This window comes from uncultured Roseovarius sp., assembly GCF_947489715.1.
In the GTDB taxonomy this organism is placed as follows: Bacteria; Pseudomonadota; Alphaproteobacteria; order Rhodobacterales; family Rhodobacteraceae; genus Roseovarius.
The window spans coordinates 450,675-787,736 of the sequence record NZ_CANLER010000002.1; the positions used below are offsets into that span (position 1 = coordinate 450,675).

The following is a 337,062-nucleotide window of genomic DNA, read 5'->3' on the forward strand; positions in this document are numbered from 1 at the left end:
GGAGTTCACCACATGACGTCAGGCCTTCGCGAACGGCAGAAGATCGACCGGTCAAACAGGATTCTGGATGTGGCGCGGGACCGGTTTCAAAGCGAAGGGTATGACGCGGTCACCATCGAGAGCATTGCCGCCGATGCGAACGTGTCCGCGGTGACGGTCTATAATTACTATGGCACCAAGGCGAACCTGCTGCTGGCGCTGGTCAAGGAAAGCGATGAGCGGTTGATTGCGCAATTGCGCGCCCTGACCGAAAGCCTGCCCTTGGACATCCGTGAGGCCGTTGCAGAATTCGGCCAGATCATGCGCCGCCACGCCATGACCTACCTGACCAAACGCACCTGGCGCGAGGTGATCGCCTCAAGCATCCTGCAGGGCGGGCGACAATTCGGCCAGACCTATCAGGCGCTTGATCGTGTGCTGATCGGCATCATGGCCGACATCATGGTAATCTATCAGCAGCAAGGCTCCCTGACGCCCGAGATCGAGGCGGCGGGCTTTGCCGATACATTATTCGAGATGCAGAACATCCGGTTCTTCCAGTTCGTCTCGGATGACGATCAGGGCGAGGCCACGGCGGATCAGATTTTTCGCCGCGATGTATGGGCGATTTTCGCCACCAAACAAGTTTATCACCATTCGGAGATCAGGACATGAGCGAACACGGGTATGAAGGCGGGCGGCTGAACCTGCCTTTTGTGGGCATCTCGACCTTCGGCAAATCGCCATATGTACAGGATTGGGATGCGATTGATGCCGATGTGGCGATCCTGGGCGCGCCCTTTGACTTCGGCACGCAGTTCCGGGCGGGCGCACGGTTTGGCCCCCGCTCGATCCGCGAGGCCTCGACCCTGTTCTCATTCGGTCACGGCGGCGCCTACGACCACGAGGACGACATCACCTATATGCCCGCGGGCGAGGTGAAGATCGTTGATATCGGGGACGCGGACATCGTGCACACGGACACGATGAAAAGCCATGCCAATATCGAACATGGCGTGCGGCAGATTTTGAAAGCAGGCGCCATTCCGATCACCCTGGGCGGCGATCATTCGATCAACATCCCCTGCGTGAACGCGTTCGAAGGGCAGGAACCGATCCATATCGTCCAGATCGACGCGCATCTGGATTTCGTCGATGAACGCCACGGCGTGCGCTACGGCCACGGCAACCCGATGCGGCGCGCGGCTGAAAAACCCTATGTGACCGGCCTCAGCCAGATCGGTATCCGCAACGTCTCGTCCACCGCCAAGGAAGGGTACGAGGATGCCCGCAAAATGGGCTCGGATATCCTGTCGGTGCGCCAGTTCCGCAAGCTGGGTGTCGACAGCGTGCTGTCGCGCATCCCCACCGGCGTGCGCTATTACGTGACCATCGACATTGACGGGTTCGATCCATCGATCGCGCCGGGCACAGGCACGCCCAGCCATGGCGGGTTTCTCTATTACGAAGTGTTGGAGCTGTTGGACGGCCTGACCCGGCAGGGCAATATCGTGGGCCTTGATCTGGTCGAGGTCGCGCCGGATTACGACCATACCGGCACAACCGCCATTCTGGCCGCGCAAATCCTGATGAACACTATCGGGCGCATGCTGCATAACCGGCAGGACGGAGGGTAGGATGGGCCGCGTCACCTATGATTTCAGCGGCAAATCCGTGCTGGTCACCGGGGCCAGCCGGGGCATCGGCTATGGGGTGGCGAAAGGCTTTGCACAGGCCGGGGCCGATGTCAGCATATTAGCCGATGACGACGGCGTCACCGACGCGGCCACACGGCTGGCGGATGAAACCGGCGGCAATGTTCGCGCCTTGCAATGCGATATCACCGATGTCGATCAGCTGCGCGCGGTCATGTCCGAAATTTCGCGCATCGACGTGCTGATCAACAACGCCGGCCTTGAACGCATTACCCCGCTCGCGGACCCGGACAAAGCCGTCGAAGATACGTTTCGCCGCATCGTCGATATCAATGTGATCGGCACCTTTCTTGTAACCCGTCATGCCCTTGCCAGGATGCCCGACGGTGGCCGTATCATCCTGACAGCGTCGATCTGGGGGCGCACGGCGGTGGGTGAATTTTCCGCCTATTGCGCCACCAAACACGCCAATATCGGCTTCATGCGGTCAATCGCGCATGAACTGGCCCCCAGGCAGATCAACGTCAACGCGGTCTGCCCCGGATGGGTCAGGACCGACGCGGCGATGCTGTCGCTTGCCAACATGTCCAAACGATCCGGGCGCCCCGAATCCGATCTGCTGGACGAGATCATGTCCGCGCAGGTCATCGGCGGCCTTTTGGAGCCTGACGATATGGCACCGCTCTACCTGTTTCTGGCCTCGGATGCCGCCCGTGACATCACCGGGCAGGCCTATGGGCTTGACCGGGGCGAGGTGATGGCATGACCGAAACACTGCAAAACAGAACCGTTCTCGTGACCGGTGCGGCGCGCGGGATCGGTGCCGCCTGCGCCCACGCTTTCGCAGATGCAGGCGCGCGGGTGGCTTGCGCCGATCTGACTGATCCGGCCGAAACCGTTGCCATGATCCGCGCGGCAGGCGGGCAGGCCTCGGCCTTTCAATGCGATGTGTCCGACGAGGCCTCGATCCTGACACTCTTCGCGACGATAGACGACCAATTGCCGCCCCTTGATGTGCTGGTCCATTGCGCCGGAATCATCCACGAGGCCCCGCTGCTGGAAACCTCGGCCGAGGAATTCGACAGTGTTGTCGCCGTCAACCTGCGCGGCAGCTTTCTGGTCGGGCGCGAGGCGATCCGGGCGCTGCAAGACAGACCGGGCCGCATCATCCTGACCGCCTCGGACCTGTCCTATTACGGGCGCGAGACGTTTTCACCCTATGTCGCCTCAAAGCATGGCGTTCTGGGGCTGGTCCGCTCCTGGGCCAGGGAATTTGCCCCCAGTATTCTGGTCAATGCGCTGTGCCCGGGGCCGATCGACACGGATATGCTGGCGGCAGAAAACATGACGCCGGAATGGCGGCAAAAGGAACTGGCAATTCCGCTGGCACGCTTTGGCCAGCCTCAGGAGATTGCCCAGATGGCCCTGTTTCTTGCAGGTCCGAATGCAGCCTATATCACCGGTCAGGGGATCGGTGTGAATGGAGGGAGTGTAATGCCATGATCGCGAACCCGGTACCCTGGCCCAACGGTGCAAAATGCGCCGCCTGCGTGACCTTCGACATGGATGCGGACAGCCTTGTGCATATCGCCCATCCGCAGGACAGCCACAAAAAGGCGGCAACGACGTCGATGCTGCAATACGGCCCGGAAATCGCCATTCCGCGCATTGTCGAAACCTACAAACGGCTGGGTATCCGCCAGTCGTTCTTCATCCCCGCCTGGTGCGTCGAACGCTATCCGGCGGCGGTCGAAACCATCCTCGAAGGCGGCAATGAGATCGGCCATCACGGCTATATCCATGAACACCCCAACGAACTTTCACCCGAGCAAGAGGCGCATTGGCTTGATGTCGGCATCGACATCCTCAAACGCGCCACCGGAAAGGCCCCGCGTGGCTGGCGCGCGCCGCTCTATAATGTATCCGACATCTCCTGCACCCTGCTGGCCGAGCGTGGTTTCCTTTATGACGCGTCGCTGATGGGCGACGACGTGCCCTATATTCTCGATACGCCCAAGGGCAGCCTGTTCGAACTGCCAACGCATTGGGGCCTCGATGACTGGCCACAATTCGTCCAGTCCGAGGATCTCGGGTACATGGGTAATATCCACCCGCCAAAAACCGGGTTCGAACCTTATATCCAGGAATTCGAGGTCATGAAGAAATACGGCGGATTATGGGTGGCCGTGGTCCATCCCTTCGCCACCGGCAGGCTGGCCCGCTGGGACGTGGTCGCCAGCTTTCTGGAAACGGCGGTCGCCGCAGGCGATGTCTGGTTCGCACCGATGGAAGAGATTGCAACCCATGTGCGCAAGGTGACCGAAAGCGGCGAATACGTACCGCGCCGCGTCTCGATGCCAGCCTATGATCGCCCGGTCTTTGACGACGCGATCGCCAACCAGTCCTGACAGTCGCGGGGATTGCGGCGCGATACCCGCAAAACCCCGCCTTCCTACAAAGCAATCCCGCCTGCAAATTGCGCCTGCGCATCTTGCCCTATGGCAAAATGACGCCCAGACCGGGCGCCAATGTCGCGGTGGCCGGACTTGCCCTTCGCGGCCTCGGGATGTAGGCAGGACGCGTCAAAAACGGGGGCATCCATGACACAAGATGATCCGAAAACTCTGGTTTCGACCGACTGGCTTGGCGCGCATCTGAAAGACCCGGATCTGCGATTGCTGGATGGTACATGGTTCATGCCCGATGATGATCGCGACGCCAAGGCCGCTTACGAATCGGCGCATATCCCCGGCGCTCGGTTCTTTGACATCGACGATATCAGCGATCACCGCTCGGACCTGCCGCATATGGTGCCGCCGGTCGAAAAATTCATGTCGCGCCTGCGCGCGATGGGTGTGGGTGACGGGCATCAGGTGGTGGTCTACGATCAGCAGGGGGTGATGTCGGCACCGCGGGTCTGGTGGCTGTTTCGCCTGATGGGTCAGGAAAACATCGCCGTGCTGGATGGTGGCCTGCCCAAGTGGATGGCCGAGGACCGTGCCATCGAAGACCTGCCCCCCGTGGTCAGGGACCGGCACATGACGGTGCGGCGGCAAAACCAGATGGTCAAGGATGTGACACAGGTCTCGTCGGCCTCGAAACTCGGGGATTACGAGATTCTCGATGCACGCTCGACCGGACGTTTCCGGGGTGAGGCGCCCGAGCCGCGCGAAGGCCTGCGGTCGGGCCACATCCCCGGCTCGAAATCCATTCCCTATACCGAATTGCTGACCGGCAATGGCACGATGAAATCGCCCGATGACCTGCGCGCAGTCTTCGCCGCCGCCAAGGTCGATATGTCGATGCCGGTGATCACCAGCTGCGGCTCGGGCATCACCGCGGCCATCATCAACCTGGCGCTGGAACGCGTCGGCAAGACCGATCATGCGCTCTACGATGGGTCATGGACCGAATGGGGTGCCTACCCGACCGTACCGGTGGCGACCGGAGACACCTGAAAATGCTGCGCAGGATTGCGGGTCACATGATCCGCCGCGCGGAACGGCGCATCGGTGTCGAATTCGGATACATCCACGAGATTGCAAAAACCGATCTGGGGCTGCTGGCGCGCTATAACAGGATTTTCGGGTTTCTCGATCCCAACAGGCATGCGCCCGCCGCAGCCTATCACGCGGCGCGCCTGCGCGGGGCGATCGCCGCCGATTGCGGCACCTGTGTCGAGGCCGAGATCAATCTGGCACGGCACGCCGGTGTAGACGCGGCGCTGATAGATCGGCTGCTTGCCGGAGAGTATGCCGCCCTGCCCGCAGAGCTTGCCGCCGTTGCCGCGCTTGCCGATGCGGTCACCGCCCGTCGCGAGGATGATCCCGCCGCGCGCGATACCATCCGGAGCGCCTATGGCGATGCCGGTCTGATCGAGATCTGCCTTGCGATGAATGGCGCGGCATTGCTGCCGGGGGTCAAACGCGCGATGGGCCATGCCACGACCTGCGATCTGGCGCTGCTGCGGAAAACGGGCTGACAGCGGGCACCTCAATTGTTGCGCCACGTCGCGCCATGCTATGACAAACCGCACCCCCAGCGGAATCGCCCCCATGGATCACAAAGCCTTCATCTCGACCTTGCCCAAGGACATCCTGGCCGATCTGAACCGGACCGAGGATGCGCCGGGCCTGCGCCATCTGGCGGGGCATGCGGGCCTGATCCTGGGCCTTGGCCTCTGGATCGCACTGGGCTTGCCACTGTGGCAACTGGCGCTGGTGGCGCAGGGCATAGCGATCTGCTTTCTGTTCACGCTTGAGCATGAGGCGACCCACAAGACACCTTTCGCCAATGAACGGCTGAATGAATGGGTCGGGCGCATCTGCGGCGTGCTGATCGCACTGCCTTTCGAGTGGTTCCGCTATTTCCACCTGGCGCATCATCGTCACACCAACGTGCCCGGCAAGGACCCCGAACTGCTCGCCGGGGCCAAGCCCGGAACGATCGGCGAGTATCTTGTGCATGTCAGCGGCATCCCCTTCTGGATCGACATGCTGGACCGGATCATCGGCAGCGCCTTTGGCCGCGATCCCGGCGATTTCGTGCCCGAACGGGCGCACCGGCGGGTCATTGTCGAGGCTCGGTGGCTCATGCTGATCTACGGGCTGACCCTCGCCAGCCTCTTTGTCACGCCACTGCTTTTCTGGGTCTGGCTTCTGCCCTGCCTGCTGGGGCAGCCGTTCCTGCGGCTTTACCTGCTGGCCGAACATGGTCGCTGCGCCTTTGTCGCCAACATGTTCGAAAACACCCGCACCACCTATACCAACCGGATCATCCGGTTTTTAGCGTGGAACATGCCCTACCACGTCGAACACCACACCCTGCCACAGGTGCCGTTTCACCGCCTGCCTGATCTGCACGCCCATCTTCAGGGGCAGCACAAGGTCACGTCGGATGGTTATGCGCAGTTCACCCGAGAGTATCTGCGCGACCTGAAATAACGCCCGCAGACCCGGATTTTGGAAATTCCGAAGCCGGGTATAATCTGGCATCGCAAAGACATTTTCAGTGAGGTTTTTTCGATGTCAGATCCCTATGCCAATCTCGGCGCTGCTGCCCAGGACATCCAGATCGCCATCGCCGACGCCATGGACGCGCGCAGCATTGACCCCGCGCAGGTGACGATGCGCCGCGCCTATATGTCCGGCATCAGCCTGCCCCGGGGCGCCTTTGCCGTCGAAATGGGCAGCGGCACCGGTCATGTTACCCGCGACCTGATCACCGTTGCCGGCGCCAGCCGCGCGCTGGGGATCGAACCGGCGGCGCTGATGGTTGAACGCGCACACCAGCATCACGCCGATGAACCGGCACTAAGCTTCGAGGTCGGGGATGCCAAGGCCTGCGGGCTTGAAAGCGGCTCGGTCGATATGGTGCTGATGCACACGCTTTTGTGCCATGTGCCCGGCCCCGACGCGGTGATGACCGAGGCGTTTCGCATCCTCAAACCCGGCGGCGTGCTGGCGGTATTCGACGGGGATTATGACACCGCGACCGTCGCGATCGGCGATTTCGATCCGCTGGAACCGGTGGTGAAATACATGATCGACGCCAATGTGCATAACCTCTGGCTGCCGCGGCAACTGGTGCCCCTGGCCGCAGCTGCGGGCTTCACCACCGGCGAGGTGCAGGCGCATGGCTATCTTGCCAGCGGCGAGGCGGCCTATTTCATGTCTGTCATCGACCGCGCGCTGACCAAGATGCAGGCCGACGGGTTGCTGACACCAGCCGGGGCCGACGGGCTGCGGGAGGAGGCCCGGACACGCATCGCCGAAAACCGGTTTTTCGGCTTCATGTCCTACACCAGCATGTTGGCCACGAAACCCGCATAGTCTTGCAAGCGCGGCCCATGCACGGTAACCCGCCAGCAAACCCGATTGCAGGACGATACCGATGGACGATCTACGCGACAAATACCTGACTGCCATTGCCGCCGCCGCGGATGAGGCCGCGCTGGAGGACCTGCGCGTGCAAGCCGTGGGCAAGAAGGGTGAGGTCAGCCTGCAAATGCGCGAGCTGGGTAAGATGACAGCCGAGGAACGGCAGGTCGCCGGCCCCAAGCTGAATGCGCTCAAGGATGAGATCAATTCGGCCCTTAACGCCAAGAAACAGGCGCTGGGCGATGCCGCCCTTGATGAGCGTCTGAAAACCGAATGGCTGGACGTGACCCTGCCGGGCCATCGCCGCCGTCCCGGCACCATCCACCCGATTTCGCAGGTGACCGAGGAAGTGACCGCGATCTTCGCCGATATGGGTTTCTCGGTTGCCGAAGGGCCGCAGGTGGAAAGCGACTGGTATAATTTCGACGCGCTCAACATCCCTGGCCATCACCCCGCCCGGGCCGAGATGGACACGTTCTACATGCACCGCGAGGAGGGCGACAACCGCCCGCCCCACGTGCTGCGCACCCATACCAGCCCGGTGCAGATCCGCTCGATGCAGGAGCATGGCGCGCCCATCCGGATCATCGCGCCGGGCCGTGTCTACCGCGCCGATTACGACCAGACCCACACGCCGATGTTCCATCAGGTCGAGGGGCTGGCGATCGACAAGGATATCTCGATGGCGAACCTGAAATGGTGCCTCGAGGAATTCGTGAAAGCGTTTTTCGAGGTGGATGATGTCGAACTGCGCTTCCGCGCCTCGCATTTCCCCTTCACCGAACCCTCCGCCGAGGTCGACATCCGCTGCTCCTGGGAAGGCGGCACGCTGAAGATCGGCGAGGGCGACGACTGGTTGGAAATTCTGGGCAGTGGCATGGTGCACCCGCATGTGCTGCGCTCGGGCAATATCGACCCGAATGAGTGGCAGGGCTTCGCCTTCGGCGTCGGCATCGACCGCATCGCCATGCTGAAATACGGCATCCCCGACCTGCGCGCGTTTTTCGACTCAGACCTGCGCTGGCTGCGGCATTACGGGTTCGCAAGCCTCGACGTACCGACGCTGCATGGCGGGTTGTCGCGGTAGACCAATCGCGGGTCTGGCTGCCTCGGCGCGCCCAAAGCAGGTGCGCGATCATCGGGCTTGCGCCGCGCCACTGGCGCGATGGTCCCGCTTCACCCTGCGGGCTTGATTCCGTGCGGGTAATATCCCTCCCGGTCGCGGCAAACCGAGGGTGCGGTTCCACCCCACCACCCGCCGTAAACGGCCATCCGGCCCAAATCTCACCGCGCGCCCTGTTAACAGACCCGCGTACCGCCACTAATACCGACGTTATACCGACAAAATACCGACGTTATCCCGACCCGGGTTTTTGCCTGCTAACCAATGGCTTGACGGTGATTCGCCGGGCCTTTGCACCGGCACCGGAACACCGCCTGATTTACCCCCCTCATTCCAGTTCTCTGGGGCCCTAAATCCACCCGGGGCTTTCCCCCCATCTGCATATCCGTTAAAGCGCAGGGAACTCTTACATGACCTGCGGATGACCGATCATGAAATTCACGCTTTCCTGGCTGAAAGATCACCTCGACACCGATGCCCCGGTGGCGGAACTTGCGGATGCCCTGACCGATCTGGGCCTTGAGGTTGAAGGGATCGAAAACCCTGCCGAGCGGCTGGCGGATTTTACCATCGGCAAGGTCATCCATGCCGAGCAGCACCCAGATGCCGACCGGCTACGCGTCTGCCGTGTGCTGACCGACGAAGGTGAGTTGCAGATTATCTGTGGTGCCCCCAATGCCCGCACCGGCATCACCGCCGTCATCGCCAAGCCCGGCACCTATGTGCCTGGAATTGATACAACAATCGGCATCGGCAAGATCCGTGGCATCGAAAGCCACGGCATGATGTGTTCCGAGCGCGAGATGGAACTGAGCGAAGAGCATGACGGCATCATCGAGCTGCCCAGCGGCGAGGTAGGCGACCGTTTTGTCGACTGGCTGGCGGCCAATGATCCGTCGAAGGTCGACCCGGTGATCGAGATCGCGATCACCCCCAACCGCCCCGATGCGTTGGGCGTGCGCGGCGTGGCACTCGATCTGGCGGCGCGCGGTCTGGGCACCATGAAACCGGCCAGGACAGCGCATATCGAGGGGCAATTCACCTGCCCGCTCAACGTCACCATAGACGATGACACAAGTGAAAACGGCTGCGAGGTTTTCGCGGGCCGCCTGATCCGGGGTGTCACCAACGGCCCCAGCCCCGAATGGTTGCAAAAACGCTTGCGCGCCATAGGCTTACGGCCGATTTCGGCGCTCGTCGATATCACCAACTTCTTCACCTATGACCGCAACCGCCCGCTGCATGTGTTCGATGCCGACAAGGTCAGGGGCGACCTGCGCGTGCACCGCACGTCGGGGGGCGAAACGCTGGTTGGTCTGGACGAAAAGGAATACACTTTCGGTCCCGGTCAGGTCGTGATTTCGGACGATGAAGGCGTTGAATCCATTGGTGGAATCATGGGTGGGCTGGCAACGGGCTGTACGTCTGAAACCACGAATGTATTCCTCGAGGCCGCGGTCTGGGATCACATCCAGATCGCCACCACCGGTCGCGCGCTCAAAATCAATTCGGACGCGCGGTATCGCAATGAACGCGGCATTGATCCGGCCTTCAACATGGAAGCGGTCGATCTGGCGACGCAGATGATCATTGATCTTTGTGGCGGTGAGCCGTCGAACCGCGTGACCGCCGGTGAGGTGCCCAATGTCGCGCGCGCCTACACGCTTGATCCGGCGCGGGTGCGCTCGCTTGTCGGTATGGACATCCCCGAATCCGAACAGCGCCAGACCCTGACGGCGCTGGGCTTCAGGATGGAAGGCAACCAGGCGCATGTGCCCAGCTGGCGACCCGATGTGATGGGCGAGGCCGATCTGGTGGAAGAGGTGGCGCGCGTCGCGTCACTGACCAAACTGGTCGGCAAACCGATGCCCCGCGCCCAGACCGGCGTACCGAAACCGATCCTGTCGGTGGCGCAGAAACGCGAACAGATCGCCCGGCGCACCACTGCCGCGCTTGGCTATAATGAATGCGTGACCTACAGCTTCATCGACCGCGCCAGCGCCGCGCTTTTCGGGGGTGGCGATGATGCGACGATGCTGGCCAATCCGATCAGCTCGGAGATGAGCCATATGCGTCCCGCGCTTCTGCCTGGCCTCTTGCAGGCGGCGGCACGCAATCAGGCACGCGGGCAGATGAACCTGGCGCTGTTCGAAGTGGGCCAGGCGTTTCATGGCGGCGAACCGGGTGAGCAGCACTTGCTGGTCAGTGGTTTGCTGGTTGGCCAGACCGGGCCAAAGGACGTGCACAGCGCCGCACGCGCTGTCGATCTATATGACGTCAAGGCGGATGCCGAAGCCGTTCTGGCCGCACTCGGCGCACCGGCCAAGGTTCAGATCCTGCGCGGTGCGCGGGAATGGTGGCATCCCGGCCGTCATGGCATGATCTGCCTTGGCCCCAAGAAGGTGCTGGGTGTGTTTGGCGAATTGCATCCCCGGGTGCTGAAGGCGATGGATGTCAAAGGCCCCGCGATGGGCTTTACCATCTGGCCCGGTGAAATCCCGCAACCCCGCAATCAGACCGCCAATCGCGGCGCGCTGGAACTACGTGACCTGCAAGCGGTCGAACGTGACTTTGCCTTTGTCGTCGATGCCGATGTCGAGGCGCTGACACTGGTCAACGCCGCCGCCGGAGCCGACAAGCTACTCATCGACGATGTGCGCGTCTTTGATGAATTCATCGGCGGCGCGTTGGGCGAAGGTAAGAAATCCCTCGCGGTCACGGTGCGCCTGCAACCCACCGAAGCCACGCTGAAAGACGTCGATATCGAGGCGGTATCCTCCAAGATCGTCGAGAAGGTCACCAAGGCCACTGGCGGCGTATTGCGGGGGTAACGTTTTGGCGTTTTCCCTGCGCCGCGCCGAAGCTGCGGATGCCAATGCTCTGACGGCGTGTATCGACGCGGCCTACGCAGGATATGTGGTTGAGGGCATTGACCTGCCGCCCGTGTCCGAAGGCGTCTCAGAGGATATTCGCGACAATATCGTCTGGTTGGCGGTTGATGGCGATCGGGTTTTGGGCGGGGTTATCCTGTCGCTTTCCGGTGAAGTGGCGCATCTGATGAATGTTGCCGTTGACCCGGATCAGTCAGGCGACGGGATAGGCCGGGCACTGATTGACGCGGCAATCACAGCAGCGCGCAAGGCCGGCCACACAACGATGGAGCTGGCCACCCACAAAGACATGCCGCAAAACGTGACGCTCTATCAGCACCTGGGATGGGAGGTGATCGGAGAGGACGGCAACAAGATTTTCATGGCCTATCGGCTGGACGACCCTTCCCGCCCCCAAGCACCACTGCGCTAATCACTGCCAAGGGCGATGCCGGGATAGGCCTTGCAGATTTCGTGCCAGTCCAGTTCGTAGCGATAGGTCATATGCGCGGCCTGTTCGGCAGACCAGAGATCGAAGGGCGGGTTGTCGACAGAAACCGGGAACTTCTTGGCTGCCGCCAGAACCAGCTCACGTATCCGGACCTGCTCGGACTTGGGTTCCACATGATCAAGGATGTAAGTCATCGCATTCCCGGACAGAGTTTTAAAAACCCGGGTTGAACGCGGCGTGACGGGGCCTTGGGTGAAGGCGCGGAACACCTGCGATTCCAAAGCATGAAACTGTTCAAACCGCCAGACTTTGATCGTGGCGGTTGGAAAGGCCTCTTGCAGATCATCAATCACGTCCATCCAGTCGCGGTGCAGCGCCAGAAACGCCGCACGCAGCGCGTCGAGATCGAAAATATTACCGCGCCGCACCGCCGTTGTGATGTTGGAGGAAACGAAGCTGCCATAGTCGCGCAACGCAAGGAGAAACGTTGCATTGGGATGATCGAATGCATCGGGCATCGCCCGCAGGCTTTGATCCATATCCGGATAAAGCGATTTGCATGCCAGGTTCTTGCGCGGCGCGCCGATCATGCTTTCTTCGGATATGGCAATCCGGCGGGTTGCGGGATCGGCTGCGATACGGTCCAGCAGGGTGCCAAGCGTCGGCTTGTCGGGGTCCGGGGATGATGCGGATATGGCCCCCCCCGATTTGCGGAATGTCCGCCGCAGCACACCCGTCGCGCGCAGATCGCTGGGCAGCACCAGCGCCACGCCCGCGGATTTCAGCGCGTCCCGCTGCGCCTTGAGTGAGGACTGAATATAGGTCGTGGCCGTTTTATGGGCACCCAGATGGATAACCACTTTGTTCTGCTGCACGAAGTCCTTCAGCGTGGTGCCCAATATTCTGCCCTGTGGCCCGTGTTATCAACCCGACTTTGCGATCTTGGATACCATTGGTGCGCGGCGCGTCAATCTCTAGTCGGGGCAACGCCTCTAATCGTTGCGCGTAAGAAAGTCCGCCAGCAGATCAAATACCAGTCGGATGCGGCGGCTGGTGTGCAATTCGCGATGCGTGGTCAGCCAGACAGGAAAATGTAGCGCGTCCATGTCGGGCAGCACGCGTTCGACCCCCGGCGTCGCCTCGGCCACCTGATCGTCCATGGCGGTGATGCCAAAGCCCTGGCGGGTGAACTCCCAGGCGACCACGCCGCTTTGGCTACCGATGCGGAAATTCTCATGGCTCAGCGGCAGGCCCAGTGGCAGGTAATGCGCCAGCATCTCGTCCACATCGCCAAAGCTGATGAAATCATGCCCGGCCGTATCCGCCAGCGTCCGGGGTCTGCCGCGCCGGTCCAGATAGTCGGTCGCGGCATAGAAATGCGCTGTTGCTTCGTCCACCAGACGGGCAATCAGGTCGGGTTGGTCGGGCCGGACATGGCGAATGGCAATATCGGCCTCGCGTCGCATCAGGTCACGGATATCATTGGCGGCAACCACGTCGATCTCAAGCTTGGGTGCCTGGTGTCTGAGCTGGCGCAAGACCGGCGGCAATACATGGGCGGAATAGACATCGCTGGCGGTGATCCGCACGCGCCCCTCGATAGTTTGCGCCTGACCCGTCGCAGCCAGCGCAACGCGGTTTGCGGCCTCCCCCATGACGCGGCTATGGTCCAGCAATTCCATGCCCGCGGTGGTCAGCGACAGCGTGCGGCCGATACGCTCGAATAACAGGATACCCAGTTCGTCCTCCAACGCCGCGACCTGTCGGCTGAGCGTGGGTTGGGTCAGCCCCAGAACACGCGCCGCAGCCGAAAGCGATCCTTCCTCAGCGGTGGTCAGAAACGCCCGCATGTGGTTCCAGTCAAAGGTATTTGGCCCATATTTCATGCAAATATGTATAAGCAACCTGCGAATTTCGGCAATTTATATTTGGTTTGCGCATGTATATTTGCCATCTCAAAGGAGAGAGCCAATGCAAGATGTCATGAAATTCTGGGATGGAATCGCGCCGCAATATGCGAAATCGCCAATCAAGGATATCGCCGCTTACGAATACACGCTGGCCCGCACAAAATCCTATCTGAAAGCCAGCGACACGGTGCTGGAACTGGGTTGTGGCACCGGCGGCACGGCGCTGCATCTGGCCGATGCCGTGGCACATCTGACTGCGACCGATCTGTCGGATGCCATGCTGGATGTGGGCCGCAACAAAATAGCGGATACCGCCAATGTCACATTCCAGCGCAGCGATATCGCCGGCGCGCCCGAAGGCCCGTTCGATGTGGTCATGACCTTTAACCTGATCCATCTGCTGCGCGATACCAGTGCCGCACTGGCCCAAGTCTATCAGCGCTTGAAACCCGGTGGCCTCTTCATCTCGAAAACGCCGTGCAATCCGACACGCCGCGCGCCGCTGGGATACAACCTTTTGCGACTTGCGCTGCCGCTTGCCCAACTGGCAGGCAAAGCGCCTTATGTGAATTTCATGGACGTGTCCGACTGGGATGCAAAAGTCTCAGACGCGGGGTTCAAGATCATCGAGGCTGGCAACCACCCGGCACACCCGCCCGCCCGCTATCTGGTCGCCCGAAAAATCTGAGGCTTTGCGGCTTTTGCTGCAAGACGGTATGACGGGCTGATTGACATAACATGAGGCCACGACATGACCTTGAAGATCTACCTTTCCGGCGAAATTCACACCGATTGGCGCGAGCAGATCATCGACGGGGCCAGCGGGCTTGACGTGAGCTTCTCAAGCCCGGTCACCGATCATGGCGCCTCGGATGATTGCGGCGTGGCAATATTGGGCGACGAGCCGGATAAATACTGGCACGACCACAAGGGCGCGATGATCAACGCCATCCGCACCCGCAAGGGCATCAGCGATGCCGATGTGGTCGTTGTCCGCTTTGGCGAACAGTACAAGCAGTGGAATGCCGCCTTTGATGCGGGCTATGCCGCCGCGCTTGGCAAGTCGCTGATCATCCTGCAACGCCCCGAGCACGACCACCCGCTGAAAGAGGTCGACGCCGCCGCGCTGGCGGTGGCACGCGAACCGTCGCAAGTGGTGGAAATCCTGCGTTACGTGCTGGATGGATCACTACCGGGCCGCGCTTGATAACCGGGACTGAGCTGCGGTGATTGGCGAACTCTCGCCGCGAGGGAAAACGAGACAGTTTTTCCCATTAAAAGAGTCTGCGCGTTTCCCGCATTTCGTGCTACGCAAATGGCGCGGGCGCGAACAGACCGCGTGAGACACAAGTGGTGAGGGACATAATGATACAAGAATTCAAGGATTTCATTGCCAAGGGCAATGTCATGGACATGGCGGTGGGGATCATCATCGGCGCAGCATTCACAGCCATCGTCGGCTCGCTGGTTGCCGATCTGATCAACCCGATCATCAGTCTGTTCATGGGCGGGATCGACTTTTCAGGCATGCATGTAATTTTAGGTGAGGGTGAATATACCTCGATGGCCGCCGCCGAAGAGGCCGGTGCCGCCGTCTTTGCCTATGGCCGGTTCATCATGGCCATCATCAACTTCCTTATCATCGCTTGGGTCGTGTTCCTGCTGGTCAAAGCGGTGAACAAAGCCAAGGATGCCAGTGCCGCGGAAGAAGAAGAGGCCCCAGCCGAAGAACCCGGCCCTTCCGAGCTGGATATCCTGATGGAAATCCGCGATCAGCTGGCCGCCAAGAAGTAAGAAAAACGACAATTCCTGTTGCCACAAAGGTCCGGGGCAACCCGGGCCTTTGTTGTGCGACAGGTGGATCTTGGGTGCTGTTGAGCGGTGCTCTGAACAGGCCACGCAGGTGGTGATTGAAAGGACAAGAGGATGGACAACCTTATCGAGCAGGCACTGAGCTATGGGCCGATCCTGATAGATGCCGCCAAGGCGCTGGTGGTGCTGATCATCGGCTGGATCGTGGCCGGAATGGTAGCCCGACTGGTCAGCCGCAAGGTCAACGCCAATGAAAATATCGACAACACCATCGGCAACTTTGCTGCCAACCTGGTAAAATGGGTGATCCGCCTGATGGTCGTAATGGCCGTTCTGGGCATTTTCGGGATCGAGGCAACCAGCCTCGTCGCTGTCATGGGGGCCGCCACCCTGGCCATCGGCATGGCGTTGCAGGGCACGCTTTCCGATCTGGCCGCCGGTCTGATGCTAGTGATCTTCCGGCCCTATGCCCAGGGCGATTACGTGGATATCGGCGGCACGTCGGGCACGGTTCAGCAGATCGCGCTGTTTTTCACGGAACTGGTGACGCCCGACAACGTGCAGGTGATCGTGCCCAATGGCAAAGCCTGGGGTGAGATCATCACCAATTACTCACATCACAAGACCCGCCGTCTGGATCTGACCTTTGGCATCGACTACGAAGATGACGCCAACACCGTGAAAGAGCTGATTGCCGGTATCGCCACGAACGAGCCGCGCATTCACAAAGACCCCGAGCCTTGGGTCCGTGTCACCAATCTGGGCGAAAGCAGTGTCGATCTAACCGCGCGCCTGTGGTGTGACAATGCTGAATACTGGGATCTGAAATTCACTCTGACCCAGCAGATCAAGGAAGCGATGGACACCAAGGGCATCTCAATCCCCTATCCACATCGCACCATGGTCCAGCGTTAATGGGCATCGCCGTCGCTTCTGTGGCGGCTATCTCTCAACCGCGATCACCGTTCACCGGCTGAGGCGCAGCAAATCGAACACCGCCTGTGGTTCCGGTCCGGTGGTCGAAATGATGGGTGGGTTGAAAAACGGGTCGATGAACAGGAACACATCCTCCAGATCGTCCTTTTTAACATCTTCAACCGCAGCATCACGCTGATCGAAATAGAAATCGCTCATGTCCGCGCTGGCATCAAATGTGGTAATCGGTGCGTCCAATCCGGAATTATCGAAAAAAATGGGCATGGTGCCCTCCTCTGATTGATGATCAGCCATGTCCAAAATCACCAGGGCATCGTCGATTTAGTTGCAGAGAAGCCATTCACGTATTCGTGAGTAGTAAACGGCCGCCGGGCCAATAGGACCCTGGGTGCACCCAGCCGACGCAAAGGTTTGATACGGGCTGTGCCCTATCGGCACTTCTTGGCGATTTCGCGATTCAGCAACCCGGTTTCGACCAGAAGGCAGCGGTTGCGCGCCTCGTAGTAATAGCCGCGCGCATACCACATCACGGCCCGATCCATGTTTCCGTCCGACACCAGCCAGGCGCCGCGCAGGTATTTGACCGCCCATCGCAGGTTGGTTTCGGCATCCAGCAAGTCATTTGGCCTGCCGCGAAAACCCATGATCCCGGCAGTTTCAGGCAGGATCTGCATCATCCCGTAATAGGGACCGTTGCGCGCCCGGGGCCGGTAATCGCTTTCGCGCTGAATGACCTTGTGCACCAATGGGCGCGGCACCTCATAAAGATCGGCGTATTCGTTGATCAGCAGGCGCAGTTCGGGCGTTTCATTGGGATAAAGTGGTGGCTCCTTGGTGGAGCGGTCGGGGGTGGAGGAACAGGCCGCCATAAGCGCCAGCAGCGCGACAATGCAAAGATTTCTAATCATGACCACACCCCTCGAATTTCCGGCCATGAAGCGCCAGAATCCGCGGCTTCGCAAGGGGATTTCAGGCGTGCAGCCGTTTTCTGCCGCAGGCGGGCGGTGGCGGTCAGCTCAGGCAGCCGTCTTTCAACGTCACCCAGATCAGGTCAGCGGGGATGTCGCCTGAATTGACCGATTCGTGGTCTTCCGACAGGTCAACCGGGCCGTAGAATCCCACCGATCCGGCGGGTGAATACCCAGATGAGACATTGTCGCCATAGCGCACGGTCCAGTTGGTGCCGGTCAGCATGATATAAAGCTGATGGGGCGGGTGGGCGTGCACGCCTTCCCACTGGCCGGGCGGAAAGGTGAACCGCTGGACCACCATCTTGTCATCCTCCAGCAGAACCCGGCCAGGGATATTGGGGTAATGTTGCCGACAATCGACCAATGCTTTGGCCTGCGCCCGGGGGATGATCGTTGCGCTGCTCATCAGGCCCACGACTATCCCCGCGGTAAAGACGGCAAAGATCAGGAATTTTATCTTGAGGGTCATCAGCGCGGCCTCCCACCGGTGTGCCCGGGAACCTTACCCCGTAATGTTCAGAAAACCAGCGCGGGCAACCATGTTGCCAGACCGGGGATCAGCCAGATCACCCCGATCCCCACGATCTGCAGCAGGATGAACGGTGCGACCCCGGCATAGATCTGGCCGGTGGTGATCTCGGGCGGGGCGGCACCGCGCAGATAGAACAGGGAGAACCCGAAAGGCGGGGTCAGGAACGAGGTTTGCAGGTTGATCGCGATCAGGATCGCCAGCCAGACCGGATCATGACCCATCAGGATCAGCACCGGCGCGACAAGCGGCAGCACGATCACCGTGATCTCGACGAAATCGAGAAAGAAACCGAGAACAAAGATCATCGCCATCGCGAAAATGAGCGCACCCGTGGCCCCGCCCGGCATCGCCTCCAGCACCGCCTGCACCCGCACGTCGCCACCTAGGCCGACAAAGACCAGGGAGAACACGCTTGCCATCAGGATCGTGGCAAAAATCATCGCGGTGACGGTCATCGTCGTGGTGACCGCGCCTGCCAGCACCTCGCGCGCGTGCAGCCGCCTGAGCGAGGCGAGCACCGCCGCCATGCCCACCAGCAACATCACGCTGTAGAGCGCCGCCAGCATATAACTGCCCATGCCCGCGTCGCTGCGCTGCAGCCGCACCGGGGCGACACCTGCGGCGATAGCCAGAACCAGCAGGCAGGCCACACCCGACAGGATCAGCCTTTTGCTGACGCCTTGCCGCGCACCCGCCATCAGCACCGCGCCGATCGCACCCACGGCGGCGGCCTCGGTCGGGGTGGCGATGCCGCCCAGAATGGCGCCCAACACGGCGATGATCAGCATCACCGGCGGGGCAACGGCCCCGGCCACCTCGGCAAGGGCGGGGCGGCCTTCGGGCGTGGGGGCGGGCGGCATGTCCTGTGGTCGGATCATTCCGCGCCCCAGCACGTAGAGGATATAGATCGCAACCAGCGTCAGGCCGGGTATCAGCGCACCGGCGAAAATCTGGCCGACGGAAATGGTTTCAACCGAAAACTTGCCCTGTTCATATTGCGCCTGCTGATAGGCACTGGACATCACGTCGCTGAGAATGATCAGCAGGGTCGAGGGCGGGATGATCTGCCCCAGCGTGCCCGCCGTGCACACCAGCCCCGATGCGAGGCGCGGATCATAGCCGGTGCGCAGCATCGTCGGCAGCGCGATCAGCCCCATCGCGATCACCGTGGCCCCCACGATCCCGGTCGAGGCGGCGAGCAGCGCGCCCACCAGAATGACCGAAATGCCAAGCCCGCCGCGCAGCTGGCCAAACAGCCGCCCCATCGTATCGAGCAGATCCTCGGCGATTTTCGAGCGTTCCAGCACCACGCCCATGATCACGAAAAGCGGGATGGCGATCAGCACGTCATTGGTGATCACCCCAAAGACCCGTTGGCCCAACGCCCCCAGCAGATTGATGTTCATCACGCCGGTGACCCAGCCTAGGTAGGCAAAGCCGATGGCCACGCCCGAAATCGCGAAAGACACCGGAAAGCCCAGCAGGATCGCCCCCATGAGGGCGGCAAACATGATCAGATCGAGATATTCGAGGATCATGCGCGGGTGTTCCCTGCCAGTACGGCCAGTTTCGCCAGCAGGCAGGCCAGCGATTGGACGATCAGCAGCACGCAGAAGGCGGGGATAAGTGATTTCAGCAGGAAGACCGCCGGGATACCACCAACTGACAATGGCCCCTCGAAGATTGCCCAGGCGTTGCGAACCGACGGCCAGGACCAGTAGAGCAGCGCCAGCATCGACGGGATCAGCAGGATCACGTGGCCAAAGACATCAATCCGCGCCTTGCCCGCGTCCGAGGCTTTGGCCTGAAAGATATCGACGCGCACATGTTCATCGACCAGCAGGGTATAGCCCGCGCCCAGCATGAATAGCGCGGCGTGCATATAAAGCACGCTTTCATTCAGCGCGATCGAACTGAAGCCATAGACATAGCGCAGCACGACGACGATGAACTGCACCAGCACCATGATCAGCGCCAGCCAGCGGATGATGCGGCCAACGCCGCGGTTGATGCTGTTCAGGTGGTTGGCGAGCTTGTTCATTCCCGCATTCCTGTTCTGGCCATCATTCCCGCACTGGCTGGCTGGGTTGCGTGTAGGGTGGGTGAAACCCAGGCACGCGATCTCGCCAATGTTGGCGAAAGCATGGGTTTCACCCACCCTACGGTTATTTTCAAGGTCATCTTCCCCAAAATAACCCGGCGCGAAATGTTAGCGCCGGGCATCTCCTGTCTTAATACCCCAGCACCATCGCGCGGGCGTTCATCTGGCCGTTATCGGCATAGACCATGTAGGCGCCGACGGAATCGCGGTAGGCGACAAAGCTTTCGGCGATACGGCCGACCAGTTCATCCTTGTCCCCGCGCAGGCTGTCGATCACCGTCTTGGCGGCTTCGCCCATCGCCATCACCACCTCATCCGGCAGCTTGCGGGGCGTGACGCCTTCGTCATTCACCAGCTTTTGCAAGGCCAGCGCATGCTTGGTCTCATACTCGGTCCAGACATCGTTATAGAGGCTGGAACAGGCCGTACTCACCACCAGTTTCAGATCATCGGGCAGCTCTTCGTATGCCGCCAGATTGACCCCGCATTCCTCGGCAGAGCTCGGCTCGCCAATGCCGGGCCAGTAGTAATTCTTGGCGATCTGGTGATAGCCAAGGGCGCTATCGGTCCACGGACCGATGAATTCGCCCGCATCCAGCGCCCCCGATTGCAGCGCCTGGAACATGGCCGGTCCGGACATCGCCTGCACCGCCATGCCGATCTCGGCGCACATCTCGCTGGCCAGCCCGGTGGTGCGGTACTTCACGCCCTTCAGGTCATCAACCGAGTTGATTTCGTTGCGGAACCAGCCAAACCATTGCGGCCCGGAATTGCCGCAGAGAAACGGCTTGATGCCAAACCGGCCATACATTTCGTCATAAAGCGCCTGACCGCCGCCATGCACCATCCAGCCGACCTGTTCATCGGCGCGCAGGCCAAAGGGTTGCGACCCAAAAAGCAGGATGCCCTTGGATTTCGACCCCCAATAGGCGGGCACCGCGTGATAAAGATGCGCCGTGCCTTCCGACACCGCGTCAAAGACGCCGCGCCCGGGTACGATCTCGCCGGCGGCGTGCAGCGTAACCTCGATCCGGCCTCCCGACAGCGTTGTAATCCGGTCGGCCAGCGTTTGCGCCGCAACGCCGGGCCCGGGCAGGTTTTTTGGCCATGCGGTGACCATCGACCATTGCCGTATGTCCTGCGCAATTGCCGGGGTTGCCAGCGCCGCGGCAGCCGATCCAACGGCCCCTGCCCGGATAAATTCGCGTCTTTTCATAGTGTCTTCCTCCTTGTTAATGGCTTTTTTGTTGATTGCTCATGCGGACACGCTTTCGCCTCATCCGGAAACCCCGTTCCCGAATGTTAAGCACAGCCTGTCAGATGGCGGAATTGTTTTGTCACGCGCCGGTGGCCTCCCCTCAGCCACGCGGACGATCTCACCGGGTTCGATGCCCGGTGCCGTTTTGCGACTTGTCCCTAGATTAGCGGCGGCAATCTGGCCCCTAGTTGCAGACGAATGTCCCTTGCTGGCCCGTGTCCAGGTTGACGATGGACATGTTATTGCCCTGGTAGCGCATTTCGATCTTCGATCCGCGATGCCGCGCACCATTGACCCAGGCCCCGCCGACACCGCCATTCTGGTTCGAGATAACCTCGAAATCATAGCGGGTGCCCCCCGCATCGTAGAGCGTACCGTAATAGCCGTAGGTCTGGGAATAGGTCAGGTATTGCACCAGTACCTGACCCTGAAGCGGCGTACCGGCGAATTGTCCGTTGCAAAAATACTGGGCGCTGGTCTGCGCAGGCGAAAGCTGGGGAAACAGCATCAGAAAGACAGAAAGAATGAGCCTCATGGTGGTCTCCAAAATCAGAAATAGCAAAAATCCGGGTAATCAATGCTGGACAGATTACCATATTTTGCCCGCTATTTCCATTTTGGGTTGTGTTGTTCATGCCGGGGCGTCCCTAAGCATTTCGAGTGTCTTCGGACAATTTTCACCTGCGTAGAAAGCAGCCAACACTTGGCCAAAGACCAGCCCGCCCCCGGCCACCTGAAACAATGTCATCGACGAGCGTAATTTCAACGCATCGACGGGCCCTAGAATGGCTTCGGGCGCGGCATCTTTATGGGCAAGGACCGCCTCACTGATCTTGATAAGCCGTGGACCCAGCACCTCATGCGCCAGATAATCCTGTGCCTCTTTCAGATCGACAATGCCGTATAGCTGCGCGGTGGACGAACGACCAAGACCTGCAATCTGCGGAAACACGAACCACATCCAGTGCGTCGCCTTCCGTTCCGCCCGGATTTCCTCCAGCGGGACGGGCCAGATACGCGCCTGCGCGTCTATGAACCGCTCAAGGCTCACCCCAGAATGCCGGGCAGGTTCAACCCGTTTTCCTTCGCGCACTCGATGGCAATCTCATAACCCGCATCCGCATGACGCATCACGCCCGTCGCGGGATCGTTCCACAAAACATTGGCGATCCGGCGGTCGGCATCTTCGGTCCCGTCGCAACAAATCACCATGCCCGAATGCTGGCTGAACCCCATGCCGACGCCGCCACCGTGATGCAGGCTGACCCATGTCGCGCCGCTGGCGGTATTCAAAAGCGCATTCAAGAGCGGCCAGTCAGATACCGCGTCGCTGCCATCCTTCATCGCCTCGGTTTCACGGTTTGGCGACGCAACAGAGCCTGAATCCAGATGATCGCGCCCGATCACCACCGGTGCGGACAACTCGCCATTGCGGACCATTTCATTGAAGGCAAGCCCCAGCTTGTGCCGCACCCCCAGCCCGACCCAGCAGATCCGCGCCGGCAGCCCCTGAAAGCTGATGCGCTCGCGCGCCATGTCCAGCCAGTTATGCAGGTGCGGATCATCGACCAGTTCTTTCACCTTGGCGTCGGTCTTGTAGATATCTTCCGGATCACCGCTAAGCGCGCACCAACGGAACGGTCCGATGCCCCGGCAGAACAGCGGACGGATATAGGCGGGCACGAAACCGGGGAAGGCAAAGGCGTTTTCCAGACCCTCTTCCAGCGCAACTTGCCGAATATTGTTGCCATAATCCAGTGTCGGCACTCCGGCGTTCCAGAAATCGACCATCGCCGCCACATGCACCTTCATGCTGGCGCGCGCGGCCTTTTCTACCGCTTTCGGATCACTTTCTTGTTTGGCGCGCCATTCGGCCACGCCCCAGCCCTGCGGCAGGTAGCCATGCACCGGGTCATGGGCACTGGTCTGATCCGTCACGATATCGGGTTTGATCCCGCCATTCTGCATGATCTCGACCAGCCGCGGAAACATATCCGCCGCATTGCCAATAAGCGCCACGGATTTCGCTTCTCCGGCCTTGGTCCAGCCATCGATCATCTCCAGCGCTTCTTCAAGGCTATGGGTCTTTTCATCCACATACCGCGTGCGCAGGCGGAAATCGGCACGGGTCTCGTCGCATTCCACCGCCAGGCAGCAGGCACCGGCCATCACCGCCGCCAACGGCTGTGCGCCGCCCATGCCGCCCAACCCGCCGGTCAGTATCCACTTGCCCGTCAGGTCGCCACCAAAATGCTGCCGCCCGGCTTCGACAAAGGTTTCATAGGTGCCCTGCACGATGCCCTGGCTGCCGATATAGATCCACGACCCGGCGGTCATCTGGCCATACATTGCCAGACCCTTTTTATCGAGCTCGCTGAAATGATCCCAATTGGCCCAATGCGGCACTAGGTTGCTGTTGGCGATCAGAACCCGGGGGGCGTCCTTGTGAGTGCGGAACACGCCGACGGGCTTGCCGGACTGAACCAGCAGCGTTTGATCCTCTTCCAGATCCTTGAGTTGGGCAACAATAGTGTCGAAATCATTCCATGTCCGCGCCGCGCGCCCGATCCCACCATAGACCACCAGCTCATGCGGGTTTTCCGCCACATCCGGGTGCAGATTGTTCATCAGCATCCGCATCGGCGCCTCGGTCAGCCAGCTTTTTGCGCTGATCTCGGGGCCGGTATCGGGATAAACGTCGCGGGTGTTGTGGCGGGGATTGGTCATCTTGGGGTCTCTCCCATCTAAAGGGTCATGTTCAGGCCAGCGGCCTCGGCCAGCGCGCCTGAACTGATCAGGTCGGCGGCGGATTGCAGGTCGGGGGCCAGGTAACGGTCGGCTTCCAGCGCCGGGATATCCTGGCGCAGACGCAGCAACGCCGCCTGTAGGGGCGGGCTGGTTTTCAGCGGCGCGCGAAAGCCGATACCCTGCGCGCCACAGATCGCCTCGACCCCCAGAATGGTGGCCAGATTGGCGTTCATCCGCCGCAGCCGCCGCGCCGCATGGGCGGCCATGCTGACGTGATCCTCCTGATTGGCAGAGGTGGGCGTGCTGTCGGTGGTGCAGGGATTGGCCAGATGCTTGTTTTCGCTCATCAACGCAGCCGTGGTCACCTCGGCAATCATCAGGCCCGAATTCAGCCCCGGTTCAGGCGTCAGAAAGGGCGGCAGATCGAAACTGAGTGTCGGATCGACCATCAACGCCACCCGCCGCTGGGCAATGGCACCGATCTCGGCAATGGCCAGCGCGATCTGGTCGGCGGCAAAGCCCACGGGTTCAGCGTGGAAGTTGCCACCACTGACAATTCGACCCTCTTTCACCAGAACAAGCGGATTATCGGTGACAGCGTTCGCCTCAACCTCCAGCACCTCACCGGCGCGACGCAAAAGGTCAATTGCGGCCCCGCTGACCTGCGCCTGACAGCGGATGCAATAGGGATCCTGCACGCGGGTGTCGCCCTCACGGTGGCTTTCGCGAATCTCCGAGCCTTCCATCAACTCGCGCTGCAATCGTGCAGCAGCAATTTGCCCATGATGCCCGCGCAAGGTGTGGATCTCATCCACCAGCGGCGCGGTGGACCCCATGATTGCATCGGTCGACATTGCCGCCGTCACGATGCAGGCCTGCGCGTTGCGCCACGCCCCCCACAGACCGGTCAGTGCACAGGCCGTCGAAAACTGCGTGCCGTTGATCAGCGCCAGACCCTCTTTGGGGCCAAGGATAATAGGCTCTAATCCGGCCCGATTAAGCGCTTCGTGCCCTGAAAGGCGCGCGCCTTCGAACCACGCTTCACCCTCACCGATCATCGCCGCCGCCATATGTGCCAATGGCGCCAGATCACCTGACGCCCCGACCGATCCCTGATCTGGCACCACCGGCGTGACGCCCTTGTCCAGCATTCCCTCGATCAGCGCCACGGTGGACCACGCCACACCCGACGCGCCCCGGCCCAGCGACAAAAGCTTCAGAACCATCATCAGCCGGGTCGTGGCAATATCCAGCGCCTCACCCACGCCGCAGCAATGCGACAGGATCAGGTTACGTTGCAGCGCTTCGACATCAGAGGCCGGTATCTTGACGCTGGCCAGTTTACCAAAGCCGGTATTGACGCCATAAACCGCCTCGTCCCCAGCGGCGGCCTGCGCCACCAGCGCGGCAGCGGCCTCTACATCGGGGCGGACAGAGGCATCCAATTTGGCCGACAACCGGTTGCGCCAAATGGTTTCAAGCTGCGCCAGATCTGTGGCACCAGGCTGTAATATCTGGCTCATTCCACGCCTCCGAAAATCCGTCTCTCCAACGGGTTGAAACCAATGCGATAGGCAAGTTCAGCTGGGTTAGAGACGTTCCAGATTGCCAGATCGGCGCGTTTACCGGGCGCAATCACGCCGCAATCATCCAGTCCCAGGGCCTTCGCAGCATGGGCAGTGACGCCTGCCAGCGCTTCCTCGGGGGTTAGCCGGAACAGGGTACAGCCCATGTTCATGGTCAGCAGTAATGAGGCCAGCGGCGATGATCCCGGATTGCAATCCGTCGCCAGCGCCATTGGCACGCCATGTTCGCGAAACGCGTCGACAGGTGGCATCTGGGTTTCGTGCAGCGTGTAGAATGCGCCGGGCAACAGCACGGCCACACTGCCAGCCGCCGCCAGTGCCTTCGCATCCGCATCATCGGCATATTCCACATGATCCGCCGATAGCGCGTCATACGCGGCCGCCAGTTTGGTGCCGCCGATATTGCTAAGCTGTTCGGCATGTAGTTTGACAGGCAGGCCCAGCGCTTTTGCCCTGTCAAAAACCCGGCTGATCTGCGCGGTGTCAAAGGCGATGCCTTCGCAAAACCCGTCCACCGCATCCACCAGCCCCTCGGCATGGGCCGCGTCAAGCGCGGGGATACAAACTTCGTCGATATAGGCGTCGGCGCGGCCCTTGTAATTCGCTGGCACGGCGTGGGCCCCCAGAAAGGATGTCACCACACGCACCGGGCGCGCCCTGCCGATCGCCCGTGCGACGCGCAGCATTTTCAACTCGGTGTCGCGATCCAGCCCATAGCCGGATTTCACCTCGATCACGCTGACCCCTTCGGCCAGCATCGCGTCCACCCGGGTCAATGCATCGGCCAGCAGGTCAGCTTCGGAGGTTTCACGCGTGGCGGTCACGGTCGACACGATGCCGCCGCCCGCACGCGCCACTTCCTCGTAGCTGGCACCGTTCAGACGCATTTCGAATTCTGCCGCGCGGTTGCCGCCAAAGACGATATGGGTGTGACAGTCAATCAAACCGGGTGTCACCAGTCGCCCGCCCAGATCCTCGCCCAAACCGTGATGTTCCGGGGGCAGATCAACCTCGGGTCCAACCCATGAAATCAGACCCTGTTTCACCACAATTGCAGCATTGTGGATCAGCCCATAAGGCTGCCCACCTGCCATCGTGGCCACCACCGCATTCCGCAAAAGCATGCCGATTATCTTTCTTGATCACCCGAGTCGTTCTTGATATTATGTATAGACATAAAAACCTGTCAAGCGGAGAGATTTCATGCCAACGATCTGGGCCTCTCAGGCGCTGCTGCCCACCGGCTGGGCGCGCGATGTCGCGGTCGAGGTGGACGAAACCGGCCACATCACCAGCGTCACCCACGATGCTCGCCCCGAAGGCCATCGCACCGGCATCCTGCTGCCCGCACCCGCCAATGCGCATTCCCACGCCTTTCAGCGCGCCATGGCCGGGCTGACCGAATCGCGAGGCCCCGACCCGCGCGATAGTTTCTGGACCTGGCGGCGGCTGATGTACCGGTTCCTTGATCTGCTGACGCCCGAGCAGGTGCAGGCCATCGCCGCGCTGGTGCAGATGGAGATGCTGGAGGCAGGCTATGCCACCAATGTCGAATTCCACTACCTGCACCATCAGCCCGGCGGCGCGCCTTATGACGATCTGTCCGAGATGTCGCAGCGCATCACCGCCGCCGCGCTGCAAACCGGCATCGGCCTTACGCTGTTGCCAGTGCAATATCAATTCGGCGGTTGCGACCAGCGCGACCTGACAACAGGGCAAATCCGCTTTGGTAACGACCCGGCGCAGTTTGCCAGGTTGATGGAAGAGGCCAGCCGCGCCCTGACCGCACTGCCCGAAGATTCCCGCCTTGGCGTTGCGCCACACAGCTTGCGCGCCGTCGCACCCGAGGACGTGATCAACGCGCCACAACTAGCGCAAGGTGGCCCAGTCCATCTGCATCTGGCCGAACAGGTGGCCGAGGTCGAGGAGATCAGCGCCGCCTATGGCCAGCGCCCGGTCGAATGGCTGCTCGATAATGCCCATGTCAACGATCAATGGTGCCTGATCCACTGCACCCAGATGGAGCATCACGAAACCATCGCACTGGCGCAGACCGGGGCGGTGGCGGGTCTGTGCCCCATCACCGAATCAAGCCTCGGTGACGGAATTTTTGATGGCGTGCGCTGGCTGGATCATCACGGCAAGATTGCCATTGGATCGGATTCGAATATCCGCATTTCGCTCAGCGAAGAGCTGCGCACGCTCGACTATTCCCAGCGCCTGCGCGACCGGTCCCGCGCCGCCTTGGCCACGCCCGAACACAGCACCGGCCGCCGTCTCTTCAACGCCGTCTGTGCGGGTGGTGCCCAGACCGCCGGGCGCAACTCGGGCCATATTGCTGTGGGGCAACTGGCCGATCTGATGGCGCTGGATGACAGCCATATCGACCTGACCGGGCAAACCGGCGACAAGCTTCTGGATTGTTGGATCTTTGCCGGGGATGACCGGATGGTGCGCGATGTCTGGTCTGCGGGGCGCCACCTGGTTCAGGACGGGCGGCACCACGCACGCGACCAGATCACCACCGCCTATACACGCGCGATGCAACCACTCAGGGATGCGCTATGAGCGAGGCGCAGTTCAGAAACTGGCAAGCCATTCAGGCCGAGGTTCTGCGCCGCATCCATGCCCGCAACTGGCCCCCCGGCCATACCATCCCGAACGAGGTCGATCTGGCACAGGAATTCGGCTGTGCCCGCGCCACCGTCAACCGCGCGCTGCAATCGCTAGCCGATGCCGGCCTGCTGGAGCGTCGCCGCAAGGCTGGCACCCGCGTCGCGCTGCATCCGGTCGGTAAGGCCACCGTCACGATCCCGGTGATCCGGCAAGAGATCGAGGATCGTGGCATGACATATGCCTACCGCCTGATCACCCGCGATATCGCAACATCGCCGGCCCCGCTTGGCGCTACCGGACCAGGGTTGCATGTCACGGCGGTGCACCATGCGAATGACAGTCCCTATGTGATCGAAGATCGCTGGATCAACCTCACCACCGTTCCTGACGCTGCTGAGCAACCCTTTGATCAGATCAGCGCCAATGAATGGCTTGTCACCACCGCGCCCTACACCAACGGCGATATCAGCTTTGCTGCAGAACCTGCGACCGCGCAGGAAGCGCAATTGCTGAACACAGCCGAGGGCACACCGGTTTTCGTGATCGACCGGATCACCTGGGACCATGATCAGACGATCACCACCGTGCGCCTGACCTATGCGCCGGGCTACCGCATCCACACCGGCATCGGCACCGGCGCGATCGCGAGCTGAAATTACACTCAAAATCGGCTCTAACACGGGCAGTTTGCCTGATCTTGTCAATTTGTCCGGCGCGGTCACGACGGGCCTTTGCATCTCCCCGCACCTCGGTATGCTCCTTTCCCAAGACCGACAGAAAGGACCATTGATGATCACCTATGATTTCTCGGGCAAGGTCGCCATCATCACCGGCGCGGGCGGCGGCATGGGACTAGCGATTGCCAATCTCATTCTTGGGGCCGGTGGATCGACCATTCTGGTCGACCTCAAACCCGAACCGGCCGATCTTGCCGGCGCGCCCGACCAACGGCTCTTTGCCCGGGGCGACCTGACGGATGCAGATTTCGTGACCAGCACGATCAACGCGGGCGCCGAACGTTTTGGACGCGTCGATTATCTGGCCAATGTCGCGGGCGTGCTGCGCTTTGGCGATGATACTTCTCTGCTCGATATGGATCTTGCAGTCTGGGATCAGGTCTTTGAAACCAATCTCAAGTCGATGGTCCACACCGCCCGTGCGGCCGTGCCGCATATGCGTCGCCTGGGTCATGGCGCGATGGTGCATTTCTCCTCCACCCAATGTCTGCGCGGCGACCCGCTGCCGCAGGATGCCTATTCCACCGCCAAGGCCGGGGTGGGTGCGCTGTCGCGCTCGCTCGCCATGCAACTGGCCGCGGACAACATTCGGTCGAACGCGATTTATCCGGGGCTTACCCAGACCCCGTTACAGGCGCGTTGGGACACCGACGAAAAATTGACCGAGGCCGGATCATGGGTGCCGATGGGCCGGATCGGAACGCCCGAGGAATTGGCCGCGGCGGCGGTCTTTCTGCTTTCGGACGGGGCATCCTATATCACCGGAATTGACTTGGTCGTCGATGGCGGCCTGCTGTTGAAATAGTCTCTATTCCGGCCAAAACGTACGGCCCGTACGCTGGTTTCCGAAAAGGTCCCGATATACGTACGAAACAGGCGTACGGGTCGTACGTAATGTACGTTTTAGCCGGCCTCTTCCTGCAACAGCGCGCGCAAACCATCGCGGTAATTGGGATAGCGCAGCGTCACACCCAGTTCAGACTTGATCCGCGCATTGCTGATCCGTTTTGATTCCGAATAGAAACTACGCGCCATCGGGCTCATCTCGGCCTCTTCAAACGGGATTTCCGGCGGCAGGGGTACACCCAGCAACTCCGCCGCGTGGCCGATCACATCCTGCGGCGGTGCTGGTTCGTCATCACAGACATTATACGCCCGACCCGGATTGGGTTGCGCTATCGACGCCGCCAAAACCCGCGCGATATCGTCAACATGTATTCGGCTAAATATTTGATTTTTCTTTATAATACGACGCGCGGTGCCTTGCCTCACTTTTTCAAAGGGGCCGCGTCCGGGCCCGTAAATCCCCGCCAGACGAAACACATGTACCGGCAAAGACGAAACCGCCTGCCACCTTTCCTCGGCGTCCTTACGCATCTTGCCGCGCTCGGTCGATGGTCTCAATTCGGCATCTTCCCCCGTCCATTCCCCGTTGTGATTGCCATAAACCCCGGTGGTCGACAGATAGCCAAACCATTCGAGTCGCCCGGCTACCCCTTTGATTTTATGACTATATTTGTTGTAGATCGGATCACCCGCCTCGCGCGGCCCGGCCGAAACCAGCACATGGGTTGCCCTGTCAAACGCCGCATCCAGATCGCCATCAGGCCACATCACCGGAATGATGCCCGTATCTTTCAATGCATTGAATTTGCTTTCACTTCTGGTCGTTCCGTAGATCGTCCAACCCTGCGGCACCAGAATTTTCGCCAGCGCCTGCGCCGAATATCCGTGTCCAAAAGAAATCAGTGTCTTGCTCATAGCCCCTTAATGCGTGGGCCATGCGCCATTGGCAAGAGAAAGCTGGCAAGCAATTGAAAAGGCGCCGAAAACCTCAGGCATGCATCTTCTTTTTACGGGCTCGCGTGGTGGCTGTCGCCTCTTCGCTCCCGTTGTGGAACGTCCCAAACCACCGGTCACAGGGCATCTCCTGATTGCCGTAGTTGCATTCGTAATAGCGATGATGCAGCTGATGATAGAACGTCCCCAAAGCCAGCCTGCGCTTATCCTTGATCAGCAGATCCTCGTAACCCGTATGGGTCATCGCCGCCCCTGGACCAAGGTAAATAACGTGAAAAATCAGGTGGACCGGATGCGATATCACAACCCAATGGATGCAAAGTGACGACAGGTAAAACAGGTGTTCTACGGGGTGCATTGAAAAGCCGGACCACGGCCCGATATTGACGTTGCGGTGATGCAGCGAGTGCACCTTTTTGTAGAGAAACGGCACATGCAGCAGGCGGTGCACCCAATAGAAATGGAACGCCGACCATATCGGCAGCAGGATCAGCGCCAGCACGAACCAGACTGGATTCGAGGTGAGGGTCATCACCGGCACATAATCGTTTGCCATCAACCACATGGTCACTACCTGAAACGCCGTAAGCTGTGCCACGCCCGAGCCGAGCGACCAGAACATATTGTCATGCACCTGGTTCGCGAAATTCCATAACCGGTTGCCCTTGGCCTGATCCCGGCGGTCGAATTTCAGTTCCTGCCCCTGGCCTTTATGGATGTAGAAATACCAGTGCAGCGCGCCAGCGATCACAATCATCAGCGCCATGTTCACGGCCCATGTCTGAAAAATCCATCCAAAAGCAAAGCTTTGCGCAGTTTCCAGCGAGGGGTAGAGGGTCAGCCACGCGATCACGGCAAGGATCACCATAATCACCCGTTCGCTTAAGGTCAGCCAGTTGCGGGCAAACCATCGCGCCAGGAATCCCGGGCTGGGTGGCCATTTGAAAATCGACGGATCCTGAAGCGGCAGGTCGGGATGGTAGTTCCATTCGCGGGATTGATTGCCTGAGCTGTCAGACATTATTTCTCTCCAAATTCAACGCATTGGAAATCTCAGGACGCGTAGGCTGACCCTTCGTCATCGAGGATCGCCTTGAGTTCACTCAGATGTTGCTCAGCCTGGCCGGGGTAGTTTTCAATCTCACTGGCGGTCTTTTCAGCAATGTCATCTGGGATCAGCCGCAGCGGCTGTCCGGTCCAGAGCGCCTTGATATAGGTCTCGCAGGCGCGTTCGAAGTAATACATCCGGTTGAAGGTTTCGGCGACGGTCTTACCAATGACCATGATGCCGTGATTGCCCATGACCAACACGGTTTTCGACGGATCGCTGAGGTTGGAGCAGCAACGCTCGGCCTCTTCCTCAAACGCCAGCCCGCCGAAGTGGTCATCCACCGCGACGCGATTGAAGAAGGTCGCGGTGTTCTGGTCGATCGGCGGCAGGGTGCTGTCGGCAAGCGAGGCCAGTACCGTCGCATAGATCGAATGCACGTGCAGCGCACAGCGGGCATGCGGGCACATCCGGTGGAGCGCACCGTGCAGGCCCCAGGCCGTGGGATCAGGCGCATTGGGGCCTTCCAGCGTTTCGGGATCATTGGCATCCAGAAACAACAGGTCCGAGGCTTTGATCCGGCTGAAATGCACCTGGTTCGGGTTCATCAGAAATTGCGTGCCATCCTCGTTCACCGCCAGTGAAAAATGATTGGCGACAGCCTCGTGCATGTTCAGCCGTTCAGTCCAGCGAAAAGCGGCTGCCAGATCAACACGCTCCTGCCAATGGTCGATATTCGGGCGAAGTTCGGTGACGGACATGGTGAATGCTCCCTGTTTTTCTTGACCCGAATGGTGCCTCTTCACCGCCCCCTTTACCAACGAAAAAAACATAGGCATGCTATAAGTCAAACTAATGGACAAATTATGCCATGCGCAAATCCCTGCCTCCGTTGAACTGGTTGCGTGCCTTTGAGGCTTCGGCGCGTCACCTGTCATTCACCGCTGCGGCGGGCGAGTTGAACATGACCCAAAGCGCGGTCAGCCAGCAGATAAAGTCGCTTGAAGGACATATGGGCCGCGCATTGTTTCATCGTCGTGCGCGGGCGTTGGAACTGACTGAAACAGGTTCAAGCTATCTGCCAATCGTACGCGATGCCTTTCGCACCCTGTCACGCGGCACACTGGCCGTGACTGGGGGCAACGAAACCGTAGTGCAAGTGCATTCCAACATGAGCTTTGGCACCTTCTGGTTAGCGCCTCGACTGGGGCGGTTTTATGCCCGCCACCCCAATGTAAGGCTGAACATCATCGCCGAATTGTGGGAGCAGGCTGAAGGGATCGCCCCCGGTGCCGATGTTGAAATCAGGTATTCGGTGCATCCTTCCGAAGGGGTACGGGCCCGAAAGCTTGTGCAGGATTATTCCTATCCCGTTGCCGCACCGGGCTGGTCAGGAACGATTGAGGATGTGCCGGGTGAGACCCTTTTCGATTGTGCCAACCTGATGGCAAGCTGGGCCGCATGGGGTGAGGAACAGGGCCTTGATTGGTCAGGTTTGAACGTGACCTACGCCACGACATATGCCGTTGCCCTCTCTGCTGCCGTGGCAGGCGCGGGGTTATGCATGGCACATGATACGATCGCGGGTCAGCTGATCGAAACCGGCCGATTACAACGTCTCTTCGATCATCGTGCGAAAATGAATGAGGCCTATTATTTGGTCACTGCGCCGCATATCGCCGACATACCGGGCGCAAAGATCTTTGAAAACTGGCTGCTGGAGGAAATGGCGCACGATCAAAGCGGGCGTGACGCGACCCAAGCGTAGCCGTTATCGCAAAGAATATAAACCTCGCGCAGGCCATGAGGTTTGTCAGTCGGGGGTTGCAGGATATGGGCTCCGATGGCTTCCGCACGGGCGGCTGCGTCATCGGGATCGGTCTGATACAAACGAATTTCAGCTCCGGCTCCGCGCGCGCCCGCTTCCGGCAACAGACCCAACAAGGGATTGGAATGGTAGGTACCGTCACTGTGCAACTGCATCACCTGATCATGATAGCGCATGATCGCAAAATCCTGCGTCGGTTGAAACGCCTCCATACCGAAAACCTTAGTCAGAAAGGTCACTTCGACGCGGACATCGCGCACCAACAGATTCAAGCCCATGCCGGTTAGCGAAGCACCGAATGCTTCGGCGCTGATCGTTTCATAATCCATTCCGGCCCCCTTTGTTCACAGCAGCTTGATCCCCGCTCTTGGCCGTGTCAACGTGGCATCGGCAGGTAAGGTTGTAACGCGACCGGGATGCAGGACAGAGAGATGAATGTGCAGAACCAGAACGGCGATCTGACGACACCTAATGTTCCTGCCTCTCAGGTTTTCACCAACGCGTCCGCCGCAGTGGATCGGTTGGTTGAGCTTTACAACACAGCGTCGGATTTCCTGTGCCGCGAATTCAGTAAAGCTCTTCATGGGGATATTCCCGCAAAAAAGATACGCGCCTATTATCCCGAGATACGGATCACCACGACATCCTTCTGTCAGGTCGATAGCAGGTTGAGCTTCGGACATGTATCAGAACCCGGCACCCATGTAGCCACGATAACCCAACCCGACCTGTTTCGAAAATATCTGGAACAACAGATCGGTTTGCTGCTGGAAAATCACGGTGTACCGGTCTCAATTGGCATGTCGGATACACCAATGCCCGTGCATTTTGCGGTTGCCAACGACGCGTCGATCATGGTGCCACAGGAAGGTGCTGCAGATTTCACGCTGCGTGATAAGTTCGATGTGCCTGACCTGAGCACGACAAATGATGACATCGTGAACGGCACCCATTCCCCGGACCCCGCAGGAGCGGAGCCATTGGCGCCTTTCTCAGCGCAGCGGGTGGATTATTCGCTGGCACGGCTCGCGCATTACACCGCGACGGATCCGGCGCATTTCCAGAATCATGTTCTCTTTACCAACTACCAGTTCTACGTTTCGGAATTCGAGAGCTATGCCCGCAAAGCGCTGGCCGATCCTGACAGTGGCTACACTTCCTTTGTCAGCACTGGCAATGCCGAGATCACGCTGCCGGACGGCGAACTGCCATTGCCGGCGCAGCTTCCTCAGATGCCTTCCTACCATCTGAAGCGCGATGATGGAAAAGGCATCTCGCTTGTCAATATTGGCGTGGGGCCATCTAATGCAAAGACCGCGACCGACCACGTCGCTGTGCTGCGTCCCCACGCCTGGATCATGGTCGGCCATTGCGCCGGGCTTCGAAACTCTCAAAGCCTTGGTGATTTCGTTCTGGCCCATGCATACCTGCGTGAAGACGGGGTATTGGATGCCGATATTCCCGCCTGGGTACCGATCCCAGCATTGGCGGAAATCCAGATCGCGCTGGAAAAGGCGGTGGCGGCAGAAACAAAGCTTGAAGGTTATGATCTGAAGCGCGTGATGCGCACCGGAACCGTCGCCAGTTTCGACAACCGCAACTGGGAGCTGCGCGATCAGTCGGGACCGGTGCAGCGGCTCAGCCAGTCGCGAGCCATTGCGCTGGATATGGAAAGCGCAACGATTGCCGCCAACGGGTTTCGGTTTCGGGTGCCCTACGGCACATTGCTATGCGTCAGTGACAAGCCATTGCATGGCGAGTTAAAACTGCCCGGTATGGCCAGTGATTTCTACAAAACCCAAGTCTCGCGCCACCTGATGATAGGGATTCGCGCTATGGAAACATTGGCCGAAATGCCGCTTGAACGCCTGCACAGTCGAAAATTACGGTCATTTAACGAGACAGCCTTCCTTTGACCTAGCGTAAATCGGCACAAAATGCACTAAAATCACTTGCTTTCCGCCACTATTCGTTGTGTTTCAACACAAGATAGCGTTAGATTATGCGAATGAGGCCCAATAGCCGGGCAGTTGAAGGAGACCATAAAATGGCAAAACCGATGACCAAAACCCAACTCGTATCTGCTCTGGCTGACGAGATGGGTAGTGACAAGAAAACCGCTAATGGCGCGCTGGACGCTGTGATCTCGATCATCACGCGCGAAGTGTCTGGTGGCGGCGCTGTGACCCTTCCGGGTGTTGGCAAAATCTATTGCCGTGAACGCCCCGAGCGCATGGTGCGCAACCCCGCCACTGGCGAGCAGATCAAGAAAGACGCCGACAAGGTGGTCAAGATGACCATCGCCAAAGCGCTGAAGGACAGCGTGAACGGCTAAGCTTGAATCTCATCTGAGTTTCGGAAAGGGTCGCCCAACAGGCGGCCCTTTTCAATTTTCGGAGCAGGCAGATGGATATTCGGGCGATACTTGCGGGGCTTGCCTTTGCCTTCATGTGGTCCAGCGCCTTTACGTCGGCCCGGATCATCGTCGCGGCGGCGCCGCCGCTGACGGCATTGTCCCTTCGGTTTTTGATTTCTGGTCTTCTGGGCGTTCTTATCGCTTGGATGCTGGGGCAAAGCTGGCGGCTGACGCGCGCGCAGTGGCGGGCAACAATCGTTTTCGGCGTTTGTCAGAACGCACTTTATCTGGGGCTTAACTTCGTCGCCATGCAAACGATCGAAGCGTCCCTGGCCGCGATCATCGCGTCCACCATGCCGCTTTTGGTGGCGCTTGCCGGTTGGATATTTTTTGGTGAACGCGTGGGCACCCTTGGACTATTGGGTCTGGTCGCAGGGGTGATCGGCGTTTTCATTATCATGGGTGCACGCCTGCAAGGCGGTATCGACATGACAGGGCTGGGCTTATGCGTGTTGGGCGTAATTGCCCTGACATTTGCCACGCTGATGGTCCGAGGGGCTACTTCCGGTGGAAATTTCCTGATGGTTGTCGGGTTGCAAATGCTGGTCGGCAGTGCGGTGCTGAGCGTCGCGGCAATATCCACCGAAACCATCGTGATCTCCTGGAGTTGGAAACTGATCGCAGCCTTTAGCTACACGACATTGATTCCCGGTTTGGCAGCAACGTTGGTTTGGTTCTGGCTGGTGAATCGCATCGGGGCGGTGAAGGCAGCGACGTTCCATTTCCTTAACCCTTTTCTGGGCGTCGCAATCGCTGCACTTATTCTGGGCGAAAACCTGGGGCTGCGCGAAGTAATGGGTGTTGCGGTAATCGCGCTTGGCATCCTGGCTGTGCAGCTTTCCAAGCAAAAACGCAAAGCGTAGCCGGGATTTGCTCGCGCAATCGGCAGAGTGGTGGAACAAGAATTTTCCAATATCCACCGATGCCTGCACGGTATTGGCAGCACGAAGGAAACGGGGAACATATACCGGAGATCGGCGGCTTCACTTTGGTCGTCTTATCCGCATCTCATCTGTACCGGCACAATTGGAAATTTGAAAACTGCGTAAGACCAAATTGCATCAATATAACGACATTCAAGGAAGAGGCCTTGGCCAGGCGTTCAGCCGATTTTGCCGCGCGGGCCGTCTCCTATCTGACCGCGATGCAATAGCAGGTGATCAAGGACGACACAGGCCATCATTGCCTCACCCACCGGGACAGCGCGGATGCCAACGCAAGGGTCGTGGCGACCCTTGGTCACCACTTCGGTCGGAGTGCCATCCATACGGATGGATTTGCGCGGGCTGAGGATCGACGAGGTGGGTTTCACTGCAAAGCGCACCACGATGTCCTGACCGGTCGAGATGCCTCCCAGGATGCCGCCAGCATGGTTGGACGAATAAACCGGTTGGCCATCTTTGCCCATGAAAATCTCATCAGCGTTCTGAGTGCCCGTTAGCATCGCAGCGGACATACCTTCGCCAATCTCGACGCCTTTGACAGCGTTAATCGACATCATCGCAGCGGCCAAATCGGTGTCTAGTTTGCCATAGACCGGCGCCCCCAGACCAGCAGGGGCGCCTTGGGCTACAACCTCGACAATTGCGCCGACCGAATTGTGATCTTTGCGCAACTTTTGCAGGTAAGCTTCCCATTTAGGGGCGGCTTCGGCATCGGGGATCCAGAAATCATTGGTGTCAATCGCGTCCCAATCAAAACGATCGCGGTCGATCTCAATCTCACCCATGCGGGTCATGTAACCTTTGATGCGGATACCGGGCACCAGCGCCTCAAGGGCGGCGCGGGCTATCCCGCCTGCGGCTACGCGCGCCGCCGTTTCGCGGGCAGAGCTGCGCCCGCCACCGCGATAATCCCGCAACCCGTATTTCTGATGATAGGTGATGTCGGCATGACCGGGGCGGAACGTCTGGGCGATGTCGCCATAATCTTTTGAACGCTGATCCGTGTTTTCGATCATCAATTGGATCGGTGTGCCGGTGGTCTGCCCTTGGAACACACCGGAAAGAATACGCACGGCATCGGGTTCGTTGCGCTGTGTCATGTTCTTGTTCTGGCCCGGGCGGCGCTTGTCCAGCCAATGTTGCAGCATCGCCTCGTCAATGGTCACACCCGGAGGGCAGCCATCGACGGTTGCGCCCAGAGCAGGCCCGTGGCTTTCGCCCCAGGTGGTAACACGAAACAGGTGTCCAAATGTATTGAGGCTCATCAGCAGGCTCCTTCCGCGTCGGTCTAACGGGGCAACGCCTGTGGCTCAAGCCCAAAGGCGGAGGGAGCAATTTCAACTGCACTAAGTGTACCGAGGCCGACGCGGGCCATATCAGACATGCGCAAAAAGAAGACGGCCTTCAGAAAGGCTGCCGGTTCTTTTCAAACTGCCGCCACAGATCTTCCGTTGCAACGCGTCCTAACTTGGGAATTCAACAACCTTGGAGAAGCAATCAATCATATCGAGCGCCTTGACGAAACTATCACCCAAATTGTCTTTGACGATATAACCAGCGATATTGTTGTCATAAGCGTTAGCCACGTCTGCAGGGGCATCGGATGTGGACAAAACGAAAATAACCAATCTGTGCAATGTCGGATCCTTACGAACTTCCTCGAGAAACTCGAAACCGTTCATCCTTGGCATATTCAGGTCCAACGTTACCAGATAGGGCGGTAACGCTTTGCCATCGGTAAATTCTTCGCGAAGCATATCCAGCGCTTCACGCCCGTCGCGCGCCACCTGTACGGGGTTGATGATCTTGAGTTTTTTTAAAGCGCGCTTGATGGCCAGCACACTAACCTGATCGTCATCAACGATCAGAAACCGGACCGGCTGCGTTGGAACTTTGACGACAGGATTTGGTTCAATGCCAGTCATTTCTAATCCTCTTTCCCAAGGGTTATGCCGCCAGGTTTTGATTGCAAGTGGCGCTGAGATTTGCCGGCATGTCGAAATCGAACTTGGTGCCACGGCTAGTTTCAGGATTTGACGTAAGGCGTATGTTGCCTCCGTAGTGATCCACTTGCTTTCTGACGATCGCAAGGCCAAGGCCGCTTCCTTCAACCTCATCTCGTGGACGAAGCGTTTGGAACAGGCCGAAGATTCGATCGTGATATTGCCGTTCGATGCCAGGACCATCGTCCTCGACCGAGATGTGCAGGCGACCGTCTGTAAGTTTGCCGGCGACCTTGATTGTACCGGTTTCAGTATCGTGATGCTTAATACCGTTGCTGATCAAATTTAGAAGTACCTGTCGCAACGGGGTCGCAAATGTGATGACAGGTTGTTTGATTCCCGAATACGAAATCTTGTGATGATCATTCGGGTCCAACATTTCGCGGGTTTCCTGAATGATCTGTGGCAAAGAAATCTGCGTACGATCCTGACTTTCCTTGCCAACACGCGAATAGGTCAGAAGATCAGAGAGCAGCCGGTTTAACCGGTCAACACGTTTCTGAAGCAAGTGCATATTCTCCCGTCCATCTGCAGAGAATTGATTTTCACTGTCTTCTATTGTCCATTCCGCAAGGTCCTGGATTGCCCTGAGAGGAGACCTCAGATCATGTGCCGCAACATAGGCGAATTTCTCGAGCTCGGTATTTGAACGCCTGAGTTCTTCGGCCGTGGATTTGAAGGTTTCCAACGCATGGGCCATCTCGCCAAGCTCATCGTTTCCCTCGACGTCAACATCGTAGTCGGTCTCATTTGCTGCAATTGCTGTGACCGCCTTGGTCAGGCGCGACATACGCTGATTGATTTGTTTTTCGACGATAAGCACGTTGGCAAAACCGAAAACCAACATTGCAGCCAAGCTTGCCATGACTAAAAACATGATTACCCGGTTCGCAGTGGCGCCCAGCTTTTGCGTAGCATCATTCACCCGCGTCCGCGCCGCCAGAACAAGGTCATCCGAATTGGCCGAGATTTCCGAAATCAATTCCCTGCTAATTGCTTTCTGCTTATTCAGGTCCGATTGATGTGCTTGAATTTGAAGGGCTTGATCGAAAATTCCAGCGTCCTCGAAAATGATTTCGTGAATGGCATTCGTTTCCTCGGCGAGCATCTGTTGCGAAGTGTATGGACGCACCTGATCAATCAAGAGCAAGACCTCCTGGGAAGAGGAGCGCATCTCGTTTTCTATTTCTGGCGCATCTTTCAGCTCTGGTATCCGGTCAAGCCTGACGGCCAATTCAACCAGGGACTCGAGTTCAAGTGGCAGCTTGGCAAGGGTGTTCGCCTGTCGAAGGTTTTGCGAATAAGTCGCCAGAAAACTATCTGCGTTGCTTGGCCCCGGACTCGCACCTTCACCTAGAAGAACCGCAGCGTCATTCGAAAGTTCTTTCAAAGCGGTCTGGGCAGCGGCTAGCCTTTGATTCAATAGGTTTTTTGCCTGGCTAATTGAGGAATCAAGAAACAGAATTTCTTGCTCAAGCGATAGCATTTGCTCAACATGACCCTCGAGCCTTTTCAAAGCTTCCGCCATATTCACAACGGTTGCAGGCGTAATGTTATGCTGCACCAGCTTTTCGATATTCAGTTTGAGAATTCGCAGCTGTTCCTCAAGCGTCCCTTCCAGCGCCTGCAGGTCATCAACATCGCGCACGCTTTCAACCGATTGCAAGGAAAGGACAAGGCGCCTCAGGCTGCGTTCAATTTCCTGGGTCCGGACAAAGACGGGCACCGAGGCTTCTGTCAGCACATCCGTGGTTTTGTTCAGGCTCCTGATTTGTAGATAGCCAAGGAGCATCGCACTGATCAACACAAGCGAAACAGACAGGAAAACAAGCCTGAGACGAGCGACCACTCCGGGCACAAACTGGATATTGCCCAATGACAAAGTGATACGCCCCCGCGTTGCCTGGTCTTAACGAAATCTTAGGCTATGGGGTTTGCGTTAACTACGGGTTAACATGGTTAACAGACCTTGATGAAAAGGTGTGTTACTCGCTGACCTGCCGACCGACGGGACCTGATCATACAAATAGCACGGCCTGCGTTTTGCTAATTAACCAACAATTATCAATTCTAAAATAAACCAAAAGTTCTAGCAGGAATTGAGGGTTCAGATGGGAATTCGCCAGGTTGATGGACAAGCGGTTGAAACGACCGGGACGCAGCAAAAGCAGCTTAACTCTAACGAGTTTGAAGACTTCATTTATCTACTCAGTCACGACATACGAAACTCTGTTCGGGCCCTGCTCGAGGTTCCGCAGTGGATACAGGATGATCTAGTTGAAGCTGGATATCGCATCAACGAACCTCTTCAGGAAAATCTGGCCTTGATGAACATCCATACGCGACGGCTGGACCGTATGCTGATTGACCTTCTTGTCTATTCCCGGGCTGGACGGATGCAGGTGGTGAAGGCGGTCGATATTTCCGAGGCGATTGCGATAATCTTGGATCAGTTGACCATCCCATCAGGATTCGAAATCGATCTAAACCTGAAGTGTGACGAAATTCGAATGGGAGACCGGGATATTCTCACGCTTTTTTCGGCGCTGATTTCCAATGCGATCAAGCACCACGACATGCAAGAAGGCAAACTGCAAATCAGCTCAATCAAGCGGGCTGGTGAGTGTATCATCACAGTGACCGATGATGGGCCCGGTATTCCCGAAAAATATCGCGATCGAGTATTCGAGGTTATGACCACCCTTAAACCAAGAGATGAAATTGAAGGCAGCGGAATGGGATTGGCACTTGTTCGCAAAATCGTCGAAATTTACGGCGGAGGAATCGGCTGGCTCTCAGACCCTTCTAAGCGTGGAACATCCATTGAGTTGAAGTTTCCCACCTGAACCAAATTTACGCGTCCAGACAGAGACATTCGGGACAAGCAGCGCAAAGACTCTGGTTCAGTTTGGCCAGGGATTCATGCCTATAATCTCAGATAATTGATGGCCGGGGTTGCAACAAGCTGGGTAAGCATGGCTCTCAATTACTCTGATCAATCATCCTGAATTTCAGACCAGTCACAGAAGAAATTGGGGGCGTCGTGTTTGATCGACGCCCCCAATTTCTGTCTTCCTACCTTACAACCAGAACTGAGCATTCAGAATGTCGGACGACGCGCGAGGCATTTGGACCGAGCAGATAATCCTTGAAGTCTGGTTTTTGAGCACCAATCACGATCAGGCCAGTTTCCGCAAGGTTGGCCGCCTTCAGGATTTCCTCGTAGGCATTCCCGGTGGCAACGACGTGACGGACATTCTCATTGGCTTCCGCCCCAATAGCGCTTTCAACAGTTTCCTGAAGCAATCGCTGTGCCTCAGCCAACGCCTTTTCATGGTGATGCGGCTCAAAAAAGCTGCCCACCACGCTCATCCCGAAATCAGGCACAACCGTGATGACATCCAACTGAGCGTCATCCAACTTGGCCATGCGATGAGCCAACTTCAGCACGTCGACATCCTTGTCCTTGTTACTGATATCGACGGCACATAGTACAGGGCGCGAGGTCATGCAGGTTCTCCTTGCTTGTTCATGCGACCGCGCTGCATCAGCGCGATCAAGCCCAGCAGCGCAAGCGCCGGGATAAAGACGAGCTCTTTCGGCATTTGACTTGCGGGTGCTTTGACCTGTGTGATCGTCACAGGCAGATCACCATAGAAATCATAGCCCTGCATGGTGTCAGCATAGGGTGAGCCGAAAATGGGCTCTTCCATTTTCACCACACCATCCTCTTCAAGGAGCATAAGACCAAGAGCGTCGAGACGTTCTGCACCGCTGCCTTCAGCTTCGGGCGATAGAACCAGTGTCGTGTCCTTTGGCTGACCCGTATCGAAATCGGGGCCCGACACAATCACCCGCAGTTCATCTCCCACACTCGCATCACCAAGGGCATTTTCAAGACCTGCGGGTTCGATCATTTCGAATGGGGGCTGCAACCTATCCATGATGAAGTCTGGCCGGAACAAGGCGAAAGCGACAACAATCAGCAATACACTTTCGTAAATTCGGCTCTTCGTAAGGAAGTAGCCCATAGTACCTGCCGTGAAGACAAGGATCGCTATGGTGGCGGATATCGCGACAAGTATGCCTTGAGTCCAGGTCACATCTATCAGCAGCAAATCGGTGTTGAAGATGAACACGAACGGCAAGGCTACAGTACGAAGGCTGTAGAAAAACGCGATAAAGCCGGTCTTGATCGCATCGCCACCTGATACAGCGGCAGCTGCGAAACTAGCTAATCCTACAGGCGGCGTCACATCCGCCATGATCCCGAAATAGAAGACGAACAAGTGGACCGCGATCAGAGGTACGATCAAACCGGACTGCGCACCCAATTCGACGACCACCCCGGCCATCAAGGAACTGACAACGATGTAGTTTGCCGTGGTCGGCAGGCCCATGCCAAGAATCAGACTGAGCAGGCCAACCATCACCAGCATCAAGATCAGATTGCCGCCCGACAGGAATTCGACCAGATCAGCCATGACCTGTCCGACACCTGTCAAGGTCACTGTGCCAACAATCACCCCTGCAGTCGCTGTTGCAAGGCCGATGCCAATCATGTTGCGCGCACCATCAATAAGACCCTGCGTCAGGTCGGAAACACCAAACTTGAACGCACTCCCCATGTCGCCTTCGCCACGGAAAATCGCCTTGAGCGGGCGTTGTGTCAGCAGAATCACGAAGAGCAAGGCCGAGGCCCAGAAGGCCGAAAGACCGGGTGATTTCTGTTCGATCATGAGGAAGTAGACCAACACGATGATCGGTAGAAGATAATAAAGCCCGGATTTGTAGATCTCTCCCACGACGGGCAGCTTAACTTCTTCTGCATTGGGGTCATCAGGCTCCAGGTCGGGAACCTGCGACGCCAGCCACAGCAGCAAGGCGTAAACCACAAAGATGAGCGCGGACAGGATCAGGCCAGAAGACGGTAAGGCTGAGGTGATCCAACGCACAGGGTATTGGACGCCATAGCAAAGTGCCGCGAAGCCGACAAAGAAGACCGCCATGCCACCGATCGTCCGACCCATCGAAACGACGCGGTCACCCAGGGTAGGCATGTTGTTTTTTACCGCTTCCAAGTGAACGATATAAACCAATGCGATGTAGGAAATCGCGGCGGGCAAGAAGGCGTGGGTAATGACCTCAACATAAGAGATGCCCACATATTCAACCATCAGGAAAGCTGCTGCGCCCATAACCGGCGGCATGATCTGTCCATTGACCGAGCTTGCGACCTCAACCGCGCCGCCCTTTTCCGAGGAAAAGCCAACACGTTTCATGAGCGGAATTGTAAATGTCCCAGTGGTGACCACGTTGGCGATGGACGAGCCGGAGATCAGGCCAGTTGCCGCCGAACCGACAACCGCGGCCTTGGCGGGACCACCGCGCAGGTGACCAAGCGCCCCAAACGCCATCTTGATGAAGTAGTTCCCCGCACCCGCCTTTTCGAGCAGCGCACCAAAAAGAACGAACAGGAACACGAATTTGGTCGAAACACCCAAGGCAATCCCAAAAACGCCTTCGGATGTGATCCACATATGACTCATAGCCTTTTGCAGACTGGCCCCTTTCCAGCGGATGACGTCAGGCACCCATGAGGAAGAGCCAAAAAACACATAGCACAAGAAAATGGTCGCGATGATTGCCATGGCCGGGCCAAGCGCACGGCGCGCCCCCTCGAACAGCAAGATAAGGCCAATCAGTGCCACCCACTTGTCGGTGTCATCAGCCAAACCACCATTGTTGACGATTTTATCGTAGAAAAAGAAACCATAAAGCGCGATGCCCGCGCCCAGCAGGCCCATCACCCAGTCCTGAATAGGCACGTAGTGTCGAGGCGAGGATTTGAGGGCTGGATAAGCCATGAAGGCCAAGAAAATGGCAAAGGCCAAGTGGATCTGTCTGGAGTTGTTAATGATGTCGCCCGGCAGCACATAGTTTGAGATCGGCGATGCCAGAAAAACCTGAAACAGAGACCAAACCAATGCAACAGTGGCCAGTAACAAACCGATTGATCCAGCCGGATCACGTGATCCCGCGTCACTGGATGAGACCAGTTCCTGAAGTTCCTCTTCGCTTAGAGGGCCTTTGCCCGATGAATTCTCGGCCATCATTCACTCTCCCTGATGCCGCTATTTTGCGGCTTTGCGTAATATCTAAATTGGTAAAAAAGGGGCGGCGAGCCGCCCCTTCAAATCAGGTCCGAATTATTCGATCCAACCTTTTTCTTTGTAGTACTTCGCCGCACCCGGGTGCAGCGGAGCAGACAGGCCAGCTGTTGCCATTTCTTCTGGCTTCAGGTTGGCGAAGGCCGGGTGAAGTTTCTTGAAGTCATCAAAATTATCGAAGACCGACGAAACAACGGCATATACCGCTTCTTCGCTAACCGCGTCAGACGTAACGAATGTTGCGCCCACACCGAACGTGGTCGTTTCATTGTCGCTACCGCGATACATGCCGCCCGGGATGGTTGCGGTCCGATAGAACGAATTATCCTCGATCAACTTCGTGATCGCGTCACCGGTTACATTCACCAGCACCGAATCACAGGCGGTGGATGCTTCCTGAATCGACCCCGACGGGTGACCAACGGTGTAGATCATCGCATCTATCTGATTATCGCAAAGTGCTGCCGATTGCTCAGCGGCTTTCAGCTCGGACGCAAGGGCGAAGTCGCCGATTGTCCAACCCAGTGCTTCCAGCACGACATCCATAGTGCCACGCTGGCCAGAGCCGGGGTTGCCAATGTTGACACGTTTGCCTTTCAGATCTTCAAAGCTCGAGATCCCGGCATCGGCGCGGGCGACAACCGTGAATGGTTCGGGGTGTACCGAAAATACCGCACGCAACCCTTCAAAGGCACCTTCATCCTCAAACTTGGAAGAGCCGTTATAGGCATGGTACTGCCAGTCCGACTGGGCGACGCCAAACTCAAGCTCACCCTGACGAATGGTTTTGATGTTATAGACAGATCCGCCGGTCGATTCGACGGAACAACGAATACCGTGTTCTTTCCGGCCCTTATTGACCAGTCGGCAGATTGCGCCACCCGTCGGATAATAAACACCGGTGACGCCGCCGGTCCCGATTGTGATGAACTCTTCGGCAAACGCTGCCGGAGCCATCACAGCCGCTACAGCGACACCTGCAATGCTGAATTTAAACTTGGAAAACATCACTTACTCCCTTTGATTGATGTCTGTGGTTTTAGATTAGCCGTCGCGAACCTCTTCTAATCGACGGTTTCGCCTTTCGACCTCGGCAATTCGGTTTGTGGCGTCTGGTCCAACCCGGCTAGCGAGCATGCCAATGATGGTTTCCACCAGAAACACTGTTGCTACATAGGACGAATAGAAATGCGGGCTCTCCGTTTTGATCAGAAACCCCGAATCGGCAAAGCGTAGTGCCGGGCACGAGTGATTGTCGGTAATAACCACGACATATGCGCCGTTCTGCTTGGCAACCTCCGCCGCCAGCAGCGCCTTGCGGGCAAAGGGCGGCTTGGTCACTATGATCAATGTATCCGTCTTATCCAAGCCGGTCAGACCGCTTCCCAGCGACGCGCCCATACGACCGGCCATGTGCCAGTTATCAGTCAGAAAATTGGCCATATATGACATGTATTCTGCAATCCCTGTCGACCCCAGAGCCCCCAACACTAGCACTTTGCGAGACCGGTGCAACCGATCAACGGTTACGTTGAGTTGCTCGGCATCAATGCTGTCAGAAAGCGTTTCGAGATTTTCCAAACAGGCCCTTTGATGGGCATGAAAGAAATCCAACGTACCGGTTTCATGATCATGTTGCAGACGGTCGGCTCGGTCGGCAAAACTGTTGACGCGCCTGTCGATCTTTCGACGCATGACTTCGCGCAATTGCTCAAAACTTTCGTAGTCAAGCGTACGGGCAAGTCGCGAAAAAGTAGCGGGCGCAAGCCCGGCTTCATTGGCCACAGATCTCAGGCTGCGCGTTGCTGTGTTCACGGGGTTATCGGCAACATAATCGCCGGCCTCCCGCAAACGCTTGCTCAGCCCTTCATATTTCTGGGCCAATCTTTGTTCGAACGATCCGTCCAAACCCGCAGTCTCCCCCCTGCCGTAACTTTTCGTGAATGTTTCAAACGTTTCATATATTGTCAATAAATGATTCATGTGTTTCATAGTTGACGCAACGGGAGCCTGCTATGAATCATGTATTTCCACGCCACACCAAAGCATTGCCACCACGCGCCGTTAAAGGCGAAGGAGCCTATCTGTATGATGCCGACGGCAAACAATATCTGGACGGATCAGGTGGCGCCGCAGTGTCATGCCTTGGCCACTCCGACCCAGATGTAATTGCAGCGATCAAAGCCCAGATCGACAACATGGCCTTTGCCCATACTGGATTTTTCACCTCGGACCCGGCGGAATCACTTGCCGACCGTTTGATCGCAAATGCGCCCGGCGACATCGACCGCGTCTATTTTGTCTCAGGTGGATCCGAGGCGGTTGAAGCCGCTTTGAAGCTGGCTCGCCAGTATTGTCTTGAAATCGGCCAACCACAGCGCGCACGCTTTATCGCCCGCCGTCAAAGTTACCACGGGAATACGTTGGCGGCGCTGGCGACCGGCGGAAATGCCTGGCGCAAAGAACCATTTGCGCCGCTGATGATCGACACTTCCCACATCGCACCCTGTTACGAATATCGTGATCGCCAGGAAAACGAGACAGCGGAAGCATATGGGTTGCGAGCAGCGAATGAGCTGGAAAAGGAATTGATCCGCGTTGGACCAGAGAGTGTAATCGGATTTATCGCAGAGCCAGTTGTTGGAGCAACCGCAGGGGCTGTGCCTCCTGTTCCGGGATATTTCAAGCGAATCCGCGAAATATGCGACCAATATGGCATCCTACTGATTCTGGACGAAGTGATGTGCGGTATGGGGCGCACAGGCACGTTTTTTGCCTGCGAACAGGACGGGATTAGCCCGGACATTGTCACCATCGCCAAAGGGCTTGGTGCTGGCTATCAACCCATCGGCGCAACACTTTGCACGCGGTCAATCTATGAAGCGATAGAAAACGGCTCTGGCTTTTTTCAGCATGGTCACACCTATGTCGGGCACCCAACCGCCTGTGCAGCGGCAGATGTCGTGGTCCGCAAACTGACGGATGGCGGATTGACCGACAAAGCAAAGGTAATGGGTGACAAGCTTGATACAGCGCTAAAGAATGCGTTTTCACAACATCCCCATATTGGTGACATTCGAGGTCGAGGCATGTTCCGCGGATTGGAATTTGTAGAGGACCGGGATAGCAAAAAACCATTCGATCCCTCGCTTTCCATCAATAAGAAATTGAAGAAAGCATGTTTTGAGGCAGGGCTGATCTGTTACCCGATGGGTGGCACGATTGACGGAAAACAGGGGGATCACATCCTCTTGGCACCGCCCTTCATCGTGACCGAACAGCAGATTGACGAGTTGGTTTCGAAACTCGATATCGCCTTCCAGAACGTTCTACCATGACATCCCTGCCTCGTCTGATGGTTGCGCCCAATGGTGCACGACTGGGCAAAGCCGATCATCCCGCGATACCAATCACACTTGACGAGGTATTGGCGACCGCCAGCGAATGCCATGCCGCGGGGGCAGACGGGCTGCATCTGCATCTGCGTGATAAACATGGTCGCCACATTCTGGATGCTGGCCTTTACCGGGAAGCGCTTGCCGAGCTTTCGAGCGTTGTTCCGAATATGGATGTGCAGATCACGACAGAAGCCGTCGGTCTTTACAGCTCTGAACACCAAAGGAAAGTAGCTCTCAATTCTGGCGCACGCTTGGTTTCCACGTCGATCAGGGAATTGATGGCCGATTCTGACGCCCAAACCACAAGCTGCTTTTTCAATGACTGCAAAGAAGCAGGACGCCAGTTGCAAGTCATTCTCTACGATGTTGCAGACCTTATGTTACTCAAAAAGACGATACCCGAGGCATCTTTCAATTCTACATGTCTGCAAATTTTATTCGTTCTGGGGCGGTATTCGGCCAACCGTGACAGTCATCCAGATGACATGCAGCCTTTTCTTGATTGGATGAAACAGGCTGACTGGCGCCCTGATTGGGCAATTTGTGCTTTTGGACGGGGCGAGACCGCTTGCCTGGAAAAAGCCCATTCTGAAGGAGGCAAGTTGCGCGTTGGATTTGAAAACTCGCTCTGGGCTTCGGATGGGACGCAGGCCAGAGACAACGCGCAAAGGGTAAGTGAAATCGTCAAGGTGATGCAGGAAGCGGCGATCAACTGAAACGCCTTGAGCACTACATAGCCAAATTTTGCCACCGGCCCTTGCCAATAGATCACGAGGCTTTACAGGATAGTGCAGACGTCGCCAGAGCCTGCGAGGAAGGGATCAAAAATGGCAAATTTTCTGTATCAGAATGATCTACCAGAAGGGCTGGATCTGGGGCCTATTGTTGCCATTGATTGTGAAACCATGGGTCTGAACCCTCATCGTGACAGACTGTGTGTGGTTCAGATGTCAGGCGGGGACGGCAATGCGCATCTGGTACAGGTTGGAATTGGTCAAACTACAGCGCCCAATCTTGCGGCAATGCTTGAAAATACCGACGTGCTGAAGCTGTTCCATTTCGGGCGGTTCGATATCGCGGCGTTATATCACGCGTTTGGTGCACTCACAGCACCGGTCTATTGCACTAAAATCGCCAGCAAGCTTGTCCGCACTTATACCGACCGGCATGGGCTGAAGAACTTGTTGCAAGAGTTATTGAATGTTGATGTATCGAAACAGCAGCAATCTTCGGATTGGGGAGCGGCTGAACTGACCGACGCACAACTGGACTATGCTGCATCCGACGTATTGCATCTGCATCAACTGCGGGAAGAGTTGAACAAAAGGCTGGAACGGGAAGGCCGCAGTCATCTGGCGCAGCCCTGTTTTGATTTTCTGCCGACACGTGCCAAGCTTGACCTTGTTGGCTGGCCCGAGATCGATATCTTTGCACACTGATGGCTTTTCGGGACAATCTATATTCTCGTGTCATAGCCTGGGTAAAAATCATCCTGCCGCTGGCTGCACTTGGAATTTTGTCCACACTCTTTCTGATCTCGCGCACAATTGATCCAGCAAAATCAATCCCTGTCGCGCAGATTGATTTGCAACAGCGCGCTCAGGAACTTGGTGCAACGAACCCTTATTTCGCTGGCGTTACCGACACAGGTGATCAGATCGCCTTCCAATCCATCAAGGCTCGCCCATCTCCGGATGATAATGCCCTTCTGCTGGCTACGGATGTCACGTCACAAATCAATCTGACCTCGGGCACCGTCATTGATATCATCTCCGACAATGCCGATATGCATCAAAGAGATTTGACGGCAACGTTGGAAGGTAACGTATATATCACCTCTTCGATCGGATACGTCATGATCACCGATACGCTTTGGACAAGGTTAGATGAAATCTACGCTGAAACTCCCGGTCAAGTCGACGGTACCGGGCCGTTGGGTGACCTTACAGCAGGTAAAATGCTGCTAACCACAGATCCCGAAACCGGGCAGGCAGATTTACTTTTTACACGGGGCGTCAAGTTGCTATACACTCCAGACCGAACCAAGGAATAACTATCGTGCAGCGTTTGCAGTATCTGCTTTTATCGTTTTTTGTGCTTTTGACTCCGATAATGTCCTTTGCGCAAGGCACAGAAGTGGCATTCGGTGACAGTGACCACGATAGCAGTCTTCCGGTCGAAGTGACCTCGGAAAGGCTGAACGTAAACCAGAATGACGGCACTGCGATTTTCACCGGTAACGTTGTGGTTGGCCAAGGGGAGATGCGCCTTTGGGCACCCCGGGTTCTTGTTGTTTACCTCGAAGACGAAAGCGGAATCGAAAGTCTCAATGCGACCGGTGGCGTGACAATGATCAGCGGCGAGGACGCAGCCGAGGGTCGTGTGGCCGATTACAACGTTCAGACCGGCCTGATCGAGATGGAAGGTGATGTTCTACTAATTCAGGGCGTTCATGCGCTGACTGGCGACAAATTATTTATTGATACCGATGCAGGTACTGCCCGTGTGGTCGGCAGGGTCAAAACTATATTGCAGCCTGATTCAAAGCCTGAGAACGAGTCCGAATAGATGGTAAAACCTGATTTAAAGATTGCGCATGAGAACTCTGGATTAAAGATCGAGAACCTTCGCAAAAGCTATTCCAAGCGTTTGGTCATCCGTGATGTATCGCTGAGCTTGAACCAAGGCGAGGTTGTTGCCCTTTTAGGGCCAAACGGGTCTGGCAAAACCACCACTTTCTATGCCGTTGCGGGCTTGGTCTATCCCGAGGGTGGCCATGTAATGATTGACGGCCGTGACGTGACCAACCTGCCGATGTATCGGCGCGCCAAACTTGGCATTGGATATCTGCCGCAGGAAATGTCGATTTTTCGCGGTATGTCGGTTGAAGATAACATCATGGCTATTCTCGATATCTCGGTCGGAGAACGGCATAAACGCCGCGAACGGCTGGAAGAGCTTCTATCGGAATTTTCGATAGAACATTTACGGCGCGCACCTGCGCTGGCTCTTTCGGGTGGCGAAAGGCGTCGCGTCGAAATTGCCCGCTGCCTTGCGGCACACCCAAAATACTTACTGCTTGATGAACCCTTCGCTGGTGTTGACCCAATTTCGGTCGGTGATATCCGGCATCTGGTTGCGGACCTCAAGAAGCGCGGTATCGGGGTGTTGATCACTGACCACAATGTACGTGAAACCTTGGAAATCGTTGATCGCGCTTATATTTTGCATGATGGTCAGGTGCTGATGTCTGGAAAGCCAGACGAAGTGGTCGAAAATGAAAATGTGCGCCGTGTCTATCTTGGCGATAATTTTCGCATTTCCTGATTGCCTGCCGGTGAGGCGAAAAAGCACCCGCGATTAACCCTTACTGCATTGACATCCACTCCAAAAAGCGCGTCAATTGAAGCATGGCATTTGTGTATCGCGAATTGTCCCTCTACTTCCTCCCGCTTCGTGGGAAGGGATTCGGGCAAGCTGATCAAATGTCGTTTTACCGCATTCGGAATTGAATTCAGGCAAGGTGTTTCTCACCCTGCCCGCAGCCGAAGTGTCATAAGAAGGAGACAAGATGCGCTATCAAATCAGTGGAAAACAGATCGATATCGGTGAGGCGCTGCAGGTGCATGTTCAGGAAGAGCTTGGCTCTGCCGTTGCCAAATATGCAGAACGACCGACTGACGCGCAGGTAATCTTCTCAAAAAGCGCCAACGAGTTTGTGTGCGAATCCGTTGTCCATCTCTCCACAGGCCTGACAGCCCAAGCCAAAGCCCATGCGCATGAGATATACGCCGCGTTTGATTCTTGCTGCGACAAGATGGAAAAGCAGCTCAGGCGATACAAGCGTAGGTTGAAAGATCATCACAATCATAGGTCAGAACCGGTTGAAATCTCCGGAGCGTCCTCTTATATCCTCGCTTCGGAAGGCGAAGAAGCAGAATCAGAACCCGATAGCCTGCAACCGATCATTGTCGCTGAGATGGAGACGAACATCCCCTCTCTCTCTGTTGGTGAAGCGGTTATGCAGATGGAACTGGCCGGGGCTCCTGTTTTGGTTTTTCGAAAAGAGGGCAAGGATGGATTGAACGTGGTGTATCGTCGCGATGACGGTAACATCGGCTGGATTGATCCGTAAATCTTGGAACAGGACAACGTCGTTCTGATCCATTCGGAGCGACAAAAAGTATGTCAATGTCAATAATCCTGAAACCCGAGGCGGTTCGTGTGCTTTCGTCCGCGACCAGTAAAAAACGTCTATTACACGAAATCGGCGGTATCGCAGAGCATGCGTATGGGATCGACCAATCAGCTACGGTTGAAGCGCTTCATGAGCGCGAAAACCTTGGCCCAACAGGCGTTGGCAAAGGAGTGGCCTTACCACATGCCCGTATTGACGGCCTGGATAAAGTCGTCGGCGCGCTTGTTCTACTGGACACCCCGATTGATTTTGACGCTGTAGACCGTCAACCAATTGATCTGGCGTTCGCGCTTTTTGCACCTCGGGAAGCTGGGGTGGAGCACCTCAAGGCACTTGCTCTCGTATCGCGCACACTACGGGACGCTTCGATTTGCGCAAAGCTGCGCGCAAACCAGGATCCAGCGACACTTTATACGATTGTGACTGAATCTCAGGCTGTTCAGGCGGCCTGAGCCAGCATCACTGCCAAGCTCTAAACCCGAACATCATATAGTCCCGCTGGTAGACCGTTTTCACGAGGCTTTCGATCTCATCGTCATAAATCTCGGTCAAGGGTATTGGGCGATCAGCATTGGCTTTGGAAGGTTCCAACGCATTTGCATAGCCAACCTGTTGCGCCAGTATTGGCAGATAGAAATCCATCTCTTCTTCTCGAATAATGATGTCGGGCACCGCAAACCGCGCCATGCCCTGAATCGTTGCAGCCTGACTAGCCCAGTTAGCATCGGTTCTCAGATTGGTTTGACCTGCCAAGTTGGCTCGAAGGAATTCCAGAAATGCTACAAAGGCTTGGCGATGACTGCGCCTGTCGTAAGTCTTGCCGGGTTCATCAGAGGGAATGGGCAATTTGTGAAAGTTCCTGAGCGTTTTGCGGATTTCAACAAACGCATCATCATTTTTGCTGAGAACCTTGTTGCAAAACGCTGCATGAGCCCGGGCGACTGGATGGCGGATCACAGTAAAACTGCGGTGCAAACCTGCACGTCGTTTCCATTGGCGCAAACCTTTCTGGTTTTCCATGGCAGGTAGTGCGTCCTCAGACACGCCATCCAAAGCGGCCAGCCAGGAACGCACTTCGTCTTCCGGACCTGATCGGATAGGCATGAACAACAGCGGTGCTTTTGCCCCGGTCAAATATCCCGGCACCGCTGCCCCGCGGCGGGGTTCGAAATTCGGCGTGCGCGCGAGATTAAAAAAATCCAGCCCAGACAGGGCTTGCTCCATCTCGTCAAAATTCGAAACCTTGCTTTCCAAAGGTTTCGGGTTTTGCTTTTTCAGCGAACTATCAAGCTTTTCAAGTTGCTCTTCAGCCCCTAGAAAACGTGCCAAACCGTTGATGATATCGACATTCTGCAAATCTTCGTACGCCAGATAGAACGCTGTCTGCCCAGTGATCTGCATTCGGTTCTGAATCTGAATTTGAAATTCCTGCAACTGTGAGACGTGTTGACCAAATTCTGGGCTGTCAAAGCGGACTTTACTGTCTTTACGCCGTTTAACGTTGGTGAGCTTCCATTGACCCGTCGCCTGCGCGATTTTCCAAGACACGTAGCTGTCTAGCGGATTTCTTGTCAGAATTATTTTGGCGCAACGCGGATCTTCGAGGCAGATATCCAAAGCTCGGGGATCGTGATCATGAAAAAACCGAAACCCCCCCAAACCACCAGATTTCTCTTTGATCGTATTGATCAGTCGTTTCGGATCAGCGTCACGCATCGCCTGTGTCATACCAGCGATTTCAGATTTGTTTGGGTAGCAAATGAAATGCGGGTTGAAGGCTTCTCCGTAACATTCGAAACAGGAAAACCGGTTTAGATTCGCTTCGAGGAAATTTGACCCCGTTCGCATCTCTGCAAAAACAACGAAATAATCGAACCGGTCTTGCATCAGGCTTTATCGCACCAGATATGGTTTACGTTTGCTTTGCTGCGGCTCGTGCAGATCGTGTGCAACTGGGAAGTCACCCATCAGATAGGGATGCATTCCCTGATTCTTCAGGTTTTGCAAAAACTGGCCAAAGCCGCTCAAATCAGCCATTTTAGGCACTTCCGCCAGACCGCGCATATTTTGTTGGCCAATTTCGTCGATAATGGTCTGAAGGGGTTCCATTGGAGCCTCGATAAATTCCGCCATTGTCCAGATACGAATTCGCGCCTTTGCCCATGACGACCGCAGCGTTTCCAAATGTTTACTTTCGATCTGTTGCAGCAGCGCCGCTTCGCGCCGGATGTCAGAAAAATTGCGATTGGACTGGAACAACGGCACCGCCCAGGCACCCGTAATCACCGAGACTTGTGCATTCGGATCCTTTGCAATGTCCCATTCAATATATTGATTGTCTCGCGGACCAAACTGGAAACATTGACGTTCGCCGCGTGTATTCCAGATCAGATTGGCCAGAAACGCCCGTGGATTGTAATCACGCAGGATCGCGCTGTCGCTAAGCGCGCCGTTCATGACAGTCTGGCCTTCTGAATACTCAGCCCGCTCCGGCGCAAAAAGATGTCCATGCACGCGCACATTGGTTGCTCTTGCCAACCAGGGTTCAAAATTCTCAAAAAGGTCACTAAAACCTTCAAAAACCGAATACTGCCCGCAAGTCAGGCCGTTTTCGCGAGTTTCCACTGGAAAGCGGCTTTGCATATAAAGCCCGGCCCGACCGCGTGTACGGCGTTCAACCGCTTTTGCAAAAATCCGGTCAATCTTGCCGGGGTTGGGTTCAGTTCTTTTCATCGCCCCCGATGGATCGGTCAGAAAGGCCTCATACAATCGATCGGCAAAGGGCCAGATCTTGCGGGCAACGAAACAATCCGAGCGTCGCAGCAATTGCAAATGATCGTCGTAAAAAATGTGCGGCTTACCTTGGTAGTCGAACTTCGAAAGTGTCAGAGACCTGCTTTCGATTTGGCGGGAGTAAAGCCGTGCCAGCGTCTGGAAATAGCTTTCATCGGGAATCCAAACCTTGCTGAAATATCTATCATAGGTTTCGCGTTCAGGATCTTGCAAGATGGCTGATAACGTTTGCCGTGTCAGGCACCACCACTGGCTGCCCATATGCGGGACAATCCCACTGGGAATTTTGCGCTTAAAGCCGACAAAGCGTTGCAGAGCCACGTAGCGGTCGAACAGGAACTTGTTCTTGCGCCAGGAAAACGGAAAACGCATGGTAAACCGCTCTTGATCCAACCCACCGATTGTCCAAGGCACATCCGCTGTAGTGGCCGATTCAATAAAGTCCGTGCGCGGTCGTTCCTCAAGATAATCCAGAAGCTCCTGTACCGGCCTCAGAGGGAGACAGGAGCCAGATGCCAGATAGACGTGTCGCACATCCGGAAACTCGTCCAACATCATCTGCGATGCGCTTTGGGTGGCCGCAACCAATCCCCAAGTACCCCACTCACAACGATGACGCTTGCTAAAGCGAACATCGGGCACATAGGACAGTGCCTTGACGAAGTCGCTGTATTCTTTACGTGAAACAGATTTGTCAGCGTGGATCACCAGAGGGCAGCCCGCTGCCGACCAATGCCGCACCAGCTGTTCGGCGCGGTCAAAGGCCGTGTGGACCAACATGACGATCCCAACACTCACCCTGGCTGCCCTTTCCTCATGCCCAGTTCCCCTTTGACATCAGTCCGAGGATCTCCAATTGGCGCCAGTTTATATACTTTTCCGACCATTTGCACCAAAGCTCTGGATTCTGGCTGACACTCTCGGCGTAAGCCTTATATTCCACACTGGCAGCATAGTGCTGTTTACGCTTCAATTCCTCATCAGCTTTAGCGGTAAAAGTGTCGATGAATTTCGCATGCAGCAATACGCCGCTTGCTTGTTCCCCACCCCATTCATCATAGACCAGATTCAGACCACGCGGCAGCAACATGTGAGTTGAACTGACATAAGCGTAGCGTCGGTTCCATTTGACCAGCGGTATCTTGTTTAAGGCAGGGGCTTTTTTCGGCACATCTGGAAAGAAAACCCGTGCTCTGGGCCCACCTTGAATCCAGAGGTTGCCGTAGAATTTGTTCTTTTCGATCGTATAGTTACCCGGATCGAACCAGTTCGCAATTTCGATAGGGTTCTGGCCCTTTTTATAGGGCACAGCGTCAATTCGACCTTTGGGATACATATCCAGCAGCATTGCCCCGAATGACCGCACTTGGCTCACATCCAGCCAATCGGTCAATGCTCGGATCGGCCGGGTATCGCAGAACGGATAGACAAACAGCTCATCCGGATCCACGACAAGGCTCCAATGACCATGGGCATATTTATGCTGAAGCCAGTTCAGCCAATCTACGCCAAATCGTGCCCCTTTGTAGCTGGCACGTGTTGTCCAAAGCGACACATCGTTTTGCCCTGCCAGATACTCGCGCCCACCATCTTCACTGCCGTTATCCACCATCAGGAAATGCGAGACGCCCAGATCGCGATAATATTGCATGAAAAAAGGTAGACGCACCATCTCGTCCCGAAAGGTGCAGAAAAGCAGGATATCTCCCGCTTTGATCGCGCCCGTGCGATCAGTGACAGGCCTGAGCGAGAAATGCTTGCGAAACGCTCGGATTTTGACCCGTTTCCTGCGAAGTCGCATGCGATATGATTGCCACAGGCTCAAGCGTTACCTTTCCGTTTCATGCCAAGCATTCAGTTCAATCTTTAACCAAACACGATTAACCAAACCTTGTGCGGCTTGAAATACCACTGGCCTGCAATCTTGACCGGTACGGTGTTGCTCCACGATGTCCCCCCGGACCTTAACGTCCAACCAGTTCATAGCCAGTTTCCTTTCGACATCAATCCCATCGCCTCCAACTGCCGCCAACTGATTAGCTTTGTTGATCTTTCGCACCACAAATCCGGATCACTGGTCAGGCTGTCATAATAGTCATCGTAGAGCGAGCTATTGGCGAAATGTTCGCGCCGTCGCTTTTCTTCGGCTGATCTTTCCAGAACGGTCGGAAGAAATTTGGAGTGTAGCAGCACGCCCGAAGTGAGTTCACCGCCTTGGTCGTCATACACATGGTTCAATTCTCTGGGCAGTAAAGAATGGGTAGAACTGACATAAGCAAAACGACGGTTCCATTTCACCAGTGGCATTTTGCCCATTGTAGGCGACTGTCGTGGTTGGTCGGCAAAAAAACAGCGGGCACGAACCCCCCCTTGTATCCATAGGTTTTGCAGGTCCTTTTTGCGCGTAATCATATAGTTCCCGCCATCAAACCAGCACAGCATTTGAAACGGATCGTCACCGGAACTGTATTGCTGTCTGCTCAGCGGGCCTTTGGGATACATATCCAGCATCAAAGCGCCAAAAGACCTGCGATCGTTTTGCTCCAACCATTCGACCAGCGCAGTTAAGGGGCGTGTGTCATGATGCGGATAGATAAAGATCTCATCAGCATCCAGGGTCAGGCACCAATGACCATGGGCATATCGCAGCTGCAACCAGGTCAACCAATCGACACCAAATCTCGATAATCTGTAACTATGCGTCGTTGACCAAAGCGAAACATCTGGCTGTGCTGCAAGATAATCATGTGTTCCGTCGTCGCTGCCATTATCCACAATCAGAAAATGTCTGATGCCAAGCTTTCTGTGGTGGTCCAAGAAATAGGGCAGGCGCAGAAATTCGTTGCGCACTGTCACCGCCGCGAGAATATCCTGGGCGTGAATTTGTGTGGTTCGGTCGATGACCGGCGTAAGCTGGCGGCGTTTTCTCAAGGCCCGAAACAATAGTCGCCGCCGTTTCCAACGGAGACGGTAGGCGAATGACAGCTCCTTTGCCCGTTTCATATGGTTCTACGCCTGTGTCGTGTCACCTCGCCGACAGAATCGGCGCTATTTGTTATAATGTCCAGTTTGATGCCAGCGCCACGCATCGGCGATCATCCGATTCATGCTCGATCTTTTGGGCATCCAGCCCAATTCAGTTTCGGCCCGGGTCGAGCCGGATACTAATTTTGTGCAGTCCCCTGGCCTGCGTGGACCTTCGACAACGGGGACGTGTCTGTTGGTGACAGCGCCGGATTGATCAATGACTTCCCGCACCGAAAATCCGCTACCGGTGCCAAGATTGAACACCCGGCTTTTTTTGCCTTCTTCCAGCCATTTCAGTCCAAGGACGTGGGCATCAACTAAATCCATCACATGTACGTAATCGCGGATGCAAGTGCCATCGGGCGTATCATAATCGGTGCCAAAAATTGTCAGCGCGTCACGCCGGCCATCCACTGCATCCAACATCAGTGGCACCAGATGGGTTTCAGGTTGATGAAACTCCCCGACCTCAGCGTCGGGATCAGCCCCCGCTACGTTAAAGTAGCGAAAAATGACGTGGCGCAGACCGTAAGCGGTCTCAAAATCCTTTAGAATATCTTCGATAGCGCGTTTGCTGGCCCCGTATGCGTTTATCGGATGTTGCTCGCTCTCTTCGTCCAGCACCACATTATCTTGATCACCATAGGTCGCGCAGGTCGACGAGAAGACGATGCTCAGGCATCCCGCCTGCACCGCCGCCTGAAAGAGGTTCAACGAGCCTGAGACATTGTTGTGCCAATATAGCCCTGGCTCGCGGATGCTCTCACCCACTTGGCTTAGAGCGGCGAAATGCACGATCGCGACAGGCTGGTAGGCGGCGAAAATCTGATCCAAACGCTTTCGATCGTTCAGGTCGCCCTTTTCGAAGGGGCCGAATTTCACGGCCTCTTCCCATCCAGTGCTCAGATTGTCGTAGGTAACAGGTGTATATCCGGCGGCTTTAAGAACTTTGCAGGCATGTGAGCCAATATATCCGGCTCCACCGGTTACAAGAACATTACTCAACACCTGCCTCCCAGGATATTATTGCGCGGCTTTTTCCGAATGCACTGTATCGTTCAGATAGGCCCAAAGATCATCACGCAATTCATCGCGCGCAAGTGCAAATGCAACCGTTGCTTGCAGGAAGCCGGCCTTCGACCCGCAATCAAAACGTTGCCCTTTGAAGCGATATCCATAAACCTCTTCACCATCTTCACGCGCATCGGCAATGGCGTCGGTCAATTGAATTTCACCACCGGCACCCGTGCGCTTCTTGTTCAGCTTCTGCAGAACGGTTGGTGTCAGGATATACCGACCGATTACAGCCAAGTTGGAGGGAGCTGTGCCTGCTTCAGGCTTCTCCACCATCCCCTTGGTTGACACGATTGATCCCCTATCTTCTTTGATGTCCAGAATACCGTAGGATGATGCCTTATCTTCCGGCACTTCCATCGCTGCCACGATATTGCTCTGGGTCTCTTCAAACGCTTCGACCATCTGCGCCAGACAGGGCTTGTCAGCTGCGATCACATCATCAGGGAGGATCACGGCAAAGGGTTCGTTCGCGATAAGACGACGCGCACACCAGACAGCATGGCCCAAACCAAGCGGCTTGTGTTGGCGCATGTATGCGATCTCACCACTGTCCATATTTGTGGTCTTCAGAATCTCGAGAAGTTCATCCTTACCCTTGCGGCGCAATTCTTGTTCAAGCTGGGGGGCGGTATCGAAGTAATCTTCGAGCGCGCCTTTACCGCGTGAAGTAACAAAAATGAATTCTTTGATGCCAGCTGCCCGCGCCTCATCAATCGCGTACTGTACCAATGGGCGATCGACCAGAGTCATGATCTCTTTCGGCACAGATTTCGTAGCGGGCAGGAAACGCGTTCCTAACCCTGCCACTGGAAAAATTGCTTTGGTCACCTTCTTACGCATTGCCTGCTCCTCAATGCACTTAGTGTTGCATTATCATACATCACAAAACCAATATATGTGTGAATATTAGGGGGGAAATGGGACATTTTTTGTCTCTACGCGCCCAGATTTGGAATGAAAAGATGAATTGAGCGCTATGATATCAAATGGAGGTAACATTTTCACTTATGGCATCTCCATTTCTTTCATCATCGCTTCGATGCGAGGTACGTCTTCTGGATTGTTCAACTCCCAGAACTGCCGACCGCGAGCGTCGACTTCCACACACAAGACCGAACGACCATTCTCCAGAAACCTCAGCTGCTCAAGTCCTTCCAAGGTTTCGATCGGTCCGGGATTCCATTCACGATAATCTTTCAGCGCAGCGGGGCGGTAAGCATAAACGCCAACATGGTGAAAGACCGGTGTTTTATCATCATCCTCATAAGAATTCCCGGTGAAAGGCACTACTTCTTTCGAGAAATAAAGCGCATGGCGGTCATGTCCAAATACGGCTGTCGTTCCACCAACACGACCATTGGATCGATCCTCAAGAAATCCGTTCAGCGCACGACCGTCACACCGCAATACCGGCGTTGCAACCTGTGCCTTGGGGTCGCCCTTGAGGCCTGCCACCAACTCCTCGACAAACCAATGAGGAGTCAATGGCGCATCACCCTGAAGATTAACAACGATGTCATACCCCCCGCCCAGGTTTTCCAACGCTTCAGCACAGCGTTCTGTTCCATTGCCACAGCTTTCCGACGTCATCACCACTTCTGCGCCAAAGGTTTCCGAGGCTTCGCGTATGCGATCATCGTCAGTCGCTACCACCACCCGGTCAACGCCTTCAGCCTGACAGGCGGCTTCCCATGATCGTTGGATCAGCGACTTCCTATCACCAGAAGCGCCAGTCAAAGAAACCAACGGCTTTCCTGGATAGCGGGTTGAGGCATATCGAGCGGGAATGGCGACCAGAACGCTCATTACGCGCCCTTGAGCTCAACCGCGGGTGCATAGGCGATGAAGAACGGGTTGGCATAGCCTTCCTTGCCATAGACAAGCGGGCTGTGATCATCGAACCGCACCACTTTGCCGCCTGCACCGTGCAACACAGCATGGCCTGCGGCAGTATCCCATTCCATCGTGCGGCCGACGCGTGGGTAAATATCCGCCTCGCCGGTGGCGATAAGGCAGAATTTAAGCGACGAACCCGCGCTCTTCATATCCTTGACGGCGTATTTGTTAATGTAATCGTCCGTGGCCTGATCACGATGAGATTTACTGGCGACGACCATAAGTGCGCCATTGTCCGGATCGGAGACACTGATCGGATTTTGCTGCCCGATGGTGCCGCGCTCAAACGGTCCGACCTCTTCGATTGATCTGCCGTCAGCTTGGGTAAAGAACATCCGTTCCTTGGCCGGGGCGTACACAACACCCCGGGTTGGCACACCATTTTCCACATACGCGATATTAACGGTGAAATCGCCGCGCCGGTGGATGAATTCCTTTGTGCCATCCAGTGGGTCGACGATCAGGAACGTATCGGCATTCTGTTCGTGGGAGGCTGATTGTTCTTCGGTGATCAGCAAGACATCCGGAAATGCCTGGCGCAGCCCATCCGAGATCAACGCATCTGCCGCCTCATCCGCTTCGGTGACGGGGCTGTCATCGGACTTCACCTTTACGTCGAAATCATCTGCATTATAGATTTCCATGATCTTGTCCCCGGCTTCCAGTGCCAGTTCCCGCATCACTTTGACAAGTTTTTCGTAGTCCAAATCGCCACTCCTGAATTCGCAGTCTGTCCCGCGTGTTGATAGTTTATTCGATGCCCCTTATGGTACGCCGCTAACGGGACAGCAAGAAATCCGTGCAAGAAATCAACATGCAGCCACAGGCAAGGGGCCATGTTTCACCACGTTAAGCCAAGATCGAAACTTCACTCGGCGGCCTCAATCGCCGAATTGATCTACCACTCGGCCGTACGCGATGTACGCAAGGGTCATGGCAATGCACTATGGGCTTTGGCGAGTAATATGCTGACGGCGGTGATATTTGTCGCGGCTTTCTATCTCATGTTCATGGTTCTTGGGCTGAAAGGGGCGAAGCTCCGGGGTGATTTCTTGCTCTATATGCTATCCGGAATTTTTCTATACCTTACCCATATTAAAGCCCTCAGCGCGATTCTTGGGGCGGATGGCCCGTCATCACCCATGATGCAGCACGCGCCCATGAACACAATTATTTCGATTGCCGGTTCTGCGCTCAGCGCGCTTTATATCCAAGTCATGTCGCTTACGCTGATCCTATTTGTCTATCATGTGGGATTCACTCCGTTTGAAATCGCTGATCCGGTTGGCGCGTTCGGGATGTTGCTGCTTGCATGGTTCACGGGTGTTGCAGTTGGTCTTGTACTTATGGCCATCCGACCTTGGTTTCCGGCGTTCGTGTCCATATTCAAAACCGTGTATCAGCGCGCTAACATGATCGCATCGGGCAAGCTTTTTGTGGTCAATACACTGCCGACTTTCATGGTGTCGCTGTTCGATTGGAATCCGCTTTTTCACATTATCGACCAGTGCCGAGGATTTGTCTTTGGAAACTACTTCCCACGCTACACGAACGTGGAATATCCGATCATCATCGGTGTCATCTTGATTGTCATTGGCCTTATGGGTGAATTTTATACGCGCCAATTCGCGTCCAGCAGTTGGGAAGCGCGTCGCTAGGGCCATCAATATCCGGGCGTTTCACATAATGTGAAAGCACGTCCTGCGCTAAAACATGCCAATCGAAATTTTGCCGACGCTTTTTTGATATCCAGCAGATTCGCGCTTTATTTTCGGCGCCTTTCTGCCCGCCATTGCTGCTTTTTTGTGCACTTCATAGCGTCCGCCTTGCATCCGGGCACTCCCAACTCACAACGCCCGGCTCTGCATAACGCAAACCTTTCCGGCAGACCGCTCTGGAACTCCAGGCGGTTTCTCCTGACCGCTCTTGTGCGGTCGGGCCGGGGAATTCTTTGTCTTTGCATCGGTGGTAACCGTTGCACCAAATCAGCGGCTATCGTGCCGCCAGAAAGGACCCGAATATGTCACAGGCAAATGAACTGGAACAGCTGATGCTGAACCTGATCAATCAGGAAAGAACCAATGCTAACCTTGCCCCCCTGACTTTCAACAACACACTGAACGATGCCAGCGAAGATCACAGCAGCTGGATGCTGGATACAGACACGTTCTCGCATACTGGGCAGAACGGATCATCCGCCGGCGACCGGATCGTTAATGCCGGTTATGAGCTTGAAGGCAACTGGACATGGGGTGAAAATATCGGATGGCAAAGCGAACGTGGCGAGCCCGGTCTTGAAGATGACGTGCGCGATATCCACCAGAGCTTGATGAACAGCCCCGGTCACCGCGCCAACATCCTCAATCCCGAATACGAAGAGATTGGTATCGGGATCGAAAACGGAGATTTTGAGAACTTCGACAGCGTGATGATCACCCAGAATTTTGGCGCGACTGACGCTGTAATCGATGACCCGGACGAGGAAGAACCACCTGTAACCGACGGTCCAACCGATGAAATCCCCGATGAAGAAGAGCCACCAATTGCCGAGGGTCCGGATAATGAAATCCCAGACGAGGAGGAACCACCGGTGGCCGAAGGCCCCGACGAGGAAACACCGGATGAGGAAGAACCACCGGTAGCCGAGGGACCCGATGAAGAAACGCCAGATGAAGAAGAACCACCAGTTGCCGAGGGTCCTGATCAAGAAATTCCGGACGAGGAAGAACCACCGGTAGCCGAAGGCCCCGACGAAGAAACACCAGAAGAGGAAGAACCGCCTATCGCAGAAGGGCCCGACCAAGAAGCACCTGAGGAAGAAGAGCCGCCGGTGGCCGAAGGGCCGGGTGACGAAAAATTTGATGTCGAACAATTCCTCGCTGACCTTGGTGACATGCTCAACGACATCTTCGACAGTTTCGACTTCATCGCTTCCAACGATTGTGAAACCATCGAAATGGATGACGAGATGCCGATGGTGGCAGACAATACTGAGGGCGACGATGAAATGGGTCAGGACGACATGGAATTTACTTGCGACGATTGGTCAGCCGACGAGTTTGATTTCCAGGTGTCGTTTAACTTCTCGTTCAACTTCGACCTGGCTTAATAGCTCAACCAACACTCAAGAGGAGCGCGCAGGCCGCGCTCCTCATTCGCTTGACGTTTTAAGCTACTTTTATGTGTTTCTACGGCAAATTGGCGTTCGACCTGACATCCCATCGTCTGGCAAAAAGGGATGGTTGCCTATTTTATACGCAAAATAGTGACCGTGTGAAACGTCTCAGCAATGACGGCTGGGATACTTGATCTGCATGGACAGGCGCGAGTTCGGGCAGACGGTCGCGTTTAGGTTTGGCACCTTCTCGTATCGCGATCATTCGAACGAAATCGTCAAGGGTTTCGTGCCCGGCGAGGTTGGGTTCGCCGGGCACAGACCGAAACGAGTTCGGTATCGAGACGGGGCAGCTACAGGCGCTACTCATTACAAACAAACTCCACTTTTTACTTACACAACGCGGGTCATTGCCCGGTACAGGAATTTGATAACGAAGAAATGAGACCATATTTAGGCAAGAGAGATCCTTTAAACAGGACCTATGCGTTGGCGATTTTCTCTCGATTCCAACCTAGATCGGATTTTCCGTGCGCAGCCCAGAACGCTGAACTTGGATGGCGCTCTAAAATTCCACACCTTTTTGAGCTTTTACACCGTCACGGAATGGGTGTTTCACTAAGTTCATTTCAGTCACCAAATCGGCAGCCTCGATCAATTCAGGTTTTGCGTTGCGACCAGTCAAACATACATGGGTCATTTGCGGCTTTTGGTTCAGCAGAAAATCAACCACCTCGTCAATATCAAGATAATCGTAGCGCAAGGCGATATTGATCTCATCCAGAAGAACGAACTGAATCTCAGGATCAAGAATTTGCTCTTGCGCAATGCGCCATCCGTTCTGCGCAGCGGCTATGTCACGTTCGCGATCCTGAGTCTCCCAAGTGAAACCTTCACCCGAGACGAAGAAACGGCACTCATCGGCGAATCGCTCACGCAGGAACGTTTTCTCGCCCGTGTCCCAGTTACCTTTGATGAATTGCACCACAGCACAGGGCATCTGATGCGAAATACAACGCATTATCATCCCGAAACCGGCAGAGGATTTACCCTTACCCGTCCCGGTATGAACAAGAATCAGACCTTTTTCTTCGGTCTTAGTTTCCATCATCTTGTCGCGTGCAGCCTTGATTTTGCGCATCTTTTCATTGTGGCGGGCAGTGGTATCGTCCATGAGCTTTCCTCCGGGCATCGGTTCAAGCCCAGAATTTGCACTGCATGCAGGTGTCGTCAATGCGCGTTCGCCAAGATGTCCGTGATTGACAAGCGCGACCGCGTCTGAGCAATGTCCCATCTGATGGTTGTCCGGAGTAATATTCGGGCTGAAAAAGGGAACGCGGTGCGGTGATTTCATTGCCAATTCCGTGGCTGCCCCCGCAACTGTAAGCGGCGAGCGATCCTGCCCCACGCCACTGACCACACTGGTCGGGAAGGCGCAGGCACGCGCCGACCCGCAAGCCAGGAGACCTGCCATCCAGTACCGCAACACCAACCCGGGCGGGGTGCCCCGGAGGAGAATGATATGAATTCAGCTTTGAAAAAAGCGTCCGCATCAACAGTGAATGTCTGGTGGCAAAGACATGAGCAATAGCCCACCTCAGATGACCGAGCTTCTTGTCTGTGTGAAATGCCTGCGTGGCAGCGAGGTCACCGAAGATGGTGAGCGCCCGGGGCAAAGGCTGTTTGACGATTTGTCAGCAAAAACCATGCCCGAGGGTGTGGCCCTGCGGGGGGTCGAATGCCTACAAAACTGCGATCATGGATGCTCTGTCGCGCTGCGTGGCGGACCAAAACGCTGGACATATGTATACGGAAATCTTCATGAGACGTCGCATCTGGACATTCTGATTGAGGGTGCTGCGCTTTACCATGACACCACAGACGGTCTGATCCCGTGGCGCGTCCGACCGGAACATTTTAAACGCAACTGTATCGCGCGCATTCCGCCGCTGGAGAACGAAAATGGCTGATCTTGAAAAACTCCCCGTGACTGTCATCACGGGGTTCCTGGGCTCGGGTAAGACCACCCTGATCTCGCATCTGATGCAAAACCCTGGTGGCAAGCGACTGGCCGTTGTGGTTAACGAGTTCGGTGATGTCGGTGTTGATGGTGAGATTCTGAAAGGGTGTGCGATCCCCGACTGCCCGGCGGAGAACATCATGGAATTGGCCAATGGCTGCATCTGTTGCACCGTCGCCGATGATTTCATTCCAACAATCGAAGCGCTGATGGCGCTTGACCCGCGGCCGGAGCATATCCTGATCGAAACCTCAGGCCTTGCCCTGCCCAAACCGCTGCTCAAGGCGTTCGATTGGCCCGACATCCGCTCTAAGATCACTGTCGATGGCGTGATCGCCCTGGCCGATGCCGAGGCTGTCGCCGCCGGTCGTTTTGCGCCCAACGTGGCAGCAGTCGATGCGCAGCGCGAGGCCGATGACAGTATTGATCACGAAACGCCACTTTCCGAGGTTTTTGAGGACCAGATTTCCTGCGCAGACATCATTCTGCTGACCAAACCCGACCTTGCCGGTTCTGATGGTGTTGCGACAGCCAAGCAAATCATTGCAGCCGAGGCCCCGCGCCCTCTGCCAGTTGTCGAAGTCGCTGAAGGGGTTGTCGACCCTCGTATTATCCTTGGCCTTGAGGCCGCCGCTGAAGACGATATGGACGCGCGCCCCTCACACCACGACACGCCTCATGATCATGACCACGACGATTTCGAAAGCATCGTGGTCGACATTCCTGATGTGGCGGACCCAGAGGAACTGGTTTCGCGCATCGAAGAGCTTGCTAATCGACAGAATATCCTGCGCGTCAAAGGCTATGCCAATGTCACGGGTAAGCCGATGCGCCTTCTCGTGCAGGCAGTAGGCGCACGAGTGCGCCATCAATATGACCGCGCCTGGAAGGCTGATGAACAGCGTGCTGGTCGGTTGGTCGTGATCGCGGAGCATGAGGATATCAGCACAGAGGCCATTCGCGCTGTACTCGCGCCGCAACCGGCTATCGCCGAGTAAAAGCCGATGCATGTCATCTTCCGCGAAAACCACGGGCTTGAAGAGACCGAGACACCAACGGATCTAGGGCAAGCGCCCGCCGATCTGGTGGTGCTCAGCTTCTCGGATTCCGATCTGGGTGCTTTCGCGGCGGGCTGGCATCGTGGTGGTGGCACCGAGGGGCGCATGCCCACTCTGAGACTGGCCAACATAGCTGCGCTGAAACACCCACTTTCGGTTGACACCTACATCGAAAGGACTTTGGAAAATGCCAAAGGCATTCTGATCAGGCTCATCGGGGGCGTGCCCTACTGGCCCTATGGTGTGCAACAGGTCGAAGCACTGGCACGATCCAAGGGTATTGCGCTTGCCGTTCTGCCTGCAGATGGACGATCCGACCCTCGGTTAGATGAAATCTCGACCTTGCCCGTTTCCACGTTGAGGCGTCTGCAACATCTGTGCGACACGGGTGGAGAAGTTGCTGCGCAAGCTGCTTTGGCACAAATGGCACTGGCATCAGGTCTTTACGCAGGCCCGGTCATAGGGTCCAAATCACTACCGGTTGTGGGTGGTTGGACACCCGAGGATGGCGTGACTTGTCCGGTCTTGGCCAATGTTGAGAGCCCAAAGCCATTGGTCGTGATCGTCTTTTACCGTTCCTTTTTAGTTGCTGCCGACCTTGCTCCCATCGAAGCGCTCTTTGGTGCGCTGTGCAATCAGCGTTTTACTGTCATGGGCCTCTTTGCACCCTCGCTCAAAACACCCGATGCAGCGGAATGGCTGGCACGTCAGGTTGCGCATCTGAGACCCGTGGCGATTGTAAATGCGACGTCGTTTTCGGGGAGGGGTGCAAAAGGCATGTCGCCGCTGGATTTCGCGGATGTACCGGTGTTTCAGGTCGCTCTTGCAACATCAGCACATCAAGCCTGGGCGAATTCCGAACGCGGACTTTCCCCCGCAGATTTGGCGATGCACGTTGTTCTGCCAGAAGTGGACGGACGGCTGTTTACCGGTGTGGTTTCGTTCAAGGAACCAAAGATGCGGGATACGCATCTGCAATTTGCGCGCCATGTTCACATGCCTGACCTGAGCCGCATTCAGGCCGTTGCTGCGCGCATCGCAGCGTGGCATCGGTTGGCCAACACATCACCGTCCGAGCGCCGCGTGGCACTGGTGCTGTCAACATATCCGGGGCGTGAATGGAACTTGGCGCATGCTGTCGGCCTGGACGCAATCGCCTCAGCCGAAGCAATGCTGGAAGATTTGAGGGAGGCGGGCCATGATGCAAGCCTTGGCGTTTCCGGCGATAACCTGCGTGATGCGCAGATGATCTGGCCGATGGTCGAATACAAGGCCGCACTCACCACGTTGCCGCAGGAATTACAAGACGATCTGACCACGGCTTGGGGCGCACCGGAAAACGATCCAAGCGCCACATCGGAAGGTATTTCACTTCCGATTCTGGAACGTGGAAAAACCCTGGTCGCGCTTCAACCCGAACGTGGAACAACGTCGCTTCGTGATGCCGAGTATCATGATCTGTCCCGTGTTCCGCGGCACGGTTATGTCGCATTTTATCTTTGGCTGCGCGCGCAGGTGGATGCGCTGGTCCATATCGGTGCGCATGGCACTCTGGAATGGCTACCGGGCAAAGCAGTAGCGCTTTCGGACACCTGTTGGCCCGAGGCATTGATCGGTGACCTTCCAGTCCTCTATCCTTTCATCGTTAACGATCCCGGCGAAGCCGCACAGGCCAAACGTCGTATCGGAGCGATCACGCTTGGCCATGTACCACCGCCCATGAAACGTTCGGGAACGCCGGAGAGACTAGCCCGGCTTGAGGCGCTGCTAGATGAGTTTTCCAACGCCGATGGGCTTGATCCACGTCGCCGCAACCGTTTGCAGGAAGATATCCGCGTTGAAGCACAAGCGTTGGGCGTAGAAGATGATTTGGGCCTGAATGCGGCGTCATGTTCGGCCGAAGCGATCACGCGCATTGATCGTTTTGTTTGTGATGTAAAAGACAGCCAGTTTGGTGATGGGCTGCATATTTGGGGACGCGTCACAGAAGGGCAGGATGCCTTCGATCCAATTGGCTCTGCAGAAGCAGAGCGTAAGTCTCTTACTAAAGCATTGAATGGTGAACGGATTGCGTCTGGACCTTCCGGCTCGCCTTATCGCGGGCGTAGTGATGTCTTGCCAACAGGCCGTAACTTGTACACCACTGACCCGCGCTCGGTTCCAACCCGGACCGCTTATGCGCAAGGCACCAAATTGGCGGAGGAGTTGATCCGACGCCATTTGCAAGATGAGGGTGACTGGCCAAAGGGTTTGATCCTTGATCTTTGGGGTTCAGCGACCATGCGAACCGCGGGTGAAGAATTCGCGATGGCGCTGCATCTGATGGGGGTACGTCCTGTCTGGGATGAAGGATCCGAACGCGTTTCAGGTATCGAAATCCTTCCAATTGCCGAGCTTGATCGTCCGCGTATTGACGTGACACTCAGAGTTTCGGGCCTGTTCCGGGATGTTTTCCCAGCACTTTCCGCACTGTTTTCCCAAGCAGTTCGAGTGCTTTCCGAACGGGATGAGGCGCTGGATTGGAACCCTTATGTGGGCCATAATACTGCGCGGGTTTATGGACCGGCGCCAGGAAGCTTCGGGGTGGCGATCGGAGCTCATATAGGTGATTACTCGGATCAGGCACGGCACGCGGCTGGCGAAGCTTGGTTGGCCGCATCAAGCTGGGCGTTTGATGGTGAAACACAGCGCCCTGATGCGGCGGGGTTGCGCGACCGCGTGAGGCAGGCCGATACATTTGTTCATTTGCAAGATTTGCCTGAAACCGATGTGCTGCTGGCCGAGGACTATGCATCACACGAGGCTGGATTTGCCGCCGCCCAATTTGTGACCGGGGGACAGGCAACGCTCTACCATCTCGATGCTACCGATCCGTCCAATCCACGCGCGCGTGAACTAACCGAAGAGATTGCGCGGGTCGTTCAGGCGCGGGCCGCACATCCAGGATGGATAGCCGGTATGAAGCGCCATGGTTTCCGGGGCGCTGCTGAAATCGCCACAACTTTGGAAAACATGGCTGCATTCGCCCAGCTAGCACAGGTCGTGCCCGCGCATCTTTTTGACCTTTATTATGATGCAACGCTTGGCAACGCCGAAACAACCGCGTTCCTATCAGATGCCAATCCGGGAGCTCTTGCAGCGATGCGGGATCGGTTTGCAGCGCTTCACGCTGCGGGCCTTTGGCAATCTCGGCGCAATTCAATTCTGGCTGTTCTTGAGGCCGCAGAATGAGCGCCCCATTGGTCAAGGGTTGGTGCCCGGGTGCTTATCGCCCAATGATGTCGGGCGATGGTCTAGTGGTGCGCGTACGCCCCTGGCTAGGCCATCTGGATGCGACACAGGTATTGGGATTATGTGACGCCGCAGAACGTTTCGGAAACGGAACAATCGATCTTACCTCACGCGCCAATCTTCAGGTCCGCGGAGTATCTGAGGCTGATCATCCAGCACTGATCGAGACATTTCAGAAACTGAATCTGCTGGACACCGATCCCGCAATCGAAGCGCGACGCAACATTGCCGTCACGCCAGATTGGCAAGAGGGGGATTTGACCCAAAAACTTGGCCTGGCGCTGCTGGGTGTATTGAGACATCTCCCCGCCTTGCCCGCGAAAATGGGGTTTGCAATCGATACCGGTCACATCGGACAATTGGCAACGTGTTCCGCTGATTTCCGTTTTGAACTGTCAGATGATGGTGCACTGATCCTGCGCGCCGACGGGGCACGTCTTGGCAAGACCGTCACCATAGAAACCGCGACCGAAGAATTGACCAATTTGATGACATGGTTTGTTGAAACCGGTGGCGTCAAAGCGGGTCGCATGCACCGCCATTTGAGCCAAACTCCCCTACCTCGGGAATGGCTGGAACTGCCGCCACGCAAGCAAGGCCAGCAAGCCAGTCCCGGTGAATATGCGATGGGGCGTGTGTTGGGAGCCCCTTTCGGGCAATTGGTCGCACCTTCCCTGGCGCGGGTGATGCAGGACTGCAAAGCCAAAGCCATGCGCCCGATGCAGGGTCGCCTCTTCGTGCTGTTGGGTGCCTGCGATATGCCTGCGCCTGATTTCGTAACGAAACCAAATGATCCAATGCTGAGTGTTCATGCTTGTCCAGGCGCGCCCTATTGCCCTCAGGCCGAAGTCTCGACCCGCGATATCGCCCAAGCGTTGGCGCCCAAATTACCCGAAGGTTGCAGCCTGCATGTTTCCGGCTGTGCGAAGGGCTGTGCCCATCCCCATGCCGCGGATGTAACGCTTGTCGGGGCAAATGGTCAATTCAACCTTGTCAGAGACGGTACACCATGGGATGAGCCCCGCCAATCTGCCCTGACAGCAAAAATGGTCCACCAGCAAATAGAGCGCGTTTAATGCCTTACGAATATGAAAAAGACGGCGCTGCCATCTATAAAGAGTCCTTTGCCACGATCCGCGCCGAAGCTGATCTGGACCACTTTGGAACAGATGAACAGCAGGTTGTTGTGCGCATGATTCATGCCGCTGGAATGGTAGGTCTGGAGCAGTACGTGAAGGTATCCGATCAAATGGTGTCGGTCGCACGCACGGCGTTTGAAGCCGGTGCGCCAGTTTTTTGCGACGCCTACATGGTCAGCGAAGGTATAACGCGCAAAAGGTTGCCCGCGGATAACGATGTCATTTGTACCCTACGTGATCCGAAGGTGCCTGAGCTTGCAGCCAGACTGCAAACCACACGCTCCGCAGCGGCGCTCGAATTGTGGCGTGATCGTTTAGGCGGCGCGGTTGTCGCCATTGGAAACGCACCCACTGCGCTATTCCACCTGCTTGAAATGCTCGAAGACCCGGCATGTGCAAGGCCCGCCGCCATTATCGGATGCCCGGTGGGATTTGTTGGCGCGCGCGAAAGTAAAGACGCTTTGTGGGATGCCTTGCCAGTACCTTCTTTAATAGTCGAAGGTCGGTTGGGCGGCAGTGCCATCACAGTCGCAGCAATCAATGCAATCGCGAGTCGTATAGAATGAGCGGAACTGTCTATGGCGTCGGCCTTGGGCCCGGTGATCCTGACTTGATGAGCGTGCGTGCTGACCGGCTGGTTCGCAAGGCACGTCATGTCGCTTTCTTTCGTAAAGCTGGTCGAGCGGGCCGCGCGCGCAAGATTGTGGATGGAATGCTGCATGAGAATGCCATCGAGTTTCCGATGGAGTATCCCGTTACCACCGAAATTCCACTCTCAGATCCGCGCTACAACGAAGCCCTGTCTGCCTTTTATGCCGACTGTACCGCGCAGTTGCTCAATCTCTTGAGATCCGGTGAAGACGTTGTCGTTTTGTGCGAGGGTGATCCGTTCTTTTATGGCTCTTTCATGCATCTTTACTCGCGTCTTGAAGGGGTAGTACCAGTAACTGTCATTCCCGCGATCACAGGAATGTCGGCGGCGTGGACGGCGACCGGCGCGCCGATTACCTGGGGTGACGATATCTTGTCGACGGTGATGGGCACGCTTGAAGAAGACACGCTAACACAAGCTATGTCTGCAGCGGACGCACTGATCGTGATGAAGATCGGGCGCAACCTGCCAAAGGTTCGCCGCGCTCTTAAGGCCGCTGGGAAGGCAGATCGCGCGGTCTTGGTTGAATATGCCAGCATGACGGGCCAGACGATACGACCCCTGGCCGAAGTAAATGGCGAAACGCTGCCCTATTTCTCGATCATTGTCGTGCACGGGCAAGGGCGACGACCATGAGGGGCTGTGTCATCATTGCAGGCCTTGGTCCGGGATCGGATGGATTGGTGACGCCGGAAGTCCGGGCAGCAATTGACAATGCAACCGATATCGTCGGCTATATCCCCTACGTGCGCCGCATCGCACCTCGCCCTGGTCTTACTCTTCACGAAAGCGATAACCGGGTTGAGCTTGACCGGGCCACGCATGCGCTTGAGATGGCGCAAAAGGGTCAACGCGTGGTCGTGGTCAGTTCGGGCGATCCAGGCATTTTTGCGATGGCATCTGCCGTTTTCGAAGCGCTTGAAGCCGGGCCTGTGGAGTGGCGTGAGCTTGATATTCGCGTATTGCCTGGCATCACTGCAATGCTGGCCGCCGCTGCGCGAGCCGGTGCGCCCTTGGGACACGATTTCTGCGCCATCAACCTGAGCGATAATCTCAAACCCTGGGCTTTGATCGAAAAACGCCTGCGGCTTGCGGCGCAAGCTGATTTCGCAATGGCTTTCTACAATCCACGCTCTAAGGCACGCCCCGAGGGGTTTGGCCGTGCGCTCGAAATCTTGAAGGAAACTTGCGAGCCGGAGCGCGTGATCGTCTTTGCCCGCGCCGTTTCGCGCCCGGATGAAGATATACGTGTCGAACGATTGACCAATGCCACGCCCGATATGGCCGATATGCAAACGATGGTTCTGGTCGGTTCCTCGCAGACGAGGATCATTGAACGTGACGGCACTCCAATCATCTACACGCCGCGGTCGGCAGACGCATGAGAGAGCCAATCAAACACCTGATCAACCGTCCCGACCTCTTGCCGGGCAGGCAAGCTTGGACGGCTGATCATGATGACGGGCAATCCAAGCGTACGAGACGCCGCTATTTTGGAATAGGCGCCAATGCCGCCCGCATTTTTCGACACGACCACCTGAATTTCGTGGGTTTGCATCAGGGCAAGATCATCCGCTTCGCTGAACGGACCCCGAGCAACAATTACTTCGGTCTCAGGCAACGGCAGAGGCGCATCTGGTGGATCAACCAGCCGCAAAAGGTAACGATGCTGCGGGTTGGGTGCGAACTCCGCCAGATGCATGCGCCCAACTGCCAACATGACATTTGCACGTGGCCGATTCAGCGCCGCAGCGGCGCCCGCAATATCCGGCACATTGATCCAGTTGTCGCCGATTTGGCGCTGCCATGCTGGACGGGTCAGCGCCAGATGCGGCACGCCCAAAGTGGTGCAGGCCGCAACCGCATTGGCACTCATCTGTGCCGCAAAAGGATGAGTGGCGTCGACCAAATGGGTGATCTGCTTGGCCTGCAAATACCGTACCAGCCCATCGATACCACCAAACCCTCCCACCCGCTGCGGCAAGGGTTGCCGTACAGGGCGAGCGACGCGGCCTGCAAAAGACACAGTGCCGCGTATTCCAGCCTCAGCCAGAGCGCGCGCAAGCGCCGTCGCCTCGGTCGTCCCTCCGAGCAGAAGGAGGTTTGGCGTCATGGCTGATGCTCCGTGGATCACAATAATCGGTCTGGGTGAAGATGGACCGCAGGGCCTGTCTTTGGCAAGCCACGCGATGCTGGAACAGGCCGAGGTTGTGATGGGGCCAAAGCGCCATCTTGATCTGCTACCTGATCTGAAAGCCGACCGCGTGGAATGGCCCGTGCCATTTTCTGACGGGATCGAAATTCTTCGTGGCTTCAAAGATCGACAGGTCGTGGTTCTGGCTTCGGGCGATCCTTTTTGGTTTGGGGCGGGCACCGTCATAGCGCGTGAATTCAATGAAAATGAATGGCGTGCCCTGCCCGCGCCATCAACCTTTGCGCACGCAGCTTCAAGAATGGGTTGGGCCATAGAAAACACGCTCTGCATCGGGTTGCACGCTGCCCCCCTGCCGCAATTGCGCCCGCATTTGTCCCCAGTCCTGCGGGCAATTATTTTGCTACGCGATGGCGATGCGGTAAAGGCGTTGGGTGATTATCTGACGGAACAAGGGTTCGGTCCAAGCGCCATGACAATTATGGAGGCTGTAGGCGGCCCGCGCGAGCGGACGATACAGACAACAGCCGAAACTCTCACTGAGACTTTCTCGCATCCGGTCTGCGTTGCAATTGAAGCATCTGGGACGGGAAGCGCCTTGCCGAAATCATCCGGGCTGCCAGATGATTTTTTTATGTCTGACGGTGTTATGACAAAGAGACCAATGCGTGCGCTAACGCTTTCAGCGCTCGCGCCCCGAGCGGGAGAGCGGCTGTGGGATATCGGTGGCGGTTCCGGGTCGGTTGCCATCGAATGGTTGCTGTCGCATCAGACATGCACGGCGATAACCATTGAACCGCGTGAAGATCGCAGGGCGCTGATACGGAACAATGCAAACGCACTCGGTGTAGATCGTCTTGAAATTGTCAACGGGACTGTGCCGAATGCGCTTGCAGGCCTTGCAAGCCCGGATGCTTTATTTATTGGCGGCGGTTTGACTAAGATGCTGCTGGAAAAGCTTGAGGTGGTCGTTGCGCCAGGTACCCGAATGGTTGCCAATGCAGTGACGCTGGAAGCAGAGGCATTGTTGGCGACCTGGCAAGCACGAAAGGGTGGTGACCTGATGCGTTTTGAGATGTCTCAGGCAGCTACGCTGGGATCAAAACGCGGTTGGAAAACCGCCTATCCAGTGGTGCAATGGAGTGGTGTGCTGTGATTGTGGCCGGGTTCGGATTTCGCGGGACTGCGACGGTCGGAAGTCTGAAAGATGCGCTGGCCCGTACCGGACATTCCGATAGGCCGACCCACGTCGCAACTGCAGACGCAAAGGTGGCCAATACAGCATTCCAGTCATTCGCAAGAACATTGGGTGCGCAGGTCGTTTCCGTTGACGCCCCGACGCTTGTTGCCCAGCAGACAATCACGCAATCAACAATTTCCGCCAAGTCCTATGGCACCGGTTCGGTAGCCGAAGCATCAGCCGTTGCTGCGGCAGGCTCAAGGGCAAAACTTCTTGCAGCACGCGCCATTTCCGCCGATGGGAGAGCCACCTGCGCCATCGCACTAGGAGACGACGTATGACGGTACATTTTATCGGCGCTGGACCTGGTGCACCCGATCTTCTGACGCTGCGTGGGCGCGACCTTATCGCAGCAAGTCCGGTTTGCCTATATGCAGGCTCACTAGTGCCCGAAGCGATATTGAATCATTGCCCTGATGGTGCACGTGTCGTGAATACCGCGCCGATGGATCTTGAAGCAATCATCGCCGAATGTGAAACAGCTCATAAAGCCGGGTACGATATAGCGCGGCTCCATTCAGGCGACTTGTCGGTCTGGTCGGCGATGGGCGAGCAAATCCGAAGATTAGAAGCGTTGGGAATCCCCTATTCGGTAACGCCGGGCGTACCATCATTTGCCGCTGCTGCTGCGAGCCTGGGGACCGAATTGACCTTGCCCGGCCTAGCGCAGTCGGTGATTTTATCCCGTACGCCAGGGCGAGCTTCTTCAATGCCGGATGGGGAAAGCCTTGCCAATTTCGGTGCGACGGGCGCAACACTGGCGCTGCACCTTTCTATAGGAAATCTTTCGTCTGTCGTTTCCGACCTGACACCACATTACGGTGCCGATTGTCCGGTAGCGGTTGTGTATCGCGCGAGTTGGCCAGATGAAAAGATTATCCGTGCGACGCTTGCAACCATTGAAGCTAAAATTGACGAGAGTATTTCACGCACAGCATTGATCCTTGTTGGCCCCGTACTGGGACGTAAAGGATTTTCGGAAAGCAGGCTCTACGCCACTGATTATGACCGCCGCTACCGACCGCAAACGGCTGATAGCCCGTGGTCTGAATGGCAACATGGGGATGACTGAGATGGTTAGGGACTGGCCTTCGGGTATTTTGATTTCGGCCCCTTCTTCGGGTACGGGCAAGACCACCGTGATGCTGGGCCTGCTGCGCGCGTTGCGTGACAAAGGTTTGGCGGTTCAGCCTTTCAAATCCGGGCCCGACTATATCGACCCAGCGTTTCATCGGGCGGCCAGTGGCCGGGCATCATTCAATCTTGATAGTTGGGCGATGGATCAGACCCTATTGGCCTCTATCACAGAACAAGCTGAGGGCGCGGACATTTGCATCGCCGAAGGTTCGATGGGCCTTTATGATGGCGTCGCAACACGCGGTCAGTCGGGATTTGGGTCAAGCGCCGAAACAGCGCAGCGCATGGGCTGGCCCGTCGTGCTGGTTATTGATGTGGGTGGACAAGCGCAATCAGCGGCAGCGACAGCCTTGGGATTTAAGAACTATGCGCCCGACCTTCCCTTTGCCGGTGTGATCCTGAACCGTGTTGCCAGCCCGCGACACGAACGGTTGACCAGATTGGGAATGGAGCGCGCTGGCCTACCAGTCTTGGGGGTCCTGCCCCGGCGCGGAGATCTCACCCTGCCAGAGCGACATCTGGGATTGATTCAAGCAATAGAACATCCAGATCTTGAAGCCGCCATTTCGGGTTACGCCGATTTTTTACGTGAACATGTAGATCTGGACGTAATCCAAGCTGCCGCTGCCTCAAGTGGTCGGCCTGCAGCAAAAAACGCTTTGCCAAAGCCACCCGCACAGAGGATTGCGTTGGCCCGTGACGCGGCCTTTTCATTTACCTATCCGCATATTCTGAAAGGTTGGAGAGAAGCAGGGGCCGAAATTTCACCGTTCTCTCCCTTAGCCGATGAAGCACCTGATACAGCCGCTGATTTGGTGTGGCTGCCTGGTGGCTATCCCGAATTGCATGCCGGGAAATTGGCGTCCGCGAAGAATTTTCTTGGCGGTTTGCGCCACCATGCAAAAACAAAACCGGTCCACGGGGAGTGCGGTGGATACATGGCACTTGGTACAGCATTGATCGACAAAGTTGGTACGCGACATGAAATGGCAGGCTTGCTGGGCCTCGTGACTTCATATGAAAAGCGTAAGTTCCATTTGGGATATCGGCGTGCGGTATTGGACGCACCGATACCAGGGTTTGGTGCGGGCGATGCGCTCCGGGGGCACGAATTTCACTACTCCACGATTTTGGATCAGCCTGACGCACTGTTGGCGCAGGTCGCGGATGCTGACGGCAATCCCGTTCCCGAAACAGGATCATTCCGCGGGCATGTCACCGGCACGTTTTTCCACCTGATCACGCCGGAGAGATCATGAGTGGGTTTGTCAGCTTTGTCGGCTCGGGCCCGGGTGACCCTGAACTATTGACCATCAAAGCGGTGGATCGGCTCAAGCGAGCGGATGCCGTATTGTTTGACGATCTTTCATCAGGCCCAATCCTGACGCATGCACGACCAGGTGCAGACATGGTAGGAGTTGGGAAGCGCGCCGGACAACCCTCGCCCCGGCAAGATCATGTGAGCCGCCTGTTGGTGGAATATGCCCAAGCCGGCGGACGAATCGTCCGACTCAAATCCGGGGACAGCGGCCTTTTCGGGCGCCTTGAGGAAGAATTGATCGCCCTGCAAGATGCAGGTATCGAATACGAAATCATTCCGGGTGTTCCATCCGCCGTCGCGGCGGCGGCGGCCTGCGGTATTCCCCTGACGCGCAGAATGACGGCACGACGGGTACAATTCGTGACGGGCCACAATGTGGATGGTGTTCTGCCTGAAGATATTGATCTTGCGGCCCTTGCGGACCCCGCAGCCTGTAGCGTTGTATTCATGGGTAAACGCACATTTCCCAAGTTGGCCAAGGCACTATTCGAACGCGGCCTGCCGCCAGAAACATCGGCGATACTTGCTGAAGCGGTCGGCACGCCCGAGCAGAAAATCACCCGTAGCACGGTCACACAATTGGCCGGGCAATTGGAACAGGAAATCGGCAGCAAGCCCGCGCTTATCCTTTATGGCCCGCTTGCATCCTTTTAGCTTCGTTTCCAGCGCATTTGATGCCGCATTTTTTCTTGTGCGATTCTGCGCACCTGATTATGACTGAAGGACTTACGGTGCTACATTCGTGTGGCCGAAAAGGGAACCGGGTGAAAGGCCCGGACTGCCCCCGCAACTGTAAGCGGCGAGCGCCGAGGAACGACCACTGGCCGGAATTGTCGGGCTGGGAAGGCCAAAAGCGCTATGACCCGCGAGTCAGGAGACCTGCCGCAAGTAACAAATCCGCCGCATGTGCGGCCCCAACGCTGCCGGCGGGGCAGCACACCGAGAAAGGAAGACCATGCATATTGAACCTGGAGTAGTGGAAGGGGCTAAAATGGCCCTTGCCTATGCAACAGCTGCCGGTGCCGCTGGCTACAGCGCGAAACTGGCTTTCAAGGACATTGCACAAAGCAACACCGTATCTTTTGCAATGCGCTCGATGATGGCAACAATTGGCACATTCATTTTCTTTGAAGTGCTGCCGCATTTCCCGGTTGGTGTTTCGGAAGTTCACTTCATCCTGGGTACGACACTATTCCTGTTGTTGGGCGCCGCGCCCGCCGCTGTGGGCTTATCACTTGGCCTGGCCATTCAGGGCATGTTCTTCGCACCCACCGACCTGCCGATGTATTTCGTCAACGTGACCACGCTCTTGGTACCGCTTCTGTCGATCAGCGCATTGGCCAAACGGCTTATCCCGCAAGATCGAGCCTACGTGGACCTCGACTACGCGCATGTGCTCAAACTCTCAGGTATCTATCAGGGTGGTGTTGTCGCATGGGTCGCATTCTGGGCGTTCTACGGTCAAGGTGTTTCGGCTGAGACATTTGCCTCGGTCTGGACATTTGGCGCAGCTTACATGCTTGTCGTCCTGATCGAGCCTGTCGCTGATTTGGCCGTGCTTGCTGTTGCCAAAACAGCTCGTGGCATGTCCGCTTCCGGGCTGGTCACTAGCCGCCTTTATAACGCAGCCTAAGTTGGTTATCCTGGCCCGGCTCCTGAATGATGGAGCCGGGCTTTTTTGTGTCTGGCGTATCCCATGATCCGTGATCTCTGGTTAATTGGCATCGGCACCGGCTCTCCCGTGCATATCACGTTGGAAGGGCAGCAGGCCTTACGTGACGCAACCGTGATCCTGTTACCACGTAAAGGCAGCGGTAAAGACGACCTTGCAACTTTACGCCAGAAGATACTCGAAGACGCTGGTGCGTCAGCGCAGGTTCTGCCCTTTGACATGCCGGTCCGAGACGAAAATCTGCCCTATCTGGAACGTGTTGCCCATTGGCATGACGAAGTCGCCAAACGCTGGTCGGGCGCAATTGCGGATGCAAAGGTATCCGGCCCGGTTGCCCTGTTGGTTTGGGGTGATCCCGGGCTCTATGACAGCACGCTACGCATTGCTGAACGCCTTACACCTAAGCCGACCATTCGTGTGGTGCCCGGTGTCACCGCACTTCAGGCTTTGACGTCAGCGCATACAATCCCGTTCAACACGGTAAACGGACCGGTGACGGTGACGACCGGGCGTCAGTTACGTGATAACGGATGGCCTGAAGGGGCAGAAACGCTGATTGTAATGCTGGATGGAGAATGCAGCTTCCAACAGCTTGACCCACATGGTTTGCATATCTGGTGGGGTGGATTTCTTGGCATGGCTGAGCAAGTCCTGGAAAGTGGCCCTCTTTCCGACGCAGGGCCGCGTATCGTTACTTTGCGCGGGGCCGCTCGATCTGAACACGGGTGGATCATGGATACGTATCTGCTGCGGCGGGTATGATGTCCGCAGTGGCAGGGAAAGCTGCACTTAGCCTCAATCAATCAGTGGTTTCGTTAATATCCTAGGTGGCGAAATCAACAAACAGGTCATATGACTGACGAGGTTTGGTTTATAAGCCATTCTCTTACGATAGCCACGATAACAGCGTTTCGCGGCTCTCGTGGGGCAACCACAAAGTATCCATCTTCTGTTGGTAGCGATGCTGGAAAAGGTTGAACAAGCCGGTTGGCTTTGAGATCCATTTCGACAAATGCCCGGTTAGTCAAGGCCACCCCCTGTCGTGCAACTGCAGCATCAATTGCCAGTGAGGTTTGGCTGAAATTCATTTTTTTCGTCTCTGCAACCTGTGAATCACTAAGGGTTGCCTCAAGAAAAAGTGGCCACTGGCCATGCGTATCTTCAAGTAACACGTGATGCTTCAGATCTTGTTGTGACTTGATTGGATCGGGTCCAGTAGTCAGATCGGGATGACACACCGCAATCAGCTCGGTGGAAAATAAAGGTTCTGCAATAAGGCCGGGACCAAAAGGTGGTTTACCCTGTCGGATGGCCAGATCCACACCGTCAGTCTGGAAATTGGCCAATGCGTTCGATGCATCCAACCGAACGCGAATATTGGGATGTTCTTCGGCGAATACCCCCAATCTTGGCACCAGCCACCTGGTTGCAAAGGACGGCGTGGCGCTGATTGTGACAACCGCATCTCGAGGTGCGAGGTTTTCGGTCGCCTCTGCGATCATATCGAGGGCGCGTCGAAGCGGCGGCAAGTATCGACGCCCCTCGTCGGTCAATGACAGACCTCTGGGTTGGCGATCAAAAAGCTTAATCTTCAACAAGGCTTCCAACGATCGAACCTGCTGGGCCACAGCACCTTGAGTCACGCCTAACTCCTCTGCCGCATGCTTGAAATTCAAATGGCGACCAGAGCTCTCGAAAGCTTTCAAGGCATTAAGTGGTGGTAATCTACGCATCGGCACCATTCTTAGAGTGTAGAATTTCTACATCGTTAAGACAGAATTACTCATTAGTCAAAAGAGCTCAAATAGCTCAGTTTAGGACAAATCAACTTTCTTGATTTGTGGAGAACACTCATGACGGACAAAAAAACTGCAATCATCACAGCAGGTGGCAGTGGCATGGGTGCTGACAGCGCACGCCGTCTAGCCGCAGATGGATTCAACGTCGCGATCCTGTCCTCATCGGGCAAGGGTGAAGCACTCGCCGCTGAACTTGGAGGGATCGGCGTTACAGGATCAAATCAGTCAATTGATGATCTGAAACGCCTGGTTGACAAAACGATGGCGAAATGGGACCGAGTGGATGTATTGGTCAATTCAGCAGGGCATGGCCCGCGCGCACCAGTGCTGGAGCTGACGGATGAAGACTGGCACACTGGTATGGATGTCTATTTTCTGAATGCGGTGCGCCCAACGCGCCTTGTTACACCGATCATGGCCGAGCAAAAATCAGGCGCGATTATCAATATTTCCACCTTCGCGGCGTTCGAACCTGATCCCGTTTTCCCAACATCAGGCGTGATGCGTGCCGGGCTTGCTGCCTTCAGCAAGCTTTTTTCTGATCGATACGCCGCCGACAATATACGCATGAACAACGTGTTGCCGGGCTTCATCGACAGCCTACCGGAAAACGCCGATTTCAAAGCCAAGATTCCAATGGGGCGCTATGGTCGATCCTATGATGAGATCGCTGCGACCGTGAGTTTCCTGGCTTCCGAAGGCGGCGCCTATATTACCGGTCAGAATATCCGTGTCGACGGAGGGATCACACGTTCAGTCTAATACAATACTCAAAACAGGAAAAAAGAACATGGCGTGCCTTTAGTGAATTCTATTAAGATTTGAGCCTCTTGGAGTACTCAAAATGTCACTTTAAGTTTTGTATCCCTTGCAGGCCGGTCCAGCGAAATGCGTCAAAATAGGAGATTTGATAGTGTGAAACTCGGCAAAGCCAGCTGCGCTATCGATCTCTGAAGGCCACATCTGTCATTTGGCCTGACACAAACTAAAAAAGGGCTTTCGAGGTCCTTTTTTTTGGTCGGAGTGAGAGGATTCGAACCTCCGGCCCCTGCCTCCCGAAGACAGTGCTCTACCAGGCTGAGCTACACTCCGACCGTGTGGTTGCCGATTAAACGCCCTAGGGTAAATTTGCAAGCTTTGAAACAAGGGGGCGAAATAGCCATTTGCCTATCACACTTCTTCTAGGCGTCGACGGTATGCGGCGAAATTTCTGCCATCCGTCTACCAGTTAAACCACAGACGACCTTCCGTCACAGCGTTTGCCAAAAGCCCTGTCAGCAACGTTTTCCCGCTCCTTGCCGCACGCGCTCTGACTGACGAAAACCTCTTTCATATGAAACGAAATACCGGCACCGGCTGGAACGGTAAGCGACCATGTGGCAAATCCAGCGGACATCGCGCCATCAGTAATGACATATGTTGCCCTGATGCCAAAAGCACCAGCATGTGTGCTTCCTGCGCAGGTGTGGCCAGTTGTATTTGGCAATACCTCAGGCGGTCAAGATAAAGTGACAGGAAATCGTCCCTGTCACTTTCCTCATACCTCTGAGCTGGATCACAGGCTGGCGTCGAGCGCCGCGATGATGGCGTCGCCCATTTCTGTGGTCGAGCTCGCCTTACCACCTTCAGCCCCCAGCAAATCACTGGTCCGCATACCATCCGCCAAGACCTTCTCGACCGCCGTTTCCACACGGGTGGCATCTTCGCCCATGTCGAAACTATAGCGCAGTGCCATGGCAAAACTGAGGATACAGGCGATTGGGTTGGCTTTGCCTTGGCCGGCAATATCCGGGGCCGATCCGTGTACCGGCTCGTAAAGTGCCCGGGGGCGGCCATTGGCCATCGGTGCACCCAGTGACGCCGAAGGTAGCATGCCCAGCGATCCGGTCAGCATTGCCGCGCAGTCAGACAGAATATCGCCAAAAAGGTTATCGGTCAGGATCACGTCGAATTGCTTGGGGGCACGCACCAGCTGCATCGCACCATTATCGGCATACATATGGCTCAACTCGACATCCGCATAATCGGCATCGTGAATACGCTGCGTGACTTCGCGCCAAAGAATACCCGATTCCATAACGTTGGCCTTCTCCATCGAGCAGACCTTGTTGCCTCGCTTCCGGGCCAGTTCGAATGCCGCGCGGGCGATCCGGTCAATCTCGGACTCGGTATAGCGTTGGGTGTTAATACCGACACGCTCATTACCTTCTTCGAAAATACCGCGCGGCTCGCCAAAATAGACACCGCTGGTCAGCTCTCGCACAATGACAACATCAAGACCCGCCACGATATCTTTCTTGAGTGACGAGAAATCTGCCAATGCGTCGAAGCATTGTGCCGGACGCAGGTTGGCAAAAAGATCCATCTCCTTGCGCAGACGCAGCAGACCACGTTCCGGTTTGACCGAAAAATCCAGATCATCGTATTTAGGCCCGCCGACCGCACCAAGCAGAACCGCATCAACCTCTTGCGCGTGAGCCATAGTATCATCATGAAGAGGTGTGCCATGTGCATCATAGGCTGCCCCTCCAACCAGATCTTCGCTCACGTCAAAACTGGCGCCGCGCTTGGCACCAAACCAGTCGATTACTTTGCGTACCTCGGCCATCACTTCGGGGCCGATCCCGTCACCGGGAAGAATAAGAAGCGAGGGGGTGCTCATGTCAGTAAATCCTTGGCTGGCTTTTGTTGACAACCGCCTAGCGTGATGTCTGGGGATGGTCAAGAAAGCCGCGTCTGTCGTTCCATCAGTCACCAAAGTCCAAGTCGACCCAAACCAGCCTGTGACGGCTTGCATTGTGCATCAAATCAGCATCGGCGGTGCCCTCGGTCGGCCAATAAACACCAGCGTCAGTGACAACCAAATCCGAAGAAGGCAGGATATAATCCACTCTCAGCGCCCCTGGCCCCGGCTCCGGCCAATCGGCAGTATCAAGCTGCGGATCACCGATATGTGCCGGATCCTGCACGACCTTTCCGTTTCGCATCGGTTGGGGATCTTGCAAGCGATCATCCTCCAACAATGCTCTTATCGCCTCTTTCCGGCCATCGCTATCCATCGGATCAAGGTTTGCAACTCCGATCAGAGTAAATGCGCCGTCAGGTGGCGGACCCAAAGAGCCATCCAGAAAGAGCTGCCAGAATTTGATTTCGTCGTAGTTGCGCTTTCCATTACGGTCTTCGGGCCCATCGAAAACAGGCGGAGATGCATGAAAAATCATCAAATCCAACACCGTGTTTTCAAGGGCCACCGGCACCACCCAATGACCCACTGTCGAAAGACGCTGTATCGCCAAGGCCTCATCCGACGGGAACGGCTGACCGTTATGATGAGGCAAGATCGCACCAGGTAAATCGCGCCACAGCATTTCGCTGAAATCCTGCACCTGCGTTTGGTCAATCGGCAAACGGGACAAAACGGCCATCCCGCTCTGACCAGCGAACTCTCCATATCCCTGCGCATCACGTGCCTCGCCCACACGGCCATCACCATCCATATCGAGGCCCGTGTAGAGGCCCGTGTTCGGGCGCAGCGCGAAGATATAGGGATATTCGGCACCCTGTTCGGCAATTGCATCCCGAAGAGCGGAAACCGCCTTCAAGCCCAAATCATAATCGACGCGTTGCAGCACCAGAATGTCAGGAGAGATGCGGGAAATGACTTGGCTGACTGCCACAACCTGCGGATCGTCGCCACTTAGAATATCGCGCAGAAGAAGGCCGGGCCCGCCGCGGTCAAGCTCGGTATTGTAAGTGGCTATTCTGATGGTCTCAGCGGCTGCTTGACCAATAGCCAAGCCAAACGCAAATAGGCTTGCGACTAGGCGCGCTGCAATCCGTCGGCCTCGGCTTTGGCATAGGCGCGACGGCGCTTTTCTTCGATCATGTCCGCAATGCGGCTCATGGCGATGCCACGCATCAACATGCTTGCCGGAAGAAACGCCCATGCGGTCATCGTCCAGATCAGGGTTTGCGGATTGGCGATGGAAATGGGGTCTACCATATCCGATGCCATCTTCACTGTTGCCGGGATCAAGAATGGCAGCAAACTTCCTAACACAATGTTAAGACCTGCATCGCGTTTCAAACGGTTCAGTACATCGCCTCCGCCTGTTGGATCGAAAAGCGGCAGATTGACCCAAACGTTGAATGCGCCATTGCGCACCGGCCAGCCAAAGAGGCGCACCAGCGTCAGGAAAACGAACATCATGATCAGAGAAACCATGTAGGAGATACCAGCCGCTGTCCGAACCGAGTCGATCAGTTCTGAATCGGCATTCGCCGGCATCATCAACACAACCATCCGAACCGGGGAATATGGGAAATCAATAGCCTCACCCAGGCCATCGCCCAAATGCGCCAGGAACATAGTCAATTCGGTAGGATCAGTCTTACCCCGGCAAATCAACGACAGGAACAGGACGGTTAGCCCCAGCCCTAGAAATTTCAACCGGTTAAACGGCGGCGCAAAGCGGAATTCAATGATGCTTGGGTAGCGGCCGTAATATTCGATGAACGTCATGAAGGATGCCAAAATGGCAAGCACAACAACGATCTGTGCCGTATCCGCTGCGGTCGCTGGTAGAAGCAGAGATGGGGTTGCCACAAGTAGAGCCACCAACATCGCACGCGTCAACGCACTCGTCACCTGAGATATCACTGTCCGTTCCCTTCAAACTGGTCGAGCACAGTACGATGCCGTGCCCTTGTTCCAACTTGATCCCGCACTTTGTGGCGGCTTGCCTCATTCGTGCCCAATTTTTGCCTTCTTTCAGCATGCGGCTCAAGTCATGGTTAATAAGAGTTCAGGTTTAAGGCGAATTGATGGAATTAGTGGTGCGAGAATGCATCAATTTAGGATCAGAAAGGCGACCTCTATATCCATACACACAACATATTGGGGTTAAGGGATTTTTTAACCCCAGAGCGATCCAGATTTCAGGAACAATCTAACAAATGCAGGACAATTGAAAACGCCGCCCACAACCTGCAGGCGGCGTTACCAGAAACCGAAAACCCGGATCAGACCCAGGGACGTTCCCGCGCGGCTTGCGCCTCGAACGCATCCACCGACGCTTTTTTCTCAAGCGTCAAGCCGATATCGTCCAGGCCTTGCATCAGGCAATGCTTTTTGAATGGGTCGACATCAAAGCTGATGACATCGCCATCGGACGTGGTGATCGTCTGCGCTTCTAGGTCGATCTGCATGCGGGCATTGGCGCCCTTCTCGGCATCTTTCATGAGGATATCGACGGTTTCCTGCGGCAACGCGATCGGCAGGATGCCGTTCTTGAAACAGTTGTTAAAGAAAATGTCAGCGAAGCTGGGTGCAATGACACAACGGATGCCGAAGTCCTTGATTGCCCATGGCGCATGCTCACGGCTCGAACCGCAGCCAAAGTTATCGCCGGCCACTAGGATTTCAGCGTCACGATAAGCCGTTTGGTTCAAAACAAAATCCGCGATCTCGTTGCCGTTGTCATCATAACGCATTTCGTCAAACAGGTTCACACCCAGGCCCGACCGCTTGATCGTTTTCAGGAATTGTTTGGGAATGATCATATCGGTATCGACATTGATCAGAGGCATCGGCGCAGCGATCCCGGTAAGCGTTGTGAAATTGTCCATGGCGATCTCCTGAATGAGACAGATCCAAGCGTGGCAACTGCCTAGAATCTCAGATGCTATGTACCGACGAAGGCGCTACCAGTGCAAGACCATGTCGCATAAGAAAACCCCGGGCAACTTAATCGCCCGGGGCTAAATCTCTGAAAAATGGATTTGATCAGGCTTTCTTGCTGCGGCGCTTCACCGCTCCAAGAACACCCAAGCCACCAATCAGCAACCAACCGGCTGCCGGCAGCGGAATCACGACCGAGTCACGTGTGACAAAAGCACCTTGCAGCTCTGCCATGTTTGCAGCTTTCTCTTTTGTCCAGAATTTATCCAGCAGCGAACCACCATTCAGGAAACCGCTGACATCAAACACATAGTCAATACCACCGATCTGAAACACGTCAGTCGACGCGAGGTTCAGAGTTGCCTGAACAAGGTCGGCACAGCCATTGATGTTGACGCCGGCACCCTGCGCGCCACCGTTAGCACATGGGTTTGCGCCATTGGGTGTTTCGGTATGTGCAAACGAGAAGGTACTGTTGATATCGCCAACTCCGGCGACATTGATCGTTACCTTAAGGTTTGCCGACAACAGGCTTGTGCCAGTGATCGGATTGTTGAAGTGGGTGAATTTACCCAGGCTGAACGCCGATCCTTCATTGGCAATAAACGGCGGAGGCGCAGCACCGTCAAAGCGATAGCGGCTTTTGTTGTTGCCATTGGTGGGGTTACCCCAACTGATCTCATTTGTACCGACACCACTGATACCAGCAGCAGGATTAGCGTTTTCCCAAACACCAGTCACGCTGTTGATCGTAAGAGTTGCTGCAGAACCCGCCGTTGCCGCCACAGCGACAACCGCGGCTGCGGCAATAGTTTTGAACCAGGACATATCTATTTTAACCTTTCTAGTTACACAAAAATTGACCCCGTTTCACGCTTATCGCCAGTTTCGGCCATATGACGTGTTGAAAATGACTTCTTTCAATATCCAACCCGCTGGTATCGCAAAACGAAGTTAGACTTTCAGTTTGCCTTATTTTCGCCACATTTCCAATAATATTAACATAATATTAATTACTTTTGCGGTGATTTTATGCGATACGATTGTGCAAAAGAACAGCCCTGAGTTGATATATCAGCCCCAAGTTGTAGCACCACCGCTTGAAGAGAATTTGCGAAAACAACACACTCAATGATCTATGCCGTTTTGTAGGTTATTGACGCCAAATGATTCGCTCTACTTCTACTTTGCCAATTAAACAAAGTACGCAAGACTCCGGAACGCTCTTTTTTTGCGCATTAACATATTGAAATAATTAAGATTTCATCTAAGCATTCCGCGTGCGGGAGTTGATTGCCGGTAGGGGTTTTCAGATTGAGCAACCATAAGATCGAACTTTGGACCTGCTTTGACGACAGATGGTCGCCCACCATTGGCGATCCTTCCATTATGGGTTGGGTGACAGTTGCTGCCTATGGCATAACGGCCCTGCTCACGGCGAGATTGGCCATCAGTCGCGCCGGACAACCCGAACGTTTTTTCTGGCTGATCCTAGCGCTGCTGCTGGCGGCTCTGACCATCAACAAACAGCTTGACCTTCAATCGGCCCTGACAGCTTTTGCGCGCTGCATGGCCAAGGCGCAGGGCTGGTATGAGAACCGCAAGGGCGTGCAGACAGGCTTCATCCTTGGCCTACTCGGCGCCAGCCTTGTCTTCCTGATTGCACTTGGCCTCTCTATGCGCAACCATCTGCGCCGCACATGGCCCGCCGTCCTTGGTGTATGTTTCCTAACCGGCTTTGTCGCCATTCGCGCCGTCGGTTTCCATCACTTCGACGTCCTGATCAAAAGTGATTTCAGCGGCATCAGGATCAACTGGCTGCTTGAGCTGGGCGGCATTGGCCTAATCCTTGCCAATGTGGTCGCCTTGCTGACAACCAGTCGAAACCAAACGGGCCCGGACTGAACTTACATCATCTCACGTACATCGGTCAGCCGTCCGGTCACTGCCGCTGCCGCTGCCATCGCAGGCGACATCAGATGCGTCCGTCCGCCACGGCCCTGCCGGCCTTCGAAATTGCGGTTCGAAGTTGCGGCACAACGTTCACCCGGAGACAATTGATCCGGGTTCATCGCCAGGCACATCGAACACCCTGCCAAACGCCACTCAAAACCCGCGTCCTTGAAGATATCCGCCAAACCTTCTTCCTCGGCCTGCGCCCGGACAAGGCCCGATCCGGGTACGACCATGGCACGCAGTCCGTCCTTGATCTTCTTACCCTTCAGTATCGCCGCAGCGGCACGCAGATCCTCGATCCGGCCATTGGTGCAGGAACCGATAAAGACCGTGTCGATCTCAACCTCGTTGAGTGGCGTCCCAGATGTAAGGCCCATGTAATCCAGTGATCGCTCCACTGCACCGACCTTGCCACCTTCGAAGTCCGAAGGTGCGGGCACGGTTGCGGTGATCGGCAGCACATCTTCCGGCGAGGTACCCCAGGTAACTACGGGCGCAATGTCTTCGCCCTTGATCGTAATGACCTTGTCCCAATGCGCGTCGCCATCGGAATAAAGCGTTTTCCACCATGCCAGCGCAGCATCCCACTGATCTTCTTTGGGTGCATGCGGACGTCCTTTGACATATTCATAGGTCTTTTCGTCTGGCGCAATCAGTCCCGCGCGGGCGCCGCCTTCGATGGCCATGTTGCAGACCGTCATACGGCCTTCCATCGACAGATCTCGAATAGCTTCGCCGCAATATTCGATAACATAGCCAGTGCCGCCAGCAGTGCCAGTTTCACCGATCACAGACAGCGTGATATCTTTGGCGGTCACACCCGGACGAAGCTTGCCAGTGATTTCGACCTTCATGTTTTTCGACTTCTTTTGGATCAGCGTTTGGGTGGCCAAAACATGCTCGACCTCAGACGTGCCAATACCATGCGCCAGTGCACCAAAAGCGCCATGCGTCGCCGTGTGGCTGTCGCCGCACACCACTGTCATGCCGGGCAAGGTCCAACCCTGTTCTGGGCCGACGATATGAACGATCCCCTGACGCACATCCGACACCGGGTAATAATGAATGCCGAAATCCTTCGCATTCTTGTCCAGTGCTTCGACCTGAATGCGACTGTCTTCGGTCATGGTGGCAGCATTTGCGCGGTCCAGCGTGGTCGGTACGTTATGATCAGGAACCGCGATCGTCTTTTCTGGCGCGTGAACGGTTCGTCCCGCCATCCGCAACCCTTCAAAGGCCTGCGGGCTGGTGACTTCGTGCACAAGGTGGCGATCAATATACAGCAGACAGGTGCCATCCTCGGCTTCATGTGCCAGATGCGCGTCCCAGATTTTGTCATAGAGTGTCTTGGGGGACATGTGCCCTCTCCCATATGTTAGATGATGTTCAGGATCGACAAGGCGGCCGGGTATTATAGGTCGGCCCGCACAGTCATCGTCGCGCCAAAAAACCGCCAGGGCAGACGCGCACGATCATCCATGTCAAAAATCCGTTTCATAGGGATGATCTACGCCCGACGCCAAAAGACTTCAAGGATTCTATCTGCTAACCTGTCCCCCGGTTGCAGCATCGGGGACAGATTGAGTGACCAGTTATTATGGCACCGAGGCACAGCAACGCCTGCAACGGAAATCTGATCATCTGACACCATGGATCATGCGCACGCCGGGTGCCTGCCTGACGGGCCGAGTGATAGGTGCAGATGATCCCGATAGGCTGGGCTGGCAGGTCATCCAACGGCATCTGGCGGAAGATGGTGTGTTCTCGTTCCGTTGGGTTGATGATGCGGGGCTTGAGAAAATCCGCGAGCAGGTCACCGATGTCGGGGCCTCCATCCACGGTTGGGCTGGCTATTGCAGCCCAACGGAAGAGTTGAGCTCGGTGATCGAAGCCTGCCACCGTCAAACGCTTGCCACCGACCTATCTCTGGAAATTGTTGGCACAAACTCCATCGCCGAACTTCAGGCCTTTCTGGCAGGGCAGGGGATCACACCGCTATCCGGCGCCGTCCTATGCGGTGAAAATTGCAACGCGCGATCCGCCATGATCCGCGCTGAGGATGGAAAACCCGTTGCTGCTGGGTTTGTAGGCATGCTGCAAAATACGCATTCTCCCCTTCATCATCATGCCTGGGTCGGCCTGATTGCCTGCAATCCTGCCCATCGCGGCAAAGGCCTGGGTCGCCGGATCACCAACGAATTGATCCGCATCGCTCTGGAAGAACTCGGGGCGAGTCATATCATGGGTTTTGCTGCTGCCGACAATCTGGCATCTCAAGCCATGCTTATGGGTTGCGGTTTGCGGCCAACAGACCGAGCGTCTTATGTGGCGACGCTGTCAGATGCTCGCTTTACCCGTTAATGCGCCGCAAACACCACCGCGCCGATGCAAGCAACAGTTTTGAATAGAGGACATGAAACCCCAGCAAGGCCGAATAAAATGCACTTATCCGCGGCACACCATCAGTCTCGTATGGCATCGGCATGATAACCGTCCCGAATAGCAACCGGGTTTTCTGATCCCCTGTCTGCCCTAATCCTTCGACCATGAACCACGAAGATGTGCGCCCGATGGCTTTCATCAGCAATTGGGTTTCGGTCCGTTCGGCAACCTGCCAGGCCGCGAAACGATCAGCGGTACCGTTTGCCAATTGCCGAGCGTCTTGGTCGCTGGAACGTATCCCCAGGCAACGAAGCACAAGCCGTTCGGCCTTGAAAACTGGCGTGGTGTAAAACGCCTCGATATAGTCCGAAAGCGTGATCCGGCTATCGATCTCAGTAGCAAAGCAGTCAGTATAGAAGCCTGGCTTCTGCGCGATCAAATCAAGCACAGTCTCTTTTGGAATTGGATGTTTCTGTACACCCAGCATGACCGTCTTAATCGGGTACCAGCATGTACCCTTCGCCGCGTACGGTTTGCAGGTATCTTGGTTGCTTGGGGTCGGTCTCAAGCTTGCGTCGCAGACGGGTGATCTGAACGTCGACCGCGCGTTCCTGCGCCTGACCACCATCCCTGCCCAGGTCCTCGACCAGTTTCGTACGGCTGACGGGTTGGCGAAGGTTCTCGACGAATATTCGCATCAATTGAACCTCGGTTGCCGTTAGGCGCACCACCTGATCACCCTGCATCAATTCCGAGCGTTCGATGTCAAACCGGATCGGACCCATATGCAGCACCTTGGGCACGGTATTCTCCGGTTCGGGCGTGGGCATACGACGCAGAATGGCGTTGATCCGTAGCAACAACTCTTTAGGCTCAAAAGGCTTGGGCAGGTAGTCATCGGCGCCCGCTTCAAGGCCGGAAATCCGGTCTTCGGTTTCACCCTTGGCTGTCAGCAACAGAATGGGCGTGGCAATTTCATCCTCGCGCAGGCTGCGCGTCAGGGCGACGCCATCCTCACCCGGCATCATCACATCCATAACGATCAGATCAAACTCCAACCCCGACAGAATGCGTCTGGCATGCGCAGCATCGCGCGCGATCGATACCAGAAACCCGTGGCGCGCCAGAAACTTGCGCAACAGGCCGCGAATACGCTCATCGTCATCGACGATCAGCAAATGGGGGGCTGGGTCGCTCATGAACTGGAATCCCTTATCTGGTAATATTGCCGTCTCATGTCCGCATCCATCATCGCCTCCAGCACCTGACGGAACCCTGATACGGCCTCGGGACCCGCCGCGCGATAGGCCGCGCGCATTCTTGCACGCTGCGCATCACTTAGCTTGCGTTCCAGAGCTAGTCCTTCTTCGGTCAGAAACAAGTTGCGCTCTCGCTTGTCGCTCTTGCCCACACGACTGTCTACCAGACCATCCTCCACCAAAGTCCGCAAGACGCGGTTCAGCGATTGTTTGGTAACACCCAGGATATTCAGTAGGTTATTGACGGTTGTACCCGGCGCGCGCGCTACAAAGTGAATGGCCCGATGATGCGCCCGCCCATAAGCCATGCCCGACAGAATACGGTCTGGGTCAGCGGTAAAGCCGCGATAGGCAAAAAACATTGCCTCGATCCCCTGGCGCAGCTGCTCATCCGTCAGAAACAGCAGATTTTCGCCACCTTGCACTTCGGGCATCGCACACTCCGTTCACAATTCCCATGCACGCTGTCATAATACGTCAGCTTTGTTGACATTCCAAGGGTGAACTGTTAGCGAATCGCAGTTTTAGCGTAATTTTATGTCCATATCGGACGTATTTTGCGCAACAATTGCAAATTCTGGCTGAAAGAGGAGACCGAAGATGGCTGGTTATGATGACCGCAGTGGCAAGATCTGGATGGATGGCGAACTGATTGACTGGCGCGAGGCCAATGTGCACATCCTGACCCATGCGATGCACTATGCCAGTTCGGTATTCGAGGGCGAACGCGCCTATGGTGGCAAGATTTTCAAAAGCCGCGAGCATTCTGAACGCCTGCATTTTTCTGCCGGTGAGCTGGATTTCCAGATCCCCTACACCGTGGATGAGATTGAAGCCGCCAAGCAGGAAGTCTTGACCGCCAACGGTTTGACCGACGCCTATGTACGCGCCGTTGCCTGGCGCGGCGCGGGCGAGGATATGGGCGTGGCCTCGGCCCGCAATCCGGTGCACCTGGCCATCGCGGCTTGGGAATGGGGGGCCTATTACGGTGATGCCAAGATGAAGGGTGCCAAGCTCGACATCTCGAAATGGAAACGTCCCAGCCCCGAAACAATCCCGGTCCACGCCAAGGCGGCGGGCCTTTACATGATCTGCACCACATCGAAACACGCTGCCGAGGCAAAGGGCTGCTCGGACGCGCTCTTCATGGATTATCGCGGCTACGTGGCCGAGGCGACAGGCGCCAACATCTTCTTCGTCAAGGACGGTGAAGTGCACACACCCCTGCCTGATTGCTTCCTGAACGGCCTGACACGTCAAACCGTTGTCGGCATGCTGAAGGATCGCCAGATCAAAGTGCATGAGCGTCACATAATGCCTGAAGAGATGGAAGGGTTCGAACAATGCTGGCTGACCGGCACTGCCGCCGAGGTTACCCCCGTAGGTCAGATCAGCGACTATAATTTTGAAGTCGGTGCAATGGCGCGTGAGATTTCAGAAGCCTATGAAAAGCTGGTTCGTGAATAGGCTGAAACGGCCTTCTTTCGTATTCCAGAAAAGCACTACGCAATGTTAGCATCCCCTTGATTCCAAATATCGAATCGGGGGATACTTTTGCGACTGTTGGGAACTTTATGCTTGGCGTCATGTCTGTCGTCGCCAGCATTGGCGCAGGATGTTCAATGCGAACGCGCCCTGAAGGGTGCAAAATGTACCTTCGTCGACGGACCGGTGCGGCTGACAAGGCAACCTGTTAAAATTGCCCCGGAACCGCAGGATTTCTTTCGCCTCGAAAAAGGATTGGGGTTTCGTGACAGCGCGGGCCGTGAATGGGTGGCCCCACCCGAAACCTTTACCGATGGCGCGTCGATCCCCGAGATTTTCATTCCTCTGATTGGCAAACGCCGAAGCCGGACTTTCATCAATGCGGCAACGATTCACGATGCCTATTGCGGCCATGGCAACGAGGGGTTGGCCGAATACAAATCACGCCACTGGGAGGACGTGCACCGCATGTTCTATGACGCGCTGGTGGTAAACGGCACATCCAAGACCAAGGCCAGGATCATGTTTGCGGCGGTCTATCTTGGTGGTCCCCGCTGGGGCGACCGATCGCGCGACATGAGCAGCGTCAGCCGGACCCATATGGTTCAAGAAATGGAATGGTGTATTCGCTGGATCAAGCGGATGAAACCGTCACGCGAACGGATCGTGGACTGGATGAAGTCACGCGAAGCAAACTTGCGGGCGAATACACCGCAAGAACCCGATTGGAAAACCTTGTTCGCAGAAGGGAAATCCAGATCGAAAGCCTATGCTGACTAAATCGCCGCTTTGACTCGCCCCTGTCCCCAAAACAAAAAAAGAAAGGCACCCTAGGGCGGGTGCCTTTCTTTTTGAACGATGTGTTCAGCTCAGGTCGGTCGGATACCACGCAGCCGCTCAGACCGACGTCGAAGCAATTCTACCGTGGTCAGCAGACAGATCGAGATCACCACAAGGATCGTCGCGACCGCCAGAATGGTGGGGCTGATCTGTTCGCGCAGGCCGGTAAACATTTGCCAGGGCAAGGTCTTCTGCGAGGCCGAACCGACAAACAGCACCACGACCACTTCGTCAAATGACGTGATGAATGCGAATAACCCACCCGAGATCACACCCGGCAGAATAAGTGGCATCTGCACTTTGAAAAAAGTCGTGACCGGATCGGCCCCCATATTTGCTGCAGCACGGGTGAGCGAACGGTCAAAGCCCACCAGCGTGGCGGTCACGGTGATAATAACGAAAGGAATACCCAAAACCGCATGTGCCAGCACGACTTTCACATAACCCACGAAATTCTTGTTGAAGCCCAGCGTGCCCTCAAGGAAATTGCCGACCTGGCTGTAAAAGAAGAACATGCCAGTGGCCGAGATGATCAGCGGCACGATCATCGGCGAAATCAGGATTGCCATGATCGCCCGCCGGAACGGCACATGGGATTGCGACAGCCCGATCGCTGCCAATGTCCCTAGCGAGACCGAGATGACCGTCGCGATCGGCGCAATGATCAGCGAGTTCTTGAAGCTCCGCTGCCACTCGTTGTTGTTCCAGAAGTCCTTGTAATGTTTCAGCGAATACCCTTCGGGATCGAAACGTAGCATCTCGGGCGTGAAGGTAAAGAAATCCTCGGCGTTGAAGCTGAGTGGTAGCACCACCAAGATGGGCGTGATCAAGAAGATAAAAATCAGCGCGCAGATGAAGCGGAAGGTGTAGTACCAGACACGCTGGCCGAATGTGGCATATGTTGGCAAGCTCATGTCTCTTTACCCCAGCTTCACGTTGTCGATGCCCACGATCTTGTCATAGGCCCAGTAGAGTATCAGCACCACGACCAACAAGATCGTGCCCAGTGCGGCCGCCAGGCCCCAGTTGAGCGAACTTGAAATGTGATACGCGATCCGGTTCGAGATGAAGACGCCCTTGGTGCCGCCCACGATTTCCGGCGTGATGTAGTACCCGATCGCCAGGATGAAGACGAGGATCGAGCCCGCGCCGATCCCGGGCACCGATTGCGGAAAATACACCCGCCAGAAGGCAGTCCAGTTGGTCGCACCCAGCGATTTCGCGGCACGCACATAGCTGGGATTGATGGTCTGCATCACCGAATACATCGGCAGGATCATGAAGGGCAGCAGGATATGCGTCATCGCAACGATCGTTCCGAACTGGTTGTTGATCATGATCAGGCGGTTGGCATCATCCACTAACCCGATCCAGACCAGTACATCGTTGATCACGCCCTGCTGCTGCAACATCACCTTCCAAGCAGATGTCCGTACCAAAAGTGAGGTCCAGAACGGTAGAAGCACGAGGATCATCAGAATATTGGCCTTGTTCGCCGGCAGGTTCGCCAGAATCCAGGCCACCGGGTATCCCAACAGAATGCACGACCCCATGATGATCAGCGACATGATAAGCGTGCGCACGAAAAGCTTGACCAGAATGCGCTTGTTTTCTGGCTGCGACTGGATGCCATCCGGCGTCTTCTGCATATCGACCGCGTTCAGGAAATACCCGTTGGTGAACACGCCCGAATGCGTCTGAATGGTCTTCCAGGTTTCGATATCACCCCAACCCTTGTGAAGCTCGATGAACTTCTCCTTGAAAGGCGCATCCGCCACCGGGTCCCACTTCTTGATCTGGCGGCCGGATTTGCGGAACATCGACGCGATGCCGGTTTGTTCATAGTTCAGGCGCGTGGCCAGCTTGGTATGTTCCTTGGCCGCCACCGCAACGACCATGTCCTGAGCCAGCGCGTTGTAAATGGCCTCGTCGGGCAATTCACCGCTTGAGGCATCCCATTGCGCCAGCAGCGGCACGGTATTAGGCAAGGTGTTCTTGACGATGTCGTTCTCTACCGACCGGAACAGCATGTTGCCGATCGGCAGGATGAACGAAATCATCACGAAAATCAGTAGCGGCGCGATCAGCAAAAGCGCCCGCGTCTTCTGCACTCTCAGCGCACGCGCAAGGCTGCGTTTCAGTGGTGTGCCATCCGCTGCCAATACAGGACCGGTGTCTGTTGCATCGCTCATGTCAGGTGCCCTCGACCAATATGATTACACTGTCGGCAGTGCGTTTTCTGATCTCGGCCACCTTTTGGTATTCCGGATCGTTATAAGCTGCTTTCGCGGCCTCGAAACTGGGGAACTCGATCACAACGTGACGGTTCAGTGTCTCACCTTCAGGGACTTCGGATTGCCCGCCTCGAACCACGAATGCGCCACCCAATCTTTGCAGGATCGGCGTGTCCTTCTCGACATACTCTTTGTATGCCTCTGGGTCATTCACGGTGATGTGGCCAATGATGTAGCCTTTCGGCATCCCAATTCTTCCCTATCAGTCATGTGCGGCCCGTAAAATCGGGCCGCACTTTTTTGCCGGGTGCGCGACCAGCACGCACCTCAGATTTTTATTGTGCCAACCAAGCCTGGAATTTGGCTTCGATGTCATCGCGGTAATCCGCCCAGAACTCGTAGTTGTAGAGGAACGTGTTCTTGGCGTTTTCCGGATCGGTCGGCATGTGCGGCGCCATGTCGATGCCCAGATCGGCGTGTTTGCCAACCAGCGGAGCCGACGATTTACGGGCCGGACCGTACGAGATGTACTTGGCCTGATCCGCCAAACGCTGCGTATCAGTCGCGAACATGATGTAGTCCAGCGCGCGCGCTTTGCGCTCATCACTCAGACCAGCGGGAATGATCCAGCCGTCAAGGTCAAAGATTTGCGCGTCCCACAGCATGGCAACGGGCTGCTTCTGCTCTTCGATCACGCTGAACAGACGGCCATTGTAGGTCGATCCCATGACGATCTCGCCATCGGCCAGAAGCTGCGGTGTGTCAGCGCCGGCCGACCACCAGACAACCTGATCCTTGATGGTGTCGAGTTTCGCCAAAGCCTGATCTTGCCCTTCAGGAGTTGCCAGCACGTCATAGACGTCCTCCTTGGCAACACCATCACAAAGCAGCGCCCATTCCACGTTGTTGATCGAACGCTTCTCCAGCGCACGCTTGCCCGGATATGCCTCCAGGTCAAACACGGCGCAGACGTCGGTGGGTGGATTGTCACCAACCATATCGGTGCGATAGCCGAACGTGGTCGAATAAACGATCTGCGGGATAAAGCAGTCGCCAACCAGCAGGTCGCCAAAATCCTCCGAGGCGGGCGTACCATCGGGCGCTGGGGCCAGCATGGTGTCAGGGTCGATTTCCATTGCCAGACCTTCGTCGCACAGGCGAAGTGCGTCGGCGGCCACAACGTCAACCACATCCCAGGTCACGTTACCCGCTTCGTCCATGGCGCGCAGTTTGGCCACAGCTTCGGCCGAGCTGTCATCATTGATGATGCTGATCCCGGTCTTTTCCGAATAGGGCTCGTGATAAGCCTTCAGTTGCGATTTCGAATACGCACCGCCCCATGACACGATGGTCATTTCGTCGGCAGTAACAGCGCTTGCCGCAACGGTGAGCGCCGTCGTCGCAAGCAGAGTTTTGGTAAGTTTCATACTCATTTCTCCCTAAGTATACCCGTTAGCTACATTTTCGGAGTCCCTGTCACGGGCGTTACGTCGGGACCCGCTGTTCACCGCGCCGTTTGCAGACGCGATATTCGTTATGCTTCCAGTGCCCGGCAGTCCTGCGGCAGCCAGCCGATATCAATCTGCTGTCCCGGTTGCAGGCGCACCTGGTCCGGCGCGTTCCGGGTCTTGACGACAAACTCATCATTTCCGGCAACCCGCAGACGCGTGCGGAAAATGTCGCCCATGTAGATAAATTCCAGCACTTCCGCCTTCAGCGTATGCGCGCCTTCCTGCAGGCGTTCCTTGTTGAACTCCACCCGCTCGGGTCGGATCGAAACGCGGGTGCGTTCGCCGACCTGGCTGACATTGACGGGCTTGCAGTCGATGACTTCCCCATCGTCCAGTTCCACCAGCGCCTGATCACCCTTGATTTCTTTGACGGTGCCCATCAGCGTATTATTCTCGCCGATGAACTGTGCAACGAAGCTGTTATCAGGCTCTTCGTAAAGCTGATCGGGCGGCGCGATCTGCTGGATGCGGCCATCGTCAAAGACAGCAACGCGATCCGACATTGTCAGCGCTTCGGTCTGGTCGTGTGTCACGTACACTGTTGTGATCCCCAAGCTATGCGCCAGGTTTGTAATTTCGAACTGCATCTTTTCGCGCAGTTGCTTGTCAAGCGCTCCCAGCGGTTCGTCCATCAGAACCAGTTCCGGCTCGAACACCAATGCGCGTGCCAGCGCGACCCGTTGTTGCTGACCACCGGACAATTGCGCCGGACGACGGCCGCCAAAGGCACCCATCTCAACCATGTCGAGCGCGCGTTTCACCTTGGCTTCCCGGTCGGATTTGCCCATCTTGCGCACTTCCAGCGGAAAGCTCAGGTTTTCGGCAATCGTCATATGCGGAAACAGGGCATAGTTCTGGAAAACCATACCGATGCCGCGCTTGTGCGGTGGGATATTGTTGATTTCGCGCCCGTCCAGGCGAATTTCACCGTGGGTCGCAGTTTCGAACCCGGCCAGCATCATCAGACAGGTGGTTTTACCCGACCCGGAGGGCCCCAGCATTGTCAGAAATTCGCCCTTGGGCAAAGAAAGGTTCAAGTCTTTTACAACCAGCGTTTCGCCGTCATAACTCTTTTGCACACGTTCGAATTCAACGAACGCATCGTTGTTTTTAGACTCTGCCAATTGGCACTCCCTGGTTTATTTTTTCGCGGCTAGCCCGCGCTCGGCCCGAACTAAACCGCCAAAATCATCGTGATGCAAGCGCAGCGCGGCATTTTCGGCAGAATTTGCGCCACCCGGATGAATTTAATCATTTTCACCTATCCTCATGATAAAATTAATCACGAGCCTTTATCAGCGACGTCCGTTTCCTTCCGCTGATTCGTCCCGATCAACGCGGAAACGGCGTCCCTGCGTCGTGGCATTCGGCAAAAATCACCCAAACACAGACTTCACCGCTTTTTGCGTCTTATTCACCACCTCATCCGCCTCGGCGCGCGTCAGGCAGAAAGGTGGCGCAAATCCCAGAATGTCACCCTGCGGCATCGCCCGCCCGATCACGCCATCGGCTGCCAGCGCCGCGGCGATTTGCGGCCCGATTTTGTCAGCGGCATCAAAGAAACGGCGGTCGCTTCGATCTTTCACGAACTCAACCGCACACAGCATACCTTCGCCCCGGATCTCGCCCACATGGACATGATCGCCCAACGCCTCCGCCATCGCTTGGTTCAGATAGGCGCCGGTATCGCGGTTATTTGCGATTAGCTTCAGCTCATCCAGCAGATTGAGGTTAGCCACCCCCGCTGCCGCCCCGATCGGATGCGCCGAATAGGTCCAGCCATGTCCAATGGGCCCGTTCTCATCGGTTCCCCGCTCTAGCACCTTCCACATCTTGTCGCTGACGATACTGCCCGACAGCGGCGCATAGGCCGATGTCAGCCCCTTGGCTATGGTAATCAGATCAGCCTCAATCCCGTAGTGGTCGCAACCAAACATCGACCCAAGTCGGCCAAATCCAGTAACAACCTCATCCGCCACCAAAAGAATGTCATGCTTTTTCAGCACCGCCTGAATTGCGGCCCAATACCCCTCGGGCGGCGGTACGATCCCCCCGGTCCCCAGCACCGGCTCTCCGATAAAGGCTGCGATCGTATCGGCTCCTTCGCGCTCAATCAGTGCTTCAAGTTCGGCCGCACAATGGGCCACAAACTCTGCCTCGCTCTGGTTCAGAGCATCCCGGCGATAGTAATACGGCGCCTCGGTATGCACGACCTGCGCCAACGGCAGATCGAACTTCTTGTGAAAAAGCTCCAGGCCCGTCAGCGACCCGGTCATCAAGCCCGAGCCATGATAGCCCCGCCAGCGCGAAATGATCTTTTTCTTTTCCGGACGCCCAAGAATATTGTTGTAATACCAGATCAGCTTGATGTTGGTCTCATTCGCATCCGATCCCGACAGACCAAAATAAACCTTGCTCATGTTCGCAGGCGCCCGATCCAGCACCATCTTGGCAAGCGTGATGCTGGCTTCGGTCCCATGACCGACATAGGCATGATAATACGCTAGTTCCTTTGCCTGAGCGGCAATAGCATCGGCAATATCCTCGCGACCATACCCGACATTCACGCAGTAGAGCCCGGCAAAGGCATCCAGCAGGCGCACACCTTCGCGATCTTCGATATGACAGCCCGAACCGCCGGTAATCACCCGGTTCTGCAACTCCCCCCTTGCGAACTGCGCCAGATGTGTCGAGGCATGGAAAAAGTTCTCGCGATCCCATTCCGCCAGTTGGTCATTTCTCAGCATGATCTGTCCTTCGATATCTGAAACCGGTCACCCGGCGCGAAGATGCACCGCTTTTCACAGATCGTGTATCTGAACTTGCCCGGTCTTGCAGAAGAATCTTCTGCCGCCTACCGCAACAGGGCATCGAAAAGCGGCACAGTCCCATCTTTCACGGCCTTGGTCACGACATAGGTAAAGTACCGCTCCAACCCGACATCGGCGTCCAGAATGCGGTCCATCAGACCCTGGTAGGCCTCGATATCGCGCGTAATGACCTGCATCAGGTAGTCAAAACCACCACCCAGCGCCCAACATGCAGTGACCTCCGACAACGATGCAACATGCGCCTCAAAGGTGCGAAAAGCGGCAGCGGTGTGATCCGTCAGCTCAACGGTCACGAATACCGTCAACACCGGAGCCAGTTTCCTCAGGCTGATCCGGGCCTGATACCCCTCGATAATTCCTGCCTTTTCAAGCTTGCGCACCCGCTCCCAACAGGGGCTGGCTGACAACCCGACCCGCTCCGCAAGCTGCGTATTGGACATCCGGCCCTCGGCAGACAATACCTTCAGAATGGCAATGTCGCGCTCATCCAGTGTCATTCACGCGGCCCCGGTCAGACGCCGCGCCAAAGACGTGGCATCGTCCATCGCTTCGGTATGCCGCACCACATCACCAACCTCACGCACGCCCGAAGCACGGATCAGCTCACGTCGCTCAAATCCCAACTTGTCCAACGCGGGTCCGTATTGATCCAGCAGATTACCGTATCGCTCGGCCCCTTCACCCTGCACCTGCACCAGCACGAAGGCTTTGCCGCGCCCCAGACGCGATGGTTCAGCAGCCGTCACGTAATCCGGGACGAAGAAGGAAAAGAACCGATCCAGGGCTTGCTTAAACAGCCCCGAGATATTGCAAAAGTAGATCGGCGTCGCCACCACCACAATATCGGCAGCGGCCACGGCCTCCAGGACCGGGTTCAGGTCATCTTTCAACCCGCAAGTCTCGCCGCCGGATTTGCAATGGCGTAGGCTCACGCAGCCCTTGAACCGCAGATCACGCAGCGGGAACCATTCCACCACGCCGCCATTCCTCGCCACCTCATCACAGAATGCTTTCGCTAACAGATCGCTATTGCCGCCCGCACGCGGACTGCCCAACAGACACGCAACACGATTCACGCCAGATCCTCGGAGATGAGCAATGACCTGGCAATCTGTGGCGGCATCCTCTGGACATAAACGATCAGCATCGAAACCCCTCTTTGACTTTGCAGCTCACTCTTGGTCAGGTTTTGCGATTGGTCAACGCGCTCTGCGACGCCAGTGCCCGAAAACGACCCTGTGTACCGCCTTTGACAAGGCAGGCGTTGCCGCAACCGCCAAAATCGAAAGAAAAATAATGACAGGACAGATGATGATCGACAAAGACCTCCCGTTCTCTCAGGCCGAATTCCAGCGCCGCCTGACCAAGACCCGCTTCGCGATGGACAATGCCGGTATCGACACGCTGTTCGTGACCGACCCGTCGAACCAGAACTGGCTTACCGCCTATGACGGCTGGTCGTTCTACGTGCATCAGGGCGTGTTGATCTTTCCTGATGACGATCCGATCTGGTGGGGTCGCCGCATGGATGCCAATGGCGGCCTGCGCACGGTCTGGATGAGTGATGATCGCGTACTGGGCTACGATGACAGCTACGTGCAATCCACGACCAGCCACCCGATGCAGGATCTTGCCGCCCGGCTCAAGGCGATGGGTCGCCATACCGGTCGGATCGGGGTCGAGATGGACAATTACTATTTCTCAGCCAAAGCGTTCGAAGTGATGCAGACCGAGTTGGGCGATGCCCGCTTTGTGGACGCGACCTATCTGGTCAATTGGCAACGTTCGGTCAAATCCGACGAAGAACTGGCGTTTATGCACAAGGCCGCACGGATTTCCGAAAAGATCGTCGATGGCTATCTCGATCGGGTCGAACCCGGCGTGCGCAAAAACGAAATTGCCGCCAACATCTTTCATGATGCGATCAGTGGCGTGGATGACATTTGGGGCGATTATCCCGGCCTGATGCCGCTGTTACCCTCAGGCAAGGACGCGTCCGCCCCTCATCTGACATGGGATGGCCGAGAATTTCAGCGCGGCGAAGCGACATTTTTCGAAATCTCGGGCGTCTATCGACGCTATCACACCCCGTTTTGCCGCACGCTTTTCCTCGGCAAGCCTGGCGATGAAATCCGCCGTGCCGAAGCTGCCCTTGTCGAAGGGCTCGAGGCCGGGCTTGAAGCCGCCCGCGCCGGTAACCGCACCTGCGACATCGCCAACGCACTGGCCGGGCCACTGGCGCGCGCCGGCATCGAACGCGGTGCCCGCTGCGGCTATGGCATCGGCCTCAGCTATCCGCCCGATTGGGGCGAACATCACGCCAGCCTGCGGGCAGAGGATCAGACCGTGCTGGAACCCGGCATGACCTTCCACTTTATGCCGGGTCTATGGATGGATGATTGGGGGCTCGAAATCACCGAATCGATCCTAATTACCCAAGACGGTCCGGCGCAGACCTTCTGCGACCGTCCACGCAAAATGTTCGTGAAGGACTGACCAGCATAGACCGGGGCGTCTGGGGGGGCGTGCTGCAAGGGCCTGTTTGGCCTGAAAGCGAATGCAACTTTTGCGCCGTAGGCGTACCGTCAGGAAACGGCCTGCCTGTCACGCGCGGCTACCACGCTTTCCCACGCGGCTTTCTGTAAGCGGTAGCATTTCCAGGGGGCCTCGACCCCCGAAAGATCAAGCCCTATGTCATAAACATGCTCCGCACCCAGCCGCCGGGTCGCCGTCTGCGACCGGATGTTCGTAGGATCGATATGAAACCACACCTCGTCAAAGCTTTGAAACGCGTGGCCAAGCATCAGCTTTTTTAGCTCAAAATTCCATGCTCCGCCCCAATAGCGGTGGTTCAGAAAGGTAAACCCGATTGAAATGCTGCACGGCATATCCGGTGCGGTGTAATAGCGCGAACACCCTATGATATGCTCCGCAGACACATCCTCGATCCCCAGCGTCCCGCCCGCACGCAGCAGAAAATTGAAATAGGGCCGGAAAACCTCGGACTCATGCCGGTTCTTCGCCGGATGACCGGCCCATGTCTCGGGATCGCTGGCAGCGGCATGCAGCCCCTTGTAATCATCTGCCTCAAGGGGCCGCAGCAACAATCTATCGCTGCGCAGAACCGGTTGCGCGTCAAACGCCATATCAGGCGGCTTTCATCAGCCCGTCATCTGTCAGCTTGGCATGCGCAATATCCAGCGCCTTCCAGGCACGATCAACCAGCGTATCGACCTCGGATTTGGTGATCACCAGCGGCGGCGAAATAACCATCCGGTCGCCGGTATGACGCATCACCAGCGAATTGGCGAAACACGCCTCGCGTACGATATACCCGGCGGTCCCGGCATCGGCTGCAAAGGCTGCGCGCGAGGCTTTGTCCGGCGTCAGCGCGATGGACCCCATCAGCCCCTCGATCACCGCTTCACCAACCAGCGGGTGATCCGCCAATCCCTGCCATTTCTCGCGTAGATAGGGCGCGGTCTCGGCCCCGGCGGTCGCAACGATATTCTCTTCTTCGAGGATCCGCAGGTTTTCCAGCGCCACGGCACAGGCCACCGGATGACCGGAATAGGTGTAGCCATGCACGAACTCGCAGGCATCCATCACCTTGGCCACCTCGTCGCTGACGATCGAGCCGCCAATCGGCGCATAGCCCGAGGAAAGCCCCTTGGCGATGGTCATGATATCAGGCCTGATACCAAAGGTCTGGCTGCCGAACCAGTTGCCGGTGCGGCCAAACCCGCAGATCACCTCATCCGCGATTAGCAAGATTTCGTACTTGTCACAGATGCGCTGGATTTCCGGCCAATATGTACTGGGCGGAATGATCACACCACCGGCCCCCTGAATGGGCTCGGCGATAAAGGCTGCCACACGATCTTCGCCAAGATCGTGAATGGCCTGCTCCAATTCACGCGCACGCTCCAGCCCGAACTCCTCGGGGGATTTGTCACCGCCTTCGCCATACCAATAGGGCTGGCCGATATGATGTACATCGGGAATCGGCAATCCACCCTGCGCATGCATCGGTTTCATCCCGCCCAGGCTGGCACTGCCCACGCTGGAACCATGATAGCCATTGTGACGCGCAATGATCACCTTTTTCTCAGGCTTGCCCAACTCGGCCCAATAGGTGCGGACCAGACGGATGTTGGTGTCATTCGCCTCGGAACCCGACCCTGCAAAGAACGTGTGGTTCAGGGTGCCCGGTGCCAGCTCGGCCAGCTTCGCGCTCAGCGCGATGGCGGGCACATGGGTCGTCATGAAGAACGTATTGTAATAGGGCAGCTCCTGCATCTGACGCATCGCCGCATCGGCCAACTCGGGGCGGCCATACCCCAGATTGACACACCACAGCCCCGCCATGGCATCCAGAATATCATTGCCCTCGCTATCTGTCAGGGTCACGCCCTTGGCACGGGTGATGATGCGCGCGCCCTTTTCGGCCAACTCATCATTGGTGGTGAAAGGGTGCATGTGATGCGCAGCATCCAGCGCCTGCAATTCAGCCGTCGGCATATGGTTCGAGATCATGTTCATGGTCAGGGCCTTTCGCAACCGGGAATCAGGGAAAGACGCGTCACGCGCCCAAAGTCTGCATCCATAATATGATCAAATTATTTACTGTCAATCGAATCAGTGCTGCGCCGCTGAAACCTCAAATGCACGGCGCACCTGCTCCATTCCTTGTATTACATCCTCGCGAATGGCCCGCGCCGCGCGCTCCGCATCGCGGGCATGCATCGCCGCCAGCATGTCCTTGTGTTTATCAGGCAGATTCTGGGTGCCCATCCGGCCGCATACAACCCGCAAAGAAGGCCCGAAACGCAGCCATAATCCATCCGCCATATCGGCCAGAATAGGGGCATCCGCAATCTCGTAAAGGCGCTTGTGAAAGCGGTAATTCAGCTCAAGATATGCCCGCAAATCACCCTGCTCGATGGCCCGGTCCAACTCGGCGTCCATCGTGGCCAGCTCATCCAGTTGTTCCAGCGTTATCCGCTCGGTCGCACGCAGCGCCAGGTGCGGGTCAAGCCATTGGCGTGCAACGATTAACTCGCTCATGTTGTCTGCGGATAAAAGCGGCACGGAAACCCGCCGGTTGCCCTGGAATTCCAACGCACCTTCGGCGATCAGCCGACGGATCGCCTCGCGTACCGGGGTCATGCCCGCCCCCAGCCGGTCCGTCAGCCCCTGGATGGTCACCGCTTGCCCCGGCGCAAGATCGCCAAACAGTATCTGGTCGCGCAATTGGCGGTATATCAGTTCATGCGCGGGAAGGCGGCTTTTTTCACCACTGTCCCCATCAGGTTTTCGGGCGAGTTTGTTCATTGTCCTGCAGCCTTTTTCATCGCCTCGAATGTCTTTCCTTGTGAGTTTAGCGACTGCGTGGAAATATTACCATATTGCCAAACGCGCAAATTTTTGATCAAATTCGCGCGCACGGCAAGCAACTTGCCGACCAACGGGAGAAAAATATGAAGAAGTTGATTCTGACCACCGCCACCCTCGCCCTGGGCGCACTCACCGCCCACGCCGATGAGGTGCGGGTCTATAACTGGTCTGATTACATCGATGAGGCGCTGCTAGAGAAGTTCGAGCAGGAAACCGGCCTCGACCTGATCTATGACGTTTTCGACAGCAACGAAGTGCTTGAAACCAAGATGCTTGCCGGCGGTTCGGGCTATGACGTGGTTGTCCCCTCCGGTACGTTCCTGCAACGCCAGATCACCGCGGGCGCTTTCCAGAAACTGGACCTGTCACAGTTGCCCAACCATGAAAACATGTGGGATCTGATTGAATCGCGCACCATCCAATACGACCCCGACAACGCCTATTCGATCAACTACATGTGGGGCACGACGGGCATCGGTGTGAATGTCGGCAAAGTAACCGAAATCCTGGGTGAAGACGCGCCGCTCGACAGCATGGAACTGGTTCTGAATCCGGAAAACATGGAAAAACTCGCCGCCTGTGGCGTACATTTCCTGGATGCTCCGACCGAAATCATTCCGATGACGTTGCAATATCTGGGCGAAGACCCTGACAGCCATGACCCGGATGTTCTGGGCAAGGCCGAACCGGTGCTGGCCGCCGTGGCCCCCCATATTCAGAAGTTCCACAGCTCGGAATATATCAACGCGCTGGCTAATGGTGACATCTGTGTAGCTGTCGGCTGGTCCGGCGACATTCTGCAAGCCCGTGACCGCGCGGCCGAGGCCGAAAACGGCGTCGAGATTGCCTACAACGCCTTCGCAGAAGGTTCATTGATGTGGTTCGACCAGATGGCGATCCCGACGGACGCTCCGAATGTGGAAGGCGCACACAAGTTCCTGAACTTCATCATGGACGCGCAGAACATGGCGGACGCCTCGAACTACGTTTACTACGCCAATGGCAACGAAGCCTCGAAACCGATGTTGGCAGAAGACGTGATCGGCGATCCGGCGATCTATCCGACACCCGAGACCCTTGAGAACCTCTACACCACGACGCCTTATCCGGCCAAGGTGCAGCGGGTGGTCACCCGGATGTGGACCAAGATCAAGTCAGGCACCTAAGTCTGAAAATTTTCAAGCCCGCGCAACATGTTTCGCGCGGGCTTTTTTAACTGTATTCAGGGGGCAGGGATGGGACAAACAGTATTTGAGCCGTGGAACGATCCGGACGCGAAACCGCTTATTCAGTTCAAGAATGTGACCAAACGATTTGGTGATTTTGTTGCCATCGACAACCAGTCGTTCGATATCTACGAACAGGAATTCTTTGCCCTTCTGGGCCCCTCGGGATGCGGCAAGACCACAATGATGCGGATGCTTGCCGGGTTTGAAACGCCCACCGAAGGCACCATCCTTTTGGGCGGGCAGGACATCGCACCCATTCCGCCCAACAAACGTGCCGTGAACATGATGTTTCAGTCCTACGCGCTCTTTCCGCATCTCAGCATCTGGGAGAACATCGCCTTTGGCCTGAAGCGCGATAGCATGCCCAAGGATCAGATCGACGCCCGTGTGGCCGAGATGCTGAAACTCACCCGGCTGGAGCAATTCGCCAAACGCAAACCGCACCAATGCTCTGGCGGTCAGCGTCAGCGCGTGGCCCTTGCCCGCTCACTTGCCAAAGCACCGAAACTGCTTTTGCTGGACGAACCACTTGGCGCGCTGGATGCCAAGCTGCGCCAGGACACCCAATTCGAACTGATGGACATCCAGGAAAAGACCGGCACCACCTTCGTGATTGTGACCCACGATCAGGAAGAGGCGATGACCGTCGCCTCACGCGTCGCGGTCATGGATCACGGCAAGATCATTCAGGCCGATACCCCCGCACGCATCTACGAGATGCCGAGCTCGGTCTACGTGGCCGACTTCATCGGTGACGTGACCATCATCAGCGGCACCGCAACGCCTTCGGGCGACGGCTATGACATCGCCTTTGCCGAAGGACAGCCCGACCTGCGCGCCAAATCTGATATACAGCTTTCCAAGGGACAGTCCTGCCACCTCGCGATCCGTCCTGAAAAAGTCTCTATTACGGCCGAAAAGCCTTCGGATGCCGCTAACGCGCTTCAGGGCAAAATTCTTGATATCGCTTATCTCGGCAACCTCTCGACCTACCATGTCGAACTGTCGACCGGGCAGGTGGTAAAATCGCAGACCGCCAATACGCGCAGACTCTCGCGTCGATCTTTCACCTGGGAAGACGAGGTTTGGCTCTCCTGGACAGACACCGCCGGTGTCCTGTTGAAGGAGTAAGCCCATGCGTCGCGCCACCCTGATCCTCGTCCCCTATCTCTGGCTTCTGGCCCTCTTTCTGGTGCCGTTCCTGATCGTGCTGAAAATCAGCCTCAGTGACACTGCCCTTGCGATCCCGCCCTACACGCCAACACTGGATTTCAGCACCGGCTGGCAGGGTTTCAAGGATTTCTGGGCCGAACTTGACCTAGAAAACTTCGAATTCCTTACGACAGACGATCTTTACTGGAAGGCCTACCTGTCCTCGCTCAAGATCGCCATCATCGCCACTCTCTTCACCTTGCTGGTCGGCTACCCGATCGCCTATGGCATGGCCAACGCGCCCGATCATTGGCGCCCGACCCTGATGATGCTGGTGATCCTGCCCTTCTGGACCAGCTTCCTGATCCGCGTCTATTCCTGGATGGGCATCCTCAGTAACGAAGGCTACCTTAATCAGTTCCTGCTCGGCACCGGCCTGATTTCCGAACCGCTGACCATCCTCAACACCAACACAGCCGTCTATATCGGCATTGTCTACACCTATCTGCCCTTCATGATCCTGCCGATCTATTCGGCGCTGGAAAGGCTTGATGCGTCCCTGTTGGAGGCCGCCGAGGATCTGGGCTGCTCGCGCCTGACAGCCTTCTGGCTGGTCACCGTGCCGCTGTCCAAGAACGGCATCATCGCCGGGTGTTTTCTGGTATTCATCCCGACATTGGGTGAATTCGTCATCCCGTCGCTGCTGGGCGGCTCGAAAACCCTGATGATTGGCAAGGTCCTTTGGGAGGAATTCTTCAACAACCGCGACTGGCCCGTCGCCTCGGCGGTTGCGGTGATCCTGCTCCTGATCCTGATCATCCCGATCATTCTCTTCCAGCGGAACGAGCAAAAACAGAGGGAGATTGACGGATGAGACGCCTGACATGGTTCAACACGACCGCCCTCACCTTGGGTTTCGCCTTCCTTTATCTGCCGATGCTCATCCTGATCGTCTACAGCTTCAACTCCAGTAAGCTAGTGACCGTCTGGGCCGGGTTCTCGACCAAATGGTATGGCGAGTTGCTCCAGAACGAGGCCTTCCTGAACGCCGCTTGGGTCACGCTCAAGGTCGCCGTCATCAGCTCAACCTTCGCCACGGTACTGGGCACGATGGGTGCGCTGGTTCTGGTGCGTGCGGGCCGCTTTGCCGGACGCACGCTGTTTTCCGGCATGATCTACGCGCCACTGGTGATGCCAGAGGTGATCACAGGTCTATCGCTCTTGCTGCTCTTCATCGGCATCGGGCTGGATCGCGGCGTCTTTACCATCGTGTTAGCGCATACCACCTTCTCGATGTGCTATGTCTCGGTCGTGGTCTCCTCGCGGCTGGTCAGTTTCGACCGGTCTCTGGAAGAGGCTGCCCTTGATCTGGGCTGCTCCCCGATGGAGGCCTTTCGGCTGGTCACCCTGCCGATCATCGCGCCCGCGGTGATCTCGGGCTGGCTGTTGGCCTTCACGCTCAGCCTTGATGATCTGGTCATTGCCAGCTTCACCGCCGGGCCGTCCGCCACCACCCTGCCGATGAAAATCTGGAGTTCGGTGCGCCTTGGCGTCTCGCCCGAGATCAACGCGCTATCGACCCTGATGATCGGTATCGTAGCCATCGGCGTGATCACCGCCTCTTTGATCACCAAACGTGCCACGCTGCGACAACAGGCCGAGGAACGCGCCGCCGTCAAGGCATGACACGCATCTTCCCGACCTATACCTATGGGTCAGGCCCGCGCGAACATTGCTATTGGTCGGGCACCGTTCCCATGCCTGAATACCCCGCAGCTACGGGTCCGATCACCTGCGATGTGGCCGTAATCGGCGCAGGCTTCACCGGGCTTTCTGCCGCGCTGCATCTGGCCGAGGCGGGCCGCGACATCGTCGTACTTGATGCGCAAACGCCGGGCTGGGGCGCGTCGGGCCGCAATGGCGGCTTCTGCTGCCTGGGTGGATCGGCTGCATCAGACACTATTCTTGCCAAACTCTACGGTGAGACTGCCCGCCGTGAATTCCGCAGCACCGAACACCGCGCCGTCGATCTGGCCGCCGATCTGATCAGACGGCACAATATCGACTGCGATGTGCATTCCGAGGGTGAGACCCTGATGGCCCATAGCCAAAAGGCGATGGACGGTTTCGAGGCGAAAGCAAAAGAGGTCGAGCGTGATTTTGGTGTGACCCCGGTGATCACCGCCAGAACCGAACTGGCAGCCAGTGGCATGCAGGGTCCGTTTTTTGGCGCCATGACCACACCCATCGGCTTTGCCCTCAACCCGATGAAATATACGCTTGGCCTCGCCAATGCGGCCACCTGCGCAGGCGCTCGGATTTTCGCCCACTCCCCGGTGCAGCGTATCGACCAGCAGGGGAATTTCACCCTGACCACGCCTAGCGCCCAGATCACCGCCAAGCGGCTGATCGTGGCGACCAACGGCTATTCTTCCGACGATCTGCCCAGATGGCTGCGCGCCCGCTACCTGCCCACCCAAAGCAACGTCATCGTGACCCGCCCGATGAGCGAAGAAGAGTTGAACGCACAAGGCTGGACCAGCAACCAGATGTCTTTTGATGACCGATTCCTGCTGCATTATTTTCGCCTGATGCCGAACAATCAGATGCTTTTCGGCATGCGCGGCGGGTTGGTCAGTTCTGCCGCCGCGGATGCCAGGATGTATCGCCTGATCCGTCGGCATTTTGAGGCGATGTTCCCTGCCTGGGCCGGGGTCGATACGCCCTATACTTGGCAAGGCCTGCTCTCGATTTCACGCGATCTGACCCCTTATGCCGGGCCGATCCCCGAAATGCCCGGTGCTTTCACCGCACTCAGTTATCACGGTAACGGCGTGGCGATGGCTTCCTACGCCGGCGCGTTGCTGGCCGATCAGGTATTGGGGCAGGCGGGCACGCGGCTCCATCCAAAGATCATGCAATCCGCACCCAAACGCTTCCCTCTCGGTCGCTTCCGCCGCGCCACCATCTGGCCACTTTATGCCGGCGCTGTACTGATGGGGAAATAGACCTCAAAATCTGTCTGACTCAGCGCCTATTGATGCCTGATCTGCCCCCTTCTTGTTAGGCCGTAGCTTTATCAACACCGCGCAACTGGCATCATGGCTTTAATTTATGGATTTTTGGAATGTTTATGTCTTTTACCAAATGGGTGATGCTTGCTTCAGTCTTGCCAATGTCAGGATGCTCAATCCTGGATGACCTCGCCAGAGGTCTGGGTAGCCTGGCCGCACAGGCCGAAGGCCAACCGGATATGTATATCGCGCGTCAAGCCTCTGTTGGCGGCCTAACCCGGTACTCCATTGACTGGATCACAGTGGTGCGCGGACGCGAAGATGCCCCGGTTGATGTCTTTTATGAGGGGTGGCACAGAGACTTCCAGCGGGTCAAAGACGCCAGATTTCCCGGGCGATTCACTGAACTTTCGCTACGCAATGACGGTGCAAGACTGGCAGGTTTGCTGGAAGAGGATATTGGTGACACGGTTGAGTATTATGCTCTGCTGTACACCGCCCCCGGCGGTCGTGAACTGTTAGAGGTCACCGACGGAGCTGTTGCGAGGGACATTTTCGAATTATGTTTTGGCGCAGCGCTTCTCGAAAATGACCTTGATCGATATCTGCGCGACGAAGAATATATCGATCCAGATGAAAACTACGAAGTCACCTGGGATTATCTGGAATCAGGTGGGCGCTTAGGCGAATGGTACACCGAATTTCGGGGCTGGACACAGGATGGTGACGCCGTCTTTACAGCCGATGTCAATTACGACGCCGTTGTAACGGTGGGTAGCCAGACCATCAGCGGATTGGTCCTGTATGACGTCGTACCGTCAAGAGTAAGATTTGGCTTTGAAGCCGTCTATTCCGCTGATACGGGACGCCCAATTGCCTGTCATGACGGCACGCCGTTTGTAGACCCGGAAGAACCGATTTCCGCGTACGGACACCGACGGTTTCGGCCTCCATCGGGTTCAGCATCATACCACCAGATGGCGGGACATTTACTCTATACAATTACCCCAGCGGTGTGCCTCCGATGCGACTTCTTTTTGCGGGCGAAATCGATGAGCTCGTCCTGCCCAAACGTCCGTAACGTCCAGAACGTTTGTTTATCTTGTTTACCGTCGTTCGTGGCCACCTGAACTGTTCGCGTCGTCCGCCTTATACCGAGAAGAAAAATACACCTATCCCTGCGGCGTCTTCACCGCCCGCGCCTGACCTCGCTTGAGGCCCAGTTGCCTTTCGCGCCAGATGATAATGCAACCCGCCAGAATGACGATCGCCGCCCCTATCAGCATCGTGCCTGTAGGCACTTCGTCAAAGATGAAATAGCCGATGATCAGCGCAAAGATCATAGAGGCATAATCAAACGGTGCCACCACGCTGGCATCGGCAAAACGGTAGGCGGAAGTCAGGAAGATCTGCCCCGCCCCGCCGATCAACCCAGCCAGCACCAGCAAGGTGATCTCACCGGTTGACGGCATCACCCAGCCAAACGGAATCGTCAGAAGTGACAGTGCAGCCGAGGTGATCGAGAAGTAGAAAACAATCGCCGATGTCTGTTCGGTCTGCACCAGTTTGCGGATGTAGATCTGGGCCAATGCCGCACTGACAGCCCCCATCAAGACCAGCACCGCGCCCACGGCCTGCGTGGTCTCCATCGTCTCGGACCCCAGTAGACTAAGGCGCGGCGACACCACGATCAGCACGCCCACCAGCCCCAGCATCACGGCGCTGATCCGAAAAGCTCCGACCTTTTCATCCAGAAACATCGCTGCGAAAACCACCGTCAGCAGTGGTGCGGCATAACCAAGCGCTGTGACTTCGGGCAGGGGCAAAAGGCCCAATGCGGCAAAGCTCATCCCCATCGCCAGGCTACCGACAAAACCACGCCAGAAATGACCCAGCTTTGATTTCACCTTCAGCCCGGTACGCAGATCACCCCGCGCGATCAGCCAGCCCAGAATGACAGGGATGGCAAAGAAAGAGCGAAAGAAAACCGCCTCGCCCACAGGCACATGTTGCGCCGTCGCCTTGATCATCGACACCATGGTAATGAACAAAACGACCGAGCAGAGCTTAAGCGCGATACCCTTGATTGGGCTCATAATGCGGCCCTCCTGCTGGTGAATGTGTCCAATGCCCGCGAAAAGGTCAATCGCAACCCTTGCGCTTCTGTCTCCACCCTTGGCAAATAAGGTCAGACCTCGGGAACCTCGCTATGTATGACCAGAACCACCTGCTTTGTCGCCTCTCTGCCTCGGGCAGATCCTCCAAAATCTTCGCCACACGCCCCGATGGCCCCGACGTCACCTATGAAGGCTTGTTCAGAGGTGCCGAAGCTTTGGCCGCCGCCCTCGTGGGCGCCGGGCTGATGCCAGGTGACCGGGTCGCCGTGCAGGTCAAAAAATCGTTGGAAGCCTTGCAGTTGTACCTTGGTACCATCATGGCCGGTGGTGTCTTTTTGCCTCTGAATACCGCCTATACAGTGTCTGAATTGGCCTATTTCCTGTCCGACGCAACCCCGCGGATCATCGTCTGCGATCCAGCCCGAATGAACGAAATTTCGGCAATTGCGGGCAGTGCAACACTCCTTACTCTTGCCGCCGATGGCACCGGCACGCTGATGCAGGCAAAGGGCGCGCCCGGCTTCTTGGCTGTGCCCCGCGACGCTGATGATCTGGCTGCGATCCTATATACCTCCGGCACGACGGGCCGCTCTAAAGGGGCCATGCTCAGCCACGCCAATCTGGCCTCAAATTCCGAGACCCTGCGCGACACCTGGCACTTCACACCGGATGATGTGTTGATCCATGCGCTACCGATTTTCCACACCCACGGGCTTTTCGTTGCTACGAATGTGGCCCTTCTGGCCGGGGCGTCCGTGCATTTCCTGCCCGGATTTGACGCTGATGCCATCATCAATGCAATGCCTAATGCCACCGCGCTTATGGGCGTTCCAACGTTTTATACCCGCCTTCTGGACCACGACGGTTTGACGCATGAAACTGTCTCGAACATGCGCTTATTCATCTCTGGTTCTGCCCCGCTTCTGGTCGATACCCATGAAAAATGGGAGGCCCGCACAGGCCACCGCATCCTTGAGCGCTATGGCATGACCGAAACCAACATGAACACATCAAACCCCTATAACGGTGAACGGCGCGCCGGAACTGTAGGGTTTCCACTACCCGGTGTCGATCTCAGGATCATGGCGAACGGGAAAGAGGTGCCGAAGGGAGAAATCGGTGTGTTGGAAATACGTGGACCGAATGTGTTTCAAGGCTATTGGCGAATGCCCGAAAAAACCGCCGAGGAACTGCGCCCCGACGGCTGGTTCATCACCGGTGATCAGGGTTTCATTGACGAGCGCGGATACGTCACCATCGTCGGTCGCGCCAAGGACATGGTGATTACAGGCGGTTTCAACGTCTACCCGAAAGAAGTCGAAGCCCTGATCGACGCCATCCCCGGCGTCAAGGAAAGTGCAGTGGTCGGCGTGCCCCATCCGGACTTTGGTGAGGCCGTTATTGCCGTGATCGTACCGGAAAACAAAGCTGTGACCAAAGATGACATTTCCACCGCCCTGCGCACCGATTTGGCGAAGTTCAAGCAGCCAAAACAGTATCTGTTCCTGCCCGAATTACCCCGAAACACGATGGGTAAGGTGCAAAAGAAGGCACTGCGTGACCGTTACGCCGGGCTGTTCACGGACGCGCAATAGGCATCTACCACGCGCTGCACCATCGGGGCGAAATGCGCGAACCCCGGTGTCTCCATATCGGGGTGCTTGCCTGCGTCATCCAGATAACGCACGGCGACGATATCTTCGAGGTTAGGATTAGTCTCGAAATCGGTAACTTCTGCATCACTCATTGGCCCACCCTGAAGGTTAAGTGAATGCACCGACGCGGCGCTGAGCAACGCCAGGTATTCAGGCCGGGTGGCACAAAGATACCGCTTGGCCGCAACATGATAACGCACGCAATCCGTCACCACCGTCGGAAAGAAACGTTCCAACACCTCGGCACCGGCCTCTTCGTGATAGCGATCTTCGGTGTCCGCCATGCTGAAAGTGCCGAATTCGGAGGTGAAATGCCCAATATCATGCAAAAGCGTGGCCACGATGATCTCTTCGCTTTGGCCATTCTGCTCGGCAATGGTGGCACCCTGCAACATATGTTCGGCCATGGTCACCGGCTCGCCCAGATATTCCTCATCACCGCGCCGCTCGAAGATACCCGCCAGAAAATCAACGATATTTGCCTGTGTCAGGCTCTGTTTGGCCTCATTCATTCCGCTGCCATCTCCAGTTTCTGTACCAGCGCCGCATGGGTCGAGCGCAGCCCGTCCATATCCGCATAGCACCCCTGTAACCAGCGCGAGCCTTCACCGGAATAGCCCTTACGCGCATGAAGAACCCGCGTGTTGTTGACGATGAAACACTCGCCCGGGGCCAATTTGAACGTCACTTCCATCGCCGGGTCATCAATGATCTCGCCCAGGTGGCGATAGGCCGCGTAATAGGCTTCCATATCCGCATAGGGCACATCGGTGATCGCTGCCGCAGACCGGTTGTTGAACCGCACGCCGATCAACTCGCCATCCGGCGCCAACTCGATCATCGGACGGCGCGAGCGCAGGCAAACCCCGTCCTCACCGGCATATTCAAACCGCGCACAATACCGGCTGAGCAGCTCAAACCCTTCGGGGTTTTCGTCGCGCAGCCTGAGCGCGCAGGCAAACCCGTCAACCACCATGTTCTCGCCACCTTCTGCCGAGTTTTCTAGACAATAAAGGATCTGCACCGTTGGCACCGGATCACGGTAAGGATTGTCCGTATGGGCCTGCAATCCCAACCCTGTATAGGCAAGGTTTGTCGGGTTCACCTCGGTCCTTACCTCGAAATGCCGGCCGTAATTGGTCTCGCGCACATAACCGAAAAGATCCGCCACCTGAAACAACGCACCTTCTTTCACCGGTCCGCCCGTCAGCTTGCCAAATCCATAGCGGGCAACGCCGCCCAGCCATGCTGCCCGCGCCGCAGGGTCGGACTGTACGCGTGCAAAATCACCAAGAGGGATGTGGTCAATCAAGGCATCGTCCCAAGGCGTAACATCGTCACTATTCCAGCCGATTTGGGTGTTTTCCCTAGTGTCATAAACGTGGCTCATCAACCAGTCGATGTCATAGGAGATTTGGCGGCCTTCCGGTGCAAAATTCAACTGCAACTGTTCGCCATCGACCGAAGCGGCGGCAATTTGCGTGCCTTCAGGAATGTCGCGCAACGCTATCAACCTCTGTCCGTTCCCCGGCGCGCGCGTGGCATCGTCCCAGGCATTGTCACGCAGCCAGATGGCGTGGAAACGATACGTTTCGCCCGCGACGGTCAGTGCAATTGCCCGCCCGTCTTCGATGATCTCAACTGTGGTCATGGCCATCCCCGTTCAGGTATCTGTCGCCTACAAACATGCGCTACCGGGCGGCCCATAACATTGCGAAACGCGACACCCTACTATGCCTGAAAACGACAAATTCGCGTCAATTCGCGCCTAGCGCTCCGAGAACAACAGGCTGGACCCGCGCGTATCCCGACTGGGCGCGACACCAAACGCCTTGCGATAGGTCTTCGAAAAATGCGACGGCGCGCGAAACCCGCATAGAACGCAAATCTCCATCAGCGAAAGCTCGGTCTGCATCAGCAGGTTCCGCGCCTTTTCCAGCCGCAGGCCCAGATAGTATTTCTTGGGCGAGGTGTTCAGATACCGCGCAAACAACCGCTCCAGCTGCCGGGTCGACATCCCCACGTCGCTGGCGACCTGGTTGGGTGGAATCGGGTCTTCGATATTGTCGCGCATGATCTCGATCGCCTGCACCAGCTTGGTGTGGCGCACCCCCATGCGCCCGGCCATCGACACCCGCTGCGAATGGGTTTCCGACCGCGGCGCTGTATAGATCATCTGGTCCGCCACCCATGTCGCCAGTTCCGCGCCATAATCCGAGTTGATCCGGTCCAGCATCAGGTCCATCGAACTGGCGCTGCCGGCACAGGTAAACACCCGGCCATCAACGGTGTAGATCGATTCCTGCATCTCCACGTCTGGAAAGGTTTCCAAGATTGCGCTGGCATATTCCCAATGGGTCGTCACCCGTTTGCCCGCCAGCAGACCCGCCATGGCCAATGTCCAGGTGCCGCTGCTCAGCGCGCCGAAATCCATACCCTTGCGGGTTTCACGCCTGAGCCAGTTCAGCACCTTGCGGCTGCTGCCCACCGCCGCATCGACCCCGGCGCAGACGATAAGCGTGTCGTTGCGATGCAGGTCGATCAACCCGGCATCCACCGCCACGCTCAGCCCGTTCCAGCTGGTGACCGGCGCGCCATCTTCGCTGATCAGCAACCATTCATAATATTGTCGGCTACCCCCGGCAAAGCGGTTGGCCAGCGACAGCGTCTCCTGCGCGCAGGTCATGCCCAGAGGCGAAAACCCCGGGATCAGCAGGAAGACATATCGTTTTGCCCTGTCTTCCACACTCACCTCGGAATCCTCCGCTTTCAGGCCCTCATATTGGCCCCATTCGCATCGTAAAGTGGCGCGCCCTGAATTTCGGCGTCATGCATCTCGCCCAGGATCTCTACCTGCACTTTCGTGCCGCCCTTAGCCAATTCCGACGGAACGTATCCCATAGCGACAGATTTTCCGACGTGATGCGCATATCCGCCCGAGCTAACATAACCCACGGCGCGACCGTCTTGCAAAATCGCCTCATCATTGCTGACGTCGATCCCGTCCACATCAATCACCAGTGTCACCAGCTTGTTCGCGGCCCCCTCAGTACGCTGCTTCTCGGCGGCTGCCTTGCCAACAAAGTCCTTCTTCCAGTTGATGAAGACATCAAGGCCCGATTCAGCTGCGGTAAAGTCGGGGCGGAAATCCAGCGTCCAGACACCCCAGCCTTTTTCCAGTCGCATGCTCATCAGCGCGCGCGCACCGTACCAACGCAAGCCCAGATCGGCCCCCGCCTCCTCGATCGCCTCACTCAGACGCAGCAGGTATTGCGGCTTGCAGTAGATCTCATAGCCCAATTCACCCGAAAAACTGATCCGGTTCAGGATCACCGGCACATCGCCGACATAGCACTGATCCAGATCGCGGAACTTGAACGTTTCGGCACTCACATCCTTGCGGGTGACCCGTTGCAGCAGGTCGCGTGATTTCGGCCCGCTCAACGCGATGCCGTGCCAGTCATCGCTGACATTTTCATAGGTCACGCCCGTCGGCAACTGGCTCTCGAACCAACGGCGATGTGCCTCCTGCATCGCCCCCGATCCGAACAGCATGAAATGCTCTTCGCCCAGGCAGGCGACCGTCAGATCCCCATATAACTTGCCGTTCTCGGTCAGCATCGGTGTCAGGGCCAAACGGCCCGGTTTCGGTACATATCCGGCCAGAATAGTGTCTAAAAATGCCTTTGTGCCGGAACCTTTGAATTCGTGCTTGGCAAAGTTCGCGATCTCGATGGCGCCAACCGCCTCGCGCACCGCCCTGACCTCGCGCGCGACGTAATCAAACGACCGGTTGCGGCGGAAGGTCGGTTCCTCATGGGCATCTTCCGGCCCGTCGGCGAACCATAGCGCGTTTTCCAGGCCAAACCCCTGATCCATCACAGCGCCCCTGGCCACCAACCGGTCATAAAGCGCGGTGGTTTTCTGTTTGCGACCCTTCGGAAGGGTTTCGTTCGGAAAAGTCATCACGAAGCGGCGCTCGTAATTCTCGGTCGACTTGACCGTGCCCCAATCCGGACTGGCCCAATCGCCGAACCGCGCCACATCCATCGCCCAGACATCAATACTGGGTTCGCCATCGATCATCCATTCAGCCATCGTCAGGCCCACGCCACCGCCCTGGCAGAACCCCGCCATCACACCCACGGCGCACCAGTAATTCTTCATCCCCGGTACCGGCCCGATCATCGGGTTGCCATCGGGTCCAAAGGTAAAGGGCCCGTTGATCGCGTCCTTGATCCCGGCATTGGCCAGCGCTGGAACACGCTCAAAGCCCAGTTCAAGCCGGTCGGCAATCCGCTCCAGATCGGGCGGCAACAATTCGTGCCCGAATTCCCAGGGCGTGCCATCCACCTTCCAGGGCGTCCCCTTCGGCTCATAGGTGCCCAGCAGCATCCCCTGCCGCTCCTGCCGGAAATAGATATTGGCCTCATAGTCGATACCACAGGGCAGTCGGTCTTTGCGGGCGGCGATCTCGGGGATCGCCTCGGTAATCAGATAGTGATGCTCCATCGGCTGCACCGGCAGGTTGACACCCTGCATATGCCCCACCTCGCGCGCCCAAAGCCCCCCGCAATTGACGATATGCTCGGCATTGATCACCCCCTTCGGCGTGGTCACATCCCAACTGCCATCGGGGCGCTGTTTCGTCTCTATTACACTGCAATGCGTAAAATATTTGCCGCCATGTACCTTGGCCGCCTTGGCGAACGCGTAGGTGGCGCCGCTCGGGTCCAGATCGCCGTCCTGATCATCCCAAAGCGCCGCAAGATAATGCTTGGGATCGATCAGCGGATGCCGTTCGGCCAGTTCCTTGGGGCTGATGAACTCCTGGTTCAGGCCCATATACCGCGCTTTTGACCGTTCGCGCTTGAGGTAATCATACCAGGTCTGGTTCGAGGCCAGATAAAACCCACCGGTCATATGCAGGCCCACCGAATGCCCGCTGGTTTCCTCGATCTCTTTGTAAAGGTCGATCGTGTAACCCTGAAGCCGACTGATATTGGGGTCACTGCTGATCGTATGGATCTGCCCCGCCGCGTGCCAGCTTGACCCGCTGGTCAATTCGTCCCGTTCCAGCAGCACGACGTCTTTCCAGCCGAATTTGGCCAAATGGAACAGGATCGAGCAACCAACCACGCCGCCCCCGATCACCACCGCCTTGGCGTGGCTCGGCAGCTTTTTCCCGCCAACGTCGCCCTCTTTCTGAACTTCAGGCATCTCAGTCTCCGTTGTTTCTGATCAGTAGTTTGTTGATGTCATCTTCGTCGATTGCCCGGGCAAGACCTGAAAAATCGCCGCCCAGCATGCCAGAGACCACATCAATCGCCGCGCCGTAGGCCACCCGTGCCAGCGCCGCGCCAATCGACAGGCGCGCCGCGCCCATTTTTGCAAAATCACGGCGTGTCAGGGTCGAAAACTGCCCCGATGCTAGTACATTCACGGGCACCGAAACGCTTGTGATGATGCGGCTCATCTCGTCCTTGTTCGGTGGCACAGGCACATAGACACAATCCGCCCCGGCGGCCTCATAGGCCTGAATCCGGCGGATAGCCTCGTCGCAGTCATAACTGTCCATCATCACACCATCGGCGCGGGCCACCAGCACGAAATCCCCTGGCACGGCGCGCGCCGCACTTGCCGCCGCCCGAATACGCTCCACCGACAGATCGAACGCGTAAGGCGTAAATTCCGGCAGCGCGGTATCCTCGATCGAACAACCCGCAAGGCCAACTTCCGCCGCCAGCCTGATCGTCTCGGCCACAACATCCGGCGCCTCTCCAAAGCCGTTTTCGAAATCGCCCGAAGCCGGGATCTTCACGACCGAGACGAGATCCTGCGCATGCGCCAGCGCCTCGTCCCGCGTCAGCGTGCCACCATCGACCCGTCCCTGGGTAAAGGCATGCCCGGCCGAGGTTGTGGCAATCGCCTCGGCCCCCAGGGCCTCCATCATCCGTGCCGATCCCATGTCCCAGGCATTGAACAGCAAAAACGGGTCACCCGGCTTGTGTAATTCTCTGAATGTCGCGCCAATATCAGTCATGTCATATCTCCATTCCGCATTTGCGCCCCTCATAGAAAGCATAAGGGGCCTGTCGCGGCGCCTGCGCGTCCCCGATCACCACAGGGTTCAGATCAGCGATTTCGGCTGAAATAGGGTCGAAAGAACGGTTGGTCGTGGCCATCACAAGGGCAGAGGATGCAACCTCTTTCTCGGCGCCATCCAGCAGATTGTGCAGCGTCGCTCCCTGACCATGCCGACGGCTGATGGCATGTTCTGTCAGCATCCGGACACCCAGTTTCGCCAAACGCGCACGGATCGGAATATCGGCAGAAGTTCGCGCCAACTCCTTTCCAACCATCGGATCGGGAGTGACCAGTACCACCTGCTTGCCCGCTTCGGCCAAATGCCACGCCGTACCCACACCGCGCATGTTGCCGCCCTCGTCATAGACGATCACCGTGTCGCCCAACCGCGCCTCGCGCCGCATCACCTCTTCGGGCGCGTAGACATGGCCATGTTCCATCCCCGGCAGCGGCTCCAAATGCGGCATCCAGCGTTGCGTCGCCTCTGCGTCCGGCAACGATCCCGTTGCCAGCACCACCTTGTCCGCGCCCCGGTCGCGTATGTCATCCGCGTCGAGATAGGAGTTGAGCCGCACAGCAACGCACAGCCGTTCGAACTGTCGTTCATACCAATCCAGCAGGTCTAGAATTTGCGCACGGCGGGGCTGTTCACCAGCCAGCCGGAACTGCCCGCCGATCTTTGGCGACGCCTCATGCAGTTCCACCTTGTGGCCGCGCTCCGCCGCCGCCCGCGCAGCCTCTAATCCAGCCGGGCCGGCACCCACAACAAGCACGTTTTCAGGCGTATCAGTCTCCGAAAAACAATCTCCACCCCACTCATGCTCTCGCCCTACGGACGGATTGACTAGGCAGGAAATCCAGTAATCCCGCGACCGCCGTCCCCAGCACATCTGGTTGCACGAGATGCAGCCTCGAATATCCTCGGGCCGCCCTTCCATCACTTTCCGCGCCAGATGCGGATCAGCGATCTGCCCGCGAACGATCGACACCAGATCGGCCTCGCCGCTGCTCAGAACGGTCTCGGCATTCTCAGGCGTGCGGATGCCACTTTCGGCCTGAACCCTGGCATGGGTCACCGCCTGTTTCAACGCGGCGGTCGCCGAGACGGTCAACTTTTCACCCACCGCAAAGCTTGGCATCAGCTTTTCGAAATCCAGATAGCCGCCCGATCCGCAGGTCACGTAATCCAGATGGCCCGTCGCATCGTGCAGCGCCACGATCTCGCACAGCGCGTCGGTCCCGTGCAGCACCGGGTAGGTATCGGAAATGCTCACTGACAGCCCGATGATGAAATCCTCGCCACAGGCGCGTCGGATACCTTCAAGGATGCGCATCGATATCCGAGTACGGTTGTCCAGCGATCCGCCCCACCGATCCTCGCGCCGGTTGCTCCACGGTGTCCAGAATTGTTCCAGCAGCGAATGATAAGCCGCCCAGATCTCGACCCCGTCGAACCCGGTCTTCTGGCAACGCACCGCCGCGGCCACGAACGCCGCAATCAGCTCTTCGATCTCGGCGTCATTCATCGCGTGACTGCCATCGCTGTCGTGATAGCTGGGTAGGCCGGACGGGCTCCAGTGCGGCTGATAGCTCAGGTCAGAATCGCCATGCGCACCCACATGGTAGAGCTGTTGCAAAAGCACCGCACCGGCATCCTGAACAGGCTCTGTTATCGCCCGAAACGCCGGAATGACTACATCGTCTTCGGCCAGGAAATTGCCGCGGGTCAAAACCCCGGTTCGGTGCACAGGCACCGGCTCGGCCACTATCATCCCCGCGCCGCCAATCGCGCGCTCCAGCAGATAGGCGCCGTATTGCTTCCCGGGCAGACCCTCCACCGACATATTCGCCGTGTGCGCCCCGAAGGTAATCCGGTTGCGCAGCACCTTGTGGCGAAGGGTCAGCTCAGTGGTCAGACGCGGGAAAGCCATGGTCTACCAATCCATCACGACCTTGCCGGAATCGCCCGAGATCATGGCCGCAAACCCGGCCTCAAAATCGTCGATCCCGATGCGATGCGTGATCAGGCCCGACACATCCAGCCCCGACTGCACCAGCGCGATCATCTTGTACCAGGTCTCGAACATCTCGCGGCCATAGATGCCCTTGATATGCAGCATCTTGAAAATCACCGTGTTCCAATCGACCGGAAACGCCGTCGGCGCGATCCCCAACAGCGCAACCTTGCCACCATTGTTCATGCGCGCGATCATCTGCTGCATCGCGGGTGCCGCGCCCGACATCTCAAGCCCGACGTCAAAGCCTTCGGTCATGCCGATATCGGCCATCACGGTGCGCAGCTCTTCGTTGCCGACATCGACGACATATTGCACGCCCATCTGCCGCGCCAGATCCAGCCGGTAAGGGTTGATATCGGTGATCACCACCTTGCGGGCACCGACCTTCTGCGCCACCAGCGCCCCCATGATCCCGATCGGCCCCGCGCCGGTCACCAGCACATCCTCACCGACCAGATCGAAACTCAGCGCCGTGTGCACCGCATTGCCGAACGGGTCAAAAATCGCAGCGATTTCATCGGGGATATCCTCGGGGATCGGCACAACATTGTTTTCGGGGATACAGACATATTCGGCGAAAGAGCCAGGACGGTTCACCCCCACGCCCTTGGTATTGCGGCACAGATGCCCTCGCCCGGCACGGCAATTTCGACAGGTGCCGCACACCACATGCCCTTCGCCGCTGACCCGCTGGCCAATCTTGTATTTCACCGCCGCCGCACCGGTATCGACAATCTCGCCGACAAATTCGTGGCCCACAACCATCGGCACCGGCACCGTCTTGGCGCTGAATTCATCCCATTTCCAGATATGCACATCCGTGCCGCAAATCGCCGATTTCTTCACCTTAATCAGCACGTCGCTTGGCCCCGGTTCCGGCACCGGCACATATTCCATCCACAATCCCGGCTCGGGCTTTGCTTTTACCAAAGCTTTCATTTCGTTCTTCATGCCGCATCCTCCCAAAGATCGGTCGACAGATATTTCAAACCGCTGTCACAGACGACCATGGCGATGGTACCGCCTCGCTCCGGCCCCTTCAGCAACTTGATGGCGGCCGCCAGATTGGCACCGGCGGAATATCCGCAAAAGATGCCTTCGCGCCGCGCCAGCAGCCTGGCATGATCGCGGGCTTCATCGCCCGAAACAGTCTCTAATCCGGCTAAGTTAATGCCGTTCAGATGATCCAGATCACCCATCAGATAACCGCCGCCCTGAATTGGATGATCGGGCCTGGATCTATCGCCACGTGCCAGTGCTTCGGCACCTTCCGGTTCGACCCCGTAACAGCGCACTCCCTTGGGCCCAAAGAACCGCGCGCACCCGGCCAGGGTTCCGCCCGAGCCGACGAAATCGCAGAAACTCGTCACCGTGCCACCAGATTGTTCCCAGATCTCGGGCGCGGTTCCTGTCTCGTGGGCTTTCGGGTTTGCGGCCACAGTGAACTGATCGGCCCGAAACGCTCCGCGTTCTGACGTGATCCGCTTTGCGGTTTCTTCCACCAGCGCCAGATCCGCGCCTGACACCTGACCCGGAAGTCCACCTTCCGCCTGTGGCACCAGCACAACTTCGGCCCCAAGCGCGCGCATCATCCGCGCCCTTTCGGCAGAATTTCCTGCGCTCATCACAGCAACGAAGGCATGGCCCAGGACACCGCAGACAATCGCCAACCCCGTGCCCATGTTGCCCGAGGTCAACTCGACCACTGATTGACCCTCGGTCAGAGCACCGCTGGCGCGAGCGTCTTCAATCACCTGACGCGCGGCCCGATCTTTCTTGGAAAACCCCGGCAACAAGTAATCCAACTTGGCCAGAATACGCCCATCAAAACCGATTTCGTCTCTGATACGGCTCAATTCGACCAAAGGCGTATCGCCAATCGCGCCGATGATTGAGGTATGGATCATCACGAAATCACCCCCAAATCTCGGCCAACAGCCTCGAACGCGCCAATCGCGCGATCCAGCATCTCGCGGGTCAATCCGGCGCTCATCTGTGTGCGGATGCGGTCCTGTTGCTTGGGCACAACCGGAAAGCTGAAGGCAGTCACATAGACGCCGCGTTCCCCCAATCTGGCCGCCATTTCCTGCGCCAGTTTCGGATCGCGCAGCATGACAGGGATGATCGCATGCTCCCCGGGCAGCAATTCGAATCCCAATGCCCCCATCCTTTCGCGGAAATAGGCAGCGTTTTCCCACAGGCGATCGCGCAACTCGCCGCCATCCTCCAGCAAATCAAAGACTTTCAGCGATGCCGCCGCGATCACCGGCGCCAACGTGTTGGAAAAAAGATAGGGCCGCGATCGTTGCCGCAACCAATCCACAACCGGCGCGCTGGCGGCCGTATACCCGCCCGAGGCTCCGCCAAGCGCCTTGCCCAGTGTCCCCGTCATGAAATCAACCCGGTCGCTCACGCCGAACTTTTCCGCTGTGCCGCGCCCAGTCGGACCGACAAACCCGGTCGAATGGCAATCATCCACCATCACCATCGCGTCATAGCGATCGGCCAGATCACAGATTTCATCCAGGCGCGCGTAATATCCATCCATCGAAAACACGCCATCAGTGGCGATCATCCGGTGTCGTGCGCCGCTGGCCTCCTTCAGGCAGCGCTCAAGATCGGCCATGTCGCTATTGGCATAACGGAACCGCTGCGCCTTGCACAGCCGCACCCCGTCGATGATGCTGGCATGGTTCAGCGCGTCGGAAATGATCGCGTCTTCCGGACCCAGAAGCGTCTCGAACAAACCGGCATTCGCGTCAAACGCGGCAGCATAAAGGATGCTGTCTTCTTTCCCCAGGAACCCGGCAATCCGCGCTTCAAGCTCTTTATGTTCCTCTTGCGTGCCGCAGATGAACCGGACCGAGGCCATACCGAACCCGTAGCGATCCAGACCCGCATGCGCCGCGGCGATGATTTCGGGGTTATCGGCCAGACCAAGGTAGTTATTGGCACACAGGTTGATCACCTCGCGCCCATCGGCCAGTGACACCTCGCCCGCCTGCATGCTGGTGATCACCCGTTCGGTTTTATAAAGCCCCTCATCGCGCAGCCCGTCCAGCCGCCCGGCAATATCGTCATTAAATCTATCTGATGCTCTCATGGTCGTGGTCCTCCTGACTCAGTACCATGCCTCAGGTATCTCGGATTTACGACGGGCAACATAGTCCCTGAGCGCTTCGTCGGTGCCCGCGTCGATTTTCGGCGGTTCATAGCGTTCCAGCATGCCGGTCCACCGCTCATACGCTCGCTGGCGCATATCCTTTTCGCCGTCCTCCTCCCAGCTTTCGACATTTTCGCTGTCGCTCAGGGCCGGTTCGTAAAACGCGGTCGTGTAATTGCGCATGGTATGGCCGCAGCCCAGGAAATGCCCGGCGGGCTCAACTTCAGCGTAAGCGTCTCGCGCCAGCGCCTCGTCACTCGTATCCATACCGCCCAGCAGCTTCTGGTACCCGCCCAGCCGATCGGCATCCATCACCAGTTTCTCGAACCCGGTGCATAATCCGCCCTCCATCCAGCCGGCGGCGTGCAACACGAAATTCGCCCCCGCCAACATTGTTGAATGCATCGAATCGGCCGATTCATAAGCCGCCTGAGCGTCCTCGATCTTGCTGGCCGTCAGCGACCCGCCACAGCGCAATGGCAGACCCACGCGCCGCGCCATCTGTCCGATGGCATAGTTGCTCATCACCGGTTCGGGCATGCCGAATGTCGGCGCGCCCGATTTCAAACTCATCGAGCTCAGGAAATTGCCCAACACAAAGGGCGCACCGGGGCGCACCAGCTGCGCAAAGGCACAGCACATCATTGCCTCGGCCATCGCCTGCGTGACTGACGCCGTCGTGCTGACCGGTCCCATCGCGCCGCTGAGGATGAAGGGAACCACCACGATGCCCTGATTTCGGCCACAATAGACTCTGATTGCCTCTGTCACCACCTTATCCACCAACAGCGGAGAGTTGGTGTTGACGTTGCCCATGATGACGCAGTTCTCGTCCAAGAACTCCCGCCCGTGCAGGATCTCGGCCATGTCCACGCTGTCCTGCGCCCGGCTCATCTCGGTGATCGCACCCAAATGCGGTTTGTCGGATCGGGTCATGTGGGTATAGACCATATCCAGATGCCGGTGGCTGACCGGCACGTCACAGGGTTCGCAGATCACCAGCCCGGTGTGATGCAGGTTGGGATGCATATAAGCCAGCTTCACCAGCTTCTCGAAACTCTCCATGTCGCCATACCGCCGCCCGCCCTGCAGGTCACGCACGAAAGGCGCGCCATAGATCGGCGCGAAAACCTGATTGTTGCCACCGATCACGACCGAGCGTTCCCGGTTCCGCGCCACCTGCGCGAATTCGCGCGGGGCCTTGGCACAAAGCGCACGAATCCAATCCGCATCGGCCCGCACCCGCGTGCCAGTTATATCTGCGCCTGCTTCCTGCCAGATCCGATGCGCCTCGGGATCGTCGCGAAATTCGATCCCGATCTCCTGGATCAACCAGTTAACCTGTGCCTCCAGCCGGACGATTGTTTCGTCATCCAGCGGGTCGAAATGCGGCAAACGCCTTAAAACATGGGGGGATGCCGGCGATGGCACATCTTCTGCACCGGTCCCCCGTTTATGTCGCGCGCGTCTGGCCATCTGGCACACTCCCCTATTGTCAAAACAATCTATCTGATCTCATAACCTTCGTGATCCTTGTAAATTTTGTGGCTTTGGATAACTTCAGCTTATGCAAGAGCTCTGGAAACTCGTCTCCTCCCCCCGCCACCTGCTGGTGTTCGAAGCCGCCGCCCGCACCGGTTCTTTCACCCGTGCCGCGCGGGAACTGAACGTCCAGCAACCGGCTGTTTCGGCCGCGATCAAGCAGCTGGAAACCTCGCTGGGTCTCACGCTCTTTACCCGCGCGCACCGCTCGGTCACGCTGACCCAATCGGGTGAGCGTCTCTTTACCGATGTCGCCGGTGCCTTCGACCGCATCCTGCAAAGCGCCCGGTTGCTGACCGCCCGCAGCGCCCAGGATCACGTAACCCTTTCGGCCTCGACCGCTTTTGCCCATTACTGGATGGTGCCCCGGCTGGCGCAGTTTCACGCCGCCCATCCCGGCATCGACCTGCGTCTGCAAACGTCCGAGCGGGAACCCGATATCGGCGCCGAAGGCATCAGCCTGGCGATCCGGCGCGGCAGCGGGCACTGGCAGGGCTGCCAAAGCCACCTGCTTGCGCCAGAGGTGATCTGCCCCATCGCCGCGCCGCGCGTCATGGCCGCCGCCGTCAATCTGGCAACCGTCGCAAACCTCAGAAATGAGACTCTGATTCACCTGGAAGAGCCCATTCGCGAACGCCCCGGCTGGGCTGATTTCTTCACCCATTGGAATGTTCCTTATGCCGAGCCGCGCACCGGCCTGCGGCTCAACGACTACGCGCTGGTGCTGCAAGCGGCAATCGCGGGCGAAGGCTTTGCCTTCGGTTGGCAACATGTGACCGAAGGGCTGATCGCACAGGGCCTGCTTGCCGCCCGTCCTGAATGGGTTTGGACCACCGGCGCAGGCTTCTACCTTGTCTGGTCCGACATCATGCCGCTGTCACCACAAGCCGAAAAGGTGCGCGACTGGCTGATCGGCCTGTAGGCCGGGATTAGTCCCGGCTTACGCCGCAATCCGGGGCCTGCCTGACGCTTCAACCATGATTTCCGCTTCCAGAAATACCTCGCGCGCTTCAGCCTTGGCCGATCTAATATCGCGCGTGGCCGTCATGTGGATATCCTCGGCACCTGCCTGTTCGGCCTCCTGCCGCGCCTCATATTCCAACTTTTCTTGCAAAGCTGACATCGCGGTCTGCGCATCGGCAAAATCCTCAGGACCCGTCTCCAAATGCACTCGGAACTTGCCTTCGGCGGGTGAGGTCACCGTCCCCATCCGACGGATCGTCACGCGCCCTACGACCGCCCCGATGGCATTAGCCACGCCCGCATGTTCCGGCAGGATCATCTGACACCCAAGCCGGTCGCCGACCGCCGGATAATAACTCTGCGCCGATGCTCCAAGGCCGATCACCGGCACGTTTATTCCCGCCTCGATCCGGACCAGACCGCGGTGGTGATCCAGCCCCTTTTGCATCAGCACATGCCGCGCCAGTTGCGAAGGCGGAAGGCCAAAATCCACCTCTTCCTCGGCAAAAGCAGTCTCTAACAAAGCCAAAGACGTTTGATGCGTCAGTTGGTCGACGATCATCTGCGCCATTCCCGCCACGTCCGGCATCAGCATATTGCCCGACCCGGTGCGCTTGCGTCCCAACAGCTCCAGCGCCTTTGCCGCTGCCGCGCCGTCCCAGGCGTCTAACCGCCCCAGAACGTGGCTCGCATCTGATGGCGTCACGCCCGAGACTTGCACAAGCCCACGGGTTACCAACCGTTTCAGCGCCTGCGCCTCCATCCGTGTCTTCAAGACCGCCCCGACCGGTTGCACTCCTTCACCGAACCGTTCCAGCAATGACGCGTCACGATCTGCCAACCCTCCGGCGTCGACCCCTGGCACCGCGCGCACGAAGCGCGTGTCGTATTCACCGGGGGTCTGGCTTCGAAGCTGCGACTCCAATGCATCATGCACAACGCCGGGCGCTTCCATTGCCATAAGGCTGACCGGCACAACCCGGCGCGGCCCCAAGGTGACACCGCCCACCAACCCTTCGTCGATCACATGCACCTCGCTGTCGCCGCCAAGGCCCGTCGTGCGCATCGCCACCGCTTCAACCATGGTGCGCCATGGGCCAACCTGCGCACCAGCCGGGTCAATCGCAGGCCGCCCGCCGCGCAGCACCGCCACATCTGTGGTCGTGCCACCAATATCCGACACTAGGGCGTGATCCGCCCCGGTCATCCAGCGCGCGCCCACGATCGACGCCGCAGGTCCGCTCAGGATCGTCTCAATGGGCCGCTCCCGTGCCTGCGCCGCCGAGATCAGCGCGCCATCCCCCCGCACCACCATCAGCGGGGCGTCGATGCCCAGCTCGGTCAGCTTGCCCTCGGCCTTTTCGATCAGCCGCGCGATCATCCCGATCAGCCGGGCGTTCAGCAATGCTGTCAATGCCCGCTTCGGCCCGTTCAGCTTGGCCGACAGGTGGTGCGAGCATGACACCGGTCGTCCAGTTGCGGCACGGATCATTTCGGAAACTTCCAGTTCATGCGCCGGATTTCGGGTGGCAAATTGCGACGCAACGGCATAGGCGGAAATGCCCAAATCAGTCTCTAACCAGGCTGAAAGCGTATCTTTGCCCAGCGCCACCGTCTGACCGCCTGCATGGTTATGACCCCCGGCGATCACCAGCGCCGGATCACCGCCCAGCGCTTCGCGCAATCCGTGCGCCTCAAGATCGCGTTCGCGAAACCCGATATAGACCAGCCCGACGCGCCCGCCCTGGCCCTCGACCAGCGCATTGGTCGCCAAGGTCGTTGAAAGTGACGCCATTCCGATCTCGCTCACATCCGCGCCGCTGGACTGCAACACTGCTGCAATCGCTTCGCCAATCCCCACCGCCAGATCATGCCGCGTGGTCAGAGCCTTGGCGCTGGCGATCACATCCCGTTCGTCACGGATAAGCACCGCATCGGTATATGTCCCGCCGGTATCGACCCCCAAAAGCAACGCCATGCGCCTTATCCTTTTCCTATTCCGATCATGGGGTTTAGCGGGTTTTTCCGATCACGCCAGCCCGTTTGCGGCAGATTTCAGTCGCTGCGTCGCCCAGCGGGCCGCATCCGCCACCGTGGCATCCGCATCGTCGCACAGCCCCTGCGCCACCGGCAACAGCGCCGCGTCATCCGAATTTCCAATCGCATAAAGCACATTGCGGACGAACCGGTTCCGCCCAATCCGCTTGATCGGGCTGCCTGAGAAAAACGCCCGGAACGCCGTATCGTCGAGAATTGCCAGCTCTGCCAGCTTCGGCGCCATCAGATCATCGCGCGCATGGTATTTCACCTCGCGTGCGGCAACTGCAAACTTGTTCCAGGGACAAGCCGCCAGGCAATCATCGCAGCCATAAATCCGGTTGCCCATCAACCCCCGCAGATCTTCCTCTACCGGTCCGTGATGTTCGATTGTCAGATACGAGATGCAGCGCCGCGCGTCCAACTGGTAAGGCGCGGGAAACGCGTTAGTCGGGCAGACTTCCAGACAGGACCGGCAATTGCCACAATGATCGTTTTCTGCTGGATCAGTCTCGATTTTTAAGGTCGTGAAGACCGAGCCGATAAAGAACCAGCTGCCCAGGTCGCGGCTGACCAGATTGGTGTGTTTGCCCTGCCAGCCCAACCCTGCCGCCTGCCCCAGCGGCTTTTCCGGCACAGGCGCCGTATCGACAAACACCTTCACCTCACCACCCGCCTGATCAATCAGCCAGCGCGCCAACCGCTTCAGCCGTTTCTTGACTGTATCATGGTAATCGCGGTTGCGGGCATAGACCGAAATCGTACCCACATCAGCCTCTGACAGCGTCACCGTCGGATCGGCCTCGGGCGTGTAACTCTCGCCCAGCATGATGACCGAACGCGCATCCGGCCAAAGCACCTGCGGCGCACCACGCCAATGCGTGCGTTCTGCCAGCCATCCCATCTGCCCGTGATAGCCTTTGTCCAGAAACGCCGCCAACCGGTCAGGCATCTGGGGCACATCCCAGGGCCGGCACACCCGCGCCAGGTCAAATCCTTCGGCCTGCGCCTGCGCTACCAGCTTTTGCTTCAACTCATCCATGATCGAACTGTGCCCAAAAGGCAGGGCGCACGCCAGCGCGGATCAGAAATCCAGATCGGCATAATGCGCAGGTGGCGGAAAGCCCGAAACCTGATCCGCCAAAATCCCCCGGAACGCCGGGCGCGATTTTATCTTGGCGTACCAGTCCTTTACCGCGTCGCTACGGTTCCAATCCACATCGCTGATATAATCCAGACAGCTCAGATGCGCGGCGGCGGCGAAATCCGCCAGCGTCATCGTGTCACCGGCCAACCAGCGGCGATGATCCAGAATCCACGTCATGTAATCCAGATGATATTTGATCGCCTTGGCACCCTGCTTGATATTGCCGCTATCGGGATAGCCCTGGCCCATCACCTTTTTGTTGACCCGCTCATAGAGCAGTTTCGACGTCACCTCGTGATGAAACTTGTCATCGAACCATGCCACCAGCCGACGCACCTCGTAGCGCGCATCGGCGCCGCGCGGCATCAAGGCAGGCTCGGGGTATTTCTCTTCGAGGTATTCGCAGATCGGCGTGCTTTCGGCCATGGTCTTGCCGTCGATCCGCAGGATCGGCACCTTGCCCGCCGGGTTCCGGCGCAGGAAATCCGGGTCCGCCTCCCAATACCGTTCCTCGGCCAGCTCGCATTCGATCTTCTTCTCGGCAAGGCACAGGCGCACCTTGCGGCAAAAGGGAGAAAGCGGGACGTGGAAAAGCTTGGCCATATATCAATCTAACCTTTGGGTGGGGCTGGCTGCCCCTCAATGCCCGGAACCGGCATGTTTTTCAATCCTCGAAACAGTTTGCACGACCGTCGCGGCGAATGGTAGCCGCCCCATCCAGGATGCGCGCCGACCGCTTGCGCAAACTGCTGCTGGGTTTGCTCGCCGACCGTCCCTTGGGGTCGGGCAGCACCGCCGCCAGCCGCGCCGCCTGCACATCGCTCAGCGCATCCGGGCTGACGCCAAAATAGTGATGCGAGGCCGCCTCGATGCCAAACACCCCTTCGTCGAACTCGGCCACGTTCAGATAGACCTCGACAATCCGCCGCTTGGGCCAGATCAGCTCGACCAGCGGCGTGATCACCGCCTCCAGCGCCTTGCGCGGCCAGCTGCGCCCGTGCCACAGGTAGACATTCTTGACCACCTGCTGGCTAAGCGTCGATGCCCCGCGCCCCGAACCTTCTTCGATCGCGGTGCGGATGGCCGACATATCGAACCCCCAATGGGCACAGAAATTCGCGTCCTCCGCCGCCACTAGCGATCGCGCCATGACCGGTGCGACATCATCCAGCGAAACCCAGATATGGTCGATCTTGCCCAGGCGCCGTGCCTCTTGATTCATGTAGAACGTGTCAGGCGGATCGACCTCTCGCTGAACAGCCACCACGCCGATGATGACCGCCACACAGATCAGTCCAAACCGCACAAGCCAGCGCCGCACCCAGGCCAGTGGCCTGAACCGGGGCGTCGATTTTGCCGATTTTTTTGTGGTCTTGCGCTTTGCCATACTGGCCCAGCTATAGCGCGGGCCTGCGCAACGCAAAAGCGGATTTACACGCCGGAAAAGAACCGCGTCAGTTCAGCAACGCCGCCTCGAATTGCCGGGCCACCGGACGCGCCGTCACCCATATGTCCGACGCCTTCTCGGCCAAATCGGGGAATAACCGGTCAATCTCGGCACGGGTATCCTGATCTGCCTGATTGGCCGCATAGCCGGGGAAATAACTTTCCGAAGGAATGCCCGCGGCCCAGACGATCTGATGCTGATCAAAGAGCAGGTGAAAATATTCAACATCCTCCCCCGGGCAGATCCTGATCGTATCGTCGTTGCACATGTGCTTGGCCGCGACCAGCACCTGTTCGACACCGAAAAACAGCTCGGCACGCCAATCGCCAATCAGTATCCGGTGCTGCTGCGACACCAGAAGGTCGGCATTGTTGCCCAGCGCGCCCTTGGCGATGTGCACCGGTGCATTGCGACCAGTGGCCGGGAAAGTCTTGCAGCTGACCAGCAACAGGGGTTGCGGCCCATTATCCAGTGTCAGAACCAGATCGCCGGGCTTCAGATCTTCGATCAACCGGTCGCCATCGGGCGTCGCAATCAGCGTGCCACGGGTGAAACAGGGCGGACCGAAACTTCCGACCGGTATCTGTGTACTTGAATTCACGAAGGTCGAGCTGATGAAAGTTGCGTCTTCCAACACCGTGCCGTCGGTCGGGGTGAACACCGCAGGCCCGCCCGAGACATAGAAGGTCACGCCGGTGATGGTGACGTTGACGCCCCCCATGGTCACGGTAATCGTGTCGCCCACCCAGACGCGGGTGATCGTCAGCCCGTTGAACGTGTCGCCATTGCTGGTGTCGATGATTCCATCATCATTCTGGTCGATGAAATCGAAATTCTGCTTGGTCAGCGCCGTGCCGCCCGCAGGCGGATTGCCCGGGTCCATTACGAAAAACTGGTCGTTATAGGTCGTTGGCATTCGGCAGCCCCGCACAAAGTTACGCGTTACTCATGCCGGTACAGTCCGGCCAAAACCTGCCTGAATTGCGGCAGGTTCTGGGTTTTTACTGAATATTCCCCACAATTTTACGGGGAATTTTCCTATTCTGCCGGCACAGCCTGATCTTCGACACCTAGCGGCGCGGGCAGTTTGTCCAGCATTTCGATGGGGCACACCTGCAGGAAATTCACCTTTTCAACATCCCAGTATTGCAGCAGTTTCTGCGCCTTCGCACTGCCGGTTTCGGCCGCATGACGCTCGATCAGCTCTTCCAGCTCATCCATCCAGTGACCCTCTGCCACCGGGCAGGTCACCAGCGTTTCCGCGTTGATCAGTTTATCCGCGCGCCCGTCAGGATCGTAAAGATACGCCATCCCGCCGGTCATGCCCGCACCGAAATTGGCCCCGATCGACCCCAGAATCACCGCGACCCCGCCGGTCATGTATTCACAACCATTGCTGCCGCAGCCTTCGATCACCACTTTCGCGCCGCTGTTGCGCACGCCAAAGCGTTCACCGGCCCGGCCCGCCGCAAACAGGAAACCATCCGTGGCCCCATAAAGCACGGTATTGCCGATGATCGTGTTCTCGGACGCCTCCAGCGGGCTGGCCATTGGCGGACGCACCACGATGGTACCGCCGCTCAGGCCCTTGCCGACATAATCGTTGGCGTCGCCCGCAACCTCCAGCTTCAGACCCGGCGCCGCGAAAGCCCCCAGCGATTGCCCGGCACTGCCCGCCAGTTTCACCGTCAGGTGATTGGGCTGAAGCGCGTTGTTCATGCCGAAATTCCGCACGATATGGCTTGAAAGCCGCGTACCCACCGTCCGGTCGGTATTCTGCACCGCATAGGAAAGCTGCATCTTCTCGCCATCCTCCAGGAACCGCTGCGCATCCCTTACAATCTCGGCATCCAGCGTTTCGGGCACATCGTTGCGCGGGCGCGTGCGGTCATAGACAATGTCCGCCGCACCATCGACGGTGATCAGCATCGGGTTCAAATCCAGATCATCCAGATGCGCCGACCCACGGCTGACCTGGGTCAACAGATCGGCCCGGCCAATCACATCATCCAATGACCGCGCGCCGATGCTGGCCAGAACCTCGCGCACTTCCTGCGCATAGAATGTGATCAGGTTCACCACCTTGTCGGCATTGCCGGTGAACTTGCCGCGCAGCGCCTCGTCCTGGGTACAGACCCCCACGGGGCAGGTATTGCTCTGGCACTGCCGCACCATGATACAGCCCATCGCGATCAGGGCCGCAGTACCGATGCCGTATTCCTCGGCCCCCATCATCGCCGCCATCACGATATCGCGGCCCGTCCGCAGGCCCCCGTCCGTGCGCAGCGTGATCCGGTCCCGAAGGTTGTTCATGCTCAAGACCTGATGCGCCTCGGTCAGGCCCATCTCCCACGGCAGACCGGCATATTTGATGCTGGTCGCGGGGCTGGCACCCGTGCCGCCGTTATGGCCACTGATCAGAATCACATCTGCCTTGGCCTTGGCCACACCGGCGGCAATCGTGCCTACGCCCGATTGTGCCACCAGCTTCACCGTCACCTTGGCGCGCGGGTTGATCTGCTTGAGGTCATAGATCAGCTGCGCCAGATCCTCGATACTGTAAATATCGTGATGCGGCGGCGGGCTGATCAGCGTCACGCCCTTGGTCGAATGCCGCAAACGCGCGATCAGCTCGGTCACTTTCATGCCGGGCAATTGACCGCCCTCACCGGGTTTCGCACCCTGCGCCACCTTGATCTCCAGCTCTTCGCACTGGTTCAGGTATTCCGCCGTGACGCCAAAGCGCCCGCTGGCCACCTGCTTGATCTTGGCGCTTGGGTTGTCGCCATTGGGTTCCGGCACGAAATGCGCCGGATCTTCGCCACCTTCGCCGCTGTCGCTGCGCGCCCCGATCCGGTTCATCGCCACGTTCAGGGTCTTGTGCGCCTCAGGGCTCAGCGCTCCCAGCGACATCCCCGGCGTGACAAACCGCTTGCGGATCGCGGTCACGCTTTCCACATCATCGACCGAAATCGCATCCCCCATCGGCTTGATCGCCATCAGGTCACGGATATGAATCGGCGGGGCCGCTTGCATCGCCGCCGAATACCGCTTCCACAGCTCATAGCTCGAATTGTTGCAGGCCATCTGCATCATGTGCATGGTTTGCGCGCCCCAGGCATGGGTCTCGCCACTTTTGCGCGCCTTGTAGAACCCGCCGATCGGCAGCACATCCTGACCCCGCGCGTAAGCCTGATCATGCACCTCTTCCAGCTTGGTCTGGATACCACTCACACCGATACCCGAAATCCGGCTGACCAACCCGGGGAAAAACTCGGCGCACATCGCCCGACTCAGACCAATCGCCTCGAAATTGAGGCCCCCGCGATAGGAGGACACGACCGAAATGCCCATCTTGGACATGATCTTGAGAAGACCCTGGTCGATCGCGCTGCGATACCGTGCCACGGCTTCGGTCAGGTTCCCCTCCAGCAGCCCACGGTCGATCCGGTCGGCCAGGCTGTCCTCGGCCAGATAGGCGTTGACCACGGTTGCGCCGGCACCGATCAGAACCGCAAAATAATGCGGGTCGATACATTCCGCCGACCGCACGTTGAGCGAACAGAAAGTTCGCAGACCCTTGCGTGTCAGATGGGAATGTACCGCGCTGGTCGCCAGGATCATCGGCATGCCGATCCGGTCCTCTCCCACACCCCGATCCGTCAGCACCAGGTGCCCGGCACCACTGCGCACCGCATCCTCGGCCTCGGCCCGAATGCGAGCCAATCCCGCCTGCAAAGCGCCTTTTCCCTTCTCGAAGATGCAATCGATATCGGCCACATCCGCATTGAACAGCGTCATCAACGCATCCCATTGCGCGTTGCCGACAAACGGGCTGTCCAGCACCAAAATCTCGGTCTGGCTGCTGCTTTCATCCAAGACGTTCTTCAGGTTACCGAACCGCGTCTTCAGGCTCATCACCCGCGCCTCGCGCAGGCTGTCAATCGGCGGGTTGGTGACCTGGCTGAAATTCTGCCGGAAATAATGGCTCAGCGGCCGGTACCCCTTGGACAGCACCGCCGAAGGTGTATCGTCGCCCATGCTGGCAATCGCCTCTTTGCCGTCCTCGCCCATCGGCGCCAGAATTTGCTCCAGCTCTTCAATCGTGTAGCCCGCAGCGATCTGACGGCGGCGCAGCTCGGCCCCGGTATGGATCGGCGCCTCAGTCACGACCGCCAGATCATCGTCCAGCTCGTTGATCTTGCCGACCCATTCGCTAAAGGGCAGCGCGCGCGCCAGCTTGTCCTTGATCTCGGTGTCGCGGAAAAGCTTGCCCTTCTTCATGTCCACAGCCAGCATCTGGCCCGGCCCCAGCGCGCCCTTGGCCTTCACCGATGCCTCGTCAATCGGCACCATTCCGGCCTCGGACCCGGCGATCACCAGCCCGTCGCCAGTGACGACATAGCGCATCGGGCGCAACCCATTCCGGTCCAGCCCCGCGCACACCCAGCGCCCGTCTGTCATCGCCAGCGCGGCGGGGCCGTCCCACGGCTCCATGACCGAGTTGCAATAGGAATACATGTCGCGCCAGGCCTGCGGCAACTCCTCGGCCTGTTTCGACCACGATTCCGGCACCAGCATGGTTTTGGCCATCGGCGCGCTCCGCCCGGCCCGCACCAGAACCTCGAAAACAGAGTCTAATGCAGCCGAATCCGACGATCCGCCCGCCACGATCGGTTTGATATCTTCGGCCATGTCACCAAAGGCGGCACTGGCCATCCGGATTTCGTGGCTTTTCAGCCAGTTCAGATTGCCCTTGAGCGTATTGATCTCGCCATTATGCGCCAGCATCCGGAACGGCTGCGCCAGCCACCATTGCGGAAAGGTGTTGGTGGAATAGCGCTGATGATAGATCGCAAAGGCGGATTTAAACCGCTCATCCATCAGATCGGGGTAGAACACCGCCACCTGCTCGGCCAGCATCATGCCCTTGTAGATGATCGACCGGCAGGAAAGCGAGGCGATATAAAGCCCGCTGATCCCCGCCGCGATGGCGGCCTTTTCGATCCGGCGGCGAATGACATAAAGCTCGCGCTCAAACGTATCCTCATCCACACCCTTGGCGTTGGAAATCAGGATCTGCTCGATCTCGGGGCGGGTTGCATTGGCCTTTTCGCCCAGACAGGTCACATCGACCGGCACATGCCGCCAGCCATAGATATAGTGTCCCATGCGCAGCACTTCGGTTTCGACGATGGTCCGGCAGGTTTCCTGCGCACCGAAATCCGTGCGCGGCAGAAACACTTGACCGACCGCGACCAGTTGATCCTGCCGTGGCTCATGCCCGGTCCGGCGGATCTGGTCATAAAAGAATGGCACCGGGATCTGCACATGAATGCCCGCGCCATCGCCGGTCTTGCCATCGGCATCCACCGCGCCCCGGTGCCAGATCGCTTTCAGCGCATCAATGCCCGCATCCACCACCTGACGGCTGGGCTTGCCATTGACCGCAACAACCAGGCCAACACCGCAGGAAGAATGCTCTTCTTCCTCTGAATACATCCCGTTTTCGGCCATGTATTTGCGTTTGGCTTCTTCGCCCCGCACCCATTCGGCATCATATTTGGTCATTGGTGTCCTCCATCCGTGGGCTTGGCAAAAATCGCCTCTGCTTCGGCCTGCGTCTTCTTTTCGGTCTCACCGGCAAAGGCATAGCCCGCCGGTTTATGGTCAATGAAAATTTCACTTGTCAGCTTCAGATCGCCCAGATCGTCAAGCGCCCCGGCACAAAGGCCAAAGAACCCGTCGCCGTCACCCAGCTTGCCGCTCGTGCGCCAAAACAGGCCCGAGCCACAGATGCGGCAAAAACTCCGCTCGGCCCAGTCTGACGATTTGTAGATCTGGATGTTTTCTTCGCCCTGCCATTCGATCTGGTCCGGGTTCACGTCCACACCCAACTCGATCCCGCCGCTGAACTTGCGGCACATGCTGCAATGGCAGACATCTATGTGGTCCGGTCGCTGATGCAGGGTGAACCGCACCGCGCCGCACAGGCATCCACCGGTCATCTGTCGCCCTCCGGCGCAAAAGCCGCTTCGCATTCCGCGGTTGTCATCCTGCGGTGATCTCCGGCCAGCGCATATCCCTCTGGGGTCTGATCGGCAAAAAATTCCAGCTTCAGCGGCGCAGCCGCCGCATTGTCGAAAAGACCCGCCGAGATGTGCCGTTGTCCGTCCGCAACCGTGCCGTACCAAAGCGTCGATCCGCAGGTCTCGCAAAACCCCCGTTCAGCCCAGTCCGACGACCGGAAGGATTTTGCCGGGCCATCGAACTCGACGCTGCCGGGGTCGGTTGCCAGGGACATGTACATCGAACTGGTGTGACGCCGGCACATGTCGCAATGGCACGCGCGCACGATCGGCTTGGTGACGGTTGCCGTCACTGTCACTGCGCCACAAAGGCACCTGCCGTTGATCTCGCGTGTCTCGGTCATGTTAACCGTTCCTTCATCCTCCGGGTCAGCGCCTCTGACCTGTCATATTTTGTTAACCGCACCGTGCGCTCCCGACGCGCCGAAACGGCCAGAGTTGCAACAATCTGCGTACACAATTGCAACTGTTGTAACTCTTCCCTACTCGGCGGCGACCGCCTCGGCGGCATTCAGATAGTCCAGAACCGCATCCGCAGTGTCGCGCCCGTCCCGGATCGCCCACACCACCAATGAGGCCCCGCGCACGATATCTCCCACGGCAAAAACCCCATCCATGGCGGTGCGTCCGGTGGTGTATTCCGCCCGGATCGTACCCCAGCTTGTCACCTCTAAATCTTCTTGATTCCAAAGGGTTGGCAGATCTTCGGGTTCGAACCCAAGCGCCTTGATCACCAGATCGGCGGGTTCTTCGGTGATGGCGCCCTCGATCTCTTCAGGTGTCTGGCGGCCACTGACATCAGGCGCGCCCAGACGCATCTGCTGCACCATCACACCCTTGACCGGATCGCCGACAAAGCCTTTTGGCGCGCTAAGCCACTGAAAGATAACGCCCTCTTCTTCGGCATTATTCACTTCGCGCTGACTGCCCGGCATGTTTTCCCGGTCTCGACGATACAGACATTTGACCGATTTCGCGCCCTGCCGAACTGCTGTGCGGACACAATCCATAGCGGTATCACCCCCGCCAACCACCACAACTTGTTTACCTTCGGCGTTCAGCTCTCCGTTATCGAATTCAGGCACAGCATCGCCAAAGCTCAGCCGGTTGCTGGCGGTCAGATAATCAATCGCGCGCACGATACCTTGCGCACCCGATCCCGGGCCTTGCAGATCGCGTGATTTATAGACCCCGGTCGCGATGATTAAGGCATTGTGTTTATTGCGTAAATCATCAAATTGAATGTCTTCGCCAACATTGCAGTTCATTACGAACTCGACACCGCTTTTCTCCAGCAGCTCAATCCGGCGCAAGACCACATCCTTTTCCAGCTTGAAGCCGGGGATGCCATAGGTCAGCAATCCACCACCGCGGTCATAGCGGTCATAAACGACAACCTGTACACCTGCTGATCGCAATATGTCCGCCGCCGCAAGGCCGCCGGGCCCGGCACCAATTATCCCAACAGATTCAATGCGTTCCTGCCTGGGCATGGTTGGCTCAACCCACCCCTCGTCCCAGGCGGTATCGGTAATGTATTTCTCGACCGACCCAATCGTAACCGTCCCATGCCCCGATTGTTCGATCACGCAATTACCTTCGCACAGCCGGTCCTGCGGGCAAATCCGCCCGCAAATCTCGGGAAATGTATTGGTGGCCTGACTCAGCTCATAGGCTTCTTTCAATCGCCCTTCGGCCGTCATCCGCAACCAGTCGGGAATGTTGTTGTGCAAAGGGCAATGCGACTGGCAATAAGGCACGCCACACTGGCTGCACCGCCCCGCCTGTTCCTGCGCTTTTGCCGCCGCATATTCGGCATAAATTTCCTGGAAATCCTTGTTTCGCTCTTCTGCCGCCCGCTTTTCGGGCATGTCGCGTTCAACGGACACGAATTTCAACATCGGTTGCTTCGCCACGGCATTTACTCCAGATTCTCTCGGATGCCGGACCTGTCTAATGGAAACATTGAGCAAAATAAAGTCATAAAGAGTTACCTATTATTAATTATTCCTCACCCAACCGTGCGCACAGGCAGCAATTCGCCAAGAAATTAAATCCGAATCGGACTTAAATACGATCTTCCCTCTGAATCTCAATGGTTTATAGCTTTCCCCGAGGGAATAGCAGGACCCACAGGATGACATTCTTCCATCTGTTTCTGGTCGCCGTCGTGCAGGGCCTGACCGAGTTTTTGCCGGTTTCGTCATCAGGGCACCTGATTCTGTTGCCCCATCTTACGGGACATGAAGATCAGGGCGTTGCAGTTGATGTTGCCGTACACGTTGGCACGCTATTTGCGGTCATCATCTACTTTTGGACCGATGTGCGCCTCGCGATCAGCGGCCTGCCTCGACTGGTGCTTGGCCGGGCCGATACTGACGGCGCACGCCTTGCGCTGTTGCTTCTCATCGCCTCCGTACCGGTGATCGCCTTTGGCCTGATCCTCAAGCTCACCGGTCTTTATGAGGAACTCAGATCCATCAAGACCATTGGCTGGGCAATGCTTGTCTTTGGCGTCCTGCTCTATTGGGCAGACCAGAACGGTCAGACCGACAAGAACGCGAAAGACTGGACCATTTCCGATGCGATGACGATGGGAGTATGGCAGGCCATCGCGCTCATTCCCGGCACATCGCGTTCAGGCATCACCATCACCGGCGCGCGTTTTCTGGGTTACAATCGTGCTGACGCAGCAAAACTTGCGATGTTGATGTCAATCCCGACAATCATTGCAAGCGGTGTTTTTCTTGGCGGAAAGGCCGCGCTGACAGCAGATACCGACTTACTCAACGACTGTGCTATCGCTGCGGCACTCGCCTTTGTCGCCGCCATGCTGGCGCTCAGCCTGATGATGCGTTTGCTCAAGAGCGTCAGTTATACGCCTTACGTGCTTTATCGTATCGCACTTGGCGGCCTGTTGCTGTTCTTCGCCTATAGCTGATCAGGCCCGCAGGTTTTCAGCCGATTCCTTGATTGCCTCATATTGTCCAGCAGGACGGAAACGCCATAGGTAATCAGGCAAAACGGCTTCGGTCGCAACCGGTTCAATCCCCAGATCGGCAAAGCCCTTGGCGCCATCGGCCACAACATTATCCACCCGCAGGTTTTTCACCTGATCCCGGGTGAGCTGTGGCGGTATAATCCCAAGCGAGATGATCTGCACCAGCTCCATCACACCCGCCATGATATTGGCAATCCAGAACGGAATGTTCGCGATAAGACGACGACGCCGAATAACACCCAGCATTTGCTGCATTAATTCCCGGAAAGTATTCACATCCGGTCCGCCCAATTCATAGATACCGGACGCAGCATCGCCCTTAATGCCCATTTCGGCCGCTTTTGCCACGTCGTCTACATAAACAGTCTGAAACTTCGTCTCTCCTCCCACAACAGGCAGAATTGGCCCCAGGCGGGTCATCGATGCGAAGCGATTGAAGAACCCATCTTCTGGGCCGAAAATCACAGATGGGCGCAGGATCACGGCGGTCGGGAAATGTTCAAGAATGCCCTGCTCACCCTCTGCCTTGGTGCGCGCATAAATACTGGAGGATTCAAGATCTGCGCCAATGGCCGAGACATGCACCAGCCGTCCCACACCTTCTTCAGCGGCAAGGCGGGCAATCCGTTCGGCCCCTTCATGCTGCACTGCATCAAAGTTATTGCGCCCCTTGCGATCAAACGTGCCGACGCAGTTCACCACAGCATCCGCACCCTGCATGACCGCCCTGACGCTATCGTCGTCGCGAATGTTGCAAAAAAGAGGCTCAACCTGCCCGACAACACCATAGGGTTTGACATGCATCGCTTCATTCGGACGCCGGACGGCGACACGTACCCGCCAGCCCGCCTTGGCCATGCGTCGCGCGATATATCGCCCAACGAACCCTGATCCGCCATAGATGGTGACAAGCTTGGACATAAGACGCCTCCGGGCTGAAAACTCCGACACTTCTTCCTACTCCCCTACGCGGGTTTCGACAAGTTGATAGGTGACAAGCAATAATCCAAAAATCTCCGTTGACTCCATCTGGGCGCAGAGTTAAACGCCAGCCTTACGACACCTGCCCAGGTGGCGGAATGGTAGACGCGCTAGCTTCAGGTGCTAGTGTCCGTATGGACGTGGAGGTTCGAGTCCTCTCCTGGGCACCAACCAATCATATAGCATATTGGTTTTGCTACAGCTTTTGGCCGCTGCTAGTGAGCACCTTCAGACACGAAATCCAAAAGCGTATTCACCGGGTCAGGCTTTATTCTGTCTCTGCGATGACCTGATCGGATTCTGGCACGTTGAAAGTCGACCACGTGTCGTCGCGTGATGGCGAGGGTGGTGTTTCGCAAGACTTCTTGTGCATGTTCACTTTGGCAATGAAATTCGCCGAGATCGGTGCGGTGACAAATAGAAACGCCATGATCAGCAATTCATGCATCGAACCTTCGCCGTAGATATACGAATGTATCATCGAGGCCAGCAAAAGCGCGCCGACGCCAACGGTCCCCACCTTTGTCGGTGCGTGAAGACGGGTCATCGAGTCGTTAAATTTCAACAGACCGATTGACCCCACAAGCGAGAAGATGGCGCCCACCAGCAGCCAGAACGCAACAAATAGGGTGGCGATGATTTCCAGGGTCATTCGATGATATCCCCTCGTAATACAAAGCGCGCATAGGCGACGGTCGACACGAAACCCAGCATGGCGATGATCATCGACGCCTCGAAATAGATGCGCGTTCCCTGGGTAATGCCCAAAAGGACAATCAAACCGATAGCGTTCACGACCATTGTATCCAGCGCCAGTATCCGGTCACCCGTATCGGGCCCGACGACAAGCCGGATCATGGCCATGATTTGCGCCAGCGCGATTGAAACAAATGCGATGATCAAGGAGATATTCATAAAATCGGCGGCAAGGCTCATACGAAAATTCCTTTCAGGCGACGCTCGTACCGCTCCTTGATCTGGTCGCGGATTTCATCGGGATCAGGGGCATCGAGTGCGTGAACCAGCAGGCTATGACCTTCATCCGACAAATCCGCCGACACCGTTCCGGGGGTCAGCGTTATCGTTCCAGCAAGGATCGTGATGGCTTCGGGCTGTTTCAGCTCAAGTGGAACGACCACCCAGGCCGGGCGCAGCTTAGAGTTCGGCCGTGTCAGCACGATCCAAGCAACCTGCACATTGGCGACTAGAATGTCCCATAGCACCAGCAGCATGTAAGGGATCATACGTGTCAGACGAAAAGCGCGCGGTCGGTCCGGCCACCAGACGACCGTCACACGCGGAATAATGATGCCAAGGATCAGGCCAAACACAACCATCCCAGAGGTGACACTATTTTGCAGCAGCACCCAGACCACGGTCAGAAGCAACGTGAGAAAGGGGTGCGGCAACAGCCAATGATATGCTCTGATCATCTTAATGTGCCTCCGCTTTGCCGTCGCTGAGTTTGCCGGGCGTTTCCAGCACCGTCGAGACATAACGATCTGGATTAAAGAGCTGCGTTGCCATTTCGGCCATATATTTATGGACCTGTCCGGCAAATACCGTGTGCGCGATCAACAGGCTCAACAAACCGCCGACGGCGACGTAAGAGAGGCCGTTTGGACGTGCGGCACGCGACTCGGGCTCTGGGTGTTCAACGCTTGTCGATTTCCAGAAGACCGTGCTGCCCGCGCGCGCAAATCCTACTACGCCGATCAGACTGGAGCTAAGCACTATAACCCACGTCCATGACATCAACGGCGAGGTGAAAGCCGCATCGAGTATCAGCAGCTTTCCAACAAAGCCCGAAAGCGGCGGAAGGCCTGTCATGGCAATCGCGCCGGTAAAAAAGAGCGCAGCTGTCAACGCAGCGCCGGAAACCGGTGGCATTGTTGTCAGCTGCAGGCTGTCACGGCCCGCGCGAGTCAGGTCTACGATCAGGAACAGCGCTGCTGCCGCCAGGGTAGAATGCACGATGTAGTAAAGCGCGGCAGCGATGCTGACCGGTGTAAACATCGAAATCGCAACCATCACCATGCCCATCGAACCGATCACTGCAAAGGCTACCAAACGGTCGAGCTTGCGCGCGGCAAGAACACCCACCATGCCAATCGCCAACGAAATCAGCGCGGCCGGTAACAACCAAAGCCCGTGAAGCCCCGCTGTGACTTCCAGGTCGGGTGAAAAGATCATGGTATAGACGCGAATGATCGCGTAGGCACCAACCTTGGTCATAATGGCGAAAAGCGCAGCAACCGGTGCAGGGGCCTCTGCATAACTGGATGGCAACCAGAAATGCAGCGGCACCAGCGCAGCCTTGATTGCAAAAACCAGGAGCAACAGAACCGACGCGATGCGAATGCCCACGCTTGCGGCAGGATCAATTAACCGAACTCTCTCGGCCAGATCCGCCATGTTGAGCGTCCCGGTTTCGGCGTAAATCGCTCCCAAGGCAAATAGAAATAGGGTCGAGCCCAGCAGGTTGAACAGCACATATTGCACGCCTGCCCTCAGGCGTTCGTTACCTCCCGAATGGATCATCAACCCATAGGACGCGATCAGAAGCACTTCGAAAAAGACGAAAAGATTGAAAAGGTCACCGGTCAGAAAGGCGCCCATGATACCCATCAACTGGAATTGAAACAGTGCATGAAAATGCCGCCCACGATCATCCCAGCCCGATCCGATCGCATAAAGCAGCACAAAAAATGCCAACACTGCCGTCAGGAGAATCATCAGCGTCGACAGCCGGTCGCCGACTACGACAATGCCAAAAGGCGCGGCCCAATCACTCAGCCGATAAAGAATTACTGTCCCGTCCGAAGTCTGCCAGGCAAGACCTGCCGCGATGGCAATCAACGCCATAACGCCAACAACGGAAAATACTCGCTGAATACCGATGTGGTAGCGCGCCGCCAGAACGATAAACGGGGCCAAAATCGCAGGAAGAACAACCGGCAGAATGATCCAATGAGTCATGCGGTATCCTCCGGCATGACATCTGCCGGTTCAGCAGGATCATCCACATGGTCATCGTCCGATCCCAGATATGCGCCAAGCGCGATCATCACGATCACCGCTGTCATGCCAAAAGAAATCACGATGGCTGTCAGCACCAGCGCTTGCGGCAACGGGTCGGTATACTGTTCGACACCCTTGATCAGGATGGGCGAGGCACCAACGGTCAGCCTGCCAGAGGCAAAGAGAAAAACGTTCACCGCATAGGTCAGCAATGAAATGCCCATGATCACCGGAAAGCTGCGCAAGCGCAGTACCAGATACAACCCGGCGGCAGTCAGGATGCCAATGGCAGATGCGACTAGCAATTCCATCTCACGGCTCCTCTTTCGTATTTTGTTGTGCAGGGTTGGGTGGCTCATCACGGGATGGGTCGATATCCATCGCATGTTCACTTTCGGCCATATGGGCGCGTCGCGCCAGCCGTGAGAAGCTTTCGAGCGACAACATGACAGCGCCGACAACTGCCAGGAAAACACCAAGGTCAAACGCAGCGGCTGTGGCCAGTTCGAATTTATCGAAGGGAGGGATACGGAAATATTCAAAATCCGATGTCAGGAAAGGCTTGCCAACAAACCATGACCCGATGCCTGTCAGGCCCGCAACCAGCACGCCTGCACCAATGATTCCGTGATATGGATACCGCAACCGCGCCGTGGTCCAGGCAAAGCCACTGGCCATATACTGCATCACCACCGCAATCGACACGATCAGACCGGCGATGAAACCGCCGCCCGGTTCGTTGTGGCCGCGCAGGAAGATATAAAAGCCCACCATCAGCGCCACCGGCATCATTACCCTTGTCAGGACAACCATCATCATCGGATGTCGGTCACCCGCACGGGGCTGATCAGGGGCGCGATTCAGCAACCGCGCACGCACCGGACCGGAAAGTAGCGTTTCCGTCAGCGCATAGATCAACAAGGCCGCGATTCCCAGCACGATGATTTCACCGAAGGTATCAAACCCCCGGAAATCGACGAGGATCACATTCACCACATTGGTACCACCGCCGCCTTTGTAGGAGTTGGCAAGATGGAATTCCGAAATCGGCGGCGAGACGAAATCGCGCAACAGATAGTGATAGGACATCGCCATCGTGGCCAGTCCACCCGCCAGAGCAATTGCACCATCGCGGGTGCGCCGCAGCACAGAGCTTTCCACCGGGGTTCGGTTGGGCAGGAAGTTAAGCGCCAGCAGAAGCAGGATAATTGTGACCACTTCGACCGTGATCTGCGTCATGGCAAGATCTGGTGCGCTGAAGAAGACAAAACCGACCGAGACCATCAGCCCTACGATCCCGATCAGGATCAACGACAAAAGCCGGTTTCGATGCAGGAAAACCAGCCCACATGTCGCCGCTACCAGCATCAGCCATCCAGCAATGGGAATTGGTCCAGCCGGTTGTATCGCGCGGGTCATCACACCGATCGTTCCCGTGCTCCAGGCGTGCAATCCGGCGGCAATCACTGTGACCGCCATGATCGCACCGTAGCGGGAAAAGGCACCGTCATGGATGGGCTGGATCAACCGCCGAGACAGCCCAACGGCGCCGGCTATGACACCCTTTTCGAAAATTGTTTTGGCTTCCGGGCGCGGCGCAGCGTCCCATACCCGCAGTGCGGGACGGTAAAGCGCCAACAGGATCAAACCGCCGACCGTGGCGGCCATCGACATGAAGAGCGCGGGAACCAACCCATGCCAGATTTTCAGATGCGCCTTGGGCATGGCAGCCGCGTCACCCAGAACCGCCTCGGTGACGAGACGCACGTAGGGTTCAGCCAAGAAAGGGGCCAGTCCGATGACGACCACCAGAATTATCAAAAGTGCCGGAGGCAACCACATGCCCGGGCCCGGATCGTGCGGTTTGGCGGGATAGTCATCGCGCACAGGCCCCAGGAACACGTGCCCTATGAAGCGAAAACAATATGCTGCCGAGAAGAGTGACCCCAAGATCGCCATCCCCGGTACCAGCCAGGGCATACCGAACAACACGGTGTGAGTTGTTTCCTCCAGCATCATCTCTTTTGACAGAAAGCCGTTGAGCAACGGAATACCTGCCATCGACAAGGCCGCGAGCGTGGCGATCACAAAGGTGACTGGCATCAAGGTGCGTAAGCCACCTAAGCGGCGAATATCGCGGGTATGTGCCTCATGGTCGATAATCCCAGCCGACATAAAGAGTGCTGCCTTGAAGGTCGCATGGTTCATAATGTGGAACACAGCCGCCATGGCCCCGAAGGCAGTGCCGGTGCCGAGGAGCATGGTAATCAACCCCAGATGGCTGACCGTTGAAAAGGCCAGAAGAGCCTTCAAATCGTGCTTGAAAAGGGCGATTACAGCACCCAGCACCATTGTGATCAAGCCTGCCGTAGTGACGATCATGAACCATTCCGGCGTACCGGACAGCACAGGCCACATCCTCGCCATCAGGAAAATCCCGGCCTTCACCATGGTGGCTGAGTGTAGGTAGGCCGATACGGGCGTCGGCGCGGCCATGGCATGCGGTAACCAGAAATGGAAAGGAAACTGCGCCGACTTGGTAAAGCAGCCCAGCAAGATCAATAGCAACGCGGGCAGGTAAAGCGGTGAATCTTGGATCAGCTCTCGATTCTCCAGGATTACACTCAGGTCATAGCTGCCCACGATACGGCCCAGGATCAGCATTCCACCGACCATAGCCAACCCGCCCATGCCGGTCACCGCCAGCGCCATCCGTGCGCCTTGCCGTCCTTCGGGCAGGTGTTTCCAGTAGCCGATCAACAGGAAAGATGACAGCGAGGTGAGTTCCCAGAAAATAAGCAATAACAGAATGTTATCGCTTAGGACAATACCCACCATCGCGCCCTGAAATAGCAGCAGATAGGTGAAAAACTCACCCATGTTGTCATCGCGTGAGAGGTAAAACCGCGCGTAGGTAATGATCAGCAATCCAATGCCAACGATCAGCGTGGCGAAGAAAAAGCCCAACCCGTCCAGCATTAATGTGAAATTGAGGCCTAGCAGCGGTAGCCAGTCAACACGCGCCTGAACCAGTTCGCCAGCAAGGACCGCTGGCAGGTTGGTTAACAGGCCGATGAAAGCGGCCAGAGAAACCATGAATGTGACACCGGCGCAGGCCTGCCGGCCTGCGGTATTCATCAGGCCCGGCAACAGCGCGCCCAGAAATGGTAATGCGACGACAAGGAAAAGTGACAAACGAACTCCTAGTCTAGGGGCCTGAAGGTTCTACTCTTTTTTGTTGTAATGTTTCCATTACCACAAGATAAATCTGTTCGCGTTGGTGCAGTGAAGCAGATTAACAGTCTGAATACAAATTTAGGTCAAATCAACTGATATCGGATTGAGATAGTCTAGCTAAGCCTCAATCTTATTCAATTTACGCACGACGCACGACTAGCAGGGATGCGTGAACGCATTGCACTTCTTCGAGCGCTACTCACAGACTGAGATAGAGTCATCGTCTATTATTTTATCAGGCTGAGCCGGAAGGTTAGGGCCTCGGAGTTTTTTTACATTTTGAGGTGGCTGGCGTTATTTTAAGAACAAAAGCAATGACCTATTTTTTGGCGACATTGATCAGGATAAACACCCAACCGGTTGCGAACTTTGTAAAATCAGAACCCGAAAGTTATGGAAGTGGGGTACCATGCGCATCAAAACGGTCCGCAACGCGATCAAGAGCGCGACGGCAATGTGCAATGTCTTTTGCGGCCCCAGCTTTCATTCGAAGTAATCCGGCAATGCGGCGCGGCAATGGATACCAGCGGTCAAGATCGAGACCACAGCGATCCAGAAGAGTGAGCGGTAGTGTTTGCACCGAGGTCACTTGATTCAGATAGGCCTGTGCGGCTGTGGCCCCGACCCAGGCATTACGATTCTTGCGAAACAACGTCTCTAGGTCGAGCGTGTAGAAGCCTCGTCCGCGCAGTAGACCTCGATAAAGCAGATGCGTCGCAAAGAAACCTGAAACGCTCGTAAGAAAGTGGAAGGCATTCCGCGGGTTAATCGACAGAATACAATCGTTCTGAGACACAAGCGGGCTCGGTCCAGCCCATTTTTCGCTGCGAAAGAAACTACCCGTACAGTTAACAATAATACTGTTCCTTGGAATTTTTGCGTTCGCCCCACCTCGTAATTTCATTTTTGGACCACATGAGCTGTCGACAACATCCATCAGATAATCTTGATGTGTTTCTTTCAGGCTGTTCTTGACCCTTTCGTATTCCTCTTCGGACTGGAGACCGTAAAGGAATACGCCATTTTCAGTATGCGGATCCGTTGAATATACGGTGCGCAAATGGGCAACTGTGTGTTCTTCGTTGTCACCATCGAATTGCAGCGCAATGTCGCGAAAAATGCGAGATGCCAACTCGCCAGAGGTCCAGCGTTTCAGGCCGGTTGGGATATATTTTGTCCGGTTGATGAAGTTAGTTCCACGTCCGCTGATAAGCGTAACTTGTCGCTTTGGGTCTGTGGCGAGCGTGGCGAGGATCGTGTCCATGCCGGTCTTCCCACCACCAACCACATAAACCGGTGCTCCGGGGTGTGCGTTCAATGTGGAATAGAGGTCCTGTGGAATGATCGAGACAATGTTCTGACTTGAGAGCTTTTGCGGCTCCGCGAGCGCGTAATCCAAGCCCGACGCATAAATTGCTCTTTTGGCGCGTACCGTTTTCGTATTTTTTTTCGTGCCATTGAGGTGGTAGGAAATTTCTGCCAATGGCCCTTGATCGGTTGTGATTTCCTCACAGTGCGTCACCGTATGACCAAAAGCGGTTGTTAACGCGACGCTCTGATCAATCTGGTCAAGAGAGGCAACAAGGTGGTCTCGAACTTCGTCCCGTGCAGCAAGATAGTCGCTTGGTTTCCGCCAATCCCACTTCATATCGCCAACAGTGAACATCGGGTGCGGTTGATGCAAACGGACATAATCATAGGCCGTGTTCCACATACCTCCTGCCGCTTCTTTTTGGTCAAGCAGCAGAACCTGGGCATCTTCAGGAAGGTAATCGGTAGCTGCATTAAGTGCATTCAATCCCGCAATCCCGGCACCGACAACTATAAGATCGTAAATCTCGCTCTGCGCTGAATTTTCCATTTTCATTTGCCTATCATCCAGCATTCGACACCACCTTGCTCGCCCTACGTCATCTTTTTCATATACACCCTGCAGAAACAGGGCAATTTTACTTGCAGTTACCTTTCTTGTCTTGGGCAGCTTTACCCATGCAATGCGGGTCGATGTTGGCAAGCCAAACTCTTGGGGACTAGTTTAGGGACGATATACGCCAAAAATCCCGGCTAATGAATTTCACTTTCTAAGCCCCAATTTGGAATCTGCACCGTCGCACGCGCTCGCTGCTGTTATGAAAGGCAAAACTTATATAGAGACAACTCTAACTTGAGTCCCGGAATAGAAACCTCTAGGCCTACCCAACCTCGATGCAATCCAAGTGCGGCAGCTAATTTGATGAACGATTATCGGTCAACATTTCTGAGTGATGCAGTCTTTGAAACTCCCAAATTCCAACCACAATCTGCATGGGCAGAAAATATTCCATTTATTTTTTGGTTGGTTTCACAACTAAAGCCGAAACGCTTTGTCGAATTGGGTACGCAAACCGGAATTTCCTATTTCGCAGTATGCCAAGCCGTGATCAGTCAGGATTTGGATTGCGAGTGCATTTCGGTCCACCCATCGGGAAGTGATGGTGATAACAGCCTAAAATCAAACGCGAATTTCCAGTCAATAAAACCCTATAACGAGGAAAATTATTCGGCGTTCTCCAAAGTTTTGCGCGTGCAATTTGAAAGCTTCATTGCGCAAGTTGACGATGGCTCCGTTGACCTTCTACAAATTGATGCCCGCCACGCGTTCGAAGATATCGAAACATTGTTCAAGTCCTGGCAATCGAAACTTTCCGACCGAGCGGTTGTGTTATTTCAAGGGATAACTGCGTCTGAGGCGGTGTCTGGAATCGGAACGCTCTGGAACGAACTTGAGAACACGTATCCCTCATTTAAATTCAATCACGGGCAAGGTTTGGGCCTTGTCGCGATCGGTGAAAATATTGTGCCTTCGTTGCAGGCTGTCGTGTCCGGAAATGAAGGCGTCTCTGGTAAAATCGTCCGCAGTTTTTTCAACTCGCTGGGACATAATCTTGCAGATCCTGAAAGCGCCGCAAGACTGCAAGAGGCCGCACATCAGATGTCAGATGAACGTGCCCGGATGCGTCAAAGTTCAGAGGTTGTCGTAAATCACAATGCGCTAGAAGTTGTGAAGCTGACCAATGAGCGTGAAGTGTTGGCTGCCAAGCTTCGGAGCGCGAATATTGATTTGGCCAAAGCCAGGAATCGGCCAATTCGACTTTTGCTCGATAAAATTGCCTATAAAACGCTTAAGAGCTTGTTGAAGGTGAGTTCAAATCTCCCGCAGCGTGCAACCCGGCGATTCAAAGAGTCCGCAAACAAACGCGATCCAAGACGGTCGATCAGGATTGCGGGCTATAACGCTTTCAAAAGCAAGTCAAAGCCTAAGACTGCTGTGGTTTTGTATGGCTCGTCCCGAAAATACGATCCCTCGAAACCGACTGTGATGATCGTTGATCACGACACTTCCGGTGCAGAGACCTCCTTGATTATTCTAAATATTGCGCAGGAATTGTCCAAAAAATATAATGTCGTAAGTATGTTTCTGCGGGCTGGTTTGCTAAGTGGCCGTTTAAGTGACGCGAGTGTTGCCACCGTCGAATTCAGCCGCCACGCACTTAGCCTGGACGACATTCAATCGGCAGTCAAAGAACTTCAGCAACAATTTGAGTTCGAATATGCAATCACCAACGCGGCCGTGTCGAGATATGTTCTTATGGCGCTGCAAGATGCAAATATTCCGTCGACCTCAATGATGCATGATTTTGCATCTGGATTGCTCCCGGTTACGACCGTTCCGGAAGTATTCTCCAACTCAGACTCCATTGTATTTTCATCAGAAGAAACACTTCGCGATGCAATTTCAGATGCTCTGTCACATGCGGGACTGGGGCGCCCTTCAAATGCCAGCGTTTTAAACCCTGGTCGGTTTGCACTATCCGATGATGACCTGACAAAGGAAGAACTCACCGAGGAAATTGCCTGGTTGGACAGTGTGTTGGGTCAACGTTCCGCCGACGGTGATACCTTTGTTGTGGTCGGCGCGGGTAATGTGGAATTACGTAAGGGTCTGGATCTTTTCATTAATGTCGCCCATCGCGCTGTCAATGGTCAGGCGGACGTAAATTTCCGCTTTATTTGGTTCGGGACAGGGTACGATCCAATTCGCGATAGGGAACAGTCTTTTCTTATTGCTGACCAGATTCTACGGGCAGGTTTACGAGGGCATTTGAAAATTGTCCGGCCCACCTCAGAAATGGAATATGCGCTGGAAAAAGCAGATGCACTTTTGCTGAGTTCACGCCTTGATCCGTTTCCGAGTGTCGCCATTGATGCAGTGCTGAAACGGACACCAGTACTCTGTTTCGACCGGACCACCGGTTTTGCGAATTTTCTTAAGGAAAGCGGTGTCGGAGAAACCTGTGTCGCAAGTTACCTGGATACGGTTGATATGGCACAAAAATTGATCACTCTAGCGGAAAATCATGAGTTGCAAGATGACGTGGTGAACAAAGCATTAGCCGCTGGTAGTGAAAGCTTTAATCTGTCAAAATATGTCGAGAAGCTGGATGCGATAGCGTCACGGACGATCCCGGCAAGACAGCAAGCCAAAGAAGATGCCGAGTTCCTGAAAAAAGGGACCGATTTTCGATCCGATTTTTTCTGGCACAAAGAACCTCAGGCGGATCTCGATCAGCAAATTGAAGAATATCTGACCTCAAGCCGATCAGGCATTGTTGCCCGTAAGCCGATGCCGGGATTTCATCCGTCGATCTATGCCGAGAAAATGGGGTCGCGCACGGGCACTGATCCATTTGTAGAATTCCTCAAGGCAGGCAAGCCTGAGGGGCCATGGCTATTCCCTGTCATTGATGAATCCAGTGACATTGATTTGCCCGCCGCCGCCTCATGTTCGGCAGCTCTCCATATGCATGTTTTCTATGAGCAGGAATTGACGGAAATCCTGCATCGCCTGTCCCTGAATTCGGCCAGACCTGACCTCTTTGTCAGCACTTCGGCTAATAAGCTGGATGCCGTCAATGAAGCTTTATCCAAATACCAAGGAAAGGTTGCAAAAATCGAGGCCGTGCCAAATCGCGGTCGGGACATCGGGCCATTTCTCACTGCATTCGGCAAAAATTTGACGGCCGGATATGATTTCATCGGACATCTGCACACCAAAAGATCGCATCATGTTGCAAATTCAAAAGCCGTAGAGGCTTGGTCTACTTTCTTGCTGGAAAATGTGATTGGCGGGGAACGGGGAGGTGCGATGCTTGATCGTATTTTGACCAGGATGGCCTGCGACCCCGAAGTTGGTATCGTCTACCCCGATGAACCCAACATTTTGGGATGGAAGGAGAATGAAGGTGCGGCGCGAGGTATCGCCGAACGCCTGCAAATAGACCAACTGCCGATGCAATTCAATTTTCCCGCCGGGTCGATGTTTTGGATGCGAAAAACAGTGTTGGATCGCTTTGTATCGCTGAACTTGGGTTGGTCGGATTTTCCTTCAGAGCCATTACCGCATCACGATGGCACCATACTTCATGCTATCGAAAGGCTGTTTGGCGTCGTCCCAAAGACGATGAACATGAAAACAGTGTTAACCAACGTGCGCGGCGTTACCCGATAATTGTTTGTGGGCATTGGATCGCGAAGGCGATAATAGTCCGCGCAGCGCAATGTTTGTCGTATGAACGGATAGGGTAGTGATGAATTTTCCAGCTATCGGCCAATGCGGCCTGGCCGGCAAGTCAAAGGGTGTTTTGCCGTTCGCGAAATGCCATCAAACCGTGAGGCCCGTCTTGCTGAAAAAACAATCATATGCTCCACGATGTGAGGTTGAATTTCGGGTCGGCAGTCTCGAATTAATCGGCTCTCTGGTTCGTGTTGACGTCGGTGGCAACCTTGATCAAACACGTTCGCGAGAGTTGATGACGATGAACGATCGAGGCGGAAAGGTTTAATCATGGCCCGCAAAGACAAACATCCGGTGTTTCGCCCGCAAGACAAGGACAACATCCGCTGGTTCTGGCAAAATTATCTGCGCAGCAAATCACCTTGGCTTCTTCTTGTGTTCGGCATGGTCAGTTGTCAGGCTCTTGTTTATCAACAGTTCCTTTCACTGACCGAGAATAGTCTGAATGTCATTTTCGAGGGCGGCTCTCCTCAGGAATTGATTAAGGTATGTGCTATCGTCTTTCTGCTTTTCGCAGTCCGTGCCGCGCTGTCTTATATCGTACCAAGGCTTTCAGCGTGGCTAGCAAGCAACGCCGTGCGAAAGATGCGCCAAGATCTGATCAACCACTACCTCAACCTCGATCTGTCATACTTTGAAAGAACCAAATCGGGCGACATTATCCTGCGCCTCGTAAATCAGGTCGATGGGCTAAGTACTTTCGTGGGTCAGGGGACAGTCAACGCTGTGCGAGATACAGTGACGATCATCGTCGTCTCCGGTTATCTGGTCTACAAATCACCAATCCTGTTTTCTGCGGCGATCATTGTCATTCCTGCTTTGGCCCTGGTTATGCGCTCAGTGTCCAGCAAGATCAAACATGTGCAGCAAAGCGCAGAAAATGCATTTGGTAGTTACATGTCCGGGATCGAGGAAATGGCCAACGGCATGCGGACCGTCAAGATTTCGGGTCAGGAAGACCGGGAAAGGGACCGCTTGTTTCAGGCAACAGATGGAATTCGCGATCTGTTGATCCGCCTGAATGCAGCACAAGCCTTGTTCGAGCCTTCGATCGATCTGGTTTCTGCATTTGTATACGTGCTGGTTATCGGCGGCGGCGGGTACATGGTAATCCAGGGTGATTTCGGAATCGATGCCGCAGGCATCATCGCCTTTCTTCTGGGCCTGGTCATTCTATTCGATCCCATGAGGTTGCTGGCTGGCTTTTTTGCGCAATTGCAGGCCAGCTTGATCTTGTTGGAAGGCATTCGTTCGGTTTATTCTCAAACGCCGCGGATTGTTAATCGCGAAAACGCAGTCTCAGAATTTGATACGAAAGGCGATATCGTCTTTGAGGGTGTTGATTTTTCCTACGATTCCCAAAAGCAGCTTTTCAAAAATTTGAGCTTTGAGATAATTGGCGGAAAGACAACCGCAATTGTGGGAGCGACCGGTTCCGGTAAAACAACTATTCTGAGCTTGATAACTAGGCTGTATGATTTGGATGGTGGTCAAATCTCGATCGGCGGATTGGATATCCGCGACATTCAGATCAAAAAACTGCGCAGCTCATTTTCCGTCGTGGCGCAAGATATCGTAATCTTCAATGCGTCAATTTGGGATAACATCGCCTATGTACGCCCCGATGCCTCAGATGAAGAAATCTGGGCTGCTGCAGAATCTGCAGAAATTGCCGATTTGATGCGAGAGAGGGGTCATGCAGAGCTTGGCCCTAAGGGTAGCCAGCTCTCAGGCGGGCAGAAACAGCGCATTGCAATTGCCCGGGCGTTTCTGCGGGCATCTCCCATCGTAATCTTGGACGAAGCAACATCTGCGCTGGACCAGAAAACAGAACAGAGAATTCAATCTGCACTGGAACGCCTGGCAGACCAGAAAACAGTCATCATCGTCGCGCATCGGCTTTCATCCGTGGCCAATGCTGACAAAATTTATGTTTTCGATCACGGTAGTATCGTGGAGCAAGGCAATCACGAAGAACTTGTCGAGCAAAAGGGCTTATACGCTGGCATGTATTCCTCGCAAAAAGGTGGCTTCAGATAACGAACGGTCAGTGCTTTCCGAACGCTTGACAGTGCCAATGTGATTTCAGGCAAGACAGGTTTCAGATTTGCGTACTGATTTGAACGGCGATTGTTTCATTCTGCGGGGATCAAGTTGTAAGTCGCTTGCCGCTAAGAAATTACCGCTCACCAAACGCGTTGTTGAAGGATCGGTTGATTGGTTTGAATAGGTAAGCCAAAACCGTTCGCTCATCGGTTACGATCTCGGCTGAGGCACCCATACCCGCTTGAAGCCGTCGTTCCCAAGCGCCGTTACCTATGGATGCTCGATCCAACGAAACAGTGGCTCGAAAATGGCTGTTACCTGTCTGCGGATCGACCACCGAATTTGGCGATATGCTTGTGACTTGACCTTTGACCTGTCCATAGCGGCGGGCATCAAATGTATCGAATTTCAGCGCAACTGAATCACCACGACCGATGTGGCCAATATCAATCGGATCGATTTCCAGCTCAGCAACCAGTCTTTGCGGTAGGGGCATCAATTCGAATAATGTGGCACCGCTGGCAATAACTTCGCCCGGATTGGGAAACCCAACTGCATGGATAATACCGGCCTCGGACGCGCGAATTTTCAACGTTTGGCGACGCATCTCCAATGTGGTCGCTTGCACAGATAGCATGTCGATACGTTGCTCTAGGTCAAACTTTTCCTTGTTGCTATTGTCGAGCAGCGAAATTCGATTTTGCTCCAAGGACGAACTGACGTCGCTCAATTCCTTCTCAGCCTGCGAAAGGCGAATTTCAATTTCGATCAGATTTGCTTCTAGCTGATCCAGGCCATCACGCTGCGCATCCACGTCGCGCCGAGGGGTCAGTTTATTTTCAAAGAGTTGCTCAGCCCGTTTGACACGCTCGATCCGCGTTTTCACCCGTTTTTGCGTAAGTGCGTGTGCGTTTCGTAAAGTCGCAAGCGTGGTTTCCAGATGTCGTCGCCGTTTGACTTGAACAGCCTGTTGCGCAGCAAAGAGCGCCAGTTGAGAAGAGGCATAGGACAAATCCACAACCCCAGAAAGATCAACATCTTTGGCATCGCCTTCCACGCCAGTGCTGGCTGTATCTAAAATCACGCGAATGTTTTCCAGGCGCGATTCCAGGGTGTTTTTTTCCCGCTTCACTTCCAGCAGTGAACTGTCCAAAGTGGGCGATGAAAGAACGGCTAGTACTTGGCCTTTCCGAACCTGTGTGCCTTCTTCTACCAACACATCGGTAACGATGCCGCTCTCAGAGGCCTGCAGTTGCTGATAGTGGCCCGTGGGAATAAGTGTCCCGCTTGCGCGAACCAGCTCTGGAACAGTGGTCGCTATTGCCAACCAGATGGCACCGGTGATGAAACCTGTAATCGTAAGAACGACGATTTTTGCCGTCCTCGCGCCACGTTGTGCATCGCGTGTTTCTGCACGCGAGATTACGCCAGCGGATTTCGAACGAAATGATCTGAGCATGGATTCAGGTACCTCCGGATTTCTTCTGCAATGCAGTCAATTTTTTCCGCCCAGCCATGCCAGTATCGTTTGCAACGATGCGACCTTGATCAAGAAATACAAATCGATCACCCAATTCGATCAAGGCGTGGTTATTTGTGGCAACAAGAACCGTTTTCGAGCCTTTCAAACGTGACAATGCGGTGACCAGCGCATCCTTGCGCGGCTGATCCAAGCTCAAAGCTGGTTCATTCAAAAGCAAAACCGCGCTATCGCGTGCCAAGCTACGGGCAAGGGCAAGGGCATGAAGAGTCGAGGGCGAAAGCAATCCGCGAAATGATTCAGACAGCCGCGTGTGGATGCCTTCAGGGAATTGCTCAATCTCATGCAAAATATCCATCGACGCCAGGGCGTTGATGACATCCTGTTCCCCGAGCCCAGGAGAAGCTAGGCGAAAGTTCTGGTAAATTGTGCCGTAGAAGAGTTGGGGCAGGATTTGCTCGTAGGTAACCGAACGCCGCAGGTCATCCACAGCGATTTGGCGAACATCAACACCGTCAAGTTGTATGGACCCGATGGTTGGTTGTCGAAAACCGCAAATCAGATCGAAAAGAGACGTTTTGCCACTATTGCTATCACCGCAGATAAGCGTGAAATCCCCCGCTGGAATTTCCAAAGATACCTGAGACAGAGCTGCCGCTGCCGTCGCATCATAGCGATGGGTGACGCCGCTAAATGTGATACGCCCGCTGAACTCTTTCTGATGGTTCTGGCCGATACCCCTGACGACCTCTTCGGGAAGGGCAAGAACACGATCGCTTTGCCGCTTGCTTGAGATGAAGCTGAGAATTTGTGGCGCATTCGTGTAAAGCGCTTGAAGCGGTGTCAGGACTTTCCAAACAAGCGCCATTACAGCAATCAGGGCGCCAAATGAGATATCCCCCTGAATTGCTCCCATCGTACTGATTGCCACCGCCCCGATCCCTGCGATCGCCATCAGAGCTTGCCCGAAAGATTGAGATACCAGATTACATGCGCTCGCCCGGCAAGCGGCGTTTGCCGCCTGTTTTGCCAGTACTGCATTGCGATCTCTCCAGTGTTGAGTAAGACCTAAAAATTGAATGGCACGCTGTTTTTCAGTGGCTTCGAAAATATGACTTTGCAGTTGTGTTTTATGCTTCGCAACAGATGCGTTTAAGTCTTTGAGCTTTGGAAGCGTGATCAGAATGGACAGCGCGAAAACCACCGCCAGACCGATGACCAGCCATGCTACCGGAGGACATAAAATGAAAAGAACCGCCAAGAAAATCACTATGAACGGCAAGTCTAAGAAGGTGGTAAGAATCTGGCCGCTGAAGATATCTCTGAGACTTTCAAATTGCCGAAATCGCGCAAGTTGTTGTTCAACATCGGATTTCTGAATTTGGTCTATCGGCAACGCCAACAGTTTTCGAAAAAGCGCTAAGCCCATTTGGTGCTCCGCCCGGCGGCCCATATAGGCAACGGCGCTGGATCGTGCGAAGCGAAATCCGCAATCTGCCGACAAAGCCAGAACCACTGCCAATACCAGCGAAAAAACGAGGTCGCTTGAACCCGACGGGATCACACGGTCATAGATCACCATGATGAGAAGTGGCGTCACCAAACCCGCCAAGTTAGTCATGAAAGACGCAAAAATCAGCCATGGCATTAGGTCGCCGAATTCGTTCCAAATCCTTGAAAATCCTGGTTTGATCTCAGTGTCTAATCCGCTGTCAAAGCGCTCCAACCGAACCAATTGCCCGGACCCGTTTTCTGGCCCTTGCCACGCCGGTCTGTCTACCGTCGCATCGCAAATCAGCAGTTTTGAATTGCTGACTTCAAGAATTGCCGAAATATCACCATTATCATGCAAAAAAAGCGCGGGGCAGTCCTTGTCATCAACATCGAGCAGGCTGCATCTTTGCAAGCTCAAAGGTATCCCAAGGTTCTCAAGTGTCTTGATCATGTCATCGGCATTTAGCCGGTCAGACATATGAGGAATAGCTTCGAACAAACGATTGTGGTTGCTGTGCCATCCAGCCGCCGACATGACTTTATCAAGAATATTGATCGCAGAAGGTAGTGTGCTTTCCATTATCCAGCCCTTTCCGCGCCCGGCCCATCATTGGCGGCTGCGAGCGTCCGCTGATCTTCGGCCAGGTCTTCTGCCCACTCTCGGGTCATTCTCGATTTCTCTGAGTCCAACAAAATTTGCGCGTCAGCAATCTGAGTCAACGGCCCATCTGCGCCAGCCATGACAATTGTTGTTTGGCTTTTCAGGTCGCAGAGAGTCGCACTAAGTGCCGCGTTTGTGGCATCATCGATGGCAGCAGAGATATTGTTGAGCAACAGGATTGTGGGGCGTAGGGCAAGGGCCCGAACAAGGGTCACGCCCTGTAAGAAATTTTGATTGCTCATCAAAGCCTGGCTTTCATGAACAGGCGTATTGTACCCCATTGGCAAACGGTGGAGGATTTTTTCAAGCCCCATCATTTCCGATAGTTTCAGCGCATTTTCAATTGCGTCGCCATCACCGAATGCGGAGATATTTTCCAGAACGGTCCCCGCAAATATAACCGGGCTCTGATCGCAATACACGATGCCACCCCGACCGCGCACATCTGAAATCTGTTTCGGGAGGTATCCGTCAATCAAAAGCTCACCCTCGGATGGGGTAAGCTCGGCCAGAAAAAGTTTCATGAAGGATGACTTTCCTGATCCGCTATTGCCATTTAATGCAAGGCACTTTCCCGGACCTATTTCGCCTGATATCCGCTGAAACAGATATTCGTCGCGTTCAGGGTGCTTGAGGGCCAGATTTTCAAACGTGATATTGCCCTTCAATTCGCGCGTAATTTCAGGGGCGCTAGGTCGCTGCGGCAGTGCGTAGGCTTCGGTAATTTTCGCCTTTGCCATGGCAAGGCTCTCTGATTGTGCCCAGATATTGAGCGCTTTGAGCATTGGTTGCACGGTTCGGCCGTTCAGAAGCATGCAAGCGGCCAACTCCGCAATTCCAATATGTTGGGAAACCACCAGATACCCACCCAACAGACCCATTCCAGCTACCGCCATCTGTGAGAACAGCGCGCCGAAAGTCTGAGAAAACCCTGAGAACAGAATGACGTTGTGGCTGATATCTGCTGTTTGTTTTTGAAGCAGCTCATAGCGCCGCTGCATTTGCGGCTCCATCGTGTTTGCTTTCAGCGTTCTGATTTGCGACAGCACCTCAACCAAGAATGAATAACGTCGGCTGTCCAGAGTTTTGCGTTTGTCAAAAACAGTCGATTGCGCCTTATTCAGGGCCGTCTTGAAGACCAATAGCAGTACGATGCTGGTCAACGGCACAACCACCAACCAACCACCAATCAGCCCAATCAAGGCAATGAAGATCGTTGTGAATGGAAGATCGACCGACAGGATTCTTGCCTGCCCGCCATAGTGAGCCCGGAGTTGAGAAATAGCGCCCAACCTGTCCAAATGTGCCGCTGGCGTCGTTTGTCGAAACTCTTCGGGATCAGCATTCAAAGTGGCATCGACGAATTGTTCATAGAGATTTATCTCGAATTGTTCGGCTTGGCTGCCCAGCAAAATCGCGCGGCTCCACTTCAGGATGAACTCCAGCACAACCACGACACACAGCCCTAAAAATAGGAAAAACAGCGTCTCCACCGCCTCAAACGGAATGACGCGATCAAACACCTGGAGAACGACAAGCGGTAGCGCTAAAGCCAGCAGATTAAGGCTTAACGTCGCCGCTAAAGTCGTGCATCCGATCCGAGGCGGATTAATGGGAAAACCCTGGGCGGAGGTTTCTTGCTTCACCAATGATAACTCCAAAACTCACCTTACGTTTATGGTGAGTTAAGGTTTCTCAATCCCTTAAATCCGTGGGAATGAAATTCTGATTTTAAACAATTCCTCGGATAATCTATCATGAGGGTTAAGCTTTTCTTTCCAATAAAACCCCAGAACTTTCCTGACGCAGGACTCAGGAGACGACATGGAAGATGAAAGCTTTGATGACGTGGCGGGTGAAGGGTTCCAGCCAGAAGCAGATGACTTAAAGAAGAAAGCCGTTGAACAATCAGCCAAAGCCTCCGGCCTGACTCCCGAAGATCAAAGTCGTGGCGTCCTGCATTACGGCGAAACCCATGAGGGTAATGCGAGCAGTAGTTCATCGTCCAATGCCGAATTTGCACAAAGCGACAATGTCTCACCGGTCGCTGACAACGATGATCTTAACGATCAGATTTCATCAGCTGATGGCGCCCGACCCCCTCAACCTGGCCTGACAGGTGAAAAAAGCGAGCTGGCTCAACCTTCGGATCCGCAGCGCTCAGATGAAAACGAAGCAGAAACCAATGCCGAAGCAAAGCTCCAACCAACACAATCGGTCCAATCTAATACCTCGAACGCTGAGACAACCATCAATGACAGCGAAATCAACAGCGATCAGGATATCCGTGCGCGCCAGCCCGTTGAAACACCTGAGCCTGCTTTCGACACTTTGGTGAACCAACCCACAGCACCGGAAGGCGCTGATCAGGACGAGCAGAACAATCCTGTCGCCGAATATGAACTGCCCGACAGTGATGACGCGCTTAAAACAAGCGAGAATGGCACTGTTGCCGATACCAACGAAGCGCCCTCACAAATCTCGTTATCGAACCAAGGGCTTGCCGAAAACGTCGAAGGGGCCGTGGTTGGTACGCTTTCGGTTAAAGATCAGGATATCGACGACAGTCATAGCTTCACGATTTCCGACGAACGGTTCGAAATCGCTGACGGTCAGGTCAAGTTGAAGGACGGACTGAGCCTTGATCATGAAGAAACAAAAGGCCTGACCCTCGAAGTGGAGGCAACCGATAGCGGTGGCATTACTTTCACTCAGAGTTTCGAGATTTCCGTTGCGGACATCAATGAAGCACCAACTCAGCTATCGTTATCGAACCATGCCATTGCTGAAGGTGCCGATGGAGCCGTAGTCGGTACGCTATCGGTTGCGGATCAGGATATCGGCGACAGTCATAGCTTCACGATTTCTGATGAGCGGTTCGAAATCGCAGATGGTCAGGTTAAATTGAAGGAGAGTCTGAGCCTTGATCATGACGATGCAGAAGGCCTGACCCTCGAAGTGGAAGCAACCGATAGCGGTGGCAATACGTTCTCTCAGAGCTTTGAGGTTTCCGTTACCGATGTCCCCGATGTTACACTTGGAACGGGTTTTCATGCCAAGTATTTCGATATGAATCAGACCATCAGGGCCATTGATGACGTAGACTGGAATGGCACAGTCACCCATCAGGAACTGGTTGATGACATCAACTACACCAATAGCTCCAAATCTTTCTGGGATGGCGGATCCAGAGATACGTTCGGCGTCCAGATCACCGGAAATATCGAGGTAGAAGAGGGCGGCGTCTTTAATTTTCACATCGGCGGCGACGATGGTGTTGTTCTGTTTATCGACGGCAAGGAAGTTGTCGATAATGACGGTTTGCACGGGTTTCGAACGCGCTCCGGAGAGGTGGAACTAGAGCCCGGCGCACATGTGATCGAAGTTCGATATTTCGAGAATTATGGTCATGCTGGCCTGAAAGTGGAATGGGAAGGCCCGGGCATTGACGGACGGGAATTGCTCTCACCCCCTGATGTTGGCAACCTTCAAACCGTTAACGGCATGCCAATAACCCTGGATCTTGAAACGGATGTGTCGCAGCCGGTTGACGGCGACTTCAGCCAGGTGATCGAAGGCTTGCCACCGGGCACTATGCTGCAAGCTGGCGAAATGATTGCCGAGGTTGACGACGGCGGCATTGCAGACATTTCCGGTTGGGATACGTCAATGTTGATGGTCACGCCGCCTGTCGATTTTACTGGAAAGGTCGATGCACAGGTTTCAACCAAGGTTACTCTGGAGAGTGGTGATACCGCGGTTACAACCACAGAATTGACATTCAATGTGGATCAGGCCGACGTCACGCCGATGCCAATTGAAATGCAGGCCGGGTTTCGCGCCAGTTATTTCGACGTTGACCACAGTCTTGACCGGCTGGATCAGATCGATTGGGATGCCGACCCGACAAAAGAAGAGGTCATCGGCGAAATCAATTATGCCAATGGGCGAGAGTCGTTTTGGGAAGGCGGCTCCAAAGACACATTCGGCGTTCGCATCACCGGTGAAATCACTGTCGATGAGGCGGGTGATTTCGATTTCTTTCTCGGGGGCGACGACGGTGTCGTTCTTTACATCGACGGCGTAGAGGTGATCGACAATGATCGTTTGCACAGCTATCGCACGCGATCAGGTGAGATCGAGCTTGAAGCCGGTACACATGAAATAGAAATCCGGTATTTCGAGAATTATGGACATGCGGGTTTGAAATTGGAATGGGAGGGTCCGGGCACGGATGGCCGTGAGCTTGTGCATGCTGACACGGATCTGTCAGTCCCGGAAAATGGCACAATTGAAATTCAACTAAACAATGCTGAAATAGGGCCATCCGGCTCGGTATCAGTATCAGGACTTCCAGCAGATACGATACTTGTGAGCGGCGATCATTCGTTGGTTTCCGATGGGGAAGAAGTAGATCTGACTGGTTGGGATCTTGACATGATCGAATTGATGCCGCCCCCCGAATACGAAGGCGTCATCTCGGCCGAAGTAACGGTTTCAGATACTGCCTTTAATGGCGAAGAGACCCAGACCACCAATACATTCGAGATTGAAGTCGGTGACGCGGATCGTCAGCCACAATTGGGCGACGGTCACGAAGATCTGTTGATGTCTGGAGATGGCACTGCCGAGGGTGGAGATCCAGGTTGGGTTGAAGGCTCTACAGCGGCAGATGGTGAGAATGAAGATGGCTCTGAAGACAATGTGATGGATGAACCAGTTGAAGACTCAAACAGCGCAGAACAATCAAATGAAATGACGGAAACCTACGAGCGCAGCGATTGGTAGATGGGCGGTTGGTGCAGTTGGTGCCCAACCCGTATGCTGCCCGTTCAAACAGTCTGTCCTCAGCTCAATCCAGGTTGCGATAATTTGATTTACCAAGGAAGAAGGCCAACGCGACTGCGAACGCAGCCTGCCACGGCGCGTGGATCAACATGCTCGTCCCAAACTCTGTAGGATACATAAGCGAAGGTTTCTCAATCGTCGCGGCCAATGGCATCACAAAACACCCGTAAAAGGCAAACGGAACGGCTGCGATCAAATAGCTATACAGACTGACCTGAGGTTTTTCGCGGAAGAGAAAAAACATCGTCATTGGCAACAGAAAACCAACCGTTCCGCTCCCAAATCCCGGAAGCGCCAAACTGCTGCTGCCAATGTCCGCATTGTAAGAATGATAACTTATAGCATAGGCGGCGAAATAGGCTGTCGCTGTAAAGATACAAATGCCTGCAATGCGCAGAATATTCACCAATCCTAACCGGTGGAAATAAGCACACAGCACGACGGGAAATATCAGTCCATGGATCTGGGTCGGTACTACATCATCAATCGTGATAGCACTTGATATTGCGGCAGCAACGAGACCCAGGACCGCGCAAGAGAAATATTGTTCCTCCGAAAGTGGCAGCTTTGCCCGAGATGGCGCGCGCCGTTTTGGCAAAGGTGGTGCCAAAAGGGATGAAAGATCTGTTTCAATCGCTGGCATCCAATCCTGCATTGAAGGTTGCCAGACCAGCGTTTCAGGTCTAACCCGGCCCGCTGTGGCAAGGGCGGCAAATTCAGCGCGTGTGATGGGGCCTTTGGTTTCGCCTGAAAGCAAATAATGCCATCTATCTGGGCTAGACATTTACAACCCCTATTCCACTCGTAAGACTTCAGTAACTTACACGGTGACCGCCATCCATCAACCTAGATTGTTCCAAACAGCATGCGCTCATTCTTGGGATCGTGGAATGGTGACAGGCTGACATCCGCGGCAATCGCGCTACCCTCGACCATAACCGCATATGACCCGGTTTCGAGCGCGCTATTGCTGGTCTCACCTTCGAAAAGGTTTACCAGACACAATCCAACAGCAGCCCCGACTGTGTACCCATAGGCACCGGCGGTTACAAAGCCGACAACTTTCCCATCCCGCAATACTGGTTCGTTGTGGTGCAGCAGAGGCACGGAATCCTTCAGCTTGACCGAGCACAGAAACGGGCCCTTATTTTCAGCCTTGCGCGAAAGATAAGCGTCGTGACCGATAAACGCGATCGGCTTTTTTGTCTTGCACACAAACTCCAGGCCCAACTGATGCGGTGCTTCGGTGTAGGCCATATCATGCCCCCAGTGCAGAAATCCCTTTTCCAACCGCAGAGCATTCAGGGCCTCGCCACCGATCAGGCGTAGGCCAAATTCCTCTCCCGCCTCCATCAACACTTCAAAAACGTGCTCTGCAAAATCGGGCGTAACGAATATTTCCCAGCCCATTTCACCAGAATAGGAAAGGCGTTGCGCTTTCACCCGGGCGTGGCCGATATAGAACTCCTGAAAACTGTTGAACGGAAACGCTTCATTTGAGGCATCAATCCCGCTGACAGATTGCAACAGGTCGCGGCTTTTTGGACCCATGATCGCCAGCACACCAAATGACGCCGTGACATCGCGCAGGCGAACATCTTCATTAGGCAGCATATGGTCGCGCAGATGCAGATAATCGCGCCGTGTATGCGAGATTGAACTCATCACCATGAACGCATCATCGGTATGGCGTGCGACGGTTACATCGCTTTCGATCCCGCCGCGTTCATTCAGCATCAGTGAATACGCCACACGACCCACATCCATTGCCATGTTGTTGGTGCAGACCCGTTGCAAAAAGCTCTCGGCACCCTTGCCTTCGACCATCAACTTTCCCAGCATCGAATAATCAATCATCGCCACATCTTCGCGCGCAGCTTTTTGTTCCTCCAACGCATAGTCGAACCAGTTCTGACGACCAAAGCTGTACTTATATTCCGGCGTGACACCTTTGGGCGCAAACCAACCGGGGCGCTCCCAACCCTGCACTTCGGTGAAGCTCGCTCCATGTGCTTTCAGCGCGTGATGAAACGGCGTGCGCCGCAGATTACGGACCGTTTCACGCTGGCGGTTGGGCCAATGCATGGCATAGGTCAGGACCAAAGTTTCAGGTGAGCGTTGTTGCAGGTAGAGATCGCGCGCCTGAAACTCTTCACAACGCTTGGGATCCATCTCGCTTAGATCAATTGGTGGATGCCCGTCAATGATCCACTGCGCCAGCGCACGGCCCGCGCCTGATCCGGATTGAATACCGGTCGAATTGACCCCACCCAGCATGAAATAATCTTTGATGTCGGGCGCTTCACCCAGAATAAAACGCCCATCATAAGAATAGCTTTCAGGCCCGTTGAAAAAGGTACGAATGCCGGTTTCCATCAGCAAAGGCACGCGGTTCATCGCCATTTCCAGCACGTCCATCACATCGTCTTCGACAAAGGGCAAGCTGTCAAAACAGAACTCTTCGGATATGCCCTGCATTCCCCAGGGTTTGGCGTGATTATGGGCAAAACCGAACAGCAGTTTACCTGCGTCTTCTTTGAAATACGTGCCATCGCAATAGGATCGCAGCACCGGCAGATCGTTGGGCAGGTTTTCAATTGCTTCGGTCACCAGATAATAATGCTCGCAAGCATGCAGAGGCACGCCGACGTCGTTTTGCTGGCCCAGTTCACGCGCCCACATACCCGCGCAATTCACCACCGTATCAGCGTTGATCGTGCCTTGATCGGTGCGTACACCGCAGGCTTTTCCATCACGGGTCAGAACCTCTTCGACCTTGAGGTTTTCAAATATCTTGGCGCCACGAATCCGAGCGCCTTTGGCCAGTGCCGTGGTCAGATCAATCGGGTTGGCCGAACCATCACTGGGCATGTAAATGCCGCCCAGAACGCCTTCGGGGTTCATCAGGGGCCAGCGCTCCTTGATCTCGGCAGTGGATAGGTAATGCGCCTCGATCCCAAAGAGTGAGGCGAAATCCGCCTTGCGTTTCAACTCTGACAAGCGCTCGTTATTCACGGCGATCGAAATCGAACCTGATCGGCGATAGCCTGGATTCTGACCGGTTTCAGCCTCGATATCTTCAAGCAGTTCGATCCCGTATTTCGCAAAGGCTGTGGTGGCGTGACTGCCCTGTAATTGCCCCACCAGTCCGGCGGCGTGCCAGGTGGTGCCACAGGTCAGTTGCTTGCGTTCCAAAAGCACGACATCAGTCAGGCCCTGCCTTGCCAGATGATAGGCCACTGAACAACCGTGAATGCCACCGCCAATGATGACGACCTGTGCGTGAGAGGGAAGGGGCTTTTTCATTAGTGTGAATATCCTTTAATGGGGCGAGCCATCCTTTGGGCGATTACGATGGGTTTTGATCGATCTAGGTTGCCGGACTGTCCTGATGCAGTTGGTGTTGAAAAAGCCGGCCTGCGTTCTCGGGACAATCTTGGACACCAGCAAGCCGCATCAAATGCCAGGCCAGCGCCTGGTTGCTGGACAGGACAGGTTTGCCCAGGTGCGCCTCGGCTTCAGCGAGGATCGGTAAAGTGCGCAGGCTGGTGCAAGAAACAAATACGCCGTCACAATCCTCTCGCGCGCCAATCTCCTTGATCGCTTGCAGAATGCTCTGGGACGTTATGCGCGCCACTTTGAAATCGTCGGACTGATTGAAAGATCCGACCGCGTTTATGGCGTATCCCGCCGCAGCAAGGTTTGCGCGCATCTCGGACGTAACCGATGGCGCATAGGGTGTGATCAGCGCAATCCTTACCAGCCCAAGGGCTTGCAACGCCGCTTTGCAGGCTGTCAAGGGATTGCTGGTTTTGGCATTCGGATGGACCCCTCGCAGAATTCTATCTACGCGCTCCTCCCCGATCATGGTAGCGCCAGAAGTGCAGCAATATCCTATCACGTCAAAATCAAATTGCTCGGGCAACAAAGCCGCAGTTTCAGGCATATCGGCCTCCATCTGGCGCAAAGTTTCCGGCGTGACGTCCATCTCGTTGTGGATGCGCGCATGATAAAGCGCGATGTCGTCACTACGTAGAACGCTGGCAAATTCATGCTCTATCGTCTGATCCGTTTGCAGGATGACCAGCCCGATCCTGGCGCGTGTCCCAAGGCCACAATCCGCTTCGAAATCCAGCGTTTGAATATGTGGTGTTTTTGACATCGTTTTATGTTCCGACATTTGGCGTTCCGGCACATCTTCCATTCAACGGCAACGTCACGGGTCATAGGCGCCGATTAGGAAGAACCTTAATTTTGTTGGTATATACCAAATACGCTGGTATATACCAATAAAAACAGAAGGCGAAATCTGTATGTCGAACGACAGTGTTAGCAAACGGGCGGGTAGCACAGAGAAAGTTCCGCGCTTTCAGGCGATTATCGAACATCTTAGACAACAAATTCACAGCGGTACCTGGCCTGAACATACCGCTCTGCCACCAGAGCGAACCCTGGCTGAGCGATTTGGGATCAGTAGAATGACGGCGCGACGCGCCCTTCTCGCAATCGAAACTGAGGGGTTGGCCTACAGCGCTGGGCGTCGCGGTCGGTTCGTGTCACCCGCTCGCCTGACCTACGATATCGGTAATATGGTCAGCTTTTCAGCGCATGCACAGCGCGACGATCTCGGGCTAAGCATCAAGGTAATCTCTTCCGGCGTGATTGCCGCCGACACCACGCTTGCCTCGCGCCTGCCCGTCGAAATGGGCGAAGAGTTTTACAAATATACAAGGCTTTTTTTGATCAAAGATCACCCAACCTTCATCGAAGAAGAATTCGTGATTGCCCGGTTGTTTCCCGACCTTCTTGAGCGCGACCTGACGCAATCCACAACGCTATTGCTGGAACGGCATTACGATACCGCTGCACATACCGGAAACATCGTCATCCGGATGCGCGCACTTAGAGAGGAAGAAGCCGGCCTGCTGGGATTGGCAACCTATCAGGCCGGGATCGAACTTGAACAGCTCATCTGCGACAAAAGCGGACAACCATTTTGTTTCGGTCGCCAGATTTGGCGCGGCGAACTGGCCGAATTTACGGCGCAAGCCGTAGTGCGCGACAAGACCGATATACAAAGCAAGTAGCGACGACCCTCTTGGCAAACGTAAGTATTGTGCCTCTGCTCATCGTCGATCTACGATGATAAGCGTTGGAGCTGGACAGAGGAACGTGAAATGGAACCGATCAAGACGCACGAACGAAAAGTCGCGAACATTCGGGACGAAGCCGCATACCAGCCCTATGATCCAACCGGTAAATCCGAGACCGGAACCTCTTTTATGCAACTCAACCCTCATGCCCGACGCGATGTCGGATTTTACATCTACCGGATGGAGCCGGGATCACACAGCATGCCGCACAAACATGGCGGGGCCGAAGAATTCCTGATGGTCGAAGGCGAATTGATCGACAATGATGGAACTGTCTACAAACCCGGTGATGTGATCTGGTTGGCCAGCGGAACAGAACATACCTCGCATACTGAGACTGGCTGCATCGTCGCCGTTTATGCCGAAGCCGCCGAGGAACCACCCAGCAGCCCTCTTTAGACACAAGATCATTGCTGTTCATCTGATCGACTTTGTCCATTCCCTTAGGACCTCTTCAGTGTCAGCCAGTCATGATTGCGAAGATTTTTCTTGGCATTCAGCTCCAAAGATTTCCTTTCGGCGCAAGCCAGAGGAACGCCGGCGAAGACACGCTGATACGTTGATGTAAGCGCTTGCATCAAAATATGTAAGCGCTTACATTGCAACCGAATCGAAAGCATGATTTTCTGGTAAGAAGAGATTTCCGCGCCAGCGCACTTTCGACCACATTGTTCTTTTTTAGCCGTCGTTCGCCCTTTTTCGGCATCTTGCGCGACGTTACTGACTGACCTCGATAGATAGGATCCGCCATGACCCGAGAGTACCTCAAAAAAGCAACACTGACCGCACAATCCGATGCTTCGGATGTCAGCGAGGTCGTGCAGACCATTTTGACTGATATCGAAGCCGGGGGCGATAAGGCCGCGCTGGAATATGCCGCCAAGTTTGACAAATACGAGGGTAACATCATCCTCACACGCGAAGAGATCGAGGCCGCGAAAGCCCAGGTTCCCGAACAGCTCCGCAAAGACATTCAGTTCGCGCATGCAAATGTGCGTCGCTTCGCCGAGGCGCAAAAGGAAACGCTGCGCAATATCGAGGTTGAGGTCGTTCCCGGCCTGATAGCCGGGCAGAAAAGCATCCCCGTTGAAGGCGCAGGTTGCTACGTGCCCGGCGGTCGTTATTCCCATATCGCCAGCGCAATCATGACGGTGACGACTGCCAAAGTCGCCGGGTGCAAACACATCGTCGCCTGCTCACCGCCACGCCCAGATGTCGGCGTAGCGCCCGCGATAATCTATGCCGCCGATCTCTGCGGGGCTGATACGATCCTTGCGATGGGCGGCGTTCAGGGTGTGGCCGCGATGACCTTTGGCCTTTTCGGCCTGCCCGAAGCCAATATTCTGGTGGGTCCCGGCAACCAGTTTGTCGCCGAAGCCAAGCGCGCGCTTTTTGGCCGCGTTGGCATCGACATGATCGCCGGCCCAACGGACAGCCTGATCCTTGCAGATGCAACTGCCGACCCGATGGTCGTTGCCACCGATCTGGTGGGACAGGCCGAGCACGGATATAATTCGCCGGTCTGGCTGGTTACGGATAACCGTGCGTTGGCCGAAAAAGTGATGGAACTGGTGCCGGGCCTGATCAACGATCTGCCGGACGTGAACCGCGAAAACGCCACTGCCGCCTGGCGTGACTACGCCGAAGTCATTCTTTGCGCCGACCGTGAGGAAATGGCGGCGACCTCTGATGACTACGCCCCCGAACACTTGACCGTGCAGGCAGAAGATCTGGATTGGTGGCTCGAAACTCTTTCCTGCTATGGCTCGCTCTTCCTCGGGGAAGAAACCACCGTCGCGTTTGGCGACAAGGCGTCAGGCACCAACCATGTGCTGCCCACAAGTGGTGCCGCCAGCTACACCGGCGGCCTCAGCGTGCATAAATACATGAAGATCGTGACCTGGCAGCGCGCCACCCGTGAAGGAGCCAAGCCAGTGGCCGAAGCGACCGCACGCATTGCACGCCTTGAGGGTATGGAAGGTCATGCCCGCACCGCTGACATCCGGTTGCATAAATACTTCCCCGATGAAACCTTCTCCTTGTCCGCCGATGGCTGACGCGGCGATCTTTGATCTGTCCGGCCATGTGGCTTGTGTCACAGGCGCGTCCTCGGGCCTTGGCAAACGTGCGGCAACTGTGTTGGCAAATGCCGGCGCCAAGGTCGTGGGTGTCGCCCGCCGCGCCGACGCGCTGGAGGATTGGCGCGCCTCCATCGGCGACAGTGCGGCCTGCGTTACGCATGATGTAGCAGACCGCGCCAGCGTGGCAGAACTTTCCAGCCAGGTATCGGCGCCATTTGGCCCCCCGGATATCCTGGTGCACGCTGCCGGCATCAACACCCGCGAGGCAGCGGATGATGTCACGCCCGAAGGTTGGGACATGACCCTCAATCTTAACCTCTCTGCGCCTTTCTTCATTTCCCAAGCCCTGGTACCTGCGATGAAAGACAAGGGCTGGGGACGGATCGTCAACTTCGCCTCATTGCAAACGACCCGCGCCTTTCCTGCTGGTATCGCCTACGGCGCCTCCAAGGCCGGTATCGGGCAGTTGACCCGCGCGATGGCTGAAGCCTGGTCACCTCATGGCATCAACGCCAACGCTATCGGCCCAGGGTTTTTTCGAACCGAGTTGACGGCGGCAGTTTTCAACGATCCAGAACGCGCCGCGCGCAACGCCGCGCAAACCTGCATTGGCCGCAATGGTGAGCCTGAGGATCTGGACGGTCCACTTCTCTTTCTTTGCTCGGATGCGTCCGCTTATGTCACCGGTCAGGTGCTTATGGTCGATGGGGGGTTCACGGCAAAATGAAAGCCCTTGTCTATACCGGCCCCGAAACGCTTGATTATCGCGATATGCCTGACCCCGCTCCACGCAGCGGCGATCATCTGATCCGCGTTGAAAGCGTGGGAATCTGCGGCTCTGACATGCATGCCTATCTGGGCCATGACAGCCGCCGCCCGGCACCCCTGATCCTGGGTCACGAAGCCGCTGGCATCGTCACCGGTGGTCCGCGCGATGGTGAACGTGTCACCGTCAACCCGCTGGTGACCTGTGGCAGATGCCCCGCGTGCCTTTCAGGCCGCGAAAACCTGTGTGCAGATCGGCAGATCATTTCGATGCCGCCCCGTGAAGGGGCCTTTGCGCAATGGATTTCGATGCCGGGTGAAAACCTGGTGACCGTCCCCGATGACGCCCCGCTTGGCAAGGCCGCACTGGCTGAACCTCTTGCCGTCAGCTGGCATGCGGTCCGCCTCGGGGTTGAGGCGCTCAATGCAATGGTCGAGCGTAATGCCATCGTGCTGGGGGGCGGCGCAATCGGGCTGGCAGCAGCACTCGCACTCCGGGCGATGGGCATAAATGACATCAAGATTGTCGAACCCAATGATCAACGACGCGCATTCCTTATAGAGCGCTGTAATGAAAATGCCGTGGCGCAAAGTGATGGCCAGTTCGCGATTGTTGTCGATGCTGTGGGCTATGCCGCCACCCGGGCCGCCGCATCAGCACTGGCGCAACCCGGCGGGGTGATTCTGCATATCGGGCTTGGCGAAGATACCGGCGGCCTTGATATCCGTCGCATGACCCTGCAAGAGATTACTTTCATCGGCACCTACACCTATACAGCCGAGGATTTTCGCCAAACTTCCGCGGCAATCTTTGACGGCCGCCTCGGCCCGCTTGATTGGGTCGATACGCGCCCACTTGCCGATGGTGCCCAGGCATTCGCTGATATTCGTGCGGGCCGTGTGCCCAACCCCAAGATCATTCTGACGCCGCAAGGCTGATCCTTAAAGGAGACCAAAGTTGTCTATCCACAGTAAAATCGTTGACGATCTGGTGGCGAATGACGTCAGTTTCGTCACCACCGTCCCCTGCAAGCAACTGGCGGGCGTGATTGATGAGGTCGAAGCGAGACCGGAAATCTACCACATACCCGCCAACAAAGAGGATGAAGGTATGGGCCTTTGCGCCGGTGCCTTCATGGGCGGCAAACGCCCCTGCATCATCATGCAGAACACCGCCATCGGCGTGACCATCAACACTTTGGCCACCCTGACGCAATTCTACCGAATGCCGCTGCCGATGCTGATCTCCTATCGCGGTGAGCTGCGCGAGCCGGTGGCCTGTCAGGTTGAAATGGCGGTGCACACCAAGGCGCTGCTCAATCAGTTGAACATCCCGACCTATCACTTCCACAAGGAAAAGGACGCGGACGAGCTCGACGCGATCCTGAAATACACCTTCATGTGCAACAAACCCGTCGCGATCCTGACCGACGCATCTTTCTGGGGAGGCTACGGAGACCAATGATCCGTTCTGAAGTTTTGCGCGAAATCGCACCCGTCATCCGTGACCATCTGGTTATCTGCAACATCGGCCTGCCCAGCCAGGAACTGCATATGATCGACGACCAGCCGTCGAATTTCTACATGCTGGGCACCATGGGCCTTTCCTCGTCCATCGGGCTCGGGGTCGCGCTGGCCCAGGACAAGACCGTGATCTCGATTGACGGCGACGGCTCGGTCCTGACCAATTTCGGCACGCTGCCGACCATCGCCAACAATGTCGCCGACAACTATATCCTGCTGATCATCGACAATGGCAGCTATGGCTCGACCGGGGATCAGCCCACCTATGCGGGTAAGAAAACCTCGTTGACGGCGGTGGCCAAGGCCTGCGGCTGTGAGAATGTGATCGAATGTCAGGCCGATCAGACGGCCAGGGTGCTGCAAGAGGCAATTGACAGCCGCAAGATGACGGTGATCGTGTGCAAATGCGACAGCGGCAACATCAAGCTGCCGGTCATAACCATGGATCCGGTTGTGATCCGCGACAGGTTCATGAACGCGGTGAAGGCCTAGGGTCGGACACGCCATGCTGCCGTCGCGCCAGATCCATTCCAGTGCGGATGCACGCAGGCTGGCGCGCAAGCGGTTGCCCTGGATGGTGTTCGACTACATGGACGGCGCCGCAGGAGAGGAACACGGCGCCGCCCTGAACCGGCGCGCCTTGCAGGACATCCGGCTGCGCACCCGCGTATTGGTCAATGTCGCTGAGCGCGACATGGCCCTGCCGGTGTTTGACCACTATGCAAAAGTTCCTTTTGGCATCTCGCCCATGGGTATGTGCAATATGGCGCGCCCCGGGGCCGACCTGATGCTGGCGCGGCTGGCAGCGGAGTACAAAGTGCCACATGGCGTATCCACCGTTGCGTCGACTTCGCTTGAGAAGATCATCGAGGTGGCGGATGGCCATGCCTGGTTCCAGCTTTACTTCAGTGGCGATGGCAGTACCGCAATGAAACTTGTGGACCGGGCCGACACCGCCGGTTACCGGACACTGGTTCTGACACTTGATGTGCCTGAGGTCGGACGCCGTCCACGAGAGCTGCGCCACGGTTTCAAAATGCCGTTCAGGATCGGCCCCAGCCAGTTTGTTGATTTCGCCCTGCATCCCCGGTGGTCACTGAACACACTCTTCAACGGCAAACCCGAGATGGCTAACTTCTCTGGCGCAGATGAATTTGACCGGACCGAATCCCGCGCCCTGGCCGACTGGGACTATCTGGATCGCCTGCGGGACCGCTGGAAGGGTAAGCTGGTGGTCAAAGGTGTGCTGGATGCCGATGATGCGCTGCAACTGAAAAAAGCCGGCGTTGATGCCATACAGGTTTCAAGTCACGGTGGGCGTCAACTCGACGCCGCCATCCCGCCAGTGTTGGCGCTAGGCGACATTCGAACAGCGGTCGGCCCGGAATTCCCCCTGTTCTACGACAGCAGCCTGCGAACGGGTGAAGACGTGATCAAGGTACTGGCCAGCGGTGCCGACTTCACCTTTCTCGGCCGTATCCTGCTTTATGCCATCGCCAGCGGCGGTGAGGCCGGTTTGCACATCCTTTGGGAGGTGCTGATGGAAGAAGCCAGCCTGACCCTTGCGCAAATCGGTCAGACGGGACCGGCATTGCGCGACAAAGACGTAATCTACTAAACCTGCGCCCCGCGCGACGTCCTGAAGGCTTTGGCACAATTCCGCCACGATACCGGGTCTCTGGTAGAATAACCCGATCGAAATAAGGCAAGCGCCGACCTGCATTTACCTGCCCAGAGCTTCTGCAATCACCAAATTCCAGCAGTGTGCTCAATTTCGTAAAAATTCATCATATATGATAAACGCTTAACATGTTGAAAATAAATCATTTTCACCCTGCATTCTGCACTCAAACAACTCTGCTAAAAATATCAAAAAATCTGCCACTCGGGTCGCCATTTCGCCAGAATACCTGACCAGCTTCGCCGCGGATTAGTCGCGGTGACCACGCATATTCGTTTCACCAGATACGTGGGAGCATCTTAATGGTACAGTTTTCGACCTCATCAGTTTTTGCCAATGGACTTATTGGTCCTTTGGCAGGCATTGCTGATCTGGACATGGCGCTTTTTGGCGATCAATGGAAGCTGTTTGCAACCAACGAAACCGAAAGCAATGTCAGCGTATTCGACGTTCTGGATTCCGACGGACCGGCGATCAGCGGCACGGCCAATTTCGCCTCTGGTGATCAGTTTTCGCCGACTAATCTGGATTTCGTCCAGGTGGGTAACGACTCATTCGCGTTCATCAGCGGTGACGGCAACACAACGCAGTTCGTTTACGAAATCTCGTTCGACGCAGGTGCGGGCGGTAGCGTCGCTCTGGCACCAGTGGCAAGTGTGATAACGGCACCAATGACTGTCTCTGCGGCCAGCATTGGTGGCAATTCCATTGCCGTAACATCACATGCAGGAGAGACCGGGTTTACTGCCCATCTGGTTGTTCCGGACTTTGATACAACATCTTATCAAACCGTTACCGTCGCAGATGCCGAAATCACGGATATCGAACTTATTTCTCTGGGCAATACCGGTCTTGCGATTGCCATCGACACTGCCGGTGACAAAATCCTGTCCTACGCCGTCGCCAATGACGGCTCCCTGACTGTTGTGGACACGCTGGGTGTTGCGGACGGGCTGGGACTGATCGGCCCGGAAATTCTGCGCATTGTCGAGGTTGCAGGCCAGACCTTTGGCGTCGTTGCCGCAAGCAGCAGTTCTTCGATCAGCACATTTGAAATATCCGACAGCGGTGAACTGACCGCGCGTGACCATGTGATCGACGGCCAAGCGACGCGCTTTGCCTCAATCACAGAACTTGAAATCGTCGAAGCCAACGGTCGTGCTTTCATTCTGGCCGCTGGTGCCGATGATGGCATTACGCTGTTGGAACTGCTGCCCGATGGCCGCATGATGCACCACGCAACAATCGAAGATTCGGAAGTTACAAGCCTGCAAGATATCTCGGGCCTGACCGGCCAGATGAAAGATGGCATCCTGCACGTCTTTGCCGCCAGCGAAACCGAATCTGGTCTGACCGAACTGACCTTCGACATGGGTACGGCCGGCATGGTCGAGGCGGGCAATCCCGGGGACGAAACCTTAAATGGCGGTGCCGGGGACGATGTACTCTTTGGCGGTCACGGTGCTGGCGATGACGTTCTTTTTGGCAACGCCGGGGATGATGTTCTGGTGGCCGGTCACGGTTCTGACCGGTTGAATGGCGGCCTGGGTGCCGATGTGTTTGTATTCGGCGACAGCCATGATGGCGGCCAGATCGAAGATTTCAACATTGCCCAGGACACGCTGGACCTTTCCGGCTGGTTCCTGCTGCATGACGTTTCGCAGCTGGAGTTCATTGCCTATGGCAACCGTGTCGATATTGGCTTCAAGGGTTATTCGCTGACCGTCTATTCCCATGACGGTGGCACGCTGAAAGCCAGCGACTTGCTTGACAAGATCACGATCAACCCCAGCCATTCGATGATTTCGGATGTCCCGAATGCTGCCGATTTGAACGACACGCATACAGGGACCGCTGGCGACGACGTGCTGTTCGGCAATCTTGGCCAAGACCTCTTCTATGCCAGCGGCGGTGCCGATGTGTTCCTGGGAGGCAGTAATTTTGACGTCGTATCGTTCGAAAACTTCAACACTCGGATCGTCTCGGATCAAATCTTTGATCGTTTCAACAAAGGCGCGATCGCCAATGACAAATTCTATTCGATCGAAGGTCTGATCGGCACCAGCTTTGCTGACACCCTCAAAGGCAGCAATGGCGACAATCTGCTGGAAGGCGGCGCTGGCAACGATCTGCTTTCTGGCCGCAACGGCGCGGACACTCTTATTGGTGGCGCAGGTAATGACAAAGTGGTTGGCGGGCGTGGTTCTGACGACCTTCAGGGTGGCGAAGGCAATGACATCGTAAAGGGGAAAAACGGTCACGACATTCTGACCGGAGACGCTGGCAATGACCTGTTGATGGGTGAAAACGGAAACGACACGTTGATGGGCGGTGACGGCAATGACATCATGACCGGCGGTTATGGCGCGGATGAGTTTCATTTCACCAAAGGGGTTGACCGGATCACCGATTTTGGCGGTGCAGACACACTTTTCATTGATCAGTCTCTGCTGGGCGACCCGACAATGACCGCCCAGGAAATCGTCGACACCTACGGCCGCGTGAACCCTTGGGTTGGCTTGCTTGAATTTGGTCCGGACGCCGATGGTAACGACCAGACAATCATTCTGAATGGCGTGCGCGATCTGGACGCCTTGGTCGACAATCTTTTTACTTTCTGAGCGTCGGTTACCGACCGGGGCTTGCCCAGGGACATTTGCAACAGCCGCCTAGCCAATTTTATACCCCCAGAAGCTGGTCTCATCCGCCTGGAAATAGCCCGAGAAGCCGGAATACATGCCCTGCACCTCAACCGTGTCACCGGCCACAAGCGGGACAACCGCCTGCGTGTTAACAAATGTCGCGCCGTCTTCATGGCTGCCAGTAATCCGGCCAAAACTTCCGGGCAACGCATCGCTACCATTTTTGACAAGCCGCACATTGAGCCGGGCGCTGTCGCTGGCGTCCTGCTTGAACAACAGATGCCCTCCGAAATGATAGAGACCATCAACCGGGGCCGTAAATAGATTGGTACCGGCATCAAACACCCCCTGATCATTGTAATCCAGCGTGTTGATCGCGACCTTCACCCATGTGTCCGCCGCGCCGAAATTATCGAAATTCGTCGTGCCGGTGAACCGCGGCAAATTGGGTTGGTCGACAACCCCCGTGACGTTATTCACCACCAGCCCGTCCTTGAAACTGGTACCATCTGCGGTGACAGACACGCGCAGGTTATCGCTGCCAAAGAGGCCCAGAACCGCGCGTGTCGCAAAACCCGTTTGCAGGATGAGCCCGGCATCATCTGCACTGGTTTCCTTGTTAAGGGCCTGGGTCAGATCGCCATCGCCGCCGTCGGCAGTATATAGCGCCGTCCAAAGCGCCCTATTCAGCTTGGCGGTGAACGGCGCACTTGCGGTGTCGCAGCCAATACCAAGCCCAGTCAGGTTCTCCAGCAGGCTGCCACCCACCACCTGCCAGTCCACCCCGTCAAATGCCTTCAGCAATGCGCTGTCGATCACAAAGGTGCGCCATCCCGCTTTGGGGGCATAAAACAACCATGTGCCCTGTTCGTAACTGGCAATCTTCCCGTCCTGACCGGCCCATTCATTCTGACCACCCGCCGCCACCAGATAACGGTCGCCCTCACTGGGATCGGACTGCGGCGTGTCAAAGCTGTCGGAGAGGATCGTGAGTTGGGTGATGGCATCAAGGATCCGCAGTGCCTCGTTATGGGTCACGTGTTTTTGAGCCTGCGATGGTGCAAGAATTGGCAGGTCGAGGTTGGGCAGATTGTCCGGCATGTCAGAATCCCTGTTTCAAAAAACCAGAGTGAAAAATGCGATCCAATGCTTTCCGATCCCTCTGCCCGTCGCCCTTGGGATTAACGAATTCTTCAGGAACGCGACCTCCGTCACACCTCTGCAACACCCAAACCCTCTGAAATAACTGCCCTTTCGGCCAATTTCCCCGTTTTCGCCACCGTAGCTTCACGCCTTTGCGGCATGGGGCGTGACTCCGCTTGCGGGTCTTGTTAAACGGCCCCAAACCATTGATGACCGGCGGAGCTTATTTTGGACGTTCAGCAGACAAATCTTGAGGGTGTCAAAGTACTGACCCCACGCCGTTTCGGCGACGAACGCGGGTTCTTTTCCGAAAGCTGGAGCGCGCGCGCCATGACCGCCGAAGGGCTGGAATTCAACTGGGTGCAAGACAATCATTCCCTCTCTGCCCGCAAGGGCACCGTGCGCGGCCTGCATTTCCAGTCGCCCCCTCACGCGCAGGACAAGCTGGTGCGCTGCGGCAAGGGTGCGCTCTTTGACGTGGCGGTGGATATCCGCAAAGGATCGCCCACCTACGGGCAGACTTTCGGCACCGTGCTGAGCTTTGAAAACGGCAAGCAATTGCTGGTTCCCAAGGGCTTCCTGCACGGGTTTTCCACGCTCGAACCGGATACCGAGATCATCTATAAATGCTCGGATTATTATGCGCCCGAATGCGACGGCGCGGTGCGGTTTGATTCGCCCGATCTGGCGATTGACTGGCATCTGGACGGGACCGAGGCGTTGCTGAGCGAAAAAGACGCCGCCGCAACCCTGTTCGCCGATTTCGACAGCCCGTTTGTCTACGAAGGAGCCGCCCAATGAAACTGATCGTGACCGGCGGGGCAGGCTTTATCGGATCAGCCGTGGTACGTCAGGCGGTGCGCGATGGTCACCACGTCGTGAATCTCGATGCGCTGACCTATGCTGCTTGCCTTGAAAACGTGGCACCTGTATCCAACGATCCGCATTACAGTTTCGAACATGTCGATATTCGCGACCGCGAAGCGCTGGACCGTGTGTTCGACACCCATCAACCCGACGCCGTGATGCATCTGGCCGCCGAAAGCCATGTGGACCGCTCCATCGACGGGCCGGGTGATTTCATCGAAACCAACATCACCGGCACCTACAACATGCTCGAAGCCGCCCGCGCCTACTGGACTGCGCAGGGCAAGCCCAACACGTTCCGCTTTCACCATATCTCGACCGATGAGGTGTTCGGCACCCTGGGCGAAGAGGGCCAGTTCACCGAAGACACGCCCTATGCGCCCAACTCGCCCTATTCCGCCTCCAAGGCCGCCAGTGATCATCTGGTCCGCGCCTGGGCCGAAACCTATGGGCTGCCGATCGTGATGACCAACTGCTCGAACAATTACGGGCCCTATCACTTCCCCGAGAAACTGATCCCGGTGGTCATCCTGAACGCGCTTCAGGGCAAGCCGATCCCGGTCTACGGCAAGGGCGAAAACGTCCGTGACTGGCTTTACGTCGAAGATCACGCCGACGCCTTGCTGACGGTGCTGCAAAAGGGCGAACTGGGCCGTAGTTACAATATCGGCGGCGAGAATGAGGCGAAGAACATCGACCTGGTCAACATGATCTGCGCCATCCTCGATGAAAAACGCCCTGGCGCGAAACCTTATGCCGATCAGATCACCTATGTCACCGATCGCCCCGGCCATGATTTACGCTATGCCATCGACCCCACGCGCATCGCGACCGAACTGGGCTGGCGCCCCTCGGTGACGCTGGAACAGGGGCTTGAGAAAACCGTGCAATGGTATCTGGACAACGAAGACTGGTGGCGCGCCCTGCAATCCCGCGACGGCGTCGGCCAGCGTTTGGGCAAGACCGGCTGAAACCGGCCGCGCAAGAGGTGTGTGAATGACAATTCTGGTATTTGGTAAAAACGGGCAGGTGGCGACCGAACTGGCGATGCAGGCGGATGTGGTCTGTGTAGGCCGGGATCAGGCTGACCTGACAAACCCCGATGCCTGTGCTGCCAAGATCGCCGAACTGCGCCCCGCCGCCGTGATCAATGCCGCCGCCTATACCGCCGTCGACAAGGCCGAATCCGAAGAAGACATGGCCAATGTCATCAACGGCGATGCCCCCGGCGCGATGGCCAAAGCCTGCGCGCGGCTCGATATCCCGCTGGTCCATATCTCAACCGATTACGTGTTCGAAGGTGGCGGCACTGACCCCTGGCAACCCGCTGATGCCAATGGCCCGCTCAGCGCCTATGGCCGCTCCAAGCTGAAAGGCGAAGAGGCGATCCGCGCCGCAAATGGCCCCCACGCCATCCTGCGCACCAGCTGGGTCGTGTCTGCTCATGGCGCGAATTTCGTCAAGACCATGCTGCGCCTTGGCGCTGACCGTGACCGCCTGACCATCGTTGCCGACCAGATCGGTGGCCCGACACCTGCGCGCGACATCGCCCGCACCTGCCACCAGATGGCTAAGGACCTCATCGCCGATCCGTCAAAGACCGGCACCCATCATTTCTCGGGCGCGCCGGACGTCAGTTGGGCCGATTTCGCGCGCGAGATTTTCGCGCAATCCGGAATCACCTGCGAGGTTGCGGATATTCCCACCTCGGATTATCCCACACCCGCCGCGCGGCCCCTGAACTCCCGGATGGATTGCAGCGCGCTTGAAACAGCGTTTGGCATTTCGCGGCCCGATTGGCGCAGTGGCCTCACCGACATCCTGAGCGACCTGAAAGCCGCCCAAACCTGACACCGCAGACCCAACAAAGGGACCTCCGACATGACACAACGCAAAGGCATCATTCTGGCGGGCGGCTCGGGCACGCGGCTTTATCCGATCACCAAGGGCCTGTCGAAGCAGCTTCTGCCGATCTATGACAAACCGATGATCTATTACCCGCTCAGCGTCCTGATGCTGGCAGGCATTCGCGAGATTGCGATCATCACCACACCGCAGGATCAGCACCAGTTCCAGCGCATGCTGGACGATGGCAGCCAGTGGGGCCTCAAGTTTACCTATATCGCCCAACCGTCGCCTGACGGGCTGGCGCAGGCCTTTATCCTGGCCGAGGATTTTCTTGACGGCGCACCGTCGACCCTTGTGCTGGGCGACAATATCTTTTTCGGCCACGGCCTGCCCGATCTTCTGGCCGAAGCTGATCAGAAAGACACCGGCGGTACGGTATTCGGCTATCAGGTGGCCGATCCCGAACGCTATGGCGTTGTCGATTTCGATACTGATGGCACCGTGCGCGAAATCATCGAAAAGCCCGAGGTGCCACCCTCGAACCACGCAGTCACCGGGCTTTACTTTGTCGATGGCACCGCCCCTGAAAAGGCCAAGCAGGTCCAACCCTCACCGCGCGGCGAACTTGAGATTACCTCGCTGCTCGAAATCTATCTACAAGAAGGCTCGCTAGACGTGCAACGCATGGGCCGCGGCTATGCCTGGCTCGATACCGGGACGCATGGCAGCTTGCTGGACGCGGGTAATTTCGTCCGCACGATCCAGAAACGCCAGGGCCAACAGATCGGCTGCCCCGAAGAGATCGCTTATGACATGGGTTTCATCACGCATGAAGAGTTGATGAAGCAAGCCGAGCAATACATGAAGAACGACTACGGCAAATATCTGACCGGACTATAGCAAGGGACGTGCCCGGCACGGCCGCACTTACCGGTCTGAGAATGGTGTACTGCCTGAGTTAGTCGTATGGCGCAGATGCGATAGCGATACGCTTGCAAACGAACGTTCCAATCCGCGGGAGAAAGCGGATCTTCCACCAGAATTTCGTTTCCGGTTTCCTGTCACGCTACTCTGGTTCGCGGTAAAGCTCATGACATGAGCAGTGCACACCACCGCCGCCCAAAGCGAACATGTCATAATCGACCGCCTCAACATGAAAGCCACGCTCTCTGAGCTGTTTATTGACATTCACATTGTGGCTCATCGACAGAACACGCTTGTTGCCAAGGCTAACTAAATTGCCGCCCAGTTTCACGCAATCCGCATATGCAACCGGAATGATTTCAATGCCGTGCGTGTTTTTGATGTGATCAAGCGCATATTGTTGCAACGCATCTTCACAGACCAATGCCAGCCCTTTTTCCAACATCACCACAACCGCGTCCACATGCACAAACTGCGGTGGGATGGGCGTTACCATGACATCCCAGTCTTTCTCGCGAAGCCAGCCCGCAACCTGTTCTGCGCCTTCCTTGGTGGACCGGTCGCCGGACCAGCCCAACAAGGCCGCACCGGGCTTCAGGATGCAAAAATCGCCACCCTCAAAATGTCCAGCCGTTACCCATTTCCAAATCGGGATGCCCGCCTTGTGGTAAAACGCGCTGGCCACGGCATAATCCCTGCGGCGGGGTGGTGTCTGGATCGAGGTTATCACCGCGCCCCAGGGCGTCATGAAGCTTGAATCGCGCGTGAAGACGGAAGACGGCAAACCCTCATCAGCTTCAGCAAAATGGACGTTCACACCGTTGCGCTCATAGACCTCCACCATCTGCCTGTGTTGCTTCATCGCTTTTTGCTTGTCGAAGCTGTGGCCCATTTCGTCCATGTTGGCCAACGTGACCGCCGAAATCGAATTTAGCGCCACCCAGCGAAAATGATCCGGTTTACCAAGCAGAACATCGGTCAGAACACCTGTCTGGGCGCTTACGCCCCAGCGCATTGTTTGGGTGTGCATGGACGTCGAGGCAGAGTGCTCTTTGGTCATATTCGATCCTGTCGCAAACAATCGAAGCGACAGTATGTATCTCCACCTGAAAACGCAACTTTGGGCTCAAAGAAGCTCATGGCGGCTAAACGACCTTTGTAGATGTTCGAACTTGTCACAGCAAAGGGCCGTCGGTCGCCGCCCGGCGTCGCGGCGCTCCCTGATGCCCGTCATGGGGTAAGATCAGCAATCGGCTCAGATCAGGCCCTCGGCCCGAAACATCGCTTTCACGTCCTGTTCAGGTCGGGCGCCGTAGTGGCTGATAACCTCTGACGCGGCGATGCAGCCCATGCGACCCGAGACGGCAAGCGGCTGACCCGTGGCGACACCGTAAAGGAAACCAGCGGCGAACTGGTCCCCCGCGCCGGTCGCATCGACGGGCGTGATTTCCCGAACCGGGACCGACACGCTTTCCTCACCCTGAACTGCCACGACATCATGCCCCGAACGGGTGCAGATGATCAGGCCACTTTCAGACGCCGCCTGCTCCAGCGCGGCACCCAGATCTTCGGTCTGGTAGAGCGATTTCCACTCGTGCTCGTTGCCAAACACGTAGTCGAGGTCACGCACCAACTGCCGGAAACCATCGCGGTGCCGGTCCACGCAGAACGGATCGCTCAGTGAAATGCCCGCCTTGCCGCCGCCCGCCTGGCAGGCCCGTGCCGCGGCTTGAAACGCCTCTTTCCCCTTGGGTTTGTCGTAGAGATACCCTTCGAGGAACAAAAGCCCCGCACCGCCCGCGACACTGTCATCCACATCTTCGGGGCCAAGCTCGGTTGAAATACCCAGATAGGTATTCATCGAGCGTTCGCCGTCGGGTGAGACAAAGATCATCGACCGCGAGGTGGGCAGTTCGCCCCCCGCCACCGGCGCGTTGACGAAATCGGTGCCCGCTTCGGCCATGCCGGTCGCATAGTAGCGGCCCAGATCGTCATCACAGACCCGTCCGATAAAGGCGGTGCTTAGCCCCATGGCACCCAGACCGGCGATGGTATTCGCGACCGATCCACCGGGCATCTGGGCGCGATTTTCCATCGCATCGTAAAGATATTCGGCGCGATCCCCTTCGATCAGCTGCATGATGCCCTTGTCGATGCCATGCGTTGACAGAAAGCCGTCATCGCTCTGACAGATCACATCCACGACGGCGTTACCGATGCCGACGGCCTGATATTTACTCATAAATTCTTGTCCTCGTATTCGCATAGATCGCGGATGATGCAGGTGCCGCACATAGGTTTGCGCGCCTTGCAATGATAGCGGCCATGCAGGATCAGCCAGTGATGCGCATGGTGCTGGAAATCGGCGGGGATCTGATCTTCGATGGCGCGTTCAACCGCAACAACATCCTTGCCGGGGCAGATGCCGGTGCGGTTTCCAACACGAAAGATATGGGTATCCACCGCCTGCGTCGGCATTCCCCACCACATGTTCAGCACCACATTGGCGGTCTTGCGCCCCACCCCCGGCAGCGATTGCAGCGCCGCGCGGGAATTCGGAACCTCGCCGCCATACTCCTCGACCAGGATGCGGCTCAGCTTGATCACGTTCTTGGCTTTCTGTCGGAACAGACCGATGGTCTTGATATGCTCGATCAGGCCTTCTTCGCCCAGCTCCAGCATCTTTTCCGGCGTATCGGCGATCTTGAAAAGCGCACGGGTGGCCTTGTTCACCCCCGCATCGGTCGCTTGCGCGCTCAGCGCCACCGCCACAACCAGCGTATAGACATTCACATGCTCCAGTTCGCCCTTGGGCTCCGGGTCGGCCTCGTGAAAGCGGGTAAAGATTTCGCGGATGGTATGATAGTCTAACTGCTTTGCCATAGGCCCCCTATGCCGACAAATCAGCCAATGCGCAATATTCGGGTCGCAGGCGCAGCCCAGACGCTTTATCTTCGACACAATCGAATTAGGACCCAGGACCATGAACGCCGAACCGCAGCAAAGCTATCACTACCATGTCATGCGCCGGGCAATTGATCTGATTGATCAAAGTGACGAAGCGCAATCGCTGAACACACTGGCGGCGGAAATGGACATGAGTCCGGCGCATTTTCAGCGGCTCTTCACCTCATGGGTTGGGGTGTCGCCCAAGCGATATCAACAATACCTGGCGCTTGGTCACGCTAAATCCCTGCTGGCCGAACGCTTTACCACACTGGAAACCGCACATGAGCTGGGCCTTTCCGGCTCTGGCCGCCTGCACGATCTGTTTCTGCGCTGGGAGGCGATGAGCCCCGGAGAATTTGCCCGCAAGGGTGAGGGGCTGACCGTCTATTGGGGCTGGTTTGACAGTCCCTTCGGCCTGTCGCTTGTCATGGGAACCCAGCGTGGCATCTGCGGCATCGGCTTTGCCAGCGAGGCGGGCGAAGAGGCAACGATGGAGGATCTGATCTCGCGCTGGCCCAAGGCGGAATTCGTCGAGGATCCGATGATGCTGCGCCCCTGGGTGCTGACAGCCTTCGGCGCGCCGGACCAACTGCGCGAACCCGCACCGCTTTACATGATCGGCGCACCGTTTCAGATCAACGTGTGGGAGGCATTGCTGCGGGTGCCCTCGGGGCAGGTCACCACCTATTCCGAGATTGCGCAATCCATCGGACGTCCCCGCGCCGTGCGCGCCGTAGGCACCGCTGTCGGGCGTAATCCGGTCAGCTTTCTGATCCCCTGCCACCGCGCCTTGCGCAAATCCGGCGGATTGGGCGGATATCACTGGGGCTTGCCGGTCAAACGCGCGATCCTGGCATGGGAAAGCGCCCGCGCCGAGGCTTAGCGCCTTGGCAGCGACCGGATTCTGGCTCCGCCGTGCACAAGGGTGTTCGAATGCGAGCCCGCTAGGTCAGTGATCGCTCTATGCACAGCGCTCAGAGGCGCAGCATCTGATAGCTTCGTTCAAGGAACATGCCGGGACGACCCCGTCGCGCGACCTGACCTCATGAACCGGCCTTCGCGCGATCACTTGGCCATTGCGTTCTTGACCAAGCCAACGATGGCCAGCAGCACACCGCCACCCACACCGCCCGACGCGATCTGACCGATGATTGCACCAAGATCCGTACCACCACCCGCGGCACCAGCACCCAGCGCCGACAGGATCTGCCCGCCAAGGCCACCACCGACGATCCCGGCAACCGAATTCAGCAGCAGGCCCAGATTGGCGTTCTTCAAAAGGCCACCGGCCACGTTACCACCTACGGCGCCCGCAATCAGACTGATCAGAAGTTCCATCTATCTTCCTTCCTGTCGGGCCGTATCACAGATTACAATTTTCAGGCCGAAGATTGACCCATCCCTCCGGTAGGAAAGACGCTAACAGAGCGGAAAAGGTCAATCTAAGGGGAAAACAACCCCAAGCGTTCCCCGCGATCACTCGCCGTGACGCAGTAACCGTTGCTTTTGACGATTCCAGTCGCGCTTGGCCTCGGTCGCGCGCTTGTCGACATTCTTCTTGCCCTTGGCGATGCCGATCTTCAGCTTGGCCAGACCCCGGTGATTGAAATACAGAACCAGCGGTACCAGCGTCATGCCCTTGCGCTGGGTGTCATTCCACAGCCGTGACATCTCTTTTTTCGACACCAGCAACTTGCGACGGCGCTTTTCCTCGTGGGTGAAGGTCTTGGCCTGTTTGTAGGGCGCGATATAGCTGTTCACCAACCACAATTCACCCTCATCCACGGCGGCATAACTCTCGGCGATATTGCTGCCGCCCTCGCGCAGGGATTTCACCTCGGACCCTTCCAGGATGATCCCGCATTCGATGTCATCCTCGATGGCATAATCATAGCGCGCCCGCCGATTCTCGGCGATCACCTTGTAGTTCGGATTGTCCTTCGGATTGGCCATGAATGTCGTCCTATCGGGGTGCCGGATGCCTGTCCAGCGATCCACTACAATAAGAGGCCGCTTGGCAGGTTCCAAGGCCGCAGGTTCGGAAATTGTCAAAACAGGCAATTCAATGACAGCGTTCAGAGGATTTACCTGCTGGCGCATCGCGCAGAGTTACAACAATCCGCGTACACAGTTTACACAGTTGCAACTCTAGGCCCGCAAATCCTTGGGCGATCCCATGACGACGTAAGAGGTGATCGAGGCAACCTGCGGCAACGTCCCGACAACATCCGTATGAAAGGATTTATAGGCGGGCAGATCGGCCACCTCGATGCGTAAAAGATATTCCACCGCCCCGGTGATGTTGTGGCATTCCACCACTTCGGGCGCGATCGCCATGGCGCGCTCAAATGCTTCCTGACTGGCTTTTGTGTGTGAATTCAACCCCACAGCGGCAAAAGCGACAAAGCCGACACCCATCGCCGGACGGTTCAAAACAGCCCGGTAACCCTGAATCACACCCCTCTTTTCAAGGGCAGCAACACGGCGCAGACAGGCCGAGGCCGACAGCCCGACCTTTTCCGCCAGCTCCAGATTGCTGATCCGGCCATCGCGGGTTAGCTCACGCAATATATTTTCGTCAATTTGATCCATGGCCGCATTTAGTTGCACGATTTTTGATGAAACGCAAAACTTCGCAATTCAAATGCGCCAAGACCCGCATAAGATTGCCCGCATGACTTATGAACTGCTCACCGCTCTTTTCGCCTTTGCCCTCGTGACCGTGATCACGCCGGGGCCGAACAACCTGATGCTGATGGCCTCGGGCGCGAATTTCGGATTTCGCCGTACTTTGCCGCATATGCTGGGCATCGGAATCGGCTTCCCGACGATGATTTTCCTCGTGGGGATCGGCGTGATGCAGGTCTTTGATCTCTGGCCACTCAGCTACACGATCCTCAAGATTTTCAGCGTCACTTATCTGCTTTATCTGGCCTGGAAGATCGCCAATGCCGCCCCACCAAAAAACACGCAGGCAGAGGGTAAGCCTTTGACTTTCCTGCAGTCTGCCGCGTTCCAATGGGTTAATCCCAAAGCATGGAGCATGGCCCTGTCGGCCATCACGCTTTACGCCAGCGGCCGCGACCTTCCCGCGGTCCTGTGGGTGGCAGGGGTTTATGTCTGCGTCTCTTTCCTCAGCACCACGGGCTGGACCGTTCTGGGCCAGCAGATGCGCCGCCTGCTGACCAATCCCGCGCGGCTGCGGATCTTCAACACCCTCATGGCGCTTTTGCTGGTGGCCACGCTGATCCCCGTGTTATGGCCAGCACAAGGCTGAGCGCGAGGGGTCCGGATGCCCAAAATCCTTTCTCTGGTTCACACCGCGGAGGTTCATAGCGATACGTTCGACGCCCTGCGCGACCGGATCGCACCGGGCCTGGCCTTGCATCATCACATCCGCACGGATTGGCTGGATCGGGCACAAGTAGGCATGAGCCCTGAGCTGGCCCAGGAGATTCGCCAAACCGTACAGGACTCACATCAACCGGTGATCTGTACCTGCACCACCATCGCCCCTGTTGCGGAAAATGCCGGTGCCATCCGAATTGATCAGCCGATGATGCAGGAAGCCGCCCGTCTGGGTGGGCCGGTAATCATGGCCTACTGCCTTGAAAGTACAAAAGAACCCAGTCTTGAGCTGCTGCTATACACACTTTTGATGGAAAAGAGCCAGGGTACCGCTCACCTCTTGCCTCTCACCCATCTCTGGCCTTTGTTCATGTCGGGCCGGATCAAGGATTTTCACGCTGAAATCGCCAGCGCCATTCGTGAAAAGATTGACGATTTTCCCCCAACCGCCTGCGTGGTTCTGGCACAGGCATCAATGGCCGGGGCAGCGGCCTTGCTGACCGATCTGCCGGTCCCGGTACTCACCTCGCCCGAACTGGCCCTGCGGGCTGGATTGGCGCAGTTGTGATTGCAAATCCCCGTCTGTGCAGCCATATATCGCAGCGGACAAGGTGGAGACAGTGATGACCAATTACCTCGACTTCGAAAAGCCACTGGCCGAAATCGAAGGCAAGGCAGAAGAACTGCGCGCACTTGCGCGCGCCAACGAGGAAATGAATGTCGAGTCCGAAGCATCGGCACTGGACAAGAAGGCCGCCGATATCCTCCGCGATCTCTACAAAGACCTCTCGCCCTGGCGCAAATGCCAGGTGGCGCGTCACCCCGAACGGCCCCATTGCCGCGATTACATCGAACAATTGTTCCGGGAATACACGCCCCTGGCGGGTGATCGGAACTTTGCCGATGATCTGGCAGTGATGGGAGGGCTGGCCCGTCTGGACGACATGTCCGTGGTGGTCATCGGACATGAAAAAGGCGCCGACACCAAAAGCCGGATCGAACGTAATTTCGGCATGGCCCGGCCCGAAGGATACCGCAAGGCCATTCGCCTGATGGAGCTTGCCGACAAGTTCAACCTGCCCGTCGTCACGCTGGTTGACACGCCCGGCGCCTATCCCGGCAAGGGCGCCGAAGAGCGTGGCCAGTCCGAGGCGATTGCCCGTGCAACTGAAAAATGCCTGCAAATCGGCGTGCCACTGGTATCCGTGGTGATCGGCGAAGGTGGATCAGGCGGGGCCGTGGCCTTTGCCAGTGCCAACCGCGTGGCGATGCTGGAACATTCGATCTATTCCGTGATCTCACCCGAAGGGTGCGCCAGCATCCTTTGGAAAGACGCCGAAAAGATGCGCGAGGCCGCCGAAGCGCTGCGTCTGACCGCACAGGATCTGACCAAGCTTGGTGTGGCCGACCGGATCATCAACGAGCCGATGGGCGGCGCGCACCGCGACCCCAAGACCACCATTACCGCTGTCGGCAAAGCCATCACAGCCATGCTGAGCGAGCTGAGCGCCAAGTCGCGCGACGAACTTGTAGCGGACCGGCGCAAGAAATTCCTGTCGATGGGCGACAAGGGCCTGGCGGCCTAAGACAGGCGCTTATTCTATCTGCGGGCAGCCTGTACCGCCAATGCCATCGTCGCCGTTGGGACAGGCAATTGCCGACGACACAGGCGCTCGTTCAAGAACCTGATCAGCCGGGGCAGCCTGCGATTTGGGCGCTGAAAGGGGCTCTTGCTCGGGCGCTTTTGCACAGGTCGCCAGAAACAGGCAAATCGCCAATAGATATTTCGCACGAACCGTCATTCCTCGGTCTCCCCGGTCTTGTAAAAATAGGCCCCGGCGCGAAACCGGTATGTCCCTTTCTGGGCACCCTTTAGTCCCGCCGCCTTGCTGCTGAGAGCCCGAAACACACCCATCTGCAATTCAGCATGCTGTTCTTCCAATGCCGCTATCTGTTCCTCGGTCAGATCGGAATAATGCACCGCACGCTCAAAGGCCTGCTTCTGACCTGTTACGTTATCCGTGGCCGTTGACAGGTGGTCGCCGACATTGCGGGCCAGGTAGGCAATCTGTTCCTCGCTGCCGGCATGTGGCTGATAGGATCGTTTGATTAGGCGGACGGTCTGACCGTCATTCCCGATTTCGACCGTGGCGTTGGCTTCCAGCGTATCCAGCATCGTGCGCGGATGCACATCCCGGCGCACCAGCCATGCCAGCGCATCGAAGGAGGGCGCATCGCCGGAACGGGCAAGCTCCAGCGGTTCGCCGTCCCGGTGATATCCCTCCTCGGTCTGCCACAGCGCCACAAGCCGGGTCAGATGTGAGGTTTTGGCTGGTTTAGGCTCGAATTCACGCAGACGGGCTATGTCGCGACGCTGCAAACCGGTCATCACCGAAAGACGGCTATCGGTTGCCTTACCGTCCGATGCTCGCATCGCCTCGGCCACGTAATGTGCCTTCAGCCTTTCGGAAAGCTCCGCGAACAGCACGCCGCGCGCCACCATCAATCGCGCCAGCGGCCCAAGCAGACTATCAAGGAAATCTTTCATATGTGTTTTTTGCACATTATCTCTGGACAAGAAAGCTTTAAATATAATATGTGCATTTTACACATTTATTGATAGAGGTATCCAATGTCGCGTCTAAACAGTGTCTACGTCGCCCTAATTGCCATGGGGATCGGTTTGATTTCCGCCTGTTCCCATGATGCACCATCCGAGGCTGAACCAAGAGACTCTGCCGCCGATTACAGTGCAAGCCCGTCCCCCGCATCACCCGCGATCATTGACGCGGCACCCGGCAGGATCGCTGCGTCTGAAAAATCTTCCCGCATTGCAAAAGCGCCCTCGCAACGCCAGCCAAGGACAGGTGTTGTGACGGCGGGGGACATCGACGACACGCTGAATGTTGCCGCCTTCCAAACCTATCTGAAACGCAAGAAACGCACCGTTGGCACGCCCACTGCCAATTTCTCCAGGCCCTTCATGGCACAGCTTGTCGGCCCAAACGGACAGCCTGCAGCGGGCGTCTATTTCACCCTACGAAAACCCGGCGCGCCCGAGCCGTTCTACAGCGGTCATTCGGGTGTGGATGGCAACATAACCGTTTTCCCGGCCACATTGGGTGCCGGGCAATTCAGACAGGTAGAGTTTCGCGCGATCACCGACGGGCAGACCGGCACCACCATCAAAGTACTGAAGACCGGCCTGAACCGGCACAAGATCGCGCTGGCAGACAAAACCAGATGGACGCCCGCCTTTCTGGATCTGGCCTTCGTCGTCGATACCACGGGCAGTATGGGCGATGAGTTGGATTGGTTGACCCGCGAAATGCGCAGCATCGTCGACGTGGCACGCAAGGCCGCGCCCGGTGTCGATATTCGCTTTTCTCTTGTTGTCTATCGCGATCACGGTGACGCCTACATCGTGCGCAACATGGGCTTTTCCAACTCGGCAGCCACCATGCAACGCTGGCTGAAACGTCAGAATGCCAGTGGCGGCGGGGATTATCCCGAAGCAGCGGCGGCAGCACTGAAATCTGCGGTCAATCTGAATTGGCGCCGCGGGAAGGGTGAGCGTATTCTTTTCCACATTGCCGACGCGCCCCCTCATGCAAGGGACGCGCGCACCTATCTTGCAGCCGCCCGGACTGCTGCCAAACGCAACATCCAGATCTTTGGTCTGGGCGCCAGCGGCGTGGCGGACGAGGCAGAGCTACTGATGCGTCAGGCCGCTGCAATGACATCCGGGCGCTACCTGTTTTTGACGGATGACAGCGGTGTGGGTCTTTCTCATGCCGAGCCGGATATCGCCTGCTACCGCGTAACAAAGCTGAAAGACCTCTTGATCCGCGTGCTGAAATCCGAGCTTTCCGGCACCCGCATCGAAGCTGCAAAATCAAGCATCATCCGCGAAGTCGGTGCTTATCGTCGAGGCATTTGCCTGAACTGAGGGTCACCCCACCAGCATCTTCAGGCCCTGGGTCACATCCGACCGCACTGCCAACCTCAGCCCCGGCTCGTCCCCGGCCTTGAGCGCGCCGATGATCAGCCGATGGTAATGCGGCGGGTCCTTGCGGGTCAGCTTGCCATAAAGCGAGCGCATGGTCGGACCCAGCTGCAACCACACGGTCTCGGCCATCGCCAGCATGGCCGGGGCCTGCGCCCGCAGATAAAGCGTGCGGTGAAATTCCAGATTGCGGCGGATATATCCCACCGCATCGTGGCGCGCGATATTCTCGGAAATCAGCGTGTTGATACTCTGCAAGCGGTCAATCAGCGCAATATGAGCCCGGGGCAGCGCACGGCTGGCCAGTTCCACCTCGATCAGAGCGCGCAGGGCGGCCAATTCCTCGATCCGGTCATTGCTGAGTTCAGGGGTCGAAACGCGACCCGAACTTGACAGCGTCAGCGCCCCCTCGGCGGTCAGCCGGCGCACAGCCTCGCGGGCGGGGGTCATCGACACGTCGAATTCGGCACCGACACCGCGCAGGGTCAATGCCTGTCCCGGCGCGATCTCTCCATGCATGATCCGGGTGCGCAACCCGCGATAGACCCGGTCATGGGCAGAAGGAGACGGATCGGAGCGTGGGTTAAGAAGCATGTGCCGTTTGTGATCACAAAACCTCGTCCGGTCAATCACCGAATCGATAGCGGTGCAGATCGGCACCGTTGCGACGCAGCCAATGGCGCGGCTCGGCATAGTCGGGCAGCAAGTCTTCGACCAGACCCCAGAATGCGGCGGAATGGTTCATTTCCTGCAAATGCGCCACCTCGTGCGCGGCCACGTAATCCAGCACCTCGGGCGGGGCCAGGATCAACCGCCAGGAATACATCAGCCCGCCCGCCGCGGTGCATGACCCCCAGCGGGACCGGGTGTCGCGCAGGGTGATACGGGTATAGCCCCGCCCCAGCGCCGCGGCATAATGATCAGACGCGACCGCCAGCCGATCCCGCGCCAATGTCTTGAGAAACGCCTGCAATCGGGACGCCACATTCTGCTCCGGTCCCGGCACCAACAGGCTATCACCTGCGGGCAACACCCGCCGCCCCTTTCCTTCGACGATTCGCAATAACTGCCCTTCGACGGGGATTTCGACCCCCCAGGCCACTGGCATGATAGCGGGTCTTTCTTGCAACTGTGCGCGTAGCCAATCACCCTTGCTGCGGGCGAAATCCAGTGCCTCACCCTCTGACACGCCACGCGGCAACGTCAGCGTTACCAGCCCGTCAAGCCCCGAAACCCGTAAGGAAATCCGCCGTGCGCGCGGTGACCGGCGCAAGGTCAGTTCAACCGGGGGGTTGCCGGGAAGAAGATGTTGGCCCATATGGCCTCCTGAATAACCTGTCGCGCAAGACTTCAAAGCCTTTGACACCTGTCCCCCGTTATGGCAGGTGGCGCGGATCGTCGACAAGACCAGAGATTTGAAAGGGATTACCCATGCCCAAAGAAGAATGGGGCGTAAAGCGCCTGTGCCCCACCACCGGCAAAAGGTTTTACGACCTGAACGCCAACCCGATCATCAACCCCTACACGGGTGAAGTGTTCGAACTGGAAACCGGCAAGAGCCGTTCGATCACGGCCGATGCCGAAGACGCCGAAACCAAGAAGATGAAAGACGCCGATACCGACAGCACCGATGACGTGCTGGACGATGATGACGATGATGTCGATGTCGATCTGGGCGATGACGTTCTGGAAGATGATGATGACGATGATGTCTCGCTGGACGAAATCGCCGACGTTGCTGCGGACGACGACGATAGTTGATCACGACCCAAGGCGGGATTTTCCACTTGATCCCGCCTGCCGCTTTGCCTAATTAGCGGCGAACTGACCCGACGGGTCATATGGTACGGGGCCTTAGCTCAGCTGGGAGAGCGCTTGCATGGCATGCAAGAGGTCAGGGGTTCGATCCCCCTAGGCTCCACCAAATCTCATGAAATCAATATCCCTCGTTATTTGGGTTTGCGGCCCGTCCACGGGATGCCTTGCTGGCCAGGGCGCAGTCGTTTACCTTAAGTTGAATGGACGAACCGACATTCTTCAAAAATTATTCCAATGCGTAATATCTCCCATCTGTCCCGGCGTCAGGTACTGGCAGGGTCCGCCGCCCTTGCCACCTTGGGAATGCGCCCAGCAAGCGCGCGGGATCTGGCGATTGAATTCGATCTGCCAACGGCTGCATTGGACGAACTTCGCCAGTCCGCTGGCCCTCGGATCTACTTGCCCGGCGATCCCGGCTTTGGGTTGAAGGCACGGGTCAACAACCTGCGCTATTTTGCCGATCTTCCCCGGGCAGTCGTGGTATGCCCGAATGCAGGGGCCACCGTGCAGACCGTCAACTGGCTACGCAGCTTTGACATCCCGTTTCAGATCAAGGGTGGTGGCCATTCCTATGCGGGCTATTCTGCCGGGCCGGATGTGGTCGTGTTCACGCAGGGCATGGACCAGACCGAGATTTTCAGCCACCCGGACAACCCCGCCACAACCCTGCTGAAGGTCGGTGCCGGGGCCATCAATTACAAAGTCTATGACACGCTCGAAGAAAACGGCCTGACGCTGACGCATGGGCGCTGTCCGACCGTGGGGATCGCGGGCTTTGTCCTTGGCGGCGGGATCGGGTTTGATATGCGCCATCTGGGCCTTGCCTCGGACCTGCTGATCGAAACACAGATTGTACTGGCAAACGGGACAGAGGTGACCGCCTCAGCCACGCAAAACACCGATCTGTTCTGGGCATTGCGCGGCGGCGCCGGGGGCAGCTTTGGCGTCTCAACCAGTTTCACGTTTGAAACCCTGGATGTCAGCCAGATGCAAATCGGTGTGTTTAACCGCACATGGCGCAGTACAGATCAACATTTCGTGGCGCAATTTCTGCATCAGATGATGGCGCTTTTTCAGGCCGACGATACGCGGCAACTGGGCACACGACTATCTGTCACCTTCGGTACGCCGCCGGATAATCCAAGCGCCCCGGCGGGCTATGCGATAAACCTTGTCGGTCAGTGGATCGGGCCGCCCGCCGATCTGCGCGCCCTGTTCGACCAGCTTGATGGTGACCTGCCGCCCGTGACTGTCGCCGTCGACTATCATGGCCCCTACTGGATCGCGCAACACCTGCTGGAAGAGCCGGAAGAAGAGATGTTCTATCAGGAACGCTCCACCTTCATTCCGACAACCCCGAACGAGGCCGCGCTCCATGACGCGCTAAGCACCTTGCAATCGCGGCCCGATGTCCACGGCACCTGCGACCTTCGGTTCTTTCAAACCGGTGGTGCGGTGAATGACATGATGGCCGGGAACAGTGCCTTCGTCCATCGCGACAGCGAATGGCTACCGCTGATCGGTTTCTACTGGACCGGACAGGACCAGACCGATCCGGCGCTCCTTCAGCAGGGCCATGATTGGCAGGATCGGTTTTATATGCAGATCGTCGATACATTCGGCGGCGCGGGCGCCTATCAGAATTTCCCGGACCCTTCATTGCAGGATTTCGCCACGGCTTACTTTCGGGGCAATCTGGACAGGCTGCGTCAGGTCAAGGCCAAATACGACCCGCAAAACCTGTTCACCTTTGCGCAATCCGTACCGCCGCTCTAATCCACTACACGACAGGTCAGGTTGATCCGCCCACCCTTGGGCAACAGGGCCGAGCTGCCGAATTTGATCCGATCCACCCCGTGATAGGTCAGACGCGCCTCGCCGCCCATCACCACCACATCGCCCGATTGCAGCCAGATCGATTCGGTCTTGCCGCCGCGCGTGGTGTTGCCGATCCGGAACATCCCCTCATCCCCCAGTGACAGCGACAGCACCGGCCATTTGAAATCCGCCTCGTCGCGATCCTGGTGCATGCCCATCCGCGCCCCTTCACTGTAGAAATTGATCAGGCAGCAATCCGGGTCGCGCGCCTTGCTTACCAGATCCCGCCAGATCGCCAGCACCCGATCCGGAATCGCAGGCCACGCTGTGCCCGCGGGATGTGTCGGCACATAGCTGTAGCCCGACCTGTCGGAATACCACCCGTATTTCCCAGCCGAGGTCATGCGAACCGTCATCGGTTTGCCAAAGGGCGTATCCGGCGAAAAGAGCGGTGCGGCGGCAACAACATCGCGCAAATCCGCGACCAAACCCGCCTGCTCATCGGGATTCAGCAAACCCTTGAAAACATGGAATCCCCGGATGGTGATTGTCGGTCTGCGCATGCTGCCCTCTTTTGATCCGCCCTAACTGCACATTTTAGCGCAAAATTGCAAAATCCACCCCCTTCCAGCGGTTGCAGGGGCAGTTTCGCCTGCCTATATACGCCCAGAAGCGCGGCAACCCCATTTGGGATGTCGTCAAACCATCGGGGCCCGGTGCCGAAACGGGTTGGGTCCTGACAACATCGCCTAAGTTAGAAGGGATCGTAAAAACATGGCCAAAGTCATCGGTATTGACCTCGGAACCACCAACTCCTGCGTCGCCATCATGGATGGTAGCCAGGCCCGCGTCATCGAAAACTCGGAAGGTGCCCGCACCACGCCCTCGATCGTCGCTTTCACAGACAACGAACGCCTTGTCGGCCAACCGGCCAAACGTCAGGCCGTCACCAACCCGGAAAACACCATCTTTGGCGTCAAGCGCCTGATCGGTCGCCGGGAAAATGACGCGGACCTGGCCAAGGACAAGAAGAACATGCCATTCAACGTCATCGACGGTGGCAATGGCGACGCCTGGGTCGAAGCCAAGGGTGAAAAATACAGCCCCTCACAAATCTCGGCCTTCATCCTCGGCAAGATGAAAGAAACCGCTGAATCCTACCTGGGCGAAGAAGTCACCCAGGCGGTCATCACCGTCCCGGCGTATTTCAACGACGCCCAGCGCCAGGCCACCAAGGACGCGGGCAAGATCGCTGGCCTTGAAGTGCTGCGCATCATCAACGAGCCGACAGCCGCCGCGCTGGCATATGGCCTCGACAAGGAAAACACCCACACCATCGCGGTCTATGACCTTGGCGGCGGTACTTTCGACGTGACCATCCTTGAGATTGACGATGGCCTCTTCGAAGTGAAATCGACCAATGGCGACACCTTCCTGGGTGGTGAAGACTTTGACATGCGCATCGTCAACTACCTGGCGGACGAGTTCAAAAAGGAACACGGCGTCGACCTGACCAAGGACAAGATGGCCCTGCAACGCCTGAAAGAGGCGGCAGAGAAAGCCAAGATCGAACTCAGCAGCAGCTCGCAGACCGAAATCAACCAGCCATTCATCTCGATGGGCTCGGACGGCTCGCCGCTGCACATGGTCATGAAACTGACCCGCGCCAAACTGGAATCGCTGGTTGGCGACCTGATCAAGGCGTCGATGAAACCCTGTGCCGCCGCGCTGAAAGATGCCGGCATGTCGGCCAACGAGGTTGATGAGATCGTACTGGTCGGCGGTATGACCCGCATGCCCAAAGTGATCGAGGAAGTGACCAAGTTCTTCGGCAAGGAACCCCATAAGGGTGTGAACCCGGATGAGGTTGTTGCGATGGGTGCCGCCATTCAGGCCGGTGTTCTGCAAGGCGACGTCAAGGATGTTGTCCTGCTCGACGTGACCCCGCTCAGCTTGGGTATCGAAACCCTGGGCGGCGTGTTTACCCGTCTGATCGACCGCAACACCACGATCCCGACCAACAAAAGCCAGATCTTCTCGACCGCCGAGGATAACCAGAACGCCGTGACGATCCGGGTGTTCCAGGGCGAACGTGAAATGGCCGCAGACAACAAGATGCTGGGCCAGTTCAACCTCGAAGATATCCCGCCCGCCCCGCGTGGCATGCCCCAAATCGAAGTCGCGTTCGACATCGACGCCAACGGCATCGTGTCGGTTCAGGCCAAGGACAAGGGCACCGGCAAGGAACAGAAGATCACGATCCAGGCGTCGGGCGGTCTGTCCGATGAGGACATCGAAAAGATGGTTCAGGACGCCGAGGAGAATGCCGAGGCCGATAAGGAACGTCGCGAGCTGGTCGAAGCCAAGAACCAGGCTGAAAGCCTGATCAACTCGACCGAAAAATCGATGGAGGAGCACGCCGACAAGGTTGATCCGACCACCATCGAAGCGATCGAACTGGCCATTGCCGCGCTCAAGGACGAGCTGGAAACAGACAATGCCGACAAGATCAAATCGGGCATCCAGAACGTCACCGAAGCGGCCATGAAACTGGGCGAGGCGATCTACAAGGCTGCCCAGGATGATGGCGAAGACGAGCCGATGGCAGCGGATGAGGCCGGGGCCGGCGACGACGATATCGTTGACGCCGACTTCGAAGATCTCGACGGCGACAAGCGCGCCTGATCAGCGTCTGATGGAACGCAGGGGCCGGGCCAGCGCAAGACCGGCCCGGCCCTGTCCGTTCCCGCGAAAGGAGATCTCGCATGGCCAAACGTGATTATTACGAAGTGCTTGGATTATCCAAAGGTGCGTCGGCCGATGAAATCAAGAAAGCCTATCGCGCCAAAGCCAAAGAACTTCATCCCGACCGCAACAAGGACAACCCCGATTCCGAGAAACAGTTCAAGGAAGCGGGCGAAGCCTATGACGTTCTGAAGGACGCCGACAAAAAGGCGGCCTATGACCGCTTTGGTCATGCCGCTTTCGAAGGTGGTATGGGGGGCGGTGGCGGCCGTCCTGGCGCCGGTGGACAAGGCGATTTCGCCAGTGCCTTTTCCGATGTGTTCGATGATCTTTTCGGCGATTTCATGGGGGCGCGCGGCGGGGCTGGCGGCGGACGCGGACGTGCGGCGCGCGGATCGGACCTGCGCTATAACCTGCGCGTCACGCTGGAAGAGGCCTATTCGGGCCTGCAAAAAACCATCAACGTGCCAACCGCAGTGCCCTGCGATTCCTGCGAAGGATCAGGGGCCGAGGGTGGTGCTGAACCTTCAACCTGTCCAACCTGCTCGGGCATGGGCAAGGTTCGCGCTCAGCAGGGCTTTTTCACCGTTGAACGCACCTGCCCAACCTGCTCCGGACTGGGCCAGATCATCAACAACCCCTGTAAATCCTGTCAGGGTCAGGGCCGCATCGAAAAAGATCGCGCACTCAGCGTGAACATCCCCGCCGGGGTCGAAACCGGCACCCGCATCCGCCTGGCCGGCAATGGCGAGGCCGGGATGCGTGGCGGACCTCCGGGCGATCTTTATATTTTCATCGACGTAGCTCAGCACGAGCTTTTTGAGCGTCAGGAAAATCATCTTTTCTGCCGCGTACCTGTGTCGATGTCCGCTGCCGCCCTTGGCGGCGATATCGAGGTGCCCACCATTGACGGTGGCCGCAGCCGCGTGAAAATCCCGGGTGGGAGCCAATCGGGCCGTCAGATGCGCCTGCGCGGCAAAGGCATGCCCGCTCTGCGCGGCGGCTCGCATGGTGACATGATGATCGAACTGGCGGTTGAAACACCGGTCAACCTGACCTCCAAGCAAAAAGAGCTGCTGCGCGAATTCGAGGCCCTCAGCGAGGATAACAACCCCGAAAGCAAAAGCTTCTTCTCTTCGGTCAAATCCTTCTGGGATTCGATGAAAAGCTAATTTTTCGGGATAACGGAAGTCGGATAAGGGGCGCATCGTGATGCGCCCTTTTTTCATGGTCCGGCCTCTGACAAGCAAACAGGACGGTTGGCGCTTGTTACAACGACTCACGGTGCAAGGGCTGAGTACACGGCGACAGGCTTGTCGCGGGTGCTGGATGACCCCAACACGGCGGTTTTCAGGACGGTTTCGTGGGGGCAATCCACCGCCTTTTGCCAGCGTCGTTACCACCCTTCCGAAATCAACGGATGTTTCGTCGTTACGTCGTGCCCCGGTGCCGATACCGACGTAATACCGACAAAATACCGACGTGATACCGACAGCAATTCTCGCGGATCGTTAATCATTCGCTAACCCTCATGCGGCAGATTGTTAACATGTCGCACGGTCCCGCCTTCTCGGAAAAACCCCTACCTCTTTTCACCGAAGATGAAGCTGTTGTAGCCGACGTTCTGACCCCCGGAAGACAACCCTCCTACATCCGCGATCATCGCAAACGTCTGCGGGATCGATTCCTTGCTGGCGGCGCCCAGGCCTTACCGGATTATGAGATGTTGGAACTGGTTCTGTTTCGCGCAATTCCGCGGCGGGATGTAAAGCCGTTGGCGCGGCAACTGCTTGATAAATTTGGCGATTTCAACACCGTCGTCTCCGCCCCCGCGGATCAGCTATCCGAGGTTCCGGGCATCGGAGAGGCCGTGATTTGCGAGCTGAAGATCATCGAGGCTGCCGCCCATCGACTTTCGCGGGCAAGGGTGATGCAGCGACAGGTAATCTCATCCTGGGATGCCTTGCTGGATTACTGCCACACCACGATGGCCCACCGCGAGACCGAGCAGTTTCGTGTTTTTTATCTGGATCGCAAGAATGTCCTGATCGCCGACGAAGAGCAAGCCAGCGGCACCGTGGATCATGTCCCCGTCTACCCGCGCGAAGTCGTCAAGCGCGCCCTCCATCACAACGCCAGCGCTTTGATTCTAGTACATAATCATCCTTCGGGTGACCCCACACCGTCGGATAGCGACATCGCCATGACACAACAGGTTCTGACCGCCGCCGAAGCCCTTGGCATCGCATTGCACGATCACATCATCATCGGCAAATCCTGTGAACTCAGCTTCCGCGCCAAGGGATATCTGTAAAGCGCCATTTCGCGCGCTTCCCGTAGGGCCGCTTTAGCGCACCCAAACCTCGACCCGCCGGTTCACCTGACGGCCCCACGCGCTATCGTCGCAAGCCATCGGCATCGCCTCACCAAAGGCCGCGACCTCCAGCCCGATACGATCCAGATTGGCCGTTTCCGCTGCTCTTGTTACCGCCGATTTGACGGCCGAAGCCCGGCGCATGGCGATGTTGCGATTGGCGCTTGCAGCCCCTTCACCATCACTGAACCCGACAAAAACCAGACGCCGTGCATCATAGAGCCCGATCTCCATAGCGCGTGCCAATTGCTGCACGTTTGAACGTGATTGCGCGTCCAGCCGCGCCGATCCTGCCTCGAACCGGAAGGTGGTCGACAGGCGTTTGAGAGGTGCCAGCGCACTGACCATATCCTGTAGCTCCGACAGGCGTATCTCTTCTCCGGCACGCAGAATTGCATTGGCAAACCGGTCGCCTTGTTCGTTGATCCTGATTTCTTCCGGGGCTTGATCGACAAATCCCGCGCGCCGGATCACCAGCTGCGCCGACGGGTCGCGCATATAGGCCAGAAATTCACGCGCCAGTTTGGGAAACCGCCGCGCGGGCAAATAAAGGAACATCGGCGCGGTCAGCGGGTAATCCTCGGTCTTGACGGCACGGCGCGTGGCGTTCAGCGCAAAGCCGCAATTGCCTTTCAGCGCCAGCTCCCAGGTGTTGCCAATCTCCGACCGGCTGGTCACCCCAAGGGCAAAGGGATCATCCGATACCGCCCGGGCCAGATCCTGACTGTCCTTGTGGCGGATCGCACCATCGACCAGATTCAGATCTTCGGGTGCCAGCAGACGATCAACCGTGGCCTGACCCAGCCCCGTGCGCGCATCGTGCAGATGGACCCCGATGGGTGCGTTTGGCCCGCCCAGAACGGACCAGTTATCAATCTCTCCGGCCAGAACCTGCGCCAGTTCGGGCGTTGTAATGGCCTGAATCGGATTGCTGGGCGCAACCACCGGCACCAATGCATCAAGCGCCAGAACCCGGCTGCGACCGCGCGCTGTCAGATTGCCAAGCCCTGCGTCACGCGCACGTGTCACCTCGTCCGTGCGTGCCTCGCGCAGCGTCATCGCGATATCCGCCTCATTCGCCAACAGATCGGCAAACCCTTCATCCGTATTGGTCAGACGGAAAGAAAACTCGCCCAAGACCGCGCCATCGACGCGACTGGCAAGTGCTATGACAAATTGATTAGCCGCCAGGTTTTCGCGCGTCAGATCGTATTCGTTGCGAATGGCAAACGCCTCGATCAGCGCGGGCATCAGCACCCGGCCAACCGTGGGCGCGCCTGAAAACGTGATCCGTGCGATGTAATTTTCAAGGTTCGGACAACCCGGCCCCTCACAGGACACACCCGAGCCGTCAACCGTCAGCTCGCCATAAATGGTTTCAAGCCGATAGAACTCTCCATCGAAGCCAAGAAGGTTTCCCGACACCTCGACATCACCATCGTGCGACTTCAGAGTCACATCTTGCGCCGAGGCAGTCTGCCCGCCCGAAAAAGCGAAAAGTGCGGCGAAAAACGCCGCACGTATCATTGTCATCAAATGACCCCCGAACGTCGCGGATTAGTTTCGTGCGATCTTCAGGTCATTCAGAAGGTTTTTCAACACCAGAAAATCACCAACCGCATCGCAATCGGGAATGGCAAGCACAACATCCTGCACTTTCAGCTCTCCGTTACGGTTCAACTGGATTGATTGCGCCTCGACATCGCGGCCACAATTCGCCTGCGTCACCTCGGCCTCAAGGCTCAGGCGCACGGCCCCTTCCTGCGCGGTGGTTCCCGAGGGAAAGGTATAGACTTCGGCCATCCGCGCACCGGGCAGATCCTGCGCGCCAAGCTGGGTGATAAACCCACCCTCACCAAGCGCCGCAATCGACATATCTCGTCTGTCACCTGCCCAGACATGGCCCTGCTGGTCATAATCCGCCCCGAATTCCAGGGCGTGAATCTGAACGCCGCTATCTCCGGCCCATTGCACGACAACACGGTCATAATATTCAAGCGATGTCACAGAGGCATTCGCCACCGCCCCGTCGCCATTTGAAAAGGACACGATGAAGACCGCATCATTCGCAAGCGCGGGCACGCTGAGGCTGCGTTTGCCGTTTTCATCGGTCACATCGGTGAACATCATACCGTTGTGATGAATCGTAAAGCGGTCATTGACCATGCAAGGCGCGTCAAGCGTGAGCGTCACCATCGCCGCGGCGGCTGGTTCGGCAGAAAGCTGGTGGTTGCAGGCAAAAGTCGGGGCGGTTTCTTCGGCAGGTAGGGTAACGAGCGGCTGATCTTCGGATAGAGACGCCAGCACAATCGGCGCGTCAGGAAGGAAAAGCACCGCCGGTTCAGGCGCAACCAGCGCCGAAATCGCCGAGGTAAGCGTGATACCCGAAAGCTCAAGCGGCTGTTCGTCAATCTGCGACAAGGGCTCGATTTCGACCTGCGGAGAGGCCGCACCGCTTTCTTGTGGCAATGCCTCCTGCGCGTTGCTTTGCATCAGATAACCGATGCCCCACGCGCAGAATAAAGTGCCGCCGACGGTGATAAACCGTTTTGGCTGAATCTTGGCCTTGAACATATAGCTCTCCCACACCTTAGAAAGGTCTGGTCAAGCCTTAACTTTGGAAAATGGCCGCCTTAAGGCAGGTGTTGGGTGTGAATCGGGCGGCCATGTGGCAGCCCGACCTTTCAGGCCAACCGTCCGTGACAGTGTTTGAACTTCTTTCCCGACCCGCAGGGGCAGGCTTCGTTGCGCCCCGGATTGCCCCAGGTTGACGGATCGGATTCGACAAAACCCTCTGCCGCATCTGCTGAGGGTTCACTGGCCGTGACCTGCGCTGTCGCCTCTTCCATCGCCGCACGCTGCTCTTCGACCTGCGCCAGCATTTCCTGTTGCTCTTCTTCGGACATCGGCCGGATCTGCCCCAGTTTCTGGGTCACATCCTGACGCAGGCTGTCCAGCATCGTTTCAAACAGCTGGAAGGCTTCGTTCTTGTATTCATTCAGCGGATCGCGCTGCGCATACCCGCGGAATCCAACCACGCTGCGCAGATGTTCCAGCGTCAAAAGGTGCTCCCGCCATTTGCCATCAATCGTCTGCAAAAGGATCTGCTTTTCGATCATGCGCATATTCTCGGGGCCGAACTGGGCCGCCTTCTGCGCCATCATCTTATCCGCCGCATCCTCAAGCCGCTCGGCAATTGCCTCATCGTCAACGCCTTCTTCGCCGGCCCATTCAACAACCGGAAGCTCCATGTTCAGCTGCTCAATGACAGCGGTATGCAGACCGTCGATATCCCACTGATCGGCATAGGTTTTGGGGGGCATATGCGTGTCGACCAGATCGTCGATCACCTCGTTGCGCATGTCCTGAACGATCTCGGACAGATCGCTTGCGCGCATGATATCGAGACGCTGTTTGAAGATCACCTTGCGCTGCTCGTTCATCACGTCGTCGAATTTCAGCAACTGTTTACGGATGTCAAAGTTGCGGCCTTCGACCTTGGCCTGCGCCCGCTCCAGCGATTTGTTGACCCAGGGGTGGATGATCGCCTCCCCCTCTTTCATGCCCAGGCCCGACAGGACTTTTTCAAGCCTTTCAGAGCCAAAAATCCGCATCAGATCGTCATCGAGGCTCAGGAAGAAGGCCGATGTGCCCGGATCGCCTTGGCGGCCAGAACGGCCGCGCAGCTGATTGTCGATCCGTCGGCTTTCGTGCCGTTCGGTCGCCAGAACAAACAGTCCGCCGGCGTCCAGAACCTTCTGTTTTTCGTCGGCATGTTCCGCTTCGATCTTGCTGCGCAGTGCTTCGGGGTCTGCGTCGGGGTCTTCTGTCAGCGCCTCCAGCACTTTCATATCGACATTGCCGCCCAACTGAATGTCGGTCCCGCGACCGGCCATATTGGTGGCAATCGTGACCGCGTTCAGCTTGCCGGCATCTGCGACGATCTGCGCCTCTTTCTCATGCTGGCGCGCGTTCAGAACGTTATGCGTGACCTTGGCCGAGGTCAGCAGCTGGCTCAGCAATTCGGACTTCTCGATCGACGTTGTGCCGACAAGAATGGGCTGACCCTTGGCATGGGCCTCCTCAATAGACTCGATGATCGCTTTGAACTTGTCATTGGCATCGCGGTAAACCGCATCATCCCGGTCAACCCGCGCGATGGGTTTGTTGGTGGGCACTTCGACCACGCCCAGACCGTAGATTTCGGCGAATTCCTCGGCCTCGGTCGCCGCCGTACCGGTCATCCCGGACAGGCGATTATAAAGCCGGAAGTAATTCTGGAAGGTCACCTGCGCCATGGTGACGTTCTCGGGCTGAATCTGGCACCCTTCCTTGGCTTCGATCGCCTGGTGCAGGCCCTCTGACAGGCGCCGTCCCGCCATCATCCGGCCGGTAAACTCGTCGATCAGCACAACCTCGTTATCGCGAACGATGTAATCCTTGTCTTTCGAAAAGATTTTATGCGCCCGCAGTCCCTGATTCACGTGATGCACAATCGTGGTGCTTTCAGGATCGTAAAGCGACTGATCCTCGGCCAGCAGTTCATGCTCGCGCAGCAGGTTCTCCAGGAACTCGTTGCCCTCGTCGGTGAACGTGGCGCTCCGGGTTTTTTCCTCGATCTTGTAGTGTTCCTCGGTCAGTTCTGGGATCAGCTTGTCAATCGCCACGTAAAGTTCGCTGCGGTCCTGCGCCGGGCCCGAAATGATCAAGGGCGTCCGCGCCTCGTCGATCAAAATACTGTCAACTTCGTCCACAACGGCAAAGTTATGGCCGCGCTGGCTCATCTCTTCGAGGTTGGATTTCATGTTGTCGCGCAGATAATCGAAACCCAGCTCGTTATTGGTGGCATAGGTCACGTCAGCGCCATAGGCGCTTTGCTTTTCACTCTCCGGCTGCTGCGGATAGACGACACCGGTCGTCATGCCAAGCGCGGCATAGACCTTGCCCATCCACTCGGCATCACGTTTGGCCAGATAGTCGTTGACCGTCACGATATGCACACCCTTGCCCGTCAGCGCATTCAGGTAAGACGGGAAGGTCGCCACAAGGGTCTTGCCCTCACCGGTCTTCATCTCGGAAATGTTACCCTGATGCAGGAAAATCCCACCCATCAGCTGCACATCGAACGCCCTGAGGCCAAGAGCACGCCGCGCCGCTTCACGGCAATTCGCAAACGCCTCGGGCAGCAGATCATCCAGGCTTTCGCCATCCGCCACACGTTTCTGAAATTCGCGGGTCTTTTCGATCAGATTGTCATCACTCAGCGCCTCGAACTCAGGCTCCAGCGCGTTGATCTGTTCGACCAAAGGCCGTGTCGCCTTGATCTTGCGGTCATTCGGGGTGCCAAAGATCTTTCTGGCAACAGTTCCGATACCCAGCATGTTCTATCCGTTCCGGTCTTTTGACTATACGTGAATGGCAATTGCTTGCCCCGCATTCCGCACCACCGTACAAGGTGGTCCAGACAGCAGGATTGCCTTGATCCTAAGGCGATGTAAGGGGCTGCTGGTAGAGTGTCAACGTCGCGCACCCGCGCGAAATCCATAGCAGCGTCCGCAAAGGAAGAATTCCATGTTCACCCGCCTCAGGTTTCTGTCGTCCACATTCATGGCCGCAACGCTGGCCACCACTCTTGCCGTGTCGGCCCAGGACGAGCCGACCGCCGCGACCGTCGTTGCAAAAGTGGGCGATACTGAGATCACTCTGGGGCATATGTTGGCCCTGCGTTCGGGCCTGCCGCCGCACTACGACCAATTGCCCGATGAGGTGCTGTTCGACGGCGTTCTCGACCAACTGGTGCAACAGACCTTGCTGATGCAAATGGTGGGTGACGATCCGACGCTGCTGACCCGGCTCATGATCGAAAATGAACGCCGTGCCCTGATGGCGGCCGAGGCGATCCGTGGCGTCATGGACGTACCGGTCAGCGAAGAAGAGCTGCAAGCCGCCTATGCGGAACGTTTCGCCGATCAGGACCCGGAAACCGAATACCATGCCGCGCATATTCTGGTCGAGACCGAGGAAGAGGCCAACGAAATCATCAACGAACTTGGCGCGGGCGCTCAATTCGGCGATCTGGCCAAGACGCGTTCCACCGGTCCTTCGGGCCCAAATGGTGGCGATCTGGGCTGGTTCGGACCCGGCGTGATGGTCGAACCGTTTTTTGACGCGGTGGCGCAATTGCAGGATGGCGATGTTTCCGACCCGGTGCAGACTCAATTTGGCTGGCATGTCATCAAACTGATCGAATCCCGCGCCAAGGACATTCCTGCCCTCGAAGCCGTACGTGAGGAATTGTTGGAAGAACTGCGTCAAAAGGCCTTTGATGCGCTGATTGCACAGCGCGAAGCAGAAACCACGATTGACCGCTCGGGTGCGGATGGTATCAATCAGTCCGTTATCAAGAGCAATGATATTCTGGAGAATTGACTATGGGAGCAACGCCTCCTCTTTCGCCATTAGCCCCTGCCGATTTTCCTGAACTTCCGATCATTGATGGCGTCACCTTTGCCATCGCCGAAGCCGGTGTGAAATATCAGGATCGCCCGGATGTGATGCTGGCCAAACTGGCAAAGGGTACCGCGATTGCCGGGGCCTTCACCCGCTCGGCCACCCGGTCTGCGGCGGTGCTGGATTGTCAGGAAAAGATCGGTGGAAATTGCGACGAAGGGGCCGCGATCCTTGTGAATTCCGGCAATGCCAACGCCTTTACCGGTCGCAACGGGACCACGTCCGTACAGACGCTCACCCAAGCCACCGCCAAGGCCACAGGCGTGCCCCAAGCACGGGTTTTCACCTCATCAACCGGGGTCATCGGCGAACCCTTGCCACATGATCGCATCACCGCGCAGCTTGATGAGCTGTCCGGCGCACTTGCCGCCGATGGCATCAGCGCCGCGGCCCGCGCCATCATGACCACCGATACCTTTCCCAAGGGATCGGCCACGACAGTGACCATTGACGGACAACACGTCAAAATTGCCGGTATCGCCAAAGGGTCGGGCATGATCGCCCCGGATATGGCCACCATGCTGGTCTATATCTTTACCGATGCCGCGGTGGATCAGCCGGTCCTGCAGTCGATGGTCAGCGCGCTCAACCGCAAGACCTTCAACTGCATCACCGTCGATAGCGACACCTCGACCTCGGACACATTGCTGGTCGCCGCCACCGGCGCGTCGGGCATTCGCATCACCGAAAGCAGCGTCGGCTTCATGGAAGGGTTGCGGCAGGTGATGCTGGATCTTGCCCATCAGGTCGTGCGCGATGGCGAAGGGGCCACCAAGTTTGTCGAGATCTCGGTCACCGGCGCCGCCAGCGACGCCGAGGCCCGCACCCATGCCCTGTCCATCGCCAACTCACCGCTGGTCAAGACCGCGATTGCCGGCGAAGACGCCAATTGGGGTCGCGTCGTCATGGCGATCGGTAAATCCGGCGCGCGCGCTGACCGCGACCAGTTGTCGATCCGTTTCGGCGATATCCTTGTGGCGAGTGAGGGCTGGGTGAACCCCGATTACAGTGAAGACGAAGCTGCGGCCTACATGAAGAATCAAGAGTTGGAGATTCACGTCGATCTGGGCCTTGGCGGCGGCACGGCAGTGGTCTGGACCTGCGATCTGACGCATGGCTATATCCAGATCAACGCCGATTACCGATCATGATCTACACGCGACGTTTCGGTCCGGGGCATCATTCATGAAAACCGTTCTCGTTTCCGCCGTCGCGCTGATTGACATCGACGGGCGTGTTTTGCTGGCCCAGCGCCCAGAGGGTAAATCAATGGCGGGTCTCTGGGAATTTCCCGGCGGCAAGGTCGAACCCGGTGAGACGCCCGAGGCCGCGCTGATCCGCGAATTGCACGAAGAGCTTGGCATCGACACCTGGGCCAGTTGCCTTGCACCCCTGACCTTCGCCAGCCACAGCTACGAGGATTTTCACCTGCTGATGCCCCTTTTTGCCTGTCGTAAATGGGACGGCCAGGCGCGGGGGCAGGAAGGGCAGACGCTGAAATGGGTGCGTCCCACTCAGCTGCGCGACTATCCCATGCCCCCCGCTGACCTGCCCCTGATCCCGATCCTGCGCGATTGGCTATAACGGGCAAACGCCCGGGCCTACCGGTCATGGAACCGCTGAAGTGCACGGCAATGGCAGTACCTGTTTCACCGAATTGCCGTTGACCTTGCGTAAAATGACTTAGATTTCAAAGGGTGGTCGCATTTCCCATGGGCCAAGGCTTCTGCCGTGATCATGGGGGGTGCGGCGTTGCAGTTGTTGCGTGTTAATGAATTTCTTTGTTAACCTCGCGGTCGGGAGGAGATTTATATGAAGGATGAACCGGTGGGGTCAGGCCCCAGCCGTTTTCAATCTGTGTTGGTGATCGACGATCACCCTTTATACAGTGACGCGCTGGCATCCAGCCTGCGGCACGTGTTTCAGGATTGCCATATCGAAACGGCCACAACTCTGAATGACGGTTTGCAGATATTGGGGCCCGATTTCACACCTGATCTTGTGATGCTTGACCTGAAACTGCCGGATGTGACCGGCATAAGCGGATTCTTGCGACTCCGCAGCAAGCTGCCCGACACGCCCATTCTGGTCATCTCGGCGCTGACATCAGGTGATGTCATCGACGCGGTGATGGAAGCCGGTGCCGTGGGGTTCGTGCCCAAGGAAGTGTCGACCCAGGTGTTGCAAACAGCCTTCAGCGAATTGCAGGCGGGCCGCACCTTTTTGCCGCCGGGCTATCAGCGCACCGATCATGTTTCACCCCATGCGATGGATGTGCATCTGGTCAGCCAGAAGATCGCCGAGCTGACACCGCAACAGACAAGGATCATGAAGCTGATCTGCGCGGGGAAACCCAACAAGCAAATCGCGTATGAGCTGTCCCTGGCCGAAGCGACGGTAAAGGCCCATATCACCGCATTGCTGCGTCGGCTGGGCGTGCGCAACCGGACCCAGGCCGCGGTTCTGGTCGAAAGCGCCAGCCTCGACAGCATGAGCGAACCGAAAGTGGATCCGGGCCGCGGTGAATCGCAGACCCCGTAACGAAAAGGCAGGGAGAATGCTGGACGCATCCACAGGACCAAGGGCGGTAAGCATTGCGGTGTCCTATGATCGGGATGCCGCCACCGCCGTGGCCGAGATTGCCCGACAGATCGACACCTCCTCCTGCTGTTTCCTGCTGGCCTTCGTGCCCGGTACGCTGGACAAGGACGGCTTTGTCGCCGCGCTGAATACGCATTGGCCAGGCGTGCCCGCCTATGGCTGCACCACCGCCGGGCAGATCACCCCCAAAGGATATGAGACCGACGCGCTGTTGGTCATTTCCTTCCCGAAACAGCATTTCCGCTGCTCGACGATGCTGATTTCTCCGCTCAAACCCCTGTCGATCAAACAGATCGCCGCGGACGCGCAGAAACTGTCGATGCAATTCCAGAAAACCGCCAACTGGGATCGCATGGCGCTGACCTTTACCGATGGCCTGTCAAAGCAGGAGGACATGCTGGTGGCCGCGCTTGAAACCGGGCTGGGGGACATGCCGGTCTTCGGCGGCTCGGCCGGGGATGCGCTGGAATTCAAGGAAACATCCGTACTGCATGGCGGGCAGTTCCACACCAATGCCGCGCTGGTCCTGCTGCTGGAAACCGACATGGAATTTACCGGCCTGGGGTTTGATCACTTCCTGCCCACCCATCATCAGATGGTCGTGACCGATGCGATCCCCGAAGAACGTCTTGTGCTGGAAATCAACGGCTCCCCGGCGGCGCAGGAATATGCCCGTCTGGTGGGCGTCAGCGTCGAAGATCTGTCGCCACAGGTCTTTGCGGAAAACCCGGTGCTGGTACGCAACAATGCGCTCTATCATGTGCGGGCAATCCAGAAGGTCCAGGATGGCGGTGCATTGTCCTTCTTCTCGGCCATTGATGACGGTCTGCTGCTGACGCTGGGCCGCGGGACCGAGATTTTGCAGACACTGGATACAGAGCTTGATGTCAAAAGCAGCCTTGGCAAAAAGCCCGAATTTGTCCTGGGCTTTGACTGTTTCCTGCGCAAGCTTGAGATCGAACAGAAACAGCTGACCCAACACGCCTCCGAAACATTGCGCCAGCGCAAGGTGGTGGGTTTCAACACCTTTGGCGAACAGCATTGCGGCGTGCATGTGAATCAGACCTTTGTCGGCGTCGCCTTCTTTGAACCCAGAAAACGGAACCTGCATTGATCAACCCCGACGATCCCGTTGACGTTCAGGTGGTCAAACAGGCCAAGATCATCGACGCGCTGGTCCGTCGCGCCGGTCGGCAGCACGAGGTCGGCCATGCCGCCTATTCGGCCTTTCAGTCGGCGATCGCCTTGCAGGGGCAGGTCTGGGCCAAGACCCGCGATCTGGAACGCGCCTCCAGCGAGCTTGAGATGCTGCGGTTCGACCGCGAGCAGACCCAGAAGAACCTTGCCGACGCCCTGTCGGCGATGGAGGGCGGTTTTGCGCTTTTTGCCGATGATCAATTGCAGGTGTGCAATGATCTGTTCAAATCGCTCGTGCCCGATATCTCGGGCCGTATCCTGCCGGGCCTGACGCTGACGCAATATTTCGACGTGCTGGAGCGCAGCAGCTTGACCGTGACCGACAGCACCCGCACCCGGGTTGATTTCGTCGAGGCACGGGATGGCCCGCAAGGTGCGGCGCTGCACTCCTTCGTGTTGGAGCTTCAACAGGATCGCTGGTTCCAGATCAGCCAGCAACGCACCAGCTCGGATAATGTGGTGATCCTGCAGACCGAGATCACCGATATCGTCCGCAAGAACCGGTCCGAACGCGACGACCTGATCGACATGCAGTCGCATTACCTGCAGGCGGCCTTCGACAATATGAGCCTGGGGATCTGCACCTTTGCTCGCGACGGCACAGCGATGATCCACAACGCACAGTTCCGCGAATTGCTGGGGCTGCCATTTACGCTGCTGCAACGGCAAACGACATTCTCGGACATTCTCGATTGCATCAAGAATAACGGGCTGGTGTCGATGTCCGATCTTGAGGGCGTGGATAACTGGCTGCCGAAACTGCGCGCCCAGGGGGCCTTGCGCGAACGGTTGCGCCGGTCAAACGGCCGGGTTCTGGACCTGCATGTGCACCTGTTGCCCGACCGGGGGTTTCTGGCCGACATCAAGGACGTGACACTGGAATCGCGCACCACCGAATTGCTGGAACGCCGGGTCGATGAACGCACCTCGGAACTGACCGACGCCAACAAGCGCCTGACCCTGCAATACGAGGATCAGGCACGGGTTGAAGAAGAGCTGCGCCTTGCCAAGGAACAGGCCGAGGCGGCAGTGTCCTCCAAGACCCGGTTTCTGGCGGCGGCCAGCCACGACCTGTTGCAACCGATCAACGCGGCCAAACTGCTGATTTCGACGCTGGGCGACATGTCGCGTGACACGCATATGGCGCAGATGGTCGACCGGCTTGAAGGCACGTTCGGATCGGTTGAATCGCTTTTGCACGCGCTGCTTGATATCTCGCGGCTGGAAAGCTCGGGCTCTGATCTGTCGCCGTCCGAATTCAGCCTGGGCGCGTTGATGGAGGCGGTGATCGAAGATCAGGCACCAGTGGCCGCCAAGAAAGGCGTGCGGCTGGATGTCGTACCCTCGTCGGTCTGGGTGCGCAGCGATCAGCGCTATTTGCTGCGGTCGTTGCAGAACCTGGTGGTGAACGCCATTCAATATACCGAAGACGGGCGCATACTGGTCGGGTGCCGCCGCCGGGGCAGTGCCGTCGTACTCGAAGTCTGGGACACGGGCATCGGTATCTCCAACAAGGATCAGACCCGCATCTTCGATGAATTCACCCGCGCAGAAAACGTGCCACCCGGCTCGGGCATGGGGCTGGGCCTGTCGATTGTCGACCGTACCTGCCGTCATCTGGGCCACGTGGTCGGGGTACGCTCGAAACCCGGTGTCGGGTCGGTCTTTTCCATCGAGATCGAAACCGTCCCGAACCGCGCACCCACACTGATCCCCGACCTGCAACTGCGTGATAATCGCGACACCGACATGAACCTAATCACCATCGTGGTCGAAAATGAACCCGAGGTGCTCTTTGCGATGGTGCAACGGCTGGAAAGCTGGGGCGCCGGGGTACTGACCGCGCGGTCAACGTCCGAGGCGATTGCGGCGGTCCGCGAACTTGGCATGGCCCCCGATATCATCCTTGCGGATTATCAGCTGGACGGCGCCGATACCGGGGTGGAGGCGATCCGTGCGATCCGGCAAGAGAGCGGCGTCCATGTACCCGCGATCATGATCACCGCTGACCGGGGCGATAATCTGGCGCGTGTCGGCAAGACCGAAGATTTCACCGTATTGACCAAGCCCGTGCAACTGTCGCGCCTGCGCCCGATGATCGACTGGAAAACCCGGGTCGGTGCAAGGCGGCCAACTCCCGCCCCCGACAAAAGTATCGCATGACACGCGCCACGATTGGCTTAGGTTGGGTTCCTGGAGGATCTGATATGCGACATTTGCTGAGTTTTATTTGCGCCGCTCTGCTGCTGTTATCAGCACCTGTTCTGGCGCAAAACCCAACCACGGCCCATTATGACCTGCTGTTTCGAAACGGCACCTTGGACGACATTCCGCGTGACGATCACCTGACCTATACCCGCGCCGTGATCAACACGCTTGAGCCGGATACCCAGGATCGCGATACCGGTCAGATCGAACTGTCCTTTGACAAAGGAGAGGCCGAAGGCGATCCGCTGCGCGCCCATCTTAAATTTATTCAGGGTGAAAAATATCGCAATCTGGGGCAATTTCCCGCCAGCGTAGGCAATCCGATCATCCTCTATTTCGTTGAAACCGTCGTGCGGGACATGGCCGAAACCGCCGGGGGCAGCCCGTTCTACATTCGCAACCGCATTAAGGAATCACTGGTAGAGCCCGCCGAAACCAAAGACAGCGACCTGACCATCGCCGGCAATACCGTATCGGGCCAGTCGGTTATTCTGCGTCCCTTTGAAGGCGACCCAAATAGCGACAAGATGAAGGGGTTCGGCGATCTGTCGCTCGAAGTGACCATGTCGGAAGACGTGCCCGGCTGGTATCATACGCTGCGCGCCTATGTGCCCGGCGCAAAGGACAGCGACCCGATCTATTCATCAACCCTGACCTTCGACCGCCAGGGGGATGTCGAATGAGCCATCGCCCCCGGGCAATATTGCCGACGGTGGCGCTGGCGGCATCATTGTTGCTGCCCACCTTGGCATTTCCCCAAAGCATCGAGGAACGGCTGAACGACTATCCCACCGTGGCACGCGCCGATTATGTCTTCGGCTGCATGGCCACAAACGGACAGGATCGCGACAGCCTTGAACGATGCGCCTGCTCGATCGACGTGATCGCCTCGATCCTGCCTTATGAAAAATATGTCCAGGCCGAGACCGTCCTATCCCTGCGCCTGACTGGCGGCGAACGAATGTCGATTTTCCGCTCGGCCGCCGTGGCCAATGCACTTGTCGCCGATCTGCGCCGGGCGCAGGCCGAAGCCGAGATTTTGTGTTTCTGATATCAGGCCGGGCCTGCCCGACCTGCGGTCATAGATTTTGCATCAGCGCACCTAAAAGTGCTGCCGGGGCATCCTCATGCACAAGATGCGCGGCATTGGGGATCGGCGTAAAGCTTTTGGCCTTCACCAGATCACGCAGTTCTCGACCCTGATCCGCGGGAATGAATGTATCGCGCATCCCCCAGGTGACGTGGATATCAAAATCAGTCGCCGTATATAGCTTCTGCGCCTCGACGATATTGCCGGTGTCGTTTTGGGCGATCTGACGATAGAACGCGGGCTTTCCCACCGCATCGGACCAGGGCTTGAAATACATCTCGATGACCTCTTCGCGCAACGGATGATGCGCCGCCGCCTGAATATAGGCCCTGAACAACGCCGCGTGGGCGTAATCCGGCAGGCCGGCAAAGGCAGGCTCATATTCAGCGACATGGGCGTAGAACGGTGATCCTGACGGCAGTATCGCCACCGCGTTCACCAGATGCAGTTTGCCATAGTCGATCCCGTTGACAAAATGCCCGCGCAGCGCGGCCAGGCCGCCAAAATCGTGACCGACCACTTGCGGCCGCGTCAGCCCCCAATGACCTACAAGTGCTTCCAGCAGGTCGCTCTGAACGGATTCGTTAACATTCTGGGACTCGGCTTTTTCGGATAGTCCCGTGCCGATCATGTCGAAATAATAGACCTTATGGGTCTTCGCCAGCCACGGCGCGACCGACCGCCAGGCCTGTGCGGACCACGGAAAGCCATGGACCAGAACGATCGGATCGCCCTCGCCCATTGATCCCCAGGCCACGGATTGGCCGTTATGGTAATACCTTTCTTTTAAGTCTAGCATCGGGCAGTCTCCATCTGTATGAATAGACGTTTAGCAAAATAGCTATGTGACTAACTGAATGACAAACCGCGAAGATCAAGTCAAGGCTCTTGCCAATGAAATGCGGATCGAGGTGCTGCGCGTTCTCGATGAACCGATGCGTCATTTCGGCGAGCAGGAATCGGCCAACCCCAGCGAAACGGGCGTCTGCGTCCAGCTGATTGCAGCGCATTTCAACGTCAGCCAGCCCACCATGAGCCGGCATATAGACCTGCTCAAAAGGGCGAATTTCATCGTTACAAAGCGCCAACAGAAATGGACCTATTGCTCCAGAAATGAACAGGCCCTGTACGATTATGCCAATTGGCTGAAACAGTCGCTGAACATCAAAGAACCCTAAGAGCGCCGCAAAATCCCACCGCCCAAAAAGCAAAGGCTGGCGGCCAAAGCCACCAGCCTCCTGGTTTGACGTTCCACACATGCTTGAGGGGAAGACAGCGCGCGGAACGTCTCCCGACTCCCAAAGGGAAGGGAGTTTACTTGATAGACGCTACGCCCAGCGGCACGTCGGCCACCTGGCACCAGATGTAAACTTCGTTGAACGCCGATGCGTCCATGGTCGACGGCAGCGCATACCGTTGCTTGCCGTTCAGGCTCAGCAGCGCACCCAGATATCCGTCCTGACCGCTATAGGTGCCGTCCTTGCCGAAACCCACACGCGGGTCCGGGCCACCATCCAGCGAAAAGTCATCGCCCAATTCGACAAAGGTGCGGCCACCTTCTTCGACGATTTTAACCGAACCGCTGGTCTCGTGATTGCTGCGGCCTTCAAAGGTACCGGCGCCCTTTGCCATCATTTGCGCCAGTGCCGGTGCGGCAACGGTTCCAACGATTGCGGCTACACCAAGTGTCCCTGCGGTGCCCAAAAAATTGCGGCGATTGATCATGTTGTTATCCTCCATCGGGTTTGTGATCTCGGCAGAAATAGCACCAGCAATCGCAAGGGGAACCCTTTGCAACAGCCGTTCACGCACTGCTCATTCCGCGTGATCACGCCATCAGCGCTTGCGTTTTCCCCGCCCATGCTTAGGTTCCGCCCAAACCCGCAGACCGGAGCTCAGAATGACCGACCTCACCCCGCGCGAAATCGTGTCCGAACTTGACCGTTTCATCATCGGCCAGAAAGATGCCAAACGCGCCACCGCCGTCGCCCTGCGTAACCGCTGGCGCCGCAAGCAACTGGCCGACGATCTGCGCGACGAGGTTTATCCCAAGAACATCCTGATGATCGGCCCCACCGGCGTCGGCAAAACCGAAATCTCGCGACGTCTGGCGAAACTCGCCCGCGCGCCCTTCATCAAGGTCGAGGCCACCAAGTTCACCGAAGTGGGTTACGTGGGCCGCGACGTCGAACAGATCATCCGCGATCTGGTCGATACCGCCATTCTGCAAACCCGCGAACAGATGCGCGAAGACGTCAAGGCCAACGCCCATGCCGCCGCCGAAGAACGCGTGATTTCCGCCATCGCCGGGGAGGACGCCCGCGAAGGCACCCGCGATATGTTTCGCAAGAAACTCAAGGACGGCCTGCTGGACGATACCGAGATCGAACTGGACATCGCCGACCACTCCAGCCCGCTGGGCATGATGGACATTCCCGGCCAGCCCGGCTGCCAGATGGGCATGATGAACCTGGGTGATCTTTTCGGCAAGGCGCTGGGCGGCCGCACCACCCGGCGCAAGATGACCGTGGCGGAATCCTACGAAATTCTGATCGGTGAAGAGGCTGATAAACTTCTGGACGATGAAACCGTGAACAAGATTGCGCTTGATGCGGTCGAACAGAACGGCATCGTTTTTCTGGATGAGATCGACAAGGTCTGTGCACGGGCCGAAGCGCGCGGCGGCGATGTCTCCCGCGAAGGGGTGCAGCGCGACCTGCTGCCGCTGATCGAGGGCACCACCGTGTCGACCAAGCATGGCCCGGTCAAGACCGACCATATCCTCTTTATCGCCTCGGGCGCCTTCCACATCGCCAAACCGTCTGATCTGCTGCCCGAACTTCAGGGCCGCCTGCCCATCCGGGTCGAACTGCGCGCGCTCACCGAAGAGGATTTCGTCCGCATCCTGACCGAAACCGACAATGCCCTGACCCTGCAATACACCGCCCTGATGGGGACCGAGGAAGTGACCGTCGACTTCACCGAAAACGGCATCAAGGCGCTGGCCAAGATCGCCGCCGACGTCAATCAGAGCATCGAGAATATCGGCGCGCGGCGTCTTTACACGGTGATGGAGCGCGTCTTCGAGGAGCTCAGCTTCACCGCCCCCGACCGCGCCGGCGAAAGCGTCACCGTCGACGCCGCCTTTGTCGAGGCTAACCTAGGCGAGTTGATGAAATCGGCAGACCTGTCGCGCTACGTTCTCTGACCAACGGCCGGTTCGCCATCAAACAAGGTGCGGCTTTTGCCAGCGCCACCTTATGCCAGCAGCCCAGGCCCGGACGCTCAGCCGTGGCCTTCCATCGCCACATCGCAAAGCGGCTTGTTGTTTTTCAGGTGGCGCAGCACAAGTTTCCGGGCCTTGTGACCTTCGGCAAAAGGTGAGGCGCGCAAAACACCGTCGCGCCGCATCCGTTCTTCCAGATTGGGAAACAGGCTGAACAATTCATCCCACGCAGGTTTCGAGATTGCCAATATGGCCTGCCCCCCCAGATAAAGGCTCTCTGCCGGGGTGGCGTTGGCAAAAACAATCTCGTGCCGGTCGAACATGATGTGAAAATAGGTAACGTCGGCATGCGCCTCGTCGCGCCGTACACCGGGCAGTTGCAGAAGGTGAATGGCCGCGACCAGCACGGTCGGCTCTCCATACATCCGCATCGCGATCTTGCCCGACACCGCGATCCGGTGCTGCGCCGATACCCGCAGGTCCGCATTCGGCACGCCATTGCCCAGCGCCCCCGCGCTGATGATGATCGGTCTCAGGTTCGGGGATGTCTTCAGATGGTCAGCGCTTTGTGTCTGACTGAAAATCCAGGTGATCGGTCTTTCACCGCTGTCGCGCGTCAGCACCCTGTCACCCACCCGCAGATCCTCGACCGCCACTGGCCCGGCTGGTGTTTCGATCATCACACCGGTGGTGAAACAGACATTCTGGTCCGATGGTGTTGGTGTCTGATCATTCGAGAAATTGTCGCTGCCATCGACGAAACGCTGGATCGAAAATCCATCAATATCCGATCCGAAATCCTCGCCCGATCCGACACGCGTCGCGGTCGTGGAAAAGCCCGCATATTGCGAACCGGTCGTCGGGTCATCAAGCGTATCGCCATTATAGGTCGCCTGGATGAATTCATCATTCGCCGGATCATAGACGACGATATTGTCCCGGTTGTTGTTGAAAACACCCCGGCCGAAATTGGCATCGAACTGAAGGTCATCCGGCCCGCCCGCCGGCAGGCTGCCGCCGGATTGCACATTGCGCACAACCGTGGCCCGCGCGCCGGGCTGCAACACGCTGCCGGGCGGAAAGGTGAACCAGTTGTCGCGCACAGCATCCCACAGCTCCAGCCCCGAGATATCAATCGCGCTTGACGACGTGTTGAGCAGCTCAATGAATTCGTCGCCACCGCGCGCGGCACCGCTCTGGTCAGTATCAAAATTGTTGGCGCCCGTCGGATCAATCAACACTTCGTTGATAACGATGCCGCCCAGCAATGCGTCTGCCATCGTTCGTCAATTCGCTGTTTTGTTGCCGTCAGCGATCAAATTACAACCTGCGAGGGCCGCGATAAACATGAATGACTGTAAAATTGCACTTTTTGGGGGTATTTGCCGCTACTTGGCGTGTTGATGCCACAGATCGCGATCAAACCCGGCGCCAGACGCGGAAGCGGCGCCCGCATCAGGGGCCGCTATGTGTTCCGGTGGTTCAGCTTTTGCAGCGTCGCATCAGTCCCAGCCCGGCAAGCCCGGACAACAGCAACAGCCCGCCCGCCGGTAGCGGCACCACATTTGGCGGTGGCGGCGGGGCATCCTTGAAATTGAATTTCATCACCAGCATCGACGGTGTCGTCCCGGTATTGCCGTCGAAATTGGCATCAAACCCAAAGGATTTTCCGTCTGCGGCAAGGGTCAGATTGGCAAAGCTATCGCCCGGCGTCGCGAAAGTTGACAAAAATCCGATGACCGCAGGCTCGGTTCCGGCCGTGCCATTGATCGTGAAATCCATCCCAAGCGAGATTGCAAATGCAAACGGCGAAAAGTTGAGCGTGATCGTATCCGCAGTGATGTCGATGAAATCACCGGCAAAGAGAAAACTGTCCAGACTACTGCCATCGCCATCGGCCAGTTCCACCCCAGGATCGCCCACGGTGACGGTATCATCAGGCGTCCCGGCTGCGCCCAGACTGTAGGAAACCGTCAGCGACTCGCCCAGAAAATCTATGGTCGAGGCCTGCGCCCACGGCATCCCCAGCGCCATAACCGCACATCCAAAGGCAAATGCACCCCTTATTTTGGTAAATCCGTTCATTGTATTTTTCCCATAAAATTCATTTGAAAATAGAGAGCGGCAATGTCCTACCTTACCACTCATGGTTTAGTATAATCTTTTATACTCGCCTAAAAATTAATCGCGCGCTTAATGCCGGGACGGGTAGATGCCCGCCAGACAGATCCAGAAATTAAGTGTCATGTAAGGCTGCCGGTTCTCATGTGGCTTTGCCGGACCGGGTGGGGTTGCATCGACCATCGCGGGATCAAGCGCAAAGGCCGGCCCATTGTCATCCGCATGATACACCCCCGCCGCACCCAAAACCCCCGCACTCGGTGTCTTGGGCGCTTCGTTGCGCGCAGTCAGGGCATGCGCATGGGGCGCAATTTCGGCCGCGGTCAGCACAACGCTGCTACTCCCGCCCTTGTCACCCTCGCTGCGCGCCGTCAGGTTGGGCCCGGTACCGGCATGAATCGGCACCCGGTCGCGCAGATCCGGCAACCCGAATGTGGTACGCCCATCGCCGCCATACATTGTCCCCAACAGGGAAAACAGGGCCTCGTTCTGTGAAATCGCCAACAACTGGCCATCGCACATCGCAAAATTGTCAGGCGCAAAATTGCCGCCAAAAAGATAAATATCTCCGGTAAAAATCGTCATGGTTTCATCCTCTCAGTTCCGCGACGGGAACAGGCCCTGCGTGCAAATGCAGAAATTCACGGTCTCGAATGGCATCATGTTTTCATGCGCCGCCCCCGCCCCGGCCGGTGTTCCGACCTGTGATGCGGCCATGGTCGCGGATCGGTCTCCGCCGGTGTAGATCGGCGCATTTCCCGCCAGCATGTTGGCATCGGGCGACGCGGTGGTAGCATCGGTCTCCGCCAGTTCGACCTGATGAAAATGCGGGGGTATTTCCTGCGACGTCAGGGCAACGCCCTCGGTCCCACCCGATTGTCCTTGCACGAAATCCACACCATCGCGTGTCCCGCTATCAATCGGCACGCGCCCGCGCAGATCAGGCAACGCAAACGTCTTGCGCCCATCGCCGCCATACATTGTTCCAAGCAGTGAATAGAGAGACTGGTTCGAGCCAATATCCAGCAATTGACCATTGCATTGCGCCCATCCCCTGGGGGCAAAATTATAGGCCATCGGACGAATATCGCCCAGGTAATCCTCTTCGTCATCGCTCAGAAATCCAGCCGAGCGGGACGGATAAACCCCGTAAAGGGCAATCACATATTTCACGGCCTGATAGGGCTGAAAATTGGTATGCGCCTGGCCGCCGCCGGTCTCGGACATGGCATGCTCGTCCATATTGACCTTGGTATGGCTGCCCAATGACACATAGCTTGGCGTGCCCCGGGGCGATCCTGTCGCCAGCATGTTGCCGGTCGGGTCGGTCTGATCCGCCACCGCCTCGGTGGCATAAAGCGGATGGGTATGCTGTGCCATCGTGTCCAGGTCCAGCGTGACCGAGACGTGACCGCCATGCTGACCCAGTTGGTTGACCGGCCCGACATGGACCGGCGCACGCCCGGCCATGTCGGGCAGACCAAAGGTGCTGCGTCCGTCGCCACCAAAAGTCGTGCCCAATAAGGAAAACAGCGCCGTGTTTGACGCGATCGACAATAACTGTCCGTTACATTCTGAAAACCCGCGTGGCACAAAATTATAGCCCACAAGTTTGACGGTTCCGGTAATAGCCAAAACAACCTCCTGTAGAATTAAATTAGTTCAATACAACCATGCTAACCGCAGGAATTGATTCCGACCAGTGGAATATGGCCGTACGGATCACCCCCTCGACCCTTCGCTAAACCTTTCCAGAACCGCGTTTTTTTAGCGTGTCGGGCCTTACAAATCCGATCTGCGTTTTGTAGGCTTCTCAAATCCGACAAGCGTTTCAATCCGATCACTTTGCAAATGGTAACGATTCAAGGAATGTCATGACCCGCGCTATTTCATTGATACTTCTGGCAGCGTCGATTTGGGTTTGGACACCGCTTGACTCATCCGCCGCCGCCGAGGCGACCTGTGGTGCCAACCGCGATTCAATCTGCGTCACCGAAAAGGTCCCCGAAGTGGATGTCGAACGCGCGTGGAAATTACTGCGGGGCAATGTGAAATTCTCGTTTGAGTTTTTCAAATGCCTTGGTGGCAATCAACTGTCCTGTACCATCGTCGGTGGCGAGTTTTCGGCAGATCGTCACCTTCCCTATGATCTGACCCTTTCCGCCGCCATTCTTGCGCCAACTTGCGACGCCGGGCATGAGATTGCCTGTTCCGTTGTCGCCGAATATTTAATGAAAAATGATCCCGCGCCCACTGATCACGATCTGATCGCCGATCTCTCCCAGCGCGCCTGCCGTGTTGATCCCCAGTTCTGCGAGGCCCATGCATATCTCTATTTCGGCGATTCCATCTTTCCCGAGGATTTCGAAAAGGTCGTTGAAATCCTTCATTTTGCCTGCGAACGAGACGCAGCGCAAAGCTGCTATTTGCTGGGGCTGGTACATGGTGAAGGTCTGACAGCCGACAGCGATGACGTCAAAGCGGTCGCTGCCCTGGAAAAATCCTGCGACATGCTGTTGGTAACGGGCTGCCTGGAGCTCGCCATCTACTACAACGACACGGCGTCCAAAGTCGCAGATCGGGTACTGGCTCTTGAGAATTTTAAAAAGTCCTGCGCCCTGGCCGACGGAGAGGGTTGTTTCAACGCGGGCCTGCTGACCGGTCACGAAGCTGCGCCTGAGGACGCCGATTTTGATGCCGCCCTGATGCTGCATGAAAGAGGGTGCGAACTGGGCAATACCGACAGTTGCATGCGGGTGGCGTTTCTTTACAGCTCATCGCTGATCTCAGATCCTGACATCGTTACCTCCTTCGAATTCCAAAAGAAGGCTTGCGAACTGGGCGAAATGGATGGCTGTGGAAATGTCGGGTACCATTATGAATACGGTCAGGGCGTCGAAAAAAATGGCAAGCTCGCGGACGAAGCCTATCGGTATGCCTGCGAAAACGGATCGGGTGGTGGCTGTAACGGGCTGGGCAATATCTATGCCAAGGGCATGGCCGGCACGCAGGATGATTTTCGCGCCGTAGAGCTTTTTGAGAAAGCCTGCGAAATGGGTGACGCTATGGGTTGTGCCAATGTCGCCTATTTCGGCGAAGAACAGCGCGGGGTTTTTCGGCTCGATCACGAGATTGCGGCGTTCTACAAACGCGGCTGCGACGGTGGGTTTCAGACCGCCTGCGACCGTCTGATCGCATTTGAAAATAAATAGCGGATTGAGGGGTATAGGCCATCCTGTCCCACTTGGTCATCAAGGCGCGATTTCCCCTCTTAGCGCTCTGAATACGTACGGGTCGTACGCCTGCATTTCGAAACCTGCCGTTTGCCGTACGTTTTCCACGTACATTCCGTACGCCTTGTACGTTTTCCCGCTGTCTTTTTATCTCGCATCCGCGTCGCTCTTTGTGTACATCGCGGACCACATTGGATTTTGGGGAACAACATGAAATACCGCGGCGAAATTGATGGCCTGCGCACGCTCGCCGTTGTTCCCGTCATTCTATTTCACGCGGACATCGCCCCTTTCGGCGGTGGTTTTGTCGGCGTTGATGTGTTCTTCGTCATTAGTGGCTTTCTGATTTCAACCATTATTATCAACGAATTGGACGCCGGGAATTTTTCAATTCTGCGGTTTTACGAACGCCGCGCCCGCCGCATCCTGCCAGCGCTTTTCGCAGTCATGATCGCCTGCATCCCCTTCGCATGGTTCTGGCTCATGCCCCGCGACCTCGAAGATTTCGCCGACAGCATGATCGCGGTCACCTTTTTTGTTTCCAACTTCCTGTTTTGGCTCGAAGCCGGATATTTCGAAACCGCCGCCGAACTCAAACCCCTCCTCCACACTTGGAGTCTGGCGGTTGAAGAACAGTACTACATCTTTTTCCCGCTTCTGTTGATGTTCCTTAACCCCTTGGGAAAAAACATAGTTTTAAAGTCGCTGATCGTTATTTTCATCGTCAGCTTTATCCTGTCGCAATGGGGTATTTACTTTCGTCCCACCGCTACTTTCTTCCTTCTCCCCGCCCGCGGATGGGAGCTTCTGATCGGTGTTTTCGCCGCGATGTACCTGCAAAAAAAACCCGGCCTCGCCCGCACACTCCAATCTGACATCCTGTCCTTTCTGGGGCTGTTGCTGATCATAATCCCGATTTTCATCTACAACGATGAAACCCCTTTTCCCGGTGCCTATGCGCTACCTGCCACCATTGGAACGGCCCTGATCATCCTGTTTGCCCGCAGCGGAACCATTGCCCATCGCCTGCTTGCAACCAAACCCATGGTGGCCATCGGGTTGGTCTCGTATAGCGCATATCTCTGGCACCAGCCGGTTTTTGCCTTTTATAAACACCGCTTTGGCAATGCGTCCTTTGATGATTACGTGTTCCTGCTGATCGCACTATCGCTCGCCCTTGCAACCTTCAGCTTCTGGGTGATCGAACGCCCGTTTCGCCGGGCAGCGACAGTCAAACAGCTAAGTGCATCAATGGCTGCATGCTTCGTGCTGATCGCGGGTGCAGCCACCGCCTTTCTGACCATTGTGGATGAAAATTACAAATCTGTTCCATCATATCAATGGGCCTTGGAAAACGCCCCGCCCGAACTTCTGACCTATCTTGGGAAAAAAGGTGTAACAGGAAAATGTGATAATGAAATCAGTAGACTAGGCATAAAATACTGCCATTTCGGCGTGCCGGAGAAAGATCCAACCATGGTCGTCTGGGGCGATAGCCTGTCGGGCGCACTTCTGCATGGGCTTGATCAGGTCGCCCAGGAAAAGGGCATGGCAGGCATGGTGTTTACAACAAATGGTTGCCCCCCTGTCATGGGTCTTCGCAACCCCGCGCTATCGACCTGTACCCATGAAACCCACCAAGAGGTGCTGGAACAGATCCTTAGCCTGCCCAAGGTTGATACCGTTATGATCACGGGGAACCTCACGGTGTCGATGATTGCCGGGACTGTTTTCATCAATGGCTATAAAACCTCCCCCGAAATCGTGCGTCAGCAGATGCTGTTGGTTGGCACCGTTTTCAGAACTGCAGGCATCAAGACTGTCCTTATCGAACAGGGCCCAATCTATGACGAACGTGTCGCCGAATACGAGTTGCAGCGTATTCGCAGCGACCACACGGAACCAATGACGATCTCCCGTGAAGAGCAATTCGAAAGCGTCGAGCCCACGCAGGGTCTGGCCGATGTTTTCGATTCTTATGTCAGCACGATAGATTTCTTCTGCAATGAAACAGACTGCCCCTCGGTAGATAGTGACGGTAACATGGTGATTTACGACCGTAACCACGTGACCAGCAACTACTCCGTCAAACTGGCCAGGTTTTTGTTTTCCGCTTTGAAGATCGGCGACTAGCGTTCCGATGGGCAGCTTTGCTTTCCTGCGCGAAAACGCGCGCTGGCTTTCTGCTGGGATGTTACTGACCTTTCTGTCCAGCTTCGGTCAGACATTCTTTATCTCGATCTTTGCCGGTGAAATCCGAACCGAATTCAACCTCAGCCACGGCGAATGGGGTGGGATTTACACCTTGGGTACGGGTCTGTCGGCGGTGATCATGGTTTGGGCGGGCGGGCTGACAGACCGGTTTCGCGTCCGTGCTCTGGGCACAGTGATCCTGTTGATGCTTTTTCTTGCTTGCCTGTTCATGGCATTCAATCGCGCGGTCTGGTTATTACCCCTGGTCATTCTTGCGCTTCGCTTTACCGGGCAGGGTATGACCAGCCATATCGCCGTCGTCGCGATGTCGCGTTGGTTTATCGCCACACGCGGCAAGGCTCTGTCGATAGCAACACTGGGGTTCGCATTGGGCGAAGCGCTGTTGCCGTTGATTTTCGTGGCCCTGATGCTGGTCTTTGACTGGCGCTTGCTCTGGGGTCTGGCTGGGCTGATTGCTGTTCTTGGCGTTCCGGGTCTGGTGTTTCTGCTCAGGCAAGAGCGTACTCCACAATCGCTTGCATCGTCTGATCAGGCGCTCGGAATGCAGGGCCATCATTGGACGCGCAATCAGGCATTTCGCCATTGGTTATTCTGGTTCATGGCGCCGGCGATTCTAGGGCCAAGCGCGTTCAACACCGCGTTCTTTTTTCATCAGGTTCATTTCGCCGAAGTGAAATCCATGACCCATGTTGAACTTGTGGCGATGTTCCCATTCTACACGCTGGTCAGCATCGGCACGATGATATTGTCCGGCTGGGCATTGGACCGGCTGGGAACGGCCCGCCTGATCCCCTATTTTCAACTGCCGATGGTCGCAGCATTTGTCATCTTTGCCTATGCAGATGGATCGGGTGCAATGTTGCTGGGCTTTTTCTTTCTCGGTCTAACGACCGGCGCCAACACCACATTGCCCGCCGCGTTCTGGGCTGAGTTCTACGGCACCCGACATATCGGCGCGATCAAGGCACTTGCCGCTGCGTTCATGGTTCTGGGATCAGCGATAGGCCCGGGGCTTACCGGCCTGGCGATAGATCTGGGGATGGGGATCGAGACACAATACCTGTTTATCGCAGTCTATTTCGTCTTTGCCAGCGCGATGGTGTTCATGGGTATTGCCAAGGCGCGGCCTTTGTTAGCGGTGACGCCGTAGATAAACATAGTAAGCCCCGCCACCGCCATGTTTCAGATGCGCTTCGGTGACCTGCAAGACCACTTGCGCCAGCGGCGGCACCGACAGCCAATGCGGCACGTTATGACGCAAAACACCCAGCCGCACCGGAATCGGCCCGCCATCGTCGCGGTCCTTACCCTTGCCGGTCACCACCAGAACCAGACGTTTGCCCGCTGCATGAGATGCAAGAATAAACGCCGTCAGTGCGGGATGCGCCTGATCCAGTGTCTTGCCATGCAGGTCAATCTTGCCTTCAGGTACCAGTTTGCCGCGTTTGAGCTTGCCAAAGGCCTTGCGGTCCATCTTGACCGGCGCCTTCGCCAGGCGTTCGGGCAGGCCGGGCAAGACATCATGCTTCGGCGCATTGCCTGTGCTGCGCCCTCCGAGGTCGAACTTTTCTACTGGTCGTGGCGTGGGTTTCGGGGGGTTTTTATCCGTCAGGGGCAGTGCAGGCATCGGCCGGTCAGGATGCATCGGTTGTGCGGTATCGGCCACCTTGCGCCAGAGGTCCAACTCCTCAGGTCGTAGTTTTCGACGGCTCATGGCGTGATCTCGGACAACATGGCAAAAGCGCGCTGAATAGGCAGCAGCACCACCATTCGTCCCGGATCCTTCAATTTACCAGCGGCCCGGCCCGCCGTATCGCCTGTGCCAAAAAAGATATCCGCGCGTTGCGGGCCCTTGATGGCTGAGCCTGTATCCTGCGCAATCATCAACCGTCGTAACGGTCCCGCGCCTTCTTTCTCAATCCAGACCGGCGCACCAAGTGGCACATAGGCCGGATCAACGGCAATGGTGCGCATCGGCGTCACCGACCGGTTCATCGCCCCCAAGGGGCCAGCGCTTGCTGACAATTTGTTCAGCTTGCGAAAGAACACATAAGAAGGGTTATGGTAAAGTAGTTCCTGCCCCTCGACCGGATTGCGCCTGACCCAGTTCTTGATCACCTCAGCCGAAACCTGATGTACTTGGTAAATTCCCCGTCGCACCAATTCGACCCCGATGGAGCGGTACTCATGGCCATTGGCACCGCCATAGCCAACACGTATCGTCTGGCCGTTCGACAGATTGATACGGCCTGACCCCTGGATTTGCAGAAAAAACAATTCAACCGGATCGTCAACCCAAGCTATTTCAAGCCGTCGACCCTGCATGACGCCGCTTGTTTCGATCTCTCGGCGGGTCAGCCAGGGATCATTGATTTTTGACGCCTGCGGTTCCCGGTAGATCGGATATCGGTAGCGCGCATCTGGCTGCAATGCGCCCTGCAACTCCGGTTCGAAATAGCCGGTAAACAGGGCCGGTTTTTCATTTTCAATCAGCACCGGACGAAAGAAAAGTTCGAAAAATGGCTTTGCCTCGGGCCTTTGCTGGGCCAGGGCACAGAGCGCACCCCAATCCGGATCGTTCAAATCGGGGCATGTGTTCAGGAAAACGTCCAGCGCCGCGGCATGATCATCCTCGGCCCAGCCTTCCAGATCTTTGAATGACAGTATCTGGTGGTTCAGCTCATCCGGTTCGGACATGGCCGCCACTGGCAACCATACCCAGATCAGCAGCCACAGCGCCCGCGTCATTCGCTCGTGGCAACAAGCCGCCAATTGGGATCGTTTGTGCCCATCGGACGTTCAAAGGTCCAGACATCTTTCTGACGTTTGGCATGTCCCGGCTTGCCTTCGATAATATCGCCGTCACTGTTGCGGACCACCGATGTCAGTTCGCCTACGAATTTCATCGTGATCTCTGCCCGTTTCGAGGATTGATCAAACCGCGCATCGCTCAGGGCAACCTCGCGTACACCGGCAAAATCGGCCTCGATCGTCAGACCCTGTTCTTCACGGGCATCGACCACTTGGGCAAAGGTCTCATACACGTCTTCCGACAGGAATGGCGTGACTTCATCCAGCTTACCACGCTCGAACGCCATCAGGATCATCTCATAAGCGCCGCGCGCACCCTGAAGAAATTCTGTCACGTTGAATGACGGTTCCGCCCGCTTCATCTCGGCCAGCGCTGCCGCAGCTTCGCTGTCTTCGGCAACATGATCGGTAATGTCGCGATCCGGGCCGCCATCAATGACTTCGAAGTCCTGACGTCTGCTGGACGTTGGTGCCGGTCCGTTCTGTTTTGGGCCTTCAAACCCGTCTCGGGTGCCCAGCACGCTTTTCAGCCGCAAAATCAGAAAGATCGCAATGCCGGCCAACACCAAAAGCTGTAGGATGGGCGAATTCATGAGTACCTCTTATCGTGTGGGGCATGGTAACAACGTTGTCTCGCACTTATGTAGGGGGTTGATGCTGTCAAGTCCACCACGTGACCGGCAAAACAAAGGAGTCGCCCCAATGTGGCTGTTTCTGGCCTTTCTCGCTGTCCCGCTGATTGAAATTGCTCTCTTTATCCAGGTCGGAGGAGCCATTGGTCTGTGGCCGACACTTGGTGTGGTCGTGTTGACGGCGATTCTGGGTACATGGCTGGTCAGAACACAGGGTGCCATGGCAATGGGTAATCTGCGCCGTTCGTTTTCGGAACTTGACGATCCGACTGAACCCTTGGCCCACGGTGCAATGATTCTACTGGCCGGTGCTCTCTTGCTGACACCCGGCTTTTTCACCGATGGTGTGGGATTTGCCCTGCTGATGCCACCGGTCCGACACGCCGCGTTCGAATATCTGCGCAAACGGGTTCATGTGCAGCGCTTCGATATGGGGCCACGCGGCCCCTCTGCCCGGCCCAATCCACATCATCCGCCTGATCCTGATATCATCGACGGCGATTTTGAAGAGGTTGAGCCACCGAAAAAACCCACGCACCGATCCTCGGGCTGGACAAAGCATTGAGGCCCCAGGCCCTAGCTGCTAAGCCTGCGCCAAATCTTTTGATCCTTCTGGAGTAACCAAATGGCCGAAAATGGAAACGGTGCGGTCGAACAGGCACCGCAGGTAAAAATGAACGTATTGACGCAGTTCGTGCGCGACCTGTCGTTTGAAAACATCCTGGCCCAGAAAGGTACCGGCGGCGAGGTTCAACTCGATGTGACGGTTGGCGTCAATCTTGATGCGAAAAAGCGCAAACTTGACCACCAATACGAAGTTACCATGAAAATGAACGTGACGGGCAAAAACAAAGGCAAGGACGAGCCTCTGTTCCTGCTGGAAATGGAATATGCCGGTGTTTTCCACATCGAAGGCGTGCCAGAGGATCAGATGCACCCGTTCCTGCTGATCGAATGTCCGCGGATGATTTTCCCTTATGTGCGCCGCATCGTCAGCGATGTCACCCGCGATGGGGGTTTCCCGCCGCTGAATCTGGAAAGCATTGATTTCGTACAGCTCTATCGCAATGAAATCGCCCGCCGTCAGGCTGCCTCACAGGCTGAAACCGCCAAACCTGACGCCTAACCCAGCTTTTTCCACAATGCGCTGTCGCCCAGAGTTTCCACAAAAGCGTCATGGGCGGCAGCTTCTTCCGAGCTTAAGCGCGAAGGAAGTGGCTCCGGCCGCACACTTGGCCGCCAGCTATCTGTCGACGCTGAACCTTCTCGCGCGCCAGAATTATTGCCACCAAGCACCAGATCCGGCTGCCGGCCGCCGATAAGCTCCAGATATACCTCCGCCAGAATTTCAGAATCGAGCAAGGCGCCGTGTAGTGTCCGGCTTGAATTGTCGATGGCGAACCGGCGGCACAGCGCATCAAGTGAAGCGGGCGAGCCGGGAAATTTTTTACGGGCGATGCCCAATGTATCAATGGCCCTGTCGAAAGGGATTTTCGGCAGGTTCATCCAGCCCAGCTCGGCGTTGAGAAACTTCATATCAAACGACGCATTATGAATGACCAGCGTCGCATCACCCACGAAATCCAGAAATGCTTGCCCAATGGATTTGAAAACCGGCTTGTCCTTTAGCGTAACTTCACCGGGTTTCGCTGAGCGCGGGTTTGGCAAAAGGTCCGGTCCGATCCCATGGATGCCAAAAGCTTCGTCAGGCATGCCCCGTTCGGGATTGATATACTGATGATAGGTCCGCCCAGTGGGCATATGATTCATCAGTTCAACCGCGCCGATTTCTACGATCCGATCGCCCTGTTCGGGTTCAAATCCGGTAGTTTCAGTATCCAGCACGATCTCACGCATGGTTCAGCTTGTCCCTTATGTCATTCACCACAGCTTGAACCTGTTCACGCGCATGCTCAAGCGTATCCGTGACAATCACATAATCTGACCGTTCACGTTTTTCAGCATCCGGCATCTGCTTCGCCAAGATCGCCTCGAACTGAGCCTCAGTCATCGTGCCGCGGTCCAGAACCCGTTGTCGCTGCATCTCTGCTGGTGCGGTCACGCAAACAACCGCATCCATGTTTCGGTCACCTCCTGTTTCAAACAACAATGGAATATCAAGAACGGCGATATCCACCGCTGCCTCCCGTAGAAACGCTTCGCGGTCCGCAGCAACCAATGGGTGCACGACTTCTTCAATCCTCTTGAGCGCCTCGGGATCGGCCGAAATCACCATCTTCAACTGTTCCCTGCATACTGCACCGTCGACAATCGCCTCTGGAAACAGAGTGCTGATCGACGCAACCGCCAAACCACCCTTCGCATAAATTCGGTGCACTGCAGCATCCGCGTCCCAGACAGCGCAATCCAGATCGGCAAAAAGCTTTGCTGTCGTTGATTTACCCATACCGATAGATCCGGTCAGGCCCAGCTTGAAGGTCATGCCAATACGGCCGCACGAGTGGTATCATCGACTTCGGGGCGAACGCCAAACCAGCGTTCAAAAGCCGGCACTGCCTGGTGCAGCAACATCCCCAAACCATCGACAGTGACACATCCCATCTCTTCAGCTTCCCGCAATAGCCTTGTTTGCAGGGGTGCGTAGACCAGATCTGTCACGACTGTTCCCTTACGCAGCCCATCCAGCGGCACACGCAACTCGGGCTTGCCGACCATGCCCAAAGAGGTTGTGTTCACCACCGTTGTCGCCTCATCCATCATATTGCCGGCCTGCACCCAATCGACGACCTGCAAGCGTTTTCCAAAATCTGATTGCAATGCTTCGGCCCGGACGCGCGTTCGGTTGGACACCATGATCTCGGGCACGCCGACCTCGAGTAACGAGGCGATTACCGCCCTCGCAGCACCACCCGCGCCCAGGACTGCTGCTGGCCCAGCCTTTGGGTTCCAGCTCGGGGCACCTTGCCGGAGGTTCTGAACAAAGCCATAGCCATCTGTGTTATCCGCGTGCAATTTGCCATCACGGCGAAAGATCAACGTGTTCGCAGCCCCGATCAAAGATGCACGATCCGTCACCAGATCAGCCAACTCCATCACCTTGACCTTGTGCGGCACGGTGATGTTCACACCCACGAACCCCATCTTCCGCAGCGTTCCGATGACATCCGTCAGATCATCCGGTGTGACATCCATCGGAATGTAATAGCCCGGCAATCCATGCGTTTTCAGCCAATGCCCATGCAACTGCGGTGATTTCGAATGCGCGATCGGATGGCCAATTACCCCGGCCAGGGGAATTTTCATGTCACTCATTGCTCTATTACCCCCCGCAGGCCGAGATACGACAGAAGATTCAATAGCGGCAACCCAAGCACCGTAAAGTAATCTCCGTCGATCTGTTTAATCAGCCTGACGCCTTCTTCCTCCAGCTTATACGCACCAACCGAATGGCGGATGCTCTCCCAGTTGCGCTCTATATACCCGTCAAGATAGCCATCTGAAAAGCGTCCCATCGTCATGCGGACAACCCCGACATGGCGCCAGACAGGTTTGCCCGCCTCGCAGATCACCACCGCCGACAGAAGTTCATGCCGTTTACCGCGCATCTCGATCAATTGTGCCCGCGCCTCTTCTGGCGATAAAGGTTTCGACAACAACTTTCGCTCAAAGCTCAGCACCTGATCGCAACCAATCACCAATGCATCCGGGTTCTTGTCACTGATCTTCCGGGCCTTCATCTCGGCCAGCGAATCGGCAATATCACGTGGCGGAGCGTCTTCAGCCAACATGGCGTCACGTATCATTTCCTCATCGACGCGCGCCACATGAACACCAAAATCCAGCCCCGCATTGCGCAGCATCTCTTGTCGGATTTGCGAGCCCGACGCCAGGATCAGTTCTTGAGGCATGTGGAAAACCCAATGAATAACTTAAGAGATGTTTAAGAATACTTGTCCGACAAATCCATGCCCACGTTCGTTTCGGTGGACAACGTGCCGTTTCAGCAGCGCATTCTATTTCTTTCCTGATGTGGATTGGGAAAAGTGACAGTGCGGTATAATCTGGAAAGCTCCATGTTTATCCCGGATTTATCAACAGAAGATATAAAAATAAAATTATTTAAGATGTTGATTATAATATATAAATTAGCATGAATTGCGCTGTTGTAGAGTTTTCCATGAAATTATTAACACCCTACTCTACATGTTCATAACCCTTGTAAAATCCGATAATCCACAGGTTCAGGCTTCCCTACAAAAACATCATCCTTTCTTATCTTTCTATTTATTATTAAAGGAAGGTTGCTCAGAGCTGGGGAAAGATCATGACTGATTTTCTGGTTGGCCTTTATCCTTGGACCAAGGCTTTTCATATTATGTCGGTGATCGCCTGGATGGCTGGCCTTTTTTATCTTCCCCGTCTCTTTGTACATCATGTCGAACAGGCAGCGAAGAGTGACCAGATTGATCCCATCTTTCAGATGATGGAGGTCAAGCTGCTGCGTCTGATCATGAACCCGTCCATGATCGCCACTTGGGTTTTCGGCCTGATGCTTGTCTTCACACCGGGCATTGTCGACTGGACATCTATATGGCCCTACACCAAGACGGCAGCGGTGCTGGCAATGACATGGTTCCATCATTGGCTGGGGTATCGCCGCAAGGATTTCATAAAGGGTCAGAACACCGTCACAGGCCGCCAGTATCGCCTGATGAACGAAGTGCCGACCGTGCTGATGGTGATCATTGTCCTTTCGGTCGTTATCCGCTTCTAGGCTTTGTTGACTCACCCGCGCCCCGCCCTTATGTAGCTTGCCAAGCACCCGTCCGGGTGGCCTGTTTTCCAGCAATGAAATGAATGCGCGCGCCGGTCGCCGATTCAAAGGTATATTCCCATGTCCCAAGACAAACTCAATCTCGCCGATCTCAAGGCGCAATCCGCCAAGGACCTTCTGTCAATGGCAGAAGAGCTTGAGATCGAAAACGCCTCGACCATGCGCAAGGGCGAGATGATGTTCCAGATTCTGCGCGAACGCGCGGATGAAGGCTGGGAAGTTTCAGGCGACGGTGTTCTGGAAGTGCTGCAAGATGGCTTCGGCTTTCTGCGTTCACCCGAGGCGAACTATCTTCCGGGCCCCGATGATATCTATGTTTCGCCTGACATGATCCGTAAATTCTCGCTTCGCACGGGTGACACCATCGAGGGTTTCATCAAAGCGCCGGAAGAGAATGAACGCTATTTCGCTCTGACCTCGGTAACGCAGATCAATTTCGAAGATCCTGAAAAAGCCAAGCACAAGATCGCTTTCGACAACCTGACCCCGCTTTATCCGGATGAGCGGCTGAATATGGAAATCGAAGATCCGACGATCAAGGATAAATCTGCTCGTGTGATCGACCTGGTGGCGCCTATCGGTAAAGGTCAGCGGTCGTTGATCGTGGCTCCGCCGCGCACCGGTAAAACGGTGATCCTGCAAAACATCGCGGCAAGCATCGAAGCTAACCACCCCGAATGCTATCTGATCGTTCTGCTGATTGACGAACGTCCCGAAGAGGTGACGGATATGCAGCGCTCGGTCAAAGGCGAGGTGATCAGCTCTACTTTCGACGAACCTGCCACCCGCCACGTTGCCGTGTCCGAGATGGTTATTGAAAAAGCCAAACGCCTGGTCGAACATAAACGAGATGTTGTGATTCTTCTTGATTCAATCACAAGACTTGGTAGGGCGTTCAACACTGTTGTGCCCTCCTCGGGTAAAGTTCTGACCGGTGGTGTGGATGCCAACGCGTTGCAACGGCCTAAACGTTTCTTTGGTGCGGCGCGGAATATCGAAGAAGGTGGCTCGCTTACCATTGTGTCCACCGCTCTGATCGACACCGGCAGCCGGATGGATGAAGTTATCTTTGAAGAGTTCAAAGGTACCGGTAACAGCGAACTGGTTCTGGATCGCAAGATCGCCGACAAACGCGTGTTCCCGGCCATCGACATTCTGAAATCCGGGACACGGAAAGAGGATCTGCTGATCGACAAGATCGACCTGCAGAAAACCTTTGTCCTGCGCCGGATTCTCAACCCGATGGGCACCACCGACGCCATCGAATTCTTGTTGTCAAAACTCAAACAGACCAAGACAAACTCCGAGTTTTTCGATTCCATGAACACCTGATCGGGTCGTCACGGGGTCGGCTATGGATACCGTCTATGCTCTTTCAACGGCGCAGGGAAAATCTGGCGTCGCTGTGATCCGCGTGTCTGGGCCACAATCATTATCTGCGGCTCAGGCTCTTTGCGGCGATATCCCCCCCTTCAGACAAGCCTCGCTTCGCATCCTGCGTGATCCGGATGGTAAGCGTCTTGATGAAGCGCTTGTTCTGACCTTCCCTAAAGATGGCAGTTTTACCGGCGAAGACGTGGTTGAGCTTCAAACACATGGCAGCATCGCGGGTGTTTCCTCGGTACTGACAGCGCTCTCTGCCATGGACACCCTTCGTCCAGCCGATCCGGGTGAATTCACCCGCCGAGCGTTGGAAAATGGCCGTCTTGATTTGACCCAGGTCGAGGGTCTGGCCGATCTGATCGACGCGGAGACCGAGGCGCAACGTCGTCAAGCGATGCGTGTTCTGTCGGGCGATCTTGGGAAACGTGCTGAAATATGGCGGCAAAAACTGATCCGGGCGGCCGCTTTGCTGGAAGCCACGATAGACTTCGCCGATGAAGAAGTACCTGTAGATGTCTCGCCAGAGGTCTCAGAGCTGGTCTCAGATGTGATCTTGTCGCTAGATGCTGAGATCAAGGGCGTGGATCATGCGGAACGCATCCGTGCGGGATTTGAGGTCGCCATCATTGGTGCTCCAAACGTCGGAAAATCTACTCTTCTCAATGCCTTAGCTGGTCGTGAAGCGGCGATTACCTCGGAATATGCGGGCACCACGCGTGACGTAATCGAGGTTCGGATGGATTTAGGTGGGCTACCGGTCACGCTACTGGATACAGCCGGGCTGAGGGAGTCTGACGATGTCGTTGAAACCATGGGCATTGACCGCGCGCGGCAGCGGGCTGGCGTCGCTGATCTGCGTGTCTTCCTTGTTGAAAAAGGGAAAACGCCGGATTTCGCCATTGGACCAGATGATATAGTGCTGAATGCCAAGGCCGATTTGCTTTCAGATAAAGCCAATGCAGTTTCTGGGCAGACCGGTTTTGGTATCTCGCAGCTTGTTGACCAGATCGCCAGCATCCTGAAAACGCGTACTGCAGGCATCGGCGTCGCTACACGCCTGCGTCATCAACACGCAATGGTGCGTGGCAGGGATGCGCTGACCTCGATGATGTCATTATTACCGCAAGGCGAAGATACCGCAGATATTGCTGCCGAAGAGCTCCGTACAGCTATCCGGTCGCTTGATTCTCTGGTAGGACGCGTTGATATCGAAAACGTCCTGGATGAGATTTTTGCCAGCTTCTGTCTTGGCAAGTGAGGAGTGTTTCACGTGAAACATTTTGACTTCGATGTGGTTGTGATTGGTGGTGGTCACGCGGGAGCAGAGGCCGCCCACGCTGCGGCGCGGATGGGAGCCAGCACTGCCCTCGTGACATTGGAGCATGCTGGTATTGGTGTGATGTCCTGCAATCCTGCGATTGGCGGTTTGGGCAAGGGCCATCTGGTACGTGAAATTGATGCGTTGGACGGGGTAATGGGCCGAGTAGCGGATGCGGCTGGTATCCAATTTCGTTTGCTCAACCGGCGCAAAGGACCTGCTGTACAAGGCCCTCGCGCCCAGGCGGATCGCAAAATCTATCGCGAAACCATGCAGGCCGAAACCGATGCACAGGAAAATCTGAGTGTCATCGAAGGGGAAGCCAGTGATTTCCTGATGACTGGCGATCGCGTCACCGGAGTGGTGCTGGATGATGGTAGCCAGATAAAAGCCGGCGCGGTGATCCTGACGACAGGTACGTTTTTACGCGGCGTGATTCATATCGGCGACGTGTCGCGCCCGGGCGGCCGCATGGGCGATAAACCTTCAGTCAAGCTTGCAGAACGAATTGATTCCTTTGATCTTTCTCTTGGCCGATTGAAAACTGGCACCCCGCCCCGTCTTGATGGAAAGACAATTGCCTGGGATCAGTTAGAGCTTCAGCCGGGCGATGATGATCCAGTGCTTTTCTCTTTCCTGTCCGATAAACCTCCAGCGTGTCAGATTTCCTGTGGAATCACGCATACCAACGAAAAAACTCACGAAATCATTCGCGAAAACCTTGAACGCTCAGCGATGTATGGCGGCCACATCGATGGTGTTGGCCCACGTTATTGCCCGTCGATTGAGGATAAAATTGTCAGATTTGCTGATAAGACCTCACACCAGGTTTTTCTGGAGCCGGAAAGCCTTTCGGACAATGTTATCTATCCCAACGGCATCTCTACGTCCCTCCCTCAAGAGGTCCAGTTGGATTACGTACATTCGATTACTGGGCTAGAGGGCACCACGATCCTGCAACCAGGCTATGCAATCGAATATGATTATGTTGATCCAAGGGCGCTGGACGCAACGTTGGCCGTTAAAACGGTGCCCGGCCTTTATCTGGCGGGTCAGATCAATGGCACGACAGGTTATGAGGAAGCCGCGGCGCAAGGTATGGTCGCGGGTTTGAATGCCGCCCTTGCCGTCAAGGGCGACGCGCCAACGTTGTTCAGTCGGTCTGACAGCTATATCGGCGTCATGGTTGATGACCTTATCACGCGAGGTGTAACCGAACCCTACCGGATGTTCACCTCGCGCGCCGAATTCCGGCTTTCCCTGCGGGCAGATAACGCCGATCAGCGGCTGACACCCAAGGGTATCGCTTTGGGTTGCGTGGCTGAAGCACGTAAAAAATGCTTTGAATACAAGATAGAAAGGCTTTCCGCAGGTCGCGCACAGCTCGAAGAAAACAGCTTTACACCGAAGCAACTCGCGGAAATTGGCCTGAAGGTTAATCAGGACGGCTCGCGCAGAACGGCGTTTCAGCTGCTCGCATTTCCAGATATCGACTTCATGGCCCTGTACAAACTGGACGATAGTTTTTCGCAGATTGATGCGGAAACACGTTCACAGCTTGAGAAAGATGCGCTCTACGCCAATTATATCGACAGGCAGAACCGCGACGTAGAGATGATGAAGCGGGATGAAGCGCAGGTGATACCTGTAGATTTCGACTACAGCAGCATCCAGGGGCTATCGAACGAACTTAAGTCCAAATTGACCATTGCGCGCCCAGCGAACCTGGCACAGGCCGGGCGCATTGATGGGATGACCCCCGCCGCGCTTACCCTTGTCATGGCACGGCTTCGCCAGGAACGTCGTGGAAAATCGGCATGACGGCGCAATCCGTGCCGAATGTTTCACGTGAAACAAATGAGAGATTGGAACATTACGCCGCGTTGTTGCGCAAATGGAATCCATCCATCAATCTGGTTTCGAAATCGACAATTGAAAATCTCTGGTCGCGTCATATCCTTGATTCCACTCAGATTCTCGACCTGGCACCTCACCCCGTTAGCCATTGGGCCGATCTGGGATCTGGCGGCGGCTTTCCCGGACTGGTGGTTGCCATCCTTGCAATGGAAACCGGATCGCCCACCAAAACAACGCTTGTTGAAAGCGATGCGCGCAAATGCACTTTTCTGCGCACGGTCATCCGCGAAACCGGTGCAAATGCCGAAGTGCTGAACGACAGGATAGAAAATATCCCGCCGCTCGACGTGGATGTATTGAGTGCGCGTGCGCTGGCTGATCTTTCAACCTTGCTGGAATTCACCGAAAGGCATATGCTCCCGAAGGGTATGGCGCTGTTTCCCAAGGGCGAAACCTGGCAGAAAGAGCTGACCAAGGCGCAATCCAAGTGGCAATTTGAAACTCAGTTTGCTAAGAGTGAAACCGAAGCAGGCCCCGTCATTTTGCGTATTACAGGAGTTTCGCGTGTCTGACCCCACCCGTCCGCGTGGACCCAAGATTATCGCCGTTGCCAACCAGAAAGGTGGGGTTGGCAAAACCACCACTGCCATCAATCTTGCTGCTGCCCTGGCCGAGGCCAATAACAGGGTTTTGATTGTCGATCTTGATCCCCAGGGTAATGCGTCTACAGGACTAGGGATAGATGCAGATGACCGAGAATACACAACATATGACCTTCTTCTGGATGAAATCCCTCTCAACGATGTGATTCAGGAAACTGAGAACAAGAACCTGCTGATCATCCCGGCCACGGTCGATCTGAGCTCGGCAGATATCGAGCTGTTTTCGAATGAAAAGCGTAGTTTTCTGCTGCATGATGCGCTGCGGCAAACCGCGATGGACGCCTATGCGCTGGACTATATCCTGATTGATTGCCCGCCCTCGCTGAACCTTCTGACGGTAAATGCGATGGTGGCCGCGCACTCCGTCCTGATCCCGCTGCAATCCGAGTTTTTCGCGCTTGAAGGCGTGTCACAACTAATGCTGACCATTCGCGAAGTACGCCAGACCGCAAACCCAAATCTGCGGATCGAAGGTGTTGTCCTGACCATGTTCGATGCGCGTAACAACCTGTCGGGTGCGGTTGAGAAAGACGCGCGCGACAATCTGGGGGCGCTGGTCTTCAAGACCCGGATCCCACGCAATGTTCGCGTCAGTGAGGCGCCGTCTTACGCGGTGCCGGTGCTTGATTATGATACGACCTCAAAAGGTGCTCAGGCCTACCGTGATCTGGCGAAAGAACTGATGAAAAACCAGACGCGCGCCGCCGCTTGAGCGTGCGAAGGAGCAGGGAATGACCAAGAAACCAAAAAAACAGCGTGGTCTGGGCCGTGGCCTTTCGGCACTGATGGCCGATGTAACCGAAGACACGACACCGCAAACCAATGATGCGCCCGCCCGTGCTGACCTTCTGGTTCCGATTGAGAAAGTTGCTGCAAACCCGGATCAGCCGCGTCGCAGTTTTGACAAGGAACAGTTGGACGATCTAAGCGCCTCGATCGCGGAAAAGGGGATTATCCAACCTCTGATCGTTCGGCCCAGACCGGGGCATGACGGGGAGTATGAAATTGTTGCCGGCGAACGCCGGTGGCGTGCGGCCCAGATGGCCAAGCTGCATGAAATACCGGTTTTGGTGCGCGACTTCACCGATACCGAAGTTCTTGAAGTTGCGATCATTGAAAACATTCAGCGCGCTGATCTGAACCCCGTTGAGGAGGCTGTTGGCTACACTCAGTTGATGGAAAAATTCGGCCATACACAAGATAAGCTGTCCCAGGTGCTTGGAAAAAGTCGCAGCTATATTGCGAATTCGGTACGGTTGTTGCAGCTTCCGACCGAAGTTCAGACCTATCTGCGTGATGGAAAGCTTTCAGCGGGACATGCCCGCGCATTGATAACTTGCGACAACCCGGCAGATCTTGCGCGCCAGGTGATCAAGAAAAACCTTTCGGTCCGGGAAACGGAAAAGCTGGCGAAATCCGGCGTGGGGAACATCTTCACTGAGGGCGGCAAAACGTCCAAACCCTCATCGAAGCCTACCAAGGATGCCGATACAAAGGCGCTGGAAGGGGATTTGTCGGCTAATTTGGGAATGAAAGTTAGCGTGGATCATAGCCCGGGCCAGGAAAACGGCCAGATCACGATCAAGTATGCATCGCTGGATCAGCTTGACGATCTCTGCCGCCTGCTAAGCGCTACCCGTTAGGGCGCGTCCAAATGAAAACGGCCACGCAACTTAGTGTAACTCCTTGAATAATAAGAATAATTGGTCGTAACCCTAGCGCTAGCGAAATTCCGAACACGGCGACAATAGAGAGGGTCGAGATACGTTTTACCCGTGGACTGATAGCCCCATTGCGGTTCCAGTCCTCGATCACCGGCCCAAATCTTGGATGGGTCAGCAGCCAATTGTGCAAGCGTTCGGAGGAACGAGCGAAGCAGAAAGCCGCCAACAGGATGAAGGGCACCGTTGGCAATAAAGGTACCGCGATGCCAATCACGCCCAGTCCCAGGCTCGTCAGTCCCAATATCGCCCAGAACAGCCGCATTACATTCCTGACAGAAATTCTTTGATTACGGCATTCAACAGCATCCGTCCCTGGTCTGTCACGCGAATTCGCTCAGGATCAGCGGTGATCATCCCAAGTCCTTCCAGCTCTCGAATCTTCACCTTTGACAGCGCCTCACCCGCCATCACCTCATAGCGCGCGCGATCAATACCGTCGTTCACGCGCAATCCCATCATCAGGTATTCATCGGCCTGTTCGGGACCCGATAGCACCGTCGCCGGTTTTTCAGTTGTCCCGTGGTCTGCTTCCGTCAGCCATTTGGCGGGTGACGAAAACGCTTCGGTCGCCAGACGCGTACCGCCTTTTGAAATGCGCCCATGCGCGCCGGGACCGATGCCGACATAATCACCGTAACGCCAGTAAATCCGGTTATGCCGCGATTCTGCACCGGGTCGGGCATGGTTGGACACTTCATACGCCGGCAGGCCCGCGGCATCGCATAGCGCTTGCGTCACCTGATACATATCTGCGGACAGATCGTTCTCTGGCAAACCACGCAATTTACCCGCTGCATAACGATCACCAAAGGCGGTGCCGTCTTCGATCGTCAGCTGGTAGAGGGATAAATGATCCACCGCCATGTTCAGCGCGGCCTGTAGTTCTTGCCGCCAATCTGTCAATGATTGATCCTGCCGGGCATAGATCAGATCAAAACTGACCCGACCAAAGCATTTTCGCGCGATATCAAAGGCCTGCCTTGCTTCGGCGACCGTATGGATGCGCCCCAGACGCCGTAGGTCCGTATCGTTTAGCGCCTGTATTCCCATCGAGATACGCGTGACGCCGCCATCGGCATATCCTTGGAATCGCCCCGCTTCAACCGAGCCGGGATTGGCCTCAAGCGTCACCTCAAGATCATTGACCGTGGGCCAGCGTCGACGCACGCGGTCCAGCACAGCGGCAACAACATCCGGATCCATCAGGCTGGGCGTGCCGCCGCCAAAAAACACTGAACTCAGAACCCGCCCCGGCAACATATCGGCATAGCGATCTATTTCGCGCAGATAAGCGGCCTGCCAGGCGGATTGATCAATCTTGCGCGCGACATGGCTGTTGAAATCGCAATAGGGGCATTTGGCCTGACAGAACGGCCAGTGGATATAAAGGCCGAAACCCCCGATCTGCCAGTTCTCAGCCAAAGGAACCGGCTACCAGCTTGGCAAAGGCATCGGCGCGGTGGCTGATGCGGTTCTTTTCCCAGCGGTCCATCTCACCGAATGTAATATCATGGCCATCGGGCATGAAAATCGGATCATAGCCGTGCCCTTCGCCGCCCCGCATCGGCCAGACGATCTGTCCTGCGACCTCGCCGGGATACACCTCGTCATGCCCATCAGGCCAGGCCAGCACTAATGTACAGCAAAACCGCGCTTTCCAAGGGGTGGTAACGCCGGTTTCCAAGAGGGCATCATGGGCGCGGGTCATCGCCATGACGAAATCGCGACCAGTCTCTGTTTCAGCCCAATCAGCCGTATAAACCCCGGGCTGGTTGCCAAGCGCATCAATCTCGATCCCGGAATCATCCGACAAAGCCGGCAACCCGGTGGCCTTGGCCGCCGCATGGGCCTTGATCCGCGCATTGCCGACAAATGTCGTCTCGGTTTCCTCTGGTTCTGTCAGGCCTTTTTCCGTCGCACCAATCACCCGGACCCCGAAAGGCCGCAGCAGGTCGGCGATCTCTTCCAGCTTGCCCGCATTATGCGTGGCCACCAGAAGCGTATCGCCGTCAAACTTACGCACCGGTCGCCGCCAATTGTGCCGCAACCAGCTCGTCCACGCCCTTTTCAGCCAGATCCATCAACTGGTTCATCTGATCGCGCGTATAGGTCGAACCTTCGGCGCTCATCTGCACCTCGATCAGCTGTTTTGATCCGGTCATGATGAAATTGCCATCAACCCCGGCTTCGCTGTCCTCGGGGTAGTCCAGATCCAGCACCGGCTGCCCGGCATAAATACCGCAGGACACAGCGGCCACCGGATCGACCATCGGATCACTGATCACATCACCCGCCTTCATCAGTTTCGCCACCGCAAGACGGAGCGCCACCCATCCGCCGGTGATCGACGCACAACGCGTGCCGCCATCGGCCTGAATGACATCGCAGTCGACGGTGATCTGACGCTCGCCCAGGGCAACCCGGTCGACCCCGGCCCGCAGCGATCGGCCGATCAGACGCTGGATTTCCACCGTCCGGCCGCCCTGTTTGCCCGCGGTCGCCTCGCGACGCATCCGGCTGGTGGTCGACCGCGGCAGCATCCCGTATTCCGCCGTCACCCAGCCTAGCCCCGAGCCCTTGATGAACGGCGGCACCCGGTCTTCGATCGTGGCGGTGCACAGCACATGGGTATCGCCCATCCGGATCATGCAGGACCCTTCGGCATGTTTGGTAACACCGGTTTCGATTGAAACCGCCCGCATCTGGTTTAAGTCTCTTCCCGAAGGGCGCATCACAAAATCCTCATATCTGTTGGGCTTGGGGATACAGGCGGCATACACCGGATAGCAACCCCGATTGACCTTTTGATCGGCGCAGCCTTTAGTACGGGCCGTAAACCGCGCAATGCAGAGATGATGAGCGACAGCAGCAAAATTCTGGCCGAGATGAATGACCGCTCCCGCGAGGTGTTCCGCCGCGTGGTCGAAAGCTATCTCAGCAGCGGTGATCCTGTCGGGTCGCGCACCCTGACGCGGGATATGAGCGAAAAAGTCAGCGCTGCCACGATTCGCAACGTCATGCAGGACCTCGAATATCTTGGCCTCCTCGACAGCCCTCATATCAGTGCGGGACGCATCCCCACGCAGGAAGGGCTGCGCATGTTCGTCGACGGGTTGCTGGAAGTGGGCGATCTGGAGAACACGGACCGGCGCATGATGGACGCAACGCTGGGCAGCAATTCCGACGATGTTGCCTCGGCGCTGGATCGTGTGGGTGCTGCGCTTTCTGGCGTGACACAAGGCGCTTCGCTTGTTCTGACGCCAAAACACGAGGCCCCGATAAAGCATATTGAATTTGTGGGTCTGGGCCATGACCGCGCCCTTGTGGTGTTGGTTTTTGCCGACGGGCATGTAGAAAACCGGGTATTTTCCCCACCACCGGGCCAGACGCCCAGCTCGATGCGCGAAGCGGCGAATTTCCTCAACGCGCTGATCGAAGGCAAGACGCTTTCAGAAGTGCAGACAGCGATCACCGCCCAGATTGACGCGCGCCGGCAAGAGATTGATCAGCTGGCACATGCGATGGTGGAAAGCGGGCTGGCCGTCTGGGGTGGTGAGGGCGACACCTATGAGCGACTGATCGTGCGTGGCCGGGCGAATCTGTTGAATTCCGAGGCCGACGAACAGGATCTTGAACGCATCCGGACCCTCTTTGATGACCTCGAACGTAAACGAGATATTGCCGAATTCCTCGAACTGACCGAGGAAGGCGAAGGTGTGCGCATTTTTATTGGCTCTGAGAACAAACTTTTCTCACTTTCGGGTTCCTCTTTGGTGGTGTCTCCCTATATGAACGCTGATCGAAAGATTGTTGGTGCGGTGGGCGTCATCGGCCCCACCCGCCTGAACTATGGACGGATCGTGCCGATTGTGGATTACACGGCACAACTGGTCGGCAAATTGATCGCCGATCGCGGCTAGAGGTGAAAGACATGGCTGAGCAGAATAACGACGATTTTCTGGACGACATCGAACAGGCGATGGCCGAGGAACTGGAAACGGAAACAGCTGAAATCACGGACGAAGCCGCCGAAATCGACGCGTTGCGCGCCGAACGTGACGCGCTTCAGGATAAATTCATGCGCGCGCTGGCCGACGCTGAAAATGCACGCAAACGTTCCGACAAGGACCGGCTTGAAGCGGCCAATTATGGCGGCTCGAAACTGGCCCGCGATATGCTGCCTGTCTTTGACAACATGAAACGTGCCCTCGAATCAGTTACCGAAGAACAGCGCGCCGCGGCACCTGCGTTTTTCGAAGGGATCGAACTGACGATGCGCGAGTTGCTGAACGTCTTTTCCAAGCACGGCATCCGCCTGATCTCGCCCCAGGTTGGCGATCGCTTCGATCCGCAGGAACACGAAGCCATGTTCGAGGCTCCGCTGCCCGGCACCAAGGCAGGAGAGATCATTCAGATTTCCGCCGAAGGTTTCATGCTGCATGACCGTATCCTGCGCCCGGCGCAGGTTGGTGTGTCGTCGATGCGGGATTGATCGCACCTAGCGCGGCACTCGGTCGGTCATCATCCGGTCGACCACCTGGACATCGCCTTCAAACGCCTCGAGCCGTTGTTCGATCACAAAGTGATCCGGCGCGCCACGCATCCGCGTGGTCACCTTGCTGCTGACTTCCCAATCGTCGCGGCCAAGTGACCGGGTCCAGATAATCTCAACCGCGGCGCTGGCCGGATCATCCGGCGCAATGCTCCAGGTTTCGGACACGGTGCTGTCTGTAATTAATCCGTTTTCCAGATCTTTCTGCTGCCCGTGATCGCCAAAAATCTCCAGTACCGTTCGACCCGTTTCAGAATCTTCGCGCCATTCCTTGCGCTCCGTGCCGGGTTTCAGCTGTTCATAGGCGCGCGTCTCCATTGCCACCGGCGGATCAAAGGCGCATTCTTCTGCCTTGTTCACATCCAGCCAGGGCAAAGTGATGGCGCCGCCGCTTACCGTCAGCGCCGCATTCTGCCCTTCGGGCCAGCAATAGGGCCAATAGCTTGAGGCTATCGCAACGCGCAAACGGTGCCCCTCGGGCAGGTGATAGGCCGTCTGATCCAAAGTGACCGAAATATCATATATTTCGCCTGGCTTCAGGTCTATGTGCGCCTCGAACCCATCCCGATGCCGCAAATTCAGCAAACCCATCGTGATCAGCGTCGATGTTCCGTCTGGTCGCAGATCACACAGCCGCACAATCATCTGCGCCCGAGGTTTATCCGCCGCGACTTTCACGTCAACTCGCGGGGCGCCCAGCATGTCCTGGCCAACCGTCAGCGGAGGGCTGTCAAAACACAGCGATAGCGCGTCATCATGGGTCTGATCATCGGGTAATTCACCGGGGCCAAAGCCAAAGGGAAAGAACTCTCCGCTGTTCTGACCGCAGGCCAGATCAGTCTCGATCATTGCCGAAAACACTTCTGCCTGCCCCAAAACACCATCACCGAATTCAAGCGTTTCCTGAATGGTACATCCCTCTGGCCCGGCTGGTAGCGCAACCCACCGTCCGGGACGAAAATCAAGCGATGGATCTGGCCGCACGCTGTCCATCACATAAGCCCGGTAGGCGGCATCATCCGCCGCGCCCGTGTCGATGCCCTTAAGCCAGTGATCCCACCAGCGCAGCGCCTCACCCAGATAGTCAATCGACGGGCCAATCGTACTGATATTGGGGTATTTATGGCTCCAGGGTCCGGCAATACCCTTCACCGGCCCCTCCAGACCCTCCACCATTGCGGCCATGGCATTGCGATAGCCATCGTGCATCCCGCCCAGCACCAACACGGGTGCCTTCAGCGCCTCGAAATCTTCGCAGATCGACCCATGCCGCCAGTAATCATCCCGATCCGCGTGCCGCATCCAGGTGCTCGCCAGGAAAGGTGCTTTCTCAAGCCGCTCGATCCACATATCGCGCCAGCGGTTATGCCCCACCAGCTTGGGATCAGGCGGCATCGAAAACCACGACGAAACCGTCGCCGCCCAGCCAATATTCTCGCTCAGTTGGATACCGCCCTTATAGTGGATGTCGTCATGATAGCGGTCGACCGTGGTGCCGATGCTGATCACCGCCTTCAACGGTTCCGGCGCGCGGGCAGCGATCTGCAGCCCGTTGAACCCGCCCCAGCTGATCCCCTGAATGCCGACATTGCCGCTACACCACGGCTGTGCCGCAATCCAGCTAATCACATCCACGCCGTCCCGCAATTCCTCCTCCGAATATTCATCGTCAAAGAGGCCTTCACTATCGCCACATCCCCGCCGATCTACCCGCAAACAGGCATATCCCGCCTTGGCGAAATACAGATGCATGCCATGATCGCGTGCCGCAGTGCCGTCGGATTTTCGATAGGGTAAATATTCAAGTATCGCTGGAACAGGCTCTGATTCCGCCCCATCCGGCATCCAGGCCCGCGCCGACAGACGCGTGCCGTCGGGCAGCCGGATCCCCATATCCGGGCGGATCTTCACTTCATCAGGTCCTTAAGCTCGTAAATCAGGTTCAATGCCTCGCGCGCGGTCAGTTCATCGGGCAGAACCTCGGCCAGACGATCTTCAACCTGGGATGATTTGACCGGTGCAGGCGGTGGCGGCGGCGTGGCGGCAAAAAGTGGCAAATCGTCGATCAGCGCCTTTTGTGCCATCCCGCCTTCACGCTCCCCTTTCTCCAGCGCGTCCAGAACCACGCGCGCCCGCGCCACGACCGCGTCAGGCAGCCCGGCCAGCTTGGCCACCTGCACCCCATAAGACCGATCCGCCGCGCCGCGCCGTACTTCGTGCAGAAAAATCACCTCGCCGTCATGTTCCTTGACCGCGACCGTCGCATTTTCAACCCGTGCCAACTTGTCGCTCAGGTTGGTCATCTCGTGATAATGCGTGGCGAAAAGCGCGCGGCAACCGTTCACATCGTGCAGATGCTCCAGCGTGGCCCAGGCGATCGACAGCCCGTCATAGGTGGCCGTCCCGCGCCCGATCTCATCCAGAATGACAAGTGCATGATCATCCGCCTGGTTAAGGATCGCGGCGGTTTCGACCATCTCCACCATAAAGGTCGACCGCCCCCGCGCCAGATCGTCCGAGGCCCCGACCCGACTGAAAAGCTGGCTGACCAACCCGATATGCGCGGCCCGCGCGGGCACGAAACTCCCCATCTGCGCCAGCAGTGCGATCAGTGCATTCTGCCGCAAGAAAGTTGATTTACCGGCCATGTTGGGCCCGGTCAGCAGCCAGATATCCGCGCCTTCCCCCAGATCGCTGTCATTGGCGATGAACGGTGCGCCTGATTGCGCGCGCAGCGCCTGCTCCACCACCGGATGCCGCCCGCCCTCAATCTTCAGCGTGCGACTTTGATCCACTTTTGGCCGGCACCAGCTTTCGCCCGCTGCCAGATCGGCCAGTGCTGTTGTCAGATCAAACTCGGCCAGGGCCTGCGCCGCCGTCCCAACCTCGGCAGATTTGTCCAGAATGGTGGCTTTCAGGCCGTCATAGAGCCGCTTTTCTATTTCGATCGCCCGTCCGCCAGCGTTCAGAATCTTGGTTTCCATCTCGCTCAGCGGTACGGTGGTAAAGCGCACCTGATTGGCGGTGGTCTGCCGGTGTTTGAAGGTTTCGTTCAGCGGTGCCGACAGCATCTTTTCCGCATGGGTGCTGGTCACTTCGACGAAATATCCCAGCACGTTGTTATGCTTGATCTTAAGCGATTGAACCCTGGTCAGCGCCGCATATTCGGCTTGCATCCCGGCAATGACGCCGCGCCCCTCATCGCGCAGCTTGCGGCATTCATCCAGTTCGGCATCGTACCCTTCGGCAATGAACCCGCCATCACGCGTCAAAAGCGGGGGTTCGGCGATCAGGGCCTGCTCCAACAAGTTCAGCAATTCTTCATGCCCCACAAGTGCGCGGCCGGTCTCTGTCAGCAGTGTGGGTAATTCCTGCGCGCTCAGCATGTCCGAGATCTCGGCCGCCTGCCCAAGCCCATTACGAACCGCTGCCAGGTCGCGCGGCCCGCCCCGATCGACCCCCAGCCGCGATAGCGCCCGATCCAAATCGGGTACCTTGCGCAGCGCCTCTCTTAAATCAGTCGAAAATCGAGACTGTTCAACCGCAAAAGCAACGGAATCCAAGCGTGACTGGATCACGTCCAACTGTCGTGACGGGCTGGAAAGTCGCCGCTCCAGCAAACGTCCTCCCCCCGCTGTCACCGTACGGTCAATCGCTGATAACAATGACCCGGCACGCCCGCCTGACAGCGCGTGGGTCAGTTCCAGATTGCGCCGCGTGGCCGCGTCAATCTGCAAGACCTGACGTTCATCTTCGCGGATCGGAGGGCGCAGCAGCGGCAGCTTCCCTTTCTGGGTGACCTCAAGATACTCAACAATCGCGCCCATCGCCGCCACTTCGGGCCGGGTGAACTGCCCAAAGGCGTCCAGCGTGCCGACCCCGAAAAGCGTGCATAGCCGCCGTTCCCCCCCGGTGCTGTCAAACGCAGCCCGCCCCAAAGGTGTTAATGACGCGCCGGATTCAGTGACGATTTCAGCCAAATCTGCATCATCTGCGATCACCACCTCACTGGGGGCAAGTCGCGCCAGTTCCGGCCCCAATCGGACTGCGGCCATCGGCATCACCCGGAACGATCCGGTTGAAATATCCACCCAGGCCAGCGCGCATTCGCCCCGAACCTCGGCAAAGCTGGCCAGAAAATTGTGCCGCCGCGCTTCCAGCAGGCTCTCTTCGGTCAGGGTGCCCGGCGTGACCAGTCGCACCACATCGCGCCGCACCACGGATTTCGATCCGCGTTTCTTTGCCTCGGCGGGGCTTTCCATCTGCTCGCAAACGGCCACCCGAAACCCCTTGCGAATGAGCGTCAGCAGATATCCTTCCGCCGAATGCACCGGCACACCGCACATGGCGATGTCCTCGCCCAGATGCTTGCCGCGTTTGGTCAGCGCGATATCCAGCGCGGCGCTGGCTGCCACCGCATCGTCAAAAAAGAGCTCATAAAAATCGCCCATCCGGTAGAACAAAAGCGCCTGCTGGTACTGCGCTTTGATCTCCAGATATTGCGCCATCATCGGCGTTACGGCTGATTTGGCAGACGTCACTGGTTCACCCCCTCGGTTCCGGAAACCTTACAAACCGAACCCATCGGGCGAAAGCCCAAACCGCCTTCTGGTTGAGGCTTTCCCAAAGCCCCGCTATGCAGTGGCATACCACTCAGAATTTACAGGCCCCATCATGGCAAAAACCAAGTTCACCCCGGAAGAGGCGCTTGCCTTCCATCTCGAACCCACTCCCGGCAAGTTCGAGATTACCGCGACCGTACCGATGACCACGCAGCGCGACCTCAGCCTGGCCTATTCTCCCGGCGTCGCCGTGCCGTGCCTTGCCATCGCTGAGAACCCGGAAACCGCCTATGATTACACGAACAAGGGCAACCTTGTGGCGGTCATTTCGAATGGCACTGCCGTGCTGGGGCTTGGCAATCTGGGGGCGCTGGGCAGCAAGCCGGTGATGGAAGGAAAGGCCGTTCTTTTCAAGCGTTTCGCCGATGTGAACTCGATCGACATCGAACTGGACACCGAAGACCCCGAGGCGTTCATCAACGCGGTCAAACTGATGGGCCCGACCTTTGGCGGCATTAACCTCGAAGATATCAAGGCGCCCGAATGTTTCATCATCGAACAGCGCCTGAAAGAGGTGATGGACATTCCCGTCTTCCACGATGACCAGCACGGCACCGCCGTGATTTGTGCCGCCGGTCTGATCAACGCGCTGCACCTCAGCGGCAAGAAGATCGAAGACGTTCGCATTGTGCTCAACGGTGCCGGGGCGGCGGGCATTGCCTGTATCGAATTGCTGAAAGCCATGGGCGCGCAGCACGACAACTGCATCGTCTGCGATACTAAGGGCGTGATCTACCAGGGCCGCGAAGCGGGCATGAATCAGTGGAAATCCGCCCATGCCGCCAATACCGACATGCGCACGCTCGAAGAAGCGATGAAAGGTGCTGATGTGTTCCTGGGCGTTTCCGTCAAAGGGGCCGTGACCGAAGACATGGTCGCCTCGATGGCCGACAATCCGGTGATCTTCGCGATGGCCAACCCGGACCCCGAGATTACCCCGGAAGAGGCCCATGCCGTACGCGCCGACGCGATCGTCGCCACCGGGCGCAGCGATTATCCCAATCAGGTCAATAACGTACTCGGGTTTCCCTATCTTTTCCGCGGTGCGCTTGACGTGCATGCCCGCGCCATCAATGACGAAATGAAGATCGCCTGCGCCGAGGCTTTGGCCAAATTGGCGCGCGAGGATGTGCCGGACGAGGTCGACATGGCCTATGGCCGCAAGCTGCATTTCGGCCGTGATTATATCATTCCCGCGCCGTTCGATCCCCGCCTCATCCACACCATTCCGCCCGCCGTGGCCCGCGCCTGCATGGATACCGGTGCCGCGCGCCGTCCGATCGTCGACATGGATGCGTATGAGGTTGCGCTGCGGTCCCGGATGGATCCGACGGCCAGCATCATGCGGTCGATCAACGCGCGTGCGCGCGCCGCCCAGGCCCGGATGATCTTTGCCGAGGGCGATGATCCCCGTGTCCTTCGTGCCGCCGTTCAATACCAACGCTCGGGGTTCGGCCATGCGCTGGTTGTCGGCCGTGAAACCGATGTGAAGGAAAAGCTGGAGGCTGCGGGCATGGGCGACGCCGTGTCCGAGCTTGAGATCGTCAACGCCGCCAACACCGAATATCTCGAAGATTACAAGGATTTCCTCTATTCCCGGCTGCAACGCAAAGGCATCGACACACATGATGTGCACCGCCTTGCGGCCCGCGACCGTCACGTGTTTTCGTCTCTGATGCTGGCGCATGGACATGGTGACGGTCTTGTCACCGGGGCGACCCGCAAATCAGCGCATGTGCTGGAACTGATCAACCATGTATTCGATACCGATGCCGAACATGGCGCCGTGGGTGTGACCGCGATCATGCATAAGGGCCGGATCGTTTTCATCGCCGATACGCTGGTTCATGAATGGCCCGATCAGGAAGATCTGGCCAATATCGCTGAAAACGCTGCCGGCGTTGCCCGCCACATGGGGTTGGAGCCGCGCGTGGCCTTCGTTAGCTTCTCGACTTTCGGCTATCCGCGCTCTGAACGGGCGGAGAAAATGCATATGGCGCCGAAAGTTCTGGAAGCCCGCGGTGTCGATTTCGAATTCGAAGGTGAAATGACCGTCGACGTGGCGCTGAACCCCGCCGCGCAAGAGGCCTATCCGTTCCAGCGCCTGACAGGCCCGGCCAATGTGTTGGTTGTTCCCGCCCGACACTCGGCCTCGATCTCGGTTAAGCTGATGCAGGAAATGGGCGGTGCAACGGTTGTCGGGCCCATTCTCGCGGGCGTCGATCAGTCGATCCAGATTTGCTCGACCAACTTCACCGCCAACGACATTCTGAACATGGCGGTTCTGGCAGCCTGCAAGGTTGGTTGACGCAGGAAATACGGTTTCCCGCCGGTATAGAGACGAAAAAGGGACGGCCTATACCGTCCCTTTTTTAGTCGGAAATACGAAATACGGCTTTAATATTTGCCCGCGAATGGTGCAGCACTGCCCCATAGCTGCTTAACTCGCTTGTCGCGCCCGCAGGCTTTGCGGTAGCGCTTATACGCTTCTGCCTGACGCTTGGGACCAAACCGCGTGACGATCAGCTTTTTACCCTTGTAGTAATTCTGATGGTAATCCTCGGCGTCATAAAATGTGGCGGCGGGCAGGATCGGTGTGACCACCTTCTTGCCCAGATCCTTGGCCGCATCAGCCTTCGCCATCTCGGCATGTTTCTTCTCGGACGCATTCGCAACGAACACCGCTGTGCGATAGCTTTCCCCACGATCGCAGAACTGCCCGCCCGCATCCGTCGGATCGACTGACCGGAAGAACATGTGCAGCAGCGTCTCACGGCTTATCTTACCGGGATCAAAGGTGATCTTGACCGCCTCGTAATGGCCGGTGCCGCCCTTGCCGACCTGCTTATAGGTTGGGTTCTTGGTCTTGCCGCCGGTATAACCCGAAACCGCGCCTTTGACGCCAGGAACCGATTCGAAATCTGATTCGACGCACCAGAAACAGCCGCCTGCAACGACAAGTGTCTCGGTTCCCGCCGCGTGCGCCTTCTGGCACTGAATGCCCAGACCCACGGTGATCAGCACCGCCAGAAGCGCCGTTTTTATATGCCTGGTATCCATCGTTAGCATTGCTCTTCCTCCGTTTCACCGCACCTTGACCCAAGCGCCCGCGCCCGCCAAGCCACTGAAACCGAATCTCACAGGCTGGTGAGAGCAATTTACTCCTTGGCACCGTATTCCCGCCGATTTAGCGTCACCTGTAACAAATGAAATCACCGCAGAATGTGCCTTTGTAACAGTGCTGCGCCAAACAGAAGGATGCCAGCCATGCGCATCGCCATGTGGTCCGGGCCGCGCAACCTGAGCACGGCCATGATGTATTCTTTCGGTGCCCGATCGGATTGTGCCGTGGTGGACGAGCCGTTTTATGCGACCTACCTGACCATGACCGGCCTTGATCATCCGATGGGTGACGAAATCATTGCCTCACAAACTGCCGATCCGGATCAGGTGATCGGCGATCTGCTGGGCGCCATTCCCGGCGGCAAACCGCATTTCTACCAAAAACACATGTCCCAGCACATGATCCCCGGCGTTGCCCGCGATTGGGTGTCTGACGTGACAAATGTGTTCCTGATCCGTCACCCGGCCCGCGTTGCCGCCAGTTTCTCGGCCAAGTTCGAAAATCCGACCCTGACGGATATCGGATTCGTTCAGCAGGCCGAACTTTATGATCAGCTTGTGGGCGCCGGTGCCAAACCTGTGGTGATTGATTCCGCGGATATCCGTCGCGACCCCGAGACGATTTTGAAACGTCTTTGTGCGGCGATTGATCTGCCCTGGGACAGCGCGATGCTGCACTGGCCCGCTGGGGGCCATCCCGATGATGGCGTCTGGGCATCGCATTGGTATGGCTCGGTGCATCGTTCAACCGGGTTCGCTGCGGCAGAGGGCCCCTTGCCCGGCCTTTCCGGTGCGCAGGCTCAACTGGCCGATGCTGCACTGCCGTTTTATGAAAAACTCAGCGCGGTCAAACTCAGCGCCTGAAAAAACTTCCCCTCATGTGAAACTTTCTCACTTGCTTCTTCGTGTCTTTGATCAGGCAGCGCGATTCCGCGCGGCCCCGAAGAGAAATGCGATTTTCGCAAGGAGGACAAAAATGAAAATTCTTAATGCCTTTGCCGCCCTCACCCTGACCGCCGGTTCGGCCTTTGCCGCCGCCCATGCGATGGCGCCGATGGTTGAAGCGTCTGATCAGGACGTATCAAACGGCATTGTCAGCGCCGATCTGGTCGCTGCCGGCGAAAACGGCTGGCTGGTGGTTCACCGCACCGATGCCGATATGAAGCCTGGCCCGGTTGTCGGCCATGCGCCGCTGCGCGCCGGCAAGAATCAGGACGTTGCCGCCATCCTGACCGAAGAGGTCAAATCCGGTGACATGCTCATGCTGATGGTGCACTCCGAATCCGGTGGCATGAAAACCGGCATTTTCGAATATACCCTCGGCGCGAAAGAGGATGGACCAGTCAAGCCTGACGGCAACCTGGTGATGAAGGTCATTACTGTCCAATAATCACGGCCGTCCGTCCGGGGATACCAGGGCGGACATCAAAATCTACCACTCACGCTGACGGCCCGTTTTGCGCGGGCCGTCATGTCTTTCCCCGCAAGAAACGTACGGGTCGTACGCCCGCCCTCTGAAACCGGCGGATTTCCGTACGGAACGCGCGTACGCAACGTACGCTTTGTACGTTTTGCTCAGCCTTTCAGGCGGCGGTCCCGCGCGGCCAGCAGTTTGAGGCGAAGCGCGTTCAACTGGATGAAACCTGCGGCATCTTTCTGATCATAGGCGCCTGCATCTTCTTCGAATGTCACATGGGCTTCGGAATAAAGTGAGTGGTCCGACCAGCGGCCAACGGTGCGAACCGAGCCTTTGTAGAGTTTGACGCGTACCGTGCCAGTCACATGATCTTGTGAGGCATCGATGGCAGCCTGCAACATCTTGCGTTCGGGGCTGTACCAGAACCCGTTATAGATCAGCTCGGCATATTGCGGCATCAGCTGGTCTTTCAGGTGCATCGCGCCCCGATCCATCGTGATCGATTCGATACCACGATGCGCTTCCAGCAGGATCGTACCACCCGGGGTTTCATAGATGCCCCGCGATTTCATTCCGACAAACCGCCCCTCGACCAGATCAAGCCGCCCGATACCGTGCTTACCACCCAATTCATTCAATTTAGTCAATAGGTTAGCTGGGCTTAACGCCTCCCCATTGATGCTGACAGCATCACCCTTTTCAAAGCCGATCTCGACAAATTCAGCATCATCCGGCGCATCCTCAGGGTGCACTGTCCGCTGATAAACATAGTCTGGCGCCGCCTCTGCGGGGTCTTCCAAAACCTTCCCTTCGGAGGATGTGTGCAGCAGGTTCGCATCCACCGAAAACGGCGCTTCACCGCGCTTGTCCTTCGCAATCGGAATCTGGTTTTTCTCTGCGAAATCAATAAGTTTTGTACGGCTGGTCAGATCCCATTCCCGCCAGGGCGCGATCACCTTGATCTCAGGATTCAGCGCATAGGCGGCCAGCTCAAACCGCACCTGATCGTTGCCCTTCCCCGTGGCCCCATGCGCCACGGCATCGGCACCGGTCTCGGCCGCGATCTCAACCAAACGCTTTGAAATCAATGGTCTGGCGATGGATGTGCCCAGCAGATACAGTCCCTCATAGACCGCGTTGGCGCGGAACATCGGGAACACGAAATCGCGCACAAATTCCTCGCGCACATCTTCGATGAAGATGTTTTCTGCTTTTATACCAAGTAGTTCCGCCTTCTGGCGCGCTGGTTCCAGCTCCTCGCCCTGACCCAGATCGGCGGTGAATGTCACCACCTCACAGCCATATTCGGACTGCAACCATTTCAAGATGATCGACGTATCAAGGCCGCCAGAATAGGCCAGCACAACTTTCTTGGGCGCGGACATCGTTTTTCCCTCATGTCAGAATTGCCCGGCGCTTATCGGGTTTTGCCTTGCAGGGCAAGGTCAGGGCTTGCATGGCCGTCTTGCCTGCGGCACAGATCACCAAATGAAAAGCTTTCAGGAAAATGCCCGCGCCGCAGAGGTCGCGATGCGCGAAGTGTTCGCAGAAACGCCTTTGCAGCGGAACGAACACCTGTCGCAACGCTATGATGCCAACATTTTTCTCAAGCGTGAAGATTTAACCCCGGTCCGGTCCTACAAACTGCGCGGTGCGTTCAACGCCATGCGCAAAGCGTTGATTCATAATCCTAAAATCAACCAATTCGTCTGTGCCAGTGCGGGAAATCACGCCCAGGGCGTCGCATTTATGTGCCGTCACTTTGGGGTGAAAGGTGCGATTTTCATGCCGGTGACAACACCACAACAAAAGATCAGCCAAACCGAAAAATTTGGAGGAGCGTCGATTGTCGTCAATTTGACCGGTGACTATTTTGACGACACGCTCGCGGCCGCGCAGGCTCATTGCAGTCAGATTGGTGGTTATTTTCTTTCACCGTTCGACGACGATGATGTGATCGAAGGGCAAGCCTCGGTCGCTGTAGAGATTTCGCAGCAATTAGGTGACTGCCCGGATCGGATTATAATGCCGGTCGGCGGCGGCGGATTGTCCTCTGGGGTGCGCAGTTATTTTAGGAATGAGACGGATTATACCTTGGTTGAACCATCAGGAGGCGCTTGCTTAAAAGCAGCTCTTGAGGTTGGAAAGCCTTTTAAACTCAATGCGATAGATAATTTCGCCGATGGTGCGGCTGTCGCTCGTATCGGTGAGAAGACATTTGCAAGACTGGCCGATCTTGATCCCTCCTCCGTGATCTCAGTCGCAGAAGACAGGTTGTGTACCACGATGCTTGAAATGCTGAATGTGGAGGGCGTTGTATTGGAGCCAGCTGGGGCGTTGGCCGTGGATGCGTTGAAGGATGTTGCCGGCGATATTGCTGGAAAAACAGTAGTTTGCGTGACATCTGGTGGCAATTTCGATTTTGAACGCTTGCCCGAGGTCAAGGAGCGCGCGCAGCGTCACTTGGGTGTGAAAAAGTACTTTGTACTTCGGCTGCCACAGCGCCCGGGTGCGCTGAAAGAGTTCTTGGCCATGCTGGGTCCCGAAGACGATATCGCCCGATTTGAATATCTCAAGAAATCAGCCCGGAACTTCGGGTCGGTTCTGATCGGGATCGAAACATCCAAAGCCACTAATTTCGCTGAATTGGAAGAGAAGTTGGGCCACGCAGGGTTTGATTATCGCGATATCACCAACGATGAGATTTTAGCACAATTTTTGATTTAGGCTGCGTCAAGCTTTGACAAGGCGTTCAGGAATTCGGACTTTGAGGCAGCATAACAATTGGTGATTTCAGTCAGATCAATGCCATCGCCAGCGCCTGCCCCAGCAGCAGTTTCCCCTTTTTGACAGAGTGTTGAGAACTCGGAAAATCCCAGGTTTAAAGCGCTGCCCTTGAGAAAATGCATTGTGGATTCCAGATTGCTTTTGTCCACTTGACCGCAAAGATTGGTGATCTCGTCTTCAACTTCTTCCAAGAAGATCTCGACCACTTCGCCAAAGTCTTCTGCACCGATTTCGTCCCGCAATTCTGTCACTCGATTCCAGTCGATCATCTCTGCACGTCCGTTTAGTAAACAAGGCATCATCACGCGAAAACGTTAAGAAATAGCGCCAGTTGCTTCTCAATTTCTGAGCAATTTTAGCATTCATGAGGTGTTAAGTGAGGATCAGCAAAGTGCCATTGTTTAGGTAGGATGAATTGCGTGACATCAACGGTTAAATCACTTGATCAGGCGGCCGATGAGACCGGTGTGATAAGGCAGGTTTTGGTCGTAGATGACAGCCGTCTGCAACGCCGCATTCTGTCTGCGTCGCTGAAACGTTGGGGCTTTGATGTGCGCGAGGCGGAGTCAGGTGCAGAGGCATTGGAAATGTGCCGTGAGTCGCCACCCGATCTTGTGATGAGCGATTGGATGATGCCTGGCATGTCCGGCCCGGAATTTTGTCGTGAATTCAGACAGATGGCGCGAGATAATTACGGATATTTTATTTTGCTGACCTCGAAGAGCGAGAAAGATGCAATCGCGCACGGTCTGGATGCTGGCGCCGATGATTTTCTGACAAAACCCGTCAACGCGGGGGAACTGCGGGCAAGGATTTCTGCGGGTGAGCGTATTTTGAAGATGCAGCGCGAACTTTCGGGAAAAAACCGGTTAATCAAATCCACGCTGGATGAATTACAGACGCTTTACGATTCGCTTGATAACGATTTGATCGAGGCCAAGAAGCTTCAGCAATCACTGGTCAGCGACAGGTATCGGGATTTCGGATCTGCCGAAGTCTCTTTGCTATTACAATCTTGCGGGCATGTCGGCGGAGATTTGGTGGGCATGTTCGAAGTGGGCGCAAATCGGATTGGCCTTTACGGCATTGATGTATCGGGCCATGGCATCAGCTCCGCCCTAATGACGGCACGGTTGGCGGGGTATCTTTCTTCAGCGTCGGCTGAGCAGAATGTCGCCCTTTACAAGACTTCCACCGGGGAATTCCTACCGAGACCGCCGGCGGAAACGATAGCGACATTGAACCAGCTCATTCTGAGCGAAATGGAAACCGAGCTGTATTTTACGATGGTTCTGGCGGACGTTGATCTGGAAACCGGCAGGATTGTCATGGCGCAGGCTGGGCATCCACACCCATTCATTCAGCGAGCCAGCGGTGCCGTCGAAATGATTGGGGAAGGTGGGCTACCTGTAGGCCTGATTGAAGGGGCTGAGTACCAGCAGTTCGAATTCTTTATGGCGGCGGGTGATCGACTGATGATTCACTCGGATGGGATTGTGGAATGTGCCGACAACAAAGGCAATCTTCTTGGCGATGATGGCCTGAGTCGCATCCTTAAGGATTTGCGTCAAACTCGTGGTATGGCGTGCCTTGAATCCGTGATCTGGAAGCTTTCGGAATTTGCTGATGATCAAGAGTTTGCCGATGATGTTTCGGCGGTTCTGCTGGAATTCAGGAAAGCCTCCATAGAGTTTTGACAAAATGCCGGTCGCCTGAATTTTCAAGTTCTGCCGCCGCGATTTCTGGGCTCGCCCATAATGTTGTGTGTCCGTCCTCGGTTGGGGGGCAAAGGCGACGAGCGGGGAAGGCCAGATAGATCGTGCAGATTTTTTCAGCCCAAAGGTCGTATTCCGGCATGAACGTAAATCGACGATATGCCCCCAACCGCCTGGCGCGGGAGATGACCCATCCGGTTTCCTCCATGACCTCGCGGTGCAATGCCCTGATTGGCGATTCACCCGGATCTACCCCGCCACCGGGAAGCTGCAATTCCGGCTGAGGTTCAGCCTGGTGCGTCAACAGCAGGGAATCATCGCGTGCAAGGATCGCATAAACTCCCGGACGGACTGTGTAGCGTTGTGTCAAAATCGGTGTTTCACCAAAGCGTCTGATCATTGAAATTCGCCCCTTGGACCTTATCTTGCCCTGCCTATATAGACGCGATATGCCAATATCAGGCGCATAAGGAAACCCCATGACACTCGGACAGAAAATCGCCTGGGACGACACCATCCTGCCGTTCCAGCTTGATCAATCAGATATTCGCGGTCGCGTTGCGCGTCTGGATGGGGTGTTGGATGGGATCCTGAAACAGCACGATTATCCACCCGTGGTCGAGGCCCTGGTGGCGGAAATGGCACTATTGACGGCGCTAATTGGTCAGACGATCAAACTGCGTTGGAAACTCTCATTGCAAGTGCAATCAAAAGGGCCGGTCCGGATGATCGCCACCGATTATTACGGGCCGGATTCAGAAGGCCGGGCAGCACGTATTCGCGCCTATGCTAGTTTTGACCGGGATCGCCTGACGGACAGCGCACCTTTTGATCAGGTGGGCGACGGCTATTTTGCCGTGTTGATTGATCAAGGCGAAGGAACAGAGCCATATCAAGGCATTACACCAATTGCAGGCGACGGCCTCAGCGATTGTGCAGAAGCCTATTTTGCGCAATCCGAACAATTGCCGACGCGGTTTTCACTGAGTTTTGGAAAATCCACCGAAGCGGGTGGGTCAGAGCATTGGCGTGCCGGTGGGGTAATGCTGCAACATATGCCCAAGGCCTCGCCGTTTGCTCAGGGTGGTGGTTCGGGTGAAGGCGGGTTGCTGGGTGCGCAGGATATTGTCGAGGGTGAAGAGCTTGAAAACTGGACGCGGGTAAACACCCTTTTGGACACAGTTGAAGAATTGGAGCTTATCGGACCATCGGTTGCGCCGACCGACTTGCTGGTGCGCCTGTTTCATGAGGAAACACCGCGGGTGTTTGATTCGCAATCCGTACGGTTTGGCTGCTCTTGTACCGAAGAACGTGTGCGCAACAGCCTGTCGATCTACTCAGCGCGAGACATCGAAAAGATGACAACAGAAGAGGGCACGGTGACCGCCGATTGTCAGTTCTGTGGCGCGCATTACGTCCTTGATCCGAAAACACTCGGATTCGAGGCTGAAGGCAATTCTGGTGACAGTGGCTGAGTGTCTTTCAACGGTGATGGCCGCGCTGGCAAATCCCAGTGCGGCGTCTTCCGATTTTGACTTGAATCCAGATGTAGTTTTGCCTGCTGGCCGCAAACTGCGTCTCGCCGGTGTTTTGGTGCCGATCCTGTGCAATGATACCGGGGCAGAGGTCTATTTGACGAAACGCTCTTCGGCGTTGAAACACCATCCCGGTCAAATCGCTTTTCCGGGTGGCAAGCAGGACGCAAGCGATAAGGATATCACCCAGACCGCCTTGCGAGAAGCATCGGAAGAGATCGGGTTGGAGCCGACGAACGTTCGGGTTCTGGGTCAGATGCCCTCGCATGAAACGGTGACTGGCTTTGTCGTGACGCCGATTGTTGCACAGGTACTGGAACCTTTTGCACCAAAGCCAGAAGCCGGGGAAGTGGACGAAGTATTCTCGGTACCGCTTTCACATGTAATGGACCGGTCACGCTATTTGGTTCAATCTCGGCGCTGGCGCGGGTCGCGCAGGCACTATTACACTGTGCCCTTTGGACCGTATTACATCTGGGGCGCTACAGCGCGCATATTGTGTGCGTTGGCCGACGCGGCAGATGAATCATGAAGGTTACCGGCGACTGGCTTGATAAACAGGGGACACAGGCGGTCTGTGCCATGTTGACGGATGCCGGATTTCAGGCGCTGTTCGTTGGCGGATGTGTGCGTAACGCGCTGATGAATGAACCCGTCGGTGATATTGATATTGCCACTGATGCGCGACCGGAAACAGTGATTTTGCTGTCCAAAAAAGCAGGATTCAAGCCGGTACCAACAGGGCTTGAGCATGGCACTGTTACTGTTGTTGCAGACCATACCCCTCATGAGATCACGACCTTTCGTAAGGATGTTGAAACGCATGGCCGTCATGCGACGGTGGCTTTTTCCAGTGATGTTATCGAGGATGCAGAACGCCGTGATTTCACCATGAATGCGCTCTACGCCACGGCGAATGGGATGGTGGTTGATCCGCTGGGTGGAATTGATGACCTGCGAGCCAGATATGTGCGTTTTATCGACGACGCAGGTCAGCGTATCCGCGAAGATTACCTGCGCATTCTGCGGTTCTTTCGCTTTCATGCCTGGTATGGTGATCCGCATGGCGGTCTGGATGCGGAAGGGTTGGCTGCTGCCGCTGAACATCTGGATGGGCTGAGCGGGCTGTCACGAGAACGCATTGGCGCCGAGACATTGAAGCTACTGTCCGCACCGGATCCCGCACCTTCTGTCGCAGCAATGCGTGCAACTGGAGTTTTGCGGGCAGTGTTACCTGGGACCGATGATAAATACCTTGCACCGCTTGTGCATATTGAGAGTCTTTTTGCGGTGAAACCAGATCCGCTGCGACGCCTTATGTGCCTAGGTGGCGAAAACCCCATTGAGCTTTTGCGTATGAGTAAGTCGCAGGCACGTCGATTGCAAATACTACGATCCGAGGTTCAGAGTTCCAAAAAGGCGCTGGAATTAGGGTATAGGTTTGGCATTGAAACGGGTTTGGATATCCTGCTGCTGCGGGCGGCCTTTTTGGAACAGCAGCTTGACCAGGCAATTCGAGAGGACTTGAAAACAGGCGCCGCATCCATCTATCCGATTAAGGCGCAAGACCTTATGGCTGACTATACAGGTCCGGCATTGGGGGTGCGCCTGAGGGAGCTTGAGCAACGTTGGATCGACTCAGGTTTCAGCCTCACAAAGAATGAGTTGTTAAACACATGAGCCGCCACACGATTGTCAGGCTGGGTCAACAGGGTGATGGCATCGCCGATGGACCGGTCTATGCGCCGATGACGTTGCCGGGCGAAGTTGTGACCGGAGATCTGGATGGCAATCGCCTTAACAATATTAAGGTCGAAAAACCGTCGCCGGATCGCGTCGCAGCACCCTGCCGTCATTTTCGATCTTGTGGTGGGTGTCAGTTGCAACACGCATCAGATCGCTTTTTGGCCGACTGGAAAGTGGAAATTGTGGCTTCAGCCCTGGCTGCACATGGGCTGGAGGCCGAGTTTCTGCCGATCAGCACATCACCCCAGCGTTCGCGTCGACGTGCAACTTTTGCAGCGCGCCGCACCAAGAAAGGTGCCATGGCCGGATTTCACGCCAAGGTATCGGATGTGATTATTGAAGTTCCCGATTGCCAATTATTGCATCCAGATTTAATGACAGCACTCCCTGTTGCGCAGGCTTTGGCGATGGTTGGCGCAAGTCGGAAGAACGGCATAAATGTTGCGTCGACGCTTTCGTTGAACGGTCTTGATCTTGCGGTTTCGAATGGTAAACCCTTGGATCGCCAACTGCGGATTGAGCTAGCTGCATTGGCCGATACGCATGGATTGGCACGTTTGGCGTGGGATGACGAAATTATTGTCACGCGCCACGTGCCGGAACAGCTTTTTGGAAAGTCACAGGTGCAGCCGCCGCCTGGTTCTTTTTTGCAGGCGACTACTGAAGGGCAGGCAGCTTTGCTGGCTGAGGTTGAAAAAATCACTCGTGGAGCCAGGCGCATTGGCGATCTTTTTGCTGGATGCGGGACGTTCTCATTGCATCTGGCGCAAAACGCAGAAGTGCACGCAGTGGAAGGTGAGGCTGAGATGATCGCCGCGTTGGATGCCGGGTGGCGAAAAACGCCAACTTTGAAACCTGTCACGCATGAGGTCAGAGACCTGTTTCGCAGACCACTTATGCCTGACGAATTGGAACGGTTTGATGCGGTTGTGATTGATCCACCGCGTGCCGGCGCCCAAGCGCAGACGGCTGAACTGTGTCACGCAGCCATTCCGACCATTGCATATGTATCCTGCAACCCAACAAGCTTTGCGCGCGATGCCAGCAGCCTTGTTGCGCAAGGCTATGAGCTTGGTCCGGTGCGAGTCGTCGATCAATTTCGCTGGTCAACTCATGTTGAGTTGGTGGCGGAATTTACATTCAAAACTAAGTGATTTTCGATTTAGGTCTATCCGAAACGGCCTAATCTGGCGTATTAAAGCCATGAGCAGTAATACTTGGTGATAAAAAAATGCGGATAGTGAAATATCTGGCGCTTGTCGTGCTTGTTGCAGGGCTGTCGGCGTGTAGCAGCAGTTCAAAATTCAAAAAATATGACGGTCCCGAGGTCACGCATGTGATTGTCCACAAGGGTGACCGCAGGATGTTCCTGCTGCACAATGGTACGGTGCTGAAATCATACGATATCGAACTTGGATTTGCGCCAAAAGGCCATAAGCAGTTCGAAGGCGATGGTAAGACACCAGAAGGCACATACCGGATTGACCGTCGAAACCCGAATAGCGACTTCCACCTTTCTATCGGCCTCTCCTATCCCAACATCCGCGATATCGCCAAAGCGCAAGCCGTAGGTAAAAGTCCCGGTGGGGATATTTTCATCCACGGCCAGCCCAATAAGAAGTCGGGGACAGGACCGGATTGGACGGCGGGCTGCATTTCGGTCGAGAACGGCGAGATGGAAGATATCTACGCGATGGTAAAGGACGGCACGCTGATTACGGTTCGGCCGTAAAATTTGGGGTGGGCTTATTTGCCCATCACCAGCGTCCACCAAATCTTGCCGTTTTTCTCTTGTAGCCAGGAAAAGCCCATGTCGCGTGCATCAGGGGCAAGGATGACAACGCGTGTATTTGGCTCGTCCATCCAGGCGGCAAGGGTTTCCAGTTCGGTCTCGAATGTCTCCGAGATGTTTTCACCGACGAGTTGACCGGGGTATCCCACGCGGGCGACACGGTCGATCGGAGAAGATCCGTCAGACCCGAAGTGCCAGGGGCGGTTCTGGATCGACATATCCCTGGCATGGGTCGCAGCTGCGGCATTGAGTTTTGCATTAAGCTGAACAGGTGAACGACCAGCGGCCTGTCGGAGCGAGTTGACGGAATCAAGCATGCGGAACTGTATTTCGGCAGTATCACCGGCACGGATACGATATACCTTGGGTAGTGGTTTGCCGTCCGGGCCAACCTGAGATGGCGGTGTTGCACAAGCCGACAGAAGCATTGTTGCGGACAGAAGCAAAACAAGAATACGCGCCATGATGTCAGTCACCCGATTGTTTTCGTTCGACAGCCTTATCTCGTGCTGCGTTGCAGTTCAAACCAAGTTCGCGTAACTTTGCTGATTAACAGATGTTTGATTTGCGACTGAGGCATTCACGCCATATGTTTCGCGCTAGTCATACGCCTTTCGGAAATCTGGAGATCGAAAATGTCCACCAAGTTTGGGAAAGACCTAAGCAGGCGCGCCTTTATGGCGGGAACCGCATCAGTCATCGGGACGCCCCTGATCGCGCAGAGTCTTGATGGTGCAGGCACCGTCGAGATGGAGCAGGAAATCACCGAAGCGGTGCGCCGCAACATCTCTAGCTTCCGTTCATTGGATTGGCAGCCCTATTTCTCGAACCTGAACAATGGCGCGATCCTGGTCGATATCTCTTCACGCGCGCTGCACTACTGGACCGAAGCAGGACAATACAACCTTTATCCCTCCAGCGTTCCGCTGTCCGAAGAGCTGACACGCCGGGGACGCACCAAAGTGGTGCGCAAGGTCGAAGGCCCAAGCTGGCGTCCGACACCTTCGATGTTGAAGCGGAATCCAGACTGGCCCGAATTTGTCGGACCGGGCCCCGACAATCCGCTTGGGACGCACGCGCTTTATCTGAGCTGGACCTATTACCGAATCCACGGCACGCATGATACGCGCAAAATTGGGCGTAGATCGTCGAATGGATGCATCGGCTTATACAACGAACATATTGCTGAGCTTTTCGGAATGGCCAAAGTCGGCACACAAGTGTTGCTAATTTGACGAAAATGCGAGGTTTTCTGGCAAACTGTCCCCAAGATGCATTGGCATTTGCGTAACTTTCCTGTTTAGAAGCCGCCACGAGGTAAGTTTTACGGTACCTGAACCGTATTTGAACGGTGTCAGGAAGATATCTGGAGGATACAATGAAAAAACTCGCTCTTGCAGCCGCATTCACAGCCGCCGCATCGACCGCATTCGCTGGTTCCATGGAAGAGCCAATGATGGAAGCTCCTGTTGTTGTTGAAGAAACAGCAGCAAGCTCGTCCGCCGTTGGCATCTGGGTTCCGCTGCTTCTGCTCGCAATCGTAGCAGCCGTGGTTGCCGCAGACTAATCGTCTGGCAAACAGAATAGAAAAAGGCAGTGGTTTTCCACTGCCTTTTTTCGTTTCAGGATGTACGCGAAGCTTAGTCCACCCAGCCTTGCAAGTTGGTCGCGACAATCGAGGACAGCGCGTGGATGTGAGAATCGCTGTCATTCAGACATGGAATATAGGTAAATTCCTCGCCTCCGGCCTCTTCAAAGCTTTCGCGAATCTCTTCGTTGATCTCTTCCAGCGTTTCGATGCAATCAGCTGAAAAAGCGGGTGCAATCACGGCAATTTTTTTCTTGTCCTCTTCCCGCGCCAGCCGTGCGACCTCTTCAACAGTGTAGGGCTTCAGCCATTCCTCGGGTCCAAAGACCGATTGGAATGTCGTGGTAATCTGCGTGTCATCCCATCCCAGCCGTTCTTTTAGCAACCGCGTGGTTTTCTGACATTGGCAATGATACGGATCGCCTTGCATCAGATACCGTTTTGGCATTCCGTGATAGGAAACAACCAAGATATCAGGACGCTTGACGATATCGGCATAGGCCTCCTCGACCGAAGTGGCGAGCGAGTCAATATATTGAGGATTTTCGAAATAAGGTTCGACGACTCGCGCGGTCGGCTGCCACGTTTCGTCCATCAACGCACGAAAGAACTGATCGTTTGCCGTGGCTGATGTTGCTCCTGCGTAATGCGGGTAGAGCGGAAAAAACAGGATACGGGTGCATCCGGCGTCGACCATCTGGCGCACTTTGGATTTGGTCGAAGGATTGCCATAACGCATGCAGAAATCCACCATCACCTGATCGCCGAAGCGTTCTTGCATGGCCGCAGCCATTTTCTCGGTCTGATCGCGGGTGATTGTCATCAAAGGGCTTTCGCCCTTTTCCTCGTTCCAGATAGATTTGTAGGCTGCACCACTGCTGAATGGTCGCTTGGACAGAATGATCAGTTGAAGCAGCGGTTGCCATTTCCATTTCGGATAGTCGATGACACGTTGATCTGACAGGAATTCATTCAGATAGCGCCGCATCGACCAGTAATCGGTGTTGTCCGGCGTGCCCAGATTGGCCAGCAATACACCGGTCTTCGCGGTTTTGATGCTGGGGTGATCGTCCGGTGCGCTCTGAGGTTGATATGCGTCTGACATCTAAGATCAGTCCCTATTTCACAGATTTCGGGTTGGACATAGCGGAAGGGGCTTTGCCGTCAATCTTTTAGCGGTGTTTCCGTGGCTCCAAGTGCGTCCGCCAATCGGGACGAGGCTGATCCTGGGCGTAATGGTTGAGGTTGGCTGGCGTCGGGTGCCCATCCGGTCAGGAAAATCAGATCAAATGTGGCGGTGATGCGATTCTGGTCGTCGCCAAACCTGTCCCTGTAGATATCACAGGCTCGATCGAACAATCGTTTTTGTGTTCCATGTCTCAGACGGCTCGCGAGGGCATTGTTTTCGCCCATTGCCTGCAAATCACGCATCAGGTGATGTGGGGAAGTATAGCTGACTTTCGTGGGCAAACTGTCGGCCACGGGCAGTGCGAACCCTGCCCTTTGTAGTAATGCACCCAGATCGCGGATTTCGGCCATCGGAGCCACCCGTGGAGACAGACCCCCAAAAAGATCCGATTCCGCCTGCGCGAGGGCGGCGCGTAATTCATGCAAGGTTTCACCGCCGAACATCACAGCGAGAAAGAGGCCATCAGCCTGAAGTGCGCGACGCACTTGAATCATCTGACCCACAGGATCATCCGCCCAATGCAGACACATGGTATGGATCACCAGATCATGGGCTTGAGGCGCCAATTCAAGGGTAGCATCGTCTGAAACGCAAAGTGCCTCTGTAAAGGTGTTTTGCCAGAATTCAGGAAATCCACTGACAACGGCGATATCGCTAAAGGTTTTATTAACCAGTTCGAGGCGATGCTTGATCTCATCACGGGCAGCCTCGTGCAAAAAAAGCGCAGGTTGACCAGTGCGGTTCGCACGGCGGCGATTGCGGATCAGGGCCGCGCGATCGGTCAGGGTATTCATGGCGGAGACATTAGAGCGATGGCAGCCGGGTTTCAAACAGCCTTGCACCTTATTTATCCACCGCGCTGTACCTTATGCGGCACACATGTCGAAAGTGACTTTGGCCTATGTGGGCCCTGTTGGCGCGACACGCCTTTTATTTCGGGTCTTTGTTGCGACATCTGTGGTGTCCCGTTACCCGGACAGGATTATGGCACCGATGAGGTTTGCGACGATTGCCTGAAAACAGCGCGCCCCTGGAGCCGCGGTCGTGCGGCATTGGTCTATCGGGATAACGGTCGCAAACTTGTATTGGCTTTAAAACACGGTGATCGCCACGATGTGGTTCGCCCCGCCGCGCTGTGGTTGGCGCGGGCAGCAGCACCGCTATTGTCTGAAGATATGTTGATAGCACCTGTCCCGTTGCATTGGATGCGCATGCTTAAGCGACGCTACAATCAATCGGCCTTACTGGTGAAGGCTCTCTCTCAGGAAACTGGCCTGGATCACTGTCCAGACCTCCTGATCAGACCAAAACGCACCCGGTCGCTGGAAGGTTTGGGCCGAGAAGAGCGTTTTGCAACACTTGCTGAGTCGATCAAAATCCATCCGAAGCGAGGCCACAAAATTGCCGGTCGCAAGGTTCTGTTGCTGGATGACGTCATGACCTCAGGCGCAACGCTTTCGGCCGCGACCCAGGCATGTGTTTCAGCCGGTGCCAAAGATGTGTGTATTCTAACTCTGGCGCGAGTCGCAAAGGACACTTAAGTTCCCGGTCAACACCATATGACAGGATGTGCATCTGATGAAACCGGTCGAAATCTATACATCGCCCATGTGCGGCTTTTGCCATGCCGCCAAACGCCTATTGAAAGACAAGGGTGTCAATTTTTCTGAAATCAATGTCTGGTCAAACCCGGCCCGCAAGCCCGAGATGATCAAACGCGCCAATGGTGGGCGCACCGTGCCGCAGATTTTTGTCGGTGATATCCATGTCGGTGGCTGCGACGACCTTTATGCGCTTGAGCGGGCGGGCAAACTGGATTCGCTGCTGGCTGCGTGAGCGGCATGAAGACGGCGCTTGTCCAACTCAATAGCAGTGATAACCCGAAATCGAACCTGCCTCAGACACGCGCTTTGATTGGTAATGCCGCGCGGCAAGGCGCGAATTTTGTTTTGACGCCGGAAGTAACCAACTGCGTTTCTGCAAGTCGTACGCATCAGGCGAGCGTTTTGCAGACCGAAGATCAGGACATTACGCTTCAATCTTTGCGCGAGCAAGCTGCTGATCTTAGCATCTGGTTGCTGATCGGATCGCTGGCGCTCAAGACCGATGATAACGATGGCCGGTTTTGCAACCGGTCGTTCCTTATTTCGTCCGAGGGTGACATCAAGGCGCGCTATGACAAGATCCATATGTTCGATGTGCAGGTTTCCGAAACCGAAACCTATCGCGAATCGGCGGGGTATAGACCGGGCGAATGCAGTGTTTTAACCAAGGTCGCCGATGTCAGCTTGGGAATGACGATTTGCTACGATCTGCGGTTTCCACATGTTTACAGGGGTTTGGCTCAGGCTGGAGCAGATGTGATTACGGTTCCATCGGCGTTTTCGCCGGTCACCGGTGCCGCGCATTGGGAGGTACTGTTGCGCGCCCGCGCCATTGAAAATGGGTGTTACATCCTTGCACCCGCGCAGACAGGCTTGCATTCGGCACAGGTCGGTCGCGCGCGCGAAACATACGGTCATTCAATCGCAATAGACCCTTGGGGACGTGTTATTGAAGACGCCGGAACGGAGCCCGGGATCATTATCGTTGATCTGGACCCCTCCGAGGTGGCAAAAGCGCGAGAGCGTATCCCTTCGCTGATACATGGAACCGATTTTGGCAGCCCTTGAATGAATGACGAAACCAGAAATTCCTTGGCGGTCGCCCTGTTCAGCGAGATTTTGACCAACGACCAGTTAATCAGAAACCGCCTGACACGTGTGCTGCCCAAAGGGATGGAGGTGTCTCATTTTTCGGTCTTGAACCATTTGGCGCATTTGAATGATGAACGCAGCCCTGCGCAACTGGCGAAAAACTTTCACGTCACGCGCGGTGCGATGACCAATACGCTCAGCAAGCTTGAACTTGCGGGCTATGTTCACATTCGACCTGATTGGGATGACGCACGTCGGAAAATGGTCGCGATCAGCCCGGCGGGACGCACTGCGCGTGAGGCCGCGATCAGCGCAATTGCACCGATGATATCAGAGATGGTCGCAGACCTGGGCGAGGACAAGGTACGCGCCACGCTACCGGTGATGCGCGAATTACGGGGTCGCCTGGAATCCAAGGACTAAAGACCGAGGTTAGGCAGATGCCGCTGGTTTTACGCTGGTTGTCACATAGTTGACGCTCAGATCGCGCGGCGAGAGAGACCAAGACCAAAGCACTGGATTGAAGACAAAACCCTTGCGGTCGACCGGTTCCAAACCTGCCTTTTTCAGCAATTCGTAAAGCTCATCCGGGGTAATAAACTTGTGCCATTCATGGGTGCCCTTCGGCAACCAGCGCATCACATATTCCGCGCCAACAATGGCCATGGCAAAGCTTTTTGCGTTACGATTGATGGTCGAACAAAGGTGAATGCCACCTGGGCGCAAGAGTTGTCGGCAAGCCGTCAGATAGGCCAGCGGATCGGCGACATGTTCGACAACTTCCATATTCAGTACCGCGTCGAACTGCTCGCCAGAATCGGCCATCGCTTCGGCTGTTGTATGGCGATAATCAATCTCCAGCCCGCTTTGTTCCGCATGAAGTTGTGCCACGGGAATATTGCGTTCAGCCGCATCAGCGCCGACGACCTCAGCTCCCAAACGTGCCATCGGCTCACTTAGTAAACCACCTCCGCAACCGATATCGAGAACGCGCAGACCTTTGAATGGGCTCGGTTGGGACAGATCGCGATCAAACTCGGCGGCAATCTGATTTGTGATATAGTCCAACCTGCATGGGTTGAGCATGTGCAGCGGTTTGAATTTGCCGTTCGGATCCCACCATTCCGCGGCCATCGCCTCGAATTTGGCAACTTCGGCGGGATCAATCGTTGTGTGAGCGGCTTGCATTCTGCTCTCCATATGCTCTTGATGGTATTGCCCATTATATAGGACGGTCATGGATAAATTCTCAGGCCAAAAGAGCGCAGTCCAGTATTTGTATCCACCGGTTGAACCCTTTGACCGGCAAATGATGGATGTGGGCGATGGACACAAGGTTTATGTCGAGCAATCCGGCAATCGCGAAGGCTTGCCGGTGGTCGTTTTGCATGGCGGTCCGGGGGGCGGGTGCAGCCCGGCGATGAGGCGCTATTTTGACCCCAAGGTTTATCGCATCGTTTTGTTTGATCAGCGCGGCTGTGGCCGGTCAAAGCCCCATGCCAGTGTCGAAGCGAATACAACCTGGCATCTGGTTGCGGATATCGAGCGCATCCGCCAGAGCTTTGGCATTGAGAACTGGATCGTTTTTGGTGGAAGCTGGGGTGCGACGCTGGCGTTGATCTACGCACAGGCCCATCCTGAACGGGTGGCGCAATTGGTGCTTCGGGGTGTCTTCATGATGACCCAGGCTGAGCTGGCGTGGTTCTATGGCGGGGCTGCCGGGCAATTCTGGCCTGAGACCTGGGAGCGTTTTCAAGAGCTTATCCCCGAGGATGAGCGGGGCGACATGATCGCGGCTTACCACAAACGCTTGTTCTCGGAGGATGCTACGGCGCAGACGGTCTATGCCAAAGCTTGGTCTGCCTGGGAAAACGCGGTTGCGACCGTGCATTCCACCGGGTCGAGTGGTGACAGCCCGGCGGAGTATGCGAGGGCCTTTGCGAGGCTGGAAAATCACTATTTCACCCATGCCGGATTTCTTGAGTACGATGGCCAAATTTTGGATCAGATGGGTAAGATATCGCATATTCCGGGCACGATCGTGCAAGGGCGGTTTGACATGATCTGCCCGCCCCGCACCGCGTACAGGCTGGCCAAAGCCTGGGGGACAAATGCGGATTTGCGGATGATTCCAGTGGCGGGGCATGCCTTGTCCGAGCCGGGGATCAGTGCTGAGCTTGTAGGCGTGATGGACCGGTTGGCGCGCCAGCGTTAACCCCCCGAATCAGGCCAAAAAACCCTGTCGGTATAACGTCGGTATTTTGTCGGTATAACGTCGGTGCCGCTGTCGGTTGGCCGTTGTCTTGAAATTTTGGACGGGCAGAACGGTTCTTCGCGCTACTCTTAAACAAAACAGGGAGCGATTCGATGACAGATACACCGGAAATCGAAGAACGTGAAAACGGGCCGCTGGTGGCCAAGGGAATTGCCCGCATGGTTGGACCGGATGGCGCAGAGGTCGAAACCAAGGAGGTGATGGCGCTGTGCCGCTGTGGTCAGTCCAAGAACAAACCCTTCTGCGATGGCAGCCACAAGGAAGCCGGTTTTGAGAGCCGGGGTGGCGAACCCGCGGGCAAGGACAAGCTGCTGACCTATGTGGGTGCCAACGCAACCGTGACATATAACCCGATGATCTGTTCGCATGCAGCAGAGTGCGGACGTTTGGCCAGCAACATTTTCAACCCGGAACAGAAACCCTGGGTGCAGCCCGACAACGGGACCGTTGCTGAGGTTGAGGCTGTCGTGGCCGCCTGCCCATCCGGGGCGCTGGCGCTGAAACATGCTGATGGCGCGCTTGAGCATCATCTGGCGGACCGCTGCAACGTGGTGATCGAAAAGAACGGGCCCTATTGGATCCAAAATGTCAAATCACCGGTGAGTGTGCAGGGCGAGGGCATGTCATCGAAAAAATATGTGCTGTGCCGCTGCGGGCTGAGTGGGAACAAACCCTATTGCGACGGGTCGCATCGGGACAAGGGATGGCGGGACGACTGATTGATATTCAGCGTCTGGCCTGTGGCAGCCTTATCCAAAAATGCGCTGCTTATGTTTGCAGCGATGTTCGTGGTGCTGAACTGTAAATGATGCAACCGGGCAGGTTGATGCCGCCCCGGATTTTCAGACCGGCGTGATCCCGATGCTTTCAGCCATATTCGACAAAAAGGTCATAGGAGCAGCTATAGACGGGGCTAATCAGCTGGACAACCAATCCCTCCTGGCCATCTAAACGCAGCCCCCAGGTTTTGACGCTGTTTTCTTCTGGGAAAAAGGGATCGAGAAAACCGATGCCTGCTTCATTGGCATGGAAGGCATTTATCTTGCAGGAGTAATTATTTGAACGGCTCCGGATCTTTACGTTCAACGTTTGCTGCGCTGAATCCAACGGGATATAGTACCAGTCGTCTGATGATTGCGTAACGATACCCGAAATTGCGCCACCGACTTCTATTACATTGGCCTGCTCCCAACTGTCGTTGGGTTCTGCTTCTTTCCCGTCAGCAGTTGGTCGGGGTGGAGCGGCGGAACCGCCTGTGCTGTTGGTGCCCGGTTCTTCTTTGGTCTCAGCTTGAATTTCGTCAGGTGCTGGGTTCGGAACATTTTGTGCAGCTTCGTGACGGACAGGCACGAAAATCGGTACCGTGAGGAAAGCAGCGCCGACAAGGAAGACAACCAATCCGATCGAGGATGCGTTGAATTTCAGTCCGAATATTTCGATTTTCGTTAAGCCATCAACCAATGGCGGTCGAAAGATAAACCAGAGGCCTACCAGCGAAAAAACGGCCCCAAGCGCCATGATGGCGTAAATCTGGATACTGGTCAGATCTTGCAGCATTCGTCCCCTAATGCCTTTTTAAAAGAATTACTTGTTTTTCAACCGATGGTAGCACAGCGGCGCAAGCGAGTCTTTACGGCGAAAAATGGCGCGCTGAATGACGTATTCGCCGGCCCCGAAATTAGAATGTGTTTGCAGTTTGAAATTGCTGCAAGGCCGACGGGCGGCTTTGCCCGAATTGTCATCTATCTTGGTCTGTTTTGAGCCGGTTGAGGGATGACAGGATCAGATATCTTCGCGAAGTTGTCGTTCGTAGTAATCAGCGTCGAACCAACCCAGTGAGGATTTGACCTTGAGGTTCTCATCCAGATCCCATTCTTCCCAACCCTGAAACGCGACTTTCTTGCCGGATTCGGCGTGAGTGCCGGTGAAGGTCCAGACATAGACAGCGTGATCTCCGGCGATGAAACTGTGATCAAAGCGCAGGACCAAGTCGGGGAATTCATCGCAAAAGCCTTTGACCATTTCACCGATATCGGCGTGACCGATCATCGGGTCGCCCCGGTTGATGCTGAACACAGCATCATCGGAGTAAGAGGCGGCAACCCCTTCCGGAGATTTGGCGCACCAAGCGTCGATATGTTTGGTGATCAAATCTTGTATTGCGTCTGGTGTTGGCACCGATTTCCCCCACGGTTTCTTTCATTTTCGACTAGAGTGATCGGATTCTTACAAGTCAAGTCGACGATAACCAAAGACAAGCCTTGCAGACTCAGAGTACCGGGCGTATATGCATCTCAACAGCGGCGCTTGCGGGTCCACACCGACAGGCTCCACCGGAAAGTGTGACGGGCCGCGCGCCCGTTTTTTTGTGCTTGGAACCCATGACCAACGATCTGATTGCAAAAGCAGCGATTGACCGCCGGATGGCCGAGATCATCATCCCTGTCATCGAAGATATGGGGTTTGAGCTGGTGCGCGTGCGTTTGATGGGCGGCAAGTCGCATATTTTGCAGATCATGGCTGAGCGGCCCGAGGGCGGCATCGAAGTGGATGACTGTGCCCAGATCAGCACGGCCGTCAGCGCGGTGCTGGATGTCGAAGACCCGATCACCGAGGCCTATACGCTGGAAGTGTCATCGCCCGGGATCGACCGGCCGCTGACGCGGCTCAAGGATTTCGAGGCGTTCGAGGGTTATGAGGCCAAGATCGAGACCGCCGATCTGATCGACGGGCGGAAACGCTTCAAGGGTATGTTGGCGGGTGTTGAGGGCAGCGAAGTGCTGATCAATGTCGAGGAAGGCACGATCGGGCTGGAGTTTGACTGGCTGGCCGATGCCAAGCTGGTGCTGACCGACGAGTTGATCAAGGAAATGCTGCGTCAGCGCAAGGCGGCGGGCACACTGAACGAAGACGAATTTGACGATATAGAGACCGAAACCGGCTCTGAGGAGGACTGAGAGAATGGCAATCACATCTGCCAACCAGCTGGAACTGCTGCAAACCGCCGAGGCCGTGGCCCGCGAAAAGATGATCGACCCTGTGCTGGTGATCGAAGCGATGGAAGAAAGCCTCGCCCGGGCGGCCAAGTCGCGCTACGGCGCCGAAATGGATATCCGTGTCAGCATCGACCGCAAGACCGGCAAAGCGACCTTTACCCGGGTTCGGACTGTTGTCGAGGACGAGGAGCTTGAGAATTATCAGTCGGAATTCACTGTCGAACAGGCGAAACAGTATCTGGAAGACCCCAAGGTCGGTGACCAGCTCATCGAGGAAGTACCACCGGTGGATATGGGCCGGATCGCCGCGCAGTCGGCCAAGCAGGTGATCCTGCAGAAGGTGCGCGAAGCCGAGCGTGATCGTCAGTTCGAGGAATTCAAGGACCGCGCCGGCACGATCATCAACGGTCAGGTCAAGCGCGAGGAATATGGCAACGTCATCGTCGATGTGGGACGGGGCGAGGCGATTCTGCGCCGGAACGAAAAGATCGGTCGCGAATCGTATCGCCCGAACGACCGTATCCGCTGTTACATCAAGGATGTGCGCCGCGAGGCCCGTGGCCCGCAGATTTTCCTGAGCCGCACTGCACCGGAATTCATGGCGGAGCTGTTCAAGATGGAAGTGCCCGAGATTTATGATGGCATCATCGAGATTAAGGCGGTGGCCCGTGATCCGGGTTCGCGCGCGAAGATCGCCGTGATCAGCTATGACAGCTCGATTGACCCGGTGGGTGCCTGTGTGGGTATGCGCGGCAGCCGGGTGCAGGCCGTGGTGAACGAGCTTCAGGGCGAAAAGATCGACATCATCCCGTGGAACGAAGATCAGCCGACCTTCCTGGTGAACGCGCTGCAGCCTGCCGAGGTTTCGAAGGTGGTTCTGGACGAAGAGGCCGAACGGATCGAGGTTGTCGTGCCCGAGGAGCAGCTTTCGCTGGCAATCGGTCGCCGTGGTCAGAACGTGCGTCTGGCCAGTCAGCTGACCAGTCTGGATATCGACATCATGACCGAGGCCGAGGATTCGGAACGTCGTCAGCGTGAGTTCGAAGAGCGCACCAAGCTCTTTATGGATACGCTGGATCTGGACGAGTTCTTTGCGCAGCTTCTGGTTTCGGAAGGGTTCACCAACCTTGAAGAGGTCGCCTATGTCGAGCTGGACGAACTGCTGGTGATCGACGGCGTTGACGAAGACACCGCCAAGGAATTACAGGCACGGGCGCGCGATGTGCTGGACGCGCAGGCGAAGGCCGCATTGGACAAGGCGCGCGAGCTGGGTGTCGAGGACAGCCTGGTTGAATTCGAGGGCCTGACACCCCAGATGATTCAGGCATTGGCCGAAGATGGCGTGAAATCGCTGGAAGACTTTGCAACCTGCGCCGACTGGGAACTTGCCGGAGGCTGGACCACCAATGACGGTGAGCGGGTCAAAGATGACGGTATTCTGGAACCATATGATGTCTCGCTGGAGGAAGCGCAGAACATGGTGATGACCGCCCGTATCATGCTGGGTTGGGTCGATCCTGCCGATCTAGAGGCTGACGAGGCCGAAGAAGATGGTGAGATTGGCGAAGAACAGGAGGCTGAGGCCTGATTTATCAGGCCTCGGAGGCACCTGATGGGTCGCGGCGGGCAACCCAAAGATCGGACGGATGGTCCTGAGCGCAAGTGCATTGCCACGGGTGAGGTGCAGCCAAAGCATGGCCTCATCCGCTTTGCCGTGGGACCGGATGGGCAGATCGCGCCGGATTTGGCGGGAAAACTGCCGGGTCGGGGCATCTGGCTGTCCGCGGATCGCGCGGCGGTGGATAAGGCTGCCAAGAAGGGCCTGTTTGCCCGTGCGACCAAGCAACCGGTGACCGTGCCTGACGCTCTGGCCGACCTGCTGGAAAGCATGCTGGCGCGCCGTGTGATCGAGTTGATCAGCCTTGCCCGTAAGGGGGGCCGGGCTACAACAGGATATGAGCGGGTCAAGGATTGGTTGACTAAGGACGAGGCCGAGGTATTGATCCAGGCCAGCGATGGCTCGGAGCGGGGGAAATCGAAACTGAGCACGCCCCATGGCGGCAGTTTCATAGGCTGGCTGACAGCGGCAGAGCTGGGCCAGGCCTTTGGCCGACAAACAGCGGTGCATGCGGCACTGGGTGCTGGTGGTTTGTCCAAACGTGTTGTAGAGGAGGCGGCAAGGTTAAAAGGCCTTCGCGTCTCGGACGGTGACAAGGGTCACCGGAAAGGAAAGTAGAAGCAGATGAGCGACAACGACGGAAAGAAAACACTGGGCGTTCGTGGCGGTCCCCGTGCGGGGAATGTGAAGCAGAGCTTCAGCCATGGCCGGACCAAGAACGTCGTGGTGGAAACCAAGCGTAAGCGCATCGTCAAACCGGCGACGGGCGCGGCCAGTTCTGCTGCGCCGTCGAAAGCTTCGGGTCCAGGCAGTTCGGCCAAACGCCCGGCGGGGATTTCCGATGCGGAAATGGAACGCCGGATGAAGGCGTTGCAAGCGGCCAAGGAACGCGAAGTCGAAGAGGCCGCGACGCGTGAAGCCGAAGAGCAAAAGCGTGAAGCTGAACGCATGCGCCGCCGCGAAGAAGCCGAAGCCAAAGAACGTGAAGAGCAGGAGCGTGCTGAACGCGCCAAGGCCAAGGCCGAAGCGGAAGAGCGTGCGAAAGCAGAAGCCGAAGCTGCCGCCAAGCAGGCCGCCGCGGTCGCGGCACAGCCCGCCGCCGCCCCGCCAGCGGAGCGTGGCAGCGCGCCGTCGAAGCCGGCGCAAGCACCGCGTAAACAGGACAAGGACCGTGATCAGCAACGCCGTGGCAAGGGCCGTGGTGGCGATGATGGACGTCGGTCCGGCAAGTTGACGCTGAATCAGGCGCTGGCTGGTGGCGAAGGTGGTCGTCAGAAATCGCTGGCGGCGATGAAGCGTAAACAGGAACGTGCCCGGCAAAAAGCCATGGGTGGCAGCGTTGAGCGTGAAAAGGTCGTGCGCGATGTGCAACTGCCTGAAACCATTGTTGTTTCCGAGCTGGCCAACCGGATGGCGGAACGTGTGGGTGATGTTGTCAAAGCCTTGATGAACAATGGCATGATGGTCACTCAGAACGAACCGATTGATGCCGATACCGCCGAACTGATCATCGAAGAGTTCGGCCACAAGGTGGTGCGCGTCAGCGATGCCGACGTGGAAGATGTGATCGCGCAAGTTGACGACAAGGACGAAGATCTTGAGCCGCGTCCGCCGGTGATCACGATCATGGGCCATGTTGACCACGGCAAGACCTCTCTTTTGGATGCGATCCGCGATGCCAAGGTTGTCGCGGGCGAAGCGGGCGGGATTACCCAGCATATCGGCGCCTATCAGGTGAAAACCGATGGCGGCACTGTGCTGAGCTTCCTCGACACTCCCGGACACGCGGCCTTTACCAGCATGCGGGCCCGCGGCGCGCAGGTGACCGATATCGTTGTTCTGGTTGTGGCCGCAGACGATGCGGTGATGCCGCAGACGATTGAGGCGATCAATCACGCCAAGGCGGCAGAGGTGCCGATGATCGTGGCGATCAACAAGGTCGATCTGCCTGCGGCTGATCCGGACAAGGTCCGTTCGGACCTCTTGCGTCACGAGGTTATCGTCGAGGCGATGTCGGGCGAGGTGCAGGATGTCGAGGTATCGGCGCATACCGGTCAGGGTCTGGATGAACTGTTGGAGGCCATCGCGCTTCAGGCGGAAATCCTGGAACTGAAGGCGAACCCGAATCGCGCTGCCGAAGGTGCCGTGATTGAGGCGCAGCTGGATGTGGGTCGTGGTCCTGTGGCGACGGTTCTGGTTCAGAACGGTACGCTACGTCAGGGCGATATCTTTGTCGTGGGTGAGCAATACGGTAAAGTCCGCGCGCTGATCAACGATCGGGGCGATCGCGTGAATGAGGCCGGACCATCGGTTCCGGTCGAGGTTCTTGGTTTGAACGGCACACCTGAAGCGGGCGACGTTCTGAACGTGGTCGACACCGATGCGCAGGCGCGTGAGATCGCCGAATATCGTGAGAAGGCCGCCAAGGATAAACGTGCCGCAGCTGGCGCTGCGACCTCGCTGGAACAGTTGATGGCCAACGCCAAGGAAAACGAGAATGTCTCGGAGATGCCTATTCTGGTGAAAGCCGACGTGCAGGGGTCTGCCGAGGCGATCGTTCAGGCGATGGAGAAGATCGGCAACGACGAAGTGCGCGTACGCGTGTTGCATTCGGGCGTGGGTGCGATCACCGAATCCGATATCGGTTTGGCGGAAGCATCGGGTGCTCCAGTGTTTGGTTTCAACGTGCGAGCCAATGCGCCGGCGCGTAACAGTGCCAACCAGAAAGGTGTCGAAATCCGCTATTATTCGGTCATCTACGATCTGGTGGATGATGTGAAGGCGGCAGCCTCGGGTCTGCTGGGCGCTGAAATTCGCGAGAACTTCATCGGTTATGCGAAGATCAAAGAGGTCTTCAAGGTCACAGGTGTCGGCAAGGTAGCGGGCTGTCTGGTGACCGAAGGCGTTGCACGCCGGTCGGCTGGTGTGCGTCTGCTGCGCGACGATGTCGTGATCCACGAAGGCACGCTGAAAACCCTCAAGCGCTTCAAGGATGAAGTGCCCGAGGTTCAGTCGGGTCAGGAATGCGGTATGGCGTTCGAGAATTATGACGACATCCGTGCCGACGATGTGATCGAAATCTTCGAGCGCGAAGAAGTCGAACGCTCGCTCGATTGATCAGTGCGAGATTTTATTGCGAAAGGGCCGGTTGATCCGGCCCTTTTTTCGTTTGAAGACAGAGAGATAAGGCGCTTGAACCTTAAAGGAAAAGCGTCAGCGTATGGGCGTTGCCGTTTTGGCAGCTGTGCCATCTCTGACGACTGGGGGCCTGTTTGCCTGCTGTATTGTCGCAGTAGGCTTGCATGACAGGAGTTGTCTTGCAAAGCCGCGCAGATCCAATTCGCCCGGTCCGTTTGGCCCAAACACGGCTCTGTCGAAATCATTTAGCAGGCGCTGATGTTCCGGGGTTGCCCCCTCCTGTCGGATCAGGTCTGCGGCAGCCCGGCGTACGCCGGGTAGATCGCCTGTCCGGGCAGCCCGGCGCAACGCCCGCCGGGTTGGGTTGAATAGTGGAAATCGCGCCAATGCCGTTCGCCCATCGAACCGGCGGCCAAAGATCATCGCGACCAGCCCTGCCAATGTTGCTGTCGCCCCGGTGCTGAACAGAAACCAGGGATGTAACTGCGCGTCAGAGGGTGCGGAATTTGTGGTTGCAGCGCTTGGGCTGTTCGCTGCCTTCATTGCGACGCGCTGGGCTGTGATCGTTACCTCATGCACCTGCCGGGTGATCGTATCGAAATAGTTGAACTTGATCGGTTCCAGGATCGCCGATGCGCCATTGGTGGGCCGGATCGTCCAGCGCCAGAACGCGATGGATACCGGCCCCTGCGGGGACAGTTCAACCAGGCGTTTTTCCGGGTGCGGAAAGATCATCGCGCTGGGTGAACTCAGCGCTGGCATCGGGGGGATCATGTCGGGAGATACGCCCACGGCGGTGATCCGGATCACCCTTAGCACGCCTTCTCCGTCTGCCAGCTGATCGGGCGCGTTGGACCATTGATCGCTGATTTCCAACCGCCGCGTCGGAAACCACCAGCCATCGGTGACCGGTGCAGGTGCCACCCTGATCGAAATCGGTTCGGATTGGATATCATGGCCGAACCAGTCATCTCCTTCGTCGGTCAGCGTCAGGTGATGCACAAACGGCCCGATCTCAAGTTTTCCGGTTCGATCCGGGAATAGCGCCATTCGGCGTTTGAAGTTCTTGACCTTCTTGCCGTCCATCTGGCTTTCGTACCAATGGTCCTGCCCCAGCTGCATCCAGTTGAATCCGTCCAGCAGGGGCTGTTCCAGTTTTTCGCGGGTGATGTGGCGGCGATAGATACCGTGGATCGTGACCAGCACCATCTCTTGCTGGTAGGGCGTGACATTGCCGTTTTCAATGGACACGGTCAGGGTCAGATCGGCCGGGTTGACCTCGCGCGTCTGCGCCGACGCGACCCCCGTGATCAGGATCAGAAAAAGCGCCAGCAGTCTCATTCGGGATCCTCCGGTACGGGCTGCGCCAAGCCCAGTTTGACCCGTCGCTTACGCTCGTGCTGTATACGCGCCGCCAGATATTCGCCAGGCACATCCGAGAGCGTTTGCAGCCAGCGCCGGTTTGCCACCATGAACTTGTCGTCGAAAACCTTGCGCACCTCGCGTGCGCCATTGCTTTGCAGTTCGGGCAGACCCAGCAACGCACCGCTGTTTGTGGCGCCGTCACCGGTGCCCGCTGCCCGAGCCGATCCTTTTGCGATCGAGGCTTTCACAACAGCGCCGTCGCCGCCATCTTTTTCGGTGAACCATGCAATCGGCGTATCCGGATCCAACGCCAGCCCGGCATAGAAGGCTGCCACCAAATCGAAATTCGCCGCGGCGCGTTCGCTCCCCTGCAAACGGGCGATATCATAGGCCTCAAGCGCGGCGGCATAGCGCCCGGCCTGCACGTGGGCATTGCCCAGGTTCAGCAACATGTCGGCCTTTTGAAACGCCTTCGCGGCGCCGTCATGATCGCCGAAACGATAGAGCGCCGCGCCGCGCCAGCCCGAATCGTCGAACACCTGCGCTGCCAGTCCCGGCAGGCCAAGCCCCATCAACACCCGCCCGAGCGGACTAGCACCACCAATAAGCATCGCCAATGCCAGACACAGCACGGCCAATCCCAGGGTCCAGGTCGCCCGCATCAAACCAACCTCCGGCGGAACAGAATCAACGCGGGGATCAGCGCGGCCAGTAGAAGATAGCGGCCCAAATCGGCCCGAAAGAGCAGCTTGTACTCCTGCTCCTCCAGCCGGTCACGCCCAGATCGCCCCAGAAACCCCGCGAAATCATCTATCTGGGCCAGGTTGAAAACCTTTCCCGCGCCCGCTGCTGCGAGCGTTTCGGCGGCGGGACTGGTCTGCGGTACGATAACTGATAGCCTTGCCTTTTGTCCGGCGATGTCAGATGCGCGTTTGAGCGCCTCGGGTCCCAATCCGGCACCATCGCTGATCAACACGACATCGCCTGCCAGAACGCCGCTGCTTTGCAACATGTCACGCGCCAACGCGAGGCCCAGATGTGGGCGACTGCCGGGGTCTGGCACGGTTTCGGCATCGACCAGTGACAGCGTGATGCCCAACTGGCGTGTATCCGCTGTCAGGTCGGTTGCGACATAGGCATCGCCCGCGAAAATCACCAACCCGGCTGGGCGGCTGCCAAGGGCGGCGATACCGTAGCGTGCGATAGTCTGCATCGCGATCCAATCGGACCCTTCGGTTGCGGATTTCGACGCATCCAGCACAAAGACCACGCCGTCAAGATTGCGAAAGGCGGCCGCTTCGCGCCGTTCAATCGCAGGACCGGCCAGCGCCAACACAACCAACGCCGCAGTGATCAAAGCCGCCATGCCACGTGCGCCGGTGCTGTCGGCTTCAACACGGCCAAGGGCACGCAAAGCGACCATCATAGCCGGATCAATCACCCGGGTCCAATCGCCCAGGCCGACGCTTTGACGGCGTAGGAATACCGCCACGAGGACCAACGCGGGCAGAAGCAAAAGCCAGGTGGGCCGCAACAGGGCGATATCCGTAAAGACGCTCATGCTTCACGCCTCCAGGCCAGAAACAGGCACAGACCTGCCGCCATCGCCGCTGGCCAAACCCATAGCTCACGGTAGATTTCCGCCGCGAGCCCGTCGCTGTCAGTTGCTTCCAACTTGTCCAGTGCGCGCGTCACCTCTTGCAGGTCCTCCGATGTGCGCACCCGGAAGCTCGTGCCACCACTCAGGTCTGATACAGCTTTCAAGGTGGCCGCATCCACAACACCGCGTTCCCCGGGCGTGCTGCTGGCAAGATCCTTGGGGCCAAATGCAATCGTATGAATGCGCACCCCCATGTCTGACGCCAGTTTGGCCACCCCGCGTGGATTGGTGGCCCCGGCGTTGTTCACCCCGTCCGAAAGCAGGATCACAACGCGCGCCGCTGCCTGAGAATTCTTCAGTCGTTTTAACGCCAGCCCCAATGCGTCCGAGATGTTGGTGGCCCGGCCCGAAATCCCAATGGTGCTTTCTTCGATCCGGCGGGCAATCGCCTCTGTATCGAACGAGAACGGTGCAGCGTAATAAGCGTCGGAACCAAAGATGATGAGCGCCACGCGGTCCCCCGCCCGACGTCTGACAAATTCAGCGCCGATGGTTTGCACCGCCTGCAGGCGCGTCACCTGTGCGTCGTCCAGATAGAAATCATCGCGCACCATCGACCCCGACAGATCAATCGCTATCGCCAGATCGCGCCCGGAAACCTTGAGCGCGGGCACCGGAATCAATTGACGCGGTCCGGCAAGCGCAAGGATCAGCAACAGCCAGATTGCGCCTGACAGCAGCCATCGCTGTGCTATCTGAGCGCCTCCTTGCCCAGCCCCGGCCAGAATGTTGCGGCCGATCTGGTCCGGGACAGATAGAACTGCGCCGAATTGTCGGTGCGGGGGTAGCAGATGGTAGGCAAGCAGCGGCAATGGCAGTAACAGTAGAAACCAGGGATCGCTCAATTCAACCATTCTGCATCAATGCCTTTTCCAACGTGTCAGCATCAGGGAGGCCGTCCGGGCGGTAGAGACCCACCGCCAATGGTTTGAAGACTTCGGGCCGGGTATCCTTGAGCAGATGCAGCAGGGCCAGTTTGCGCTCGGAATCCGGTAGCTTTTTCAACTGTGCCAGTTGATCATGCACTGGTATCTGGCGGGTCTTTTTCAGTCGGGGGCGCGACAGGGTTCGCGCGATCAATCCAAGGAAAAGCGCCAGCAGCAATGCCATGCCGATCACGGCAAGCAGCTCTGCAAACAGGCCGCCCGGCGCGTCGGTGGGTAGGCGGATATCCTGCAATCCCGCCAGCACAGCCTCTTCGGTCAGCGCGCGGTCAGCCATGACTGCCCCATTGATCGGCGCTTATTTGGCGTGCAAATTCCTGCACTTCCTGACCAGCATCTAGGGGTAATACGGGCAGATTGGCGATATGTGGTTGCGCAATTGGGTTCTGACGCAGGCCGGAGATGCGAACCCGACGTCTGGTGCCATCAAACAGGCGCATCGGATATGCACCGGCGGGCAGGTCCGTTGATCCGGTATCACCAATCTGTATCAACCTGGGCGTCCTGCGGTGCGATAGCTCACCCAGACAGTCCTCCAACCCGTCGCCCGGCGCGTCGAAACCCGACGCGATGACAATTTCGGCACCCTTCGGAGCGAGGCGGGAAAGGCGCGTCAGGGCGTTTGACAGGGGCGGATCGGTTTGCACCCCATCAAGCGCCTGCTGTAGCGCAGTCGCGTGCGCGCGAACCATACCACCGATCGCGGCGAGCATCCCCTTGGTGCGTCCGCGCGCGGGCACGGCCACGGGGATACCGGCGTTTAGCGCAAGAAGGCCCACACGCCCGCCTTGCTCGACGGCCTGCCAACCGATCAGGACCAATGCTTCTGCGGCTGCGACCGAGCGAAAAGCACGTTTGCTGCCCCATAACATCGCGGGGCGGAAATCAGCCACAAGCAGGGTCACACGATCGCGTTCCTCCTGAAAGGATCGGACATGCAGCGTGCCGGTACGAGCGGTGCTGCCGCGGTCCAGATGGCGGATATCATCGCCTGAAACATATTCACGGACGTCAGCCATTTCCTGCCCTTGACCACGCTTTTTCGACACCATTCCACCCGGAAGTGACGAAAGCTGACCCCTTTCATCTGGATGCAGGACCAGCCCGCGGAGCGCGATCAGTGAATCAGCGCTCAGCGTGACGCCCGGATGATCCAGCGCAGCGGTCACAGTGGTTCGACCGCGTCGAGCACATCGGCGATCAGAGCGCGGGCGGTGCGCCCATCGGCCGTGGCACGCCAGGTCATCACCACGCGGTGGGCAAGGGCGTCAGGAGCCACGGTCTGAACATCTTCGGGTAAGGCATGATCGCGCCCCTCCAGCCAGGCCCGCGCCTTGGATGCTGCTGCTAAGGCCAGCGATCCGCGTGGACTGACCGGATGGTCGATATCGCTGGCAAAAGGATCAGAGCGGGTCGCGGTGACGAGCCTTACGATGTAATCGCGTAGGGGAGAAGATAAATGCACGCTCATCGCCGCCTGCCGCGCCGCACGCACATCAGCCAATGCCAACCGCACCGGCGATACGTTTGCGCCCTGACCTTCGGCCTCGACAAGATCGAGAATGCGTCGTTCGGTTTCGGCGTTGGGCAAGCCCAACACCACATGCATCAGAAACCGGTCTAATTGTGCCTCGGGCAAGGGGAAGGTGCCTTCATGCTCTATCGGGTTTTGCGTGGCGACCACGAGAAAGGGGTCGGGCAGCGCATGGGTCTCATTCCCGCTTGTAACCTGGTTTTCTGCCATCGCTTCGAGAAGGGCTGATTGTACTTTGGGCGGGGCGCGATTGATTTCGTCCACCAGCACCAGATTATGAAACACCGGCCCCGGAACGAATTCGAAATCACCTGATTGGGGCCGAAAGACCGGTGTGCCCGTCAGGTCTGCCGGTAACAGATCGGGTGTGCACTGAATGCGGGAAAAGCCGCCATCCACTGCGTCTGCCAACCATTTCACCGCCCGTGTCTTGGCAAGGCCCGGCGCGCCTTCGATCAGGAGATGACCACCCGTCAGCAAGCCGATCAATAGCCGTTCGATCAGCAATTCATGCCCGATCAGACCGGTCGCCATATGGTCGCGTAGTTGCCCCAAACTTTGCGCCGTATTCTCTGCATCCATGCCAAGGCCCCTTCGCTGCGATCCTGTCTTCATCCCATGCTACCGTGTCAGGGGCGTGCCGCAAACACAGCCCAAGGTCTCATTCCGAGGTGCGGCAATGCTGGTCGAGAATGGGCGCGTGATCCGCCTGCGCGATCGTGCCTTCGGCCCGCAGCATCAGGTCATCGAACCGACCCTCGATGAATTGCAAGAAGGCTTCGGTGTTGGTTTGTTCAACCGGGGCCAAGGCAAGGGCATGCAGCATGAAGACATCGAAACGGCACAGCCCCGCGGGGTTTGACTGCAAAAGCCCCTGCATGAAGATCGGCGAATCCCACGGTATGTGGCGCAGGTTGATTGGAAATTCTTCGAGTTTGGAAACGAAAGCTGAGTTGCGGTCAAAATGCAGAATGTCTATCCCGAAGGTGAAAGACTGATACAGCTCTTCAATCAGGATCGAAGCAAAGAAGCGCTGCTCAAGCTGGGATAGCGGCACCAATAACGGCTGTTTGACCAGCAGATGTGTGGCCCGACCGTTGCGACCAAAAAACGTCTGGGCCTGTGCCGGGGACAGGATGAATTGTTCGCGATCATGCGGTAGGCCGATGTCAAAAACCCGGTCAATGCGGCGCAGGTCGTTATTGAAGGCACGGTGCGGTATCAGGCCGGAATAGAGCCTTAAATAGACAATGCGCCCCGTACCGCAGGCCGCTAAATCCGTACCGCCAAACCGCATCGGCATTGGCTTGTTGAATATTTCTGCGACCAGCCCCGAGAAGGCATCAAGGACGCGGCGGGTTTGCGGGTGTGGCGGTTCACCGACAATACAGAGGGCGGCGCCTGCCATGTCCTGACTGTTGATCCGGATGACCGGCGGCGTCACCCCTGGCCGTGTCATGGCGGAGCGGAGCTGATAGACCCACCCCTTGCGCGCCAGTTCCAGAAACTGATCACGATCAGCATGTGCTTGTGCCCCCGAAGCGGCGATCAGCAGAAAAACAATGGCACATCGCAAAATTTTGCGCATCAAAACATCCCGAAACAGCTAGGGCTGAACTAGCCCAAAGGTCTTGCAAGTCCAATTATGCGCCAGTGCACGGTTTCGGGAAAGAGATTTGCACACAGCACTGTCGTGCCGGTCGATGTAGGCGAAAACCTCGACGACCAGTTGGGACAAATGTCGAGGTTCGTGAAAAGCGGCGTGTCAGGTATTCTGGAGACGATCTGACGGCGTCAGAAAGGAATTTACAGCGGTTTAAGGCGGAATAGAGACGAAATCTATACTTGCACTGATATACCTACTACCGAAAATCGGGGGAATGAGATGACAATGTTTCATGATGGAAACCGCAAGCTTCAGGATGCTTATGGCGGCAGGGCGGTCGCCGACCGCATCGTTGACATGGTCGAATCTTCTGAAATCAATGATGAGTTTCGCGATTTCATTCACGCCTGCCCGTTTTTCTTTCTTGCAAGTGCTGCCCATGAAAGCACTGATTGTTCGTTCAAAGGAGGTGCGCCGGGCTTTGTGCGCGTGACTGGACCTCGCCAGCTGATATTCCCGGACTACGATGGCAACCGTATGTATAAATCCCTTGGGAATATCGTCGAGAACCCGAATGTTGGGCTTTTGTTTATGAATTTTGGCGCTGAAGAAGGGCAAGGCGCGCTTTTCCTGCGGGTTCGGATCAATGGACGCGCAAGCGTGCATGACGCGCATGAGGCGCTTGCAACCTATCCCGGTGCGCATCGTATCGTTGAGGTCGCGGTGGAACATATTTATCCAAACTGCCCTCGGTATGTGCCCGAAATGCAGATGGTGGCACCATCTCGTCATATCCCTGTGGACGACCGGAAACAGCCAACCCCGGAATGGAAGAAGATTCCGCCAATCGCCGAATTGCTTTGAGTCTGACCTTCACACCGCAATAATCAACGGCCTGCTGTGAGCGATGGGAAGCCGGTGATCAGATGCCTTAGCCCAAGGGTTGCACCGGCAAATATCGCGGCGAAGGTGATCGGGGCGCTGAGCGCCATAACAGAAAACGCCGAAATCCCTTGGCCGATGGTGCAGCCAAGCGCCAGAACCGCACCGAAACCCATGCAGATGGCACCGATGATCTGGCGTTTCAGCTCGCGTGGATCTTCGCAGGCCTCCCAGCGGAAATGTCCCTTGATGATGCTGCCGCAAAACGCGCCGGCCAATACGCCGAAGACCGATCCTACGCCGAAGCTGAGGCCGCCGCCGCTGGAGGTCATGAGGAACAGCAGTGTTTCCCCAAGGGGCGCGGTGAAAGTGTGGCTGAGTACGGGTGTTATGCTGAAACGTTCAGCGCTGATCCAGTATGTACCAGCCCAGCCGCTGGCGATGGCGAGACCAACGAGTGCGCCCCAGACAACCGGACCGGGACGGGCACGAATGCTGCGGCTTGCAAGGGCGGCAAGAATGATTGCAAGGCTGATCAATAGTCCGGCGCCTATGGTTGAAAGGCCAGTGACCGAGCCCAGTAGGGATGCGTAATCGCGGGTTCCAGGTGGCATCGAGGTTGCGGTGATCAGTTGGATACGCAGTCCTGCCAGCGCGCCAGACTGCATGAAATAGGCCGAAATGCCCATCACCAATACGATCACGAATGAGCGCAGATCGCCGCCGCCAAAACGGGCCAGTGCGCCGAAGCCGCAATTCCCGGCCAGGGACATGCCATAGCCGAACAGCAAGCCGCCGACGATGCTGGCGACGGGTGAAAACGGCAGCAGGTGGTAAAGCGTTCTGGACAGATCAAGCGCGTCCGCCGCGGCCAGCGAGAACGTCGCCAGTCCGGCGACACCGATCGCCAGAAACCACATGCGCAGGCGGATATCGCTGCCTTGGTAAAGGTAATCCTCGATCGCGCCTAGGGTGCAGAAACGCCCCAGCCGGGCCGCGAGGCCCAGAACCGCACCGCCGAGAAAGCCGAAGAGCGCGACGAGCGTTGTATCGGATAGCACGTCAAACATCTTCTTCCTCCGTATCGTTGGGGTTAACCCTTGCCTCTGGCTGACCTAGTGGTCCTTGCAGAAAAGATCATACACCACTTCGAGCACTCTGACCGCACGTGTGTCAGACAGGCTGTAATAGATCGCCTTGCCTTCGCGTCGCGGCTGCACCAGCCCTTCGCTGCGCAGGCGTGACAGTTGTTGCGACACGGCGGCCTGCCGCGAGGATAAAAGCTCCTCCAGCTCGGTTACGGATTTTTCGCCGCTGGCCAGATGACAGAGGATCATCAACCGGCCTTCGTGGCTGATCGCCTTGAGGAAATTTGACGCCTCGCAGGCGTTTTTCATCATCCGCGTGATTTCCGCGTCGGACATGTCGTTGGTGATGACGGGCAGAGACATAAGGCAATCTTATCCGGGTTGGTCCAAGCATGCTTTATCCCGGCATGCAGTTTCGGGGCAATGGTGGGTGTTGGTCGATGCGTGGCGGATTTTATGATAAGACGACCGCATCAGTTTGAAACCCGTGTTGCTTCGGGATGATCCTTGAGAAGCTTATCGAGGAGAAACCAGAAGAATTCGTCACCTGCATAGCCTTCGAGCCGACCCAGTTCCCGGCCCTGATCGACCAGAACGAAGGTTGGCGTAAAGACCGGTGGCGAAGAAAAGGCGATATCCGCTGGCAGATCGCGCAAGTCCACGCGGCGCAAAGGCGCGCGCTTGCCCTCGGACGTGTTGGGGTAGGCCGGGGCGATTTCGGCATCCCAGCGTTCACACCAATGGCAGCCGTCCTGTTCGACCATCACCAGTTCGGTCGCCAGTACATGCGTGGCCGCAAGGCAGCTCAGGGCGGTGGCGATCAGGGCTGTTCGCAGGGTCTGCATCGGTGCTCCATTGACGGGCGTGTCATCTCAAAATATTCTCAAACTGGAATATGTTCAAGCTTCACGAGGCCCCTTCATGCTGGATGTCACGATTCTGAGCGCAATCGCGGGGGGGCTGATCGTGTTTTTCTCGCCCTGCGTGTTGCCGATCGTACCATTCTACCTGAGCTATATGGCGGGCGCGTCGATGGGTGAGATCAGCGGCGATGGCACCCTGGCAGCGGGGGTGCGTCGGCGGGCGTTTCTGGCGTCGGTGATGTTTTCGCTGGGAATCATAACCGTATTCGTGCTGCTGGGCGCGGCGGCCTACGGGCTGAGCCAGGCATTCCGGTCGATGCAGACCGAGTTTCGTCTGGGGGCGGCGTTGATCGTCTTTGTGATGGGGCTGCATTTTCTGGGGGTGATCCGCATCGGATTTCTGAACCGTGCCTTTCAGGTTGAGGCGGGCGAGACCCGGAACATGTCGGTCATGGGTGCCTATCTGGTCGGCTTGGCCTTTGCCGCCGGATGGACGCCCTGTGTCGGCGGGGTGCTGACGGCGGTGGTGTTTACCGCCAGCACCGAGGCGACGGCGCTGCGCGGACTGATGTTGCTGATCGTTTTTGGCGTGGCGATGACAGCGCCTTTCGTGGTGGCATCGCTTTTCATAGGGCCGTTCCTGAAATTCGCGGCGCGGTTTCGCAGGCATTTGCCTAAGGTCGAAAAGGCCATGGGCGCGCTGCTGATCCTGTTTGCGCTGCTGATTGCCACTGATAGTGTGAATTATATCGCCCAATGGATGCTTCGTGCTTTCCCGGCATTCCAGAACATTTGAGAGGAGACCCGTCATGTTACGGAAACTGATATCGTTGCTGGCGCTGATCTGCGCGCCGATGCTGGCCGCCGCGGTCGAGATGGGCGATGACGGCTTGCACAAGACCGATTGGATGCGCGATACGTTCAAGGATCTGCGCGAGGATTTGACCGAGGCCAATGACGAAGGCAAACGCCTGGCGCTGATCTTTGAACAGCGCGGCTGCATCTATTGCACCAAGATGCACAACGAGGTTTTCCCCCGCGACGAGATTGCCAGCTACATCAGGGATAATTTCTTTGTCGTGCAGCTGAACCTTTACGGCGATACCGAGGTGACCGATTTCGATGGCGAGATTCTGACCGAGAAACAGGCGGCACAGAAATGGGGATTATTGTTCACCCCGTCGATTCTGTTCCTGCCGGAAGAGGTGCCCGAAGGACAGACCGCACAGCAGGCTGCGGTAGCCTTGATGCCGGGCGCCTTTGGTGCCGGCACCACAATCGACATGTTTACCTGGGTCAACGAGAAACGGTATGAGCTTGATAACGGGGAGGATTTTCAGCGTTATCACGCCCGTCGTATCCAGGAGCGCGATAACGGATCGTTTGATTGAGCGCCGGTATTTGGGGTTAATAAATTCGGATTTGCGAATTTAATCTTGCCCGCTCACGATTACGTGTCTTATGATATAACAAAAATTGAATATGTACCGGGAGGACGCATGCGAACAAGAATGACATTGGCCCTGGCCTTTGCGGTGTCGGCAGGGATGGCGACAGCCGCCGAGATTCCGCCGACAGGCGTGAGTTACGAAGACGGCGCGGTTGCGGCATCACTCAGCGGGACGCCCGGAAACGTGGATGAAGGCCGCAAGATCGTCGGTAGCAAGAAGCTGGGCAATTGCGTGGCCTGCCACGCGGTCAGCGATCTGGCGGATGTGCCGTTTCACGGTGAAATCGGGCCACCGCTGGACGGCGCCGCCGATCGTTGGAGTGAGGCCGAGCTGCGGGGCATCGTGGCGAATGCCAAAATGATGTTCGACGGCACGATGATGCCGTCTTTCTATAAGACCGAAGGGTTCATCCGGCCCGGCAAGGCCTATACCGGCAAGGCTGCGGATGACACGTTTGGCCCACTTCTGTCTGCCCAGCAGATCGAGGACGTGGTGGCCTATCTGTCGACCCTCAAAGAATAACTTCCCGGTAACGTGGGACCAAGTTTCAGGAGCTTCAATATGGAACTGACAAGACGAAACGCCATGATCATGGGGGCCGGTGTCCTTGTGACATTCGGGCTGCCAATGTCTGCCACGGCAGCGGGTGAAGATCAGATCGCCGCCTTTACCGGTGGTGCCGAGATGGGCGACAGCGGTATCACCCTGACCGCCCCGGAGATCGCGGAAAACGGCAACACCGTCCCGATCGAAGTATCGGCCCCCGGTGCCGCCGAAATCATGGTGCTGGCGCTTGGCAATCCGACACCCAGCGTGGCGACATTCAAGTTCGGGCCACTGGCGGCTTCGCAGGACGCCTCGACCCGTATCCGCCTGGCGGGCACGCAGGAAGTGGTGGCGATTGCGAAGATGGCGGATGGATCATTTGCCAAGGCATCAAGCACCGTCAAAGTCACAATCGGCGGCTGCGGCGGCTAAGCTAATCAAGGAGATTACAACATGGCAAAAGGTGTAAAACCCCGCGTCAAAGTGCCCAAGACAGCAGCCGCTGGCGATACGATCACGATCAAGACGCTGATCAGCCACAAGATGGAAAGCGGCCAGCGCAAGGACAAAGAGGGCAACGTTATCCCGCGCTCGATCATCAACCGGTTCACCTGTGAGTTCAACGGTGAGAAGGTGGTGGATGTGACGATGGAGCCGGCGATTTCGACAAACCCGTATTTCGAGTTCGAAGCCAAGGTGCCCGAAGCCGGCGAGTTCAAGTTCACTTGGTATGACGACGATGGTTCGGTCTATGAAACGGCCAAGTCGATCGCTGTCGAATAAGCGCCGGCGTTCAGGGAGGAATAGATGAATAAATATAATAAGATAGCGACTCTGGTCGGCGTCTGGGCTTTGTCGTCGAGTGCGGCAATGGCCGGCCCTGCGGATGATACGCTGGTGCTGAACGAAGAAACCGAAATGGTGACGCGCACCGCCGCGCCAGCGCATCTTTCCGATGTGATGGACGAGGTGATTTCTGGCTGGCATTTCCGCGGCGTCGAAACCCGCGCGATGCAGGCGGATGATTTCGACAATCCCGGCATGATCTTTGTCGAACAGGCCCAGGAAGCCTGGGATACCGCCGATGGGTCCGAGGGGAAATCCTGCGCGTCCTGTCACGACGGAACCGAGTCGATGGCAGGCGTCAAGGCGGTCTATCCCAAGTGGAACGAGGCGGCCGGAGCGGTCCGCACGCTTGAGATGCAGATCAATGACTGCCGGGAAACCCGCATGGGCGCAGAGGCCTGGGATTATACCGGCGGCACGATGCAGAACATGGTGGCACTGATTGCCTCGGTGTCGCGGGGGATGCCTGTCAACGTGGCCATTGACGGCCCGGCGCAGTCGACCTGGGAACAGGGCAAGGAGCTGTATTACACCCGGACCGGTCAGCTGGAGATGAGCTGTGCCAATTGCCATGAAGACAATTATGGCAACATGATCCGGGCGGACCACCTGAGCCAGGGCCAGATCAACGGCTTTCCGGTCTATCGTCTGAAAAACACCAAGCTGAATTCGGTGCATGCCCGGTTCAAGGGCTGTGTGCGGGATACACGGGCCGAGACCTATAAGCCCGGCAGCCCCGAGTTCATCGCGCTGGAGCTTTATGTCGCGTCCCGCGGCAACGGCCTGTCGGTCGAAGGGCCGTCAATTCGTAACTGACAAACTGCCCCGCGCCGGATCATCGGTGCGGGGTTTTGTTTACCTGAAAACATTCAAAAAACCGCATGTGATTGCGGTGAGGACAGCAAACCATGATCTCGCGGCGTGATTTTCTTCAGACCAGCATGGCGGCCACGGCCATTCTGGGTGCTTCCAGTTATGGCGAATGGGGCCGGTTGGCGGCGCAGCAGGCGCTGACACAGGATCAGCTGTTGCAGTTCGAGACATTCGGCAACGTGTCACTGATCCACGTGACCGATATCCATGCCCAGATGAAGCCGATCTTTTTCCGAGAGCCGTCGATCAATATCGGTGTTGGCGACAACAAGGGTCATGTGCCGCATGTCACCGGGGCCGATTTCCGCAAGCTTTACGGCATCGAAGATGGCAGCCCGTCGCATTATGCGCTGACATCGGGTGATTTCACGGCGCTGGCGAAAGGGTATGGCCGTGTTGGTGGGCTGGATCGGGTGGCAACAGTGATCAATGCCATCCGCGCAGAGCGTCCCGATGCGCTGTTGCTGGATGGCGGCGATACTTGGCACGGCAGCTATACCTGCTATCACACCGAAGGTCAGGACATGGTCAACGTGATGAACGCGCTTGGGCCCGATGCGATGACCTTCCATTGGGAATTCACCCTTGGATCCGAACGGGTGAATGAGATCGTCGAAGGGCTGCCCTTTGCCGCGCTGGGGCAGAATATCTTTGATGCCGAGTGGGATGAGCCAGCCGAGCTGTTCCCGCCCTACAAATTCTTCGAACGCGGCGGCGTCAAGATCGCGGTGATCGGGCAGGCTTTCCCGTACATGCCCATCGCCAATCCCGGCTGGATGTTCCCGGAATACGCTTTTGGCATCCGTGACGAACACATGCAGGAAATGGTCAATGAGGTCCGCAGCCAGGGCGCGGAGCTGGTGGTGTGCCTCAGTCATAACGGGTTTGACGTCGACAAGAAGATGGCGGGCATCGTGACCGGTATCGACGTGATCCTGTCGGGCCATACCCATGATGCCCTGCCCGAACCCGTGCTGGTGGGCGATACGATCATCGTCGCATCGGGCAGTAACGGCAAATTCGTCAGCCGTGTCGATCTGGATGTGCGTGATGGCCGGATGATGGGGTTTCGCCACAAGCTGATCCCGATCTTTTCGGACGTAATTGCACCCGATGCCGAAATGTCGGCCCTGATTGACGAACAGCGCGCGCCCTATCTGGATCAGCTCAGCGAAGTGATTGGCCAGACCGACAGCCTGCTTTACCGGCGGGGCAATTTCAACGGCACCTGGGATGACCTGATCTGTGACGCGCTGATTTCCGAACGCGAGGCGGATATCGCGTTGAGCCCTGGTGTCCGCTGGGGGCCGTCGATCCTGCCCGGGCAGGGCATCACCCGTGAGGATATCTGGAACGTCACCTCGATGACCTATGGCGCGGCCTACCGTACCGGGATGACCGGGGAGTTTCTGCATGTGGTGCTGGAGGATGTGGCGGATAACCTCTTTAACCCGGATCCCTACTACCAGCAGGGCGGTGACATGGTGCGCACCGGCGGGCTGGGCTATCGCATCGACATCACCAAACCGCAGGGCAGCCGGATCACCGATCTGGTTCTGCTGAAAACCGGTGAGGCGATCGACCCGGCCAAAACCTATCAGGTGGCGGGCTGGGCCTCGGTCAATGAAGGGACCGAAGGACCGATGATCTGGGATGTGGTGGAAAACCACATTCGCAATCGGGGTACGGTGTCGGTTGATCCCAATAACAGCGTTCAGGTCGTTGGCGCGTGACGCCCGGCTGAAAGGAGGTATGGAGCATGTCGAAGATTTCCAAAGACACCCCTACATCGCGGCGCGCGTTTCTGCGCGGGGCGGCGGCAGCCGGTGTCGGTGCGGTGGCCGCGGGCGGTGCGCGGTCTGCCACGCCCGATCCGCTGATCACCGAAGTGCAGCCCTGGGCCTCGGGCCTGGGTGAAGGCGTTGACGCCACGCCCTATGGCTTGCCGATCGAGTTTGAAAGCGATGTGATCCGGCGCAATGTCGAATGGCTGACCGCCGACACGATAAGCTCGATCAATTTCACGCCGATCCACGCGCTGGATGGCACGATCACGCCGCAGGGCTGCGCGTTTGAGCGTCATCACTCGGGTGCGATCGAGCTGCGCAAGGAAGATTACCGGCTGATGATCAACGGTATGGTGGGTCAGCCGCTGGTTTTCACCTATGCCGATCTGGAGCGATTCCCGCGCGAAAACCATGTCTATTTCTGCGAATGTGCCGCCAATACCGGGATGGAATGGGCCGGCGCGCAGCTGAATGGCGCGCAATTCACTCACGGCATGATCCACAACATGGAATATACCGGCGTGCCGTTGCGCACGCTGCTGGAAGAAGCCGGGTACGATACAGCGGGCAAATGGGTCTATTTCGAAGGGGCCGATGCCAGTTCGAACGGGCGGTCGATTCCGATGGAAAAGGCGCTGGACGATGTGCTGGTCGCGTTCAAGGCCAATGGCGAAGCGCTGCGCAAGGAACATGGCTATCCGGTGCGGCTGGTCGTGCCGGGCTGGGAAGGCAATATGTGGGTCAAATGGCTGCGCCGCATCGAGGTGATGGACCGGCCCGTGGAAAGCCGGGAAGAGACCAGCAAGTACACCGACACGCTGGCCGATGGCACCAGCCGCAAATGGACCTGGGAGATGGATGCGAAATCGGTCGTGACCTCGCCCAGCCCGCAAGCGCCGATTGCCCACGGGCCCGGCCCGCTGGTCATTACCGGGCTTGCGTGGTCGGGGCGCGGGGCGATCACGCGCGTCGATGTCTCGAAGGACGGCGGCAAGAGCTGGGAGACGGCGCGCCTTGCCAAACCCGGTGAGAAAATGGCGCTGAGCCGGTTCTATCTGGATACCGACTGGAATGGTGAAGAGATGCTGCTGCAATCGCGCGCAATGGACGAGACCGGGTATGTGCAGCCGACCAAGGCACAGCTGCGCGAGGTGCGCGGGTTGAACTCGATTTATCACAATAATTGCATTCAGACCTGGTGGGTCAAAGCCAATGGAGAGGCTGAAAATGTCGAAGTTTCCTAAGCTTGTTCTGATGGCAGCCCTTGCGATGGCCACGGTGCCCGTCTGGGCTGAAACCTATGGCATTGGCCGCCCGGCCCTGCCCGAAGAAATTGCCGCCTGGGATCTGGACGTGCATCCCGATGGCACCGGCCTGCCGCCGGGATCGGGATCTGTCGAAGACGGTGAGGCCCTGTTCGCCGATTATTGCGCGATCTGTCACGGCGACTTTGCCGAGGGTGTCGATAACTGGCCCAAGCTTGCCGGTGGGGACGGGACGCTGGCGGATGAGGATCCGCTGAAAACCGTTGGCAGCTATTGGCCTTATCTGTCGACCACTTGGGACTATGTCCACCGCTCGATGCCGTTTGGAAATGCTCAGACGCTGACCGATGATGAGGTTTATGCGATTGTCGCCTATATTCTCTATTCCAACTATCTGGTGGATGAGGATTTCGTGCTGAGTAACGAAAGCTTTGCCGAGATCGAGTTGCCTAATGCCGATGGGTTCATCATCGATGACCGCGCCGCGACCGAATACGCGCAGTGGACCGGGGAACCTTGCATGAGCGACTGCAAGGAGAATGTCGAAATCACCATGCGCGCATTGGTTCTGGACGTGACGCCGGAAGAGACCAAGGCACGCAAGGTCAAGCAGCTGGTGAACGCCACCAACCCGCGCAACGCGACCGCGCAGGACAAGGTTGCCGTGGTTGTTGAAGCCCCTGCCGAAGACGAGCCAGCGGCAGAAGAGGCCACCGCGGAGCTTGCAATGCCTGATCCGGAGATGGTCGCCGCGGGCGAAAAACTGTTCAAGAAGTGCAAGGCCTGCCACCAGGTGGGCGACGGGGCCAAAAACAGGTCCGGTCCGCAGTTGAACGGGATTGTCGGCCGGGCAGCGGGCGCCGTAGAGGATTTCAAATATTCCAAGCCGCTCAAGGCCAAGGCCGAGGAAGGGCTGGTATGGGACGCGGAGGCGCTGAGCGCGTTTCTGGCCAAGCCGAAGACCTATATCAAGGGCACCAAGATGAGCTTTGCCGGATTCAAGAAAGAAGGCGACCTGGAGGCGATCATCGCCTATCTGTCGACCTTTCCCGACTAGACGTGCGTTCTGGCGCCAAAATACTGACGCTTGTGCTGCTTTTGGCAAACCCGGTTGTGGCGCAACAATTGGGCGATCCGGATGCCGGCGCAGAGATCTTTTCCAAGTGCAAAGGATGTCATCAGCTAGGAGAGGGGGCGTCGGACGGGATCGGGCCGCATCTTAACGGCATTTTCGGACGGCGGGCGGCGGTGCATGACGGGTTTGCCTATTCAAAATCCATGCAACGTGCGGGCACGGACGGGCTGATCTGGACAGCGGAAACGCTTGATGCTTACGTTGAAAACCCGCGCTCGCTTGTGTCCAAGACCCGGATGAGCTTTCGCGGGCTGAAAGACCCAAAAGACAGGGCGGACCTGCTGGCCTACCTGCGGGTCTATTCGGATGACCCGGCAAATATCCCCGAAGCCGAGCCTACGGCCACCGGCACGGATCATGATCTTGATCCAGCCATTCTGGCGTTGGAGGGCGATCCGGAATATGGTGAATACCTTGCGACCGAATGCCTGACCTGCCACCAGTCGGACGGGACGGCACAGGGCATCCCGTCGATCACCCGCTGGCCGGAAGAAGATTTCGTGGTGGCCATGCACGCCTACAAGAACAAGCTGCGCCTGCATCCGGTGATGCAGATGATGGCCGGGAGATTATCAAACGAGGAGATTGCCGCGCTGGCGGCCTATTTTATTAATCTGGAATAACAAGCGAACTGGGAGGAAAAACAAATGAAATTCAATAGACGTACTTTTCTGGGAACCGGTGTTGCCGCCGCGGCCGCAGTGTCGGCGCCTGCGGTGTTGGCGGACGGCCATGGCAAGCCGCGCGTGGTCGTTATTGGCGGCGGTGCGGGCGGGGCCACCGTGGCCCGATATATCGCCAAGGATAGCGAGGGCGCGATCGCGGTGACATTGGTCGAACCCACGCGCACCTATTTCTCGTGCTTTTTTTCCAACCTTTACCTGGGTGGCTTCAAAGAGATCGACGATATCGGTCACACCTACGGCACGCTGGCGGCGAAGTACGGCATCAATGTCGTGCATGACTGGGCGGTCGATGTGGACCGTGACGCTAGGACCGTTTCGTTGGCCGGCGGCGGCAGCCTGTCCTATGACAAACTGATCCTCAGCCCCGGTATCGACTTTGTTGAGGGCAGCGTGGAAGGCTGGTCCATTGAGGCGCAGAACGCCATGCCGCACGCCTACAAGGCCGGGTCGCAGACCGAGCTGCTGAAGGCGCAGATCATGGCAATGCCCGAAGGTGGCACCTTTGCGATGGTAGCCCCGCCCAACCCCTACCGGTGCCCGCCCGGACCTTACGAGCGCGTGTCGATGGTGGCGCATCTGCTGAAAACCAACAACCCCACGGCCAAGATCATCATTGCCGACCCCAAGCCGAAATTCTCGAAAATGGGCCTGTTCCAGGAAGGTTGGGGTGATCACTATGCCGGTATGGTCGATTGGATCGGCGAGGAATTCGGCGGCGGCAATGTCTCGGTCGATCCGGCAGCGATGACGGTGACGATTGACGGCGAAGAAACCAAGGTTGGTGCCTGCAACGTGATCCCCGCGATGAAAGCGGGCCGGATAGCCGATATGGCGGGCGTGAGCGATGGTAACTGGGTACCGGTCAATGCCGTTGACATGTCCAGCAAGGCCGATGCGGATGTCCATGTTCTGGGCGATTCAGCGGCACAGGGCGACATGCCGAAGTCGGGGTTCGCAGCCAATTCGCAGGCCAAGGTCTGTGCCAATGCGGTGCGCGGGGCACTGACCGGCTCCAAGGTATTTCCGGCTAAGTTCAGCAACACCTGCTGGTCCCTGATCGGCACGGATAACGGCGTCAAGGTTGGCGCCACCTACGAAGCGACCCCCGAGAAGATCGCCAAGGTCGACGGTTTCATTTCGCAAACCGGCGAAGATAGCACGACCCGCAAGGCGACCTACGAGGAATCCGAAGGCTGGTATGCGGGAATAACCGCCGACATGTTCGGATAGGGCAGGTATCGACGGGCCTGATCCAGATCATGGCCCGCCGGACTGTTCGCTGGTTCACTGGGTCCGGAAAGAGGAGGTCGTCATGAAGATGCGTTTATTTCTGGGGGCCATGGCCCTTGCCGCCGGCCCGGGTTTTGCCGCCGATCAGGCGGTGACACATAGTTTTGACGGCAGTTTTGAAGATGCCGCCTTTGCCGTTGAAAGCGCCATAATCGGGCGGGGGCTGGTGATTGATTACGTCAGCCACACGGGCGAAATGCTGAACCGTACGGCAGCCGACGTGGGCAGCGACAAGGTGTTATTCGAAGAGGCGGATATCTTCCTGTTCTGCTCGGCGCAATTGTCGCGCAAGGTGATGGAGGCCGACCCGATGAACCTGGCGCATTGCCCTTACGGTGTGTTCGTCGCTGAAAGGGAGGGCGCGGTGATGATCGGTTACCGCCAGTATCCCGAAGGTCCGATGCAGGAGGTGCAGGCGCTTCTGGAAGAGATTGTGCAGGAGGCGCTGGAATAGCCGGGGCCTTGAGCAAGGTCAAAGACGGCCCGCCCCCCTGTTGCTAGCCATCTGCCAACATGGATTGGGCTGCGGATGATCGAGATACTTCTTGACCGGTATGGCGACGGCGCGGTGCTGATGATGGCAGGCGCGCTGGTCGGAGTGGTCTTTGGTGCGGCCGCCCAGCATTCCCGATTTTGCCTGCGGTCCGCGACGATCGAGGTCAGTAACGGTCGTATGGGACCAAGGTTGGCGGTCTGGTTGCTGGCCTTTTTCACGGCAGCCTTGGTTGTTCAAGGATCCATAACCTCGGGATGGTTGGATGTATCGCAGGCCCGGCAGCTTGCCGCTCAAGGAAGCCTTTCCGGCGCGATAATCGGTGGACTGCTGTTTGGGGCTGGCATGATCCTGGCGCGCGGTTGTGCCAGTCGGTTGCTTGTCCTGTCTGCCACGGGGAACTTGCGGGCGATCGTTACGGGGCTTGTGTTAACACTTGTCGCGCAGGCATCGTTGCGGGGTGTGTTGGCACCTCTGCGTGAGGAACTTGCAACACTTTGGACGGTTTCCGGCGGCAATTCGCGTAGTTTGTCCGAGCTTTTGGGTCTGACAAGCGGGGATGGTGCTCTGCTGGCATTGATGGCGTTGGGGACCGTCTCCATTTTGGCCAGGGTTGCGCGCGTCGAACCCAGTAAGATTTTAGCGGCGGCGATGGTTGGCGCGGCTGTCGGGATGGGATGGGTGATTACCTACGCCATCGCGCAAAGTTCTTTCGAACTGGTGCCGATTTCATCAATCACATTCACCGGGCCTTCTACCGATACTTTGATGGGTTTGATCAACCAGCCAAACTTGCCTCTGGGGTTTGGTGTTGGCTTGGTGCCGGGTGTATTCGTGGGTTCAGGCCTTATGGCGCTTGCAACGCATGAAGCCCGTATCGAACGATTTGGTCCCGATACCCCGATGGAACGCTATCTGGTTGGTGCAGCCTTCATGGGCTTCGGCAGCATGCTGGCCGGGGGCTGCGCCGTGGGCGCGGGCATGTCCGGTGGCGCGATCCTTTCATTGACCGCCTGGATCGCCGTTTTCTGCATGTGGGTCGGCGCCGTCGTCACGCACCGGCTGATCGGCATGATGCGATCGGCGCCGGTGACGTCCTGACGAACAATTATTCAGCCGGTTGCAGGGCCGGGGTAGAGGCCATTACCCGGTCTGTCAGCAGGGCTCCGGCTGCGATAGAGCCAAGCGCGAGAATGGCCGAGATGCTCAGCATCGAAACGCCCGAAAGTCCGGCCCCAACGGTGCAGCCCCCAGCCAGCACGCCGCCCATGCCCATCAATACCGCACCACCGGCATAGCGGAGCGTCTGGGGTGCGGTTTCGAAACTGGCAAAGGACAGTTCCTTGCGCGCCAGGCCCGACAGGAATGCGCCACCAAACACGCCGCCGATAAGCCCAACGCCAAAGCCCGCAGGGATCGAGGTAGAGGCAACTGTCCAGAACAGGCTGTCGGCCCATGTCGAGGTGAAGGCCAGAGATTGAACTGGCAGCGGATCAAACTCGTCCATCAGCAACCAGCCGGTTCCCAGCCAGCCGGCGACCACCAGAAGGCCGATGAGCGCGGCCAAAGTCGCGTGCCAGAAACGGGGCTGCAAGCGCATGATTGCGACAGCCAATGCGATAACCGCCAAGGCCGCCCAGATCGTCGCACCGCCGGGCAAAGCCGCCAGGGTTCCGATGCCGGTATCGGCGGTAACAGACCCAAGGCTAACCCGGATCGGCGCCAGAACGCCCTTGAGGGTCGCATGGGCAGTGATGGCGAAAACAACGAGTATGGTCAGCGCGCGCAAATTCCCGGTTGCGCCCAAAACCGTCAGGCGGCTGACACATCCACGGGTCAGCACCATGCCTGCGCCAAAAGCCAGTCCGCCCACAACAATTGCAAGGACCGGAACGTCGGTCGCCATCAGCCTGTGGTCCGAGAGGTCGATCCACCCGGCAAGACCGGCCAGCGTGGTTCCGGCAATCGCCGCGGCCAAAGCCGTCAGCCAGGTGCCAAGCGCCGCGCGGCGGTCCGGCCCCGCGACCAGCCCGCGCCGCAGGCAAAAGCGGCTGATCTGCGCGGCGACACCAAAAGCCAGTCCCAGCGCAAGACCAAGGAGCAGATGCGCTGTTTGCGCGTCGAATGGCAGCTCGTAGAGTTCGAACAACATGGCGGACTGATCCCCGGTGAGTTGGCAGATCGTCCTTACATCGGCATTTGACCCTACAGGTCAAGGGGGGGCACGAGGGACGCCTTCCCGCTTGTGATCGACATAGGGGAATAACGTTCCAGACATTTCCGAATAACTGGCAGGTACTTACCGGGATCGTTCCAAAATACCCGATAGTGGCCCTAATTTCACCGGATCATTCGAATTCCATCTGCTCGTAGACCCGGCCCGCATTCTTGGTGGCCAACTCTTCGAACGTGTCCAGATGGGCGTAGGGGGATTGATCCACGTAATAGGCATCGGCCAGATCGCCGCCATTTTCCAAGTGTTCGCCTATCTTGCCCCGCAGATATTCCAGATACCCCTTGGTGTAGCGGCGCACCTGAGCCATGTTCGTCGGGTGACCGTGCCCGGGAATGACATAGGTGGCATTCAGGGCTTCGAATTCGGTATTCCATGTTTCAAGCCAATCGGCAGTATACGTGTCTGCGAAAATCGGCAACATGCGCTCGTGAAAGGCCATGTCGCCGGAAATCACCAGGCTTTGTTCTGGCAGCCAGATGACGATATCGCCGGGGCTGTGGGCGGGACCCAGATGGCGGGCCTCGATGCGGAAAACGCCCATTTCGACGATGTATTCGTCGGCGAAAGTTTCGGTCGGGCCTTGGACAAACGTACCTTCTGCCTGATCGCGATTATAGCGTTTCATCCCTTCAAGGATGGTGCCGCCATATTCTTCGACCTCGTGGGCTGCATCTTCGTGAGCGATGATCGGCACACCCAGTTCCGCCCAGTAGGAATTGCCAAGCATGGCGTGGCCCTGGCCGTTTTCATTGAAGACCAGTTTGATCGGCTGATCCGTAATCGCCCGGATTTCGTCATGCAGTGCCTTGGCTAATCCATAGGCCGCACCGCCGTTGATTACCACCACGCCCTCGCCAGTGACGATGAAACTCAGGTTGTTGTTATGGCCGGCGTTTTCGTATGTGGGTGGCGCCGTCGCGCCGATTGCCGAGAATACACCCGGGATCACCTCGACCGGTTTGTCATAGAGCATCGAGCCCGGGTATTTGTCGGCAATATCTTCGCTTGCATGGGCGAAAGTCGTCAAAGAGAGCAGACAGATAATCCAGCGCATCACATATCCTCCGTCACGAAACGATAGGCGCTATCCTTGCGCTCTACCCGCCCGATGCCGCCGTCGGGCAGATGAAAACCGATCAGGGTCATCTGATCCTGCGCAAGCTGATCCAGAAGCCGGTGCCGTGTTTTCGCCCCCGTCTCTTTGTCCTGATCCGCGCCGCTGTCCCAATCCGGACGTTCGAAGGCGACGTGGTGGTTGCCGATCGCATCGCCCCCGACCAACACCGATTGACTGCCCGAGCGTAATTCAAACGACATGTGGCCGGGCGTGTGGCCAAAGCTTTCATGCGCCATGATTCCGGGCAGAATTTCCTGACCCGCGGTGAAAAAATCGCAATGCTCTTCGATTGCCTCAAGCCGCCGTGCCGTGCCGACCGCCATGGAGGCACGGGCGTCGCCGATGGTGCCGACCGTTTCCGGATCCCGCCAGTAATCCCATTCGAGTTGGCCGATCAGATGGGCGGCGTCGGGAAACACCGGGTCATCAAAATCGTCCAGAACACCCCAAAGATGGTCGGGGTGCCCATGGGTGAACACAACATGGGTCACGTCCTCGGGCGCGATGCCCAGGCCTTCGAGGTTGCCCAGCAAAGCACCCGCAGACGGCATGAACCCCGGGCCGGAGCCCGCATCGAAGAGTACGGTCCTGTCTTCATGCTGCAGCACCGTGACATTGCAGGGTGGCGTAAGCTGGTCGGTCGGCATATCGTGCCGTTCGAGGATTTCGGTAACTTCGTCCTGGGGCAATCTATCAAAAAAAAACGCGGTGGGTAAAACAAGGTTGCCATCGCTGACGCTTGACACACGCATGTCGCCAAAGGTCAGTTGACTTGCCGCAGCCATTTGCGCAGGCACCCCGACTACCGAAGTTGCCCCCAATCCGGCTAGAAGCATTCGACGGCTTAACAGCATTTCGCATCCTACAACTTATTCATATATTGGAATATGATCGCGAAAGCTGCCAAAATGCAAGCGCTTATGGCGCGGTTTCCGCAATAATGCCGGTGCGCGCTGATTATTCGGTTGCGGTAACCGGTATATGGTAACTCAAGCCGGTTGTCAGACCGGTTCTTTGGGCTTTGTTCTCTGCGACCGGCCGGGAGTGCCGCGATAGATCATCTCGGCCGTATCATTGTGGGAATGTTCTTCGGCCCGTGTTTGCAGCGCGCCATGATGCGGAGATTTGGTGCACACCGGATCAGTGGCAGCTGCGTCTCCGACAAGTGCCATTGCCTGACAGCGACAGCCGCCAAAATCCTTTAGCTTGTTTTCGCAGCTTTGACAGGGCTCCTGCATCCAGTCGGTGCCGCGATAGGTGTTAAACGCCTCGCCCTCGTACCAGATTTCATGCAAGGATTTTTCACGCACATTATCAAATTTTAGATGTGGGATCGTCTGTGCGGCATGGCAGGGCAAGACCTGCCCATCGGGCGAGACGTTGAGTCCGGTTGTGCCCCAGCCGCCCATGCATCGCTTGGGGAAATCAGAATGATAATCAGCCGGCACATAGTCGATCACAAGCGTGCCTTTAAGCCGGGTTCGCGACTCTTTTACGATGCGATCAGCCTCACGGGCCTGTTCGGGCGTGGGCATCAGGGCATCACGGTTTTTCAAGGCCCAGCCGTGGAATTGCACCGTCGCCACCTCGATCCGGCGCGCGCCCATTTCGACGGCCATTTCCAGGGCGCGGGGCAGCTGATGCAGATTGCGGCGGTGCAAGACCGCGTTAAGCGTCAAAGGGAAGCCGATTTCACCGATCCAGCGGGCGACCTGCATCTTGCGATCGAAACCACCCTTGTAGCCGCCGATCTGGTCGGCCATCATTGCATCTGTGCCTTGCAGCGACAGTTGGACATGATCCAAGCCGGCTTCATCCAGTGCTTTAAGGCGTTTTTCTGTCAGTCCGATGCCCGAGGTGATGAGGTTGGTATAAAGACCTGCCTCGCGCGCTGCGGTGACAAGTTCAAGCAGATCGCGACGGCTGGCTGGTTCTCCGCCTGATAAGTGCAATTGAAGCACGCCCAATCGACCGGCCTGCTGAAAGATATCGCGCCATTGATCGGTATCGAGCTCCCGGTCCTGCAAAGCAAGTTCGACCGGATTCGAACAATAAGGACAGGATAAGGGACAGCGATGAGTCAATTCGGCCAGCATGGCGATCGGGGGCTGAACGGTCATGTCTGCACCTCCAGAAAGCGGCGCCCCTGCAAGGCGCTCAGAAATCCGGCAGAATCTTTGGCAATCTGTTCAGCCGGTGCGTTGTATTTGGCCGAAAGCGTCTCGGTTATTGCCTGAAACGTGCGGTTTCCGTCAATCTCAGACAGGATTGCGTGACCGATTGGGTCAAGCGTGAGCGCGCGTTCAGGTGCTAGTAAAACCCAATTGTCACGCACCTTGTCGAAATGCACGCGCACGCCGCGGGGCAGGTAGGGGATATCGGATGGATCAATCACGAGACTTTGGCCAATGTGGTCTGATCGCCGGGTATCCAGGCTCCTGGCGGAATGCGTGCGGGTGTGACGTAGGCGGCATAAAGCGCATCCAGTTGCGACCAGAGAACATCGGTCTTGAAGATCAGTGCACCTGCAGCGGCATCCTGTTTTTCCTGCGTATCTGCATGGTCGAGAACCCATTGCAGGCCAAAGGCTACATCCTTCGGGGCCTCTTTCAGGCGATTGCGGAAATAGCTGAGGCTCCGATCATCGGCAAAATCGTAATTCTTCAGCAATCCTGCAATACGGTCCTTGTGGATTTTCGGCGCAAATAGTTCGGTCAGAGAGGCAGCAACAGCCTCTAGCAGAGATTTGTCACGAACATAGCGAACGTAGGCATCGACGGCGAACTTGGTTGCAGGCAAAACACCTTCGGTCGATGCAACATAATCAGGATCAAGGCCAACCGCTTCTGCCAGACGCAACCAACGACGGATACCCCCTTCGTTGCTGTCAGTGCCGTCATGGTCTTCGATCCGAGATCGCCAGATGCGGCGTAGCTTAGAATCCTCGACACGGGACATGAAGGCAGCATCTTTCATCGGAATGGAATGTTGGTAATAGTAGCGATTAATGACCCAGGCGCGAACTTGATCGGGGGTGCATCTACCCCCATGCAACAGGTCATGAAACGGGTGCTTATCGTGATAACGCTCTGCGCCGATCTGGCGTAGCCGGGCTTCGAAATCAGCGTGAGACTGTGTCATGGTACGATTTCCATTCCGTCTTGACCAATGATCCAGCCGGCGGCTTCGGCGGTGCGGCGTTCTTGAGAATCTGGCCGTAGAACGGGGTTTGTATTGTTCATGTGGACGAAGACCTTTTTTGCAACGTCCAAATCGGTAAAGGCGCTGATCGACCCATCATTACCGAACATCGACATATGGCCCATACGTTTTCCAGTTTTCTTTCCCAATCCGGCTTGAATCATCTCCTCATCTTGCCAGAGTGTCCCATCGAAAAAGACCAATCCCGCGCCTTTCAACCGCTCGCGCAGATCGTCATTCAATGTAGCGCAACCCGGGATATAAAAGGCATCCTTGCCCTTGGTGCTAAGATGCACCCCGACTGTCTGTTCACCCATCATTTCGGTGTCGACATTTTCACCCTCAAGATAAAGTGGGACTTTTCCCGGTACAGGGAAAAGCTCGGCCATAAGGTCGGGAGCGATCTCGACAGTTTGATCCAGAGAGATCGTCCGTCGTGTCACAACAGAAGTGTTGAGGGCAGCAAAGATCGGGTTCTGGTCCAGTACTTCGTGGATGCCGGCCGTGGCGTAGATTGTGAAGGGCTGCATCTCACGCAGTGTCAAAAGCCCAGCAACGTGGTCGATATCACCATTTGTCAGAAGAACTGATCGCAACGGCAATTCGCGCAAACCTGTAGGATGCAGATCCGAGCAATCGACGAATTGCTGACGAATGTCGGGTGAAGCATTGAGCACTGCCCAGTCTAAACCGTTGGCTGTAAATGCTACCGAAGATTGGGTTTGTGGTGGGATTTTGCCCAAGCGGGCCAAGTTGCAGTTATTGCAACCGCAGTTCCATTGGGGCAGACCACCGCCAGCAGCTGCCCCAAGAATTCGGGCGCGGAAATTCATCAAAGCCTCCGCGCTATTTCATGATCAGAAAAGTACGCCGTCGTCGCCGCCGTCTGGTCCATACATGTTGATTTCCATACCGCATTCGATTTCGCGGAGTGTAGGTTTGGTCCAAGCCATTGTTGCGCTCCTTTGAGTTTTGATTCCATCAACTGGGATACTCCTAGTATTTTCGAATCTTTCATGGGGGTCAAAACTTATAATCTAAGAAAAAATAAAAATCTCAATATTACAATGTTTTACGTTATTTCTGGTGGCGTGCCATCCAAAGTAAAACCACGGTTTCTGAGAGTTTTGATGTCGAACCCGAAATCACCTAAGGGATCGAGCTTCTTGCGCAGATACCCGACATAGACATCAACCACGTTTTCCGAACTCGCGCCCTCGCCCGCCCACAGGGATTGAAACAGATCGGAACGGGAAAGCACATCGCCTGGATGACTTGCCAATTGATGCAGAAGTGCAAACTCGCGTTCAGTCAGCGTAACCTGTCGCATGGCGTTTGAAACTGTCCAACTGGCAGCTTCGATCCGGCTGCATGAATCCGGGCGGGCGCGACGTTCCTGAACCTTCAGCCGGGCTACAAGTTCGTCAAAGGAAAAGGGTTTGACGATGTAATCATCGGCACCTGCCTCCAACCCGTTCGCGCGGTCCTCCACCTCGGATAGGGCGCTGAGCATCAGGATTGGAATGGTGATGCCAGACTTGCGTACGTCACGAACAAGATCAATCCCGCTATCTGCTCCGATCATGACATCGACGATTGCTGCGCTTAGCCCTTCTTGACGAAATTGTTCCATAGCGGCATCCGGGTGGTTTTTGCTGACCGTGTCATAGCCATGTAGTGCCAAGCCACGCGCAAGTGCCGAGGTGATCTCGGGATCATCATCGACAATCAGGATGCGCGGGGAAGTTTCAGTCATTGTCAAAGGTTAGTCCTGCGCCAATGGGATGCAAACCGTGACTTTGGTACCGGGTGCATCGCCCAGCTTGTCATCATCGCTCAAGGGACTTTTTATCGAGATGGTGCCATTTTGCTGGTCGACAACCCATTTGGCCAGCGCCAATCCGATCCCGAATCCTTCGGATTTGGCAGAACTGTCTCCTTGTTGAAACCTTTCAAAGATTTTCGCTTGGGCAGCGGGGGCAATACCGGGGCCGTTATCGGCGATTGAGACACAGGCGCAGCTTTCATGTGCTTCACAACTGATGGATAGCCGGCCACCGGACCGGGCGTGTCGGATCGCATTCTGGATCAACCCTGTCAGTACCTGCCTGATCCAATTTTTGTCGCCGATCACCTGCATTGTTGATTGTGGTGAGTGGCTTACTTCAAGATTGGCGTTACAAAGTTCGGCGTTGGTGTCGGAAAGCGCTTGGTTCACAATTTCAGTCAGGTCGAAGGGCTCGGATTCCAGAGCGAGTTGCCCGGATTCTGACCTGGCGATACGCAGCAAATCATCTATGCGCCGGTTCAGACGCAAAGCACGGTTCTGTATAGTTTCAAAAGATGTTTTAGCGTTTTGCGTACCTTTAAGCCCCAATTGCGTTTCCATCAGGATTACGGTCAGTGGCGTGCGCAATTCATGGCTGATGTCGGCAAAGAACCGGCGCCTGTCCTCGTCGATTTTTGCCAGGGATGCGTTCGCTTGATGCAGAGCCTCGGTTCGTTCAGAGATGGTGTCATTCAGTTTTGCCCATTCCTGATCCACCTCGTCTTTGCGAGTGGCCAGCGCATGGGTCATGCGATTTGTCTCTCCAAACAAGCGGCCGATTTCATCATGCTGGTTATCAGGTAGCGTAACAGTGAAATCCCCCTGACCGATTTGGCGCGCGGCAGCTTGTAGCTGATCTAAACGACGAAATTGTGGGCGGATCAAAAGCAAATAGAAAGAGACCAAGAGCAATAAAGTCACTACCGAAATAGCCATCGCCATAGATGTAAGTGATCGCCGCAATTCGGCTACACTGGCGATGATCTTGTCCCGGGCGCGCACTTCATCGGTGATAACAGCGTTTAGCAGCGGATCGAACCCGATTGAGAACGTGTCGATAAACCCTACCAGTTTTTCGCGATTTGTTGTGTCGGCCAGAAAGCCGTTGCGGCTTGATTCGAACAACGCTTCCATTCGGGCGATGCCAATACTTTGGGTTGCGCGGCGCGATTGTTCGTCAATGCCCAGGGCACGCGCTTCCTCAACGGCGGTTTCAAGATCTGAACGAATTCGGGCGAAGGTGTTCCGAATATTGTCAGACAGATTGTTTAACCGGGACGCGCGCGCCTCCGGGGGCAAGCCAGATTGAATGGCTTCGGCTGCAACAACGATAAAGCTGGAAATTTGCGTCGATAAAACGGCGTAGCGATCAATGCGGCGTTCCGCAGCAAGGGTGGCGTTAATTCGTGCCGATAGCTTGTCGCTGCCAAACACCGTCATGCCAGCAGCCATTAACGCCACCAATCCCAACAGCCCGGCACCAAAGCCGAATTTTAGTTTCAAAGAGGCCTTGGCAGGAAACATTACGCGCCTTTCGCAACGCCGGGAAAGAAGAGTGAACCGGATCGGTAAGCCTTGGAAACTGTAGCTTTTTTGTATCGCTACCAGCAAGCGAAGCCAGCGATACCAGAATAATTAACCGCTATTTGCTATGTTTGATGACTAAGATCTAAGTCTTAGAAGAGGTGAAAACCTATGATCGAGTTGATTTTCCTTGCCTGTCTTGGCGCCCCGCCTGAAAATTGTGAAGAACGCAGTTTGGTTTACACAGATGTTTCACCAGTGGCGTGCCTTATGGGTGCACAACCGGAATTGGCCCGATGGGTCAGCACGCATCCCCGTTGGCGCGTCGCCCGCTGGCGCTGTGCCTATGTCCGTCAGGACCAGAAAGACGCGTGAGATTACCAGTCTCTTTCTGCAATCCTCGGACCTCACTCTCGACGGTTGTTTTTTCTGAAGTATTTCGTTCAGTTTTTAACTCTTAGCCGTCCGCAGGTTTACGTCGGCGTGAGAGCCCTCGTGCAGGATCATACCCAATAAGCGAAAGCAGAAAAAACACCGCGAAGCTTCCCAGCACCCAGAGAAAGGCCGATGCGTTGAAACTCTGATATAGCGCGAAGCGGATCAACTCGACAGCATGGGTAAAGGGGTTAAGCGCGCAGATATCACGCAGCAGATCTGAACTTTCCGCCATTTTCCAAAGTGGGTAGAGCGCGGAGGACAGAAAGAACATCGGGAAGATGACAAAATTCATTACACCGGCGAAATTCTCAAGTTGCTTGATCGTAGATGAAATCAACAGCCCCAGTGCACCCAGCATCAGACCTGTCAGGAAAAGTGTTGGCAGGAGGTAGAGATACCCCATCAGCGGCAATGCGATGCCAAACCCCGCGGCCAGCGCCAGGAACACATAGACTTGCAGGATTGACACCGCGACCCCGGCCAAAAGTTTGCACAACAGCAGCCACCATCGAGGCAAAGGCGAAGTAAGGAGCAACCGCATGGAGCCCATTTCTTGATCATAGACCAGCGACAGCGATGACTGCATGCCATTGAACAGTTGGATCATCCCGCAAAGGCCGGGCACAATATAGACTTCATAGGTGATGTAAGTCTCATATGGAGGGATGATCGACACACCAAGCGCTGCACGAAACCCGGCTGCAAAAATTACCAGCCATACCAAAGGACGCACAAGGGCGGCCAGAAACCGGCTGCGCTGGTGCAGGAAACGCGAAGCTTCACGCAAGACGATGGCTGTCAGAGAGGTGAGATACGGTTTCATGCCTCCGCGTCCCCGCCGGTCATCTGGATAAAACGGTCGATCAAGGGTTCTCCGCTTGCGATGTTCTCTGATCGGTCATGGGCCAGGATACGTCCTTGATGCAGGATCACCACATCATCCTGCGGCTTGATTTCATCGACCAGATGGGTTGCCCAAAACACCGTCAGACCACCGTTGGCCAATTCATGTACATGATCCGTGATCGCTCGGCGGCTCGCAGTATCGAGACCGACGGTTGGTTCATCCAACATGAGTATCTCGGGGCCGTGAACCAACGCGCGGGCAATCTCCATCCGTCTGCGATGGCCACCGTTGAGAGCGCGGACTTTTTCCCTGGCCCTTTCACGCATGTCCAGCCGATCAAGGGCTGCATCTATACGGGTTTGCGCCATGCGCCCGGACAGCCCATGCAGGGCTGCAAAATAGCTCATGTTAAGGGCAACACTCATATCCAGATCCAGCGTCGGCTGCTGAAATACAACACCGATCTTGGAAAGGGCTGCCCGGGCCTCGCGGGACAGATCGTGCCCAGCCACAGTAATCCGCCCCTGACCTGTAACAAAAAGACGCGTCAGCAGGGAAAAGAGCGTCGATTTCCCCGCGCCGTTGGGTCCCAGCAACGCGGTAAAACGCCCCGGACACAGTTCGAATGAAACATCGTCAAGCGCCTGTTTCGCCCCGTAGCTATAGCTAACATGACTGACGTCCAGGGGGCTCATACGGCGCTACTGAATGGTGATTTCGACGCGCTGGCTTTCGCCTGATGATCCAGGAATGCGTAGGAAATAGCTGCCTGGCTTGATGGCGATGAATTCGATTTCCATCGTACCTTCATCATCGAATTCCAGGCTTTCGATTCCAAAGGGACGTATTTCGAGATCGTTGATGACAATTTCATTGATCCAGATTGCGCGAAAAAACCCTGAACCTTCAAGGGCCAGTTCACCGGAGCCATCCGAGACAATCTCGATCTCGTATCCTGTGCCCGATTTCAACATCAAGGGGGCATCGGACAAGGGTTTGCCGACGCTCAGCGTTATCTCGGGCAATTCTTCCATGTTGTTCGACGAAAGAATACCGGCAAACCCGAAATCATGGGCGGCGACGGGCAGCGCTGTCATAGCAACAAGGGCGGCCCCAAAGGCAATTCTTCTCATATCAGGTTCCTTTCTGTGTGATTAGATCAAGTGTGGCGGGCGAACCGCTCAGCGTATGAATGCGGGTGGCCAGGCGGGTTGCCTCGGCCTGGGAATGAGTGACGAATAGCGTCGCGGGCTTACAATCCGCGATCAACGTTTCGGTCAGCTCCAGCATGGCCGTGGCGGTGCCAGCGTCAAGTGATACGAAGGGCTCATCCATGACCAGAAAATCCGGCGCGCCGGCAAAGGCACGAGCCAGTGCAAGTCGCCGTTGTTGACCTAATGACAACTGGCCGGGGAAAAGGCCGGATTTGTCGGCGATGCCAACCCGTTCCAGCATCTCCGTTGCATTAGACTTCGACAAGTCAGGATGCAGCAGTGTAAGGTTCTGAATTACGCTGCGCCAAGGCAACAAAGTCGGTTCCTGAAAAACGATCGCCATATTGTCGGGCCGTACAACGGTCCCGTGATAGTCATCGTCGATCCCGGCGATGATCCGTAACAGGGTTGATTTCCCAATACCCGAAGGGCCTAGAATCGCGACGGTTTCGCCCTTTTCTATTGTGAGCGAGACTTTACCCAGAACCGGCGTTTCGCCGAAGGATTTGCACTGTACGTCCACCTTGATCATGACATCCGCCAGCGTCGCACACGCCATTCCCAGGGTTGGATGAAGAGCCACTCGACTGCCAACATGACCGCAATGAAGGACAGTGCATAAATCAGGACCATGCCCACATCGAACAATTGGAAATAAAGATGGATCTGGAAGCCGACACCGTTCGAACGGCCCAGAAATTCGACCACCAGCACGATTTTCCAAATCACGGCGAGGCCTGAGCGTGCGGCAGCGGCGATAAAGGGTGCGAGTTGTGGCAGTATTACATGACGAAAACTGGCAAAACGCGGCATACGATAGACCTTTGCCATGGCATCCAGATTCGGGTTGAGCGCCCGGGCGCCTTCGCGAATGACAGTGGTGACGTTTGGTATTTTGTTCAACGTGACGGCCACGATGGCCGCCGTCTCATTCAATCCGATCCAGAGATAACACAAGACAATCAGCACCAGCGCCGGGAGGTTCAGAAAAACCACCAGCCACGGATCAAGCCAACGATTGACCGACTGAGACCGTCCCATAATCAAGCCAAGTGCCAACCCGAGACCCATTGCCAATCCGAACGCCCAGATCACCCGGATCAGTGTTTGACCCAGATGAAATGGCAGCGTGCCGGTGCGCAGCTCCTCTAAAAAGGGCGTGATCAGCGCAAAAGGAGATGGCAGAATTTGTGGATCGGCCGTCAGTGCTGCGGAAATGACCCATAACGCCAGAAACCCCAGTAGTGAAATCGCCGGAACAACACCTCTCCCGGTCAGGGTTTGGGGACTATCTGACATCGGCAAAGAGGCCATCGGGCAATGTTGTGGCCCGCCCAACCAGTTTATCGCCGCCAAGTTCTGCCATCAGTGCAAGAAATTGCGCGGCATCAGCTTGGTCGACTGGTCCGTCAGTCGGAATACCAGCACGGAAATCGGCACGAAGCTGTTTGAATTGCGCGTCTGATTTGGCGTTCATCATTGTACGGATTTCTTCCCAGGCTGCATCATCGCGTGCCAGCAAATCTTTGGCATCGCGCGTCGCCTGATAGAATGCATGGGCCAGGCCAGGATTTTCGCGTAAAAAGCGTTCCTTGAAAATGTAGCCTACAAGCGGCGTCTCGGGGTTTAACCCCAAAGCGTGTGTGGCCTCCGAAACCGAGACGACCTCGCGCATGCCTTCTGCTTTCATTTTGGCGAGGAAGTGCCAGAAGTTAATCACACCGTCGGTCTCCCCACTTAGGCCGACCTTGAACATCAGGGGCGGCGCGCCGTAGACCTGTTCGGTTTCAGCAGACAGGTCAAATCCGTGCACCTGCGCAGCATAGGCCTGAAGGATAAGCCAGCTTTTGTCCAAGGGCCCACCAACAATGCCGAGGCTGCGACCTTTCAGATCTGGCAGAGATTGCACCGGGCTCTCCGCCGGCACCACCAGGCCTCCGGTCGCGCGGGAGTAAGGGATGAAGACATAGTCCTTGCCCGCCGCTCTTTGCCGGGCCGTCCATATCCAATCCGCCACGGCCAGATCAGCAGCATCGCCTTCCAAGGCTACGCGTGTTGCGCCGTTATCGGCATAGGGCTGAACCAGCAACTCGAACCCATTCGCACGATCAAATCCATTGTTCAGGATAGTTTGCAGTTCCCAGTTGACCGTCCCGATTTGCAAAACGGCGGCGCGTATTTTTGGGATATCTTCCGCAACTGCAGTGCCACCGCCAAGCAGCAGCCAAAGGAGGGCTAGAAGATGTATGAGCTGGCGCTTCATACCAACCCTCTAATCTGGTGTAACAACAACACCCCAGGGCTGTTGTCCGACCTGAACCGACTTGATGGCTTTTTTGGAGTCGACATCAATGATCGTCACGTCGTTGGAATTTCCGTTGGTGGTGATCAGGTATTTCTGATCGGGTGTAAACGCCAGTTGCCAGACCCGCTGACCGGTGATGATGTAATCCTCGACCTCGTTGGTTTCCGCGTCGATGACCGCGACGCGGTTGGCGGGGCCAAGCGCCACGAATAGTGTTTTGGCATCGGCAGTGATCTTGGCACCCACCGGCTGTAACCATTCAGGCAGAACGCCTGGCACTTCAAAGGTGATCTTGTGGGACAGGTTTGGCGTGCCGTCTTCGGCGATATCAATCACGCTGACCGTACCACCGATTTCCGAGGTCACGTAAAGCGTTGATCCATCATCGGAATATTGCGCATAGCGCGGGCGCTGATCGACCAGAATATTGTGTTTGATCTGATAGTCAGACGTGTCAATGAAATGCGCCATGTTCGTTGTCTCAGAGGTATTCACCACGAATTGCGCATTGGGGCTTATGCCCATGCCCTCGGGTTCGACACCAACGGGCACTTCGGCCAGAACCGTGTGGCTTGCGGTGTCGACAACCGTGACAAGGTTATCGTCCTCGTTGGCGATATATAGCGGATTGCCGCTGGGATGCAGAATGAAAAGCTCTGGGTCGGGGCCCGAGGGCAGCGTATAGAGTTCCTGATAAGTTTCGGTGTCGAAAACTCGCACTGTATCGTCATCAGAGGCGCAGACATAAAGCAACTTGCCATCGGGGCTGACTGTTATCCCGCGCGGGCGATTGCCGGCGGGGAATTCTGTCAGTACCTCCCAGGTATCGCTGTCCAGAACCGTAACAGTGTTGCCCTTCTCGTTGCTGACAAACACCTTGTTGGCGGCGGCAGGGGTGGCAAGAAAAGCAGTCAGGCAAGTGGCAAGCAGCAGGTACTTCATTGGGGAACTCCTGTGTTTCAGGGTCGGGTGAATGCCGTGCAGTCGGATTCGGGGGCATCAAGGCCAAGTGTATCAAGCGGTGAGCGCTGGTGCAGAAAACCGTCTTGTGGTGAGACGCTGACGGTAATGCGACCATCGTAAAGCAGGACTGGTGTGCGCAACTGGCCATTCCAGTCGCGGAAGGTAACCTTCTGGCCCATGAAAGCCGCCAGTTCGAACGCATCGCTCAGGATATAGTCGCGCAGCGTATTCACATCACTCGACCCGGTGCGGGTCACGGCTTCGCCGACCACTCGAAGGCCCAGCCATGCCTGGTAATCTTCGGCGCGAACATAGCGACCTGTCAGCGCCTCGAACCTGCGTTGGAATTGGGTCGCGCCCCAGGCTTCGTGGGCCGGGTGCAGGCTGATTGGGCGGAGGCCCGCAGCCCCGAGGACCGGTCGTGGTGTCCAAAGGTGAAATGGCAGGTAAGGGGCAAAAACATCTGACGCGTCTGCGGCAATGACCACATCGTGTTTTGCGGCATTCTGTGTGAAAACAGGGATCTGACGCTGGACCAGAACATGCCCGGTATCAGTGCGCCGGGAACCGCCCGTATCCTCGAATTCTCTCTCCTCAACAATCTTTGCGCCAAACTTGATCGCTGCCCGGCGATATGCATCTGCCATAACCTGGTCTTCGGGATTGGAGCCGTGGATTAAAAACCAGCGGGGCCATTTTTTCCAAATGGTGAACTGTGCAATGGCATCGGCCTGCATCGCGTGCGACGGGACGACATGCAAGATATTACCCCGGCACATATCGCTACGCAGCGGCGTGTCCTGCGCCATGGCATTCAGGATCAGAACATCCGGCCCCGCCATATCAGCCAAGCGTAGCAGATCATTGGCATTGGCTAGAACAACGATGATCGTGTGGCCCGCGTCCAACAGCGCCTGAAAGGCGGTATCCGCCTGATCCGGTGGCGCCGTTATGTTGTCGACCTCGTAGGTGTGCCCCAGAAACTGACCCGTGGTCAGGTTATCTTCATTGGCCAGGGATGCACCGGCAAACCCCAAATCGTCCGGTTTGGCCTCGAAGCGTGAAATCGGCGCGACCTCGGGATAGTCAATGCGGAATATGGCGCTGCGGATATCGGCGGCGCGTGCGGCAAAGCTGCTGCAAAGGACCAGCAGGCAAGCCGTTAGCAAGATCACGATCCGATGCAAAATCCCCTCCTGTCCTGCCGATTTTTCTATGGCATCTGGGCAAGTGTGCCAGAGCGGTCAGGCCGCTCAAACATAGACTTTTGGCGCATTGCAGGAATGGCTGCAATCCTTACGATCATGACATGATTGAATTCGCGGAAATAGCGTTGATTTCATAAGCAAATGTACTGCTGACGAATGTGGCTGCGCCAAGCCTTGGAAAATAACGCTGTCAACATATGAGGACCCCATGCGACATCTGAAATTTCTTTTGATGATTGTCGGGCTTGTACTGCCTGTGATGTCGATGGCGCATGGGCCGACACGACAGAAGGTCACGGTGACAACCGAAGTTGCTGCCGCCCCGGCAGATGTCTGGGCTGTAATCGGCAATTTTCAGGACATGAGCTGGCATCCGGCGGTGCATTCCTCGACGGGCGAAGGTGGCAATGACATCGACGCCACCCGCGTGCTGACCCTTGGGGAGGAGGGCGGGCCCACCATCTCGGAAGTGCTGTATAAGTTCAGCGATGAGAAGATGAGCTATTCCTACCGGATCACAGATGTCCTGGTCGAGGTGTTGCCGGTGACAAATTATTCCTCGCATCTCACGGTCAAACCGCTTGATAGCGGTGGGTCGCTGATCGAATGGCGCGGAGCCTTCTATCGCGGATATCCCAATAACGACCCGCCGCCAGAACTGAATGATGAGGCAGCAATTGCCGCGGTGACCGGCGTGTATCAGGCGGGGCTTGATGCGCTAACCGAACGCTTTGGTGGAACGAATTAAGCTCATCCTTCTGGGGCTTCTCCCTGCCCTCGTCGCCACTTCGGTGGTGGCGGGGGATTTTGCATTCGTGACCAATCAGAATAGCGAAGAAGTCAGTGTACTGGACCTGCAAGCCCGGGTCGAAGTGGCGCGGATTTCGGTGCCGGGACAACCTGCCGGCGTGGCGGTTGATGGCGCCGGACATTTCTTTACCGTCTCGCCGGGCAGCAAGGTCGTGCGTAAGTATGATGCCGGAAATGGTAATGTTTTAAAGGCGACTATGCTGGATGGCGGGCCGATTGGCATTGCGCTGGACGCTGAAGAGAACAGGCTTTTCGTGTCGGATTGGTACAATGCGCGTATCTGGGTACTGAACTCAGATACGCTGGACCTTCAAGGTACTCTTGGAACCGGAGCGGCGCCAGCGGGGCTTGCGATCTCGCCGGATGGCGGATTGCTGGTTTCGGCTGATCGGGATGCTGATCAGATCTCGGTATTCGATCTTGATGACCTTATGTTGCGGCACCGGCTTGGGGTGGGCACGCGCCCGTTCGGGCTGGGCTTTGCCCCGGATGGCCGGCTGTTTGTTGGCAATGTCGGATCGGACGATGTGACAGTGCTTGATCCTGCTGCGGGAAAGTTGCTTGCGACGGTGGCGGTTGGGGCGCGGCCCTATGGTGTGGCGTTTGCCCAAGGGCGGGCGTTTGTGACCAACCAATATGCCGACACGGTCAGTGTGATCGACCTTGAAACATTGGCGCCCGTGGCGACCATCGACGTGGGTGAATACCCCGAGGGAATTGACATAACCAGTGACAGACAAACCGTAATTGTGGCAAACTGGTTCTCCAATACGGTCAGCCTGATTGACGCCACGAAACTGGAAGTCACGGGTGAGATTGGCACGGGCGATGGACCCCGTGCGTTTGGAAAATTTGTAGCGCGAAGGAACTGATGATGATCCGTTTGGCCCTTTCCTCTTTGCTTTTGCTGGCGGGTGCCCTGCCCGTTCATGCGGCCGAACCCAGCTGGCCTGATCTGGCGGATGCCCTCTATGACGGGCGTGAATTACAGGACGGAACGCGCCTGATCGCGATTGATGCGCCTTACCGGACACGCGATGATGCGCGTACGCAGATCGCGGCCCAGATCGAGGCGCCCGAGGGCCGAATGCTGGGGAATGTGCAGGTGATCCTGGATGAAAATCCGATGCCCCTGTCGGCGGTCTTTACCTTTGATGAGCCGCAGAAACGGTTCTTCTTTGACGTCACGATGCGGGTCAATGGGCCGACGCCGCTGCATGTGGTGGCCGAGACCACCGACGGACAGCTATTTGTGGCCGAGACCTTTGTGAAAACCTCGGGTCAGGGCGCGTGCGCCGCCCCGCCGGGTACGGATCCGGCAGAGGCATTGGCGACGCTGGGCAACATGACCATCGGGATCGAGGGGAATGCGCAGACCGCATCGGCATCGGCCAAGCTGGGGGCTTTGCTGGCCCGTGAAAAACAGGTCGATCTGGATATCAGCCATCCCAGCCATTCGGGCATGCAGATGGATCAGATCACGCTGTTGTTCATCCCGATGCGCTATGTCGGTGAGCTGGATATCGAGCTGGACGGGGGCGGATATGTGGATGTGACGGGCAGTATTTCGCTGTCGGAAAATCCGCGCATCAGCATGTCGGTCCCGCGCAAGACCCATTCGGTGGATGTGACCATGACCGACACGGATGGCACGGTTACCCACGCGCATAAAACGCTGGAAGCGCACTGAAACCGTGATTTGCCGCGTGAGGGTGGCGAATCATGGTTGACGGGCTGAAATCACACGAAAAGCAAAATCGGTATAACGTCGGTATTTTGTCGGTATTACGTCGGTGCGGAGATCGGTAAATGGCCGGGTTAACAAGGCGAGCGCCTTGAGTTCGGGTTAATCGCCGCCGGGACGACGACACGCCGACCGCCAATTCCTGTGACGCGAGCTAGGTGCGCGCGCCTCAGGGTTCGGGCTCGGCCTCGATCACTTCGGTCGGGTAATCGAAAAACGTCCAGCCGTCGGTGCCTTCGGGCAGCCAGTAGACTTGGGTGTAGCCATATTCCAGTGCGCGTTTGGCGGCGTTCCATGACATCCAGCATTCTTCGAGACAAAAGAGCAGGACCGGGTGATCCCTGTCGCCACCCGTGGCCTTTGTCAGGCCGCGCTGGAAATAGTCATGGGTAATCTCGGCCAGTGCGCCGTAGCCCACATTGGGCAGCCAGATCGAGCCGGGGATCGAATGGCGCGGCTTTTCGCGCCAGATCGTGCCCTCGGGCAGGTTCTTGGGTTTGGGCGGCCGGGGGAGGACGTCGATAAAGGCGATCTCACCGGTTTGCCACAGCTCATGCGCTTTCTCGGAATCCACCACGGTGCCCCCGGCCAGCGTTTCAGGGACCGGGCCACGGTAATGATCCATGCGATATTCGTCTGGTTCAACCTCCTGCGCGATGGCGGCAAATGCGGAAAGGGCAAGGGCCGCCGTCAAAGCCGCCGCGCGGATCATTTGGTCGCGTCCAGCAAACCTGTCCCCATATTATCCAGAAGGGGAACGCCCGCGTCGATCAGCACCGCGTTGATCTCATCCTGGTTGCGGCGGATCAGCGAATTGAGCTTGCGCTGCCAGACCTTTTCACCTTGCCGGACGCCCATCGTGATGCGGAAAAACAGGCGCGGTGGCAGGGTTTCCGACAGCAGCGGCGTAACCTTGAGGTTCGGGTAATCCTTCTTGACCAGCGGACCGGCGAGCGGCCCCCAGATGATCGCCGCGTCGGTCACACCTGCCGAAAGATCGTCCAGCATGTCGATCACCGGCGATTCGTGGCGGCGATCCACCACGAGATTATAGGGTTTGGCAGAGGTCAGCAGGCCGTTGCGCGCCATATGCGTCGCCGGGGGACTGCCAGCTATGATGCCGATATCGTGCTCTTTGAGGGTGGGATCCGACAGGGTCGTGACATCCGCCAACGGGCCATCCCGGGGCACGACAAGCGTGTAGGCGGAGGTGAAATAATGATTGGTGTTCAGCACCATTTCGTGACCCTGCGCATAGCCCATGACGACATCGCATTTATTGGCGCGCAGCGTGTTGCGGATGAACCCGGTGGCCATTGGATACCAGGTATAGGACACGGGTTTTTCCAGCTTGGCGGCGATCAGTTCGGCCAACTGGTTTTCATAGCCCTGCCCCTTGTCATCGGACATCGGGAAATTGGCCGGATCGGCACAGACGCGCAGTGCGTTCTTCGACACCAGGTCGGATGTCTGGGCAAAGGAAGGCCCTGCTGTCAGCATCGACAACAGGGCCACCAGTGTCAGATTGGCCAGTGAGTCAGCCCAGGCACGCATTCTCGTCCTCGCGAATGACGTCTGATTTTTTCTCTTTCTTGCCCGGACGGCCACGGGGGATCGCATCCGTACCGCGGGCCTTGAGATAGACATAGATATCGTTGAGGTAGCACATGACATTGGGGTTATCGCCAAAGGCCGGCATTACCGACTGATGCGATGCGTCGATTTTCTGACGGCCATTCACGACCACATCGTAGAAGTCGTAATAATCCATGTCGATCGCCGAGACCTTGAGGGCCGGTGCATAGGTCGAGCCTTCGCCCTCGGGGCCGTGGCAGACGTGGCATTCGGAGTGATAGCGCCGGAAGCCGGAATAGCTGGGCCAGTCGATGGTGCCGTCTTCGGCGACATTGTAGGTGGGAACGTCGTCTTCGGTGAAATAGCGACCGTCCTCTTCATATGCGACCGCGATGTTGTCGGGCGTATCGTCCTGCGCGAGGGCAACGGATGCCGTTGCGGCGAGAAGGCTGGCGCCAAGAAGGCTTGCAATCGGTTTCATACTTGTCCTCTGGTTCTTATCAGACAGATTGGCACGGGTGTTGCCCCGTGCCAATCCGCAGTTTCTTGCGTTGTCGCCGATCAGTTCGGCAGGGCAAACACGGTCAGCTGACCGCCCAGTGCGGTATAGTCGCTGAGGGCTGCATAGCCGCCCACGGCACCCAGACCGTCATTCGGGTTGGTCAGGCCAGCCGCAAGGCCGATCCCGGCCCAGCCGCCAACACCCGACAGGATGCCGACATACTGTTTGCCGCCGTGGCTGTAGGTCATCACGTTACCGATGATGCCCGAGGGTGTCTTGAACTTGTAAAGTTCTTCACCCGTTTCGGCGTTGACCGCCTTCAGATACCCTTCGAGGGTGCCGTAGAAGACGATATCGCCCGCTGTTGCCAGCGCACCGGACCAGACCGAGAACTGCTCGGGCAGCGACCACTTGATTTCACCTGCGATGTTGTCCCAGGCGATGAAGTTGCCCATGCCGCCGTGGCTGTCTGGCGCCGGGTACATCGACAGTGTCGCGCCCACATAGGGTTGACCCGCAGTATAGCTGACGCGGAACGGCTCGTAATCCATGCAGACATGGTTGGTCGGCACGTAGAACAGCTGTGTTTCCGGCGAATAGGCTGCCGGTTGCTGGTCTTTGGAGCCAAGTGCGGCCGGGCAGATACCGGTCGAGTTCACGTCTTCGCCGTTCTGCTCGGTCGAGTACTGAGCCACCACGGCCGGACGACCGTAGGTTTCAGACTCGGGGTCCATGTCAACACCGGTGGTCCAGTTCACGACCGGGTCGAAGGGTTCGGCCACGAGAAGTTCACCGGTCACGCGGTCCATGGTGTAGCCCAGGCCGTTCCGGTCGAAATGGGTCAGAAGCTTGCGCATCTCGCCATCGATTTCCTGTTCGGTCAGGATCATCTCGTTGATACCGTCATAATCCCACTCGTCATGCGGGGTCATCTGGTAGAACCATTTCGCCATGCCGGTATCGGCATCACGCGCCATGATTGTCATCGACCAACGGTTGTCTCCCGGGCGCTGGGCCGGGTTCCAGGTGGACGGGTTGCCGGTGCCGTAATAGACGAGGTTTTCCTCGGCATCATAGGAATACCAGCCCCAGGTGGTGCCGCCGCCGATCATCCACTGATCGCCTTCCCATGTGTTGGTACCTGAATCCGCGCCAACCGGTTTGCCCAGATGTGTCGTGGTTTCGGGATCGACAAGAATATCGCTGTCCGGACCCATCGAATAGGCACGCCAGGCCAGGCTGCCATCGGCCATGTTATAGGCGGTCACGCTGCCGCGCACGCCGAACTCACCGCCCGAGATACCGACGATGACCTTGTCATTGACCGGCAGCACCGTGGCTGTGTTGGTTTCACCCTTGGACGGGTCGCCGTTCACGACGGACCATTCGACCGCACCGGTATCGGCATTGAGCGCCACGACGGTGGTATCGGCCTGATGCAGGAAGATCTTGCCATCGGCATAGGCCACACCGCGGTTCACGGTGTCACAGCACATCACCGGAATGACATCCGGATCCTGCTTGGGCTCGTATTTCCACTTGATCTTGCCGTCATTGGCCAGATCCAGCGCGTAGACGATGTTGGGGAACGGTGTATGCAGATACATCGTGTCGCCGATCACCAGCGGTGAGCCTTCATGGCCGCGCAGAACGCCGGTCGAGAAGGTCCAGGCCACTTGCAGGTCGCCCACATTGTCCTTGTTGATCTGTTCCAGCTGCGAGAAGCGCTGGTTCTTGTAATCCCCGGTCTGGATAGCCCATTGATCCGGGTTACTGATTTCACCCATCAACGCCTCATTCGCGCTGGACCAACTGGCCGCGCATAAGGCGATGGTGGATGTCAAAGCGAGTAGCTTTTTCATGTTCAACTCCCTAGTTGATGGTTCGCCTGCCTGTGCCGCCACAATCGTAAAGTGCGATTTTTATAGTGGCGACCGGCTGGCCTGAATTGGACCCGGCGCTATTGTCTTTCCTCCCGACGGGTCGGTATTTGCGTTTCCTTTTCAAACTCCTCCTCTTCTGTATTTCTGCGTCGTCCCCCGGGGGGACGAAAACGTGGTGGTGGTGTTCCTTATTGTTGTGTGCGCCACAATCTTTCGGCGTGCCATTCAACATGGTCCCGCGCAAAAGTTGTAACAAAGTAGTAGCTGTGGTCATAACCCGGTTGCATGCGTACCAGCCCCGGCTGGCGCTTTTTCGCCATGACGGATGCCAGCGATTCCGGTTTCAGCAAGTCGAGAAACTGATCCTGCGATCCCTGATCAATCAGGATGTCGTCTTTCCATCCGTATTCTTCCAACAGGATCGAGGAATCGTAGCAGGACCAGGCGGATTCGTCGTCGCCCAGATAGGCGCTGAGCTGTTTGCGGCCCCAATCGGATTGGGTGGGGTTGGTGATCGGTGCAAAGGCCGAGACGGAATCAAAGATTTCCGGATTGCGCAGGGCGATGGTCAGGGCGCCGTGGCCGCCCATCGAATGCCCGGTGATGCCGTGCCGGTTGCTGATCGGAAAATGATCGCCGATGGTGGCGCGCAGTTCCGAGACGACATAATCATACATCCGGTAATTCGTGCGCCAAGGATCGCGGGTGGCATTGACATAAAACCCAGCGCCCTGCCCCAGATCATACGCCTGATCGTCGGCAATACCCTCGCCACGTGGGGATGTGTCGGGGAATATCAGCGCGATACCATGATCAGATGCATGTTCCTGAAAGCCGCCCTTGGTCATGACGTTTTCGTGGGTGCAGGTCAGGCCGCTGAGGTACCACAGGGCCGGTACCGGTCCTTCTTCGGCCTGGGGGGGGAGGTAAACCGCAAAGGTCATTTCGACACCGCAGGTATTGGAGGGATGTGTGCAGACTGATTGCACCCCACCGAAACACCTGTTTTGCGAAACGACCTCCAGCTCCATCAGTAGACCACCACGCTTCGAATGCTTTCGCCGGCATGCATCATGTCGAAGCCTTTATTGATGTCGTCGAGGTCGAGAATATGGGTGATCATCGGATCGATCTCGATCTTGCCGTCCATGTACCAGTCGACGATCTTGGGCACATCGGTACGACCGCGCGCGCCGCCAAACGCCGTGCCGCGCCAGCTGCGTCCGGTGACAAGCTGGAACGGCCGCGTCGAGATCTCGGCGCCCGCCGGTGCCACGCCGATGATGATGCTTTCGCCCCAACCCTTATGCGCCGCCTCCAGCGCCGTGCGCATCACGCCCACGTTGCCTGTGGCATCAAAGGTGTAATCCGCACCGCCGCCGGTCAGTTCGACCAGATGCGCCACCAGATCACCGTCGACCTTCGACGGATTGACGAAATCGGTCATGCCGAAACGGGTTGCCATCTCGACCTTGCCGTCGTTGAGATCAACGCCGACGATCTGATCCGCACCGGCCAATCGCAGGCCCTGGATGACGTTCAAACCAATGCCGCCCAGGCCGAACACGATGCCCCTGGAGCCGATCTCGACCTTGGCGGTGTTGATCACCGCGCCGATGCCGGTGGTGACGCCGCAGCCGATGTAGCAGATCTTGTCAAAGGGCGCGTCCTTGCGGACCTTGGCCAGCGCAATCTCGGGCAGCACGGTGTGATTGGAAAAGGTCGAACAGCCCATGTAGTGCAGGATCGGTGTGCCATCGAGCAGCGAGAAACGTGAGGTGCCATCGGGCATGACGCCCTTGCCCTGCGTTTCGCGGATCGACTGACACAGGTTGGTTTTCGGGTTCAGGCAATATTCGCAGGTCCGGCATTCCGGCGTGTAGAGCGGGATCACATGATCGCCCACTTCCAGCGAGGTCACGCCTTCACCCACCTCAATCACAACGCCCGCGCCCTCATGGCCCAGAATGGCCGGGAAAATGCCTTCGGGGTCGTCGCCGGACCGGGTGAATTCATCCGTATGGCACAGGCCTGTCGCCTTGATCTCGACCAAGACCTCACCGGCCTTCGGACCATCGAGGTTCACCTCCATGATCTCCATCGGCTTGCCCGCTTCCAGAGCAACTGCCGCTCTTGTGCGCATTTGTTTCTTCCCCCCTAAGGCGAGTCCCGGTTCATCAAGTGGAAAGTATAAATGGGTCCCGATACCGAACAATTGCGACCTTGGTTGGTATTGGGACAGATGGACATTGCCCCTCTCTCGGCTACACTTCGGCTTATGAAAAATGCGTTTTGTTCCCATGCCCTGCTATTGTTGGCCGGATTGCTTCTGACCGGTCCGGCTACGCCCGTGGTGGCGGCTGATTTTTCGGACCCGACCTGGCCCTGTATTCAGCGCAAGGTTGAAAACCTGTCGACCGGCCTGATGTGGCCCCATCCGGCAGAACCGATCGAACTGGCGCCGGACCAGAAAGAGGCTGTGGACGAATTGGTGGGTCGACTGACCCTGCGCCGCATTGCGGTTGAAGAACTGACACCAAACGTCACCGCCTTTACGACGGCCTATGGGAATGACACTGCCCTGCTGGGCCATGTCTTTGCCGATACATTTGATAAGCTGTCCCAGACCCGTGGCAAGATCATTCGCGGTATCGAGGGCTATTCGCTGCAACAGATCGCGCTGGCGGAAAAGATCGACGCAACCCGTGCGCGGATGGATGACCTGATGACAGCCGAGAACCCCGATTTCGATCAGGTCGATGCGCTGGAGGAGCAACTGGACTGGGATGAGCGCATCTTTACCGATCGCGCCCAGTCGTTGACCTATGTTTGCGAAACCCCGGTGATCATCGAAAAGCGCCTGTTTGCCATCGCTCAGATGTTGCTGGCCGAGGTTGCGGAGTGAGGGCTATTCCCACTCAAGCTCGGTAAAGGCGACGGTGGCGTTGCGGGGGTTATAAGCCTCGAACAAGCGCCAATGCGGGGCCTCGGACGCGGCGATGGTTTCGATGGCATCGCCCAGTCGCTGCCCCTGATCAATCGCCGCGCGGGTATCGGCGGCCAGCACATCGAGATACCGCTGCAATGCCGTGGCACCCTGTGGCCAGTCCAGGATCGGCCCACCATGGCCGGGCACGATCTGGCGGACGGGCAGGTCGATCAGGTCCGACAGAACTGATTGCCACCCGATCAGTGACCCGTCCAGCGCGGGCGTGTGGTCGTCAAAGACCAGATCACCGGTAAAAAGAATGCCGGTTTGCGTGTCCAGCACCGTCAGATCGCTGCCGGTATGAGAACGCGGCCAGGCCTGCACCGACAGGGTCCGCCCGCCCAGATCAATCTGCGTCACGTCGTTGATCGGCAGATCGGTGGCGGCAGTCTCGGTGCCGATGAAACGGTCGGGGCCAATCAGGATCGAGAGGCTTTCAAAGTAATTCTCGCGCCGGTCGGCCAGCGCCCGGTCAAGCGCCCGATGCCCGACGATCTGTGCGCCCGCATCGGCAAAGACGCTGATGCCCAGCGCATGATCGGGATGCATGTGCGTTACAATCGCGTGGCTGACCGGCAGGTCGGTCCGGGCGCGGATCGCCCGCCAGACGCCTTCGCCCATCCAGCGGGCACTGCCGCCGTCGATCACCGCAACCGAGCTGTCGCCGATGATGAAGCCCAGGTTTGAGACGTCACCTGCATTTTCGAAATCCGGCTCTGCCACCTTTCCCAGGTGGACGAAGAGGCCCGGCGCGGCCTCGGTGAAGTCGAGCGTATTCCCGGTTGGCTGGCAGCTGGGTGTTCCGCTGGCGGTCAGGCCGGTGAATAGAGTTGAGATGTCAGGTGGGCTGTCCTGCAACCGCTGTTCGCACCCGGTCCTGTCTGCCGCTTCATAGCCGGGCAACAACACCGGGCGGCAGGTGTCACCTGTGGCCAGACACAGGGTGAGAATGGCTTCGAACACGCGCTGTACCTCTTCTTGCTGAGTGATCAGAAACCTGCACAGTGACGCGCCTGTGTTCCAGACCGACCAATGGCCTAGTGTATTTTTGGCGGTTTTATGTCATATTCAGCGGCGAAAACGCCTGTGAACAGGAGGATTGTTGATGAGAATTGTCAAAGTTACGACCCTGGCTGCATTTCTGGCCAGCCCCGCCCTGGCGACCGATGCAACGCTGAAAAACCCGCTGGCAGATGGCGAAACCTGGCAGGATTTGCAGTTTGACATCATGGGAGAGGCCGAGATTGCCGATGGCAGCGGGGTGTTTGAGGTGGACGCGCCGTATCGTGCACATGATGCCGCGACCGTGCCGATTGTCATCACCCAGACCGACCCGGAGGCGAATATCACCTCGGCCAAGATCGTGATTGATGAAAACCCGGCCCCGCTGGCCGCAGACATGACATTCGGCCCGGCGATGGCGCCGCTGAACATGGAAGTTCGCGTCAGGGTCAACCAGTATTCCAACGTGCGCGTGATCGCGGATACCGATCAGGGGCAGTTGATGAATGGCCGTTTCGTGAAGGCATCGGGCGGGTGTTCGGCCCCGGCCTCGAAAGATCCCGAGCTGGCGCTGGCGGATATGGGCAAGATGCGGCTGAAGCATTTCGAAAGCGAAGCCAAGATGTCGGTGCCCCGGCGCGAGGCCCAGATCATGATCCGTCACCCCAACTATTCGGGCCTGCAGCGTGACCAGATCACCCAGCTTTTTATCGCTGCGCTCTTCATTGATGACCTGGCGGTCTATCAGGGAGAGGAACTGCTGTTCCGGATCGAAGGCGGGATTTCGATCAGCGAAAACCCGGTGTTCCGGTTCGAATATAACGACAACGGCGCGGATGCCCTGCGTGTGCGCGCGACCGATACCGAAGGCAATATATTTGAGCGCACAATGCCGAAGGGTGGCGAAACCTGATCAGGCCAATTCATCGGCCCGCATGGAGCCTTAGATCTTCTCGACCGTGAGATTGCCGTTGGTATAGACGCAGATGTCGGCAGCGATGGCCATGGCGGCGCGGGCGACCTCTTCGGCGGTCTTGTCACTGTCCATCATGCCTCGCGCGGCAGCCAGCGCGTAGTTGCCCCCCGAGCCGATCGCTGTCACGTCATGTTCGGGTTCCAGCACGTCGCCGGCACCGGTGATCACGTAAAGCTCGGCCCCGTCCGAGACGATCAGCATCGCTTCGAGCTTTTGCAGATACTTGTCGGTCCGCCAGTCCTTGGCCAGTTCCACGGATGCCCGCTGTAATTGGCCGGGGGTTGCTTCGAGCTTGGCCTCCAGCCGTTCGAGCAAAGTGAAGGCATCTGCAGTTGAACCGGCAAATCCCGCGACGATATCCGTGCCACCGGGGCTGAGCCTGCGAACCTTGCGGGCGGTGCCCTTGATCACGGTCTGGCCAAGGCTGACCTGTCCGTCACCGGCGATCACAACCTCGCCGCCTTTTTTAACGCCGATGATCGTGGTGCCGTGCCAGCCGGGGAATTCGTTGCTCATGGGGCCTCCGCATTTTGCTGGGCACTATATGGAAGGGGAAAGGCGCGGACGCAAGGGTGCGGCTTAACCCAGCAGGTCGCGGGCAATCTGTTCGAAGATCCGGGTGCCGATGGGGATCAGGTCGTCGGGAAAGTCATAGTTGGGGTTGTGCAATGGCGGTGTGTCCAGGCCTGCCCCCAGAAACAGCATGGCGGATTTGGCGGTCTGACCGAAGCGTCCGAAATCTTCGGACGGGCGCCAGGGCAGGCCGGTTTCGGTTTGCGGGATGCCAAGTGTGTCGAGGGCGGTGGCGATGATCCGGGTCGCGTCGAGGTCGTTTTCGCAATGGTGGAAAATGTCGTGAAACCGGTGGGACACAGTCAGATGATGTTGCGTGGCGGCCTGTTCCACCAAGGAAAGGGCAGAGCTGACAAGGGCGTCCATGTGATCATCGGTGAGAGTGCGCAGGGTGGCATAGATCGTGGCCTCGCCTGGTGCGATGCCAAATGCAGGCTCGCCCATCGTTGCATGTGTGACGGTGACGAGACTGAAGTCGGGATCTTTTGTGCCGCCCTGGCTAAGGGCGCTGAGCGCGGGCATGACCTTGGCAAGTGCCGGCATGGGTGAGGTGCCGGTTTCGGGTTGCGAGGCATGGGCGGGCGTGCCGGCGAAAATAATCTCAAGCCCACGCGAAGCACAGCAGACCGGGCCGGATTTCAACGCGACATGGCCAAGCGTCAATCCCGGTTCATTGTGCAGCGAAAAGGCGTAATCGGGGGTGATCCCGGCGAAATCCGGATCGGCGATGACAGCCGCTGCCCCGGCGCCGGTTTCCTCGGCCGGTTGAAACAGCAGAATGACGCGGCCGCTGGCCGGGCGTTGCCTTGCCAGACGACGCGCAAGCCCGGTCAGGATTGTCATATGCCCATCATGGCCGCAGAGATGCCCTTTGCCGTCGATGGACGAACGATAGGGGCTATCCCGAACCTCATGGGTCGGAAGTGCATCAAGCTCGCAGCGGAACAGGATGGTTGGGCCGGGTGCGACGCCGTTGAAAGTGGCTGCAATGCCCTGACCGCCGAGATTGGTGATCACGTTGTCAGTTGCGAGGTCAGACAGCGCGGTGCGTATGCGCCTTGCTGTCTCGCGTTCCTCGCCTGAGACCTCGGGGTGGCGGTGGAGGAGATGGCGAAACGCTGTTAGCTCGGCAATGTCGGAATTCGTGAGGCTCATGCGGGATGTCTATGAGGTGACGGTTGCTTTCGCAATCAGCGGGGCCATCTGCGCAGTCGGCTGAAAGCTGCCAATCGGGGAAAAATCATGCGCCGCTTTCTACATACGGGTGCGAATTGATTCGCTTCAACCGGGAATAGTTTGCCGGGAAATGACGAAATCGGGCTCAAAAATCTCGCCTTAAGCGCGAAAATACTCAACTAAAGCGCGTGAAAGGTGAAAGTTTTTAATAAATTTGCAAGAAATTTCGGATGAAACTTGAAATGTGGCGAAAATTTGCCGATATTGTGGTTCGTGGTTGGGCTTGGTTCTGAGCAGCGGTTCATTCAAGAGCGTTTGATCAGAATAGTGACCGGGTCTGAGTGGCCTTATTCGGGTCGGGCAAAATGTTAGCCCATGTGGTGAGTTTTTCGGTTCCAGAATACGAGGGCGTCCTGTTTGGGCGCCCTCTTCTTTTTTGGCATTTTGGTTTTGCCATGTCCATCAGGAGACCGGGTGGGCGAATCTGTAAAAGGCCTGTTTTGCGCTTTTTTTGCCCTTTACCACGCCGCGGAACCAGTGATTTTCCAGGTGGACAACAATGTGGAACGGTCCCTGCCGATCTCTGGCAAGGTCAATGATATACGTGTAAGTATATGATTTTAATATATTTAGATGGATTTTGAAGCCTGACCTTGCCGTGCCGTCCTGCTCGCGGTCGATAACAGACGCGTGAGTGCGCCCAAAGTTCCTAATTTACCGTGGAAATTTGGACTCAACCACAGTAGTATCCGCGCTTGAACCCTGTCTGTCGTAATAGCCAACTTTTTGAAAATACGGGCTAAACCTGTTTGTAACCTAGTTTGTGGGGCGCGAGATTCTTTATGAGCATTACCAGTCATCACTCCGAAGTCACACGATCCAGCAACGGATTTTTCCATTTGGGAATTTTCTGGCTGATTGTCGCGACCATTGCCGCCGGTTTCTTTTTCTGGGACGGCATCGCGGAATTGCTGAAAGCGTGGAAGCTGCCTGAATACAGTCACGGACCGCTGATTCCGGTTCTGTCGGGGCTGTTGTTCCTGCGCCAGCTCAAGACCGTGCCAATAAATGATGGGCCGGTCAGTGATCGTTGGCCGGGTGTTGTGCTGCTGATCATCGCGGTTGCGCTGGGCTTTGCCGGAAACATGATCGAGATCCGGGACATCGTGGCCTATGCGTTGATCCTCTGGGTCGGGGCGATCCTGCTGATCAGTTTTGGGTGGAAAACCGGCAAGCATTTCTGGCCGCCGGTCGTGCATCTGGTCTATATGCTGCCGCTGCCTGCGGCGCTGTATTACGGCGTGTCGACCTATCTGCAGGGCATTTCATCTGAGCTGGGTGTTTACTTCCTGCAATTGTTGCGCGTGCCCGTCTATCTGGAAGGCAATATTATCGACCTTGGGGTCTATAAGCTTCAGGTGGCCGAGGCCTGTTCGGGACTGCGGTATCTGTTCCCGATCCTCAGCTTCTCATATATTTTCGCAGTGCTTTACCAGGGTCCGATGTGGCACAAGGCGGTGCTGCTGGTGTCGGCTGCGCCGATCACCGTGTTCATGAATTCAGTTCGGATCGCGATTGCCGGTATCATCGTCAACAATTACGGGCTGAGCCATCTAGAAGGTTTCTCGCATTTCTTCGAGGGTTGGGTGATTTTCGTCAGCTGCGTTCTGATCCTGTTTGCGCTGGCCTGGGTGATGGTCAAGCTGCGTCGGGATCGGATTGGTCTGATCCAGGCGCTTGATCTGGACACTGATGGTCTGGGCACGCAGGCGAAACGCATTCTGCTGATCCGTCCGTCGCGGGCGCTGATCACGGCGGCGGCTGTCGTGTCGGTCCTGGCGGTTGCATGGCATTCGGTCCCGAAGCGCGACGCGGTCACGATTGATCGCGATCCCTTTGTACTGTTCCCCGCGCAAGCCGGAGACTGGACAACAGGGCGCCAGATTTCGCTGGACCCCGAGATTGAAAAAATCCTGCGTGCGCATGACTACCTGTCGCTGAGCATGCGCAAACCCACCGTCGAAGAACCGGTTGAGCTGTTCATCGCCTGGTATGAGAACCAGAATCAGGGCGGTGTGCATTCGCCTGAATTCTGCCTGCCCGGCGCGGGTTGGGAAATTGCCAAGCTGGAGCAGATCGAAGCCACGCCCGCCACGGGATATGGCGAACCGTTCTCGCTGAATCGGGCGGTTGTTCAGAAGGGCGTGAACCGGATGCTTGTCTATTACTGGTACGAGCAGCAGGGTGAGCGCACGGCGTCGATGTTCAATGCCAAGCTGCAACTGATGATGGGCACGCTGACCAACGGCCGGAATGACAGCGCTATCGTGCGGTTGATCACCGATATCGGTCCAAAGGAATCCATTGCCGATGTCGACGCGAGACTGCAGGACAGCATGCAAAGTGTTCTAACCAAACTCCCGAGATTTATACCAGGAATTTAAATCTTTCGCCCCCCAACCTTTGATTTTTTAGGTGTTGGGGGGTTTGATTATAAGCTGAAGATGTCGACTGTGACGGTTGCTTTAGAGAGCATGCCGTTTTCGTCTGCGACCCAGTAGTCGAAGCTGTCGATGCCGTACACGTTCTGGTGGGGTTCGTAGA

Annotated in this window: 328 protein-coding genes, 3 tRNA genes and 2 riboswitches; of the genes, 158 read left to right on the forward strand and 173 right to left on the reverse strand. The window is 56.8% G+C overall.

The genetic code is table 11. The annotated features are described in order from the left end of the window. Window positions 1-12 precede the first annotated feature (12 nt). The 12 genes from Q1B27_RS07870 (at window position 13) to Q1B27_RS07925 (ending at window position 11,939) form a co-directional block, all read left to right on the forward strand. Window positions 13-654, forward strand: coding sequence for a TetR/AcrR family transcriptional regulator (locus Q1B27_RS07870; RefSeq protein ID WP_299846169.1), 642 nt, complete (start codon window positions 13-15; stop codon window positions 652-654). Continuing rightward, complete coding sequence (gene speB, locus Q1B27_RS07875) at window positions 651-1,616, forward strand: agmatinase (RefSeq protein WP_299846172.1); 966 nt, start codon at window positions 651-653, stop codon at window positions 1,614-1,616. Before Q1B27_RS07870 ends, speB begins: the two co-directional genes overlap by 4 nt. A 1-nt stretch (window position 1,617) precedes the next feature. Beyond that, window positions 1,618-2,400: an SDR family NAD(P)-dependent oxidoreductase gene (locus tag Q1B27_RS07880; RefSeq protein ID WP_299846175.1), complete on the forward strand. Its 783-nt coding sequence runs from the start codon at window positions 1,618-1,620 to the stop codon at window positions 2,398-2,400. Beyond that, the gene (locus Q1B27_RS07885; RefSeq protein WP_299846178.1) at window positions 2,397-3,137 is read left to right on the forward strand and encodes an SDR family NAD(P)-dependent oxidoreductase; all 741 of its coding nucleotides are present in this window, start codon (window positions 2,397-2,399) and stop codon (window positions 3,135-3,137) included. The genes Q1B27_RS07880 and Q1B27_RS07885 overlap by 4 nt, the downstream gene beginning before the upstream one ends. Continuing rightward, the gene (locus Q1B27_RS07890) at window positions 3,134-4,042 is read left to right on the forward strand and encodes a polysaccharide deacetylase (protein ID WP_299846180.1); all 909 of its coding nucleotides are present in this window, start codon (window positions 3,134-3,136) and stop codon (window positions 4,040-4,042) included. Before Q1B27_RS07885 ends, Q1B27_RS07890 begins: the two co-directional genes overlap by 4 nt. 192 nt (window positions 4,043-4,234) lie before the next feature. After that, window positions 4,235-5,092, forward strand: a complete 858-nt coding sequence (gene sseA / locus Q1B27_RS07895) for a 3-mercaptopyruvate sulfurtransferase (protein WP_299846183.1) — start codon at window positions 4,235-4,237, stop codon at window positions 5,090-5,092. A 2-nt stretch (window positions 5,093-5,094) separates the two neighbouring features. Further along, window positions 5,095-5,616, forward strand: a complete 522-nt coding sequence (locus Q1B27_RS07900) for a hypothetical protein (RefSeq protein ID WP_299846186.1) — start codon at window positions 5,095-5,097, stop codon at window positions 5,614-5,616. Between the two features lie 73 nt (window positions 5,617-5,689). Continuing rightward, window positions 5,690-6,577 (forward strand): fatty acid desaturase, encoded by an 888-nt coding sequence (locus Q1B27_RS07905; RefSeq protein WP_299846189.1) that lies wholly within the window; start codon window positions 5,690-5,692, stop codon window positions 6,575-6,577. Window positions 6,578-6,658: 81 nt separating this feature from the next. Then, window positions 6,659-7,465, forward strand: coding sequence for a methyltransferase domain-containing protein (locus Q1B27_RS07910; RefSeq protein ID WP_299846192.1), 807 nt, complete (start codon window positions 6,659-6,661; stop codon window positions 7,463-7,465). Between the two features lie 61 nt (window positions 7,466-7,526). Further along, entirely contained in the window at window positions 7,527-8,600 is a 1,074-nt protein-coding gene (pheS, locus tag Q1B27_RS07915) for a phenylalanine--tRNA ligase subunit alpha (RefSeq protein ID WP_299846195.1), read from the forward strand. Window positions 8,601-9,067: 467 nt separating this feature from the next. Then, the gene (pheT, locus tag Q1B27_RS07920; RefSeq protein WP_299846199.1) at window positions 9,068-11,467 is read left to right on the forward strand and encodes a phenylalanine--tRNA ligase subunit beta; all 2,400 of its coding nucleotides are present in this window, start codon (window positions 9,068-9,070) and stop codon (window positions 11,465-11,467) included. Between the two features lie 4 nt (window positions 11,468-11,471). After that, window positions 11,472-11,939, forward strand: a complete 468-nt coding sequence (locus tag Q1B27_RS07925; RefSeq protein ID WP_299846202.1) for a GNAT family N-acetyltransferase — start codon at window positions 11,472-11,474, stop codon at window positions 11,937-11,939. Here Q1B27_RS07925 and Q1B27_RS07930 read toward each other — a convergent pair. Both Q1B27_RS07930 and Q1B27_RS07935 read right to left on the reverse strand, forming a co-directional pair. After that, a complete protein-coding gene (locus tag Q1B27_RS07930) occupies window positions 11,936-12,856 on the reverse strand; it encodes a hypothetical protein (RefSeq protein ID WP_299846204.1) in 921 nt (306 codons plus the stop codon). The two genes, Q1B27_RS07925 and Q1B27_RS07930, sit on opposite strands and share 4 nt — an antisense overlap. Before the next feature lie 93 nt (window positions 12,857-12,949). Beyond that, complete coding sequence (locus Q1B27_RS07935; RefSeq protein WP_299846207.1) at window positions 12,950-13,843, reverse strand: LysR family transcriptional regulator; 894 nt, start codon at window positions 13,841-13,843, stop codon at window positions 12,950-12,952. An 85-nt stretch (window positions 13,844-13,928) separates the two neighbouring features. Here Q1B27_RS07935 and Q1B27_RS07940 point away from each other — a divergent pair, with 85 nt between their 5' ends. The 4 genes from Q1B27_RS07940 to Q1B27_RS07955 all read left to right on the forward strand — a co-directional run bounded on the left by Q1B27_RS07940 (window position 13,929) and on the right by Q1B27_RS07955 (window position 16,594). Further along, on the forward strand, window positions 13,929-14,555 hold the full coding sequence (locus tag Q1B27_RS07940) for a class I SAM-dependent methyltransferase (RefSeq protein WP_299846210.1): 627 nt from the start codon (window positions 13,929-13,931) through the stop codon (window positions 14,553-14,555). A gap of 63 nt (window positions 14,556-14,618) precedes the next feature. Continuing rightward, window positions 14,619-15,074, forward strand: a complete 456-nt coding sequence (locus tag Q1B27_RS07945) for a YtoQ family protein (protein WP_299846213.1) — start codon at window positions 14,619-14,621, stop codon at window positions 15,072-15,074. A 158-nt stretch (window positions 15,075-15,232) separates the two neighbouring features. Beyond that, window positions 15,233-15,661: a large conductance mechanosensitive channel protein MscL gene (gene mscL / locus Q1B27_RS07950; RefSeq protein ID WP_299846216.1), complete on the forward strand. Its 429-nt coding sequence runs from the start codon at window positions 15,233-15,235 to the stop codon at window positions 15,659-15,661. 132 nt (window positions 15,662-15,793) lie between these two features. Further along, entirely contained in the window at window positions 15,794-16,594 is an 801-nt protein-coding gene (locus tag Q1B27_RS07955; RefSeq protein ID WP_299846219.1) for a mechanosensitive ion channel domain-containing protein, read from the forward strand. 51 nt (window positions 16,595-16,645) lie between these two features. Here Q1B27_RS07955 and Q1B27_RS07960 read toward each other — a convergent pair whose 3' ends face one another. From Q1B27_RS07960 to hutI, 11 genes are all read right to left on the reverse strand, one after another. After that, window positions 16,646-16,879 (reverse strand): hypothetical protein, encoded by a 234-nt coding sequence (locus Q1B27_RS07960; RefSeq protein WP_299846222.1) that lies wholly within the window; start codon window positions 16,877-16,879, stop codon window positions 16,646-16,648. Between the two features lie 164 nt (window positions 16,880-17,043). Continuing rightward, window positions 17,044-17,523, reverse strand: coding sequence for a lytic transglycosylase domain-containing protein (locus tag Q1B27_RS07965; RefSeq protein WP_299846225.1), 480 nt, complete (start codon window positions 17,521-17,523; stop codon window positions 17,044-17,046). 103 nt (window positions 17,524-17,626) lie between these two features. Further along, a complete protein-coding gene (locus Q1B27_RS07970; RefSeq protein WP_299846228.1) occupies window positions 17,627-18,055 on the reverse strand; it encodes a hypothetical protein in 429 nt (142 codons plus the stop codon). 47 nt (window positions 18,056-18,102) lie between these two features. Next, window positions 18,103-19,653 carry a TRAP transporter large permease subunit gene (locus Q1B27_RS07975; protein WP_299846831.1) on the reverse strand — a complete coding sequence of 517 codons (1,551 nt, stop codon included), beginning with the start codon at window positions 19,651-19,653 and terminating at the stop codon, window positions 18,103-18,105. Continuing rightward, entirely contained in the window at window positions 19,653-20,159 is a 507-nt protein-coding gene (locus tag Q1B27_RS07980) for a TRAP transporter small permease subunit (RefSeq protein ID WP_299846230.1), read from the reverse strand. The genes Q1B27_RS07975 and Q1B27_RS07980 overlap by 1 nt, the downstream gene beginning before the upstream one ends. Before the next feature lie 190 nt (window positions 20,160-20,349). Then, entirely contained in the window at window positions 20,350-21,435 is a 1,086-nt protein-coding gene (locus Q1B27_RS07985; protein WP_299846232.1) for a TRAP transporter substrate-binding protein, read from the reverse strand. Window positions 21,436-21,661: 226 nt separating this feature from the next. Continuing rightward, window positions 21,662-22,012 (reverse strand): hypothetical protein, encoded by a 351-nt coding sequence (locus Q1B27_RS07990; protein WP_299846234.1) that lies wholly within the window; start codon window positions 22,010-22,012, stop codon window positions 21,662-21,664. A gap of 96 nt (window positions 22,013-22,108) precedes the next feature. Further along, a complete protein-coding gene (locus Q1B27_RS07995) occupies window positions 22,109-22,528 on the reverse strand; it encodes a DUF1810 domain-containing protein (protein ID WP_299846236.1) in 420 nt (139 codons plus the stop codon). Next, window positions 22,525-24,204, reverse strand: coding sequence for a urocanate hydratase (gene hutU, locus Q1B27_RS08000; protein ID WP_299846238.1), 1,680 nt, complete (start codon window positions 24,202-24,204; stop codon window positions 22,525-22,527). Before hutU ends, Q1B27_RS07995 begins: the two co-directional genes overlap by 4 nt. Before the next feature lie 17 nt (window positions 24,205-24,221). Next, window positions 24,222-25,748 (reverse strand): histidine ammonia-lyase, encoded by a 1,527-nt coding sequence (gene hutH / locus Q1B27_RS08005; protein ID WP_299846241.1) that lies wholly within the window; start codon window positions 25,746-25,748, stop codon window positions 24,222-24,224. Then, complete coding sequence (hutI, locus tag Q1B27_RS08010; RefSeq protein ID WP_299846243.1) at window positions 25,745-26,935, reverse strand: imidazolonepropionase; 1,191 nt, start codon at window positions 26,933-26,935, stop codon at window positions 25,745-25,747. Before hutI ends, hutH begins: the two co-directional genes overlap by 4 nt. 79 nt (window positions 26,936-27,014) lie before the next feature. Between hutI and Q1B27_RS08015 the strand changes: the two genes are divergently transcribed. From Q1B27_RS08015 to Q1B27_RS08025, 3 genes are all read left to right on the forward strand, one after another. After that, on the forward strand, window positions 27,015-28,379 hold the full coding sequence (locus Q1B27_RS08015; RefSeq protein ID WP_299846245.1) for a formimidoylglutamate deiminase: 1,365 nt from the start codon (window positions 27,015-27,017) through the stop codon (window positions 28,377-28,379). Further along, window positions 28,376-29,080 (forward strand): UTRA domain-containing protein, encoded by a 705-nt coding sequence (locus tag Q1B27_RS08020; RefSeq protein WP_299846247.1) that lies wholly within the window; start codon window positions 28,376-28,378, stop codon window positions 29,078-29,080. The genes Q1B27_RS08015 and Q1B27_RS08020 overlap by 4 nt, the downstream gene beginning before the upstream one ends. Before the next feature lie 136 nt (window positions 29,081-29,216). Then, window positions 29,217-29,969, forward strand: coding sequence for an SDR family oxidoreductase (locus Q1B27_RS08025; protein ID WP_299846251.1), 753 nt, complete (start codon window positions 29,217-29,219; stop codon window positions 29,967-29,969). Window positions 29,970-30,067: 98 nt separating this feature from the next. Here Q1B27_RS08025 and Q1B27_RS08030 read toward each other — a convergent pair whose 3' ends face one another. The 3 genes from Q1B27_RS08030 to Q1B27_RS08040 form a co-directional block, all read right to left on the reverse strand. Beyond that, window positions 30,068-30,925 carry an SDR family oxidoreductase gene (locus Q1B27_RS08030; protein WP_299846253.1) on the reverse strand — a complete coding sequence of 286 codons (858 nt, stop codon included), beginning with the start codon at window positions 30,923-30,925 and terminating at the stop codon, window positions 30,068-30,070. Between the two features lie 73 nt (window positions 30,926-30,998). Continuing rightward, window positions 30,999-31,985 (reverse strand): sterol desaturase family protein, encoded by a 987-nt coding sequence (locus tag Q1B27_RS08035; protein WP_299846255.1) that lies wholly within the window; start codon window positions 31,983-31,985, stop codon window positions 30,999-31,001. 32 nt (window positions 31,986-32,017) lie between these two features. Beyond that, window positions 32,018-32,773 carry a class II aldolase and adducin N-terminal domain-containing protein gene (locus Q1B27_RS08040; RefSeq protein ID WP_299846256.1) on the reverse strand — a complete coding sequence of 252 codons (756 nt, stop codon included), beginning with the start codon at window positions 32,771-32,773 and terminating at the stop codon, window positions 32,018-32,020. 110 nt (window positions 32,774-32,883) lie between these two features. On the opposite strand from Q1B27_RS08040, the gene Q1B27_RS08045 reads away from it, so the two are divergent. Next, the gene (locus tag Q1B27_RS08045; protein ID WP_299846259.1) at window positions 32,884-33,780 is read left to right on the forward strand and encodes a LysR family transcriptional regulator; all 897 of its coding nucleotides are present in this window, start codon (window positions 32,884-32,886) and stop codon (window positions 33,778-33,780) included. Here the strand turns inward: Q1B27_RS08045 and Q1B27_RS08050 are convergent. Beyond that, window positions 33,750-34,169 carry a glyoxalase gene (locus Q1B27_RS08050; RefSeq protein WP_299846261.1) on the reverse strand — a complete coding sequence of 140 codons (420 nt, stop codon included), beginning with the start codon at window positions 34,167-34,169 and terminating at the stop codon, window positions 33,750-33,752. The two genes, Q1B27_RS08045 and Q1B27_RS08050, sit on opposite strands and share 31 nt — an antisense overlap. A 102-nt stretch (window positions 34,170-34,271) precedes the next feature. Between Q1B27_RS08050 and Q1B27_RS08055 the strand changes: the two genes are divergently transcribed. The 3 genes from Q1B27_RS08055 (at window position 34,272) to Q1B27_RS08065 (ending at window position 37,119) form a co-directional block, all read left to right on the forward strand. Then, window positions 34,272-35,756, forward strand: coding sequence for an AMP nucleosidase (locus Q1B27_RS08055; RefSeq protein WP_299846263.1), 1,485 nt, complete (start codon window positions 34,272-34,274; stop codon window positions 35,754-35,756). Window positions 35,757-35,887: 131 nt separating this feature from the next. Further along, entirely contained in the window at window positions 35,888-36,175 is a 288-nt protein-coding gene (locus Q1B27_RS08060) for an HU family DNA-binding protein (RefSeq protein ID WP_299846265.1), read from the forward strand. 71 nt (window positions 36,176-36,246) lie between these two features. Then, a complete protein-coding gene (locus Q1B27_RS08065; RefSeq protein ID WP_299846267.1) occupies window positions 36,247-37,119 on the forward strand; it encodes a DMT family transporter in 873 nt (290 codons plus the stop codon). 239 nt (window positions 37,120-37,358) lie between these two features. Here the strand turns inward: Q1B27_RS08065 and aroC are convergent, their stop codons facing one another. The 3 genes from aroC to Q1B27_RS08080 form a co-directional block, all read right to left on the reverse strand. Beyond that, window positions 37,359-38,465: a chorismate synthase gene (gene aroC / locus Q1B27_RS08070; RefSeq protein ID WP_299846269.1), complete on the reverse strand. Its 1,107-nt coding sequence runs from the start codon at window positions 38,463-38,465 to the stop codon at window positions 37,359-37,361. Between the two features lie 198 nt (window positions 38,466-38,663). Further along, window positions 38,664-39,125: a response regulator gene (locus tag Q1B27_RS08075; protein ID WP_299846271.1), complete on the reverse strand. Its 462-nt coding sequence runs from the start codon at window positions 39,123-39,125 to the stop codon at window positions 38,664-38,666. A gap of 22 nt (window positions 39,126-39,147) precedes the next feature. Further along, window positions 39,148-41,079 carry an ATP-binding protein gene (locus Q1B27_RS08080; protein WP_299846274.1) on the reverse strand — a complete coding sequence of 644 codons (1,932 nt, stop codon included), beginning with the start codon at window positions 41,077-41,079 and terminating at the stop codon, window positions 39,148-39,150. 235 nt (window positions 41,080-41,314) lie between these two features. Here Q1B27_RS08080 and Q1B27_RS08085 point away from each other — a divergent pair, with 235 nt between their 5' ends. Beyond that, complete coding sequence (locus Q1B27_RS08085) at window positions 41,315-42,049, forward strand: HAMP domain-containing sensor histidine kinase (RefSeq protein WP_299846276.1); 735 nt, start codon at window positions 41,315-41,317, stop codon at window positions 42,047-42,049. 229 nt (window positions 42,050-42,278) lie between these two features. Here Q1B27_RS08085 and Q1B27_RS08090 read toward each other — a convergent pair whose 3' ends face one another. The 4 genes from Q1B27_RS08090 to Q1B27_RS08105 all read right to left on the reverse strand — a co-directional run bounded on the left by Q1B27_RS08090 (window position 42,279) and on the right by Q1B27_RS08105 (window position 47,281). Then, window positions 42,279-42,713, reverse strand: a complete 435-nt coding sequence (locus Q1B27_RS08090) for a universal stress protein (RefSeq protein WP_299846278.1) — start codon at window positions 42,711-42,713, stop codon at window positions 42,279-42,281. Continuing rightward, window positions 42,710-45,316, reverse strand: a complete 2,607-nt coding sequence (locus tag Q1B27_RS08095) for a TRAP transporter permease (protein WP_299846280.1) — start codon at window positions 45,314-45,316, stop codon at window positions 42,710-42,712. Before Q1B27_RS08095 ends, Q1B27_RS08090 begins: the two co-directional genes overlap by 4 nt. Before the next feature lie 96 nt (window positions 45,317-45,412). Then, the gene (locus Q1B27_RS08100) at window positions 45,413-46,381 is read right to left on the reverse strand and encodes a TAXI family TRAP transporter solute-binding subunit (RefSeq protein WP_299846282.1); all 969 of its coding nucleotides are present in this window, start codon (window positions 46,379-46,381) and stop codon (window positions 45,413-45,415) included. Between the two features lie 36 nt (window positions 46,382-46,417). Next, window positions 46,418-47,281, reverse strand: a complete 864-nt coding sequence (locus Q1B27_RS08105) for a MurR/RpiR family transcriptional regulator (protein WP_299846284.1) — start codon at window positions 47,279-47,281, stop codon at window positions 46,418-46,420. A 107-nt stretch (window positions 47,282-47,388) separates the two neighbouring features. Here Q1B27_RS08105 and Q1B27_RS08110 point away from each other — a divergent pair, with 107 nt between their 5' ends. From Q1B27_RS08110 to Q1B27_RS08145, 8 genes are all read left to right on the forward strand, one after another. Beyond that, window positions 47,389-48,711, forward strand: a complete 1,323-nt coding sequence (locus Q1B27_RS08110; RefSeq protein WP_299846286.1) for an aspartate aminotransferase family protein — start codon at window positions 47,389-47,391, stop codon at window positions 48,709-48,711. A gap of 17 nt (window positions 48,712-48,728) precedes the next feature. Beyond that, window positions 48,729-49,487, forward strand: coding sequence for a 3-keto-5-aminohexanoate cleavage protein (locus tag Q1B27_RS08115; protein WP_299846833.1), 759 nt, complete (start codon window positions 48,729-48,731; stop codon window positions 49,485-49,487). A 111-nt stretch (window positions 49,488-49,598) separates the two neighbouring features. Beyond that, window positions 49,599-50,210 carry a ribonuclease D gene (locus Q1B27_RS08120; RefSeq protein ID WP_299846287.1) on the forward strand — a complete coding sequence of 204 codons (612 nt, stop codon included), beginning with the start codon at window positions 49,599-49,601 and terminating at the stop codon, window positions 50,208-50,210. Next, a complete protein-coding gene (gene lptC / locus Q1B27_RS08125) occupies window positions 50,210-50,824 on the forward strand; it encodes an LPS export ABC transporter periplasmic protein LptC (protein WP_299846288.1) in 615 nt (204 codons plus the stop codon). The genes Q1B27_RS08120 and lptC overlap by 1 nt, the downstream gene beginning before the upstream one ends. Window positions 50,825-50,883: 59 nt before the next feature. Further along, the gene (locus Q1B27_RS08130; protein WP_299846290.1) at window positions 50,884-51,339 is read left to right on the forward strand and encodes an LptA/OstA family protein; all 456 of its coding nucleotides are present in this window, start codon (window positions 50,884-50,886) and stop codon (window positions 51,337-51,339) included. Next, window positions 51,340-52,098, forward strand: a complete 759-nt coding sequence (lptB, locus tag Q1B27_RS08135) for an LPS export ABC transporter ATP-binding protein (RefSeq protein WP_299846292.1) — start codon at window positions 51,340-51,342, stop codon at window positions 52,096-52,098. A gap of 244 nt (window positions 52,099-52,342) precedes the next feature. Beyond that, entirely contained in the window at window positions 52,343-52,906 is a 564-nt protein-coding gene (raiA, locus tag Q1B27_RS08140) for a ribosome-associated translation inhibitor RaiA (protein ID WP_299846294.1), read from the forward strand. A gap of 50 nt (window positions 52,907-52,956) precedes the next feature. After that, complete coding sequence (locus Q1B27_RS08145) at window positions 52,957-53,421, forward strand: PTS sugar transporter subunit IIA (RefSeq protein ID WP_299846296.1); 465 nt, start codon at window positions 52,957-52,959, stop codon at window positions 53,419-53,421. 7 nt (window positions 53,422-53,428) lie between these two features. On the opposite strand, the gene Q1B27_RS08150 is transcribed toward Q1B27_RS08145, so the two are convergent. The 8 genes from Q1B27_RS08150 to cysQ form a co-directional block, all read right to left on the reverse strand. After that, entirely contained in the window at window positions 53,429-54,856 is a 1,428-nt protein-coding gene (locus tag Q1B27_RS08150; RefSeq protein WP_299846298.1) for a sulfotransferase family 2 domain-containing protein, read from the reverse strand. Window positions 54,857-54,862: 6 nt separating this feature from the next. Further along, window positions 54,863-56,560, reverse strand: a complete 1,698-nt coding sequence (locus tag Q1B27_RS08155; RefSeq protein ID WP_299846300.1) for a beta-1,6-N-acetylglucosaminyltransferase — start codon at window positions 56,558-56,560, stop codon at window positions 54,863-54,865. Between the two features lie 16 nt (window positions 56,561-56,576). Continuing rightward, complete coding sequence (locus Q1B27_RS08160) at window positions 56,577-57,563, reverse strand: glycosyltransferase family 2 protein (RefSeq protein WP_299846302.1); 987 nt, start codon at window positions 57,561-57,563, stop codon at window positions 56,577-56,579. A gap of 179 nt (window positions 57,564-57,742) precedes the next feature. Then, entirely contained in the window at window positions 57,743-58,765 is a 1,023-nt protein-coding gene (locus Q1B27_RS08165; protein ID WP_299846304.1) for a glycosyltransferase family 2 protein, read from the reverse strand. A 45-nt stretch (window positions 58,766-58,810) separates the two neighbouring features. Continuing rightward, window positions 58,811-59,794, reverse strand: coding sequence for a UDP-glucose 4-epimerase GalE (galE, locus tag Q1B27_RS08170; protein ID WP_299846307.1), 984 nt, complete (start codon window positions 59,792-59,794; stop codon window positions 58,811-58,813). 18 nt (window positions 59,795-59,812) lie between these two features. After that, complete coding sequence (gene galU, locus Q1B27_RS08175; protein WP_299846309.1) at window positions 59,813-60,706, reverse strand: UTP--glucose-1-phosphate uridylyltransferase GalU; 894 nt, start codon at window positions 60,704-60,706, stop codon at window positions 59,813-59,815. Window positions 60,707-60,871: 165 nt separating this feature from the next. Next, window positions 60,872-61,672, reverse strand: coding sequence for a 3-deoxy-manno-octulosonate cytidylyltransferase (locus Q1B27_RS08180; protein WP_299846311.1), 801 nt, complete (start codon window positions 61,670-61,672; stop codon window positions 60,872-60,874). After that, window positions 61,672-62,469, reverse strand: a complete 798-nt coding sequence (gene cysQ, locus Q1B27_RS08185) for a 3'(2'),5'-bisphosphate nucleotidase CysQ (RefSeq protein WP_299846313.1) — start codon at window positions 62,467-62,469, stop codon at window positions 61,672-61,674. Before cysQ ends, Q1B27_RS08180 begins: the two co-directional genes overlap by 1 nt. A gap of 129 nt (window positions 62,470-62,598) precedes the next feature. Here cysQ and Q1B27_RS08190 point away from each other — a divergent pair, with 129 nt between their 5' ends. Beyond that, window positions 62,599-63,420, forward strand: a complete 822-nt coding sequence (locus Q1B27_RS08190) for an ABC transporter permease (RefSeq protein WP_299846314.1) — start codon at window positions 62,599-62,601, stop codon at window positions 63,418-63,420. 48 nt (window positions 63,421-63,468) lie between these two features. Here the strand turns inward: Q1B27_RS08190 and Q1B27_RS08195 are convergent, their stop codons facing one another. Further along, on the reverse strand, window positions 63,469-63,594 hold the full coding sequence (locus Q1B27_RS08195; protein ID WP_299846317.1) for a hypothetical protein: 126 nt from the start codon (window positions 63,592-63,594) through the stop codon (window positions 63,469-63,471). A 188-nt stretch (window positions 63,595-63,782) separates the two neighbouring features. Here Q1B27_RS08195 and Q1B27_RS08200 point away from each other — a divergent pair, with 188 nt between their 5' ends. Beyond that, complete coding sequence (locus tag Q1B27_RS08200; protein ID WP_299846319.1) at window positions 63,783-64,871, forward strand: CAP domain-containing protein; 1,089 nt, start codon at window positions 63,783-63,785, stop codon at window positions 64,869-64,871. A gap of 571 nt (window positions 64,872-65,442) precedes the next feature. Here Q1B27_RS08200 and cobO read toward each other — a convergent pair. Then, window positions 65,443-66,051, reverse strand: coding sequence for a cob(I)yrinic acid a,c-diamide adenosyltransferase (cobO, locus tag Q1B27_RS08205; protein WP_299846321.1), 609 nt, complete (start codon window positions 66,049-66,051; stop codon window positions 65,443-65,445). A gap of 107 nt (window positions 66,052-66,158) precedes the next feature. After that, window positions 66,159-66,367: riboswitch (cobalamin riboswitch) on the forward strand. A gap of 90 nt (window positions 66,368-66,457) precedes the next feature. On the opposite strand from cobO, the gene Q1B27_RS08210 reads away from it, so the two are divergent. The 7 genes from Q1B27_RS08210 to cobJ are packed head-to-tail and all read left to right on the forward strand — an operon-like array spanning window position 66,458 to window position 74,422. Then, window positions 66,458-66,847: a DUF1636 domain-containing protein gene (locus tag Q1B27_RS08210; protein ID WP_299846323.1), complete on the forward strand. Its 390-nt coding sequence runs from the start codon at window positions 66,458-66,460 to the stop codon at window positions 66,845-66,847. Then, window positions 66,840-67,895 carry a cobalamin biosynthesis protein CobW gene (gene cobW / locus Q1B27_RS08215; protein WP_299846325.1) on the forward strand — a complete coding sequence of 352 codons (1,056 nt, stop codon included), beginning with the start codon at window positions 66,840-66,842 and terminating at the stop codon, window positions 67,893-67,895. Before Q1B27_RS08210 ends, cobW begins: the two co-directional genes overlap by 8 nt. Window positions 67,896-67,901: 6 nt before the next feature. Then, entirely contained in the window at window positions 67,902-71,186 is a 3,285-nt protein-coding gene (gene cobN / locus Q1B27_RS08220; RefSeq protein ID WP_299846327.1) for a cobaltochelatase subunit CobN, read from the forward strand. Then, window positions 71,183-72,322 carry a cobalamin biosynthesis protein CobG gene (locus tag Q1B27_RS08225; RefSeq protein ID WP_299846329.1) on the forward strand — a complete coding sequence of 380 codons (1,140 nt, stop codon included), beginning with the start codon at window positions 71,183-71,185 and terminating at the stop codon, window positions 72,320-72,322. The genes cobN and Q1B27_RS08225 overlap by 4 nt, the downstream gene beginning before the upstream one ends. Further along, on the forward strand, window positions 72,322-72,951 hold the full coding sequence (locus Q1B27_RS08230; protein WP_299846331.1) for a precorrin-8X methylmutase: 630 nt from the start codon (window positions 72,322-72,324) through the stop codon (window positions 72,949-72,951). Before Q1B27_RS08225 ends, Q1B27_RS08230 begins: the two co-directional genes overlap by 1 nt. After that, entirely contained in the window at window positions 72,948-73,673 is a 726-nt protein-coding gene (locus Q1B27_RS08235) for a precorrin-2 C(20)-methyltransferase (protein ID WP_299846333.1), read from the forward strand. Before Q1B27_RS08230 ends, Q1B27_RS08235 begins: the two co-directional genes overlap by 4 nt. After that, entirely contained in the window at window positions 73,670-74,422 is a 753-nt protein-coding gene (gene cobJ / locus Q1B27_RS08240; RefSeq protein WP_299846335.1) for a precorrin-3B C(17)-methyltransferase, read from the forward strand. The genes Q1B27_RS08235 and cobJ overlap by 4 nt, the downstream gene beginning before the upstream one ends. Here cobJ and Q1B27_RS08245 read toward each other — a convergent pair. Further along, window positions 74,395-75,150 carry a cobalt-precorrin-6A reductase gene (locus Q1B27_RS08245; protein ID WP_299846336.1) on the reverse strand — a complete coding sequence of 252 codons (756 nt, stop codon included), beginning with the start codon at window positions 75,148-75,150 and terminating at the stop codon, window positions 74,395-74,397. The genes cobJ and Q1B27_RS08245 overlap by 28 nt on opposite strands. Between Q1B27_RS08245 and cbiE the strand changes: the two genes are divergently transcribed. From cbiE to cobF, 7 genes are all read left to right on the forward strand, one after another. Then, entirely contained in the window at window positions 75,149-76,345 is a 1,197-nt protein-coding gene (gene cbiE / locus Q1B27_RS08250) for a precorrin-6y C5,15-methyltransferase (decarboxylating) subunit CbiE (protein ID WP_299846338.1), read from the forward strand. The two genes, Q1B27_RS08245 and cbiE, sit on opposite strands and share 2 nt — an antisense overlap. After that, entirely contained in the window at window positions 76,327-76,710 is a 384-nt protein-coding gene (locus Q1B27_RS08255; protein WP_299846340.1) for a cobalamin biosynthesis protein, read from the forward strand. Before cbiE ends, Q1B27_RS08255 begins: the two co-directional genes overlap by 19 nt. Further along, entirely contained in the window at window positions 76,707-77,501 is a 795-nt protein-coding gene (gene cobM, locus Q1B27_RS08260) for a precorrin-4 C(11)-methyltransferase (RefSeq protein WP_299846342.1), read from the forward strand. Before Q1B27_RS08255 ends, cobM begins: the two co-directional genes overlap by 4 nt. After that, window positions 77,494-78,825, forward strand: coding sequence for a cobyrinate a,c-diamide synthase (locus Q1B27_RS08265; RefSeq protein ID WP_299846835.1), 1,332 nt, complete (start codon window positions 77,494-77,496; stop codon window positions 78,823-78,825). Before cobM ends, Q1B27_RS08265 begins: the two co-directional genes overlap by 8 nt. Beyond that, entirely contained in the window at window positions 78,822-79,541 is a 720-nt protein-coding gene (cobA, locus tag Q1B27_RS08270; protein WP_299846344.1) for a uroporphyrinogen-III C-methyltransferase, read from the forward strand. Before Q1B27_RS08265 ends, cobA begins: the two co-directional genes overlap by 4 nt. A gap of 58 nt (window positions 79,542-79,599) precedes the next feature. Then, window positions 79,600-79,789, forward strand: a riboswitch (cobalamin riboswitch). Window positions 79,790-79,842: 53 nt separating this feature from the next. Then, window positions 79,843-80,520, forward strand: a complete 678-nt coding sequence (locus tag Q1B27_RS08275) for an energy-coupling factor ABC transporter permease (RefSeq protein ID WP_299846346.1) — start codon at window positions 79,843-79,845, stop codon at window positions 80,518-80,520. Between the two features lie 63 nt (window positions 80,521-80,583). Next, complete coding sequence (gene cobF, locus Q1B27_RS08280; RefSeq protein ID WP_299846348.1) at window positions 80,584-81,321, forward strand: precorrin-6A synthase (deacetylating); 738 nt, start codon at window positions 80,584-80,586, stop codon at window positions 81,319-81,321. Between the two features lie 86 nt (window positions 81,322-81,407). Here the strand turns inward: cobF and gcvA are convergent, their stop codons facing one another. Continuing rightward, complete coding sequence (gcvA, locus tag Q1B27_RS08285; protein ID WP_299846350.1) at window positions 81,408-82,292, reverse strand: transcriptional regulator GcvA; 885 nt, start codon at window positions 82,290-82,292, stop codon at window positions 81,408-81,410. A 120-nt stretch (window positions 82,293-82,412) separates the two neighbouring features. On the opposite strand from gcvA, the gene Q1B27_RS08290 reads away from it, so the two are divergent. Further along, window positions 82,413-83,120, forward strand: a complete 708-nt coding sequence (locus Q1B27_RS08290; RefSeq protein ID WP_299846352.1) for an SDR family oxidoreductase — start codon at window positions 82,413-82,415, stop codon at window positions 83,118-83,120. Window positions 83,121-83,373: 253 nt separating this feature from the next. Here Q1B27_RS08290 and Q1B27_RS08295 read toward each other — a convergent pair. The 6 genes from Q1B27_RS08295 to Q1B27_RS08320 all read right to left on the reverse strand — a co-directional run bounded on the left by Q1B27_RS08295 (window position 83,374) and on the right by Q1B27_RS08320 (window position 88,866). Next, a tRNA-Pro gene (locus Q1B27_RS08295) sits at window positions 83,374-83,450 on the reverse strand. A 463-nt stretch (window positions 83,451-83,913) separates the two neighbouring features. After that, entirely contained in the window at window positions 83,914-85,020 is a 1,107-nt protein-coding gene (leuB, locus tag Q1B27_RS08300) for a 3-isopropylmalate dehydrogenase (RefSeq protein ID WP_299846354.1), read from the reverse strand. An 85-nt stretch (window positions 85,021-85,105) separates the two neighbouring features. Next, complete coding sequence (locus Q1B27_RS08305) at window positions 85,106-86,155, reverse strand: endonuclease/exonuclease/phosphatase family protein (protein ID WP_299846356.1); 1,050 nt, start codon at window positions 86,153-86,155, stop codon at window positions 85,106-85,108. Window positions 86,156-86,178: 23 nt separating this feature from the next. Continuing rightward, window positions 86,179-86,982 (reverse strand): hypothetical protein, encoded by an 804-nt coding sequence (locus Q1B27_RS08310; protein WP_299846358.1) that lies wholly within the window; start codon window positions 86,980-86,982, stop codon window positions 86,179-86,181. 398 nt (window positions 86,983-87,380) lie between these two features. Beyond that, entirely contained in the window at window positions 87,381-87,986 is a 606-nt protein-coding gene (gene leuD, locus Q1B27_RS08315) for a 3-isopropylmalate dehydratase small subunit (RefSeq protein WP_299846360.1), read from the reverse strand. A gap of 157 nt (window positions 87,987-88,143) precedes the next feature. Continuing rightward, window positions 88,144-88,866, reverse strand: a complete 723-nt coding sequence (locus Q1B27_RS08320; RefSeq protein ID WP_299846362.1) for a THxN family PEP-CTERM protein — start codon at window positions 88,864-88,866, stop codon at window positions 88,144-88,146. Window positions 88,867-89,352: 486 nt separating this feature from the next. On the opposite strand from Q1B27_RS08320, the gene Q1B27_RS08325 reads away from it, so the two are divergent. Then, a complete protein-coding gene (locus tag Q1B27_RS08325) occupies window positions 89,353-89,943 on the forward strand; it encodes an isopropylmalate isomerase (protein ID WP_299846364.1) in 591 nt (196 codons plus the stop codon). A gap of 2 nt (window positions 89,944-89,945) precedes the next feature. On the opposite strand, the gene leuC is transcribed toward Q1B27_RS08325, so the two are convergent. Continuing rightward, a complete protein-coding gene (gene leuC / locus Q1B27_RS08330; protein WP_299846366.1) occupies window positions 89,946-91,352 on the reverse strand; it encodes a 3-isopropylmalate dehydratase large subunit in 1,407 nt (468 codons plus the stop codon). Between the two features lie 226 nt (window positions 91,353-91,578). Here leuC and Q1B27_RS08335 point away from each other — a divergent pair, with 226 nt between their 5' ends. After that, the gene (locus tag Q1B27_RS08335; protein WP_299846368.1) at window positions 91,579-92,355 is read left to right on the forward strand and encodes a GNAT family N-acetyltransferase; all 777 of its coding nucleotides are present in this window, start codon (window positions 91,579-91,581) and stop codon (window positions 92,353-92,355) included. Here the strand turns inward: Q1B27_RS08335 and Q1B27_RS08340 are convergent. From Q1B27_RS08340 to Q1B27_RS08350, 3 genes are read right to left on the reverse strand one after another with little or no spacing between them, the layout of a single operon-like run. Next, the gene (locus Q1B27_RS08340; RefSeq protein WP_299846371.1) at window positions 92,345-92,824 is read right to left on the reverse strand and encodes a hypothetical protein; all 480 of its coding nucleotides are present in this window, start codon (window positions 92,822-92,824) and stop codon (window positions 92,345-92,347) included. The genes Q1B27_RS08335 and Q1B27_RS08340 overlap by 11 nt on opposite strands. A 46-nt stretch (window positions 92,825-92,870) precedes the next feature. Further along, window positions 92,871-93,575: a response regulator gene (locus Q1B27_RS08345; RefSeq protein ID WP_299846373.1), complete on the reverse strand. Its 705-nt coding sequence runs from the start codon at window positions 93,573-93,575 to the stop codon at window positions 92,871-92,873. After that, window positions 93,572-94,069, reverse strand: coding sequence for a MarR family transcriptional regulator (locus Q1B27_RS08350; RefSeq protein ID WP_299846375.1), 498 nt, complete (start codon window positions 94,067-94,069; stop codon window positions 93,572-93,574). The genes Q1B27_RS08345 and Q1B27_RS08350 overlap by 4 nt, the downstream gene beginning before the upstream one ends. Before the next feature lie 166 nt (window positions 94,070-94,235). Here Q1B27_RS08350 and Q1B27_RS08355 point away from each other — a divergent pair, with 166 nt between their 5' ends. After that, a complete protein-coding gene (locus Q1B27_RS08355; RefSeq protein ID WP_299846377.1) occupies window positions 94,236-95,102 on the forward strand; it encodes a branched-chain amino acid aminotransferase in 867 nt (288 codons plus the stop codon). Window positions 95,103-95,213: 111 nt separating this feature from the next. Continuing rightward, entirely contained in the window at window positions 95,214-95,900 is a 687-nt protein-coding gene (locus tag Q1B27_RS08360; protein ID WP_299846379.1) for a DUF1353 domain-containing protein, read from the forward strand. 89 nt (window positions 95,901-95,989) lie between these two features. Here Q1B27_RS08360 and Q1B27_RS08365 read toward each other — a convergent pair whose 3' ends face one another. From Q1B27_RS08365 to Q1B27_RS08400, 8 genes are all read right to left on the reverse strand, one after another. Beyond that, the gene (locus tag Q1B27_RS08365; protein ID WP_299846382.1) at window positions 95,990-96,874 is read right to left on the reverse strand and encodes an ABC transporter permease; all 885 of its coding nucleotides are present in this window, start codon (window positions 96,872-96,874) and stop codon (window positions 95,990-95,992) included. Window positions 96,875-96,880: 6 nt separating this feature from the next. After that, complete coding sequence (locus Q1B27_RS08370) at window positions 96,881-98,152, reverse strand: ABC transporter permease (RefSeq protein ID WP_299846384.1); 1,272 nt, start codon at window positions 98,150-98,152, stop codon at window positions 96,881-96,883. A gap of 1 nt (window position 98,153) precedes the next feature. After that, a complete protein-coding gene (locus tag Q1B27_RS08375; protein ID WP_299846386.1) occupies window positions 98,154-98,441 on the reverse strand; it encodes a DUF1330 domain-containing protein in 288 nt (95 codons plus the stop codon). An 88-nt stretch (window positions 98,442-98,529) separates the two neighbouring features. Beyond that, complete coding sequence (locus Q1B27_RS08380) at window positions 98,530-99,621, reverse strand: extracellular solute-binding protein (RefSeq protein ID WP_299846388.1); 1,092 nt, start codon at window positions 99,619-99,621, stop codon at window positions 98,530-98,532. A gap of 107 nt (window positions 99,622-99,728) precedes the next feature. Beyond that, window positions 99,729-100,829, reverse strand: coding sequence for an ABC transporter ATP-binding protein (locus Q1B27_RS08385; protein ID WP_299846390.1), 1,101 nt, complete (start codon window positions 100,827-100,829; stop codon window positions 99,729-99,731). Window positions 100,830-101,081: 252 nt separating this feature from the next. Beyond that, window positions 101,082-102,452: an aspartate aminotransferase family protein gene (locus tag Q1B27_RS08390; protein ID WP_299846391.1), complete on the reverse strand. Its 1,371-nt coding sequence runs from the start codon at window positions 102,450-102,452 to the stop codon at window positions 101,082-101,084. Between the two features lie 107 nt (window positions 102,453-102,559). Continuing rightward, a complete protein-coding gene (locus Q1B27_RS08395; protein WP_299846393.1) occupies window positions 102,560-103,033 on the reverse strand; it encodes an Lrp/AsnC family transcriptional regulator in 474 nt (157 codons plus the stop codon). Continuing rightward, window positions 103,034-103,612: a flavodoxin family protein gene (locus Q1B27_RS08400; RefSeq protein ID WP_299846394.1), complete on the reverse strand. Its 579-nt coding sequence runs from the start codon at window positions 103,610-103,612 to the stop codon at window positions 103,034-103,036. Window positions 103,613-103,847: 235 nt separating this feature from the next. Between Q1B27_RS08400 and Q1B27_RS08405 the strand changes: the two genes are divergently transcribed. After that, complete coding sequence (locus tag Q1B27_RS08405; RefSeq protein WP_299846837.1) at window positions 103,848-105,032, forward strand: M24 family metallopeptidase; 1,185 nt, start codon at window positions 103,848-103,850, stop codon at window positions 105,030-105,032. An 89-nt stretch (window positions 105,033-105,121) separates the two neighbouring features. On the opposite strand, the gene Q1B27_RS08410 is transcribed toward Q1B27_RS08405, so the two are convergent. The 3 genes from Q1B27_RS08410 to Q1B27_RS08420 all read right to left on the reverse strand — a co-directional run bounded on the left by Q1B27_RS08410 (window position 105,122) and on the right by Q1B27_RS08420 (window position 107,870). Further along, complete coding sequence (locus tag Q1B27_RS08410; protein WP_299846395.1) at window positions 105,122-105,682, reverse strand: GNAT family N-acetyltransferase; 561 nt, start codon at window positions 105,680-105,682, stop codon at window positions 105,122-105,124. Between the two features lies 1 nt (window position 105,683). After that, entirely contained in the window at window positions 105,684-107,078 is a 1,395-nt protein-coding gene (locus Q1B27_RS08415) for an aspartate aminotransferase family protein (RefSeq protein ID WP_299846396.1), read from the reverse strand. A 96-nt stretch (window positions 107,079-107,174) separates the two neighbouring features. After that, entirely contained in the window at window positions 107,175-107,870 is a 696-nt protein-coding gene (locus Q1B27_RS08420; protein WP_299846397.1) for a GntR family transcriptional regulator, read from the reverse strand. Between the two features lie 146 nt (window positions 107,871-108,016). On the opposite strand from Q1B27_RS08420, the gene Q1B27_RS08425 reads away from it, so the two are divergent. From Q1B27_RS08425 to Q1B27_RS08450, 6 genes are all read left to right on the forward strand, one after another. Beyond that, a complete protein-coding gene (locus Q1B27_RS08425; protein ID WP_299846398.1) occupies window positions 108,017-109,099 on the forward strand; it encodes a polyamine ABC transporter substrate-binding protein in 1,083 nt (360 codons plus the stop codon). A 69-nt stretch (window positions 109,100-109,168) separates the two neighbouring features. Beyond that, entirely contained in the window at window positions 109,169-110,293 is a 1,125-nt protein-coding gene (locus tag Q1B27_RS08430) for an ABC transporter ATP-binding protein (protein ID WP_299846399.1), read from the forward strand. 4 nt (window positions 110,294-110,297) lie between these two features. Continuing rightward, window positions 110,298-111,188: an ABC transporter permease subunit gene (locus tag Q1B27_RS08435; protein WP_299846400.1), complete on the forward strand. Its 891-nt coding sequence runs from the start codon at window positions 110,298-110,300 to the stop codon at window positions 111,186-111,188. Next, entirely contained in the window at window positions 111,185-112,000 is an 816-nt protein-coding gene (locus Q1B27_RS08440; RefSeq protein ID WP_299846401.1) for an ABC transporter permease, read from the forward strand. Before Q1B27_RS08435 ends, Q1B27_RS08440 begins: the two co-directional genes overlap by 4 nt. Further along, window positions 111,997-113,322, forward strand: a complete 1,326-nt coding sequence (locus Q1B27_RS08445) for an FAD-binding oxidoreductase (protein WP_299846402.1) — start codon at window positions 111,997-111,999, stop codon at window positions 113,320-113,322. The genes Q1B27_RS08440 and Q1B27_RS08445 overlap by 4 nt, the downstream gene beginning before the upstream one ends. 119 nt (window positions 113,323-113,441) lie before the next feature. After that, a complete protein-coding gene (locus Q1B27_RS08450; protein ID WP_299846404.1) occupies window positions 113,442-114,458 on the forward strand; it encodes a hypothetical protein in 1,017 nt (338 codons plus the stop codon). Window positions 114,459-114,500: 42 nt separating this feature from the next. Here the strand turns inward: Q1B27_RS08450 and Q1B27_RS08455 are convergent, their stop codons facing one another. Continuing rightward, the gene (locus Q1B27_RS08455; protein WP_299846406.1) at window positions 114,501-115,424 is read right to left on the reverse strand and encodes a DMT family transporter; all 924 of its coding nucleotides are present in this window, start codon (window positions 115,422-115,424) and stop codon (window positions 114,501-114,503) included. A 113-nt stretch (window positions 115,425-115,537) separates the two neighbouring features. Here Q1B27_RS08455 and Q1B27_RS08460 point away from each other — a divergent pair, with 113 nt between their 5' ends. Then, on the forward strand, window positions 115,538-117,040 hold the full coding sequence (locus tag Q1B27_RS08460) for a malonyl-CoA synthase (RefSeq protein ID WP_299846408.1): 1,503 nt from the start codon (window positions 115,538-115,540) through the stop codon (window positions 117,038-117,040). Here Q1B27_RS08460 and Q1B27_RS08465 read toward each other — a convergent pair. The 10 genes from Q1B27_RS08465 to Q1B27_RS08510 form a co-directional block, all read right to left on the reverse strand. Continuing rightward, entirely contained in the window at window positions 117,010-117,612 is a 603-nt protein-coding gene (locus Q1B27_RS08465; RefSeq protein WP_299846410.1) for an HD domain-containing protein, read from the reverse strand. The two genes, Q1B27_RS08460 and Q1B27_RS08465, sit on opposite strands and share 31 nt — an antisense overlap. After that, entirely contained in the window at window positions 117,609-118,751 is a 1,143-nt protein-coding gene (locus Q1B27_RS08470) for a TauD/TfdA family dioxygenase (protein ID WP_299846412.1), read from the reverse strand. The genes Q1B27_RS08465 and Q1B27_RS08470 overlap by 4 nt, the downstream gene beginning before the upstream one ends. 117 nt (window positions 118,752-118,868) lie before the next feature. Further along, window positions 118,869-119,852, reverse strand: coding sequence for a GlxA family transcriptional regulator (locus tag Q1B27_RS08475; protein WP_367181342.1), 984 nt, complete (start codon window positions 119,850-119,852; stop codon window positions 118,869-118,871). 17 nt (window positions 119,853-119,869) lie between these two features. Beyond that, window positions 119,870-122,320, reverse strand: coding sequence for an FAD-dependent oxidoreductase (locus tag Q1B27_RS08480; RefSeq protein WP_299846414.1), 2,451 nt, complete (start codon window positions 122,318-122,320; stop codon window positions 119,870-119,872). Between the two features lies 1 nt (window position 122,321). Then, window positions 122,322-123,143, reverse strand: a complete 822-nt coding sequence (locus tag Q1B27_RS08485) for an isocitrate lyase/phosphoenolpyruvate mutase family protein (RefSeq protein ID WP_299846416.1) — start codon at window positions 123,141-123,143, stop codon at window positions 122,322-122,324. A gap of 1 nt (window position 123,144) precedes the next feature. Further along, on the reverse strand, window positions 123,145-125,118 hold the full coding sequence (locus tag Q1B27_RS08490; RefSeq protein ID WP_299846418.1) for an FAD-dependent oxidoreductase: 1,974 nt from the start codon (window positions 125,116-125,118) through the stop codon (window positions 123,145-123,147). Between the two features lie 3 nt (window positions 125,119-125,121). Continuing rightward, window positions 125,122-126,144, reverse strand: a complete 1,023-nt coding sequence (gene tdh, locus Q1B27_RS08495) for an L-threonine 3-dehydrogenase (protein ID WP_299846841.1) — start codon at window positions 126,142-126,144, stop codon at window positions 125,122-125,124. An 8-nt stretch (window positions 126,145-126,152) separates the two neighbouring features. Continuing rightward, window positions 126,153-127,112: a PLP-dependent cysteine synthase family protein gene (locus Q1B27_RS08500; RefSeq protein WP_299846419.1), complete on the reverse strand. Its 960-nt coding sequence runs from the start codon at window positions 127,110-127,112 to the stop codon at window positions 126,153-126,155. Continuing rightward, complete coding sequence (locus Q1B27_RS08505; protein WP_299846420.1) at window positions 127,112-128,308, reverse strand: glycine C-acetyltransferase; 1,197 nt, start codon at window positions 128,306-128,308, stop codon at window positions 127,112-127,114. Before Q1B27_RS08505 ends, Q1B27_RS08500 begins: the two co-directional genes overlap by 1 nt. Before the next feature lie 18 nt (window positions 128,309-128,326). Beyond that, window positions 128,327-129,844 carry a trimethylamine methyltransferase family protein gene (locus Q1B27_RS08510; RefSeq protein ID WP_299846421.1) on the reverse strand — a complete coding sequence of 506 codons (1,518 nt, stop codon included), beginning with the start codon at window positions 129,842-129,844 and terminating at the stop codon, window positions 128,327-128,329. Window positions 129,845-129,935: 91 nt separating this feature from the next. Here Q1B27_RS08510 and Q1B27_RS08515 point away from each other — a divergent pair, with 91 nt between their 5' ends. Continuing rightward, window positions 129,936-130,832, forward strand: a complete 897-nt coding sequence (locus Q1B27_RS08515) for a LysR substrate-binding domain-containing protein (RefSeq protein WP_299846422.1) — start codon at window positions 129,936-129,938, stop codon at window positions 130,830-130,832. A gap of 18 nt (window positions 130,833-130,850) precedes the next feature. On the opposite strand, the gene Q1B27_RS08520 is transcribed toward Q1B27_RS08515, so the two are convergent. The 9 genes from Q1B27_RS08520 to Q1B27_RS08560 all read right to left on the reverse strand — a co-directional run bounded on the left by Q1B27_RS08520 (window position 130,851) and on the right by Q1B27_RS08560 (window position 143,509). After that, a complete protein-coding gene (locus tag Q1B27_RS08520) occupies window positions 130,851-132,851 on the reverse strand; it encodes a hydantoinase/oxoprolinase family protein (RefSeq protein ID WP_299846423.1) in 2,001 nt (666 codons plus the stop codon). A 51-nt stretch (window positions 132,852-132,902) separates the two neighbouring features. Next, a complete protein-coding gene (gene queG / locus Q1B27_RS08525; protein ID WP_299846424.1) occupies window positions 132,903-133,952 on the reverse strand; it encodes a tRNA epoxyqueuosine(34) reductase QueG in 1,050 nt (349 codons plus the stop codon). 42 nt (window positions 133,953-133,994) lie between these two features. Then, the gene (locus Q1B27_RS08530) at window positions 133,995-134,660 is read right to left on the reverse strand and encodes a glutathione S-transferase family protein (protein WP_299846425.1); all 666 of its coding nucleotides are present in this window, start codon (window positions 134,658-134,660) and stop codon (window positions 133,995-133,997) included. Between the two features lie 61 nt (window positions 134,661-134,721). Next, a complete protein-coding gene (gene mtgA, locus Q1B27_RS08535; protein WP_299846426.1) occupies window positions 134,722-135,444 on the reverse strand; it encodes a monofunctional biosynthetic peptidoglycan transglycosylase in 723 nt (240 codons plus the stop codon). Window positions 135,445-135,511: 67 nt separating this feature from the next. Further along, window positions 135,512-136,420: a Hint domain-containing protein gene (locus Q1B27_RS08540; protein ID WP_299846427.1), complete on the reverse strand. Its 909-nt coding sequence runs from the start codon at window positions 136,418-136,420 to the stop codon at window positions 135,512-135,514. A 122-nt stretch (window positions 136,421-136,542) separates the two neighbouring features. Then, window positions 136,543-141,075, reverse strand: a complete 4,533-nt coding sequence (gltB, locus tag Q1B27_RS08545; RefSeq protein ID WP_299846428.1) for a glutamate synthase large subunit — start codon at window positions 141,073-141,075, stop codon at window positions 136,543-136,545. Further along, window positions 141,072-141,512 carry a GFA family protein gene (locus tag Q1B27_RS08550; RefSeq protein WP_299846430.1) on the reverse strand — a complete coding sequence of 147 codons (441 nt, stop codon included), beginning with the start codon at window positions 141,510-141,512 and terminating at the stop codon, window positions 141,072-141,074. Before Q1B27_RS08550 ends, gltB begins: the two co-directional genes overlap by 4 nt. After that, complete coding sequence (locus Q1B27_RS08555; protein WP_299846432.1) at window positions 141,509-141,937, reverse strand: GFA family protein; 429 nt, start codon at window positions 141,935-141,937, stop codon at window positions 141,509-141,511. Before Q1B27_RS08555 ends, Q1B27_RS08550 begins: the two co-directional genes overlap by 4 nt. Window positions 141,938-142,075: 138 nt before the next feature. Beyond that, entirely contained in the window at window positions 142,076-143,509 is a 1,434-nt protein-coding gene (locus tag Q1B27_RS08560; protein WP_299846434.1) for an NAD(P)-dependent oxidoreductase, read from the reverse strand. A 221-nt stretch (window positions 143,510-143,730) separates the two neighbouring features. Here Q1B27_RS08560 and Q1B27_RS08565 point away from each other — a divergent pair, with 221 nt between their 5' ends. After that, on the forward strand, window positions 143,731-144,534 hold the full coding sequence (locus Q1B27_RS08565; RefSeq protein WP_299846436.1) for an undecaprenyl-diphosphate phosphatase: 804 nt from the start codon (window positions 143,731-143,733) through the stop codon (window positions 144,532-144,534). Here Q1B27_RS08565 and Q1B27_RS08570 read toward each other — a convergent pair whose 3' ends face one another. Next, the gene (locus Q1B27_RS08570) at window positions 144,535-145,515 is read right to left on the reverse strand and encodes a complex I NDUFA9 subunit family protein (protein WP_299846438.1); all 981 of its coding nucleotides are present in this window, start codon (window positions 145,513-145,515) and stop codon (window positions 144,535-144,537) included. It lies immediately after the preceding gene. A 144-nt stretch (window positions 145,516-145,659) separates the two neighbouring features. Here Q1B27_RS08570 and Q1B27_RS08575 point away from each other — a divergent pair. Then, a tRNA-Leu gene (locus Q1B27_RS08575) sits at window positions 145,660-145,745 on the forward strand. Between the two features lie 98 nt (window positions 145,746-145,843). Here Q1B27_RS08575 and Q1B27_RS08580 read toward each other — a convergent pair. The 7 genes from Q1B27_RS08580 to Q1B27_RS08610 form a co-directional block, all read right to left on the reverse strand. Next, the gene (locus Q1B27_RS08580) at window positions 145,844-146,227 is read right to left on the reverse strand and encodes a Na+/H+ antiporter subunit G (RefSeq protein ID WP_299846441.1); all 384 of its coding nucleotides are present in this window, start codon (window positions 146,225-146,227) and stop codon (window positions 145,844-145,846) included. After that, on the reverse strand, window positions 146,224-146,511 hold the full coding sequence (locus Q1B27_RS08585; protein ID WP_299846443.1) for a K+/H+ antiporter subunit F: 288 nt from the start codon (window positions 146,509-146,511) through the stop codon (window positions 146,224-146,226). Before Q1B27_RS08585 ends, Q1B27_RS08580 begins: the two co-directional genes overlap by 4 nt. Continuing rightward, window positions 146,508-147,008 (reverse strand): Na+/H+ antiporter subunit E, encoded by a 501-nt coding sequence (locus Q1B27_RS08590; protein WP_299846445.1) that lies wholly within the window; start codon window positions 147,006-147,008, stop codon window positions 146,508-146,510. Before Q1B27_RS08590 ends, Q1B27_RS08585 begins: the two co-directional genes overlap by 4 nt. Before the next feature lies 1 nt (window position 147,009). Next, on the reverse strand, window positions 147,010-148,554 hold the full coding sequence (locus Q1B27_RS08595; protein ID WP_299846447.1) for a monovalent cation/H+ antiporter subunit D: 1,545 nt from the start codon (window positions 148,552-148,554) through the stop codon (window positions 147,010-147,012). After that, window positions 148,551-148,907, reverse strand: a complete 357-nt coding sequence (locus Q1B27_RS08600) for a Na+/H+ antiporter subunit C (protein WP_299846449.1) — start codon at window positions 148,905-148,907, stop codon at window positions 148,551-148,553. The genes Q1B27_RS08595 and Q1B27_RS08600 overlap by 4 nt, the downstream gene beginning before the upstream one ends. 1 nt (window position 148,908) lies before the next feature. Beyond that, the gene (locus Q1B27_RS08605; RefSeq protein ID WP_299846451.1) at window positions 148,909-151,791 is read right to left on the reverse strand and encodes a monovalent cation/H+ antiporter subunit A; all 2,883 of its coding nucleotides are present in this window, start codon (window positions 151,789-151,791) and stop codon (window positions 148,909-148,911) included. Between the two features lie 433 nt (window positions 151,792-152,224). Further along, entirely contained in the window at window positions 152,225-153,718 is a 1,494-nt protein-coding gene (locus tag Q1B27_RS08610) for an FAD-dependent oxidoreductase (RefSeq protein WP_299846453.1), read from the reverse strand. Between the two features lie 348 nt (window positions 153,719-154,066). Between Q1B27_RS08610 and Q1B27_RS08615 the strand changes: the two genes are divergently transcribed. Together Q1B27_RS08615 and Q1B27_RS08620 are read left to right on the forward strand one after the other, a co-directional pair. Then, window positions 154,067-157,381 (forward strand): rhamnan synthesis F family protein, encoded by a 3,315-nt coding sequence (locus tag Q1B27_RS08615; protein ID WP_299846455.1) that lies wholly within the window; start codon window positions 154,067-154,069, stop codon window positions 157,379-157,381. A gap of 336 nt (window positions 157,382-157,717) precedes the next feature. Beyond that, window positions 157,718-159,487 carry an ABC transporter ATP-binding protein gene (locus Q1B27_RS08620; protein ID WP_299846457.1) on the forward strand — a complete coding sequence of 590 codons (1,770 nt, stop codon included), beginning with the start codon at window positions 157,718-157,720 and terminating at the stop codon, window positions 159,485-159,487. 139 nt (window positions 159,488-159,626) lie between these two features. Here Q1B27_RS08620 and Q1B27_RS08625 read toward each other — a convergent pair whose 3' ends face one another. Genes Q1B27_RS08625 through Q1B27_RS08635 form a run of 3 tightly spaced genes read right to left on the reverse strand, consistent with a single transcriptional unit; the run spans window position 159,627 to window position 164,774 of the window. Beyond that, window positions 159,627-160,952, reverse strand: a complete 1,326-nt coding sequence (locus Q1B27_RS08625; protein WP_299846459.1) for an HlyD family type I secretion periplasmic adaptor subunit — start codon at window positions 160,950-160,952, stop codon at window positions 159,627-159,629. Between the two features lie 4 nt (window positions 160,953-160,956). Continuing rightward, window positions 160,957-163,047 carry an ABC transporter transmembrane domain-containing protein gene (locus Q1B27_RS08630; protein ID WP_299846461.1) on the reverse strand — a complete coding sequence of 697 codons (2,091 nt, stop codon included), beginning with the start codon at window positions 163,045-163,047 and terminating at the stop codon, window positions 160,957-160,959. Further along, entirely contained in the window at window positions 163,047-164,774 is a 1,728-nt protein-coding gene (locus Q1B27_RS08635; RefSeq protein ID WP_299846463.1) for an ABC transporter transmembrane domain-containing protein, read from the reverse strand. The genes Q1B27_RS08630 and Q1B27_RS08635 overlap by 1 nt, the downstream gene beginning before the upstream one ends. A 178-nt stretch (window positions 164,775-164,952) precedes the next feature. Here Q1B27_RS08635 and Q1B27_RS08640 point away from each other — a divergent pair, with 178 nt between their 5' ends. Next, a complete protein-coding gene (locus Q1B27_RS08640) occupies window positions 164,953-167,916 on the forward strand; it encodes a PA14 domain-containing protein (RefSeq protein ID WP_299846465.1) in 2,964 nt (987 codons plus the stop codon). 64 nt (window positions 167,917-167,980) lie between these two features. On the opposite strand, the gene Q1B27_RS08645 is transcribed toward Q1B27_RS08640, so the two are convergent. The 3 genes from Q1B27_RS08645 to Q1B27_RS08655 form a co-directional block, all read right to left on the reverse strand. Further along, on the reverse strand, window positions 167,981-168,760 hold the full coding sequence (locus tag Q1B27_RS08645; RefSeq protein WP_299846467.1) for a DUF4339 domain-containing protein: 780 nt from the start codon (window positions 168,758-168,760) through the stop codon (window positions 167,981-167,983). 62 nt (window positions 168,761-168,822) lie between these two features. Continuing rightward, window positions 168,823-171,282 carry an FAD-dependent oxidoreductase gene (locus Q1B27_RS08650; RefSeq protein WP_299846469.1) on the reverse strand — a complete coding sequence of 820 codons (2,460 nt, stop codon included), beginning with the start codon at window positions 171,280-171,282 and terminating at the stop codon, window positions 168,823-168,825. Between the two features lie 64 nt (window positions 171,283-171,346). Beyond that, the gene (locus Q1B27_RS08655) at window positions 171,347-172,156 is read right to left on the reverse strand and encodes an Asp/Glu racemase (protein ID WP_299846471.1); all 810 of its coding nucleotides are present in this window, start codon (window positions 172,154-172,156) and stop codon (window positions 171,347-171,349) included. Between the two features lie 133 nt (window positions 172,157-172,289). Between Q1B27_RS08655 and Q1B27_RS08660 the strand changes: the two genes are divergently transcribed. The 9 genes from Q1B27_RS08660 to Q1B27_RS08700 all read left to right on the forward strand — a co-directional run bounded on the left by Q1B27_RS08660 (window position 172,290) and on the right by Q1B27_RS08700 (window position 181,801). Beyond that, the gene (locus Q1B27_RS08660) at window positions 172,290-173,063 is read left to right on the forward strand and encodes a GntR family transcriptional regulator (RefSeq protein WP_299846473.1); all 774 of its coding nucleotides are present in this window, start codon (window positions 172,290-172,292) and stop codon (window positions 173,061-173,063) included. Window positions 173,064-173,153: 90 nt separating this feature from the next. Next, window positions 173,154-173,528: a cupin domain-containing protein gene (locus Q1B27_RS08665; RefSeq protein ID WP_299846475.1), complete on the forward strand. Its 375-nt coding sequence runs from the start codon at window positions 173,154-173,156 to the stop codon at window positions 173,526-173,528. Window positions 173,529-173,878: 350 nt separating this feature from the next. Then, entirely contained in the window at window positions 173,879-175,186 is a 1,308-nt protein-coding gene (hisD, locus tag Q1B27_RS08670) for a histidinol dehydrogenase (protein WP_299846477.1), read from the forward strand. Continuing rightward, on the forward strand, window positions 175,179-175,937 hold the full coding sequence (locus tag Q1B27_RS08675) for an SDR family oxidoreductase (protein WP_299846479.1): 759 nt from the start codon (window positions 175,179-175,181) through the stop codon (window positions 175,935-175,937). The genes hisD and Q1B27_RS08675 overlap by 8 nt, the downstream gene beginning before the upstream one ends. After that, window positions 175,934-176,914 carry an alcohol dehydrogenase catalytic domain-containing protein gene (locus tag Q1B27_RS08680; protein WP_299846481.1) on the forward strand — a complete coding sequence of 327 codons (981 nt, stop codon included), beginning with the start codon at window positions 175,934-175,936 and terminating at the stop codon, window positions 176,912-176,914. The genes Q1B27_RS08675 and Q1B27_RS08680 overlap by 4 nt, the downstream gene beginning before the upstream one ends. A 19-nt stretch (window positions 176,915-176,933) precedes the next feature. Then, complete coding sequence (gene comD / locus Q1B27_RS08685; protein WP_299846483.1) at window positions 176,934-177,440, forward strand: sulfopyruvate decarboxylase subunit alpha; 507 nt, start codon at window positions 176,934-176,936, stop codon at window positions 177,438-177,440. Then, window positions 177,437-177,991: a sulfopyruvate decarboxylase subunit beta gene (gene comE / locus Q1B27_RS08690; RefSeq protein ID WP_299846485.1), complete on the forward strand. Its 555-nt coding sequence runs from the start codon at window positions 177,437-177,439 to the stop codon at window positions 177,989-177,991. The genes comD and comE overlap by 4 nt, the downstream gene beginning before the upstream one ends. Window positions 177,992-178,007: 16 nt before the next feature. Continuing rightward, window positions 178,008-179,117: an alpha-hydroxy acid oxidase gene (locus tag Q1B27_RS08695; RefSeq protein WP_299846843.1), complete on the forward strand. Its 1,110-nt coding sequence runs from the start codon at window positions 178,008-178,010 to the stop codon at window positions 179,115-179,117. Window positions 179,118-179,482: 365 nt separating this feature from the next. Next, window positions 179,483-181,801, forward strand: coding sequence for a calcium-binding protein (locus Q1B27_RS08700; protein ID WP_299846486.1), 2,319 nt, complete (start codon window positions 179,483-179,485; stop codon window positions 181,799-181,801). 48 nt (window positions 181,802-181,849) lie between these two features. Here Q1B27_RS08700 and Q1B27_RS08705 read toward each other — a convergent pair whose 3' ends face one another. Continuing rightward, window positions 181,850-182,923: a DUF2793 domain-containing protein gene (locus Q1B27_RS08705; protein ID WP_299846487.1), complete on the reverse strand. Its 1,074-nt coding sequence runs from the start codon at window positions 182,921-182,923 to the stop codon at window positions 181,850-181,852. A 270-nt stretch (window positions 182,924-183,193) separates the two neighbouring features. Here Q1B27_RS08705 and rfbC point away from each other — a divergent pair, with 270 nt between their 5' ends. The 4 genes from rfbC to rfbA are packed head-to-tail and all read left to right on the forward strand — an operon-like array spanning window position 183,194 to window position 186,580. Beyond that, window positions 183,194-183,766 carry a dTDP-4-dehydrorhamnose 3,5-epimerase gene (gene rfbC, locus Q1B27_RS08710; RefSeq protein WP_299846489.1) on the forward strand — a complete coding sequence of 191 codons (573 nt, stop codon included), beginning with the start codon at window positions 183,194-183,196 and terminating at the stop codon, window positions 183,764-183,766. Then, window positions 183,763-184,803 (forward strand): dTDP-glucose 4,6-dehydratase, encoded by a 1,041-nt coding sequence (rfbB, locus tag Q1B27_RS08715; RefSeq protein WP_299846490.1) that lies wholly within the window; start codon window positions 183,763-183,765, stop codon window positions 184,801-184,803. Before rfbC ends, rfbB begins: the two co-directional genes overlap by 4 nt. 25 nt (window positions 184,804-184,828) lie before the next feature. Further along, the gene (rfbD, locus tag Q1B27_RS08720) at window positions 184,829-185,683 is read left to right on the forward strand and encodes a dTDP-4-dehydrorhamnose reductase (RefSeq protein ID WP_299846492.1); all 855 of its coding nucleotides are present in this window, start codon (window positions 184,829-184,831) and stop codon (window positions 185,681-185,683) included. Window positions 185,684-185,713: 30 nt separating this feature from the next. Continuing rightward, a complete protein-coding gene (rfbA, locus tag Q1B27_RS08725) occupies window positions 185,714-186,580 on the forward strand; it encodes a glucose-1-phosphate thymidylyltransferase RfbA (RefSeq protein WP_299846494.1) in 867 nt (288 codons plus the stop codon). A 166-nt stretch (window positions 186,581-186,746) separates the two neighbouring features. Here the strand turns inward: rfbA and Q1B27_RS08730 are convergent, their stop codons facing one another. The 3 genes from Q1B27_RS08730 to nth form a co-directional block, all read right to left on the reverse strand. Further along, window positions 186,747-187,664 (reverse strand): dimethylarginine dimethylaminohydrolase family protein, encoded by a 918-nt coding sequence (locus Q1B27_RS08730; protein WP_299846496.1) that lies wholly within the window; start codon window positions 187,662-187,664, stop codon window positions 186,747-186,749. 195 nt (window positions 187,665-187,859) lie between these two features. Then, window positions 187,860-188,846: an adenosine kinase gene (locus tag Q1B27_RS08735; RefSeq protein ID WP_299846498.1), complete on the reverse strand. Its 987-nt coding sequence runs from the start codon at window positions 188,844-188,846 to the stop codon at window positions 187,860-187,862. Then, window positions 188,843-189,487 (reverse strand): endonuclease III, encoded by a 645-nt coding sequence (nth, locus tag Q1B27_RS08740; RefSeq protein ID WP_299846500.1) that lies wholly within the window; start codon window positions 189,485-189,487, stop codon window positions 188,843-188,845. The genes Q1B27_RS08735 and nth overlap by 4 nt, the downstream gene beginning before the upstream one ends. A gap of 100 nt (window positions 189,488-189,587) precedes the next feature. On the opposite strand from nth, the gene Q1B27_RS08745 reads away from it, so the two are divergent. Next, entirely contained in the window at window positions 189,588-190,436 is an 849-nt protein-coding gene (locus Q1B27_RS08745; RefSeq protein WP_299846501.1) for a bifunctional helix-turn-helix domain-containing protein/methylated-DNA--[protein]-cysteine S-methyltransferase, read from the forward strand. Between the two features lie 182 nt (window positions 190,437-190,618). On the opposite strand, the gene Q1B27_RS08750 is transcribed toward Q1B27_RS08745, so the two are convergent. The 3 genes from Q1B27_RS08750 to Q1B27_RS08760 form a co-directional block, all read right to left on the reverse strand. Further along, the gene (locus Q1B27_RS08750; RefSeq protein WP_299846502.1) at window positions 190,619-190,891 is read right to left on the reverse strand and encodes a hypothetical protein; all 273 of its coding nucleotides are present in this window, start codon (window positions 190,889-190,891) and stop codon (window positions 190,619-190,621) included. Window positions 190,892-191,029: 138 nt separating this feature from the next. Further along, window positions 191,030-191,506: an SsrA-binding protein SmpB gene (gene smpB / locus Q1B27_RS08755; protein ID WP_299846503.1), complete on the reverse strand. Its 477-nt coding sequence runs from the start codon at window positions 191,504-191,506 to the stop codon at window positions 191,030-191,032. Window positions 191,507-191,701: 195 nt separating this feature from the next. Continuing rightward, the gene (locus tag Q1B27_RS08760) at window positions 191,702-192,145 is read right to left on the reverse strand and encodes an Lrp/AsnC family transcriptional regulator (RefSeq protein WP_299846505.1); all 444 of its coding nucleotides are present in this window, start codon (window positions 192,143-192,145) and stop codon (window positions 191,702-191,704) included. Between the two features lie 82 nt (window positions 192,146-192,227). On the opposite strand from Q1B27_RS08760, the gene Q1B27_RS08765 reads away from it, so the two are divergent. From Q1B27_RS08765 to Q1B27_RS08775, 3 genes are read left to right on the forward strand one after another with little or no spacing between them, the layout of a single operon-like run. Beyond that, complete coding sequence (locus tag Q1B27_RS08765; RefSeq protein ID WP_299846507.1) at window positions 192,228-192,830, forward strand: LysE family translocator; 603 nt, start codon at window positions 192,228-192,230, stop codon at window positions 192,828-192,830. A gap of 15 nt (window positions 192,831-192,845) precedes the next feature. Beyond that, the gene (locus Q1B27_RS08770; RefSeq protein ID WP_299846508.1) at window positions 192,846-193,469 is read left to right on the forward strand and encodes a hypothetical protein; all 624 of its coding nucleotides are present in this window, start codon (window positions 192,846-192,848) and stop codon (window positions 193,467-193,469) included. Between the two features lie 55 nt (window positions 193,470-193,524). Then, window positions 193,525-194,487, forward strand: coding sequence for an acetyl-CoA carboxylase carboxyltransferase subunit alpha (locus tag Q1B27_RS08775; RefSeq protein WP_299846510.1), 963 nt, complete (start codon window positions 193,525-193,527; stop codon window positions 194,485-194,487). Window positions 194,488-194,496: 9 nt separating this feature from the next. On the opposite strand, the gene Q1B27_RS08780 is transcribed toward Q1B27_RS08775, so the two are convergent. Further along, a complete protein-coding gene (locus Q1B27_RS08780; protein WP_299846511.1) occupies window positions 194,497-194,703 on the reverse strand; it encodes a hypothetical protein in 207 nt (68 codons plus the stop codon). Then, entirely contained in the window at window positions 194,700-195,449 is a 750-nt protein-coding gene (locus Q1B27_RS08785) for a DUF6502 family protein (protein ID WP_299846513.1), read from the reverse strand. Before Q1B27_RS08785 ends, Q1B27_RS08780 begins: the two co-directional genes overlap by 4 nt. An 84-nt stretch (window positions 195,450-195,533) precedes the next feature. Here Q1B27_RS08785 and Q1B27_RS08790 point away from each other — a divergent pair, with 84 nt between their 5' ends. Next, window positions 195,534-196,850: a VWA domain-containing protein gene (locus Q1B27_RS08790; RefSeq protein ID WP_299846515.1), complete on the forward strand. Its 1,317-nt coding sequence runs from the start codon at window positions 195,534-195,536 to the stop codon at window positions 196,848-196,850. Between the two features lie 3 nt (window positions 196,851-196,853). On the opposite strand, the gene Q1B27_RS08795 is transcribed toward Q1B27_RS08790, so the two are convergent. Both Q1B27_RS08795 and Q1B27_RS08800 read right to left on the reverse strand, forming a co-directional pair. After that, a complete protein-coding gene (locus Q1B27_RS08795; RefSeq protein WP_299846517.1) occupies window positions 196,854-197,501 on the reverse strand; it encodes a GntR family transcriptional regulator in 648 nt (215 codons plus the stop codon). Between the two features lie 31 nt (window positions 197,502-197,532). Then, window positions 197,533-198,225: a M48 family metallopeptidase gene (locus Q1B27_RS08800; protein ID WP_299846519.1), complete on the reverse strand. Its 693-nt coding sequence runs from the start codon at window positions 198,223-198,225 to the stop codon at window positions 197,533-197,535. 113 nt (window positions 198,226-198,338) lie between these two features. Between Q1B27_RS08800 and Q1B27_RS08805 the strand changes: the two genes are divergently transcribed. From Q1B27_RS08805 to Q1B27_RS08815, 3 genes are all read left to right on the forward strand, one after another. Then, on the forward strand, window positions 198,339-198,668 hold the full coding sequence (locus Q1B27_RS08805; RefSeq protein ID WP_299846520.1) for a TIGR02300 family protein: 330 nt from the start codon (window positions 198,339-198,341) through the stop codon (window positions 198,666-198,668). 87 nt (window positions 198,669-198,755) lie between these two features. Continuing rightward, window positions 198,756-198,831: transfer RNA gene (locus tag Q1B27_RS08810), tRNA-Ala, on the forward strand. Between the two features lie 128 nt (window positions 198,832-198,959). Next, a complete protein-coding gene (locus Q1B27_RS08815) occupies window positions 198,960-200,501 on the forward strand; it encodes an FAD-binding oxidoreductase (RefSeq protein ID WP_299846522.1) in 1,542 nt (513 codons plus the stop codon). On the opposite strand, the gene Q1B27_RS08820 is transcribed toward Q1B27_RS08815, so the two are convergent. Further along, window positions 200,498-201,106, reverse strand: coding sequence for an alpha-ketoglutarate-dependent dioxygenase AlkB (locus tag Q1B27_RS08820; RefSeq protein ID WP_299846524.1), 609 nt, complete (start codon window positions 201,104-201,106; stop codon window positions 200,498-200,500). The genes Q1B27_RS08815 and Q1B27_RS08820 overlap by 4 nt on opposite strands. Window positions 201,107-201,317: 211 nt before the next feature. Here Q1B27_RS08820 and dnaK point away from each other — a divergent pair, with 211 nt between their 5' ends. The 3 genes from dnaK (at window position 201,318) to radC (ending at window position 205,602) form a co-directional block, all read left to right on the forward strand. Further along, window positions 201,318-203,228, forward strand: a complete 1,911-nt coding sequence (gene dnaK / locus Q1B27_RS08825; protein WP_299846526.1) for a molecular chaperone DnaK — start codon at window positions 201,318-201,320, stop codon at window positions 203,226-203,228. Between the two features lie 80 nt (window positions 203,229-203,308). After that, window positions 203,309-204,460, forward strand: a complete 1,152-nt coding sequence (gene dnaJ, locus Q1B27_RS08830; protein WP_299846528.1) for a molecular chaperone DnaJ — start codon at window positions 203,309-203,311, stop codon at window positions 204,458-204,460. 377 nt (window positions 204,461-204,837) lie between these two features. Continuing rightward, window positions 204,838-205,602: a DNA repair protein RadC gene (gene radC / locus Q1B27_RS08835; RefSeq protein ID WP_299846531.1), complete on the forward strand. Its 765-nt coding sequence runs from the start codon at window positions 204,838-204,840 to the stop codon at window positions 205,600-205,602. 33 nt (window positions 205,603-205,635) lie between these two features. Here the strand turns inward: radC and Q1B27_RS08840 are convergent, their stop codons facing one another. The 3 genes from Q1B27_RS08840 to secA all read right to left on the reverse strand — a co-directional run bounded on the left by Q1B27_RS08840 (window position 205,636) and on the right by secA (window position 211,043). Continuing rightward, window positions 205,636-207,195, reverse strand: coding sequence for a phosphate ABC transporter substrate-binding/OmpA family protein (locus Q1B27_RS08840; protein WP_299846533.1), 1,560 nt, complete (start codon window positions 207,193-207,195; stop codon window positions 205,636-205,638). A 24-nt stretch (window positions 207,196-207,219) separates the two neighbouring features. Continuing rightward, window positions 207,220-208,236, reverse strand: a complete 1,017-nt coding sequence (locus Q1B27_RS08845) for a hypothetical protein (RefSeq protein ID WP_299846535.1) — start codon at window positions 208,234-208,236, stop codon at window positions 207,220-207,222. A 110-nt stretch (window positions 208,237-208,346) separates the two neighbouring features. Next, a complete protein-coding gene (secA, locus tag Q1B27_RS08850; RefSeq protein ID WP_299846537.1) occupies window positions 208,347-211,043 on the reverse strand; it encodes a preprotein translocase subunit SecA in 2,697 nt (898 codons plus the stop codon). A gap of 190 nt (window positions 211,044-211,233) precedes the next feature. Between secA and Q1B27_RS08855 the strand changes: the two genes are divergently transcribed. The 8 genes from Q1B27_RS08855 to Q1B27_RS08890 all read left to right on the forward strand — a co-directional run bounded on the left by Q1B27_RS08855 (window position 211,234) and on the right by Q1B27_RS08890 (window position 219,229). Next, window positions 211,234-212,091, forward strand: coding sequence for a peptidylprolyl isomerase (locus Q1B27_RS08855; RefSeq protein WP_299846539.1), 858 nt, complete (start codon window positions 211,234-211,236; stop codon window positions 212,089-212,091). A gap of 2 nt (window positions 212,092-212,093) precedes the next feature. Beyond that, complete coding sequence (gene argJ / locus Q1B27_RS08860) at window positions 212,094-213,323, forward strand: bifunctional glutamate N-acetyltransferase/amino-acid acetyltransferase ArgJ (RefSeq protein ID WP_299846540.1); 1,230 nt, start codon at window positions 212,094-212,096, stop codon at window positions 213,321-213,323. A 34-nt stretch (window positions 213,324-213,357) separates the two neighbouring features. Continuing rightward, on the forward strand, window positions 213,358-213,756 hold the full coding sequence (gene mutT / locus Q1B27_RS08865; protein ID WP_299846541.1) for an 8-oxo-dGTP diphosphatase MutT: 399 nt from the start codon (window positions 213,358-213,360) through the stop codon (window positions 213,754-213,756). A gap of 228 nt (window positions 213,757-213,984) precedes the next feature. Further along, window positions 213,985-214,713 carry a response regulator transcription factor gene (locus Q1B27_RS08870; protein ID WP_299846542.1) on the forward strand — a complete coding sequence of 243 codons (729 nt, stop codon included), beginning with the start codon at window positions 213,985-213,987 and terminating at the stop codon, window positions 214,711-214,713. Window positions 214,714-214,729: 16 nt separating this feature from the next. Continuing rightward, complete coding sequence (locus tag Q1B27_RS08875) at window positions 214,730-215,887, forward strand: FIST N-terminal domain-containing protein (RefSeq protein ID WP_299846544.1); 1,158 nt, start codon at window positions 214,730-214,732, stop codon at window positions 215,885-215,887. Beyond that, complete coding sequence (locus Q1B27_RS08880) at window positions 215,884-218,133, forward strand: PAS-domain containing protein (RefSeq protein ID WP_299846546.1); 2,250 nt, start codon at window positions 215,884-215,886, stop codon at window positions 218,131-218,133. Before Q1B27_RS08875 ends, Q1B27_RS08880 begins: the two co-directional genes overlap by 4 nt. Before the next feature lie 44 nt (window positions 218,134-218,177). Next, window positions 218,178-218,861: a hypothetical protein gene (locus Q1B27_RS08885; RefSeq protein WP_299846548.1), complete on the forward strand. Its 684-nt coding sequence runs from the start codon at window positions 218,178-218,180 to the stop codon at window positions 218,859-218,861. Continuing rightward, window positions 218,858-219,229 (forward strand): hypothetical protein, encoded by a 372-nt coding sequence (locus Q1B27_RS08890; protein ID WP_299846550.1) that lies wholly within the window; start codon window positions 218,858-218,860, stop codon window positions 219,227-219,229. Before Q1B27_RS08885 ends, Q1B27_RS08890 begins: the two co-directional genes overlap by 4 nt. Window positions 219,230-219,257: 28 nt before the next feature. On the opposite strand, the gene Q1B27_RS08895 is transcribed toward Q1B27_RS08890, so the two are convergent. Then, entirely contained in the window at window positions 219,258-220,067 is an 810-nt protein-coding gene (locus Q1B27_RS08895; protein WP_299846552.1) for an alpha/beta hydrolase, read from the reverse strand. A 58-nt stretch (window positions 220,068-220,125) separates the two neighbouring features. Between Q1B27_RS08895 and Q1B27_RS08900 the strand changes: the two genes are divergently transcribed. Further along, window positions 220,126-220,446 carry a helix-turn-helix domain-containing protein gene (locus Q1B27_RS08900; RefSeq protein WP_299846554.1) on the forward strand — a complete coding sequence of 107 codons (321 nt, stop codon included), beginning with the start codon at window positions 220,126-220,128 and terminating at the stop codon, window positions 220,444-220,446. Window positions 220,447-220,582: 136 nt separating this feature from the next. On the opposite strand, the gene Q1B27_RS08905 is transcribed toward Q1B27_RS08900, so the two are convergent. Beyond that, complete coding sequence (locus tag Q1B27_RS08905) at window positions 220,583-220,993, reverse strand: DM13 domain-containing protein (protein WP_299846556.1); 411 nt, start codon at window positions 220,991-220,993, stop codon at window positions 220,583-220,585. Window positions 220,994-221,168: 175 nt separating this feature from the next. Here Q1B27_RS08905 and hslU point away from each other — a divergent pair, with 175 nt between their 5' ends. After that, entirely contained in the window at window positions 221,169-222,476 is a 1,308-nt protein-coding gene (hslU, locus tag Q1B27_RS08910) for an ATP-dependent protease ATPase subunit HslU (protein ID WP_299846558.1), read from the forward strand. A 77-nt stretch (window positions 222,477-222,553) separates the two neighbouring features. On the opposite strand, the gene Q1B27_RS08915 is transcribed toward hslU, so the two are convergent. The 4 genes from Q1B27_RS08915 to Q1B27_RS08930 form a co-directional block, all read right to left on the reverse strand. After that, window positions 222,554-223,774: a Hint domain-containing protein gene (locus tag Q1B27_RS08915; RefSeq protein WP_299846561.1), complete on the reverse strand. Its 1,221-nt coding sequence runs from the start codon at window positions 223,772-223,774 to the stop codon at window positions 222,554-222,556. Window positions 223,775-223,976: 202 nt separating this feature from the next. Then, on the reverse strand, window positions 223,977-224,579 hold the full coding sequence (locus tag Q1B27_RS08920) for a VPLPA-CTERM sorting domain-containing protein (protein WP_299846563.1): 603 nt from the start codon (window positions 224,577-224,579) through the stop codon (window positions 223,977-223,979). Window positions 224,580-224,687: 108 nt separating this feature from the next. Then, complete coding sequence (locus Q1B27_RS08925) at window positions 224,688-225,200, reverse strand: phage tail protein (RefSeq protein WP_299846565.1); 513 nt, start codon at window positions 225,198-225,200, stop codon at window positions 224,688-224,690. 12 nt (window positions 225,201-225,212) lie between these two features. Continuing rightward, a complete protein-coding gene (locus tag Q1B27_RS08930) occupies window positions 225,213-226,250 on the reverse strand; it encodes a phage tail protein (protein WP_299846567.1) in 1,038 nt (345 codons plus the stop codon). A gap of 239 nt (window positions 226,251-226,489) precedes the next feature. Between Q1B27_RS08930 and Q1B27_RS08935 the strand changes: the two genes are divergently transcribed. The 3 genes from Q1B27_RS08935 to Q1B27_RS08945 all read left to right on the forward strand — a co-directional run bounded on the left by Q1B27_RS08935 (window position 226,490) and on the right by Q1B27_RS08945 (window position 231,212). Beyond that, complete coding sequence (locus Q1B27_RS08935; protein WP_299846569.1) at window positions 226,490-227,827, forward strand: tetratricopeptide repeat protein; 1,338 nt, start codon at window positions 226,490-226,492, stop codon at window positions 227,825-227,827. A gap of 231 nt (window positions 227,828-228,058) precedes the next feature. After that, window positions 228,059-229,981: an acyltransferase family protein gene (locus tag Q1B27_RS08940; RefSeq protein ID WP_299846571.1), complete on the forward strand. Its 1,923-nt coding sequence runs from the start codon at window positions 228,059-228,061 to the stop codon at window positions 229,979-229,981. Window positions 229,982-229,988: 7 nt separating this feature from the next. Beyond that, the gene (locus Q1B27_RS08945) at window positions 229,989-231,212 is read left to right on the forward strand and encodes an MFS transporter (RefSeq protein ID WP_299846573.1); all 1,224 of its coding nucleotides are present in this window, start codon (window positions 229,989-229,991) and stop codon (window positions 231,210-231,212) included. Here Q1B27_RS08945 and Q1B27_RS08950 read toward each other — a convergent pair. Genes Q1B27_RS08950 through Q1B27_RS08960 form a run of 3 tightly spaced genes read right to left on the reverse strand, consistent with a single transcriptional unit; the run spans window position 231,195 to window position 233,466 of the window. Next, the gene (locus Q1B27_RS08950; protein WP_299846575.1) at window positions 231,195-231,776 is read right to left on the reverse strand and encodes a Smr/MutS family protein; all 582 of its coding nucleotides are present in this window, start codon (window positions 231,774-231,776) and stop codon (window positions 231,195-231,197) included. The two genes, Q1B27_RS08945 and Q1B27_RS08950, sit on opposite strands and share 18 nt — an antisense overlap. Further along, the gene (locus tag Q1B27_RS08955; RefSeq protein ID WP_299846845.1) at window positions 231,773-232,759 is read right to left on the reverse strand and encodes an MltA domain-containing protein; all 987 of its coding nucleotides are present in this window, start codon (window positions 232,757-232,759) and stop codon (window positions 231,773-231,775) included. Before Q1B27_RS08955 ends, Q1B27_RS08950 begins: the two co-directional genes overlap by 4 nt. A 47-nt stretch (window positions 232,760-232,806) precedes the next feature. Then, a complete protein-coding gene (locus Q1B27_RS08960) occupies window positions 232,807-233,466 on the reverse strand; it encodes a Tim44/TimA family putative adaptor protein (RefSeq protein WP_299846577.1) in 660 nt (219 codons plus the stop codon). A 109-nt stretch (window positions 233,467-233,575) separates the two neighbouring features. Here Q1B27_RS08960 and Q1B27_RS08965 point away from each other — a divergent pair, with 109 nt between their 5' ends. Both Q1B27_RS08965 and secB read left to right on the forward strand, forming a co-directional pair. Beyond that, a complete protein-coding gene (locus Q1B27_RS08965; protein WP_299846579.1) occupies window positions 233,576-234,070 on the forward strand; it encodes an FxsA family protein in 495 nt (164 codons plus the stop codon). A 60-nt stretch (window positions 234,071-234,130) separates the two neighbouring features. Next, window positions 234,131-234,631 carry a protein-export chaperone SecB gene (gene secB / locus Q1B27_RS08970; protein WP_299846581.1) on the forward strand — a complete coding sequence of 167 codons (501 nt, stop codon included), beginning with the start codon at window positions 234,131-234,133 and terminating at the stop codon, window positions 234,629-234,631. On the opposite strand, the gene dnaQ is transcribed toward secB, so the two are convergent. From dnaQ to Q1B27_RS08990, 4 genes are read right to left on the reverse strand one after another with little or no spacing between them, the layout of a single operon-like run. Further along, window positions 234,628-235,362: a DNA polymerase III subunit epsilon gene (gene dnaQ / locus Q1B27_RS08975; RefSeq protein ID WP_299846583.1), complete on the reverse strand. Its 735-nt coding sequence runs from the start codon at window positions 235,360-235,362 to the stop codon at window positions 234,628-234,630. The two genes, secB and dnaQ, sit on opposite strands and share 4 nt — an antisense overlap. Continuing rightward, window positions 235,355-235,948: a dephospho-CoA kinase gene (coaE, locus tag Q1B27_RS08980; protein ID WP_299846584.1), complete on the reverse strand. Its 594-nt coding sequence runs from the start codon at window positions 235,946-235,948 to the stop codon at window positions 235,355-235,357. The genes dnaQ and coaE overlap by 8 nt, the downstream gene beginning before the upstream one ends. After that, complete coding sequence (locus Q1B27_RS08985; protein ID WP_299846585.1) at window positions 235,945-236,778, reverse strand: shikimate dehydrogenase; 834 nt, start codon at window positions 236,776-236,778, stop codon at window positions 235,945-235,947. Before Q1B27_RS08985 ends, coaE begins: the two co-directional genes overlap by 4 nt. Further along, entirely contained in the window at window positions 236,775-237,374 is a 600-nt protein-coding gene (locus Q1B27_RS08990) for a nucleoside triphosphate pyrophosphatase (RefSeq protein WP_299846587.1), read from the reverse strand. Before Q1B27_RS08990 ends, Q1B27_RS08985 begins: the two co-directional genes overlap by 4 nt. Window positions 237,375-237,790: 416 nt before the next feature. Between Q1B27_RS08990 and hemJ the strand changes: the two genes are divergently transcribed. From hemJ to Q1B27_RS09025, 7 genes are all read left to right on the forward strand, one after another. Beyond that, the gene (gene hemJ / locus Q1B27_RS08995) at window positions 237,791-238,240 is read left to right on the forward strand and encodes a protoporphyrinogen oxidase HemJ (protein WP_299846588.1); all 450 of its coding nucleotides are present in this window, start codon (window positions 237,791-237,793) and stop codon (window positions 238,238-238,240) included. Between the two features lie 120 nt (window positions 238,241-238,360). Then, complete coding sequence (gene rho, locus Q1B27_RS09000) at window positions 238,361-239,632, forward strand: transcription termination factor Rho (RefSeq protein WP_299846590.1); 1,272 nt, start codon at window positions 238,361-238,363, stop codon at window positions 239,630-239,632. Between the two features lie 22 nt (window positions 239,633-239,654). Continuing rightward, window positions 239,655-240,941, forward strand: coding sequence for a tRNA uridine-5-carboxymethylaminomethyl(34) synthesis GTPase MnmE (gene mnmE, locus Q1B27_RS09005; RefSeq protein WP_299846592.1), 1,287 nt, complete (start codon window positions 239,655-239,657; stop codon window positions 240,939-240,941). Window positions 240,942-240,953: 12 nt separating this feature from the next. Further along, a complete protein-coding gene (mnmG, locus tag Q1B27_RS09010) occupies window positions 240,954-242,822 on the forward strand; it encodes a tRNA uridine-5-carboxymethylaminomethyl(34) synthesis enzyme MnmG (RefSeq protein ID WP_299846593.1) in 1,869 nt (622 codons plus the stop codon). Beyond that, entirely contained in the window at window positions 242,819-243,430 is a 612-nt protein-coding gene (rsmG, locus tag Q1B27_RS09015) for a 16S rRNA (guanine(527)-N(7))-methyltransferase RsmG (protein ID WP_299846594.1), read from the forward strand. The genes mnmG and rsmG overlap by 4 nt, the downstream gene beginning before the upstream one ends. Next, complete coding sequence (locus Q1B27_RS09020) at window positions 243,423-244,232, forward strand: AAA family ATPase (RefSeq protein WP_299846596.1); 810 nt, start codon at window positions 243,423-243,425, stop codon at window positions 244,230-244,232. Before rsmG ends, Q1B27_RS09020 begins: the two co-directional genes overlap by 8 nt. Before the next feature lie 19 nt (window positions 244,233-244,251). Next, on the forward strand, window positions 244,252-245,163 hold the full coding sequence (locus Q1B27_RS09025; protein ID WP_299846598.1) for a ParB/RepB/Spo0J family partition protein: 912 nt from the start codon (window positions 244,252-244,254) through the stop codon (window positions 245,161-245,163). On the opposite strand, the gene Q1B27_RS09030 is transcribed toward Q1B27_RS09025, so the two are convergent. The 4 genes from Q1B27_RS09030 to rph are packed head-to-tail and all read right to left on the reverse strand — an operon-like array spanning window position 245,153 to window position 247,976. Next, window positions 245,153-245,506 (reverse strand): YbaN family protein, encoded by a 354-nt coding sequence (locus tag Q1B27_RS09030; protein ID WP_299846600.1) that lies wholly within the window; start codon window positions 245,504-245,506, stop codon window positions 245,153-245,155. The two genes, Q1B27_RS09025 and Q1B27_RS09030, sit on opposite strands and share 11 nt — an antisense overlap. Continuing rightward, window positions 245,506-246,666, reverse strand: a complete 1,161-nt coding sequence (gene hemW / locus Q1B27_RS09035; protein ID WP_299846602.1) for a radical SAM family heme chaperone HemW — start codon at window positions 246,664-246,666, stop codon at window positions 245,506-245,508. Before hemW ends, Q1B27_RS09030 begins: the two co-directional genes overlap by 1 nt. Beyond that, window positions 246,659-247,267 carry an RdgB/HAM1 family non-canonical purine NTP pyrophosphatase gene (gene rdgB, locus Q1B27_RS09040; RefSeq protein ID WP_299846604.1) on the reverse strand — a complete coding sequence of 203 codons (609 nt, stop codon included), beginning with the start codon at window positions 247,265-247,267 and terminating at the stop codon, window positions 246,659-246,661. Before rdgB ends, hemW begins: the two co-directional genes overlap by 8 nt. Beyond that, window positions 247,260-247,976, reverse strand: a complete 717-nt coding sequence (gene rph / locus Q1B27_RS09045; RefSeq protein ID WP_299846607.1) for a ribonuclease PH — start codon at window positions 247,974-247,976, stop codon at window positions 247,260-247,262. Before rph ends, rdgB begins: the two co-directional genes overlap by 8 nt. 123 nt (window positions 247,977-248,099) lie before the next feature. Here rph and hrcA point away from each other — a divergent pair, with 123 nt between their 5' ends. Together hrcA and Q1B27_RS09055 are read left to right on the forward strand one after the other, a co-directional pair. Continuing rightward, window positions 248,100-249,164, forward strand: coding sequence for a heat-inducible transcriptional repressor HrcA (hrcA, locus tag Q1B27_RS09050; protein WP_299846609.1), 1,065 nt, complete (start codon window positions 248,100-248,102; stop codon window positions 249,162-249,164). Window positions 249,165-249,175: 11 nt separating this feature from the next. Further along, window positions 249,176-249,736, forward strand: a complete 561-nt coding sequence (locus Q1B27_RS09055) for a nucleotide exchange factor GrpE (protein ID WP_299846610.1) — start codon at window positions 249,176-249,178, stop codon at window positions 249,734-249,736. A gap of 6 nt (window positions 249,737-249,742) precedes the next feature. Here Q1B27_RS09055 and Q1B27_RS09060 read toward each other — a convergent pair whose 3' ends face one another. Further along, window positions 249,743-251,707 (reverse strand): CocE/NonD family hydrolase, encoded by a 1,965-nt coding sequence (locus tag Q1B27_RS09060; protein ID WP_299846612.1) that lies wholly within the window; start codon window positions 251,705-251,707, stop codon window positions 249,743-249,745. After that, entirely contained in the window at window positions 251,704-254,307 is a 2,604-nt protein-coding gene (mutS, locus tag Q1B27_RS09065; RefSeq protein ID WP_299846847.1) for a DNA mismatch repair protein MutS, read from the reverse strand. Before mutS ends, Q1B27_RS09060 begins: the two co-directional genes overlap by 4 nt. A gap of 163 nt (window positions 254,308-254,470) precedes the next feature. Here mutS and Q1B27_RS09070 point away from each other — a divergent pair, with 163 nt between their 5' ends. Further along, on the forward strand, window positions 254,471-256,726 hold the full coding sequence (locus Q1B27_RS09070; protein ID WP_299846613.1) for an NADP-dependent malic enzyme: 2,256 nt from the start codon (window positions 254,471-254,473) through the stop codon (window positions 256,724-256,726). Window positions 256,727-256,815: 89 nt separating this feature from the next. On the opposite strand, the gene msrA is transcribed toward Q1B27_RS09070, so the two are convergent. Further along, complete coding sequence (gene msrA, locus Q1B27_RS09075; RefSeq protein ID WP_299846849.1) at window positions 256,816-257,478, reverse strand: peptide-methionine (S)-S-oxide reductase MsrA; 663 nt, start codon at window positions 257,476-257,478, stop codon at window positions 256,816-256,818. Between the two features lie 207 nt (window positions 257,479-257,685). Between msrA and Q1B27_RS09080 the strand changes: the two genes are divergently transcribed. Then, window positions 257,686-258,405, forward strand: coding sequence for an HAD family hydrolase (locus Q1B27_RS09080; RefSeq protein ID WP_299846615.1), 720 nt, complete (start codon window positions 257,686-257,688; stop codon window positions 258,403-258,405). Between the two features lie 112 nt (window positions 258,406-258,517). Further along, window positions 258,518-258,931, forward strand: a complete 414-nt coding sequence (locus Q1B27_RS09085) for a hypothetical protein (protein ID WP_299846617.1) — start codon at window positions 258,518-258,520, stop codon at window positions 258,929-258,931. A 185-nt stretch (window positions 258,932-259,116) separates the two neighbouring features. Here Q1B27_RS09085 and Q1B27_RS09090 read toward each other — a convergent pair whose 3' ends face one another. Then, window positions 259,117-260,343, reverse strand: coding sequence for an argininosuccinate synthase (locus Q1B27_RS09090; protein ID WP_299846619.1), 1,227 nt, complete (start codon window positions 260,341-260,343; stop codon window positions 259,117-259,119). Window positions 260,344-260,446: 103 nt separating this feature from the next. On the opposite strand from Q1B27_RS09090, the gene ilvA reads away from it, so the two are divergent. After that, on the forward strand, window positions 260,447-261,685 hold the full coding sequence (ilvA, locus tag Q1B27_RS09095; RefSeq protein WP_299846851.1) for a threonine ammonia-lyase IlvA: 1,239 nt from the start codon (window positions 260,447-260,449) through the stop codon (window positions 261,683-261,685). Here ilvA and Q1B27_RS09100 read toward each other — a convergent pair. Further along, the gene (locus Q1B27_RS09100) at window positions 261,682-262,014 is read right to left on the reverse strand and encodes an Hpt domain-containing protein (protein ID WP_299846621.1); all 333 of its coding nucleotides are present in this window, start codon (window positions 262,012-262,014) and stop codon (window positions 261,682-261,684) included. The two genes, ilvA and Q1B27_RS09100, sit on opposite strands and share 4 nt — an antisense overlap. Before the next feature lie 141 nt (window positions 262,015-262,155). Here Q1B27_RS09100 and Q1B27_RS09105 point away from each other — a divergent pair, with 141 nt between their 5' ends. Continuing rightward, window positions 262,156-263,442: a SpoIIE family protein phosphatase gene (locus tag Q1B27_RS09105; protein ID WP_299846623.1), complete on the forward strand. Its 1,287-nt coding sequence runs from the start codon at window positions 262,156-262,158 to the stop codon at window positions 263,440-263,442. On the opposite strand, the gene Q1B27_RS09110 is transcribed toward Q1B27_RS09105, so the two are convergent. Then, window positions 263,417-263,860 (reverse strand): NUDIX hydrolase, encoded by a 444-nt coding sequence (locus Q1B27_RS09110; protein WP_299846625.1) that lies wholly within the window; start codon window positions 263,858-263,860, stop codon window positions 263,417-263,419. The two genes, Q1B27_RS09105 and Q1B27_RS09110, sit on opposite strands and share 26 nt — an antisense overlap. 79 nt (window positions 263,861-263,939) lie before the next feature. Here Q1B27_RS09110 and Q1B27_RS09115 point away from each other — a divergent pair, with 79 nt between their 5' ends. From Q1B27_RS09115 to Q1B27_RS09135, 5 genes are all read left to right on the forward strand, one after another. Further along, the gene (locus Q1B27_RS09115) at window positions 263,940-264,935 is read left to right on the forward strand and encodes an Hsp33 family molecular chaperone HslO (protein ID WP_299846627.1); all 996 of its coding nucleotides are present in this window, start codon (window positions 263,940-263,942) and stop codon (window positions 264,933-264,935) included. Window positions 264,936-264,951: 16 nt separating this feature from the next. Continuing rightward, on the forward strand, window positions 264,952-265,527 hold the full coding sequence (locus Q1B27_RS09120) for a CoA pyrophosphatase (protein WP_299846853.1): 576 nt from the start codon (window positions 264,952-264,954) through the stop codon (window positions 265,525-265,527). Next, complete coding sequence (locus Q1B27_RS09125; protein ID WP_299846629.1) at window positions 265,524-266,675, forward strand: CCA tRNA nucleotidyltransferase; 1,152 nt, start codon at window positions 265,524-265,526, stop codon at window positions 266,673-266,675. The genes Q1B27_RS09120 and Q1B27_RS09125 overlap by 4 nt, the downstream gene beginning before the upstream one ends. Continuing rightward, the gene (locus Q1B27_RS09130) at window positions 266,672-267,895 is read left to right on the forward strand and encodes a class I SAM-dependent RNA methyltransferase (RefSeq protein WP_299846631.1); all 1,224 of its coding nucleotides are present in this window, start codon (window positions 266,672-266,674) and stop codon (window positions 267,893-267,895) included. Before Q1B27_RS09125 ends, Q1B27_RS09130 begins: the two co-directional genes overlap by 4 nt. Window positions 267,896-267,972: 77 nt before the next feature. Beyond that, on the forward strand, window positions 267,973-268,473 hold the full coding sequence (locus tag Q1B27_RS09135; RefSeq protein ID WP_299846633.1) for a L,D-transpeptidase family protein: 501 nt from the start codon (window positions 267,973-267,975) through the stop codon (window positions 268,471-268,473). Window positions 268,474-268,487: 14 nt separating this feature from the next. On the opposite strand, the gene Q1B27_RS09140 is transcribed toward Q1B27_RS09135, so the two are convergent. Continuing rightward, window positions 268,488-268,997 carry a CAP domain-containing protein gene (locus tag Q1B27_RS09140; protein ID WP_299846635.1) on the reverse strand — a complete coding sequence of 170 codons (510 nt, stop codon included), beginning with the start codon at window positions 268,995-268,997 and terminating at the stop codon, window positions 268,488-268,490. 171 nt (window positions 268,998-269,168) lie between these two features. Here Q1B27_RS09140 and Q1B27_RS09145 point away from each other — a divergent pair, with 171 nt between their 5' ends. Both Q1B27_RS09145 and Q1B27_RS09150 read left to right on the forward strand, forming a co-directional pair. Next, window positions 269,169-269,768 (forward strand): L,D-transpeptidase, encoded by a 600-nt coding sequence (locus tag Q1B27_RS09145; protein ID WP_299846638.1) that lies wholly within the window; start codon window positions 269,169-269,171, stop codon window positions 269,766-269,768. A 143-nt stretch (window positions 269,769-269,911) separates the two neighbouring features. Then, window positions 269,912-270,100 (forward strand): hypothetical protein, encoded by a 189-nt coding sequence (locus Q1B27_RS09150; RefSeq protein ID WP_299846640.1) that lies wholly within the window; start codon window positions 269,912-269,914, stop codon window positions 270,098-270,100. A 73-nt stretch (window positions 270,101-270,173) separates the two neighbouring features. Here Q1B27_RS09150 and hemH read toward each other — a convergent pair whose 3' ends face one another. Continuing rightward, window positions 270,174-271,226 (reverse strand): ferrochelatase, encoded by a 1,053-nt coding sequence (gene hemH / locus Q1B27_RS09155; RefSeq protein ID WP_299846642.1) that lies wholly within the window; start codon window positions 271,224-271,226, stop codon window positions 270,174-270,176. Window positions 271,227-271,285: 59 nt separating this feature from the next. Further along, window positions 271,286-272,104, reverse strand: coding sequence for an SAM-dependent methyltransferase (locus tag Q1B27_RS09160; protein WP_299846644.1), 819 nt, complete (start codon window positions 272,102-272,104; stop codon window positions 271,286-271,288). 18 nt (window positions 272,105-272,122) lie between these two features. Here Q1B27_RS09160 and Q1B27_RS09165 point away from each other — a divergent pair, with 18 nt between their 5' ends. Genes Q1B27_RS09165 through Q1B27_RS09180 form a run of 4 tightly spaced genes read left to right on the forward strand, consistent with a single transcriptional unit; the run spans window position 272,123 to window position 274,429 of the window. After that, window positions 272,123-272,851, forward strand: a complete 729-nt coding sequence (locus Q1B27_RS09165) for a ComF family protein (RefSeq protein WP_299846646.1) — start codon at window positions 272,123-272,125, stop codon at window positions 272,849-272,851. Window positions 272,852-272,888: 37 nt separating this feature from the next. Beyond that, entirely contained in the window at window positions 272,889-273,146 is a 258-nt protein-coding gene (grxC, locus tag Q1B27_RS09170) for a glutaredoxin 3 (protein ID WP_299846648.1), read from the forward strand. 5 nt (window positions 273,147-273,151) lie between these two features. Beyond that, complete coding sequence (locus tag Q1B27_RS09175) at window positions 273,152-273,982, forward strand: carbon-nitrogen hydrolase family protein (protein ID WP_299846650.1); 831 nt, start codon at window positions 273,152-273,154, stop codon at window positions 273,980-273,982. Continuing rightward, complete coding sequence (locus Q1B27_RS09180) at window positions 273,983-274,429, forward strand: MarR family winged helix-turn-helix transcriptional regulator (RefSeq protein WP_299846652.1); 447 nt, start codon at window positions 273,983-273,985, stop codon at window positions 274,427-274,429. Between the two features lie 9 nt (window positions 274,430-274,438). Here the strand turns inward: Q1B27_RS09180 and ubiG are convergent, their stop codons facing one another. Continuing rightward, the gene (ubiG, locus tag Q1B27_RS09185) at window positions 274,439-275,194 is read right to left on the reverse strand and encodes a bifunctional 2-polyprenyl-6-hydroxyphenol methylase/3-demethylubiquinol 3-O-methyltransferase UbiG (protein WP_299846654.1); all 756 of its coding nucleotides are present in this window, start codon (window positions 275,192-275,194) and stop codon (window positions 274,439-274,441) included. A gap of 49 nt (window positions 275,195-275,243) precedes the next feature. Here ubiG and pip point away from each other — a divergent pair, with 49 nt between their 5' ends. Together pip and Q1B27_RS09195 are read left to right on the forward strand one after the other, a co-directional pair. After that, the gene (gene pip / locus Q1B27_RS09190) at window positions 275,244-276,221 is read left to right on the forward strand and encodes a prolyl aminopeptidase (protein WP_299846656.1); all 978 of its coding nucleotides are present in this window, start codon (window positions 275,244-275,246) and stop codon (window positions 276,219-276,221) included. A gap of 152 nt (window positions 276,222-276,373) precedes the next feature. Further along, window positions 276,374-277,000 carry a CDGSH iron-sulfur domain-containing protein gene (locus tag Q1B27_RS09195; protein WP_299846659.1) on the forward strand — a complete coding sequence of 209 codons (627 nt, stop codon included), beginning with the start codon at window positions 276,374-276,376 and terminating at the stop codon, window positions 276,998-277,000. A gap of 148 nt (window positions 277,001-277,148) precedes the next feature. Here Q1B27_RS09195 and Q1B27_RS09200 read toward each other — a convergent pair whose 3' ends face one another. Further along, window positions 277,149-277,838, reverse strand: a complete 690-nt coding sequence (locus Q1B27_RS09200) for a hypothetical protein (RefSeq protein ID WP_299846661.1) — start codon at window positions 277,836-277,838, stop codon at window positions 277,149-277,151. On the opposite strand from Q1B27_RS09200, the gene Q1B27_RS09205 reads away from it, so the two are divergent. Then, window positions 277,830-278,042 carry a hypothetical protein gene (locus Q1B27_RS09205; RefSeq protein WP_299846663.1) on the forward strand — a complete coding sequence of 71 codons (213 nt, stop codon included), beginning with the start codon at window positions 277,830-277,832 and terminating at the stop codon, window positions 278,040-278,042. The genes Q1B27_RS09200 and Q1B27_RS09205 overlap by 9 nt on opposite strands. Before the next feature lie 21 nt (window positions 278,043-278,063). Here the strand turns inward: Q1B27_RS09205 and Q1B27_RS09210 are convergent, their stop codons facing one another. Next, window positions 278,064-278,459 (reverse strand): nuclear transport factor 2 family protein, encoded by a 396-nt coding sequence (locus tag Q1B27_RS09210; RefSeq protein ID WP_299846665.1) that lies wholly within the window; start codon window positions 278,457-278,459, stop codon window positions 278,064-278,066. A 203-nt stretch (window positions 278,460-278,662) separates the two neighbouring features. On the opposite strand from Q1B27_RS09210, the gene rimP reads away from it, so the two are divergent. From rimP to infB, 4 genes are read left to right on the forward strand one after another with little or no spacing between them, the layout of a single operon-like run. Then, a complete protein-coding gene (gene rimP / locus Q1B27_RS09215; protein ID WP_299846667.1) occupies window positions 278,663-279,238 on the forward strand; it encodes a ribosome maturation factor RimP in 576 nt (191 codons plus the stop codon). Between the two features lie 4 nt (window positions 279,239-279,242). Next, window positions 279,243-280,865 carry a transcription termination factor NusA gene (gene nusA, locus Q1B27_RS09220; RefSeq protein ID WP_299846669.1) on the forward strand — a complete coding sequence of 541 codons (1,623 nt, stop codon included), beginning with the start codon at window positions 279,243-279,245 and terminating at the stop codon, window positions 280,863-280,865. A 24-nt stretch (window positions 280,866-280,889) separates the two neighbouring features. Further along, window positions 280,890-281,513 carry an RNA-binding protein gene (locus Q1B27_RS09225; protein ID WP_299846671.1) on the forward strand — a complete coding sequence of 208 codons (624 nt, stop codon included), beginning with the start codon at window positions 280,890-280,892 and terminating at the stop codon, window positions 281,511-281,513. Window positions 281,514-281,519: 6 nt separating this feature from the next. Next, window positions 281,520-284,012 (forward strand): translation initiation factor IF-2, encoded by a 2,493-nt coding sequence (infB, locus tag Q1B27_RS09230; RefSeq protein ID WP_299846672.1) that lies wholly within the window; start codon window positions 281,520-281,522, stop codon window positions 284,010-284,012. Window positions 284,013-284,108: 96 nt separating this feature from the next. On the opposite strand, the gene Q1B27_RS09235 is transcribed toward infB, so the two are convergent. From Q1B27_RS09235 to Q1B27_RS09270, 8 genes are all read right to left on the reverse strand, one after another. Continuing rightward, window positions 284,109-285,374 carry a hypothetical protein gene (locus tag Q1B27_RS09235; RefSeq protein ID WP_299846690.1) on the reverse strand — a complete coding sequence of 422 codons (1,266 nt, stop codon included), beginning with the start codon at window positions 285,372-285,374 and terminating at the stop codon, window positions 284,109-284,111. Further along, on the reverse strand, window positions 285,371-286,060 hold the full coding sequence (locus Q1B27_RS09240) for a tetratricopeptide repeat protein (protein ID WP_299846692.1): 690 nt from the start codon (window positions 286,058-286,060) through the stop codon (window positions 285,371-285,373). Before Q1B27_RS09240 ends, Q1B27_RS09235 begins: the two co-directional genes overlap by 4 nt. Continuing rightward, complete coding sequence (locus tag Q1B27_RS09245) at window positions 286,060-286,959, reverse strand: vWA domain-containing protein (protein ID WP_299846695.1); 900 nt, start codon at window positions 286,957-286,959, stop codon at window positions 286,060-286,062. The genes Q1B27_RS09240 and Q1B27_RS09245 overlap by 1 nt, the downstream gene beginning before the upstream one ends. Further along, window positions 286,956-287,912: a VWA domain-containing protein gene (locus Q1B27_RS09250; RefSeq protein WP_299846697.1), complete on the reverse strand. Its 957-nt coding sequence runs from the start codon at window positions 287,910-287,912 to the stop codon at window positions 286,956-286,958. Before Q1B27_RS09250 ends, Q1B27_RS09245 begins: the two co-directional genes overlap by 4 nt. After that, on the reverse strand, window positions 287,905-288,279 hold the full coding sequence (locus Q1B27_RS09255; protein WP_299846699.1) for a hypothetical protein: 375 nt from the start codon (window positions 288,277-288,279) through the stop codon (window positions 287,905-287,907). Before Q1B27_RS09255 ends, Q1B27_RS09250 begins: the two co-directional genes overlap by 8 nt. Then, a complete protein-coding gene (locus tag Q1B27_RS09260; protein WP_299846701.1) occupies window positions 288,272-289,171 on the reverse strand; it encodes a DUF58 domain-containing protein in 900 nt (299 codons plus the stop codon). The genes Q1B27_RS09255 and Q1B27_RS09260 overlap by 8 nt, the downstream gene beginning before the upstream one ends. Then, entirely contained in the window at window positions 289,168-290,118 is a 951-nt protein-coding gene (locus Q1B27_RS09265) for an AAA family ATPase (RefSeq protein ID WP_299846703.1), read from the reverse strand. Before Q1B27_RS09265 ends, Q1B27_RS09260 begins: the two co-directional genes overlap by 4 nt. 79 nt (window positions 290,119-290,197) lie before the next feature. Then, window positions 290,198-291,124: a hypothetical protein gene (locus tag Q1B27_RS09270; protein ID WP_299846705.1), complete on the reverse strand. Its 927-nt coding sequence runs from the start codon at window positions 291,122-291,124 to the stop codon at window positions 290,198-290,200. 297 nt (window positions 291,125-291,421) lie between these two features. On the opposite strand from Q1B27_RS09270, the gene Q1B27_RS09275 reads away from it, so the two are divergent. Beyond that, complete coding sequence (locus Q1B27_RS09275; RefSeq protein ID WP_299846707.1) at window positions 291,422-292,006, forward strand: pyridoxamine 5'-phosphate oxidase family protein; 585 nt, start codon at window positions 291,422-291,424, stop codon at window positions 292,004-292,006. A 23-nt stretch (window positions 292,007-292,029) separates the two neighbouring features. Here the strand turns inward: Q1B27_RS09275 and Q1B27_RS09280 are convergent, their stop codons facing one another. The 3 genes from Q1B27_RS09280 to Q1B27_RS09290 all read right to left on the reverse strand — a co-directional run bounded on the left by Q1B27_RS09280 (window position 292,030) and on the right by Q1B27_RS09290 (window position 293,957). Further along, a complete protein-coding gene (locus Q1B27_RS09280; RefSeq protein WP_299846709.1) occupies window positions 292,030-293,094 on the reverse strand; it encodes a YeeE/YedE family protein in 1,065 nt (354 codons plus the stop codon). Between the two features lie 45 nt (window positions 293,095-293,139). Next, window positions 293,140-293,475: a helix-turn-helix transcriptional regulator gene (locus Q1B27_RS09285; RefSeq protein ID WP_299846711.1), complete on the reverse strand. Its 336-nt coding sequence runs from the start codon at window positions 293,473-293,475 to the stop codon at window positions 293,140-293,142. A 110-nt stretch (window positions 293,476-293,585) separates the two neighbouring features. After that, the gene (locus tag Q1B27_RS09290) at window positions 293,586-293,957 is read right to left on the reverse strand and encodes a hypothetical protein (protein ID WP_299846713.1); all 372 of its coding nucleotides are present in this window, start codon (window positions 293,955-293,957) and stop codon (window positions 293,586-293,588) included. A 76-nt stretch (window positions 293,958-294,033) separates the two neighbouring features. Here Q1B27_RS09290 and Q1B27_RS09295 point away from each other — a divergent pair, with 76 nt between their 5' ends. From Q1B27_RS09295 to Q1B27_RS09355, 13 genes are all read left to right on the forward strand, one after another. Then, window positions 294,034-294,771 (forward strand): cytochrome c biogenesis protein CcdA, encoded by a 738-nt coding sequence (locus tag Q1B27_RS09295; RefSeq protein WP_299846715.1) that lies wholly within the window; start codon window positions 294,034-294,036, stop codon window positions 294,769-294,771. 13 nt (window positions 294,772-294,784) lie between these two features. Continuing rightward, window positions 294,785-295,366, forward strand: coding sequence for a thioredoxin family protein (locus Q1B27_RS09300; RefSeq protein WP_299846717.1), 582 nt, complete (start codon window positions 294,785-294,787; stop codon window positions 295,364-295,366). 120 nt (window positions 295,367-295,486) lie between these two features. Further along, window positions 295,487-295,948, forward strand: a complete 462-nt coding sequence (soxX, locus tag Q1B27_RS09305) for a sulfur oxidation c-type cytochrome SoxX (RefSeq protein ID WP_299846719.1) — start codon at window positions 295,487-295,489, stop codon at window positions 295,946-295,948. A 39-nt stretch (window positions 295,949-295,987) separates the two neighbouring features. Then, window positions 295,988-296,404, forward strand: a complete 417-nt coding sequence (gene soxY / locus Q1B27_RS09310) for a thiosulfate oxidation carrier protein SoxY (protein WP_299846721.1) — start codon at window positions 295,988-295,990, stop codon at window positions 296,402-296,404. 21 nt (window positions 296,405-296,425) lie between these two features. Next, window positions 296,426-296,755, forward strand: a complete 330-nt coding sequence (soxZ, locus tag Q1B27_RS09315) for a thiosulfate oxidation carrier complex protein SoxZ (protein ID WP_299846722.1) — start codon at window positions 296,426-296,428, stop codon at window positions 296,753-296,755. A 24-nt stretch (window positions 296,756-296,779) separates the two neighbouring features. Continuing rightward, on the forward strand, window positions 296,780-297,634 hold the full coding sequence (gene soxA, locus Q1B27_RS09320) for a sulfur oxidation c-type cytochrome SoxA (RefSeq protein WP_299846724.1): 855 nt from the start codon (window positions 296,780-296,782) through the stop codon (window positions 297,632-297,634). A gap of 92 nt (window positions 297,635-297,726) precedes the next feature. Beyond that, window positions 297,727-299,424, forward strand: coding sequence for a thiosulfohydrolase SoxB (gene soxB / locus Q1B27_RS09325; protein ID WP_299846726.1), 1,698 nt, complete (start codon window positions 297,727-297,729; stop codon window positions 299,422-299,424). A 26-nt stretch (window positions 299,425-299,450) separates the two neighbouring features. Further along, the gene (gene soxC, locus Q1B27_RS09330) at window positions 299,451-300,722 is read left to right on the forward strand and encodes a sulfite dehydrogenase (protein WP_299846728.1); all 1,272 of its coding nucleotides are present in this window, start codon (window positions 299,451-299,453) and stop codon (window positions 300,720-300,722) included. Continuing rightward, a complete protein-coding gene (locus tag Q1B27_RS09335) occupies window positions 300,706-301,800 on the forward strand; it encodes a c-type cytochrome (protein WP_299846730.1) in 1,095 nt (364 codons plus the stop codon). The genes soxC and Q1B27_RS09335 overlap by 17 nt, the downstream gene beginning before the upstream one ends. A gap of 2 nt (window positions 301,801-301,802) precedes the next feature. Continuing rightward, entirely contained in the window at window positions 301,803-302,501 is a 699-nt protein-coding gene (locus Q1B27_RS09340; RefSeq protein ID WP_299846732.1) for a c-type cytochrome, read from the forward strand. 24 nt (window positions 302,502-302,525) lie between these two features. Then, the gene (locus tag Q1B27_RS09345; protein ID WP_299846734.1) at window positions 302,526-303,794 is read left to right on the forward strand and encodes an NAD(P)/FAD-dependent oxidoreductase; all 1,269 of its coding nucleotides are present in this window, start codon (window positions 302,526-302,528) and stop codon (window positions 303,792-303,794) included. An 82-nt stretch (window positions 303,795-303,876) separates the two neighbouring features. Then, window positions 303,877-304,308 (forward strand): DUF302 domain-containing protein, encoded by a 432-nt coding sequence (locus Q1B27_RS09350; RefSeq protein WP_299846736.1) that lies wholly within the window; start codon window positions 303,877-303,879, stop codon window positions 304,306-304,308. A 75-nt stretch (window positions 304,309-304,383) separates the two neighbouring features. After that, on the forward strand, window positions 304,384-305,448 hold the full coding sequence (locus Q1B27_RS09355; protein WP_299846738.1) for a YeeE/YedE family protein: 1,065 nt from the start codon (window positions 304,384-304,386) through the stop codon (window positions 305,446-305,448). Between the two features lie 7 nt (window positions 305,449-305,455). Here Q1B27_RS09355 and Q1B27_RS09360 read toward each other — a convergent pair whose 3' ends face one another. From Q1B27_RS09360 to Q1B27_RS09450, 18 genes are all read right to left on the reverse strand, one after another. Beyond that, a complete protein-coding gene (locus Q1B27_RS09360) occupies window positions 305,456-306,499 on the reverse strand; it encodes a YeeE/YedE family protein (RefSeq protein ID WP_299846739.1) in 1,044 nt (347 codons plus the stop codon). Between the two features lie 196 nt (window positions 306,500-306,695). Further along, window positions 306,696-307,637, reverse strand: a complete 942-nt coding sequence (locus tag Q1B27_RS09365) for an MBL fold metallo-hydrolase (RefSeq protein WP_299846741.1) — start codon at window positions 307,635-307,637, stop codon at window positions 306,696-306,698. After that, entirely contained in the window at window positions 307,637-308,485 is an 849-nt protein-coding gene (locus Q1B27_RS09370) for an MBL fold metallo-hydrolase (protein ID WP_299846743.1), read from the reverse strand. Before Q1B27_RS09370 ends, Q1B27_RS09365 begins: the two co-directional genes overlap by 1 nt. Window positions 308,486-308,701: 216 nt before the next feature. Next, the gene (gene pqqE, locus Q1B27_RS09375; protein WP_299846745.1) at window positions 308,702-309,820 is read right to left on the reverse strand and encodes a pyrroloquinoline quinone biosynthesis protein PqqE; all 1,119 of its coding nucleotides are present in this window, start codon (window positions 309,818-309,820) and stop codon (window positions 308,702-308,704) included. Further along, complete coding sequence (gene pqqD, locus Q1B27_RS09380; protein ID WP_299846747.1) at window positions 309,817-310,095, reverse strand: pyrroloquinoline quinone biosynthesis peptide chaperone PqqD; 279 nt, start codon at window positions 310,093-310,095, stop codon at window positions 309,817-309,819. Before pqqD ends, pqqE begins: the two co-directional genes overlap by 4 nt. Then, window positions 310,092-310,841: a pyrroloquinoline-quinone synthase PqqC gene (gene pqqC / locus Q1B27_RS09385; RefSeq protein ID WP_299846749.1), complete on the reverse strand. Its 750-nt coding sequence runs from the start codon at window positions 310,839-310,841 to the stop codon at window positions 310,092-310,094. Before pqqC ends, pqqD begins: the two co-directional genes overlap by 4 nt. Continuing rightward, complete coding sequence (gene pqqB, locus Q1B27_RS09390) at window positions 310,838-311,734, reverse strand: pyrroloquinoline quinone biosynthesis protein PqqB (RefSeq protein WP_299846751.1); 897 nt, start codon at window positions 311,732-311,734, stop codon at window positions 310,838-310,840. Before pqqB ends, pqqC begins: the two co-directional genes overlap by 4 nt. A 24-nt stretch (window positions 311,735-311,758) precedes the next feature. Further along, the gene (gene pqqA / locus Q1B27_RS09395) at window positions 311,759-311,854 is read right to left on the reverse strand and encodes a pyrroloquinoline quinone precursor peptide PqqA (protein ID WP_299846753.1); all 96 of its coding nucleotides are present in this window, start codon (window positions 311,852-311,854) and stop codon (window positions 311,759-311,761) included. Window positions 311,855-311,973: 119 nt separating this feature from the next. After that, entirely contained in the window at window positions 311,974-312,657 is a 684-nt protein-coding gene (locus tag Q1B27_RS09400) for a response regulator transcription factor (RefSeq protein WP_299846755.1), read from the reverse strand. A 9-nt stretch (window positions 312,658-312,666) separates the two neighbouring features. Beyond that, complete coding sequence (locus Q1B27_RS09405) at window positions 312,667-314,253, reverse strand: ATP-binding protein (protein WP_299846757.1); 1,587 nt, start codon at window positions 314,251-314,253, stop codon at window positions 312,667-312,669. A gap of 457 nt (window positions 314,254-314,710) precedes the next feature. Continuing rightward, window positions 314,711-315,514 (reverse strand): ABC transporter permease, encoded by an 804-nt coding sequence (locus Q1B27_RS09415; RefSeq protein ID WP_299846762.1) that lies wholly within the window; start codon window positions 315,512-315,514, stop codon window positions 314,711-314,713. Next, complete coding sequence (locus Q1B27_RS09420; protein WP_299846763.1) at window positions 315,511-316,233, reverse strand: ABC transporter ATP-binding protein; 723 nt, start codon at window positions 316,231-316,233, stop codon at window positions 315,511-315,513. The genes Q1B27_RS09415 and Q1B27_RS09420 overlap by 4 nt, the downstream gene beginning before the upstream one ends. Before the next feature lie 6 nt (window positions 316,234-316,239). Continuing rightward, complete coding sequence (locus tag Q1B27_RS09425) at window positions 316,240-316,671, reverse strand: hypothetical protein (RefSeq protein ID WP_299846764.1); 432 nt, start codon at window positions 316,669-316,671, stop codon at window positions 316,240-316,242. Between the two features lies 1 nt (window position 316,672). After that, on the reverse strand, window positions 316,673-317,284 hold the full coding sequence (locus Q1B27_RS09430; protein WP_299846766.1) for an ABC transporter ATP-binding protein: 612 nt from the start codon (window positions 317,282-317,284) through the stop codon (window positions 316,673-316,675). Then, window positions 317,281-318,051: an ABC transporter permease gene (locus Q1B27_RS09435; protein ID WP_299846768.1), complete on the reverse strand. Its 771-nt coding sequence runs from the start codon at window positions 318,049-318,051 to the stop codon at window positions 317,281-317,283. The genes Q1B27_RS09430 and Q1B27_RS09435 overlap by 4 nt, the downstream gene beginning before the upstream one ends. Beyond that, entirely contained in the window at window positions 318,041-319,015 is a 975-nt protein-coding gene (locus Q1B27_RS09440; protein WP_299846770.1) for an ABC transporter substrate-binding protein, read from the reverse strand. Before Q1B27_RS09440 ends, Q1B27_RS09435 begins: the two co-directional genes overlap by 11 nt. Before the next feature lie 9 nt (window positions 319,016-319,024). Continuing rightward, a complete protein-coding gene (locus tag Q1B27_RS09445; RefSeq protein ID WP_299846772.1) occupies window positions 319,025-319,999 on the reverse strand; it encodes a YVTN family beta-propeller repeat protein in 975 nt (324 codons plus the stop codon). Window positions 320,000-320,016: 17 nt separating this feature from the next. After that, complete coding sequence (locus Q1B27_RS09450) at window positions 320,017-321,207, reverse strand: ABC transporter substrate-binding protein (RefSeq protein WP_299846775.1); 1,191 nt, start codon at window positions 321,205-321,207, stop codon at window positions 320,017-320,019. Window positions 321,208-321,436: 229 nt separating this feature from the next. Between Q1B27_RS09450 and Q1B27_RS09455 the strand changes: the two genes are divergently transcribed. From Q1B27_RS09455 to Q1B27_RS09465, 3 genes are read left to right on the forward strand one after another with little or no spacing between them, the layout of a single operon-like run. Continuing rightward, on the forward strand, window positions 321,437-321,976 hold the full coding sequence (locus tag Q1B27_RS09455; protein WP_299846777.1) for an SRPBCC family protein: 540 nt from the start codon (window positions 321,437-321,439) through the stop codon (window positions 321,974-321,976). Then, window positions 321,963-322,910: a YncE family protein gene (locus Q1B27_RS09460; RefSeq protein WP_299846779.1), complete on the forward strand. Its 948-nt coding sequence runs from the start codon at window positions 321,963-321,965 to the stop codon at window positions 322,908-322,910. Before Q1B27_RS09455 ends, Q1B27_RS09460 begins: the two co-directional genes overlap by 14 nt. Window positions 322,911-322,912: 2 nt before the next feature. Continuing rightward, window positions 322,913-323,728 (forward strand): quinoprotein dehydrogenase-associated SoxYZ-like carrier, encoded by an 816-nt coding sequence (locus Q1B27_RS09465; protein ID WP_299846781.1) that lies wholly within the window; start codon window positions 322,913-322,915, stop codon window positions 323,726-323,728. Between the two features lie 223 nt (window positions 323,729-323,951). On the opposite strand, the gene Q1B27_RS09470 is transcribed toward Q1B27_RS09465, so the two are convergent. From Q1B27_RS09470 to Q1B27_RS09495, 6 genes are all read right to left on the reverse strand, one after another. Next, the gene (locus Q1B27_RS09470) at window positions 323,952-324,494 is read right to left on the reverse strand and encodes a PQQ-dependent catabolism-associated CXXCW motif protein (protein WP_299846783.1); all 543 of its coding nucleotides are present in this window, start codon (window positions 324,492-324,494) and stop codon (window positions 323,952-323,954) included. After that, window positions 324,491-325,282 carry a substrate-binding domain-containing protein gene (locus Q1B27_RS09475; protein WP_299846855.1) on the reverse strand — a complete coding sequence of 264 codons (792 nt, stop codon included), beginning with the start codon at window positions 325,280-325,282 and terminating at the stop codon, window positions 324,491-324,493. Before Q1B27_RS09475 ends, Q1B27_RS09470 begins: the two co-directional genes overlap by 4 nt. A 37-nt stretch (window positions 325,283-325,319) precedes the next feature. Continuing rightward, window positions 325,320-325,838 (reverse strand): c-type cytochrome, methanol metabolism-related, encoded by a 519-nt coding sequence (locus Q1B27_RS09480; protein ID WP_299846785.1) that lies wholly within the window; start codon window positions 325,836-325,838, stop codon window positions 325,320-325,322. 80 nt (window positions 325,839-325,918) lie between these two features. Further along, entirely contained in the window at window positions 325,919-327,721 is a 1,803-nt protein-coding gene (gene xoxF5, locus Q1B27_RS09485; RefSeq protein ID WP_299846787.1) for a lanthanide-dependent methanol dehydrogenase XoxF5, read from the reverse strand. Between the two features lie 209 nt (window positions 327,722-327,930). Continuing rightward, complete coding sequence (fghA, locus tag Q1B27_RS09490) at window positions 327,931-328,767, reverse strand: S-formylglutathione hydrolase (RefSeq protein ID WP_299846856.1); 837 nt, start codon at window positions 328,765-328,767, stop codon at window positions 327,931-327,933. A gap of 5 nt (window positions 328,768-328,772) precedes the next feature. Continuing rightward, window positions 328,773-329,885 (reverse strand): S-(hydroxymethyl)glutathione dehydrogenase/class III alcohol dehydrogenase, encoded by a 1,113-nt coding sequence (locus Q1B27_RS09495; protein ID WP_299846789.1) that lies wholly within the window; start codon window positions 329,883-329,885, stop codon window positions 328,773-328,775. A gap of 51 nt (window positions 329,886-329,936) precedes the next feature. On the opposite strand from Q1B27_RS09495, the gene Q1B27_RS09500 reads away from it, so the two are divergent. Further along, a complete protein-coding gene (locus Q1B27_RS09500; RefSeq protein WP_299846791.1) occupies window positions 329,937-330,647 on the forward strand; it encodes a hypothetical protein in 711 nt (236 codons plus the stop codon). A 3-nt stretch (window positions 330,648-330,650) separates the two neighbouring features. Here the strand turns inward: Q1B27_RS09500 and Q1B27_RS09505 are convergent, their stop codons facing one another. Beyond that, window positions 330,651-331,694 carry a quinoprotein relay system zinc metallohydrolase 2 gene (locus tag Q1B27_RS09505; RefSeq protein WP_299846793.1) on the reverse strand — a complete coding sequence of 348 codons (1,044 nt, stop codon included), beginning with the start codon at window positions 331,692-331,694 and terminating at the stop codon, window positions 330,651-330,653. A 142-nt stretch (window positions 331,695-331,836) separates the two neighbouring features. Here Q1B27_RS09505 and Q1B27_RS09510 point away from each other — a divergent pair, with 142 nt between their 5' ends. Further along, entirely contained in the window at window positions 331,837-332,646 is an 810-nt protein-coding gene (locus Q1B27_RS09510; protein WP_299846795.1) for a quinoprotein dehydrogenase-associated SoxYZ-like carrier, read from the forward strand. 30 nt (window positions 332,647-332,676) lie between these two features. Here the strand turns inward: Q1B27_RS09510 and hslV are convergent, their stop codons facing one another. Next, complete coding sequence (gene hslV, locus Q1B27_RS09515; RefSeq protein ID WP_299846797.1) at window positions 332,677-333,225, reverse strand: ATP-dependent protease subunit HslV; 549 nt, start codon at window positions 333,223-333,225, stop codon at window positions 332,677-332,679. 63 nt (window positions 333,226-333,288) lie between these two features. Then, a complete protein-coding gene (locus Q1B27_RS09520) occupies window positions 333,289-334,437 on the reverse strand; it encodes an amidohydrolase (RefSeq protein ID WP_299846800.1) in 1,149 nt (382 codons plus the stop codon). Window positions 334,438-335,300: 863 nt separating this feature from the next. Between Q1B27_RS09520 and xrtD the strand changes: the two genes are divergently transcribed. Next, window positions 335,301-336,902 (forward strand): VPLPA-CTERM-specific exosortase XrtD, encoded by a 1,602-nt coding sequence (gene xrtD, locus Q1B27_RS09525; RefSeq protein WP_299846802.1) that lies wholly within the window; start codon window positions 335,301-335,303, stop codon window positions 336,900-336,902. The last annotated feature ends 160 nt before the right edge of the window (window positions 336,903-337,062 follow it).

Bases quoted from the DNA above. Each gene is read 5' to 3' on its own strand.
- Q1B27_RS07870 (WP_299846169.1), top strand. From the start codon at position 13: ATGACGTCAGGCCTTCGCGAACGGCAGAAGATCGACCGGTCAAACAGG.
- speB (WP_299846172.1), top strand. From the start codon at position 651: ATGAGCGAACACGGGTATGAAGGCGGGCGGCTGAACCTGCCTTTTGTG.
- Q1B27_RS07880 (WP_299846175.1), top strand. From the start codon at position 1,618: ATGGGCCGCGTCACCTATGATTTCAGCGGCAAATCCGTGCTGGTCACC.
- Q1B27_RS07885 (WP_299846178.1), top strand. From the start codon at position 2,397: ATGACCGAAACACTGCAAAACAGAACCGTTCTCGTGACCGGTGCGGCG.
- Q1B27_RS07890 (WP_299846180.1), top strand. From the start codon at position 3,134: ATGATCGCGAACCCGGTACCCTGGCCCAACGGTGCAAAATGCGCCGCC.
- sseA (WP_299846183.1), top strand. From the start codon at position 4,235: ATGACACAAGATGATCCGAAAACTCTGGTTTCGACCGACTGGCTTGGC.
- Q1B27_RS07900 (WP_299846186.1), top strand. From the start codon at position 5,095: ATGCTGCGCAGGATTGCGGGTCACATGATCCGCCGCGCGGAACGGCGC.
- Q1B27_RS07905 (WP_299846189.1), top strand. From the start codon at position 5,690: ATGGATCACAAAGCCTTCATCTCGACCTTGCCCAAGGACATCCTGGCC.
- Q1B27_RS07910 (WP_299846192.1), top strand. From the start codon at position 6,659: ATGTCAGATCCCTATGCCAATCTCGGCGCTGCTGCCCAGGACATCCAG.
- pheS (WP_299846195.1), top strand. From the start codon at position 7,527: ATGGACGATCTACGCGACAAATACCTGACTGCCATTGCCGCCGCCGCG.
- pheT (WP_299846199.1), top strand. From the start codon at position 9,068: ATGAAATTCACGCTTTCCTGGCTGAAAGATCACCTCGACACCGATGCC.
- Q1B27_RS07935 (WP_299846207.1), bottom strand. From the start codon at position 13,843: ATGAAATATGGGCCAAATACCTTTGACTGGAACCACATGCGGGCGTTT.
- Q1B27_RS07940 (WP_299846210.1), top strand. From the start codon at position 13,929: ATGCAAGATGTCATGAAATTCTGGGATGGAATCGCGCCGCAATATGCG.
- Q1B27_RS07945 (WP_299846213.1), top strand. From the start codon at position 14,619: ATGACCTTGAAGATCTACCTTTCCGGCGAAATTCACACCGATTGGCGC.
- mscL (WP_299846216.1), top strand. From the start codon at position 15,233: ATGATACAAGAATTCAAGGATTTCATTGCCAAGGGCAATGTCATGGAC.
- Q1B27_RS07955 (WP_299846219.1), top strand. From the start codon at position 15,794: ATGGACAACCTTATCGAGCAGGCACTGAGCTATGGGCCGATCCTGATA.
- Q1B27_RS07960 (WP_299846222.1), bottom strand. From the start codon at position 16,879: ATGCCCATTTTTTTCGATAATTCCGGATTGGACGCACCGATTACCACA.
- Q1B27_RS07965 (WP_299846225.1), bottom strand. From the start codon at position 17,523: ATGATTAGAAATCTTTGCATTGTCGCGCTGCTGGCGCTTATGGCGGCC.
- Q1B27_RS07970 (WP_299846228.1), bottom strand. From the start codon at position 18,055: ATGACCCTCAAGATAAAATTCCTGATCTTTGCCGTCTTTACCGCGGGG.
- Q1B27_RS07980 (WP_299846230.1), bottom strand. From the start codon at position 20,159: ATGAACAAGCTCGCCAACCACCTGAACAGCATCAACCGCGGCGTTGGC.
- Q1B27_RS07985 (WP_299846232.1), bottom strand. From the start codon at position 21,435: ATGAAAAGACGCGAATTTATCCGGGCAGGGGCCGTTGGATCGGCTGCC.
- Q1B27_RS07990 (WP_299846234.1), bottom strand. From the start codon at position 22,012: ATGAGGCTCATTCTTTCTGTCTTTCTGATGCTGTTTCCCCAGCTTTCG.
- hutU (WP_299846238.1), bottom strand. From the start codon at position 24,204: ATGACCAATCCCCGCCACAACACCCGCGACGTTTATCCCGATACCGGC.
- hutH (WP_299846241.1), bottom strand. From the start codon at position 25,748: ATGAGCCAGATATTACAGCCTGGTGCCACAGATCTGGCGCAGCTTGAA.
- hutI (WP_299846243.1), bottom strand. From the start codon at position 26,935: ATGCTTTTGCGGAATGCGGTGGTGGCCACGATGGCAGGTGGGCAGCCT.
- Q1B27_RS08015 (WP_299846245.1), top strand. From the start codon at position 27,015: ATGCCAACGATCTGGGCCTCTCAGGCGCTGCTGCCCACCGGCTGGGCG.
- Q1B27_RS08020 (WP_299846247.1), top strand. From the start codon at position 28,376: ATGAGCGAGGCGCAGTTCAGAAACTGGCAAGCCATTCAGGCCGAGGTT.
- Q1B27_RS08025 (WP_299846251.1), top strand. From the start codon at position 29,217: ATGATCACCTATGATTTCTCGGGCAAGGTCGCCATCATCACCGGCGCG.
- Q1B27_RS08030 (WP_299846253.1), bottom strand. From the start codon at position 30,925: ATGAGCAAGACACTGATTTCTTTTGGACACGGATATTCGGCGCAGGCG.
- Q1B27_RS08035 (WP_299846255.1), bottom strand. From the start codon at position 31,985: ATGTCTGACAGCTCAGGCAATCAATCCCGCGAATGGAACTACCATCCC.
- Q1B27_RS08040 (WP_299846256.1), bottom strand. From the start codon at position 32,773: ATGTCCGTCACCGAACTTCGCCCGAATATCGACCATTGGCAGGAGCGT.
- Q1B27_RS08045 (WP_299846259.1), top strand. From the start codon at position 32,884: ATGCGCAAATCCCTGCCTCCGTTGAACTGGTTGCGTGCCTTTGAGGCT.
- Q1B27_RS08050 (WP_299846261.1), bottom strand. From the start codon at position 34,169: ATGGATTATGAAACGATCAGCGCCGAAGCATTCGGTGCTTCGCTAACC.
- Q1B27_RS08055 (WP_299846263.1), top strand. From the start codon at position 34,272: ATGAATGTGCAGAACCAGAACGGCGATCTGACGACACCTAATGTTCCT.
- Q1B27_RS08060 (WP_299846265.1), top strand. From the start codon at position 35,888: ATGGCAAAACCGATGACCAAAACCCAACTCGTATCTGCTCTGGCTGAC.
- Q1B27_RS08065 (WP_299846267.1), top strand. From the start codon at position 36,247: ATGGATATTCGGGCGATACTTGCGGGGCTTGCCTTTGCCTTCATGTGG.
- aroC (WP_299846269.1), bottom strand. From the start codon at position 38,465: ATGAGCCTCAATACATTTGGACACCTGTTTCGTGTTACCACCTGGGGC.
- Q1B27_RS08075 (WP_299846271.1), bottom strand. From the start codon at position 39,125: ATGACTGGCATTGAACCAAATCCTGTCGTCAAAGTTCCAACGCAGCCG.
- Q1B27_RS08085 (WP_299846276.1), top strand. From the start codon at position 41,315: ATGGGAATTCGCCAGGTTGATGGACAAGCGGTTGAAACGACCGGGACG.
- Q1B27_RS08090 (WP_299846278.1), bottom strand. From the start codon at position 42,713: ATGACCTCGCGCCCTGTACTATGTGCCGTCGATATCAGTAACAAGGAC.
- Q1B27_RS08095 (WP_299846280.1), bottom strand. From the start codon at position 45,316: ATGGCCGAGAATTCATCGGGCAAAGGCCCTCTAAGCGAAGAGGAACTT.
- Q1B27_RS08100 (WP_299846282.1), bottom strand. From the start codon at position 46,381: ATGTTTTCCAAGTTTAAATTCAGCATTGCAGGTGTCGCTGTAGCGGCT.
- Q1B27_RS08110 (WP_299846286.1), top strand. From the start codon at position 47,389: ATGAATCATGTATTTCCACGCCACACCAAAGCATTGCCACCACGCGCC.
- Q1B27_RS08115 (WP_299846833.1), top strand. From the start codon at position 48,729: ATGGTTGCGCCCAATGGTGCACGACTGGGCAAAGCCGATCATCCCGCG.
- Q1B27_RS08120 (WP_299846287.1), top strand. From the start codon at position 49,599: ATGGCAAATTTTCTGTATCAGAATGATCTACCAGAAGGGCTGGATCTG.
- lptC (WP_299846288.1), top strand. From the start codon at position 50,210: ATGGCTTTTCGGGACAATCTATATTCTCGTGTCATAGCCTGGGTAAAA.
- Q1B27_RS08130 (WP_299846290.1), top strand. From the start codon at position 50,884: ATGTCCTTTGCGCAAGGCACAGAAGTGGCATTCGGTGACAGTGACCAC.
- lptB (WP_299846292.1), top strand. From the start codon at position 51,340: ATGGTAAAACCTGATTTAAAGATTGCGCATGAGAACTCTGGATTAAAG.
- raiA (WP_299846294.1), top strand. From the start codon at position 52,343: ATGCGCTATCAAATCAGTGGAAAACAGATCGATATCGGTGAGGCGCTG.
- Q1B27_RS08145 (WP_299846296.1), top strand. From the start codon at position 52,957: ATGTCAATGTCAATAATCCTGAAACCCGAGGCGGTTCGTGTGCTTTCG.
- Q1B27_RS08150 (WP_299846298.1), bottom strand. From the start codon at position 54,856: ATGCAAGACCGGTTCGATTATTTCGTTGTTTTTGCAGAGATGCGAACG.
- Q1B27_RS08160 (WP_299846302.1), bottom strand. From the start codon at position 57,563: ATGCGACTTCGCAGGAAACGGGTCAAAATCCGAGCGTTTCGCAAGCAT.
- Q1B27_RS08165 (WP_299846304.1), bottom strand. From the start codon at position 58,765: ATGAAACGGGCAAAGGAGCTGTCATTCGCCTACCGTCTCCGTTGGAAA.
- galU (WP_299846309.1), bottom strand. From the start codon at position 60,706: ATGCGTAAGAAGGTGACCAAAGCAATTTTTCCAGTGGCAGGGTTAGGA.
- Q1B27_RS08180 (WP_299846311.1), bottom strand. From the start codon at position 61,672: ATGAGCGTTCTGGTCGCCATTCCCGCTCGATATGCCTCAACCCGCTAT.
- Q1B27_RS08190 (WP_299846314.1), top strand. From the start codon at position 62,599: ATGTTTCACCACGTTAAGCCAAGATCGAAACTTCACTCGGCGGCCTCA.
- Q1B27_RS08195 (WP_299846317.1), bottom strand. From the start codon at position 63,594: ATGCAAGGCGGACGCTATGAAGTGCACAAAAAAGCAGCAATGGCGGGC.
- Q1B27_RS08200 (WP_299846319.1), top strand. From the start codon at position 63,783: ATGTCACAGGCAAATGAACTGGAACAGCTGATGCTGAACCTGATCAAT.
- cobO (WP_299846321.1), bottom strand. From the start codon at position 66,051: ATGGACGATACCACTGCCCGCCACAATGAAAAGATGCGCAAAATCAAG.
- Q1B27_RS08210 (WP_299846323.1), top strand. From the start codon at position 66,458: ATGAGCAATAGCCCACCTCAGATGACCGAGCTTCTTGTCTGTGTGAAA.
- cobW (WP_299846325.1), top strand. From the start codon at position 66,840: ATGGCTGATCTTGAAAAACTCCCCGTGACTGTCATCACGGGGTTCCTG.
- cobN (WP_299846327.1), top strand. From the start codon at position 67,902: ATGCATGTCATCTTCCGCGAAAACCACGGGCTTGAAGAGACCGAGACA.
- Q1B27_RS08225 (WP_299846329.1), top strand. From the start codon at position 71,183: ATGAGCGCCCCATTGGTCAAGGGTTGGTGCCCGGGTGCTTATCGCCCA.
- Q1B27_RS08230 (WP_299846331.1), top strand. From the start codon at position 72,322: ATGCCTTACGAATATGAAAAAGACGGCGCTGCCATCTATAAAGAGTCC.
- Q1B27_RS08235 (WP_299846333.1), top strand. From the start codon at position 72,948: ATGAGCGGAACTGTCTATGGCGTCGGCCTTGGGCCCGGTGATCCTGAC.
- cobJ (WP_299846335.1), top strand. From the start codon at position 73,670: ATGAGGGGCTGTGTCATCATTGCAGGCCTTGGTCCGGGATCGGATGGA.
- cbiE (WP_299846338.1), top strand. From the start codon at position 75,149: ATGGCTGATGCTCCGTGGATCACAATAATCGGTCTGGGTGAAGATGGA.
- Q1B27_RS08245 (WP_299846336.1), bottom strand. From the start codon at position 75,150: ATGACGCCAAACCTCCTTCTGCTCGGAGGGACGACCGAGGCGACGGCG.
- Q1B27_RS08255 (WP_299846340.1), top strand. From the start codon at position 76,327: ATGGAGTGGTGTGCTGTGATTGTGGCCGGGTTCGGATTTCGCGGGACT.
- cobM (WP_299846342.1), top strand. From the start codon at position 76,707: ATGACGGTACATTTTATCGGCGCTGGACCTGGTGCACCCGATCTTCTG.
- Q1B27_RS08265 (WP_299846835.1), top strand. From the start codon at position 77,494: ATGACTGAGATGGTTAGGGACTGGCCTTCGGGTATTTTGATTTCGGCC.
- cobA (WP_299846344.1), top strand. From the start codon at position 78,822: ATGAGTGGGTTTGTCAGCTTTGTCGGCTCGGGCCCGGGTGACCCTGAA.
- Q1B27_RS08275 (WP_299846346.1), top strand. From the start codon at position 79,843: ATGCATATTGAACCTGGAGTAGTGGAAGGGGCTAAAATGGCCCTTGCC.
- cobF (WP_299846348.1), top strand. From the start codon at position 80,584: ATGATCCGTGATCTCTGGTTAATTGGCATCGGCACCGGCTCTCCCGTG.
- gcvA (WP_299846350.1), bottom strand. From the start codon at position 82,292: ATGCGTAGATTACCACCACTTAATGCCTTGAAAGCTTTCGAGAGCTCT.
- Q1B27_RS08290 (WP_299846352.1), top strand. From the start codon at position 82,413: ATGACGGACAAAAAAACTGCAATCATCACAGCAGGTGGCAGTGGCATG.
- leuB (WP_299846354.1), bottom strand. From the start codon at position 85,020: ATGAGCACCCCCTCGCTTCTTATTCTTCCCGGTGACGGGATCGGCCCC.
- Q1B27_RS08310 (WP_299846358.1), bottom strand. From the start codon at position 86,982: ATGTTGGTGGCTCTACTTGTGGCAACCCCATCTCTGCTTCTACCAGCG.
- leuD (WP_299846360.1), bottom strand. From the start codon at position 87,986: ATGGACAATTTCACAACGCTTACCGGGATCGCTGCGCCGATGCCTCTG.
- Q1B27_RS08320 (WP_299846362.1), bottom strand. From the start codon at position 88,866: ATGTCCTGGTTCAAAACTATTGCCGCAGCCGCGGTTGTCGCTGTGGCG.
- leuC (WP_299846366.1), bottom strand. From the start codon at position 91,352: ATGTCCCCCAAGACACTCTATGACAAAATCTGGGACGCGCATCTGGCA.
- Q1B27_RS08345 (WP_299846373.1), bottom strand. From the start codon at position 93,575: ATGAGCGACCCAGCCCCCCATTTGCTGATCGTCGATGACGATGAGCGT.
- Q1B27_RS08350 (WP_299846375.1), bottom strand. From the start codon at position 94,069: ATGCCCGAAGTGCAAGGTGGCGAAAATCTGCTGTTTCTGACGGATGAG.
- Q1B27_RS08355 (WP_299846377.1), top strand. From the start codon at position 94,236: ATGGCTGGTTATGATGACCGCAGTGGCAAGATCTGGATGGATGGCGAA.
- Q1B27_RS08365 (WP_299846382.1), bottom strand. From the start codon at position 96,874: ATGAGCTTGCCAACATATGCCACATTCGGCCAGCGTGTCTGGTACTAC.
- Q1B27_RS08370 (WP_299846384.1), bottom strand. From the start codon at position 98,152: ATGAGCGATGCAACAGACACCGGTCCTGTATTGGCAGCGGATGGCACA.
- Q1B27_RS08375 (WP_299846386.1), bottom strand. From the start codon at position 98,441: ATGCCGAAAGGCTACATCATTGGCCACATCACCGTGAATGACCCAGAG.
- Q1B27_RS08380 (WP_299846388.1), bottom strand. From the start codon at position 99,621: ATGAAACTTACCAAAACTCTGCTTGCGACGACGGCGCTCACCGTTGCG.
- Q1B27_RS08390 (WP_299846391.1), bottom strand. From the start codon at position 102,452: ATGCTGAGAAATGACCAACTGGCGGAATGGGATCGCGAGAACTTTTTC.
- Q1B27_RS08395 (WP_299846393.1), bottom strand. From the start codon at position 103,033: ATGACACTGGATGAGCGCGACATTGCCATTCTGAAGGTATTGTCTGCC.
- Q1B27_RS08405 (WP_299846837.1), top strand. From the start codon at position 103,848: ATGATCGACAAAGACCTCCCGTTCTCTCAGGCCGAATTCCAGCGCCGC.
- Q1B27_RS08410 (WP_299846395.1), bottom strand. From the start codon at position 105,682: ATGGCGTTTGACGCGCAACCGGTTCTGCGCAGCGATAGATTGTTGCTG.
- Q1B27_RS08415 (WP_299846396.1), bottom strand. From the start codon at position 107,078: ATGAACATGATCTCGAACCATATGCCGACGGCTGAATTGCAGGCGCTG.
- Q1B27_RS08420 (WP_299846397.1), bottom strand. From the start codon at position 107,870: ATGAACAAACTCGCCCGAAAACCTGATGGGGACAGTGGTGAAAAAAGC.
- Q1B27_RS08425 (WP_299846398.1), top strand. From the start codon at position 108,017: ATGAAGAAGTTGATTCTGACCACCGCCACCCTCGCCCTGGGCGCACTC.
- Q1B27_RS08430 (WP_299846399.1), top strand. From the start codon at position 109,169: ATGGGACAAACAGTATTTGAGCCGTGGAACGATCCGGACGCGAAACCG.
- Q1B27_RS08435 (WP_299846400.1), top strand. From the start codon at position 110,298: ATGCGTCGCGCCACCCTGATCCTCGTCCCCTATCTCTGGCTTCTGGCC.
- Q1B27_RS08440 (WP_299846401.1), top strand. From the start codon at position 111,185: ATGAGACGCCTGACATGGTTCAACACGACCGCCCTCACCTTGGGTTTC.
- Q1B27_RS08445 (WP_299846402.1), top strand. From the start codon at position 111,997: ATGACACGCATCTTCCCGACCTATACCTATGGGTCAGGCCCGCGCGAA.
- Q1B27_RS08450 (WP_299846404.1), top strand. From the start codon at position 113,442: ATGTTTATGTCTTTTACCAAATGGGTGATGCTTGCTTCAGTCTTGCCA.
- Q1B27_RS08455 (WP_299846406.1), bottom strand. From the start codon at position 115,424: ATGAGCCCAATCAAGGGTATCGCGCTTAAGCTCTGCTCGGTCGTTTTG.
- Q1B27_RS08460 (WP_299846408.1), top strand. From the start codon at position 115,538: ATGTATGACCAGAACCACCTGCTTTGTCGCCTCTCTGCCTCGGGCAGA.
- Q1B27_RS08465 (WP_299846410.1), bottom strand. From the start codon at position 117,612: ATGAATGAGGCCAAACAGAGCCTGACACAGGCAAATATCGTTGATTTT.
- Q1B27_RS08470 (WP_299846412.1), bottom strand. From the start codon at position 118,751: ATGACCACAGTTGAGATCATCGAAGACGGGCGGGCAATTGCACTGACC.
- Q1B27_RS08480 (WP_299846414.1), bottom strand. From the start codon at position 122,320: ATGCCTGAAGTTCAGAAAGAGGGCGACGTTGGCGGGAAAAAGCTGCCG.
- Q1B27_RS08485 (WP_299846416.1), bottom strand. From the start codon at position 123,143: ATGACTGATATTGGCGCGACATTCAGAGAATTACACAAGCCGGGTGAC.
- Q1B27_RS08490 (WP_299846418.1), bottom strand. From the start codon at position 125,118: ATGGCTTTCCCGCGTCTGACCACTGAGCTGACCCTTCGCCACAAGGTG.
- tdh (WP_299846841.1), bottom strand. From the start codon at position 126,144: ATGAAAGCTTTGGTAAAAGCAAAGCCCGAGCCGGGATTGTGGATGGAA.
- Q1B27_RS08500 (WP_299846419.1), bottom strand. From the start codon at position 127,112: ATGATCCATACCTCAATCATCGGCGCGATTGGCGATACGCCTTTGGTC.
- Q1B27_RS08505 (WP_299846420.1), bottom strand. From the start codon at position 128,308: ATGAGAGCATCAGATAGATTTAATGACGATATTGCCGGGCGGCTGGAC.
- Q1B27_RS08510 (WP_299846421.1), bottom strand. From the start codon at position 129,844: ATGGCCAGACGCGCGCGACATAAACGGGGGACCGGTGCAGAAGATGTG.
- Q1B27_RS08515 (WP_299846422.1), top strand. From the start codon at position 129,936: ATGCAAGAGCTCTGGAAACTCGTCTCCTCCCCCCGCCACCTGCTGGTG.
- Q1B27_RS08520 (WP_299846423.1), bottom strand. From the start codon at position 132,851: ATGGCGTTGCTTTTGGGGGTCGATACCGGCGGGACATATACCGATGCG.
- queG (WP_299846424.1), bottom strand. From the start codon at position 133,952: ATGGATGAGTTGAAGCAAAAGCTGGTAGCGCAGGCGCAGGCCGAAGGA.
- Q1B27_RS08530 (WP_299846425.1), bottom strand. From the start codon at position 134,660: ATGGCCAAGCTTTTCCACGTCCCGCTTTCTCCCTTTTGCCGCAAGGTG.
- mtgA (WP_299846426.1), bottom strand. From the start codon at position 135,444: ATGGCAAAGCGCAAGACCACAAAAAAATCGGCAAAATCGACGCCCCGG.
- Q1B27_RS08540 (WP_299846427.1), bottom strand. From the start codon at position 136,420: ATGCCAACGACCTATAACGACCAGTTTTTCGTAATGGACCCGGGCAAT.
- gltB (WP_299846428.1), bottom strand. From the start codon at position 141,075: ATGACCAAATATGATGCCGAATGGGTGCGGGGCGAAGAAGCCAAACGC.
- Q1B27_RS08550 (WP_299846430.1), bottom strand. From the start codon at position 141,512: ATGACCGGTGGATGCCTGTGCGGCGCGGTGCGGTTCACCCTGCATCAG.
- Q1B27_RS08555 (WP_299846432.1), bottom strand. From the start codon at position 141,937: ATGACCGAGACACGCGAGATCAACGGCAGGTGCCTTTGTGGCGCAGTG.
- Q1B27_RS08565 (WP_299846436.1), top strand. From the start codon at position 143,731: ATGACATTCTTCCATCTGTTTCTGGTCGCCGTCGTGCAGGGCCTGACC.
- Q1B27_RS08570 (WP_299846438.1), bottom strand. From the start codon at position 145,515: ATGTCCAAGCTTGTCACCATCTATGGCGGATCAGGGTTCGTTGGGCGA.
- Q1B27_RS08580 (WP_299846441.1), bottom strand. From the start codon at position 146,227: ATGACCCTGGAAATCATCGCCACCCTATTTGTTGCGTTCTGGCTGCTG.
- Q1B27_RS08585 (WP_299846443.1), bottom strand. From the start codon at position 146,511: ATGAGCCTTGCCGCCGATTTTATGAATATCTCCTTGATCATCGCATTT.
- Q1B27_RS08590 (WP_299846445.1), bottom strand. From the start codon at position 147,008: ATGATCAGAGCATATCATTGGCTGTTGCCGCACCCCTTTCTCACGTTG.
- Q1B27_RS08595 (WP_299846447.1), bottom strand. From the start codon at position 148,554: ATGACTCATTGGATCATTCTGCCGGTTGTTCTTCCTGCGATTTTGGCC.
- Q1B27_RS08600 (WP_299846449.1), bottom strand. From the start codon at position 148,907: ATGGAATTGCTAGTCGCATCTGCCATTGGCATCCTGACTGCCGCCGGG.
- Q1B27_RS08610 (WP_299846453.1), bottom strand. From the start codon at position 153,718: ATGCTGGATGATAGGCAAATGAAAATGGAAAATTCAGCGCAGAGCGAG.
- Q1B27_RS08615 (WP_299846455.1), top strand. From the start codon at position 154,067: ATGAACGATTATCGGTCAACATTTCTGAGTGATGCAGTCTTTGAAACT.
- Q1B27_RS08620 (WP_299846457.1), top strand. From the start codon at position 157,718: ATGGCCCGCAAAGACAAACATCCGGTGTTTCGCCCGCAAGACAAGGAC.
- Q1B27_RS08625 (WP_299846459.1), bottom strand. From the start codon at position 160,952: ATGCTCAGATCATTTCGTTCGAAATCCGCTGGCGTAATCTCGCGTGCA.
- Q1B27_RS08630 (WP_299846461.1), bottom strand. From the start codon at position 163,047: ATGGAAAGCACACTACCTTCTGCGATCAATATTCTTGATAAAGTCATG.
- Q1B27_RS08640 (WP_299846465.1), top strand. From the start codon at position 164,953: ATGGAAGATGAAAGCTTTGATGACGTGGCGGGTGAAGGGTTCCAGCCA.
- Q1B27_RS08645 (WP_299846467.1), bottom strand. From the start codon at position 168,760: ATGTCTAGCCCAGATAGATGGCATTATTTGCTTTCAGGCGAAACCAAA.
- Q1B27_RS08650 (WP_299846469.1), bottom strand. From the start codon at position 171,282: ATGAAAAAGCCCCTTCCCTCTCACGCACAGGTCGTCATCATTGGCGGT.
- Q1B27_RS08655 (WP_299846471.1), bottom strand. From the start codon at position 172,156: ATGTCGGAACATAAAACGATGTCAAAAACACCACATATTCAAACGCTG.
- Q1B27_RS08660 (WP_299846473.1), top strand. From the start codon at position 172,290: ATGTCGAACGACAGTGTTAGCAAACGGGCGGGTAGCACAGAGAAAGTT.
- Q1B27_RS08665 (WP_299846475.1), top strand. From the start codon at position 173,154: ATGGAACCGATCAAGACGCACGAACGAAAAGTCGCGAACATTCGGGAC.
- hisD (WP_299846477.1), top strand. From the start codon at position 173,879: ATGACCCGAGAGTACCTCAAAAAAGCAACACTGACCGCACAATCCGAT.
- Q1B27_RS08675 (WP_299846479.1), top strand. From the start codon at position 175,179: ATGGCTGACGCGGCGATCTTTGATCTGTCCGGCCATGTGGCTTGTGTC.
- Q1B27_RS08680 (WP_299846481.1), top strand. From the start codon at position 175,934: ATGAAAGCCCTTGTCTATACCGGCCCCGAAACGCTTGATTATCGCGAT.
- comE (WP_299846485.1), top strand. From the start codon at position 177,437: ATGATCCGTTCTGAAGTTTTGCGCGAAATCGCACCCGTCATCCGTGAC.
- Q1B27_RS08700 (WP_299846486.1), top strand. From the start codon at position 179,483: ATGGTACAGTTTTCGACCTCATCAGTTTTTGCCAATGGACTTATTGGT.
- Q1B27_RS08705 (WP_299846487.1), bottom strand. From the start codon at position 182,923: ATGCCGGACAATCTGCCCAACCTCGACCTGCCAATTCTTGCACCATCG.
- rfbB (WP_299846490.1), top strand. From the start codon at position 183,763: ATGAAACTGATCGTGACCGGCGGGGCAGGCTTTATCGGATCAGCCGTG.
- rfbD (WP_299846492.1), top strand. From the start codon at position 184,829: ATGACAATTCTGGTATTTGGTAAAAACGGGCAGGTGGCGACCGAACTG.
- rfbA (WP_299846494.1), top strand. From the start codon at position 185,714: ATGACACAACGCAAAGGCATCATTCTGGCGGGCGGCTCGGGCACGCGG.
- Q1B27_RS08730 (WP_299846496.1), bottom strand. From the start codon at position 187,664: ATGACCAAAGAGCACTCTGCCTCGACGTCCATGCACACCCAAACAATG.
- Q1B27_RS08735 (WP_299846498.1), bottom strand. From the start codon at position 188,846: ATGAGTAAATATCAGGCCGTCGGCATCGGTAACGCCGTCGTGGATGTG.
- nth (WP_299846500.1), bottom strand. From the start codon at position 189,487: ATGGCAAAGCAGTTAGACTATCATACCATCCGCGAAATCTTTACCCGC.
- Q1B27_RS08745 (WP_299846501.1), top strand. From the start codon at position 189,588: ATGAACGCCGAACCGCAGCAAAGCTATCACTACCATGTCATGCGCCGG.
- Q1B27_RS08750 (WP_299846502.1), bottom strand. From the start codon at position 190,891: ATGGAACTTCTGATCAGTCTGATTGCGGGCGCCGTAGGTGGTAACGTG.
- smpB (WP_299846503.1), bottom strand. From the start codon at position 191,506: ATGGCCAATCCGAAGGACAATCCGAACTACAAGGTGATCGCCGAGAAT.
- Q1B27_RS08760 (WP_299846505.1), bottom strand. From the start codon at position 192,145: ATGGATCAAATTGACGAAAATATATTGCGTGAGCTAACCCGCGATGGC.
- Q1B27_RS08765 (WP_299846507.1), top strand. From the start codon at position 192,228: ATGACTTATGAACTGCTCACCGCTCTTTTCGCCTTTGCCCTCGTGACC.
- Q1B27_RS08770 (WP_299846508.1), top strand. From the start codon at position 192,846: ATGCCCAAAATCCTTTCTCTGGTTCACACCGCGGAGGTTCATAGCGAT.
- Q1B27_RS08775 (WP_299846510.1), top strand. From the start codon at position 193,525: ATGACCAATTACCTCGACTTCGAAAAGCCACTGGCCGAAATCGAAGGC.
- Q1B27_RS08780 (WP_299846511.1), bottom strand. From the start codon at position 194,703: ATGACGGTTCGTGCGAAATATCTATTGGCGATTTGCCTGTTTCTGGCG.
- Q1B27_RS08785 (WP_299846513.1), bottom strand. From the start codon at position 195,449: ATGAAAGATTTCCTTGATAGTCTGCTTGGGCCGCTGGCGCGATTGATG.
- Q1B27_RS08790 (WP_299846515.1), top strand. From the start codon at position 195,534: ATGTCGCGTCTAAACAGTGTCTACGTCGCCCTAATTGCCATGGGGATC.
- Q1B27_RS08795 (WP_299846517.1), bottom strand. From the start codon at position 197,501: ATGCTTCTTAACCCACGCTCCGATCCGTCTCCTTCTGCCCATGACCGG.
- Q1B27_RS08800 (WP_299846519.1), bottom strand. From the start codon at position 198,225: ATGGGCCAACATCTTCTTCCCGGCAACCCCCCGGTTGAACTGACCTTG.
- Q1B27_RS08805 (WP_299846520.1), top strand. From the start codon at position 198,339: ATGCCCAAAGAAGAATGGGGCGTAAAGCGCCTGTGCCCCACCACCGGC.
- Q1B27_RS08815 (WP_299846522.1), top strand. From the start codon at position 198,960: ATGCGTAATATCTCCCATCTGTCCCGGCGTCAGGTACTGGCAGGGTCC.
- Q1B27_RS08820 (WP_299846524.1), bottom strand. From the start codon at position 201,106: ATGCGCAGACCGACAATCACCATCCGGGGATTCCATGTTTTCAAGGGT.
- dnaK (WP_299846526.1), top strand. From the start codon at position 201,318: ATGGCCAAAGTCATCGGTATTGACCTCGGAACCACCAACTCCTGCGTC.
- dnaJ (WP_299846528.1), top strand. From the start codon at position 203,309: ATGGCCAAACGTGATTATTACGAAGTGCTTGGATTATCCAAAGGTGCG.
- radC (WP_299846531.1), top strand. From the start codon at position 204,838: ATGTCGCACGGTCCCGCCTTCTCGGAAAAACCCCTACCTCTTTTCACC.
- Q1B27_RS08840 (WP_299846533.1), bottom strand. From the start codon at position 207,195: ATGACAATGATACGTGCGGCGTTTTTCGCCGCACTTTTCGCTTTTTCG.
- Q1B27_RS08845 (WP_299846535.1), bottom strand. From the start codon at position 208,236: ATGTTCAAGGCCAAGATTCAGCCAAAACGGTTTATCACCGTCGGCGGC.
- secA (WP_299846537.1), bottom strand. From the start codon at position 211,043: ATGCTGGGTATCGGAACTGTTGCCAGAAAGATCTTTGGCACCCCGAAT.
- Q1B27_RS08855 (WP_299846539.1), top strand. From the start codon at position 211,234: ATGTTCACCCGCCTCAGGTTTCTGTCGTCCACATTCATGGCCGCAACG.
- argJ (WP_299846540.1), top strand. From the start codon at position 212,094: ATGGGAGCAACGCCTCCTCTTTCGCCATTAGCCCCTGCCGATTTTCCT.
- mutT (WP_299846541.1), top strand. From the start codon at position 213,358: ATGAAAACCGTTCTCGTTTCCGCCGTCGCGCTGATTGACATCGACGGG.
- Q1B27_RS08870 (WP_299846542.1), top strand. From the start codon at position 213,985: ATGAAGGATGAACCGGTGGGGTCAGGCCCCAGCCGTTTTCAATCTGTG.
- Q1B27_RS08875 (WP_299846544.1), top strand. From the start codon at position 214,730: ATGCTGGACGCATCCACAGGACCAAGGGCGGTAAGCATTGCGGTGTCC.
- Q1B27_RS08885 (WP_299846548.1), top strand. From the start codon at position 218,178: ATGCGACATTTGCTGAGTTTTATTTGCGCCGCTCTGCTGCTGTTATCA.
- Q1B27_RS08890 (WP_299846550.1), top strand. From the start codon at position 218,858: ATGAGCCATCGCCCCCGGGCAATATTGCCGACGGTGGCGCTGGCGGCA.
- Q1B27_RS08895 (WP_299846552.1), bottom strand. From the start codon at position 220,067: ATGCTAGACTTAAAAGAAAGGTATTACCATAACGGCCAATCCGTGGCC.
- Q1B27_RS08900 (WP_299846554.1), top strand. From the start codon at position 220,126: ATGACAAACCGCGAAGATCAAGTCAAGGCTCTTGCCAATGAAATGCGG.
- Q1B27_RS08905 (WP_299846556.1), bottom strand. From the start codon at position 220,993: ATGATCAATCGCCGCAATTTTTTGGGCACCGCAGGGACACTTGGTGTA.
- hslU (WP_299846558.1), top strand. From the start codon at position 221,169: ATGACCGACCTCACCCCGCGCGAAATCGTGTCCGAACTTGACCGTTTC.
- Q1B27_RS08915 (WP_299846561.1), bottom strand. From the start codon at position 223,774: ATGGCAGACGCATTGCTGGGCGGCATCGTTATCAACGAAGTGTTGATT.
- Q1B27_RS08920 (WP_299846563.1), bottom strand. From the start codon at position 224,579: ATGAACGGATTTACCAAAATAAGGGGTGCATTTGCCTTTGGATGTGCG.
- Q1B27_RS08925 (WP_299846565.1), bottom strand. From the start codon at position 225,200: ATGACGATTTTTACCGGAGATATTTATCTTTTTGGCGGCAATTTTGCG.
- Q1B27_RS08935 (WP_299846569.1), top strand. From the start codon at position 226,490: ATGACCCGCGCTATTTCATTGATACTTCTGGCAGCGTCGATTTGGGTT.
- Q1B27_RS08940 (WP_299846571.1), top strand. From the start codon at position 228,059: ATGAAATACCGCGGCGAAATTGATGGCCTGCGCACGCTCGCCGTTGTT.
- Q1B27_RS08945 (WP_299846573.1), top strand. From the start codon at position 229,989: ATGGGCAGCTTTGCTTTCCTGCGCGAAAACGCGCGCTGGCTTTCTGCT.
- Q1B27_RS08950 (WP_299846575.1), bottom strand. From the start codon at position 231,776: ATGAGCCGTCGAAAACTACGACCTGAGGAGTTGGACCTCTGGCGCAAG.
- Q1B27_RS08955 (WP_299846845.1), bottom strand. From the start codon at position 232,759: ATGTCCGAACCGGATGAGCTGAACCACCAGATACTGTCATTCAAAGAT.
- Q1B27_RS08960 (WP_299846577.1), bottom strand. From the start codon at position 233,466: ATGAATTCGCCCATCCTACAGCTTTTGGTGTTGGCCGGCATTGCGATC.
- Q1B27_RS08965 (WP_299846579.1), top strand. From the start codon at position 233,576: ATGTGGCTGTTTCTGGCCTTTCTCGCTGTCCCGCTGATTGAAATTGCT.
- secB (WP_299846581.1), top strand. From the start codon at position 234,131: ATGGCCGAAAATGGAAACGGTGCGGTCGAACAGGCACCGCAGGTAAAA.
- dnaQ (WP_299846583.1), bottom strand. From the start codon at position 235,362: ATGCGTGAGATCGTGCTGGATACTGAAACTACCGGATTTGAACCCGAA.
- coaE (WP_299846584.1), bottom strand. From the start codon at position 235,948: ATGACCTTCAAGCTGGGCCTGACCGGATCTATCGGTATGGGTAAATCA.
- Q1B27_RS08985 (WP_299846585.1), bottom strand. From the start codon at position 236,778: ATGAGTGACATGAAAATTCCCCTGGCCGGGGTAATTGGCCATCCGATC.
- Q1B27_RS08990 (WP_299846587.1), bottom strand. From the start codon at position 237,374: ATGCCTCAAGAACTGATCCTGGCGTCGGGCTCGCAAATCCGACAAGAG.
- hemJ (WP_299846588.1), top strand. From the start codon at position 237,791: ATGACTGATTTTCTGGTTGGCCTTTATCCTTGGACCAAGGCTTTTCAT.
- rho (WP_299846590.1), top strand. From the start codon at position 238,361: ATGTCCCAAGACAAACTCAATCTCGCCGATCTCAAGGCGCAATCCGCC.
- mnmE (WP_299846592.1), top strand. From the start codon at position 239,655: ATGGATACCGTCTATGCTCTTTCAACGGCGCAGGGAAAATCTGGCGTC.
- rsmG (WP_299846594.1), top strand. From the start codon at position 242,819: ATGACGGCGCAATCCGTGCCGAATGTTTCACGTGAAACAAATGAGAGA.
- Q1B27_RS09025 (WP_299846598.1), top strand. From the start codon at position 244,252: ATGACCAAGAAACCAAAAAAACAGCGTGGTCTGGGCCGTGGCCTTTCG.
- Q1B27_RS09030 (WP_299846600.1), bottom strand. From the start codon at position 245,506: ATGCGGCTGTTCTGGGCGATATTGGGACTGACGAGCCTGGGACTGGGC.
- rph (WP_299846607.1), bottom strand. From the start codon at position 247,976: ATGCGCCCTTCGGGAAGAGACTTAAACCAGATGCGGGCGGTTTCAATC.
- hrcA (WP_299846609.1), top strand. From the start codon at position 248,100: ATGAGCGACAGCAGCAAAATTCTGGCCGAGATGAATGACCGCTCCCGC.
- Q1B27_RS09055 (WP_299846610.1), top strand. From the start codon at position 249,176: ATGGCTGAGCAGAATAACGACGATTTTCTGGACGACATCGAACAGGCG.
- mutS (WP_299846847.1), bottom strand. From the start codon at position 254,307: ATGATGGCGCAATATCTGGAGATCAAAGCGCAGTACCAGCAGGCGCTT.
- Q1B27_RS09070 (WP_299846613.1), top strand. From the start codon at position 254,471: ATGGCAAAAACCAAGTTCACCCCGGAAGAGGCGCTTGCCTTCCATCTC.
- msrA (WP_299846849.1), bottom strand. From the start codon at position 257,478: ATGGATACCAGGCATATAAAAACGGCGCTTCTGGCGGTGCTGATCACC.
- Q1B27_RS09080 (WP_299846615.1), top strand. From the start codon at position 257,686: ATGCGCATCGCCATGTGGTCCGGGCCGCGCAACCTGAGCACGGCCATG.
- Q1B27_RS09085 (WP_299846617.1), top strand. From the start codon at position 258,518: ATGAAAATTCTTAATGCCTTTGCCGCCCTCACCCTGACCGCCGGTTCG.
- Q1B27_RS09090 (WP_299846619.1), bottom strand. From the start codon at position 260,343: ATGTCCGCGCCCAAGAAAGTTGTGCTGGCCTATTCTGGCGGCCTTGAT.
- ilvA (WP_299846851.1), top strand. From the start codon at position 260,447: ATGAAAAGCTTTCAGGAAAATGCCCGCGCCGCAGAGGTCGCGATGCGC.
- Q1B27_RS09100 (WP_299846621.1), bottom strand. From the start codon at position 262,014: ATGATCGACTGGAATCGAGTGACAGAATTGCGGGACGAAATCGGTGCA.
- Q1B27_RS09105 (WP_299846623.1), top strand. From the start codon at position 262,156: ATGAATTGCGTGACATCAACGGTTAAATCACTTGATCAGGCGGCCGAT.
- Q1B27_RS09110 (WP_299846625.1), bottom strand. From the start codon at position 263,860: ATGATCAGACGCTTTGGTGAAACACCGATTTTGACACAACGCTACACA.
- Q1B27_RS09115 (WP_299846627.1), top strand. From the start codon at position 263,940: ATGACACTCGGACAGAAAATCGCCTGGGACGACACCATCCTGCCGTTC.
- Q1B27_RS09120 (WP_299846853.1), top strand. From the start codon at position 264,952: ATGGCCGCGCTGGCAAATCCCAGTGCGGCGTCTTCCGATTTTGACTTG.
- Q1B27_RS09125 (WP_299846629.1), top strand. From the start codon at position 265,524: ATGAAGGTTACCGGCGACTGGCTTGATAAACAGGGGACACAGGCGGTC.
- Q1B27_RS09130 (WP_299846631.1), top strand. From the start codon at position 266,672: ATGAGCCGCCACACGATTGTCAGGCTGGGTCAACAGGGTGATGGCATC.
- Q1B27_RS09135 (WP_299846633.1), top strand. From the start codon at position 267,973: ATGCGGATAGTGAAATATCTGGCGCTTGTCGTGCTTGTTGCAGGGCTG.
- Q1B27_RS09140 (WP_299846635.1), bottom strand. From the start codon at position 268,997: ATGGCGCGTATTCTTGTTTTGCTTCTGTCCGCAACAATGCTTCTGTCG.
- Q1B27_RS09145 (WP_299846638.1), top strand. From the start codon at position 269,169: ATGTCCACCAAGTTTGGGAAAGACCTAAGCAGGCGCGCCTTTATGGCG.
- Q1B27_RS09150 (WP_299846640.1), top strand. From the start codon at position 269,912: ATGAAAAAACTCGCTCTTGCAGCCGCATTCACAGCCGCCGCATCGACC.
- hemH (WP_299846642.1), bottom strand. From the start codon at position 271,226: ATGTCAGACGCATATCAACCTCAGAGCGCACCGGACGATCACCCCAGC.
- Q1B27_RS09160 (WP_299846644.1), bottom strand. From the start codon at position 272,104: ATGAATACCCTGACCGATCGCGCGGCCCTGATCCGCAATCGCCGCCGT.
- Q1B27_RS09165 (WP_299846646.1), top strand. From the start codon at position 272,123: ATGGCAGCCGGGTTTCAAACAGCCTTGCACCTTATTTATCCACCGCGC.
- grxC (WP_299846648.1), top strand. From the start codon at position 272,889: ATGAAACCGGTCGAAATCTATACATCGCCCATGTGCGGCTTTTGCCAT.
- Q1B27_RS09175 (WP_299846650.1), top strand. From the start codon at position 273,152: ATGAAGACGGCGCTTGTCCAACTCAATAGCAGTGATAACCCGAAATCG.
- Q1B27_RS09180 (WP_299846652.1), top strand. From the start codon at position 273,983: ATGAATGACGAAACCAGAAATTCCTTGGCGGTCGCCCTGTTCAGCGAG.
- ubiG (WP_299846654.1), bottom strand. From the start codon at position 275,194: ATGCAAGCCGCTCACACAACGATTGATCCCGCCGAAGTTGCCAAATTC.
- pip (WP_299846656.1), top strand. From the start codon at position 275,244: ATGGATAAATTCTCAGGCCAAAAGAGCGCAGTCCAGTATTTGTATCCA.
- Q1B27_RS09195 (WP_299846659.1), top strand. From the start codon at position 276,374: ATGACAGATACACCGGAAATCGAAGAACGTGAAAACGGGCCGCTGGTG.
- Q1B27_RS09200 (WP_299846661.1), bottom strand. From the start codon at position 277,838: ATGCTGCAAGATCTGACCAGTATCCAGATTTACGCCATCATGGCGCTT.
- rimP (WP_299846667.1), top strand. From the start codon at position 278,663: ATGACCAACGATCTGATTGCAAAAGCAGCGATTGACCGCCGGATGGCC.
- nusA (WP_299846669.1), top strand. From the start codon at position 279,243: ATGGCAATCACATCTGCCAACCAGCTGGAACTGCTGCAAACCGCCGAG.
- Q1B27_RS09225 (WP_299846671.1), top strand. From the start codon at position 280,890: ATGGGTCGCGGCGGGCAACCCAAAGATCGGACGGATGGTCCTGAGCGC.
- infB (WP_299846672.1), top strand. From the start codon at position 281,520: ATGAGCGACAACGACGGAAAGAAAACACTGGGCGTTCGTGGCGGTCCC.
- Q1B27_RS09235 (WP_299846690.1), bottom strand. From the start codon at position 285,374: ATGAGACTGCTGGCGCTTTTTCTGATCCTGATCACGGGGGTCGCGTCG.
- Q1B27_RS09240 (WP_299846692.1), bottom strand. From the start codon at position 286,060: ATGCGGGCGACCTGGACCCTGGGATTGGCCGTGCTGTGTCTGGCATTG.
- Q1B27_RS09245 (WP_299846695.1), bottom strand. From the start codon at position 286,959: ATGAGCGTCTTTACGGATATCGCCCTGTTGCGGCCCACCTGGCTTTTG.
- Q1B27_RS09250 (WP_299846697.1), bottom strand. From the start codon at position 287,912: ATGGTTGAATTGAGCGATCCCTGGTTTCTACTGTTACTGCCATTGCCG.
- Q1B27_RS09255 (WP_299846699.1), bottom strand. From the start codon at position 288,279: ATGGCTGACCGCGCGCTGACCGAAGAGGCTGTGCTGGCGGGATTGCAG.
- Q1B27_RS09265 (WP_299846703.1), bottom strand. From the start codon at position 290,118: ATGGATGCAGAGAATACGGCGCAAAGTTTGGGGCAACTACGCGACCAT.
- Q1B27_RS09270 (WP_299846705.1), bottom strand. From the start codon at position 291,124: ATGCGCAAAATTTTGCGATGTGCCATTGTTTTTCTGCTGATCGCCGCT.
- Q1B27_RS09275 (WP_299846707.1), top strand. From the start codon at position 291,422: ATGACAATGTTTCATGATGGAAACCGCAAGCTTCAGGATGCTTATGGC.
- Q1B27_RS09280 (WP_299846709.1), bottom strand. From the start codon at position 293,094: ATGTTTGACGTGCTATCCGATACAACGCTCGTCGCGCTCTTCGGCTTT.
- Q1B27_RS09285 (WP_299846711.1), bottom strand. From the start codon at position 293,475: ATGTCTCTGCCCGTCATCACCAACGACATGTCCGACGCGGAAATCACG.
- Q1B27_RS09290 (WP_299846713.1), bottom strand. From the start codon at position 293,957: ATGCAGACCCTGCGAACAGCCCTGATCGCCACCGCCCTGAGCTGCCTT.
- Q1B27_RS09295 (WP_299846715.1), top strand. From the start codon at position 294,034: ATGCTGGATGTCACGATTCTGAGCGCAATCGCGGGGGGGCTGATCGTG.
- Q1B27_RS09300 (WP_299846717.1), top strand. From the start codon at position 294,785: ATGTTACGGAAACTGATATCGTTGCTGGCGCTGATCTGCGCGCCGATG.
- soxX (WP_299846719.1), top strand. From the start codon at position 295,487: ATGACATTGGCCCTGGCCTTTGCGGTGTCGGCAGGGATGGCGACAGCC.
- soxY (WP_299846721.1), top strand. From the start codon at position 295,988: ATGGAACTGACAAGACGAAACGCCATGATCATGGGGGCCGGTGTCCTT.
- soxZ (WP_299846722.1), top strand. From the start codon at position 296,426: ATGGCAAAAGGTGTAAAACCCCGCGTCAAAGTGCCCAAGACAGCAGCC.
- soxA (WP_299846724.1), top strand. From the start codon at position 296,780: ATGAATAAATATAATAAGATAGCGACTCTGGTCGGCGTCTGGGCTTTG.
- soxB (WP_299846726.1), top strand. From the start codon at position 297,727: ATGATCTCGCGGCGTGATTTTCTTCAGACCAGCATGGCGGCCACGGCC.
- soxC (WP_299846728.1), top strand. From the start codon at position 299,451: ATGTCGAAGATTTCCAAAGACACCCCTACATCGCGGCGCGCGTTTCTG.
- Q1B27_RS09335 (WP_299846730.1), top strand. From the start codon at position 300,706: ATGTCGAAGTTTCCTAAGCTTGTTCTGATGGCAGCCCTTGCGATGGCC.
- Q1B27_RS09345 (WP_299846734.1), top strand. From the start codon at position 302,526: ATGAAATTCAATAGACGTACTTTTCTGGGAACCGGTGTTGCCGCCGCG.
- Q1B27_RS09350 (WP_299846736.1), top strand. From the start codon at position 303,877: ATGAAGATGCGTTTATTTCTGGGGGCCATGGCCCTTGCCGCCGGCCCG.
- Q1B27_RS09355 (WP_299846738.1), top strand. From the start codon at position 304,384: ATGATCGAGATACTTCTTGACCGGTATGGCGACGGCGCGGTGCTGATG.
- Q1B27_RS09360 (WP_299846739.1), bottom strand. From the start codon at position 306,499: ATGTTGTTCGAACTCTACGAGCTGCCATTCGACGCGCAAACAGCGCAT.
- Q1B27_RS09365 (WP_299846741.1), bottom strand. From the start codon at position 307,637: ATGCGCTGGATTATCTGTCTGCTCTCTTTGACGACTTTCGCCCATGCA.
- Q1B27_RS09370 (WP_299846743.1), bottom strand. From the start codon at position 308,485: ATGGCTGCGGCAAGTCAACTGACCTTTGGCGACATGCGTGTGTCAAGC.
- pqqE (WP_299846745.1), bottom strand. From the start codon at position 309,820: ATGACCGTTCAGCCCCCGATCGCCATGCTGGCCGAATTGACTCATCGC.
- pqqC (WP_299846749.1), bottom strand. From the start codon at position 310,841: ATGACACAGTCTCACGCTGATTTCGAAGCCCGGCTACGCCAGATCGGC.
- pqqB (WP_299846751.1), bottom strand. From the start codon at position 311,734: ATGAATTTCCGCGCCCGAATTCTTGGGGCAGCTGCTGGCGGTGGTCTG.
- pqqA (WP_299846753.1), bottom strand. From the start codon at position 311,854: ATGGCTTGGACCAAACCTACACTCCGCGAAATCGAATGCGGTATGGAA.
- Q1B27_RS09400 (WP_299846755.1), bottom strand. From the start codon at position 312,657: ATGACTGAAACTTCCCCGCGCATCCTGATTGTCGATGATGATCCCGAG.
- Q1B27_RS09405 (WP_299846757.1), bottom strand. From the start codon at position 314,253: ATGTTTCCTGCCAAGGCCTCTTTGAAACTAAAATTCGGCTTTGGTGCC.
- Q1B27_RS09415 (WP_299846762.1), bottom strand. From the start codon at position 315,514: ATGAAACCGTATCTCACCTCTCTGACAGCCATCGTCTTGCGTGAAGCT.
- Q1B27_RS09420 (WP_299846763.1), bottom strand. From the start codon at position 316,233: ATGAGCCCCCTGGACGTCAGTCATGTTAGCTATAGCTACGGGGCGAAA.
- Q1B27_RS09425 (WP_299846764.1), bottom strand. From the start codon at position 316,671: ATGAGAAGAATTGCCTTTGGGGCCGCCCTTGTTGCTATGACAGCGCTG.
- Q1B27_RS09430 (WP_299846766.1), bottom strand. From the start codon at position 317,284: ATGATCAAGGTGGACGTACAGTGCAAATCCTTCGGCGAAACGCCGGTT.
- Q1B27_RS09435 (WP_299846768.1), bottom strand. From the start codon at position 318,051: ATGTCAGATAGTCCCCAAACCCTGACCGGGAGAGGTGTTGTTCCGGCG.
- Q1B27_RS09440 (WP_299846770.1), bottom strand. From the start codon at position 319,015: ATGAAGCGCCAGCTCATACATCTTCTAGCCCTCCTTTGGCTGCTGCTT.
- Q1B27_RS09445 (WP_299846772.1), bottom strand. From the start codon at position 319,999: ATGAAGTACCTGCTGCTTGCCACTTGCCTGACTGCTTTTCTTGCCACC.
- Q1B27_RS09455 (WP_299846777.1), top strand. From the start codon at position 321,437: ATGCGACATCTGAAATTTCTTTTGATGATTGTCGGGCTTGTACTGCCT.
- Q1B27_RS09465 (WP_299846781.1), top strand. From the start codon at position 322,913: ATGATCCGTTTGGCCCTTTCCTCTTTGCTTTTGCTGGCGGGTGCCCTG.
- Q1B27_RS09470 (WP_299846783.1), bottom strand. From the start codon at position 324,494: ATGATCCGCGCGGCGGCTTTGACGGCGGCCCTTGCCCTTTCCGCATTT.
- Q1B27_RS09475 (WP_299846855.1), bottom strand. From the start codon at position 325,282: ATGCTGACAGCAGGGCCTTCCTTTGCCCAGACATCCGACCTGGTGTCG.
- Q1B27_RS09480 (WP_299846785.1), bottom strand. From the start codon at position 325,838: ATGAAACCGATTGCAAGCCTTCTTGGCGCCAGCCTTCTCGCCGCAACG.
- xoxF5 (WP_299846787.1), bottom strand. From the start codon at position 327,721: ATGAAAAAGCTACTCGCTTTGACATCCACCATCGCCTTATGCGCGGCC.
- Q1B27_RS09495 (WP_299846789.1), bottom strand. From the start codon at position 329,885: ATGCGCACAAGAGCGGCAGTTGCTCTGGAAGCGGGCAAGCCGATGGAG.
- Q1B27_RS09500 (WP_299846791.1), top strand. From the start codon at position 329,937: ATGGGTCCCGATACCGAACAATTGCGACCTTGGTTGGTATTGGGACAG.
- Q1B27_RS09510 (WP_299846795.1), top strand. From the start codon at position 331,837: ATGAGAATTGTCAAAGTTACGACCCTGGCTGCATTTCTGGCCAGCCCC.
- hslV (WP_299846797.1), bottom strand. From the start codon at position 333,225: ATGAGCAACGAATTCCCCGGCTGGCACGGCACCACGATCATCGGCGTT.
- Q1B27_RS09520 (WP_299846800.1), bottom strand. From the start codon at position 334,437: ATGAGCCTCACGAATTCCGACATTGCCGAGCTAACAGCGTTTCGCCAT.
- xrtD (WP_299846802.1), top strand. From the start codon at position 335,301: ATGAGCATTACCAGTCATCACTCCGAAGTCACACGATCCAGCAACGGA.